Below are 460,124 nucleotides of genomic sequence, written 5' to 3'. Positions count from 1 at the left end.
GCTGTAACCGACGCGGCTGGCAATTTCGCCCATCGGCAAAACCGTGTCGCGGAGCATTTGCACGGCCAGATGCAGCCGCCGGCTGCGGATGTAATCCATCGGCGTCTGCCCGCATTCGGCCATGAAGCGTGCATGCAGGCGCGCGCTTGAGAGCCCGGCGACCCGCGCCAGATCGGCAACCTGTAGCGGATAAGCGGCGTTTTGCTCAATGTGTGCGTCCAACGCCGCATAGGGCAAACGACGGGCGGCGAGCTCGGCTGGTTGCGCATGATTAAGGCTGGCCAACAGCAGCACCGCGCCTTGCTGTGCGATCAACGGATCGCTGACTGGGCTGTTCGCCAGCCAACTGACCAACTGACTCTGCCCCGAATCCAGCGACAAGCGCGCAGGCGAATCAAGCAAACGGCGGCTGGCGTCGGCATGATCGCCCAGCGAGTCAACCAGCCATTGTCCGTCGGGAATATCCATCACCAGACAGCGGCTGCCATCGGGACTGCCGCACGCATGATGCGCGCCCGAAGGAATAACCACAAAACTCTGCTGACGCACCTGACTGCCACAGCCCTCGACCTCGAAATCCAGCGCGCCGGACAGCCCGAACACCAATTGGGCGTGCTCGTGGCTGTGGACGATCAGGTCGTGAGTGTACTGACGCAAAGTGAGGATCGGGCGCATGAGCAGGTCTCCGGGCAGGTCGACAGTCTACACCGGCGTGCCGCGAGTGCGCTGTCACAGGACTGACTCGCGCCTGTCATGGTCGATTAACCGAGCGGGCGCACGCTGGCGAAAACATCCCAGAGGGTTGCCCATGACCAGCGCCGAGCTCGCCAAACCCAGCCGTAAACAACGGGTGCGAACCCTGTGGATCTCCGACGTGCACCTTGGCACGCGCGATTGCCAGGCTGAACATTTGTCGACGTTTCTCAAGGGCTATCACGCCGACAAGATCTACCTGGTCGGCGACATCATCGATGGCTGGAAGCTGCGCGGCGGCATGTACTGGCCGCAGGCGCACACCAACGTGATCCGCCGCTTGCTGACCATGAGCAAGCGCGGCACCGAAGTGATTTACGTCACCGGCAATCACGATGAATTCCTGCGCCGTTACTCGAAGCTGATTCTGGGCAACATTCAGTTGGTCGATGAAGCGGTGCATGTCACGGCGGACGGCCGCCACCTGCTGGTGATTCACGGCGATCAGTTTGATGTGATCACCCGTTATCACCGCTGGCTGGCGTTTCTAGGCGACTCGGCCTACGAATTCACCCTGACACTCAATCGCTGGCTCAACCATTGGCGCGCCCGTTATGGCTACGGTTACTGGTCGTTGTCGGCGTACCTGAAGCACAAGGTGAAGACGGCGGTGAGTTTCATCAGCGATTTTGAAGAAGCCATCGCCCATGAATGCGTGAAGCGCGAGCTGCACGGCGTGGTGTGCGGGCACATTCACCATGCGGAGATCCGCAAGGTCGGCGAGGTGGACTACCTCAATTGCGGCGATTGGGTGGAGTCGTGCACGGCGCTGATCGAACACTGGGATGGCACGATCGAGCTGTATCGGCTAGCGGATGCACAGGCGCGCGAGGCCGAGCTAAAGGCCGCCAAAGTCGCCGAACTCGCCTGAACGACACAAATCCCCTGTGGGAGCGAGCCTGCTCGCGAAAGCGTTACATCAGGCGAAGCAGTGTCGCCTGACACTACGCATTCGCGAGCAGGCTCGCTCCCACATTTGGTTTGTGGTGTTCTCAGGCTGTGGAGTGTTCTTCCATCGCAGCCTTGTAGATCGAGTTCTTCGGATGGGCAAAGTCGCCGAACTCGCCTGAACGACACAAATCCCCTGTGGGAGCGAGCCTGCTCGCGAAAGCGTTACATCAGGCAAAGCAGTGTCGCCTGACACTACGCATTCGCGAGCAGGCTCGCTCCCACATTTGGTTTGTGGTGTTCTCAGGCTGTGGTGTGTTCTTCCATTGCAGCCTTGTAGATCGAGTTCTTCGGATAGGCAAACAGCCTTTCCATCATCGGCTCAAAAAAACTCAACGGGAGGGTCTCATACGCCGGATCAAACGCCGCCGCATCGTACTTGGCGCAAAACTCGGCGGTTGCCTGAAACTGTGGATGTTCCTTGAACTGCTCGCGCAGGTGCCGATCCATGCCGAGGTGATGGAAAAAGTAGTAACCCTGAAACACCCCGTGTTTCTCGACCATCCACAGATTTTCGGCGCTGACGAACGGCTTGAGAATCGCCGCGGCAATGTCCGGGTGGTTATAGGAGCCCAAGGTGTCGCCAATGTCATGCAAGAGCGCGCAGACCACGTATTCCTCGTCGCGTCCGTCGCGCCATGCGCGGGTCGCGGTTTGCAGGGAGTGGGTGAGGCGGTCCACCGGAAATCCGCCGAAATCGCCTTCGAGCAATTTCAGGTGGGCCATGATCCGCGAGGGCAACTGTTTGGCGTAGGCGCTGAAGTCGGCGGCGATGATCGCCCAGTCCTCTTGCGTACCGTCCTGCATATGGGTGAAGCGGGCATTGGCGTTCATCGGCCATCCTCATCAATTCTTGTTGTTCAGAACGCCACGCGCCCGAGAATCATGTCGCGGTACATGACGAAATCGCCGAGCAGGCTGTACAGCGGATGCTGAAACGTTGCCGGGCGGTTCTTTTCAAAGAAGAAATGCCCGATCCAGGCAAAGCTGTAACCGGCCAGCGGCAAGGCCCATAACAGCAGCCAGGCGCCCTTGGCGATGGTCATGGCAAGAATGAAGATAACCAGCGTCGTGCCGATGAAATGCAGGCGACGGCAGGTGCTGTTGTTGTGTTCGCTGAGGTAATACGGATAGAACTCGGCGAAACTGTTGAATTGCTTGATGTTTTCCACGACCGCGATCTCTGTGGTTATTGTTCTGGCGACGAGTTGTTCTGCGGGTAGCTTATTTGAGTCTAGAGTGATCATTGGCGTGGGCCAGTGACAATCGGCGCCACTTTAGTATCCTTCGCAAATCAGGCCGTAACATGCGGCCCCTCATGTAAAAGAAAAATGCCATGAGTGAACGAACGACTTCTGCTAGCTGGGCGATGGGGATTGTCAAAGCATTGGAGATGGACGGCCTGGATTGCCGGGTTCTGTTCAAACAACTGGGGCTCGATTACTCCGCCCTGGATGATCCGGATGCGCGCTTCCCGCAAGATTCCATGACGCGTCTGTGGCAACGGGCAGTTGAACTGTCCGGTAATCCGGCGATTGGCCTGAACATGGGCAAAGTCGTGCGCCCGGCCTCGTTTCATGTCGCCGGCTATGCCTTGATGTCGAGTAATACCCTCGCCGAAGGCTTTCAGCGATTGGTGCGTTATCAGCGGATCATCGCCGAAAGTGCCGACCTGAGTTTTCGTCTGCTCGAAGAAGGTTACGCACTGATTCTGACGGTGCACGGCGATCACCTGCCGCCGACCCGGCAAAGTGCCGAGGCTTCGCTGGCCTGCGCGCTGGGCCTGTGCGGATGGCTGACCGGGCGCACGTTGCACCCGGTGAAAGTGCTGGTGCAGGGCGCTGAACCGGATGACCTGGAACCCTATAAACAAGCCTTTCACGCGCCGCTGATGTTCAACGCGCCGTACGACGCGTTGATCTTCGAACGTGCCGACATGGAGGCGCCACTGCCCACCGCCAACGAGGCGATGGCGCTGCTGCACGACCGCTTTGCCGGGGAATATCTGGCACGCTTTTCAGAAAGCCGCGTGACCCACAAGGCGCGGCAAGTGCTCTGCCGCTTACTGCCGCAGGGCGAACCGAAGCGCGATACCGTGGCGCAGACGCTGCACCTGTCGCAGCGCACCTTGCAGCGGCGGTTGCAGGAGGAGGGCACGAGTTTTCAGCAGTTGCTCGATGACACCCGCCGCGAACTGGCCGAGCAATATCTGGCGCAGCCGAGCATGACGCTGCTGGAGATCGCTTATCTGTTGGGTTTTGCCGATCCGAGCAACTTCTTCCGCGCCTTCCGCCGCTGGTTCGACACCACGCCCGGCGATTACCGGACGCGGTTGTTGCAGGCGCCGAACGCGATCAATGACGCCAAAAGGCCGGAATACACAGCACAAACACCGTAATGATCTCCAGTCGGCCAAGCAGCATGCCGAATGACAGGATCCACTTCGCCGCATCCGGCAGGGTCGCAAAGTTGCCCGCCGGGCCAATCGTTTCACCCAGACCGGGGCCGACGCCCGACACGGTACTGGCGGCGCCGGTCAGTGCGGTCATCCAGTCGACACCAAGCAAAGACAGGAGCAGCGCGATCACGCAGATGGTGATGGCGAAGAAGAACGAAAAGGTCAGAATCGAACGGACGATTTCTTCGTCGAGACGGTGACCGTTGTACTTCTGCTTGATCACTGCACGCGGATGAATCAGCTGGTTAAGGTTGGCCTTGAGCAGGATGTAGGCAACCTGGAAACGGAAAATCTTGATCCCGCCCGCCGTCGAGCCGGAACAGCCGCCGACAAACCCCAGATAGAAAAACAGCATCAGCGAGAAGTTGCCCCACAGGCTGTAGTCACCGAGGGCAAAACCGGTGGTGGTGACCACCGACGTCACGTTCAGTGCGACATGACGCAGTGCGTCGAGCCAGTGCAGGTTGGTCGTCCACCAGTACCAGGTGCCGAGCACCAGCCAGGTCACCAGCAACATGCCGAGCAAACCCTGCACCTGCTGGTCCCTGAGCAACGCTTTGCGGTTGCCGCGCATCGTCGCCACGTACAAGGTGAACGGCAGGCTGCCGAGAATCATGATCACCACCGCAACCCAGTGCACCGCCGGTTGCGTCCACTTGGCCAGCGACTGGTCGGAGGTCGAGAACCCGCCGGTGGAAATCGCCGACATCGCGTGGTTGATTGCATCGAACGGGCTCATCCCGGCCCACCAGAACGCCAGGCTGCCGACAATGGTGATGCCGACGTACGCCGCCACGATCAGGCGCGCCACCATGTGCGAGCGCGGCATGACCTTTTCCGATCGGTCGGAAGATTCAGTCTGGAACAGGCGCATGCCACCGATGCGCAGTAGCGGCAGAATCGCTACTGCCATGCCGATAAAACCGATGCCGCCTAGCCAGTGCAACAGCGAACGCCACATCAGGATGCCGGGGGACATGGTGTCGAGGCCGCTGAGTACGGTCGAGCCGGTGGCAGTGATGCCGGACATGCTTTCAAAAAACGAGTCGGTGTAGCTGATGTGCTGGGTCAGCAAAAACGGTAACGCCGCAAAAATGCACACCACCAGCCAACTGCTGACGGTCAGCAAGTACATGTCGCGCGGGCGCAGATGAATGTGTTCCGGCCGGCCCGGAATCACCAGCGCGAGGCCGGCGACGAAGGTGATCATGCTTGCCCAGAGGAACGACGGCAGGTCGCTGGTGCGCTCGAAAATCACCAGCGTAGCCATGGGCACGACCATGGCGACAGCCAAGGTGATCAGGAAGATGCCGATGATGAAACCAATGATCCGTAAGGTCGGCAACGCCATGAAGTCCGCTCGGGCTGATGTAGGAAGGGCGCCATTCTACCCGTGGGGCAGGGCATGTAAACCGGCATCCTGTGGGCAGATACCGCTAGAATAGCCGCACATTTTTCTCTGGAGGTGGCCGATGCAGGCTCTCGACGCGTTGCTCAACCGTGTTTCCGTTCCACGACTGGTCGAACCGGCCCCCACTGCCGAGCAGCGCGAAGCGTTGTTTGGTGCTGCATTGCGTGCGCCGGATCACGGGCATTTGCAGCCGTATCGTTTCCTGACCATTGAAGGCGCGGCGCGCGAGCAGATGGGCGAGTTGCTCGCTGAAGCTGCGCAGCAACAGGAAGGCGAAGTCACTGAAGCGATGATCGACAAGGCGCGCAATGGCCCGCTGCGTGCGCCGCTGGTGGTTGTGGTGGTCGCCAGGCTGCAGGATCACGTGAAGTATCCGAAGGCCGAGCAATTGCTCGCGGCCGGGTGCGCGGCGCACGGGATTTTGCTGGCGGCGTATGCGCAGGGGATTGGTGCGGTGTGGCGTACCGGTGATCTGGCTTACTCGAAGCATGTGGCCAAAGGCTTGGGTCTGGCAGAGGGCGAAGAGGTGATTGCATTCCTCTACCTCGGCACGCCACAGAAAGAACCGCGTGTGGCGGAAAAGGTTGATCTGACCGAGTTCGTCAGCGCCTGGCCCGCCAAGCCCTGACACCGCCTACCTACATTATTGTCGGTGGATGAGGTTTCAGGGTTGAACGATAGCTCCCGGTATGAGCGGCAATTCGAGGCTGGCGATAAATCCGCCCTGCGGATGATTGGCCAGCGTCAGACTCCCGCCATGCCGTTCCGCCGCTCGGCGGGCAATCGCCAGACCCAAACCATGCCCCGCCGCCGTCTGCCCCGGCGCACGATAAAACGGCTCGCCCAACTGGCTCAAATGCTCTGCCTGCACGCCCGGTCCATGGTCGCGCACGCTCACAGTGATTTTTTCACCCTGACGGGAAGCCCGCATTTCAATCGCCTGACCGTCAGGGTTGAAGCGCTGGGCATTGCGTAGCAGGTTGTCGACGGCTCGTTCAATCATCGTCGGCCAGCCCTTGAGGTTCAGCTGGGGTTCGGCGTCCAGGCGGACGGTCTGCTCCGGTGAGCCCAGTTGCGCATCCTTCTGCAGCGTGCCGAGCAGCGCATTCAGGTCTACGTCTTCAGCGCTGGCGTTATCGGCATCGACCCGCGCCAGCACCAGAATTTCGCTGATCAACGCTTCCAGCCGATCGCACTCGCGAGTCAGCCGTGGCCAGAGTTTCTCACGCTCCTCAGGGTTGGCCCGCTCGGCCAGCGCCAAAGCAATACGCAGCCGCGCCAACGGTGAGCGCAGCTCATGGGAAACATCGCGCAGCAGTTGCCGTTGGCTGCCGATCAAACTTTGCAGGCGTGCGCCCATACGATTGAAATCGGTGGCGAGCACGCCGAACTCATCACGACGATTGGCCAGTTTCGCCAGGCTGTTCTGTTGATACGTGGCTTGTCCCAAATCATGCACCGCGCCGCGTAATCGGCTGAGCGGACGGGTGATGGAGAAGGTCACCAACAAGCTGAACAACGTCAGCACCACCAGCGCAATGCCCAGCGCACTCAGCGGCCAAAGCAGGCTTTCGCGGTGCCAGGCGTCGAGTTCCGGGTGTGGGATGCGGTAGATGAACAGGTAGGTGTCGCCGGTTTTGTCGCTGGTAAATTCGTCGGTCAGGCGCCGCCATGGCAGGCGACGGTCATCGTTGTTCTGCCGCGCTTCAAACGCCGCGGCGCGGCGCGGGAAGGTGCCGCGCACCACCGGATCGCCGGATTCGTTGAGCACCTGGACGTCGATGTGATATTGGCGTTTGCGTTGTTCGAGGATGTCCTGGGCAGCTTCTTCGCCCTGGGCTTCGTAGGACTGCGTCCATTCAGCGGCCAGGGTGTTGAGGCCCGGGTGACGGCTGAGAATCCACGCGTCCTGATTGAGCATGTGCCCGAGCAAAATGGACAACCCGGCCACCAATGCGATGGCCAGCCAGAAGCTCGCGAGAATACGCCAGAACAGTGAACGCACAGAAAATCCTCAATCAAACATAAAAGCCCATGTTGGATGCGGCTCCTGTGGCGAGGGGATTTATCCCCGTTGGGTCGCGCAGCGACCCCAAAACCTGCGATTGAGAAACATCAGAAATATCGCATGCAATGATTTGGCGACTGCTCCGCAGCCGAACGGGGATAAATCCCCTCGCCACAAAGGCAAACCCGACGGCGTTGGCCGTCGGGTTCGGGGTTACTGCATTATTGCGCTTTTTGCGGCTGTTGCGCTTTCCACGCCTTGAACTCGGCCCATTCGGCGCGACGCTCAGCCTGTTTCTTCTGGATCTCGTCGAATTTCTTCTGTTGATCCGGTTTCAGCACGGCGCGGACATCGGATTCGGCTTTCTTGTGGTTGGCCGCCATCTCGTCCTTCAGGGCTTTCTGGTCGGCTGGCGAGAGTTTTTCCAGGTACTTGTCGACCACTTGCTTACGCTCGTGCATCTGCTCGCCCATGATCTTGCGGATCTGCTCGCGCTGTTCGTGGGACAGGTCGAGTTGGCTGTACGGGCCTTTGCCGTGCATGCCGTGCATCTGACCGCCGTGGCGAGCGCCGTCCATCGGGCCACCCATCGGGCCGCCATCTTGCGGCATGGCCATGGCGACGGTTGGCAGAGCGGCAGCGAACATCAGAGCGATAAGAGTCTTGCGCATGGTGTATCTCCTTGTCTCGTTCCCGGTACGTTCCGGATGAGTTCAGATTACGGAGATCAAGGTCAGCGGCGGTCAGCGCTACGTAAAGCTTGGGTAAAGACGCTTCGCGCCCAACCTTACACACATGCCATGTAGGAGCTGCCGAAGGCTGCGATCTGTTGATTTTGCTTTTAACGAACAAGATCAAAAGATCGCATGGCGTCGTTTTGATTGACGTCACCGTTGGCCGGGGGGATGCGTGCAACTCAGAGGCTGTAGTAGTAACCGCGGCTGCGCAGGGCGACGATGCGTGGGCGACCGTCCGGGTGCGGGCCGATCTTTTTGCGCAGGTTACTGACGTGCATGTCGAGGCTGCGGTCGTACAGGGTCAGCTTGCGGCCCAAGGCGATCTGCGCCAGTTCCTGTTTGTCCAGCGGCTCGCCCGGCTGTTTGAGCAGGGCCTCGAGCAGACGGCTTTCGGAAACGGTGAGGGTCAGTTCTTTCTCGTCGATGCTGACCACGCCACGCACCGGGCTGAAACTCAAGTCGCCCAGTTCCAGCTGCGTCGAGACGGCAGCCGGGTGACTGCGGCGCAACACGGCGCGCAGGCGGGCGGTCAGTTCACGCGGGTCGCACGGTTTGGCCAGGTAATCGTCGGCGCCGAGTTCCAGGCCGAGGATACGATCCAGCGGCTCGCCACGGGCCGAGAGCATCAGCACTGGCAGGTCGGCGTGATCGGCACGCAATTGCTTGAGCAGTTCCAGACCGCTGCCGTCGGGCAGCATCACGTCCAGCACCACCGCCGCCGGGGCGGTTTCGGCCAGCGCCTTGCGGGCGCTCTGACCGTCGTGGCAGGCGCGCACCTGGAAGCCTTCCTGGCTCAACCAGCTACTCAGGAGTTCACACAACTCCTGGTCATCATCAATCAATAACAGCTCGCTCATGACTCACTCAATTTAGCCATTGCCGACGTTTTCGGCTTGCTCCACTGGCAAAGATACCGCAGAGCAGCGCCAATAGCGCTACTCCGGCTCCCGTGACGAACCACTGCTGTTGATCGGTCAACAGACGCGGCAGGGGACTCGCCTGGGCTTCCTTGAGTTGCAGCTTGAGGCGCTGGTTCTCTTGGCGCAACCGGGCAAGCTGTGCGCTTTCGCGCGCAGTGTCGGCACTTTGCAGTTGTTTGCTCAACTCTTCCCGCTGCTGCTCGCTCGCTTTCAGGCGCTGCTGCAACTCGGTGATCTGGCTGCCGGCGCTTAACGACAATGGCGTGGAGCTGCCGCCTTCGGTGGTTTCCTCACCATGGGCGGGGGCCATGATCGACAACGTGACCAACATCAGACACAACGGACCCTTGCGCATCGCGACACCTGCTTCCAAATGGATATTGGGCAGGTTGTCGGCAGGCAAACGAGAATAATGAGCGATTGAGATGGGTGAGAAGCGAGAAGGTTCAGTGCGCGGGAGGGGATGTTGGTGGCTGGCAGATATTTTGTGGCTGATGAATATTCTGTGGCGAGGGGATTTAGCGAACCGTCGCACCGCCCCGTTGGGCTGCGTAGCAGTCCTGAAATGGGAGCATGTGGTGTGTCAGGCATACCGGATGGGATGGCTTTGGGGCCGCTGCGCGACCCAACGGGGATAAATCCCCTCGCCACATAAATCCCATCACTACATAAATCCCATCACCACAAAAATCCGCTTGTCACATGAATCCCTTGGCACACTGCAAATTTGGTTAAGGGAGGACTTGTTTGAACGGTTTGACGACCACGTTGGCATACACACCCGCGGCGATGTACGGATCGGCATCAGCCCAGGCCTGAGCGGCGCTCAGGGAATCGAACTCTGCAACGATCAGGCTGCCAGTGAAACCCGCTGCGCCCGGATCATTGCTGTCGACGGCCGGGTGTGGGCCGGCCAATACGATGCGGCCTTCGCCCTTGAGCGCTTGCAGGCGTTCCAGATGCGCAGGGCGCGCGGCCAGGCGTGCTTGCAGTGAGTTGGCGACGTCGGTGGCAATGATTGCGTAGAGCATGTCAGTCCTCGGTTTTTGGTGTTGTTGTGTTATCGGCATCATGCAGATGGCGTGACAGGTAAATACCCTGTGCGACCAGGAACACGACGGTCATGCCCAGGCTGCCGAACACCTTGAAGTCGACCCAGATGCTCTGGAAGGTGAAGGCGACGAACAGGTTGGCAGCGCCGCAGAACAGGAAAAAAACGATCCAGGCGATGTTCAGGCGGGTCCAGACCGGATCTGGCAGGGTCAGCGCGTGGCCCATGATGCGTTTGATCAGCAGGCGGTCACCGATGAAGTGGCTGCCGATAAAGGCCAGCGCGAACAGCCAGTTGACCACCGGGGCTTTCCATTTCAGGACAGTCTCGCTGTGGAAGGCCAGAGTCAGGCTGCCGAACACGAGGCAGGCGATCAGGGTCAGCCATTGGCTTTTTTCCAGCTTGCGCTGTTTGATGAAGAGCACGCCGTACACCACCAGGGAGCTGATGATCAGCATCGCGGTGGCGCTGTAAATACCGCCTACAGTGAGTTCATGGCCAGCGATGTCAACGACCCGTGGATCAAGTTTGTAAACGATGAAGAACAGCAGAAGCGGGATGAAATCGATGAATTGTTTCACAGTGAGAGCCAGAAGCTGGATGTGGCGGCATAATAACAAACATATGGGCGCGCGATAGCGCCAGCTGATTTGAGGTTACAACTCCCCGTGAATGTTGATTTGCACTGCCATAGCACGGCCTCCGATGGCGCCCTGGCGCCTGCGGTTCTGGTTGCGCGTGCGTTCGAAAACGGCGTGCGAGTCCTGTCGTTGACCGACCACGACACCCTCGAAGGCCTCGCCGAAGCACGCACGGCCGCCAATGAACTGGGCATGCAACTGGTCAACGGCGTCGAGTTGTCCTGCACCTGGGGCGGCGCGACCATTCATGTGCTGGGTTACGGCTTCGACGTCAACGCCGCGCCGTTGGTCGAGGCCATCGCCAAATTGCACGATGGCCGCTGGCTGCGGTCGGAAGAAATAAGCCGCAAGCTCGCCCTCAAAGGCATGCCCGGCGCCCTCGACGGCTCCCGCAAAATCCAGCAGGAACTGGGCGATAGCGGCAACGCGCCGGCCCGTCCGCATTTCGCCGACTGGATGGTGCGTGAAGGTTTCGTCAAGGATCGCGCCGAGGCGTTCCGCAAGTGGCTGGGCGCCGGCAAGCTGGGCGACGTCAAGTTGCACTGGCCGACACTTGAAGACACCGTCGGCACGCTGCGTGCCGCCAACGCCTGGGTCAGCCTGGCGCATCCATGGCACTACGATTTCACCCGCAGCAAGCGCCGAAAGCTGATTGCCGACTATATTCAAGCGGGCGGGCATGCAATCGAGGTGGTCAATGGCCATCAGCCTGCGGAACAGGTCGGCAGCCTGGCGATCCTTGCCCGTGAGTTCGGTCTGCTGGTCACTGCCGGCAGTGACTTCCATGGCCCTGGCGGCTGGTCCGAGATCGGCCAGTACCGGCCGGTTCCCGAGGACCTTCCACCCCTGTGGTGTCGGTTCAAACATGACACAGATATTACCGCCGTCTGAACAGGTAGAAAATGTGAGTCAATTTTTCCAGATACATCCGGAGAACCCACAAGCGCGCCTGATAAAGCAGGCGGTCGAGATCATCCGCAAGGGCGGGGTGGTGGTTTATCCCACGGACTCTTCCTACGCCATCGGTTGCCAGATCGGCGACAAGACCGCGATCGAGCGCGTGCGACGCCTGCGCCAGCTCGATGAAAAGCACAACTTCGCGCTGATCTGCAGTGACCTCTCCCAACTGGGCAACTACGCCAAGATCGACACCGGCACCTTCCGCATTCTCAAGGCGCATCTGCCGGGGCCGTACACCTTCATTCTCAACGCCACCCGCGAAGTGCCGCGCCTGCTGCTGCATCCGAAGAAGCGCACCATCGGCCTGCGTGTGCCCAGCCATCCGATTGCGCTGGCGTTGTTGGCAGAGCTGGGCGAGCCGCTGATGAGCGTCACGCTGATCATGCCGGGTGATGAAGATCCGTTGAGCGATCCATACGAAATGCGCCAGTTGCTTGAACACCAGGTGGACTTGATCATCGACGGCGGTTTCGGTGGCATCAAAGCCTCCACGGTAGTCGACCTGACCGGCGACGATCCGGAAGTGGTTCGCGTCGGTTGTGGCGATCCGACGCCGTTCATGGTCGAGGCCTGAATGTCCGCAGTGGAAACCGTTGTCGATCCCCAGGCCGGCGCCCAGCAGGAGCTGCCGTTTGCCATGGTCTACGGCCAGGCGGTCATGGAAATGCCGCTCGATCTGTACATCCCGCCGGATGCGCTGGAAGTTTTCCTTGAGGCCTTTGAAGGCCCGCTCGACCTGCTGCTGTACCTGATCCGCAAACAGAACATCAACATCCTCGACATCCCGGTGGCGGAAATCACCCGCCAGTACATGGGGTATGTCGAGTTGATGCAGTCGGTGCGCCTGGAACTCGCCGCCGAGTACCTGGTGATGGCCGCGATGCTCGCCGAGATCAAGTCGCGCATGCTCCTGCCACGGGCCGAAACCGTCGAAGACGAAGAGGATGACCCGCGCGCCGAACTGATCCGCCGCTTGCAGGAATACGAGCGTTTCAAGGCGGCCGCCGAAGGTATCGATGGCCTGAGCCGGGTTGGTCGCGACGTGGTCGTGCCCAAACTCGACGCGCCTGAAGCCCGTGCGCGCAAGCTGTTGCCGGATGTCGCGCTGGAAGAGATTTTGATGTGCATGGCCGAAGTGCTGCGCCGTGGTGACATGTTTGAAAGCCACCAGGTCAGCCGTGAGGCGCTGTCTACCCGCGAACGCATGAGCGATGTGCTGGAGCGGCTCAAGGGCGGCGGTTTTGTACCGTTCGTCGAGCTGTTTACCGCCGAAGAGGGTCGCTTGGGTGTGGTGGTGACCTTTATGGCGATCCTTGAACTGGTCAAGGAATCCTTGGTCGAGCTGGTGCAGAATGAGCCGTTCGCCGCGATCCACGTGCGAGCCCGAGCCGAATAACGAGTCGAAACATGAACCTGACTGAACCCCGCGAGCTGGCGCCCCTGCTAGAAGCCTTTCTGTTGGCCTCGGGAAAGCCGCAATCCCTGGAACGCCTCTTTGAACTGTTCGAAGAAGGCGAACGGCCCGAGCCTGCGGTCTTCAAAAAAGCCCTGGCCCTCTTGGGCAAATCCTGCGAGGGCCGCGCGTTCGAGCTCAAGGAAGTCTCGTCGGGCTACCGTTTGCAGATCCGCGAGAAATTTTCGCCGTGGGTCGGCCGACTCTGGGAGGAGCGTCCGCAGCGTTATTCCCGTGCGATGCTGGAAACCATCGCGTTGATCGCTTATCGCCAACCGATCACCCGCGGCGAGATCGAAGACGTGCGCGGTGTGGCGGTCAACAGCAACATCGTCAAAACCTTGCTGGAACGCGAGTGGATTCGCGTCGTCGGCTATCGCGACGTGCCGGGCAAACCGGCGATGTTCGCTACCACCAAAGCATTTCTCGATCACTTCAACCTGAAGAACCTTGAAGACCTGCCGCCGCTGGCCGAACTGCGCGAAATGGAAACCGATCCGGTGCTCGATTTCGACGACGCCCCGGTGCCGCAGAGCTTGCAGGAACGGGTCGACGCCAGCGCCGAGCCGGAAGAGGAGAAGGAAGAGACCAGTTTCCATACGTTGCTGCTCGAATTGGACAGCATGGAAGAGGGGATCAAGACCGACTTCGACGATTTGCTGCGTGATGCCGCCGATGGCGAGGCACCGACGGTTGAAGCAGAAATCGAGACTGAGTCTGAACCACAGATCGCCGAGCCAACCATCGAAGTTGAACTTGAAGCCGAGCCAGAAGCCGAACCGGAAGAGGACATTCTTGGCGTCGCCGAAGCCCGCGAAAAGCTGTTGGCTGCTGTCGCCGCCCTCGAACAATCCGCGCCAGAACCCGAACTGAGCGAAGAAGAAGCCGAAGCCCGCGCCCTGGCCGAAGCCATCGAAGCCGAACGCCGCGAATTCGAAGACTGACCGCTGCTCATTCTTTTGTAGGAGCTGAGCTTGCTCGCGAAAGCGGAGTGTCAGACACCATGAATGTGACTGACACAGCGCTTTCGCGAGCAAGCTCAGCTCCTACAGGAATTGTGTTGAAGGATAGGTATGAGCTCAACAAAAGACCCGTGCATCAGCGTCTGCAAATTCACCGACGACATCTGCGTCGGTTGCGGCCGCAGTAAACGCGAAATCAAAGCCTGGAAGAAACTCGACAAGGACGACAAGCGCACCGTGCTGGCCGAAGCTGCACTGCGCCTGATCAAACTCGGCGGCGCCGGTCGGCGGAAAAAGAAATAACCGTGTTGTGATCGACTAGTCTCTGATGCGCGACGGCTCACATCCGCGTATGATTCGCGACCCTTTGCTGATCCCTTCGGCGAAGAACCCAGATTTTTATGCTTCAGGCGCCCAACTCCGGGCGGTTGAACAGACCACACCGGGAGGTGCCCAGATGAGTGACATCAATCAGAAAGACGACCAGGAAATCGGCCCAGCAGGCGAAAAACTGCAGAAAGTCCTCGCCCGTATCGGCGTTGGCTCGCGCCGTGACGTGGAGTCCTGGATCAGCCAGGGCCGGATCAAGGTCAATGGCAAAGACGCCACCCTCGGTCTGCGCGTTGACATGCACGACGCCATCACCATTGATGGCAAGGTGATCAAGCGCGAAGAGGCTGCCGAATCGGTCCGCCGCGTGATCATGTACAACAAACCCGATGGCGAGATCTGCACCCGTGACGACCCGGAAGGCCGTCCGACCGTGTTCGACAAGCTGCCGCGTCCGAAAGAAGGCCGCTGGATCAACATCGGTCGTCTCGACATCAACACCACTGGCTTGCTGATGTTCACCACCGACGGTGAGCTGGCCAACCGACTGATGCACCCGTCCTACGAGATGGACCGTGAATACGCCGTGCGCGTACGCGGTGAAGTCGACGACGAAATGATCGAGCGCCTGAAGGCCGGCGTCGTGCTGGAAGACGGCCCGGCGAAGTTCACCGACATCAAACAGGCACCGGGTGGCGAAGGCTTCAACCACTGGTATCACTGCGTGGTGATGGAAGGTCGTAACCGTGAGGTTCGTCGTCTGTGGGAATCGCAAGGTCTGGTGGTCAGCCGTCTGAAGCGCGTGCGTTTCGGTCCGGTGTTCCTCAATTCTGACCTGCCGATGGGCCGCTGGCGCGAAATGAGCCAGTACGAAGTCGACATTCTGAGTGCTGAAGTCGGCCTGACGCCGGTGGCAATGCCGCAACTGAACGCCAAGAGCAAAGACAAACTTGAGCGTATGCAGCGTAAATCGTCGCGTCCGATGGGCAAGACCGAGCGCGTACGCACGCTGCGTCCAGCCGCTGGCGCGCCGACTGGCCCTCGTCCGAGCCGTGAGCCGCAGATCGAAGGCGAGCGCCCAGGTCGCAAGCCAGTCGCCCGTGACGGCGAGCGCGCTCCGCGTCCGGCCAACGGTCGCACTGAGCGTGGCGAACGTGGGGCTCCTGCCGGTCGTGGTACGCCAGTGGCGGATCGTCCAGCGGACACTACCAACAAGCGTCCGGCCAAGCCTGCGCCGAAGCGTCCGGGCATCAAACTGGTCGACGGTGACAAGCCGTCGGGCAAGCGCCGCGGTGCACCGGCAGGTTCCGGTCAGCGTCCAGGTTTCGGTCGCAAAAAGCCGGAATAAGGCAGCTGTGAGCTTCTAGCGACAAGCTTCAAGACAAAGCAGAAACGCCAACCGCAGGGTTGGCGTTTTTTTTCGTCTGCCAGAAGATTTGTGTTGCCCGATCCGGCCTCTTCGCGAGCGGGCTCGCTCCCACATTGAATCTGTGTCGTACACAATCCCCCTGTGGGAGCGAGCTTGCTCGCGAAGGCGCCAGTCGCTCAGAACACAAACCGTCCGTCAAACAACGGCTTGTCATCCAGCGCCAACACTCCGCCCGAGAAGATCAGGTCCAGGTGATGACTGCCCTTGGCCCCGCCCCCAAGCCCCAGATGCAACCCACAATGGCGCTCCTCAAACCCGGCATTGCGCGCATAAAGATCCTTCACGCCTTCATTGGTGCCAATCCCCAGTTCCTCAATCCGCCGGTTCGACGGATTGGCGTCCAGGTACCTGTTGAAATCATGCTCCAGCCCCGGCACATCCGTGGCGATGCGGCTGATGGTCGAGTTCTCGATCCACAACTCCAGCGGTGATTCGAGTACGCCATATTTGCGTGCAAACGGAATGGTGCTGAGGAAGGTGCCCTTGAACCTCACATGGCCATTGATTTCTTCACTGTGGGTGGCGATTTCACCGGGCGCCAGGTCGAAGTTGCCGACGCCATTGATATCCGTCCACTTTTTGATGCTGCTCAACGGCGTTTCGAACCATGAGCCCTCATCATCTTTGAAACTCAGCGTCGTCGCCTGAGACATGCGCTGAATCAAATGGCTGTTCAAGCCCGCGATGCGTTGCGGGGTGACACTGAACGTATCGTAGAAATAATCGCCGTAATCCTTGAACAGCAGCGACTTCTTCCAGTTTTCCGCCATCACCGCTTGCAGCGCACGGACGAACTCCGGGCCGTCGGGACGTGGGTGGGGCAGGGTGGAAGAGTCGTAGAAGAAAATGTACAGATCGCTGTCGGTAATTGCCGCCGTCAGCGCTGCGGTGCTTTCCAGATCCAGGCGCCGTGCGCTGAATTGGAAGCGGGGATGGTCGCCAGCCTGTTCGGCGATAGCGCCCGTCAATGCCTCGTAATCGGCAGTGTGGCCGAGCAATACCTGCGCCGATTCGAGACCGGCGAGGGCAGGGTGATGTTCGAGGTAGTAAAGGAAATGCGAGATCGCGCGGGGCTTATCCATGAGTCCTCCCTGACTGACCGAGAAAAAAGCGGCAGGCACGACCGGCCGGATCGTGCCTGTCCGGGATGTCTTACAGAGGCCACATCGCCGTGCCGAACGGAACGACCGCATCAGCTTGCATCATTTCCACGGCGGCTTCGTGGGTCGGTGCTTCAAACCATTCGTCCAGTTGCAGCTCGGTATCCAAGTCTTTTTCCAGTGCTTGCATGGTCGATCTCCTAGATGACTTTCACGGTTATCAAAGCGTCGCGCGCTCATATTCGAGTAGCGCTGTGACTGGCCGGTCAGATGGCCGACGAGACGTGGAGAACCTAGTTGAGGGTTTTTTGTTATGCAAAAAATTATTTATTTAATTTTTAAATAGACTTTTTATTCTGTTTTCAACGCGTGTTTTTCTTATTTAAAAACATAAAACTAAATGGGTTATTTCATTAGCCAGCTAGCGACCGTCAATTTGCAGACGTCCTACAGAAATTTCTCGAACGGCAATTTAACGTTACGCCGCGTAAAGAAATATTTACGAAAATCACGTCAAAGGCCAGTGAATGGCCGAGTCCACCGAGGGTGTAAGGAAAAGCTGCCGAAGCCCGTCGGGTCAGGCGCTGCGCAGGGCTCTAGCGCGCTTGTTTCAGAGTCGTTTGAAGGGTGAGATGCGCCTCATGCCTGTCGTGCAGGCGCATAACAAGAAGGAGGCGCAATGAACGCCGTGACTGATCTCCACTTCTCTCCGTGGGACGGTTTTTTCCTCGTCCCCGTCGATGGCCTGCAAAGGCCTGACTCAAATTTTGCAGCCGCTCGAACCTCTCGAGGCGGACACACGCAATCCCGGCAACCGACACGCTGATCCAGCGGGGTCTGGCAGCAGGGGGTTAGCGGTGTACAATGCGCCGCGTTTTAACTGTGACCCTCTGCGTAATCGCGCAAATCTCAAGGCTATCTGCCTTGTTCACTCCGCCGCGTCACAAGCGTGTCGGGTTCGATTTCGTCACAGATAAAAACAAACAGGTGACGCATGACCGTTGTAAATAAGCTGAACTCCTGGTGCCTGCGCTGGGGTTTGATCGGGGCTGCTTGAAATCGCAACCTTGCAGCAACGTCTACTGAACATCATCAAACCTTGCGTGAGACCTTTTTCATGAGTGGACAACCCTCGCAATCAGGCGAGCTGAAACGCGGCCTGAAAAATCGCCACATTCAACTGATCGCCCTCGGTGGCGCGATCGGTACCGGATTGTTCCTCGGCTCGGCCGGGGTGCTGAAATCCGCCGGCCCGTCGATGATCCTCGGCTACGCCATCTGCGGCTTCATCGCCTTCATGATCATGCGCCAGCTCGGCGAAATGATCGTCGAAGAGCCGGTGGCCGGTTCCTTCAGCCATTTCGCGCACAAGTATTGGGGCGGCTTCGCTGGCTTCCTGTCGGGCTGGAACTGCTGGATTCTGTACATTCTGGTGGGCATGTCCGAGCTGACCGCAGTCGGCAAGTACATTCACTACTGGGCGCCGGACATCCCGACCTGGGTATCCGCGGCGGCTTTCTTTGTGCTGATCAACGCGATCAACCTGGCTAACGTCAAAGTCTTCGGTGAAGCCGAATTCTGGTTCGCGATCATCAAGGTCGTGGCGATTGTCGGCATGATTGCGCTGGGCAGCTACCTGCTGGTCAGCGGCAACGGTGGCCCGCAAGCCTCGGTGAGCAACCTGTGGTCGCACGGTGGATTCTTCCCCAACGGCGTCAGCGGGCTGGTGATGGCCATGGCGATCATCATGTTCTCCTTCGGCGGCCTGGAAATGCTCGGTTTCACCGCAGCGGAAGCCGACAAGCCGAAAACCGTGATCCCGAAAGCGATCAATCAGGTCATCTACCGGATCCTGATTTTCTACATCGGCGCTCTGGTAATTCTGCTGTCGCTGACCCCATGGGACAGCCTGCTGGAAACCCTCAACGCTTCCGGCGATTCCTACAGCGGCAGCCCGTTCGTGCAAGTGTTCTCGATGCTCGGCAGCAACACCGCCGCGCACATCCTCAACTTCGTGGTGCTGACCGCGGCGTTGTCGGTGTACAACAGTGGCACCTACTGCAACAGCCGCATGTTGCTGGGCATGGCCGAGCAGGGCGATGCGCCGAAAGGTCTGGCGAAGATCGACAAGCGCGGCGTGCCGGTGCGTTCGATTCTGGCCTCCGCAGCGGTAACGCTGGTTGCCGTGTTGCTCAACTACCTGATGCCGCAGCACGCGCTTGAGTTGCTGATGTCGCTGGTGGTCGCGACCCTGGTGATCAACTGGGCGATGATCAGCTTCTCGCACTTCAAGTTCCGTCAGCACATGAACAAGACGCAGCAGACGCCGCTGTTCAAGGCCCTGTGGTATCCGTATGGCAACTACGTCTGCCTGGCGTTCGTGGCGTTCATCCTGGGTGTGATGCTGCTGATCCCGGGCATCCAGATCTCGGTGTATGCGATTCCGCTGTGGGTCGTGTTCATGTGGGTCTGCTACGTGATCAAGAACAAGCGCGGTGCGCAGCAAGCCGTGCACGCGGCAGGTGTTGCCAAGTAAGCGTTAACGCACAAACAAGAAACCCGGCCTGAGCGCCGGGTTTTTTGTGTTCGCCAGTTTTACCGCGCGGTTACACGTAATCGGCGATGGGGTAGGTCGTGCACAATCCCTCGACCTGCAATCGGAACTGTTCCGCTAGGGCAGATTCCAGCGTGTAATCCTGCTCGCCAAGTGGCATCACGTTGTCGAGGATCCGGCAAATCAAGTCGACGACCGCGCGACATCCTTCGCCATCAAGGTAGCGTTGCGCCAAGGCTGCGGTGCCGATACGCAGCCCACTGGTGATCAGTGAAGATCGCGTCTCACCCGGTACGGGGTATTTGTTGACGATGATCCCGCATTGCTCCAGCGCCGACTGCGCGATGACGCCAGTGATGCCGCCACGCAAGCGAATCAGCACAGTGTGGTTTTCACTGCGGCCACCGACAACTTCATAATCCTGTGCCTGAAATGCGCTGGCCATTGCATCTGCCGTGCGTCGAATCCGCTCCATGCAGGCATCGAACTGCGCAGACTGTGCGTAGCGCAGCGCAGCCGCTTTGGCCGCGATCATATTGGCGGCGGGCGCGTCCTGCATGCGGGGATAAACGGCTTGATCGAGGAGGCGGCTGAAGGTCGTCCTCAAGCCGGGAATCTTGGTATTGGCATCGCGACCGGAAAGGATCAGGCCACCGCGAGGCCCGGCGAGTTGCGTGTGCGTGCACGTCGTGGTGACGTGTGCGAAGTCGATCGGGCTCGGGTGCCGCCCGGTGGCGACCAGTCCGGCAATCTGCGAAATGTCCGCCAGCAGGATCGCCCCGGCTTCATCGGCAATCTCGCGAAACCGCTCGAAATCCACGACTCGCGAGTAGGCGGTCGCACCGCAGAGGATGACGCGCGGGCGATGAGCGAGCGCCAGTCTGCGTACCTTGTCGTAATCGATCAGGCCTTCTGACGTCGTGCCGTACTGAATCGCCTTGTAGTAAGCGCCGGAGAATGCCGCGGCGCTGCCCTGCGTGTGATCGCCGCCGTGTTCGACGGCCATGCCCAAAAGGGTATCTCCAGGCTCCAGCAAGGCCGTGAGCACCTGGTAAGTGGCGTTCGAGGACGAGTGTGATTGCACATTGGCGTATTGGGCGCCGAACAGCTCTCGCGCTCTGCGAATGGCCAGCGTTTCGACCAGGTCGACGTTCTCGCAGCCTGCGCCCTGGCGCCTGCCGGGCATGCCTTCGGCGGTCACGTTGACCAGCGCTGAGGCGGATGCCACCAAGGTTCGAGGCTGGGCTGCGCAGGAGGAGACCAGTGACAGCGTTCGCTGTTGACGCGTGATTTCGGCATCGAGAATTGCCGCCAGCTCAGCGTCTTCGGCACGAAGATCCGTCAGGCCACGTTGCACTAAGTCAGCCTGGTTCTTGAGCGGTTCAGTATTGACTGCCATTGCTTGTATTCCTTCCATGTATGTTGCGCGCTGCGGTCAACAGCGCGGCTTCCTTGGTCTTGCGGCGAGTGCGTGCGTCCAGGCGTGTCCTTGTTCTGGCGGCTGTGCGCGCAAAACTGACGCCTGTGCAATCAGCCGTTTTCTCTGCCGGTTTTCACTGGAATGAGAAGGCGGTTGCCCGACGCATCATAGGTTTTTCAGGGAGGAACGCCACAAAATTAATCAAAAAAGTGAACATTATTCAAAGAAAATGATTCTTTTTGTAAGGCTTCAGGGTGTAAAACGACAGGTTGAAAGGCGTGGCGAGCACTGGGGCGAAAGGCAATCAGAACTAACGATTCAGTACAGGCGATGAAGTGATCCCGCCAATGTCGACCGCAGATTGTTTACAGCCGGACTTTTGTACCGAACCCAAGGAGGGAGGATGCTATGATCTCGCGCGATACTGATAAGGATATGACTGCAATTACCCACCTCACTTGTGTACGCCCGGAATGATCATTCAGGGCGTGACATTGATTGCAGTTAAAAAAGGATGGCAGGCCACGTATGCACAGAAAAGAAAGATCGGAGAATCTGAAAAACAATATCAAGTACTTGATAAAGAGTCGTGGCGAAACTCAGTTGTCATTGTGCAGTTCCAGTGGTTTGACCCGAACGACCATCTATAACATTCTCGAAGGCAAGGTGGTCAACGTACAGCATTCCACGGTTCGCAAGATTTCTGATTTCTTCGGGGTGTCCTACGAGGAAATAGAAACGATTGATTTTGAAGAAAAGGAAATCATCGAAAGCAGCATCTCTCCGCAGGGCAATATGAACCCGGCCGCCGTGCCGGTGATCAAGGAAAGTCTGGTTATCCAGAGTCTCGATAAAAGAATTGGTGAGTTGGCGACCCTCTATCCATTGACCTATTACTTCGGTACTTCTTTTAATCTGATTGGCGTGCTGCTGGAAAATGAAATAAGTGGTTTGCACGAGGTGGGCGATCTATTGATCGTGCAGAAAGGAACTTCTAACAGTGACAGGGAAAAGCTGGTGTATGACAAAATCACAGGGAGGTTTTCGATCAATCATGAGGGCGGCGTTGATACAGATCGGGTGTGTGTGATCGGGGATATAATCGAGGAACGATTTAATGGATTGCAGTGTTGAAATGGAAAACAGCAAGTACAAATTGCTGGGATTCGAAAACGGAAAAAGCCTGGCCGTCATCATGGTGATTGCGACAGGCAAGATAATTAAAATAAAGCTCAGTGAAGTGTTGAATAGTGAGATTATGGATAATCTGAATAAAATAGAAGTGAAAAACCTCTACAAGAAATTCTACTCCCAGGGCGGGGCACTTACCGCCTACGAAATCAATGACCGCCATGAGGGTTCCTGGATGATCTACATCATCCTGAACCTGATGTTGTTCACGCTCTATATCTTCACCAGTATTGCCGCGACGAAGCCTATTTATCTGGAATACTTTGATATCGTCGTAACGCCGGGTACCTTCCTTTATCCGCTGACGTTTCTGATCGTGGATTTGCTGAATGAGACGTTCGGCCTAAGGCTTGCTCGCAAGGCGATACTGTTCGCATTCATCAGCAACGCCGTCATTATCATTCTATTGGCCATTACGACCCATCTTCCAGGGCTGCCGGGTTGGAAGCTCGATGGCGCCTACAATGATGTGATCAGTCAGTTGTCCGCAGTTCTGGTAGCGTCTTCTGTATCGTTTCTGGTTTCAGAGAATATAAATTCTTATTTGTTGTGCAAAATCAAAGAGCTGACAAATTCCAGATTCCTGTTTTTGCGGGTGTTTTTAAGTACGTTGTTTGCGGTGATCATCGACAGTTTTCTTTTCTGCTACATCGCTTTTTACGGAACGATGGAGAATAGCGCGATTCTGGGCATGATCTACGTTCAGATCGCAATCAAAGTAGGCTTCGCATTCTTCAATATCTTGCCTGCTTACGGCGCAAGGTCTTTGTTCAAGAAATATCTGACGGGTGCTCAGACGCAATAACGAAGGGATAGCGCTCACTCGGCAGGCTGTTGCTGTCATGCCGAGGGAACGCTTCTTGCTGTGGTTTATTTCAGCTTTAGTTTCGCTTTCAGGTTATGACTAACCTGCTCTTTATTGTTGAGGAACTCATTCAGACCTTTTGCGCGAAGATTGCAGGCATCGCAATCCGAGCAGCCGACACCTTTGATGCCGTTATAACAAGTCAGTGTTTCTTCGCGAACCAGATCCAATTGATGGTGGTAATCAGCCAAAGCCCAAGTCTCAGCCTTGTTCAGCCACATCAATGGCGTATCCAGTTGCAGCTTATAATCCATGCCCAGTTCAAGGGCTTTATTCAGTGCCTTGACGAACTCGTCCCGGCAATCAGGGTAGCCCGAGAAATCCGTTTCACAAACACCGGTAATGACTGTTTTGGCTTGAACTTGATAAGCATAGATAGAGGCGAGGGTGAGAAACAGAATATTCCTCCCCGGTACAAAGGTGCTTGGCAGCGTTTCGCCGGAGCTGTTCACGGTCGGGACCGGAATGTTATCGCGTGTCAGGCTGCTGATGGCCAGTTCATTGAGCAGTGACACGTCCAGCGTTTTATGTACGGTCACGCCGAGCTTTTTGGAGAGTTGCTGCGCAACTTCAATTTCCGCGTGATGACGCTGACCATAGTCGAACGTGATGCAGTGAATTTCATCGTAATGAGTCAGGGCGTGGATCAAACAGGTGGTCGAGTCCTGTCCGCCGCTGAAAACGATAACTGCTTTGTTGGTCATGCTTATGCTTCCTGCATTGATGTAGTGAGTGCAAAAGCCTGAATGGTAACCCAAACACGGTGAGGGTCCGATTCAAATGGCGAGCAGGCTCCCTTGCACAGTGGATCTTCGGCAGGTTCGGGAGCGGTTTCGCGGTATCCTGCGCGCTCTGAATACGGACGCTTTTCCATGCTGGTGATTTCCAACAATGTGCATCTGCCGGATGCCGAGATCGAATTGACGGCCATCCGCGCTCAGGGCGCCGGTGGGCAGAACGTCAACAAGGTTTCCAGCGCCATGCACTTGCGCTTCGACATTCCGGCCTCGTCCTTGCCCGAGTTCTACAAGGAACGCCTGCTGGCGCTGCGCGACAGTCGCATCACCAGCGACGGCGTGTTGATCATCAAGGCGCAGCAATATCGTACGCAGGAAGCCAACCGTGCCGATGCGCTGGAACGACTGGTCGAGCTGATTCTCAGCGCCACCAAGGTCGAAAAGAAACGCCGCCCGACCAAGCCGACACTTGGTTCAAAGAAGCGTCGACTTGAATCGAAAACCAAGCGCGGCAGCATCAAGGCCGGGCGTGGCAAGGTGGATTTCTAGTCTTCGCGATACTTGGCAGTGTGCTTGTAAAGATACACGCTCAACGCCAGGCCGCTCAGCGAGGCGAGGGCGGCGAACAGGAAGATCGAAGCAAAGCCGAATCCCGCCGCAATCGCTCCGGCCAACGGTCCGGTGATGCCCAGCGACAAATCGATGAACAGCGAATACGCGCCGACCGCCGCACCACGGCTGGAAGCGGGCACCAGGTTCACTGCTTCCACGCCCAGCGCCGGGAATACCAGCGAGAAGCCAAAACCGCTCAACGCCGCGCCGGCCAACGCCCAGTGAGCGTCTGGTGCCAGCCACAGCAGTAACAGGCCGAGTGTTTCTACCGAGAGACAGGCTATCGCCACGCGAAAGCCGCCGAGACGGTTGATCAGGTTGCCGAACAACAGCCGCGCACCGATGAAACTGGCGCCGAACAGGCTCAGGCACAGCACCGCATTGTCCCAATGCTGCGTGGCGTAATACAGGGTGATGAAGGTGGCGATGGTGCCGAAGCCAATCGAGCCCAGTGCCAGGCCGCAGCCGTGAGGGAAGACGCGGCCGAGCACATGCATGAATGGCAGGCGTTCGCCGACAACAATCGGTGCCGCCGTTTTCGGCCACGCCAGCAGCAAGCCGATGATCGCCAGCAGGATGATGCTGACGCCCATGCTCCACAGGCCCAGACGGCTGACCAGCCACACGCCGAACGGTGCGCCGATTGCCAGCGCGCCGTAACTGGCGATGCCGTTCCAGGAAATCACCTTGGCGGTGTTCGCCGCGCCGACGCGGCCGATGCCCCAGCCAATGGAGCCGGAACCGACGAGGCTTTCCGCGCTGCCCAGTACCAGTCGACCGATCAACAAGCTGATCAGGCTGAGCATCGGCATGTTCGGCGTCCACGCCGAGATCAGCATGAACACACCGCTCAAACCGCAACCGGCCAGGCCGTACATCACCGCCAGTTTGCTGCCCTTGTTGTCGATGATCTTGCCGGCGTATGGGCGGCTGAGCAGGGTGGCGAGGTATTGCACGCTGATCACCAGCCCGGCGATCACCGCGCCGAAACCGAGGTCGCTGTGGACGTAACCCGGCAACACCGCCAGCGGAATGCCGATGTTCAGGTAGCCGATAAAGGTGAAGAGGACGATGGAGACGACTTGCAGCGTAACCGCCAGGGGGCGCTGGGGCTCTGACATAGAAAACGACATGGGTAACGATCCACGGGAGCAGCAGATTAGATAGGCTGCTCATGATACCGGCGCGGAAGAATCTGGGGCGGGAAAAGTAAAACTATTTGCCGGGTGGCGACTTCACGGTTTGGCCGGAGCGACCAGTTGCGTGGTGACCAATGCAGCGAGAGCGTTTTCTTCACTGCCGAAACGGGCGAGCAGGGCGGCTTGTTTCTCGGGGGAGAGCCGGTTCCAGATCTCGATCATTTTCTCGGTGGCGCCGATCAGAATGGCAGCTTGGTTTTCAGAGAATTCGTCGGTCATGGCAGGCTCGGGGTTCAGGCAGTGTGGAAAGCGCATGTTAGCGCTTTCCACACGGTCTGTACGACGGGGTCTTACTCTTCGTTGTCGGCCGGACGGCTCTCAACGGCTTCTTTCGGCTCGGGCTGTTGGGCGCCGGCTTGTTGCGTGGTCGTCTGCTCAGGTACGTGCAGGCTTGGGAAGGGGAGATTAGGAATCTCGTGCATGGTTGCGCTCCTCGCTAAGTCTGTTGATAGATCTGGTAGATCCGCGCTTTTAGAAAGCCTGCGCAGGATACAGCAGGAAAAATGACAATCAGACTTTTAATTGAAATTAATGCGACAGATGGCCGCAGGGGAGGGCTAAAACAGCAGAAAAAAATGTAGGAGCTGCCGCAGGCTGCGATCTTTTGCTTTTGTTTTTAAAGACAAGATCAAAAGATCGCAGCCTGCGGCAGCTCCTACATTGGTATTGCGGTGTTACTTGCTGACGCTGGCGATGGCTTCGGCCAGCAGGGCGAGGCGCGTGGCGTCGATACCGGCGACGTTCGCCCGGCCCGAGCTGACCATGTACACGCTGTGATGCTCGCGCAGTTGCTTCACTTGCTCCGGCGACAAACCGGTGTAAGAGAACATGCCACGCTGCACGCCAATGTGCGCAAAGCGCTCACGCAAACCGTGCGGCTCCAGCGCTTCGACCAGACCGCTGCGCAGCTGCGCGATACGCAAACGCATGGCTTCCACTTCATCCGCCCAACGCGCTTTCAGCTCCGGGTCGGCAAGGATCGTCGCGACAACAGCCGCACCATGATCCGGCGGTGTCGACCAGAGGTTGCGGGCGATGTTGGCCAGTTGGCTACGGATGTCGATGAGCTTGTCAGCGGTTTTCGCGCAGACGATCAGTGCACCGGTGCGGTCGCGATAGAGGCCGAAGTTCTTCGAGCAGGAACTGGTGATCAGCAGCTCTGGCAACTCCGCCGCGAACAACCGAGTCGACCACGCATCCTGTTCCAGGCCGTCGCCAAAACCCTGGTAGGCAAAGTCGATCAGCGGCAGCAGGTTGCGGCTACGCACTACGTCGAGCACGCGCTGCCAGTCGTCATGGCTCAGGTCGAAACCGGTCGGGTTGTGGCAGCACGCGTGCAGCAACACCACATCGCCCTTCGGCACTTCGTTGAGCACGGCGAGCATGGCGTCGACGTCGAGGCGATTGTCGCTGCCCACGTAGGGGTAGTGACTGACCTTGACCCCGGCTGTGGCGAAAATCGTTTCGTGGATCGGCCAGGTCGGGTTGCTCAGCCATACGCCTTTGCCCGGCAGGCACTGGGCGATGAAGTCCGCAGCCAGACGCAAGGCGCCGGTGCCACCCGGTGTTTGGGTGGCGCCGGCACGTTGTTCGGCGATCAGCTTCGAGTCGGCACCGAGCACCAGTTCATTGATGACTTTGCCGAACAACGGATTGCCGTGGCCACCGATGTAGGTCTTGGTGTCCTGGCTTTCGACCAGCCGCGCTTCAGCGATTTTCACCGCTTCAGGGATCGGCGTCAGGCCTTGGGCATCCTTGTAGACGCCAACGCCGAGGTCGAATTTGCGCGGGTTAGTGTCCTGCGCATACGCCTCCATCAAACCGAGGATCGGGTCGCCGGGGACCCGGCCGATGGCGTCGAAGTGCATTACTTGCGTCCTTCTGCGGTCTTGGCCACTTCGTCAGTGCGCGCGGCCATGATGAAGTCGTTGCGGTGCAGGCCTTTGATCGAGTGGCTCCACCAGGTCACGGTGACTTTGCCCCACTCGGTCAGCAGGCCCGGGTGGTGACCTTCGGCCTCGGAGATCTCGCCGACAGCGTTGGTGAACGCCAGCGCGTGCTTGAAATTCTTGAACAGGAAAACTTTCTCCAGCTGCATGATGCTGTCGCGAACTTCGATGTTCCAGTCAGGGATCTGCTTGATCAGGATCGGCAGTTCTTCGTCGCTGACTTGTGGCGCATCGGCGCGGCAGGCTTCGCAGTGGGCTTGGTTCAATGTGGACATGGTCTGTTCCTGAGTTCGATTCTTGTTGGAAATTACTATCTTTGCACGCAAGTCGCGAGCGGGTTCTGCTCAGGCCGCTTTCGGCTTTGGCGGAAATTTCGGCGCATGCAGACCCAACTGCATGCCTTGTTTGACCATGGCCATGATGTCTTCATGGGCCACATCGAACAGGCGCTTGAGGTTCGGCAGGACAAAGTACAGCGGTTGCAGGATGTCGATGCGGTATGGCGTGCGCATTGCTTCGAGCGGATCGAAGGCTTGATGCTCAGGCTCATCCGACAGTGAGTAAACGGTTTCTTTGGGTGAGGACAGAATGCCGCCGCCGTAGATGCGTTTACCTTGCGGGGTGTCGACCAGGCCGAACTCGATGGTCATCCAGTACAGGCGCGCCAGGTACACGCGTTCTTCCTTGGTAGCTTGCAGGCCGAGTTTGCCGTAGGTGTGGGTGAATTCTGCGAACCACGGGTTGGTCAGCAGCGGGCAGTGACCAAAGATCTCGTGGAAAATATCCGGTTCTTGCAGGTAGTCCAGTTCTTCGCGGGTGCGGATAAACGTGGCAACCGGGAATTGCTTGCTGGCGAGCAATTCAAAGAAGGTCTGGAAGGGAATCAGCGCCGGGACACGGGCGACCTGCCAACCGGTGGTCTCGCCGAGCACCTTGTTGATCTCGCCGAGTTGCGGAATGCGGTCGTGGGGCAGACCGAGTTTTTCGATACCGTCCAGGTACTCCTGGCAGGCACGCCCTTCGATCACTTTCAGTTGGCGAGTGATCAGCGTGTTCCACACCGCGTGTTCTTCGGCGGGGTAGTCGATAAAACCTTGCGCATCGGGCTCGCGGGCCACGTATTGCGTCTGCTTCATACTGCTCTCCTGCTAGGGGAATTCGTTCTTGTTATGTCCAGCGATGGATTCAGAATTACCTGAGAGTGGGGTGGTGTGCAGTAGGTTGAATCATGCTCGCGTAGGAAATTTCCCGGCATTTCGTAAAGTATTCGTTACGCTTTGGCCGATATCACGCGTTTGCGGCGATTGGCGGGTTTGAAAAGGTTGGCGACTGTCACATAATCTTGACAACTGTTTGCGCGCCACCGAAGAAAACTGGCGGCGCTGTCCCTTGTGGGAGCGAGCTTGTTCGCGAATGCGATCTGCCTGACGCCTCTATTGGTGGATGTGCTAGCGCCTTCGCGAGCAGGCTCGCTCCCACAGGAGGTTGTGTTTAATTCCCCAAATTGTCGGGTCATTTATATGCGCATCAAAGTCCACTGCCAGAACCGCATCGGCATCCTGCGCGACATTCTCAACCTGCTGGTGGCCTACGGGATCAACGTCGCGCGCGGCGAAGTTGGCGGTGAGCATGGCAACGCGATTTATCTGCATTGTCCGAACCTGATCAACATCCAGTTCCAGGCGCTGCGGCCCAAGTTTGAGTCGATTGCCGGTGTGTTCGGCGTCAAGCGGGTAGGGCTGATGCCCAGCGAGCGGCGGCACATGGAGTTGAATGCGCTGCTCGGCGCGCTGGAGTTTCCGGTGCTGTCGATCGACATGGGCGGCTCGATTGTCGCCGCCAACCGCGCGGCGGCGCAGTTGCTTGGCGTGCGCGTGGATGAGGTGCCGGGGATTCCGCTGTCGCGTTACGCCGAAGATTTCGATTTGCCGGAACTGGTGCGCGCCAACAAATCGCGCATCAATGGCATGCGGGTCAAGGTCAAGGGCGACGTCTTTCTGGCTGACATCGCGCCGTTGCAATCGGAGCATGACGACAGTGAGGCCATGGCCGGTGCCGTACTGACGTTGCACCGTGCGGATCGTGTTGGCGAACGCATCTATAACGTGCGCAAACAAGAGTTGCGTGGCTTCGACAGCATCTTCCAGAGTTCGAAGGTCATGGCCGCCGTGGTGCGTGAAGCGCGGCGCATGGCGCCTCTCGATGCGCCTTTATTGATTGAGGGTGAAACCGGCACCGGAAAGGAATTGCTGGCACGCGCCTGCCACCTCGCCAGTCCGCGCGGGCAGTCGCCGCTGATGGCGCTCAATTGTGCGGGTTTGCCGGAATCGATGGCCGAGACCGAGCTGTTTGGGTACGGCCCTGGCGCGTTCGAAGGCGCCCGTGCGGAGGGTAAGCTCGGCCTGCTGGAACTGACGGCGGGCGGCACGCTGTTTCTCGATGGCGTCGGCGAAATGAGCCCGCGCTTGCAGGTGAAACTGCTGCGCTTCCTGCAGGATGGTTGCTTTCGCCGGGTCGGCAGCGACGAAGAGGTGTATCTGGACGTGCGGGTGATTTGCGCGACGCAGGTGGATTTGTCCGAACTGTGCGCGCGCGGCGAGTTTCGCCAGGATTTGTATCACCGCTTGAACGTGCTGTCGCTGCACATTCCGCCACTGCGCGAATGCCTCGACGGGTTGACGCCGCTGGTCGAGCATTTCCTTGATCAGGCCAGCCGGCAGATCGGTTGTTCGCTGCCGAAACTGGCGCCGGCAGCGATGGATCGGCTCAGTCACTATCACTGGCCGGGCAACGTGCGGCAGTTGGAGAACGTGCTGTTTCAGGCGGTTTCGTTGTGCGATGGCGGCACGGTGAAGGCTGAGCACATTCGATTGCCGGATTACGGCGTGCGTCAGCCGCTTGGCGATTTTTCGCTGGAGGGCGGGCTCGACGAAATTGTCGGCCGGTTCGAGAAGGCAGTGCTGGAGCGGCTGTATTCCGAGCATCCGAGCAGTCGTCAGTTGGGCAAGCGGCTGGGGGTTTCGCACACCACCATTGCCAACAAGCTGCGCGAATACGAAGTCGGCAAAGACCCCGAAAGCTAAGTAAAACTCCTGTGGCGAGGTTTTGCATTGACTGCAGAGATCGGTATTGCCGCCTAGCGGCATAACACCGCCGGTTTTTCGACTTCGATACATTTCAAATTTCCCCTCTCAATCCTCCAAGTCCTTTGTTTACCGGGCCTCGCGCCGCCAGAAAAAAGTTGGTCTGCAAATTGCTTAAGGCTCAGCAGTACAGCGGTGGGCGGCAAACGTCCGGCATGCAGAGGAAAGAGTGTGGACAAGTACCTTTATGTGGCAATGACCGGCGCCAGCCAGAACGCACTGGCGCAAAAGGCTCATGCCAACAACCTGGCGAACATCTCCACCAATGGTTTTCAGCGCGACCTGGAGCAGGCGCGTTCGATGCCGGTGTTTGGTGACAGCTTTCCGGCGCGCGCGTTTGCCATGAGCGAACGGCCCGCCACCGACTTCACGCCGGGCTCGCTGGTGCAGACCGGTCGTGACCTCGACGTCGCCGTGACCGGCAACGGTTTCATCGCCGTGCAAAACCCTAACGGCGGCGAAAGCTACGTGCGCACCGGCAGCCTCAATATCGACGCCCTTGGCGTACTGCGCGCCGGCAACGGCATGCCAGTCATGGGTAATGGCGGTCCGATCGCCGTGCCGCCTGAGCAGCAGGTCGAAGTTGGCGAAGACGGCACCATCAGCATTCGGGCGATGGGCGAAGGCCCGCGCGTCATGGCTGAAGTCGACCGGATCAAACTGGTCAACCCGGACATCAAGAACATGAACAAGGGCCTCGACGGCTCGATCTACACCAAGGACGGCCAACCGGCGCCGGCCGATGCCAACGTCAAACTGGTGTCGGGTTTCCTCGAGTCGAGCAACGTCAATGCCGTTGAAGAGATGACCTCGGTGCTGGCGCTGGCCAAGCAGTTCGAGTTGCACGTCAAGATGATGAACACCGCCAAAGACGACGACCAGGCCATGGCTCGGGTCTTGCAGATCAGCTAATTATCAGAACGTCGCGCCGTAAAACAGGCGCACGAGGAGAATCGAATGCTTCCGGCTCTATGGGTTGCCAAAACCGGTCTGTCCGCCCAGGACACCAACCTGACCACCATTTCCAACAACCTGGCAAACGTCTCGACCACGGGCTTCAAACGTGACCGCGCCGAGTTCCAGGACCTGCTGTATCAGATCAAGCGTCAGCCAGGCGCCCAGTCGACCCAGGACAGCGAACTGCCGTCGGGTCTGCAAGTGGGTACCGGTGTGCGCATCGTCGGCACGCAGAAAAACTTCACCGCCGGCAGCCTGCAAACCACCGAGCAGCCGCTCGACCTGGCTGTTGACGGTCGCGGGTTCTTCCAGATCCTGCAGCCGGACGGCACCACGTCCTACACCCGCGACGGTACCTTCCACCTCGACTCCAACGGTCAGGTCGTGAACGCCAGCGGCTTCGCCCTGGAACCCGCGATTGTCATCCCGAACAACGCGCAGACCTTCACGGTCGGTCGCGACGGCACCGTGTCGATCACCATCGCCGGCAACCCGGCTTCGCAAGTGATCGGTAACCTGCAAACCGCCGACTTCATCAACCCGGCCGGTCTGCAAGCCGTGGGTAACAACCTGTTCCTGGAAACCGCAGCTTCCGGCGCACCGCAAGTCGGTACTCCGGGCCTGAACGGTTTCGGTACCACGCTGCAGAACACCCTGGAAACGTCCAACGTCAGCACCGTTGAAGAGATGGTCAACATGATCACCACTCAGCGCGCTTACGAGATGAACTCCAAGGTGATCTCCACCGCCGACCAGATGCTCTCGTTCGTAACGCAGAATCTGTAATCAAGTCTATGAGGCGACCATGAGGTCGCCTGCAACACCGTGAGGTAGGGTCATGAATCGCTTCGTATCTGTTCTGGCATTGAGTGGAGTCGTCTCGCTCGCGGGCTGCGTCGCTCCGACGCCCAAGCCCAATGACCCTTACTACGCTCCGGTGTTGCCGCGCACGCCGTTGCCGGCTGCGGCCAATAACGGCTCGATCTATCAGGCCGGCTTCGAGCAGAACCTGTACGGCGACCGTAAGGCATTCCGGGTCGGTGACATCATCACCATCACCCTGAACGAGCGGACGCAGGCAAGCAAAAACGCCAACTCGCAAGTGGCCAAGAACAGCAAGACCGGCATTGGTCTGACCTCGTTGTTCGGCGGCAGCGCCACGACCAACAATCCGTTGGGTGGCAATGACCTGAGCCTGAGCGCCAGTTACGAAGGCGATCGTGCGACCAAGGGTGACAGCAAGGCTGCGCAGGGCAACACCCTGACCGGCTCGATCACCGTGACCGTTGCCGACGTCTTGCCCAACGGCATCATCGCAGTGCGCGGCGAGAAGTGGATGACCCTCAACACGGGCGATGAACTGGTGCGGATTGCCGGTCTGGTGCGCGCCGATGACATCGCCACCGACAACACGGTTTCTTCGACGCGGGTCGCCGATGCGCGCATCACCTACTCGGGCACCGGCTCGTTCGCCGATGCGAGTCAGCCAGGCTGGTTCGACCGTTTCTTCCTCAGCCCGCTGTTCCCTTTCTAGGTGGCCACGTTGAATTTCAAACACCTGATGCTGGCTGCGGCACTGATGTCCGCAGCCTTTGGTGCCCACGCCGAGCGGCTGAAAGATATCGCCAGCATTTCCGGCGTGCGTTCCAACCAGTTGATCGGTTACGGCCTGGTGGTCGGGCTCAATGGCACCGGTGACCAGACGACGCAAACCCCGTTCACCCTGCAGACCTTCAACAACATGCTCTCGCAGTTCGGCATCAAGGTGCCGGCGGGATCGGGCAACGTGCAGTTGAAAAACGTCGCGGCAGTGTCTGTCAGCGCGGATCTGCCGGCGTTCGCCAAGCCGGGTCAGCAGGTCGACATCACCGTTTCCTCGATCGGTAACTCCAAGAGCCTGCGTGGCGGCACCCTGTTGCTGACCCCGCTCAAGGGTATCGACGGCAACGTCTACGCCATCGCTCAGGGCAACCTGGTGGTGGGTGGTTTCGACGCTGAAGGCCGTGACGGTTCGAAGATCACCGTCAACGTTCCGTCGGCCGGTCGCATCCCTGGTGGTGCGTCGGTGGAGCGCTCGGTGCCGAGCGGTTTCAACCAGGGCAACAGCCTGACGCTGAACCTCAACCGTTCCGACTTCACCACCGCCAAACGTATCGTCGACAAGATCAACGACATGCTCGGCCCTGGCGTGGCGCAAGCCATCGACGGTGGTTCGGTGCGTGTGACTGCACCGCTCGATCCGAGCCAGCGCGTCGACTACCTGTCGATCCTGGAAAACCTCGAGGTCGATCCGGGCCAGGCAGTGGCGAAAGTCATCATCAACTCGCGTACCGGCACCATCGTCATCGGCCAGAACGTCAAAGTCTCGCCAGCCGCCGTGACCCATGGCAGCCTGACCGTGACCATCACCGAAGATCCGATCGTCAGCCAGCCAGGCCCGTTGTCCAACGGCCAGACTGCTGTCGTGCCGCGCTCGCGCGTAAATGCCGAGCAAGAAGCCAAACCGATGTTCAAGTTCGGCCCCGGCACCACCCTCGACGAGATCGTGCGTGCGGTGAACCAGGTCGGCGCAGCGCCGGGTGACTTGATGGCGATTCTTGAAGCACTGAAGCAGGCCGGCGCATTGCAAGCCGACCTGATTGTGATCTGAGGCCGACCATCATGGATATGCGCAAAAGTGGTCTGGTCAGCAGTAGCGATTCGGGTTCTTACTCTGACCTTAATCGCCTGAATCAGCTCAAGGTCGGCGACAAGAACAGCGATGCGAACATGCGCAAGGTGGCGCAGGAATTCGAATCGCTGTTCCTCGGCGAAATGCTCAAGTCGATGCGCTCGGCCACTGAAACGTTGGGGCAGGACAACCCGCTCAACACGCCGGCCGCCAAGCAGTATCAGGAAATGTACGACCAGCAACTGGCCATTTCCATGTCCCGGGAGGGCGGAGGTATCGGCCTGGCTGACGTGCTGATGCGCCAGATGTCGAAGAACAAACCAATGGCGCCGGGTGAGGCTGCAGCCGCGTCCGCCGCCAAGCAGGAAGCGGCCCTGGCCAAGGCCACTGCCGTGCAGACGCCGATTGCCGCTGGCACCGTCGCCACCAATGGCCCGTTGTCGCGCCTCAATGGCGAGCGTCCGTTGTGGGCATCGCGTTCGGTGAAAGCGCCGAACACGCAGCTGGCGCACAGCAACGACATGGCAATGATCAACCAGCGTCGTCTGGCCTTGCCGCCGAAACTGGCCGATCGTTTGCTCGCCGGGCTGGTGCCATCCGCCACGACAACGGCGACCAACACGCAGCTGCCGCAACGTGCCACCACCACAGCTACCACAGCTACCACCGCTGCGACCGGTTCTGGCGCGCTGTACAACGGCGATTGGCTGGCTCGCGCCGAAAGCGACAAAGCTTCCGGCGGCCAGATGCAGATTTACGGTCGCGCCATGGCGCAGATTCCATTGGCGCCGGCGAAAAAAGCCTTCAGTTCTGCCGACGAATTCGTCAACACCATGCTGCCGATGGCCAAAGAAGCCGCCGACCGCATCGGCGTCGATCCGCGTTACCTGGTGGCGCAAGCGGCACTGGAAACCGGCTGGGGCAAGTCAGTCATGCGCGCCCAGGATGGCAGCAGCAGCCACAACCTGTTCGGCATCAAGGCGAGCAGTAACTGGAAGGGCGATTCGGCCCGCGCAATCACCAGCGAGTTCCGCAATGGCGCGATGGTCAAGGAGACGGCCGAGTTCCGTTCCTACGCCTCGTACAAGGACAGCTTCCACGATCTGGTGACTTTGCTGCAGAGCAATAATCGCTATCAAGATGTGCTGAAGTCGGCCGATAACCCAGAACAGTTTGTACGTGAGTTGCAAAAGGCCGGTTACGCCACCGACCCGAACTACGCGACAAAGATTTCGCAGATTGCCAAGCAGATGAACAGTTTTGAAAACTACGCTGCGGCGGGTGTATCCACCACGCCTTTATAAGGCACAAGGTATAAGGTCTGAACCATGAGTTTGCTCAATATCGGGATGTCGGGGCTGTCGGCTAGCCAAGCTTCTTTGGCTACGACAGGCAACAACATTGCCAACGTCGACACCGCCGGTTATTCACGTCAGCAAACCGTGCAGGGCACCAAGTCCTCGCAGCAGTTCGGCAGCGTTTTCATCGGCACGGGTACCACCCTGGCCGACGTGCGCCGCGTTTATAACTCGTACCTGGAAAGCCAGTTGCACACGGCGACTTCGCTCGACAGCGAATCGGCCTCGTTTCTGGCCCAGGCCACGCCGCTGGACTCGATGCTGTCGGACACCAACACCGGCCTGACCGGTGTGCTGCAAAAATTCTTTACCACGATGCAGGGCGTTTCGACCTCGGCGACCGATGACACCTCCCGTCAATCGGTGCTGACCGGCGCGCAGGCGCTGACCAGCCGCTTCAATACCATCGCCAAGCAGCTCAACGACCAGAACACCACCATCAACGGCAGCCTCGGCGACATGGCGACCCAGGTGAACAAGCTGGCCACCTCGATCGCGAATCTCAACCAGAAGATCGGCGAGATTTCCACCAGTGGCGGTGCCCCGAACGATCTGCTCGACAGTCGTAACGAGGCCGTGCGTCAGTTGTCCGAACTGACCGGCGCGCAGGTTGTCGAGCGCGGCACCAGCTTCGACGTGTACATCGGCAGCGGTCAACCGCTGGTGATCGGCAATACCACCAACACCCTGAGCACCGTGCCGAGCAAAAACGACCCGTCGCGCATGGCTATCCAGATGGATCGTGGTTCGAGCACCATCGACATCACCTCGGCGATGACCGGCGGTGAAATCGGCGGCCTGCTGACTTATCGCAAGGAAGTCCTCGACCCTTCGCTCAACGAACTGGGTCGTGTCGCCCTGGTGGTCGCTGACCAGATCAACAGCCAGCAAGCTCAGGGCATCGACAAGAACGGTGACTTCGGCGCGGCGATTTTCAACAACATCAACAGTGCTGCGCTGATCAGTCAGCGCAGTATTGCGCAGTCGGGCAACAGCACTGGTTCGGGCAACCTCGATGTCACCATCAAGGACACCGGCAAGCTGACCACCAGCGATTATCAAGTGACGTTCACCAGCGCTACCGACTACACCGTCAAGCGTTCGGACGGCACCGACATGGGCGCCTTCAGCACGACGACCAATCCGCCACCGGTAATCGACGGCTTCACCCTGGCACTCAATGGCGGTGCGTTGAGCGCGGGCGACACCTTCAAGGTGACCCCGACCCGTAACGCTGCAGCGAGCATTCAGACTGTCCTCACCGATCCAAAGAAAATCGCTGCGGCAGGTCCATTGACCGGTGTGGCCAGCGCCAGCAACTCTGGCACTTACACCCAGCCAGTGCTCAGCGACACGATCAATATTTATGATCCGGCGGCCCAGGCCGATTTGCAGGCGGCGCTGAAGAACTCGACACCCGTCAAGCTGGTGTTCGGTGATGCGAGCGGCGGCAGCCAGACCTACACCATGGTCGACGCCAAGGGTCAGTCCATCGGTACCGGTACCATTGTTCCTGGGCAGGCCAACACCCTGAACCTGAAAGTGGGCGTCCTTGATGCCAACGGCAACAAGGTCATGGACAACAGTGTTGTGCCGCCGGTGCAGAAAACCTTCAACGTGCAGACCACCGTGGGCGGCACGCCGAAGTCCGGCGAAACCTTCACCATGAACCTGACCGGTGCGGCTTCGTCCGACAACCGTAATGCCCAGGCACTGGTCGGTCTGCAAACCAAGCAAACCGTGGACACCGGTTCGGCAAGCAAGGGCATCAGCCTGACTGATGCTTACAACAAACTGGTGACCAACGTCGGTACCAAGACTGCCCAAGGCAAGTCCGACAGTGCCGCCACCACGGCGATTCTGGATAACGCCAAAGGCGCCCGCGATTCGCTGTCCGGGGTCAACCTGGATGAAGAAACCGGCAACCTGGTCAAATACCAGCAGTACTACACAGCGTCTTCGCAGATCATCAAAGCTGCGCAGGAAACTTTCGCCACGCTGATCAACAGCCTTTAAGGAGTCGTAATTCATGCGCATTTCCACCGCCCAGTATTACGGCACGCAAGCGTCGGACTATCAGCGTAACTTCAACAAGGCTGTCGCCACCGCCAGTGAGGCGAGCAGCCTGCAACGCATCAATACTGCTGCCGACGATCCGATCGGTGCCGGGCGTTTGCTGCAACTGGGGCAGCAGGCTTCGTTGCTGGATCAGTACAGCGGCAACATCAGCTCGACGAAAAGTGCCTTGACCGTGCAGGAAACCACTCTGGATTCCATCACCACGGCGTTGCAGAGTGCCAAGGAAATCTCCCTGGCCGCCAACAACGGCAACCTGACCGACAAGGATCGCCAGGCTTACGCTGCGCAACTGTCGCAGATCCAGCAGCAGGTGTTGGGCCTGATGAACTCCAAGGACGCCAACGGCAACTATCTGTTCTCCGGTTCGAAAACCGATACCGCGCCATACTCCCAGAATCCCGACGGCACCTACTCCTATAACGGCGACCAGACCACCATCAATCTGGGCATTGGTGACGGCATGTCGGTCGGCACCAACACCACCGGTTGGGATGCCTTCCAGCAGACCATCAATACCGGTCGCACCAACACCACCATGACTTCGCCGGCAGTGGATGACGGTCGTGTAGTGTTGTCCAACGGTACGGTCGGCTCTGCGGCCAGCTACAACTCCAAGTTTACCGGTGGCGAGCCTTACACCGTCAGTTTCCTCAGCAGCACCCAGCTGAAAATCACGGATGCCCTGGGCAACGACGTTACCGCCGAGGCGAGCCAGAATGGTGCTATCACCAACAGCAGCGGCGCCAATCAGACGGTCAGCTTTCGTGGTGTCGACATGAAGCTGAACATCAACCTGAAGTCTGGTGACACCAACCCGGATGCAGTGATTGCCGGGCACAGTTTCCAGTTGGTGGCTACGCCTGACTCGTTCACCACGGCGCGCAGCCCGGGTAACCCGTCGACTGCCGTGATCACCGGTTCCAGCATCACTGACCAGACGGCGTACAACAATGCCTTCCCGCAGGGCGGGGCAGTGCTCAAGTTCACCAGCGCCACGGCCTTCGATCTGTACGCCGCGCCAGTCACTGCCGACAGCAAACCGGTGTCGTCGGGTACAGTTGCCGGTGGCAATGCGACCGCCGCAGGCGTGACCTTCGCACTGGGTAACGTTCCGGCAGCCGGTGACCAGTTTTCGATTCAGTCAAACAACCACCAGACCCAGAACATCCTCGATACGCTGGGCCAGATGGTTGCGGGATTGAATACGCCAATTGACGGTAATCCGGTCGCCCAGCAGAAACTGCAGGGCATCATGGAAGCCGGCCTCGGTAACATCGACAGCGCTGCCAACCAGGTCGGCGCCGCCGTCACCGCGATCGGTGCCCGTGGCCAGTCTCTGGATGCGCAGACCGTCACCAACCAGAGTCTCAGCACGGCGAACGCCACGACTCAAGGCTCGATCCGCGATTCGGATCCGGCAGAGGTGATGACCCGTCTGACTCTGCAGCAAACCATGCTGCAGGCCGCGCAGCTGGCTTTCAGCAAGATCAGCCAGTTGGGCCTGTTCAACAAGATCTGATGGTCAACGGGCGCGTGAGCGCCCGTTTGCTTTGGTTCTTGAGTATTTAATTGTCTTTTTTTGCGGTTTCAGAGGGCTCGCTGTTCCGGGCGGGTTCCCGCCGCTTGCGAGTCCGCCGTGAATTCACTTCCCCTTGTCAGTCTGGTCATTCCCGCCTTCAATCCGCGCTTTTTCGAGCGGGCATTGCGCAGTGCCGTCGGTCAGGGTTACGGCAATCTTGAAATCATTGTTTGTGATGACAGTCGTGGTCAGCAGATCGAAGAGATCGTTGGCGCGGTCATCGAGCAGACAGGCGGCGCCGTTCGCTATGTGCGTAACCCGCGTACGCTGGGGTTTGTCGGCAATCTGAAAGCCTGCCTTGAACAGGCGCAGGGCGAGTTCATCAAGTTTTTGTGTGACGACGATCTTCTATATTCGAACTGCATCGAGCAGCAGGCGCATGAAATGTTGCGCGACGAAGTCAGTCTGGTCACCGCTCAGCGACTGCTCTGGGATGCAAACGACATCATCCTGCCGACGCGTCTGGAAAATACCTCGTTGTCGCCGTCCAGCGGATTGCTCAATGGGGATGACGTATTGGGGATATTTGAGAAATTCCCGGTCAACGTCCTCGGCGGATTCAGTAATGCATTGTTCCGGCGCGCCGATGTTGTCGAGCTGTTGCCGGCATTGACTCAAGAAGACTGCTGCTTCGTCGCGACTCTGGATTTTGCCCTGTACGTCTGCCTGCTGCGCCGCGGCAATCTGGCGGTATCCAATAACGTACTCAGTGCCGAGCGACTTTATCCGGAGCGTTTGAGCGCGACACAATCGATGAAGGATGCGGTTGAAGTAGAGCGTGAATGGCTCACGCAAATGCTCAAGGTGCGTAGCGGCGAGTCGGCACCTGCGCAGGGCTGGGTTCGCTACATTCCCTTGACCAAAGCCGATGAGAATCCTCGGGTCTGGGAGGAGCTGCCCCTGAGTCGCACACTCGGCACCAAGCAGAGCCGTCAGGAGTGGAGCGTCGGTGTCGACAGCAATAGTTTTGGCGAACTCTACGCGCAGTGGTTGCAATGCCGGGCGCTCACCGAGGGGCAGCGCAAGTTGTTGCCGGAAACGCTCGCCGGCTGGCCGCAGCAACCCCGCATAGTACCGATCATCGTCGATGCCAAGGGCAGTCGCGATGGCCTTGAGCGCACGCTGGAGGCACTCGCCGCACAGGACTACCTGCCGGAACTGATTCTGGTGCTGTCTGCTTCCTGTACCGAGGCAGAGCTGGACGGGCGAGTGTTTCGCATGCCGTTGCAGGGCGAGGGCCTTGAGCAGATCAACACATTGTTGGCGCAACTGGATGGCGCCGACTGGTTCTACCTGCTGCAGGCGGGGGATCGCCCGGTAATGCCAGCGTTGTTGGTCATGGCCGACCGGATCGCTCACACCCCGACGCTGACCTGTCTGTACAGCGACGAAGGCAGTCTGCGCAGTGGCGAGCCGGCGGAGCCTGCTTTCAAACCTGACTTCAACCTGGACCTGATGCGCAGTTATCCGTACGTTGGGCGTGCCCTGGCGTTCCAGCGTGAACGGTTTCTGGCGCTTGGCGGGTTTGAACCGACGTTCGTCGAGTTGGCCCCCCATGATGTGTTGTGGCGGATGGTTGAGAGCGACGGCATACAAGTCGTCGGTCATATCGCCGAAGTGTTGCTGGAGTCGAAGTTCGATTTCTCCAAATGGCTTGCCGAACCCGGTGTAATGAAGCAAAACCCGCGGCTGCTCGAAGCGCATCTGCAACGTCTGGGAATTGCTCATGAAATTCGCCGCGGCAACTGCGAGTTGCTCAATCGGGTTGACTATCATCACGCTCGACGCCCGCTGGTGTCGGTGATCATTGTCACTCAGGATCAGACCGCCGCTTTGCAGCGCTGTGTCGAGACGCTACTGGAGAAGACCGCTTACACCGAGTACGAATTGCTCTTGGTCGACAACGCCAGCGAAAGCGCCGAAGCGCAGGCCTGGCTGGAAGGCATGGCGCAGTTGGGCAGTGACCGGATTCGCGTGGTGAGCTACCCGCAAAAGGGCAACGCTGCGGCTTTGCACAACTTTGCGGTAGGGCAGGCGCGCGGCGAGTACGTGTTGATGCTCAACTCCTTCGCGGTGATCACCCAGGCCGATTGGCTGGACGAACTGCTTAATCACGCGCAGCGTCCGGAAGTCGGTGTGGTCGGTGCCAAGTTGTTCAATCCGGACGGTTGTTTGCTGCACGCTGGCCTGATTCTCGGTTTGCAGGGACCGGTCGGTTTGCCGTTCTATGGTCAGCCGATGCAGGCGGACGGGTACATGTTTCGTCTGCAGGCAGTGCATGACCTCAGCGCAGTAGGCGGCGATTGCCTGATGATTCGCAAGTCGGTCTTCGAGGCCGTTGGCAGACTCGACGAGCAGGACCTCAAACAAGCGCTCAATATTGCGGATCTATGCCTGCGCGTCGGTCAGGAAGGCTACCTGGTGGTGTGGAATCCCTATGCCGCGTTGGCAGTCGGTGAGCGACCAAGCATTGAGGGCACAGCAGAAGACCTGGCGCAGAACATCCAGGAGCAAGACACGTTTTACCAGCGCTGGCTGCCACTCATTGCGCATGACCCGGCTTACAACGTTAACCTGGCGTTGCACGGTATCGGGGCAACCTGTTTCAGTCTTGAGCCGGGCTTGCGTACCGGTTGGAGGGCATTTTCCAAGGCGCAGTTGCCGAATGTCCTGGCTGTACCGATCAATGCCTCTGCCATTGGCCATTACCGCATGAGCCAGCCGCTGATCGAGCTGGAGGCGGCCAACAGAATCGAAGGGCGTATTTGCTACGGTTTGCCGTCGATCATTGATATCGAGCGCCAGTCCCCCGATGTGATCGTTCTGCAGGGGCGCTATTCGGAACCCGCGATTGATGAAATTCCCCCGCTGAAGAAGTATTTCAATGCCCGGCGGATCTACGAGCTTGATGACTATGTCATCGACGTTCCTCATCGCAATGCGCACATCCGCAACATGCCGAGCAAACAGGAAATGGAGCGCATGGTCCGCCGTGCCATCGGTCTGTGTGATCGCGTGGTCGTATCGACACAGCCTCTGGCCAACGTGCTCTCGGACATGCACCACGATATTCGTGTCGTACCGAACATGCTCGCCAAAGACTTGTGGAGCAACCTGCACAGTAAACGCCGTACCTCGAAAAAGCCCCGCGTCGGTTGGGGTGGTGGTACCAGTCACCACGGTGACCTGGCGGTGATTGCCGATGTGGTTCGAGAGTTGGCCAGTGAGGTCGACTGGGTGTTCTTCGGTATGTGCCCGGATGATCTGCGTCCGTACATGCATGAGTTTCACGGGGTGATCGCGCTGGATGAGTATCCGGCGAAACTGGCCAGCCTCAATCTCGATCTGGCCTTGGCCCCGCTGGAGTTCCACATCTTCAACGACTGCAAGAGCAATTTGCGTCTGCTGGAGTACGGTGCCTGCGGTTACCCAGTGATCTGTACCGACACCGAGGCCTATCGTGGCTACTTGCCGTGTACCCGGGTCAAGACCAACACCACGGACGAGTGGCTGCAAGCGATCCGCATGCACCTGGCCGACCCGGACGCCAGTTACCGCATGGGTGACGAATTACGTGAGGTGGTGTTGCGCGATTACGTGCTGCGCGGCGATAACCTGCGGTATTGGGAGTATGGCTGGTTGGCAGATTGACCGAACCTCGCGTGCTCCTCTGAAAAACCGGCGACTCTTGCAGTCGCCTGTTTTTTTGCTTTGAAAATCGTATTTGCATCGGTCTCGATACATTTTTTGCCGAGGCTCAAGCTTCGCGCATATCAACACATTCGTGGGTTTAGAGCGCTGGCCGCGAGGATGTCTGATCGCCACCGATCGAGTTTCAAACCGGGGGAAGCGCCGCAGGAAGGTGTGCAGCTTAAAGACTGGTTTGCCGGTTCCGATACCCTCGAGCAAATCCAGACGGCGAATGGAGAAATCATCAACCTGCCGGCCAACAGTGACGCGCTGCCATGTTTGGCTGATCGCTGAATCAAACACCCTCGTTCCTGCAACGGGATCGAGGGGGCAGGAAATGCTGCCGAGGGCGAACCCGATCTCCGGGTTCGCCCTTTCTTGTATCTGGAGAAAATTTCTTACACACCCGTCGCAACATTTTCCTGTGCAGGCTCAAGGTTTGGATTTTTGCAGTCGATAGCATTTCATTCGTTTATTTATCAGGCAGGGATTGCACGATTGAACGGTCGCTCTCTGCCGACAGATCCGCTTTCAACAACAACGCAAGGAAGACGTAAATGGCAGTAGTGAATGGAACAAGTGAAGCGGACGTGCTGTTGGGCACCGATGGCAATGACCAACTCTATGGACTGGAGTCGGATGATGTCCTGCTGGCAAGTGCGGGATCGGACCTGCTCGATGGCGGGGAAGGCTTCGACACCGTGAACTATTACGCAATAGCTGCGGGGATCAATGTCGAACTGGCCAATGGCGCGACTACCGTCGCCGGACCTGACGGCAAGGTCGATACGCTGGTGGGCGTAGAGAAGATCGTCGGGACCTTTGCCAACGACACATTCGCCAGTTCGGTGGGTGGCGTGACCCTGGAGGGCAGTAGCGGTGATGATGTCTACATCGTCAGTGCCGAGGACGTGACCGTCATCGAAGAAAACCTGGGTGGCTACGACGAGCTGCGCACCAACCTCAACAGCATCAAAATGAGCGCGTACGTCGAGAAGCTGACGTTCACCGGCATCGGTGACTTCAAGGCTTACGGCAGCGCCACCGACAACGAGATCATCGGTGGCGCCGGTAACGACTGGCTGTGGGGCGGTGATGGAGCCGATCACTTCGTTGGCGGTGATGGCTACGACACGGTCAGCTACAGCGACAGTCTTGAAGGGGTGAGGGTCAACGATTACTCCAACTACGACTGGCTGACCATTGCCTACGGCGACACCTTCACCGGTATTGAAGCCATTGAGGGTTCTAGCTTTGATGATCTGATCTATCTCAATCAACCCGCCGAACAGGCGATGATCATTGATGGTGCCGGTGGCTACGACACGGTGAGCTATCAGAACTCGTTCGACGCGGTCACTGTTGAGGTCGGCGCGGGCTCCAGCCTGCTGAATGTGGAGAAGGTGATCGGCTCGTCAGGCGCCGACCATTTCACCGCCAATTCAGGTGGCCTGTCCTTGGCCGGTGGCATGGGTGACGACGTCTACACGATTAACAGTGTGGGCGTGACCGTCGAGGAAATCGAGGGTTACATGGGCGGTACCGATCAGGTCTACACCAACCTGTCGGAATTGCATCTGGGCGCGTTCGTTGAAAACCTCACCTACACCGGCACTGGCGACTTCACTGGCTACGGCAATGATGAGAGCAACATCATCATTTCGGGTGCCGGCAATGACGTGTTGTCCGGTGGTAAGGGGTGGGATGTCTTGAATGGCGGTGCCGGCATCGACATCGTCAGTTACGCAGACAGCAAGGAAGGACTGACAGCTTCTCTCGGCTGGGCCCCTCGCAGCGGTGACGCGGTTTACCACACCTACATTGATATCGAAGGCCTGCGCGGCAGTCAGTTCGACGACCAATTGTATGGCGATTCGGGCGACAACATTCTCGAGGGTGGGGCTGGCTTCGACATGCTTTACGGCGGTGACGGCAACGACCACATTTATGGCGGGCTGGCGTCCGGACTCGATACTCAAGGCTATGCCAGCGACCGGCTGTCGGGAGGCGCGGGTGACGACGTCATCGTCAGCGATGCCTTTGATGTGACCAGTTCCGCCAGCGGTGACGAAGGCAACGACACCATCACCATGGTCGGCGGTCAGGCCAGGGGCGGTGAAGGCAACGATATCCTCACCGGCACGGGGCGCAACTACATGCTGTTCGGTGACGAGGGCAATGATCTGTTGATCCTCAATCTAGCCGGTCAGTCGACCTCTGGCGGCAGAGCTTATGGCGGTCAGGGCGATGACACCTACGTGGTGAACACGACCGGGCTGGTGACGATTCAGGATGTGGGCCTGGACCAGAATGACACGCTGATCCTCAACACGATTGCCAACGCCAGCCAGCTGAGCGTGACTCGCATCGGCAACGATGCCTATTTGCACAGCGCCAACGACGGCAACAACGGTGTGCCGGATAACGGCGTGAAACTGGCAGGTTGGTACGCGGGGTCCAACACCATCGAGCACATCCAGACCGCCGATGGTCAGGCCTTTGAGTTGCCGGCCAGCAGTGATGCGTTCGCCATGTTCGGCTAATCGTTCAACCCGTTGACCTGGCGCAAGGAAAGGGATGAATCCACTGATGGATTCATCCCTTTTTTCATGGCTCATCGCGCAGCTGACGCGGGGCTTGTGGAGCTGGCGCGTTTCCTGCAAGTCCCCTGTAAATCGCCATAAAACGAGCGCTCGCGGTCATCGCAGTGGCGCCGCAAGCGGCAAAAGGTTTAGCCAGAAGGCCCGCAAAGCTCAAGAAAGCCATGCGCGGCCCGGTGACGAACGAGAGGGGAGACGATGAAGGCAGTTATTTTGGCGGGTGGCCTCGGCACGCGCATCAGTGAAGAGTCGCACCTTAAGCCCAAGCCGATGATCGAGATCGGCGGTAAGCCAATTCTCTGGCACATCATGAAGCAGTATTCCGCGCACGGAATTCACGATTTCGTGATTTGCCTTGGCTACAAGGGCTACGCGATCAAGGACTTCTTCGCCAACTACTTCCTGCACACCTCCGACGTCACCTTCAACATGCGTGAAAACCGCATGGACGTGCATCAGAATTACAGCGAACCCTGGAGCGTCACGCTCATCGACACCGGCGAGGAAACCATGACCGGTGGCCGTCTGCTGCGTGCCGGCCGTTACCTCAAGGATGAAGAGGCGTTCTGCTTCACCTACGGCGACGGCGTGTCCGATCTGAACATTCGTCAGTTGGTCGATTACCACAAGGCGCACGGCCGTCTCGCGACCGTGACGGCCGTGCAACCGCCGGGACGCTACGGTGCCCTCGAGCGCCAGGGCGATCAGGTCCTCGGTTTCACCGAAAAACCCCGCGGTGATGGTGGCTGGATCAATGGCGGCTTCTTCGTGCTGTCGCCGAAAGTGCTGCCGTACATTGCTGGCGACGAAACCACTTGGGAGGCCGAGCCATTGGCCCGCCTGGCCCAGGACGAACAATTGAAGGCTTTCGAGCACGAAGGCTTCTGGCATCCAATGGACACCCTGCGCGACAAGAATCACCTCGAAGCGCTGTGGCTGAGCGGGGAGGCCCCATGGAAGCAATGGGCCTGAGTCCGGAGTTCTGGCGCGGCAAGCGTGTTCTGGTCACCGGACATACCGGTTTCAAGGGCAGTTGGCTGACCTTGTGGCTGCAAAGCCTCGGCGCTGATGTCAGCGGTTTTTCGCTTGATCCATCGACCGAGCCGAGCCTGTTCGAATTGGCGCGCGTGTCCGACGGCATCAACGATCAACGCGGCGACCTGCGTGATCTCGGCGCGCTGCTGGAAATTATTGCCGACACCGAGCCTGAGATCGTCCTGCACCTGGCGGCCCAGCCGCTGGTGCGTGAAGGCTACCGTGATCCGCTCGGTACCTATTCCAGCAACGTGATGGGCACGCTTAACCTGCTCGAAGCGATTCGCCAGGTCGGTTGCGTACGTGCCTGCGTGCTGGTGACCACCGACAAGGTCTACGCCAACAAGGAATGGCTGTGGCCGTACCGCGAAGACGAAGCCCTCGGTGGTCACGACCCTTACAGCAGCAGCAAGGCTTGCTGCGAACTGTTGGCGCAGTCTTATGCCGCTTCTTTCTTCCCGGCGGACAAATACGCCGAGCACGGTCTGGCCCTGGCCACTGCGCGTGCCGGCAACGTGCTGGGCGGCGGTGATTTTGCCCCGGAGCGACTGATCCCCGACGTGCTCAAAGCCTGGACGGCCGACGAGCCGGTGACCTTGCGTTACCCGCAAGCCGTGCGCCCATGGCAGCACGCGCTGGAGCCGCTGGCCGGTTATCTGCAACTGGCCGCCGGTCTCTACGAACAAGGCCCGGAGTATGCCGGGGCGTGGAACTTCGGCCCGGGCGAGGCGGACATGTGCAGCGTCGGCGAAGTGGTCGAGTTGCTCGCCAGTCGTTGGCCGCAGGCGCGCGGTTTGCGTATCGAACCGAGCGAACTGCACGAGGCCGGCCTGCTGCGTCTGGACAGCAGTCGCGCACGCCAGGTACTCGGCTGGCAACCACGCTGGACCTTGCAGCAATGCCTGACCCAGACCCTCGACTGGCATCTGGCGTGGCAAAACGGCGATGACATGCGCGCCGTTACCCTCGGTCAACTGAACCTGTACCGAGGCGCGCTGTGAGCGAGTTTTCCTTGCACGCGCTGCCGCTGGCCGGCCTGTTCAGCGTCCAGCACAAACGCTTCGAAGATCAGCGCGGGCACTTCGCCCGACTGTTCTGCGAGGGCAGTCTGAGCGCATTCGGCAGCGAATTTCATATCCGCCAGATCAACCATTCCTGCACTCGCGAGAAGGGCAGTGTGCGCGGTCTGCATTACCAGAATGCCAACGCGCCGGAAGCCAAGCTGATCACCTGCCTGCGCGGTGAGGTGTGGGATGTGGCGGTCGATTTGCGTCCCGATTCCGAGACGTTTCTGCATTGGCACGCTGAGCATCTGAAGGCCGGTGATGGCCGCAGCCTGTTGATCCCGGCCGGGTTCGCCCACGGTTTCCAGACGCTGACCGAAGACGCCGAATTGCTTTACCTGCACAGCGCCGATTACACGCCGGAGCACGAGGGCGGTCTGTCGGTGAACGATCCACGGCTGGCGATTGCCTGGCCGTTGCCTGTCAATAATTTGTCAGCGCGTGATTCCAGCCATCCCGCGCTCGATCAACACTTTGCTGGAGTGCGTCTATGAACTGCCGTGGGTGCGCCGCACCGCTGAGCCTGCCGCTGATTGATCTTGGCACCTCACCACCGTCCAACGCCTACGTGCATGCCGATCGCCTGGAACAGGCCGAGCAATGGGTTCCGCTGAAGGTCGCCGTGTGCCAACAATGCTGGCTGGTGCAGACCGAGGATTACACCAGCGCCGACAGCCTGTTCGACGCCGAATACGCGTACTTCAGTTCGTTCTCCAGTACCTGGCTGGCGCATGCCGAGCGCTATGTCGCCGAGATGGTCGAGCGCTTTGGCCTGACTGCCGACAGCCGCGTGGTTGAAGTCGCCGCCAACGATGGTTACCTGCTGCAATACGTCGCCGCGCGGGGCATTCCGTGCCTCGGTGTTGAGCCGACCCGCAGCACCGCGCAAGCGGCACGAGAAAAAGGTCTGGAGATTCGCGAACTGTTCTTTGGTCGTGACACCGCCGCGCAGTTGAAAGGCGAGGGCTGGGGCGCCGATTTGATGGCGGCCAACAATGTGCTCGCGCATGTGCCGGACATCAACGACTTTCTCTGTGGTTTCGCCACGCTGCTCAAGCCGACCGGCGTCGCTACCTTCGAATTCCCACAACTGCTGACGCTGATGGCCGGCGCGCAGTTCGACACGCTGTATCACGAGCACTATTCCTATCTGTCACTGACTGCCGTGCAGACGCTGTGTGAACGCAACGGTCTGGAAGTGTTCGATGTCAGCCAGTTGAGCACTCACGGCGGATCGTTGCGGGTGTTCGTCCAGCGCAAGGACGGCGAACGCCGTGCCGTGCAGCCAGCGGTGCAACAGCAGTTGCAGGCCGAGCTCGACGCTGGCGTGAAAACCGCTGAGTACTACGCAACCCTCGCGCCCGCCGCTGAGCGCATCAAGCATGAACTCCTGCGCTTTCTGTTGCAGGCCAAGGCCGACGGCAAGCGAGTGGTCGGCTACGGCGCTGCCGCCAAGGGCAACACCTTGCTCAACTACGCCGGGGTCAAACCGGACCTGCTCGCGTGGGTGGCCGATGCCAACCCGCACAAGCAAGGCAAGTTTATGCCGGGCAGTCGCATTCCAATTGTGGCGCCCGCGCAGATCGACATCGAGAAACCGGATTACGTGCTGGTGCTGCCGTGGAACCTGCTGCACGAAGTCAGCCAGCAATTGGCGCAAGTGCGTCAATGGGACGGGCGCTTCGTGATCGCCGTGCCTGAGTTGAACGTGCTGTGAAGGTTCTGGTGACTGGAGCCACGGGCTTCGTCGGTCGGCATCTGGTTGCGGCGTTGCTGGCGCGTGGTTGCACCGTGCGCGCAGTGGCGCGCAACGCAGAAACGGCGCAGGGCATGCCGTGGATCAACGACGTCGAGTTCGTCTCGGCGGATATTCACGCGCCTGAGTTGGACACAGCAGCGCTCACCGATGGCATCGACGTTCTTGCGCATCTGGCCTGGCCGGGGTTGCCGAACTATCGGGCGCTGTTCCACTTCGAGCACAACCTGATGGCCGATTACCGCTTTATCAAAAGCGCGGTCGAGGCCGGCGTGAAGCAAGTGCTGGTGACCGGCACGTGCTTCGAATACGGCATGCAAAGCGGCCCGCTCAGCGAGCAGACCGAGCCGCAACCGAGCAATCCCTACGGTCTGGCCAAGCACACCTTGCACCTGTTTTTGCAGAACCTGGCGCAAGAGCAGCCGTTCACCCTGCAATGGGCGCGACTGTTCTATCTGCATGGCGAAGGGCAGAACCCCAACAGTCTGTTGGCGGCACTGGACCGGGCGATCGATGCCGGGGATCAGGCGTTCAACATGTCGGCCGGCGAACAGTTGCGCGATTTTCTGCCGATTGAAACCGCCGCCGGTCATCTTGCCAGCGTCCTCCAGCGACGTGATTTCGATGGCGTAATCAACTGCGCCAGCGGCCAACCGGTATCGGTGCGGGCGCTGGTCGAACAGCGTCTGCGCGAACGCGGCGCGAACTTGAATCTGAACCTCGGCCACTACCCTTATCCGACCCACGAACCGTTGGCGTTCTGGGCGGTGACCGAGCGTTTGCAACAGTTGTTGGGAGAGTCGCAATGAGGCACGAGCTGTATCGGGTCACCGACCTGCCGGTGTTGCAGAACCGCACCTTTGCCGATCCCGAGTCGGCACAGGCCTCGGCCAGCGCCGACATGCTGCTGGTGCAGGACGAGCGCAGCGGCCTGATCTTCAATGCTGCGTTCGACGCCAACAAGTTGAGCTATGACGCCGACTACCAGAACGAGCAGGCGCATTCGGGCCAGTTCCAGCAACACCTGCGCGACGTTGAAGGCATCATCGCCAAGCATTTCAAGGGTCAGGAGCTGATCGAGGTCGGCTGCGGCAAGGGCTACTTCCTTGAGTTGCTCAAAGGTCTCGGTTACTCGATCACCGGCATCGACCCGGCGTACGAAGGCGAGAACACCGACGTGATCAAGGCACCGTTCACTCGCGGCCTGGGTCTGGCGGCGGATGCCATCGTGCTGCGCCATGTGCTTGAGCACATTGAGGACCCGGTGAGTTTCCTCTCGGTGATCGCCGAAGCCAATCAGGGCGGGCAGATCTACATCGAAGTGCCGTGCTTTGACTGGATCCTTGAACACAAAGCCTGGTTCGACCTGTTCTACGAGCACGTCAATTATTTCCGCCTCGATGACCTGCGCCGAATGTTCGGCACCGTGCACGAGGCCGGTCACCTGTTCGGTGGCCAATACCTGTACATCGTCGCCGACCTTTCGACGTTGCGCCTGACCCCGGAACAACCGGTGCCACGCCTGACGCTGCCAGAAGGCTTCACCGCCAGCCTCGACCGCGCCGTGCAGATCATCCAGTCCGCACCCGAGCAGGGTTCGGCGATCTGGGGTGCCTCGTCCAAAGGCGTGATCTATTCGCTGTTCCTGCAACGCGCGGGCGTGGCGGTGGATCGTGTGGTGGACATCAACCCGGCCAAGCAGGGCCGTTATCTGCCGCTGAGCGGAGCCCGCGTGTCCTCGCCGCAAGAGGCCATGGACGCGCTGCCGGAAGGCGCCAACCTGTTTGTGATGAACTCCAATTACCTCGAAGAAATCAAGCGGATGACTGGTGGACGCTACGTCTATCACGCCGTCGATAGCGCTTCGTTCCAGTGACCATTGAGACTTTGAACATGACCGACAACAGCATCAACCAAGCCTTCGAAGCCGAATGCCGCGAGCAGATTGCCCAGCAAGGTGACGACCAGAAACTCACTGGCCTGGCCCGTGATTTCTTCAACGAATCGGCCAAACACAAATACAGCTACCACTTCTCGTGGATGGGCCGCCCGATCATCCAGTTGCCACAAGACATGATGGCGATGCAGGAGATCATCTGGCAGGTCAAACCGGATCTGGTCATCGAGTGCGGCATCGCCCACGGCGGTTCGATCATCTACTACGCGTCCCTGCTGGAACTGCAAGGTCATGGCGAAGTGCTGGGCATCGACCTCGATATCCGTCCGCACAACCGCGAAGCGATCGAAAGCCACCCGATGGCCAAGCGCATCAAGATGATCGAAGGCTCGAGCATCGACGCCGGCATTGCCGCCCAGGTGCAGGCTGCGGCCAAGGGCAAGAAAGTCATCCTGGTGCTCGATTCCAACCACACCCACGATCACGTACTGGAAGAGCTGCGTCTGTACGCACCGCTGGTGTCGGTCGACAGTTACTGCGTGGTGATGGATACCGTGGTTGAAGACATGCCGGCCGATTTCTTTCCGGACCGTCCATGGGGCCCGGGCGACAACCCGAAAACCGCCGTGTGGAAATACCTTGAAGAGAACCAGGATTTCGAGATCGACCAGCAGTTGCAGAACAAGCTGTTGATCACCGTGGCGCCGGACGGCTATCTGCGTCGCGTCCGTTAATTCGCAACATTATCCAAGCGTCATTTTGGCGAATCGCCGGTTGTGGGGAGAGGTTATGCAAGGCAAGTACAGTTCTGAACAAGCGCTGCCACTCAATGAGTTGTTGACGGTGGTGCTGTTTACTCACAATCGACCGGCGTTTATACGTCGGGCAGTGAAGTATTACAGCAGCTTGCCCTGCAAAATCATGGTGCTGGACTCCACTCCAGAACGGCCTGAAGGCGATTTTTCTGCGGTTGATTACCATCACGTGCCGCAGTTCGCTTATTGGGGAATGCAGGCGAAACTGAACTACGGTGTCGAGCAATTGACCACGCCGTATATGGTGCTGGCGGCCGACGATGACTTCATCCTGCACGATTCGTTGGCCGAGTCCGTCGGTTTTCTGGAAGCGAACCACGATTACGGTATGTGCCACGGCTATTGCCTGATGTACGTGACGCTTGCCGGCGGTGTGAGTTACTACCGTCGCGACAAGAAAGTACAGGAAGACTATTCGTCCGAGTGTGCTCAGGAACGGGTCCTGGATTACATGCATCAGTACGTGCCGCCGTTTTACGCTGTGCACCGCACTGACTTGATGAAACAGTGGTATGCGGCATTACCCTCCGGCACCAGTTTTCAGTGGCAGGAAATCGGTCACGTCTATTTCATGCTGGCCAATGCCAAGGCGCGAATCCTGCCCATTCCCTATGTGGTGCGCGAGATCAACTATGGCAGCTCCGAGCACAACACAGAGGTGTATCACTCGCTGACGTACATCGATGCAAAATCGGTGGCCGAGCGTGAAGCCTTTGCCGAGTTCCTGGCAACGCTGCCTACCGGTATTCAGGGGCTTGATGCCCAAGAGGGCAAGGCGTTCGCCTTTCAAAGTTTTGCAGCGATGACCGACAGCCTGGAGTCCGGTCGAGCCTTGACGGCGGAGCTGATTTTTCAGTCCACCTGGAATCAGTCACTCAAGGTTCCGGATCGCCGTTTCGGACCGTTGCAATACGTCGAAATGCCGTTTTACAACCAGGCATTCTTCGACCGTCTGACGCAGTTCGAATTCATGCTGCACGCGATGCCGGCCGGCCGCATTCAACTGGAAGGGCTAGAGGGCATCTGGACTCGCCAGGCTCATCTGTTGCAGGCTCGCAACAACGACACGGCGGAAAGTGTGCTGGATCGTTTGTGGCAGGCGCATGACCTCAATGCGTTCAACCGTCTGGTCGTCAAGCGTCTGGCAGCTCAACTCGAATTGATGGGGCAGGACGAAGAAGCGCAGATCATGCAGGCGTGGATTACCCGCCTCGAGGCACTGACGGGCGATGATCATCATGCCGTCTTCAACACCATGCAGTCCGGCCGTCTGCTCAACTGGCTGGCGTCGCGTCAGCCTGCGGTTGAGCAGATCGACTCGATAGCCCGGCATCTGGCAGCCAATGATGGCGGCCCGCAATTCGCGATTTTCCTGTTGGATCTGGACAACGATATCGACAAGTTGCAGGTCACTCTCGACAGCTTGCTTGAGGGTCACTGCAAAGCTTTCAAAATTGTCGTATTCACCACCGGCGAAGCACCGGCGGCGACCACCGCACAAAACACCCTGCACTTCGTCCGGGTTACCCCGAGCAACGTTGTCGAGAAACTCAATCAGAGTGCTGGCCAAACACCGTGCGAGTGGGTGCTGTTGGCCCAGGCAGGTGACGAATTCACGGCTGGAGGCCTGCTACGCGCCAGCCTGGAGTTGCTGTCCGCCACTGATCTGCGAGCCGTTGCCACCGATGAGATCGTGCGCACCGATAAGGGCGCGCTGGTTGACGTGTTCCGTCCGGGTTTCAATCTTGACCTGCTGCAAAGCATTCCATCGCTGATGGCGCGCCACTGGTTGATCCGCCGCGATGTGCTGCTCGACGTCGGCGGTTATCAGGCTGATTTTCGCGATGCGCTGGAATTCGATTTGCTCCTGCGCATCATTGAGCAGGGCGGTCTCGGCGGTATGGCGCATCTCGACGAACCGTTGCTGATTTCCCAGGCGCCGGTGCTGGAAGAGAATGCCCACGAGCGCCAGGCGTTAATGCGCCATCTGGGCAATCGCGGCTATAAGGCAAGAATTACTTCGGCGTTGCCAGGCACCTGGCAGATCGATTACCGGCATGCCCAACAGCCGCAGGTCTCGGTCATTTTGCCTGCCGGTAACAATCTTGCCGAGCTGCAACGCTGCCTCGACGGCATATTGCTCCGGACCCGATACACGCGCTATGAAGTGTTGATCGCGTTAAACCCCAATCAGTCGGCAGATATCAACGACTGGCTAGGCTCGCTGCAAAACGCCAAAGTGCGTGTGCTGAGGGCCGATCAGCCGTTGAATGATGCGGCGCTGTGTAACGCTGCCAGCCAGGAGGCTCAGGGCGAATATCTGGTGCTGATGACGCCTGACAGCGAAGTGGTCAACCCGAACTGGATTGAATCGCTGCTCAACCATGCCTTGCGCCCTGAAGTCGGGATTGTCGGGGCCAAATTGGTCGACCGTGACGGCAAAATCTCCCAGGCCGGTCTGATCCTCGGGTTCAACGGTGACATCGGTTCGGCCTTCGTTGGCGAAAAACATGCAGCCGAAGGCTATATGCATCGTTTGGTGGTGGAGCAGAACTATTCGGCGGTTTCGAAAGTGTGTCTGATGGTGGGCAAAGAGTTGTTCGAAGCGCTTGGTGGCCTCGACGAAGTGACCTTTGCCGACGGCTTCAGCGACGTCGATCTGTGCCTCAAGGCCGGTCAGGCCGGTTATCTCACCGTGTGGACGCCGTCGGTACAGGTGCTGCACACCGGCGAGCTGCCGCAAGTGCCGCAGACATTGGCTGCACTGCGTGAAAAATGGAGCAGCGCCTTCGCGCAGGATCCGGCATACAACGCCAACCTGGCCCTGCGCGGCAAAGGTTTTGTCCTCGGTGAAAGTGCCTCGGTCAATTGGGCACAGTTGCTCGGCTAAGCCAGGCAGGCAGGACACAGGAATTCAGACATGTTCAACGGTAAATCGATCTTCATCTCCGGCGGCACCGGCTCCTTCGGGCGCAATTTCATCCGCCGCCTGCTGGAGCAATATCAGCCCAAGCGGGTGGTGGTGTTCTCGCGCGATGAACTCAAGCAATACGAAATGCAGCAGACGTTCAACGCGCCGTGCATGCGGTATTTCATTGGTGACGTGCGTGACGCTGACCGTCTGCGTCAGGCCATGCGCGGCATCGACTACGTGGTGCATGCCGCTGCGCTGAAGCAAGTGCCGGCGGCGGAATACAACCCGACCGAATGCATCCGCACCAACGTCAACGGCGCGGAAAACATCATCGCCGCAGCGATCGATAACGGTGTGAAGAAGGTCGTGGCGCTGTCCACTGACAAGGCGGCCAGCCCGATCAACCTGTACGGTGCGACCAAGTTGCTCTCGGACAAACTGTTCGTCGCCGCCAATAACATTGCCGGTGAGCAGGAAACCCGTTTTGCCGTGGTGCGCTACGGCAACGTGGCCGGCTCGCGTGGTTCGGTGGTGCCGTTCTTCAGCAAACTGATTGCCGACGGCGCCCAAGAGTTGCCGATCACCGATGAACGCATGACGCGCTTCTGGATCACTCTGGATCACGGCGTGCAGTTCGTGCTCGACAGCTTTGCGCGCATGCACGGCGGCGAAGTGTTCGTGCCGAAGATTCCGTCGATTCGCATCGTCGATCTGGCACGTGGCATGGCCGATCATCTGCCGCACAAGAACGTCGGCATTCGTCCGGGAGAAAAGCTCCATGAGCTGATGGTGCCGCTGGACGATGCGCGAATGACGTTGGAGTTCGAAGACCACTACACGATCCAGCCGTCGATTCGCTTCACCAGCGTCGACGTCGATTTTGCCGTCGATAGACTGGGTGAGCAGGGGCGTGCAGTGGGCGAGGACTTTGAATATCGTTCCGACACCAATCCGCATTTCCTCTCGGTTGGTCAAATCGCCGATCTGCACGCGAAGCTGTCGGCATGATTCCTTACGGTCGGCAAAGTCTCGATCAGTCGGACATCGATGCAGTCGTCGACGTGCTGCAGTCGGACTGGCTGACTCAGGGACCGACCATCGAGCGTTTCGAACAGGCCATGGCCGAACGCTGCCAGGCTGATTTCGCCGTGGCGGTGTGTAACGCCACGGCGGCGCTGCACATTGCTTGCCTGGCGGCGGGGCTTGGGCCGGGTGATCGCTTGTGGACCACGCCAAATACCTTTTTGGCTTCGGCCAACTGCGGGCGCTATTGCGGCGCGGACGTGGATTTCGTCGACATCGATCCGCTGACCTGGAACCTCGATGCTTTCGCGCTGGCGGCGAAGCTGGATCAGGCCGAGCAGGACGGCACCTTGCCAAAAGTGCTGGTGGCCGTGGCGTTTTCCGGACAGAGCTGCGACATGCGGCGGATTGCCGAACTGGCTGAACGCTACAACTTCACCGTGATCGAAGATGCTTCGCACGCGGTCGGTGCGTCCTATGCAGGGCGCCCGGTCGGCTGTGGTCAATTCGCGGCGATGACAGTGTTCAGTTTCCACCCGGTGAAAATCATCACCAGCGCCGAGGGCGGCATGGTCCTGACCAATCGCCCGGAACTGGCCGAGCGTCTGCAACGCTTGCGCAGCCACGGCATGACCCGCGATCCGCAACAGATGACTGAGGCCAGTCACGGCCCCTGGTATTACCAGCAGATCGAGCTGGGCTTCAATTACCGCATCACTGATCTGCAAGCTGCGCTGGGTTTGTCGCAACTGGCAAAACTGCAGGGTTTCATCGCTCGACGCCGTGAGCTGGCGGCGCGTTACGAGCGTCTGCTGGCGTACTTGCCGGTGACGTTGCCGAGCGCTCAACCTGACGCAGAGTCGGCCTGGCATTTGTATGTGATTCGCTTGCAGACGGATCGAATCAGCCTCAGTCATCGCCAGGTCTTTGAAGGCTTGCGCGCGGCCGGCGTCGGCGTGAATCTGCACTATATTCCCGTGCATTTGCAGCCCTACTATCAAGACCTGGGTTTTGCCGAGGGCGATTTTCCTGAGGCTGAACGCTATTACGCTGAAGCGATCAGCCTGCCATTGTTCCCATTGCTGAGCGATGAGCAGCAGGATTATGTGGTCGAGCAATTGCGCCGGCTGACCGAATAATTGCCGCTGCGGCGGTGGATGGGTATCCGCAATGCGTGATCTGAGTGAGCAGGAAAAGTTCTGGCAGGGCGAGTTCGGCAATCAGTGGGTCGACCGTAACGTCAGTCAACCCTTGGTGGCGGCCAATCTGGCGTTGTTCGCCAAGGCGCTGAACCGCACCGGCAAGATCGAGAGCCTGATGGAGTTGGGCACCAATGCCGGCAACAGTTTGCAGGCGCTGCATCAACTGTTGCCGCGCTGCGAATTGTTCGGCGTCGAGATCAATGAAAGCGCTTATGCTCAGGCCCGAGCACTGCAGATCGCACAGATCTGGCACGGTTCGCTGTTCGACTTCCCGCGTGAGCGCAGCTATGACCTGACACTGAGCAAAGGCGTGCTGATCCATCTGGCGCCGGAGCTGTTGCCGACCGCGTATGCGCAGTTGTACGAATTGAGTCGGCGCTACATCCTGATCGCCGAGTACTACAACCCTGCACCAGTGGAAGTGGTCTATCACGGCAACAGCGGCAAACTGTTCAAGCGCGATTTTGCTGGCGAAATGCTGGATCGCTACCCGGATCTGCAATTGCTCGATTACGGCTTCGTCTATCATCGCGACCGACAATTCCCGGCGGACGATATCACTTGGTTCCTGCTGGAAAAACGCTCTTGAGCAACGTCGCAATCATCCCGGCCCGAGGGGGCAGCAAACGCATCCCGCGCAAGAATCTTGCGCCGTTCGACGGCGTGCCGATGATTGTCCGCTCGATCCGTACTGCACTGGATTCAGGCTTGTTCGATCAAGTTGTGGTCAGCACCGACGACGCAGAGATTGCCGACGTGGCGCGGGCACATGGCGCCGAGGTGCCGTTCCTGCGCCCGGCGCAACTGGCCGATGATTTCACCGGCACCGCAGCGGTGATCGTGCATGCCTTGCAGCAACTGCCGCCCTTCGATTACGCCTGTTGCGTGTACGCCACGGCGCCGTTGTTGCAGGCGCGTTATCTGCGTGAAGGGTTTGAACGGCTGGAGCAGCATCCGGACAAGTCTTTCGCCTTCTCGGTGTGCAGCTTCGGTTTCCCGGTGCAGCGTGCGCTGACACTCGACGGGCAGGGCGCGCTTACGGCGTTGTACCCGGAGTTTCGCAATACCCGTTCGCAGGATCTGCCCGAAGCGTTTCAGGATGCCGGCCAGTTTTACTGGGGGCGCAGCGACGCGTGGTTGCACGGCGAAGTGGTTTATTCGCCGGCGAGTCTGCCAGTGATTCTGCCCCGGCATCTGGTGCAGGACATCGACACCCCCGAAGACTGGAAGCGTGCCGAATACCTTTACGCTGCGCTCAAGGCCGGCGGAGAGCTGCAATGAGAATCCTGATTCGCGCCGACGCCTCGCCGACCATCGGCAGTGGCCATATTGCCCGGTGCCTGACCCTGGCTCGCGTGCTGCGCAAGCACGGCAGTCATGTTGCGTTTGCCTGCCGACGCTTGCCAGGGCATCGGCTCGATGTGTTGCGCGACGAGGGTTTCGAAACCTTCGCGCTACCGGACTTCTACCCCGGTGAAGACCCGCAACAAGCCATCGAATCGATGTTGCCGTGGCAAGCCGACATAGATGCGTTGGGCACGTTGCTGGCAGGTCACGCCGAATTCGACTGGATCATCGTCGATCACTACGGCCTCGATCATCACTGGCAAACCGCCGCGCGCCGTTGGGCGCCGCGCATCGCTGCGGTCGACGATCTCGCCACCCGACGCTACAGCGTTGATCTGCTGCTCAATCAGAATCTCTCCGGCCTCAGCGAGAACTACGCGCCGCTGCTGCCCGATGGCTGCCGTACACTGCTCGGCCCGCGCTTTGCCATGTTGCGTGAGGAGTTCAACTGTCCGGCTATCGAGATCAAAGCCAAGGCGCGGCAAGTATTGGTGAACTTCGGCGGTTTCGACGCGGCGATGCAAACACATCACGCGATGCTGGCGCTGGTGGATTTTCCTGAACTGGAGGTGGACTTCGTCGCGGGTGCCGATAATCCGGCATGGGCGCAAATGCAGGCCTTGGCCGAGACGCGGCCACACTGGCGCCTGCACAGTTTTGTCAGTGACTTCCATCGGCGCATGGCCGAGGCCGATCTGTTTATCGGCGCTGGTGGTGGTACCAGTTGGGAGCGCGCGGCGCTGGGGTTGCCGACGATCTGCATTGCCGTCTCGAACAACCAACAGGTCAACGGCGAAGTGATGGCGGCCGCTGGCGCGCATGTGTTCATGGGTGCCAGCGAGCAGGTCAGTGTCGAGCAGTTGCGTGATGCCATTGGCTTCGTCGCGGGCAATCATTATCTGCGTCAGAGCCTGGCCGAACGTTCGCGGCAACTGGTCGACGGGTGTGGCGCATTGCGGGTCGCCGCGGCGATGGCCGGTGCAGTGCTCAAATTGCGTCCGGCGACGCTGGACGATGCGCCACTGTTGCTCGACGGGATGAGCGCCAGTCTGCGCAATCCGCAGCACTTGTTGTTGATCGCCGAGGCCGATGACGGCCCGGTCGGCGTGTTGCGCTATGACTTGCGCGGCCTCGAGGCCGAAGTCTCGCTGTCCCTGCTTGATCAGCGAATCGGTCTCGGCTGGGGCAGGGCGCTACTGGCGCGTGGCGAGTTGTTTGTCCGTGCGCACTGGCCGCAACTGACCGCCATTAGGGCGCGGGTGTTGCCGGACAATCGTGCCTCATTGAAGGTATTTCGCGACGCCGGCTTCAGCCAGAATGCCTGCGCGCTCACCAAGGTTTTGAAGGAACACCGCACATGAGCAGTTTCAAGATTGGCGACCGTCTGATTGGTGCCGATGCGCCGCCGTTCATCATCGCCGAGATGAGCGGCAACCATAACCAGTCGCTGGATGTGGCGCTGCAAATCGTCGAAGCCGCGGCCAAGGCCGGCGCGCACGCTTTGAAGCTGCAAACCTACACCGCCGAAACCATGACCCTGGATCTGGCTGAAGGCGAGTTCTTCATCAAGGATCCTGGCAGTTTGTGGGCGGGGACTTCGCTTTACGATCTGTATGAGAAAGCCCATACGCCCTGGGAATGGCATGCGCCGATTTTCGCTCGGGCCAAGGAGTTGGGGATGCTCGCGTTCTCGACGCCGTTTGATGACACGGCCGTAGATTTTCTCGAAAGTCTCGACGTGCCGGCGTACAAGATCGCCAGTTTTGAAAACACCGATCTGCCGCTGATCCGCCGTGTCGCCGCCACCGGCAAACCGTTGATTATTTCTACCGGCATGGCCAGCATCGCTGAACTCGATGAAACCGTGCGCGCCGCCCGCGAGGCCGGCTGCAAGGATCTGGTGCTGCTCAAATGCACCAGCACTTACCCGGCAACGCCGCTGAACAGCAACGTGCGCACAATCGCGCATTTGCGTGAGTTGTTCGGCTGCGAGGTGGGGTTGTCCGACCACTCGATGGGTGTCGGCGTGTCGGTGGCGGCCGTGGCACTTGGCGCGACCGTGGTGGAGAAACACTTCACGCTTGACCGTTCGGCAGGCGGGGTCGACGCGAGTTTCTCGCTGGAACCGGCGGAGATGGCCAGTCTGGTGCTGGAAACCGAACGTGCCTGGCAAGCCCTCGGGCAGGTGCAATACGGTGCCACCGAGGCCGAGTTGAAGTCGGTGGTGTATCGCCGTTCGCTGTACGTTACCGCCGACATGGCTGCCGGTGAGCCCTTCACCGCCGCCAATCTGCGCGCCATTCGTCCCGGCCTCGGTCTGCCGCCCAAGCACACCAACGCAGTCCTTGGCCGCCGCGCTCGCGCGCCAATCAAGCGCGGCACGCCGCTGGATTGGTCGTTGGTCGAATAACCCGATCTGCCACCGATTCGGCAAAATAGCGTGACCTGCGAGTCATAACGCGCATCTTCACTGTATTGTATTGATCGGGGAGATGGCGCCTGGACCGTTTCTGGTTGCAGTGATAGCCCTTCGCGCTCCCCCTGGCCGCCCTTCGTGGCGGCCAATTTCTGTTTGTCGGCGCCCCTCGAATCCTTGCGAGCGGTGGTCTTGGGCTGTTTTTTATTGGGAAGCCGTAATGATTGGCATAAAAAGCATTGGGAGCTACGTTCCTGTAGCCGGCGTGGACAATTACGCACAAGGTGCAAAATTCGAGAAGGATGAAGAATTCATCCTTGGCAAAATCGGCTCGGCCTTTCTGCCGCGCAAAGATGCTGATCAAGAGACTTCCGATCTGTGCGTGGAAGCGGCCAATGCGCTGTTTGCCAGCAACCCTGATCTGAAACGTGAATCGATCGACGCACTGATTGTCGTCACCCAGAACGGTGACGAAGAAGGCCTGCCGCACACCGCAGCCATCGTGCAGGACAAACTCGGCCTGCCGACCCATGTTGCCGCGTTCGACATTTCCCTGGGCTGTTCCGGTTATGTCTACGGTATCTACGCGATCAAGGGCTTCATGGAAGCCGCTGGCCTGAAGAACGGCCTGCTGATCACCGCTGACCCGTACTCGAAAATCGTCGACCCGGAAGACCGCAACACCACCATGCTGTTCGGCGATGCCGCCACTGCTACCTGGATGGGTGAAGATCCGACCTGGGCGCTGGGCAAGGCCAAGTTCGGCACCGACGGTTCCGGCGCACCGCACCTGAAAGTCACCGACGGTGTGTTCTTCATGAACGGTCGTCAGGTGTTCAACTTTGCGCTGCTGAAAGTCCCGGCGCACTTGCACGAGCTGCTCGACGATTCTGGCCTCAAGGCTGACGACATCGACGCGTTCTGCATTCACCAGGGCAGCGCGGCGATCGTTGATGCCGTGGCGCGACGTTTCGAGGACAAGCCGGAAAAATTCCTCAAGGACATGGTCGAGACTGGCAACACCGTGTCGTCGAGCATTCCGCTGCTGCTGGAAAAACACGTGATCGATTCCGACTGGCAGCGCATTGCGCTCAGCGGTTTCGGTGTGGGTCTGTCGTGGGGTTCGGCGATTATTTATCGTCCTTGAGCCACACAACGGCCGATACAAAAATAGCGCTCAAGGGTTAACCTTGAGCGCTATTTTTTTGCCTGAAAGGGAGTGCGAGTCGTCATGAGCGAGTTTTTCCAGGCCAACGCCGAAGTCCTGCAACGACGCTGGCCGGCGCTGTTCGAGCGCTTGATGGCAGAAGATAGTTCGGCCATCGAGGCTGAGCTGACGCAGGGGCTGGGCTCGACGCTGAGCGTCAACGGCATCCAGCTCACCAGCCGTCATGAGCGCACGCATGAGGCGCGGACTCAGGCCGCCAGCCTCCCGGACAAAGCGCAACTGCACGTCTACGGCACCGGCCTCGGCGATCTGCCGGGCGTGTTGCTGGAGCGCACAAACCTTGATCGTTTGTACGTGCACATCCTCAATGGCGCGTTGTTTGCGCTGGTGCTGCAACTGATTGATCAACGGCAGTGGCTGGAAGATCCGCGCGTGGAGCTGTTTTATGCGGGCGATCTTTCCGACATCTGCACGCCGTTTTTTGCCTTGCCGGCCGAGATGCTGCTGGCTGATGACTTCAACGCGAAGATCCGTGATCGGCTGGTCAACGAGGTTCATCTGACGTTCAACAACCGCGAATTCGACGTGCAGTCGCCGATTATTCAACAGCGATTGACGGACTGCTTGCCGGTTCTGTTGGGCGATGAGGATGTGGCGCAATTGTTCGATACCTGCGCCGGCCGCGAGGTGTTCGTGATCGGCACTGGCCCGACGTTGGAGAGTCATTTCGAGCGGCTGGCGGCGATTCGTCAGCAGGCTGATCGTCCATTGTTCATCGCCGTGGATACCGCTTATCGGCCGTTGCGCGAACACGCGATTGTCCCGGACATGGTGGTGAGCATCGATCAGCGCATCGGTTTTCGGCATCTGCCGTTCGAAGAGTCAGACGGGATCACCTTGGTGTATCTGCCGATGAGCGATCCCCAAGTGCTGACGGCCTGGAAGGGCAAGCGCTACGGCGGCTATTCGGCCAGTCCGGTGTATGCCGGTTTGCGCGAGCAACATCCGCGCGCGCTGCTGCATGTCGGCGGTAGTGTCATTCACCCGGCAGTGGATCTGGCGGTGAAGATGGGGGCCTCGCGCATTACCTTGTTCGGTGCGGATTTCGCATTCCCGATGAACAAGACCCATGCCGGCTGGAATGACGGTGATCTGGGGCCGGGAGTGGATCAGGCGCGTCACTGGGTGCGGGATGGCAATGGCCAGCGGGTCAGTACGCAACTCAACTTCCGTGGTTACTTGTGCGTTCTGGAGCGATACATCGCTGCGCATCCGCATGTGCAATTCTTTAATAGCAGTCGCGCGGGTGCGTTGATTGCCGGGACGCAATTCAATAAGGAGTTTGTGCAATGACGGCGATTGAGCAGTGCGCTGACCAATGCCGTCAATGCGCCGGGTTGTTTCGTCTGGGGCGCGATGTCGAGGCTGCGCTGAACATGGTTGATGTGTTTGAAGAGGCGCAGAAGTTGTTGATTTCAGCGCCTGAACATATTCAGCAAGGCTGGGAATATGTGCTCACGCAGATGTATGAGTGCCAAGAGCGTCAGGACTGGTTGGGGCTCGCCGATTACATGGAGTACGAACTGATCGAGCTACTGCAAAATGCACGAGTGCCTGAGTGAGCGATAGCGCTGGCCTGCGGCTTTGCGCTACGGACGTTTTTATGACGTCATTTTTTCGTGGGTGAGGGGCGGCTAAGCCCTTGTTTTCTCGGGGGTGGCAGGGTGATGGCAAATTTTTTTAAAAAAGCCCTCAAGCAACCTGATAACCCGACGATAACTATTACGAAGGTTCTCTAGGCCATACCCGGCGGTTGCCAGGGCCGGAAGCCGCAGTACCCAACCAACGAGGAATTCGTCATGGCTTTAACAGTAAACACCAACACCACGTCGTTGAACGTTCAGAAAAACCTGAACCGCGCTTCCGACGCTCTGTCGACTTCGATGCAGCGCCTGTCTTCCGGCCTGAAAATCAACAGCGCTAAAGACGACGCCGCTGGCCTGCAGATCTCCAACCGTATGGCTTCGCAGATCCGTGGTGGCAACCAGGCTATCCAGAACGCCAACGACGGTATCTCCGTTGCTCAGGCTGCTGAAGGCGGTCTGCAAGCGACTACCGACATTCTGCAGCGTATGCGTGAACTGGCTGTTAAAGCACGTAACGGTACCAACGGCACTGCTGACCAGACCGCTACCAACTCCGAATTCGCTCAGATGTCCGACGAGATCACCCGTATCTCGGCTTCGACCAACCTGAACGGCAAAAACCTGCTGGACGGTACCGCTGGTACTGTAACTCTGCAAGTTGGCGCAAACACCGGCGCAGCTAACCACATCGACCTGGTACTGAGCTCCAAGTTCGACGCCGTCAGCCTGTCCGTAGGTAGCGGTACCGTAGTTCTGACCGGTGCTACCGGTACTGGTGCTGGTTCTGCTTCGCAGAACATCGACAACGCGATCACTGCAATCGACGCCGCTATCGCTGCCATCGGTGCACAGCGCGCCAGCCTGGGTGCTTCGCAAAACCGTCTGACCAGCACCATCTCCAACCTGCAGAACATCGTGGAAAACACCACTGCTGCACAGGGTCGTGTACAAGACACCGACTTCGCCGCAGAAACTGCTAACCTGACCAAGCAGCAAACTCTGCAGCAGGCTTCGACCTCCGTTCTGGCTCAAGCCAACCAACTGCCTTCCGCTGTACTGAAGCTGCTTCAGTAATTTCGGATCGAGTTTAAGCGGGGGAGTGCGCTTGTCGCGCTCTCTCGCTTTTTTACTTTAGGAGGTGATGGGCATGGACATGAGCGTAAAGCTTAACGTGTCTTATCCGGCTCCCAAGCCAGCAACACCGGTTGCTGAAAAACCGGCAGACACGCCAGTGGTTGCCAAGGTCGACGCTCCGGTCGCTGATAAAAAGAGTCAGGTTACGGACGATGCCAAGTTGAAGCAGGCAGTTCAGGACATCGAGAAGTTTGTCCAGTCGATCAAGCGTAATCTGGAGTTCTCTATCGATGAACACTCCGGCAAGGTCGTCGTCAAAGTAATTGCAAGCGAGACGGGTGAGGTCGTTCGACAGATCCCTTCCGCCGAAGCCCTCAAGCTGGCAGACAGCCTCGCCAACGCGAGTCACGTGTTGTTCGACGCCAAAGTCTGATAGCTGGCATGAATAGTGTTTGTACGTTCTCAGGACGCTGTTAACGGTCAAAAGAATGGCAACAATCTGAAGGGAGATGCACATGGCAAGTCCAATTCTACCGGGTTCCGGGCTAGGTTCCGGTCTGGACATCGGCTCGATCGTGACTGCGCTGGTCAATGCCGACAAATCGGCCAAACAGACGCAGATCGATACTCAGACCAAAACCAACTCGCTGAAAATTTCCGGTGTAGGTTCGCTGAAAAGCGCGCTGGCGGCATTCCAGAAGTCGATGACTGATCTGGACAAGGCAACCAACCCTGCGTTTGCCGGTTATTCCGCGACTTCGGATACTCCGACGGTTCTCGGTGCAACTTCTGACAGTACGGCTGTGCCTGGCAGTTACAACGTTGTCGTGAAGACTTTGGCAACCGGGTCGAAGATAGCCAGTGCTGCTTTTGCTGGTGGCGCCACCAGTGCTATTCCGAGTGGTACTCTGAAAATCAGTCAGAATGGCATTGATTACAATGTCGCGATTCCGGCCAATGCCACCTTGCAGAGCACTCGTGACGCGATCAACAGTGCGCAGGCGAGCAATGGTATTTCCGCCAACATCGTGACCGACGCCAGCGGCGCGTCGCGATTGGTGATCAACTCGAGCAAGACCGGTACAGGCATGGACCTGAAGGTCAGCGGTATTGCCGGGCTGGAAATCGACGGTACCCAGAAAATGGGGGATAACCCGGCGGCTGGCACTTCCGGCGCTGTTGGTGATTTGGCCGGCGATGCCACGATCAGCATCGACGGTCTGAACGTTACCAGCAAAAGCAACACGGTAACCGGCGCAATCAGCGGCATGACGTTGAACCTCGTTGCCGTGAGCCCTAAAGACGCCGTTGGGAAGCAGATAGGCGCGAATGTCACCGTCGCCACGAACACCGCAGGCATCCAGACTTCTCTACAGACGTTCATGGATTCCTACAACACGCTGAAGCGAACCATCGACACCCTGTCCAATGCGACAGCGGATGAGGATGGCAATCTGACGGTTTCGGCCGCGTTTACCGGTGACTCGCTGCCGCGCTCGCTGATGGCCGATATCCGTTCGCAGTTGACCCAGTCCTCGGCGGGGACAGGGCAACTGGCTGTGTTGTCGCAGATGGGCGTGCTGACCGACAAGGAAACCGGTGAGCTGACGCTGGACACCAAGGTGTTCAACGATCGTATGGCCACACCGGGCATGGCTGGCCAGGTTCAGCAGATGTTCTCTGGCACCACTTCGACCAATGGTCTGCTGTCGCGCATGAAGGCGGCCGTCGATCCTTACGTCAAGTCGGGTACCGGTCTGCTCGATCAACGCAGCACCAATCTGACCAATGCCGCTGCAAGTCTGAAAAAACAGCAGGCCGCGCTCGATATACACGTGGCGAGCCTGACGGCGACTTTGACTGCCAAGTACAACGCCATGGATCTGTTGGTTGGGCAAATGAAAGCGACGGCGAGCAACATCACCTCGTTCTTCGCCTCGCTTGACGCGCAGAAGTCCGCCAGCTAGTTCATGAGCTGACGACAAAAACCCGGCTACGCTTTATCGGCGTGCGCCGGGTTTTTGTCTTTTCATCTAAAGTTTTGTGGCTCGTTGGCGATACACTGGTTATACGAGTCATTGTGGCAATGAGGTAGAACATGAACCCAATGTTAGCCCTTCGGCAATATCAGAAAGTCGGCGCACATGCCCAGACATCCGAAGCGAGCCCGCACCGCCTGGTGCAAATGTTGATGGAAGGCGGTCTGGAGCGTATCGCTCAGGCCAAAGGCGCCATCGAGCGCAAGGACATTCCTGCCAAGGGCACTGCCATCAGCAAGGCTATTGGCATTATCGGTGGCTTGTGTGAAGGCCTGGATCTGGAAAACAGTGCCGATACGGTCGGTGAGCTCAACCAGCTTTACATCTACATGATGAAGCGGCTGGCACAGGCCAATATCGACAGCGATCCACGGATTCTCGATGAAGTCGCTGGTCTGCTGCGTACCGTGAAGGAAGGCTGGGATGGCATTGCTCCGCCAGGACCCCAGTTTTAAAGGAGAACACCATGAGTCTTGTATTGCAGCGAATCGCCGATACCCGTGAAGCGTTGGCCAGTGCCTTGGCCGAACGTAATTGGGAAGCCATTGGCGAGCTGGATCTGGCTTGCCGTGCCTGCATGGAAGACGTCATGGCTGAAGCTCCGGTGGACGAGGTCGCGTTGCGCGAAAATCTTGAGGAGTTGCTCCACGTCTACAAGGAGCTTCTTGAGGCTGCCATGGGTGAGCGGCAGGCAATTGCCAATGAGATGTCGCAGATCACCCAAGCGCAAAAGGCAGCAAAGGTTTACCATCTGTTTGGTTAATTAATCCCCAGTTAATCCAGACATGTGCGCCATAAATTTGACTGTGCACGGTTTTTTGACTTAACTAGTGGCTGATTTCAGATTTCAGGCGTCTACAGGCACAAGGTGTCCTGCAAGCGTCTCGCTTGCCCCATTTTTCGGGCATTGAGTTGACTAGGGAAGTTGCTATTGCATGTGGCGTGAAACCAAAATTCTGCTGATCGATGACGATAGCGTCCGCCGCCGCGACCTGGCGGTGATTCTAAATTTTCTCGGCGAAGAAAATTTACCCTGCGGTAGCCATGACTGGCAGCAGGCAGTCGGCTCTTTGTCGTCTAGTCGTGAGGTCATTTGCGTACTGATCGGGACGGTCAATGCTCCTGGTGCGCTTTTGGGCTTGCTAAAGACACTCTCAACCTGGGATGAGTTCCTTCCGGTTTTGTTGATGGGCGATAATTCTTCCGTCGACCTGCCTGATGACCAGCGTCGTCGCGTGCTCTCGACCCTCGAAATGCCGCCGAGCTACAGCAAATTGCTCGACTCGCTGCACCGCGCTCAGGTCTACCGCGAAATGTACGACCAGGCCCGCGAGCGCGGCCGTCATCGCGAACCCAATCTGTTCCGCAGCCTCGTCGGCACCAGCCGTGCGATCCAGCACGTGCGTCAGATGATGCAGCAAGTGGCCGACACCGACGCCAGCGTGCTGATCCTCGGCGAGTCCGGCACCGGCAAGGAAGTGGTTGCGCGCAACCTGCACTACCACTCCAAGCGTCGCGACGCGCCGTTCGTGCCGGTCAACTGCGGGGCGATCCCGGCAGAGTTGCTGGAAAGCGAGCTGTTCGGTCACGAAAAGGGCGCTTTCACTGGCGCCATCACCAGCCGTGCTGGCCGTTTCGAACTGGCCAACGGCGGTACGCTGTTTCTCGACGAAATCGGCGACATGCCTCTGCCGATGCAGGTCAAACTGCTGCGCGTCCTGCAGGAGCGCACCTTCGAGCGCGTGGGCAGCAACAAGACCCAGAGCGTCGATGTGCGCATCATTGCCGCGACTCACAAGAATCTCGAAAGCATGATCGAGATCGGCACCTTCCGCGAAGATCTCTACTATCGCCTGAACGTGTTCCCGATCGAGATGGCGCCGCTGCGTGAACGCGTCGAAGACATCCCGCTGCTGATGAACGAACTGATCTCGCGCATGGAGCACGAGAAACGCGGTTCGATCCGTTTCAACTCCGCCGCGATCATGTCGCTGTGCCGTCACGGCTGGCCGGGTAACGTTCGTGAGCTGGCCAACCTCGTGGAGCGCATGGCGATCATGCACCCGTACGGGGTGATCGGCGTCGTCGAGTTGCCGAAGAAATTCCGCTACGTCGATGACGAAGACGAGCAAATGGTCGACAGCCTGCGCAGCGATCTCGAAGAGCGCGTGGCCATCAATGGTCATACCCCGGACTTCACCGCCAACGCCATGTTGCCGCCGGAAGGCCTGGACCTGAAAGACTACCTCGGGGGTCTGGAACAAGGCCTGATCCAGCAGGCGCTGGACGATGCCAATGGCATTGTTGCGCGTGCTGCCGAACGTCTGCGCATTCGACGTACCACGCTGGTCGAGAAGATGCGCAAGTACGGCATGAGCCGGCGCGATGGAGACGAACAGGCGGAGGATTGACGCCTGTTTTTCAACTGCTTCATTTATAAGCAGTTTTTTTTAGGCACGGGTATTGCTACATCCCTCGCAACGTTCCGTTTAACTGACGGTCAGCCAAGCGAGAGAGCACAATGCCCCAAGCCTCCCAGATGTCTTCTGCCTCCAGTCCCGAGGGGCAACCGTCCTCCGTAGAGCAGGCAAGCCGACAGGGTCTTGAGCAGGCTTTCGAGCTGTTCAATCAAATGTCCAGCCAGTTGACTGACTCCTACAGCATGCTCGAGGCGCGGGTGACCGAGCTCAAGGGTGAGCTGGCCGTGGTCAGCGCCCAGCGCATGCAGGAACTGGCGGAAAAAGAACGTCTGGCCAACCGTCTGCAAAACCTTCTTGATCTGTTGCCCGGTGGCGTCATCGTGATTGATGGCCACGGCATCGTGCGCGAAGCCAACCCGGCCGCCATCGACTTGCTCGGGCTGCCGCTGGAGGGTGAGCTGTGGCGTAATGTCATTGCGCGTTGTTTTGCGCCGCGTGAAGACGACGGCCACGAAATCTCCCTGAAAAACGGTCGACGCCTGTCGATTGCCACGCGCTCGCTGGATGCCGAGCCGGGGCAATTGGTGCTGCTCAACGACCTGACAGAAACCCGTCATCTGCAAGATCAACTGGCGCGCCACGAACGTCTGTCCTCGCTGGGGCGTATGGTCGCCTCGCTGGCGCATCAGATCCGCACGCCGTTGTCCGCCGCGTTGCTCTACGCCAGTCACTTGACCGAGCAGGAACTGCCGGTCGCCACCCAGCAGCGTTTCGCCGGACGCCTCAAGGAGCGCCTGCATGAGCTGGAGCATCAGGTGCGCGACATGCTGGTATTCGCTCGCGGTGAATTGCCGCTGACCGATCGCCTCACCCCGAATGCGCTGATGCAATCGCTGCAGGCTGCCGCATTGACCCACGTGCAGGATCTGCCAATTCGCTGGCAGTGCGACAGTCATGTCGGCGAGTTGCTGTGCAACCGCGACACACTGGTCGGGGCGCTGTTGAATCTGATCGAAAACGCGATTCAGGCCAGCACTGCTGATGTGCGCCTGAAAGTGCATTGCTACACCCGCGATAACACCCTGCGTCTGTGCGTCAGTGACAGTGGCAGCGGCATTGACCCGGTTGTTCTGGCGCGGCTCGGCGAACCATTTTTCACCACTAAAGTCACCGGTACCGGCCTCGGCCTGACCGTGGTCAAGGCTGTGGCCCGGGCACATCAGGGAGAATTGCAGCTGCGTTCGCGAGTCGGGCGCGGCACGTGCGCGCAGGTGATTCTGCCGCTGTTTTCCGCTGTACAGGGAGCTGAGTGAACGTCATGGGCATCAAGGTTTTGCTGGTCGAGGATGACCGTTCGTTGCGCGAGGCGCTGGCCGATACGTTGCTGTTGGCTGGCCATGATTATCAAGCCGTCGGCAGTGCTGAGGAGGCGTTGACGGCGGTGGCGCGCGAAGCATTCAGCCTGGTGGTCAGCGACGTCAACATGCCCGGCATGGATGGCCATCAATTGCTTGCGTTGCTGCGTACTCGTCAGCCGCAATTGCCGGTGTTGCTCATGACTGCTCACGGGGCGGTCGAGCGTGCCGTCGATGCGATGCGCCAGGGCGCGGCGGACTATCTGGTCAAGCCGTTTGAACCCAAGGCTCTGCTGGATCTGGTGTCGCGACACGCGCTGGGCAGCCTCGGTGCAGGCGACGTCGAAGGCCCGATCGCGGTCGAGCCGGCCAGTGCCCAGCTTCTGGAACTGGCGGCGCGCGTTGCACGCAGCGACTCCACCGTGCTGATTTCCGGCGAGTCAGGTACCGGCAAGGAAGTGCTGGCACGCTACATTCACCAGCAGTCCCATCGTGCCAGCCAACCGTTCATCGCGATCAATTGCGCGGCCATCCCCGACAACATGCTCGAAGCGACGTTATTCGGTCACGAGAAAGGCTCGTTCACTGGCGCCATCGCGGCGCAGGCGGGCAAGTTCGAACAGGCCGACGGCGGCACCATCCTGCTCGATGAAATTTCCGAAATGCCCCTCGGCCTGCAAGCCAAGCTGCTGCGCGTGTTGCAAGAGCGCGAAGTCGAGCGGGTGGGGGCGCGCAAGCCAATCACGTTGGACATTCGCGTGGTCGCCACCACCAACCGCGATCTGGCCGGGGAAGTGGCGGCGGGGCGTTTCCGTGAAGATCTTTTTTACCGTCTGTCGGTTTTCCCCCTCGCCTGGCGTCCACTTCGCGAGCGCACTGCCGATATCTTGCCGCTGGCTGAGCGCTTGCTGGCCAAGCACGTCAATAAAATGAAGCATGCGGCGGCGAAACTTTCGCCGGAAGCGCAGGCGTGCCTGACTGGATATCCATGGCCGGGCAATGTGCGAGAGCTGGATAACGCGATTCAGCGGGCGTTGATTCTGCAGCAGGGAGGTTTGATCCAACCGCAGGATTTCTGTCTCGCCGGTCCCGTGATGTTCGCCACGTTGCCAGTGGCAGCGCCGGTGCCCGCCGTGATTCGTGAGGTGGAAATCGAAGCGGATTCGGCCGGAGCCCTGGGCGATGACCTGCGCCGCCGGGAGTTTCAGATGATCATCGACACCTTGCGCACCGAGCGTGGCCGGCGCAAGGAAGCGGCAGAAAAGCTCGGTATCAGCCCGCGCACCTTGCGTTACAAGCTGGCGCAAATGCGCGACGCCGGCATGGATGTCGAAGGCTACCTGTTCGCTACGTGAGTCGTGGCGCAAAGACTTGAAAATGCTTTTCTGAAAGGGCTGCCCATGAGCTGGCACCCTTGTTGCTAATACCTGTGTACCCGCCGAGTGAGTGTCAAAAAATTGCGGGCCGCCCAAGAGAGTAGACCATGAGCCAAGGTATTGAATTTAATCGGTTGATGACAGACATGAAGGCCATGAAGCTGGATGCCATGTCTGCGCCGAAATCGACGACCGCTGTCCCTGAACTGGCGGGCAGCAGCTTTTCCGACATGCTCGGTCAGGCGATCAACAAAGTCAGCGATACCCAGACCGCGTCGACTCAATTGGCCAATGCCTTTGAAGTTGGCAAGAGCGGCGTCGATCTGACGGACGTGATGATCGCTTCGCAAAAAGCCAGCGTGTCGTTCCAGGCTCTGACCCAGGTGCGCAACAAGCTGGTTCAGGCATATCAAGACATCATGCAGATGCCGGTTTAAGGACGAGATTGAGTCATGGCAGAAGCAGTCGCCGATAACGTTCCGGCCAAGGCCACCCCGATAGACGGCAAACCGCCGCTGTTCGGCCTGTCCTTCCTGGAAAACCTCTCCGAGATGACCGTGCTGCGTCAGGTGGGCCTGTTGGTCGGCCTGGCCGCGAGCGTGGCGATTGGCTTTGCCGTGGTGCTGTGGTCGCAGCAGCCGGATTATCGTCCGTTGTACGGCAGCCTTGCCGGCATGGACGCCAAGCAGGTCATGGACACCCTGGCCTCAGCCGACATTCCTTACACCGTCGAACCGAATTCCGGCGCCTTGCTGGTCAAAGCCGATGACCTGTCCCGTGCGCGGATGAAACTCGCTGCTGCTGGTGTCACTCCCAGCGACGGCAACATCGGTTTCGAAATCCTCGACAAGGAGCAGGGGCTGGGCACCAGCCAGTTCATGGAAGCGACCAATTACCGTCGCGGCCTCGAAGGTGAATTGGCGCGGACCATTTCCAGCCTGAACAACGTCAAAGGCGCGCGCGTGCACCTGGCGATTCCGAAGAGCTCGGTGTTCGTGCGTGATGAACGCAAGCCAAGCGCTTCGGTGCTGGTCGAGCTGTACTCCGGTCGTTCGCTGGAGCCGGGCCAGGTCATTGCGATCATCAATCTGGTGGCGACTTCCGTTCCCGAGCTGAGCAAATCGCAGATCACCGTCGTCGACCAGAAGGGCAACCTGCTCTCTGATCAGGCGGAAAACTCCGAAATGACCATGGCCGGCAAGCAGTTCGATTACAGCCGCCGCATGGAAAGCATGCTCACTCAGCGCGTGCACAACATCCTGCAACCGGTGTTGGGTAATGACCGCTACAAGGCTGAAGTCTCGGCCGACATCGATTTCAACGCTGTCGAGTCCACTGCCGAGCAGTTCAACCCGGATCAACCGGCGTTGCGCAGCGAACAGTCAGTCAACGAACAACGCACTGCCAGCAATGGCCCGCAAGGTGTGCCGGGTGCTCTGAGCAACCAGCCACCGTCGCCAGCCTCGGCGCCGCAAACCACCGGTGGCGCTGCTGCGCCGGCCAGCATGGTGCAGCCAGGTCAGCCATTGGTTGATGCCAACGGTCAGCAGATCATGGACCCGGCCACAGGCCAGCCGATGCTCGCACCGTACCCGGCAGACAAACGTCAACAATCCACCAAGAACTTCGAGCTCGACCGTTCGATCAGCCACACCAAACAGCAGCAGGGTCGCCTGAATCGCCTGTCGGTGTCGGTGGTTGTCGACGATCAGGTCAAGGTCAATGCGGCCAACGGGGAAATCACCCGCGCGCCATGGAGCGCCGACGAATTGTCGCGCTTCACCCGTCTGGTGCAGGACGCCGTCGGCTTCGATGCCAGCCGTGGCGACAGTGTCAGCGTGATCAACATGCCGTTCTCCGCCGAGCGCGGCGAAGTGATTGCCGATATTCCGTTCTACTCCCAGCCATGGTTCTGGGACATCGTCAAACAAGTGCTGGGTGTGTTGTTCATCCTGGTGCTGGTGTTTGGTGTGCTGCGTCCGGTGTTGAACAACATCACCGGCGGTGGCAAAGGCAAGGAGCTGGCCGGTCTTGGCAGCGACGTGGAACTCGGTGGGATGGGCGGCCTGGACGGCGAGCTTTCCAACGACCGCGTGAGCCTCGGTGGTCCGCAGAGCATTCTGTTGCCGAGCCCAAGCGAGGGTTATGACGCGCAACTGAATGCAATCAAGAGTCTGGTGGCAGAAGACCCGGGTCGCGTGGCCCAGGTCGTGAAAGAGTGGATTAACGCAGATGAGTGATAACCGAGCCGCCGTCGCCAAACTGTCCCGGGTCGATAAAGCCGCGATTTTGCTGCTGTCCCTGGGCTCGACCGATGCTGCGCAAGTGCTGCGCCACATGGGCCCGAAAGAGGTTCAGCGCGTCGGCGTTGCCATGGCGCAAATGGGCAACGTCCATCGCGAGCAGGTCGAGCAGGTCATGAGCGAGTTCGTCGACATCGTCGGCGACCAGACCAGCCTGGGCGTCGGTTCCGACGACTACGTACGCAAAATGCTCACCCAGGCCCTGGGTGAAGACAAGGCCAACGGCCTGATCGACCGCATCCTGCTCGGTGGCAACACCAGTGGCCTCGACAGCCTGAAATGGATGGAGCCGCGTGCCGTTGCTGACGTGATCCGTTACGAACACCCGCAGATTCAGGCGATCGTGGTTGCCTACCTCGACCCGGATCAGGCCGGCGAAGTACTCGGTAACTTCGATCATAAAGTGCGCCTGGACATCATCCTGCGCGTGTCGTCGTTGAACACCGTGCAGCCAGCGGCACTGAAAGAATTGAACCAGATTCTCGAGAAGCAGTTCTCCGGCAACTCGAATGCCTCGCGCACTACCCTGGGTGGTATCAAGCGTGCGGCAGACATCATGAACTTCCTCGACAGCTCGATCGAAGGCCAGCTCATGGACTCGATCCGCGAAGTCGACGAAGACCTGTCCGGTCAGATCGAAGACCTCATGTTCGTGTTCAACAACCTTGCCGATGTCGACGATCGCGGTATTCAGGCGCTGTTGCGCGAAGTGTCTTCCGACGTGCTGGTGCTGGCCCTCAAGGGTTCGGACGAAGGCGTCAAAGAGAAGATCTTCAAGAACATGTCCAAACGTGCCGCCGAACTGTTGCGCGACGACCTCGAGGCCAAAGGCCCGGTGCGCGTCAGCGACGTCGAAACCGCGCAGAAGGAAATCCTCACCATTGCCCGTCGTATGGCCGAAGCCGGCGAGATCGTACTCGGTGGCAAAGGTGGCGAGGAAATGATCTAAGCCCATGGACAAGCACGACGACGATGTGACGGATCTGATCCGTGCCCGCGATGTTCGCGGTTTCGAATCCTGGGCGTTGCCCAGCTTCGATCCGCCGAAACCGGAGCCCGAGCCTGAACCCGAGCCCGAACCGCCGGAAATGGAAGAAGTGCCACTGGACGAAGTCCAGCCACTGACCCTCGAAGAGCTCGAAAGCATCCGTCAGGAGGCTTACAACGAGGGCTTCGCCATCGGCGAAAAAGAAGGTTTTCACAGCGCCACGCTGAAGGTCCGTCAGGAAGCCGAAGTGGCCTTGGCAGCGAAAGTCGCCAGCCTTGAGCAGCTGATGGGTCACCTGTTCGAACCGATCGCCGAGCAAGACACGCAGATTGAAAAGTCGCTGGTCGATCTCGTGCAGCACATCACCAAACAAGTGATCAAACGTGAGCTCGCGATCGATTCGACGCAGATCGAGCAGGTCATGCGTGACGCGCTCAAGCTGTTGCCATTGGGTGTGGAAAACGTGCGCCTGTACGTCAATCCGCAGGATTTCGCTCAGGTCAAAGCCCTGCGTGAACGCCATGAAGAAACCTGGCGCATCGTCGAAGACGACTCGCTGTTGCCCGGTGGTTGCCGTGTAGAAACCGAGCACAGTCGCATCGACGCCAGCATCGAATCGCGTGTCAGTCAGGTCATGGCCAAGCTGTTCGATCAGTTGCATGAACAGGCTTTGCACCCGACGGCGCCGGACCTGAGTCTGGACATTCCTGAGGACGCCAAACCGGCTGTCGACGCTGACGAGCCGCTGGCGGACGCCCCCGATGCGCCTTGAACGCACCAGTTTCGCCAAGCGCCTGAGCACCTATGCCGAGGCCACCGAGATTGCCGGTGCGCCGATTCTTGAAGGTCGCCTGCTGCGCATGGTCGGCCTGACCCTGGAAGCCGAAGGCCTGCGCGCCGCCATGGGCACACGCTGCATGGTGATCAATGACGATAGCTACCACCCGTCTCAGGTGGAAGCGGAAGTCATGGGCTTTTCCGGCAATAAAGTCTTTCTGATGCCGGTCGGCAGCGTCGCCGGTATCGCTCCGGGCGCCCGTGTCGTACCACTGGCCGACACCGGGCGTTTGCCGATGGGTATGAGCATGCTCGGTCGCGTGCTCGATGGTGCCGGTCGTGCGCTGGACGGCAAAGGCGGCATGAAAGCCGAAGACTGGGTACCGATGGATGGCCCGACGATCAACCCGCTCAACCGTGACCCGATCAGCGTACCGCTGGACGTTGGCATTCGTTGCATCAACGGTTTGTTGACGGTCGGTCGCGGCCAGCGTCTGGGTCTGTTCGCCGGTACCGGTGTCGGTAAATCGGTATTGCTGGGCATGATGACCCGCTTCACTGAGGCCGACATTATCGTCGTCGGCCTGATCGGTGAGCGGGGTCGTGAAGTTAAGGAATTCATCGAGCACATCCTCGGTGAAGAAGGCCTCAAGCGTTCGGTGGTGGTTGCCTCGCCGGCGGACGATGCGCCGCTGATGCGTTTGCGCGCGGCGATGTATTGCACGCGCATTGCCGAGTATTTCCGCGACAAGGGCAAGAACGTCCTGTTGCTGATGGATTCGCTGACCCGTTTCGCCCAGGCGCAGCGGGAAATCGCTTTGGCCATCGGCGAGCCGCCCGCGACCAAGGGATATCCGCCGTCGGTGTTCGCCAAACTGCCGAAACTGGTGGAGCGCGCCGGTAATGCCGAGAAGGGCGGGGGTTCGATCACCGCGTTCTATACCGTGCTGTCCGAGGGCGATGACCAGCAGGACCCGATTGCCGACTCGGCGCGGGGCGTGCTCGACGGCCACATCGTGCTGTCGCGGCGTCTGGCCGAGGAAGGGCACTACCCGGCCATCGACATCGAAGCCTCGATCAGTCGGGTGATGCCGGCGGTGGTCTCGGCGGAACACATGCAGCGCGCGCAGTATTTCAAACAGCTGTGGTCGCGCTATCAGCAGAGTCGCGACCTTATCAGCGTCGGCGCGTATGTTGCCGGTGGCGACCGCGAGACCGACCTGGCGATTTCCCTGCAACCGCAATTGGTCAGGTACCAGCGTCAGGGTCTGAACGACAAAATCAACATGGGCGAAAGTCAGTCCTATCTCGCGACCTTGTTCGCCCCGGCGACAGGCGGATAACCGGCCATGGCCGTCAGCCGAGCCGCGCGTCTCGCTCCGGTGGTGGACATGGCCGAACAGGCCGAGAAAACCGCCGTGCAGCGCCTGGGCTATTTTCAAGGACAGGTGAAGGTTGCCGAAAGCAAACTCGCCGACCTGCACGCCTTCCGCCTGGATTACTCGGAGCAATGGATCGTGCGCGGCAGCACTGGCGTCAGTGGGCAGTGGCTGCTCGGTTTCCAGGGCTTTCTGGCGCAACTCGACACGGCTGTTGATCAACAGCGGCAAAGTCTGGTCTGGCACCAGAACAATCTTGATAAGGCGCGAGAGGCCTGGCAACAGGCGTTCGCCAAGGTCGAGGGTTTGCGCAAACTGGTGCAGCGCTATCGCGAAGAGGCGCAACGCCTTGAAGACAAGCGCGAGCAGAAACTACTGGACGAGTTGTCCCAGCGCTTGCCGCGCCACCAGCCTTTTTAAAACAGGTCAAAAGATCGCAGCGTGCCGCAGCTCCTGCAGGGAACCTGGCACGCTGCGATCTGTTGATCTTGTCCTGCGCCTTGCTGCAACCCTGTCCAAGTGCTAAACCTTGTACACGTTCGTCAATGACAAGGAAGCCAGTCAATGTCAGTCGTTACAGAAGTCTCCCCGGATGGGCAAAAGCTGACTATTTCGGTCAGGGGGCGGTTCGATTTCGGTCGCCATCAGGAGTTTCGTGAAGCGTATGAGAAGGTCGATCAAAAGCCGGAATCCATTGTGGTTGACCTGAAAGAGGCCACTTATCTCGACAGCTCCGCGTTGGGCATGCTGCTTCTGCTGCGCGACCACGCCGGCGGCGACAGTTCGGATGTGCGGGTGGTCAACAGCAACTCCGACGTGCGCAAAATCCTCGCCATCTCCAACTTCGACAAACTCTTCGACATCAGTTGATCGCCATGCAGGCGCAGGAGCCGCTGACCATTCTGATCGCCGAAGACAGCGCCGCCGACCGGTTGCTGTTGTCGACCATCGTCCGCCGTCAGGGCCATGAAGTGCTGACGGCGGCTAACGGTGCCGATGCCGTCGAGATCTTCCGCCGGCAACAACCCCAGCTTGTCCTGATGGACGCGATGATGCCGGTGATGGACGGTTTCGAGGCGGCCCGGCAGATCAAGGTGCTGGCCGGCGAAACCCTGGTGCCGATTATCTTCCTGACGTCGCTGACCGAAAGCGAAGCGCTGGCGCGGTGTCTGGAAGCCGGGGGTGACGACTTTCTGGCGAAACCGTACAACCAGGTGATCCTCGCCGCCAAAATCAAGGCGATGGATCGTTTACGACGTCTGCAAGCCACGGTGCTGCAACAGCGCGACCTGATCGCCAAGCATCACGACTACTTGCTTAACGAACAGCGCGTCGCCAAAGCGGTGTTCGACAAGGTGGCGCATTCCGGTTGCCTGAGTGCGCCGAACATCCGTTACCTGCAATCGCCTTACGCGCTGTTCAACGGCGACCTGCTGCTGGCGGCCTACACGCCGGCGGGCGACATGCATGTCATGCTCGGCGACTTCACCGGGCATGGCCTGCCAGCGGCGGTGGGCGCGATGCCGTTGGCCGAAGTCTTTTATGGCATGACCGCCAAGGGTTATGGCCTGGCCGAGACCCTGCGCGAGATGAACGCCAAGCTCAAACGCATCCTGCCGGTCGATATGTTCTGTTGCGCGACCGTGTTGTGCCTGAGCTTTCAGCGGCGTTCGGTGGAAGTGTGGAATGGCGGCATGCCCGACGGTTACCTGCATCGGGTCGCCACGGGTGAGCGCGAGCCTTTGGTGGCGCGCCATTTGCCGCTGGGCGTACTCAGTCCGCAGGCCTTCGACGACCGCACCGAAGTGCATTCGATGGCGGTGGGCGACCGGGTCTTTGTGTTGTCCGATGGGGTCATCGACACCAGCGATGCCAACGATCAACTGTTCGGTGTCGAGCGTTTGCAGCAGGTGTTTGCCGCCAACCGTGAGCCTGATCGGTTGTTCGCGGATATCAACCAGGCTTTGCGGGATTTTCGCGGTGAGGCGCGCGACGATGTGAGCATGGTCGAAGTCGCTATGCTGGACCTCGCACAGGTCAGCCCGACGGCGCCGGTGTATTCCGACAGCGGCCAGTCGTGTCCGCTGGACTGGTCGGTGAGCTTCGAATTTCGCGGCGCCACGCTCAGGCGTTTCAACCCTTTGCCGTACTTGTTGCAGTTGCTGCTGGAGGTGCATGGGTTGCGGGCGCAGAGTGGCGCGTTGCACAGCGTGCTCGCCGAGTTGTACTCCAACGCACTGGAGCATGGCGTGCTCGGACTGGATTCCAGCCTCAAGCGCGATGCCACCGGTTTTGCCCGTTATTACGAGCAGCGCAACGCACGGCTCGATGGTTTACAGGACGGTTATGTGCGTATCCACCTCCAGGTGAAACCCGTGAGCAATGGCGGATGCCTGGTGATCCGCGTCGAAGACAGTGGCAAGGGTTTTGACGTGGAACGGATGATGGAGCGGCCATTGGATGATGTCCGTCTGTCGGGGCGTGGTGTCAGTCTGATCCGGCAATTGGGGCGTAATGCCAGTTGGTCGGACCAAGGTCGTAGTGCTTGCGTGGAGTTTCTCTGGGAGGTTCAGGCATAATTCGCGCAATTCTTGATCAAGGAGTGAGCAAGTGACTGACAAACATGTGGATCGCGAAACGCTAAGCGTACTGCGCGAAGTTATGGAGGAGGGGTATCCGGAGTTGCTGGATACCTTTCTGGCCGATTCCGAAAGTCGCTTGGTTGAGCTGCGCAAGACAGCAGACGCCAAGGTCTTGTCGGAAGTTGCCCATAGCTTCAAGGGCAGCGCCAGCAACATGGGTGCTCTCCGCTTGGCAGAGCTCTGCCAGGAGCTGGAGTCGGACGCCAAAGACAAAAGCCCTGCGCAAATCGCCAAACTGGTCGCCGAGATCAGTAGCGAATTCGCTCAAGTGCGGCCTGATTATGAACATGAGCGCCAGCACGCGCTAACCCAATAAAACTAGCCGTCCGGCGCTTTTCCACGGCGCCGGACAAAACTGGCCCGGCACTTGCAGCTATCTCCCGCAACTGTACCTACGATCCCAGTGCAGCGGAGACCGTTTCATGCCTGCGACCCCCAACATTCTTCTTCAGAACGCCGCTCAGGCCAAGGCTCAAGCCGCCTCTGCCAAAACGCCGGCAATGGCCGCAGACGCCGGGGACAAGGCCTCAAGCTTCGCTCAGGTATTCGCCGATCAGGGCTCGAACAAGCCTGCCGTGACGACTGACGCCCCGATGAAGTCGGCGCGCGACAAGGTCGCCGACACCAGCGGCAAGAAGGACGTCAGCAAGGATCAATCTGCCCCTGCGAAGCCAGCGGTTGCCGATAGCGGCAATGCCTTGCCTGCCGACAAGCCGGTGGCGGCCGACGACAAGACCGCCAGCAGCGACGATGCCACTGATACCACGCAGACTCCGGTGACGGATGCCGCTCCAGTCGACCCGACGCTGGATCCTGCATTGGTTGCCGTCGTCCAACCGGTAGTGACGCCACCCGTCGTGGCGGCTCCGGTGGCCGAAGCGACCACTCCGGCGAAAACCGAAACCCCGGCCGTGGCCGTGTTGCCAGGTGTGGTCAAAGATCCGGCGGCGAGCACCGACAGCGATTTCGACCCTTCGGCCGATCCTCTCGATGCTTTGCCGGCCGTGCGCATGGCGATGGAGCAGGGTGGACACATTTCCGCCGCCAGCCAGGCACAACCGAAAGCGGCGCCTGCGCAAACACAGGCTGACAGCGAATTGACCTCGGCGCAGAACTTTGCCGCCGGCATGGCCAGCATGCTCGACGTGCAGGCCGACAAGGACAGCACTGGTCAGGACGGCGAGAAGGCTTTCAGCGGGTTGATCGATGACGGCCTGAAAGACCTGAAAACCGCCACCAGCGACACCCGTGTCGATGACTTTGCCAACCGCTTGGCGGCACTGACTCAGGCTGCCACGCCGAAGACCGCGAACGCTGTTCCGGTGAATCAGCCGATCGCCATGCATCAAAGCGGCTGGACCGAAGAAGTGGTCAACCGCGTCATGTATCTGTCGAGCGCCAATCTGAAGGCGGCAGACATTCAATTGCAGCCGGCGGAGCTGGGGCGTCTGGATATCCGCGTGAACATGGTCCCGGATCAGCAGACGCAGGTGACGTTCATGAGCGCGCACCCAAGTGTGCGTGAAGCCCTCGATGGGCAGATGCATCGCCTGCGCGATATGTTCACCCAGCAGGGCATGGGTCAGGTCGACGTCAATGTGTCCGACCAGAGCCGTGGCTGGCAAGGACAGGGTCAGGAGCAGCAAGCGCAGCAGGGCCAAAGTGGTCGCACCAGCGCTGCCGGTGGTCGTCTGGATTCGGCGGATGAAGAATTGGCACCCGCTGCTGTTGCTGAAGCTGCCGCCCAGACCACCAGCGTGATCGGCACCAGCGCCGTCGACTATTACGCCTGATCAAATCAAGAGCCCCTCACCCTAGCCCTCTCCCAATGGGAGAGGGGACTGATCGGGGGATGCTCTCGAAGTACGCCGACCTGATACTTCGGCTGTGAATCCATCATCGACTCGGTCTTTCAGGTCGATGTTTGACGTCTGACACCACGGTCGGCTCCCTCTCCCAGGGGGAGAGGGGACTGATCGGGGGATGCTCTCGAAGTACGCCGACCTGATACTTCGGCTGTGAATCCATCATCGACTCGGTCTTTCAGGTCGATGTTTGACGTCTGACACTTCGGTCGGCTCCCTCTCCCAGGGGGAGAGGGGACTGATTGGGGGATGCTCTCGAAGTGCGCCGACCTGATACTTCGGATGTGAATCCATCATCGACTCGGTCTTTCAGGTCGATGTTTGACGTCTGACACCACGGTCGGCTCCCTCTCCCAGGGGGAGAGGGGACTGATCGGGTATGCTCTCGAAGTACGCCGACCTGATACTTCGGCTGTGAATTCATCATCCACTCGGTCTTTCAGGTCGATGTTTGACGTCTGACACCACGGTCGGCTCCCTCTCCCTCCGGGAGAGGGCTGGGGTGAGGGTGGCCTTTGACTTTAGCGTTGTCTCCACCACCTCCGACACTTCTGGCATAACACTTGCTCTTGCCTTGCCGTGCGACTGTGAAAACCCGAATAGTGACGGATTATTGGCATGGCGAAGAGCGAAACAGCAGCAGTGAAAGACCCCGCAACCAAAGGCAAACTCAAGCTGATCATCGTGATCGTGCTGGCGTTGCTGTTGGCCATTGGTGCATCCGTGGGGGCGACCTGGTTCTTCATGCACAGCGCCCAGAGCAAGCCTGCCGAGGCCGCCGATGCTGCGCCGGTCGGCAAGCAGCCAGCGATCTTCGAGCCCATGGCGCCGGCGTTCGTGGCCAACTACAACCAGAACGGCCGTCAGCGCTACATGCAGGTGAGCATCACCATGCTGGGCCGCAATCAAGCCGATCTGGAAGCGCTCAAAGTGCACATGCCGGTGATTCGCAACAACCTGGTAATGCTCTTCTCCGGTCAGGATTTCGCCACGTTGGCGACGCCGGTCGGGCAAGAGATGTTGCGCCAGAAGGCCACAGCGAGCGTCCAGGAAGTGGCGCAGAAAGAGCTGGGCAAAGTGGTGATCGAACAGTTGCTTTTCACTAATTTCGTACTGCAGTAGGAACACGACATGGCCGTGCAGGATCTGCTGTCCCAGGATGAAATCGATGCGCTGTTGCATGGCGTCGACGATGGTCTGGTACAGACCGATAACGCTGCCGAACCCGGCAGTGTCAAAAGCTACGACCTGACCAGCCAGGATCGCATCGTCCGTGGACGCATGCCGACTTTGGAAATGATCAACGAGCGTTTTGCCCGTTACACCCGCATCAGCATGTTCAACATGCTGCGTCGCTCGGCGGACGTTGCCGTCGGTGGCGTACAGGTGATGAAATTCGGCGAATACGTGCACTCGCTGTACGTACCGACCAGCCTCAACCTGGTCAAGATCAAACCGTTGCGCGGCACCGCGCTGTTCATCCTGGACGCCAAACTGGTGTTCAAGCTGGTGGACAACTTCTTCGGCGGCGATGGCCGTCACGCCAAGATCGAAGGGCGTGAATTCACCCCGACCGAACTGCGCGTGGTGCGCATGGTGCTGGAACAGGCCTTCGTCGACTTGAAAGAAGCCTGGCAGGCGATCATGGAAGTCAATTTCGAGTACATCAACTCGGAAGTGAACCCGGCCATGGCCAACATCGTCGGCCCGAGCGAAGCGATCGTGGTCTCCACGTTCCACATCGAACTCGATGGCGGTGGCGGCGATCTGCACGTGACCATGCCGTACTCGATGATCGAGCCGGTGCGCGAAATGCTCGACGCCGGTTTCCAGTCGGACCTCGACGATCAGGACGAGCGCTGGGTCAACGCCCTGCGCCAGGACGTGCTCGATGTCGACGTACCGATTGGTGCCACCGTTGCCCGCCGCCAGTTGAAACTGCGCGACATCCTGCACATGCAGCCGGGCGATGTGATCCCGGTCGAGATGCCGGAAGAGATGATCATGCGCGCCAACGGCGTGCCGGCCTTCAAGGTCAAGATGGGCTCGCACAAAGGCAACCTCGCGTTGCAAGTGATCGAGCCGATCGAGCGTCGCTGAAGCGGCGCCACCCTCCCTTTTTGCATTAACTGAATTGTTGCCCGCCGAGGACACATGATGAACGACGATATGAACGCCCAGGACGACCAGGCACTGGCTGATGAATGGGCTGCTGCCCTGGAAGAAACCGGTGATGGTCAAGCTGACATCGACGCACTGCTGGCGGCCGACGCATCCAGCGGCTCGCGTCTGCCGATGGAAGAGTTCGGCAGCGTGCCGAAGAACAACGATCCGGTGACACTGGACGGTCCGAACCTGGACGTGATCCTCGACATCCCGGTGTCGATCTCGATGGAAGTGGGCAGCACCGACATCAACATCCGCAACCTGCTGCAACTCAATCAGGGTTCGGTGATCGAGCTGGATCGCCTGGCGGGTGAGCCGCTGGACGTGCTGGTCAACGGCACGCTGATCGCGCACGGCGAAGTGGTCGTGGTCAACGAAAAGTTCGGCATCCGCCTGACTGACGTGATCAGCCCAAGCGAACGCATCAAGAAGCTGCGCTGAGTGAAAAGGTTTCTCTGGGCGCTGCTGGCGCTGCCATTGACCGTGCTGGCTGCCGAGCCTGCAGCCACCGTCGCTGCAAGCGTGCCTGCGGCCACCACGCCGATGGTCAACAGCGGCGTGGCCGGTCAGCTGACGCAACTGGTGTTCGGTCTGCTGCTGGTGCTGGGCCTGATCTTCTTCCTCGCCTGGCTGTTGCGCCGCGTGCAGCAGGCAGGCCCGGCGGGCAAGGGCCAGGTGATCGAGTTGATCGGCTCGCGCGCGCTCGGCCCAAGGGATCGCTTGATGCTGGTCCAGGTCGGCAACGAGCAGATTCTGCTCGGCTTGAGCCCCGGTACCATCACCGCGCTGCACGTGCTCAAAGAGCCGGTGCCAGTGCCGAGCACCAGTGAAAAAGCCACGCCGGATTTTGCCCAGCAGTTGCTGAAGATTCTCGGCAAGGATCAGAAGGATACGAAGTAATGGGTGCGCTACGCATCGTCTTGACGCTGGCCCTGTTGCTGGCCGCGCCGCTGGCGTTCGCCGCCGATCCGTTGTCGATCCCGGCAATCACGCTGGGCACCAACGCCGACGGCGCGCAGGAGTATTCGGTCAGTCTGCAGATCCTGCTGATCATGACCGCGCTGAGTTTTATCCCGGCGGCGGTCATCCTGATGACCAGCTTCACGCGGATCATCATCGTCTTCTCGATCCTGCGGCAGGCCCTCGGTCTGCAACAGACGCCGTCGAACCAGATCCTCACCGGCATGGCGCTGTTCCTGACCATGTTCATCATGGCGCCGGTGTTCGATCGCGTGAACAACGATGCGTTGCAGCCGTATCTGGCCGAGAAACTCACGGCTCAGCAAGCGGTGGAAAAAGCTCAGGTGCCGATCAAGGACTTCATGCTCGCGCAGACCCGCACCAGTGATCTGGAGCTGTTCATGCGCCTGTCCAAGCGCACCGACATTGCCACCCCGGATCAGGCGCCGCTGACCATTCTGGTACCCGCGTTCGTCACGTCCGAGCTGAAAACCGCGTTCCAGATCGGCTTCATGATCTTCATTCCGTTCCTGATCATCGACCTCGTCGTGGCCAGTGTGCTGATGGCGATGGGTATGATGATGCTCTCCCCGCTGATCATTTCCCTGCCGTTCAAAATCATGCTGTTTGTGCTGGTCGATGGCTGGGCACTGATCATCGGCACGCTCGCCAGCAGTTTCGGAGGTGTCTCGCCATGACGCCGGAAGTCGCGGTCGACATATTTCGTGAAGCGCTGTGGCTGACTACGTTGATGGTCGCGATTCTGGTGGTGCCGAGCCTGTTGGTCGGTTTGCTGGTGGCGATGTTCCAGGCGGCCACGCAGATCAACGAACAGACTCTGAGCTTCCTGCCGCGTCTGCTGGTGATGCTGGTCACGCTGATCGTCGCCGGTCCGTGGATCGTGCAGACCTTCATGGAGTACATCATTCAGTTGTACAAAAACATTCCGATGGTCATCGGCTAGGCCATGCAATCGCTGCTGCAGTTGACCGACACCCAGATCAGTTCCTGGGTGGCGACGTTCATGTTGCCGCTGTTTCGCGTCGCATCGATGCTGATGGTCATGCCCGTGTTCGGCACAACTCTCATCCCCCGGCGTGTGCGCCTGTATTTCGCCGTGGCGATTACCGTGGTGATTGTTCCGGGGCTGCCGCCGATGCCGGCAGTCAGCCCGCTTGATCTCAGTGGTCTGCTGTTGATCGCCGAGCAGATTCTGGTCGGCGCTGTGCTCGGATTTTCCTTGCAGCTGTTTTTCCAGGCCTTCGCGGTGGCCGGGCAGATTGTCGCTATCCAGATGGGTATGGGCTTCGCCTCAATGGTCGACCCGGCCAACGGTGTGTCGGTGGCGGTGATCGGGCAGTTCTTCACCATGCTGGTTACGTTGTTGTTTCTGGCGATGAATGGCCATCTGGTGGTCTTCGAAGTTCTCACCGAGAGCTTCACCACGTTGCCGGTGGGCAGTGGGTTGATGACCGCGCATTACTGGGAGTTGGCCGGCAAGCTCGGCTGGGTGCTGGGGGCGGCGTTGTTGCTGGTGTTGCCGGCAGTGACGGCGTTGCTGGTGGTCAACATTGCCTTTGGCGTAATGACCCGTGCCGCGCCGCAACTGAATATTTTTTCTATCGGTTTTCCGCTGACCCTGGTGCTCGGCTTGTTCATCGTCTGGGTCGGTCTGGCGGACATTCTCAATCAGTATCAACCGCTGGCCACCGAGGCCCTGCAGTTGCTACGTGAACTGGCACGGGCGCGCTGACTCATGGCTGAGAGCGAAAGCGGTCAGGACAAAACAGAAGACCCCACGGAGAAACGTAAAAAGGATTCCCGTGAGAAGGGCGAGATCGCCCGCTCGAAAGAACTCAACACCCTTGCCGTGATGATGGCCGGCGCCAGCGCACTGTTGATATTCGGCGGGATGCTGGCGGAAGACCTGATGGACCTGATGCGTATGAACTTCACGCTGTCGCGCGAAGTGATCATGAATCAGGGTTCCATGGGCGCGTTTCTGATGCAGTCCGGCAAGCTCGCGCTGGTGGCGATTCAGCCGATCATGATCACCTTGTTGATTGCCGCGCTGGTCGGGCCGATTTCCCTTGGTGGCTGGCTGTTCGCGGCCGGTTCCATGGCGCCCAAGTTCAGCCGGATGAACCCGGCTGCGGGCATCAAGCGGATGTTCTCGTTCAAGTCCGTGGTCGAGTTGCTCAAAGCGCTGGCGAAGTTTTTGATCACCTTGGGTGTGGCATTGGTGGTGCTGTCCGCCGACGTTGACGACTTTTTGCGAATCGCGCATGAGCCGCTGGATCGGGCGATCATTCACAGCGTGACGCTGGTGGGGTGGAGTACCTTGTGGCTGGCTTGCGGGTTGATCATCATCGCGGCGGTCGACGTGCCGGTGCAGCTCTGGGAAGCCCACAAGAAACTGCTGATGACCAAGCAGGAAGTGCGCGACGAGCACAAGGATCAAGAAGGCCGGCCAGAGGTCAAGCAGCGGATTCGCCAGACTCAGCGCGAGATGTCCCAACGGCGGATGATGGCGGCGATTCCGACTGCCGACGTGGTCATTACCAACCCGACTCACTACGCCGTGGCGCTCAAATACGATTCGGAGAAGGGCGGGGCGCCAGTCCTGCTGGCCAAGGGTAGCGACTTCCTGGCTCTGAAAATTCGTGAAATCGCCGTGGCCAACAACGTCATGCTCCTTGAGTCGCCGGGGCTGGCGCGGTCGATCTACTACTCCACCGAACTCGACCAGGAAATCCCTGGCGGCTTGTACCTGGCCGTCGCGCAGGTACTGGCCTACGTCTACCAGATCCGCCAATTCCGCGCGGGCAAGGGCAAGCGCCCGGATCCGCTCAAGGACGACTTGCCGATTCCGCCGGATTTGCGTCGCGACTCCTGATGGGCATCAACATCAAAAGATCGCAGCCTTCGGCAGCTCCTACCTGGTTTGCATTCCACCTGTAGAAGCTGCCGAAGGCTGCGATCTTTTTTTCTGTCCGAATGATAATCCAGCCCCTGCGAGATCCTTGTGGCGAGGGGATTCATCCCCGCTGGGCTGCGCAGCAGCCCCAAAACCTGTGACTTCTATCGTTCGGGAATACCGAGTGTCAGGTTTCACGACTGCTGCGCAGCCGAACGGGATAAATCCCCTCGCCACGGATTTTTGTCTGACTTCTCAGGCGGGCAGCTCGAGATTATCCAGCGCCCGATTCACCGCCAGTTCCCCGAGCATGATCAGTTGCGCAATGCCCAGCAGCGTCCTGCGTTGTGATGCGGGTATGAGGTTGGCGAAGTCATTGGCGATGGTTCTGGCTGAGGCGAGGGTTTCGCAGGCGTTGGCCAACAATTCTTCGTTTTTGAAGTCTGCGGTGACGGCGAACATAGAGCGGGTTTTGCGTTGAATGGGAGCAGACCCGGGCGGGCAGAGGTAGTGATCGAGGGCGCGGTCGGCGGCTTCGTGGAGTTTTTTTGAATCGAGGGATTCGTAGGGGGAGGTGAGGTCGGTTTCGGTTTCGGGTGGGTTGGGTGTTGGTTTGATCATGGTGAAGCTCCTTTGAAGTGGAGCCGCTACAACCTGTCGCTAAACAGGAGGGGTGGCGGCTGTACGCAGGTTAGCGAACCGGACAAAGGCACCCGGCAGACCCGAGGGTCTCCCGCATACAGCCACCATGACGAAATCGCGAAAATACAGATCCGCAACGAAGCCTGGAACGCCGATGCACCTTTGACTTGAGTTCGAGTCGCTAAACCCGATCGCTGATTCGTCAGCGACCGGACCACAATAGAACCCGCCCCCAAAGCGCACAAGCCGGCCGATTCTGGCGTAGCTGTAGGCAATGGCGCAAGGATGTGTAGCCTGCGAGACGTGTCTGGAGGTGTCTTTTAAACAGCAGCGTTTAAAAAGCAAAATCTCGGTTGGAGGTCCTCGTGAAAACGACGGTGTTCTTCTCCGGCTAGGGCGGTGCCGGGATTTTCTGAGGTTTTCGCCGAATTCGCTGGCCTCTTCGCGAGCAAGCTCTGCTCCTACGAGTTCTATGACGTATCCAGGATCTGTAGGAGCAAAGCTTGCTCGCGAAGGCGGCGCTCCGATCAGCAGAAATTCCCCGATCAACCCTCTCTGTTTCATCCGTTGGCAAAAGTTGGAAGGCTTCTTGCAATAGCCGCCGTGCGCCTGTGTCGGGCGTCAAAAGTTTGCTTTAAAGGAACGGGGAAAACCGGTGGATCGCTCTCAGTTAATCAACAACGCTCGCTCGAACATTGCCGACCTCAGTCGAGGCAATCTGGGCGTGCCGTTGTTGCTGCTGGTCATGCTGGCGATGATGATGTTGCCGGTGCCGCCGTTCTTGCTGGACGTGTTCTTCACCTTCAACATCGCCCTGTCGATCGTCGTTTTGCTGGTCTGCGTGTACGCGCTGCGGCCGCTGGATTTCGCGGTGTTCCCGACCATTCTGCTGGTCGCGACGTTGCTGCGGCTGGCCTTGAACGTGGCGTCGACGCGGGTAGTAATGCTCCACGGTCAGGACGGCCACGCCGCCGCCGGTAAGGTGATCCAGGCCTTCGGTGAGGTGGTGATCGGCGGTAACTACGTGGTCGGTATCGTGGTCTTCGCGATCCTGATGATCATCAACTTCGTCGTGGTGACCAAGGGTGCCGGGCGGATTTCCGAGGTGAGCGCACGTTTCACCCTCGATGCGATGCCCGGCAAACAAATGGCGATCGACGCCGACCTCAATGCCGGCCTGATCGACCAGAACCAGGCCAAGGCGCGTCGCTCCGAAGTTGCCCAAGAGGCCGAGTTCTACGGTTCGATGGACGGTGCCAGCAAATTCGTCCGTGGTGATGCGATTGCCGGCCTGCTGATTCTGTTCATCAATCTTATCGGCGGTATGGCCGTCGGTATCTTCCAGCACAACATGAGCTTCGGCGACGCCGGTCGGGTTTACGCCTTGCTGACCATCGGTGACGGTTTAGTGGCGCAATTGCCATCACTGTTGTTATCGACAGCGGCGGCGATCATGGTGACCCGTGCTTCCGGCTCGGAAGACATGGGCAAGCAGATCAATCGCCAGATGTTCGCCTCGCCGAAAGCGCTGGCGGTGGCCGCAGGTCTGATGGCGGTCATGGGCCTAGTGCCGGGCATGCCGCACTTCTCGTTCCTGAGCATGGCTGCGCTGGCCGCCGGTGGCGCTTACCTGTTCTGGAAGAAGCAAAACGCCGTCAAGGTGCAGGCCCTGCAAGAGGTTCAGCGCCAGCAGGAACTGCTGCCATCGCCGGCCCGCGCCATGGAAACCAAAGAGCTTGGCTGGGATGACGTGACGCCGATCGACATGATCGGCCTCGAAGTCGGCTATCGCCTGATCCCGCTGGTGGACCGCAATCAGGGTGGGCAATTGCTCGCGCGGATCAAGGGCGTGCGCAAGAAGCTCTCGCAGGATCTGGGCTTCCTGATGCCAACCGTGCACATCCGCGACAACCTCGATCTGGCGCCGAGCGCTTATCGTCTGACCCTGATGGGCGTGATCCTCGCCGAAGCCGAGATCTACCCGGATCGAGAGCTGGCGATCAACCCGGGCCAGGTCTACGGCACGCTCAACGGTATCAACGCCAAAGATCCGGCTTTCGGCCTCGAAGCGGTGTGGATCGAAATCAGCCAGCGCGCGCAGGCACAGTCGCTGGGTTACACGGTGGTGGATGCCAGCACCGTGGTTGCGACGCACTTAAACCAGATTCTGTACAAGCACTCCAGCGAACTGATCGGCCACGAAGAAGTGCAGCAACTCATGCAATTGCTGGCCAAAAGCTCGCCGAAACTGGCGGAAGAGCTGGTGCCGGGCGTGGTTTCGCTGTCGCAGTTGCTCAAAGTGCTGCAAGCGCTGTTGGCCGAACACGTACCGGTTCGCGACATTCGCAGCATTGCCGAAGCCATCGCCAACAACGCCGCCAAGAGTCAAGATACCGCCGCGTTGGTGGCCGCTGTGCGGGTCGGCGTATCGCGCGCCATCGTCCAAAGCATTGTAGGCACTGAGTCCGAGCTGCCTGTGATCACCTTGGAGCCAAGGTTGGAACAAATATTGCTCAATAGTCTGCAGAAGGCAGGACAAGGCTCGGAAGAGGGTGTTCTGCTGGAGCCAAGCATGGCCGAGAAGCTGCAACGTTCGCTCATCGAAGCGGCGCAGCGTCAGGAAATGCAAGGTCAGCCGGTGATCCTGTTGGTAGCAGGCCCGGTGCGCGCGATGCTCTCGCGCTTTGGCCGCCTCGCAGTCCCTGGACTGCACGTGCTGGCCTACCAGGAAATACCGGACAACAAGCAAGTGACCATCGTTGCGACAGTAGGGCCCAACGGCTGAGGTAGTGGTTTATGCAAGTTAAGCGTTTCTTTGCCGCCGATATGCGTCAGGCCATGAAGCTGGTTCGTGATGAGCTGGGCGCTGATGCCGCCATCATTGGCAATCGCCGCATTGCCGGCGGTGTCGAGTTGACGGCGGCACTGGATTACAAATTGTCGGCGCTGGCGCCACGGGTTCCGAACATGGAACTCGAAGACGAACTGCGCAAGACGCAGTCGCGCATCGTTACCGCCCAGGCCGAGTTGAGCCTGCGCGGCGAAGCCGACGGCAATAGCAATCGCCAGATCTTTGCCGGGTTGCCGTTGACCGCTGGCCTGCCGCTGACCGCTGCCGAACCGTTGAGCGAACCGACCTACGCCGCCCCGGCGCGTCCAGCTCCGGCGCCTGCGCAGTCCTCCGGCGGCGTGGATCCACGTGCACTGGATTCGATGCGTTTTGAATTGAACAGCCTGCGCGAGCTGATGGAAGTTCAGCTCGGCACCCTGGCCTGGAATCAGCTGCAAGGCAGCCGTCCGGCGCAAGCCAATCTGTATCGCCGTCTGCAACGCATCGGTCTGTCCGGGCCGTTGTCGCGCGACTTGCTGTCGATGATTACCGATATCGAAGAACCCCGTCAGGCCTGGCGCATGCTGCTCGCGCACCTGGCGCGGATGATTGCCGTACCGGAAGTCGAGCCGCTGGAAGAGGGCGGTGTGATTGCCATGGTCGGCCCTGCCGGCATGGGCAAGACCACCACGCTGGCCAAGCTCGCGGCACGTTACGTGCTCAAGTACGGCGCGCAGAATGTCGCGCTGGTGAGCATGGACAGCTTCCGCATCGGCGCGCAGGAACAACTCAAGACTCTGGGCCGCATCCTCAATGTGCCGGTAACCCATGTCGATCCGGGCCAGTCGCTGGTGCAAGCGCTGGATCCACTGCTGCGCAAGCGCGTGGTGCTGATCGATACCGCCGGCCTGCAAGCCAGCGATCCGGCCCTGCGCATGCAGCTCGAAAGTCTGGCCGGACGTGGCATCCGTGCAAAAAATTATCTCGTGCTGGCAACCACCAGCCAGAAACAGGTTCTAACCGCCGCTTATCACAGTTACAAGCGTTGCGGGCTCGCCGGGTGCATCCTGACTAAACTGGATGAAACGGCCAGCCTTGGCGAAGTGTTGAGCCTGGCGATCAGTCATGAATTGCCGGTCGCGTACCTGACCGATGGCCCACGGATTCCGGATGATCTGCATCTGCCGCGCCGTCATCAATTGGTCAGCCGCGCCGTCAGCGTGCAAATGCAGGAAGAACCCAGCGAAGAAGCCATGGCTGACATGTTCGCTGATATCTATCACAGCCCGACCAAGCAGGTAGGCTGAGGTATTCATGAACAGTTTTTGTACCTACATCGATGGTCTGCCATGCATTGTTCAGGTTGTGAACGCGCAGCCAGTAATGTGGCCTCCGTCTATGCAAGACAAGGTAAAGAAATAACATGGGCAGCATGCATCCCGTACAGGTGATCGCGGTGACCGGCGGCAAAGGTGGCGTCGGCAAGACTAACGTGTCAGTGAACTTGTCCCTGGCGCTGGCAGAGCTTGGCCGTCGGGTCATGTTGCTGGACGCCGACCTGGGACTGGCGAACGTCGACGTTCTGCTGGGGTTAACCCCTAAACGCACGCTGGCCGACGTCATTGAAGGCCGCTGCGAACTGCGCGACGTCCTGTTGCAGGGGCCTGGCGGGATTCGCATCGTGCCGGCTGCCTCCGGCACCCAGAGCATGGTGCACCTGAGCCCTGCGCAACACGCTGGCCTGATTCAGGCGTTCAGCGACATCGGCGACAATCTCGACGTGCTGGTGATCGACACCGCTGCGGGTATTGGTGACTCGGTAGTCAGTTTCGTCCGCGCCGCCCAGGAAGTGTTGCTGGTGGTGTGCGATGAGCCGACTTCGATCACCGACGCCTACGCGCTGATCAAATTGCTCAACCGCGATTACGGCATGAACCGCTTCCGCGTTCTCGCCAACATGGCGCAGAGCCCGCAAGAAGGTCGCAACCTGTTCGCCAAGTTGACCAAGGTCACGGATCGCTTCCTCGACGTCGCTCTACAATACGTCGGCGCCGTGCCTTACGACGAAAGCGTGCGCAAGGCAGTGCAGAAGCAGCGCGCGGTGTATGAAGCCTTCCCGCGTTCCAAGTGCGCGCTGGCGTTCAAGGCGATTGCGCAAAAGGTCGACACCTGGCCGCTGCCCGCCAACCCGCGCGGCCATCTCGAGTTTTTCGTCGAGCGTCTCGTGCAGCAAACGGCAGGGCCCGTGCTATGACCGCTAGCGGTATGAATTACTACAAAAAGTCGGCACGTGACGCTCAGTACGAGCTGATCGAGCGTTACGCGCCGCTGGTCAAACGCATTGCCTATCACTTGCTGGCACGGTTGCCGGCGAGTGTGCAGGTCGAAGACCTGATCCAGGCCGGGATGATCGGCCTGCTCGAAGTCTCGACCAAATATGACGCCAGCAAAGGCGCCAGTTTCGAAACGTACGCGGGCATTCGAATCCGCGGCGCGATGCTCGACGAAGTGCGCAAAGGGGACTGGGCGCCACGCTCGGTTCACCGCAATACCCGTATGGTCAGTGACGCGATTCGTGCAATTGAAGCTAAAACCGGCCGTGATGCTAAAGATCACGAGGTTGCGGCCGAACTCCAATTGAGTCTCGACGATTACTACGGGATTTTGAATGACACCTTGGGCAGCCGCCTCTTCAGTTTCGACGACCTGTTGCAGGACGGCGAACACGAAGGGCTGCACGAGGATGGCGCGAGTGCTCATCTTGAGCCGTCACGCGATCTGGAAGATGAACGCTTCCAGGCGGCGCTGGCGGACGCGATTGCCAATTTGCCGGAGCGTGAGCGACTGGTGTTGGCGCTGTACTACGACGAAGAGCTGAACCTCAAGGAGATCGGTGAAGTCCTTGGCGTCAGTGAATCGCGGGTCAGCCAGTTACACAGCCAGTGCGCGGCCCGCTTGCGGGGGCGTTTGGGGGAGTGGCGAGCGCGCTGAAGGCAGTGTGGGGACACTGCGAACGAGGCTGGTGCGGTGATGAACGGCACCGGTCTTGCTCTGTTGTGCTCCAGACAGTCTTCGAGTGCTGCGCCGATTGATTGAAGTGGCGCGTCCAGGTGCTGGGCGCGTTTAAGACTGCTTGGAGGTCGAATTGAACAAAGACATGAAAATCCTCATCGTTGATGACTTCTCAACGATGCGGCGGATCATCAAGAACCTGCTGCGGGATCTTGGGTTCACCAATACCGTCGAGGCCGACGATGGCACTACCGCCATTCCGGTGCTCAACAGCGGAAGCATCGACTTTCTGGTAACAGACTGGAACATGCCGGGCATGACCGGTATCGACCTGCTGCGCCACGTGCGTGCCGATGAAAAACTCAAGCATCTGCCCGTACTGATGGTGACCGCTGAAGCCAAGCGCGAGCAGATCATTGAAGCCGCTCAGGCCGGTGTAAACGGCTACGTCGTCAAACCTTTCACGGCTCAGGCGTTGAAAGACAAAATCGAGAAGATTTTCGAACGCATCGGCTGATGAACGCGCGGGGGAGCTATGGAGCATAACGAATCTTCACAGGGCGATTTCGAGTCGACCCTGAAAAAACACGCGGTCGAACTGGTCGAGAGCCTTGAAAAAGGCAGGTTCGGCGACGCTGTGCAACTGATCCATGAGCTCAATCAGACCCGTGACCGCGGCCTGTATCAGGAAGTCGGCAAGCTCACACGTGAACTGCACAGTGCGATCGTCAACTTCCAGATCGATCCGAACATGCCGCAGGCCGAGGAAGTGTCGCAAATCACCGACGCCACCGAACGCCTGGGCTATGTGGTCAAGCTGACAGAGGCCGCGGCCAACCGCACCATGGATCTGGTGGAAAGCGCCACGCCGGTGGTCAACAGTCTGGCTGATGAAGCCCAGACCTTGAGCGCCGATTGGGGTCGCTTCATGCGTCGCGAGGTCGGGGCTGAAGAGTTCCGCGAACTGGCGCGCCGGGTCGACGGTTTTCTGTCGCGCAGCAGCACGGACAACCGTGCGGTGTCGAGCAATCTCAACGACATCCTGCTGGCCCAGGATTACCAGGATCTGACCGGTCAGGTGATCAAGCGTGTGACCCAACTGGTCACCGAAGTCGAAAGCAATTTGCTCAAGCTTGTGCTCATGGCCAGTCAGGTGGACCGCTTTGCGGGCATCGAACATGACCGTGCGGCGATGCTTGCAGAAAAAGATCCACAAAAACATCTCTCGCAGGGTGAAGGTCCGCAGATTCATGCCGATAAACGAGAAGACGTTGTGTCCGGTCAGGACGATGTGGACGATTTGTTATCCAGCCTTGGATTCTAGAGTTTTGGAATTGTAGGTTTTTTGGGTTTTTAGACCTGTAGGAGCACCCCATTAATGAGCTTCGGCGCCGATGAAGAGATCCTTCAGGATTTCCTGGTTGAGGCCGGCGAGATTCTTGAGCAACTGTCAGAGCAACTGGTCGAGCTGGAAAGCCGCCCGGATGACGCAGATCTGCTCAACGCAATTTTTCGCGGTTTCCACACTGTAAAAGGGGGCGCCGGCTTCCTTCAGCTCAATGAGCTGGTGGAGTGCTGTCACATCGCCGAAAACGTGTTCGACATCCTCCGTAAGGGTGAGCGTCGCGTTGATGCAGAACTGATGGACGTTGTCCTCGAAGCACTGGACGCGGTGAACAGCATGTTCAGCGAAGTCCGTGAACGTGCGCCTATCACCGCCGCTACCCCGGAACTGCTGGCCGCCCTGGCGCGTCTGGCCGAACCGCAATCGGCGGACGAAGCCCCGGCATCGCCGGTGGCCGAGATGATCGAAGAGCTGGTCGTCGAAGGCGATTCGGGCGACATCACCGATAACGAATTTGAACAACTGCTGGACTCGCTGAATGCCGTCAAGGCGCAAGCTGAAGCCCCGGCAGCCGCTGCACCTGCGCAGGCTGCCGATGGCGCGGCCAGCGATGAAATCACCGATGCCGAGTTCGAGTCGTTGCTCGATCAGTTGCACGGCAAAGGCCAGTTCGCGGTAGACGCTGTTGCGCCAGCCGCGCCAGCACCTGCGGCACCGGCCAAGGGTGACAGCTCCGACATCACCGACGACGAATTCGAAGCACTGCTCGATCAGCTGCATGGCAAGGGCAACTTTGCCGTTGATGCGCTGGAGTCGGCCATTGCCTCGGCGCCTGCGCCAGCCGCACCGGTTGCAGCGGCGGCCGGCAGCGATCTGATCAGCGATCACGAATTCGAATCGCTGCTCGACGAATTGCACGGCAAAGGCAAGTTCACTGAAGTGGGCACCGCCGCCGTGGGCAGTACCTCTGCCGTGGCGACGCCAGCCGCCAAAGCGCCGGCTGCTGCTGCGCCAAAACCTGCAGCCAAGCCCGAGCCAAAAGCCGAGGCGCCAAAACCGGCTGCCGCGGCGGCACCGGCACCGGCTCCGGCCCGTGCTCCCGCGACTCCGCCACCGGAAAAACCCGCGAGCGAAGCGGAAACCACCGTGCGCGTCGACACTGCACGTCTCGACGAAATCATGAACATGGTCGGCGAGTTGGTGCTGGTGCGTAACCGTCTGGTGCGCCTGGGCCTCAACAGCGGCGATGAAGCCATGCAAAAGGCCGTGTCGAACCTCGACGTGGTCACGGCTGACCTGCAAACCGCAGTGATGAAGACGCGGATGCAGCCGATCAAGAAGGTCTTCGGGCGCTTCCCGCGTCTGGTTCGCGACCTCGCGCGTCAGCTCAAGAAAGAGATCAACCTGGAACTGGTGGGCGAAGAAACCGACCTCGACAAAAACCTTGTCGAGGCCCTGGCCGACCCGCTGGTCCACTTGGTGCGCAACGCCGTCGACCACGGTATCGAGTCGCCGGAAGAACGCGAAGCGTCGGGCAAGGCCCGTGGCGGTCGCGTGGTACTGGCGGCCGAACAGGAAGGCGACCACATCCTGCTGTCGATTTCCGATGACGGCAAAGGCATGGACCCGAACGTCCTGCGCGCTATCGCGGTAAAACGCGGCGTGATGGACAAGGACGCAGCCGATCGCTTGAGCGACACCGAGTGCTACAACCTGATTTTTGCCCCGGGTTTCTCGACCAAGACCGAGATCTCCGACGTGTCCGGCCGTGGTGTCGGCATGGACGTGGTGAAGACCAAGATTTCCCAGCTCAACGGTTCGATCAACATCTACTCGACCAAGGGCCAGGGCTCGAAAATCGTCATCAAGGTGCCGCTGACCCTCGCGATCATGCCAACCCTGATGGTCATGCTCGGCAATCAGGCGTTTGCGTTCCCGTTGGTCAACGTCAACGAAATCTTCCACCTCGACCTGTCGACCACCAACGTCGTCGACGGCCAGGAAGTGGTGATCGTGCGGGACAAGGCGCTGCCATTGTTCTACCTCAAGCGCTGGCTGGTCAGCTCCGCCGCTCACGAAGAGCAGCGTGAAGGCCACGTGGTGATCCTTTCGGTAGGTACTCAGCGGATCGGCTTCGTCGTCGATCAACTGGTCGGCCAGGAAGAAGTGGTCATCAAGCCATTGGGCAAAATGCTCCAGGGGACTCCGGGCATGTCCGGCGCCACCATCACCGGTGACGGCCGCATTGCACTGATTCTCGATGTTCCGAGCATGCTCAAGCGTTACGCCGCACGGCGTATTTGAATCCGGGGCAGCGGGGCGACAACGTTCCGCTGCACCTAATGGAGTGTTTATGGCAGTCAAAGTCCTGGTGGTGGACGATTCGGGTTTTTTCCGCCGCCGCGTCTCGGAAATTCTTTCAGCGGATCCGAGCATCCAGGTGGTCGGCACGGCCACCAACGGTAAAGAGGCGATCGATCAGGCCCTGGCGCTCAAGCCGGACGTGATCACCATGGACTACGAGATGCCGATGATGGATGGCATCACGGCAGTGCGGCACATCATGCAGCGCTGCCCGACCCCGGTGTTGATGTTCTCCTCGCTGACCCACGAAGGCGCTCGGGTAACCCTCGATGCGCTGGACGCGGGCGCGGTGGATTTCCTGCCGAAGAATTTCGAAGACATCTCGCGTAACCCGGAGAAGGTCAAGCAACTGCTGTGCGAAAAGGTCCATAGCATCTCGCGCAGTAACCGTCGTTTCAGTGCCTACAGCGCGCCTGCGCCCGTTGCTGCACCGACGCCGACACCTGCTCCGGCAGCGTCGAGCTTCAGCAGCCACAGCAGCAGCGCTCCGGCACGTCCGGCGCCTGCACCGGCACCGACTCGTGCGCCGGCCGCCAGCGCCTCGTCGCCGGCACCGAAACGCAAGGCCTACAAACTGGTTGCCATCGGTACGTCGACGGGCGGCCCTGTCGCGCTGCAACGCGTGCTGACGCAACTACCGGGTAATTTCCCGGCGCCGATCGTGCTGATCCAGCACATGCCGGCGGCGTTCACCAAGGCGTTCGCTGAGCGTCTCGACAAGCTCTGCCGCATCAGCGTCAAGGAAGCCGAGGATGGCGACATCCTGCGTCCGGGCCTGGCGTTGCTGGCGCCGGGTGGCAAGCAAATGATGATCGATGGCCGTGGCGCGGTGAAGATTCTGCCGGGCGACGAACGTCTGAACTACAAGCCGTGCGTGGACATCACTTTTGGTTCTGCCGCGAAGTCCTACGGCGACAAAGTTCTGGCGGTGGTACTGACCGGCATGGGCGCCGACGGCCGTGAAGGCGCGCGTCTGCTCAAGCAGGGTGGCAGCGCCGTGTGGGCGCAGGATGAAGCCAGCTGTGTGATCTACGGCATGCCGATGGCCATCGTCAAAGCTGACCTCGCGGATGCGGTGTACAGCCTGGACGATATCGGCAAGCACATCGTCGAGGCGTGTATCTGATGGATGTTTTAAGCCTTATCGGGATCATCATGGCGTTCGTCGCCATCATCGGCGGCAACTACCTTGAAGGTGGTCACCTCGGTGCGCTGGCCAACGGCCCGGCGGCGCTGATCGTACTGGGCGGCACCATTGGTGCCGCACTGCTGCAATCGCCGATGAGCGCGTTCAAACGCGCGATGCAGATTCTTGCCTGGATCTTCTTTCCGCCGCGTGTGGATCTGGCTGGCGGCATCGACCGCGTGGTCAACTGGAGTCTCACCGCGCGCAAGGAAGGCCTGCTGGGTCTGGAAGGAGTGGCTGACGCCGAACCCGACAGTTACTCGCGCAAAGGCCTGCAATTGCTGGTCGATGGCGCCGAGCCGGAAGCGATCCGCAGCATCCTCGAGGTGGATTTCTACACTCAGGAAGCGCGCGACATCGAAGCCGCCAAAGTCTTTGAAAGCATGGGTGGCTACGCGCCAACCATCGGCATCATCGGCGCGGTAATGGGCCTGATCCACGTGATGGGCAACCTCGCCGACCCGACCCAACTGGGTAGCGGCATTGCCGTGGCGTTTGTTGCAACCATCTACGGTGTTGCCAGTGCCAACCTGATTCTGTTGCCGGTTGCCGCCAAGCTGAAGTCAATCGCGTTGCGACAGTCGCGTTATCGCGAAATGTTGTTGGAAGGTATTTTGTCGATCGCCGAAGGTGAAAACCCACGCTCCATCGAGTTGAAGCTGCAAGGCTTCATGGATTAAGGGACTGACCTCATGGCTCGTCGTCGCCACCAGGAAGAACACGTCAATCACGAGCGCTGGCTCGTGTCTTACGCAGACTTCATCACATTGCTGTTCGCGTTCTTCGTGGTGATGTACTCGATTTCGTCGATCAACGAAGGCAAGTACAAGGAAATTTCCGAAGCGCTGGTCGGCGTTTTCAAAGACTCCGACCGCGCGCTCAAACCGATCCCGATCGGCGACGAGCGACCGAAGACCGTGACCCCGGCCAAGCCGCTGGTCAAGGATGCCGAGCAGATCGACGCCGGTATCGCCGGCGCCAGCGATCCGCTGAAAAGCATCGCCGATGACATCAGCGCTGCGTTCGGTGACCTGATCAGCTCCAACCAGATGACCGTGCGCGGCAACGAGTTGTGGGTCGAGATCGAACTCAATTCCAGCCTGTTGTTCGGCAGCGGCGATGCGATGCCGAGCGACATCGCCTTCAACATCATCGACAAGGTCGCGGCGATTCTCAAACCGTTCGACAACCCGATCCACGTCGAAGGTTTCACCGACGATCAACCGATCCGCACCGCGCAGTACCCGACCAACTGGGAACTGTCCTCGGCGCGTTCGGCGAGCATCGTGCGCATGCTGGCGATGCAGGGCGTTAACCCTGGACGCCTGGCCTCGGTGGGCTATGGCGAATTCCAGCCAGTGGCCAACAACGCCACCGCTGAAGGCCGGGCGAAAAACCGTCGCGTAGTCTTGGTGGTGTCACGAAATCTCGATGTACGCCGCAGTCTTACGGGCACCGGAACCGCCAATGCGCAACCGGACGCAGCGTTGAAGCGTGCTGGCACACAAACTGCACCGACCCCGGTCAAGACGCCGGGACGCGAGAGTGCCGTCAATTCTCCGTCACCCGCATTAACACGCTGAGCTATGTCTCGGTCGAGGATATCGGCCGGGAGGAACGAACCGAATGAGAGTCTGGGCAGTCGCCAATCAAAAGGGTGGTGTCGGTAAAACCACATCTTCCATCGCTTTAGCCGGATTGCTGGCCGAGGCGGGCAAGCGCGTGGTCGTGGTCGATCTCGACCCGCACGGCTCGATGACCAGTTATTTCGGCTACGACCCCGACAGTCTGGAACACAGCAACTACGACCTGTTTCTGCACAAGGGCAGCGTGCCACAAGGCCTGCCTGGGCAATTGCTGTTGTCGACCAGTGATGAACGTATTTCGCTGCTGCCATCGAGCACTGCGCTGGCGACCCTTGAGCGTCAGTCGCCGGGGCAGAGTGGTTTGGGCTTGGTGATCGCCAAGAGTCTGGCGCAGTTGTGGCAGGACTTCGATTACGCGGTGATCGACAGCCCGCCGTTGCTCGGCGTGCTGATGGTCAACGCCCTCGCGGCGAGCCAGCAACTGGTGATCCCGGTGCAGACCGAGCATCTGGCCGTCAAAGGTCTGGAACGCATGGTCAACACCCTGGCGATGATCAATCGCTCGCGCAAGCAGGCGTTGCCGTTCAGCATTGTGCCGACCCTGTTCGATCGCCGTACGCAGGCATCGATGCATACCTTGCGTGTGCTGCGTGACAAATTCCCCGACGAGATCTGGCAGGGTTATATCCCGGTCGATACCCGTCTGCGCGACGCCAGCCGTGCCGGCGTCACGCCTTCGCAATTCGACGGCAAGAGCCGTGGCGTACTGGCTTACCGCGCGCTGCTCAAGCATCTGTTGGCGCAGCAACTTGTTCCGCAGGTGGCTTGAGCATGATCTCTATTCGTGTAGGAGCTGCCGCAGGCTGCGATCTTTTGATCTTGCTTTGTGGTGCTTCTGAAAAGATCAAAAGATCGCAGCGTTCCGCAGCTCCTGCAGGGGGTTGCGTATGAATCGGCCGTTGAAGTTGACGTCGAAGCCGCAGTTGGCCTTGCAGTCGTATCTGGACAGTTTGCTGCAGGAAATTCCTGACGAGCTGCCGACGCCAGTCGAGGTCGTTGAAGAAAGCAGCGAGGCGCTGGATGAATTCCAGGCAGCGGTGCTGGAAGAACAGGCGCGTGACGCACAGCAATCAGCCAAGCCTGTTGCCCCGGTCGCCGCTACTGCTATGGCGCCAGTGACCAAAGCGCCTGTTGCTTTGATTGAGGAAGCCGCGCCAGTCCGTGCATCGGTCTCCACGCTGGCACCGCTGCTGCAAACCCAGTTGCTGAAAACCGCACCGGAACCGACTGTGGTCGAACCGGCTCCGGCTCCAGTTGTGCCCGCAGCCGTCGAACAGACGCTGGTGCCGCCGCTGGTGGAAGTGCATCTGCCACCGAGCAACACACCGCCACCGGTGGAAACCGATGGACGTCCCGCGTGGGCCTCCGAAGCGTTCGAGTGCCTGCTGTTCGATGTCGCGGGGCTGACGTTGGCCGTGCCGCTGGTGTGCCTCGGTTCGATCTATTCGCTGGCCGGCCATGAGCTGACGCCGCTGTTCGGGCAGCCGGAGTGGTTCCTCGGGATCCTGCCGAGCCAGGCCGGCAACCTGAAGGTTCTGGACACTGCGCGCTGGGTCATGCCGGATCGCTATCGCGATGACTTCCGTCAAGGCTTGCAGTACGTGATTTCGGTACAAGGTTACGAGTGGGGACTGGCGGTGCATCAGGTCAGTCGTTCGTTGCGTCTTGATCCGAATGAAATCAAATGGAGAAGTCATCGAGGTCAGCGGCCATGGCTCGCCGGCACGGTGATTGAGCACATGTGTGCATTGCTTGACGTTTCCGCACTGGCCGAGTTGATCGCCAGCGGTGGGGCAAAGCACCTGGGCGGCAACAAGCCGCTACATAAACCGACATAGCAGCCGACATAACAATCAGGCGACGGCATTGTTGAATGCCATCCACACAGAACACACACCGCTCAGTGCGGTTTTTTCGAGGGGTCAGGGTATGAGTAGTCAGGCGACGAATGCAAAAGGTTCTGAAGATCCGATCCTGCAATGGGTGACCTTCAAGCTGGACAACGAAACCTACGGCATCAACGTGATGCGCGTTCAGGAAGTGCTGCGCTACACCGAGATCGCTCCGGTGCCGGGCGCGCCAAGCTACGTGCTGGGCATCATCAACCTGCGCGGTAACGTGGTCACCGTGATCGACACCCGTCAGCGCTTCGGCCTGAGCACTGGTGAGATCAGCGACAATACCCGTATCGTCATCATCGAAGCCGACAAGCAAGTCGTCGGGATCATGGTCGACAGCGTCGCTGAAGTGGTTTACCTGCGTCAGTCGGAAATCGAAACGGCGCCGAACGTCGGTAACGAAGAGTCGGCGAAGTTCATCCAGGGCGTGTGCAACAAGAACAACGAATTGCTGATCCTGGTCGAGCTGGACAAGATGATGAGCGAAGAAGAATGGTCGGACCTGGAGAATATCTGATTGATTCTCGAGGTTGCGGTCATTGTCCTGTTCCTCTTCTGGGCAGGCACGCTGGCAATGTTTCTGGCGTACATCAAAGCGCAGCGAGTGATCGCCGCGCAGCAGGCTCAGGGCGATGCGCTGCGTGATCAGCGCATCAAAGAGCTGGCCAAACGTGTCGACGACTACCAGAACGGCAACGTGCGCATGGGCGAAGCCCTGCACGAGTTGCGCGCGGTAGTCGGTCCGTTGCCGGACAAAATTGTTCAACTGGAACAGCGCGATCCATCGAGCCTGTCGTTCGCCCAAGCAGCGAAACTGGTGGGGATGGGCGCAAGCGTTGATGAACTGACTCAGTCGTGTGGGTTGACCCAGGCTGAGGCGGAGTTGATGCGTAAACTTCACAAGAACTGAAATCGCTATCGCGAGCAGGCTCACTCCTACATTTGAAATGCGTTCCAATGTAGGAGTGAGCCTGCTCGCGATGGGGCCCTCAAATCCTCAGTAATCATCCCCGCGTTCGGTGATGTCCTTCTCGACCATCGGCGCGTTCGGGTCTTGCCCCTCGGGAAATTTCCCCTTCAGGTTCCACGCAAACGCGATGATCTCGGCAATCGTGCGATACAACTCCTCGGGAATGCTGTCGCCCAATTCCATTCGCGCCAACAGCCGCACCAGTTCGGCGTTTTCGTAGATCGGTACTTCATAATCGCGGGCGATCCGCAGGATTTCTTCGGCCAGTTCCTCGTCACCCTTGGCGGTGAGGGTCGGGGCGTGGTTGCCGTCGTATTTGAGGGCGATGGCCTGGCGTGGGGCGGTGGTGTCATTCATGCGGTTTCGTCAACCCAGCGGTGGTCGAGGCGGGTTTGGTTGCCTTGCGGTGGCGTGCCGCGGTGGCAGTCGATGTCGCCGACGTTCAGCCCGCGATCAAGCAGGCGCTGGCGTAGGGCGAACAGGTTGTTTTCGATCAGGTCGGCGGTGTATGGCCGTTCAGCCCAGAGCTGACTGGACAGGCTGCCGGCGATCAACTGTGCCTGAATCTGCATTGGCCCGAGCGGTTCCATGTCGAACGCCAGATCGACGCGCCACAATTGTTGCTTGGGCTCGCGTTCGTCGCGACGCTCGTTCGGTTGCGGCTCTTTCTCCGGCGCTTCTTCGCGCTGGAACTTGACCTGCAACGGCACGATGTCCTGCAAGTTACGCATGGGAATTTCCAGTTGCCAGGTGCTGAGCAGGCGCCCGTCATCGGTGACGCCGGTCTGTTCAAGGCTCGACAACTGATGGCTTTGCAGGCGAGAAACAGCGGCGGCGGCGAGGCGCAGCAAATGTTCCAGATCACCTTCGCCGTCCTGGCTTTGCAGCAATCGGTCGGGCAGCGGGAAGCTGTTTGGCAGCGGTTTGGCACTGACTTGACCGAGCATGCCGAGGGCGTTGCGGACGAAACTCGGCATGGCCTGCGCCAGGGTGTTGGCGGCGATGATCGCATTCAGATTGGTGTTGCCGGGCAAGCCTGGGGTGAGTTGCGCGATCAACTTGAGCAGATCGGCTTTCATGTCCGGGGCCAGCGTCGGATTCTGGCCTGTCAGCAATTTGGCCTCGAGAAACATGCCGCTGTTGGCCAGCGCCATTGCCAGACCTTTCGGCGTGCTCAGTTGCTGCACGTCAGGCAGGCCGGCAAGCAGTTTGTCGACCGCTGCGCGCAAATCCGCCGACGTTTGATCGGTATCGGTCGGCAGGTTTTGCAGTGCGTTCAATAAACTGCCGAGCGATGCCTGGCGACTCTGCTGGCCGACCAGTTGCTGGCTTACCGCCAACTGCTCCTGACGGCTGCTCAGCGGCAGGAATTTCAAGGTTTGCGAATCCTCCACCAGCGCCGACAACAGTGTGCCGATGCGCAACGGCTGTGGACTGTCGACGGTCAACGTGCTGCCGCTCAATGCGGTATTGAGCAGGCTGACCATCGAGCGGAACACCGTGGCTTGCCCCGGCGTCTGCGGCAGGGCCTGCGACGTCAGCACCTTGCCTTGCAGCAACGTGCCGGCCGGCAGCTGCGCGGTATCGATGCGGGTGAGGGCGGCGACGCTGCTGGCAATCGCTTGTTGCACGGTAATCGCCAGATTACCGGCCGACGGCTGGGTGATCGCCAGGCTGGTGCCTTGTGGCAATGGCAGATTGCTGGTGGCTTGCACGGTGGTCTGGCGGCCGCTGTCCAGTGTCACCTTGAGCAGCAACTGAAAGGTTTGATCCGCCTGCTTGAGCGACAACACCTCGGCCTTGGCGCTTTGCCCGGCGCCGATCAAGCCTTCCACCGGTGTCAGCAGCTTGAGCAGCTCACCCACCTGCGGGCGAACGGTCGCCGGGGTGGTGGGCGGGAGCGGGAGGATGTTCATTTCGCCTGTCATACGCGGACACAACCTGAGGAAATTGCACTCTTGAGAGTAAGGCACGGCATGTATAATGCCGCCCGTCTTGCGCTTCGTTCAAAAAACATAACAATTGTTTGACGCAGCTCTCTAGATCGAGCCGTCAATGCATCTATGCTGCATCTCTTTAACGGCCGTACCAGAGCCGACTTGAACCGTATAAGGCCCGTGATCCCTTGACCAGTCCTGTCCTGCAAACCGTTGCCCTCGCGTGTGAACGTGATCTCAGGCTGCTCTTCGAAAATCTCGAATTGAGACTGGCCAGTGGCGATATGGTGCAGATCAGTGGGCCCAACGGCAGCGGTAAAACCAGTTTGTTACGCCTGTTGGCCGGTTTGATGCAACCGACCGACGGCCAAGTCCTGCTCAACGGTCTGCCATTGACCGAGCAACGCAGCGAACTGGCGCGCAACCTGCTGTGGATCGGCCATGCCGCCGGAATCAAGGATCTGCTGACCCCGGAAGAGAATCTCGCGTGGCTCTGCGCCCTGCATCATCCCGCCGAACGCGAGGCGATCTGGCAAGCGCTGGCAGCAGTAGGATTGCGCGGTTTCGAAGATGTTCCCTGTCACAGTCTGTCGGCGGGTCAGCAGCGCCGCGTGGCGCTGGCGCGTCTATATCTCGACAGCCCGCCGTTGTGGATTCTCGACGAGCCGTTCACCGCCCTCGACAAACAGGGCGTAGCGCAGCTCGAAGAGCATCTGGCCGGACACTGCGAGCGCGGCGGTCTGGTGGTATTGACCACGCACCATACGCTGAGCCGGATGCCGGCCGGTTATCGCGACATTGATCTGGGGAACTGGGCAGTATGAGTGTGTTTGGCCTGCTGGTTGCCCGTGAGTCCCGACTGCTGTTTCGCCGCCCGGCGGAGCTGGCCAATCCGCTGATTTTCTTCGCCATCGTCATCGCTTTGTTCCCGCTGGCCGTCGGCCCGGAAACTCAAGTGTTGCAAAACCTGTCCCCGGGGTTAGTCTGGGTGGCGGCGCTTTTGTCGGTCCTGCTCTCGCTGGACGGGCTTTTCCGCAGTGATTTCGAAGACGGGTCCCTGGAACAGTGGGTCCTTTCGTCGCACCCGTTGCCACTTCTGGTCTTGGCCAAGGTGCTGGCACACTGGCTTTTCTCCGGTCTGGCACTGGTTTTGCTCTCACCACTGCTGGCGTTGATGCTCGGTTTGCCTGCCGCCTGCCTGCCGGTTTTGCTGTTTTCGTTGCTGTTGGGTACACCGGTGCTGAGCTTGCTCGGCGCGGTGGGCGCGGCACTGACGGTCGGTTTGAAACGCGGCGGCCTGTTGCTGGCGCTGCTGATTCTGCCGTTGTACATCCCGGTGTTGATCCTCGGCAGTGGCGCCTTGCAGGCCGCATTGCAAGGCATGCCGGCGACCGGGTATCTGCTGTGGCTTGGTAGCCTGACCGCCCTGGCGATCACCCTGACACCTTTTGCAATAGCTGCTGGCCTGAAGATCAGCGTCGGCGAATAATGAGGTCTGGTTAAAATTTAACCAGCAAAGACCCTGAGACCGCTCACACTGATGAGCGGCACCCGTGATGGAAACAGTATGAACTGGACCTGGTTTCACAAGCTCGGCTCGCCCAAGTGGTTCTACGGCATCAGCAGCAAGTTCCTGCCGTGGTTGAGCATTGCAGCGTTGTTGCTGATTGGCGTCGGCGTCGTTTGGGGCCTGGCCTTCGCGCCGCCGGATTATCAGCAAGGCAACAGCTTTCGCATCATCTATATCCACGTTCCCGCCGCGATGCTCGCTCAGTCGATCTACGTGATGCTGGCGGTGTGCGGCGTGGTCGGTCTGGTGTGGAAGATGAAACTGGCCGACGTCGCCCTGCAATGCGCCGCACCGATCGGCGCGTGGATGACTGCCGTGGCGCTGGTCACCGGGGCGATCTGGGGCAAACCGACCTGGGGTTCGTGGTGGGTCTGGGACGCGCGCCTGACCTCGATGCTGATTCTGCTGTTCCTGTATTTCGGCGTGATCGCGCTGGGCAACGCCATCAGCAACCGCGACAGCGCCGCCAAGGCCTGCGCGGTGCTGGCCATCGTCGGCGTGATCAACATTCCGATCATCAAATACTCGGTCGAGTGGTGGAACACCCTGCACCAGGGCGCGACCTTCACCCTCACCGAAAAACCGGCGATGCCCGCCGAAATGTGGCTGCCGCTGCTACTGACCGTGCTGGGCTTCTATTGCTTCTTCGGCACCGTGCTGCTGTTGCGCATGCGTCTTGAAGTGCTCAAGCGCGAAGCCCGCGCCAGTTGGGTGAAAGAAGAAGTGCAGAACAGTCTGGAGGCCGCTCGATGAGTTTTGCTTCATTCAGCGACTTCCTCGCCATGGGCCATCATGGCCTGTACGTCTGGACGGCCTACGGCATCTGCCTGGCCGTGCTGGCCTTCAACGTGGCGGCGCCGATCCTGGCCCGCAAGCGGTATCTGCAACAAGAAGCGCGTCGTTTGCGCCGGGAGAACGGCAAGTGAATCCGCTGCGCAAAAAGCGTCTGATCATCATTCTGGCGATTCTGGTCGGGGTCGGCGCTGCCGTCGGCCTGGCCCTGAGTGCCCTGCAGGAAAACATCAACCTGTTTTACACGCCGACTCAGATCGCCAACGGCGAAGCGCCGCACGATACGCGCATCCGCGCTGGTGGCATGGTCGAAAAGGGCTCGCTGCAGCGTTCGCCGGACTCGCTCGACGTCAAATTCGTCGTCACTGATTTCAGCAAATCCGTGACCATCACCTATCGCGGCATCCTCCCGGATCTGTTCCGCGAAGGGCAGGGCATCGTCGCTCTCGGCAAGATCAACGCCGAGGGTGTGGTAGTGGCCGATGAGGTGCTGGCCAAGCACGACGAGAAGTACATGCCGCCGGAAGTGACCAAGGCCTTGAAAGACAGTGGTCAATCCGCACCAACACCTGCGAAGGAGGGTTGATCGATGACTTCGGCGATTTTTATGCCTGAGTTGGGCCATTTGGCGATGATTCTGGCGCTGTGTTTTGCGCTGGTGCAGGCCGTGGTGCCATTGGTGGGTGCCTGGCGCGGCGACCGTTTCTGGATGAGTCTGGCCCAACCGGCCGCGTGGGGGCAGTTTGCGTTTTTGCTGTTCGCTTTCGGCGCGTTGACCTATGCGTTCATGACCGATGATTTCTCCGTCGCCTACGTGGCCAACAACTCCAATACCGCGTTGCCGTGGTATTACAAATTCAGCGCCGTGTGGGGCGCCCACGAAGGTTCGTTGCTGCTGTGGGCGCTGATTCTCGGAGGCTGGACATTCGCCGTGTCGGTGTTCTCGCGCCAGTTGCCGCAAGTCATGCTCGCCCGCGTTCTAGCGGTGATGGGCATGATCAGCACCGGTTTCCTGCTGTTCCTGATCCTTACGTCCAACCCGTTCAAACGCATCCTGCCGCAAATGCCCAGCAACGGCGCTGACCTCAATCCATTGTTGCAAGACATCGGCCTGATCGTTCACCCGCCAATGCTGTACATGGGTTACGTTGGCTTTTCGGTGGCGTTCGCCTTCGCCATTGCCGCTTTGATGGGGGGGCGTCTTGATGCTGCGTGGGCGCGCTGGTCGCGTCCCTGGACAATCGTCGCCTGGGCCTTTCTCGGCATCGGCATCACGCTCGGTTCGTGGTGGGCTTACTACGAACTCGGCTGGGGCGGTTGGTGGTTCTGGGACCCGGTAGAAAACGCATCCTTCATGCCCTGGCTGGTCGGTACTGCGCTGATTCACTCGCTGGCGGTCACGGAAAAACGTGGCGTGTTCAAGAGCTGGACGGTGTTGCTGGCGATTGCCGCATTCTCCCTGAGCCTGCTCGGCACCTTCCTCGTGCGTTCCGGCGTGCTGACCTCGGTGCATGCGTTTGCCTCGGACCCTGAGCGTGGGGTGTTCATCCTGATCTTCCTGTTGTTCGTGGTCGGTGGTTCGCTGACGTTGTTTGCGTTGCGTGCGCCGGTTGTGAAGAGTCAGGTAGGTTTCAATCTGTGGTCGCGGGAAACCCTGCTGCTGGGCAACAACCTGGTGTTGGTCGTGGCAGCATCGATGATTCTGCTCGGGACCTTGTACCCGTTGATTCTCGATGCGATCAGTGGGGCCAAACTGTCGGTTGGCCCGCCGTACTTCAACGCGCTGTTCATTCCATTGATGGCGTTGCTGATGCTGGTGATGGCAGTCGGCGTGGTGGTGCGCTGGAAAGACACCCCGGTGAAATGGCTGGTGGGCATGCTGACCCCGGTGTTACTCGGCAGTGTCGCGCTTGCAGTGGTGGCCGGCGTCGCTTATGGCGATTTCAACTGGGCGGTGATCGCGACCTTCCTGCTCGCCGCGTGGGTTTTGCTCGCCGGTGTCCGCGACATCTTCGACAAGACGCGCCACAAAGGTCTGATCAACGGTTTGCCAACCCTGACCCGCAGTTACTGGGGCATGCAGATCGCTCACCTCGGCATCGCCGTGTGTGCATTGGGCGTGGTGTTGTCCAGCCAGAACAGTGCCGAACGCGACCTGCGTCTGGCGCCGGGCGAGTCGATGGACCTGGCCGGGTACCACTTCATCTTCGAAGGCGCCAAGCATTTCGAAGGGCCGAACTTCACCTCGGACAAAGGCACCATTCGTGTCGTGCGTAACGGCAAGGAAGTCAGCGTGCTGCACCCGGAAAAACGTCTGTACACCGTGCAGAACTCGGTAATGACTGAAGCCGGGATTGACGCCGGTTTCACCCGTGACCTTTATGTCGCACTGGGCGAGCCGCTGGAAAACGGCGCGTGGGCCGTGCGCGTGCACGTCAAACCATTCGTGCGCTGGATCTGGTTCGGCGGTTTACTCACCGGCATTGGTGGTTTGCTGGCAGCGCTGGATCGACGTTATCGAGTCAAGGTGAAATCCAAAGTGCGTGAAGCGCTGGGCATGACGGGAGCGGCTGCATGAGACGTTGGTTGATGCTGGTGCCACTGGCGATTTTCCTGCTGGTGGCCGTGTTTCTGTATCGCGGTCTGTACCTCGATCCGGCGGAACTGCCGTCGGCGATGATCAACAAGCCGTTCCCGGAGTTCACCCTGCCAAACGTGCAGGGCGACAAGACGCTGACCAAGGCTGACATTCTCGGCAAACCGGCGCTGGTCAATGTCTGGGGCACCTGGTGCATTTCCTGCCGGGTCGAGCACCCGGTGCTGAACAAACTCGCCGAGCGCGGCGTGCTGATCTACGGCATCAACTACAAGGACACCAACGCCGATGCCTTGAAGTGGCTGGCCGAATTCCACAATCCGTACGTGCTCGACATCCGTGACGACGAAGGCTCGCTGGGCCTGAACCTCGGCGTGTACGGCGCGCCGGAAACCTTCTTCATCGACGCCAAGGGCATCATCCGCGACAAGTACGTCGGCGTGATCGATGAGCAGGTCTGGCGCGAAAAACTCGCGGCCAAGTATCAGGCGCTGGTCGATGAGGCCAAGCCATGAAGCGTTTTATCGCCGCCGTGGTGTTGGGCCTGAGTCTGGCCGGCGTCGCGCATGCCGCCATCGACACTTACGAGTTCGCCAAGGAAGGTGATCGCGAGCGTTTTCGCGAACTGACCAAGGAACTGCGTTGCCCCAAGTGCCAGAACCAGGACATCGCCGATTCCAATGCACCGATTGCCGCTGACCTGCGCAAAGAGATTTTCCGCATGCTCGGCGAGGGCAAGGACAATCAGCAGATCATTGATTTCATGGTCGACCGCTACGGTGATTTTGTCCGTTACAAACCGGCACTCAACGCCAAGACTGCGCTGCTGTGGTTCGGCCCGGCCGCGCTTTTGCTCGGTGGTTTTGTGGTGATCGCGGTGATCGTCCGCCGTCGTCGCGGGCAACGCGCCGAGACCTCGCAATCGCTGTCCCCCGAAGAGCGTCAGCGCCTCGACCAACTGTTGGATAAAAACCAAGAATGATTGATTTCTGGCTTGCCGCAGGGCTGTTGCTTCTGGTCGCCCTGAGTTTTCTGCTGATCCCGGTTCTGCGTGAACGCCGCGCCCAGCGCGAAGAGGATCGTACTGCCCTGAACGTTGCGTTGTATCAGGAACGTGTCGCCGAGTTGCAGTCGCAACAGGCCGAAGGCGTACTCGATGCCGCACAAATGGACAGCGGCCGTGCTGAAGCGGCGCGTGAATTGCTCGCCGATACCGAAGGCGTTGCTGCAACGCGTGTCTCTCGATTAGGCAAGCCGTTGCCGTTGCTGGCCGCGGTGCTGGTGCCGGTGTTGGGATTGGGGCTGTATATGCACTTCGGCGCTGCCGACAAGGTCGAACTGACTCGCGAATTTGCTCAGGCACCGCAGTCGATGGAAGAGATGACCCAGCGTCTGGAGCGCGCCGTCGCGGCGCAACCGGATTCTGCGGAAGGCCTGTATTTTCTCGGCCGTACCTATATGGCGCAAGAGCGTCCGGCGGACGCGGCGAAGATGTTCGAACGCGCTGCCAACCTTGCCGGTCGCCAGCCGGAACTGCTCGGCCAATGGGCGCAGGCGCAGTATTTTGCGGATGGCAAAAAGTGGTCGGACAAGATTCAGGCGCTGACTGACGAAGCACTGAAGGCCGATCCGAAAGAAGTCACCAGCCTCGGCCTGCTCGGCATCGCTGCGTTCGAAGGCGAGCGTTATCAGGAAGCCATCGATTACTGGAACCGTTTGCTGGCGCAACTGCCGCCGGACGACAACTCGCGTGCCGCGCTACAAGGCGGGATCAAACGCGCTGCCGAGCGTCTTGAAGCCAGCGGGGGCAAGGTCGCTCAGGCGCCTGTAGCCGCGAAAACCGCGCTGTTGAAAGTCAGCGTCGACCTCGCCAGCGAACTCAAAGGCAAAGTGCAACCGGGCGACAGCGTGTTCATCTTCGCCCGCGCCACTTCCGGCCCACCGGCACCGCTGGCGGCCAAACGCCTGACCGTGGCCGATCTGCCGGTGACCGTCGAACTGGGCGATGCCGACGCAATGATGCCGCAGTTGAAACTGTCGAACTTCCCTGAAGTCCAACTGGTTGCGCGCGTCTCACGGGCAGGTCAACCGACCGCCGGTGAGTGGGTCGGTCGCAGCGGGCCTGTGCCCAGCAGCACCACCGCGCCACAAAAATTGACCATCGACAGCCCGGACAAGTAACCGGACACAACAGGAAAGCACCGCCATGCACGTCATCGCCCGAATCACAGTCCTCACACTGGCCCTGGGCATGAGCGCATGTGCGGTGCAACGCCCGGAACCGACCACCAACCTGCCACCGATTCCGCCGTCGCAACCCGGCCCGACACCGTCGACCTCGCCGACACCGGGCAAAAGCATCCCCGCCAAACCGGCAAAACCCGTCCCGCGTACCTCGGCAAGCTTCGCGCCGCCACCGGGTGGCAACAGCCATTGGGATCAAAAACTCGGCGTCTATGTCCTCGACGGCCAACCCAACACCTTCTACCGCCAACGCACCTACTTCCGCTGGAACAACGGCTGGAGCCGCTCGATCAGCCCCAACGGCCCGTGGGAAGACACCGATATCCACGGCGTGCCGCCGGGGTTGGGCAAGCAATTCGGGCAATGAATGAAAAACGGCGATCCTGAATCGCCGTTTTACTATCTGAGGTTCAACCTTCAGAGCATTGCACGATAGCCGTAGAGCGCCCCAACTGACTTAGACAGTCCCTGACGCTGCAGTAGGTTCAGAAATGGCTCGACTTCCATTGGTGGCATTTTCAGTTGCTGGCGCTGGCGTTGGGCGGCTGCGATAACCACTGCCGCATCCAGATGGAACAGGTTTTCAACAAACTCATCAGGGTGTTGCGCCTCGATACCGAACGGGGCGAGGTAGGCATCGGGAAAGTCCTTGAGGTTGAAGGTCACGATTACACCTGCTCCGCACCGTATGGCTGCAGCCAGAACATGGCGGTCGTTCTCGTCGGGTAGCGTCAGTCCGCTGATCAAATCCGAATAGTCGCAGATACAGGCATCGGGGATTGCACGGTCCATCAGTTGCGACGTGCGATCCAGTTGTTCAATTGTCAGGTCAGCCCGGTTCTTCAATAAGTTTCGCTTCCATTCGCAGTGAATCTCCTTTGTCCATCGTGCCCGAAACCGTCCGGAGAGCGCGAGCCACATCAGAAAGTCTCTCAATGGGGCCGGGTACAAAACACATGCATCGTATACAGCGGTGAAAGAGGAATGCCTCACTCGTATCCAGTCCTTAGCGCCTGTGCCTGCTCCGCGAGAAGCATCATTGCCTGCTCGCTGGCGGTGTCTCGCCGGGTTTTATAGTCCATCAAATCGGCGAAACGCACACGTCGGTGCTTGCCGGTTTTGTGGTAGGACAACTCGCCGCTTTCCAGCAGTTTTATCAGGTGCGGGCGTGAGACATTGAGCAGGTCGGCGGCTTCCTGCGTGGTCAATTCGGCATGAACCGGTACGACCTTCACGGCGTTGCCTTCTGCCAGTTCCGCAAGAATGTCGACCAGCAGGCGCAAGGCCGACGTTGGCAGTTCAATACGGTGAGCTTCATTCTGCTCGTCAAAAATCTGGATGTGCTGGGTTTCAAACTGAGTCGCGAGGTAAGCGGTCAAGGCGCGTTGGCCTTCAATGGCGGCTTTGACTTCACGCTCTACGGGAAGGTTGATCAGTGGATGGGTAATGATCGACATGAGGGATTCCGGCATTCTCAATAGGGATGTCGGGACGTTATTCGAAATAAACGAAAATCGCAATAAACGAAACATGAGGCGTCAATGTTCTTTGATAAGTAACCCCTGCACATACTCAACAAACGCCCGCGCCTTGGCGCTCGCCATTCTTCCCGTTGGGAATACCGCCCATAAATCCAGATCGGGCAGTGTCCAGTCATGCATGACCGTTTTCACCGCGCCGCTGGCCAGTTCCGGGGCGAACATCCATTCCGAGGCGAGTGTCAGGCCCTGATCGGCCAGGACGGCTTCGCGTACGCCCTCGGCCGCGCTGACGCGCAAACGTCCGCTGAGGATCACCGATTGTTGTACCGCGCCTTTGGCGAATTGCCAGGTGGTGCCGCCGCCGAGGTTGTAGACGACCGCCTGGTGTTTGCTCAATTCGGCGGGGCAGCTCGGTTCGCCGTGCTTGGCAAAGTAGGCCGGCGTGCCGAGTACCACGCGGCGGCAGTCGGCGATTTTGCGTGCGGTGAGCCCCGAATCGTTGAGCGCGCCCATGCGCAAGGCCACGTCGATGCCTTCTTCAACCAGATTGATGTTGCGATCGTCGAGCATCAGGTCGATGTTCAGCTGTGGGTGCTGACCGAGGAACGGCCCCAGTTGCGGCACGATGTGCAGGCGGCCGAAGGTCACGGCGGCGCTGATACGCAGGTTGCCGCTCAGGCCACTGGCGATGCCGCGGGCTGCGTTGTCGGCCTCGTCGGCTTCTTCGAGTGCACGTTTGGCACGCTCGAAAAAAGCCAGTCCGGCTTCAGTCGGGGTCAGGCCGCGAGTCGAGCGCAGGAGCAGGCTGACGGCCAGGCGTTTTTCCAGCGCAGCGATGGTTTTTGATACGGCGGGCTGACCGATATTCAGGCGTCGGGCGGCGGCGGAAAACGAGCCGGTTTCGACGACGCAGACGAAGGTTTCCATGGCGGCGAGGCGGTCCATCAATGCTCCTGTACAAGTCTGGAAACTATCGTAGATCCCTGTGGGAGCGAGCCTGCTCGCGAAAGCGGTGTATCCCAACATCAATGTGTCTGACAAACCGTATTCGCGAGCAGGCTCGCTCCCACAGGGGATTCAGGGCGTTGATTAGAAGGCAGCTTTGCCCACAGAGGCGCCGCCATCGACAAACAAGGTTTGCCCGGTGATGAAGCCGCTTTGCTCCGAGAGCAGAAACGCAATCGCCGAGGCAATCTCTTCAGGCTGCCCCAGCCGTCCCATCGGCACCCCGGCCAGATACCGCGCCTCACCCTCGCTGCCCGGCGGATTGTTGGCGCGAAACAGTTCGGTCTCGGTGGGCCCCGGTGCAACTGCGTTCACGGTGATCCCGGTCTGCGCCAGCTCCAGCGCCCACGAGCGGGTGAAACTGACCAACGCCGCTTTCGCCGCTGCATACGCCGTGCGCTGGGTGATGCCCAGCACCGTCAGGCTGGAAATGTTCACCACCCGACCCCAACCCCGCGCCCGCATTCCCGGCAACAACGCTTGAGTCGCCTGCAACGCCGAATGCAGGTTGACCCGCATCACATCGTCGAACGCTTCCAGGTCGATATCGCCCAACGCCTGCGGTCGCACCAGCCCGACGTTATTCACCAGCCCATCGAACTCATACGTGCGCGCCAGTTCCGCGAGGACCTCACCGGTCAGCTTGCGATCGCTCAGGTCCAGCGGAAACAAAATGCCCGGAAAGCTCAAATCCGGCTGGCGAGCAATCCCCACCACGCGATGGCCGGCGCGGTCGAGATGTTCGGCCAGCGCCCGGCCAATGCCTTTGCTGGCACCGGTGATGAGGAAAGTACGTCGGGTCATGGCAACTCCAGGGCAGGTCATCGGTTCAGCCGCGCAATGCATCCAGCATCGCGTCCGGCTCGGGACGTTGAGTGTAATCCGGGTTGACCTCGGCGTAACGAATCACGCCATCCTGACCGATCACATAGCGCGCCGGCATCGGCAAGGTCCAGGCGGGATCATCGTTGAAGGTCGGCAGGTCATTGCGCAGATTCTTGTACAGCTCGATCAGGTAGGGCGGCAATTCGAAACGCAGCCCGAAGGCTGCCGCCACGTCATTGCGTGGGTCGCTGAGGATCGGGAATTGCAGTTCGTTGATGCGTTGCGACTTGCGACTGTTGGCAGCGATCTGCGGCGAAATCGCCAGCAGGCTCGCCCCGGCGCTCTGAATTGCCGGCAGAAAAGCCTGCAGTGCCTGCAACTCCATGTTGCAGTACGGGCACCACACGCCACGGTAAAAAGTCAGCACCAACGGCCCTTGCGCCAGCCGATCGGCGGACGAAACCGGGTGACCCTCGGGGTCTTTCAGGGTGAACAGCGGCGCTGTGTCACCGACTTTCAACGCCCGGTTGGCTGCGCCGGAGGCGATCAATTCGGCGGTGGCGCGTTCCATTACCGGGTGGATGTCGGCCGGGGCGTTGTAGGGCGGTTTGCCCGCCTTGAAGTCGGCTTTGAAGGCATCGAGTTTTGCTTGCAGGGTCATGGTCGAAAGTCCTGAGGAAGCGCCGGTAGTGGCTCGGTTCAAGAGTGACCTTCAGGTACGCGCAGGGGAACGCAGGTGCGCGGCATAGCATTCATGCTCAGGGGGAATGGGCTGGCTCATCACATGCTGTAAAACAACCGGGCATCGTTCTTTTTATTTTCTGTGCTGTTATGCACGAAGTTAATCCCCTGTAGGAGTGAGCCTGCTCGCGATTGCGTCCTTCCAGCCGACATTGATTTGACTGACACGCCGCTATCGCGAGCAGGCTCACTCCTACAGGGATCTCGTTGTTCAGGAAGCTCTTCAGCGGGTGGCTTTGATCATTGCTCATCCAGCCAGCCAGTTACGAAGGAGATCCGTAATGCAATATCCAATCTGCATCGAGTGGGGAGACGAGAACACAGCCATCGGTATCCAGATCCCCGATATTCCCGGTGCTGTCACGGCGGGGGATAGCTTTGAAGACGCCTATAACGCAGCGGTTGAAATCGCACACATCATGCTGCAAGAACTTGCGGCGGACGGGGAATCGATTCCTATGCCGACCTCGGCATCTGTTCATCGCAGTAATCCGGAATTTGCCGACATGGGCTGGGGCATGCTGGAACTGGATATCTCGCCCTATCTCGGCAAGACCGAGAAGGTCAACGTGACGCTCCCCGGTTACGTGATCCAGCGAATTGATCGTTATGTGCGCGAACACAACGTCAAAAGCCGCTCCTCCTTTCTGGCAGACGCGGCGATGGAAAAACTGGTTCGGTATTAAGCATCATCGCTCCCCCAGGCTCGGCGAAGAACCTGTGGGAGCGAGCTTGCTCGCAAAGCTTCTGACGCCTTACGCCGTCGCCAGCGAACGTCTCTGCGATGCACTCAAAAAACGTAGCAACGCCAACAGTGGAAACGCACTACCCACCATCACGATCCACAACCAGCCGCCATGTTCGTACACCGCACTGGCCACCGATGAGCCGAAGGCGCCGCCGATGAAGATGCTGGTCATGTACAACGCGTTGAGGCGACCACGGCTTTTCGCGTCCAGCGAGTACACCGCGCGTTGGCCAAGCACCATGTTCATCTGCACGCAGAAGTCGAGCACCACACCGGTCACGGCCAGGCCGATGACGCTGTAGGCAGGGTGGATGAAGGCGGGCAGAAAGCTCAGGCTGGCAAATATCATGGCCAGCAGCGAGGCGATGCGAGTGTGCCCGGCGTCGGCGAGGCGGCCGCTGATCGGCGCGGCGATGGCACCGATGGCACCGACCAGGGCGAAGATCGCGATTTCACTCTGCGACAGACCATGGTTACGCGCCAGTTCCAGCGGCACAGCGGTCCAGAAAAGGCTGAACGCGGCAAACATGCAACCCTGATAAAACGCCCGCTGACGCAGCACCGGTTGCTGGCGCAACAGCGTCCACAGCGAACCGAGCAATTGTCCGTAAGAGGCGCTGTGATCCGGTTGGCGCTTGGGCACGGTCAGTGCCAGCACGACGCTGATCGCTGCCATCAATGCTGCGGCAATCATGAACATCGCCCGCCAGCCGAAATGGTCAGCCACCACGCTCGACACCGGTCGTGCCAACAGGATGCCCAGCAACAAGCCGCCCATGATGCCGCCAACCACTCGGCCACGGGATTCTTCAGGCGCCAGATGCGCGGCCAGTGGAATGAGGATCTGCACCGACACCGAACTGAACCCCACCAGTAACGAAATCAGCAGGAACACATTAGGCTGATCGGTGAACGCCGCGCCGAGCAGACTGGCAATCGCGACGACGGTGGTGATGATCATCAACCGACGGTTTTCCAACAGGTCGCCCAACGGCACGAGGAAGAACAGGCCCAGCGCATAACCGATCTGCGTCAGTGAGACGATGAAGCTGGCCATGGTGTCGGTCAGGCCGATGTCCGGGGCGATCAGGCCGATGATTGGCTGCGCGTAGTAGATGTTGGCAACGATGGCGCCGCAGCAGAAGGCGAACAGCAGCACCATGCCTCGGGTCATTGCGTGAGTGGTGGTGGTCATAAGGTTTCTCGATCCAGCGAAAGGGAATGCGGTGAGGCTATGGGACAAAGCCGAAGGGCAGAAGACGCCGTCGGTTGATATCAGTTATTCCGTTGCGGAATGACCGGGTGCTGTCGGCCTGTCATCCATCGGTGAACCTTGCGTTCGACCGTTGAGGGTCGATGATACATTCACTTACATCTTCTTCGATAGCGTGCTTATGTTTACATCGTCTTGTTCACTTTGATGACCGGAGGATTGCAATGTTTCGTCAGAAGCTTCGCCACACTGCAACGATTGCCCTGATCAGCCTGCTGGGCGCGACGAGCGTGCTGGCCGCCGATGCACCGGGCATGCGCCTCGGCGTGCGCGGCGAAATCACCGGCGTCAGCGCCGATTCCCTGAAAGTCCACGTCAACAGTGGCGAGAACGTGGTGATCCAGTTGACCGGCGACACCAAAGTCCGCGCCGTCACGTTGGCCAACATCGAAGACATAAAACCCGGCAGTTACATTGGTTCGGCGGCGATGCCACAGGAGGACGGCACGCTCAAGGCGCTGGAAGTGCATGTGTTTCCACCAGAGTTGGCGGGCAGTGGCGACGGTCATCGACCCTTTGATCTGGCCAAGGGCAGCAGCATGACCAATGGCAGCGTTGGCGATCTGGTGGTGAGCAATGGCCGGGTGCTGACGGTGAACTACAAGGGCGGACAGCAGAAGATCCTGGTGCCGGAGGATGTGCCGATCGTCAATCTGATGCCGGGGGATCGCAGCTTGCTCAAGGTCGGGGTGAAGATCGTTACGTTCGTGACGCAGAGTGCGGACGGCACTTTGACCGCTCAATCGATTTCGGCGGGGAAGGACGGGGTGACGCCACCGATGTAAAAGCCCCTCACCCTAGCCCTCTCCCAGAGGGAGAGGGGACTGATTGGGGAATGCGTGAGAGGTACGCCGACCTGAAAGTGCTGTGGCGAATCCATAATCGATAAGGTCTTTCAGGTCGATGTAACTCGCCAGACACCTCGGTAGGCCCCCTCTCCATCCGGGCGGTCCGACGTTTCGGGAGGGCTGGGGTGAGGGTAAAGCGGCCACAAAAAAGGCGACCACTGAGGGTCGCCTTTTTCACGCTAGCCTAAACCTTACTGCCCGCTATAAATCTGGTCGAAAACCCCACCATCATTGAAGTGGGTCTTCTGCACGGTACGCCAGTCACCAAACGTCTTCTCAACCGACAGAAAATCAACTTTCGGGAAACGATCGGTGTACTTGGCCAGCACCGCCGGATCACGCGGACGCAGGTAGTTCGCCGCTGCAATCTCCTGACCTTCAGGCGACCACAAGTACTTCAGGTACTCATCAGCCGCTGCACGCGAGCCTTTCTTGTCGACGACTTTATCGACCACGGACACCGGCGGCTCAGCTTCAGCCGAAACACTTGGGTAGATCACTTCAAATTGATCACGACCAAACTCGCGGGCAATCATTTCCGCTTCGTTTTCGAAGGTCACCAGCACATCACCGATCTGGTTGGTCATGAACGTTGTGGTCGCGGCGCGGCCACCGGTGTCCAGCACTGGCGCTTGCTTGAACAGTTTGCCGACGAAGTCCTTGGCCTTGTTCTCGTCGCCGCCATTCTTCAGCACATAACCCCAGGCCGACAGATAGGTGTAGCGACCGTTACCCGAGGTTTTCGGGTTAGGCACGATCACCTGCACGCCGTCCTTGAGCAGGTCCGGCCAGTCTTTCAGGGCTTTCGGGTTGCCCTTGCGGACGATGAACACGGTGGCAGAAGTGAATGGCGCGCTGTTGTTCGGCAGACGGGTGACCCAGTTCTCCGGGACCAGTTTGCCGTTATCTGCGAGGGCATTGATGTCGGTGGCCATGTTCATGGTGATGACGTCAGCCGGCAGGCCATCGATCACCGACCGCGCTTGCTTGCTCGAACCGCCGAAAGACATCTGCACGGTGATGTTTTCGTTGTGCTCGGCTTGCCAGTGCTTCTGGAACGCAGTGTTGTAGTCCTTGTAGAAATCGCGCATCACGTCGTAGGAAACGTTGAGCAGCGTCGGGGCTGCCTGAGCGATGTTGGCCAAAGCCAGGCCGGCGGCGAGAAGTGAGGCGCCAAAGAGTTTTTTCACTGCGCATTCCTTGTTTTGTCTATGCGGGGGGTGATGTTCAATTGCCACTGACTATAACGGCCTGCGCATAGTCGTTTAAAGATTAAAAAGCTCTGTGCTTATTCCAATTTCTTGAACAGGGCATTACCACACCGCGAGCAGAACGCCGCGCCATGCTCATGGCTGTTTTTCTTGCACACGGGGCAGTCGTGTTGCAGCTGTTCGCCGCGCATGGCGTTGGCCAGTTCGGCGGTGAAAATACCCGTTGGTACGGCGATGATCGAATAACCGGTGATCATCACCAGCGACGAAATCACCTGGCCCAGCGGCGTTTTCGGCACGATGTCGCCGAAGCCCACAGTGGTCAATGTGACGATAGCCCAATAGATGCCTTTCGGGATGCTGGTGAAGCCATGTTCGGGGCCTTCGATCACGTACATCAAGGTGCCGAAAACTGTCACCAGCGTGCAGACGCTGACCAGAAACACCACGATCTTCTGCTTGCTGCCGCGCAGTGCCGACATCAGGTAGTTGGCTTGTTTGAGGTACGGGCTGAGCTTGAGCACGCGGAAAATCCGCAGCATCCGAATGATCCGGATGATCAGCAGGTACTGCGCATCGCTGTAATACAGCGCAAGGATGCCCGGCACGATCGCCAGTAAATCCACCAGCCCATAAAAGCTGAAGGCATAGCGCAGCGGTTTGGGCGAGCAGTACAGACGCAGGATGTACTCACCGAGGAAGATGATCGTGAAGCCCCACTCGATGTAGGCCAGTACATCGGCGTAGTTACGGTGAACGCTGTCGATACTGTCGAGCATCACAATCACCAGACTGGCGAGGATGATCAACAGCAGGATGCCGTCGAAGCGACGCCCGGCGAGGGTGTCGCTCTGAAAAATCATGACGTAAAGCCGTTCACGCCAACTGTTGTTGCTGTCCATGGAAAACGCCTGAATCAAAGATCAGCGCAGCCTAGGTTGATTCTCCCCATGAGCGCAAGACGTGCTGTCGACGCTGGCTTTACCGAGCATCTGAATGCCGCTGCGGATCAGCCAGCCGGCGAGGATGAATGGCGCGGTCAGCGTGGCCAGACCGATGGCGGCGAACAGTGGCGTGACCAGCAGCGCCAGGACGATGCCGAGCAGCGGCAGCCACGGTTGATGGCGTTGACTGCTGAAGGCGAGGGCGGCGAGCACCGCGTTGTAACTGCCGAGGCCGAGCAACGCAGTGCTGCTTTCGTGGTGCAGCAGACTGGAGCCCAGGCCGATCGCCGAAGCCAGCAGCGCCCAGCAGAACGCGCGGCGATCAGCGATCAGCAAACCGACGGCGATCAATGCGCCGGCCAGCGGATGACCGAGGAACATCACTTGGCCCAAGCCACGCAGTTCTGCGGCGAGCAGGTTCAGCGTGTTCATCTCGATGTGCGCCATCGGCGCCGACGGCTCGGCGAACAGCAGCAGGACCCAGCTCATGGCCACGAAAGGCGAGGTGTAGGCCGGTATGGAGCGGCTGCGGTACACATATTTGAGCCATTGCTGAGTGACCATCGCGCTCAAGCCGCCAGCGGCGAGAATCAGTGGCGGCAGCATTGGCGACCAGGGGAAATACAGGCTCAGCAGCAGGCCGAGCAAGATGCCGTTGTAGCTGAACAGTCCAGCCTGGCGATCAGCCTTGGCGTAGTTGCGCCGTTGCGCGGTGAGCAATCCGGCGACCGCACCGAGCAGCGCACCGGCAAACAGTACCGGCGCGGTGAGCAGGATCGCCAGCAAGCACAGCAAGCCGCACAGCGGGTGGCGCTGAAGGAATATTTGACTGAAACCGTTGAGCAAAGCCTCGGCCCAGTCGGGGCAGTGGGTGTTGAAATGGTTGGCAGGCATGGCAGTTCTAAAAAGTCAGTGAAACCGAGTCGCCTGCTTCGCCAGCAGGCTGGCTCCCACATTGAATCTTTGTTCAGTCATTGAGTTTGTGGTGCACACAAATCAACTGTGGGAGCGAGCCTGCTCGCGAAGAGGCCGGGACAGGCGCTAAATCAGTGTTTCGATCCGCAGCGAGTTAGTCGATCCAGGCTGGCCGAACGGCACACCCGCCGTGATCAGCAGCGTGTCGCCACGCTCGGCCATGCCTTGCGCCTGGGCGATTTCCAGTGCGGTTGAACACACCTCATCAACCTGACGCAGACGATCGTTGACCACCGAATGAATGCCCCACGCCACACTCAAGCGGCGTGCGGTCTGCAGGTTCGGTGTCAGATTGAGGATCGGCGCTTTTGGCCGTTCCCGCGATGCACGCAAACTCGAAGCCCCCGACTCGCTGTAATTGACCAGCACCGCCACCGGCAGCACATTGCTGATGCGACGGATCGCGCAGCTGATTGCATCGGAAACAGTCGCTTCGGCTTTCGGTCGGCTCACGTCGAGCTGAGTCTGATAGTCCGGGCCGTTCTCAACCTGGCGAATGATCTTGCTCATCATCTGCACGGCTTCCAGCGGGTATTCACCAGAGGCGGTTTCCGCCGACAGCATCACCGCGTCAGCACCCTCGGCCACGGCGTTGGCAACGTCGGTCACCTCCGCGCGGGTCGGGGCAGGGGAGAAGCGCATCGACTCGAGCATCTGCGTCGCTACCACCACCGGTTTACCCAGTTCGCGGCAAGTGGTGATGATGTTTTTCTGGATCTGCGGCACGCTCTCGGCCGGTACTTCCACGCCAAGGTCGCCACGGGCCACCATGATCGCGTCGCTCAGCTCGGCGATTTCACGCAGTTGCTCAACGGCTGAAGGCTTCTCGATTTTCGCCATCAAAAAGGCTTTGTCGCCGATCAATTCGCGGGCTTCGATGATGTCCTGCGGACGCTGCACAAACGACAGCGCAACCCAATCCACGCCCAGCTCCAGACCGAAGCTCAGGTCGCGGCGATCCTTGGCGGTCAGCGGGCTGAGGTCGAGCACTGCTTGCGGCACGTTCACCCCTTTGCGGTCCGACAGTTCGCCGCCGTTGAGCACGGTGGTGTCGATCGCATCGTTGTATTTGGTCACTACGCGCAGACGCAGTTTGCCGTCGTCGAGCAGCAGATCCATGCCCGCTTCCAGCGCCGCAATGATCTCCGGGTGCGGCAGGTTTACCCGGCGTTCATCGCCCGGTGTGGCGTCGAGATCAAGACGAAACGCCTGACCGCGATGCAATTGAACCTTGCCGTCAGCAAACTTGCCAACGCGCAGTTTCGGCCCTTGCAGGTCCATCAGGATGCCCAGCGGATAGTTGAGCTGACGCTCGACTTCGCGGATCCATTGATAGCGCTTGGCGTGGTCGGCGTGATCGCCGTGGCTGAAGTTCAGGCGGAAGATATTGACCCCGGCCTCGACCAGTTCACGGATGTCGTCGATGCCATCGACAGCAGGCCCGAGGGTGGCGAGGATTTTGACCTTTTTATCAGGCGTCATGATTTAGAACTCTCGAGAATCAGAATGGCGCGGAAGTCGTTGACGTTGGTGCGGGTCGGCTCGGTGACGATCAGCGCATCGAGCGCCTCGAAATAGCCGTAGCCGTTGTTGTTATCCAGCTCGTCGCTGGCGCTCAAACCGAGGGCGGCGGCGCGGGCGTAGGTGTCCGGGGTCATGATCGCGCCGGCGTTGTCTTCCGAGCCGTCGATGCCGTCGGTGTCACCGGCCAGGGCGTAGACGCCGGGCTGGCCCTTGAGGCTGTCGGTGAGGCTCAGGAGGAATTCGGCGTTACGTCCGCCACGGCCATTGCCGCGTACGGTCACGGTGGTTTCGCCGCCAGAGAGGATCACGCACGGCGCCGCCAATGGCTGACCGTGGTTGATGATCTGGCGGGCGATGCCGGCGTGGACTTTCGCCACTTCACGCGATTCACCTTCGAGGTCGCCCAGGATCAGCGTGCTGAAACCGGCCTGGCGGCATTTCACCGCGGCGGCATCCAGCGACTGCTGAGGGCGGGCGATCAACTGGAAATGACTGCGTGCGAGGCTGGGATCACCCGGTTTGACGGTTTCCGATGCCGGACTTTGCAGCCAGTTGCGCACCGACACTGGGACGTCGATGTTGTAGCGTTTGAGGATCGCCAGCGCTTCGGCCGAAGTGCTCGGGTCGGCCACGGTCGGGCCGGAAGCGATGACCGTGGCGAGGTCGCCCGGTACATCGGAAATCGCGTAGGTGTAGACAGTGGCAGGCCAGCAGGCCTTGCCGAGACGGCCGCCCTTGATCGCCGAGAGGTGCTTGCGCACGCAGTTCATCTCGCCGATGGTCGCGCCGGATTTGAGCAGGGCTTTGTTGATCGCTTGCTTGTCGGCGAGGGTGATGCCTTCGGCCGGCAACGCCAGCAGGGCAGAGCCGCCACCGGAGAGCAGGAAGATCACGCGGTCGTCTTCAGTCAGATTGCTGACCAGTCCGAGCACGCGTTTGGCCACGGCCAGACCGGCAGCGTCAGGCACCGGATGCGCGGCTTCGACCACTTCGATTTTTTCGCACGGGGCGCCGTGGCCGTAACGGGTCACAACCAGGCCAGAGACTTCACCTTCCCAGCAATTCTCGACCACTTGCGCCATGGCAGCGGCGGCTTTGCCGGCACCGATGACGATGACTCGACCGCTACGGTCGGCGGGCAGATGGGCTTCGAGGACTTGCTGCGGATGGGCCGCGTCGATGGCTGTGGCAAACAGCTCGCGCAGCAGTTGTTGCGGATCGACCGACATGGCGGGCTCCCGGAATTCTTGTTATTGGAGATGTCGAGACTTGCACATTCCTTGTAGGAGCAAGGCTTGCCCGCGAAACAGGCACTGCGGTGTTTCTGCTGCACCGAGGTGCTGCAATCGCGGGCAAGCCTTGCTCCTACAAGGGGTGATGCGGTTTGGGGCAAGGCTTATTTTTTGTCGCGGATCGAGAAGTTGGCCATGTGTTCCAGGCCTTTGATCAGCGCCGAGTGGTCCCAGTTGCTGCCACCGATGGCTGCGCAGGTGCTGAACACTTGCTGGGCATTGGCGGTGTTTGGCAGGTTGATGTTCAGCTCCTTGGCGCCTTGCAGGGCCAGGTTCAGGTCCTTCTGGTGCAGGCTGATGCGGAAGCCTGGATCGAAGGTGCCTTTGATCATGCGCTCGCCGTGTACTTCGAGGATCTTCGACGAGGCGAAACCACCCATCAGCGCCTCACGCACCTTGGCTGGATCGGCACCGTTTTTCGAGGCGAACAGCAGCGCTTCAGCGACGGCCTGAATGTTCAGCGCGACGATGATCTGGTTGGCGACTTTGGCGGTTTGACCGTCGCCATTGCCACCGACCAGAGTGATGTTCTTGCCCATGGCCTGGAACAGCGGCAGTGCGCGCTCGAAGGCATCGGCGTCGCCACCGATCATGATGCTCAGGGTCGCGGCTTTGGCGCCGACTTCACCGCCGGATACCGGTGCGTCGAGGTACTGCGCGCCTTTCTCGTTGATCTTCGCGGCGAAGGCTTTGGTGGCGGTCGGCGAGATCGAGCTCATGTCGATGACGATTTTGCCTTTGCTCAGGCCCGCTGCAACGCCGTCGGCGCGGAACAGCACGTCGTCGACCTGTGGGGTATCCGGCACCATGACGATGATGAATTCAGCTTCCTGCGCGACTTCGCGCGGGTTGGCCAGGGCGACGGCACCAGCGGCCACCAGATCGGCAGGCGCGGCGTCGTGGTGTTGCGACAGGAACAGGCTGTGACCGGCTTTCTGCAGGTTCGCCGCCATTGGGTGGCCCATGATGCCGGTGCCGATAAATCCGATTTTAGCCATGAGAAAATCCTCTTGTTTTTGTCTTGCTCAAGCAAATAGGGGAGCTGCTTTTATGTGGGAGCGAGCCTGCTCGCGAATGCGGTGGAACATTCAATATCCGTGTTGACTGAACCACCGCATTCGCGAGCAGGCTCGCTCCCACAAGGGTTTTGCAGTGTTCTTAAATTGCGTTGTGGGTTTTCAACCAGCCGAGGCCTGCTTCGGTGGTGGTCAGCGGCTTGTATTCGCAACCGACCCAACCCTGATAACCGATGCGGTCGAGGTGTTCGAACAGGAAGCGATAGTTGATTTCACCGGTACCTGGTTCGTTGCGCCCCGGGTTATCCGCGAGCTGCACGTGGTTGATCTCGCCCAGGTGCGATTGCAGGGTGCGGGCCAGATCGCCTTCCATGATTTGCATGTGATAGATGTCGTATTGCAGGAACAGATTGGCGCTGCCGACCTGCTCGCGAATCGACAGGGCTTGCGCCGTGTTGTTCAGGTAGAAGCCCGGGATGTCGCGGGTGTTGATCGCTTCCATCACCAGTTTGATACCGACGGCTTGCAACTTCTCGGCGGCGTATTTCAGGTTGGCGACGAAGGTTTTTTCAACGGTGGCATCGTCAACGCCTTGTGGACGGATACCGGCCAGGCAGTTGATCTGGGTGTTGCCCAGCACTTGCGCGTAAGCGATGGCCAGGTCAACACCGGCACGGAACTCTTCAACGCGATCCGGCAGGCACGCGATACCGCGCTCGCCCTTGGCCCAGTCACCGGCCGGCAGGTTGAACAGCACTTGGGTCAGACCGTTGGCGTCGAGCTTGGCCTTGATTTCAGCGGAGCTGAAGTCGTACGGGAACAGGTACTCGACACCGCTGAAACCGGCCTTGGCGGCGGCGTCGAAACGGGCAAGGAAATCCTGTTCGGTGAACAGCATGGACAGGTTGGCTGCGAAACGCGGCATGGTGGTCTCCCGTAAATCTTGTGAGGTTCCCCTTGTGGGAGCGAGCCTGTGTGGCGAGGGGATTTATCCCCGTTCGGCTGCGAAGCAGTCGTGAACCAATTTGCGCGGTGTTCCTGATATTCCGCGGTTTTCGGTTTTGAGGCCGCTTCGCGACCTAACGGGGATAAATCCCCTCGCCACATCAGCTCACTCCTACAGAGGGAGCGGTCAGCAGTTAATCAAGCAGCGAAATCGCCGTTGGCGCATCGTTGCCGACCAGCGCCAGGTCTTCGAACTCGTTGACGGCGTTGATCTCGGTGCCCATGGATATGTTGGTCACACGCTCCAGAATGATCTCGACGATCACCGGTACCTTGAACTCTTCGATCATCTGTTCGGCCTTGCGCAGGGCAGGGGCGATTTCCGATGGTTCGAACACACGCAGTGCCTTACAGCCCAGGCCTTCAGCCACTGCGACGTGGTCAACACCGTAACCGTTGAGTTCCGGCGCGTTGAGGTTATCGAAGGACAGCTGCACGCAGTAGTCCATTTCGAACCCGCGCTGTGCCTGACGGATCAGACCCAGGTACGAGTTGTTCACCACGACGTGGATGTACGGCAGTTTGAACTGAGCGCCGACCGCCAGTTCTTCGATCATGAACTGGAAGTCATAGTCCCCCGACAGGGCCACGACTTTCCGGCTCGGATCGGCCTTGACCACGCCCAGCGCTGCCGGAATGGTCCAGCCCAATGGGCCCGCCTGACCACAGTTGATCCAGTGACGCGGCTTGTAGACGTGCAGGAACTGCGCGCCGGCAATCTGCGACAGACCAATGGTGCTGACGTAGCAGGTGTCCTTGCCGAACACCTGGTTCATTTCTTCGTAAACGCGCTGCGGTTTCACCGGCACGTTGTCGAAGTGGGTCTTGCGATGCAGGCTGGCTTTGCGCTGCTGGCAGTCTTGCAGCCAGGCACTGCGGTTTTTCAGCTTGCCGGCGGCTTGCCATTCACGGGCCACTTCGATGAACACGGTCAGCGCAGCGGCGGCGTCGGAAACGATGCCCAGATCCGGGGTGAACACACGACCGATCTGCGTGCCTTCTATGTCGACGTGAATGAACTTGCGGCCTTCGGTGTAAACGTCAACCGAACCGGTGTGGCGGTTAGCCCAACGGTTACCGATACCCAACACCACGTCGGATTTCAGCATCGTGGCGTTGCCGTAACGGTGCGAAGTCTGCAGACCGACCATGCCGACCATCAACGGGTGATCGTCCGGGATGGTGCCCCAGCCCATCAGGGTCGGGATAACCGGGATGCCGGTCAGCTCAGCGAATTCGACCAGCAGGTCGCTGGCGTCGGCGTTGATGATGCCGCCACCGGCGACCAGCAATGGACGCTCGGCCTGATCAAGCAGAGCCAAAGCCTTTTCGACTTGCACGCGGGTAGCGGTTGGCTTGGCCAGCGGCAGCGGCTGGTAGGCGTCGATGTCGAATTCGATTTCGGCCATCTGCACGTCGAACGGCAGGTCGATCAGCACTGGGCCTGGACGGCCGGAGCGCATTTCGAAGAACGCTTTCTGGAACGCGTAAGGCACTTGGCCCGGCTCCAGAACAGTGGTCGCCCACTTGGTGACTGGCTTGACGATGCTGGTGATGTCAACCGCCTGGAAGTCTTCCTTGTGCATACGGGCGCGGGGTGCCTGGCCGGTAATGCAGAGGATTGGAATCGAGTCGGCCGAGGCGCTGTAGAGCCCGGTGACCATGTCGGTACCGGCTGGGCCGGAAGTGCCGATGCACACGCCGATGTTGCCGGCCTTGGTGCGGGTGTAGCCCTCGGCCATGTGCGAGGCGCCTTCAACGTGGCGAGCAAGGACGTGATCGATGCCACCGACTTTTTGCAAGGCGGAGTACAGCGGGTTGATGGCAGCGCCCGGGATGCCAAAAGCGGTATCAACCCCTTCACGGCGCATCACCAGAACGGCGGCTTCGATTGCTCTCATTTTGCTCATGGTTTTGTGCCTCTTTACGTTTTGTAATTGTATACAAGTGGCTTTGCGCAGAGTGTATTCACGGCGGACGGCGCAGGTCAATCCATTTTCTCAAGCGCCTGTTTCATTCGTCGGAAGCCTGTCTGACTGTGGCTTTTCGTCGCATGTGGCGCTTTTCGAGAATTATTGTATACAAAAAAATAACTCATTGTGTTCTATTTGTTGCATCGGACTGCGGCAGAAAACCGCAGGCCCACGACTTTCCCAATAACAAAATGAGGACGGCACCATGAGCGCTTTAACCTTGAAAGTCGCAGTCAAGCTGGTCAACGAAGCCATCAGCGCCGGGCGGGCAATCTCCGCTGCGCCGCTGACCATTGCGGTACTCGATACCGGCGGCCACCTGATCACCCTGCAACGCGAAGACGGCGCGAGCCTGCTGCGCCCGGATATCGCCATCGGCAAAGCCTGGGGCGCGATTGCCCTGGGTAAAGGCTCGCGCCTGCTGGCGCTGGACGCCCAGCAACGTCCGGCTTTTATTGCTGCGCTGAACAGCATGGGCCAGGGCAGCGTCGTGCCGGCACCGGGCGGTGTGTTGATTCGTGATCAGGCCGGGAATGTGCTGGGAGCGATCGGTATCAGCGGCGATCTGTCGGACATCGATGAACAAGTGGCGATCAAAGCGGTAGAGGCGCTGGAACTGCGCGCGGATGCGGGGGTGGCGGCCTGAGTGGAAATAAATCAGCACGTCTGAAAGCGTGATGATGACGAAGAGGGGTGGGGTCTATAGACTGCCGCCCCTCTCGTTTATGTATCAAGGAAGATCTGCGTGAAGACGCTATTCGCCATGACTCTGGCCACGGCCATGACCCTCTGTACTCCCATCCTGCACGCGACGGAAACACCCGACGCCGAAGAGATCGCGTTCCACGCGCTGAGCCCGGTGGTCTCTGCATTGATCAATGCTGATGATGTAGACGAACTGATGGAGCGGGCCGAGAAGCTCGAAGACACCGATACCCTGCAGGCGATCGCTGTTTACCTGGCAGCCAGCCGTGAAGATCCCAAGCAACTGAAGGCGCCTTATCAGGTCGCTGCGCTGTTTGCCCGCCGTGGCGATGACAAGTTGGCTCTGCGCTTTCTTCAAGAGGCCGATGATCGCGGCTTGTGGTTCGGCCCTTTGCTGGCGGGTGACGAGGATTTCTCCGAGCTGCGCGACACGGCGACCTATAAAACCGTTCTGGCCAATGCTCAGGAGCGCTACAAGAAAATCTCCGTCGGCAAGGTCGGTGCGATTTCGGTCCTCAACCCGTCTGCCAGCATTCCCGCGCCCAAAGCCTGCCGTCCGGTCGTGGTGTGGCTGCACGGTTACGGCATCAACGGTGAGCTTGATGAAAGTGATCAGCCGCTGGCAGACACCGGCGCAATCATTCTCGGCATCAATGGCACGGAAATGATCAATGCCACCAACAGTTTTCGCTGGATCGGCCCGGGTTTCGAAGGCACGCACAAGGTTGTACAGAAAGGCTTGAAAGAGCTGGAAGCGCAGCAATGCATCGACCGCAAACGCGTCTACCTGATGGGCTTCTCTCAAGGTTCGCAACACGCGGGCGCCTTGCTGGCTCAGCATCCGGAGGATTACGCGGGTGCGCTGCTGGTATCCCCCGGCGGCATGCAGCCGACACCGACGGTGAGCAAGGCCCACGGCAAAAGGGTGTTTGTGATCAACGGCAAAAAAGAAGGGCCGGGCAATCAGCAGATGACGGTCGATTTCCGCCAACTGTTCAGTGAAGGCAACGAGGTGAAATCCCGTACCCATGAAGGTGGGCATTTCTACCCGGATGACTGGAAAACTTCTTTTCCGCAAGCGCTGCGCTGGGTGATGGGGGAAGAGGGTTGAGGTTTTATTTGTGAGATCTTGCGGCGCTTGAAGAAAAGTCATCGCGAGCAGGCTCACTCCTACAAGGATTGTGTTCTGACACAAATTGTCTGAGCACCTCAAAGTCACTGTAGGAGTGAGCCTGCTCGCGATAGCGACCTCCCAGACACATCCTGCCAACAGTCCGCCCACACAAGTGAATCCACAGCACTAGCCTTTCATGACCTGATCATGGAGGGCAAAGGAATGCCGGACTCACCCGCTGCACACCGATTGAGGTTCGGACGCTACGCCGAAGCCGGTCGCATTTATCTGCTGACTAGCAACACGTATCAGAGACGCCCAGTCTTCAGGAATTTCAGCTTGGGCAGACTGGTTGTCGATCAATTTCGCAATTCACAGAAGTCCGGCGTGGCGAATTCGCTGGCCTGGGTGGTCATGCCGGATCATTTTCACTGGCTGATCGAGTTGCAACAGGGAACATTGAGTGAGCTGATGCAGAAGACCAAGTCACTGAGTGCCAAAGCCGTAAGGCAGTCTACTGGTGATAGCCACCCTCTCTGGCAGAGAGGTTTTCATGACCGGGCGCTGCGGCGTGAGGAGGATTTAGTTAAGGTGGCTCGGTATGTCGTGGCGAATCCGTTGCGGGCGGGTTTGGTGCAGAAGCTTGGCGACTATCCGTTGTGGGATGCCATTTGGGTTTGAGCTGAAACCGTGGCGCCTCGATCGCGAGCAGGCTCACTCCTACAGGGGGAAACGCATTCCAAATGTAGGAGTGAGCCTGCTCGCGATAGCGTCAGCGCGGTCTTACTGATCCGGCTCGCAGCCTTTGAGTACCAACCGAATAATCGTCTGCGCTGCCGCCTCGTAATCCGCCTCATCCAGCTTCTCCTTCCCTGTCACAGCAGAAATCTGCCAGTCGAAGTCGGCGTAGGTCTGGGTCGCGGCCCAGATGCTGAACATCAGGTGGTTAGGATCGATCGGGGCGATTTGCCCGCGGTCGATCCAGCTCTGGATGCAGTCGATGTTGTGCTTGGCCTGGCCGTTGAGCTGTTCGACCAGGTCGGCGCTCAGGTGCGGGGCGCCGTGCATGATTTCACTGGCGAACACCTTGGAGGCGAAGGGCAGGTCGCGGGAGATGCGTATCTTCGAGCGGATGTAGCCGCTGAGCACTTCGCTCGGCACGCCGTCCGGGTTGAACGGTGTCGAGGCCTGCAGAATCGGCACGATGATACTTTCCAGCACCTCGCGGTAGAGGTTTTCCTTGGACTTGAAGTAGTAGTAAACGTTGGGCTTGGGCAATCCCGCTTTGGCGGCGATGTCGCTGGTTTTGGTCGCAGCGAAGCCCTTGTCGGCAAACTCCTCACTGGCGGCACGCAGGATCAGTTCTTTGTTGCGCTCGCGGATTGTGCTCATAAACCCGGTGGTTCCTTGCCTGTTCTGGCGGTCGTGCATGGTAGCACCGGCCTCGCGCGGCGCTCAAGAATGCACGGCCGGGGCGTTCGTCGCGTCAGTCTGTCGCCCGCCTGAACAAATGCTCCATCCGCCAGGCCCACTGCGGCGGCGCTGCTAGAGTCTAGGCAGCGATCAAGTGCGCGAGGCGGCGACCATGGAAAAACGCAGGCGAGGCAAATTCGTGCTGATGTTTGGCATCGGGCTGTTGCTGGCGCTTGCCCTGTGGTTTTACCTGAGCCAGGGACAACACCGCAGCAAACCCCCGCCGCCTGCCGAACCGGTGGCGGCGGTGGCCGTCACCCTGCAAGACGTGCCGGTGTACATCGATGCCCTCGGCACCGTCACGCCAACCCGAAGCGTGACGGTGATTTCCCAAGTCGACGGGATTCTCGGTTCGGTCGAATTCAAAGAGGGCCAACAGGTGCACAAAGGCCAAGTCATCGCCCGCATTGATGACCGGGCGCTCAAGGCGCAAGTGGCAGTCGCCAAAGGCACGCTGATGCACGATCAGGCGCTGCTGAGTAACGCCGTGCGCGATCTGGCGCGTTATCGCGAGCTGATCAAAGTCGGCTCCACCACCCAGCAAACTGTCGATACCCAAGCCTCGCTGGTTCAACAGTTGCAAGGCACGGTCGCCGCCGATGAGGGCAGCCTGCAGAACCTTGAAGTGCAGCTGAGTTATTGCACCATCACGTCGCCGGTGGACGGTGTGGTCGGCCTGCGTCAGGTCGATCCTGGCAACTACGTGACCACTACCAGTACCACCGGCATTGCCGTGATCACTCAGATAACCCCGGCCACTGTGGTGTTCGCGGTGCCTGAAGATGACTTGGCGGCGATCAATCAAGCTATGGCCAAAGGCACCGTGACGGTGTTGGCCTATGACCGTAACAAACACAACCTGCTGGCGGCCGGCAGCTTGTTGGCGCTGGACAATCAGGTCGACACCAGCACGGGCACGATCAAGGTCAAGGCGCAGTTCGATGACGCGGGCAACGCACTGTTCCCCAATCAATTCGTCAACGCCCGGCTCAAGGCTGACACGCTGAAGCAGATCAGCGTGGTGCCGACCCGGGCGATCCAGCATGGCAGCAAAGGCGATTTCGTCTTTGTTGTGGTCGACCCCGGCAGCAAAGTCAGCCTACGCAACATCAAGACCGGCCCGGCCACCGGCGATGTCACGGCGGTGCTCGACAACGGCGTCAAGCAGGGTGAAAAAGTGGTCACCGAGGGGGCCGACAAACTCGACGATGGTTCTGCGGTGAAAGTCGTCACGCAGTGAGGAGGCGACCAGCATGAACGTTTCGCGCCCCTTCATCGAACGCCCGGTGGCCACCACGTTGCTGATGGTGGCGGTGTTGTTGCTCGGGCTGCTCGGTTATCACTTGCTGTCGGTGTCGGCGCTACCGGAAGTCGATTACCCGACCATTCAGGTGTTCACCCAATATCCGGGCGCAAGTCCCGAGGTCATCAGTTCGTCGATCACCGCACCGCTTGAGCGTCAGCTCGGCGAGATGCCGGGCCTCAAATCGATGAATTCGACCAGTTCCGACGGTGCTTCGGTGGTCACCCTGCAATTCGATTTGTCGCTTTCGCTGGATGTCGCCGAGCAGGAAGTGCAAGCCGCGATCAACGCCGCTGGCACGTTCCTGCCGGCCAACCTGCCGTATCCGCCGGTGTACAGCAAGGTCAACCCGGCCGACGCGCCGGTGCTGACCCTGTCGCTGACCTCCGATGTGTTGCCGCTGACCAAGGTCGAAGACCTCGCCGACACGCGGCTGGCGCAGAAAATCTCGCAGATCACCGGCGTCGGTCTGGTCACCCTCAGCGGCGGCCAGCGTCCGGCAGTCCGGGTCGAGGCCAACACCTCGGCGCTGAACAGTCTCGGTTTATCCCTTGATGACTTGCGCACCTCATTGGGCACGGCCAACGTCAATCAGGCCAAGGGCAATATCGACGGTAAATATCAGGCCTATTCGATTGGCACCAACGACCAGTTGCAGTCGGCCGAGGAATACCGCGACCTGGTGATCGCCTACAAAAATGGCGCGCCGATTCGCTTGTCGCAGATTGCTACCTCCACTCAAGGGCCGGAGAACCCGCGCCAGGCCGCATGGACAAACAGCACGCCATCGATTGTTCTCAATATCCAGCGCCAGCCCGGCGCCAATGTTATTGACGTGGTCGACCGGGTGCAGCAACTGTTGCCCAAACTGCGCGCCAGTCTGCCGGCGACACTGAAGGTCAGCGTGCTCACCGACCGCACCCAGACCATCCGCGCCTCGGTCACCGACGTGCAATACGAATTGGGTGTGGCGGTGTTGCTGGTGGTGATGGTGATTTTCCTGTTCCTGCGCAACATTCCCGCGACGATCATTCCGGCGGTGACCGTGCCGCTGACGCTGGTCGGCACCTTGGCGGTGGCCTACGCACTGGGGTTTTCGCTGAATAACCTGACGCTGATGGCGCTGACCATCGCGATCGGCTTCGTGGTCGACGACGCCATCGTCATGATCGAAAACATCACTCGTTACCTCGAAGCCGGAGACTCGCCGCTGCAAGCCGCGCTCAAAGGGTCGGAACAAATCGGCTTCACCATCATCTCGCTGTCGGTGGCTCTGATCGCGGTGATGATACCGCTGCTGTTCATGGGCGATGTGGTCGGCCGGTTGTTCCGTGAGTTCGCCATGACCGTGGCGGTGACCATCGTCATCTCGGCGCTGATCACCCTGACGCTGACGCCGATGATGTGTTCGCGACTGCTCAAGGACAAACACGAGGAGCGCCGGGTCGATTTTTTTGACCGGATCAATGGTTATTACGTCAAAGGCCTCGATTGGGTGCTGCTGCACCGTGGGCTGACGCTGATCTCTGTGGTGTGTACCGGGTTGCTGACGTTGCTGATTATCGTGGTGATGCCCAAGGGCTTTTTCCCCGAACAGGACACTGGGCTGATTCAAGGGATTTCCCAGGCGTCGCCGACTATTTCCTTCCAGCAGATGCAGATTGAGCAACAGAGGCTGGCAGCGCGGATCTTGAAGGATCCGGCGGTGGCGAGCCTGTCGTCCTTCGTCGGCATCGACCAGACCAACCCGACGATCAATCAGGGCAACCTGCTGATCAACCTCAAGCCGCACGGCGATCGCGACAGCAGCGCGGCGGTGATTCGGCGGCTTGCGGATGCCAACGCCGACGACGCCGGGATTCGCCTGTACCTGCACAGCGTGCAGGATCTGACTCTCGACGCCACGGTGTCGACCACCAGTTATCGTCTGGGGCTACAGGCCACCGATCCGGATGTGCTGGAGCAGTGGACGGCTAAACTGCTGGCAGCGATCAAGCACGATCCGATGTTTACCGACGTGCAAAGTCAGGCGATGCAGTTCGGTAACCAGATCCAGCTCAATGTCGACCGCGCCACCGCTTCGCGCCTGGGCATTACTCCGCAAGCCATCGACGATGTGTTGTACGACGCGTTTGGTCAGCGGCAGGTGTCGACGATATATACCCAGCTCAACCAGTATCACGTGGTGATCGCCACCGACCATCCGCCACGTAATCTCACCGATCTGTTGACCGGGTTGTACGTCGACATTCCCGGCGGCGGAGTGGCTCCGCTGTCGAGCATGGCCACCCTTCAGGTGATTCGCGCGCCAGCGACGATCAACCGTCTCGGTCAGTTTCCGTACGCCGATGTCTCGTTCAACCTCGCCCCCGGGCAGACGCTCGGCGCGGCGGTGACGAGACTCAAGCAGATCGAAACCCAGGCCGGCCTGCCACAGTCGGTGCAGGCAAATCTGGAAGGCGCAGCGGCGACGTTCGAGGCGTCACTGTCCAACCAGGTGTTTCTGGTACTGGCGGCGATCATCGTGGTGTACCTGATGCTGGGCATTCTCTACGAAAGTTTTGTGCACCCGGTGACGATTCTGTCGACGTTGCTATCAGCCGCGCTTGGAGCGTTGCTGGCGCTGCTGATCACCGGTACGCAGTTCGACATCATCGGCTTGATCGGCATCGTGCTGTTGATCGGCATCGTCATGAAGAACGGCATCATGATGGTCGACTTCGCGCTGGAACTGGAGCGGGAGGGTGGGCTGGATCCCGTCGCGGCGATTCGTCAGGCCGCCGAGCTACGTTTCCGACCGATCCTGATGACCAGCATGGCCTCGCTGTTTGGCGCGGTGCCGCTGGCGCTGGGCACCGGGATCGGCTCGGAACTGCGCCATCCGCTGGGGATTGCGATCATTGGCGGGCTGTTGTTGAGCCAGTTGCTGACGCTGTTTTCGACGCCAGTGATTTTCCTCGCCATGCACGGTCTGGAGCAGCGTTTCAGTCGGCGCCGGCCGATGGCCGAGGCGTATCGCGATGAACCTTAGCGCGCCGTTTATCCAGCGACCGATCGCCACCACTTTATTGGCGGTAGGGTTGGCGCTGTTCGGTGTGTTGGCGTTCAATCTGCTGCCAGTGGCGCCGCTGCCCGAGGTCGATTTTCCGACCATCAGTGTGCGTGCCTCGTTGCCGGGTGCTGATCCGAGCACGGTTGCCTCATCGGTGGCGACGCCACTCGAACGCCAGTTCGGGCAGATCGCCGGGGTCACCGAAATGACCTCGGCGAGTTCGCTGGGGGCGACGCGCATCACTCTGCAATTTGACCTCAACCGTGACATCGATGGTGCCGCTCGGGATGTACAGGCAGCAATCAACGCGGCACGCAGCAACCTGCCCAGCGACTTGTCCGGCAACCCGACCTACCGCAAGGTCAACCCGGCCGATTCGCCGATCCTCATCCTCAGCCTGACTTCTGACAGCGCCACTCGCGGCCAAATGTATGACGTTGCCTCGACGCTGCTGGAGCAACGCTTGTTGCAGACCACCGGCGTCGGCGACGTCACCGTGGGCGGCGCCTCTTTGCCGGCGGTGCGCATTGAGCTCAATCCGGATCGACTCAACCGCTATGGCGTCAGCCTGGAGCAAGTGCGCCAGGTGATTCAGGCCGCCAACGTCAACCTGCCCAAGGGCACACTGGCGCTGGGTGACCAATCCTACGGCCTGAAGGCCAACGACATGCTCTATCAGGGCGCTGACTACGCGCCGTTGGTGGTCAAACAGCGCAATGGCGATCTGGTGCGTATCGCCGATTTGGGCGATGTCAGCGAAGACGTCGAAGACCTGCGCAACTTCGGCTTGTCGAATGGCAAACCGGCGGTGTTGCTGGTGGTGTTCAAACAGCCCGGGGCCAATGTCATCGACACCGTGGATGCGGTGAAGGCTGACCTGCCGTTTCTGCAAAGCTCGATTCCGTCGGCGATCAAGATCAATGTCCTGATGGATCGCACCAGCACCATTCGCGCGTCATTGCGAGACGTCGAACTGACGTTGCTGATTTCGATTGTGCTGGTGACGCTGGTGACCTTCGCGTTTTTCCGCGACTGGCGCAGTACGCTGATCCCGGCCATTGTCGTACCGCTGTCGCTGCTCGGCACTTTTGGCGCGATGTACTTTCTCGGCTACAGCCTGAACAACTTGTCGCTGATGGCACTGACCATCTCCACCGGGTTTGTGGTGGACGACGCCATCGTCGTGGTCGAGAACATCATGCGTCATCTGGAGAAGGGCGAGAGCCGCGTGCAAGCCGCGTTGGCCGGGTCGCGCGAAGTGGGTTTCACTGTGATGACCATCAGTGTTTCGCTGGTGGCGGTGTTCATTCCGTTGTTGCTGATGGGCGGGATTGTCGGACGACTGTTCCGCGAATTCTCGATTTCGCTGTCGGTGGCCATCGTGATTTCCATGGTGGTGTCGCTGACGGTGACACCGATGCTCGCCAGTGTGTTGCTGCGCACGAAGGAACAGAGCAGCAGCAATCAGCCCGACTCGCGTTTTCACCGCTTCTACGACCGCACATTGGGCTGGGTCATCGAGCATTCGTTGTTGATGGGGTTGCTGACCCTGCTGGTGATTGTGCTGGCTTGTGGGCTGTATGTGCTGGTACCCAAGGGCTTCTTTCCGCAGGAAGACACCGGGCGCATGTCCGGTAGCATCATCGCTGCGCAAAGCATTTCCTTCGGGGCGATTCAGGCGAACTTCAGCGAGATCAACCAGAAGGTCTTGGGTAACCCGAATGTCGCCACGGTCGGTGGTTTTGTCGGCGGTGGCGGTGGCATCGGCGGTGCAGTGAACAGTGCGCAGTTGTTCATCACCCTCAAGGCGCTGGCCGATCGCAAAGACAGCGCCGATCAGGTCATCGCGCAGATCCGCCATACGCTGGGCGACATGCCGGGCACGCGGCTGTATCTGCAATCGGCTCAGGACATCACCGTCGGCGGGCGGCAGAGCGGGGCGCAATATCAGTACACGATGACGGCCGATGATCAGAGCACCCTCGATGAGTGGGTGCCCAAAGTGGTGGCGGCGCTGCATGCCTTGCCGCAACTGACAGACATCAACACCGATCAGCAGGACAACAGTCTGATGGCCAGCGTGTCCGTTAATCGCGATGCTGCCGCGCGTCTGGGCGTGAGCATGTCGGCGATTGATCAGACGCTGTATGACGCCTTCGGCCAGCGTCAGGTGTCGACGATTTATCGATCCGCCAACCAGTATCACGTGGTGATGGAAGTGGCGCCGCCGTATTGGTCTGACCCGGCGACATTGAAAAACGTCTACGTGCCGGTGGGCAATACGGCTGTCAGCGTCAAGGGCGCAGCGACGGCGCCCAATCTCAGTGCCACGGCTGCGCAAAACCTGGTGCCGCTGTCGGCGGTGGCGGAGTATTCGGTCGCACGCACAGCGATTTCCATCAGCCATCAAGGCACTTTTCCCGCCGTGACGGCCTCGTTCAATCTCTCGCCTGGCGTGTCCATCGGACAGGCCACCGCGCTGGTGGACAACGCCGTAAAACAACTGCGCATGCCGGCCAGTGTGGTGGGGCAGTTTGCCGGGACGGCGCAGGTGTTCCAGACCTCGGTCGCCAGTGAGCCGTTGTTGATCGTCGCCGCGCTGCTCTCGGTATATGTCGTGCTCGGCATGCTTTACGAAAGCCTGGTACATCCATTGACGATTCTTTCGACCTTGCCGTCGGCTGGTGTCGGCGCGTTGATCGCCTTGCTGCTGACGGGCACCGAACTGTCGATCATCGCGCTGGTGGGGGTGATTCTGCTGATCGGGATCGTCAAGAAGAACGCGATCATGATGATCGACTTCGCCATCACCGAACGCCGCGAGTCAGGCTTGAGCGCCAAGGACGCAATTCGCCGCGCCTGTATGATTCGTTTTCGGCCGATCATGATGACCACGCTGGCGGCGATCCTCGGTGCGCTGCCCTTGGTGCTCGGCAGTGGCTACGGCTCGGAACTGCGCCGACCGCTGGGGATTTCGATTATTGGCGGGTTGTTGTTCAGCCAGTTATTGACGCTGTACACCACGCCGGTGATCTACCTTTGGCTCGATCGGGCGTCGCAGCGCCTGCGCAGGAGATCCTCATGAAATATCGCAAATCCCCTGCAGGAGCGAGCCTGCTCGCGAAGGCGTTGGATCATTCAACATTCATGTCGGCTGTAAAACCGCTTTCGCGAGCAGGCTCGCTCCCACTTTTAATGGGGGTATTCCTGTTATTGAGCGGTTGCATGGTCGGGCCGGATTATCAAAAACCGGCGACTGAACTGCCGACTTCGTTCAAGGAGGGCGCGCAGTGGCAGCGTGCTGTGTCCAATCCGCAAGGTGCGCTGGACAGCCAGTGGTGGCGGGCTTATCAGGACCCAGTGCTGAATGATCTGGTTGAGCGCTCGGCCAAGGCCAATCAATCGATCATCGCCGCCGAGGCTGCGTATCGCTTGGCGCAGGCGCAAGTGGCATCCAGTCGCGCCGGGTTGTGGCCAACCGTGGGCGTGGGGTTGTCCGGTGCGCGCGGGGTTGGCGGCGGGGCCAGCGGCAGCACCACCAGCGGCCTGACCGGCAGCGGAGGCGGCAGCGTTGAGCAAACCGTCAGCGCCACCCTCAGCGCCAGTTGGGAGCCGGATTTGTGGGGGCAGGTACGACGCGGCATCGAGTCGAGCCAAGCCTCGCTGCAATCGTCTGATGCTTTGCTCGCCGGCGTGCGCCTGTCCATCGGTGCCAGCGTGGCGACCAACTATCTGGGATTGCGGCAGCTGGATATCGACATCGACCTGTTGCAGCGCCAACAGACGATCAATCAACAATTGCTGACGATGATTCAAGCGCAAACGGTGCAGGGCACCGCGACCAACGATCAGTTGCTGGTGGCGCAGGATCAATTGAGCACGGTGATTAGTGCCCTGCAAACGGCCCAACGCTCACGCGAGCAGGCTGAACATGCGCTGGCGGTGTTGGTGGGGCTGGCGCCTGCGCAGTTCAATCTGCCCAAGGCCGGTGACTATCGTTTTGTCATGCCGCTGCCGCCACCGGTTGTGCCGTCGAGTCTGTTGCTACGCCGCCCGGACGTAGTGTCCGCCGAGCGTTTGGCGGCCGCCGCGAACGCGAGAATCGGGGTTGCCGAGGCGGCGTTCTTCCCGACCTTGAGCCTGACCGCCGAAGGCGGTTTTCGCGGTACGGCGCTGGGCGGTCTGTTTTCAGTACCCAATCGTATCTGGACGCTCGGTCCGGCGTTGGCCGAAACAATCTTCGACGGTGGCGCTCGCGCGGCGGCCAAGCAGGAGGTCGAAGCCACTTACGATCAGGATGTCGCCAATTATCGTGGCACAGTGTTGGGCGCGTTGCAGAACGTCGAGGACAATTTGTCGGCGATCAATCACCTGCACATTCAAGAGCAGGCATACGCGCAGATGTTCCAGCGCAACCAGCGATTGTTTGGCAGCCAGGAAGCTCAATTGCGGGCGGGAACGGTCAGCCAACAAGCCGTACTCACTCAACAGTTAGTGTTGCTGCAAGCTGAGCAAAACCTGCGTGACACGCAAGGATTGCTCAGTCAGGGCAGTGTGGCGTTGTTTCAAAGCCTGGGCGGTGGCTGGCAGGCGCCTTGACTGTCTCGCCTGTGAGCGGCCCGCACGGTATGCTGCGCGCACTTTTTTACGTAGGAAGCCTGACCCATGGCAGGAAGCAGTTTGCTGGTGCTGATCGATGACATCGCCACCGTTCTGGATGACGTTGCATTGATGACCAAAATGGCCGCCAAGAAGACCGCCGGGGTGCTGGGCGATGATCTGGCGCTCAACGCCCAGCAAGTCTCCGGCGTACGTGCCGAGCGGGAAATTCCCGTGGTCTGGGCGGTGGCCAAGGGCTCGTTCGTCAACAAACTGATCCTGGTGCCGTCGGCGTTGGCGATCAGTGCGTTCGTACCGTGGCTGGTGACGCCGTTGCTGATGGTTGGCGGTGCCTACCTGTGTTTCGAAGGTTTCGAGAAGCTCGCGCACAAGTTTTTGCACAGCGAAGCTGAAGACGAGGCCGGGCATGCGCAATTGACAGAAGCCGTGGCCGACCCGGCGACCGATCTGGTGGCGTATGAAAAGGACAAGATCAAAGGCGCTATCCGCACCGACTTTATTCTGTCGGCGGAAATCATCGCCATCACATTGGGCACCGTGGCAGACGCTTCGCTGACTCAGCAAGTGATCGTGATGTCGGGTATCGCCATCGTCATGACCGTGGGTGTTTACGGTCTGGTGGCGGGCATCGTCAAACTCGACGACCTCGGCCTGTGGCTGACCCAGAAGCCTGGGCAGTTTGCGAAAAAAATCGGCAGCGGCATTTTGAGCGCGGCGCCGTACATGATGAAAACCCTGTCGGTGGTGGGTACGGCGGCGATGTTCCTGGTCGGTGGCGGCATCCTGACTCACGGCGTGCCGGTGGTGCATCACTGGATCGAAGGTGTTGGCGCGGCGGCCGGTTCTGCTGGGTTTGCGGTGCCGCTGTTGCTCAACGGTGTCGCGGGGATCATCGCTGGTGCGGTGGTGCTGGCGGTGGTTTCCGTCGTTGGCAAAATCTGGCGCGCCATCAAAGGCTAAACACATCAGCCTTCTTGTAGGAGCAAAGCTTGCTCGCGAAAGCATTGTGTCAGTTCATATTGACTTCACTGACACACCGCTTTCGCGAGCAAGCTTTGCTCCTACAATTTGATCTTTGTCGTGTCATGAAAAAGGGCCATTCGACTCGCATCGAATGGCCCTTTTTTGTGTCTGCCGAAAACTATTCGGCGATCTGCAACTTGCGGGCTTCGGTGTACACGTAACGCACTTTCTCGTATTCGAACGGCGAGTTCATCTGGCCGTAGCGGAAGCTGGTCTGGTAGCGCTTGTCGACGGCGCGCAGGGCCCAGATTTCCGGATGGTCAGAGCTGACCTCCGAGACATTGAGGAAGTTGATTGCCGATTCGGCTGTGTAATCCACGGCCAGGCCAGCGGTGTCACGAATGTTCGACGGGCCGAGGATCGGCAGCACGAAGTAGGCACCGCCCGGTACGCCATAGAAACCCAGTGTCTGGCCGAAGTCTTCGCTCTGACGCGGCAGGCCCATGGCCGTCGCCGGATCCCACAGGCCGCCGATGCCGATGGTGGTGTTGAACAACAGACGTGCAGTGGTTTCCATCGAACGCTGGCCCTTGAACTGCAGCAAGCTGTTGATCAGGTTCGGCACGTCACCGAGGTTGTTGAAGAAGTTGCTCACGCCCGTACGCACGAAGCTCGGCGTGACGTAGCGATAACCATCGACCACCGGCAGGAACACCCATTGGTCGAAGCGGTAGTTGAAGTGGTAGACGCGACGGTTCCACTCCTCCAGCGGGTCGTAGACGTTCAGTGCGTTGAGCGTCGAACGTTCGAATTCACGCTGGTCGAGCCCCGGGTTGAACTTGAGTTTGGACAGCGGTTCCTTGAAACCGTCATTGTCGACCACCACCGGAGCGTTGGCTTTACTGTTGTCGGCCTGGGCCACGCCTGCGCAGAGGAGCGCTGCAATCAGCAGGAGATATTTAGCCACGGAAGAACTCCAGCATGGCGTCGCTGTTGACGCGATAGTTAATGTTGCCGCAATGGCCGCCGTAAGGATAAACGGTCAGGCGATCACCAAACGTCTTGCGCAGGAAACCGAGGTCACCCGGGCCGAGGATCACGTCGTCGGCGTTGTGCATTACCGCGATTTTCGGGCTGTCGTGCAGGTAGTCCTTGAGTGCGTACAGGCTGGCCTGATCGATCAGTTGCAGCAGGCTGCCGCCATCAGTGCGCGCGCGCCACATCGGAATCACCTGATCGGTCAGGTAGCAATCGAAGTCGCATTGCAGCGCACGTTTGAGGAACGGCGTGAGGCTGGTGCCTTCGGTGATCGGAAATTTCGGTGGAGTAATCAGGCCGCGACGGTTGATCAAGTCCGAGGTAAAGGCGATGTCCGCTGCCGAGAAGCGGAACGAGGTGCCGATCAGCATCGCCATCTGCTCGTTGGTCAAATGCTGCTTGGACTGCTGGAAGTCATACAGCAGGGCATCGTTGAGGTCGATGTAACCTTTCTGCTGGAAGTAGCGGGTCAACTTGTTGAGCACCAATTCGTAGAACGTGGTGCTGTTGTTGATGCCTTTGACTTCAGTCTGCACCAGTTTGTCGAGGTTGCTGATCGACGTGTAGAGATTGACTGGCGGGTTGAGCAGCAGGACTTTCTTGAAGTTGAAGCTGCGACGGGTTTCATCCAGATGCGCGACGAACGCGGCATCCAGGGCGCCGAGGCTGTAACCGGTCAGGTAGTACTCGGTGACCGGCAGTTTCGGGTTCTGTGCCCGCACCGCCTGCATCACCCGGTACATGTCTTCGGCGTCTTCCTTGGTCACGCCTGGGGTGGCGAAGCGTGAGGCGGCGCTGATGAAGTCGAAACTGGTCGGCGACGACAGTTGCACGACGTGGTAACCGGCTTTGTAGTAAAGCTTTTTCAAGTATTCGTTGAGCGTGCTGTCATAGCGCGCGCCGGTGCCGGCGATCAGGAAGATCAGCGGTGCGGGCTTGTCCTGTTCGGCGATGCGGTAGGTGAGTTTTTTCACTGCCCAGAAGTTGTCCGGCAGGATGAACGCACGCTCCGGGCGCAGTGTGAGGCTGCGATCCGACTGATTGATGTCGTCGTCCAGCGGCAACTCGGGACGCAAGTCCGGCGGCGTCGTGGCGATGGTCGCCTCGAACGGGTTGGTGAGGGGGTAGCCATAACTGGCGGCGTCGATATCCACCGCCAGTGCGGACGCACTCGAAATAAGGCCGCAGAACAGCGCGGCGAAGCGCAAGGAACGGAGCATGACTAGATCCCTTAGAGGAAGGTGCCGAATGAAGTTCGCAGGCTATGACCACCGGGGTTGCGCCAAAGTGCCATGCCTCGGCACCAAACAGGCTGAATTCGGAGTAATAGTAGCTGGACGATACACTTTGCACCCACAGAATGAACAGTTAACTGTTGTTAGCGCTTGCACACGGCTGGGGGCAGATTAAGCTGGCCGCCGATTTCCGAAGATTGGAGTGTTTCATGTCCCGCCGCTTGCCCGTGATACTGCTGCTCATTTTATTGCCGCTGTGGCTGGCTGCCAGTTATGGCGCGCGTTATGGCTTTATGGAAGACGGCAAGTGGGTCGGCATCTGCGTGGATGAGGCCAGCCGCTGGGAATGCCAGTTGCGCGCCAACCTTGGGCTGATGATTCACTTCAAGGTGCTGGGCTGGACGGCGCTGGGTGCCGCACTGATCGGCTTTGTCTTGCCCGGGCGGGCGGGGTGGTGGATGGCGGTGTTGGCGCTGGTGTTCGGGGTACCGGCATTGGCGTTGTACAACACGACGTTGGCGGTGTTTGCGTTGGTGATTGCCGGGTTGCGTTTGGTCAGAGCTACCCGTAACGCCTGATAATCTGTCTTCGCGAGCAGGCTCGCTCCCACCTTTGGAATGCAATCCCTGTGGGAGCGAGCCTGCTCGCGAAGAGGCCTGATGTCTCGCTGAAGATCAGACTTTTCGAACACCAAGACAGCGCCACAGGGCGGCGACCATCAACGCACTCACCAACGCCCAACCCCACGCCTGCTGATTCTGCAAACCTTCCTGATACAACTGCGGCGCAATCCCCGCACCGACAATAAAGGTCAGCAGAGCAATCTCCCGACGCGGCACGCTCACCGGCCGGCACAGGTAAACCAGCGCCGGCAGCACAAACGCCATGCTCGCAAAGCTGCGATACCGCGGATCAAAAACCATCTCGAGCATCATCACCGCCGCGGCAAAACCAGCCGCTGCGACCAGCCAGCCCGCGCGCCGTTCCAGCAGATTGAAAGCCCGTTCACGCCAGCCCGTTCGTGCGCTCAGTGTCAGTGCAGCGTGCGCCAGCACCAACAGATTCAACGTGGTCAGCAAGCCAACCCACAGCCATTCGCTGGCAAACCTTGTAGTCACACGCGCCAGATCACCCCAGGCGCCAATCGAGCAGGCGGCGAGGGCGCCCAGCAACGGCAGCAGCAGTGCTGCGCGCGTGCTGCGAACACGGCCGCCCAACAGCAGCGTGCCAAGGAAAATCAAACCACCGACTGCCAGCCATTCTTTCCAGTACGGTACGTTCGTTACTGGCCCGGCGAGTATGCCCTTGTCCTGACGATCGGCATCGAACAGCCCCCAATAACCGCCGACCGCGCCCTCACTCGCGCGCTTCCATGGTTGGTCGAAGGCTTCGATCAGGTTGTAGTTCCAGCCCTTTTGTTCAGCCAGACTGACAAAGCCACGAATGAATTTGGCCTCATTCGCGCGACTTGGCAGGGCGGTCCGGCGTTGGCGTCCTTCGCTTGGCCAGCCCGTTTCCCCGATCATCACGTCTTTGGGCGCAAACATTTTTCCAAACATCTCTCGCACGTCAGTCAGCTGCGATAAGGCCACGTCGATGTTTGATGGATGGTCTTCCCAGTACGGCAGCAAATGGATCGTTATGAAATCCACGGCAGGGGCGATTTCGGGGTGTTTTTGCCAAAACTCCCAGACATCGGCGTAGGTCACGGGTTGTTTGATCTGGCCTTTGACCTTGTTGATCAGCTTCACCAGTTGCCCACCGGTAACTTCTTTACGCAACAACGCTTCGTTGCCGACGATTACCGCACTGACCACATCCGGGTTGGCGTTGGCCGATTTGATCAGCAGGTCGACTTCCTTTTCGGTGTCCACCGGGTTGCTGTTGACCCAGGCGCCGATCATCAATTTCAGGCCATGCTTGCGCGCCAGATCCGGCAGCGCTTCGAGGCCGGTCATCGAGTAGGTGCGAATGCATTCAAAGCGTGTTGCCAGCAGGGTGAGGTCGGCGTCCATGCGCTCCGGGCGCAACTTGAACGGCACGTCGAAGGGCGACTGGTCTTTGTCGAACGGCGTGTAGGAGGCGCATTGCAGCTTGTGGGTTGGCGTTGCGGCATCCGGCAGGATCACCGGTTTGCCGAGGCCGTACCAGAAACCGCAGAGTGCAAACAGCCCGAGCAGGCAGGCGAAGAGATAAGGCAGAAAGGGCAAGCGGGAAGTCGCGGACATGGTCAGGCCGAGTGGCTGCAAAGCGACGCATGTTACCTGCATTTAACAGGGGGCAGGTGGCTCGCATGATTTTGACATGCAAAGTTCGGGCGGATTATTTGGCGTCATTTATATAGACGCAGTTAATGGCCTTCTGATGTCGTTTCTCGTTGTCTTGAGGTCGCTGACAGAGCAGGTCGCGTTGGTCGTCAGGTTGATTATCAAAGCCGTCAGTACCCTTATTGATAAATCGCGCTGATGTTCCAACGAGTTTGCGGTCAGGCGTGATGGGGGCGCTGTGCACCATAACAATACGTTGACGTCGCCCGTCATCCGTCGGGCGCAGCATTTCGGGGAAGTAACGATGAAGATGCGACGACTTTTAGGCGCAGGTGCCGCACTGGTGCTTGCGATGAGCTCCACTTTCGCCAGCGCTGAAAAACAGACCCTGAACATCGGTTACGTTGACGGCTGGTCCGACAGCGTTGCGACTACCCACGTAGCCGCCGAAGTGATCAAACAGAAACTCGGCTATGACGTGAAACTGCAAGCCGTTGCTACCGGGATCATGTGGCAGGGTGTTGCCACCGGCAAACTCGACGCCATGCTATCGGCCTGGCTGCCAGTGACCCACGGCGAATATTGGGCGAAGAACAAGGATCTGGTCGTCGATTACGGCCCGAACTTCAAGGATGCAAAAATCGGTCTGATCGTGCCGGAGTACGTCAAAGCCAAGTCCATCGAAGACCTGAAAACCGACGACACCTTCAAAAATCGCATCGTCGGCATCGACGCCGGTTCAGGCGTGATGCTCAAGACCGATCAGGCGATCAAGGACTACGGCCTCGACAAATACAGCCTCAAGGCCAGTTCCGGCGCCGGCATGATTGCCGAACTGACCCGTGCCGAGAAGAAAAACGAATCCATCGCCGTCACTGGTTGGGTGCCGCACTGGATGTTCGCCAAGTGGAAACTGCGCTTCCTCGACGACCCGAAAGGCGTGTATGGCGCGGCTGAAACCGTCAACAGCATCGGCAGCAAAGAACTCGACGCCAAAGCGCCGGAAGTGGCCAAGTTCCTGAAAAACTTCCAGTGGGCGTCGAAAGACGAAATCGGCGAAGTGATGCTGGCGATTCAGGACGGTGCCAAGCCTGAGGCCGCAGCCAAGGCCTGGGTTGCCAAGCACCCGGATCGCGTAGCTGACTGGACCAAATAAAAGCTTCACCACCATAACCTGTAGGAGCGAGCCTGCTCGCGAAAGCGATCTGTCAGTTGATACAAATATCGACTGATCCGACGCCTTCGCGAGCAGGCTCGCTCCCACAGTTTTTTGTGTGTGCTGGAAATTGGCAAAAGTGTCATGGCCTTCTACTACTAAGGTCGTCTGGAACCGCTCCCGCAGCCGCATACATTAGCTATGTTCCAACAATAATCTGTGCTGCGAGGATAAAAACAATGAACGACAGCATTTACCTCTCGATTCAAAACAGTCCCCGATTCAAGGAGCTGGTGCGAAAAAGGGAAAAGTTCGCCTGGATACTCTCGGCGATCATGCTCGGGCTCTACTCCGGATTCATCCTTCTTATCGCCTACGGGCCGCAAGTGCTCGGGGCAAAACTCAGTCCTGAGTCTTCGATTACCTGGGGCATCCCGATTGGTGTCGGCCTGATTGTCTCGGCCTTCATCCTGACCGCTATCTACGTGCGCCGCGCCAATGGCGAGTTTGACGACCTGAACAATGCGATTCTCAAGGAGGCTCAGCAATGATCCGGCGTCTACTGGCTCTTCTGAGCATCTCGGCGTTCGCGCCGGCTGTGTGGGCGGCTGATGCCCTGACCGGCGAAGTCCACAAACAACCGCTGAACGTCGCCGCGATCGCCATGTTCGTGGTGTTCGTGGGTGCGACCCTGTGCATCACTTACTGGGCGTCCAAGCGTAACAAGTCGGCCGCCGACTACTATGCGGCGGGCGGCAAGATCACCGGTTTCCAGAACGGTCTGGCGATTGCTGGCGACTACATGTCGGCGGCGTCCTTCCTGGGGATTTCCGCGCTGGTGTTCACCTCCGGCTACGATGGCCTGATCTACTCGATCGGCTTCCTGGTGGGCTGGCCGATCATTCTGTTCCTGATCGCCGAGCGCCTGCGTAACCTGGGTAAATACACTTTTGCCGACGTGGCGTCCTACCGCCTCGGGCAAACCCAGATCCGCACCCTGTCTGCCTGCGGTTCGCTGGTGGTGGTGGCGTTTTACCTGATCGCGCAAATGGTTGGCGCCGGCAAGCTGATCCAGCTGCTGTTCGGTCTCGACTATTACGTCGCGGTGATTCTGGTCGGCATCCTGATGTGCATGTACGTGCTGTTCGGCGGCATGCTGGCGACCACCTGGGTGCAGATCATCAAGGCTGTGCTATTGCTGTCCGGTGCCTCGTTCATGGCGCTGATGGTGATGAAGCACGTCAACTTCGACTTCAACATGCTGTTCTCCGAGGCGATCAAGGTTCACCCCAAAGGTGAGGCGATCATGAGCCCGGGCGGTCTGGTGAAAGATCCGATTTCGGCGTTCTCGTTGGGTCTGGCGCTGATGTTCGGTACCGCTGGCCTGCCGCATATCCTGATGCGCTTCTTCACTGTGAGTGACGCTAAGGAAGCCCGTAAGAGCGTGCTGTACGCGACTGGCTTTATTGGTTACTTCTATATCCTGACCTTCATCATCGGCTTCGGCGCGATCCTGCTGGTCAGCACCAACCCGGCCTTTAAAGATGCAGCGGGTGCTCTGCTCGGCGGTAACAACATGGCGGCGGTGCACCTGGCTGACGCGGTGGGCGGCAGTATTTTCCTTGGGTTTATCTCGGCGGTAGCGTTCGCGACCATTCTGGCGGTTGTGGCGGGTCTGACCCTGGCCGGTGCCTCGGCGGTGTCTCACGACCTGTATGCCAGTGTGATCAAAAAGGGCAAAGCCAACGACAAGGATGAGATTCGCGTTTCGAAGATCACCACGATCGCACTGGGGATCCTGGCGATTGGCTTGGGCATCCTGTTCGAAAGCCAGAACATCGCGTTCATGGTTGGCCTGGCGTTCTCGATTGCGGCGAGCTGCAACTTCCCGGTGTTGTTGCTTTCGATGTACTGGAAGAAGCTGACCACGCGTGGCGCGATGATCGGCGGTTGGCTGGGTCTGGTGAGTGCGGTGGGGCTGATGATTCTTGGTCCGACCATTTGGGTGCAGATTCTGCATCATGAGAAGGCGATCTTCCCTTACGAGTATCCGGCGCTGTTTTCGATGATCATTGCCTTTGTGGGTATCTGGTTCTTCTCGATTACTGACAAGTCGGCGGCAGCGGATAAAGAGCGGGCGCTGTTCTTCCCGCAATTTGTGCGTTCGCAGACGGGGTTGGGGGCGAGTGGGGCGGTTTCGCATTGATCGTTTGATGCTTATAGGTAAGTTGTAGCGTTTTACTGAATGCCCTGGTCGAGAGATCGGGGCATTTTTTATTGGGCGGTTATCGGACGGCGGGGCTGTGTGGTTGGTGGTTTGTGTGTGTATATCCGTTGCTGCGGTGATGGCTGCTTAGGGTTTCGCCCTTACGGCGAGTCACCTTTTCCAAACGCCGAAAAGGTAACCCAAAAGGCTTTACCCTGACGTACGGCCCTCGCTTAGGCTCGGGTTCCTTCGCTTCGGGATCGATCCGGGCGCATCGCCTACGGTTTGCTTCGCTGCACCTCCTCTCGATGCATTTGGCTTCGCCAAACGGTCGCTGCGCTCCCACCCCCGGATCAATCCCTCCACTCAGCCTGCCGACGGGCCTTCTAGATCAAGAGCTTTACTCGAGCTAACGCTCATCGTGTTGAGTGGTGAGGAGCACAGCGTGCTTGGCTTTGGTTCTTGTGGTGTTCTCGCCCCTCACCCCAGCCCTCTCCCGAGGGAGAGGGGGCCGATTGGTGGGCTTTTCAAAATACGCGTTCGACTCGGTATTCCATGTTGGCGTTCCTCTCCCAAGCACCTCGAACAGTTCCCTCTCCCTTTGGGCGGTCCGACGTTTCGGGAGGGCTAGGGTGAGGGGGGGCTGGCTTTTGATCTGGTTTGTGATCTTGCTTTGGCTTTTGATTTTTTGCCCCTTCGGCAGGCCGAGCGGAGGTGTTCATCCGGGGTTTAGGCGCGCAGCGCCGTTTGGCGAAGCCAAACACATCGAGAGGAGGTGCAGCGCAGCAAACCGTAGACGATGCCCCCGGATGGACACCGTAGCGAGGGAACACTGAGCCTAGGCGAAGTGCCGTACGCCGGGGCCAAGCCTTTTGGGTTACCTTTTCGGCGTTTGGAAAAGTGACTCGCTGTAAGAGCGAAACCGCCAGCGGCAGCAACCGCAGCAACGGATATACACCCAAATCCCGAAATCCCAGACAAACAAAAACGGCCCCTATATAAATAGAGGCCGTTCCCGGTACAACTTCAAGACATTATCGCAAGACAGGTCTTATTTGCGGTCTTCCAGCTTGGTCAGATCACGCGACTCATAACCGGTATACAACTGGCGCGGACGGCCAATCTTGTACGGGCTCGAAAGCATCTCTTTCCAGTGCGAAATCCAGCCAACAGTACGTGCCAGGGCGAAAATCACAGTGAACATGCTGGTAGGAATGCCGATCGCCTTGAGGATAATCCCCGAGTAGAAGTCGACGTTCGGGTACAGCGAGCGTTCGATGAAGTACGGGTCGGTCAGGGCGATCTCTTCCAGGCGCATGGCCAGTTCGAGTTGCTTGTCGTCCTTGATGCCCAGCTCTTTCAACACTTCGTCGCAGGTCTGCTTCATTACAGTGGCACGCGGATCGCGGTTTTTGTAAACGCGGTGACCGAAGCCCATCAGTTTGAACGGATCGTTCTTGTCCTTGGCCTTGGCGATGAACTTGTCGATGTTCGAAACATCGCCAATTTCATCAAGCATGGTCAGCACAGCTTCGTTCGCACCGCCGTGGGCAGGGCCCCACAGTGCGGCGATACCGGCGGCGATACAGGCGAACGGGTTGGCACCCGAAGAGCCCGCGAGGCGTACGGTGGAAGTCGATGCGTTCTGCTCGTGGTCGGCGTGGAGGATGAAGATCCGGTCCATGGCCTTGGCGAGCACCGGGCTGATCGGTTTGATCTCGCACGGGGTGTTGAACATCATGTGCAGGAAGTTTTCCGCGTACGTCAGATCGTTGCGCGGGTACATCATGGGTTGGCCCATGGAGTACTTGTAAACCATCGCTGCCAGGGTCGGCATCTTGGCAACCAGGCGGATCGCGGAGATTTCGCGATGCTGCGGGTTATTGATGTCCAGGGAGTCGTGGTAGAAGGCCGAGAGGGCGCCGACTACACCGCACATGACGGCCATCGGGTGGGCGTCGCGACGGAAACCGTTGAAGAAGGTTTTCAACTGCTCGTGAACCATCGTGTGGTTTTTCACGGTGCTGACGAACTGGGCCTTCTGTTCTGCAGTCGGCAATTCGCCGTTGAGCAGCAGATAGCAGGTTTCCAGGTAGTCCGACTTTTCAGCCAGTTGTTCGATCGGGTAGCCGCGGTGCAACAGAATGCCGTTGTCGCCGTCGATATAGGTGATCTTCGACTCGCACGAGGCGGTCGACATGAAACCAGGGTCGAAAGTGAAGCGGCCCGTGGCCGTCAGGCCCCGAACATCGATTACATCGGGACCAACGGTGCCGGTTAAAATGGGCAGCTCGACGGGGGCTGCGCCCTCGATGATCAACTGCGCTTTTTTGTCAGCCATGTGGCCTCCTATTTATGCTTGAACCATCAGACAGACCCCCCACGCAGGGCCCGCACCACTATAGTGAGATAAATTCGAATGTCAATTTGCCTAAAGTCTTGCTCCAGAAGGCTTTAAGCGCACTTTTTCCTCGAAATTGACTGCCATTTACGCCTTTTATACGACTTGTGCAATCAGCTATTTGGGGTAGGTGATTGCGTTGTCATTAGTAGCCTAACTGTCTATACTCGGCCACCGACCGCCAAGGGCTTTTGGGCCTGCTTTATTGGGGGTCGCATCCCTGGGTGGTGGTTACCTGACCAGTGCACTCCCCAACAACTTTGCCCTGATTGTTAGGGGCTCTTCAGTGTGAAAAAAAAGCCGTGAAAAGCCAACGACCTGTAAACCTAGACCTAAGGACCATCAAACTCCCCATCACCGGCGTTACGTCGTTTCTTCACCGTGTTTCCGGCATCATCCTCTTCCTGGGCCTCGGCTTCATGCTTTATGCATTGGGCAAATCCCTGGGTTCCGAGGAAGGTTTTGCCGAAGTGAAGGCATGCTTGACCAGCCCGCTGGCCAAGTTCGTAGCATGGGGCCTCCTGTCCGCTCTGCTGTATCACCTGGTAGCCGGTGTGCGCCACTTGATCATGGACATGGGCATCGGTGAGACGCTGGAAGGCGGCCGCCTGGGCTCGAAAATCATCATCGCCATTTCCGTGGTGCTGATCGTTCTGGCAGGAGTTTGGATATGGTAACCAGCGTTACGAACCTTTCGCGTTCGGGCCTCTATGACTGGATGGCGCAACGTGTGTCTGCGGTTGTTCTCGCGGCTTATTTCATCTTCCTGATCGGATACCTTGCAGCGAATCCAGGCATTGGCTACGACCAGTGGCACGGCCTGTTCGCTCACAACGGGATGCGTATCTTCAGTCTGCTGGCCCTCGTTGCCCTTGGCGCTCACGCCTGGGTCGGCATGTGGACCATCGCGACCGACTACCTGACGCCGATGGCGCTGGGCAAGTCCGCGACTGCAGTACGTTTCCTTTTCCAGGCAGTATGCGGCGTCGCGATGTTCGCTTACTTCGTCTGGGGTGTGCAGATTCTCTGGGGTATCTGATTCATGGCTAACATTCCAACGATTTCTTTCGACGCCATCATTATTGGTGGTGGCGGTGCCGGCATGCGCGCTGCGCTGCAACTGGCGCAGGGCGGTCACAAGACTGCCGTGATCACCAAGGTCTTCCCGACCCGTTCGCACACGGTGTCCGCCCAGGGCGGTATCACTTGCGCCATCGCGTCCGCTGACCCGAACGATGACTGGCGCTGGCACATGTACGATACCGTCAAGGGTTCCGACTACATCGGTGACCAGGACGCTATCGAATACATGTGTCAGGAAGGCCCGGCTGCCGTTTACGAGCTGGACCACATGGGTATGCCGTTCTCGCGTACCGAGCAAGGCCGTATCTACCAGCGTCCGTTCGGTGGTCAGTCCAAGGACTACGGTAAAGGCGGGCAGGCTGCCCGTACTTGCGCCGCTTCCGACCGTACCGGTCACGCGCTGCTGCACACCCTTTATCAGGGCAACCTGAAAGCCGGTACCACGTTCCTGAACGAGTACTACGCTGTCGATCTGGTGAAAAACCAGGAAGGCGACTTCGTCGGTGTGATCGCAATCTGCATCGAAACCGGCGAAACCACCTACATCCGCGCTAAAGCCACCGTATTGGCTACCGGCGGTGCAGGTCGTATCTATGCATCCACCACCAACGCCCTGATCAACACAGGTGATGGCGTCGGCATGGCTCTGCGTGCTGGCGTGCCGGTACAAGACATTGAAATGTGGCAGTTCCACCCGACCGGCATCGCCGGCGCCGGTGTACTGGTTACAGAAGGTTGCCGTGGTGAAGGTGGTTACCTGATCAACAAGCACGGCGAGCGTTTCATGGAGCGTTATGCTCCGAACGCCAAAGACCTTGCCGGTCGTGACGTGGTTGCTCGCTCGATGGTTAAGGAAATCATCGCCGGCAACGGTTGCGGTCCGAATGGCGATCACGTAATGCTCAAACTCGACCACTTGGGCGAGGAAGTGCTGCACAGCCGTCTGCCAGGCATCTGCGAACTGTCGAAGACGTTCGCTCACGTTGACCCGGTTGTTGCGCCGGTTCCGGTTGTTCCGACTTGCCACTATATGATGGGCGGCGTTGCCACCAACATTCATGGCCAGGCGATCACCCAGAACGCCGAAGGCGTGGATCAGATCATTCCTGGTCTGTTCGCGGTAGGTGAAGTGGCTTGCGTATCGGTTCACGGTGCCAACCGTCTGGGCGGCAACTCGCTGCTCGACCTGGTGGTATTCGGCCGCGCTGCCGGCCTGCACCTGGAAAAAGCGCTGACCGACGGCATCGAATACGACGACGCTACCGAAGCCGATATCGAAGCTGCACTGTCGCGTCTGAACGCGCTGAACAGCCGTACCGATGGCGAAGACGTTGCAACCCTGCGTCGCGAGCTGCAAAGCTGCATGCAGAACTACTTCGGCGTATTCCGCACTGGCGAATACATGCAGAAAGGTATCGCTCAGCTCGCTGACCTGCGTACCCGCATCGCCAACGTGAAGATCAACGATAAGTCGCAGGCGTTCAACACTGCCCGTATCGAAGCGCTGGAACTGCAAAACCTGCTGGAAGTGGCTGAAGCTACCGCCATCGCTGCCGAAGTCCGTAAAGAGTCGCGCGGTGCTCACGCCCGTGAAGACTTCGAAGATCGTGACGACGAAAACTGGCTGTGCCACACCCTGTACTTCCCGGGTGACAAGCGCGTCACCAAGCGTGCCGTGAACTTCTCGCCGAAGACTGTTCCGACTTTCGAACCTAAAGTCCGGACTTATTAAGGGTGACCGCCATGTTGAAAGTCAGTGTTTATCGCTACAACCCTGATCAGGACGCTGCGCCGTTCATGCAGGAATTCCAGGTCGATACCGGTGGTAAAGACCTGATGGTGCTGGACGTGCTGGCCCTGATCAAAGAGCAGGACGAGGGTTTCTCCTATCGTCGCTCTTGCCGTGAAGGCGTCTGCGGCTCCGACGGCATGAACATCAACGGCAAGAACGGTCTGGCGTGCATCACGCCGCTGTCTGCCGTTGTAAAAGGTAACAAGTTGGTTGTTCGTCCGCTGCCAGGTTTGCCGGTTATCCGTGACCTGGTCGTCGATATGAGCATCTTCTACAAGCAATACGAGAAGGTGAAGCCTTACCTGCAGAACGACACGCCGGCTCCGGCCATCGAGCGTCTGCAGTCGCCTGAAGAGCGTGAAAAGCTCGACGGTCTGTACGAGTGCATCCTGTGCGCTTGCTGCTCGACCTCTTGCCCGTCCTTCTGGTGGAACCCGGACAAGTTCCTGGGTCCAGCTGCACTGCTGCAAGCTTATCGCTTCCTGGCAGACAGCCGTGACACCAAGACCAGCGAGCGTCTGGCTTCGCTCGATGACCCGTTCAGCGTATTCCGCTGCCGGGGCATCATGAACTGCGTCAACGTATGTCCGAAAGGCCTGAACCCGACTAAGGCCATCGGTCACATCCGTAACATGCTGCTTTCGAGCGGCGTGTGATTCAGCTGCTGTAACCGCTGTACCGTAGAGGCTGTGGCGCGGGCTTCAACCCGCGTCATGGCTATAACCAGAGCAGTAGCCACAAGCTGCCGCTCTTATTTTGAAGAAATGAGACAAGCAGGGGCATCCGGGCTGGTACCCGGACTATCAGTGTGATCCTAAGTGGCTTGTTTTAGTCGCTGCATTCGGACTTCTGCAAGTTTGCTCGGTGTCGACATCGATGGTGTTCCCCTAACCGAGGGTGACCAAGCATGCAAGAAAGCGTGATGCAGCGCATGTGGAACAGCGCCTACCTTTCAGGTGGAAACGCTGCCTATGTGGAAGAGCTTTATGAGCTCTACCTGCACGACCCTAACGCTGTGCCAGAAGAGTGGCGCACCTACTTTCAGAAGTTGCCTGCCGACGGCAACTCTGCCACTGATGTTTCGCACTCCACAATTCGCGATCATTTCGTGCTGCTGGCAAAGAACCAGCGCCGCGCTCAACCGGTTTCCGCCGGCAGCGTGAGCAGTGAGCACGAGAAGAAGCAAGTTGAAGTGCTGCGATTGATCCAGGCCTACCGTATGCGTGGCCACCAGGCAGCCCAGCTTGACCCGCTGGGGCTGTGGCAGCGTCCTGCACCTGCAGACCTGTCGATCAATCATTACGGCTTGACCAATGCCGATCTTGATACGACCTTCCGTGCCGGCGACCTGTTCATCGGCAAAGAGGAAGCGAGCCTACGCGAAATTCACGAAGCGTTGCAGCAGACATATTGCCGCACCATCGGCGCTGAATTCACGCACATCACCGATTCCGAGCAGCGCCAGTGGTTCCAGCAGCGTCTGGAAAGCGTGCGTGGTCGTCCGACGTACTCCGCCGACATCAAGAGCCACCTGCTTGAGCGCGTGACTGCCGGTGAAGGCCTGGAGAAATACCTGGGCACCAAATACCCGGGTACCAAGCGTTTCGGTCTGGAAGGCGGCGAAAGCCTGATTCCGATGCTCGACGAACTGATCCAGCGTTCCGGTTCCTACGGCACCAAGGAAGTCGTCATCGGCATGGCCCACCGTGGCCGTCTGAACGTGCTGGTCAACACCTTCGGCAAGAACCCGCGTGAGCTGTTCGACGAGTTCGAAGGCAAGAAAAAGGTCGAGCTGGGTTCCGGTGACGTTAAATACCACCAGGGCTTCTCTTCCAACGTGATGACCGCCGGCGGTGAAGTTCACCTGGCCATGGCGTTCAACCCGTCCCACCTGGAAATCGTTTCCCCGGTGGTAGAAGGTTCGGTTCGCGCCCGTCAGGATCGTCGTAACGACCCGACTGGTGAGAAGGTTCTGCCGATCTCCATCCACGGTGATGCTGCATTTGCAGGTCAGGGCGTGGTCATGGAAACCTTCCAGATGTCGCAGACCCGCGGTTTCAAAACCGGCGGCACCGTGCACATCGTGATCAACAACCAGGTTGGTTTCACCATCAGCAACCCGCTGGACTCGCGTTCCACCGAGTACGCCACCGACGTTGCGAAGATGATCCAGGCGCCGATCCTCCATGTGAATGGCGATGATCCGGAAGCCGTGTTGTTCGTGACTCAGCTGGCGATTGATTACCGCATGCAGTTCAAGCGTGACGTGGTGATCGACCTGGTCTGCTACCGTCGTCGCGGCCACAACGAGGCCGACGAGCCAAGCGGCACCCAGCCTCTGATGTATCAGCAGATCACCAAACAGCGCACCACGCGTGAGCTGTACGCTGATCGTCTGACCCAGTCCGGTGTACTGGACGTTGAACGTGTTCAGGCCAAGGTCGACGAATACCGCAACGCGCTGGACAACGGTCTGCACGTAGTGAAATCGCTGGTCAAAGAGCCGAACAAAGAGCTGTTCGTGGACTGGCGTCCGTATCTGGGCCACGCCTGGACTGCGCGTCACGACACTCGCTTTGATCTGAAGACCCTGCAGGAACTGTCCGCCAAGCTGCTGGAAATTCCGGAAGGCTTCGTGGTTCAGCGTCAGGTTGCGAAGATCTACGAAGACCGTCAGAAGATGCAAGCCGGCGGCCTGCCGATCAACTGGGGTTATGCCGAAACCATGGCGTACGCAACCCTGGCGTTCGAAGGTCACCCGATCCGCATGACGGGTCAGGACATCGGCCGCGGTACGTTCTCGCACCGTCACGCTGTCCTGCACAACCAAAAGGACGCGGGTACCTACATTCCTCTGGCGCACTTGTACGACGGTCAGCCACGCTTTGACCTGTACGACTCGTTCCTGTCGGAAGAAGCGGTATTGGCTTTCGAATACGGCTACTCGACCACCACGCCGGACGCGCTGGTGATCTGGGAAGCCCAGTTCGGCGACTTCGCCAACGGTGCACAGGTTGTAATCGACCAGTTCATCACCAGTGGCGAGCACAAGTGGGGCCGTCTCTGCGGTCTGACCATGCTGTTGCCACACGGTTACGAAGGTCAGGGCCCTGAGCACAGCTCGGCACGTCTTGAGCGTTACCTGCAATTGTGTGCCGAGCACAATATTCAGGTCGCCGTTCCGACCACGCCAGCTCAGATCTACCACTTGCTGCGTCGTCAGGTGATTCGCCCACTGCGCAAGCCGTTGATCGTACTGACGCCGAAGTCGCTGCTGCGCCACAAGCTGGCCATCTCGACACTGGAAGATCTGGCCGAAGGTTCGTTCCAGACCGTGATCCCGGAAATCGATACTCTGGACCCGAAAAAGGTCGAGCGCGTTGTTCTGTGTAGCGGCAAGGTTTACTACGACCTGCTGGAAAAACGCCGTGCCGAAGGCCGTGACGATATCGCCATCGTGCGTATCGAGCAGCTGTACCCATTCCCTGAGGACGACTTGAAAGAAGTCCTGGCTCCTTATACCAACGTCAAGCATGCCGTTTGGTGTCAGGAAGAGCCGATGAACCAGGGTGCCTGGTACTGCAGCCAGCATCACTTGCGTCGTAGCATCAGCAACCTCGACAAGTCTCTCGTACTTGAGTACGCGGGCCGTGAGGCTTCTGCTGCACCTGCTTGTGGTTACGCATCGATGCACGCCGAGCAGCAGGAAAGTCTCCTGCAAGCCGCGTTTACCGTTTAATGCCTTCGCGCACCTGAAACCGAATTTAAGGAACTACAGATAATGGCTATCGAGATCAAAGCCCCCACTTTCCCGGAATCGGTTGCCGATGGCACCGTTGCCACCTGGCACAAAAAACCGGGCGACGCTGTCAAGCGCGACGATCTGATCGTTGACATCGAAACTGACAAGGTCGTACTGGAAGTTCTGGCTACTGCTGACGGCGTGCTGGGCGCAATCGTCAAGAACGAAGGCGACACCGTTCTGTCCGACGAAGTCCTGGGCTCCATCGAAGCGGGCGGCGCTGCTGCCGCTGCTCCAGCCGCCGCTGCTGCTCCAACCGCTGCAGCCGCTGCACCGGCTGCTGGTGAAGGCGAAGACGATCCTGTTGCTGCTCCAGCCGCGCGCAAGCTGGCTGAAGAAAACGGCATCAACATCGCTTCCGTTGCCGGCACCGGCAAGGGCGGTCGTGTGACCAAGGAAGACGTGGTTGCTGCTGTTGCTGCCAAGAAAGCCGCACCGGCTGCCGCACCTGCCAAGGCTGCTGCTCCTTCGGCTGCCGCTCCTGTGTTCGCCGCTGGCGACCGCATCGAGAAGCGCGTACCGATGACCCGCGTTCGTGCCACTGTGGCCAAGCGTCTGGTTGAAGCTCAGTCGAACATGGCGATGCTGACCACTTTCAACGAAGTCGACATGACCGAAGTCATGGCCCTGCGTTCGAAGTACAAGGATCTGTTCGAGAAGTCCCACAACGGCGTACGCCTGGGCTTCATGTCGTTCTTCGTGAAAGCGGCCACCGAAGCGCTGAAACGCTTCCCGGCTGTCAACGCGTCGATCGACGGCGGCGACATCGTTTACCACGGCTACGCGGACATCGGCGTTGCCGTTTCCAGCGACCGTGGCCTGGTTGTTCCGGTTCTGCGTAACGCCGAACTGATGAGCCTGGCTGAAATCGAAGGCGGCATCGCAACATTCGGCAAAAAAGCCCGTGACGGCAAACTGTCGATGGACGAGATGACCGGTGGTACCTTCACCATCACCAACGGTGGTACCTTCGGTTCGATGATGTCGACCCCGATCGTCAACCCGCCGCAGGCAGCGATTCTGGGCATGCACAACATCATCCAGCGTCCTATGGCCATCAATGGTCAGGTCGTTATCCGTCCGATGATGTACCTGGCACTGTCCTACGATCACCGTCTGATCGATGGCAAAGAAGCTGTGACCTTCCTGGTGACCATCAAGAACCTGCTGGAAGATCCGGCTCGTCTGTTGCTGGATATTTGATAGAAGCAGCTGCAAGTCTCAAGCTGCAAGCTGCGAGTAACCGCAGTTTGGCTTGAGGCTTGCGGCTTCACGCTTGCTGCAAAAAAGAGGATTTTTGAATGTCGCAGAAATTTGACGTAGTAGTGATCGGTGCTGGCCCTGGTGGCTACGTGGCTGCCATCAAGGCGGCGCAGCTGGGTCTGACCACTGCCTGCATCGAGAAGTACACCGACGCCGAAGGCAAGCAAGCCCTGGGCGGCACTTGCCTGAACGTGGGCTGCATTCCTTCCAAGGCGCTGCTGGACAGCTCCTGGAAATACAAGGAAGCGAAAGAAAGCTTCAACGTTCACGGTATCTCGACCGGCGAAGTCAAAATGGACGTCGCTGCGATGGTTGGCCGCAAGGCTGGCATCGTCAAGAACCTGACCGGCGGCGTTGCCACCCTGTTCAAGGCCAACGGCGTTACTTCGATCCAGGGCCACGGCAAACTGCTGGCTGGCAAGAAAGTCGAAGTCACCAAGCCAGACGGCTCGGTTGAAGTCATCGAAGCTGAAAACGTGATCCTGGCTCCAGGCTCGCGTCCTATCGACATTCCACCGGCTCCGGTTGATCAGAACGTCATCGTCGATTCGACCGGTGCACTGGAATTCCAAACCGTACCGAAGCGTCTGGGCGTGATCGGCGCTGGCGTGATCGGTCTGGAACTGGGTTCGGTCTGGTCGCGTCTGGGCTCTGAAGTGGTTGTCCTGGAAGCTCTGGACACTTTCCTGATGGCAGCGGACACCGCTGTTTCCAAGGAAGCGCTGAAAACCCTGACCAAACAAGGTCTGGACATCAAACTGGGCGCCCGCGTGACCGGCTCGAAAGTCAACGGCGACGAAGTCGTTGTGAACTACACCGATGCCAACGGCGAACAGACCATCACTTTCGACAAGCTGATCGTAGCCGTTGGTCGCCGTCCGGTGACCACTGATCTGCTGGCTTCCGACAGCGGCGTGACCCTCGACGAGCGCGGTTTCGTGCACGTTGACGATCACTGCGCGACCACCGTACCGGGCGTTTTCGCCATCGGTGACGTGGTTCGCGGCATGATGCTGGCTCACAAGGCATCCGAAGAAGGCATCATGGTTGTCGAGCGCATCAAGGGCCACAAAGCCCAGATGAACTATGACCTGATCCCTTCGGTTATTTATACTCACCCGGAAATCGCGTGGGTTGGCAAAACCGAGCAGGCCTTGAAAGCTGAAGGCGTTGAAGTTAACGTCGGCACCTTCCCGTTCGCCGCTTCCGGCCGTGCCATGGCCGCCAACGATACCGGTGGTTTCGTCAAGGTCATCGCTGATGCCAAGACTGACCGCGTATTGGGCGTGCACGTGATTGGTCCGAGCGCTGCAGAGCTGGTTCAGCAGGGCGCGATCGGTATGGAATTCGGCACCAGCGCTGAAGACCTGGGCATGATGGTTTTCTCCCATCCGACCCTGTCTGAAGCCTTGCACGAAGCTGCTTTGGCTGTGAATGGCGGCGCCATCCACATTGCCAACCGCAAGAAGCGTTAACAGACAATAAGAAACCACGGCGGTAACGGCCCGTCGTGAGCCTTGCGAGCAAGACTCACCGCGGAATGTCCGCTGGACGCAGTCTTGCGTAGCTCCGCTACGCAAGCAGCAGTCACAGGTGGCGCGGCACTCAAACGAGCGCAGCGCCGAATGCGCAGTACCTAACGAAGACGGTAAAAAGCATGAATCTTCACGAGTATCAGGGTAAGCAGCTGTTCGCTGAATACGGCCTGCCAGTTTCCACTGGTTACGCAGTAGACACCCCGGAAGCAGCAGCAGAAGCTTGCGACAAAATTGGCGGCAGTGAGTGGGTTGTCAAAGCCCAGGTCCACGCCGGTGGTCGCGGTAAAGCGGGCGGCGTCAAGCTGGTTCGCAGCAAAGAAGACGCCAAAGCCTTCGCACAGCAGTGGCTGGGCAAGCGTCTGGTGACTTACCAGACTGATGCCAATGGCCAGCCAGTCACCAAGATCCTGGTTGAATCGTGCACTGATATCGCTAAAGAGCTGTACCTGGGCGCTGTCGTTGACCGTTCGAGCCGTCGCATCGTGTTCATGGCTTCCACCGAAGGTGGCGTGGACATCGAGAAAATCGCTCACGACACTCCAGAAAAAATTCTCAAAGCCACTATCGATCCACTGGTTGGCGCTCAGCCATTCCAGGGTCGCGAGTTGGCATTCCAGCTGGGTCTGGAAGGCAAGCAGGTTGCTCAGTTCGCCAAGATCTTCGTAGGTCTGGCCAAACTGTTCAAGGATCACGACCTGGCTCTGCTGGAAGTGAATCCGCTGGTGATCAAGGCTGACGGCGATCTGCACTGCCTCGACGCCAAGATCAACATCGACGCCAACGCAATGTACCGTCAGCCTAAGCTGAAGACTTTCCACGATCCGTCGCAAGACGATCCGCGCGAAGCGCACGCTGCCAAGTTCGAACTGAACTACGTAGCACTGGAAGGCAACATCGGCTGCATGGTCAACGGTGCTGGCCTGGCCATGGGTACCATGGACATCGTCAACCTGCATGGCGGCAAACCAGCCAACTTCCTCGACGTAGGTGGTGGCGCTACCAAAGAACGCGTTACCGAAGCGTTCAAAATCATTCTGTCCGACACCAACGTCGCTGCAGTACTGGTTAACATCTTCGGCGGCATCGTTCGTTGCGACATGATTGCCGAAGGCATCATCGGTGCAGTGAAAGAAGTCGGCGTGAAAATCCCGGTTGTTGTTCGCCTTGAAGGTAACAACGCTGAGCTGGGCGCTAAAGTACTGGCAGAAAGCGGTTTGAACATCATCGCTGCTACCAGCCTGACCGACGCTGCTCAACAAGTTGTCAAAGCTGCGGAGGGCAAATAATGAGCGTCCTGATCAATAAAGACACCAAAGTTATCTGCCAGGGTATTACCGGTTCGCAAGGTAGTTTCCACACCCAGCAAGCCATCGAATACGGCACCAAGATGGTTGGCGGCGTAACTCCAGGCAAAGGCGGCACCGAGCACCTGGGTCTGCCAGTGTTCAACACCGTTAAAGACGCAGTAGCGGCCACTGGCGCTACCGCCAGCGTGATCTACGTTCCGGCTCCTTTCTGCAAAGATTCGATCCTGGAAGCTGCTTTCGGCGGCATCAAGCTGATCGTCTGCATCACCGAAGGCATTCCTACCCTGGACATGCTGGATGCCAAAGTAGTTTGCGACGATCTGGGCATTGTCCTGATCGGCCCTAACTGCCCAGGTGTGATCACTCCGGGCGAGTGCAAGATCGGCATCATGCCAGGTCACATTCACTTGCCAGGCAAGGTCGGTATCGTTTCGCGTTCCGGCACCCTGACCTACGAAGCTGTTAAGCAGACCACTGACGCCGGTTTCGGTCAGTCGACTTGCGTCGGCATCGGTGGTGACCCGATCCCGGGTTCGAACTTCATCGACATCCTGAAGCTGTTCCAGGAAGACCCGAAGACCGAAGCGATCGTAATGATCGGTGAGATCGGCGGTTCGGCTGAAGAAGAAGCGGCTGCCTACATCAAGGCACACGTGACCAAGCCGGTTGTTTCCTACATCGCTGGTGTGACTGCTCCTCCGGGCAAGCGCATGGGCCATGCTGGCGCAATCATCTCTGGCGGCAAAGGCACTGCAGACGAGAAATTCGCTGCACTGCAAGACGCAGGCGTTAAAACCGTGCGTTCGCTGGCAGACATCGGCAAGGCCCTGGCCGAGCTGACTGGTTGGGCTGTCAAGTAAGCCTCGCGCTTAGCTGACGCTTCACCAAACAAAGGCCACCTTCGGGTGGCCTTTGTCGTTTCTGCAATATGGAGTTTTGCAAAGGATTTTTGTGGCGAGGGGATTTATCCCCGTTGGGCTGCGAAGCGGCCCCATTGAAAACGACAGCGTCGAGTCAGGTATTCCCCATTCGAGTTCTTGGGGGCTGCTGCGCAGCCCAACGGGGATAAATCCCCTCGCCACAGGTTTTCTGTTGTGAATACAGGTTCCGGTTATGAAAAATAGATACGTAAACGCGACACAGAAACGTCGCGTATCGGATAGTTCGCCCTCTAACAGTGCGTTTGTAAGCCAAATTCGTTAGGCTAGCAGCCATTTTTGCGTCTGCCGCCCACAAGGCATGCAACGCGCTTTAAGGGTCAGTCCCATACGGATCGACAGCATTTCCCTAATTACACAGGGCAATCCCCCTCTAAATTCCGATTCAGTAGTGTGGTATTACCTTAATGAAAGTTTTGAAAGGTCAGGACATCCTGGCACTTGGCTTTATGACATTTGCCCTGTTCGTCGGGGCTGGCAACATTATCTTCCCGCCTATCGTTGGCTTGCAGGCCGGACCTCACGTCTGGATGGCCGCGCTGGGCTTCCTGATCACCGCAGTGGGTCTGCCGGTGATCACCGTCGTTGCACTGGCCAAGGTCGGTGGGGCGATGGACGCGCTGAGCAGTCCGATCGGTAAAGTCGCCGGCGGCATTCTTGCGGCTGCGTGCTACCTGGCGGTCGGTCCGTTGTTCGCCACCCCGCGTACCGCGACCGTATCGTTTGAAGTAGGCCTGGCGCCGCTGACCGGCGAAAGCCCGCTGGCGCTGTTCCTCTACAGCTCGGTTTACTTCCTGCTGGTGTTCTTCATCTCGCTCTACCCTGGGCGTTTGCTGGACACCGTCGGCCGCTTCCTCGCGCCGCTGAAGATCATCGCGCTGGCAGTGCTCGGTATCGCTGCATTCGCCTTGCCGGCGGGTGACATCGGCCAGGGCACGCCGGAATACGTCGCGGCGCCGTTCTCGCAGGGTTTCATCAATGGTTACCTGACCATGGATACCCTTGGCGCGCTGGTGTTCGGTATCGTCATCGTTAACGCGATCCGCTCCCGTGGCGTCGAGTCGCCGAAGTTGATCACCCGCTACGCGATCATTGCGGGCTTGATCGCTGGTGTCGGTCTGGCGCTGGTGTACATCAGCCTGTTCCGCCTCGGTTCGGGCAGCCATGAAGTGGCCGTCGGTGCAACCAACGGCGCGGCGGTATTGCACGCTTACGTGCAACACACCTTCGGTTCGCTGGGCAGCGGTTTCCTTGCCGTGCTGATCTCGCTGGCGTGCCTGGTAACGGCTGTCGGTCTGACCTGTGCCTGTGCCGAGTACTTCAGCCGTGTGCTGCCACTGTCCTACAAGACTCTGGTGATCATTCTGGCGGCGTTCTCGCTGCTGGTGTCCAACCTGGGCCTGACCAAGCTGATCGCCTTCTCCATCCCGGTGCTGACGGCGATCTACCCGCCATGCATCGTTCTGGTCGCGCTGAGCTTCTGCAAAGACTTCTGGCACGAACACGGTCGTATTCTCGGCCCAGTGATGCTGGTGTCGTTCCTGTTCGGCGGCATCGATGCGCTGAAAGGCGCCGGTCTGGCCGACTGGCTGCCAACGCAACTGTCGCACCTGCCGCTGAGCGAGCAGGGCCTGGCGTGGCTGGTGCCATGCGTGATGACCCTGGTGGTTGCAGTGGTTTGCGATCGCCTGCTGGGCAAGCGCAGCGAAGCCGTTGCCTGAGGTTGGCTGACCCGCCACAAGCGGGTCTTCAGCGCTTAAACAGAAATGCCCCGTATCAAACGATACGGGGCATTTTTTATGCGCGTCAGGCAGTGTCTTTTTCCCTGAGCTAACGTCGAAGGGTTGCATCGCTTTTTGTAGGAGCAGAGCTTGCTCGCGAAAGCGATCTGACATTCAACATTGATGTCGACAGAAACGCCGCTTTCGCGAGCAAGCTTTGCTCCTACAGGTCACGTATTCAAAGGAATTGCATGTCGTTCATCCAAGCCAATCTGGTCCACCTGCTCGCCGCCTGCTGGTTTGTCATCTGCTGGGGCGGTTACACCCGCTATGCCACCTGGAAGGGCCGTGATACCGCGTGCCTGGCCAGCGTGCTGCACCTGTACCGCGAAGACTGGATGCGCCGCATGCTGCTGCGTGATAACCGCATTGCCGACGCCAGCGTGATCGGCAATCTTGAGCGCAATGCCTCGTTTTTCGCTTCCAGCACGTTGATCATCCTCGCCGGTATTCTCACCGTCCTTGGTGCTTCCGAGCGCGCGGTGTCATTGCTCGCGGATATCCCGATGGTGCAGCAGGCATCGCAGGGCATGTCGGAGATCAAACTGCTGTGCCTGGCGATGGTGTTTGTCTACGCCTTCTTCACGTTCAGTTGGTGCATGCGCCAGTACAATTTTGCGGCGGTACTGGTCGGTTCGGCGCCGATGATCGGTGAGCGCCATGTCTCCGAGCAGGAGCGCAAGGCGTTTGCTGCACGCGCGGCGCGGGTGATTTCGATGGCGGCCAACCAGTTCAACTTCGGCCTGCGCTCTTACTACTTCGGCATGACCATGCTGGCGTGGTTCGTCAGCCCGTGGTTGTTCATGTTACTGAGCGCGGGTGTGGTGCTGGTCCTTTACCGTCGCGAGTTTCATTCCGACGTTCTCGATGTAATGGTCTATACCCCTACAGAGGCGCCTATCCCCGAGGCGAACAAAGAGGTCGTTTGATGAGTATTCCGTTCTGGTGTGTGTTTATCAGTGCGCTGCTGATTTATATCGCGCGCATGCCCGTGGCCAAGGCCATGAAAGAGCAGGGTGGTTACAACAATCACCTGCCACGTCAGCAGCAGGCGCAACTGACCGGTTACGGCGCACGGGCGCTGGCGGCTCACCAGAACAGCATCGAGGCATTTATCCTGTTTGCGGTGGGTGTGCTGATGGCGCACACCACGCAAACCCAAGGATGGTTGATCGATGCCTTGGCGATCATTTTCGTCATCGCGCGGATTGTCTACTTGTGGTTCTACCTGGCGGATATACCAAAGCTGCGCAGTTTGGTCTGGCTGGTCGGCTTAGTGTGTTCGTTGTTGCTAATGATTAGTCCGACTTTTAGAACAGTTTTGCTCTAAGGCGGGATGACCGAAAAATCACAGGCAAAAGAAAACCCGCACTTGGCGGGTTTTCTTTTCTCTGCATCAAGAGGCAAATTATTGCTTCTTGGCAGCTTCGTCTTGTGCAGCCTGGTTCGATTCAGCCTGAGCTTTGGCAGCTTCGGCGTTTTCTTTTGCGGCGTCGTTCACTTTATCCTGAGCTTTGTTCATGTCTTGCTGAGCTTGTTCAGCATGTTGGTTTGCATCTTGAGCTTTGTCCTCGGATTTTTTATCGCAGGCAGCGAGACCGAGGGAAGCGGTCAACATCAAGGCAATAGCTAAAGTCTTACGCATGGGGTGTTTCTCCTTATGGAAAATAACTACTGGCCTTAAGAACGTTGCCCTCAAGGTTAAGTTCCTCATTTCTTTCAGATATATAAGTTTGTTTTTCAACGGAACTTTTGCTGTGTTTGTCACTACTGGCCAAAGGCTCTAACGCGAGTAATTATCAAATGACCGAGAACCCCGTTTTTGAGCGTGCGACGCGATTTCTTTCGGCGTTGCGTCACTGTCAGGTACTCGGTTTGCGGGTGCATAGCGCCTCCAGCGAAGGGCTGACAGTGATCTTGCCGTACAGCGAAAAAATCGTTGGCAACCCACAAACCGGCGTCATTCACGGCGGGGCCATCACCTCGTTGATGGACACCGCCTGCGGGATGTCGACGTTGTGCGTGCTGGCGGAATTCGAGGTCTGCCCAACCCTCGATCTGCGCATCGACTACATGCACGCTGCCGAACCGAATAAAGACGTTTACGGCTTCGCCCAGTGCTACCGGGTCACGACGGATGTGATCTTCGCCCGGGGTTTTGCCTACCAGGACGATCCCGAGCAGCCAATCGCCCATGTCGTTGGCACGTTCATGCGTATGGGCAAAGGCCTCAAAGGCACCAAAGGTTTCGGCGGCGTGGTCAAGGGAGAAGGCTCGTGAGTGATGATCTCAAGGAACAACTGCAACAGGCTCACGCTCAGGGCGACTATGCACCGCTGCTGAAACTGATTCCGTACGCCGGCTTAATCGGTATTGAGTGCTCGCGGGTCGGTGATGAACTGTTGTTCAAGCTGCCGGCGAACAAAGACAACATTGGTAACCCCTTATTGCCGGCGATTCACGGCGGGGTGATTGCCGGGTTCATGGAACTGGCAGCGGCCCTGCATCTGTTGATCTTCACGGGTGCGCCAGGGGTGCCGAAGATCATCGACTTCTCTCTCGATTACCTGCGTGCCGGCCAGTTTCGCGACACTTGGGCCAAATGTCAGGTCTGCCGCCAGGGACGGCGCGTCGCCAACGTCGCCATTACGGCTTGGCAAAGCACCGAGGGCGAACCGATTGCGACAGCCCGTGCGCACTTCAAAATCGATGAGCCCTTGAAATCCTGAACAGCGCCCCCAACTCTGATGACAACCCGCCGCCGACCATTTCGGGTCGCGGCCACTGCCATCTGATTGGAGTTTGATGACCATGAGTGTGGAAACTCAAAAGGAAACCCTGGGCTTCCAGACCGAGGTAAAGCAGCTGCTGCACCTCATGATCCATTCGCTGTATTCCAACAAGGAAATTTTCCTTCGCGAATTGATCTCGAACGCCTCTGACGCTGTCGACAAGCTGCGCTTCGAAGCCCTGGCCAAGCCTGAGTTGCTCGAAGGTGGTGCAGATCTGAAAATCCGCGTGAGCTTCGACAAGGACGCCAAGACCGTCACCCTCGAAGACAACGGTATCGGCATGAACCGTGACGATGTGATCACCCACCTGGGGACCATCGCCAAGTCGGGCACCGCCGATTTCATGAAGAATCTCTCGGGCGATCAGAAGAAGGATTCGCACCTGATCGGTCAGTTCGGTGTGGGCTTCTACTCGGCGTTCATCGTTGCCGACCAGGTTGACGTGTACAGCCGTCGTGCCGGCACTCCAGCCAGCGAAGGCGTGCACTGGTCGTCGAAAGGCGAGGGCGAGTTCGAAGTTGCCAACATCGACAAGCCAGAGCGCGGCACCCGTATCGTTCTGCACCTGAAAGCGGCTGAAGACGAATTCGCCGATGGCTGGCGTCTGCGCAACATCATCAAGAAGTACTCCGACCACATCGCGCTACCGATCGAGCTGCCGAAAGAAGCGGCCGCAGCTGAAGGTGAAGAAGCTCCAGCCGTTGAATGGGAAACCGTCAACCGCGCCAGCGCGCTGTGGACCCGTCCTCGCACTGAAGTGAAGGATGAGGAATATCAGGAGTTCTACAAGCACATCGCCCACGACTTTGAAAACCCGCTGGCCTGGAGCCACAACAAAGTCGAAGGCAAGCTCGAATACAGCTCGCTGCTGTACGTGCCGGCCCGCGCACCGTTCGACCTGTACCAGCGCGAAGCGCCGAAAGGCCTGAAGCTGTACGTGCAACGTGTGTTCGTGATGGATCAGGCCGAGTCTTTCCTGCCGTTGTACCTGCGCTTCATCAAAGGCGTGGTCGATTCCAACGACCTGTCGCTGAACGTGTCGCGGGAAATCCTGCAGAAAGACCCGATCATCGATTCGATGAAGACCGCGCTGACCAAGCGCGTGCTCGACATGCTGGAAAAACTGGCGAAGAACGAGCCTGAGCAATACAAGGGCTTCTGGAAAAACTTCGGTCAGGTCATGAAAGAAGGCCCGGCAGAAGATTTCGCCAACAAAGAGAAAATTGCCGGTTTGCTGCGTTTCGCATCGACCAATGGCGACGACGGCGAGCAGATCGTTGGTCTGGCCGACTACCTGGCGCGTGCCAAGGAAGGTCAGGACAAGATCTACTACCTGACCGGCGAAACCTACGCGCAGGTCAAGAACAGCCCGCACCTGGAAGTCTTCCGCAAGAAAGGCATCGAAGTGCTGCTGCTGACCGACCGCATCGACGAGTGGCTGATGAGCTACCTCAGCGAGTTCGACGGCAAGAGCTTTGTCGACGTGGCGCGCGGTGACCTCGATCTGGGCAACCTGGACTCGGAAGAGGACAAGAAAGCCGCAGAGGAAGTCGCCAAGTCCAAAGAAGGTCTGGTTGAGCGTCTGAAAACCGCACTGGGCGATTCCGTGGCGGAAGTCCGCGTATCGCATCGTCTGACCGATTCGCCGGCCATTCTGGCCATCGGCGAGCAGGACCTGGGTCTGCAAATGCGTCAGATCCTCGAAGCCAGCGGTCAGAAAGTGCCGGATTCGAAGCCAATCTTCGAGTTCAACCCAAGCCACCCGCTGATCGAGAAACTCGACGGCGAGCAGAGCGAAGAGCGTTTTGGCGACCTGTCGCACATCCTCTTCGATCAGGCCGCACTCGCGGCCGGCGACAGCTTGAAAGACCCGGCGGCTTACGTGCGCCGACTGAACAAGCTGCTGGTTGAACTGTCGGTTTAATCAAGTTGCATAAAAACCCGCTTCGGCGGGTTTTTTCATTCTGGTGTTTAACCAATCAGGAGTCAGAAATGAGCCAAATCACTGTACGTTCCGTGGTCTATCAGATTGATGGCCAGCCTTATGAAGGTCGTCTGGCGTTCGATGCCGAGCACAAAGGCGCGCGTCCGGGTTTGTTGATGGCGCCGAACTGGATGGGCGTTAGCGCCGGTGCCGAAGATATCGCCAAGTCGGTGGCGGCCAAGGGTTACGTGGTGCTGATTGCTGACGTTTACGGTCAGGCCGTGCGCCCGCAGAACGGCGATGAGGCTGGCGCGGCGATGATGCCGCTGAAGAACGATCGCGCACTGCTGCGCACGCGTATGCAAGCGGCGTTCGAGCAGTTGCAGAAGCAGGGCGAGGCGGCGGTTGATACTTCGAAGCTGGCGGTGTTTGGTTTCTGCTTCGGCGGTTGCTGTGCGCTGGATCTGGCCCGTACGGGCGCGCCGGTTAAAGCGGCTGTGTCGTTCCACGGCACATTGGACTCACCGAATCCGGCCGATGCAAAGAACATCAAAGGCTCGGTGCTGGTGCTGCACGGTGCTTCCGATCCATTGGTGCCGAAAGAGCAACTGCCGGCATTTGAAGACGAAATGAATGCGGCGAACGTCGATTGGCAATTGCTGAGCTACGGCGGTGCGGTGCATTCGTTTACTGATCCGCATGCGAATGTGCCGGGCAAGATGATGTATGACGAGAAGACCGCCAAGCGCGCATTCAAGTCGATGCATGATTTGCTGGATGAAGTGTTCAAGGGCTGATTCTGGTGACCGGCGCCTATTCTGTGGTGCCTGACCTGGCCTCATCGCGAGCAGGCTCACTCCTACAGTTGGAATGCGTTCCCCTGTAGGAGTGAGCCTGCTCGCGATGGCGATTTTTCAGGCGATACAAATCTCAGGGCAATTCAATCCGCTCAATTTCCCCCAGCACCGTCGGCCAATCCCCGGCCGCCCACTTGCGCCGCGCCTCATCGATCGCCGCCGGATCGCTCGCAACAAAATTCCAGTTGATCCGCCGAGGCCCGTCCAGCGGCGCACCGCCAAACACCACGGCGTGCACATCGCTCTCGGCAAACAGGCTCATTTCTTCCCCGGCCGGCAACACCACCAGCGCGTGCGGCTCAATCGTTTCGCCATTCAGCTGTGCATCACCACTCAACACATACACCGCACGTTCCTGATGCTCGGTCGGAATCAGTAGCGTGGTCGCCGTCTGCATCTGCACTTCGGCATACAGCGTAGGAGAAAGCACCGGCACCGGCGATTCCAGGCAAAAGCCTGACCCGGCAATCATGCGGATCTGTACGCCAAGGTTATCGCTGACCGGCAATGTTGCAGCGGGGTGGTGGCTGTAATGTCCCGGGCCTTGCTCATGATCCTTGGGCGAAGCCAGCCAGATCTGCAAGCCGTGCATTGTGAAGCTCTGGTCCCACAATGGTTTCGGCGTGCGCTCGACGTGCGCGATGGCGCTGCCGGCGGTCATCCAGCTGACATCGCCGGCATTGACCACCTGATCGGAGCCGAGGCTGTCCTTGTGCTGAATCTGCCCATCAAACAGATAGGTGAGGGTCGACAGGCCGATGTGCGGATGCTGTCGGATGTTCATGCCTTTGCCTGTCGGATAAACCGTCTCGAGCATGTGATCAAAAAACACGAAAGGCCCGACACTGCGGCATTTGGCTGACGGCAGCGGGCGCAGAATCGGTTGGCCCTCAACGTCTTCGGCGCGCGGGCGGATGATCAGAGGTTGCGTGTGCATGGTGCATTCCAGGCTGAGCGGGTGATGCCAGAAGCATAACCCGCCGCTGGCGCTGTAGTGATTACTGGCTGTCAAAGCCCTGTGGGGCGTGGGTTTCGATGCTGACTTCGCTGGTGGTCATCAGCTTGTGGATCGGGCAACGGTCGGCAACGCGCAGCAGTTCTTCGCGCTGAGCGTCAGTCAGCACGCCTTTAAGGGTCAGGGTGACGTGCAGGACGTATTTGCCTTTCTGCTCTTCGCTGTTGTCGCGTTTGACCTCGACACCCACGCCCGTCAGCGGGATGTCTTTCTTCTTCGCGTACATCTTCAGGGTCAGGGCCTTGCAGGCGCCGAGGGCGGCGTCGAAGTAATCGTGCGGCTCGGGTGCCGAGCCTTCGCCGCCGGCAGAGGCCGGTACGTCGGCAAATAATTCGAGGTCATCGATTTTTACAGAGTGACGAAAACCTTCAGCGGAGACGGTATTGACGGTGACAGTCATGTGAACCTCACGGGCAGTAGGAAAAGTCGTTCGATCTAAAAAGACCTTGCAGTTATAGAGCATTCCCGCCGGCACGCGTTCCACTTTCCTGCGGGATGAACCCTTGTTGTCACGCTGAGGTCTAGGCTATGCCTACTTCCCGGAGATTAATTGTGTGCCTGTATCGTTTGAGTCTCGCCTGCCTCCTGGCATTCGCCAGCACTGCCAGCGCCCGCGAATACACCTACAGTGACGCGCACCTGCATTACGTGGATTTTTTCCAGGAAACCGCCGGTATGGCGAAATTGCTCACAGCCATGCAGGAAAGCTCCGTCGAGCATGTGATGATTTCCGGCATTCCCGTCGCGAAGAAATGGCACGAAGACGAACCCAAGCGTCCGCGTTATTACGCCGGTGACGACGCCGATGCCTATTGGTACAGCGCCACCGACGTGATCGTTGCCGATGCGGTGCAAAAGCTGACGCCTGAACAACGCGTGTACTTTCATCCGTTCCTGTCAGGCTTCAACCCCAACGACAAGAACTCCGCCGCGCATATCCAGCGCATGCTCGAGCTGTATCCGGGGCTTTGGCAGGGTATCGGCGAGGTGTTCACCCGGCATGACGACCTGACGGCGCTGACCTCCGGTGACACGCCGCGCGCCAATAACGAGGCGATGACCAAGATCTATCACTTGGCAGCGGAAAATGATCTGCCGGTGATGCTGCATTCCAACATCACCTCCAAGCGTGAGAGAAATCCGCTTTACCTGAGGGAAATCGAAGAGCCGCTGCGCAATCATCCACACACGCGATTCATTTGGGCTCACGCCGGGACCAGCGCCGAGATTCATCGGCATCAAACACAGCTGAAGTTTTTGCTGCCCACGCTGACACGCCTGCTTGAGGCGTATCCCAACCTGTTTGTCGACCTTTCCTGGAGCATGCTCACCCCATACCTGCTGGACGAGCAGGGCAAGCCCCGTTCGGAGTGGTTAGCGCTGGTGGAGAAATACCCGCAGCGCTTCATGCTCGGCTCGGACGTGGTAGGGCGTTTCAATAAGCTGGGGGAGGAGATGCGCAGCTTCAAGCCATTCCTTGATGCATTGCCCGAAGACGTCGCTCGTAAAGTCGCGCGGGACAACTTCCTGGCGATCTTGCCGCGAACAGAGCTAAAGTCCGGCAAAACCCGCTGAATCGTTAATGCCGACGGTTCGAAGTATCAAGGCCTTTTGATATCAGCTTTTGGTCTTACACAAATTTTCGTCGGGCCGATACCTTCTAGAGCAACCAGCTGCAGGGTTGATGCAGCGCTTTTGGAAGGAACCAGAGCCATGAGTATCCGTAGTCTCAATATTGCCCCGCGCGCCGGCCTCGGTTTTGGCCTGTTGGCGCTCATGGTGTTTGCTCTCGGGGCGTTTGCCCTGCTGCAAATGTCGAACATGCGCGCCCAGTCTGACGAGGTCGATAAAAATTGGCTGCCCAGTGTGATGGCGGTCGGCGAGATGAGTCAGGACATGCTGCGCTTGCGCGCCCTGACCATGCGCCTGTTGCTCAATCGCGATCCGCAGGCGCTTGAGCAGAATGTCACCAAGCTCAACGAACTGCGCGGTGTGCTCAGCGAAGCCCAGCAGCGTTACGACGTGCTGATCGTGTTGCCCGAGGAACGCAAGCTGTTTGATCGCTTCAAGGTCGCCGAGCACCAATATCTGGAGCTTCAGGCGCAGGTCATGCAGTTGTCTGCGCAGAATCGCGTCGAGGACGCGGCGGCGATTCTCAATGGCCAGATGAGCCCGTTGGCCGATGAAATCGCGGTGGTCCTGCGCGAACTGGTCGAGATGAATAAGCACAACGCCAACCTCGCCACTGAAGCGGCACGGCTGGTGTTCATCAATTCGCGAGTGTGGGTCGGGGTAATGATCGGCGTTACCGCGCTGATCACCATTGGTCTGGCGCTACTCCTGACTCGAAGCATTGTGTTGCCGTTGGCGCAGTCACTGGGTGTGGCGGAAGTGGTCGCAGGTGGCGATCTGACCGGCGATATCGACATCAGTGGCAAGGATGAGCCGGCGCGACTGCTGTACGCACTCAAGAGCATGCAGCACAACCTGCGTGACACGATTCGGCAAATCTCGGAGTCCTCCAGTCAATTGGCCTCGGCCTCGGAAGAGCTGAGTTGCGTCACCGAAGATGCCACTCGCGGCTTGCATCAGCAGAGCCTGGAGATCGAGCAGGCCGCCACAGCGGTCAATCAGATGACGGCGGCGGTGGAAGAGGTGGCCAGCAACGCGGTGGCGACTTCCGAAGCTTCGCGTGAATCTGATCGCATTGCCCAGCATGGTCGTGAGCAGGTGCAGCAGACCGTGTCGTCGATCGAGTTTCTTGCCGAAGACGTGACCAATAACGCGTCCCTGGTTGAAGATCTGGCGGACAAGGTTCATGGCATCAGCAAAGTGCTCGACGTGATCCGCTCGATTGCCGAGCAAACCAATTTGCTGGCGTTGAACGCGGCGATTGAAGCGGCCCGCGCTGGCGATGCCGGGCGCGGATTTGCGGTGGTTGCGGACGAAGTACGGGCATTGGCCCATCGTACGCAACAGTCGACTCAGGAAATCGAGCAGATGATCGGTGGCATTCAGCAAGGCACCGATTCGGCGGTCAGTTCGATGCAGCAGAGCAATGTGCGGGCACGTTCGACGCTGGAGCTGGCCAAGGCTGCCGGTACGGCGCTGGAGGAGATTGCTTCGGCGTTTACCCTGATCAACGAGCGCAACCTGGTGATCGCCAGCGCGTCGGAAGAGCAGGCGGCGGTGGCGCGGGAGGTGGATCGTAATCTGATGAACATTCGTGATCTGGCCATGCAGACGTCGGCGGGTGCCAATCAGACCAGTGCGGCGAGCCAGGAGTTGTCACGGCTGGCGGTGGATTTGAACAGCATGGTTGCCAAATTCTCGGTCTGAGTTGGCTTTCTGAGCTGTAATTGCTCTTTGTGGGAGCGAGCCTGCTCGCGAAGGCGTCCGTTCGGTCAAATTTTTCATTTGGCTGGCACTCCGCTTTCGCGAGCAGGCTCGCTCCCACAGGGGGATTGGTGTCGTTGCAGAAAACGCAGGCAATAAAAAGCCCCGCATCTGCGGGGCTTTTCACATCTGTCGGATCAGCTGCCTTTGACAGCCTTGCCGTTGACCGTGCCGTCCTGGAGCATGATGTTGTACTCCTTGCCGTCGGTTTCAACCTGTTGCAGGCGGACCAGCAAGTAATCCCAATCCTTGGCGAACCAGAGGACGGTGATGCGTTTGCTTTGTGTCGGGTCGCGCACGCGCTCGACTTTGATCGCATCGATCTTGCCAGCCTTGGTATCGACTTTTTCCGAACCCAGCACGCGGAAGTCATAGGTATCGACTTCGCCATCATCGACCACTTGGTAGCTCATGGTCTTCTTGCCGGCAGCGACGTCATGCTGCAGCGCCAGTTGATAGGTGGATTTGTCGACCATGCCACGGTTCAGCGGGATTTTCACCGCGTCCCCACGGTCGGTGCCGGTGACCATTTTGCTGTTCCAGTCGAAATCCAGATCAGCCTTCTTGGCCTTGCCCAGACCACCACGTTCGAAGTGATAGGACTGTGGCAGCAAAGTGTCCTTGTCCAGGGTCAGGGTGCTTTCTTCAGTCAGGCTGGCGATCATCATCGAGGCCTTGAAGCTGAGTTTCCAGACGCCGTTGGCTTCCTTGGTCAGGCTGCGTTCAGCGGTGCCGCTCATGGGCAACTGCTTCCAGTCGGCGGTGTAGCTGGCGGAGAACGGTTGAAGGTCCGCTGCCTGCGCGAAAGGCAGGGCGAGCAGAGCGCAAGCGAAGAGCAGGGCGCGACGCATAATATCTCCTAGTTTCGAATCAAGTGGCCGCTGGCCGCGAGTAACTGGCCATCCAGTAAAGCACCTTGCTCACCGAGTGCCAGCCTGCCTTCGGCAAACCAGCGTACTGCCATCGGGTAGATCAGGTGTTCCTGAACATGCACTCGCTGCGCCAGACTCTGCGGCGTGTCGTGCAACTCTACCGGTAATACTGCCTGTACGACCAGTGGTCCGCCATCGAGTTCCTCGGTGACGAAGTGTACGGAGCAGCCGTGTTCCGTGTCGCCGGCCTCCAGCGCGCGCTGATGAGTGTGTAACCCTTTGTATTTGGGCAGCAGCGACGGATGGATGTTGAGCAGGCGCCCTTGGTAGTGGCGAACGAAATCAGCGCTGAGGATGCGCATGAAGCCGGCCAGTACCACGAGTTTCGGATTGAATTCGTCGATCAGTTCGATCAGAGCAGCATCGAAGGCCTCGCGACCTTCGAATGCCTTGTGATCCAGCGAGCGGGTGGCGATACCCGCATCACTGGCGCGTTGCAGGCCGTAGGCGTCGGCGCGGTTGGAAATCACCGCAGCGATGCGGACCGGGCTGTCGCCGGTCCGCGTGCTGTCGATCAAGGCCTGCAAGTTACTGCCGGTGCCGGACAACAGCACCACGACATCACAGGTTGCGGACATTAATGAGCCTTAAGGTTCTGCAGATCAACCTGAGCAGCGCCTTCGGCAGCGGCAGCGATCTGGCCGATGACCCAAGGCTGTTCGCCAGCGTCACGCAGAGTGTTCAGTGCTACTTCAACGTGCTCCTGAGCCACGCAGATGACCATGCCGACGCCGCAGTTCAGCACGCGGTGCATCTCGGTTTCGTCAACGTTGCCTTGCTCTTGCAGCCAGTCGAACACGGCCGGGCGAGTCCAGCTGGCCACGTCAACAACAGCCTGAGCGCCTTTTGGCAGTACGCGCGGGATGTTGTCGAGCAGGCCGCCACCAGTGATGTGGGCCATGGCTTTGACGGCGCCGGTGTCTTTGATCAGCTTGAGCAGCGGCTTCACGTAGATGCGGGTCGGTGCCATCAGCAGGTCGGTCAGCGGTTTGCCGTCGAGCTGGATGTTTTCGATGTCGGCACCGGATACTTCGATGATCTTGCGGATCAGCGAGTAGCCGTTGGAGTGCGGGCCGGACGATGGCAGGGCGATCAGGGCGTCACCGGTGGCGACTTTCGAGCCGTCGATGATTTCCGATTTTTCCACGACGCCGACGCAGAAGCCGGCCAGGTCGTAGTCTTCGCCTTCGTACATGCCAGGCATTTCAGCAGTTTCGCCGCCGACCAGCGAGCAGCCGGACAGTTCGCAGCCAGCGCCGATGCCGGTTACAACCTGAGTCGCGGTTTCAACGTTGAGTTTGCCGGTGGCGTAGTAGTCAAGGAAGAACAGTGGCTCGGCGCCGCACACCACCAGATCGTTGACGCACATGGCGACCAGGTCGATGCCGATGCTGTCGTGCTTGTTCAGGTTCAGCGCCAGACGCAGCTTGGTGCCAACGCCGTCGGTGCCGGAAACCAGCACTGGCTGCTTGTAGCCGGCCGGGATTTCGCAGAGGGCGCCGAAACCGCCCAGGCCGCCCATGACTTCCGGGCGCGCAGTGCGCTTGGCGACGCTCTTGATGCGTTCGACCAATGCTTCACCGGCGTCGATGTCTACACCGGCGTCCTTGTAGCTCAGGGAGGGTTGCTTGCTCATGATCCAGGCCTTTAGGGGAGGGGATTCAGGGGTAACGACCGAGTTCAGCGGGAACATCGAAATCGAGAGGGCGATGGCCTAACGCGCGTTTCGAGGTGCCCGGCTGTTGCCGGTCTGCGAAGGCGCGCGATTTTATCAGGCTTGAGGGGCAGCGGCCATCCTCGCACCGACGGGCAGGGCCATATCAGCGGAAATTTTTTGCAATTGAGCGACGTGGGTGCCTGTATAAGGTGTGGCAATTAACCGTCTATCGTTATCACTGTGCAAAAACTTATCGCCGCCGTGTGAATGTTTTGCAACGGCCGAGGGTCACAGCCTTGCTCAACCGGTTCACGCGGCCTGTTCCAGCCGCTCCTGTCGACGGGAATTTTCCATGCGTTTTTGTAAATTGTTGTTTATGGGCTGTTTGTCTGTGGTCAGCCTGGCGAGTCATGCCGAAAACCTCAAAGGCCTTTATCAAGTGCGTGAGCCGGTCCACGGTCAGGCACCGGAAGAACGTGATCGCGCCACTCAGGCGGCGCTCGATACGCTGGTGCTACGCCTGACCGGCGATCCGAAAGCCCCGCAGAACCCGGGGTTGGCGGCGATTCGCAAGGATCCGCAGCAGATCATCAGTCAGTTCGGCTTTGATGCCGGACCGCCGGAAGTGCTCAAGGTCGATTTCGATCCGACGACCACCGAGCAGGCATTGCGCCGCGCCGGGTTGTCGCTGTGGGGTGCCAGTCGTCCGTCGATCCTGAGCTGGTGGCTCAACGATTCGACTGAAGGTTCGAGTCTGGTCGGTGATGGCCAGGCCGCTGCGGCACCTCTGCGTGCAGCGGCGCAACATCGCGGCTTGCCGTTGCGTTTGCCGCTGGCGGATTTGAGCGAGCAACTGGTGGCCACGGCGCCCGCGCTCGAGGGCACGGACCCTGCGCCATTGCGCGGCGCTTCGGAGCGCTACAACGCGGATGCCTTGCTTGCCGTGCATGCTCGCGAAGAAGGCGGGCAGTGGCAGGCCAAATGGCATCTGTGGCTGGGCGATCAAAAAGAGGCAGGCAGCGTGCAGGGCGCCGATCAGGCTGCCGTAGCCGACGCGGTGATGCTCGCGGTGGCCGAGCGCTTGGCGCCACGTTTTGTCGCCAAGCCTGGCGTTTCGGGTCAGCAGACTCTGGAAGTGCAGGGCATGAATCTTGAGCATTACGCAACGCTGTTGCGGTTACTCGAACCGTTCGGCGTGCGTCTGCAAAGTGTCGATGGCGATCGCATCGTGTATCGGGTCAATGGCAGTGCCGATCAGATGCGCGCGCAGTTGTCGCTGGCGAAGTTGCAGGAGCTGCCGCCCGAGGCACCGACCCCGATCGATGCGCCGCAGCCTGCGGTTGCCGGTGCAGCACCTGTTGCGGCGCCAGCCCCGACACCTGCGGCGCCGTCGTTGCGGTTTCGCTGGTAAGTCTTTCCTTATATAGAAGCAGCAGGAGTGGTACATGGCAGATACGCGGCGTTGGTTCTGGCTCGGTGGGGTAGTCCTGCTTTGCGCGTTTGTATGGTTGCTGCACCCGATCCTCACGCCGTTTCTGGTGGCGCTGCTGCTGGCCTATCTGTTCGATCCACTGGTGGATCGCCTGGAGCGGCTCGGTCTGTCGCGCACTTGGGGCGTGATTGCAGTGTTTGCCTTGTTCACCCTCATCGTTACCGCTCTGTTGCTGGTGCTGGTACCGATGCTCGCCAAGCAATTGGTGCGCCTGTATGAGCTGGCCCCGCAAATGCTCGACTGGTTGCAGCATACGGCGCTGCCGTGGGCTCAGGCCAAGCTGGGGTTGTCGGATGGCTTCTGGAAGTTCGACAAGGTCAAAGCCGCTATCAGCGAGCACATGGGCCAGACCACTGACATTGTCAGTGTGGTGCTGAGCCAGGCGACGGCGTCGAGTCTGGCGCTGATTGGCTGGCTGGCGAATCTGGTGCTGATCCCGGTGGTGAGCTTCTACCTGCTGCGCGACTGGGACCTGATGATGGCGAAGATCCGCAGCCTGCTGCCGCGTGATCGCGAAGAAACCATCGTGTCGCTGGCTGGCGAGTGCCATGAAGTGCTCGGCGCGTTCGTTCGTGGACAGTTGTTGGTGATGCTGGCACTGGGCGTGATTTACGCCGCGGGCCTGATGATTGTCGGGCTGGAACTGGGCCTGTTGATTGGCCTGATCGCCGGTTTGGCGGCAATCGTGCCGTACATGGGCTTCGTGATCGGCATCGGTGCGGCATTGATTGCCGGTTTGTTCCAGTTCGGAGGCGATCTGTATCCGATGGTCGGCATCGTCGCGGTGTTCATGGTTGGCCAGGCCCTTGAAGGCATGGTGCTGACGCCATTGCTGGTGGGCGACCGGATCGGTCTGCACCCGGTGGCGGTGATCTTCGCCATTCTGGCTGGCGGCGAGCTGTTCGGCTTCACCGGTGTACTGCTGGCATTGCCGGTGGCGGCGGTCATCATGGTGCTGGTGCGCCATGTGCACGACTTGTACAAGGACTCCGACATTTATAGTGGTACGGACGAGCCCGAGTTGTAAGGGTGGCGGGCGACCCGGCGGACAGCCGGGTTGGCCCGTGTCTTGCGGGCGATGCTGGCAAAATACCGTCAGCGAAACGCTCATAAAACCAGTGCGTTAACGCAAACCTTTGATTTTGCTTGGACTCTGTCGCATTGTGCGCTCAGCTTCACGGGTATAAACTTCGCAAACTTTACACAGAGGCCACTAACGGTTCCTTGGGAACTGTTCAGTCAGCATGAAACCGATTCAGCTGCCCCTAGGTGTGCGTCTGCGTGACGACGCCACCTTCATCAACTACTACCCAGGCGCCAATGCCGCTGCACTCGGCTATGTCGAGCGTCTATGCGAAGCCGACGCCGGGTGGACGGAAAGCCTGATCTACCTGTGGGGTAAACACGGCGTAGGGCGTACGCATCTGTTGCAGGCGGCTTGCTTGCGTTTCGAGCAGATGGGTGAGCCGGCGGTATATCTGCCATTGGCCGAGTTGATGGATCGCGGTGTCGAAATTCTCGACAACCTTGAGCAGTACGAGCTGGTTTGCCTGGATGATCTGCAGGTGATTGCCGGCAAGGCTGACTGGGAAGAGGCGATGTTTCATCTGTTCAACCGTCTGCGTGACAGCGGTCGACGTCTGCTCATTGCGGCCTCCACTTCGCCGCGTGAACTGCCGGTCAAACTGGCCGACTTGAAGTCGCGTCTGACCATGGCGCTGATTTTCCAGATGCGCCCACTCTCCGATGAAGACAAATTGCGTGCGCTGCAATTGCGCGCCTCGCGTCGCGGTCTGCACCTGACCGACGAAGTCGGACATTTTATTTTGACTCGCGGCACCCGCAGCATGAGTGCGTTGTTCGACCTGCTCGAACAGCTCGACCAGGCCTCTTTGCAGGCGCAACGCAAGCTGACTATTCCCTTCCTCAAAGAAACCCTCGGCTGGTAGCCATCCCTTTGGTTCTGGGGCTTTCAGCGCTTTATGGCATATTTCAGGCGCCAGAAAATCCGCTTTCCTGCACGGTGTGCAGGCCGCGTATCGACTCAAATGGGCTTAAGCGCTTAGATGTAAACGAGAAACCGAGAAGTCACAAAAAGATCGATTGAATTTGCAAATGAGGCTGATAGCGGGCATAGTCTCGGCTTCTTTACAACTATCAGCCACGGTCGTGCCCATGCTAAAGCGCTTCGCACCCCTCGTGCCTCTCGCACTCGTCACCCTGTTGTACGGTTGCGCTGCTCATTCTCCAGTCCAAGAGCAGCCTCAACAGGTTAAAAATTCTGCCACTGCCCAGTCTTCCGTTATTTATCAGGAAGAGCTGGCAACCGAAAAAGAACTGGCCGATTTCAACGGCAGCAAGCCTTACCAGCTTCCAGTTCTGGCCGACAGCATCCTCGAACGCGGCATGTCCCTGATCGGTACCCGTTACCGTTTCGGCGGTACCTCTGAAGCCGGTTTCGATTGCAGCGGTTTCATCGGTTACCTGTTCCGCGAAGAAGCCGGCATGAACCTGCCACGCTCCACGCGTGAAATGATCAACGTGGATGCGCCGCTGGTCTCGCGCAGCAACCTTGAGCCGGGCGATCTGCTGTTCTTCGCCACCAACGGTCGTCGTGGTCGTGTCAGTCACGCCGGGATCTACCTGGGTGACAACCAGTTCATCCATTCCAGCAGTCGTCGCAGCGGCGGTGTTCGCATCGACAGCCTGGGTGACAGCTATTGGAACAAGACCTTCATCGAAGCCAAACGCGCTCTGGCGATGGCACCGACCGTGGTCACTGCTCGCAAGTAAATTCCCCGTTGTCGCTGCATTCGCGGCGACAAACAGGCTCCCGGCAACGGAGTAGACGTAGACTTTACAAGGTGAAGTTAAAGTCTTACTTGAAGTTTGCCGCGTAGCCGCTAGAATCCTGAATCTATATTGATGGCAAACCGCCTGCGTGCTCCGCAGGCGGTTTTGTTTTCTGTCCATCGGCAGAGAAAGCCGCAGCCAGATCAGGATGTTCTGCTTATGACGATGTCGGCCCGCCTCACATTGATGCTCTGCGCAGCGCTGCTCAGTGCCTGTGCCAGTCGCACACCGCCTCCTGCGCCGGTGGTTCGCGCACCGGTGGTGTTCGGCCCCTCTCAATCATTCTCGCCCGCTGCTGAAGACGTGCTGTTTCGCGCACTCGGTCTGGTCGGTACGCCTTATCGCTGGGGTGGTAACACCCCGGATTCAGGCTTTGATTGCAGCGGCCTGATCGGCTTTGTCTACCGCGATGCGGCTGGCATCACGCTGCCACGATCCACGCGCGAGCTGATCGTGATGCAGGCGCCGAATGTCGGCAAGGAAGGCTTGCAGACGGGCGATCTGATCTTCTTTGCCACCAATGGCGGCTCGCAAGTCAGTCACGCGGGGATTTACGTTGGGGAAGGGCGGTTCGTGCATGCACCGGCTACCGGCGGTACGGTGAAGCTTGATAGCTTGTCGAAGGCGTATTGGCAGAAGGCTTATCTGAGCGCCAAGCGAGTGTTGCAGCCAGAGCATCTGGCGCATAACCCGTAAGAAAAATCGCAGCAATCTTAATGTGGGAGCGAGCCTGCTCGCGAAAGCGGTGTGTCAGTCAACTCGATGGAGGCTGACACACCGCATTCGCGAGCAGGCTCGCTCCCACAGTTGTTTCAGGTCAAATTCAATATCACTTCGTGGCAGACACTCGCCACACCTTGTTCCCCACATCATCCGCCACCAGCAAGCCACCTTGCTGATCGATCACCACGCCCACTGGTCGGCCCAGCGCATTCTCGTCCTTGTCGAGGAAACCGGTCAGCACATCCACTGGTTGGCCCGTAGGTTTGCCGGCGGCGAACGGTACGAAAATCACTTTGTAGCCACTGTGCGGTTTGCGGTTCCACGAACCGTGCTGGCCAATGAACGCGCCTTCCTTGAACTGCGCCGGCAGGGTGTTGCCCTCGGCGAAGGTCAGGCCAAGCGAAGCGGTGTGCGGGCCAACGGCATAATCCGGGGCGATGGCCTTGGCTACCAGATCAAGATTCTGCGGGTTCACCCGCACATCAACATGCTGCCCGTAATAGCTGAACGGCCACCCGTAAAACGCGCCGTCCTTGACCGAGGTGATGTAGTCCGGCACCAGATCACTGCCAATCTCGTCGCGCTCGTTGACCGCCGTCCACAGCGCGCCACTGGTCGGCTCCCAGGCCAGGCCGTTGGGGTTGCGAATGCCCGAGGCGAAGATCCGGTGATTGCCGGTCGCACGATCCACTTCCCAGATCGCTGCGCGGCCCTCTTCTTTATCCAGTCCGTTTTCGCCGACATTACTGTTCGAGCCTACGGTGACGTAGAGCTTGCTGCCGTCCTTGCTGGCAATGACGTTTTTGGTCCAGTGATGGTTGATCGTGCCGCCCGGCAGGTCGGTCACTTTGATCGGCTGGGTTTTGATCTCGGTCGCACCGGCTTCGTAGTGGAATCGCAGCAGGCGATCGGTGTCGGCGACATACAGATCATTGCCGACCAAGGTCATGCCAAATGGTGAGTTGAGATTCTGTAGAAACACGGTGCGCGTCTCGGCGACGCCATCGTGGTCGGCATCGCGCAGCAATGTGATGCGATTCGGACTCGGCACGCCGGCCCCGGCCTTGCCCATGACTTTCTTCATGACCCAGCCACGAATGCCGCTGCTGTCGTCAGGTTTCGGTGGGGCATTGGTTTCCGCTACCAGTACATCGCCGTTAGGCAGCACATAGAGCCAGCGCGGGTGGTCAAGGCCTTCGGCAAATGCCGCGACTTGCGTGCCCGCCGCTGCGGTGGGTTTGCCACCCTGGGGCCAGCCGATCGCCGGGGCGATGTTCACCGTCGGGATCAGGGTCTTGTTCGGTTCGGGCAGTTTCGGTGACGGGCCGGTGCCGTCGGAGACTTGCAGGCTGGAGGATTCACCACAGGCGACGAGCCCTCCGGCGAGCGCGATAACGAGAGCGAGCTGGGTCTTGCGCATTGCTGATCTTCCCTATGAATGCATTCTTAATCATAGAGGCGCGCGCAAGACCGATGGTTCAACTGCTCAACCGCGGGCCTCCTTGAACAGCACGGCAATGCCGGGGTGATAGTTGCCGGCTTCGCTGCGCAACTTGCGGTAGGCGTACGGGAAATACCAGGCGACCGCGCAGGTGTGTTCTTTTTGCAGGTCGTCGACCATGTCCTGCAGCTCTTCCGGGCTGGCGCTGTGCTGGGCTTTTTGCGGGGCGACAAACAGGCAGCCGAGTTTGAGGTCGCTGGCAAAGCTGATGCGTTTGGCATCGTTGGTGATGTCGAGAAGGGCCTGGGTCAGGTTGAGGTTGTTGACCCGTGGCCAGCGCTGTGTGGCCTGTATGTAAGCGCGATCTTCGGCGCCGGCAACGAACAGATCAGCGCGGACATTGCGCTCGCCTTCTTCATTTTGTTTGCGCGTAGGCGTGTCGTTCAGGGTGACCAGTTCGGCCATCCAGGCCGCTGCCGAGAGCAAACCGAGATTGGCCTTCTCGTCATGCCAGTACGGTGTGTCGCTGTCGCCCCGTACGGCGTTAAAGCGGTCGATACAGTCAAACCAGCGTTCAAGCACCGGGCGCAGAAATTCCAGGCGCGGGTTGCTGATGATCATGCCTTGCATCGTAATCATCCTTATTGTTGTGATGTGCGTTTTCGGAGAAAAGCATGGCTCTTTGATATCATTTGTATCAGTGTGGCACAAGATTGGCGCCAGATAATTGATCGGCGGCAGTTATTCGCCCGCTGACCCCCTCTTTAATTGACGCTCCACCCCCAACCCTCTAACCTTCGCGGCTTGTTTCAGGTGCTCTGTGACCCCGTCGACAGAGTGAAACAGGGAAGCCGGTGAGGGTTGTCTTCAAGCGAAGTCACCACGATCCCGGCGCTGCCCCCGCAACGGTAAATGAGTAAAAGCTGCGCCTTGAGCCACTGCCTCGAAAGAAGCGGGAAGGCGCGCAGTCTGGCGAATGCCGCTCATGAGCCCGGAGACCGGCCTGATCCATTCAGCGGCATCACGGTGGGCGATGCCAGGCTTTTTGCCGTCTATTCTTGTGCCTGCCCGCCGTTATCCAGCCTCAACGGAGAGCTCCCCCATGACTGATTCCCCCGAGCGCGACGAGCGCCATCTGGCGCGTATGCAGCGCAAAAAAGCCGTGATCGACGAACGCATCGCCAACTCGCCCGACGAGTGCGGCCTGGTGCTGGTGCTGACCGGTAATGGCAAAGGCAAGAGCAGCTCGGCGTTCGGCATGCTCGCCCGCGCCATGGGCCACGGCATGCAGTGTGGCGTGGTGCAGTTCATCAAGGGCCGCAACAGCACCGGCGAAGAGCTGTTCTTCCGCCGCTTCCCGGAGCAGGTACGGTTCCACGTCATGGGCGAAGGCTTCACCTGGGAGACCCAGGATCGTCAACGCGACATCGCCGCCGCCGAGGCCGCTTGGGCCGTCTCCCGTGAACTGCTGCGCGATCCATCGATCGGCCTGGTGGTGCTCGATGAATTGAACATCGCCCTCAAACACGGTTATCTCGATCTCGATCAGGTGCTCAGCGATTTGCAGGCGCGTCCGCCGATGCAGCACGTGATCGTCACCGGTCGCGCGGCCAAGCCGGAAATGATCGAAATGGGCGACACGGTCACCGAAATGGGCATGCTCAAACACGCCTTCCAGGCTGGCATCAAAGCGCAGAAAGGCGTCGAACTTTGAATCAACCACGTCACTGCCCGGCGGTACTCATTGCCGCGCCGGCCTCCGGTCAGGGCAAGACCACCGTCACCGCCGCGCTCGCCCGTTTGCATCGCAATCAGGGGCGCAAGGTGCGCGTTTTCAAATGCGGCCCGGACTTTCTCGATCCGATGATTCTCGAGCGCGCCAGCGGTGCGCCGGTGTATCAACTGGACATGTGGATGGTCGGCGAGCAGGAAAGTCGTCGTCTGTTGTGGGAAGCCGCCGCTGAGGCCGATCTGATCCTGATCGAAGGCGTGATGGGGTTGTTCGATGGCACGCCATCGAGCGCCGATCTGGCGCGACATTTTGGTGTGCCGGTGCTTGGAGTGATCGACGGCACGGCCATGGCGCAGACCTTTGGTGCGTTGGCGCTGGGCCTGGCGAAGTATCAGCCGGATCTGCCGTTTGCCGGAGTGTTGGCCAACCGTGTCGGCACTTTGCGCCACGCACAATTGCTCGAAGGCAGCCTCACTGAAGGTTTGCGCTGGTACGGCGCGTTGTCTCGCGAGACCGGCATCGAACTGCCGAGTCGACATCTTGGTCTGGTCCAGGCCAGCGAACTGAATGACCTTGATATGCGCCTCGACGCGGCCGCCGACGCGCTGGCCAGCAGTTGCGAGGTAGCGCTGCCACCGGCTGTGGAATTTGCCGCACCTGACGTAGTTGTCGCAGAACCGCTGCTTGAAGGCGTGCGTATCGCGGTCGCACGTGATGAGGCGTTTGCCTTCACCTATGGCGCGAGTCTCGATCTGCTGAGGGCGATGGGCGCCGAACTGAGTTTCTTCTCGCCGATCCGCGACACGCAATTACCTGTGGCGGACAGTCTGTATCTGCCCGGTGGTTACCCGGAGTTGCATCACGTTGCGCTGTCGCAAAACACCGCGATGCTCGACGCGATCCGTGCGCATCATGCGGCCGGCAAACCGTTACTCGCCGAGTGTGGCGGCATGTTGTATCTGCTCGATTCCTTGACCGACGTCGAAGGCACTCGCGCCGAGCTGGTCGGTTTGCTGGTGGGCGATGCGGTGATGCAAAAGCGTCTGGCGGCGTTGGCGCTGCAAGCGGTGGATCTGCCGGAAGGCTCTCTGCGTGGCCACACCTATCACCATTCGCTGACCACCACTGAGCTGACGCCGATTGCCCGTGGCTTGAGCCCGAATGGCGGGCGCGGGGCTGAGGCGGTTTATCGGGAAGGGCGGATGACGGCTTCTTATGTGCACTTCTATTTCCCGTCGAATCCTGTGGCTGTCGCGGCACTCTTTGCGCCTGATGCCGAGGCCGCCTTCGCGAGCAGGCTCGCTCCCACAGTAAGTGATGCAGTGTCTGAAGAAACTCGGTCTCCTGTGGGAGCGAGCCTGCTCGCGAAGGGGCCATGAAAGATAACGCATATACAGAGGCCGAACGCCAAGCCGTCTATAGAGCCATCGCCGAACGCCGCGACATGCGCCACTTCACTGGCGGCACAGTCGAGCCCGAATTGCTGCGCCGTTTGCTCGAAGCCGCCCATCAGGCGCCGAGCGTCGGTCTGATGCAGCCCTGGCGTTTTATCCGCATCAGCGACCGTACCCTGCGCGGCCAGATCCAGAACCTCGTCGAAGAAGAACGCGTCCGTACCGCCGAAGCCCTGGGCGAGCGCAGCGATGAGTTCATGAAGCTCAAGGTCGAGGGCATCAACGACTGCGCCGAAGTGCTGGTGGCGGCGCTGATGGACGATCGCGAAAAACACATCTTCGGTCGCCGCACGCTACCGGAAATGGACATGGCGTCGTTGTCCTGTGCGATTCAGAACCTCTGGCTGGCCTCCCGTGCCGAAGGACTGGGCATGGGCTGGGTCTCGCTGTTCGAGCCGCAGGCGCTGGCCGACCTGTTGAAATTGCCGGCCGGGGCCAAGCCGCTGGCGGTGTTGTGTCTGGGCCCGGTCAAGGAATTTTATCCGGCGCCGATGCTGGTACTCGAAGGGTGGGCGCAGGCGCGTCCGCTCAATGAGTTGCTGTACGACAATTATTGGGGAGTGAGTCAATGAGTGTGGCGTTGTTGAGTGTCGCCGCAGTTGCGCTGGATGCGTTGCTGGGTGAACCGAAACGCTGGCATCCGCTGGTGGCATTCGGCAATTTTGCCGGGCGCATCGAGCAACGTTTCAATGCCGCCGGCCGAGGCTGGCGCAGTCATGGCGTCACGGCCTGGGTGATCGCGGTGCTGCCGTTGACGCTGCTCGCGACGGCATTTTCCTGGGCACCTTATGTCGGTTGGCTCGTCGAGATTCTCGCGCTGTATTGCGCCCTCGGCATGCGCAGCCTCGGTGAGCATGTCGCACCCGTGGCCGCTGCGTTGCGCGCGGATGATCTGGACGAAGCACGCAAGCGCGTCGGTTATCTGGTCAGCCGTCAAACCGATGAGCTCGACAGCACCGCTGTCGCCCGCGCCGCCACCGAATCGGTGCTGGAGAACGGCAGCGACGCGGTATTCGCCGCGCTGTTCTGGTTTGTCGTCGCCGGTGCGCCGGGCGTGGTGCTCTATCGCTTGAGCAATACGCTCGACGCGATGTGGGGTTATCGCAACGAACGTTTCGAACGTTTTGGCTGGGCAGCGGCAAAAATCGACGACGTGCTCAACTACATTCCTGCGCGTCTGGTTGCGTTGACCTACGCGCTGCTGGGTAAAACCCGACTGGCGTTGAAGTGCTGGCGCACCCAGGCGCCGCAGTGGGACAGCCCCAACGCAGGTCCGGTGATGGCGGCGGGTGCCGGTGCGCTCGGTGTTGAGCTGGGCGGCCCAGCGATCTATCACGGCGAATTGCATGAGCGTCCGCAACTCGGCGAGGGCGCGCCAGCCGATGCCGATTCCATTGATCGCGGCTGGCAATTGGTGCAGCGCGGGGTATGGTTGTGGCTGCTGATTCTTTGCGTGGGGGCTGAATTCTATGCTTGAGCACGGTGGCCGCTTGCGCAAAGCGGCGCAGCAATACGGCATCGCCGAAAGCGATTGGCTTGACCTGTCCAGCGGTCTGGCACCGTGGCCATTTCCGGTTCCGGATATCCCGCTGCGCGCCTGGGCACGCTTGCCGGAAACCGACGATGGTCTGGAACAAGCTGCCTGCGACTACTACGGTGCATCGCAGGTATTACCGGTCGCCGGTTCACAGATGGCCATCCAGTTGCTGCCGCGCTTGCGCCGGGCCGGCAAGGTTGGCGTGTTGTCGCCGTGCTACGCCGAGCATGCCGAGGCATGGCGCCGCAGTGGTTACATCGTGCGTGAGGTCATGGAGCAGGAAGTCGAGTTTTTTCTCGACAGCCTCGACGTGCTGGTGGTGGTCAATCCGAACAATCCGACCGGCCTGAGCCTGACCCCGGCGCGCCTGCTCGACTGGCATGCGCGACTGGCGCAGCGCGGTGGCTGGCTGGTGGTCGATGAAGCGTTCATGGACAACTCACCACAATTCAGCCTGGCAGCCCATGCGCATCAGGTCGGCTTGATCGTATTGCGTTCGTTCGGCAAATTTTTCGGTCTGGCCGGGGTGCGTCTGGGGTTTGTGCTGGCCGAGCGCAAGTTGCTCAGGCTGCTTGCCGAACAGGTCGGGCCGTGGGCGGTCAGCGGGCCGACGCGGGTACTCGGGCAGGCGTGCCTGGAAGACACCGAGGGCCATACCCGACAACGGATTCGCAGCGATGAAGCGAGCTCAAGACTGGCCTCGTTGCTGGAGCGCTACGGCTTCAAGCCCCAGGGCGGCTGCGCGCTGTTCCAGTGGCTGATCACCGAGCACGCCCAGACACTGCACGACTTCATGGCGCGGCGCGGCATTCTCCTGCGCATCTTCACGCATAACAGCAGCCTGCGTTTTGGCCTGCCTGCCGATGCCGGCGAAGAGGCGCGTCTTGAACAGGCGCTGCAAGCATTCACCAAGGATTGCTCCAAGGAACAGTCAGCATGACAACCCTGATGGTGCAGGGCACCACTTCCGATGCCGGTAAAAGTACGCTGGTCACGGCGCTGTGCCGCTGGGCAACCCGTCAGGGTGTAGCGGTGGTGCCGTTCAAGCCGCAGAACATGGCGCTCAACAGCGCAGTGACCGCCGACGGCGGCGAGATCGGCCGTGCGCAAGCGGTGCAAGCGCAAGCGGCGTTTCTCGCGCCGCACACTGACATGAATCCGGTGCTGCTCAAACCCAACAGCGATACCGGCGCGCAGGTGATCATCCATGGTCGCGCGGTCACCAGCATGAACGCCGTCGCCTATCACGACTACAAAGCCATCGCGATGAAAGCGGTGCTCGCCTCGCACGAGCGCCTCTGTGCGGCGTATCCGTTGGTGATGGTCGAAGGCGCAGGCTCGCCAGCGGAAGTCAATCTGCGTGCCGGCGACATCGCCAACATGGGCTTTGCCGAAGCAGTCGATTGCCCGGTGTTGCTGATTGCCGACATCAATCGCGGTGGGGTTTTCGCGCACTTGGTCGGCACCCTGGAACTGCTCTCGCCAAGTGAGCAGGCACGGGTCAAAGGCTTCATCATCAACCGTTTTCGCGGCGACATCGCCCTGCTGCAACCGGGCCTGGACTGGCTTGAGCAGCGCACCGGCAAGCCGGTCGTGGGTGTGTTGCCGTACGTGATGGATCTGCATCTGGAAGCCGAAGACGGCATCGATCAACGCCAGACCGACAAGGCTGAGCAGCTGTTGAAAGTGCTGGTGCCGGTGCTGCCGCGCATCAGTAACCACACCGATTTCGACCCGTTGCGATTACATCCGCAGGTCGATCTGCAATTCGTTGGTCCGGGGCAGGCAATTCCTGCGGCGGATTTGATCATCCTGCCCGGCTCAAAAAGCGTGCGCAGTGACCTGGCGTATCTGCGCGCCAATGGCTGGGACGTGGCGATCAGTCGGCACTTGCGTTACGGCGGCAAAGTGCTGGGGATCTGTGGCGGTCTGCAAATGCTCGGTGAGCAGGTACATGACCCGCTGGGGCTGGAGGGCGCGGCGGGTTCCAGTGCCGGTTTGGGTTTGTTGGCGTTTGATACGACGCTGGAGGCCGAGAAACAGCTGCGCAATGTGCGGGGAAGATTGGCGCTGGAAGAGGCCGAGGTCAGCGGCTATGAAATTCATGCTGGCGTGACCACCGGGCCGGCCTTGGAAAACGCCGCGGTGCATCTGGATGACGGCCGCTGCGATGGTGCGCAGAGTGCTGACGGGCAAGTGTTCGGCACGTATCTGCATGGCTTGTTCGAGTCGCCGGCGGCCAGTGCGGCGTTGTTGCGCTGGGCCGGCTTGAGTGATGTGCAGGAAGTGGATTACCACGGCTTGCGCGAGCGTGATATCGAGCGCTTGGCGGATCTGGTGGAAAAGCATCTCGATACCGGTTTGTTGCGTCAGCTCTGTGGGATCTGAATTGCCTATGCAGGCCTCATCGCTGGCAAGCCAGCTCCCACAAGTCTTGATGTAGGTTGCAAATTTTGTGAACACCTTTGAACCCTGTGGGAGCTGGCTTGCCAGCGATGAGGCCGCTTGCCTCACGACACATTTTCCTGGATGAACCGATGCTCCAACTGATCCTCGGCGGCGCCCGCTCCGGCAAAAGTCGCCTGGCGGAAAAACTCGCCAGCGAAAGCAATTTGGCGGTGACCTACATCGCCACCAGCCAGCCGCTGGACGGTGAAATGAGCGACCGCGTAGCCCATCACCGCGCCCGCCGTCCCGCTGAATGGGCGCTCATCGAAGAGCCGCTGACGCTGGCTCGCGTGCTGCGCGAAAACGCCAGCACCGAGCGCTGCCTGCTGGTCGATTGCCTGACGTTGTGGCTGACCAATCTGCTGATGCTTGACGATGCCGAGCGCCTCGTCGCCGAGCGCGAAGCCCTGCTCGAATGCCTGGCGTCACTGCCGGGGGAAATCATTTTTGTCAGCAACGAGACCGGAATGGGTGTCGTGCCGCTGGGCGAATTGACTCGCCGCTACGTCGATGAAGCCGGTTGGCTGCATCAAGCTCTGGCTGAGCGCTGTCAGCGTGTCGTCCTGACCGTCGCCGGCCTGCCCCTGACTCTGAAAGGACCTGCGTTATGACTCAATCGTGGTGGCTCAATCCGTGCAAACCGGTGGATGCGAATGTCGTTGCACAAGCGGCGGCGCGGCAGCAGCAACTGACCAAACCGGCCGGTTCGCTCGGTCGGCTTGAATCGGTTGCGGTGCAACTGGCTGGCCTGCAAGGGCAGGTCAAACCGACGCTCGAACAGGTCTGGATTGCGATTTTCGCCGGTGACCATGGCGTGGTCGCTGAAGGGGTTTCTGCGTTCCCGCAGGAAGTTACCGGGCAGATGCTGCTCAATTTTGTCAGCGGCGGCGCGGCGATCAGTGTGCTGGCGCGACAACTCGGTGCGCAGCTTGAAGTGGTGGATCTGGGCACGGTGACGCCGTCGCTGAATCTACCCGGTGTGCGTCATCTGAACATTGGGCTGGGCACGGCGAATTTCGTGCAGGGCGCGGCGATGACACAGGCGCAGGGCGAGCTCGCTTTGCTGGCCGGTCGTGACAGCGTGCTGCGCGCGAAAGAGGCGGGTGCGCAGTTGTTCATCGGCGGCGAAATGGGCATCGGCAACACCACCGCGGCGAGCGCCGTGGCTTGCGCGTTGCTGGATTGCCCGGTGGCGCTGCTGACCGGTCCGGGCACTGGCTTGAACGCCGAAGGTGTCAGCCGCAAAGCGCAAGTGATCGAGCGCGCGTTGTCACTGCATGCGGCGCAGCGGGGCGATGCCTTGCAGACGCTGTTCAACCTCGGTGGTTTCGAGATTGCAGCGCTGGCCGGTGGTTATCTGGCCTGCGCTCAGGCAGGCGTTGCGGTATTGGTCGACGGCTTTATCTGCACGGTCGCCGCGCTGGTCGCTGTGCGCCTGAATCCGGCGTGCCGCGAGTGGTTGTTGTTCGGCCATCGTGGTGCCGAGCCGGGTCATCGGCATGTCCTGGAAGCTCTGCAAGCCGAGCCGCTGCTGGAACTCGGTCTGCGTCTGGGCGAGGGCAGCGGTGCTGCGTTGGCGGTACCGTTGTTGCGTCTGGCCTGTGACCTGCACGGGCAGATGGCGACGTTCGCAGAAGCGGCAGTGGCGGATCGCCCGGCATGACGTTGCGTCTGGATCTGCTGCGTCACGGCGAGACTGAACTGGGCGGAGGGTTGCGCGGCAGTCTGGACGATGCGCTAACCGACACCGGTTGGGCACAGATGCGCACGGCGGTGGTTGCGGCGGGGCCATGGGATCGTCTGGTCAGCTCGCCATTGCAGCGTTGTGCGCGTTTCGCTGATGAACTTGGCGAGCAACTGAATCTGCCGGTGCAACGGGACAAGGATCTGCAGGAACTGCATTTCGGCGCGTGGGAAGGGCAGAGCGCGGCGGCGTTGATGGAGACGGATGCGCAAGCACTCGGGCTGTTCTGGGCTGATCCTTATTCGTTTACACCGCCACAGGGCGAGCCGGTCAGTGATTTTTCTGTGCGGGTATTGGCGGCGGTCAAGCGTCTGCACGAGGCCTATGCCGGTGAACGGGTGTTACTGATCAGTCATGGCGGTGTGATGCGTTTGCTGCTGGCGCAGGCGCGGGGTTTGCCGCGTGAACAATTGCTCAGCGTTGAAGTGGCGCATGGTGCGCTGTTTTCCCTGACGGTCGAGGCCGACGGTTCGCTCAAGGAAGGTCACTGATATGTTGCCGCTGTGGATCGCCCTGCAATTTCTCAGCAGCCTGCCGATTCGTTTACCGGGGATGCCCGAGCCCGAACAGCTTGGGCGTTCACTGCTGTTTTATCCGCTGGTGGGTCTGCTGTTCGGTGCGATTCTCTGGGGGTTGAATCTGTTCTTGGCTGGCGCGCCGCTGTTGCTGCACGCAGCGCTGCTGTTGACGGTGTGGGTGCTGCTCAGTGGCGCGTTGCACTTGGATGGTCTGGCCGATAGCGCCGATGCCTGGCTCGGTGGTTTTGGTGATCGCGAGCGCACGCTGACAATCATGAAGGATCCGCGCAGCGGGCCGATTGCGGTGGTGACGCTGGTGTTGGTGTTGCTGCTGAAGTTTGCCGCGCTGCTGGCGTTGATCGAGCAACAGCAGGGGGCGGCATTGATCATCGTGCCGTTGCTGGGGCGGGCGGCGTTGCTGGGGTTGTTTCTGACCACGCCGTATGTGCGTGCGGGTGGCTTGGGCCAGGCGTTGGCGGATCATTTGCCACGTCGTGTTGGCTGGTGGGTGCTCGGGGTAAGTGCGCTGGCATGCTTAGTGATCGCCGGGTCTGGCGCGATTGTCGCGTTGGTGCTTTCCGTTGGAGTGTTTGTCTGGCTGCGGCGAGTGATGATGCGGCGGTTGGGCGGGACGACGGGGGATACGGCGGGGGCGTTGCTGGAATTGCTGGAGATGGCGGTGCTGGTTGGATGGGTTTTGGTCTGACAGGTTTGGATTGACTTTACTGGCCTCTTCGCGAGCAGGCTCGCTCCCACAGGGGGGCATATATTAAATGTGGCAGGCGCCACGAATGTTATGGGTAAACTCATCTGTAACTTGATTTAACACATTCGCGGGTATATACACGCATCATGCTTTCTTCTCAGTGTTTGTGCACCAACCTGCGTCGCGCCGCGCGTGGCGTCAGCAGGCATTACGACGGCGCTCTCGATGGCTTCGGGATCAACGTTGCCCAGTATTCTCTGCTGTGCAATCTGCAACGTCTGGATCAACCGAGCATCTCCGAACTCGCCGAGGCCATGGGCCTGGATCGCAGCACCCTGGGACGCAATGTGCGCGTGCTGGAGGGTGAAGGGTTGGTGGCGCTGGCGGAGGGTGCTGACATGCGCAACCGCATCGTCCGGCTCACCGAAACCGGTGCGCAACGCCTCGCAGCAGCGCTGCCGGCCTGGGAAGCGGCGCAGCAACGGCTGATCGACCGTCTGGGCGCCGAGAAGCGTGAAACCTTGCTCAAATTGCTGGATGAACTGGCCTGACGCCAGTTTTTTCAGGTTCAAGCGGGTATATACCCGCGACCGGAGAATAACAATGACATCGATGTGGCGTACGTGCGGTTGGGTGTTGGTCGGAAGTGCGCTGATTCTGGCGTTGTCACTGGGCGTGCGTCACGGCTTCGGTTTGTTTCTGTCGCCGATGAGTGCGCAGTTCGGCTGGGGGCGCGAAGTGTTTGCCTTCGCCATCGCTTTGCAGAACCTGATCTGGGGCTTGGCGCAGCCGTTCACCGGGGCGCTGGCCGACCGTTTCGGTGCGGCAAAAGTGGTGCTGGTCGGCGGTGTGCTGTACGCCGCGGGGTTGGTGTGCATGGGCCTGTCGGATTCGGCGGTAACCTTGTCGCTGAGTGCCGGCCTGCTGATCGGTATCGGCCTCTCAGGCACGTCGTTTTCAGTAATCCTCGGCGTGGTCGGACGCGCCGTGCCGCCGGAGAAACGCAGCATGGGCATGGGCATTGCCAGCGCTGCCGGCTCCTTCGGCCAATTCGCCATGTTACCGGGCACCCTGGGGTTGATTGGTTGGCTCGGCTGGTCAGCAGCGTTGTTGGTGCTGGGCCTGCTGGTGGCGATGATCGTGCCGCTGGTGAGCATGCTCAAAGACAAGCCGCTGCCGCTGGCCGGCCATGAACAGACGCTGTCCGAAGCCCTGCGTGAGGCATGTTCGCATTCGGGGTTCTGGCTGTTGGCGTTCGGTTTTTTCGTCTGTGGTTTTCAGGTGGTGTTCATCGGCGTGCATTTGCCGGCCTATCTGGTCGATCAGCATCTGCCGGCAACTGTCGGCACCACCGTTCTGGCGCTGATCGGGCTGTTCAATATCTTCGGCACTTACACCGCCGGCTGGCTCGGTGGGCGCATGTCGAAACCACGCTTGCTCACCGCGCTGTACCTGTTGCGTGCGGTGGTGATCGCGCTGTTTCTGTGGCTGCCGGTGACCACCACATCGGCGTATCTGTTCGGCATGGCCATGGGCTTTTTATGGTTGTCGACTGTGCCGTTGACCAACGGTACGGTGGCGACCTTGTTCGGCGTGCGCAACCTGTCCATGCTCGGTGGCATCGTGTTCCTGTTCCATCAGCTTGGCTCTTTTCTGGGCGGCTGGCTGGGCGGGGTGGTGTATGACCGTACCGGGAGTTATGACTTGATCTGGCAAGTGGCGATTCTTCTCAGCCTGCTGGCGGCGGCGTTGAACTGGCCAGTGCGCGAGCGCCCGGTTGCTCGCCTGCAAGCCAGTGCGAGCCCCGCATGAGCCGAGTCTGGCCACGTATTGCCATCACCGCACTCGGCGTCGCTCTGCTGGCGCTGGTGTGGTGGGGTTGGCATCAGGGCGGTCTGGCGTTGATGCAACTGGGCATGAGCATTTGCTAGAACGTGGCACGGCGAGTAACGTCGAGTTCTGACGAACGCTCAAGGATGCTCGAGATGCTGATGCGCTGGTGTGCGGTTCCCGCTTTGTTGATGGCGTTGACCGGATTGGCTCAGGCCGCCGATTGCCCGGAAGTATTGCAAGGCTCGTTGCCCAAGTTGCGGGCTAAAGAGTCCATTGATCTGTGCAAGCAGTACGCCGACAAACCGCTGGTGGTGGTCAACACCGCCAGTTTCTGCGGGTTCGCGCCACAGTTCGAAGGGCTTGAGGCGCTGCATAAGCGCTACGAAGGGCAAGGGCTGGAAATGCTCGGCGTTCCTTCCAATGACTTCAAGCAGGAGTCCAAGGACAGCGCCGAGACTGCCAAGGTCTGCTACGCCAACTATGGCGTGACTTTCGCCATGACCGAACCGCAAAAAGTCCGTGGTGATGACGCTACGCATATGTTCCAGGTGCTGGCTGCACAAAGCAGCGCGCCGAAGTGGAATTTCTACAAATACGTGATTGATCGCCAGGGCAAGGTCATCGCCAATTTCTCCAGCCTGACCAAACCGGATGATCCGGAGTTTATTGCCGCGATCGAAAAGGCCATCGCCTCGAAACCCCTCAACCCCTGACGCGCACAGCCTTTGTAGGAGCAGAGCTTGCTCGCGAAAGCGGTGTGTCAGTTGATGGATAAGCTGCCTGACCTACCGCTTTCGCAAGCAAGCTCTGCTCCTGCTGGGGTTGTGGTGTTTTGAACAGGCATGAAAAAGCCCCGCTTTCTGCAAAGAGAGCGGGGCTTTTCAGTGGGCGAGGGGTTAGCCTCGCCGCGCAGCATCAGAAGCGGTAAGTAGCGCCGACACCGAAACCGTTCGCCGAGTTTTCATACTTGGCGTCGTAGGTCTGGCCACGATCGTTTTCGTTGTGGATCTTCACCGACTCTTCTTTCAGGTACGAGTAAGCAACGTCGATGGTCAGGTCCTCGGTCGGGCTCCAGCCGGCACCGATGCTGAAGATTGTCCGGTCGCCAGTAGGAATACGTGGCGAGCGGTCGACGTTGTTGGTCGGCGATTGGTCAAAGGTCAGACCGGTACGCAGTACCCATTCCTTGTTCAACTGGTACGACGTACCCACGGCGTAAGCCCAGGAGTCGTGCCAGTTCTGGTCTTCGGTGATCTCGCCAAACTGACCGGCCAGCAGCGGCTGAACGCCCGAGTTTTCTACGGTGATCTTTTTCAGCTGGCTCCAACGGGTGAAGGTGGAACCGGCATAGACGTTCCACTGGTCGTTGATGGCCTGGGTGACCGAGAAGTCCACGGATTCAGGCGTGGTGATCTTCAGCGAAGCGTCGTACTTCTGGTTGGCGCCCAGGCCGATTGCGCCCAGCACACCGTAGTTGACCTTGGTGTTGCCTTCGAGCTTGTAGTCGACTTTCGAGTGGTAAGTCAGACCCAGGCGAGTGGTGTCAGTGGCTTGCACCAGCACACCAATGTTGTAGCCCAGTGCGGTGTCGTCACCCTTGATCTTGACCTTGCCGTCCGGAGCGGCCTGAGTGATCGACAGGTTCGATTCCAGGGTGCCGTCGATGCGGTTGATGGTCGGACCGAAACCGATCGACACCACGTCGTTGAACTTGTAGCTCACGGTTGGCTGGAAGGTGATGACTTGTACTTCGGACTTGCTGCCGAAGTAGCGGCCGGCGAAGTTGTTTTCGTAGTCGGTAATCAGGCCGAACGGCACGTAGACACCGAGACCGAATGCCCAATGCTCATCGATCGGTTTGACGTAGAAGCCCATAGGTACGGAGGTGAAGGGCACCATGTCGCCTTTGTTGCTGCCGCCGTTAGGGCTGGAGCTGGCATCGCTGATATCGGTTTTTGCGTCGAGGAAAGCAACACCACCAGTGACTTCTTCACGCTCGATGCGCGACATGCCGGCAGGGTTGCCATAAATAGTGCTTGCGTCGTCGGCAGAAGAGGATCGCCCAGCGTAACCAGTGCCCATCCCGCTGATACTGTGTTCGTTGATGGCAAAGCCAGCTGCGAAGATCTGGGTGGATGCCATGGTAACGGCGAGGCTAAGGGTGGTTTTGAGCATTACTTTTTTCATTATTAGAACTCCTGGTGATCACCGGGGCGAAAATTACCAAGATTTTCGTCCCAGCGCTATAGTCCGTATGCCTTGAGTTAGAGCGGTTTTGTAGGACAATCCGACCAGAATCGCGACCTGTTGGCAGATCTTCTGAAACCAGTCGGTCAGCAAGCGACCTGATTCAATGTTGAAACACAGGTTTGCCAGGCGTAAGTGAAGTCGCGCAGACGACCTTGGGGTTGAAAGGTCTGGCGCCAGATACGCGCCATTCCCAGCAAATCGTTTGAGTCGGGGAGGGTGGGGTTTTGCTCTTCGACCAGCAGCCAGGCAATGGCCGTGGCGTAACGCAGATTGACCGTCAGTTCCAGGTGCGGGCCGGTCAGGAAAGCATGCTGGCTGGCGAGGCCGCGAACCAGGCTGGCGCGTTCCGGGTCGAGCGCCAGATAATCATCCCAAAGGGCTTGGTGACGGTGCTCGGCGATGCGGTACAGGCCGTGGCCCCGGCGGTCATGCAGGGCGGAGCCGAGAGCGGATTGGCTGGCGGCGATGCCCAGCAGCAGAGATTCGGCAGTCGCGCTGTGGCGTCCCAGATAGATCAGCGTGGGACGGATCACGTAGCGGCACAGTTCGCTGGCAGCGATACCCATAAAACCCTCGGTTCTTGTTATTAATGGCGAGACCTGAAGGGGGCTTGGCAGCAGTGGATCGGTTCAGGCTCGCCGCAAGCGGATCACGCCGCTTGAGTTGAAGTGTAGTGTCATATTCGCGACGTAAAGGCCTGTTTTTAAAATATTTCCGGCTTCGAGTTATAACCGTTATATCCGTTGGTGCTTAAGCGCCAGCGGCAAAAAGTGAAACATCGGGCAATAAAAAGCCCCGCATTTTGTGCGGGGCTTTTGCTTTTGCAGCCTTTTCGGCTTTCAGGCAACCAGTGCCTGACGTGTACGGTCGATCACGGCCTGCAGCGGTTCAGCGCTGGAGTATTGATCTGGGTACAGACGCTCGCTGTGGCGGGCGATACCGTGTTCGTTGACCAATGTGAAGCTGAAGCAGCCTTTGCGAGCGGCCATGATCAGGCAGTTCATCGGAGCAAAAGCGTTGGTTAGGGTGCGAATGGCATCCTGAGTATGGATTTGAGTAGACATAGTTATTAGGTGTTCCTACAAATGACACGGATAAGAACCGTGCAACGTTAAAACGTTCCAGTAACGTCGACCACCATTGGTCGAACGAAGAACCCGACTGGAACAAAGCAGCCAGTTTGAAGCGCTTATAAGTTGGCGCGCTTGGGCTGGCAGGTAGGTACTTAGGAGGGCAGGCAACACATCAAGGGCAAAGGTTCTGGGCCCGGGGTGAAGATCCTGATCAATTTGCAGGTTGGTTCGGTCAGAGTAAGTGGCCTTCGCAACACCCTTTGCATTTATCAAAGGCAGTGCTGTCGCAAGATTTACCTGGAAACCATCGAGGGGTCGTTCCCGCTGTTTTCGGTAGGGGCTTCTTGGAAGAAGGCTGACCGTGGGGATGTGTTCGACCGGAATTGACTTTCAGCTTGGTACTAACGCCGCGGATAGTAACGGATCGAAATGGCTAAAGCAAATCCTTGTTGAAAAAACATTGCAAGTGCCGCGAAGGTCTGCTCGCGCCGTTGCGAGTGCGCCCCGTATTGGCTCATTTATCGACCATCGGTCGGTGAAGAATTTGTCATGAAGTGGCGTGCCAGACCGGTTTATCCCCAGATGAGGCCCCAAACGACCCGAAAAAGCGCATCGATATAACCGGGTAACAGGTACTTGTGCACATTAGTTGCGCGAGCTGTAACAACGCTGTCACACCAAACCTGACCCCGGTGGCTGCCTGCATCGAAAGTTTAAGTCAATGAAAAACATCGCTTTTTTTTGTTGGTGAAAAAATCGTCAGTTTGACTGCGGGCCCCATTCTACAAGGCTTTGCGAGGGTTGAAGGACGGTTGTCCACTGAGTTATCCACAGCTTCTGTGGATTGTCCCGAGCGCTTGCTCTAGCACGGGCGTGCCGGGTTATTTTTCGACTTTACCTGTAAGAAAAAGAGAGTAGAGTGGCGCGCCTTCCGATCTGTCCCACAGTGCTTTATGAAGTTTCGCTCAGTATCAGACTCTGTTACCTCACAACTCCCTCCTGTTACCCCGCCCAAGCGATTTTCCGTGCGTGTGGCCGAATGGCTACTCGACAGCCCGCGCCTGAGTGACAGCCATAATGCCAAGCACCTCGCCGGCCGCCTGCTCAAGCAACCGGCGCGCGAAGGCGTTGTGGCTGCACAAAGCCGCCTCGGCCAGCTGATGTGCCGCGAGTGTGGCAATGCCCGTGACCGACGTATCGGCCACGACCTGTTGCGCCAGGCTGCCCGCGCCGGCGACCTGCGTGCGCAACAGGAACTGGGCCTCATCGAAGACTGAGCTGTCCAAGCTCTGACACCTTGGTTAACCTTCAGGCTTTATCGGATCGGCAGGAGTCGCTATGGCTATGGACTTGACCAGCGTGTTGCTCGGTCTCGCAGGCGCAGGGTTGCCGCTGTTGGCGCTGGCCTGGCAACTACAGCGCCGGGCAAGCACCGGGCAGGCCGAGGTTGGCGTGCTCGAAGAGCGCCTGGCCATGGCGCAACTGGCGCAGGATGGCCTTAACGCTCAGCTTGAAGCCAGTCGTGACGAAGTAGCCGACCTTGGTCAGGCCAATGCCGCCAAGCAGGCCGAACTGGCGGCCCTGCGTCGCGAAGTCGAGTTGCTGCAGATCGAGCGCGACGACGCCCGTGACGCGTCCCATGCCTGGAACCTCGAGCGTGCCAGCAAAGAAGCCGAACTGCGCCGCCTCGACGCTCAGGCCGCTTCGCTGAACGCCGAACTGCGTGAGCAGCAGGACAGCCATCAACAACGTCTCAACGACCTGCAAGGCTCGCGCGATGAGCTGCGTGCGCAGTTCGCCGAGCTGGCCGGGAAGATCTTCGACGAACGTGAACAGCGCTTCGCCGAGACCAGCCAGCAGCGTCTCGGGCAGTTGCTCGATCCGTTGAAAGAACGCATTCAATCCTTCGAAAAACGTGTGGAAGAAAGCTATCAGGCCGAAGCCCGCGAGCGCTTCTCGCTGGCCAAGGAACTGGAGCGGTTGCAGGCCCTCAACCTGCGTCTGAGCGACGAGGCAACCAACCTGACCCGAGCCCTCAAAGGTCAGAAGACCCAAGGTAACTGGGGCGAATTGATCCTCGAACGCGTGCTCGAACACGCCGGCCTGGAAAAGGGCCGCGAGTACCAGACGCAGGTCAATCTAAAGGGCCCGGACGGCGAGCGCTTCCAGCCCGACGTGATCATTTACCTGCCGGGTGACAAGCAAGTGGTGGTCGACTCCAAAGTCAGTCTCACGGCGTATCAACAATATGTTGCGGCTGATGACGACAGCCTCGGGCAAATCGCGATCAAGCAGCACGTGCTGTCGCTGCGTAATCACGTCAAAGGCCTGGCCGGCAAGGATTACAAGCGCCTGGAAGGCCTGCACAGCCTCGATTTCGTTTTATTGTTCGTGCCGATCGAAGCGGCGTTTTCGGCCGCCTTGCAGGCTGAGCCGAGCCTGTTTCAAGAGGCGTTCGACCGCAACATCGTCATCGTCAGCCCGACCACGCTGCTGGCAACGCTGCGGGTGATCGACAGCCTTTGGAAGCAGGAGCGCCAAAGCCAGAACGCCCGGGAAATCGCCGAGCGCGCCGGCTGGCTGTACGACAAATTCGTCTTGTTCATTCAGGACCTGGACGAAGTCGGCAATCGCTTGCAACAACTGGACAAGGCCTACAGCTCCGCGCGCAACAAACTCACAGAAGGGCGCGGCAACCTGGTCAGCCGCAGTGAACAGCTGAAATTGCTGGGCGCGCGGGCGAGCAAGAGCCTGCCGGCGGATCTGCTGGAACGGGCGATGACCGATGTCGACGGCTTGGTCGAGTTGCCAGAATAAAGACCAGAGATCGCAGGTAGGAGCTGCCGAAGGCTGCGATCTTGTGCTTTTAAAGCGGCACATACCGACTCAACAACGCCCGCAACGCCGCTGGCTTAACCGGTTTGGCCAGATAATCCAGCCCCGCCGCATGCACCTGCGCCACCATCTCCGGGCGTCCGTCAGCACTGATCACCACCCCCGGCACCGGCTCGCCCAGCGTGGTGCGCAACCACGCCATCAACTCAGTCCCGGTATCGCCGTGATCAAGGTGATAGTCGACCAACGCCAATTGTGGGCGCACTCCGTCGTTTAGCAGCGCCGCACATTCTTCACGATTGCGCGCGGTCCAGACCTGACAACCCCAACGGCTCAACAAGCTGTTCATGCCGATCAGAATGCTGTCTTCGTTATCGATGCACAGCACCTGTGCGCCGCTCATTAATTTGCCATTCAACTCGGCGACGGGGCTGGCTGGCACGGTTTGCGTGCGCGCCAACGGCACGCTGACACTGAACACGCTGCCGCGTCCCGGCCATGAACGTACGCGCAGCGTGTGGCCGAGCACGCGACACAAACCGTCGGCAATTGCCAAGCCCAGCCCAAGGCCTTTTTCGGCGCGGGTCTGATGGCTGTCGAGGCGTTTGAACTCCTCGAAAATCACCTGCTGTTTGTCTTCAGGAATGCCGGGGCCGCGATCCCATACTTCCAGACACAACTCGCCACCGCGTCGCCGTACGCCCAATAGCACCGGGCCCTTGGCATAACGGAAAGCGTTGGTGAGGAAGTTTTGCAGGATTCGTCGCAGCAGCTTGATGTCGCTGTCGATACGCATATGGCTGCCGCGCACACGGAACGTCAAGCCTTGTTCCTGCGCCAGAGCCTTGAACTCCGCGCCGAGAGTGTCGAACAACTCATTGACTGCAAACGGCTTGCGATCCGGGTTGATCTTGCCGTTTTCCAGCCGGGAAATGTCCAGCAGGTCGCTGATCAGATCCTCAGCCGAACGCAGTGAGCTGTCGAGATGCTGCACCAGTTTCTGCGCCTCGCTGCTCAAGCCGTCGTCCTGGTGGGAGAGGGCGGCGGAGAACAGGCGCGCGGCGTTCAACGGCTGCATCAAGTCGTGACTGACGGCGGCGAGGAAACGGGTTTTCGACTGGTTCGCCGCCTCGGCGGTGCCTTTGGCTTCGGTGAGTGCGACGTTGAGTTGCGACAGTTCCTGTGTCCGCTCGCTGACCCGCTGCTCCAGCCCTTCGTTGGCCTCGGTCAGTGCCTGTTCGGCTTCGCGGAACGCGGTGATGTCGGTGAAGCTCATGACGAAACCGCCGCCCGGCATCGGGTTGCCGATCAGTTCGATCACCCGGCCGTTGGGGAACAGCCGTTCTGACGTATGTGCGCGGCCCTGACGCATCCAGTGCAAGCGGCGGGCAACGTGGACTTCCGCTTCGCCGGGCCCGCACAAACCGCGTTCGGCGTTGTAGCGAATGATGTCGGCAATCGGCCGGCCGACGCTGATCAAGCCGTCCGGGTAATTGAACAGCTCCAGATAACGACGGTTCCAGGCCACCAGCTTCAGTGACTGGTCGACCACGCTGATGCCTTGGGTGATGTTCTCGATCGCGCCTTGCAACAGGGCTCGGTTGAATTGCAGGACTTCCGACGCTTCGTCGGCGATTCGGACGACGTCCTCCAACTGCATTTCCCGTCCTTCGATGGCGGCTTTTACTACAGCGCGTGTCGAAGAAGCGCCGAGGACACCGGCCAGCAGACGTTCGGTGTGGGCGATCCATTCGCCGTCGGCATTCTGATTCGGATTGAAGCCTTTGCCTTGGCGGTAAGCGAAACGAATGAAGCTTTGGCGTGCGCGTTCTTCACCGACAAAACGCGCCGCCAGTTGCAGCAAATCGTCAATTTGTACCGCGAGCATTGAACGCGCACTCGGCCGGGCACTGATTTCCTGACCGATAAAACGCCCGGCCTGCCAGTGCTCGGAGACGCGTGTGCGGGACAGCACCGAGACCCACGCGAAGAGGGTGAAGTTACCGGCCAGCGACAGCACCACGCCTTGAGTCAGCGGCGTGATTGGCAGGTTCAGCGGGTTGCTGTGCAGCCACGCCAGGCCGGGAAAACTGCTCAGCGACCAGCCAAGACTGTGCGCGGCAATCGGCAGGATCAGCGTGTAAAACCACAGGAACGTACCGGCAGCGAGACCGGCGAACACTCCGCGACGGTTGGCCTGTTTCCAGTACAGCGCGCCGAGCATCGCCGGTGCCAGTTGCGTGACCGCCGCGAAGGCGATCTGGCCGATGGTCGCCAGGCTGGCCGTCGAACCGAGCAAGCGATAGCTGACGTAGGCGAGCAGCAGGATCAAAACGATGCTCACCCGACGCACCGAGAGCATCCATTGGCGGAACACCTCGAACGGGCGCTCGGCGTTGTTGCGCCGCAGCAACCATGGCAGCAGCATGTCGTTGGAAACCATGGTCGACAGCGCCACGCTGGCAACGATGACCATGCCGGTCGCTGCCGATGCGCCACCGATAAACGCCAGCATCGCCAACGCCGGGTGGGCCTGAGCCAGCGGCAAACTGATCACGAATGAGTCTGGCAGCACGTCACTGGGCAGCAGCATCTGACCGGCCAACGCGATAGGGACTACAAACAGCGCGGCCAAGGCGAGATAAGCCGGGAATACCCATTTGGCCAAGCGCAGATCTTGCGGATCGATGTTCTCCACCACCGTGACATGAAACTGCCGGGGCAGACAGATGATTGCCATCATCGCCACGCCGGTCTGCACGACCATCGACGGCCAATTAATCGTCTCTTTCCAGTATTCCTCAAGGCGCGGGGCGAGCATGGCCTGATTGAACAAGTCGTCGAAACCGTCATACAGGCCATAAGTCACGAAGGCGCCGACGGCAAGAAACGCGAACAGTTTGACCAGCGATTCAAAGGCAATCGCCAGCACCATGCCGCGGTGGTGCTCGGTGGCGTCGAGGTTGCGCGTACCGAAGACGATGGTGAACAGCGCCAGTACCAGCGACACAATCAATGCAGTGTCCTGGGCGCGGGTGCCCATGGCGTCGGCACCGGCACCGATCAGCAGGTTGACGCCGAGAACGATGCCTTTGAGTTGCAAGGCTATATAAGGCAGAACGCCGACCAGGCAGATCAGCGCGACCACCACCGCCAGGGTTTGCGATTTACCGTAGCGCGCGGCAATGAAGTCGGCGATGGAAGTGATGTTTTCCTGTTTGCTGATCATCACCATTTTTTGCAGAACCCACGGCGCGCCCACCAACAGCAGGATCGGCCCGAGGTAAATCGGCAGGAATGACCATAGTTGCTCGGCGGCCTGGCCGACCGCGCCGAAGAATGTCCAACTGGTGCAATAAACCGCCAGCGACAGGCTGTACACCCAGGCACGCATACGCGGCGGCAAAGGTGCGCTGCGACGGTCGCCGTAGAAGGCGATGGCGAACATGATGGCCATATAGGCCAGGGCGACGGCGGCGATCAGCCCGCTGGACAACGACATGCAACACTCCTGACAGAAGACCTCCCGGCACTCCTGCCCGGGCGGACAGTCTCGCATGCGCGGGGCGGTTAGTCAGTGTCGACCAAGGTCGTGGAGCGGCGGGGTGTCGCAGGTGTGGAACCGGGTGGTTTTATGGTGACTGGGCGGGCCTCATCGCTGGCAAGCCAGCTCCCACAATTTTCCGGGCGTATACAAAATTCCCATTCGCTGGAGATCTCTGTGGGAGCTGGCTTGCCAGCGATGGCGTCAGCCCTGTTGCAACGCGATATCGATCAACCGATGCAACTCTTCAACCTCCAGCGCCGCTGCCGAAAACAGAATGCGAAACACCACCGGCGCCACCACCAGATTAATCAAATGATCAACGCTCGGCGCCTGCTCATCGGGATGCCGCTCAATGATCGTCTGCAATTGCGCGCCAATAATCGTCACGCAATACCCCGGCGTCGCGCTCGCCTGCACGTCGCGCATCACGTTGCGGCCGGGCTCGGAACTCATCTCGTCGAGATACTGTTCGGCCCAGGCGCGAATATCGCTGCGCAAGCTGCCGGTTTCTGCCGGCTCGATGTCCGGGCGCATGCGGGCGAGGGCGACGTCAGCCAATAACGCCGCCAGATCGCCCCAGCGCCGATAGATCGTCGACGGCGTAACCCCCGCGCGCGCCGCGATTTGCGGGACGGTCACGGTTGAGCGCTCCTGCTCTTGCAGAAGCGCGTGGACTGCCGAATGAATCGACTCTTGCACCCGGGCACTGCGGCCGCCGGGGCGTAAACCTTCTTTAATAGCCATGGGGCAGACCTTAACACAAAGAATTTGCTTTAAGAGCAAGCCGAGAGCACACTCCGCAAAAGCAAAAAATTAGCTTTTGCGGAGTGTGCACATGACCAGCCTTGCGTCCCATCGATCCAGCCTGTGGTTTCTGGCGATTACCTTACTGAGTTTTCTCGCGGCTTCCACGGCGCCGACGCCGCTGTATCACCTGTATCAGGATCAACTGCAGTTCTCCTCAGCGGTGCTGACGCTGATCTTCGGCGTCTACGCACTCAGTCTGTTGGCGGCACTATTAACAGTCGGCTCGCTGTCTGACCATTTGGGACGCAAACCGGTGATCTTCGTCGCCGTGCTGCTCAATGCACTGGCGATGCTGTTGTTCATCTATGCCGACAGCGTGACATGGCTGATCAGCGCGCGCGTCTTGCAAGGTTTTGCCACCGGCATGGCCACCGCGGTGTTGAGCGCGACGCTGCTCGACACTGATCGCCAGCAAGGGCCGTTGATCAACAGCGTGGCGCCCTTGCTGGGCATGGCAATGGGCGGCATGGGTTGTGGGCTGCTGGCCGAATTCGCCCCGGCGCCATTGCAACTGACGTACTGGCTGTTGCTGGCGTTGTTTGTGTTGCAGGCGCTGTATGTCTGGCGTTTGCCGGAAAGCGTCAGCCGACAAACCGGTGCCTGGGCGTCGTTGCGGCCGACCTTGCATGTGCCGGTTCAAGCGCGCGCGACGTTGTGGAAAGTCCTGCCGTTAAACACTGCTACATGGGCATTGGGTGGTTTTTACGCCTCGCTGGCACCGTCATTGGTGCGCACGGCGACCGGTTCGACGTCCAACCTGATTGGCGGGGCAACCGTGGCGGCATTGACCGTGACCGGCGCGCTGATGATCTTCAGCCTGCGCAATCGCAGCGCCAGACGCTCGCTGCAATTGGGCGCGAGTTTGCTGCCGATCGGTCTGATGCTGATTCTGCTCGGTGTACACAGCGCCAGTTTGACGGTGTTTTTCCTCGGTACTCTGGTCGCCGGTTGCGGCTTCGGCTCGGGTTTTCTCGGTGCCGTGCGCAGCCTGGTGCCGCTGGCCTTGCCTCATGAGCGCGCCGGTTTGATGTCAGCGTATTACGTGCTCAGTTATCTGGCGTTTTGCTTGCCAGCCTTGCTCGCCGGGCACTTGGCGCGCAGCTTTGGCTTGCTGGCGACCACTGATGGCTACGGTGCAGTATTGATCGTGCTGGCGGTTGGCGCGCTGTTACTCAGCTTGCGTCCAGCCGCGGCCAAGGTTTGCAGCGCTCCATAACGGCTGTGGTTTCGGTTAGCCTTGAGTGAGTTTCCTCTCACGGATCGACGCATGAAGATAATTCGCAGCAAGTCTTTTACCGCCGAGCGCGCCTGGGGCGCGCTGGACATCGCCAACATGAACGGCATCACCACGCGCCTGCACTGGACCGATCAGCCGTACAAGTGGCACGTCAACGATGGCGAAGAAGTGTTCGTGGTGCTCGATGGCCAAGTGCTCATGCATTACCGCGAACTGGGCGAGGAAAAACAGGTGCAGCTTGAAGTTGGTGACATCTTCCATGCGTCGGTCGGCACCGAGCATGTCGCGCATCCGCAGGGCGCGGCGCGGATTCTGGTGATCGAAGCGGAGGGCAGTGTCTGACCGCTTATTGATAAAACAGATAACAGTTAGAGATATTACCCGTTATATAGATATTCGATTCGGTTCTACCATGGACTCAACCTCACCAGAGGACAGGAGTTCACGATGACTTGCCCCAACAGCAGCAAACCCGGCATCAAGCCGTTCAGCCAGCTTCAGCATCCGCGTGAAGTGATCCGTCAATTCACCCCGAACTGGTTCGCCGCGACCATGGGTACCGGCGTGCTGGCGTTGGCGCTGGCGCAATTGCCACTGGCCATTCCCGGCCTGCACGCGGTTGCCGAAGGTTTGTGGCTGTTCAACATTCTGTTGTTCACGCTGTTTACCGTTGCCTACGCTGCCCGCTGGATGCTGTTCTTCGACGAGGCGCGGCGGATTTTCGGGCACTCCACCGTGTCGATGTTCTTCGGCACTATTCCCATGGGCCTGGCGACGATCATCAACGGTTTTCTGGTGTTTGGTCTGCCGCGTTGGGGCGATGGCGTGATTCACCTTGCCGAAGTGCTGTGGTGGATTGATGTGGCGATGTCGCTGGCCTGCGGCGTGTTGATTCCGTACATGATGTTTACCCGGCAAGAACACAGCATCGATCAGATGACCGCCGTTTGGCTGTTGCCGGTAGTGGCCGCGGAAGTCGCGGCGGCCAGTGGTGGTTTGCTCGCGCCGCATCTGACCGATGCCCACTCGCAACTGGTGGTGTTGACCACAAGCTACGTGCTCTGGGCATTTTCCCTACCCGTGGCGTTCAGCATTCTGACGATCCTGCTGCTGCGCATGGCGCTGCACAAATTGCCTCACGAAAACATGGCTGCGTCGAGCTGGCTGGCCCTCGGCCCGATCGGTACGGGCGCCTTGGGCATGTTGTTGCTCGGCGGCGATGCCCCGGCGATCTTTGCGGCTAACGGCTTGCCGGGTATTGGCGAAATTGCTGCGGGGCTGGGACTGGTCGGCGGGATCACCTTGTGGGGCTTCGGGTTGTGGTGGATGTTGATGGCGCTGCTGATCACCGTGCGCTATCTGCGCGACGGCATTCCTTTCAATCTTGGCTGGTGGGGCTTCACATTTCCGCTGGGGGTTTATTCGCTGGCGACGCTGAAACTGGCGAGTGTTCTCAACCTGACGTTTTTCAGCGTATTCGGCACGGCACTGGTGACGTTGCTCGCGGTGATGTGGCTGATCGTCGGCAAACGTACCGTGCAGGGCGCTTGGCGCGGTGAGCTGTTTGTCTCGCCGTGCATCGCAGGTTTAAAGAAATAACCTGAAAAGTTTAGGTAAGGTGTGGCCTGGAACGCGGTTCGAGATTCCAATAAGAAGTATCCAGGCCCCTCTCTAAGAAAAATCAGGGAAACACGGAAGATGAGTCACCCCTCACAGTTCAACCTGCTGCGTACCCGGCGTTTCCTGCCGTTCTTCATCACGCAGTCGCTCGGTGCGTTTAACGACAACGTGTTTAAACAGTCGCTGATCCTCGCGATTCTTTATCGGTTGGCCATCGAGGGAGACCGCTCGATCTGGGTCAACCTGTGTGCGCTGCTGTTTATCCTGCCGTTCTTCCTGTTCTCGGCGCTGGCCGGTCAATTCGGTGAGAAGTTCGCCAAGGACGCGTTGATCCGTGTAATCAAACTCGCCGAAATCGCCATCATGGCGATAGGATCGGTCGGTTTTCTGTTTGACCATCTGTCGCTGATGCTGGTGGCGCTGTTCGCCATGGGCACGCACTCGGCGTTGTTCGGGCCGGTGAAGTATTCGATTCTGCCGCAGGCATTGCGCGAGGACGAATTGGTCGGCGGCAACGGTCTGGTGGAGATGGGCACGTTTCTGGCGATTCTCGCCGGCACCATCGGCGCGGGCGTCATCATGTCGTCCACGCACTACGCACCGCTGGTCTCCGGCGCCATCGTCGGGATTGCGGTGCTCGGTTATCTGGCCAGTCGCAGCATTCCGCGAGCGGCGGCGGCAACGCCGCAAATGCGCCTGAACTGGAACATCTTCAGCCAATCCTGGGCGACCCTGAAACTCGGTCTGGGCCAGACCCCGGCGGTGTCACGCTCGATTGTCGGCAACTCGTGGTTCTGGTTTGTCGGGGCGATTTACCTGACGCAGATCCCGGCTTACGCCAAGGAGTGGATGCACGGCGACGAAACCGTGGTCACGCTGATCCTGACCGTGTTTTCGGTCGGTATTGCTTTGGGGTCGATGCTTTGCGAGAAGCTCTCCGGGCGCAAAGTCGAGATCGGTCTGGTGCCGTTCGGCTCGTTCGGTCTGACCGTGTTCGGGCTGCTGCTGTGGTGGCATTCCGGTGGAATCCCCGACAGCGTCACCGGCCACAGCTGGATTGAGGTACTGGGTTTCGTCCACACCTGGGCGGTATTGATCGACATTCTCGGTCTCGGCGTTTTCGGCGGTTTCTACATCGTGCCGCTGTACGCCCTGATCCAGTCGCGTACCGTCGAGAGTGAGCGGGCGCGGGTGATCGCGGCCAACAACATTCTCAACGCACTGTTTATGGTGGTGTCGGCCATTGTCTCGATCGTGTTGTTGAGCGTGGCGAAACTGTCGATCCCGCAGCTGTTCCTTGTGGTCTCGTTGCTGAACATCGGTGTCAACGCCTACATCTTCAGGATTGTTCCCGAGTTCAGCATGCGTTTCATGATCTGGTTGCTCAGCCATTCCATGTACCGTGTCGAGCATCGCAACCTCGAAGCAATCCCGGATGAAGGGGCAGCGTTGCTGGTGTGCAACCACGTATCGTTCGTCGACGCCTTGCTGATTGGCGGCGCGGTGCGTCGGCCGATTCGCTTTGTCATGTACTACAAGATCTACAACCTGCCGGTGCTGAACTTTATCTTTCGCACGGCGGGGACAATTCCTATCGCTGGGCGCCAGGAAGACATTCAGATCTACGAAAAAGCCTTCACCCGCATCGCCCAGTATCTGAAGGACGGTGAGCTGGTGTGCATCTTCCCGGAAGGCAAATTGACGGCTGATGGTGAGATGAACGAGTTCAAGGGTGGGCTGACGCGCATTCTCGAAGAGACGCCGGTGCCGGTGATTCCGCTGGCATTGCAGGGGTTGTGGGGGAGTTTCTTCAGTCGCGATCCGAACAAGGGTGTGTTCCGTCGCTTGTGGTCGCGGGTGACGTTGGTGGCGGGTTCGCCTGTTGCTGTTGAAGGGGCGGAGCCGGCGAAGTTGCAGGGTTTGGTGGGCGAATTGCGTGGGGCCGTCAGATAGTTGTTGTCTGATCTGGCCTCATCGCGGGCAAGCCCGGCTCCCACAGGTTTCTCGGGTGTGCACAGGATCGTGTGTTCACTGGAGATCTCTGTGGGAGCTGGCTTGCCAGCGATGGGGTCAGAGGCCTAAGCGCTGACCTTGAGGCCGATTAAACCCGTGATGATCAACGCCACGCTGGCCAGCCGAATCAACGCCATCGACTCACCAAACAGAATGATCCCGGCAATCACCGTGCCCACGGCGCCTACGCCCGTCCAGATCGCATAAGCCGTGCCCAGCGGCAATTCCTTCACCGCAAGGCCGAGCAGGCCAAGGCTGACGGCCATGGCTGCGATAGTCAGTACGGTGGGGAGCGGGCGGCTGAAGCCGTCGGTGTATTTCAGGCCGACGGCCCAGCCAACTTCGAACAGGCCGGCGAAAAACAGAATGATCCAGGACATGAGAGACCTCCATCGATTGACGGGGTCGTCCCCAGATTAAAAAACTCGATCGAGCCGCAGGGTCGTCCCCGCGTTGCGCAACATAGTGACGAGCATTAATCCAGGGATCAAGTTTTCAGGTCAGTCGGCCGCCCGTTGCGCCAGCGCTTCACGATCTTCCTTTTCACTCATGCGGCGGAAGTACGTCGAAAGCAGTGCGCCGGAAATGTTGTGCCAGACACTGAACAACGCGCTCGGCACCGCCGCCAGTGGCGAGAAGTGGGCACTGGCCAACGCAGCGCCCAGCCCGGAGTTTTGCATTCCCACTTCCAGTGCCAGCGACTTGCGCTGGGCCAACGGCAGCTTGAACAGTCGCCCGGTGAAATACCCCAGCAGATAACCGAAGCTGTTGTGCAGCATCACCACGGCCATGATCAGCAGGCCGGACTCGGCGATTTTCGCCTGACTGGCCGCCACTACGGCGGTCACGATGATCACAATGCTGACCACCGACACCAGCGGCAACACATCCACGGCGTGGCGAACCTTGTCACCGAGCAAACGTTGCGCGACCACACCGAGGACGATCGGCAGCAGCACCACTTGCAGAATCGACCAGAACAGCTCCATGAACGACACCGGCAACCACGCCGAGGCCAGCAGCCAGATCAGCGCCGGGGTCAGCAGCGGAGCGAGGAGGGTGGTGACGGCGGCGATGGCCACCGACAGCGCCAGGTCGCCGCGTGCCAGCCAGGTCATCACATTCGACGACGTGCCGCTTGGGCAGCAACCGACCAGAATCACCCCGACGGCGATTTCCGGCGGCAGGTGGAACACCTGGCAGAGCAACCACGCCACACCGGGCATGATCACGAAGTGCGCGACCACGCCCAGCGCCACACGCCACGGATGGCGGGCGACAGCGGCGAAGTCATCGAGTTTGAGGGTCAGGCCCATGCCGAACATCACCAGCCCGAGCAGCGGCACGATCGCGCCTTTGAGGCCGAGGAACCACGCCGGTTGCAGGAACGCCACGACGGCAAAGATCAGAACCCAGTAAGCGAAGGTATTGCCGACAAAGCGGCTGAGTGCAGCCAGTGCGCGCATGGCTTGTTCCTTATTATTGAATGAACACCACAAAACATTGTGGGAGCTGGCTTGCCAGCGATGGCGGTATGTCAGACGCCGTATGAGCTATCTGTAACACCGCTATCGCTGGCAAGCCAGCTCCCACAGTAGACCCCGGTTTCTTCAGTTGAAACCCGTTATGTTCAGATCCCCTGCGGAGTCTCTTCCCCACCCAACGCTTCAACCAGCGCCGGCAGGAAATCGCCAAACGTCAGCATCATCAGGGTGAAGCTGGCATCCAGTTGACCCAGTGCCTCGTCGCCACCGTCCTGTTCCGCCTGATCCTGCAACAGATCTTCGAACTTCAGACGTTTGACGGTCATCTTGTCGTCGAGCATGAACGACAGTTTGTCCTGCCAGGCCAGCGACAGTTGAGTGACCACTTTACCGGTGCTCAGGTGCAACTGGATTTCTTCGCTGGTCAGATCCTGACGCTTGCAACGGACGATACCGCCGTCTTCGTGGGTGTCGCGCAGCTCGCACTCGTCCAGTACATAGAAGTCGTCGGCGGCTTTTTGCGTGGTAACCCATTCGGTCATGGTCGCGGTTGGCGACATTTTAACCGTCAGTGGGCGGACGGGCAGGGTGCCGATTACTTCACGCAGGGTCGACAGCAAGTCTTCAGCGCGTTTCGGGCTGGCCGAGTTGACCAGGATCAGGCCTTGTTTCGGCGCGATGGCGGCGAAGGTCGACGAGCGACGGATAAAGGCGCGCGGCAGGAACGCCTGGATGATTTCATCCTTGATCTGGTCGCGTTCCTTCTTATAGACCTTGCGCATTTGCTCGGCTTCGATCTCTTCGACCTTTTCCTTGACCGCGTCGCGCACGACGCTGCCCGGCAGAATACGTTCTTCTTTTCGTGCGGAAATCAGCAGGAAGTCACCGCTGACGTGCACCAGTGGAGCATCTTCGCCTTTGCCGAACGGCGCGACGAAACCGTAGGTGGTCAACTCCTGGCTTGCACATGGACGCGCCAGTTTGGTGGCCAGTGCAGTTTCCAGCGCCTCGGCATCGACAGGCAGGTCTTGGGTCAGGCGATAGATGAGCAGGTTTTTGAACCACATGGGGTGAGTCTCTCCTTTATACAAAGGGGGGCATTATTGTCTTCGCCGTCTAATAGGCCAACCCTTCTCTAAGCCTTTGGAAGGCCTGAGAAAATTATTTAAAAAAGTGCTTGCCAGAGGTGGGGTCGCTCCGTAGAATGCGCGCCACACCGAAGCGAAGGGTGATTAGCTCAGCTGGGAGAGCGTCTGCCTTACAAGCAGAATGTCGGCGGTTCGATCCCGTCATCACCCACCATTCGTTTCATGTGTTTAGCGCAGCGGTAGTTCAGTCGGTTAGAATACCGGCCTGTCACGCCGGGGGTCGCGGGTTCGAGTCCCGTCCGCTGCGCCATATTCGGTAACCTGGAACGCTGAACGCCAGGTCACCACGGAAAGACCCGCTGATGCGGGTTTTTTTCTGTCTCAAGTTTGTACGTTGTACCCGCGGGATGTGTCGTTTTACCGGTTTTCGGATTTATTTGAAAAAAACTTCAATTAAATCAACACTTTACGAAAACTTGTGGCATAATGCGTCTCGTAACGAAGCGAAGGGTGATTAGCTCAGCTGGGAGAGCGTCTGCCTTACAAGCAGAATGTCGGCGGTTCGATCCCGTCATCACCCACCATTCGTTTCAAGCGTTTCGCGCAGCGGTAGTTCAGTCGGTTAGAATACCGGCCTGTCACGCCGGGGGTCGCGGGTTCGAGTCCCGTCCGCTGCGCCATATTCGGAATCTGGAACACTGAACGCCAGATTCCACAGAAAGCCCGCCTAGTGCGGGCTTTTTGCTGTCCGGGATTTATGAATGTCGACGCGGGCTCTGTGGTGGTGGGATTTATCGCCGCTGGGTTGCGCAGCAGGCCCACGTTTTTAAAGCTGGGGCTGCTGCGCAACCCAACGGGAATAAATCCCCTCGCCACGGGTCATGTGTCTGTCTTTTTACTGGGCGGCATTCTGGCTATGCCGATAGTCACTCACTGCCTCATACACCGCTTTGCGCAAGCGGTTGATCCCGCCAATCGGCCGATGCGCTTCAACGCCAAACCACGGATTGAACGACAGGTTATCGCAGGCCAGATTCAGCGCCGGTGTATCGAAGTCCTGTGGCGGCAAAGTGATCCGCGCCACGGTTTCGAAGGGTGCGTCCTCCTCGCGCCACTCAATGCTGGTGTCTTCGATCGGCATGTACTTGTTTGCGTCCTGACGCTGGATCTGCAAGACGAAACAGGCAGGCACGCGATCCGTAGATAGCTGCTGGCTCAGCGCGCTACGAAGAAAGTTCGGCAAGTCGTGGTTCTGTTTGGGCAGTGTGTAAGCCGGGCAGTTGTCCGGGTCCGGCATCACCCGAAACTTGGCATTGGCTTCCCCGAACTTGTAGGGCGATACCGAAAAATAGGCAGTCCCCGTCGGACTGTCCGGCGGCGGCGCCAACGTTGCCAGCGCGATGAACAAATGGCGCACTTGCCAGGTGCGTGGATCCCAAGCCGGAAAAAACGCCATGACTTTTTTGCCGTCAGCCTGCGCTGCCACATTCTGACGATACTCGGCGACATCGCTGACAAAGAAGTTCGGGTGGCTGAACATCACGAAATCCTGTTCGCGCTGCTGCTGGCGGTCACTTAATAACGCTTTGCCCGGCACATCGAGCAGTTTGATTGCCATGCCCCGAGCATCGCGAATACTGTCGAACTGCGGGTAAGCATTGCCATTGGAAAGGCGGATCATCGCGTGCCAGGTTTTTCCCGGTTCACTGAAAACGCCTTGGCGCAGCGACTGCGCCAGTGCCGGCAGCACTTGAACCTCAGCCTTTACACAACCATGCGCCTTGGCATGCGCGTCGCGCAGGTAGCGTGTGCCTTCACGGTGTTGATCAACGATGCGCACGGCCGTCTGGATCACATCCTGAGTCATCGCAGCCTCACCGGGCGGAATCTGTTCCAGCGCCGAAACCGGGCCGCGATGCTGCCAGGCAAACCAGGCCGCGGCGACAGCCCAGCCGAGCAGGCCAATGGCGATCAGGATCAGCAACGTTTTGCCCAGAAAACGCCCCAGCCACAACCAGATTCGCGCCAGCAACGGCAGTTCCTTTTTGAATGTCGGCAGGATCATGGCAATTGCGCCTCCAGTGGGCCGCCCAGAACTTTCAGGTATTCGAGCAAGGCCCAGCGTTCCTCTGGCTGCAGCAGTCGGCCGATGACGCCATTGCCGCGTTCGCCTGCGCGAAATTCGTGGCCGCTGTTATGGTTGCCGGTGATCCGCGTGTCGAACAAAAAGCCATTGGTAAACGCCTCGGTGCGATAGCCCAGATGCCGAGGGTCATATTCGAAGGTGCCTTTATAGAAGGTGCTGGCGCGCTCATCCTGCGGTGACAGCAACTGATAAAGGCTCGGCACTGAGCCGTTGTGCAGAAAAGGTGCCGTGGCCCACACGCCGGCCAGCGGTCGGGCCTTGTAGGCGACTTCCTCGCGAACACCGATGGGCAGGCCGAAACCGTCGAGCTTTGGCTTTTCCTCGGGCGTCACTTTGGCCTCGCGATAGGCACGGTTTTCGACAAATGCGGTGACGTAAGCCAGGCCTTTGGCGACTGACAGCTGGCTCAGATCCAGCGGTTCCTTGGGCGTCGGATGCAGTTTTACATCCATTTTTTCCAGTTCTTTCAAGTCCCATTGCAGCGCAGTGAGGTCGAAACGGTGGTTGGCAATGTTGTTGGCTGCGTTGGGATCGGTGCCGATGACCTGCACCGGTAGCATGTGCAAACGCTGCACCCAGCGTTCACCCTCTTGTGTGACGCGCGGAACGTGACAGCCGGCGCAGTTCTCGGTGAACAAAGCACGTCCCTTGGCCGCCAGCGGTTTATCGACGGCACCCAACAGCTCTTCCGGCCAGGCCGGCGGCTGCAGTTTCTGCAGGGTCTCCTCGATCTTGTGCAGATCGCGCACGCGCACGCTGGAGGCGTAACGCGCATCGCCTTGCTGCGGCTGGCCGTTGTCGTCGAAGAAGTTCAACGTCGCGCCTACACCCAGCGCTTCGCCGATATTGCGCGCCATGGGTTGCTGCGCCGAACCGTTCCACTGCACCCAATCGAATGTCCACATGTCCCACAGTTGCGGGTAATCCACTGGCGCGTTGGCCACGCGATAATTGCTCGCAGAGATGGCATCGCCGAACGTCGCGTTGGCAATCCGCCCGAAGGCGTCGGCGCGGCCCGGGCCTTCTTCGGTGGGGTAGAGACCACGGTGGGTGTCGTTCCAGGCAACTTTGAGGAAGGTGTCCAGGGAGGTTTTGAAGTCCTTGCGCAGTTGTTCGTGGCGCACTTCGTATTCGTCACCCAGCACATTGCGGGCGAAGCGTTCGAATTTCCAAGGGTTGACGTAAGTCGAGGTCAGGCTGGCGACCAATGCTTGTCCGAAACTGCCACCGCGTAACGTCGGAACGCTGGAAGGCAGGACGTGCTGTGCGGTACCGCCGTCAATCCGTACGGCCTGGCCTTTGAAGTGCAGTTCGCCGGTGTGGCAAGCGGCGCAAGTTATGTCCAGATATTGCTCCGGACTGCCGGGATTCTGGTGGCGCGCGAAGCCCGCCGGCAGATTGCCGGGGTTGTTCGGCGTGGCTTGTTGTTGCGGATCGATCAGAAAACCGAAGCGGGCGAGGTAGTCGGGGGCGGCGAAACGCTGTTCGGAGAAGGGTAGCTCCAGCGCCTGGAACCATTCATAACGCAGGCCTTTGACCTGCGTGCCTTGGGGCGTGAAATAGTAGGTCTGCCGGTCTTCCTCCGACCATTGCTGCAGGTAATGCACCTGTTCTACGGGGGTAAAGAGGGGCAGTTTCGGGTTGGCGATGTAATACAGCACCACTGCCAGAACCAGTCCCAGCAGCACCACGATCAGGGTCAAAACACGGAATAAGAGGCGCAAGTTAAAACATCCTTGTCGAATTGTTGCGCTGTTATGCCTGAGCCGAGCCTCGTGGGGCAAGTGGCCATTACGCCCGATGATGGACGAGGAGGTGCACGCCTGTGTCAGAGCGAGATGACAGAAGCTTCATCGTCGCTTTGCCCAAATGCGTTTTAATCCCTGAACTTATCGCCGCTTTACTGCTCTCATGCCGGTAGCCATTGGTCGTGGCGGCCTGATAAGCTCGCGGCTTTACTCGATTGCCCTTTCGGCGCATGAACAAGGAAATAGCATGAAACAGCATCGGTTGGCGGCGGCGGTAGCCCTGGTTAGCCTGGTCCTCGCGGGTTGTGATTCGCAGACCAGCGTAGAGCTGAAAACCCCGGCGCAGAAAGCTTCCTACGGTATCGGCCTGAACATGGGCAAAAGCCTGGCTCAGGAAGGCATGGATGATCTGGACTCCAAAGCGGTAGCCCAGGGCATCGAAGATGCCGTCGGCAAGAAAGAACAGAAGCTGAAAGATGAAGATCTGGTTGAAGCCTTCGCCGCGCTGCAAAAGCGTGCTGAAGAGCGTATGGCCAAGATGAGCGAAGAGTCGGCAGCCGCCGGCAAGAAATTCCTCGAAGAAAACGGCAAGAAAGCGGGTGTAACAACCACCGCTTCCGGCCTGCAATACGAAGTGGTCAAAAAAGCTGACGGCCCACAGCCTAAGCCGACCGACGTGGTGACTGTTCACTACACCGGCAAGCTGACCAACGGCACCGTATTCGACAGCTCCGTCGAGCGCGGCAGCCCGATCGATCTGCCGGTGAGCGGCGTGATTCCAGGTTGGGTTGAAGGTCTGCAACTGATGCACGTTGGCGAGAAGTACAAACTGTACATCCCTAGCGATCTGGCTTACGGCGCGCAATCGCCAAGCCCGGCTATCCCGGCCAACTCGGTTCTGGTTTTCGACCTGGAACTGCTGGCCATCAAGGATCCAGCCAAAGAAGACGCCGCTGCCAAGTAATCAGCGTCGGTTTCACCAACAACGCCTCGCTTATGCGGGGCGTTGTTGCATCTGGATGTTGGCAAGGGTAAACAGAGCGAACCGATGGCGGTCAGGGCAGTCATAGCTTTGAGGCTACTCGCGCTAGACGCCCTTGGCCGCCAAGTCAATGAATTATTGGGGTTTTTTATGTGAGTAAAAAACGCCCGATCTGAGCGCAGCCCTTATAAAACGGGGCTCTCAGCGCTGAAATGCAGCTCTGTTCACAAGGTTATCCACAATTTGTGTGGATAACATTTCAACGGGAGGAATAGATGAAAGCTCCGTGGAATTTCGCTCGATTCCTGCCTCTGGCTGGTCGACTGCTGGCCCGTGGCCGGCTGCCGACCTTGCTGTTTGCCGTGGCCAGCAAAGGCGCAGCGCAAGGCAATCGCCTGGGTAAGCTCAAAGATGACCTGCGCTTGCTCCAGGCGTTGTGCCTGGCCTACTGGCGTGGCGAGTACCGCGCGATCAGCCCAAAGGCGTTGATTTCGGTGGTGGCAGGCTTGATGTACTTCCTCAGCCCGGTGGATGCCATTCCCGATTTCATCCCCGTATTCGGCATGCTCGACGATATCGCCGTCCTCGCCTGGGTGATGAAAAGTCTCGACGATGAACTCAATGCCTTCCGTCTGTGGCGTAATCGCCAGCAACCGGAAAAGCTCGCCGTGGTCGAACGTTTGCCTGATACCCCGGAACAACTTCAACTTCAGGGCCCGAAAAAGCCCTGATTGTTGTAGTCCCTTTCACAGATAGATACCCCCCGCGACCTTAGCCGCTGTTAGGATTACACTTCTAGGGAAAAGTGCCGACTCGCTAAGTGTTGTTGTCCTACGGGGTAGTCATGGATATTCAGATAATTGCACGCGATGGCGAACCCGAGTACGCGGTTCTGCCTTGGGCTCAATATCAGGCTCTACTGAAAGCAGCAGGTATCAACGCAACACCGTCGCAGCCGGCCCCAGCGCCGCTCGCGGCATCACCAGACTCGATTCTTCCGGGTCTGGATCAACTACGCAGTTTGCGCGAAGGGAAGGGCATCGCCATCGAGGCGTTGGCCCGCACGGTAGGCATCAGCCCGTCTTATCTGGCCATGATCGAAAGTGGTGAGCGTCTGCCCGACGCCGCGATTCGCCGCAGCCTGGCCTGGGAACTGACGGTGCCAGGTTGGAGGGATGAATCGTGAGCGTACGCATCAGTCGTCAACATTGGGATGGATTGTTAGGGGAGCTGGATCAGGCGCGCCGCCAGCGCCATCTTCTGACCTATCGGGCATTGCTCGAACGTTTGCAGTTACCAACGCCGGCGATGCAGACCCTGACCGCCGCGCTCGAACACCTGGCGGCGCTGGACGCCAAGGCCGAACAACCGTTGCGCAGCTCGCTGGTCATCAGCCAGGGCGCAAGCCGTTTACCACGCACCGGTTTTTTTGAATGCGTTGAACGTCTTGGGCGTTTTTCCGGGCCGTCCGACGGCGTTGCCGCGGCGTCCTGGCATGCCTCGGAAGTGGTCAGAGTGTTCGAATACGAGTACCCGGAATCGGCGGAGGCCTGAGTGTTTTTACGACTCAAGGCGCGGGCCGCTTACTGGCTGGCTCGCCGATTGTTTCACTGGTCGTGGTTTGTCCGGCAACCGCGCGGTTGGCGTTGGCTCGAAGGGCAATTTGCGCGCATGGCCAACCTCGGTGATGTCGACGCGCAAAGCTTCTATGGGCACATTCTGACGTTTCGCGGCGTGGGCTTGGGAGCGCGCGAAGAGGGTGTGCGGTTGCTGCGTCTGGCGGCGCTGGCAGGGGATGGCAAAGCGGCTTATCAGGTCGGCGTGATCAGCCTTGCCGGCAGCCCAAGCAAGGCACCGGATCCTGATGAAGCCGCTCGCTGGTGGGGTATGGCCGCCAAGGCCGGGCATCCGTTGGCCGAACACAAACTCAGAGAGTTGAGTTCGCGCGACACCGCACCATAAACCTGTTGTTGTCTGTTTGATAAACGCGGCGTGAGGGAAACCTCACGCCGCGTTTGCGTTTTTGTTTGGCGTTTATTTTCTGGCAGTTTTTTACAGATTAGTCCTACAGCTATCGCCTACTTGCCTGACTTCTTTCCTGATTGATCCCCCGCACAGTTCCCGCGCCTAAATTTTTTTGCGCGAGGGAACGCTCATGTTCGACCCGGTCAACCAGTTCTACCTGCATCCAGACGTGCGCTGATGGAAGCCATCGCTCGTATCGAGCAGGAACTCGACAGCTTCCCTGACACCCTCAGCCTCTACCGCGAACAGCTCAAACACTGGGCCAGTCGAACAGCGGACAAAGTCAGCCACGCCACGGATCTGCCATCGCTGATGGGCATGGAGCGGGTCATCCGCTTCGGTGATCGCAGTTCCGCCGTCAGCAGCAGCGACGACAATTTTTTCTCCAGCGTCATCCAGTGCCCTGAGGGTGGGGTGATGGAGATCGAGAGCAAATTCGAGTCGGTATACGACATTGCGCTCGGCGACATCGTCGTCGATGTGGTGGCCGTGGATGGCGGCGAAACCACGCCCGTGACCCTTGATGCGCAAGGCAGGGGCTCGTTCGCAGGGATCGCGGGCAAGTTCTATCGAGTGCATGTACACAGCGAGGTCTCGCCGGCGCAGGTCGAGGATTTGTTCACTGCTTACGATGGCTTGAACGCTGAGCTGGATGGCTGGTTGCGTAACGAGTGGCAGACATTCAAGCCGCAGTGGCCGCTGTCGGTAGCGACGGCGGCGGGTAACGGGATGCTCGCCGGGAGCTGGGCGGCGATCGAGGGTGTGTGGGACAGCATTGGCATGCTGTCCGACATCCTCAAGGATCCGGGAGCGTTTGCCGAACGGTTGGGGGAGGGCGCCACGCAACTGCAAGTGCTGGCGGAGACAGCTCCCCAGGTCATGGAAAAACTGCAGTTGCTGGTCAGTGACGAAGCGGCGCTGTGTCTGTTGCTGCGAACCGCGAGCCTTTGGCTGGAAATGTTGCCCCCCGGCGAAATGAGCGGCAAGACCGCTGAAGCGGTATCGATGGTCGTGGTGCAAGTGCTGATCGATGTGCTGATCGGTGTTGTCTTGACGTTCGTCGGCGCTGCAGCAGGAATCGCCTATCTGACGCTACGTCTGGCGCAACGTGCAGGGCAATTGTTGTCGGCCGTGGTGCGATTGGTGAAGGCGATGTTCGCCATCGTCGAGGGGTTCATCAAATACGTCGACAAATACAAAAAAGTGGCCGCCCGAGGTATCGCTACGGGTGTGAAAAAAGGCCGGATGCAGTTGCGCTGGGACGCCAGGCGCAATGCTTTGTTAAAGAAAAACGAACATCACGATGACGCGCCGGATCAGGCGAAAAATCCTAACGGCGACAGCGCTGACTGTGGGCCGGAGACCTGCACCAACGGCTGCCCGGTATCGATGGTCACCGGCGAGGAACTGCTGACCCTGACAGATGGTGTCCTTGATGGGTTGTTTCCGTTCGAGTTCACGCGGTTGTATCGCAGCAGTGCTTGTGAAGTCGATATTGGGTTGGGGTCTGGCTGGAGTCATTCGCTGGCGCATCGGCTGGAGTTTGCTGACGACGGCGTTGTCTGGGTTGACCATGAAAACCGCCGTACACAGTTTCCGTTACCGAGTGTTTCGCGTCCGGCGATTCACAACAGCCTGTCGCGGGCGGCGATCTTTCTCGGGGATGAGCCACAGGAGTTGATTCTCGCGCTGGCCGGGGAAAAATCGCAGTTTTATCACTTTCGAGCCGGACGGCTGACAGCGATCAGCGATGCGTACGACAACCGGTTGCGCCTTGTCCGGGATCGTCAGGATCGTGTTCAACGTCTGGAAAACGGCGCGGGTCGGGCGCTGTTGTTGCGTTACGACCGGGCACATTTGGTTGGCGTCGATTATCAGCGCTTCGATTCGACTCAAAACCTTTCCGAGGCTTGGCGCACCGAGCAGACGCTGGTCAGTTACCGCTACGACGCGCTTCATCGCTTGATCGAAGCCACCAACGCCGTCGGTGAAAGCGAGCGCTACGACTACGACGACCAGCATGTGATCCTGCAGCGCCAACTGACCGGGGGCGCGAGCTTCTTCTGGGAATGGGAACGCGTCGGCAAGGCTGCACGTTGCGTGCGGCATTGGGCGTCGTTTTCGCAGATGGACACCCTGTACGTCTGGAACGATGACGGCAGCGTCGCGGTGCATTACGTCGACGGCACCGAAGAGGTTTACCACCACGACGACCGTGCACGACTGGTGCGCAAGGTCGAAGCCAATGGCGGCGAACACCTCAAGGCCTACGACGCTTGCGGGCGCCTGGTCGCCGAGCAGGATCCGCTCGGGGCCGTCACTCAATACCGCTATGACGACGTCGGACGGCTGATCGCACTGCTTCCGCCGGGCGATGAGGCAACGTCCTACGAGTATCGCAACGGTTTTCTGCACAAGCGTTCTCGGGGCGATGCGACCTGGACCTACCGGCGCAATGCTCAGGGCGATGTCACCGAAGCGGTCGACCCTGAAGGCCATGTCACTCATTACCACTACGACACGCACGGGCAACTGTTGTCGATCCGTTACCCGGACACCAGTCGGCAGGTGCTGGTGTGGAACGACCTCGGTCAACTGATCGAAGAAACCCGGCCTGACGGCGGTGTACGACGCTTTTCCTATGATGCGCTGGGGCGGCGGACGACCACGGTTGACGAACACGGTGCCGTTACCCGTCAGCACTGGGACGCCGTTGGCCGACTGGTTCAGACGACTTTTCCTACCGGCGCCACCCGCGCCTACAGCTACGGCGCTTACGGCCAGGTCACGGCTGAACGCGATGAACTGGGCCGCTTCACCCGCTATGAATACGACGATGACCTGCACCTGGTCTCGCGCAAGATCAACCCCGACGGCACGCGGGTGCAGTATCGCTACGATCATGCGCAGCTGCTGCTCACCGAGATCGAAAACGAGTCTGGCGAAAAATACCTGCTGGACTACACGCCGACCGGATTGATCCGACAGGAAACCGGCTTCGACGGCCGGCGCACGGCGTATGCCTATGACCTCAACGGGCATCTGCTGGAGAAGATCGAGTTCGGCGATGACGGCTCGCAGTTAGTCACCGCTTATGCGCGCGATGCCGCCGGGCGCCTGTTGGTCAAGACCCTGCCGGACGGGGTCAAGATCACCTACCAATACGACCACCTCGGTCTTCTGATGGCGGTCAATGATGGCCAGAAATATCCGCTGGCGTTTGAGTACGACCTGCAGGATCGGTTGGTCGCCGAGCATCAGGGCTGGGGCACCCTGCGTTACACCTACGACGCCTGCGGCCAGCTCAAACGCATGCGCCTGCCGGACAACAGCAAGCTCGATTACCACTACGCCAAGGGCGGCGTGCTGACGGCCATCGACCTCAACGGTTCACAACTGACAGGCCACGTCTATCAATCGGGTCGCGAGCAACAACGCCAGCAAGGCCTGCTGCTCAGCGAATATTCCTACGACGATCAAGGTCGGTTGCTGGCTCACGCTGTAGGCCACCGGCGTGACTCTCTCTATCGCCGCGACTACGCCTACAGTGCCAACGGCAATCTGAACTACATCGCCGACACCCGTCACGGCCAACGCACCTACGGCTACGACGCCCTCGACCGGCTGATCCGCGTTCGCCACTCGCGCGACGAACTACCGGAAACCTTCGGCCACGACCCGGCTGGCAACCTGCTGATGCAGGATAGCCCCGGCCCGACTCGCATCAATGGCAACCGCCTGCTGATGCAGGGCGACCGCCATTACGACTACGACGCCTTCGGCAACCTCATTCGCGAACGCCGTGGCAGCGTGCACAAGCTCGTCACCGAATACCGCTACGACTGTCAGCATCGGCTGATCGGTCTGACTCGCCCCGACGGCAAAACCGCTAGCTACCGCTACGATGCCTTCGGCCGGCGCATCAGCAAAACCGTCGACGGCGTCACCACCGAATTCTTCTGGCAGGGCGACCACCTTCTCGCCGAACGCAGCGCGAGCGAATACCGCAGCTACGTTTACGACCCCGGCACTTTCCGCCCACTCGCCCTGCTCGACGGCAAAGGTTCGATAAACACCTGCCCGTTCTACTACCAACTCGACCACCTCGGCACCCCGCTGGAACTGACCGACTACAGCGGCGAAATCGTCTGGTCGGCGCAGTACGACGCCTATGGCAAAACCGCCGCCATCACCCTGGCCGGCAAGGAGTACCTGGACCAGCCACTGCGTTTTCAGGGGCAGTACTTCGATGCGGAGAGTGGGCTGCATTACAACCGGCATCGGTATTACGACCCGCGGTTGGGACGGTATCTGACGCCGGACCCGATCAAGCTGGCCGGTGGGTTGAATCAGTACCAGTACGTGCCGAATCCGACGGGATGGGTGGATCCGTTGGGGTTGAGCTCGAATTGCCCGCCGCCCAATAGGCCGGGTTGTGCGGTGCCGGGTGCAGCCAATGGCGCTAAGGTTGATAAAGGTGAACCTGAGCTGCCGGAGCCAAAACTGAGCGCGAAGGAGCTAGCGAAGATAGAGATTCATAGGTTGAACGATAGTCAGGGTATGCACATGGTTGGCAAGCATGGGCCAGAGGTCCCACCTGTCAAATGGAAACAGAGAGCTATTGATGGCACGAATCCAATGACGGGAAGAACGCCGCGAGACCAAAGAGGCAATCCCAGCTCTATATTTAATAGTTATGAAATAATGCTTGAGGCCTACACTTTAGCGACGACGCGAGTTGCAAATGGCTTGCCGCAGTTCACAGGAAAGGATGCTCAATTGGCAGATATTGTAAGGATGGATCTGCCTGGCGCAGGAAAGGGTTATATGCCAAATTCACAAGACCCCCAAAATCCAAGGTTACTCTTGTTGAATAGATTTGAGATGAAATTTGATGGCGTGACTGGAGTTCCATTCACCTTGTTTCCAATCAAGTAGGGCTAATAATGTTTATAGATGTTGGTGATGGTCAGCCATTCGCTCCAACCCCATCGTGTTTCTTAGCTGGGGTAGATATTTATGATCGTGAGGAGACTTTGGGGGTGGAGTTAGAAAAGCTTGACCCTAATGATCCGGGCGATAGAGAGTTGATAATATTGAAATATTGTTTGCCTAGTAAAAGAACCTATAGGCATAAATTCATGATTTTTAAGTGCTTGAAAGAGGCCCTTGATAATGTGGAGTATGACTTTCAGGTTCTGTTTGAGTATGATCCTGAGGCATGTTCCTCTTTTCCATATCGGTGGGACGAAATGCAAAGCGCAAGGGTTTTTTTTGAGGATGTATATCGTCTAGCAAGCGTTGAGTGGAAGGATGATATTGAAAAAGCTAGTTTGGAGGATCAATTAGATTGGTAGGTTTTTCGAAGTTTTTAGTCTGATCTAGAAATAATTAAAATTAAACACAAGGAGTTCGGGCGAAAATGAATAAAAATGAATCAGAGGATTCTGAGTTAATCAATCACGTTATAGAAGAGTGGAGGGCTGTCCCGAGTTCGCAATTCACCAGCCATAGAGCGCAGTTGAATGCATATACACAAGCAACGACAAGAGAACTTAGAAAGCTTCCCCGCTTTACAGGTGAAGATAGTATGGGGCATCTAGTCGTCAGGATGGCGGCTGAAAATGTAGGTCGTGGATATGAACCTGACCCGTTAGATCCTTCCAATCCGCGCTTCATTGCTAAAATGAACGCGTTTGAAATGAGATTTGACTTTGAAACATTGCGACCAATAGCTCTTTATCCTGTGGAGTCAGTTTGATGTTGATGCATCCTTATCTTGATATTCCGTACAATCCGCGCCTGAAGAATTTTCTAGGTGGTTTTGATACGTATGATAGAGAGGAGAGCCTTGGAGTAGAGCTGTCAGGGTACGATCCTGAGTGTCCCTCAGACAGAGATTATCTAATATTTCGCTTTATCGTTAATCGATTTTCGGGATTGAGTTATCGGCACAAATTTGTTTTGTTTAATATGTTGGGAGATACTCTGGAGAGTGATGTTAGTATTTTTATTGAAGCTTTTGAACATGATCCGTTGATTCCCTCCTTGCTTCCTCTTGGGTGGAGTAATATGAAAAATCCAAGGGCTTTTTTTGAAGATATATACATAAAGCTATCTGAGGTCTGGCTTAATGATTTGTGTAAGGCAGGGCGGGAGGACCGTTCAACATGGTGAAAATTAGGAAGTTCTATTTTCGACTCGCCGAAATGGTAAGGTTCAAAAAAATATAATAACTTAGCCTTAGGTAGTACCTACAACAGGATGAGATCAAGAGGGAAATTGTGTTGTTGGGAGATTATCGTTGGCCGATTAGCTGTGGTGTATGCAGGTCAGGGGCATTGAGGCTGTCTAGTAGGTGCACGCTATACCCCGGAACATTCTTCGCATGATGCTTCGCCTGCGAAGCCATCTCCGCCAGCTGACTGGCATCAAGTTGTGCGCAGGCTTCAGGGTGAAGGTGGACTACGCCAATGGATAGCGACAGCAGCGGGAATTCCTGTCGAATCCCTTGGCGGTTCGGCGCGATGAAGCAGCCGGCCTCAAGGTGTTCCGTGCGGTAGAAACGGCGGCATTGGCTCTGGAAATCGTCGAGCAATTGGTTGAGGCGTTTGCGCCAGTCTTCCGGGCCAAGGACGAGCAGAAAGTCATCCCCGCCAATGTGGCCAACGAAGTCGCGCGACGGATCGACGCGTTCGTTGAGGCATTGCGCCAGGCACAACAGAACTTCGTCACCACGTCCGTACCCGTAGATGTCGTTGAAGGGTTTGAAACTGTCGATGTCGACGTAGCAGATAACCGATTCGCGCCCCTGTTGCAGCAGGCGAGTCAGGCATTGCTGAATCGGCACGTTGCCGGGTAGCAGCGTGAGCGGATTGGCGTAACGCGCCTGTTGGATTTTCAGTTCGGTAATCAACTTGAGCACATCGATCACCCGGCCAAGACCCAGGTAGCCGCCGTTGAGGGTGATGATGAAGTCTTCTTCGATGCGCTGGCGGGCGCGGCTGGTGATCAGGCGGCTGACTTGTTGCAGTGATTGACTCATTTCCACGGCGAGGAAGTCGTCGTTCATCAGGCGGCTGATCGGTTTGCGCGCGAACAGGTCGGTGGCGAAGGGTTTGAGCAGGGCATCAGACAAGGAATGACGGTGGACGATTCCGCACGGCTGGCCTTGTTCGTCGAGGACTGCCAGTGAGTTGAGGTTGGCTTGGCGGCGGAAGGCTTCCAGCACAGTGGCGGTCGGTGTGTCGCGTGGGACGGCCGGCTGGTCGTTGAGCAGGGCGCTGAGGTCGCTGCCTTCGTCATTCAGTGCGACGGCGCTGCTGTCGTGTTTGGGCATCAAGGCGCGGGCATCGCGCGGTGGATGCTCTTGTGGACGTCCGAGCAGGTAACCCTGCACCAGGTCCACGCCCATTTCGGTCAATACCGCGAGTTCTTCTGGCAGTTCGATGCCTTCGGCAATCACCTGCGCGCGGGAAGCTTTGGCGATTTGCAGGATCGAACCGACGAACTCGCGCTTCAAGGCATCCTGGTGAATGCCGTCGATGAAATGTCGGTCGATCTTCACATAGTCGGGGCGCAACTCTGACCACAAACGCAGGCTCGAGTAACCGGCACCCAGATCATCCAGCGCAATCGAAAAGCCCATCGCCCGATAGTGATGCAGCGCTGTTTGCAGCAGCTGAAAGTCGTCGATCGGCGTTTGTTCGGTGAGTTCGATGACGACCTGACTGGGCGGAATACCGAAGTCTTGCAGCAACTGCAACGTGCGACCCGGTTGGTGCGCGGCTTCCAGCAAGGATTCAGGAGAGACGTTGAGAAACAGCTTGCCCGGTAGTTGCTGCTCGTTGAAACGGCGGCAAGCGCTTTGCCGGCAGGCGATTTCCAGTTCGCTCAAGCGCCCGGCCTGGCGCGCCACGGCAAACAGTGCGATGGGCGAGTGCAATGGACTGTTGGACGGGCCACGGGTGAGGGCTTCGTAGCCGAGTATCCGTCGCTCGGAGAGGCAAATGATCGGCTGGAACAGGCTGTGCAAACCGCTTTGAGTCAGGATCGAGCTCAAGGCACTCAGCTGTTCGGTCGTGGTCATGGCAATCTCTGGCGATAAAAAAAGGACTGGGAGCGCTCTCGATGAAGAGAGTGGCTCCCAGTCCTTTATTGCACGACAGAATGATGACTGTTTGATGACGATCCGCAGATCGTCAGCATTAAATTGCCATCATCTTACTTCTTGGCCACCTGATTGCTCAGCTTCAGGTAATCCAGCAGCACGCGCCCGGTTTCGCTCAGGTAGGCATCGTCTTCCGGTTTGACCTTGTCCGGCTCGGCTGCCGCGAGAGCATCTTCGTCTTCTTTCTTCAGCTCTTTGAGCGGCTCTTCGCCCTTGGCTTTGCGACGGATGTTTTCCATCACCAGTTGCTTGGCATCGATGTCGGCATGCTGGGCGCGGCGGTCGGCTTCGTTGAGGCTGACGGTTTTTTCTTCCATCAGTTTCTGCGCCAGCGCCAGCTTGTCGCGGATGAACACGAACTCGGCATCCTTGGCGGTACGCGTGTCATGCTCGGACTTGAGCTGTGCCAGGTACGGCTTGAACGGATCTGCCGCCGGTTTGATCGCAGCCTTGATGGTGTCCCATGGCATGGCTTCCGGCAGCGCGCTCTCGCCGATTTCCTTGGTGTCGATCAGCGACGGGTAGTCGATGTCCGGCAGCACGCCCTGATGCTGGGTGCTCTGACCGGAAACCCGGTAGAACTTGGCCAGAGTCAGTTTCAGTTCGCCATGGTTCAGCGGCTGAATGGTCTGCACAGTGCCTTTGCCGAAGGTCTGGCCGCCGATGATCAGCGCGCGGTGATAGTCCTGCATGGCGCCGGCGAAAATCTCCGATGCCGAGGCGGACAGGCGGTTGACCAGCAGCGCCATCGGGCCCTTGTAGAACGCGCCCGGGTTTTCATCTTCAAGTACGTCGACGCGGCCATCGGCGTTACGCACGAGGACGGTCGGGCCTTTGTCGATGAACAGACTGGTCAGCTCGGTGGCTTCCTGCAGGGAACCGCCGCCGTTGTTGCGCAGGTCGATGACCACGCCGTCGACTTTGTCCTTTTGCAGTTCAGTCAGCAGTTTCTTGACGTCGCGGGTGGTGCTCTTGTAGTCCGGATCACCGGCACGGAACGCCTTGAAGTCGAGATAGAAGGCCGGGATCTCGATCACGCCGAGCTTGTAGTCCTTGCCGTCCTGTTTCAGGTTGAGGATGGACTTCTTTACGGCCTGGTCTTCGAGCTTCACCGCTTCACGGGTGATCGGCACGATCTTGGTAGTCTGGTCGTTCGGCGCATTGCTCGCCGGAATCACTTCCAGGCGCACCACGGTGCCCTTCGGACCGCGGATCAGCTTGACCACTTCGTCCAGACGCCAGCCAACCACGTCGACCATCTCTTTGTTGCCTTGGGCAACGCCGATGATCTTGTCGGCCGGAGCCACCTGTTTGGTCTTGTCGGCAGGGCCTGCCGGCACCAGACGCACGACTTTCACCTGGTCGTTGTCGCTCTGCAACACGGCACCGATGCCCTCGAGGGACAGGCTCATGTTGATGTCGAAGTTTTCCGCGTTATCCGGCGACAGATAGTTGGTGTGCGGATCGTAAGACATGGCGAAGGTGTTGATGTACGCCTGGAAGATGTCTTCCGGACGGGTCTGGTCCAGGCGCGCCAACTGGTTCTTGTAGCGCTTGGTCAGGGTTTCCTGGATCTGCTTCGGCTCTTTGCCGGCGATCTTCATCCGCAGCACTTCGTCCTTGACGCGTTTGCGCCACAGGTCGTCGAGTTCAGCGGTGGATTTGAGCCAAGGAGCGTCCTTGCGATCGATCAGCAAGGTTTCCTTGGTGGTGAAGTCCATCTTGTCGACGCCTTTGTTCAGCTCGGCGATGGCGAAGTCCAGACGCGCCTTGACGCGATCCAGATAGCGCTTGTAGATGGTGAAGCCGGCGTTGAGGTCGCCGCTTTTGAGGAAGTCGTCGAACTGGGTCTTCCACTTGTCGAATTCGGCGATGTCGCTGGCCATGAAGTAGCTACGCGACGGATCCAGCAGCTTGATGTAGCTGTCGTAGATGATCACCGAGCGCGCATCGTCGAGCGGCGGCTTGCTGTAGTGGTGACGCTTGAGCAACTCGACGACGTTCAGACTGGCGATGACTTCATCGCGATCAGGCTGCAACTTGTCCCAGCTGTTGGCTGCGAATGTACTGCCCGACACCGGCAACAAGCCGATACCGATGAAAAGAGCGAGGGCGGTGCTGGGGAGCAAATGCTTCATGCTGATTCGACGCGGGGACAATTGATAACGCATATTAGGCCGTCTTTGAAGTCGCCGGTTCTACGAGAGCCGGTCGCATAATGCAAAAAGCCCGGCGCTACAGCTTCGGGCTCAGTCCAGACTCACTATGGAGGCACTGTGAAGGCATTGCAAGGCGTTGAAGGTCAAGTGGCATGGGTTGAGGAGCCGAGTCCTACGTGTGATGTAGGACAAGTACGCATTCGAGTGGCGGCTGCTGGCCTCAATCGCGCCGATTTATTACAGAAAGCGGGGCTGTATCCACCACCGCCAGGCGCCAGCCAAGTGCTCGGTCTCGAGTGCTCTGGTGTGATCAGCGAAGTGGGTGCGGGCAGTTCGTGGCAGGTTGGCGATCGGGTTTGCGCCTTGCTGGCCGGGGGTGGGATGGCCGAAGAGGTGGTGGTCGACGGACGGCACGTGCTGCCGGTGCCCGAAGGCGTTTCGCTGATCGAGGCCGCGGCATTGCCCGAGGTTTATGCAACAGTCTGGTTGAATGTGTTTCAACTTGCGGCGCTCAAACCGGGTGAGAAAGTTCTCTTGCACGCCGGGGCAAGTGGAATCGGTTCAGCGGCCATTCAGTTGTGCAAGGCGTTTGGCAATCCTTGTTGGGTCAGCGTCGGTTCGGCAGAGCGTTTGGCCTACTGTGAGGCGCTGGGGGCCCAGGGCGGGGTAGTGCGCACGGATGATCTGGACAGCTTGCGCGATTTCGGGCCGTTCGATGTGATCCTCGATCCGGTCGGCGGCAATTATTCGGCGCTCAATCTCAAGCTCATGGCGCTGGACGGACGTTGGGTGTTGATCGGATTGATGGGCGGCCGCGAGGCGAAACTCGATTTGGCGCAGGTGTTGGCCAAGCGTGTGCAACTGCTGGGCTCGACGCTGCGCAGCCGCGGTGATCAGTTCAAGGCAGATCTGTTGAGTGACCTGAGCCAGCATGTGTGGCCGCTGTTTGCCGAAGGACGCCTGAAGCCGCAGTTGGCCAAGGCTTTTGCGGTGAAGGATGCCGAGGCGGCGTTTGCCGAGTTGGCGAGCAATACGGTGGCGGGGAAACTGGTGTTGGTGATTGACGAAAGCCTCACCTGACACGACAGAACCCCGTAGGAGCAAGGCTTGCCCGCGAAAGCGTCGTGTCATTCAACGGTGATGTTGACTGACACGACGCTTTTCGCGGGCAAGCCTTGCTCCTACGGGATCGGGTTATTTCCAGAGGTGGATCGGCCAGTTAGCCTTTTGAGCGTGCTCAAGCAGCACTGGATCCGGGTTGACCACATGCGGGAAATCCACTTTCAGCAGCAGAGGCAAATCATTGCGTGAGTCGGAGTAGAAACTCGCGCCCTCCAGATTTTCTTCCTCGGCATCCAGCCACTCCAGCAACCGAGTGATCTTGCCTTCGCGGTAGGTCAGGGTGCCGACCGTATGGCCGCTGTACACGCCATGCGCGACTTCCAGCTCGATGCCGAGAATTTCATCGATACCCAGTCGGTCAGCAATCGGCCTGACCAGGTGCGTACCCGACGCCGAGATTACCAGAATCCGGTCGCCCGCCTTGCGGTGGGCGGCGATGGTTTTGGTGGCGTCACTGAAGATGATCGGTTCGATGAAATCTTCAACCCACGGGCCGACCAGGTGCTCGACCTCTTCCGGCGTGCGCCCGATCAGCGGTTCGAGACTGAATTCCATATAGTCTTCCATGCGCAATTTGCCATGGCTGTAAGCGTCCATCAGTTCGTTGTTTTTGCGCATGAACGACTCGGGATCGACCCAGCCCAAGCGCCCCATCTGCTCGCTCCAGAGGGTGGCGCAGTCGCCGTGGATCAACGTTTCGTCCAGATCAAAAATTGCCAAAGCCATCGGTTCTCTCCGAGAACAGCTGCGAGCTACAAGCTTCGAGCTGCAAGAATTGAAATCAAGTACGCCGCAGTCTACAACTTGAAGCTTGTAGCTCGAAGCTTGCAGCTGCTTTTAAGCTACTTCGCACAGGGCCGTTGGATCGATGGAAAGCGCCAGGCGTTGACCATCGGGATGCAGATCGGCAGCCGAACGATTAAGCACGTCCACGACCAATTCCACGCCCCGCGCTTCGATTCGGTAGCGGATCACGTTGCCGAGCAGGCTGTGGCTGCGAATCTGCGCGTCGAGTTCGCCGTTGAGGCTCAGTTCGATGGCTTCCGGGCGAATGGCGATGCGGTGATTGATCGGGCGCTGCAACAGCTTCGAGGCATCCTCTGCGTCGAGCAGGTTGTAGTTCCCGATAAAGCCTGCCGCGAACACATCGACTGGCGCCGTATACAGCGTTTCAGCATCGCCGCTTTGTACGATTTTTCCCTGATTCATCAGGAAAATCCGGTCAGACATGGTCAGCGCTTCTTCCTGATCGTGTGTGACGAAGATTGTCGTGAGGCCGAGTTCGCGTTGGATCTGCCGGATCTGTTCACGCAGGTGTTTACGAATGCGTGCATCGAGTGCCGACAGCGGTTCATCCAGCAGCAGCAAGCGTGGACGCGTGACCAGCGAGCGGGCGAGGGCGACACGCTGGCACTGGCCGCCGGAAAGTTGATGCGGATAGCGGCTGGCGAAGTCGTTCAGTTCAACCAGTTTCAACACTTCGGCGACACGTTTATGGCTGTCGTCGGCATTGACTTTTTGCATGCGCAAACCGAATGCAACGTTCTGCTCGACGGTCATGTTGGGGAACAGCGCGTAGCTCTGGAACACCATGCCGATCCCGCGCTTTTGTGGGCTCAGCGGCACGATGTCGACGCCATCGAGCAGAATCTTGCCGCCATCCACCGACGTCAGGCCGGCGATGCAACGCAGCAGTGTGGACTTGCCGCAACCGGACGGGCCGAGCAGTGTGACGAACTCGCCCTTGTTGATTTCGCAATCGATGTCGCTGAACACGGTGGTGCCGGCGTAGCTTTTCTGCAGGTGTTGGACGCTGACGTAGCTCATTCGCTTTTGTCCTTGTTCAAGATGTTGGCGATCCAGGTCAGGACCAGCACGAAAAAGAAATACGAGATGACCAGTGCACTGGTGAAGTGGCCGCTGCTGTTGCGCATGTTGTTCAGGTAAACCTGCAGGGTTTCGTAGCGGGTGCCGACGAGGATGTTGGCAAACACGAACTCACCGAACAGGAACGAGAATGACAGCAGCAGCGCGACCATCAGGCCTTTGCGCAGGTTTGGCAGCACCACCAGGAACGCTGCCTGAAAAGTGCTGGCGCCGAGCAGTTGTGCGGCGTCCATCAGGTCGCGCAGGTTGATCGCTTGCAGGTTGTTGGTGATCGCCCGGTACATGAACGGCAGCGCCACGGTGAAGTAGCAACCGATCAGGATCCACGGCGTGCCGACCATCGCCATCGGCCCGGAACCGTAGAGCTGCAACAGCCCCACCGACGACACCACCGGCGGTACCGCGAAGGGCAGCAGGATCAGGATGTTCATCAGCGCATCGAGTTTCGGGAAGTGGTAATGCACCACGAACAGCAGCGGCAGAATCAGCACCACCGACAGCACCAGCGCGCCGACGCACACCAGCAACGACTGGCCGAACGCATGGAGGAAGCGCGGATCGCTCCACAGCTGGATGTACCACTTGAAGGTGAAACCGCTGGGCAGAATGGTCGCCGACCAACTGCTGGCGATCGAGTAGACCAGCGTGCCCGCCAATGGCAGCAACAGAATGGCGAACAACAGGTAAACCACGACGCGGTGGTAGAGGCCGGCGGGGCCGGATTCAGCGCGAGACATGGTAGCTCCTCTTCAACAGCAGTTGATGCACGACGGTGACGATGGTCATCAGTGCCACCAGCACCACGGCGAGGGCACTGGCCAGATTCGGATCGAGGGAAATATCCCCGGAAACCATCGCCGCAATGCGGATCGGCAACACGTTGAAATTGCCGGTAGTCAATGCATATACCGTGGCATAGGCGCCAAGGGCGTTGGCCAGCAGGATCACGAAAGTGCCAAGCAATGCCGGGGTCAGCACCGGCAAACCGATGTGCCGCCAGAACTGCCAGCCGCTGGCGCCGAGCAGTGCGGCGGACTCGCGCCAGTCTTCACGCAAGGCGTCGAAGGCCGGGTAGAGCAGCAGCACGCCAAGCGGGATCTGGAAGTAGGTGTAGAGGATGATCAGCCCGGTTTTCGAGTACAGATTGAAGTCCTGAATGATCCCGGCCTGTTTGAGCATGATGGTGAAGCTGCCGTTGAAACCGAGCAGGATGATGAACGCAAACGCCAAGGGAACACCGGCGAAGTTGCTGGTCATGTTGGCGAAGGCATTCACGAAGTTGCGCAGTTTCGAATCGACCCGGCGCAATGAGTAGGCGCCGAGCACGGCGATGATGATGCCGAACACACTCGACCAGAAACTGATCTCCAGGCTGTACTGGATTGCCTGCAAATAGAATTTCGAGCTGAAGATTTTCGTGAAGTTTTCGATGCCCCAACCGAACTCTTCCGATTGCAGGCTGTTGATCATCACCCAGACCAGCGGGGCGATTTCGAAGACGATAAAGAACAGCGCGAAGGGCACCAGCCACAGCGCCGCCAGCCATTTGCCGCGGGTCATGGATTTCACTTGAGCAGCTCCCGGCACACAGGTTTGTCGTGGGGCACACCGAGCAGTTCGCAGACTGTGCCGCAGATCTCGGTCTGTTTTGGTATGGCGCCAGCGTCGAGGCTGAAGGCGTCACCGAGGACGAACAGCGGTACCTGACGTTCTTCCGGCAGCAGGCCGTTGTGCGAGCGGTCGTTGTTCATGCCGTGGTCGGCGGTTACCAACACTTGATAACCGGCATCGAGCCAGGTCTGCAAATAGTCAGCAAGGATGATGTCTGCCGAGCGCGCGCTGTTGCGGTACTGCGAGCTGTCGAGGCCGTGCTTGTGCCCGGCGTCGTCGATGTTCATCGGGTGGATCAGCAGGAAGTTCGGCGCGTGGCGCAGGCGCAGGTTTTCCGCGTCGGCGAACAGGTGCGAATCCGGGTAGTGATCGTTCCAGTAGAAGTGCCCGTGCTGGATTGGCAGATCCGGGTCGTCGGTATGACGGTCGCGGGCGGCCACGAAAGGCGAGCGGTTATACAACTCGCTGACCCAGTGATAGGCCGCAGCGGCTGTTTTCAGGCCGGCGTCGCGAGCGTAGTGATAGATGCTGCGCTGATTGGACAGGCGCGAGACGTTGTTGTGGACGATGCCGCTGTCGATCGGCGGCACGCCGGTGAGGATGCATTCATAAAGCGGTCGGGACAGGGCCGGCAACTCGCACTCCAACTGGTAGAGCGCGGCGCGTCCTGCGCCAACATAAGCCTGCAGATGCCCCATGGCGTGGCGCGCGACCTCGTAATTGAGGCCGTCGAGCACGACAAGGATGACGTTGTGCTTCATAGGGGCAAAAACTCCGCGAAACAATAAAAGTCGTTAAAAACTGTAGGAGCAGAGCTTGCTCGCAAAGGGCGCGGCGCGGTTTTCGATAAACCGTGGTGCTGCGGTTCGCGAGCAAGCTTTGCTCCTACAGATGAAGGATTACTTCATCTCTACGATGACTTCTTCGTTCCATTTCTGCGGCAGGGCCTTGGAGGTTTTTTCCCATGCGTCGGCGTCTTTGATCGGGGTAACCTTTTTGTACTGCTCGTTCGGCAGCAGTTTGGCCTTCACGTCTTCCGGCAGTTGCAGGTGCTCGGCGCGGATCGGCCGGGCGTTGCCGCGGGCGAGGTTGGTCTGGCCGGCGTCGCTGAAGATGTATTCGCGGGTCAGCTTGGCGGCGTTAGGATTTTTTGCGTACTTGTTGATGATCGTTGTGTAGCCGGAAATCACCGAGCCGTCGGACGGGATCAGCACCACGTAGTCATCCGGGTTGGCCATCTTGGCTTTGTAGCTCAGGCCGTTGAAGTCCCAGACCACGCCGACTTCGATCTCGCCTTTTTCCATGGTGGCGATGGTCGGGTTGGCCATCGACAGTCGACCTTGCTTGGCGATGTCGGCGAACAGCAGCAGCGCAGGCTGGATGTTTTTCTCGTCGCCACCGTTGGCCAGGGCAGCAGCGAGAACGCCGTTGGCCGCTTGTGCGGCGGTGCTCACGTCACCGATGGAAACCTTGTATTTGCCGCCCTTGAGGTCAGCCCATTTGGTCGGTACTTCGGAACCGTGCAACAGCTTCTTGTTGACGATGAAAGCGATGGTGCCGGTGTAGGCCAGGGCCCAGTTGCCGTCCTTATCCTTGGCCCAGTCCGGGACTTGATCCCAGGTGCTTGGCTTGTACGGTTGCACCACGCCTTGCTTGACCGCAATCGGGCCGAAAGCGGCACCGACATCGCCGATATCAGCGCTGGCGTTGTCTTTTTCCGCGGCAAACTTGGCGATTTCCTGAGCCGAGCTCATGTCGGTGTCGATATGTTTTAGGCCGTAGGTCTTGGCCAGGTCTTCCCAGGTGCCTTTCCAGTTGGCCCAGTCATCGGGCATGCCGACGCTGTTGACAGCGCCTTCCGCTTTCGCAGCGGCTTCGAGGGTTTTCAGATCGGTGCCCGCCGCCATGGCGGAGGTGCACATAGCAATGGTCGAGCCTAACAGTGTTGCCAGGAAAAGCTGTTTCATTCCGAAGCTCCTTGGTCGTGTTCAACGCTGCGATTGCGGTTTGTGTTGGTCTAGGTCAGCAATACCTGAGCCAATTTAAGGGGGCTGGATGACACTTTGATGTCGGTGGCCCTGCGGCAAGCCTTTTGTTTGCCCGATATCAGCGGCTGCCAGATAAGCGTAGACCATGCTCAGGCCCCGGCTGACAAGGGACTTGGCCGATGTATTGCAAGTCATGAGAGCGACCGTTGGGTAGTTTTGTCATCTCTCGGTCATCTGTACTGCCTAGGCTTGCAACACACGGAAACGCTTCGTTGTCCGTGTAGTTTTGCCCTGAAACAGTGCTGGTCTAGTCCAGATAGGTAACGTTGATGCGCGATGAGGCAACAAAAGCGGTGACAGCCATTGGCCAGGTGTTGCAGGAACAGCTCGATCACGGGTTGTTGGCTGCAGGCAGCAAGTTGCCGGCCGAGCGCAAGCTCAGTGAGTTGTTTGGTACGACGCGGATTACCGTGCGCGAGGCGTTGTTACAGTTGGAGGCGCAGGGGCAGATTTATCGCGAGGAGCGGCGGGGCTGGTTTGTGTCGCCGCCGCGTCTGGCTTACAACCTGATGCAGCGCAGTCACTTTCACGCGATGGTCAGTGCGCAGGGGCGGGAGCCTTCGACCGAGGTGATTTCGGCGCGGTTGCAGCCGGCTTCGGCGGCGGTGTGTGCCTGGTTGCAGCTGCCGGCGTTGTCGAGCGTGATTCAGATTTGCCGGTCGCGGCGCATTGATGGGCGGTTGGTGTTGTATGTGGAGCACTATTTGAATCCGCAATTTTTTCCCGGGATTCTTGAGTTTGATTTGAATCAGTCGATTACTGAGTTGTATGCGCGGCATTACGATTTGCACTATGGGCGGGTGCGCTTCGAGATTGTTCCTACGTCGTTGTCGGTGGATGCGGCGGCGGCTTTGCGGGTGTCTGTGGGGAGCCCGGGATTAAGGATTGCTCGGGTTAATTATGATCAGCATGAGCGGTTGATTGATTGTGATCTGGAGTTTTGGCGGCATGATGCGATTCACGTCGGGGTTGATGTGGTTTGAGGCTTTTGCCTTGGCGGCCTGTGGGCCGACCAGGCTTTTGGGGGCTGTGTGAATATCCGTTTCTTTGGTTGCTGCGGCGGGCGGTTTCGCTCTTACAGCGAGTCACTTTTGCAGACGCCCAAAAGTAACCAAAACGCTGGGCCCCGGCGTTCGGCCCGCTCGCTGGGGCTCGGGGTTCCTTCGTTACGGGATCTATCCGGGGGCATCGCCTACGGTTTGCTTCGCTGCACCTCCTCTCGATGTGTTCGACTTCGTCGAACGTTCGCTGCGCTCCCACCCCCGGATAAATCCCTCCACTCAGCCTGCCGAAGGGGCCAGCACGGCAAGGTCAAAAGCGGTACTCGAGCTTGCGCTCATTGTGTTGAGTGGTGAGGAGCAGAGGCGTTGCGCGCTCTGCTTTTGCTCTTCGTAGGAGCAGAGCTTGCTCGCGAGGCGGCCTGACAGCCGACCAATTTCTGGCAGGCTGTACATGGTCCAAATGTGGGAGCGAGCCTGCTCGCGAAGGCAACCTGACAGCCGACCAATCTCTGGCAGGCTGCACGTGGTCCAAATGTAGGAGTGAGCCTGCTCGCGAAGGCGGCCTGACAGCCGACCAATCTCTGGCAGGCTGTACATGGTCCAAATGTGGGAGCGAGCCTGCTCGCGAAGGCGGCCTGACAGCCGACCAATCTCTGGCAGGCTGCACATGGTCCAAATGTAGGAGTGAGCCTGCTCGCGAAGGCGCCCGGACAGCCGACCAATTTCTGGCAGGCTGCACATGGTCCAAATGTGGGAGCGAGCCTGCTCGCGAAGGCGCCCGGACAGCCGACCAATTTCTGGCAGGCTGCACATGGTCCAAATGTGGGAGCGAGCCTGCTCGCGAAGGCAACCTGACAGCCGACCAATTTCTGGCAGGCTGCACATGGTCCAAATGTGGGAGCGAGCCTGCTCGCGAAGGCGCCCTGACAGCCGACCAATCTCTGGCAGGCTGTACATGGTCCAGATGTAGGAGCGAGCCTGCTCGCGAAGGTGGCCTGACAGCCGACCAATCTCTGGCAGGCTACACATGGTCCAAATGTGGGAGCGAGCCTGCTCGCGAAAGCGCCCCCACAATCGCCCTCATCCCTGTCCTTATTTGCCTACCCGCGCATTGGCATACAAATAATCGGTCGCCAACGACGCCAGTGTCCTCACGCCCACCACCAGTGCCGATTCATCCACGAAGAAACCTGGGTTGTGATTCGGCGCCGCTTTGCTCATGTCCTGATCCCGTGGCGTCACCCCGAGAAATACAAACAATCCCGGCACTTCCTTGGCATAGAACGAAAAGTCTTCTGCGCCGCCCACCAGCGGGGCATTCACCACGTCGTCCTTGGCCGCCCACTTCAAAGTCGGTAGCATTTTTTCGGTGAGTGCCAGGTTGTTAATCGTCGGGTCGTATTTTTCGATGATGGTGACGTCCGCTTTCGCACCACCGCTTTCTGCGATTTTTTCGATGGTCTGGCGTACGTCGGCGTGCAGTTTCTGGCGGATGCCGTAGTCGTAGGAGCGGATCGTTCCGCTCATGTCGACCGATTCGGGAATGATGTTGTAACGCGTCCCGCCATTGATCGTGCCGATGCTGACCACCGATGGATACGACGAGATGTCGGTGCGGCGGCTGACTACGGTTTGCAGGCCGACGATGGTTTGGGCGCCGACGGTGATCGGGTCGATGCCGTCCCAGGGGCGGCCGGCGTGGGTTTGTTTGCCGAGGATTTTGATGCGCAGGTCGTCGGAGCTGGCCAGGGTCGGGCCGGGGCGGTAGGCGATTTGGCCGGCGGGGATGCCGGCCCAGACGTGCAGGCCGAAGACGGCGTCGGGTCTGGGTGATTTCATCACGCCTTCCTCGACCATCATTTTCGCGCCCCAGGTGTTTTTGCCGTCGGGGATGAAGTCGCTCGGGCCCTCTTCGGCAGGCTGGAAGTAGAACACCACGGTGCCGGGCAGGGTGTCGCGCATGCCGGTGAGAATTTTTGCCGTGCTCAGCAGGATGGCGGTGTGGGCGTCGTGGCCGCAGGCGTGCATGACGTCGACTTCTTTGTCGAGGTAGGTGCCTTTGGCTTTCGAGGCGAAGGGCAGGTTGGAGACTTCTTTGACCGGCAGCGCGTCCATGTCGGCGCGCAGGGCTACGGTCGGGCCGGGCAGGGCGCCTTTGAGGATGGCAACGACGCCGGTGCGGGCGACGCCGGTTTTGACTTCCAGGCCCATGGCTTTCAGTTGTTTGGCGACTAACTCGGACGTGCGCTTTTCGTTGTTGCCGAGCTCGGGGTGGGCATGGATGTCGCGGCGGGTTTCCAGCAGTTCGGGTTCGAGCTTTTGCGCTTGTTCGGCGATTTGCGTACGGGTGCTGTCCATTGTCGCCGCGCCGGCGTGGCCGGCGAAAAGGGTGAGTAGTACGGCTTGGGCAATGCGCGTCAGTAGCATCGGGCTCTCCTTGATTATTGTTGTTAGGGCTTCTCTGCCTGTGACTGCAACCGCGCGCGCGTGCGTGCTATTCCTTCGGCTGGCCGCCACCGGCAGTGATCACTTGTACGCTCATGCGCGGTGTTGCCAGATCCAGTCCAGCCTCATCCAGATGGCGCTTGAGCGACAGGTTGAACGCTCGGGAAACTTCCCATTGTTTGATCGGCGCGGTCTTGAACCGAGCCCGCAGAATCGCGCTGCCGGACTCGAAACTTTCCACGCCCTGAATCTCCAGTGGCGACCAGATATTGCGCCGCTGCAGCGGATCGGTGCGCATCTTCTGGCCGACATCGCGCATCAGTTTGATCGCGTCGTCGATTTCCATGTTGTACGGCACCGCGACGCGGAAGATCGCGTAGCCGAATTCCCGCGAGTAGTTCTTGATGCTTTTGATTTCGCTGAACGGGATGGTGTGGACAATGCCGTCGATGTCGCGCAGACGCACGGTGCGGATGGTCAGGCCTTCGACGGTGCCGAGGTGGCCGCCGACGTCGACGTAATCGTCGATGGCCAGCGAGTCTTCAATGATGATGAACAGACCGGTGATCAGGTCGGCGACCAGCGACTGAGCGCCGAATCCGATGGCCAGACCGATCACACCGGCACCGGCCAGCAGTGGCGTGACGTTCATGCCCATGTTCGCCAGCGCAACGATCAGCGCGATGATGAAGATCGCCACGAAAAGTACGTTGCGGATCAGCGGCATCATCGTTTGCGCGCGTGCATTGGCCAGGCCTTTGCGCGAGCGGGTGAGGGCGTGGTGCACGGCGGTGTCGGCGAGGATCCAGATCAGCCAGGAGAAAATCAGCGTGCCGATCAGACTGAACAGTTTGACGCTGATGTCATGGCCCTCGCCCTCGGCGAAACCGATCAGCGACTGGCCCCACACGCGCAGGCCAAGTTCGATGAAGGCCAGCCACACCAGCAAGTGCGCGAGTGTGTAAAAGAAGCTTTTCAGCCGCTCGGAATACAGCGCGTGGCGCTTCGGCCCGCGTTGCGGTTTCAGTGAGTGGCGACGCACCAGACCGTTGATGACCATGCATAACACCAGCAGCACGGTGCAGATCAGTGACTGGCGTAGCGCGGTGCTGGTGTCGCCGGCGGAGACAAAGGTGGCGAACAGCGAGATGCCGACCAGCACCAGCGCCGGCACGTACCAGAAGGTGCCGAGGATATCGATGGTGTCGCTGAGGGCGCGGCGGGTCAGCCGTCGTGACAGCGGCTGATTGCGGATCAGGTGCGCCACCGGCCGACGGAAGCGCAGGATGAACAACCCGGTGGAGAACGCCGCGAGAACATTGGCCACGGTCGCGGCGGTGTGCGCCAGATGCACACCGAGGCTCTCGACCAGGCGTGGATCGCTCAACGCCTCACCGAACGCGGCGAAGCTGCCGATCAGCCACAGCGGCCGAAAGGCCTGATGACGCAGGATGTACAGCGCGCGATGGCGGTGCGGGCCATCGAGCAGAGAAAACGCGATCACGCAGATCGCCGAGAAACAGGTACCGACAACCAGTGCGTAAGCCAGCACCATCGCCAGGCTTTTGCCCAATGACGAGGGCAGCGCGTAGCTCATGTAGACCGTGATGACCAATGCGATCAGCCACGGCCCGAGCTTGCGCAGAGCGAAGCGCAGCATGTCGAGGGCTTTGGGGTGCTGCGGCAGTTCTTCGGTCAGGCCGAAACGCATGCGTACTCGATGACCGAGCCAGATCAGCGCGGCGGCGAGCAGGCTCCAGACCATCAGGATCATCGCGAAAGCGAAGATGATCGGCAGCCACTCGCTGGCCGGCAGCATCAACGCAGACAATTCATCCCGGGCGAGGCTGAACTCGGTGGACCAACGCTTGATTGGACTGTCGTCGCCGGTAAATTGCTTCTCGAACGTGGCGAGGGTGCCGCCGATCAGCCCGAGCACGCCTTCTTCCTGGGTCGCCTGGGCTTTTTTCGTGGCGTCGCGCAGTTTTTTCAGGTCGGTCAGCAACTGTGCGCGTTGCTTGTCGTTTTCCAACGACTTGATGACTTCGTCGAGGGACTGGCCGAGCGGTTCCTGGGCCTCGGGCTGCGTCTTGGTGGTGTTGAGCAGGCCCGGCAGGCCGACCGCTTGGGCGGGGGCCAGCGGCAGCAGCGTCATCAGGCAGACGAGAAACAGATTGGGCAAAGCAAAAAGACGAGCGAACACTAGGCGGTCAACCTCGCAAGGGGCGGATTCGCTGGAGTGTACGAGGCCCACCCAATCAATGCGAGCCGTCGCGGATTATTCGTTGAGTTTGGCGAGGATCTTGTAGACCACGGTGGCGAGAATCATCAGCATGCCGATCCACATGGCGAACACGCCGGCGTTCTTGTCGCGGAAGTTGAAGCCGATGGCCAGCAGGATCATCCCGGTCAGGATGGGAATGAGCATGGCGTGAAACGAAGACATCGAGATCATGGAGACTGCCTTGTCGAAATGAATGATGGAAGTCTAGGTCGGATTCGGCTGACCAAGGCTGATGTGTATCAGAAATGAGTCCGTTCGAAAGTGAAATTTGCGCTGAGAGCACCGGCGCCATCGCGGGCAAGCCTTGCTCCTACAGATGTCTGGCTTTTGTAGGAGCAAGGCTTGCCCGCGAAGGGTTTACGGCAATTCGTGGCAGGCGTAGAACGCGCTCAGCACTTTGACCAGGTGCGCGAGGTCGTGGCTGCCGCACAGTTCGCGGATCGAATGCATGGCGAAAGTCGGCAGGCCGATATCGACGGTGCGCACGCCCAGATGGCTGGCGGTGATCGGGCCGATGGTCGAGCCGCAGCCCATGTCGCTGCGCACCACGAAGCTTTGCACCGGCACTTCTTCAGCCATGCACAGATGGCGGAAGAACCCGGCGGTTTCGCTGTTGGTGGCGTAACGCTGGTTGCTGTTGACCTTGATCACCGGGCCGGCGTTGAGTTTCGGGCCGTGGTTGGCGTCGTGCTTCTCGGCGTAGTTGGGGTGTACGCCGTGGGCGTTGTCGGCCGAGACCAGCAGAGATTTCTGAATGGTGCGGACGAACTCGTCACCTTCCGGCAACAGGCGACGCAGGGTCTGTTCGAGCATCGGGCCGTCGGCGCCACAGGCCGAGCAGGAACCGACCTCTTCGTGGTCGTTGCACACCAGCACGCACGTTTCGTCGGTCTCGGCAGTGAGCAAGGCTTGCAGACCGGCGTAACACGACAGCAGGTTGTCGAGGCGTGCGCCGGCAATGAAATCGCCGTTCAGGCCAATCACTGCAGCACTTTGCGTGTCATAGAAACTCAGCTCGTAATCGAGCACGACGTCGGCGTTCAAACCATGTTCGCGCGCCAGTTGATCGGTGAGCACCGCGCGGAAATCGACGCGCTCGTCACCGGCGAACTGCGCGAGGATCGGCGGCAACTCGGTCTGCGCGTTGATCGCCCAGCCCTGATTGGCTTCACGGTTGAGGTGAATGGCCAGGTTGGGAATGATCGCGATCGGCGCCTTGAAGTCGATCAGTTGGCTCTCGACCTTGCCGTCGCGGCGGAAGGTCACGCGGCCGGCCAGCGACAGATCACGATCGAACCACGGCGCCAGCAGCGCACCGCCGTAGACCTCGACGCCCAGTTGCCAGAAACCCTGACGTTGCAGTTCCGGTTGCGGCTTGACCCGCAGGCACGGGCTGTCGGTGTGCGCGCCGACCAGGCGGATGCCGCCGTGCAACGGCGAGTGGCGGCCCATTTTGATCGCGACGATCGAGGAGTCGTTACGGGTGACGTAATAGCGGCCGTTGGCCTCGGTGGTCCACGGCTCGCGTTCGTCGAGGCGCACAAAACCGGCGGCCTCCAGACGTTGAACAAGGCTGGCAGTGGCGTGGAACGGGGTAGGGGAGGCCTTGAGGAAGTCGATCAGGCCTTGGTTCAACTCTTCGCGCATAAGAAGCTCCAGACAGCAATGGACGGGAGTTTAACGCATCGGCCCAAGCCTTGGGACATGACAACATCTCAATGTAGGCGCTGCGGCACGCTGCGATCTTATGATTCTGGTCTTTAGGATCAAAAGATCGCAGCGTGCCGCAGCGCCTACAGGAGGTTGTGTACGCAAATATCCCGTGAATAACGGGGGATCAGCGGGGGGTGAGGACGCGTTTCTTCAGGTAGTTCATGATGGCTTTTTCGTCTTCCGGTTTATCCGGACGCGGCAGCTGTTTTGGCCAGTGGCTCTGGTTCAACAGCTTTTTCTGACGGCTTTCGTCCCAGCGCAGAATCTCCCGTGAGGCGCATTCCCACCACTCGTGCCGGCAGACGCTGTAGTACGGATCTTCCGGTGCTGCGCTGCCGTAGAGCAGATCGCGCCCGACCTTGCGCATGACCCCGCTCTGGTTGCGCAGCTTCCATTTGATTTTCAGGCGCTGCCAGGCTGAAGGGAAAGGCTTGACCCGCGGCACATCGCTGCACAGCTCGACCAGACGCTGGCTGAAGGCTTCGTCATGCTGGGAGAAAAAGTACGCCTGCATCGCATGGAAAAAACGCTTTTCTGCGAAGTAGTGGTAGACGTGTTTGCGTGCTTCCACCACCTCACGTCCGCGCATGGCGTACGACAGGGCGATCTGTTCGATGGTGTGGATCTCGAAACCGCCAACTGTCCATTCATCGATCAGTCGGATCGACTCCGCGAACAACGCCGAGTCACTCTCGGTGATACCGCACAGGCCACTGTTGTAGAGCTTGAAGCCGTTTTCCGGCGTCACGCCATGGGCGCGCAGGTCGCGGCCGAGTTTCAGGTAATCGCTGCGCTCGTGGACATCTTTCCAGTCGTATTCGAAACGATCCATCACCGAGCGGTTCGGCTCGATGAATTCGAAGAGGCAACTCGGGTGGCTGGTGAACAAGGTGTCGGTGTCGACGAACAGGGTCTTTTCCGCCAGTTGCATGCCCGCGGCGATGGCACAGGCCTTGCGGCGATGGTGATAGCCATGCACGCCCTGCCAGCGAACCAGGGTCGCTTCGTCGAGCAGCACGGTGTCGACCGGCCAACCGGCATAATCTTCCGGGCGGTCGGTAAGAATGCGGATCGCCGGGACGTTGCCGTTTTTTGCCTGGGACAGCACCGTGAGGATGCTGAATTTGGCTTCGCGGCGGTACACGTCCTGGTTGCCGTAGATCAGATACAGCAACTGGTGACGGACTTTCTTGAGGGGTGTCGCCAGGGATTCGATACAACTCATCCGAAACAAAATCCTTTCCAACAACAGGACGGCCAGTCAGGCAATCCTCAGAACGGGGCCGGGCATTCGAAACGCAAACGCTCGCCGGACTGCGGGTGGGTGAAGCTCAACATGCTCGCGTGCAGGCACAGGCGTGGCCAGGCAGCGAGGGCTTGCTCGTGGGCGTAGAGTCCGTCGCCCAACAGCGGGTGGCCGATGGACAACATGTGTACGCGCAACTGGTGCGAACGGCCGGTGATCGGTGTCAGCTCGACGCGGCACCAGTCGCCGCAACGCTCCAGCACACGCCAGAAGGTCAGCGCGTGTTTGCCGAATTCATGATCGACCACATGACGCGGCTTGGTCGGCGGATCGTAGCGCAGTGGCAGATCGATGCTGCCGCTGTCCAGCTCCGGTTGTCCCCAAGCGAGGGCAGTGTAAGCCTTCTCTGTTTCACGGTCGTGAAACTGGCGTGACAGTTCGCGATGAGTGTCTGCATCACGCGCGAGCAGGATGATGCCGGAGGTTTCCCAATCGAGGCGGTGGACGATTCGCGCTTCCGGGTAGCCGTTTTCCTGCAAGCGGGTAATCAGGCAGTCCTTGTTGTCGTCGGCGCGACCGGGTACCGAGAGCAGCAGGGTCGGTTTGTCGACCACCAGTACGGCGGCGTCCTGATGGATGATGCGGATGTTGGACAACGGCATTAAAACAGCCTCGTAACAAATGCCAACGGCGGTTCAGGGCCATTCCCACATGGGAATGACCCTGAACCGCCGTCGTTCCTGCCGGATCGACTCAGCGATCGGGCAGGGTGATGTTGAGTTCCAGAATCGAGCAACTGCCCTGGCTTTCCAGTGCAACATGTACGTCGTCGTTGCCGATATTGACGTACTTGCGGATCACGTCGACCAGTTCCTTCTGCAAGGCTGGCAAGTAATCCGGCGTGCTGCGCTGGCCGCGCTCATGCGCCACGATGATCTGTAGACGCTCTTTCGCTACCGAGGCGGTACTTGGCTTTTTGTTGGCACGAAAGAAGTCAAAAAGGTTCATTACCTACCTCCAAACAGGCGCTCGAAGAATCCCTTCTTCTCGACATCGAGGAAACGGTGGGCTTTTTCTTTGCCCAGCAAGCGGTCGACGGTATCGCTATAAGCCTGACCGGCATCGCTCTGGTCGTCGAGAATCACCGGTACGCCCTGGTTGGATGCCTTGAGCACCGCCTGGGATTCCGGGATTACGCCGAGCAGGGTTACCGAGAGGATTTCCTTGACGTCTTCAACGCCCAGCATTTCGCCTTTTTCAACACGCTCCGGGTGGTAGCGAGTGATCAGCAGGTGTTCCTTGATTGGGTCTTCGCCACGTTCGGCGCGGCGCGATTTGCTCGCCAGCAGGCCGAGCATGCGGTCCGAATCTCGTACCGAGGACACTTCCGGGTTGGTCACGACGATCGCTTCATCAGCGAAGTACATGGCCAGGTGGGCACCTTTCTCGATGCCGGCCGGGGAGTCGCAGACGACGAACTCGAATTGTTCCTTGAGCTCCATCAGGACTTTTTCCACGCCTTCGACGGTCAGCGCGTCTTTGTCGCGGGTCTGACTGGCGGCCAGTACGTAGAGGTTCTCCAGGCGCTTGTCTTTGATCAGTGCCTGTTGCAGGTTGGCTTCGCCGTTGACCACGTTGACGAAGTCATACACCACGCGGCGCTCGCAACCCATGATCAGGTCAAGGTTACGCAAGCCCACGTCGAAGTCGACGATCACTGTTTTGTGGCCGCGCAGAGCGAGGCCGGTACCGATAGCGGCGCTGGTGGTGGTCTTACCCACACCACCCTTGCCGGATGTAACCACGAGAATCTTGGCCAAGGTGTTTCACCCCTAAGGAAGAAGGACTTTTTAGCCCCTGAAAAACATCTCTTGAAAACTACTGCAGTCGGACAGCCTTGGCTGGAATTCGGCTTTTGGCCTTTTTCCTACTTCGTTTGAGCCGTTTTCGCTACGTTTTAGAGATGCTTGGAAAATGCGGCAGTATCCGTTAAAGCCGAATGATGTTCAACACGTCGCCCGACAGGCTGACCTGTACGCCCGACCCCCACATTGGATCGCGACGCAAATCTTCGGACACCTTGTAATGACCGGCGATAGAGATCAGTTCAGCGCTCAATTGCTGACAGAAAATCCGTGCCTTGGTATCACCTTTGACGCCGGCCAGCGCCCGACCGCGCATCGGGCCGTATACATGGATGTTGCCATCGGCGAGAAGTTCCGCCCCCGGACTGACCGACGACACCACGACCAGATCGCCACCCTGGGCATATATCTGTTGGCCACCACGTACTGGCGTGGTGATGACGCGGGTCTGTTTGACGGTCGGCTCAGGCGGTTTTTCCGGCTTCTTTTTGACTTCGGCTTCGGGCATTTCCAGCGGCCGTTCACGGGCACCGGACGGTGGCAGCACCGGGATGTCGATGGCGATGGCGGCGGCAATGTCTTCAATGCGGCTGGCGCGAATCGCCAGCGTGCGCAGGCCGTGTTGGCGGCACACACGCATCAGGCCTGGCAGATCGACGGCGCCTTCGCCCGGCGGCAATTTGTCCAGCGCCAGAACCAGTGGCGCGTTGCTGAAGAAGTTCGGCGCCTGCGCGACTTTGGCGGCCAATTGCCGATCGAGGCTGTCGAGGTCGTTACGGGCCAGTTCCAGCACGGTAATGGCCAGCATGCTGCCCTTCAGCTGGAACACGGGATCTTGGTCTAACGGTTCGGTTTGGCTCATGTCGGCATACAACGGCTTGTCACTAAAAGTGCCGAGACTTATAACGAGAACGCCCGCGAGCCGCAAGCCGGGTCGAACGATGTAGAATGCGCGGCCACTGTATTTACGGAAGCTTTAATGGATCGCCCGCGTTTTCGAAAAGCATTTTTATCGCCTCGCTTCTGGCCGCTCTGGTGCGGTCTGGGGCTTTTATGGCTGATCGTGCAGTTGCCGTATCCGGCGTTGCTGACCATCGGTCGAGTTTTGGGCGCCATGATGTATCGCCTGGCCGGCGACCGGCGGCGCATTGCCAAACGCAACCTTGAGCTGTGCTTCCCGGAAAAATCCGCCGTCGAGCGCAAACGTCTGCTCAAGGAAAACTTCGCCTCCACCGGCATCGCTTTTTTTGAAATGGCGATGAGCTGGTGGTGGTCGCGTGAGCGCCTGGCGAAACTGGCCCACGTCGAAGGCCTGGAGCATTTGCAGAAGGCCCAGCGCGAAGGCAAGGGCGTGATCCTGATGGCGGTGCATTTCACCACCCTGGAAATCGGCGCGGCGTTGCTCGGTCAACAGCACACCATCGACGGCATGTACCGCGAGCACAAAAATCCGTTGTTCGACTTCATCCAGCGTCAGGGCCGTGAGCGGCACAACCTCGATTCGCTGGCGGTGGAGCGCGACGACGTGCGCGGCATGCTCAAGCTGCTGCGTTCGGGCCGGGCGATCTGGTACGCACCGGATCAGGACTACGGCGCCAAGCAAAGCATTTTCGTACCGCTGTTCGGCATTCAGGCCGCGACGGTGACGGCGACCACCAAGTTTGCTCGTTTGGGCAAGGCGTTGGTGGTGCCGTTCACGCAGGAGCGTCTGGCCGACGGCAGCGGTTATCGTCTGGTCGTGCATCCACCGCTGGAAGATTTTCCGGGCGAGACGGAGGAAGCCGACTGCATCCGCATCAATCAGTGGGTCGAAGGCGTCTTGCGTGATTGCCCTGAGCAATACCTGTGGGCGCATCGCCGCTTCAAGAGCCGTCCACCGGGCGAGCCGAAGTTGTACGCCAAACGCCGCTGAACCCATCCCTGACAAGCACCATGGAGTGTTGCGATGAGCCCTGCTGAACCGGTCACAGGTTTGATTCTTTCTGGCGGTGGGGCGCGGGCGGCGTATCAGGTGGGGGTGCTGGCGGCGATTGCCGAGTTGTTGCCGTTGGGCGCGGACAATCCGTTTCCGGTGATCGTCGGCACATCGGCCGGGGCGATCAATGCGGTCAGCCTCGCCAGTGGCGCCACCGATTTTCGCGCCGCCATCGAACGCCTCACATTATTCTGGCAGGGCTTTCGCAGCCATCGCGTGTTGCGCAGCGACTGGCCCGGTGTCATCCGACAGGCCAGCCGCTTTGTCAGCCACAGCTTGCTCGGCCTCGGTCGACATCTGCCGGTGGCGCTGCTCAACAGTTCGCCGCTGCGCGATCTGCTCAATGAAAAACTGCACATGCCCGGTATTGCCGAGTCTATCGCGCGCAAGCAATTGCATGCGGTGGCGGTGACCGCGTTCGGTTACGAGTCGGGGCAAGCGGTGACGTTCTATCAGGGCGGCGGCACGATTGATTCGTGGCTGCGGCATCGGCGCATTGGTGTGCCGACGCAGTTGTCGGTGGATCATCTGTTGGCCAGCTCGGCGATACCGTTGTTGTTCGCGCCGGTGAAGATCGGCGAGGAGTATTTCGGTGACGGTGCGGTGCGGCAATCGGCGCCGATCAGCCCGGCGTTGCACCTGGGCGCCAGTCGAGTGCTGGTGGTCGGGGTCAGCGGCAACCCGCGAGGGTTCGATCCGCAGGAGCCGCTGCAGCGCACCTACACGGGTCAACAGCCGACGCTGGCGCAGATCGGCGGGCACATGCTCAACAGTACGTTCATTGACAGCCTTGAGAGCGATATCGAGTTGCTTCAGCGTCTCAACCAGTTCAGCCATTTGATGCCCGAAGGCACGCCAACCCGCGCACTGGGCGTGGCGCCGGTGGAGGTCTTGGTGATTTCGCCGAGCCAGCCGATCGATGAGATTGCGGCGCGGCATCGCCAGGAATTGCCGGCGGCGTTGCGCTTGTTCTTGCGCGGGCCGGGGGCGACCAAGACGAGCGGGGCGGGGGTGTTGAGTTATCTGCTGTTCGAGGCGGGGTATTGCAGCGAGTTGATCGATCTGGGGCGGCGCGATGCGTTGGCCAAGCGTGAAGAGCTGTGCCGGTTTCTCGGGATATCCGCAGCGGTGGCTCCCGCCTGAGATTTGCGCTGAGGCTTTCGCGAGCAGGCTCGCTTCCACATTGGAACTCGGTCGAATGTGGGAGCGAGCCTGCTCGCGAGGCTTCTAAGATCAGAAGTGGAACTTCACCAGGAAGCTGGTCACGTTCTGATTGGTGGTGAACGCACGGGTGTCGTCGATCCCGTACTTGTCTTTCCAGTAGTCGTACTCGACACCGACATACAACTGCTTCTCGCCGAAATTCAGCGCTTTGCCCAAGTCGTATTTGACCTGTGGGTTGAAGTGCAGGTTGGCGTGGTATTCGCCACGGTTGTTGACGTCGTTGTCGACGACCCAGTCCATGTAGCCGTCGATCAGCACGTTCGAATCGCCGACCGGAATGGTGTAGGACCACACTGGAGTGATCTGCCAGACGTTGTCACCCGGGCGCGAGCCTTCGGTGTGGCGCTGGTAGAAGTTCAACTGGAAGTAGTCGAAACCCGGGATGGCCAGGTCGAAGCCCGGGCCGATCAGGTAGGACTCGGTGTCACCTTCGCCGAACTCGTAAGTCATCGCCAGCAGGACGTCTTTGATCGGGCCGAATTCGATCTTCTGGTCGAGCACCTTGCCCAGCGAGATGCGTGGCTGGAACTCGCCGTAGTAGGTGTTCGGGCCGTTGTTGAAGTCCTTGTCACCGTTGTAGAAGATCTTGTCGACGAACAGGAAGTTGTCCCCATACTTCCATGCATCGGCGTGCTCGAAGGTGACGGTCTGCTGGATCGCAGGGTTGACCTTGAAGTCTTTACCGTAGAGGTAGGTCAGGCTGTTGTTCTGCCACTGCAGCAGGCCATCGGCCATGGCCTGGCCGCCGGCCAACATCGATCCCGCGAGCATCAGGCTGGTGCACATACGTTTCATTCGGTTGCTCCCAAAGTAGGTGTTCCACGTTTATTTTTTTAAGATCGGCGCTCTGGTGTGGCGCCTTTTTTCGTTGCTGCAAAAGTCATCCGATCGGTCAGCTTCTGTGTGTTAGCAAAAGCTGAGCCAAGGCTTTCGAAAAGCAAAAAAACGCCCTCTCGGCTGCTGAAAAACAGTCGATTGAGCGTGTTTTCGGGATGCCTCGGTACTGGCCGGGGCCGGGATAAGTTGGCCCGTCGGTCAGGAATTAAATCCGGGCTTTTTTTTAGACCGAATTCATGAGGCCGCGGAGAATACTGACTCCTTGGCCAGCTCTCAAGTGCCCCGCAACAGAGCACCGACGACAGGTATGGGGCACGGTTGCGGGTCATCTTAGAAGTGCACCTTCACCAGCAGGCTGGCGGTGTTCTGATTGGTGTCGAGGTTGTGGCTGCTTTCGACGCCGTATTTATTTTTCCAATAGCTGTATTCGGTGCCGACATACAGCTGCTTCTGACTCCAGCCCAACGCTTTGCCGAGGTCGTATTTGATCTGCGGATTGATGTGCAGGTTGGCGTGGTAGGTGCCGCGCGAGTTCTCGTCGTTGTCGACGACCCAATCCAGATAACCGTCGATCAGCAGGTCGGAATTGCCCACGGGAATGCTGTAGGACCAGCCCGGGGTGATCTGCCAGACGCCATCGCCGGGGCGCGGGCCTTCGGTCTGGCGGCGGAAGATGTTCAGGGTGACGTAGTTGAAGCCTGGCACTTTCAGGTCGAAACCGGGGCCAATCAGGTAAGCCTCGCTGTCGCCTTCGCCGTACTCGTAGGTCATCGCCAGCAACACGTCTTTGATTGGGCCGAATTCGATCTTCTGGTCGAAGATCTTGCCGAACGAGAAACGCGGGGTGAATTCGCCGTAGAAGGTGTGCGGGCCTTTGTTGCGGTCTTCCTGGCCGTTGTAGAAGATCTTGTCGACGAACAGGAAGTTGTCGCCGTACTTCCATTTGTCGGCGTGCTCGAATGTCACTGTCTGCTGGATCGACGGGTTGATGGCGAAATTCTTGCCGTACAGATAGCTGAGGCTGTTGGTCTGCCACAGCAGTAAATCGCCGGCCATGGCTTGACTCGCGGCCAGCAGGCCACCACCTAACAGCATGTTTGTCTGTGTACGAATCATCTGTTGCTCCCTCTTGTTTTTATTGTTTGAGGCGCAGAGCTGTTGCATGCCTTTGTAGGAGCAGAGCTTGCTCGCGACAGCGGTAGGTCATTCAACATTGATGGTGGCTGACCTGGCCTCCTCGCGAGCAAGCTCTGCTCCTGCAGAGGTACATCGGTGTTGCTGTTTTTAGTGCTGGTGTGCGTGGCAGTCATTGATCGCCGCGCGCTCTTTGCCGCCGAGAATGTTGAACAGCAAATTCAGCGTCAGCGCGCTGAGCGTCGCCATCGCGATGCCGCTGTGGGTAATCGGGCTCATCCACATCGGCAGGTGCGCGAAGAACTCCGGACGCACTACCGGAATCAGGCCCATGCCGATGCTTACCGCTACCAGCAACTGGTTGCGACGGTCACCGATGTCGGCTTCCTGGAGGATCTTGATGCCGGTCGCGGCAACCATGCCGAACATCGCAATCGCTGCACCGCCCAAAACCGCTGGCGGAATCGATGCCACCAGGAACGCCGCTTTCGGCAGCAGGCTGAGGACGATCAGCAAGCCGCCGGCGACGATGGTCACCGAACGGCAGCGCACGCCGGTCATCTGCACCAGGCCGATGTTCTGCGCGAACGAGGAGTGGGTGAAGGTATTGAAGAAACCGGCGACGAACGAAGCGCCGGCATCACACAGCAAGCCGCGACGCAGCATGCGCGGGCAGACTTCCTGACCGGTGATCTTGCCCAGCGCGAGGAACATGCCGGTGGACTCGACGAAGATGATCACCACCACCAGGCACATCGACAGGATCGGTGCGAGTTCGAATTTCGGCATGCCGAAGTGCAGCGGAGTAACGAACTGCACCCATGGCGCGTTGGCCATGCCGCTCAGGTCGACCATGCCGATCGCGCCGCACAACACGTAGCCGAAGCACATGCCGATCAACACAGAAATGTTCACCCAGAAACCGCGCATGAAGCGGTGGATCAGCAGGATAGTGCCCAGCACCAGTGCGGCGATGGCCAGATAAATCGGTGAGCCGAATTGCGCAGCGCCAGCACCGCCACCAGCCCAATTCACGGCCACGGGGAACAGCGACAAACCGATCGAGGTGATGACCGTGCCGGTTACCAGAGGAGGGAAGAAGCGCACGACCTTGGACATGAACGGCGCGATGATCATGCCGAAAAATCCGGCAGCGATGGTCGCGCCGAAGATCCCTTGCAGGCCGATACCGGGCATGCCGGCCATGGCGACCATGCTGCCGACCGCAGCAAAACTGGCGCCCATCATCACCGGCATGCGAATGCCCATCGGGCCGATGCCCATGGACTGCACGATGGTGGCGACACCAGCGACCAGCAGGTCAGCATTGATCAGGAAGGCAATTTCTTCACGACTCAGGCCAGCGGCCTGTCCGATGATCAACGGCACCGCGATGGCACCGCCGTACATCAGCAGAACATGTTGCAAACCGACCAGAATCAGTTGCAAAAGGGGCAAACGCTGAATGGCGGGTGCGTCGGGGATGCGCGCTTTGGACAGCTCGGACATGCAACACCTCGGATCTTTTTTATTCTTGTGATTGAACAGCTGCCGGGTTGCTCACAGCTGTTTCTGTGCATCAGGTAAACCGCGTTGCGGCTATTCGCGGGCAAGCCTTGCTCCTACAGGATTCAGGTGATCCTGGTAGGAGCAAGGCTTGCCCGCGAAGCTTTACTGCTTAGTTGGTCTGGGCTCCCTGCGCGATCCATGCACCGATCAGGTCACGTTCCTGCTGGGTCATCTGTGTGATGTTGCCCAGTGGCATGATCTGCGAGGTGATGGCTTGCGCCTGGATGCGCGCCGCGTTCTGGCGGATCTGCTCAGGGGTGTCGAACATCACACCCGCTGGTGCAGCGCTGAACAACGGGCTGGTCGGTTTGGCCGAGTGGCAAACCGCGCAGCGTTCTTGAATCACGCTATGCACTTTGTCAAAGCCTGGCCCTGCATTGGAGGCTTGCGCCGGTGCTGCAGCAGGAGCTTCGGCGGGTGCAGCAGGTGCCGCCGCTTCAGCCGGTTTCGCGCCACCACCCAGTGCTGTTTCCGGCAGCGGTTGGTACTCGATTTTTGCAGGCGCCTTGGCCACTTCCGGAGCGGTCGACATTGGCGCTGGACCAGTGACGTACGCCAGAGTGATCATGCCCACCGCTGCCACCGGCAGAGTCCAGGCAAACTTGTGGCTGTCGTGACGGGTGTTGAAGTAATGACGCACCAACACGGCCAACACTGCGATCCCGGCCAGGATCAACCAGTTGTACTGGCTGCCATAGGTGCTCGGGAAGTGGTTGCTGATCATGATGAACAGCACCGGCAGGGTGAAGTAGTTGTTGTGACGCGAACGCAGCAAGCCCTTGGCTGGCAGCGCCGGGTCCGGTGTGCGGTTCTCGGCAATTGCCGCGACCAGTGCACGTTGCGCCGGCATGATGATGCGGAACACGTTGCCGACCATGATGGTGCCGATGATCGCGCCGACGTGCAGGTACGCACCACGACCGCTGAACACCTTGCTGAAGCCATACGCCGCGCCGATGATCAGCACGAACAGAATGAAACCGAGCAGGGCAGGGCGTTTGCCCAGAGCGGAGTCGCACAGGAAGGAGTAGATGAACCAGCCGAGGAACAGCGAGCCGATACCGATGGCCACGCCTTCAGGGCCGCTCAGAGTGCTGCCCGGAGCCAGCAGGTAGAGCGTTGGATTGGAGTAGAACACCACGCACAGCAGCGCAATACCCGACATCCAGGTGAAGTAGGCTTCCCATTTGAACCAGTGCAGGTTCTCCGGCATCGACGGAGGGGCCAGTTTGTATTTTTCCAGGTGATAGATACCGCCACCGTGGATCGCCCACAGATCACCGGCCAGACCGGTTTTCGGGTTGACGCGGTTGAGGTTGTTCTCCAGCCAGACGAAGTAGAACGACGCGCCGATCCAGGCCACGCCAGTAATCATGTGAACCCAGCGCACGCTCAGGTTCAGCCATTCCAACAGATGTGCTTCCACAGTCTTTACCTCTCGCCTGTCACTCTTGTTGTCGAGTGATCAGACCTTCTCTTATTGGTGGGGGGCGAGGATCAAACGCTCATCCTCTTTGAAAAAATGCTCATCGCAGTTATTGCCTGTGCCACTGCGATCAACCACCAGGAAGTCATCCCGCTTTTCGATCGTCAGCACCGGATGGTGCCAAACGCCGCGATGGTAATTAATGCCCTGCCTGCCGTTGGTGACGAAGGCGCGGACCAAGCCTGATACAGGTTCATCGCCAACTGGCGCGACCACGATCAGAAAGGGGTTGCCGAGCAGCGGAATGAAAGCCTGGCTGCCCAGCGGATGGCGTTCCAGCATGCAAACGGTCAGCGGCATGTCCTGCGCGTCGGCGCGGAAGATGCTGATGATCGCGTTGTCCTCAGGCTGAGCGGTTTCGACCGTCGCCAGTTTATGGAAGCGCATGGTCGAACCGTTGTTGATCATGAAGTGATCGCTGCCGTCGGTTTCGATCACGTCACCGAAAGGGGCGAAGGCTTCTTTGGTCAGCGGTTCAATCGTTAGTGTGCGCATGCTGTTCTTCTTATCCGAATTCTGTGTTGACTGTTCTGACGCCTTCGCGAGCAGGCTCGCTCCCACAGGGGATTGCATTCCAAATGTGGGAGCGAGCCTGCTCGCAAATGGTTTCACTGCTTATTTAGCGACCTTGCCGAGAACGCGCAGGCGGCTTACACCACCGTCCGGGAACACGTTCAGACGGATGTGGGTGATCGGGCCCAGCGCTTTGATCTGCTCGACGAAGGTGTGCTCGGCGTGCATTTCCAGCTTCTGGCTTGGCAGCAGATCGCGCCAGAACAGCGACTGGGTTTCGATCTGGCTGTCAGTACCACCTTTCACGAATGCGCCCTGGATCGAGCAAGTGTCCGGGTAGTTGCCTTTGAAGTGCAGGGTGTCGACGACGATCTTCTCGATCTCGCCCGGGTGGCCCAGCGCGACGATGACCCAGTCATTGCCCGGCGTACGACGACGTGCCGTTTCCCAGCCATCGCCCATGTTGATGCCACGGCCCGGGTTGAGGATGTTGCTCATGCGGCCGAAGTGTTCGTCGGAGCAGGCGAGGGCGCGGCCACCATTCAGGGCTGCTGCCAGATCGACTTGCTCGTTGTCGCCAACAGCCGACCAGTCACGGTGCGGCACACCGTACACGCGCAGACGGGCAACACCGCCGTCCGGGTAGATGTTGAAGCGCAGGTGGCTGAACGCTTGGTCGTTGCTGATTTCGTGGTAGTGGTGGCTGTTGCCCTGCAGCTCGACGGCCGACAGCACTTCAGTCCACTGGGTGTTTTCATCAGGCTCGCCCGAGGCCAGGAAGCAGGCTTCCAGGGAGGCCGATGGCGGGAAGTTGCCGGTGAAGAATGAAGTGTCGATGTCCACGCCTTTGATCGAGCCCGGTACGCCCAGACGGATCACCGCGCTGTCGAAGCCTTCGAAGCGCTTGCGGCGCGACTCCCAGCCGTCCATCCACTTGCCGTTGTCATCGAACACGCCCTCCTTCCAGACGGCCGGAGTCGGTTGAAACAGACGATTGGCGTCTGCGAACCAGTCATCGGTGACCGAGATGATTTTGGTGCCCAGACGGGCATCGGCCAGGTTGACGAATTTTTCGAAAGGTACGGCGTAAGCTTTCATTCTTCTTGTCTGCCTTTAAAAAAGTGGCTGGGGATGCTTGCAAGACCCTGGGTACTCTCCGCGTTTGATGTACTCGGGTCAGGCTCGCTATAGGGTCAGTAAACGGAACAGGGCGATCTTGTTGATCTCCGCCAGCGCGCACTTGAACTCGGTGTCTTGCGAGTTGTGAATGCGCGTTTCGAACGCCGCGAGGATCTGATGCCGGTTGCTGCCTTTTACCGCCATGATGAAGGGAAACTTGAACTTGGCTTTGTAGGCGTCGTTCAGCTCGGTGAAGCGCTGGAACTCTTCGGCCGTGCATTGGTGAATACCGGCGCCAGCCTGTTCATTGGTGCTGGCTTCGGTAAGCTGGCCCTGGACGGCAGCTTTGCCGGCCAGGTCCGGGTGAGCGTTGATCAGGGCAAGCTGGCTTGCATGATCGGCGCTCAACAGGATGTCGCTCATGCGCTGGTGCAGGGTTTCGATCTCGTCGATCGAAGCGTCCACGCCCAGGTCATAGGCCTTCTCGGCCACCCATGGCGAATGTTCGTAGATGTCGGCGAAAGCTTTGACGAAGGCGTCGCGGCTCAGGGTCGACGGTTGCAGGGTTTGAAAGCGGCTCATTTGGCGGCCCCTTGGTACGGCTGGGTTTCGTGCCAGTGACGCGCGATGTCGACGCGGCGGCTGAACCAAACCTGTTCATGACTTTTAGCGTATTCGATGAAGCGTTTGAGCGAAGCGATGCGACCCGGACGGCCGATCAAACGGCAGTGCAGACCGATCGAGAGCATTTTCGGCGCTTCGGCACCTTCGGCGTAGAGCACGTCGAACGCGTCTTTGAGGTATTCGAAGAAGTCGTCACCCTTGTTGAAACCCTGCACTTGCGTGAAGCGCATGTCGTTGGTGTCGAGGGTATACGGGATCACCAGATGCGGCTTGCCGGTCGGGTTGTTCGGCTCCCAGTAGGGCAGGTCGTCGTCGTAGGTGTCGCAGTCGTAGAGGAAACCACCTTCTTCCATCACCAGACGACGGGTGTTCGGGCCAGTGCGGCCGGTGTACCAGCCCAGTGGGCGCTCGCCGGTGATTTCGGTGAGGATGCGGATCGCTTCGAGCATGTGCTCGCGTTCCTGCGCTTCGTCCATGTACTGATAGTCGATCCAGCGGTAGCCGTGGCTGCAGATTTCGTGCCCGGCATCGACCATCGCGCGGATCACATCCGGGTGGCGCTGCGCGGCCATGGCCACGGCGAAGATGGTCAGCGGAATATCGAATTCCTTGAACAGCTTGAGGATCCGCCAGACGCCGGCACGGCTGCCATACTCGTAAAGCGATTCCATGCTCATGTTGCGCGCGCCTTGCAGAGGCTGGGCAGCAACCATTTCCGAGAGGAAGGCTTCCGATTCTTTGTCGCCGTGGAGAATGTTGCGCTCGCCGCCTTCTTCGTAATTGAGCACGAAAGACAGGGCGATGCGGGCATTACCCGGCCAGTGTGGGTGAGGAGGGTTACTGCCGTAACCGATCAGGTCGCGTGGGTAGTCAGCGCTCACTGCAGTCTTCCTTCTTATTCGTTGACAGATAAGTGTGGCGGCCTGGCGGTGAGTTAACAGGCTGGCGTCACAGCGATGGGCTGATTGTATACAACTTTAATCGCAATTTGTAAGCCTGATTTTTTGCATTTTTCACCGACTGTCATCTTTTACTGTTAATGGCGTGAGCCTGCAAGAAACCTGCCTGACCAGTCAGCTAATGGATACGAGGTTCAATGAAAAGGCATGCCGCTGGCAGATCGTGAGGAAACCCCCGAATGGCGGGGGTGGTGTGAAAAATGTCGTTTTTATTGTGTACAAGTTTTCTGAAAAGTGTCTTAATCAGTCGCTCGCCGCAGCTTTTCGTGCTCCGAATCGGTGCGGTCTCCTTTTTATCTGACTTCGGGAGGCGCGAGGTCTGACTGCTTCCACGCAGGCAGGCGCGCAGAATCAATGGGACGTTTGACAACACACGTTTTGGACGCTGCACACGGTTGTCCGGGCAGTTCGATCAAGGTCGAGCTGTACCGCGTTGAAGGTTCGCAACTGGAATTGGTCGCCAGTGCTGTAACCAACAGCGATGGCCGGGTCGATGCACCGCTGCTGCAAGGCGATGATTACCGTACCGGGGTTTATCAGGTTCAGTTCCACGCCGGCGATTACTACCGCGCCCGTGGCGTTCAGTTGCCGGAACCGGCATTCCTCGACGTGGTGGTGCTGCGTTTCGGCATCTCTGCCGAACAGGATCACTACCATGTGCCATTGCTGATTTCGCCATACAGCTATTCCACGTACCGGGGCAGCTGACCCCAAGCAGCTGCCCCCACCGGGAAGCGACTGCGCATATAGCTTCTTTGGTCTTTCGCCCGCCCACACTGCGGGCTTTTTTTTGCCTTGAGAAAAGTGGTGCCCGGTCTGACGCCATCGCGAGCAGGCTCGCTCCCACGTTTGAAATGCATTCCAAATGTGGGAGCGGGCCTGCTCGCGAAGCTTTTGCTGTTAGCGGCTCAGCAGGGACGCTGCGCCAGCACCACTGAACAACCCGGCACTGATGCGGTTGAACCAACTCTGACCTTTACCGCTACGCAGATACCGCGCCGCGCCATGCGCGCCCAGCCCGTAAGCCAGCTTGCAGCACAGATCGAGCACCACCCACGTCGCGATCATGATCAGCAACTGCGGCAGAAACGGCTGCTGCGCGCTGAGGAACTGCGGCAGAAACGCAGCAAAGAACAGAATGTCCTTGGGATTGCTCGCACCCAGCACAAACGCGCGTCCGAACAGCGTGCGGAAGCGCGGAGTCGGTGCAGCCTGAGGCACCTCCGCGCCCACTGACGGCTGACGCGATTGCTGCCAGCTCTGCCAGGCAAGGTAGAACAGGTACAGCGCGCCGACGATTTTCAGCGCACTGAACAGCTGTTCAGACGCCAGCAGCAACGCACCAAGACCGAGCGCCGAAGCACTGAGCAAACAGATCGACGCAATCACGCCACCCAAAAACGCCGGGTAAGAACGGCGCAGACCGTAATTCAAACTGTTGCTGATCATCAGCAATGACAATGGCCCCGGAATAAGGATCACCACCAACGCAGCGCCGCTGAACAGCAGCCAGGTTTCCAGACTCATCACTTTCCTCCTTTTTGTTGTATTGAAAAATGCACAAAAGCCCCACCCGCAAGGGTGAGGCTGTTTTGAAGCCTGAACCGCGTAGCGCTTACAGGAAGATGAACTTGGCGATGAAGATCGCGCAGAGCACCCACAGGCTCACGGAAATTTCCTTGTACTTGCCGGTACCGGCCTTCAGCGCCACGTAGGTGATGAAGCCCAGCGCGATACCGTCGGCGACCGAGAAGGTCAGCGGCATCATGATGGCGGTGACGATCGCCGGGATCGCGTCGGTGGCTTCATCCCACTCGATATGGGCCATGCCGCCCATCATCAGCATCGCAACGTAGATCAGTGCCCCGGCGGTGGCATAAGCGGGAATCATGCCGGCCAGCGGTGCGAAAAACATTGCCGCTATAAATAGCACACCTACGGTCACCGCGGTAAGACCAGTCCGACCACCAGCGGCCACGCCGGCAGCACTTTCCACATAACTTGTGACCGGCGGCACGCCAACGATCGCGCCGAATACGCTGGATGCACTGTCAGCTTTCATTGCGCGGGACAGATTTTCGATACGACCGTCGGCGTTGACCAGATTGGCGCGCTGAGCGACGCCCATCAACGTGCCGGCGGTGTCGAACATGTGCACAAAGAGGAAGGCCAGTACCACGCTGATCATGCTGACGTTGAACACGCCGGCGACATTCATTGCCATGAAAGTGGGCGCCAGACTTGGCGGGGTCGACATGATCCCTTCGTAATGCACGATGCCCAAGCCCCAACCGGCCAGGGTCACGGTGATGATACTGATGAGGATCGCGCCGAAAATTTTGTGGTAGCTGAGGATCGCGATCATCAGGAAGCAGATGGCAGCGAGCAGTGGGCCAGGTTCGCGCAGGGAGCCGAGCTTGATCAGCGTCGCCGGGCTGTCGACGACAATGCCGGCGGTTTTCAGGCCGATCAGACCCAGGAACAAACCGACGCCGGCGCCCATCGCAAAACGCAGACTGACCGGAATGCTGTTGAGCAGCCACTCGCGAATGCGCGAGAAGGTCAAAATCATGAACAGTACACCCGAGACAAACACCGCACCCAGCGCGGTCTCCCAGTTGTAGCCCATGGTGCCGACCACGGTGTAAGTGAAGAACGCGTTGAGGCCCATGCCCGGCGCCAGGCCAACCGGCCAGTTGGCGTAAAGACCCATCAACAGGCAGCCGAGAGCGGCGGCTATACAGGTGGCGACGAAAGCTGCACCGTGATCGATCCCGGCATCGGCCATGATGTTCGGGTTGACGAAGATGATGTAAGCCATGGTGATGAAGGTTGTCAGACCGGCGATCAGCTCGGTCTTCACCGTGGTGCCATGCAAGCTGAGTTTGAACAAGCGCTCTAGCAGGCCATTGCGTAACGGCGGCGAGAGATCCAGCGTCGATGCTTCGGATTTGCGGCTTTCCACAGCGAGTACTCCTCAAGAGTTTTATTGTTATTTCCAGGGCCGGACCCATGAGGGGTGGCAGCGGCCCTTTGAGGCATACGCGAATTTGTTGACCATGCGGTCAGGAACTCGCACGCTGTGGATTATGCTTTTGTGTACAAATAAAGCAAATATTGTTTTTGGTTTTGTTTACGAAAGTTCCGTTGATAGCGATATATCGCCTTCGAGGGCCTCATCGCTGGCAAGCCAGCTCCCACAGGATTTGAGTGGTTCTGTACATCTGAGTACACCGCCAACCATTGTGGGAGCTGGCTTGCCAGCGATGGGGCCAGATCAATCAGTCGAGAACTGTCTGACTGTTCCCCAACGCCAGATTTACCGCCAACCAGCCATTCACCGCTGCTTCCCCAGCCTCGGCAAACACGCGCTCCAGCAACTTCACCTGCTCACGCCGCAACGCCTGCTCAAACTTCGCGCCTTCCGCCGTCAACTCCAGCAGCCGCTTACGCTTGTCCGCCTCCGACGCCACGCTTTCCACCAGATGCATTTCCTGCAATTGGCGCAACGGCATGTTCAGCGCTTGCTTGCTCACACCGAGCAGCCCGAGCAACTCCTTCACACTCAGATTCGGATAGCGGGCGATGAAAAACACGATGCGCTGATGCACCCGCGACAATCCCCGCCGCTCAAGCATTTCGTCGGCCTTGGCGGTGAACGCCTGATAGCCGAAGAAAAAAGCTTCCATCGCCTGCTGCTGACTGGTTGGGTTTTTAAGGTCAAGCATGTTGACGTACTCGCTCAAGCTGTCGTAATTTCAGTCAACCAGTTTGACTCATTATTCCCATGCCTCGCTACCGGTGACCTCCATGGCTTTTTCCGAACGTGTCTCGCGCCTTAAAAGTTCTCTGATCCGTGAAATCCTCGCTGCGGCCCAGCGCCCGGAAGTGATGTCGTTCGCCGGTGGCCTGCCCGCCGAGGCCATGTTGCCGAAAGTCGACTGGGCTGACATGCCGCTGTCCCTCGGTCAGTACGGCATGAGCGAGGGCGAGCCGGCATTGCGGGAAGTGTTGGCGGCAGAGGCGAGGGCGCTTGGGTTGGCTTGTGACGCGAGTCAGGTGTTGGTGGTCAGCGGTTCCCAACAAACCCTCGATCTGGCTGCCAAGCTGTACATTGATCAAGGCACGGAAATTCTTCTCGAAGCGCCGACTTACCTGGCTGCGCTACAGATATTCCAACTGTTCGGCGCCGACTGCCTGACCGTGGCGCAAGAGTCCGACGGCCCGAACCTGGCGGCATTGCGCAGTCGTCTGGAGCAGCATCGTCCGGCATTCATCTACTTGATCCCGACCTTCCAGAACCCGTCCGCCGTGCGCTACAGCGAAGCCAAACGTGCAGCGGTCGCGGCACTGCTCGATGAGTTCGGCGTTACCCTGATCGAAGACGAACCCTACCGCGAACTGACTTTCGATGGCGGCAGCGCCAAACCGATTGCCGGGCGCCTGAAGAAATCCAGCTGGATCTACACCGGCACCGTGTCGAAAACCTTGCTGCCGGGTTTGCGCGTCGGCTATCTGATTGCCAGCCCGGATCTGTTCCCGCACCTGCTCAAGCTCAAGCAATCGGCGGATCTGCACACCAATCGCATTGGCCAATGGCAGGTGCTGCAATGGATCGGCACCGAGAAATATCAGCAGCACCTGAGTGAATTGCGCGGTTTCTACCGTGAGCGGCGCGATGCCTTCCAGTCAGCACTGGAAACGCATTTTCCCGATCTGGCCGATTGGGACATGCCACAGGGTGGGCTTTTTTTCTGGCTCACGTTGAAGCAACCGCTGGATACGCGGACGCTGCTGAACGAGGCGTTGGCTAATGACGTGGCGTTTATGCCGGGCGAGCCATTCTTTCCCGAGCCGGATAAACATCATGGGCATTTACGTCTGAATTTCAGCCACATCGATCCGGCGCGTCTGGATGAAGGGCTGAAGCGACTGGCGGCGGTGGTGCGGCGGGCGCAGCTAGATAAAGCGGCCTGAAAAACAAATAAACCGGCTCATGGGCCGGTTTATGTTTGTCTGAGATTTTTGGTGACTTAGCGGGCCTCATCGCTGGCAAGCCAGCTCCCACAATAATCTGTGTCGTTCACAAAACCTGTGGGAGCTGGCTTGCCAGCGATAGGGCCATCAGCCCCGATACAAAAACATCAGACTGCAGCGAAGCGCTTATCCAGGTAATCAATAATCACCTTAGACTCATACATCCAGGTCGTCTGCCCATTCTCTTCAATCCGCAGGCACGGCACTTTGATCCGGCCACCCTGTTCCAACAGCGTCTGGCGATCCTGCTCGTTGTTCTTCGCATCCTTCAGCGCCACCGGCACATTCAGGCGACGCAAGGTCCGGCGGGTTTTTACACAGAACGGGCAGGCATTGAACTGATACAACGTCAGATCTTTCGCTGCCGCATCCACTTGGGCCTGAGCAGCGGCGGGGCGTTTTTTCTTGCTCGGACGGGTGATGAAGTCGACGAAAATAACCAGTTGGCCGAGGCCGACACGAAGCGCTTTGACGAACACGTTGAAAGCCTCACGGTGCAAATAAAGAAAGGCGCGCAGCTTACCCGATTTTTCACGGGCGAAAAAAAACCGGCGATGAATGCCGGTTTTCTTCGTGCTGCGTATTACTTGATCAGGCTGAGAAACTCGCTGCGGGTGGCAGCGTTTTCACGGAACTCACCGAGCATCACCGAAGTGATCATCGACGAATTCTGCTTCTCGACACCGCGCATCATCATGCACATGTGCTTGGCCTCGATCACCACGGCCACGCCCAGCGCGCCGGTGACTTGCTGGACCGCGTCAGCGATCTGGCGGCTGAGGTTTTCCTGAATCTGCAAGCGGCGAGCGTACATATCAACGATGCGCGCGACCTTCGACAGGCCCAGCACTTTGCCGCTCGGGATATACGCGACGTGCGCCTTGCCGATGAACGGCAGCAGGTGGTGTTCGCACAGCGAGTACAGCTCGATGTCCTTCACCAGCACCATTTCGCTGTTGTCGGAGCTGAACAGGGCACCGTTGGTGACCTCTTCGAGCGTCTGTTCATAACCGCGGCAGAGGTACTGCATGGCTTTGGCGGCACGCTTTGGCGTGTCGAGCAGGCCCTCGCGGGAGACGTCTTCGCCCAATTGGCCGAGGATCGCGGTGTAGTTCTGTTCCAGTGTCACAGGGGCTGATTCCATAAGGGTTTCAGAGGGGTACTGTTTCTGTCTGTACCAATTTTGTACCAATCAAGCTGTTTTCGAGCTTACCGAGTTCACCCCAGTCGGTGCTGGAATTGATCCATCGGGCGTAAGTCGATAGCAACATCTGAACGCTATGACCGAGCTGAGTGGCAATAAACGCAGGGTTCATACCCGCCATGAGGCACATGGTAGCGTATGTGTGTCGGCAGTTGTATTGCCGGCGGGCGCGAATCCCTAATTCGGTCGGTGCGGCCTGGAAGAGTTTGTCCGCCAATTCAAATGGACGCTCATTTCGTGGCGGGTGTTTAAATGGCAGAAAATAACCTGCCCCGAAACTCTCACCGTCATCCAGCGCACCAGAGTAGATCTCTCACGTCAGCGATTTTATCGAGTAAAATCGTGAAAAACGTCATCCTTGCTATGGCGGCACTCGCCATACTCGGTGCCTCTAATAAACAGCAAAGGTGTCACTGATATGTATTGGCGCCGATGCTCATGGCATCACCCCATCTGATGAAAACTACGGCCCGAAAGGGCCTTTTGCATTACCGGGATGCGATTTTCGCACCTATTAGCCAAAGGAAAATCATGAAAAGTTCAATCAATGATATGGCGTTCACTGAGCGTCGCCGCGTGCCAGTGAGAGCTTTACTAGGTGGAATTGTATTCTTGGCGATGGCCATCCAGGGGTTCCGTATGGAGTCCAATGGAATCGCTGCACTGCTGCTAGTGTGTTCGTTATGGTACTTGGGCATGGCGTGGCTGAATCGTAATGCTGGTTCGCAAACTTTGATGATCCTCAAGGACAAGGGCATCTGGTTTTTCAATGCTGACGGGTTAGTCCCTTACACATCGATTGAAGCCACAGAGGTCGAGTCGTACAGCGGGATAGCTCAGATGCAACTCAATACGGTACTTCATATCATTGCCGAAAAAGCTGACACCTTGCCGAACTTTAATGACAGCCGATGGAAGATCTTTTTCAAGATGCCGAGTGCGCGTAAGGGTAAAGGCTTTCGCAAGCATCTTGTCGTGTTCAACTATGGCGGTCTGCGCGACGAGGATGGCAAAAACGTCGACTATGACAACCTTGAAGAAGAACTTGCGTACCGCATCGAAAAGGCTCACCAAGAGGAACATGAGCAGAGCAATACAGTTTATGTGCCCTCATCGTCAGCAAACGATGCGCTGTCGCCCGTCAATAATTGAATCCTGGTTGTCGCGTCAAGCGCCGGCAGTGGGTGCAAAGCCGACTGCCGTAAGTTGAGGGAAAAGATCACAGGTCGCCATAGCCCAGCCGTCAAACCGCTGGGCAGCGGTGAGTAGAAACGACGAGCCTGCACGTTCGGTGTAACGGGATTATTCGTCGCGACCTTCCATCATCGTGCGTTTGAGCATCACGTAAACCGCGCCGGCACCGCCGTGTTTGGCCTGGCAGGAGCAGAAACCGAGCACCTGCGCGTGCTGCCGCAGCCAGGTGTTGACGTGGCTTTTGATCATTGGCCGCTTGCCGTCGAGGCGCACAGCCTTGCCGTGGGTGACGCGCACGCAACGGATTTCGAATCTGGTCGCTTCGGCGAGAAACGCCCAAAGGGTTTCCCGGGCTTTTTCGACGCTCATGCCGTGCAGGTCGAGACTGCCTTCGAACGGAATCTGGCCGACCTTGAGCTTGCGCATCTGACTTTCCTGCACCCCGTCGCGCGACCACATCAGCTCGTCTTCCGGGCCGACATCAATCACGAACTGATCGGACAGACCGTCAACGGTGGTGGCATCAGTGCGCACGGTGGCGGACTGGCGCAGCTTGGCAATCTGTGCGCGGTCAGCCTTGGGTTTGCCGGTGTCGGCACGATCGTGCTTGATCGGCTTGACGCCGCGCAACTCGTTTTTGAACAGGGAAAAATCGTCGTCTTGCATGTCAGCCTCCGCGAAGGGCGGCCAGTTTACCCAAGTCGAAACAAAACGGCCCGGCAAAAAGCCAGGCCGTTGTTCAATCGTGTTTTTTCATCAGGTGCGGGGACATGTTCAGCTCCCGCGATTGCCGTGCGCGACGGCGGCAGCGGCGCCACAGGGCGATACCGAAATACACAAACAGCAAACCGACCGCCAGAATGATCGCCGAGCCCATGGGCGTAGCGTTCAAGTCGCCGAGCGCCGGTGGGTGCCCGATCAGACTGGCGGCGCCGGCCAGCGCCAGCAGCACGCCGAACGTCGCCAGAATGGCCGCGATCGCCGCGCCGAATCGAAAACGCCAGTTGCTTTGGCCTTTGGGCCGCAAGCGGCGTGCGTCAAATCCATCGGATAACTTCATTCCGACCTTCCTCAATGGGTATCGGCCCTTCGACCGGGAGTTGACCGGGTTGTTCCTGAGGCTATGGCATTTGCGGCAAATGAGAGGGTTTTGCGGATGAGCGGCGATCTGCACCGCCCATCAGGGGCTTGATCTGTGTGGATCAGATCAGGTCTTGAGTCAGCGCGAGGGTGGCGAAGTTGTCGGCCATGATCGCCATTTCCGCCTCTTGTACCAGCTCGGCACTGAGCACGCGGCCCTTGAACGGCAGGTCGCGGGTGGCGCAGGCGTCTTCCACCAGGGTGCAGCGGAAACCGAGGTTCTTCGCCGCACGCACGGTGGTGCTGACGCTGGAGTGGCTCATGAAACCGCAGACGATCAAGTCCAGCGAGCCAAGGTTTTGCAGGCGATCGAGCAGCTCGGTGCCATGGAACGCGCTCGGCAGCAATTTGCCGATAATGGTTTCATCGCCCTGCGGCTCGAGGCCAGGGATGAATTCGCCGCGTTCGCCCTGCGGGTCGAACAGGCCACCGACGGTGCCGAGGTGACGCACGTGCACGATCGGCCGACCGGCTGCACGGGCTGCGGCAACCAATTGTTTGATGTTCGCGACTGCCGCGTCCATGCCGCTCAGGGCCAGGGGGCCGCTGAGGTATTCTTTCTGGGCATCGATGATGACCACGGTGGCATGGCTCAATGTGGCCGCTGCGTAACCGCGACCGCTGAGTTGAAACATCGTTTTTGGAACGGACATTCTGGGGCTCCTTGGGGTGGGGCTTTTGCGACATTGTCCTCTGGCTGAGCGCTTCTGTGAATCGCTACCATCGTAGGCACCGTCGTTACTGGCCTGCAGCCTTGTCAAGTTACACGTTCTGTTCAATAGCTGATGCAAAAAATAGAAAAGTCCTACTGTTGTCAGCCATTTTTCCTGCGTCGTCGTCACGCGTTTTGGCTGGTAGAATCGTCAGTCGTTTTTTCTGGAGTTCTGCCCCGTGATCACTTCCCGACTTCGTACCCTGCGCGACCACATCCGTTGGGCCGTCAGCCGCTTCCATGGGGAGGATCTGTTTTTCGGCCATGGCACCGACAATGCCTGGGACGAAGCCCGGCAGTTGGTCCTCGGTGCCTTGCACCTGCCATGGGAAATTGCCGACAGCTATCTTGACTGCGCGCTGGAAGACGACGAGTTGGTCAATCTGCAACGCATGCTCAAGCGTCGCATCGAAGAACGTATTCCAACCGCTTACCTGTTGGGTGAAGCGTGGTTCTGCGGCATGTCGTTCATCGTCGACGAGCGCGTGTTGATCCCGCGTTCACCGATTGGTGAGCTGATCGAAAACCACTTTGCACCGTGGATCGGCACCGAGCCTGCGCGAATTCTCGACCTGTGCACCGGTTCCGGTTGTATCGGTATTGCCTGTGCTTACGAGTTCCAGGAGGCTGAAGTGGTGCTGGCGGATCTGTCGTTCGAAGCACTGGAAGTGGCCAATCAAAACATCGAGCGTCATGGCGTCGATGAGCGCGTCTACACCGTGCAGGGCGATGGTTTCGATGGTTTGCCGGGTCAGCGTTTCGACCTGATCGTGTCGAATCCGCCATACGTCGATGCAGAAGATTTCGCCGACATGCCGGATGAGTATCAGCACGAGCCCGAGCTGGGCCTGGCTTGCGGTGATGATGGTTTGAACCTGGTGCGGCGGATGCTCGCTGAAGCGGCAGATCACCTGACCGAGAAGGGCTTGCTGATTGTCGAAGTGGGCAACAGCCAGGTGCACGTTGAAGCGTTGTACCCGGAAGTCGATTTTGCCTGGCTTGAGTTTGCGCGCGGTGGGCACGGCGTGTTCATGCTGACGGCAGAGCAGTGCCGCGATCATCAGGCCCTGTTCGCTTCCCGCGTCTAATCGAGACCGATCGTTCCCACGCTCTGCGTGGGAGCGATCAAAAGCTTCGCGAGCAGGCTCGATTCCACCTTTCGGAATGCATTTCCCTGTGGGAGCGAGCCTGCTCGCGAATGGCCGCGACCCGGTCTCAAGCCGTTATCGGTGTGTAGCAATCCAGATCAACAACCCCGCCTGAAACACCGCGAACGCCACCAGACAAGTAATCGTGAAACGTAATCCAGCGTCTTCACGCTTGAACTTGCTGACTTTCTCTTCCTGCTTCTTCAGCTTCACTTCCTGCTCGGCCAGATTCTGCTCGGCCTGCTGCAACATCTGCGCAGCTTCGAGAATCTCGACGATCTGCAGCTTTTCGCTGTTCCAGTCGCCGAGCAAATCCCCGACCTGCACAGCCTTGATGCTGCCCTTCAAATGCTGAGCATCGGCGTACGCCACGTCAAACCCGTGTACGCGCAGGAAATGATCGCGACGCAGGCGCGTGTCTTCGTTCAGCGCGTCCTTGTTGTTCAAGTCCATGCCGTCGACGGTGTAGGCGGGCCAGCGTTTTTTCGCCCACGTGATGCCTTGCGCGGCCATGAAACGGCCGATGCCGCGATTCAGCGGTTCGATCTGCAAGCCGCTGTCCGGGCCGAAACTCACACGCTTGGTGGTGTGATCAACCCATACATCGAGGTGGTTCTGCTCTTTGCGAACGCGCTGGCTCGGCAGCTTGATCGCCATGCGCATCAGGCTGCGTTCTTTGCTATTGCGTTCGGCGTAACCGAATTCGACGAAGCGCAATGGCCGGCCACCGGTATTGCGATCAGTCTGCAGCGGGGCCAGGCGGAGCATCTTGTGGTGCTCGACGCTGACGTCCGCCCAAGGCAGCTCGGCCGCTGGCGACGCGTCTTTTTCAGCGGTGGTGTGGGGTGAAGTCTGGGTATCAGTCATAACGGCGAGATCCTGTCCAAGCCCTGCTTGCCGCCAGCCGTTGCGCTGGCGACAAAGGCTTATCGGCCGTTTTTTACAGGACTGGAGGGCTAACAGCGCTTAACGGGTGCGAAGTCCGTCAATAAATTCGATGATTTTCGCGCCGAGTTCCGCTGCCAATGGCAAATTCGGATCTTTGTAGGATGCCAATTGCCGCTTCATGTCGTTATTCACGATGCGCATGACGTGGTTCATGCCGTCGATAACCACCAGTTCGGCGTCCGGTTTGGCGGCTTTGAGCAATTTCGCATCATCGACCCCGACCTGAATGTCGTTGCTGCCCTGAACGATCAGTGCCGGCATCGCCAATTGCGCGAAGGCTTTTGCAGGATCCTGACGGAACAGCGAAATCAGATACGGCTGCACGCTCGGACGGAAAATCACCTGCAACGGCCCCGGCACGTCGTTATCGGTGTGACCGGCCTTGAGGCTGTCGAGCAATGCGTTGCTGCGCAACATCAAGGGCGGCGGCAGGCTGCGCGCCAGTTGCTCACGGATTACCTGATCGACGGGCCGGGCGCTGCCGGACAGGGATATCACCGCCGCCGCGTCCACTTTCGGCGCGGCGAGGCTGGCAATCAGTGCGCCTTCACTGTGACCGAGCAGGATCAGCTTGCCGAAGCGTGGATCGGCCTTGAGCTTCTGCCCCCACGCCACCGCGTCTGCCGCGTAGGCTTCCACCGACAGATTGCGCTCATCCGGCGTCGCCGCCAGGCTCGCGGCCACTCCGCGTTTGTCGTAGCGCACGCTGGCAATGTTGTGTTTGGCCAGCACCCAGGCCAGCCGTTTGAGGCTGTCGTTGCGCCCGCCGTCGGGGTTGTTTCCGTCACGGTCCGTAGGACCCGAGCCAGAAATGATCAGGACAACCGGCACAGGATTGTCAGATTTCGGCAGCAACAGCGAACCGAAAAGCTCACCGGTGCCGGTATCCAAATTTACCGGCCGCTGTAGGACCGTCGCTTGGGCAAAGCCCGTAAACAGGGTAAGACTCAAGATCAAAACTCGCAGCATCATCACGCCATCATTTGCCAAGGTGCCGGTTGGACTCACCAACACCACTAAGGTTCGAGGATGAACTAGTCGGTTAGCCTGCGTATACTGGCGCGCATCACGAATTTGGGTTTGATTTCACGGAGCGTCCTGCATGTCCGGCAATACCTACGGCAAGTTGTTCACTGTCACCACCGCTGGCGAAAGCCATGGTCCGGCGTTGGTCGCCATTGTCGACGGCTGCCCGCCGGGCCTGGAGATCTCCCTCGAAGACCTGCAGCGCGACCTAGATCGCCGCAAACCCGGCACCAGCCGCCACACCACCCAGCGTCAGGAAGCCGACGAAGTCGAAATCCTCTCCGGCGTGTTCGAGGGGCGCACCACCGGATGCTCGATCGGCCTGCTGATCCGCAACACTGACCAGAAGTCCAAGGACTACTCGGCGATCAAGGATCTGTTCCGCCCGGCGCATGCCGACTACACCTACCACCATAAATACGGTGAGCGCGACTACCGTGGCGGCGGTCGCAGCTCGGCACGCGAAACCGCGATGCGCGTGGCGGCCGGGGCAATTGCCAAAAAGTACCTGGCCACCCAAGGCATCGTCATCCGTGGCTACATGAGCCAGCTCGGCCCGATTGAAATCCCGTTCAAGACCTGGGATTCGGTCGAGGAAAACGCATTCTTCAGTCCTGACCCGGACAAAGTCCCGGAACTGGAAGCCTACATGGACCAGTTGCGTCGTGATCAGGACTCGGTCGGCGCGAAAATTACTGTGGTCGCCGAAGGCGTCATGCCGGGTCTGGGCGAGCCGATTTTCGACCGTCTCGACGCCGAACTGGCCCATGCGCTGATGAGCATCAACGCAGTTAAAGGCGTGGAAATCGGCGCCGGTTTCGCCTCCGTTGCACAGCGTGGCACCGAGCATCGCGATGAAATGACCCCGGAAGGTTTCCTCAGCAACAACGCTGGCGGCATTCTCGGTGGGATTTCGTCCGGTCAGCCAATCGTTGCCCATCTGGCCCTGAAACCGACTTCCAGCATCACCACCCCTGGCCGTTCGATCGACATCCACGGTAACCCGGTCGACGTGATCACCAAGGGCCGTCACGACCCGTGCGTCGGCATCCGCGCCACGCCGATTGCCGAAGCGATGATGGCCATTGTGCTGATGGATCATTTGCTGCGTCACCGTGGGCAGAACGCCGATGTGCGCGTGAGCATCCCGGTGCTGGGTCAGCTTTGATGGGTGATCTCAAAGCCGTCGCGGCATAACCGGCGTGGCGGCGCTCCCTTACTGGCGACTGTCCAGTTTCTACCTGTTCTATTTCGCCTTGCTCGGTTCAACAGCGCCGTTTCTGGCGCTGTACTTCGACCATCTCGGTTTCAGTGCCGCGCGCATTGGTGAACTGGTCGCCATCCCGATGTTGATGCGCTGCGTCGCGCCAAATATCTGGGGATGGCTCGGCGATTACACCGGTAAACGCCTGGCCATCGTGCGCTTCGGTGCGGTGTGTACGCTGCTGACCTTTTCGCTGATTTTCGTCAGCAAAACCTACGCCTGGCTGGCGATGGTCATGGCCTTGCACGCGTTCTTCTGGCACGCGGTGCTGCCGCAGTTTGAAGTCATCACGCTGGCGCATTTGCAGGGCCAGACCGCGCGCTACAGCCAGATTCGCCTGTGGGGCTCGATCGGTTTCATCATCACCGTAGTCGCGCTGGGCCGGCTGTTCGAATGGCTCAGCCTCGATATCTATCCGGCGGCGCTGGTGTTGATCATGGCCGGTATCGTCCTCAGCAGTTTATGGGTGCCGAATGCGCAACCGGCGCAGGGCAATCGACTGAACGGCGAGGGTTTCCTCAAGCAACTGCGCAACCCCGGCGTGCTGGCGTTTTACGGTTGCGTCGCGCTGATGCAAATGAGCCATGGCCCGTATTACACCTTTCTGACCCTGCACCTTGAACGACTCGGCTACACACGCGGCACCATCGGCATGCTCTGGGCTGTGGGTGTCGTCGCTGAAGTGCTGATGTTCATGGCGATGAGCCGGATTCTCGCGCGGTTTTCCCTGCGCCGGGTGCTGATGGCGAGTTTTCTGCTGGCGGCACTGCGCTGGTTGCTGCTAGGTTCGTTCGCCGAGTTTCTGTGGGTGCTGTTGTTCGCGCAGGTATTGCATGCGGCGACCTTCGGTAGCTTTCACGCCGCAGCCATCGCGTTCGTGCAACGTAGTTTCGGCGCGCGTCAACAAGGCCAGGGCCAGGCGCTGTATGCAGCACTGGCCGGCACCGGTGGTGCGATCGGGGCGCTGTATTCCGGCTACAGCTGGAATGCCCTCGGCGCGACATTGACCTTTAGTATTGCCAGTCTCGCGGCGCTCGCTGCTGCCGTTATCATTGCCACACGTATGCAAGAGGACAGGCCATGAGCCTTACGCGTGAACAACTCGCTCAGCAAATCGTCGACGCCGGGCGCTTTCTTTATGGTCGCGGCTGGTCGCCGGCCACCAGCAGCAATTACTCGACACGGCTGTCGCCGAGCGAAGCGCTGCTGACCGTTTCCGGCAAACACAAAGGGCAGTTGGGTCTGGACGATGTGCTGGCCACGGATCTTTCCGGCAACAGCCTGGAACCGGGCAAAAAACCGTCCGCCGAAACCCTGCTGCACACCCAGCTCTACACTTGGCGCGCGGAGATCGGCGCCGTGCTGCACACGCATTCGGTGAATGCCACGGTGCTCTCGCGCCTCACCCCGGAAGACTTTATCGAGTTCGAAGACTACGAACTGCAAAAGGCCTTCAGCGGTATTTCGACCCACGAATCCCGTGTGCGTGTGCCGATTTTCGACAACGATCAGGACATTGCGCGCCTCGCCGCCAAGGTGCAGCCTTGGCTCGACGCCCATCCCGATTGCGTCGGTTACTTGATTCGCGGCCACGGCCTCTACACCTGGGGCGCACAGATGAACGACGCGCTGCGCCAGATCGAGGCTTTTGAATTTCTGTTTGAATGCGAGTTGAAAACCCGCAGCGTCATGAACCGCCAAGGCTGACTTCACCAGAAGTAGCCCATTTGCCTGATGAAATGCTGTGCCCGACCGGTCTGCAAGAACCGGACGGCAAGGCCGATACCGAGGAATTGCCCCAATGAGCAGCCTGTCCGTCTATCACGTTTCCAGCCCTGACATTCCGAACAAGGTGCTGACCCACTTCGAAGACATCGCCTCGACCCTGGCCGAACAAGGCGTGCGTTTCGACCGCTGGCAAGCCGCCGCGAAGATCCAGCCCGGCGCCTCCCAGGAAGAAGTGATCAGCGCTTATAAAGAGCAGATCGACAAGTTGATGACCGAGCGCGGCTACATCACTGTCGACGTGATCAGCCTCAACAGCGATCACCCGCAAAAAGCCGAATTGCGCGCCAAGTTCCTTGAGGAACACCGCCATGGCGAAGACGAAGTACGCTTTTTCGTCGCCGGTCGTGGCCTGTTTACCCTGCACATCGACGATTACGTCTACGCGGTCTTGTGCGAGAAGAATGACCTGATCTCGGTGCCGGCCGGCACCAAACACTGGTTCGACATGGGCGAACATCCGCATTTTGTGGCAATTCGCTTGTTCAACAACCCCGAAGGTTGGGTTGCCAACTTCACCGGCGAAAACATTGCCGGCCGCTTCCCGCGTCTGGAGGATTGAGGCGATGTCGATCAAAGTCATCCTCACCGACATCGAAGGCACCACCAGCGCGGTGAGTTTCGTGTTCGACGTGCTGTTTCCATACGCAGCCAAACATCTGCCGGATTTCGTGCGCAACAACGCCGAGCGCACTGACGTTGCTGAGCAACTCGCCGCCGTGCGCCGCGACAGCAACGAGCCGGAGGCTGATGTTGAACGGGTTGTTGAGATTCTGTTGAACTGGATTGCCGAAGACCGCAAAGCCACGCCGCTTAAAGCGCTGCAAGGCATGGTCTGGGAGCAGGGTTATCAGGCCGGGCAGTTGAAAGGGCATGTTTACGCGGATGCGGTTGAAGCGTTGCGACGCTGGCATGCTGCCGGTTATCAATTGTTTGTGTACTCGTCGGGATCGATCCAGGCGCAGAAGCTGATTTTCGGCTGCTCGGAGGCGGGGGATTTGACGCCGCTGTTCAGCGGGTATTTCGATACCACGTCGGGGCCCAAGCGTGAGCCGCAGTCCTACACCAATATCCAGAAAGCCATTGGCGTTGAACCGCAGGAGATCCTGTTCCTCTCGGACATCGTTGAAGAGTTGGACGCTGCGCAATCTGCCGGCCTGCAAACCTGCGGCCTGGCGCGCGAAGGCGGGGAGCTGGGAAGCCACGTCACCGTCGAAACGTTCACCGCCATCGAACCCGAAGCCTTCTAAGGGCTGGTCAAAATCCTGTAGGAGCTGTCGAGTGGAACGAGGCTGCGATCTTTTGATCTTGATCGTTGAAATCTAAATCAAAAGATCGCAGCGTGCCGCAGCTCCTACAGGGAGTTCGCGCATAAAAAAACAGGCCGTGAAGCGAGAGCTTCACGGCCTGTTTTGTTTAAAGCGATTTAAAAATTACAGCGAGTGATACGTCGGCAGGGCAAAACGCTGCTGGCTTTGCAGCATGGCAATTTGCGGCAGCTCGCTGGCTTGTTCAGCCAGGTCACGACGAATGGCACTGATCGCCCACGACAGTTGATCACCAGCATGCAGTTGCTGATAAGTCAGCGCGCGTTTGAACACTTTGCCGTCACTGCTGCGCAAGGTCAGCAGAATCCCGCCATCAGGACGTGGCGCAGTGGTGACTTCGAAGTTGGAGAACAGGGAGGTAAATTTTTCTTGGATCAGGCTCATGTCTTTCAGCTCCGTATGCACTTGAATGGCAAGCATGCAGAGGAGGTTGCAGTGATTGTGCCAGCATTTAATTTTTTAAAACTCGTTATAAATCAATAACTTGTAGATTCTTCAATTTTTGATGGTCGTGCAATCTGCATGAATGGCCATCGTGCATCCTGCATTTTGCGGGATCATTATCGATTCAACGGAACCAATCGATGAGCCGATGATCTTCGTCGGCCCCGCCAGATCAGCGGATACAAAACATTGCAAAAACTGCGTGTACAGGCCGAGAAGTGCTGACGTATTTTCGGTCTCGACCCTCGCTCGATGCGCGTCGGTCATCCCAAGCCTTTGCCCGACAATAAAAACACTGGCCAATACAAAAGGTCGAACGGGGAGCTTCCATGAGTAACGCGCCAAGCGACACGATCACCTGGGGCATGATGCTCCGCAAACTGCCGATGATTGCCAAAGCCATCCCACGGGTGGTCAAAGGCATGAAGGTGGCCAACGTCACGGATCCGACGCAAAGTTGTGGCCTTGGCTGGACATTCGAACAAGCGACCCTGCGCAATCCCGAAGGCCCGGCGTTATTGCAGCACGATGTTGTGCTGACCTATTCGCAGGTCAACCAGTGGGCCAACCGTATTGCCCACTATCTGAACGGGCAGGGCATCGGCAAGGGTGATGTGGTCGCGGTGTTCATCGAGAACCGCGCTGAATTGCTGGTGACCATTCTGGCGCTGGCCAAGGTCGGCGCGGTCAGTGCATTGCTCAACACTTCGCAGACCCGCGATACGTTGATCCACAGCGTGAATCTGGTGGCACCGGTGGCCATTGTCGTCGGTGAGGAACTCGTGCCGGCATTTGCGGCGGTGCGCGAGCAAGTGTCGATTGAGCCGCAACGCACCTGGTTCGTGGCGGATCAGGACACCTACAGCCATCCGGGCATTGCGCCCGAAGGCTACGTCAACCTGATCAGCGCCAGTGCCGATGCCTGCAGCGATAACCCGCCGAGCAGTCAGCAGGTGTTTTTCGACGACCCCTGTTTTTACATCTACACCTCGGGCACCACGGGCCTGCCCAAAGCCGGAGTGTTCAAGCATGGACGCTGGATGCGCAGCTCTGCCAGTTTCGGCATGATCGCGCTGAACATGCGTCCCGACGACGTCGTCTATTGCACCTTGCCGCTGTACCACGCGACGGGTCTGTGTGTGTGCTGGGGTTCGGCGATCAACGGCGCGTCCGGTTTTGCGATCCGCCGCAAATTCAGCGCCAGTCAGTTCTGGAGCGACGTACGCCGCTATCGAGCGACCACCATTGGCTACGTCGGCGAACTGTGCCGTTATCTGGTCGATCAACCGGCCAGCGCCGACGACAGCCGACACGACGTGCGCAAGATGATCGGCAACGGCTTGCGCCCCGGTGCCTGGGCTGAGTTCAAGACGCGCTTCGCGGTTGATCACATCTGTGAACTGTATGCGGCGAGCGACGGCAATATCGGCTTCACCAATATTCTCAACTTCGACAACACCATCGGCTTTTCGCTGATGGCCTGGGAGTTGGTGGCTTACGACCATGACAGCGGTGAGCCGATCCGCGGTGACGACGGCTTTATGCGTAAAGTCGGCAAGGGCGAACAGGGCCTGTTGCTGGCGCGGATCGACGAGAAAGCGCCGCTGGACGGCTACACCGATCCACAGAAGACCGCCAAGGTTGTGTTACGCGATGTGTTCGCTCAAGGCGACCGCTTTTTCAACACCGGTGATCTGCTGCGCAACATCGGTTTTGGCCACGCACAGTTTGTTGATCGCCTCGGTGACACCTACCGCTGGAAGGGCGAGAACGTCTCGACCACGGAGGTGGAAAACCTGCTGCTGCAACATCCGCACATCTCCGAGGCGGTGGCGTATGGCGTGGAAATCCGCAACACCAACGGGCGTGCCGGCATGGCCGCAATTACTCCCTCCGAATCCTTGGCGACCCTGGATTTCGCCGAGTTGCTGAGTTTTGCGCGACAGCGCATGCCAGCCTACGCGGTACCTTTATTCCTGCGGGTAAAGGTCAAGATGGAAACCACCGGCACCTTCAAATATCAGAAAACCCGCCTTAAAAACGAAGGCTTCGACCCCGCTCAGACAGGTAATGACCCCATCTTCGCCTGGCTGCCGGGCAGCCAGACTTACGTGCAGGTCACCGATCAAGTGTTGGCTGAAATTCATCAGGGCAGGTATCGCTATTGAAATTGGCTATGAATCGACTTGAGAAAAAGTGGGTGACAGTTATCGTCTTGCTCGGGAAACTGTCGGCTTTCCGATTGACCGAAAGTGGAGTTGCCCCATGTCCGAACAAAGCCGCCAGATGACCCCTGAAGAAGCTGCCGAATTCACCGAGCAGGTTTTCAACAAGGCACGCGACGGTGATGCCGAGATGCTTGATCGTCTGGTCAGCGCCGGTCTGCCGGTCAACCTGAAGAACAGCAAGGGCGACACGTTGCTGATGTTGGCCAGCTATTACGGCCATGTGGACGCGGTGCAAGTGCTGCTTAAACACAAAGCCGACCCGGAAATGCGCAATGGCAACGGCCAGAGCCCGATTGCCGGTGCCGCGTTCAAAGGTGATCTGGCGGTGGTCAAGGCCCTGGTCGAGGCGGGCGCCGAGATCGAAGGTTCGTCGTTCGACGGCCGCACTGCATTGATGATGGCGGCGATGTTCAACCGCGTGGAAATCGTTGATTACCTGATCAGCAAAGGTGCCAATGCACAGGCCAAGGACGCCAATGGCGTCACGGCGCTGGACGCGGCCCGCACCATGGGTGCCGTCGACACCACTGCCCAACTGGAAAAACTCCTCGCCTGAAAACTGGCGCGATCCCTGTGGCGAGGGAGCTTGCTCGCGCTTCAGTGCGCAGCGCTGGCAAGCTTTTTCAGGGCCGCTACGCACCCCAGCGGGAGCAAGCTGCCTCGCCACAGGTGTCGGGTGTGCTGAAGAATGCGTTATTCTTCGCGCCCTCCAAATTCAGCTGCCACAGGATCCGCCCACATGAAAGCCGCACTCGTCGAACTCATCAGCAAAATCAGCTCCGGCTGCATGGGCGAGGACGAGATCCTGAGCGTGGCCGACGACGCCGCACAAGCCTACGCCGACGCGGATGCTTTTCTGACAGCCAATCCGGACATCAACTACGACGACACCTTCCCGATTCCTCTGGGTGAGTGGGTCGTGGTCGGCAGCCTGCCGGACACCGTGCTGTTCCAGGCGGACACCTATGTCGACCTGTTCGCACAGATCGTCGCTTCGTTTGGCCCAGGCGTGGATTTCAATCTCAAGCCCAAGCAACTGGCGAAAACCGAAGCACTGACCGCGCTTAATCGCATCCAGGTGCAGATGAGTAGCATGAACAAGGAAAACGGCGGTTACACGCTGATGAACTTCAGTCAGTTGCTCGACGACGAGTTGCAAGTGGTGCTGGTCTACGGCAACGACGTGCCACGGGTACTGGAACTGTGTGCGCAAGTCGGCATCGCCGCCGCGCCTTCGCTTGAAGCGCTGAAGATCGCTGTTCACGTCTGAACGCAATAAAAGGGAACCCTGCGCGCGACCGTCTATCCTAAAAGTGCATGCCACTAATCTGGAGTGACACCATGGGTTCCACGTTCAACGGTCTGATTGGCCTGATCATCCTTGCCCTCGACATCTGGGCCATCATCAACGTACTGAAAAGCGGCGCAACCACCGGGATGAAAATCGTCTGGGTGCTGCTGATCATCCTCCTGCCGGTGCTGGGCCTGATCATCTGGGCGATCGCCGGGCCACGCGGTAACGTCCGAATTTGACGCCGCTCTTTGTAGGAGCAGGGCTTGCCTGCGAAGGCGTTGTGTCAGTTGCCAATGATGTCGACTGCCACAACGCCTTCGCGGGCAAGCCTTGCTCCTACAGGGGAATGGGGTTTGCCGATGAAGTGAGGTTCGACCTGTCATCTTCGGCAACGTAGAATGCGCGCCTTTCCCGGGCAATCGTCCCCACGATTGGCGCCCGCGCATTCATCGGAGCACTTCACCATGACCGTCACCAAAACCAGCGAGTACCTGGAAACCCTCTACGAAGGCTACGGCCAGCGTTTTCGCATGGAAAAACTGCTGCACGAAGTGCGCACCGAACACCAGCACCTGGTGATCTTTCAAAACCCGCGCATGGGCCGGGTGATGGCGCTGGACGGCGTGATCCAGACCACCGAGGCCGACGAATTCATCTACCACGAAATGCTCACCCATGTGCCGATCCTCGCCCACGGGGCCGCCAAGCGCGTGCTGATCATCGGTGGTGGCGACGGCGGCATGCTGCGTGAAGTCGCCAAGCACGGCAGTGTCGAGCACATCACCATGGTCGAGATCGATGGCACCGTCGTCGATATGTGCAAAGAGTTTCTGCCGAACCACTCCAAGGGCGCCTACGACGATCCGCGCCTGAACCTGGTGATCGACGACGGCATGCGTTTCGTCGCCACTACCACCGAAAAATTCGACGTGATCATCTCCGACTCGACCGATCCGATCGGCCCGGGCGAAGTGCTGTTCTCGGAGAACTTCTACCAGGCGTGCCACCGTTGCCTGAACGAAGGCGGCATTCTCGTGACCCAGAACGGCACACCGTTCATGCAGATCGACGAAGTCAAAACCACCGCCGGTCGTCTGCGCAGCCTGTTCCCGGACTGGCACTTCTACCAGGCAGCCGTGCCGACCTACATCGGCGGCTCGATGACCTTCGCCTGGGGCTCGACCAGCCCGGCTTACCGCAAACTGAGCCGTGAAGTGCTGCAACAGCGCTTCATTGGCAGCGGCATTGTCACGCGCTACTACAACCCGGAAATCCACATCGGCGCATTTGCTTTGCCACAGTACGTGCTGCAAGCGATCAACAAGCCAAGCAACGACTGAACCCACCGCGAGCTCCCCATTGAGGGAGCTTTTGTGGTGAGGATCCCCGTTGGGGTGCGAAGCATCCCTAAAATCAGCACCCACGGTCTTCCTGATACACCGCGTCTGATGATTTCACGACTGCTGCGCAGCCGAACGGGGATAAATCCCCTCACCACAATGGGTTTCTGCCAAATTTTTCGTCCGCGCACGAGATGTCGTTTTTTTCATGTTCGTGCGCTGTAATCCTTTTGAACCAACTTTCGGCGTACCAGTCGATTTAGGTGTAAGCCCATTTGCGGGTTTGATCGAGGAGGCACCGATGCAAAAGTGGAAAGTCACTTTCGTGGACGATCATGGTGAAATTGTCGATGAGGTGTTCGAGCGCGCGGAATGCCCCAGTGACGATGAGGCCGCTCGATTGATCAAGGCACGGCTCCTGCCCGTTGCCGCCGAACTGGACCTGAACGATCTGGAAGGGCGCACTGCCGATGCTGGCGTGAAAAGCCTGAAAACCCAGAACAGCATTGAAATCCGCAGCATCACTCCCATCTGACATTCTTCCTGTCACCTTTAACACCAGGCCTTGGCAGCAGCTCTAACTTGGGGCTACTCTGCAAGCGAGATCAGCGAACGGATCGCTAAGGTCTGGTCTTGTCAGCTACATGCTTGTTCCCGCGTGCAACCACGTTGCCGTAGTACTTTGGCCAAAGGCCCGGGGCGGGATTCGGAAAGTCTATCCATCTATGCGAGGGGGACGATTCATGAGCACAGCCTATCAAGAAGACATCAGCAGCAATGTTCTGCGCCGCATGAAAGAAGGCGGTTTCGATTTTTCCCGATTCCATCCCATCGAGTTCTACGCCATTTTCCCGGACGAGGAGCGGGCGCGCAGGGCGGCAGGCAAGTTTCGCGGTGAATCCATCAATGCACAGGTCAGCGCGCGGGATGACGGCGCGTGGTCGCTGGAATTGAGCAAAGTGATGTACGCGACCTATGACGATATTGGCGATTTCGAGCAGGGCTTCTCCGCCGTGGTCGAACCGCTGGGTGGCATCATTGAGGGCTGGGGCGTCAAGCAGGAGGTGCGTAATCGCCACCGTTTGAACTGATTTCAGGTTATTTGATTACCAATGGCTGACCTCTGGGTTGGCCGTTGCCATTTTTAAAGATCAGAAGATCGCAGCCTTCGGCAGCTCCTACACAGATTCATGTAGGAGTTGCCGGAGGCTGCGATCTTTTGCTTTTACTTTCAAAATATTTCAAACGGGCAAAAAAAAGCCACCGGAGAGGGTGGCTAAAGGGAAGACCGATAAGGAGAGGAAACCGGTCAGGGTTACGGCGGGGCGGGCTGCGGGGGCAGTCCAGGTCAATTGAGCTGGCGACTTCGCGGCACTGTGCGCACGGAAGTTTTGCAGCGAATGCGCGGATTATCCGCAAGCAGCGCCGGGCAGTGAAATCAACTCTGACTATGCTGGTGATAGGCGATGCAGTGCGTCGCAATGAAGCGGGGGCATTCAGGTTGGGGCATTTGCCGCACAGGAATGGTGCGGTGCCTGTGGCGTGAATATCCAACCGATTGAAATCAAAGCGTTTATGCCGATGGCACGGGCCTTGCGAAGGCCTGTAGGTCCGGGTGACAAGGAGTACGGCATGATCCGCACCTATTTTGATGAGATGTACGATGCCGGCGGCCAGGTTCGCCCGCATTATCGGGAGTTCGCCCGATGGCTGGCCGACACGCCAGACGAGCTTTTGGCCCAACGGCGACGTGAAGCCGATCTGCTGTTCCATCGTGCCGGGATTACCTTCACGCTCTACGGGGACGAGCAGGGCACAGAGCGCCTGATTCCTTTCGACACCATTCCGCGCAGCATCCCTGCCAGCGAATGGCGGATCGTCGAGCGCGGCTGCATCCAGCGGGTCAAGGCGTTGAACATGTTCCTCGCCGACCTTTATCACGAACAGCGCATCATCAAGGCCGGGATCATTCCTGCCGAACAGGTGCTGGCCAACGAGCAATATCAGTTGGCGATGCAAGGGCTCGACCTGCACCGTGATATCTATTCGCACATCTCCGGCGTCGATCTGGTGCGTGATGGCGACGGCACTTATTACGTGCTCGAAGACAACCTGCGCACGCCGAGCGGCGTCAGCTACATGCTCGAAGACCGCAAGATGATGATGCGCCTGTTCCCGGAGCTGTTCGCCGCGCAACGCATCGCACCGATCGACCACTATCCGAACCTGTTGCTCGACACCCTGAAAAGCTCAAGCCCGATTGATGACCCGAGTGTGGTGGTGCTAACGCCTGGGCGCTTCAACAGTGCGTTCTTCGAGCATGCGTTTCTAGCTCGGGAAATGGGCGTGGAGCTGGTCGAGGGCGCCGATCTGTTTGTGCGCGACGACAAAGTCTTCATGCGCACCACTGACGGTCCGAAAGCGGTGGACGTGATCTACCGTCGGCTCGACGACGCGTTCCTCGATCCGCTGGCATTCAATCCGGATTCAATGCTCGGCGTACCGGGGCTGCTGTCTTCTTATCGTTCGGGCAATGTAGTGCTGGCCAATGCCATCGGCACCGGTGTAGCAGATGACAAATCGGTGTATCCATTTGTCACCGACATGATCCGTTTCTACCTCGACGAAGAGCCGATCCTGAAGAACGTGCCGACCTGGCAATGCCGAAACCCGTCTGAACTTTCCCATGTGCTGGCTAATCTTCCAGATCTGGTGGTCAAGGAAACCCAAGGCTCCGGGGGTTACGGGATGTTGGTAGGGCCGGCGTCGACGAAGGCGGAAATCGACGCCTTCCGCGAACGGATCAAGGCCAAACCCCATGCGTACATCGCGCAGCCGACATTGTCGCTGTCGACCTGTCCGACCTTTGTCGAAAACGGCATCGCGCCGCGTCATATCGACTTGCGCCCGTTTGTCTTGTCCGGTCGCGAAACCCGCGTGGTGCCCGGCGGTTTGACCCGCGTCGCGCTGCGCGAAGGCTCTCTGGTGGTGAATTCCTCCCAGGGCGGCGGAACCAAGGACACCTGGGTGGTCGAGGATTGAAGGAAGCTTGCCATGTTAAGTAGAACTGCCTCGGATCTGTATTGGATGTCGCGTTACCTGGAGCGGGCGGAAAACCTCGCCCGGATGCTCGACGTCAGTTATTCGCTGTCGCTGATGCCGCAGGACGGTCGCGGCGACGGTCTGCACGAATTGGCCATGCCGTTGCTGATCACCGGCACCCTCGATGATTACCTGGAGCGTCACGGCGCGCTGCATGCCGAGCGCCTGCTGCACTTTTTCGCCCTTGATGCGGCCAACCCGGCGAGCATCTACAGCTGCCTTGGCGCGGCGCGGGCCAGTGCTCATGCCGTACGCGGACGTATCACCGCAGACATGTGGGAGAACATCAACGCAACGTGGCTGGAGATTCGCGGGATCGCTGAGCAGGGCCTCAGTCGCTACGGCATGAGCCGTTTCTGCGAGTGGATCAAGGAGCGTTCGCACCTCTTTCGTGGCGCGTCTTACGGCACGATCATGCGTAACGATGCATTTCGTTTTATTCGTCTCGGCACCTTTATCGAGCGCGCGGACAACACGCTGCGGCTGCTTGATGCTCGTTACGAAATGGCCGGCGACCAGGCCGAAGCGGTCAGCGACGGCACGGCTCACGCCTACTATCAATGGAGTGCATTACTGCGCGCGCTGTCGTCGTTCGAGGCCTACACCGAAATCTACCGCGACGCCCCCGGCGCCCGGCATGTCGCCGAGCTGTTGCTGTTGCGTGCCGATGTCCCGCGTTCGTTAAGGGCGTGCACCGAAGAGATAGACCAGATACTTGCGCAATTGCCCGGCGCCAATGGCCGACCGGCGCAACGCCTGGCAGCCGAGATGGACGCGCGCCTGCGTTACACCGGCATCAACGAAATTCTCGAGGAAGGCCTGCATGCCTGGCTGACCGAGTTCATCCCGCTGGTGCGCCAGTTGGGTAACGCTATTCACAGTTCCTACCTGGAGGCTGCATGAGACTTTCCATAAGCCACGAGACCACTTATCACTACGAAGATAAGGTGCGGGCGAGCATCCAGTACCTGCGACTGACACCCCACGACAGCGAACGCCAGCACGTATTGAGCTGGCAACTCGACCTGCCACGCCCGGTGCGTGCGCAACTCGATCCGTTCGGCAACATCCTGCATGTGCTGACCATGGACGAGCCGCACGAAGCGATCATCATTGGCGCCCGTGGTCAGGTCGATATCGACGAACTGCGTGAAGCCGAGCATGAAAGCCAGTCAGCGCTGCCGTTTCTGCGTTTTACCCGGTTGACCGAGGCAGATGAAGCCTTGCGCGCGTTCGCGGCAAAATCCTGCAAACAACGGCGTGATCGCACGGCGCTGATCGATTTGATGCACGGTTTGAATCAGCACATGACGTATACGCCGGGCTCTACCGAGGTCGATACCAGCGCTGCCGAGGCGTTCGCCGGGCGCGCGGGTGTCTGCCAGGATCACACCCACGCGTTTCTGGCCTGCGCGCGCAGCCTCGGCATTCCGTCACGCTATGTGTCGGGCTATCTGTACAGCGAAGATTGTGAGCACCTGGCCAGCCATGCCTGGGCGGAAGCGTGGCTGGATGACGCCTGGTACAGTTTTGACGTGACCAATGAACTGGCACGGCCGGAGCGGCACCTGAAACTGGCGGTGGGTCTGGATTACCTGGATGCCTGCCCGGTACGCGGCATGCGCCGGGGCGGTGGCTGTGAACAGATGCACGCAAAAGTGTTCGTCTCGCCGACACCTGCGCCGATCATCTCCGTGCAGCAGCAATAAGATTCGGGATGCCGTAATCGCTGGCAAGCCAGCTCCCACAGGATCACCGCTGATTCGAAGTTGGCGCTACCCTGTGGGAGCTGGCTTGCCAGCGATGAGGTCAGTGATAACGACGCAAGGATCAGGGCTTAACCTTGCGCCCGGCCATGTGTTTCAAATATCCCACCAACATCTCTAGATCCCCCTCCGGTAACACATCCGCCGAAAACCCCGGCATCTTCGCCTGCGGCCACTGACGCAAACTCTGCGGATCACGAATGTAGCGCTTGAGGAAATCCGTGCCGAAATACTCGGTCGGGTTATACGGAATATTCAAATCGGGCCCAAACTGCGCATCCCCCGCACCGTTCAATCGATGGCACGCCAGGCAATTCTTCTGAAACAACGCGAAACCCAGATTCACCGGGTCATCGGCCTTTAACGCTGGATCAGGCAACAGGGCAGGGAAGCGCTCGGCCACCGGTGCCATGCGCTTGATGCTCGCCACTTCGAACGGCCATTGTTCAGGGCTGATGTTGCCAGCCTGCGGGTCAGTCCACACCAGATAGAACGGCCCGGCACTGTGTTTGCCGGCTGACAGCGGTGGCCACGGCTGGGCCGGGTCTTCAATCGCCAGCCATGCACGCGCGCCTTGGGTGCTGAGCAAGGGCGCCGCGGCCAGCTCAGCGGCAAACCCGTCCAGTGCCACCGCTTGCAGATGATCTTCAGGTTTGATTCCGGTCAACAATGCGGCCACAGGCACAACGCGATAGGTCATGTCCTTCTTGTAGGACACGTCGTTTTTGATCGTCAGGGTTTGCACTTGAGGATGCTTGAGCAATTCCTCGGTCTGCCAGGTGCGACTGTTGGCGCCAAGCTGAAGATCCAGCTGTGCGGCAGACAAGGGCATGCTCAACAGCAAAGCCCCGAACACAATGAGCACTTTCAAATGATCGTCGTTCATGTCGTGGAAGTGCGCAAAGGTTGGCACAGCCACGCTGGCCCGGGTAGCGGGCCAGTCACATTTTCAGTGGCGATGACAGCGCCTGCCGCTTGAGTCAGCCGATGACCTTAGTCAGATTCGGCAAAATCAACAACAGCGTCGTGGCGAAAAGAATGAGCCCTGCTTGACGGACTTTCGGTTGTTTGAACATGGCTGAACCGCCTTTATTGTTATTTCCTGATGTTTGCCTGCATATCCATGACGGCAAACGCTGCACTTCCTGTTAAAGAACGCCTGCCTCGGCAAAACCCGACGACTCTGACGTACATGTACTACCTTAGGGCCCGCGTCACGCTTGGCTTAGATCCATTTCATATGGAGTTGCTACCAGTAGCGATTAAAAAGGCATGAGGCGTATTGCCAGCTTCTTTGCCGCCCGCTTGCTAGACAACTCGCTGACCTGAACCGGTTCACCTGATGGGCGACGACCGTCCGTCTGAGCGCGTGCGTCAACCGCATTGAGCGCTGTGGTCATTGAATCCGTGACAGCTCAGGGCAAGAGTGAGAGCACAAGAAATCACTCACCGCACAGGTTCGAGGACGTCATGACCCAAGCTTTGATTTTCGACGCGTTACGCACGCCCCGTGGCAAGGGCAAGGCTGATGGCGCTTTGCACAGCGTCAAGCCAGTCAATCTGGTGGCCGGTCTGCTGACCGCGCTGCAACAACGCACCGCGCTGGACACCAGTCAGGTCGATGACGTGGTGCTCGGTTGCGTCACGCCGATTGGCGATCAGGGCTCGGATATCGCCAAAACCGCAGTGCAAGTGGCTGATTGGGACGTCAGCGTGGCGGGTGTGCAGATCAACCGCTTCTGCGCTTCGGGCCTTGAGGCAGTGAACCTTGGCGCGATGAAAGTGCGCTCGGGTTTCGAGGATCTGGTGGTGGTCGGCGGAGTTGAATCGATGTCACGGGTGCCAATGGGCAGCGATGGCGGCGCCTGGGCGCTGGACCCGCAGACCAACTTGCACAGCCATTTCACCCCGCAAGGCGTCGGCGCCGACCTGATCGCTACGCTTGAAGGCTTCAGCCGGCAGGACGTCGATGCCTACGCGCTGCACTCGCAACAGAAAGCCGCGCGGGCGCGAGCCGATGGCTCGTTCAACAAGTCGTTGGTGCCGGTGCAGGATCAGAACGGCATCATCCTGCTCGATCACGATGAATTCATTCGTGCCGAGTCGACGCTGGAAGGGCTGGGCAAACTCAAGCCAAGTTTCGAAATGATCGGCCAGATGGGTTTCGATGCCACGGCGTTGCGGGTCTACAGCCATGTCGAGCGGATCAATCACGTCCACACGCCGGGCAACAGCTCCGGGATCGTCGACGGCGCAGCGCTGATGTTGATCGGCTCCGAAGCCAAGGGGCGGGCGCTGGGTTTGCAACCACGGGCGCGCATCGTCGCTACCGCGGTCACCAGCACCGATCCGACCATCATGCTCACCGGCCCTGCGCCGGCCACGCGCAAGGCGCTGGCCAAGGCCGGGCTGCGCGTCGAAGACATTGACCTGTTCGAGGTCAACGAAGCGTTTGCCTCGGTGGTGTTGAAGTTCATCAAGGACATGGCCGTCGACCCGGACAAGGTCAACGTCAACGGCGGCTCCATCGCCATGGGTCACCCGCTGGGCGCCACCGGTTGCGCGATCCTCGGCACCCTGCTCGATGAACTGGAAGCCCGGCGCCTGCGCTATGGCCTGGCGACGCTGTGCGTCGGCGGCGGCATGGGCATTGCCACCATCATCGAACGCCTCTGAGCCCCGAATTCAAGGAACCTTGTTATGAGCGAAGCCATTCGTTACGAAAAAGGCCAGGACGGCATCGTCGTGCTGACTATCGACATGCCGGGCCAGAGCGCCAACACCATGAACGCCGTGTACCGCGAGGCGATGGCCGCCTGCGTTGCCCGGCTGGTAGCTGAAAAGGATCACATGGCTGGCGTGATCATCACCTCGGCGAAAAAAACCTTCTTTGCCGGCGGCGATCTCAATGAACTGATCAAGATCGGCAAGCCTGAAGCCAAAGCGTTCTACGACATGGTGCTGACCCTCAAAGGGCAATTGCGCACCCTCGAGACACTCGGCAAACCGGTGGTGGCGGCCATCAACGGTGCGGCGCTCGGCGGCGGTTGGGAAATCTGCCTCGCCTGTCATCATCGCGTGGCGCTGGACGATGCCTCGGTGCAGTTGGGTTTGCCGGAAGTGACCCTGGGTCTGCTGCCGGGCGGCGGCGGGGTGGTACGCATGGTGCGCATGCTCGGCATCGAAAAAGCGTTGCCGTACCTGCTCGAAGGCAAAAAGGTGCGCCCGCAGCAGGCGTTGCAGGCCGGTTTGATCGATGAACTGGCGGCGGATCGCGATGAACTGCTGGCCAAGGCGCGGGCGTGGATCATCGCCAACCCGACAGCAGTACAACGTTGGGATGTGAAGGGTTATCAGATTCCTGGCGGCACGCCGTCGAACCCGAAAGTGGCGCAGATGCTCGCCATTGCGCCGTCGATTCTGCGCAGCAAAACCCAGGGCACATTGCCTGCGCCGGAAAAGATTCTGTGTGCGGCGGTTGAAGGCGCGCAGGTGGATTTTGATACCGCGCATTTGATCGAAACCCGTTATTTCACCGAGCTGACCACCGGGCAGATCTCGAAAAACCTGATTGGCACATTCTGGTTTCAGCTTAATCAGATCAATGCCGGCGGTTCGCGACCGCAGGGCTTTGCGCCGTATAAAACGCAAAAGGTCGGCGTGCTCGGAGCCGGGATGATGGGCGCCGGGATCGCCTTCGCCAGCGCTTCAGCAGGCATCGACGTGGTGCTCAAGGACATTAATCTTGCTGCAGCCGAGAAGGGCAAAGCGCATTCCGCGGCGTTGCTGGACAAGAAAGTTGCCCGAGGCCAGATGAGCGTTGAACAGCGTGAAGCAGTGCTGGCGCGAATTGTCGCTACGGAAAACGACGCAGATCTGGCCGGCTGCGACTTGATCATCGAAGCGGTGTTTGAAGATCGTCAACTCAAGGCCAAGGTCTCGTCAGCGGCGCAGCAGGTGGTTGGCGCTGACGCGGTAATCGCCTCCAATACCTCGACGCTGCCCATCACCGGTCTGGCGGCTGCCGTACCCGATCAGAGCAAGTTTATCGGTCTGCACTTTTTCAGTCCGGTGGAGAAAATGCCGCTGGTGGAAATCATCAAAGGCGTGCAGACCAGCGACGAAACCCTCGCTCGTGGGTTCGATTTCGTCCTGCAAATCAAGAAAACGCCGATCGTCGTCAACGACCGTCGCGGTTTCTTTACTTCACGGGTGTTCGGCACCTTCACTAATGAAGGCATCGCCATGCTCGGTGAAGGCGTGAGCGCGCCTATGATCGAGACCGAAGCGCGCAAGGCCGGGATGCCGGTCGGGCCTCTGGCGATCTCTGACGAAGTTTCCCTCAGCCTGATGAGCCATATCCGTCAGCAAACGGCCAAGGACCTACAAGCAGAAGGGAAACCGCTGATTGAGCACCCGGCCTTCGCCGTGATTGACTTGCTGCTCAACGAATACAAGCGTCCGGGCAAAGCCGCCGGCGTTGGATTTTATGAATATCCGGCCGGAGCTCAGAAGCATCTATGGCCGGAACTGAAAGCGCGCTTCGAGAAGGCCGACGGGCAGATCTCACCGAAGGATGTGCGTGATCGGTTGCTGTTCGTGCAGGCCATCGAAACCGTCCGCTGTGTGGAGGAGAGTGTGCTGACCTCGACGGCGGACGCCAACGTCGGCTCGATCTTCGGCATTGGTTTTGCGGCGTGGACCGGCGGAGCGTTGCAGTTCATCAACCAATACGGCGTGAAGGACTTCGTTGCCCGCGCGCAGTATCTGGCTGAACAATATGGCGAGCGCTTCGCTCCGCCTGCGCTGCTGCTTGAAAAAGCCGCGAAAGGCGAGTTGTTTTAAGGGCGGTGAACACATGTCGGGGCTTGCCTTGCCAGGGTGTTTCGAGGCAGGCTCTGGGGTGTTCATTATTCCCATCACGTGTCAGGTATTTTTTATGTCGCTACGCATCTGCATTCTGGAAACCGACATCCTGCGTCCGGAACTGGTCGATCAATACCAGGGTTATGGGCAGATGTTCCAGCGCCTGTTCTCGCAGCAACCGATTGCCGCCGAGTTCACCGTCTACAACGTGATGCAGGGCGAATACCCAAGTGACGACCTGACCTTCGATGCGTACCTGGTCACCGGCAGCAAGGCCGACTCATTCGGTACCGACCCGTGGATTCAAACGCTGAAGGACTACCTGCTGAGCCGTTACGAGCGTGGCGACAAACTGCTTGGCGTATGTTTCGGCCATCAACTGTTGGCGCTGCTACTCGGTGGCAAAAGCGAACGCGCGACGCAGGGTTGGGGTGTCGGCACCCACAACTACAAACTCGCCGCCAAGGCGCCGTGGATGAGCCCGGTACGTGAAGAGCTGACGCTGCTGATCAGCCATCAGGATCAGGTGACTGCTCTGCCGGAAAACGCCACAGTGATTGCGTCCAGCGATTTCTGTCCGTTTGCGGCTTACCACATCAATGATCAGGTGCTGTGCTTCCAGGGCCACCCGGAATTCATTCACGATTATTCGCGGGCGCTGCTGGATCTGCGTCAGGAAGCGCTGGGTTCGCAGATCTACAGCAAGGGCGTGGCCAGCCTGGAGCAGGAACACCATGGCGCTACGGTTGCGGAGTGGATGATGCGGTTTGTGGCGCACAAGCCAGAGGCCGCTTAATAGCAGAGCAACAGATCGCAGCCTTCGGCAGCTCCTACATTGGAATGATGTACACCCTGTGTGAGCTGCCGACGGCTGCGATCTTTTGATTTACAACCACCCGGACTTCTTGAAACTCGCCCACAAACTCACACATCCCACCGCAATAAACCCCAGCACGGCGAAGTAGCCATAATGCCAACTCAGCTCCGGCATATTTTGAAAGTTCATCCCGTAAATCCCCGCCACTGCCGTCGGAAAAGCCAGAATCGCCGCCCAGGCAGCAAACTTGCGTTGCACCACGCTCTGTCGTGAGGCTTCCAGCAATACACCGATCTCGATGGTCTGACTGGCGATGTCGGCCAGTGTGGTCAGGTCTTCCATTTGTCGCGTGACGTGAATCTGCACATCGCGGAAATACGGGCGCATGTTCTTGTCGATAAACGGGAAGCTCAGTTTCTGCAATTCCTCGCCTATCTCCACCATCGGAGCCGCATAGCGACGCAGGCGTACGACATCGCGGCGCAAGCCATGCAGCTTTTGAATGTCGCGCTCATTCAATGCGCTGCACAACACATTGCGTTCCAGCTCATCAATCTCCGCATGAATCGCTTCGCCCACGGGCTGATAGTTCTCGATGACGAAATCGAGCAGCGCATAGAGGACGAAATCTTCCCCGTGCTCCAGCAACAGTGGGCGCGCCTCACAGCGTTGGCGGACATGTGCGTAGGACGCCGAGTGACCGTTTCGCGCGGTGATGATGTAGCCCTTGCCCGCAAAAATGTGCGTCTCGATGAACTGCAAGACGCCGTTCTCTCGGATGGGCGAGTAGGTGACGATAAACAAAGCGTCGCCAAAGGTTTCCAGCTTCGGCCGACTGTGTTTTTCCAGGGCGTCTTCGATCGCCAGTTCGTGCAGGTTGAACTGACGTTGCAGGTTAGACAGTTCCTGGGCGCTCGGCTCTTCCAGGCCGATCCAGACAAAGTGCCCGGTTTTCGCAGCCCAGGCAGCGCCTTCATCGAGGGAAATATTGGTGACTTTTTTACCCGCGCTGTACACCGCAGCAGCAACAACTCGACCCATGGTGGTGGTTCACTTCTTCTTGGCAGATGGCAGGAATTCAAAGGCTTCAGCTTAGCCGTGTCGCTGCTTGAGAGTCAGTGAAATCTGCACAGTTCACTGTGCAAAAGAAAACCCGCACAGGGCGGGTTTGTTTTTTAAGCAGCGTGTAACTGCCGATCCATCGATTCGATGCATTCGCGCATCTGCTCGCGGCACTGGTTGATGAGCATGGGCATGTCGTCCATGGTCAATCCGGCTGTAGGAATCGCCGGTAGCGAGCGTATGAGAATTTTCCCGCTGCGCCAGCGGTTCAGGCGCATGTGCTTGACGTAGCTGCTGACACATACCGGAACGATTGGCACGCCAGCAGCGATCGCCATCTGGAACGCGCCTTTCTTGAACGGCAACAAGTCTTCGCCGAGGTTGCGGGTACCTTCCGGGAACACCCAGATCGAAGTGTTTTCGTTCTGCAGGGTATTAGTGGTGGTGAGCATCGACTGGCGCGCCTTCTGCGCATTGCCACGGTCGATCAACACATTGCCGGCCAACCAGAACAGTTGCCCGAACAGCGGTACCCATTTCAGGCTTTTCTTGCCAATACACACGGTGCGGCGCGGCACGACATTGCCGAACACGAACAGGTCATAGTTGGACTGATGGTTGGCGATGATCACGCAGCTGTCGGGTTTGTTCATCAAACCGCTGACGTCTGATTTCACCCGCAGACGCAAAATGCACATCGCCGGCAGCGCGTAGAGGCGGGCGCACAGACGGCTATTGTCCGGATTGAACGGGCGGCATATCCCGAGGATCACCCCCAGCACACCGGCCAAAATAAAGTGCAGGCCCATCAATAACATACGAAACACAAACAGCATTTGCAGGCCCCACCGGCACAAAAGGTGGCGCAGTGTACGGATGTGCACTGTTTTCGGCAATTGCCGCTATAGAGTCCGGAGATAGCCGATGTTTAAGCGCATGTTTCCGAGTCGGTTGTCAGATGCGTCCTAGAGCCGCCACGGCATTTTCAACAGTGCACGCAAGAAAAAGCCCGACACGATGGTCGGGCTTTTTCTCATCGCTGCAACCGGGCTATCAACCCAGATGCTCCTGATCCTGAATGATCGCGTTATCCAGGGCATCCAGCAGCGCCTTACGCACTTTCAACTTGGTGTTCTTGTGCGCGGTCATGTTGATTTTCTTCAACTGACGCGCGGCTGCGAGAGCGGCGCCTTGCAGCTCCTCGGCAGAAACCACCTTGTCGAGGAAGCCAGCATCCACAGCGCTTTTCGGGTCGAACATTTCACCGTTGATCACCGAGCGATGGAAGGCCGATCGACGCAGGCGATCACGGGCCAGCTCAATACCGGCGTGGTGCATGGTCATGCCGATCTGCACTTCGTTCAGACCGATGCTGAACGGCCCATCGACGCCGATGCGGTAGTCGGCGGACAACAGAATGAAAGCACCTTTGGCCACGGCATGACCCGGGCAAGCAACAATTACCGGGAAAGGGTGAGAGAGCAGCCGCCGGGCCAGCGTCGAACCGGCGGTCACCAGCGCCACGGCCTCTTTAGGGCCGGCGGTCATTACTTTCAGATCATAGCCACCGGACAGAATCCCTGGCTGACCGGTAATGATCACGATGGCACGATCAGTCACCGCCTGATCCAGCGCCGCGTTAAACGCCGCAATCACGTCCGGGGAAATGGCATTGACCTTGCCATTGCTCAAGGTCAGGGTCGCGATACCGTCTTCGAGGTGGTAAGAAATCAACTCACTCATGACGCTATTCCTTGTAAGAAAGATGGGCAGACGTTACCCACCGCCGCAGGCCAGGTAAAGCGCCGTGACTGACCCGCCGGTCACCGATTCCCGGCTCAGCCTGCGTAGTGCGCCGTTCTGCTTCTATATAGAAGGGGCATGGCCACCGAAGATTGGCCGGTTTGCCATGGGCCGTCAGCAGCGCAAACGGCTTTTTCTCTTAAGCGCATGAAAATTCTGCAAAAAAAATTTGCCATCGGAAAAGCTTTCGACTACATTAGCGCGCCTCGACAGACAGAACATGTTTGAAGAGATACGGTGAAGTGTCCGAGTGGCTTAAGGAGCACGCCTGGAAAGTGTGTATACAGGAAACTGTATCGAGAGTTCGAATCTCTCCTTCACCGCCACATTCAGTAAACACAAACCCCTGATTTTCCTAGAGAAAGTCGGGGGTTTGTGGTTTTTGGCGTCTAAAAAACGCCTATATGGGACTGATAAGGGGCTGGATCGTCTTTTTTGCCTAAGAAGTGGGTGCCCGTATCTCGCTGATTGCCGGGGCTACAATCAGTATCCATTACCCAATCTATGGAACTCCGATGATTGCCGATCCCAATATGCTTCTAAAGGCCCAGGGATTGGCACGATTACGTGAGGATCTGGGCTACTTGGTAGACGATGATGATCCCCGCACCTGTTATTGGCGTCAGGGCATGATTGATGGCCGAATGCTGGAACTGAAAGAGTTAGGGATTTTCGACCAAGACGATTTCCACGCATTCCAAGATGAACACGTCGTTGCGCTGTGGGCTAAAAAATAACGAAAGACGCCTGACTGCTGCGTTAAAGATGACGCACCGAAATCAACCTGTGCCTGGCCGACTACACTGTCTTTTCAACCTCAAGGAGCAAGAGCGATGCAGATCACCGAGGCGGTAGAGGTTTCGGAAGAACTGAGCGCGACGCAGGCCAACCGGCGACTAGCCGAAGGATGGACGCTGCTGGCCGTGGTGCCTGGCTATGATCACCTTAACGCGCAGGCAGTAGCCTGTTACGTGCTAGGCAGGCCAGCGGAGAAGGGCAAGGGCTTTTTTGCAGCCGGCTAACGTAGCTCGCGTTACCCATGTCACCGTTATGGTAAGTCCGGCGAGGGTTATCCCTCGCCGGTATTGATTTCGCAGTGACGCGTGCAGGTATCTGTCTAAGGCTTGGCTCGATCCCATTGACACTCTTTCAACCTGTCTGCGTCAGTCCCGCTCTCTTTTCGCATGTCGATGTTGCCATCGGCGTCTAGGTATATATGAGTGTTGGGCCACTTTGGCTCGATGCTGATGCAGTGATTGCGGCCTTCTTTTTTCTCCCACCACGAAAATTCCATGAAAAATTCGTCGTCAGGGAAGAGCACCCCATTATCAATCGCACCACCGCCGGGGAGCATTCCACCTTTGTAAATGCGGTCTTGCACGTTCCAGATGTACCGAAGCTCATTTCTTCCGGCTTTAGAGTAGTGGACTTTCACAGTCGGCAACGCTATGTCCCAGTGTGTGACTACCAAATACAACACAGGTACCCACAGTATCCGCATGGACCATGTCCGACGCTTACTCGCATTTGTGGACACGGATTCCATCTCCCCAGCTCTCTGGTGGTACTGCTACCACTTCGTCCATGATCATCTTCGCGGTTACTCCTCCTGCGGGATACTGTTTGGCAAGCTTCATCCCAATTTGAATCGATACTCTATCGGCAACATCATCCCATGATCGCGGTGCATACCATGGACTTGCTGTCGCATGAGGGCCAGGATGGACTCTCTCCTTCTCAGGCTCTCTTAACTCTTGGACTTTGGTAGCACCGTCCGACAAAAACTGTGCAGCCCCGGCCCCATCCAGCAGTTCGCGTTCCGACATGCCACCTATGATTCCAACGTATCCGTAATGGATATTCGACCAAATGTCGTAGAAATAATCGTAGGCCCCCTGTTTGTGGTACAGGCCAACAAATAGCTTACGAAGCTTCGGCTTGTGATCCCAATCCATCTTTGGGCCAACTTTACTTGCCCAGATTACCCACGATGTAGCTATGTCTCTGTAGTTGTTCAATGAGCGGGCAGATGGCCCGCCCGTGCCTGTGAGTAGCGGAGGCTCACTGTCCGGTGAACCAGGATCGAAATGATTGAGCCTTTGCATCTTCAAAACCTCCGGGCTAAGGATGTTTCGGTTCATCTCACCTGCGATGTAGTTGGCCAGCGGTTCCATTTCGTCAGGGTGATTGCAAGCAGCAGGTTCGGTCTTTGGCTCAGTCTTAGTTTCCGATTGCTTAGCGGCCGCCTTGGGATCTACAAGAGCATTAGCAGCTGCTGCTTTTTCTTTCAGCTTTGGATCAGCCAGCAGTGTTGCCATTTTCTCATCGTCCACAGTGCCATCTGATCGAAATGCTCCGAGCGCCATGAAGTCGATGATTGTTGCGCCTCCAGCATCTCCCATGACAAATCCACCGCCAACATCGCTTGATCCAGTAATGATGGTGCCGCCATGGCTAGTGGGACTGCCCAAGTGAGCCATGGGGCGCCCATTCACTTGAATAGAGGGAAAACCAGTAGTGATAACGGCGCCACACCCACAGGTATCGCCTACACGTGCAGAACCCATGAAGTTGATATTCGTGTCAGGGGAGGCAGAGGCAATCGGGGTTGTACCGTGTCCTGGTAATGGGCACACATGTTTGTCACCCAATCGAGCAGAGGAAATCATTCGTCATCCTTGGCATGCATAAAAAAGCCCCCATCGATGGAGGCGAAAAGCGTTTTGTAGGCGCCGAGAGATTACCGCATGTGATGGTTAATGGTCTGTAGTAAAAATCTGAACGTGTGTCACGCGCTCGCCCAGGAATTAAGCCCGCCCACCTTAGTTTCGAATCTCTCCTTCACCGCCACATTCAGTAAACACAAACCCCTGATTTTCCTAGAGAAAGTCGGGGGTTTGTGGTTTTTGGCGTCTGAAAAAATATTCTGTGTGGCACGAGCAGGGCTGGAATACCGGTTGTGTTTGTTTGAGCCCCTGATGGCACCCATGCTATGAACCAATGTCAGGTCCGCGGATCAGGAGGTGGTCGTCTTCTCAGGATCAACGCCGTCGTTTAATGGAGTAAGTGATGTTGTTAAAGCGAACTGTTCATTTGGCTTTTTTGTGCATGAGTCTTTTCGTGCAAGCACAGGCTCAGCCGGAAGTTAAATCGAAAACTTACGATGCTTATGAGTTTGAAGGGCTCGTCGTGCCAGGTACAACGGCGGATGCGAAAAGAACGGGGTTCACAAATTGCGCATTCAAAGCCTATTCAGGGTACGTCTGTTCGCGTGAGGTTCCCGGTACGGTATACGGCATTGCTCTGGGTAGTGCATCAGTCACGCTCAATGGTGATACAAATTTTTCCATTGGAGGCGGCCACACTGACTGGGATAAGTTGGGTGAGGTGCCCGTTGAAAAACTTACATATGGTTCCATTGTTTTGCGGCCTGCCGGCAAGGATAGCAACGCATTTTTAGAAGCGCTGCAGCAGGCAGGGTGGATCGAGCTGTTTCGTAGTGGGACTGTTTACTATAAGCGAGGGGCGAATGCGAAACTTACTACAGATCGTAACGGCATTACGATACATCCGGTCACGACAAAAGAGGTGGATGACAATCTGGATCAGTTCGAGCAGAAAAATCGCGAGCGCGAACAAATAGAAGATAGTGAAAGAAAGATAAAGGATTTTATGAAGTCATAGCACCTATGGTGTCAGCAATCTCCGCAGCTTTTCAGTTGGCTTTACAATCGCATTTTTAATGACCCGTAAAAGGACGACTCCATGATCATCTCCACCACTCACGCCATTGAAGGCCGTCAGATCACCGCGTATCTGGACATTGTCAGCGCCGAGTCGGTGCAGGGCGTCAATGTGATCCGCGACATGTTCGCCGGTATGCGCGACTTTTTCGGTGGGCGTTCGCAGACGCTTGAGCGGGCGTTGAAGGAGGCACGTATTCAGGCAACCGACGAAATCAGGGCGCGGGCGCGGGCTTTGGAGGCGGATGCGGTGGTCGGAGTGGACTTCGAGATCAGCATGCCTGGCGGCAAGGGCGGGATGGTTGTGGTATTTGCGACCGGGACGGCGGTGAAGTTGCGCTGAGTTTCGGCTATCAGGCATGTGAGCCCATCCCGATAACGGACGGGCTCTGTATACACGCGATCAGCCTTGGGGCTTGTGTGACGTTTAGTTTTCGTAGGCCATTCGTCGGGCGTCAGACGATCTGAATAACAAGTCCAGGAATGACCGGCTAGTCTCAAAAGCCTTGGAGGTCGATATTTTTTCAGGCAAAAGGGCTTTGCCGGTGTCGATCCGATTTGAAGGGGCGAAGGTATGACTGATCCGTATATCGAAGACGATGGCGCTGAATTTTCCTTCAACAATTGCGTACGGTGCGGCCAGACCGAGTACCAGGCAGGTTTTGGCGAGGATCCGGTGCAGACCGGCAAGATCAAGTCCGCGGCACCGAAAGGGCCGAAGGCGAAATTTCTCCCCAAGCTCGCTCGAGCCAGAAAATAAGCTTTCAATGAACAACCCCGTCAATGAACGGGGTTTTTTATGCTCAATAGGGTTGCATGGAAATGTCCTACAGTCGGTTGCGCGGGCGCAGTTCTTTTCACAAACTTTTCACGTCAGCCAAAGTAGGGTGAAGCCATCCGTTAGAAAGCAAGTCTCCAGCCCGTCTCCCCAGCGGGCTTTTTTTTGCCCGCCATAAAACCTTTTGCAGAATCGCTGTCCAATCGGCGCTGAGTGCGCGCAGATCCCTGATTTCATCTGGACTTTTGCGCCCCGAGAGCATTAAATCCCGGCCCTTTTTGTCATCCCAATTTTTGAGGTTTTCTTCATGCGTTTAACTCTGCCTGCTCTGGTTCTGGGCCTTCTGGTTGCTCAAGGTGCAATGGCCGCCGGTGATGGCACCGCTGCGCTGGGCGGTGGTCTGGGTGGTGCGCTGGGTAATGTGCTCGGTCAGAAAATGGGCGGTAGCACCGGTGCCGCAGTGGGTGCCGGCGTCGCGGGCGCGGCGGGCAGTGCATTGACGGCTCGCAAGGGCAGCCGCACCAAAGCGGCCATCGGCGGTGGTGTCGGTGCAGCCGGTGGTTCGGTGATCGGCAACAGCCTCGGCGGTAGAACCGGCGCTACCATCGGTGCAGGCCTGGGCGGCGCAGCGGGTGGTGCAGTGGGCAGCAACCTGTCCAAAGGTCACAAGCGTCACTGAGACTGATCGTCTTCAAGGAAAGCCCGGCTCGATGCCGGGCTTTTTCGTTGCTGAACGTTTTCCCTGTCGGTGTCTCCAATCTCACATAGGCCCTTGCCTGGGCGGACTGTCCCGATTCGGGAATTGTGAGGTTCATATGCGATTGTCATTATCTGCACTGTTTTTCGGATTGCTGGTGGCGCAAGGCGCGATGGCGGCCGGTGATGGTTCGGCAGCTGTGGGCGGCGGACTCGGTGGCGTACTGGGCAACGTGGTCGGCGGGCAACTCGGCGGTAGCACCGGTGCGGCGGTCGGCGCCGGCGTGGGTGGCGCGGCCGGCGGTGCGGTCGGGGCGAATAAACGCAACCGTACAGAAGCCGCTATTGGCGGAGGCCTCGGCGCCGCGGGTGGCTCAGTGGTCGGTAATAGCCTCGGCGGATCAACCGGTTCGGCCGTCGGCGCAGGATTGGGTGGCGCGGCGGGTGGTGCGGTCGGCAACAACCTGGGCGGCGATGGCGGGTCTCACTCGGGTGGCGGTCACAAACATAAGAACAAACATAAGAACCGGCATCATTGATGGCAGACGCAACAAACCCGGTTTCGCGCCGGGTTTTTCGTATTTGCTGGTCAGACGCTGGAACGATTGGCAGCAGGGCTTTTCGAAAGTCATACACTTCCCTAAATAATGATGAGGTTCGCCATGACTCCCGAAACCGAAGGCAAGGAAGAGAAAGGCCCGAGTGGGCTGCCGTTTATCAATGATCCGGGGAACGAGGATCCGGGGTCGCTGATGGATGACGCGACGGTGCCGTTGAATGATTCTGATGAAGCGGATATGGAGTATGAGGAGGATGAGGGGGAGCAGTGAACGGTTGCCTCTATGGATAAACCTACTGATTAACTCTAAGGGCCTGTCTCTTCAGGCCCCTAGAAGTGCGCAGTTTAGGCAGTGAGGTTTTCACTCAGCTTACTTTCAATGTGTCGTAGCCATACATCGCCTGACGCCCATTCATTCCAGTAGCAGTAGTAACATTTGAGTTCCTTTAATAAAAGTACTCGTAGGTCCATTTCATTTAGCTCTCTGCTTATAAGAGTTTGCAGTTCGCTACTGACTAAAGTCAGTATCTCCTTATCTGAGCTTCTCAAAAAGTCCTCGATGACTTGATCTGCTGTGTCGTGTTCCACCAGCCAGTCTTGATGGAAATAGGCCCCAAAAAAAACTTGAGATTCTGGAAAGTCGTCATTCATAGCTCTGGAAATCCTGTTAGTAAAAAATATCCCAAAGGCAGCGAGGGGGCTTTTTTCAACACTAATAGTAGTTTTGACGCCGATTGAGAATTCGATACTCCATTGAGCATACTCACACCCACCGGTCGACTGAGATCATGCGTAAAACTCGTCTTTGCTTGGGTACTGGCTAAGAACGCCGTAATCCTCTGTGAGTTCGCGCTTAATGCTTCTGACACTGCCACTTCAGCTTCGGCGCGATTCAGGAAAGTAGACGCTGCAGGAATGTTAGGCTCTGCTTGTAGGCGTTGAGCCAACTGGGCGTCAGTTCTTCCAACGTGCCTTGTAATCATATGTCCACCTTGCGCTTCGTGAGCCGCCAATCCTCCTCCAGGAACAATTTCACTATATGGCCCATCTGCCGGTATTGCTCCCGGACATGGAATACAAGCCAGCCCCAACGGATCCACCCACCCCGTCGGATTCGGCACGTACTGGTACTGATTCAACCCTCCGGCCAACTTGATTGGGTCCGGCGTCAGATACCGTCCCAACCGCGGGTCGTAATACCGATGCCGGTTGTAATGCAGCCCACTCTCCGCATCGAAGTACTGCCCCTGAAAACGCAGCGGCTGGTCCAGGTATTCCTTGCCGGCCAGGGTGATGGCGGCGGTTTTGCCATAGGCGTCGTACTGCGCCGACCAGACGATTTCGCCGCTGTAGTCGGTCAGTTCCAGCGGGGTGCCGAGGTGGTCGAGTTGGTAGTAGAACGGGCAGGTATTTATCGAGCCTTTGCCGTCGAGCAGGGCGAGTGGGCGGAAGGTGCCGGGTTCGTAGACGTAGCTGCGGTATTCGCTCGCGCTGCGTTCGGCGAGGAGGTGGTCGCCCTGCCAGAAGAATTCGGTGGTGACGCCGTCGACGGTTTTGCTGATGCGCCGGCCGAAGGCATCGTAGCGGTAGCTAGCGGTTTTGCCGTCGGGGCGAGTCAGACCGATCAGCCGATGCTGACAGTCGTAACGGTATTCGGTGACGAGCTTGTGCACGGTGCCACGGCGTTCGCGAATGAGGTTGCCGAAGGCGTCGTAGTCGTAATGGCGGTCGCCCTGCATCAGCAGGCGGTTGCCGTTGATGCGAGTCGGGCCGGGGCTATCCTGCATCAGCAGGTTGCCAGCCGGATCGTGGCCGAAAGTTTCCGGTAGTTCATCGCGCGAGTGGCGAACGCGGATCAGCCGGTCGAGGGCGTCGTAGCCGTAGGTGCGTTGGCCGTGACGGGTGTCGGCGATGTAGTCCAGATTGCCGTTGGCGCTGTAGGCGTAGTCGCGGCGATAGAGGGAGTCACGCCTGTGGCCTACGGCGTGAGCCAGCAATCGACCTTGATCGTCGTAGGAATATTCGCTGAGCAGCAGGCCTTGCTGGCGTTGTTGCTCGCGACCCGATTGATAGACGTGGCCTGTCAGTTGTGAACCGTTGAGGTCGATGGCCGTCAGCACGCCGCCCTTGGCGTAGTGGTAATCGAGCTTGCTGTTGTCCGGCAGGCGCATGCGTTTGAGCTGGCCGCAGGCGTCGTAGGTGTAACGCAGGGTGCCCCAGCCCTGATGCTCGGCGACCAACCGATCCTGCAGGTCGTACTCAAATGCCAGCGGATATTTCTGGCCATCATTGACCGCCATCAGAAGACCGAGGTGGTCGTATTGGTAGGTGATCTTGACCCCGTCCGGCAGGGTCTTGACCAACAGCCGCCCGGCGGCATCGCGCGCATAAGCGGTGACTAACTGCGAGCCGTCATCGCCGAACTCGGTCTTCTCCAGCAGATGCCCGTTGAGGTCATAGGCATACGCCGTGCGCCGGCCGTCGAAGCCGGTTTCCTGTCGGATCAATCCGGTCGGCGTGTAGTCCAGCAGATATTTTTCGCCAGACTCGTTTTCGATCTCGGTGAGCAGCAGTTGCGCATGATCGTAGCGATACTGCACCCGCGTGCCGTCGGGGTTGATCTTGCGCGAGACCAGGTGCAGGTCATCGTCGTATTCATAGCGGGTGAAGCGGCCCAGTTCATCGCGTTCAGCCGTGACCTGGCCGTAAGCGCCGTAGCTGTAGGCGCGGGTGGCGCCGGTAGGAAAAGTCGTCTGAACCAGTCGGCCAACGGCATCCCAGTGCTGACGGGTAACGGCACCATGTTCGTCAACCGTGGTCGTCCGCCGCCCCAGCGCATCATAGGAAAAGCGTCGTACACCGCCGTCAGGCCGGGTTTCTTCGATCAGTTGACCGAGGTCGTTCCACACCAGCACCTGCCGACTGGTGTCCGGGTAACGGATCGACAACAGTTGCCCGTGCGTGTCGTAGTGGTAATGAGTGACATGGCCTTCAGGGTCGACCGCTTCGGTGACATCGCCCTGAGCATTGCGCCGGTAGGTCCAGGTTGCATCGCCCCGAGAACGCTTGTGCAGAAAACCGTTGCGATACTCGTAGGACGTTGCCTCATCGCCCGGCGGAAGCAGTGCGATCAGCCGTCCGACGTCGTCATAGCGGTATTGAGTGACGGCGCCGAGCGGATCCTGCTCGGCGACCAGACGCCCGCAAGCGTCGTAGGCCTTGAGGTGTTCGCCGCCATTGGCTTCGACCTTGCGCACCAGTCGTGCACGGTCGTCGTGGTGGTAAACCTCTTCGGTGCCGTCGACGTAATGCACCGCGACGCTGCCGTCATCGTTCCAGACGTACTGGGTGTCCATCTGCGAAAACGACGCCCAATGCCGCACGCAACGTGCAGCCTTGCCGACGCGTTCCCATTCCCAGAAGAAGCTCGCGCCCCCGGTCAGTTGGCGCTGCAGGATCACATGCTGGTCGTCGTAGTCGTAGCGCTCGCTTTCACCGACGGCATTGGTGGCTTCGATCAAACGGTGCAGAGCGTCGTAGCGATAGCAGACCAGCGTCTGTTCCGTCGTCCATTCAGCGTTGTGAAAGGATTGATAATCCACCGCCGACAGATGTTGGCCGTCGTAGCGCAACAGCAGTGAGCGGCCTGCGCCGTTATCAAGTCGCTGAACTCTGTCAGACCGATCCCGTTGTACGGTCAGACGATTGCCATGCACGTCGCTGATCGACGTCAGACGTCCGGCACGAAAGTGATAGAACTGCGATTTTTCCCCGGCCAGCGCGAGGATCAACTCCTGCGGCTCATCCCCGAGAAAAATCGCCGCCCGCGACAGGCTATTGTGAATCGCCGGACGCGAAACACTCGGTAACGGAAACTGTGTACGGCGGTTTTCATGGTCAACCCAGACAACGCCATCGCCAGCAAACTCCAGCCGATGCGCCAGCGAATGACTCCAGCCAAACCCCAACCCAATATCGATTTCACAAGCACTGCTGCGATACAACCGGGTGAACTCGAACGGCAACCGCCCATCGAGGGTGCCATCGTTGAGTGTCAGCAGCTCTTCACCGGTGACCATCGACACCGGGCAGCCGTTGGTGCAGGTCTCCGGGCCACAGTCAGCGCTATCGCCGTTAGGATTTTTCGCCTGATCCGGCGCGTCGTCGTGAGGTTCATGTCGCTGCAACTGCGTCATGTCGCGCGACTTGTCTCGCGCAATGGGCGCTGGGTTTGGCACCGTCAGCACCACTGAGTCGGCCTGACGGATATTCAGTGGAATCGCCGGCGTCGGATTCAGTTGCACATCCCGCGCATTGACCAGCAACGGTTTCAGCGCGCCAGCATGCCGGGTCAGCTCCGGTGCAGAGCTCAGCTCGGCCAGACGCAACGCCGAAGCCGCCAGCCACTCCCGTGCCCGCGGCGATTTGATTTTCGCCAGTACCTTGCTGCTCAGGCGCAGCTGCACACCGACGCCGCCAGACAGCCGCATCAACAGAAAACTGATCAGCAGCTCAGCACGAACCTCCGCGACCACTTCGGCCAGGTATTGCGGCGGCAGCATTTTCAGCCAACTGGTGAACGCCGCCAGATGAATGAATAACAGCGGTTCGTCGCTGAGAATCAGCAAACCATTGGCAATGGCTTCGCCGGAGGCTTGCAGCAGCGCCTCAAGTTCGGCAGTGCTCAAATACTCCAGCAGCTTTTCGCTGTTCGCCTGTAAATCGGCGAGGAGGGCGAACACTTGCTTGATGTCATCCCAGACGCTGTGCAGGGATTTCTCGAACCCGCGCCAATCCGCCTGTTGCAATTGGCCGTAGCGTTGCAGAAATCCGACGCTGGAAAACTCCTTCCAGAGCGGTTGAAATCCGGCCCACTCATCGCGCAACCAGCCCTCGAGGCCGTTGAGGATTTCCTCATAAGAGGCAAACAGCGCCTGCACATGCCTGGTGGAAACATCGGGAAAGAAGGTGAGGCGATAACGCTGGCCTCGATCGCAGTCAGCCACTTGCAGAATCCCGCTTGGCCCGATCGTATGGCGCAGCGGTTCGCCAAAGGTCAGCACTCCACCAACGTCGGCAATCACCGGTTCGAGGGTCACCGGCGTGTCGCCGATCGGCACGAAACGCGCGGCTTCGAACATGTGCACCAAGGTCAGCGGGCCACTGGCAGGGCACATGACCACGGATGAACTGATCGGCTTGCGCGATTTGACCGGAGCGCTGAGGTGAACGTCGTTGCCGACCTTGAATACCTGCTCGACCTGGAGCGCCGTCCCCGTCCAGTACTGTTCGGCCCAGTCCTCGTAATGGTTCAGGCTCAGGCGAAATTCCCGGATCAGGTTTTCAAAGTCCGGGTGCTCAGGGTTCAGTGCGGCAACCACCAGCAGGCCGATGCTGTTGTTAAGGGGCAAAAGCCGATCGGGTGGAAGCATTCGCAGTCACTCGCGCATGTGAAAAAAGGTGCGCGGACTTTGCGAGGAATCAAAAGGGAAAGAAGCCGGGAAAGTAGGTAATGTTTGTAGGGCGTTTCGCTAATTGCTTGCGAGTAGTTCATCGCCTCAACGGACATTGGCCGTTGCTCAATGTCCGTTGTGCTCGTTATGCTGCTGAACCCTTTAATCAGATCCGAGCAGCGGCCACCCGCCGCCTGGGATGTCTTTGATAACGGATCCGATGATGAATGCACCGCTGAAGGCGTTCGGCCCGATCAAGGCCGTGATTTTCGATATGGACGGTTTGCTGCTGGACACCGAGGGCATTTACACCGAGGTCACCTCGTTGATTGCCGAGCGTTACGGGCGGACTTTCGACTGGAGTATCAAGCAGAACATCATTGGCCGTGGCGCCAACGATCTGGCGAATTATGTTGTACAAGCGCTTGAGCTACCGATCACTGCCGAAGAGTTTCTGGTGATCCGCGAACCGCTTATGCGCGAGCGTTTTCCCACCGCCCAAGCGATGCCGGGCGCTGAAGAACTGATTCGCCATCTCAAGGCGCACAACATTCCGATTGCCGTGGGCACCAGCTCATCGCGGCAGTCGTTCGGGCAGAAAACCACGCTGCATCGCGATTGGTTTGCGTTGTTCGATTTCATCGTCACGGCGGACGATCCAGAAGTGGGTGCGGCCAAGCCGGCGCCGGATATTTTCCTCACGGCGGCTCGCCGCCTGGGCGTCGCACCGGAGGATTGTCTGGTGTTCGAAGACTCACCGTTTGGCGTGACCGCCGCGAAAGCTGCGGGCATGACTGCCATTGCCATCCCTGATGCTGCGATGGCCGATGAGAAGTACGCGCACGCTGACGGGATTCTGCGCACGTTGAAAGCGTTTATCCCGAGCGCCTGTGGCTTGCCAGCGCTGGAATGGGCCTGACTGCACAGTAAATTCGCATAAAAAAATGCCGCGCCTTTGTTAATAGAGGCGCGGCATTTTTTGTGTTCGGGATTTACCGCAATCAGGCGCCGAAACCGCCGTCGATGGTCAAACTGGCGCCGGTGATGTAACCGGCTTCCGGTCCTGCCAGGTAAGCGACGAAACTGGCGATCTCTTCAGCTTTACCGTAACGCCCCACCGCCATCAGTGGAATCAGGCTTTCAGCAAAATCACCGTGCGCCGGGTTCATATCGGTATCAACCGGGCCAGGTTGCACGTTGTTGACGGTGATGCCACGTGGGCCAAGGTCTCGCGCCAGGCCCTTGGTCAAACCGACCAGTGCTGATTTGCTCATCGCATACACACCGCCACCGGCGAAGGGCATGCGGTCGGCGTTGGTGCTGCCGATGTTGATGATGCGTGCGCCTTCGCCCATGTGTTTGGCGGCTTCCTGGGAGGCGATGAATACGCTGCGAATGTTGATTGCCACGGTCTGGTCGAAATCTTCCAGTTTGAAGTCTTCCAGTGGTGCTACGGCCAGTACACCGGCGTTGTTCACCAGAATGTCGAGGCGACCAAACGCTTCGACAGTGGCGCTGACGGCGTGGCGGATGGCTGCGGCGTCGGCGCTGTCAGCCTTGATCGCCAAGGCTTTGCCTCCGTTTACGGTGATGCTGTTTTGCAGTTCTTCAGCCTTGGCGGTAGAGCTGACGTAGGTGAATGCGACAGCAGCGCCTTCAGCGGCCAGACGTTTGACGATGGCGGCGCCGATGCCACGCGATCCGCCCTGAATCAGAGCTACTTTGCCGCTGAGTTGTTGAGTGGTCATATTCGATCTCCAGAAGTTCAAGGCGCAAGTGCCTTGTTGTTGGAGCCGAGTATCGACCTCGCATCGACAACCGTGTAGACCATGATTGCTATCGTCTGTGTAAACCAGAAGTTTATAGTCGCGTACACATGATCTATAAGTCGATGCTTTCCAACCGAATACTGCGACGGAAAACAAGGCCGCAATAACGCGGCCTTTGATCTTTCAATCAGTCTTCGATGGTGGCCTCGGCCGTTGCGACATGAGTCAATAGATCGCCTGGCTGACAGTTCAGATACCTGCAAATTGCATCCAGTGTCGCCAGCCTGAATCCCTTTACTTTGCCCTGTTTAAGCAATGACAAGTTTTGCTCGGTGATGCCGATGGCGGTGGCCAGATCCTTGGATTTGACCTTGCGTTGCGCCAGCATCACATCGAGCTTTATTTCGATGGTCATGTCGTCGCCCTAGATGAATTGTTTGTTTTCCTGAGCCAATGCACTTCCTTTTTGATGAATGCGGGCAACGACCATTAACGACGCCGCAAGGAACAGGCTAAGAAAATCCGATGCATTAAAGGCGATGGTGAGAAACCCCTGACCCGGTGGCTGCAGCAAGGTCATCCAGATGCTCATTGCCGGCGTCAGCACGAAGCTCAAGATTACCCACAGGATCACAGCGAACCCTACCTTGCCGAGCAGAGTGGCTGATTTGTCGACAAAATATTGTCCTTCACTGTACAGCTGAAACAAGCGGAGCAACGAGATCAAGCCATTTGCCAAAATCAGCAAGGGGATGCTGGAAAGAAATAGCCCGCCTGCAATTTGCCACCAAGGCATGCTTCCCAGATCGACATTAAGGTCTGCACTCAGACCGATCGCTGTCAGGTTGAAGCCCAGATCGTACTGTCTTGCAAACTCCGGTAAAAGCCAGAAGGCGGTGTTCAATACGAGCATGCCGATTATCAAAGCTTTAGTGAGCGTTGCCATCAAACGACTGCGGCGGGCCAAATCATCATGGGTCATCGAAAAGCATCCTGTTCGGTTCGGTTTTTGTTCTTCTTTTCCCGAGCTATCGTGCTCGTCTGGTGGTTAAACCGGAAGGTGGGGAAAGAGAGTTTTATGTCTGTTTTGTAGACATAAATTACTGTATTACGATAATTTTAGCCTGTCAACGTGTTCATTTTTTCCAGTTCAGGCTTGCGGAACGCTTCCTCTATTGACCTCTGTGCCCATCTTTCTTGCTTGCTTAAGACCCTTCTCATGGTGGCCGACCCTCACACCAAAGCTCATCGCGATCTCAGGCGGAAGCAGTGGCGTCCAGCGTGAGGTCTCCAACGGTCGAAGAACCGTAGAATTAACCACATGTTTGCTATAGTCCGTGTCAACCAGAAGTTTATAGTTGGCGACCATGGAAACCTTCAGCAGTATCGAATGCTTTGTGCGTAGCGCCGAAGTCGGCAGTTTTGCCGAGGCGGCGCGGCGCTTGAGCCTGACCCCGGCGGCGGTCGGCAAAAGTGTCGCGAAACTCGAGGGGCGGCTCGGTGTGCGGCTCTTCCAGCGCAGCACCCGCAGCCTGACGTTGACCGAGGCTGGGCAGCTGTTTCTAAATCAGGTCAGTGGCAGTCTGACGACCATTCAAAATGCCGTGGCCAATCTGGCCAGTGTCGAAGGGCTCCCGGCGGGAACGTTGAAAGTCAGCATGGGCGCGGCGTTTGGGTGCCTGCATATCGTGCCGATGCTCGGTGAGTTCCTGCGGCGTTACCCCGCGATCAATCCGGACTGGCATTTCGATAATCGCCAGGTCGATCTGATCGGGCAGGGCTTTGACGCGGCCATCGGTGGCGGTTTCGAACTGCCGCAAGGCGTGATCGCGCGCAAGTTGAGTCCGGCGCACCGGGTATTGGTGGCGTCCGCTGATTATTTGCAGAGAAATCCCGAAATCACCGAGCCGGACGACCTCAATCATCACGACGGTATTCTGATCCGCTCTCCGCAAACCGGGCGTGTGCGCTCCTGGCAATTGGTCGAGCGCAATCCGCAGAACTGTCGGCCGTTGATGCTCAAGGCGCGGATGACCATGAGCGATTCCGAGGCCGCTTGCAGGACGGCGGCGCAGGGGTTGGGCGTTGCGCTGGTGAGCATGCCGTTTGCGGTGGGATATCTGGACGCGGGGACGTTGCAGCGGGTGTTGCCGGAGTGGTTCGTCGATGATGGCAATATTTCGATTTACTATGCCGAGCATAAATTGTTGCCCGGCAAGACGCGGGCGTTTGTGGATTTCGTGATTGAGCAGTTTGTCGAAAGAGGGTTGGCGCGGCGATTCAGTGCGATTTGAGCAAGGTTTTAGGCCGAGGCGCGGCCATCGCGGGCAAGCCCGCTCCCACAGGTTTTTGTGTTGTGCACAAAATCTGTGGGCAACTCAGAACCTGTGGGAGCGTGGCTTGCCCGTGATGACCGATAACGCGGTCTACCGCGCAAACCGCCCCGGCCAACCAATGATGTTCTTCGGCCGTGGCGTTGCATAAGTCCGCACTTTGGACGTCGACAAGCGCAAGCGCACCAGCGATTCGGCAATCGTCACCGCCGCCGTCACGCCATCCACCACCGGCACACCCGTGCGCCGACGAATCTGCTCATCCAGCCCGGCCATGCCGCCGCAACCCAGGCAAATCACTTCTGCCTTGTCTTGTGTGACCGCCAACTCCGCCTGATGCACGATGGCTTCCAGCGCGCGTTGCGGTTCATGTTCCAGTTCGAGCACGGCCAGACCACTGGCGCGCACTGATGCACAGCGATCCCACAGACCGGACAATTTCAGTCGGTCCTCGATCAGCGGCACGGTGCGATCCAGTGTGGTCACCACCGAATAGGCGTGCCCGAGGAACATCGCGGTACTCGCCGCTGCATCGGTGATGTCCACCACCGGCACATTGAGCAATTCCTGCAAACCTTCACGGCCATGTTCGCCGTAACCGGCCTGTATCACCGCGTCGAACGGCTGATCGTAGGCCATCACCCGATCCATCACGGCGATCGCGGCGAGGTAGCTTTCAAAGTTGCCTTCAATCGAGTCCGCGCCGAAAAACGGCGTCAAGCCAACGATTTCGGTACCGGGTGAGGCAACAGCCTGCGCCGAGCGGGCGATGGCTTGGGTGATGGACTCGGTGGTGTTGACGTTGACCACGAGAATACGCATGGGAAGTCCTTATAGCGGGCAGTTCTGCGGCCCGAAGTCCGGGCCGCGAGGGGATTAATGGCAGACGTTGTCGACAGCGATGGATTCGCCGCTGATGTCGGCGTAGTGCGGCTGACGCTTGGCGATGATCAGGTAAAGCATTCCGGCGATACCGGCACCGATCAGCCAAGAGAAGGGTGAGACGCTGTGGAAACCCGGCACCAGTGCCAGAACAATGGCGATCAGTGCGGCAGGAATAAACGCCGCCACCGCGCGGAAATTGACGCCGCGACTGTAGTAATAAGCGCCGTTGGGGTCTTCGCTGTAGAGCTGCGGAACGTTGACCTGGCCTTTGCGGATCAGCCAGTAGTCGACCATGATCACGCCGTACAACGGGCCGAGCAGGGCACCGAGACCGGACAGGAAATACACGATGACCAGCGGGCTGTTGTAGAGATTCCACGGCAGGATCAGCACGGCAATGGTCGCGCTGATCAACCCGGCACGGCGGAAGGTCAGGTATTTCGGCGCCAGGTTGCTGAGGACGAACGCCGGAGCGACGAAGTTGGCCATGATGTTCACCGCCACGGTGACGATCAGGAACGCGAGGCAACCGAGCACCAGGAAGAAGGTGTTGGGAATCGAGGCGATGATCTCGGTCGGGCTTTCAATGATCCGCCCATTGATTTGAAATTGCGCGCCACAGAGCAGAACAGTAATCGCGGCGAACACCAGAATATTCACCGGCAAACCCCAGAAATTTCCTACCTTGATGGTCTTGCGGCACGGCGAAGAGCGAGCGAAGTCGCAGAAATTGAGTATCAGCGTGCCGTAGATCGCCAGCCACAACGCGCCGCCGGCAAAGATGTTGCGCCACATCTCGCCACCGCTCAGCGGTTCGCGGATCGACCAGGCGATGGTCGCGTTGGCTTGCGTGTACATCCAGGCGGCGAGGGCGGCGACAGTCAGCAGAATCACCGGTCCGGCAAACGCTTCGTAGCGACGAACCATTTCCATGCCATAGGCGAGAATGGCCAGTTGCACGAACCAGATCGCCACGAAGCACACCCAGCCCAGGGTCGACAGGCCAAGGATCGAGTTGTGATCGTATTCGGCGAAGCCCGGATGAACCGCGGTAAGCAGCACGCGGAAAACCACTGACGCCAGATATGTCTGAATGCCGAACCAGGCGATGGCGATAACTGCACGGATCAGCGCAGGAATTTGCGCACCATGGATGCCGAAACTGATCCGGCTGATAACGGGAAACGGCACGCCGGTTTTCTGCCCCATGTAACCGGACAGGTTCATGAAGAAATACACCAGTGCCGCGCCGATCCCCAGCGACAACAGAATCTGCCAGCCACCCAGGCCCAAGGCGTACAAGCCGATGGCGAAGGAATAGTTGGCAATGTTGTGCACGTCGTTCGTCCACAGGGCGAAGATGCTGTACTTGCCCCAGCGTCGGCCTTGCGCCTTGGTGGGTGCCAGGTCGCTGTTGTGCAGGCGGGGACTGAGTTGTAACGGCTCGGTCAGACCGTCGTGGGGCAACGGTTGATCAAGGGCAGAGGCGGGCAGATTCAGCGCGATGTTATTGGAGAGACTTGTACGCATTCCGGCAGGCTCCTGATGTTCAGGGCCGCGATGACTGTGCATAAGCCGTCGGGCTCGACAAATCTTCGTCGCGGCAGTGAAAGCATCACTGGTTACGGGGCATCTGCAGCCTGTACGGGATAGGGCGCTTCAGGCTTGCGGATCGAAAGTGTGTATGTTTTGCAGTTTTGTATACAAAACATGTATGCACTAAAGCCAGATTTGTGCCAGTTGCCGATCTATGCGCAGCCGTGCTCATTTCGAAAAGTTATCGAAGCGCGCTAAGTATTTGAAAATAAGTGGTTAAAATTTGACCGGTTGAACAGGTATTTATTTTTGGCGGGGGATTTTGACGGTGGGCAAGGACGGCGCTTTTTTTCGTGGGATGTAACTTTTCAGGGCGCGGAAACAAAAAAGTGCACACATAAATGGCACCGATGGTGACATTCCTGTGTACACATTTTCTGGCCCTTGGCGTAAAACACTGTGGGAGCGAGCCTGCTCGCGAATGCGCTGAATCAGGCAACGAAGATGTCGACTGAAACTACGCTTTCGCGAGCAGGCTCGCTCCCACAGGGGGATCACTCGATTGGGAAATTACGCCTTGCTGATGATATTCCCGGCGTGCAACCCGCATTCTTTCTGCGTCGCTTCTTCCCACCACCAGCGGCCCTCGCGCTCGTGCTGGTTGGGCAGTACCGGACGGGTGCACGGTTCGCAACCAATGCTGATGAAGCCACGTTCATGCAGGCTGTTGTACGGCAGCTCAAGCATGCGGATGTAACCCCAGATCTCTTCGCTGGTCATCTGCGCCAATGGGTTGAACTTGTACAGGGTGCGCTCCGGCGTAGAGAACGCGGTGTCGATTTCCATCGCTGCCACTGCGCTGCGCGTGCCGGGGCTCTGATCGCGGCGCTGGCCGGTTGCCCAGGCCTTGACGTCGGAGAGCTTGCGGCGCAGCGGCTCGATCTTGCGGATGCCGCAGCATTCGCCGTGGCCGTCCTTATAGAAGCTGAACAGGCCTTTTTCCTTCACGAACGGTTCCAGTTTCGTGTAGTCCGGTGAAACCAGTTCGATGTCGATCTTGTAGTGTTCACGCACCTGATCGATGAAGCGGTAGGTTTCCGGGTGCAGACGGCCGGTGTCCAGGCTGAACACCTTGACGTTCTTGTTGAGCTTCCAGGCCATGTCCACCAGCACCACATCCTCGGCGCCGCTGAAAGATATCCACAAGTCATCGCCGAACTCGGCAAACGCGAGTTTGAGGATGTCTTGCGCGGATTTATTGGCATAGGTCGTGGCGAGTTCCACGACGTCGAACGTTGCACTCATCAGGGCGGCTTCCTACAGGTCGGTGGCGCTGGGCGCTCTATATGGGGCTGATGGTAACAAAAAGCTGCGGCGCTCGGGGTGTCCTCTGCGTTGCGCGCTTGAGGTTGAGTCGCTAGAGTTCGGCGTCGCTCGACTCAAATAATCAATACAAACGGGAGTGTCTTGTGGAAATTGCTTGCCTGGATCTTGAAGGGGTGTTGGTGCCGGAAATCTGGATCGCCTTCGCCGAAAAAACCGGAATCGAATCCCTCAAGGCTACGACCCGGGACATTCCCGACTACGACGTGCTGATGAAGCAGCGTTTGCGCATCCTCGATGAGCATGGCTTGAAGCTGTCTGATATTCAGGAAGTGATCGCCACGCTCAAGCCGCTGGACGGCGCAGTGGAGTTCGTCAACTGGCTGCGTGAGCGCTTTCAGGTGGTGATTCTCTCGGACACGTTCTACGAGTTTTCCCAACCGTTGATGCGCCAACTGGGTTTCCCGACGTTGCTTTGCCATCGTCTGATTACCGACGACAGCGGTCGAGTGACCAGCTATCAACTGCGCCAGAAAGATCCGAAGCGCCAGTCGGTGCTGGCGTTCAAGAGTCTTTACTACCGGGTAATTGCGGCGGGCGATTCGTACAACGACACGACGATGCTGGGCGAAGCGGACGCGGGGATTCTGTTCCATGCGCCGGACAATGTGATTCGCGAGTTCCCACAGTTCCCCGCCGTACACACCTTTGCCGAGTTGAAGCAGGAATTCCTCAAAGCCTCCAACCGCGACCTCAGCCTGTAAACGCAACCCCTGTAGGAGCTGCCGAAGGCTGCGATCTTTTGATCTTGGCCTTAATAAAGCAGGATCAAAAGATCGCAGCCTTCGGCAGCTCCTACAGAGAGTGTTCAGAGATTCTGCAGGGTTTCCAGGAGGATCTTCACTTTAGTGATCGACTCCTGATACTCAGCCTGCCAGTCCGAATCTGCGACAATCCCGCCGCCGCCCCAGCAGCACACCTGCCCATCCTTGACCAATAAACTGCGAATCGCGATGGAACTGTCCATCTCGCCGCGCACATCCAGATACAGCAACGAGCCGCAATACAATCCGCGCCGGGTCGGCTCCAGCTCATCGATGATTTGCATCGCACGGATCTTCGGTGCGCCAGTGATTGAGCCGCCGGGGAAGCTGCCGGCGATCAGGTCGAGTGCGTCGCGATCATCGGCCAATTCACCGGTCACGCTGCTGACCAAGTGATGCACGTTCGGATAGCTTTCCAGGCTGAACAATTCCGGCACGCGTACCGAGCCGATGCGGCAGGTGCGGCCGAGGTCGTTGCGCAGCAGGTCGACGATCATCAGGTTTTCCGCGCGGTCCTTGGGGCTGGCCAGCAGCTCGGCGGCGTTGGCAGCGTCTTCCGCGGGCGTTCGGCCACGCGGGCGAGTGCCTTTGATCGGCCGGGTTTCCACTTGGCGCTGGCTGACTTTGACGAAACGCTCCGGCGACAGGCTCAGCACGGCGCCACCCTCGGGCAGACTCTGGAAGCCGGAAAACGGCGTCGGACAGGCTTCGCGCAACTTGCAGTAAGCCAGCCACGGATCGCCCTGGCATTGAGCTCGGAAGCGCTGAGCGAAATTGACCTGATAGCAGTCGCCGGCCTGAATGTACTGCTGAATGCGTTCGAACGCCTGACGGTAATCGTCGGCCGACAGGTCTGCAGTCATCGGGTTGTTCAGTTTGAACGCTGTCAGCGCGTCTGCCTGTGGCTGGCTGAACAGCGCGATCAGCCGTTGTTTCTCGCTGTCGATCACGGACGGGTGAAAGACCAATTGGCTGGTGGCCGCTTGGTGATCGCTGATCAACGCCCAGTCGTACAGGCCAAAACGCGCATCCGGCAATTGCAGATCATCGCGGGCCTGGTGTGGCAGATTTTCCAGATGCCGGCCGAAGTCGTAGCTCAGATAACCGATCAAACCGCCGGCAAACGGCAGCTCGAAACCCACTGGCAAATCAGCCTCGCCCAAATGGCGCAGATTGTCGCGCAAGCGTTGCAGGAAATGAGCGCCGCTTTCCTCCGGCAACACCGCCAGTTGCTCTAGCGGCCAGGCGCTGAGCAGGTCATAACGGCCACGGTCGGCGCTCGGCCGGCCGCTGTCGAGCAGCACGGCGCCGGGGGCGTTGCGGATGGCCGCGAAGTAGTCGGCGGGATTGGCGCGGTAGGGCAGCGGGTGTACGGAACAGGTCAACATGGGCGGGGCAGATCGGCCGTTGAGGCGGGGTGGGGATTGTAGTCCTCTCCGATGCCAGATCAAAGTCAAAAGCCTACCCCCCCAGCCCTCTCCCCAAGGGGCGAGGGGGAAAGGGAGCAGATCTTCACGCTTTTCAAGGCCTGAGTTCGACTCAAGACTTTCAGGTCGGCGTACCTCGAACATCCACCTCGGTCAGTCCCCTCTCCCTATGGGAGAGGGTTAGGGTGAGGGGCTTTTCAGCCCTCGACCGCTGGAATATGCCCAAACATCTCCTGAGTAAACGCCACGCGCTCTTCAGCCGTCTCCGTCACCCCGCGTGCCTTCAGCTCTTCCAGCCGCGCTTCTACTGCGTGGGTGCGCAAGGTCAGTCCGCAGTCGTTGGCAATCTGAATATTCAGCCCCGGCCGCGCATTGAGTTCAAGAATCAGCGGGCCTTTCTCCTGATCGAGCACCATGTCGACACCGATGTAACCCAAACCGCACAGCTCATAGCAGCCAGCAGCGAGTTTCATGAAACCGTCCCAGTAGGGCAGTTGCACGCCGTCCACCGCGTTGGTGGTGTCGGGGTGTTTGGTGATGATGTTGTTCAGCCAGGTGCCACGCAACGTCAGCCCTGTGGCCAGGTCGACACCGACGCCGATGGCGCCCTGGTGCAGGTTGGCCTTGCCGCCGGACTGGCGGGTCGGCAGGCGCAGCATCGCCATCACCGGGTAGCCCATCAGCACGATGATGCGGATATCCGGCACGCCTTCGTAGCTGATGCTTTTGAAGATATGGTCCGGGGTCACGCGGTATTCGATCAGCGCGCGGTCGCGATGACCGCCCAGCGAATACAGGCCGGTGAGGATGCTCGAGATGTGATGCTCAAGCTCTTCGTGGTCAATGATCTTGCCCGACACCGTGCGATAGCGGCCTTCGAAACGGTCGGCGACGACGATGATGCCGTCACCGCCGGCGCCCTGGGCCGGTTTGATCACGAAGTCGCTGCGCCCGCCGATGATCTCGCCGAGCTTGTCGATTTCCTTCTCGGTGGAGATCACGCCATACAGCTCCGGCACATGAATGCCGGCCTCGATGGCGCGCTCCTTGGTGATGATCTTGTCATCGACAATCGGGTACAGGCTGCGCTTGTTGTACTTGAGCACATAGTCGGCGTTACGCCGATTGATACCCATGATGCCCCGCGCCTCCAGAGCCTTCCAGGTCTTCCAGAAACCGAACATCAGGCGTCAGCCTTCTTCAGGAAAGCCTTGAAACGCACCAGTTCAGTCAGGCGATAACCGCGATAGCGACCCATTGCCAGCATGAAACCGACCAGGATCAGCAGGATCGCCGGGAAGGTGAACACGAAGTAGACCAGCTCAGGCACGGTCATGATCAAGTGCGCCAGCGAGGCGGCGAACAGCGTGCCGATCGCGACTTTCATCGCATGGCTGGCGCCGCGTTCTTCCCAGGTGATCGACAGGCGTTCGATGGTCATGGTCAGAATCACCATCGGGAACAGCGCGACCGACAAGCCACGTTCCAGGCCGAGTTTATGGCTGAACAGGCTGATCGCTGCGATCAGCACCACAACGAAGGTCAGCACCACCGACAGTCGCGGCAGCATTTGCAGCTTCAAGTGTTCCAGATAGGAGCGTAATGACAGACCCAGCGCCGTGATCACGGTAAACAGCAGAATACCGAAGCCAAGTTGTGTTTCGCGGAAGGCGAGGGCGATCAGTACTGGCGTGAATGTGCCCAGAGTCTGCAGGCCGATGAGGTTGCGCAGGATCAGGATCACCAGCACCCCGATCGGGATCATCACCATGATCATGAAGGTCTGCTGGGTTTGCAGCGGCAGGCCGTACAGCGAGTATTCGAGGAAGTTGGCGTCGGTGTTTTCGTCAGTCAGCTTGGCCAGACGAATCGCATTCATCTCGCTGTTGTTCAGGCTGAAGGTCACGTTGGCTTTCTTGCCGCCGTCGACGGTGATCAGGTTTTCATCGCCGGTCCACCACAGCAGGCGGTCGGTCGGCAGGCCTTGCTCACCGGTTTCCGGGTTGAAGTACAGCCAGTCGTTGCCGTTGAAGCTGCGCAGCCACAGTTCCGGTGTTTGCGGCTGATCGGCGACGAGGCGGATGGTGTGGACTTTCTCCACCGGCACGTGGGCGATGGACAACAGCAGCTCGACGATCTTGGCTTTGTGCGCGGTGGACGGATCGCCGGCCAGCAGCAGTTTCACGTTGTCGTCGTTTAGGTTGTTGACGCGTTTGATCGCTTCGCCGATGAAGGTTTCAACGTCGGCCGAGTGTTGGCGAATCGGCGCAAGCAGGGCTTCGGCGGCGATTTTTTCCGGGCCTTCGATGGCCATGCTGTCGCGGAAGGTCGGGCCTTTGATCTTGGTTTTTTCAGCGGTGTAACGCTTGGTCAGCACCAGACGGTAATACAGCGTCTGGTTGCCCTTGGCCCGGCGCGCCGACCAGGTGACTTTGCGGTTGCCGTCGACACGGTTCACCGCCACACCATAGTTGTTAGAGATGAAGCTTTCGTTGAGGCTGACGTAATCGCGGCTCAATGGCGGCACGAACATCTGGATCTTTACCGGATCCTTGGTGCTGGCGACGAACTCGACCTTGGCGTCGATGTTCCACAAGTCGTCGGTGGCGTCTTCGGTCACCGGGATGCCGAGCACGAAAATCTGATAGGCCGTAACCGAAACGCCCAGCAGCACCAGAATGGTGATCAGGATTTTCAGGTGGAAGGTTAGAGAACGCATGAAAATTACTCGGCGGTATGAGCGGCGATGGTGCAGGCGGGTTTGCCGGCAGCGTATTTAAGGCTTGGATCGACCAGCGCGTCGAAGCGTTTCAGCGCTTCGGAGCCAATCAAAAGCGGGTATTGGAACGCACTTCGGTCAGTCAGGTTCACTTCGATGCTGCGCAGCGCCGTGCCCATGCAGATATCCAGCTCGATCACAGGACGAGCGGTGTACTTCTTGCCTTCTTCCGGGTCGTAGTCGCCGGCGCGGCGCTTGATCTTGCTGACCCGCGCCAACGGCCGTTCGATCGGGTGCGAATGCGCAGCATCGATCGCCAGGTAGAAACGTACCCAGGACTCGCCGTTGCGTTTAAAGCGTTTGATGTCGCGGGCACTCAGCGAGGCGGTTTTCGCGCCGGTGTCGAGTTTGGCCGCAACTTCGAGATTGATGCCGTCAAGCGAGGCGTACTCGTTGAGGCCGTACACAGTTTTTTCCCCCGCGGCGGCAAGGCCGGGCAGGCAAAACAGAGCAAAGAATGTGGGAAAAGGCTTGAGTCTCATAAATCCTGGTGCGCAGCGTTCCGTTGTCGGTTCAGGTCCCTGGCAAAACTTGCGCAAGGCCCTTCGTGTGCCTATCAGCTTTTTATGACAAGCCGTACAAATGGCCAGCAAATGCGGGCGGCATTCTAGCACGGTGGGTTTATGGCGCCAGCGCCCGAGCGGGTCTATAACCCTTGGGGATTCCTGTGGGAGCGAGCCTGCTCCGGGCGGCGTTCCGACGAAGGCGGTGTTTCATCCGAAGTAGATGCTGACTGACACTACGCTTTCGCGAGCAGGCTCGCTCCCACAGGGGGGATTGCCTGTGGTTATTAGACGATTGTCGACAATACCCATTTATCCTTTGACTGACGCGGTCTAATTGGCTAGTTTTTGCCGCATTGGATTTAAAGGTGTCGACAATCATGCTGGATCAACTCGATCCCCCGGTCATCAACGGCGACGATTCCGAGACGCTCTCGGAAAACGTCTTCCGACGCATTCAGGCGGCCATTGTCAAAGGCGAGATCGCTCCGGGCAGCAAGATCTCCGAGCCGGAGTTGGCTCGCACCTATGGCATCAGCCGTGGGCCACTGCGTGAAGCGATTCATCGGCTGGAAGGTCAGCGCCTGCTGGTGCGCGTGCCGCACGTCGGTGCGCGGGTGGTCTCACTCAGCCACTCCGAACTGCTCGAACTCTACGAAATCCGTGAATCCCTCGAAGGCATGGCCTGCCGTCTGGCGGCTGAACGCATGAGCGTCGAAGAAATCGACGAACTGCGCCGAGTGCTGGAAACCCACGAACGCGACGCCGCGTTTCAGGCCGGCGTCGGCTATTACCAGCAGGAAGGCGATTTCGACTTCCACTACCGGATCATTCAGGGCAGCGGTAATCGCACCCTCACGCAAATGCTCTGCGGCGAGCTCTATCAATTGGTGCGCATGTACCGCATCCAGTTTTCCACCACGCCAAACCGCCCGCGCCAGGCCTTTGCCGAACACCACCGGATTCTCGATGCCATCGCTGACCGTGACGGCGAGCTCGCGGAATTGTTGATGCGCCGTCACATCGGCGCCTCGAAACGCAACATCGCCCGTCATTACCAGGACGGCGCCCACAATAAGACAGCCACTGAACGAGGTGAGTCATGAGTTCCAAGCACAGCACTCCAGGCCAGCGTTTCCGCGATGCGGTCGCCAGCGAGCATCCATTGCAGGTAGTTGGCGCGATCAACGCCAACCACGCGCTGCTGGCCAAGCGCGCCGGTTTCAAGGCGATCTACCTGTCCGGTGGCGGTGTGGCCGCTGGTTCGCTCGGCGTGCCGGATCTGGGCATCACCGGTCTGGATGACGTGCTGACCGACGTACGGCGCATCACCGACGTTTGCGATCTGCCACTGCTGGTCGACGTCGACACCGGTTTCGGCTCGTCGGCGTTCAATGTGGCGCGCACGGTCAAGTCGATGATCAAGTTCGGCGCGGCGGCGATTCACATTGAAGATCAGGTGGGCGCCAAGCGCTGCGGCCACCGCCCTAATAAAGAAATCGTCAGCCAGCAGGAAATGGTCGACCGCATCAAGGCTGCGGTCGATGCGCGTACCGATGACAGTTTCGTGATCATGGCGCGTACCGATGCGCTGGCGGTGGAAGGCCTGGAGTCGGCACTGGATCGCGCGGCGGCGTGCATCGAGGCTGGCGCCGACATGATCTTCCCGGAAGCCATTACCGAGCTGGAAATGTACAAGCTGTTCGCCAACCGCGTGAAAGCGCCGATCCTGGCCAACATCACCGAGTTCGGCTCGACGCCGCTGTACACCACCGAGCAACTGGCCGGCGCCGACGTGTCGCTGGTGCTCTACCCTCTGTCGGCGTTTCGCGCGATGAACAAGGCTGCCGAAAACGTTTACACCGCGATCCGCCGCGACGGCACGCAACAGAACGTCATCGACACCATGCAGACTCGCATGGAGCTTTACGATCGCATCGATTACCACACGTTCGAGCAGAAGCTCGATGCGTTGTTTGCACAGAAGAAAGGCTGATTCATTCCCTGTGGGAGCGAGCCTGCTCGCGAAGGACGCCAATGATAACGTGGTGTCCCTGATGCACCGAGGTGTTCCATCTACCTTCGCGAGCAGGCTCGCTCCCACAAGTTTCCCCTACAAATTCAAGAAGATTGGAGACAGCAATGGCCGAAGCAAAAGTACTCAGTGGCGCCGGGCTCCGTGGCCAGGTTGCCGGGCAAACCGCACTGTCCACCGTGGGCCAGGCCGGTGCCGGGCTGACCTATCGCGGCTACGACGTTCGCGAACTGGCAGCCGACGCACAATTTGAAGAAGTCGCGTACCTGCTGCTCTACGGCGAGCTGCCAACCCAGGGGCAACTCGACGAATACCAAGGCAAACTGAGCAAGTTGCGCGACCTGCCGCAAGCGCTGAAAGAAGTGCTGGAACGCATCCCTGCCGACGCCCACCCGATGGACGTGATGCGCACCGGTTGCTCGTTCCTTGGCAACCTCGAGCCGGAGAAAGACTTCTCCGAGCAGCGCGACAAGACTGACTGCTTGCTGGCCGCGTTCCCGGCGATCATGTGCTACTGGTATCGCTTCAGCCACGACGGCAAACGCATCAACTGCGTGAGCGATGAGCCGACCATCGGCGGCCACTTCCTGCACCTGCTGCACGACAAGAAGCCGAGCGAACTGCACGTCAAAGTGATGAACGTTTCGCTGATTCTGTACGCCGAGCACGAATTCAACGCCTCGACGTTCACCGCCCGCGTTTGCGCCTCGACCCTGTCCGATCTGTATTCCTGCGTCACCGCAGCCATTGGTTCACTGCGCGGCCCATTGCACGGCGGCGCCAACGAAGCGGCGATGGAAATGATCGAACGCTTCTCGTCGCCGCAAGAGGCGATCAAAGGCACCCTCGGCATGCTTGAGCGCAAGGACAAGATCATGGGCTTCGGCCACGCGATCTATAAGGACAGCGATCCGCGCAACGAGGTGATCAAGGGCTGGGCGAAGAAGCTTGCTGATGAAGTCGGCGACAAGGTGTTGTTCGCGGTTTCCGAAGCCATCGACAAGACCATGTGGGAGCAGAAGAAACTGTTCCCCAACGCCGACTTCTACCATGCCTCGGCGTACCACTTCATGGGCATCCCGACCAAGCTGTTCACGCCGATCTTCGTCTGCTCGCGCCTGACCGGCTGGGCCGCGCACGTGTTCGAACAACGTGCCAACAACCGCATCATCCGCCCGAGCGCCGAGTACATCGGCGTCGAACAGCGCAAGTTCGTGCCAATCGAACGTCGCTGAAATGGTGAGTTGACCGGAACCAGAGAACACCGCAAGACCCTGTGGGAGCGAGCCTGCTCGCGAAGACGGACTGACATTCACCCTGGATGTTGACTGATCTACCGCTTTCGCGAGCAGGCTCGCTCCCACAGAGGCAGTGTGTAACTCGGGACTGTGTTAGCCACCCTTTGAAACTACCGTGACCCGAGTCCTGACCCGATGAACACAGAATTCCGCAAAACCCTGCCCGGCAGTCCTCTGGATTATTTCGACGCCCATGCGGCTGTCGAGGCTATCCAGCCCGGCAGCTACGCCACCCTGCCGTACACCTCTCGCGTGCTGGCGGAAAACCTCGTGCGTCGCTGCGATCCGGCCACGCTCACCGCTTCCCTCAAGCAATTGATCGAGCGCAAACGCGACCTCGACTTCCCATGGTTCCCGGCGCGTGTGGTTTGTCACGACATCCTTGGCCAGACCGCGCTGGTCGACCTCGCTGGCCTGCGCGACGCCATTGCGTTGCAGGGCGGTGACCCGGCGCAAGTCAACCCGGTGGTGCCGACGCAGCTGATCGTCGACCACTCGCTGGCCGTCGAGGCGGGCGGTTTCGATGCGCAAGCGTTCGAGAAAAATCGCGCCATCGAAGACCGGCGCAACGAAGACCGTTTCCACTTCATCAACTGGACCAAAAAGGCCTTCAAGAACGTTGATGTGATCCCGCCGGGCAACGGCATCATGCACCAGATCAACCTGGAGAAAATGTCTCCGGTGATTCAGGTGCGCGACGGCGTGGCGTTTCCCGACACTTGCGTCGGCACCGACAGCCACACCCCGCACGTCGATGCGCTGGGCGTGATCGCCATCGGCGTCGGTGGTCTGGAAGCTGAAAGCGTGATGCTCGGCCGTGCGTCGTGGATGCGTCTGCCGGAAAGCGTCGGCGTCGAACTGACCGGCAAGCTGCAACCGGGCATCACCGCCACCGACATGGTGCTGGCGCTGACCGAATACCTGCGCAAACAGAAAGTCGTTGGCGCGTGGCTGGAGTTCTTCGGCGAAGGCGCGGCGGCGCTGACCCTCGGCGACCGCGCGACGATCTCCAACATGGCCCCGGAATACGGCGCCACCGCAGCGATGTTCTACATCGATCAACAGACTATCGATTACCTGAAACTGACCGGCCGTGAAGACCAGCAAGTGCAGCTCGTGGAGCAGTACGCCAAGCTGACCGGCCTGTGGGCGGACAGCCTCAAAGGTGCGCAATACGAGCGCGGTCTGACCTTCGACCTGTCCTCGGTGGTGCGCAACATGGCCGGCCCGAGTAACCCGCACGCTCGCGTCGCGACTTCGGATCTGGCGGCCAAAGGCATCTCCGGTCAGTGGGAAGAAGTCCCTGGGCAAATGCCGGACGGCGCAGTGATCATCGCCGCCATCACCAGTTGCACCAACACCAGCAACCCGCGCAACGTGATCGCCGCCGGCCTGATCGCGCGCAACGCCAACAAGCTCGGTCTGACACGCAAACCGTGGGTGAAATCGTCGCTGGCGCCGGGTTCGAAAACCGTCGCGCTGTACCTCGACGAAGCGGGGCTGACCACTGAGCTGGAGCAGCTCGGTTTCGGTGTTGTCGCCTTCGCCTGCACGACCTGCAACGGCATGTCCGGCGCGCTCGATCCGCTGATCCAGCAAGAGATCATCGACCGCGATCTGTACGCCACCGCGGTGCTCTCGGGCAACCGCAACTTCGACGGGCGCATTCACCCATACGCCAAGCAAGCGTTCCTTGCTTCGCCGCCGCTGGTAGTCGCTTACGCCATCGCCGGGACCATCCGCTTCGACATCGAGAAGGATGTCTTGGGCGTGGTCGACGGCAAGGAAATTCGCCTGAAAGACATCTGGCCGAGCGACGAAGAAATCGACGCCGTGGTGAAATCTTCGGTCAAGCCTGAGCAGTTCCGTCAGGTCTACATTCCGATGTTCGCCGTCCACGAAGACACCGGCCCGAAAGTCACGCCGCTGTACGACTGGCGCGAGATGAGCACCTACATTCGCCGTCCGCCGTACTGGGAAGGCGCACTGGCCGGCGCGCGTCCGCTGAAGGGCATGCGCCCGCTGGCAGTGCTGCCGGACAACATCACCACCGATCACCTGTCGCCTTCCAACGCGATCATGCTCGACAGCGCCGCCGGCGAATACCTGGCGAAAATGGGCCTGCCGGAAGAGGACTTCAACTCGTACGCCACCCACCGTGGCGACCACTTGACCGCGCAGCGCGCAACCTTCGCCAACCCGAAACTGTTCAACGAAATGGTCGTGGAAAACGGCAAGGTCAAGCAGGGTTCGCTGGCCCGTGTCGAGCCGGAAGGCCAGGTCATGCGCATGTGGGAAGCCATCGAAACCTACATGGAACGCAAGCAGCCGCTGATCATCATTGCCGGCGCCGATTACGGTCAGGGTTCGTCCCGTGACTGGGCGGCCAAAGGCGTGCGATTGGCGGGTGTCGAAGCGATCGCCGCCGAAGGTTTCGAGCGTATTCACCGCACCAACCTGGTGGGCATGGGCGTGTTGCCGCTGGAGTTCAAAGCGGGCACCGACCGTCACACGCTGGCCATCGACGGCAGTGAAACCTACGACGTGATCGGTGAGCGCAAGCCGCGCGCGGATCTGACGCTGGTGATCCATCGCAAGAATGGCGAGCGCGTTGACGTGCCGGTGACTTGCCGTCTCGATACCGCTGAAGAAGTATCGATCTACGAGGCCGGTGGCGTGTTGCAACGCTTCGCTCAGGACTTCCTTGAAGAGTCGGCGGTTGCCGTTTAAATCAACTGATGTGGGCATGGGACTTGAAGTCCCATGCCTTCGTTAAGGAGCACCATGGCTCACGCAACTCATTTCGCACCGCAGATCAAAATCCCCGCCACCTATATGCGTGGCGGCACCAGCAAAGGCGTGTTTTTCAGCCTCAAGGATCTGCCCGAAGCAGCTCAGGTTCCCGGCCCGATCCGCGACGCGTTGTTGCTGCGGGTAATCGGCAGTCCCGACCCGTACGACAAGCAGATCGACGGCATGGGCGGCGCCACTTCAAGCACCAGCAAAACGGTGATCCTGTCGAAAAGCCTCAAGGCTGATCACGACGTCGATTACCTGTTCGGTCAGGTCTCGATCGACAAGCCGTTCGTGGACTGGAGCGGCAACTGCGGCAACCTGTCGGCGGCGGTCGGTTCGTTTGCCATCAGCAACGGTCTGGTCGACGCCAGCCGCATTCCGCACAACGGTGTCGCGGTGGTGCGCGTATGGCAGGCCAACATCGGCAAGACCATCATCGCCCACGTGCCGATCACCAACGGCGAAGTGCAGGAAACCGGTGATTTCGAACTCGACGGCGTGACCTTTCCGGCCGCTGAAGTACAAGTCGAATTCATGGACCCGGCGGCGGAAGAAGAGGGCGGCGGTGGCTCGATGTTCCCTACCGGCAACCTGATCGATGAGCTGGAAGTGCCGGGTGTCGGCACCTTCAAGGCAACCATGATCAATGCCGGGATCCCGACGATTTTCATCAACGCTGAAGACATCGGCTACACCGGCACCGAGCTGCAAAGCGCGATCAACAGTGATGCAAAAGCCTTGCAGATGTTCGAGACCATTCGTGCTTACGGCGCGCTGCGCATGGGCCTGATTTCCAGTCTGGACGAGGCGGCCAAGCGTCAGCACACACCCAAGGTTGCGTTCGTGGCCAAGCCTGCGGATTACGTGGCGTCGAGCGGTAAAGCGATTGTGGCGGATGACGTTGATCTGCTGGTGCGTGCGCTCTCAATGGGCAAGTTGCACCACGCGATGATGGGCACCGCGGCGGTGGCGATTGGTACCGCTGCGGCCATTTCCGGCACGCTGGTAAACCTCGCGGCGGGCGGCATCGAACGTAATGCCGTGCGCTTCGGCCATCCGTCAGGGACCCTGCGCGTCGGCGCTGAAGCCAGTCTGGAAAATGGCGAGTGGGTGGTGAAAAAAGCCGTCATGAGCCGCAGCGCACGGGTGCTGATGGAAGGCTACGTGCGCGTCCCCGGCGATTCTTTCTGATCACCTTTCCCTTGCAGGAGCAGAGCTTGCTCGCGAAAGCGTTATTTCAGTTGTTACATCATTGGCTGACACACCGCTTTCGCGAGCAAGCTCTGCTCCTACAGGGATTGCATTTCAATTATAAAAATCTGCCCGCCTGAACCGAGGTCCCATCAACGAACCACTTCAAGAGTGAATCGAACATGAGCGCCAACGTCGACCTGAACAACCGCCCCGACTACGACCCTGTCCTGCAGGACATCGCCGATTACGTCCTGACCTTCAACGTTACTTCTGCCGAAGCGCTGAATACCGCCCGCAATTGCCTGATGGATACTCTGGGCTGCGGCCTGCTGGCGTTGCGTTTCCCTGAGTGCACCAAGCATTTGGGCCCGATTGTCGAAGGCACTGTTGTGCCGTTTGGCGCACGCGTTCCCGGCACCTCCTACCGGCTCGATCCGGTCAAAGCCGCGTGGGACATTGGCTGCATCGTCCGCTGGCTGGATTACAACGACACCTGGCTCGCCGCCGAATGGGGGCATCCGTCGGACAACCTCGGCGCGATTCTCGCGGTGGCTGATCATCTGTCGCAAAAACGCCTGGCCAACGGCGAAGCGCCGCTGACCGTTCGTGATGTGTTGGACGCGATGGTCGTGGCCCATGAAATTCAAGGCGTGATCGCCCTGGAAAACTCCTTCAACCGGGTAGGGCTCGACCACGTCATTCTGGTCAAAGTCGCCTCCACCGCGGTGACCGCCAAACTGATGGGCGCCAATCGCGAGCAACTGTTGTCGGCGCTGTCCCATGCGTTTGCCGATGGTCAGGCGCTGCGAACCTATCGCCATGCACCGAATGCCGGCTCGCGGAAATCCTGGGCGGCAGGTGATGCGTCGAGTCGTGGCGTGCGTCTGGCGGACATTGCCATGCGCGGCGAAATGGGCATTCCCGGGGTTCTCACCGCCAGGCAGTGGGGCTTCTATGATGTCCTGTTCAGCCACACCAACAACGACCTGGCGTTGAAACCGCAAGACAAACGCGCCTTCAGTTTCTCGCGACCCTTTGGCAGTTACGTGATGGAAAACGTCCTGTTCAAGATCAGTTTTCCTGCCGAATTCCATGCGCAAACCGCTTGCGAAGCGGCGGTAACTTTGCATCCGCAGGTGCGTAATCGCCTGCACGAAATCGACAAAATCGTCATCACCACCCACCAATCGGCCATCCGCATCATTTCCAAAGTCGGGCCGCTGGCCAACGCCGCCGACCGCGACCATTGCATTCAATACATGACGGCTGTGCCGTTGGCGTTCGGTAATCTGGTGGCCGAGCAGTACGAAGACGATTTCCACAAGGCCCATCCGATCATCGATGTGCTGCGCGAGAAAATGGTCATCGTTGAAGAGCCGCGTTTCACTCGCGAATACCTGGAGGCCGACAAACGTTCGATCGCCAACGCGGTGCAGGTGTTTTTCAAGGATGGCTCCAGCACCGACAACGTGGTGGTGGAATACCCGATCGGCCATCGTCGCCGCCGTGCCGAGGGCATTCCGTTGCTCGAAGACAAGTTCAAGGCAAATCTGACAACGCGATTCACCGGGCAACGCAGCGGCGAGATCTTCGCGCTGTGCAAGGATCAGGCGCAGCTTGAGGCGACCCCGGTGAACCGTTTTGTCGATCTGTTGGTGATCTGAGGTTTATTCAAAACGCAGGATCACCCGGCGGTTGGTCCTGCTCTTCTTCTCGATTTTGTCGCAAAACACCCGGCCGATTTCCCGGGTGTTTTGCACATGCGTGCCGCCACAGGGCTGGATGTCGATGCCGATGACTTCAACCATCCGCAGCTCACCCTGAATTGCCGGTGGTTTATCGGTTTTGCTGCCGGTGGTTTCCAGCAGCGCAGGGTACTCCGAGGCTGGCATCGACAAGGTCGTGACGGGAATGGCCTGCTCAATCAGCGCGTTGAGATCACGGGTCACGCTGTCCTTGTCGAGGGTCATTTCTGGCAGGTCGAAGTCCAGCCGGCCCTTGTCGGCGCTGATGCTGCAACCGGTCACCGGTGCATCAATGATCGCGCCCAACAAGTGCAGGCAGGTGTGCATCTTCATGTGTTGATAGCGCCGCTCCCAATCCAGTTGGGCATTGATCATGGCGCCGGTGCACAGGTGCGGCGGACAGTGCTGCACCTGGTGCCAGATGATCGACGGCAGCAATGGATCGCGAACCGTACCAATCACCTCGATCCGGGTGCCATCCGCGAGCGTGAAGTGCCCGGTATCCCCCGGTTGTCCGCCACCGGTGGGGTAGAACAAGGTGTGTTCGAGGACGACGGCGTTATCCACCACCGCGATCACCATGGCGCTGAAGGCACGCCGATAGGGTTCGTTGTTAAACAGGGTGAGGGTTTCCATGGTGTGGACAGACATTTGAACCTCCGATGTTCAAAAGCAGGTTTGCAATAAACAGTGAGCGCGCGTGCTCACGTTGAGAACTCAGCGCTTGTGCGGCAATTTGGTAATCGCGAAACCGGCGAGCAGCGTCGCCGAATAAAGCATCAGGTCTCGAGTGATTTGCGTGCCTTCGTACCAGGCACCGATGATCACCGCGAATACCGGGAAAATGATGAACACAAACGACAGCAGCACCGGGCTCAGGCGTTTGAGTAGCATGAAATACACGATGAACCCGCCTACCGAGGCGACCAGGCCTAGGTAGAGCAGGGCGCCCCATGAGCGTGCGGTGATGCCGGCGAAAGTCGGTGTCTCAACGCCTGTGCCGACAACGAACAACAGCAAACCGGCGATACCGATCGGCAGGGTGTTGTAGGTGATTACGCTGATTGCACTGCCGTGTTTTTTGGTCACCACGTAGCACAGCGCATGCATCACTGCCGCGCAAAGAATGGCCAGCACGCCAAACCATTCAGCCTGATCCAGATGCAGGCCCTGGCCACGAATAATCATGAACAGACTGCCGAAGCCGATGGCGATGCCCAGCATTTGCGACGGGTAGATTTTCTCCCGCAGAAACACTGCAGAAAAAATCAGGATGAACACCGGCATGCAGCTGAATAGCAGGGCGGTGAGGCCGGACGAAACGTGCATCTCGCCGTAGTTGAGCAGGTAGTACGGCAGGCTGAAGTACGACAGCGTGACGAACACGAAGAACCAACGGCTCTTGCGCGGGAACAGCAGCGGTTCCTTGCGCAGCAGCGCAAAACTCAGAAACAGCGGAAACGCGATGAGGAATCGCAAGCCTGCAGCGGTCAGCGGCGGCACGCTTTCGACCGCGATCTTGATCCCCAGCCAGGTCGTGCCCCAGCTCAGGCAAACGATCAGAAACAAGATGCTGGTGATCAGCCCGGCGAGCCAGGGTTTGGCATTGCTCAATGGCTCGCTGATGGCGGTCGACATGATTGCAGCTCCTTACGATGCAATTGACCTGTTCTGTGAAAAGGCTTATTGCTGATTGAACCTGTTTTCAACACGCTATTCGGGGCGAGAATGACTGTCAAAGTAAGTATTGCCATGGTGTCAATCCTGCGTGAAGGACTCAGCGCGGGTGTTGGCGTGAAATACAAACGCCTCGCCGATGCCGTCGAGAAGGCCATCGCCGCCGGTGTCATCGAGGCCGGATGCAAGCTGCCGCCGCACCGGTTGTTGGCGGATAGCCTGGGCGTGACCATCGGCACCATCAGTCGTGCCTATGGCGAGTTGGAGCGTGTGGGGTTGGTCGTTGCGCGTGTAGGCGACGGCACTTATGTGCGTCAGCGCGGGATGGAACGACCGCAAGACAGCGGCTTTCGCAACGTCAGCGATGAGCCGCAGGCGAGCTTTGACATGAGCCGCAATCAGCCGATTCCGGGGCAGGAAACAGCGTTCATGAGTCAGAGCCTGCTAGCGCTGGCGCAGGATTCGCGCACCTTGCAAGAATTGACCGGGTACACCGCCGAGGCGGGGCTGGCCCGGCATCGGGCGGCGGGTGCGCAGTGGTTGCGTCATCAGCAGTTTGTGCCGAGCGCCGAGCAGGTGCTGTGCGTCAACGGCGGGCAGCATGGTCTGTTGTGCGCGTTGACGGGTTTGCTCAAAGCTGGCGATACCGTAGTCACCGAGCATTTGTCCTACCCCGGATTGATCGGCGTCGCACGCCAACTCGGGATAAAACTGATCGGTGCCGCCATGGATGACGAAGGGCTGTTGCCGTCAGCGTTGGACGACATTTGCCGCCAGCACCGGGTGTCGGCGCTGTATTGCACACCGACCATCCAGAATCCTACGGCTGCGGTGATGTCGATCCCGCGGCGTGAGGCGATTGCCGAGGTCTGTCGTCAGCACAATCTGCTGATCATCGAAGACGAAGCTCATGCGGTGCTGGACCGCCAGCGTCCATTACCGCTGAGTTATTTCGCGCCGCAGCGTTCGGTATTGATCGGCAGCCTGAGCAAGGCCGTTTCGGCGGGACTGCGCGTGGGTTACCTGCATGCGCCGCAAGCGCTGATCGGGCGCTTGAGTGCAGCGATTCGCGCAACGTGCTGGATGGCCAATCCATTGGCAATGGAAGTGGCCAGCCAGTGGATCGAAAACGGTATGGCCCAGCGTTTGCTGGACGAGCAGATCAGTGAGATAGGACGACGCAAGGCTCTGGTTTCGCCTGCTCTGGACGGTTTGAATTACAGGACTCACAGCCACAGTCCGCATTTCTGGGTGGAAGTGCCGGCGTTGTGGCGGGCGTCGCAGATCGCGGCGGAGTTGAAGGAAGATAATTATCTGGTGGCGACCGCTGAATCGTTTGCGGTGGGGCATGCGGTGGTGCCGCAGTTCATTCGGGTGAGTGTGTGTAATTCGGTCGGGGATGACGGCTTGTTGCTGGCGGGGTTTGAGGCTTTAAACCGCGCACTGACAGAGACCGTGTGATCGTTCATCGCGAGCAGGCTCACTCCTACAATGGATCTCTGTCGTACACGTGATCTGTGTCCACTGGAGATCAACTGTAGGAGTGAGCCTGCTCGCGATGGCGCCAGATCAGGCGCCACAAATCTATTTGAAACGCCGCTCCACACCTTTCTCGACCAGAATCTTCGCCGAAATCTCTTCCACAGAAAAATGCGTGGAGTTGATGTGCGGGATGTTCTCGCGGCGGAACAGGTTTTCCACCTCGCGCACTTCGAATTCGCACTGGGCATAGCTCGAATAACGGCTGTTGGGCTTGCGCTCGTTGCGGATTGCGGTGAGGCGGTCGGGGTCGATGGTCAGGCCGAACAGCTTGTGCTGATGCGCGCGCAGGGCGGCAGGCAGCGTCAGGCGCTCCATGTCGTCTTCGGTCAGCGGATAGTTGGCCGCGCGGATGCCGAATTGCATGGCCATGTACAGACACGTCGGCGTTTTGCCGCATCGCGACACGCCCACTAGTATCAGGTCGGCTTTGTCGTAATAGTGCGTACGCGCGCCGTCGTCGTTGTCGAGGGCGAAGTTCACCGCCTCGATGCGCTCCATGTAATTGGAGTTGTGCCCGATGGAGTGCGATTTGCCGACGGTGTAGGAAGAATGCTCGGTCAGTTCCTGCTCCAGCGGGGCGAGGAAGGTCGAGAAAATGTCGATCATGAAACCATTGGACGTCGCGAGAATCTCACGGATGTCCTGATTGACGATGGTGTCGAAGATGATCGGGCGAAAGCCGTCGGTTTCGGCGGCTTTGTTGATTTGTTGTACCATGGCCCGCGCTTTTTCCACGCTGTCGATGTACGGGCGCGTGAATTTGCTGAAGGTAATGTTTTCGAACTGCGCCAAGAGGCTTTGACCCAGGGTTTCGGCAGTGATGCCGGTGCCATCGGAGATAAAGAAAGCAGATCGTTTCATTTGCACCTTGGGCCTTAAGCTAGTCATCAATCTTGGATATGATAGGCGCGATTTGCCGGCCGCCATTGGCCCGCATTCTCACTTATTTTCCAGGTCCAGGCCATACAACCGGCCAACGCTCCCCCGAGCTGCCGGTTTCTGAGCTTTTCCAACACAGTTAGTGGAGAGATCACCTTGGTAGAGTACGTAGTTTCCCTCGATAAGCTCGGCAAACACGATGTTGAGCATGTGGGGGGCAAGAACGCATCCCTGGGCGAGATGATCAGCAACCTGGCAGGCGCCGGTGTGTCGGTCCCTGGCGGCTTTGCCACCACCGCGCAGGCCTATCGCGACTTCCTCGAACTGAGCGGCCTCAACGACCAGATCCACCAGGCCCTCGACGCACTCGACGTCGATGACGTCAACGCCCTGGCCAAGACCGGCGCGCAGATCCGTCAATGGATCATGGATGCCGAATTCCCTGAAAAACTCAATGCCGAAATTCGCACCGCGTTCGCCGCGCTGTCGGCCGGCAACCCTGATGTGGCTGTGGCCGTGCGTTCTTCCGCCACCGCCGAAGACTTGCCGGACGCCTCGTTCGCCGGTCAGCAGGAAACCTTCCTGAACATCCGTGGCGTGGAAAACGTTATCCGCGCCGCCAAAGAGGTGTTCGCCTCGCTGTTCAACGACCGTGCGATTTCCTACCGCGTGCACCAGGGCTTCGACCACAAACTGGTCGCCCTGTCGGCAGGCGTGCAGCGCATGGTGCGTTCGGAAACCGGCACCGCCGGCGTAATGTTCACCCTCGATACCGAATCCGGCTTCCGTGACGTGGTGTTCATCACCGGCGCCTACGGCCTGGGCGAAACCGTTGTTCAAGGCGCGGTCAACCCGGATGAGTTCTACGTACACAAGGGCACGCTGGAGGCCGGTCGCCCGGCGATCCTTCGTCGCAACCTCGGCAGCAAAGCCATCAAGATGATCTACGGCGACGAAGCCAAGGCCGGTCGTTCGGTCAAGACTGTCGATGTCGACAAGGCTGAGCGTGCGCGTTTCTGCCTGAGCGACGCTGAAGTCAGCGAGTTGGCCAAGCAAGCGATGATCATCGAGAAGCACTACGGCTGCCCGATGGACATCGAGTGGGCCAAGGACGGTGACGACGGCAAGCTGTACATCGTGCAGGCCCGTCCGGAAACGGTGAAAAGCCGCACCCAGGCCAACGTCATGGAACGTTACCTGTTGAAAGAAACCGGCACCGTGCTGGTTGAAGGTCGCGCGATTGGCCAACGCATCGGCGCCGGCAAGGTTCGCATCATCAAAGATGTCTCCGAGATGGACAAAGTCCAGCCGGGCGACGTGTTGGTGTCCGACATGACCGACCCGGATTGGGAACCGGTGATGAAACGCGCCAGCGCCATCGTCACCAACCGTGGCGGGCGTACCTGCCACGCGGCGATCATCGCTCGTGAGCTGGGCATCCCTGCAGTCGTCGGTTGCGGCAACGCCACCCAGTTGCTGAAGGATGGCCAAGGCGTGACCGTTTCGTGCGCCGAAGGCGACACCGGTTACATCTTCGAAGGCGAGCTGGGCTTCGATATCAAAAAGAACTCCGTCGATGCCATGCCGGAATTGCCGTTCAAGATCATGATGAACGTCGGCAACCCGGACCGCGCTTTCGACTTCGCCCAGTTGCCGAACGCCGGTGTGGGCCTGGCCCGTCTGGAATTCATCATCAACCGCATGATCGGCGTTCACCCGAAAGCGCTGTTGAACTACGACGGTCTGCCGCAGGAAATCAAGGACAGCGTCGACAAGCGCATCGCCGGTTACGATGATCCGGTCGGTTTCTACGTCGAGAAACTGGTTGAAGGCATCAGCACCCTCGCCGCAGCCTTCGCACCGAAGAAGGTCATCGTGCGTCTGTCGGACTTCAAGTCCAACGAATACGCCAACCTGATCGGCGGCAAGCTCTACGAGCCGGAAGAAGAAAACCCGATGTTGGGCTTCCGTGGCGCTTCGCGTTACATCAGCGAATCGTTCCGCGACTGCTTCGAACTCGAATGCCGTGCGCTGAAGCGTGTGCGCAACGAGATGGGCCTGACCAACGTCGAAATCATGGTGCCGTTCGTGCGTACCCTGGGCGAAGCCAGCCAAGTGGTCGATCTGCTCGCCGAAAACGGCTTGAAGCGCGGCGACAACGGTCTGCGAGTGATCATGATGTGCGAACTGCCATCCAATGCGATCCTCGCTGAAGAGTTCCTCGAATTCTTCGACGGTTTCTCGATCGGCTCCAACGACCTGACTCAATTGACCCTGGGCCTGGATCGCGACTCCGGTATCATCGCGCACCTGTTCGACGAGCGTAATCCGGCGGTCAAAAAGCTGTTGGCCAACGCGATTGCCGCGTGCAACAAGGCTGGCAAGTACATCGGTATCTGCGGTCAGGGCCCTTCGGATCATCCGGATCTGGCCAAATGGCTGATGGAGCAGGGCATCGAAAGCGTGTCGCTGAACCCGGACTCCGTGCTGGAAACCTGGTTTTTCCTCGCCGAAGGCCAGGCACCGGCCTGACAAGTATGTGAACGCCCCACGCCCCCTGTAGGAGCTGAGCTTGCTCGCGAAGACGGACTGACATGCAACAACGATGTCGACGGATACACCGCTTTCGCGAGCAGGCTCACTCCTGCAAAGGGCCGGGGTTTGAGATTGAAGTAGGGCGGGCTCCTGTGGATGCCGCCCTTTTTTGTGCAAGAGCATTATGCAAAGCAGCAGCAACCTATTTCCTGTCGCCCTGATCAGCGCCGAGCGGCGCGGCGATCTGAGCGAAGATGTGTATCGATTGAAGCCCGGCAACAGCCCGGACTGGTCCGTGGAAATCGCCGTCACCCGTCTGGGCATGGCCGATGAACCGGCCGTACGCGGTGTGCCGGTGATTTTGTTGCACGGCAGTTTTTCCAACCGGCGCTTCTGGTTTTCTCCAAAAGGGTTGGGGCTCGGCGCGTACCTGACGCGGCTGGGCTTCGACGTGTGGATACCGGAGATGCGTGGCCATGGCTTGTCGCAGCGCAACGAGGAATACCGGCGCAACCGCGTTGCCGACTATGCCCGTTATGATTTGCCGGCAATTGCTGCATTCGTGCGTGAGCAGAGCGGGCAGGTGCCGCACTGGATTGGTCATTCGCTGGGCGGCATTACCTTGGCCGCAGCCTTGGGTGGCGAATACCTGGGTGAGCCTGCGGTAGCTTCGGCAGCGTTTTTCGGCACACAAGTCAGCCGCACCTATTGGCCGTTGAAAATCCCCCCGGTGGAGTGGAGCGGGCGCTTCATTCTCAAACGTTTCGCGCAATTGTCTGGCTCACGCCTCAAGCGCGGCCCGGAAGATGAGCCGATCGGTCTGGCCATCGAAAGCATGCGCTGGTACGGCTTGTTCGGTCGTTTTGGCGACAAGGACAAGGATTGGTGGGCAGGGCTGGCCGATGTTCAGGTGCCGGTGCTGGCTGTCAGCGCAGCGGGAGATCATCAGGATCCGGCCTGGGCCTGTCGCAAACTCTTCGAGCAAATCGGCTCCGAGCACAAGCAGTTCGTCAATCTGGGGCGCGAACACGGTTTCAACGACAATTTCGGTCATGTCGAAATGTTGGTGAGCAAAGCGGCGCAGACTGAAGTGTGGCCGCTGGTGGCGCGTTGGTTGAATGATCAGCAGACGCCGTTATTGGGCGAGAAGGCGGATCTGGCAGCGGCCGTTTGAGCCGCAGGCGCTGACGAGGGCATTTCGTTCGGAACGGCTTGCGGCTAAGATATGACGCATTGTGCGGTTCTGGTCATATTTAGTGGCTGTTTAGCTATTACGTTTCAGGGTTTGTTCAGGTTCGTTCAGCGACCATGGGATGGACTAAGGTAAACAGCGACCGCCGGATCTCGTCTCAAAAGAATGCGTCATCCTTGATCGTCTTCCTTGTTACAGGAGTTTTTCGATGAACCATTACCTTACACCTGACCTGTGCGACGCCTACCCGGAGCTGGTGCAGGTGCTGGAACCGATGTTCAGCAATTTCGGCGGCCGTGATTCTTTCGGCGGCGAAATCGTGACCATCAAATGCTTCGAAGATAACTCGCTGGTCAAGGAACAGGCCGAACTCAAGGGCTACGGCAAGGTCCTGGTCGTCGATGGCGGCGGTTCCCTGCGCCGGGCCCTGTTGGGCGACATGATCGCCGAGAAGGCCGCCAAAAACGGTTGGGAAGGGCTGGTGATTTACGGCTGCATCCGTGACGTCGACGTCATTGCTCAAACCGATCTGGGGGTGCAAGCGCTGGCCAGTCATCCGATGAAGACTGAAAAACGTGGCCTCGGCGATCTTAACGTCGCGGTGACATTCGCCGGTGTGACATTCCACCCGGGCCATTACATTTATGCGGACAACAACGGCGTGATCATCTCGCCGAGCCCGCTGAAGATGCCTGAATAAGAATTTCGACAAAGGGATGCGGATGTTCGAGGAAGAAAACGCGCAATGGGGGCTGGTGCATGCCCTGGTGCTGGACGGTAGAGGCGGTGCGCGTTCGATAGCCCGGACTGAGCTCGACGATTTGCAACTGCAGGCGCATGAGAGTCTGTGGCTGCATTGGGATCGCAGCCATCCGCAGACCCAGACCTGGCTGCGCAAATCCAGCGGACTCAACGAATTCACCTGCGATCTGCTGCTGGAAGAGAACACTCGTCCGCGCCTGTTGCCGTTGCCGGATTGCGAGTTGCTGCTGTTTTTGCGCGGGGTCAACCTTAATCCAGGTGCCGAGCCGGAAGACATGGTCTCGGTACGGATTTTCGCCTCTGCCCAGCGCGTGATCTCTCTGCGTTTGCGCCCATTGCGTGCCACCGATGAATTGCTGGTGCAATTGGCGGACGGCAACGGCCCTAAAACGGCGTCCGAACTCATCCTTTATCTGGCGCAGTTCCTCACCAACAAGGTGCAGGATCTGGTCACTTGCCTCTCGGAAATCGCCGATGAGGAAGAAGAAAAGATGGATGCCGACGAACGGTATACCCCCGAGCATGGCGCCATTTTGCACATCCGGCGAAGGGCTGCCGGACTGAAACGTTTCCTGGCTCCGCAACGGGATATTTTCGGACAACTGACAAGGATAAAACTGCCGTGGTTTGTCGACGATGACGCCGACTACTGGAACGAATTGAATAACAGCCTGACCCGTTACCTCGAAGAGCTCGAATTGACCCGAGAGCGCGTGGGGCTTGTGCTGGAGGCTGAAGACCGGCGTTTGAGCGAGCGCATGAATCGCACGATGTATCGCTTCGGGATCATCACCTGCATCTTTTTACCGATGAGTTTTATCACCGGCCTGCTGGGCATCAACGTTGGCGGTATTCCCTTTTCCAGCAGCCCTTACGGTTTCCTGATCGCCTGCTTGACGGTGCTCGCTCTGGCCTTCGGTCAGTGGTGGTTATTCCGTCGTTTGCGCTGGGTGTGAACATGGCGCATGTGACCCGACCAAATTTGCCCGCGTCTTTCACTGACATCACGAGAGGTGCGTATGCACGATCCGTTTGAACAGTCTTTGCGCGACATGCTCAACGCTTCGCCGTCCAGCCGCGACGACGATGCGTGTTTGGGCCGCGTGCTCAAAACCGCCAACCGCCAGGTTGGCGCCGGCGATCTGTTCAGCCTGCTGGGCCGCTGGCTGCCCGCGCTGATGATCGCCCTGAATAACGGCTCGGCCCACGTCTCGCCGGTTTCCCGTCTTCGTAAACCTACTGCTCGCACTGCTGATAAGGCTGATTGAATATGGAACTTGATCTCTGGACTCAGAGCCTCGTCACTGCAATGACTGCGTTGTGGACCAAAGTCGCTAATTTCATTCCGAACCTGTTCGGCGCACTGGTGGTGCTGCTGTTGGGTTTTGTCGTGGCCAAGCTGCTCGATACCTTGCTGTCCAAATTGCTCGCCAAACTGGGCCTCGATCGCCTGATGGGCGGCACCGGGCTGACCAAGTTGATGTCGCGTGCAGGGCTGCAAGTGCCGATCTCGACCCTGATCGGCAAGATCGTCTACTGGTTCGTTCTTCTGATTTTTCTGGTTTCTGCAGCAGAATCCCTTGGCCTTGAGCGAGTTTCAGCTACGCTCGATATGTTGGCGCTCTATTTGCCGAAAGTATTCGGCGCCGCGCTGGTGTTGCTGGTAGGGGTTTTGCTCGCACAGCTGGCCAATGGGCTGGTGCGCGGGGCGGCAGAAGGTGTAGGCCTGGACTACGCTTCGGGACTTGGGCGGATTGCCCAGGGGCTGGTGATCATCATCAGCATCTCGGTTGCGATCAGTCAGCTTGAGGTCAAGACCGACCTGCTTAACCATGTGATCGTCATTGTTTTGATTACCGTTGGTCTGGCCGTTGCGCTGGCCATGGGTTTGGGAAGCCGGGAAATTGCCGGTCAGATTCTTGCGGGAATCTATGTGCGTGAGTTGTATCAGGTTGGGCAACAAGTGCGTGTTGGCGAGGTCGAAGGCCAGATCGAAGAGATCGGCACGGTTAAAACCACATTGCTGACCGATGAGGGTGAGCTAGTCTCACTCTCCAATCGGATCCTGCTGGAACAGCATGTGAGTAGCCGCTAATCCGGCAAACCCTGCTAATGTATGCCGCCGCAAAATGCCAGCTGATGCTGGTTGCGGCGGACATTGACCTGACTGTCGGCACGACTTGTTTTGAATAAAGCCCATACGCTATCCACGCGCTACGACCCCCGCGAGCTCTCTGATGAGGAGTTGGTCGCGCGCTCGCATACCGAGCTTTTTCACGTAACGCGCGCCTATGAAGAACTGATGCGGCGTTACCAGCGAACATTATTTAACGTTTGTGCGAGATATCTTGGGAACGATCGCGACGCAGACGATGTCTGTCAGGAAGTCATGTTGAAGGTGCTGTATGGCCTGAAGAACTTTGAGGGGAAATCGAAGTTCAAAACGTGGCTGTACAGCATCACGTACAACGAATGTATTACGCAGTATCGGAAGGAACGGCGAAAGCGTCGCTTGATGGACGCATTGAGTCTTGACCCTCTTGAGGAAGCGTCCGAAGAAAAGACGCCAAAACCCGAAGAGAAGGGCGGACTTGATCGCTGGCTGGTGTATGTGAACCCGATCGACCGCGAAATTCTGGTGCTACGATTTGTCGCAGAGCTGGAATTTCAAGAGATCGCAGACATCATGCACATGGGTTTGAGTGCGACAAAAATGCGTTACAAACGTGCTCTAGATAAATTGCGTGAGAAATTTGCAGGCATTGCTGAAACTTAGTTCAGCGCAAATATCTCTTACGTGTAGGCAAGTTCTGATAGACTTGCCGCCGAGTTGTCCCCCGGTTTGCGGGACTGCTTCACAATCACCAGATGGGGATTTAACGGATGAAACTGAAAAACACCTTGGGCTTGGCCATTGGTTCTCTGATTGCCGCCACTTCGTTCGGCGCTCTGGCACAAGGCCAAGGCGCAGTTGAAATCGAAGGCTTCGCAAAGAAAGAACAATTCGACAGCGCTCGTAACTTCAAGAACAACGGCAACCTGTTCGGCGGTTCGATCGGTTACTTCCTGACCGACGACGTTGAACTGCGTCTGGGCTACGACGAAGTGCACAACGTGCGTGCCGACAACGGCCGTAACATCAAGGGCGCCAACACCGCTCTGGACGCTCTGTACCACTTCAACAACCCGGGCGACATGCTGCGTCCATACGTGTCGGCTGGTTTCTCCGATCAAAGCATCGGTCAGAACGAGTCCGGTCGTAACCGCTCCACCTTCGCCAACGTTGGCGCTGGTGCCAAGCTGTACTTCACCGACAACTTCTACGCCCGTGCTGGCGTTGAAGCTCAGTACAACATCGACCAGGGCGACACCGAGTGGGCTCCTAGCGTTGGTATCGGTGTGAACTTCGGTGGCGGCTCCAAGCCTGCTGCTGCTCCAGTTCCAGCACCAGCTGAAGTCTGCTCCGACAGCGACAACGACGGCGTATGCGACAACGTTGACAAGTGCCCAGACACCCCAGCCAACGTAACTGTTGACGCTGACGGCTGCCCGGCAGTTGCTGAAGTTGTTCGTGTTGAGCTGGACGTTAAGTTCGACTTCGACAAGTCGGTTGTGAAGCCAAACAGCTACGGCGACATCAAAAACCTGGCTGACTTCATGAAGCAGTACCCATCCACCACCACTACTGTTGAAGGTCACACTGACTCCGTCGGTCCTGACGCTTACAACCAGAAACTGTCTGAGCGTCGTGCAAACGCCGTTAAACAAGTTCTGACCAACCAGTACGGTGTTGAATCGTCCCGCGTTCAGTCTGTTGGCTACGGCGAATCCCGCCCAGTTGCTGACAACAAAACTGAAGCTGGCCGTGCTGTTAACCGTCGCGTAGAAGCGCAGGTTGAAGCTCAAGCTAAGTAATTAGCTGCCGCTCCGAGAAAAGCCCGGCTTAGGCCGGGCTTTTCTTTGTCTGCGATTTGGCTTTCCAGGCCTAAGCAGTCCCTGTACGGGAGCTGCCGCAGGCTGCGATCCTTTGCTCTTCAACAACCGTTGCCACCGCACCGATCACCAGAATCGCCGGACTTTTCAATCCGAAAATCTGCGCGTCATCGCTCATGCCCATCAGATCGCTCCGGCATTCCCGCTGCTGCGGCAATGACGCATTTTCGATCATCGCCACCGGTGTATTCGCCGCCATCCCGCCCGCCAACAACTGATCGCGAATCTCGCCCAGCTTGGCCACGCCCATATAAATCACCAGCGTCGTGCCGCTTTGCGCCAGCGCCTGCCAGTTCAGTTGACTGTCGTCCTGCGTGTGCGCAGTCACCAGCGTCACCCCGCGAGCGACGCCGCGCAGCGTCAGCGGAATATCACACTGCGTCGCCCCGGCCAGCCCGGCGGTAATGCCATTGACCAACTCCACCTCAACGCCACGTTCACGCAACCACTGTGCCTCTTCACCGCCTCGGCCGAAAATGCACGGGTCACCTCCCTTGAGGCGCACTACGCACTTGCCTTGGCGGGCGTAACGCAGCATCAGCCGATGGATAAACGCCTGCGGTGTCGAACGGCAACCACCGCGTTTACCCACGGCAATGATTCGTGCGGCAGGGCAATGCTCCAGCACCGCGTCGTTGACCAGATCATCGATCAACACCACAGCCGCCTCGCGCAATGCGCGCAATGCTTTGAGGGTCAACAGCTCCGGGTCGCCGGGGCCTGCGCCCACCAGCCAGACTTTTGCATTCATGCAGTGTTCCTCATCAGATGACGGCGACCGGCTGCAGCTCGGCAGCCAGCAAGCGCTTTATTTCCGGGACGCACGAGCCGCATTGCGTGCCGCAGCCCAAATTGTTTTTCAACCCCTGCAAATCCAGCCCTTGGCGAATGCCGGCGCAGACCGCGTTGAGGCTGACGTTCTTGCAATTGCACAGGGTTTTGTCCGCAGCGACCTGCCCGCCGGTGCTGCCCGGTGGCGCACTCATTGGCGCCAGTAGCCAACGTCGCAATTGCTCGTCGGCTCGGCCTTCCAGCCACAGGCTTTGCAACCAATGCTGTGCGAGGGTTTCGCCGGCCAGTCGAATCGCAGTGATCCGGCCGTTTTCTATACGTACGCGTTTACCAATGGCCCGGCGCGGGTCGTCGTACGCCAAAACCGGACCATCGATCAACGACAGACATCGATCGATTTCACCCAATAACTGTGGATCCGGTGCCTCGGCGTTCGCTGCGCGTATCAGCAATGCCGATCGTTCACGTCCGATAAGGCTGAGACTTGCGTAGGAAAATGCCTCGCAGAGTAGTCGTAACGTCTCGAAATGCCGTTGAACATCACCCTCGATCAGTGCGAACAATTGCCATGGCAAATTCACCGGTTCCAGACGCACGCCGCTGTGCTTGAGCTCTGGCTGTTTCGACAGCGGATCGAAGGCCGGTAGGGTCAGGCTGTTGACGCCACCCTTGAGGAAGCGATCGCCCCAGTGCATCGGCAAAAAAGCCTGACCCGGCCGCACGCCGTCATCGCTACCCACGGCGACGATCACCGCGCCACGACGACTTTTCAGATTGACCAGATCACCTGGCTGCAAGCGCTGCCGGCGCAACTCGTCCGGGTGCAGGCTCAACACCGCTTCACTGACATGACCGAACAACTGCGCAGCGGTGCCGGTGCGGCTCATACCGTGCCATTGGTCACGCAGGCGGCCGGTGATCAGCGTCAACGGGAAGCGTGCATCACGTTGTTCCTTGGCGGCGCGATACGGGTCGGCCACGAACTGCGCGCGACCGCTGGCCGTAGGAAAGATACCGTCCTCATACAGGCGTGCCGTACCTTGCCGGGCGCCGACAGGGAAGGGCCATTGCTGTGGGCCGATCTCGTCGATCAGGGCGTGACTGATCCCGGACAGATCCAGATCCCGTCCGCGCGTCAGCCCTTTGAATTCATCGAACAGCTGCGAAGGTTGATCGAACCTGAACAGGCTCGATTGGGTGGGGCGCAGACGTTTCTCCAGACGTTGTGCGAAATCCACCGTGATCGCCCAATCCGGCCGCGCTTCACCCGGTGGGAGAATGGCTTTGCGTACGTGGGAAATGCGCCGCTCGGAATTGGTGACAGAACCTTCCTTTTCGCCCCAACTGGCGGCGGGCAGTAGCAGATCGGCGAACGCAGCGGTTTCGGTCGTGCGAAAGGCTTCTTGCAGAACCACGAACGGGCAAGCCTGCAGCGCTGCTCGCACCGAGTGTTGATCCGGCATCGATTGCGCAGGGTTGGTGCAGGCAATCCACAACGCCTTGATTCTGCCGCTGCGCAGTTGCTCAAACAATTCGATGGCACTGAGCCCGGTATTTTCCGGCAACTGATCAACACCCCAATAAGCCGCCACTTGTGCGCGGTGCTCCGGGTTGGCCGCATCGCGATGGCCGGGCAGCAGATTCGACAAGCTGCCGGTTTCCCGCCCACCCATGGCATTTGGCTGACCGGTGAGGGAGAAAGGTCCTGCGCCCGGACGGCCGATTTGCCCAGTGGCCAGGTGAAGATTGATCAACGCACTGTTCTTCGCGCTGCCGGCGGTGGATTGGTTCAAACCCATGCACCACAGCGACAGGAAACTCGCCGAGGTGCCGACCCATTCGGCGCACTGTTGCAGTTGCTCGAGGCTGATCCCGCACAGTTGCGACACCATTTGCGGAGTGTAATCGCGCACCAGGTTCTTCAGTTCGGCGAGGCCTTCGGTGTGCGCCTTGATAAAGTCGCGGTCGATCCAGTCTTCCCACAACAGCAGATGCAAAATCCCATGGAACAAGGCGACATCGGTACCGGGCAAAATCGCCAGATGTAGATCGGCGAGGTCGCAGGTGTCGGTGCGCCGTGGATCAATGACGATGACTTTCATCTTTGGGCGGCGGGCCTTTGCCTCTTCCAGTCGACGGAAAAGTACCGGGTGGGCGTAGGCCATGTTGCTGCCGACGATCATCACGCAATCACTGAGCTCCAGATCTTCATAGCTGCACGGCGGCGCATCGGCGCCGAGGCTGCGTTTGTAGCCGACTACCGCCGAGGACATGCACAGCCGTGAGTTGCTGTCGATGTTGTTGGTGCCAACCAGCGCCCGCGCCAGTTTGTTGAAAGCGTAGTAATCCTCGGTCAACAGTTGCCCGGAAATGTAGAACGCCACGCTGTCCGGGCCGTGTTCAGCGATGGTCTCGGCGAACACGTTAGCGGCGTGCTCCAGCGCGGTGTCCCAATCGGTGCGACTGCGGGCCAGTCCTTTGCCCAGACGCAGCTCCGGGTAAAGTGCGCGGGCCGCGAGGTCGCCGGTCAGGTGCAGCGTCGAGCCTTTGCTGCACAGTTTGCCGAAGTTGGCCGGATGCGCGGGGTCGCCGCTGACACCGAGGATGCGCTCGCCGTCATGCTCGATCAGCACGCCGCAGCCAACCCCGCAATAACAGCAGGTCGAGGCGGTCGTCTGGCGGCTCATCAGATGGCGTCCCGCAGAGCCAGCTGCACGCGCCCGTTCTCGACCCGTGCCGGGTGATGGTGCGCGCAGCCGATGTCCGGCGCCTGCGCTTCGCCCGATTGCAGGTCGATCTGCCAATTGTGCAACGGACAGGCGACGCGTTTGCCATAGATCAAACCTTGTGACAACGGCCCGCCCTTGTGTGGGCAGCGGTCGTCGAGGGCGAAAACTTCGTCGTCGCTTGTACGAAAAATCGCGATGTCACCTTTCGGCCCGGCAATGATCCGCGAACCGAGGGCGTTGATTTCTTCAAGGGCACAGATATCGAGCCAGTTCATGCCGGCACCTCCAGATTCTTCACTGGGATCACGTCGAATTCTTTCTTCAGTTGTGGCTGAGCCAGACGTTCTTTCCACGGATCCTGCTCGAACGACAGGGAGAACTGCAGACGCTCATTCAGCGCTTTACGACGCTCGGGATCTTCCAGCACGGCCTTCTTGATGTGCTCCATGCCGACCCGTTGCAGGTAGTGCACGGTGCGCTCGAGGTAGAAGGCTTCTTCGCGATACAGCTGCAGGAAGGCACCGTTGTATTCGCGAACCTCCTCAGCGGTTTTCAGCTTGACGAAGAATTCGGCGACTTCGGTTTTGATCCCGCCATTGCCGCCGATGTACATCTCCCAACCGGAGTCGACGCCGATGATTCCTACGTCTTTTATCCCCGCTTCCGAGCAGTTGCGTGGGCATCCGGAGACAGCCAGTTTCACTTTGTGCGGCGACCACATGTTGAAAAGATCGTGCTCAAGCTCGATGCCCAGTTGCGTCGAGTTCTGCGTACCGAAGCGGCAGAACTCGCTGCCGACGCAGGTTTTTACCGTGCGAATGGATTTGCCGTAAGCGTGGCCGGACGGCATGTCGAGATCCTTCCATACGCCGGGCAAGTCCTGCTTCTTGATGCCGAGTAAATCGATGCGCTGCCCGCCGGTGACCTTGACCATCGGCACGTTGTATTTGTCGGCGACGTCGGCAATCCGCCGTAATTCCGAAGGATTGGTCACGCCGCCCCACATCCGTGGCACCACCGAGTACGTGCCGTCCTTCTGAATGTTGGCGTGGGCGCGTTCGTTGATCAGGCGCGATTGCGGATCGTCCTTGGCTTCGCCGGGCCAGGTGGAAATCAGGTAATAGTTGAGGGCCGGGCGGCAGGTCGCGCAGCCGTTCGGGGTGCGCCAGTTGAGGTAACTCATGGTGCCGGCGATGGTCAGCAGATGCTCCTCGCGAATGGCCTGGCGAATCTGCCCGTGGTTGAGGTCACTGCAACCGCAGATGGCTTTTTCGCTTTTCGGTTTGACGTCCGCCGCGCCGCCAACGGTGTTGATCAGGATCTGCTCGACCAGTCCGGCGCAGGAGCCACAGGAGCTGGCAGCCTTGGTGTGTTTCTTCACCTCATCGACGCTGAACAAGCCGTGTTCCTGAATGGCTTTGACGATGGTGCCTTTGCACACACCGTTGCAGCCGCAGACTTCCGCCGTGTCAGCCATGACCATGGCTTTGTCCTGGCCCTGATGTCCTACGTCGCCCAAAGCATTTTCGCCAAACATAAGGTGATCGCGGATCTCGCCGATGGCGTGATTCTCACGAATCTGTCGGAAATACCAACCGCCGTCTGCCGTATCGCCGTACAGACAGGCGCCGACCAGTACGTCATCCTTGATCACCAGTTTTTTGTACACGCCGCCGATCGGGTCGGAAAGGGTGATGGTCTCGGTGCCTTCGCCGCCCATGAAGTCGCCGGCGGAAAACAGGTCGATGCCGGTGACTTTCAATTTGGTCGAGGTCACCGAGCCCTGGTAACGGGCGAAACCCAATTGGGCGAGGTGGTTGGCGCAAACCTTGGCCTGTTCGAACAGTGGCGCGACCAGCCCGTAAGCGATGCCGCGATGACTGGCGCACTCGCCGATGGCATAAATGCGCGGATCGTAGGTTTGCAGCGTGTCGTTGACCAGGATCCCGCGATTGCATGGGATGCCGGCCTTTTCTGCCAGTTCGGTATTGGGACGAATGCCAGCAGCCATTACCACCAGATCGGCGGGGATGATGTCGCCGTTCTTGAATTGCACCGAGCCGACCCGGCCATTACCCGCGTCGTGCAGCGCTTGAGTCTGTTCGCACAGGCGAAAATGCAGGCCCCGGGATTCAAGGGCGGTTTGCAGCAATTGGCCGCTGGTTTTGTCCAGTTGCCGCTCCAGCAGCCATTCGCCGATGTGCACCACGGTGACGTGCATGCCGCGCAGCATCAGGCCGTTGGCAGCTTCGAGGCCGAGCAAACCGCCGCCGATCACTACGGCGTGCTTGTGGGTTTTCGCGGTGTCGATCATCGCCTGGGTGTCGGCGATGTCGCGGTAGCCGATCACGCCGTGCAGGGTGTTGCCGGGGATTGGCAGGATGAACGGCGTCGAACCGGTGGCGATCAGCAGGCGGTCGTATTCGGCTTCGGTGCCGTCTTCGGCGATCACCCGGCGTTTGACCCGGTCGATCTCCACCACTTTGCGATTGAGCAGCAACTTGATGTTGTTTTCCAGGTACCAGTCGAGGTCGTTGAGCACGATCTCTGCGAATGTCTGCTCGCCAGCCAGCACCGGCGAGAGCAGGATGCGGTTGTAGTTGGTGTGCGGTTCGGCGCCGAAGACGGTGATGTCGTACAGCTCGTTGCTCAGTTTGAGCAGTTCTTCGAGGGTACGGACCCCGGCCATGCCATTGCCGATCATCACCAGTTTGAGTTTTTTCATCAGGTTCTCCGGGGAGCTGCGGCTGGCCTCTTGTGGGCAGTCAGGCCTTGCTCGAGAAATTTCGCGCAAACAAAAAAAGGCGTCCCGCTAGTTGCCTAGCGAGGACGCCTTTGTCCTGGTCCCGTTCTCTCGGGAAGCGCAGCCTTCGTCGTTGAAGGCTGGGCTTTATGTGTGTGTTGATTGGGGTAATGCAGCGGTTGTGCCAAGTGGGGGCGGTGGCGGGTTTATTGGGGTGGGGCGGTTATTGAGGGTGGTTTTTTGCACTGTATCGAAGCGGGTTGCTCGTTCGTGGGGCGTTCAGGCAGGTGGATGTGTGGTGATTGGGGGGGCGCCTTCGCGAGCAGGCTCGCTCCCCCAGTGGATGGGTGCACGACACCGATCCCCTGTTAGAGCGAACCTGCTCGCGACTGGCGCGATGCGGTCTCAGCCGTGAAACAACAAAACCAGCAGCACCAGATTCCCGAGCAAGGCCACCAACGCCATCGTCCGCCAGACCTTCAGCGGCTCCCGTTCCAATAACGGTCGAGGACGCACGCTCAAACTGCGCCGCTCCCCCTGTTCCAACACCAGCAGCCATTCTTCAGCGGTCTCAAACCGTTGCCGTGGATCGGCGGTAACCCCGCGCTCCAGACTCTGCGCCAGCCATTCCGGCAAATCCGGGCGATAACGACCGGCACTCACCGCCAGCCCGAAGCGCGGACGCTGAAACGCTTCGATCTCGCCATAGGGAAAATGCCCTGTAAGCAGGAAATACAAGGTCACGCCCACCGCGTACAGATCTTGCTGCGCACTCGGCGGATCACCGCGAAAGCCTTCCGGCGCGATATAACTCGGCGTCCCCGGCAACGTCGACGGCGCGTCTTCGGACAGCCCGGGACAATACGCCAGGCCAAAATCCAGCAGCCGCAGTTCACCGTCATCACCCCAATGCAGGTTTTCCGGTTTGATGTCGCGATGCAGAATCTGCCGCCGATGCAGAAGCCCGACCGCGCGTAACAGACGCTCGGCGATGTCCTGCCACTGCGCCAGCGGTAACGGGCCGGACTGCTGAAACAGCTGCGCCAGCGTGATGCCGGAATATTCCCGCATCACGTAGTACAAATGCTGACGCTGCGGGCAAGCATGGACTGGCGGGAAATGCCGTCCGGCTACGCGCTTGAGAAACCATTCCTCGGACAACAGCGCTTGCCCGGCGTAGGAATCATCAGCGGAACGCGTGGGCAGGGTTTTCAGAAGCCACGTCTGACCTTGGCCATCCAGCACCCGATAGAGCAGCGATTGCTGGCTCTGAGCGACAATCCCTTGAACCTGCCAGCTTTCAAACGACTGGCCAGGTTTCAGCGGCGGCGGCAGTGGCCATTGCTGCAAATGCATCAGCGCATCGCCGATGTTCGCCTCACCCAGCGCATCGACGCGCACCAGCAAAACACTGGCGTTGTCCTGGCTACCGGCCAAATGTGCGGCGTTCACCAACGTTTGCGCGGCGCTGTGCAGGTCGGGTTGATCGCGCAGAATCGCCGCAATCGCGGTATCGCCCAACGTTGACCAGACGCCGTCGCTGAGCAGCACAAAGCTTTCGCCGTCACGCAATTCACCGTCGAGAAAATCCAGCACCAGATGCTGATCCAGTCCCAGCGCACGCTTGAGTACATGCTGCATGCCCGGTTGATCCCAGACGTGGTCTTCACTGATTCGCTGTAAACGGTCGGCGTGCCAGCGATAAACCCGGCAATCGCCAACGTGGGCGAGGGTGAAACGCCGGCCACGCATGACCACAGCGCTGACCGTGGTGAGCAACGGTTGCCCACCGCCATTGGCCTGCAACCAGCGATTTTGCCCGAGCAGCAGGCGATCCAGCGCTTGGGCCACGCTCCAGGTTTCCGGCGTGGCGTAGTAATCCAGCGCCAGGGCCTGCAACGTCGAGCGCGCGGCGAGCCCGCCATCAGCGCACTGGCTGACACCGTCGGCGATGGCGAACAGAAAGCCCTTGCTCGCCGCCAGTGCCGGCGCTGGGGTGACCGCGCGCAGGGCGTCCTGATTCTCCGCGCGCGGGCCGGTGGCACTGGCTTCGGCGAAACTCAGTTGCAGGGCCATCGACGTCTCAGACTCGCGCCGCCGTCACCGCCGCCGAGCCCCAAGTGGTTCTCCAGCGACGCTTGACACCGTGCAGGCCAAACCACGCCAGCACGCCAAGGCTGGCGAACAACCACAGGGCCAGTTGATAGCTGCCGGTGCTCTGTTTGATCGCGCCCATGCCGGCCGCCAAGGCGAAACCACCGATGCCGCCTGCCATGCCGATCAATCCGGTCATCACGCCTATTTCAAGGCGAAAACGCTGCGGTACCAGTTGGAAAACCGCGCCGTTGCCTGCCCCTAAACCGAGCATGGTGCAGACGAAAAGGGCGAGCGCCGCGTAGGAACTTGGCAGGTTGAAACCGACAGCGGCGATGCAGATGGCGGCGACGGTGTACATCGCCAGCAACGTGCGGATGCCGCCAAAGCGATCCGCCAGCGCGCCGCCCAACGGCCGCATCAAACTGCCGCCGAATACGCAGGCCGCGGTGTAGTAACCGGCGGTGACCGGGCTCAAGCCGTACTGGTCGTTGAAGTAGCCGGGCAGGGCGCTGGCCAGGCCAATGAAGCCGCCGAAGGTCACACTGTAGAAAAACATGAACCACCAACTGTCACGATCACCCAAGGCTTTGAAGTAATCGGCCATGGCTTTGGCTTTTGGTCGCTGCGGAGCGTTTTTCGCCAGCCAGGCAAACAGCACCAGCGTCAGGATCAATGGAATCAGCGCGAAACCGAAGACGTTGCTCCAGCCGAACGAAGCCGCGAGCACCGGAGCAATCAGCGCGGCCAATACCGTGCCGGAGTTGCCCGCGCCAGCAATGCCCATGGCTTTGCCCTGATGCTGCGGCGGATACCATTGCGACGCCAACGGAAGGGCTACCGCGAATGAGGCGCCGGCCATACCGAGGAACAGACCGAGTATCAGCGCTTGTTCATAACTGTGGATACCGAGTTTCCAGGCGCCAAACAGTGCGCAAATGACAATGACCTGACCGATCAGCCCTGCGGTTTTCGGCGACAGTCGATCGGCAAGCATGCCCATGATGAAGCGCAGTACGGCGCCGGCGAGGATCGGCGTGGCGACGACGAGGCCGCGTTGTTGGGTGGTCAGGTGCAGGTCGGCGGCGATCTGCACCGCGAGCGGGCCGAGCAGGTACCAGACCATGAAGCTCAGGTCGAAATACAGGAAGGCTGCGAACAGGGTCGGGGTGTGGCCGGATTTCCAGAAGCTTGAATTCATCGCGCACCTCAGCTGAAAAGAGTCTCGAAAGGAGTCATGCAACAGCAAGTGGGGCGCCGCCACGGCCGCACCACCGGCCCCGGGCTGTGGGGCCAAAACGCAAAAACGCCGCTACCTGAATCGCCGGAGAGGGCGACCGGGTGAGCGACGTCTTTGTCGTGGGTGGGGCAACCGCCGTTGGTTACCTGTGCGTTTATATAGCGAGATTTGTGCCAACAGCCGGAAAATCAAAAGCCCCTCACCCTGGCCCTCTCCCGGAGGGAGAGGGGACTGATTGGGGGATACTCGCGAAGTACGCCGACCTGTGATTTCTGCTGTGAATCCATAATCGACTCGGTCTTTCAGGTCGATGTTTGACGTCAGACACCTCACCCTAGCCCTCTCCCTCGGGGAGAAGGCTAGGGTGAGGGGCTCCTCAGCGGTGAGAACGCCTCAGCCCAGCAATTCGCTCATTGCAATAATCTGCTCCGCCACCTGAATCAGCTTCTGCTGCCGGCTCATCGCCTGGCGGCGCATCAGCGTGTAGGCCTCTTCCTCATTGCAGTCCTTCATTTTCATCAGCAATCCCTTGGCCAGCTCGATGCGCTTGCGCTCGGCCAGTTGCTGGTCACGGGCCTGAAGCTGCGCGCGCAAGGCCTGATCGCTCTCGAAGCGCGCCATCGCCACATCCAGAATCGGCTGCAAACGCTGTGCGTGAATTCCCTCGACGATGTAGGCACTGACCCCGGACTTGATCGCCTGGCGCATCACCCCCGGATCATGTTCATCGGTAAACATCACGATCGGCCGTGGCTGGTCGCGGCTGACCAGCACCACTTGTTCCATGACATCGCGGCTCGGTGACTCGGTATCGATCAGGATCACGTCAGGGCGCACCGTTTCGACGCGTGCGGGCAGGTCGATGGTCAGGCCGGACTCGTCGATGACCTCAAAACCGGCTTCGGTTAACGCGGCTTGCAGGCGACCGACTTTTTTCGCCGTGTCGTTGATCAGCAGAATGCGCAACATGTTCGCGGTCTCCTGTCAGCGGTGGGCGAGAAGGGCGACGTCGTCGCTCATCGCGTGCAGCTTGAAACTGCGCGCATAACCGGCGGGATCGCTGCCGTCCCAGACTTTGCCGTCGAGCAACTGGCTGCTGCGCATGTCCGTGGCCCAAGCCGCTACGCCGACTGCGGTGGCCGCTTGGCGATAGAGGTCGAGCTGCTGAACCTGACGGGCCACGGCGAGGTAGTCGGGGTCTTCGCGCAGCAAACCCCAGCGGCGGAATTGGGTCATGAACCACATGCCGTCGGAGAGATACGGCAAATTGACTTCGCCTTTGCCATGAAACCCCAGGGCGTGCGGGTCTTGCCAGCGATGGCCCAGACCATCGGCATAGTCGCCGAGAAAACGCGGCTCGATGCAGGCCACCGGCGCGTCCAGATACTCCGGCGCGCTGAGCAGCTGCGCGGTGCTGCGGCGATTTTCCGGGCTCTCTTCAATAAAACGACTGGCTTCAAGGATGGCCATCACCAGTGCCCGTGCGGTGTTGGGGTATTGCTCGACAAACTCGCGGGTGCAGCCGAGAACTTTCTCCGGGTGGTCAGGCCAGATGGTCTGGCTCGTGGCGAGGGTACAACCGAGACCCTGATGTACCGCGCTGGCTGCCCACGGTTCGCCGACACAAAAGCCGTCGATGCGCCCGGCTTGCAGGTGGGCGACCATTTGCGGCGGTGGCACGACCACGCTGTTGACATCCCGCAACGGATGAATGCCCTGACTCGCCAGCCAGTAATACAGCCACATCGCGTGGGTGCCTGTGGGAAACGTCTGGGCGAAGGTGAGTTTTGCGCGGCTTTGGTGCACGTGGCGATCCAGCGCTTCAGGACTGGTCACGCCGAGACTTTGCAGGCCTTGGGACAGGTTGAGGCTTTGGCCGTTCTGGTTCAGGCCCATCAGCACCGCCATATCTGTCGGGGCGACGCCGCCGATGCCCAGATGCACGGCGTAGATCAGGCCGTAAAGGCTGTGGGCGGCATCGAGTTCGCCACTGACCAGTTTGTCGCGCAATCCTGCCCAAGAGGTCTGGCGCTTGAGGTTAAGCGTCAATCCGTAAGGTTGGGCGAAGCCTTGCGTGGCAGCCACCACCACCGAGGCGCAATCGCTCAGGGCCATGAAACCGAGGTTGATTGCACTCTTTTCCGGAGCATCGCTGCCATTGACCCAGGCCAGTGGCCCGACGGACGGTTCGTTCATATGAAGCCACCTCAAAAAAAAACGCCGTCCCGGCCTTCGCAAAGGCAAAAACCGGGGACGACGCCATTGTCCTTGCCCACTTGCCGCCATTGGCCTGCGAGCTGATGGGAGGGAAAGTGCAAGGCATATGCCAGTCATGACGATTTGTGTGTGCGCCTCGCGCCGCAGGTCGATGCCCGGCTATAATCGCCGCCTCTTTTCGCCGCCCGAGTCATCGCCGCCCATGTACACCCTGGCCCGTCAGCTGTTGTTCAAACTCTCCCCGGAAACCTCCCACGATCTGTCGCTGGATCTGATCGGCGCGGGTGGGCGTTTGGGCCTCAACGGCTTGCTGTGCAAGAAACCGGCAAGTGTGCCGGTGACGGTCATGGGCCTGGAATTCCCTAACCCTGTGGGTCTGGCTGCGGGTCTGGACAAGAACGGCGCGGCCATCGACGGTTTCGCGCAACTGGGTTTCGGTTTTGTCGAAATCGGCACCGTGACCCCGCGTCCACAGCCGGGCAACCCGAAACCACGGATCTTCCGCTTGCCGGAAGCCGAGGCGATCATCAACCGCATGGGTTTCAACAACCTCGGTGTCGATAACCTGCTGGCGCGGGTCGCTGCGGCGAAATACCGAGGCGTGCTGGGTATCAATATCGGCAAGAACTTCGATACGCCGGTCGAGCGCGCCGTCGACGATTACCTGATCTGCCTGGACAAGGTCTACGCCCACGCCAGCTACATTACGGTCAACGTCAGCTCGCCGAACACCCCGGGCCTGCGCAGTTTGCAGTTCGGTGATTCGCTCAAGCAATTGCTGGCCGATCTGGCCACGCGCCGCGCTGAACTGGCCTTGCGTCATGGCAAACATGTGCCGCTGGCAATCAAGATTGCCCCGGACATGACCGACGAAGAAACCGCGCAAGTGGCTCAGGCGTTGATCGAAACGGGCATGGACGCGGTGATCGCGACCAATACCACCCTGAGCCGTGTCGGTGTTGAAGGCATGGAACATGGTGACGAGGCGGGCGGTCTGTCGGGCGCGCCTGTGCGTGAGAAGAGCACGAATACCGTGAAGGTGCTGGCGGGTGAACTGGCTGGTCGTCTGCCGATCATCGCGGCTGGCGGCATCACCGAAGGCAAACACGCCGCCGAGAATATCCTCGCCGGTGCCAGCCTGGTGCAGATTTACTCTGGTTTCATCTACAAAGGCCCGGCACTGATCCGCGAATCGGTAGACGCCATCGCCGCCCTGCGCTGAGGCTTGCCGAAGGCTTGTTGTGAGGGGCTTTGTGGAGAGGGGCTTTGTGGCGAGGGGATTTATCCCCGTTCGGCTGCGCAGCAGTCGTGAAGTCAGAATCCTCAATCTACCTGACACACTGAGGTGGAAGGTTTTGGGGCTGCTTCGCAGCCCAACGGGGATGAATCCCCTCGCCACAGGATCCAGTCATTTCTGAAAATCCAGTAATCACAATAATCTGCATGCTGCGGTATTTTCAGGCATAAAAAAGGGCTCCTCGAAGGAGCCCCTGGGCCGCAGCCCGCCGTCCGGGAAGGACGTGCATGGTAAGTCGTTACAAATTCAGATTGTCGTGTCGGAATAAATGCCCTGTGTCAGCCGACGGCGTGAAGTTCGTTGAGTCTGTGGATTCCCGCAGTGCCGGTCATACCGTCCCAGTTGTCGCCGCGTCCTTCTCGCCAGCCGTTAATCCAGGCTTGGCGTACCGACGGTAGAGTAAATGGGCAAAGCTCACGGGATTTGCCACCAACGCCATATTGATATCCGCGCAAAAATGCTCTTTCCAACGGATCACGCTTAAGTCTTCTCATAGGGTGTTTCCCTCACTTGTTGACTGTTTGTGTCGCGTCGACCTCAATCGAGGTCTGGCAGAAAAAACCTGCCGTGCTGCGGCTCGCTGCCGGCGTGGCGAGCCAAGGTGTTGACGCCGTTGCGACGTCAACCTGTGTTCAGTTCTAACCAATGAGTCACACCGAGGGAATGATCGTTTTGTCATAAGGACGTAACGAAAGTAGTGCTACAGCCATAAGTAACTGAGGGTTTCATGAGTGTTTTTTCAGCAAACCCCGGTATGATCGGCCCCGCGCTGGATGATGGGTTTAATTCTTTAGTGAGAATGACCCACGTTTACGCTGGGGTACTAAGCGACGAAGGGTCGCTTTAAGACTTTTTGTTTCATCAACTTTTTTATCTGTCCTTGCATCTAAGCTCTTTTAACCCGAGCAGCGGGGATGGAACGGCACACCTTCGTGCCACGCGGGCGCTCTTTAAGAAAAGTGCCTGATTGAAAACCGGATCGGCAATGCGTTGCCGATTCACTAGCCAAAGGCTCTGGAAATACCATGTCCGACCGTTTTGAACTCTTCCTCACTTGCCCTAAAGGCCTTGAAGGCCTGCTCATCGAGGAAGCCGTCGGGCTTGGCCTTGAAGAAGCGCGCGAGCACACTTCCGCCGTGCGTGGCATGGCGACCATGGAAACTGCTTATCGCCTGTGCCTCTGGTCGCGTCTGGCCAACCGAGTGCTGCTGGTGCTCAAGCGCTTCCCGATGAAAGACGCCGAAGACCTGTACCACGGCGTCCTCGACATCGAATGGCAAGATCACATGCTCAACGACGGCACCCTTGCCGTTGAATTCAGCGGCCATGGCTCGGGCATCGACAACACCCACTTCGGCGCCCTGAAAGTCAAAGATGCCATCGTCGACAAACTGCGTACCCCGCAAGGCGACCGTCCGTCGATCGACAAACTCAATCCGGACCTGCGCATTCACCTGCGCCTTGATCGCGGCGAAGCGATTCTCTCCCTCGATCTCTCTGGCCACAGCTTGCACCAGCGCGGCTATCGCTTGCAGCAGGGCGCAGCGCCGCTGAAGGAAAACCTCGCAGCCGCCATCCTGATCCGTTCCGGCTGGCCACGTATTGCCGCTGAAGGCGGCGCGCTGGCTGACCCGATGTGCGGTGTCGGTACGTTCCTCGTCGAAGCTGCGATGATCGCCGCCGACATGGCGCCGAACCTGCGTCGTGAGCAGTGGGGTTTTACCGCGTGGCTCGGTCACGTGCCGGCGCTGTGGAAAAAACTTCACGAAGAAGCCGTTGAACGTGCCGCTGCCGGTCTGGCCAAGCCACCGCTGTGGATTCGCGGTTACGAAGCCGATCCACGCCTGATTCAGCCGGGCCGCAACAACGTTGAGCGTGCGGGCCTGAGCGAGTGGATCAAGATCTATCAGGGCGAAGTCGCGACCTTCGAGCCGCGCCCGGATCAGAACCAGAAAGGCCTGGTCATCTGCAACCCGCCGTACGGCGAGCGTCTCGGCGATGAAGCCAGCTTGCTGTACCTCTATCAGAACCTTGGCGAGCGTCTGCGTCAGGCCTGTCTGAACTGGGAGGCGGCGGTATTCACTGGCGCGCCGGATCTGGGCAAGCGCATGGGCATTCGCAGCCACAAACAGTATTCGTTCTGGAACGGCGCGTTGCCGTGCAAGCTGCTGTTGATCAAAGTGCTGCCGGATCAGTTCGTCACCGGCGAACGTCGCACACCTGAGCAGCGTCAGGCCGAGCGCGAGCAAGCGGCTTACGATCAGACCCCGGACGAGCCGCAAGAGCGCAAGTTCAACAAGAACGGCAACCCGATCAAACCGACGCCAGCCCCGGCGCCAGTGATCGAGCAGCCACGCTTGAGCGAAGGCGGGCAGATGTTTGCCAACCGTCTGCAAAAGAACCTCAAGGCCATGGGCAAGTGGGTCAAGCGCGAAGGCATTGATTGCTACCGCGTCTACGATGCCGACATGCCTGAATACGCGATGGCGATCGATCTGTACCACGACTGGGTGCATGTTCAGGAATACGCCGCGCCGAAGTCCATCGACCCGGAAAAGGCCTCGGCGCGCATGTTCGATGCGCTGGCAGCCATTCCGCAGGCGCTGAACGTCGACAAGAGCCGCGTGGTGGTCAAGCGCCGCGAGCGTCAGAGCGGCACCAAGCAGTACGAGCGTCAGGCCGCGCAGGGCAAGTTCAACGAAGTCAGCGAGGGCGGCGTGAAGTTGCTGGTCAACCTCACCGACTACCTCGACACCGGCCTGTTCCTCGATCACCGTCCGATGCGCATGCGCATTCAGAAAGAGGCCGAGGGCAAGCGTTTCCTCAATCTGTATTGCTACACCGCGACCGCCAGCGTGCACGCGGCCAAGGGTGGCGCGCGCAGCACCACCAGCGTCGACCTGTCGAAAACCTACCTCGACTGGGCGCGCCGCAACCTGTCGCTGAACGGTTTTTCGGACAAGAACCGTCTGGAGCAGGGCGATGTGATGGTGTGGCTGGAAAGCTGCCGTGAAGAGTACGACCTGATCTTCATCGATCCGCCAACCTTCTCCAACTCCAAGCGCATGGAAGGCATCTTCGACGTGCAGCGTGATCAGGTGCAGTTGATCGACCTGGCCATGGCCCGCCTGGCACCGGGGGGCGTGTTGTACTTCTCCAACAACTTCCGCAAGTTCCAGTTGGAAGAAAACTTGGCCGAGCGGTACGCGGTCGAGGAAATCAGCGCACAGACCATTGATCCGGATTTTGCCCGCAATACCAAGATCCACCGCGCCTGGAAAATCACGGCTCGTTGACACTGCACAGCACTGGATCCACAGAGCCTTGATTTTTAACGGCTCTTGGATCCGTTCAGTGCTAGCCAAATTAATGGCTAATAGCTATAACTCACTCATGGCCAATGGGGCTTCCCCGGAACACTGGCGTAGTGAGTTGCCTTTATGTCGTTGCACCCCGTGCGCCCAAAGATCCTGGGTTTTATCAGCGAAGAAGTCTCGGCCTGGCTGGTCGCGCTGCTGGTATTGCTTGCCGGCGGGATTCTCACGGGGCTGCTCGCCTGGGCTACCCTCAATCAGTTTCAGCAACAGTTGCGTCAGCGCTTTCAACTGCTGGCCAACGAACGCTACAGCCGCATCGAAGAGCGCTTTCAGGATCAGGAGCAACGCCTCGACGGTCTGCGCCGCTTCTTCGCCAACTCAGAATCGGTGTCCCGCGCCGAATTCGACGGTTACACCCAACCTTTATTACTGCGTACCCAAGCCTATTCGTATGCCGTACGAGTCAGTGGTGCCGAGCGCGCCGCATTCGAGCAACGCGTGCGTGACGAGGGACTGAGCACCTTCACCATCCGTGAACTGAATGCGCAAGGCGAACTGCAACTGGCTGCGCCTCGCGATGAGTACGTGCCGGTGCTGTACAGCCAGACCCAAAGTCGTCTCGGCTCGCCACTGGGCTATGACCTGCTGGCGCAACCGTTGCGTCGCGACACCCTGCAGCGCGCCGATAAACTACGCGGGCTGGCCGTGTCGCAACCGATGCATCTGGTCAGCATCGAGCCATCCTATGCGCGTGGCGTGCTCTTGGTGGCGCCGGTGACCCGCGATGCTCAGTCGCGTCCGTTCGGTTACGTGATGGCGGTAATCAGCATGCGTCAGTTGCTGGCGGACGGCTTGCCGGATGCGTTTCATGACTATCTATCGGTGAGCATTCTCGATCTGTCGACCAATGATCAGCACGAGGTGTTGTTCGAATCGGCCAACGAGCCGGTGCCGAGTGATCTGTCAGCCACGCGTTTGTTGCGCATGGCCGATCACGATTATCAGGTCGATATTCTGCCCAGCGAGGCCTTTATGCAGGCCAATCATTCGTCGGTCGGCAGCGTGGTCATCCTCGGTGGGTTGCTCAGCCTGCTGCTCAGTGCGTTGCTCTATGTGTTGGTGAGTCAACGCCAGCGCGCCTTGCGTCTGGTCGAGTTACGTACTCAGGAGTTGCACGAGCGTGAAAAGGAATTGCGCGGCACCCACGGCCAATTGCGCGGGGTGCTGAACGCTGCGACCCAAGTCGCGATCATTGCCACGGACTTGCGTGGCGTGATCAACACCTTCAACCCCGGCGCCGAGCAGATGCTCGGCTACAGCAGCGCCGACGTGGTCGGCCGCATGACCCTGGAAAACCTGCACCTGCCCCGTGAGTTGACCGCGCGTTCGGCAGAACTGAGCGCGCGTTACGGCAAAAGTATCCCGACGTGCCATGCGATGTTGGTCGAGGGCGGCGAAGTCGGCGGTCACGAAGCGCGCGAATGGACGCTGGTGCGCAGCGATGGCAGCCATATTCCGGTGAACATGCTCGCCACCCCGGTGCTCGACGAACAGGGTTTGTGGGTTGGGCATCTGGCGATCTGTATCGACATCACTGAACGCAAGCGCGTGCACGAAGTGCTGGCCGCGCGCGATGTGCTGCTGAAGAAACTCAGCGCGCACGTGCCGGGCGGCATCTATCAATTCAAGATGGAATTCAACGGGCGCTTCAGTGTGATCTACGCCAGCGACGGCATTCGCGAGATCTACGAACTGGAGCCGGACGTGCTGCTGCTCGACGCCGAAGCCATTTTCACCCGCATCCATCCGCAAGACATCACGCGCGTGCGCACCTCGATTCGTGCCTCGGCGGACAATCTCAGCGCATGGCGCGAAGAATACCGGGTGCTACTGCCCCAGCGCGGTTTGCGCTGGGTGCGTGGCGCAGCGTCGCCGGAAGAGTTGCCGGGTGGCGGCGTGCTGTGGCACGGCTACATCTCGGATATTTCCGATCTGAAGCGTGTGGAGGAAGAATTGCGGGCGCTGTCGGTGACCGACTCACTGACGGGAATTCACAACCGACGCTATTTCCAGGAGCGTCTGACCACCGAAATGGCCCGGGTCGAGCGCGGCGGTGGCGAGTTGTCGGTGATCATGCTCGACATCGACCATTTCAAACGGATCAACGATCAGCACGGCCATGCAGTGGGCGACCGGGTGCTGCAAGCGGTGTGTGAGCGCATTGGCCATCGTCTGCGGCGCACTGATGTGTTCTGCCGCTTGGGCGGTGAGGAATTCATGGTGCTGTGCCCGGACATCGATGGCGAGCACGCATACATGCTGGCGGTCGAACTCTGGCAGGGTTTGCGCAGTTCACCGGTGGATGTGGTGGGCGTGGTCACGGCAAGTTTTGGCATCGCCAGTTGGCGGCCGGGGGAGGGCGCAGATGCGTTGCTGTTGCGCGCGGACTCAGGCGTCTACGCAGCGAAGCAGCACGGTCGTGATCGCGTCGAGCAGATGAGCTGATACTCGATACACCACAAACCTGTGGGAGCTGGAAAGCCAGCGATAGGGTCATTCCAGTCAGCATATTTGGTGACTGACACTCCGCTATCGCTGGCAAGCCAGCTCCCACAGGGTTTGGTGATGTTGCTTAGCTTGCGTTACAGCACCGAAGCGGTCTGCGGCAATCTCGGCTGTTTGTAGAGATCCAGCAGCACTTGATCCAGCACCGACGATGCACCAAACGGCGCCTTGTCGTTGAGGATCGCCACCACCGCCCAGGTATTGCCATTCACGTCGCGGCTGAAGCCGGCAATCGCGCGTACGGTATTCAAAGTGCCGGTCTTGACGTGAGCCTCACCGCGCATTGCTGTGGTCTTCAAGCGTTTGCGCATGGTGCCGTCGGTGCCGGCAATCGGCAGCGAGCTGATGTATTCAGCGGCATACGGGCTGTGCCAGGCGGCCTGCAGCATGCCGGCCATTTCACGCGCGCTGACGCGTTCGGCACGGGACAAACCGGAACCGTTCTCCATCACCAGGTGCGGCGCGGTGATGCCTTTCTTCGCCAGCCACTGACGCACCACGCGCTGCGCTGCCTTGGCGTCGTCACCATCGGCGTCGTTGCGGAATTTTTGTCCGAGGCTCAGGAACAGTTGCTGAGCCATGGTGTTGTTACTGTATTTGTTGATGTCGCGGATGATTTCCGCCAGATCCGGCGAATAAGCACGCGCCAGCAGTTTGGCGTTGCTTGGGGTTGCGGCCAGACGATCCTTGCCCTGGATGCTGCCGCCGAGTTCTTTCCAGATCGCCCGCACGGCGCCGGCGGTGTAGGTGGCGTGGTCGAGCAGCGAGAGATAAGTCTGCGAGCTGCAACCTTCGCCCAACTGGCCGGCCACGGTCACGGTCACGCTGCCATCAGCCTCTGGCACCGGGTTGTAGCGCACGCCGCCGGTGCATTGTTTGGAGGGCAGGGCTTTAACGGTGTTTTCAATGCGCACGCTGGCAATCGGTGGCTCCACCGAAATCAGCACCCGGCCATTATCGTTGCGGGCGACAAAGCGCAGGGCCTTGAGGTTGACCAGCAACGAGTCGGGTTTGACCAGAAACGGCTTGTTCTCGTCGTTGCCGTCATCGTTGAACTCCGGCAACTGCGGCTGCACGAAGAAGTTGCGGTCGAGGATCAGGTCGCCAGTGATCTGGGTGACGCCGTTGGCGCGCAGGTCGCGCATCAGCAGCCAGAGTTTTTCCATGTTCAGTTTCGGATCGCCACCACCCTTGAGGTAGAGGTTGCCGTTGAGGATGCCGCCATTCAGGTCGCCGTCGGTGTAGAACTCGGTTTTCCACTGGTGATTGGGGCCGAGCATTTCCAGCGCCGCGTAAGTGGTGACCAGCTTCATGGTCGAGGCCGGGTTGACCGAGACGTCGGCGTTGAACACGGTTGGCGTGCCCGGGCCGTCCAGCGGGATCATCACCAGCGACAGGGCATTAGGCTGCAATTTGCTCGCCTTGAGGGCCTTTTCGACGTTGGGGGTCAGGGAAGTATTGATGGTGGCAGCAGAAACAGGCAGCGCCAGAGGCAGAAGAAGGCCGGCGAGAAACAGTGGACGCAACGATTTGATCATATGAAATAAAACCCTACAGCCGAGGGGGAAAAAGACGAGGACATGGATGAAAAAGCCCTCAGTGGTCACGAAAGTGTCGGCATTATGCCCCAAGGTGTAACCGATTGTGCCTTCCCCGGGGTGGCGATTCGCTGATTTTTTACAGGCGGTCGGGCTGTATGTCCAGAGAGTCGGGCAATCGATTGCTTAAACTGGTAAAGTGCCGGCCGTATTTACTTAAGAGGATTGTTCCAATGGCGACTAACCGTTCCCAGCGTCTGCGCAAAAAACTGTGCGTTGATGAATTTCAAGAGCTGGGTTTCGAGCTGAACCTGGACTTCAAAGAAGACTTGTCCGAAGAAGCCATTGACGCTTTCCTCGAAGCCTTCATCAAAGAAGCCATGGAAGCCAATGGTCTGGGTTATGTTGGCGGCGATGACTTCGGTCTGGTTTGCCTGCAGAAGCGTGGCTCGGTCAACGAAGAGCAGCGTGCTGCCGTTGAAGCCTGGCTGAAAACCCGCTCCGAGCTGACCAAGTATGAAGTCAGCCCGCTGCTGGACGTTTGGTATCCGGAAAAGCCGATCAACGCGGCTAAGTGATACTGAAAAAACGGCGACCTTCGGGTCGCCGTTTTTTTTCGTCTGCGTGAGGGGCGTTCGGCTTTAGTTTGGCGGTGAATCTACCCCTCACCCCAGCCCTCTCCCCCTGGAGAGGGGGCCGATTGATGGGCTTTTCAAAATTTGAGTTCGACTCCGTATCCCACTTCGGCGTATGTCTTTCAAACACCTCGGTCAGTCCCCTCTCCCTCGGGGAGAGGGCTAGGGTGAGGGGCTTTTGACCTTACGCTTTGCGCCAATTCAAAATCACCAACGTCAACACCCCCGCAACAATCCCCCAAAACGCCGACCCAATGGAAAACAGCGTCAGCCCCGACGCCGTCACCATAAAGGTGATCAACGCCGCCTCACGCTCCTTCACTTCCGTCATGGCGATGCTCAAGCCATTGATGATCGAGCCAAACAACGCCAATGCCGCAATCGACAGCACCAGTTCCTTCGGCAGCGCTGCGAACAATGCGGCCAGCGTGGCGCCGAACACTCCGGCAATCCCGTAGAAAATCCCGCACCAGACCGCTGCCGTATAGCGCTTGTTGCGATCTTCATGGGCGTGCGGCCCGGTGCAGATTGCAGCGCTGATCGCCGCGAGGTTGATCCCGTGCGAGCCAAATGGCGCCAGCAGCAGCGAGGCGATACCGGTGGTGGTAATCAGCGGCGAGGCCGGGACGTTGTAGCCGTCAGCGCGTAATACGGCGATGCCAGGCATGTTCTGCGAAGTCATCGCCACCACGAACAACGGAATGCCGATGCTGATGGTCGCGGCCAGCGAGAAGTGCGGCGTCGTCCACACCGGCGTCGCCACTTCCAGGTGAAAGCCGCTGAAGTCCAACAGTCCCATGAAGCCCGACAGCGCAGTGCCGATCAGCAGGGCCGCGAGCACCGCATAGCGTGGCGACAGGCGCTTGACCACCAGATAAGTGAAGAACATGCCCAGCACCAGACCGGTACGGTGTTGCGCGGCGACGAAGATTTCGCTGCCGATCTTGAACAGAATTCCCGCCAGCAATGCCGCTGCCAAGGAGGCCGGGATCTTTTTCACCAGTCGTTCGAAGCTGCCGGTCAGGCCGCAAATGGTCACCAGTACCGCGCAAGTGACGTAGGCGCCGATGGCCTCACCGTAGCTGACACCGCCCAGGCTGGTGATCAGCAACGCCGCGCCGGGTGTCGACCAGGCGATGGTGATCGGCGTGCGATAGCGCAGCGACAGGCCAATCGAACACACTGCCATACCAATCGAAATCGCCCAGATCCACGAAGAAATCTGCCCACTGCTCAGGCCCGCCGCTTGCCCGGCCTGGAACATCAGCACCAGCGAACTGGTATAGCCGGTCATCATCGCAATGAACCCGGCGACGATGGCCGAAGGCGATGTGTCGGAAAAGGGACGCAGTTGAGTGTGCGTGGCGTCATTCATGACGGCGATGTTCCTTATACCAGTGAAGATGTCCCCTTTGACGCAAACCCTTGTAGGAGTGAGCCTGCTCGCGATGGCGGTGTGTCATTCAACAATAATTCGAATGACACACCGCCATCGCGAGCAGGCTCACTCCTACAGGGGTTGTGCGCTGAAGGCGGATTCTGCGATCAAGCCTAAACTCAATCGTAACGGATCGTTGCAATACAGCCGCGGTCACAAACAGCCATACAGTCGTGTTGCCACCATCCATTGTGTACAATCGCGGTGTTTTTTACGCGATACTTGCCAGCGACCTACTGTGCCGTATTACAGTCACGGTCTATTCGCCGCAGTTCTCCCGACTCGAGTGCCCATGAACGAACAGTTGCAACCCCTCAAGAAACAACCGCGAGCAGGCAAAGCCGGCCGCAGCGGAACCCAGGACGATATTGTCTACGCGCATATCTTCGAGGCCATCCTCGAACAGCGTCTGGCGCCAGGCACCAAGTTGAGCGAAGAAGCGCTGGGGGAGATTTTTGGGGTCAGCCGCACCATCATTCGCCGCGCGTTGTCGCGTCTGGCCCATGAAGGCGTCGTACTGTTGCGGCCGAACCGTGGCGCCGTAGTCGCCAGCCCGAGCGTCGAAGAAGCGCGTCAGGTGTTCCTCGCCCGCCGTCTGGTCGAGCGTGCGATTACCGAACTGGCTGTGCAGCACGCTACCGCCGAGCAAATCGCCGAGTTGCGCCAGATGGTCAACGACGAGCGCGACAGCTTCTCGCGCGGTGATCGCGGCGCCGGTATTCGTCTGTCGGGCGAGTTTCACCTGAAACTGGCCGAAGCGGCGATGAATGCACCGTTGATCAGCTTCCAGCGCAGCCTGGTGTCGCAAACTTCGCTGATCATTGCCCAATATGAAAGCGGCAACCGTTCGCACTGTTCCTATGACGAACACACCCAGTTGATCGACGCCATCGAAAAGCGCGACGGCGAGCTGGCAGTGAACCTGATGATGCATCACATGGATCACATCGACAGCAAGCTCAACCTCGATGAGGAAGGCGCGTCGGACGATCTGCATGCGGTGTTCTCGCATTTGTTGCAGACCAAGAAGCCGGGTCGCCCTGCGGCCAAGCTCTAAGCTGATACCGAGTCGACCCCTTCGCGAGCAGGCTCGCTCCCACATTCAACCGCATTCTGTCAGAGGAAATGAGGTTAACTGTGGGAGCGAACTTGCTCGCGAAGGCGATCTGACGGGCAACAAAAAATCCCCCGGGGTGAACACCACCGGGGGATTTTTTTATGCCTTGGGAAAAATCAGCGCTGATGCACCAACGCACCCGCCGCGTACGTCTGCTGCACCGTGCGGTCATCGCCCAGCGTCATCAACACAAACAGCGTCTCGGCAATGTTGTTGGCCTGCTTCAAGCGATAGCTCAACAGTGGCGTGGCGTTGTAGTCCAGCACCAGGAAGTCGGCGTCGGAACCCGGTTGCAAGTTGCCGATCCGGTCTTCCAGACGCAGCGCCCGCGCACCGCCCAAAGTCGCCAGATACAGCGACTTGAACGGACTCAACCGCGCACCTTGCAGTTGCATCACCTTGTAGGCTTCGTTCAGCGTTTGCAGCAACGAGAAACTGGTGCCGCCGCCCACATCAGTGCCCAGGCCTACATTGAGCTTGTGCTTCTCGGCCATCGGCAAGTTGAACAAGCCGCTGCCCAGGAACAGGTTCGACGTCGGGCAGAACGAAACGGCCGAGCCGGTTTGCGCCAGGCGCGCGCACTCGTCGTCGCACAGGTGAACGCCGTGGGCGAATACCGAGCGCTCGCCGAGCAGTTGGTAGTGATCGTAAACGTCCAGATAGCCTTTGCGCTCCGGGAACAGTTCCTTGACCCACTCGATTTCCTTGAGGTTCTCGCTGATGTGGGTCTGCATGTACAGATCCGGGTATTCAGTCAGCAATTGGCCGGCGAGGGTCAGCTGTTCCGGGGTGCTGGTCGGTGCGAAACGTGGCGTGACCGCATAGTGCAAGCGGCCCTTGCCGTGCCAGCGTTCGATCAGCGCTTTGCTCTCGACGTAGCTGGATTCGGCGGTGTCGGTCAGATAGTCCGGCGCGTTGCGATCCATCATCACCTTGCCGGCGATCATCCGCAGGTCGAGCTTCTCGGCCGCTTCGAAGAACGACTTCACCGATTGCGGGTGCACGCTGCCGAATACCAGCGCCGTGGTGGTGCCGTTACGCAGCAGTTCCTTGATGAAAATGTCCGCCACTTCATCGGCGTGAGCCTTGTCGCCGAACTGGCTTTCGCAAGGGAAGGTGTAGGTGTTCAGCCAGTCGAGCAGTTGCTCGCCGTAGGCACCGACCATGCCGGTTTGCGGCAGGTGGATGTGCGTGTCGATGAAGCCTGGGGTGATCAGGGCGTCTTTGTAGTGCTCGATTTCAATGTCAGCCGGCAGGGTTGGCAGCAGATCGCTGGCGTGGCCGAGGGCGCTGATCTTGCCGCCATCGACCACCAGCAGGCCATCCTCGAAATATTCGTAGGAGGCTTCGATCCCGACCTCGGCGGGGTCGGCGATGCTGTGCAGGATGGCGGCGCGGTAGGCTTTGCGAGTCAGAGGCATGAGGGTTCTCTAATCAGTTTGAGGCTTTGAGTTTGGCGGCCTGACTGCGCCGGGAAAGCGGCAACAGTTTGGCAATCGGTTCGGCGCTGGCAGTGTGCTGGCCGAAATTGGCGTTATAGGTGGCGATGATTTCGCCGGCGATGGAGATGGCGATTTCCACAGGCAATTTGCCTTTGACTTCGCTGATGCCCATCGGGCAGCGCATACGTTGCACGACGCTGGCGTCGAAACCGCGATCACGCAAACGGTGTTCGAATTTGGCACGTTTGGTCTTCGAGCCGATCAGGCCGAACCAGGTGAAATCGTTGCGCTTGAGGATCGCGGCGGTCAGCTCCAGATCAAGCTGATGGTTGTGGGTCATGACGATGCAGTAACTGCCGGCGGGCAGGTCATCGATTTCATCGACAGGCTCTTCGGCGACGATTTTACGCACGCCGTGAGGAATCTGTTCGGGGAATTCCTCTTCCCGCGAATCGATCCAGCGCACGCGGCAGGGCAGGCTGGCGAGCAACGGCACCAATGCGCGGCCAACGTGGCCGGCACCGAATACGGCAATCTGCGCCTGCACCTGGCCCATCGGTTCGAACAGCAACACGGTGGCGCCGCCGCAGCACTGGCCAAGGCTGGCGCCGAGGCTGAAGCGCTCCAGATGCGTGTCCTGCTTGCCGCTGGCGAGCATCTCGCGAGCGATCTGCATGGCTTTGTATTCCAGATGCCCGCCACCGATGGTGTCGAACGTCTGGCGGGCGCTGACGACCATTTTCGAGCCGGCGTTACGCGGGGTCGAGCCGAGTTCTTCGATGATCGTCACCAGAACACAGGGTTCGCCCTGATTCTGCAGGTCGGCGAGGGCGTCGATCCAGTTGTACATGTTCACCTCGACATCTTCGTTGTCTGTTCGGGCCTCATCGCTGGCAAGCCATGCTCCTACAAGGGCTACGCGATCCTTGTAGGAGCAAATCTTGCTCGCGAAAGCCGCGCCTCGGTTCTAGAGCGGAGCCAACTCGGTCTCAGCTTCGACGGCTTTTACCGCCTTCAACTGCCGCATCTGCTCGCAACCCCACAACACTCGCTCCGGCGTCGCCGGCGCATCAATCTGCGGCTGATGCATATAGTCACCCAGGCTCGCCACCGCGTCCTTGATCGCGCACCACGACGCAATCCCGAGCATGAACGGCGGTTCACCGACAGCCTTGGAATGGAACACCGTGTCTTCCGGGTTCTTGCGGTTTTCCACCAGCTTCACCCGCAGGTCGAGCGGCATGTCCGCCACGGCCGGGATCTTGTAGCTGGCCGGGCCATTGGTCATCAGCTTGCCTTTGTTGTTCCAGACCAGCTCTTCCATGGTCAGCCAGCCCATGCCCTGGATGAAGCCACCTTCGACCTGGCCGATGTCGATGGACGGGTTCAGCGAGGCGCCGACGTCATGAAGAATGTCGGTACGCAGCATCTTGTACTCGCCGGTGAGGGTGTCGACGATCACTTCGCAGCACGCCGCGCCGAAGGCGAAGTAGTAGAACGGACGACCGCGTGCCTGGCTGCGGTCGTAGAAGATTTTCGGGGTCTTGTAGAACCCGGTACTCGACAGCGAAACCTGATTGAAATACGCCTGCTGGATCAGCGCTTCAAAGGTCAGAATATGGTCGCGAACACGCACATGGCCGTTGTGGAATTCGACATCTTCTTCACTGACTTTGTAGTGACGTGCGGCGAATTCGACCAGGCGTTTTTTGATGATCTCGGCGGCATTCTGCGCGGCTTTACCGTTGAGGTCGGCGCCGCTCGACGCCGCGGTCGGCGAGGTGTTCGGCACTTTGTCGGTGTTGGTCGCGGTGATCTGCACGCGATCGATTTCCACCTGGAACACTTCGGCCACGACCTGCGCAACTTTGGTGTTGAGGCCCTGACCCATTTCCGTGCCGCCGTGGTTCAAGTGGATGCTGCCGTCGGTGTAGATGTGGATCAGCGCACCGGCCTGGTTCAAGAAACTCGCGGTGAAGGAAATGCCGAATTTTACCGGCGTCAGCGCCAGGCCTTTTTTCAGGATCGGGCTGTTGGCGTTGTAGCGACGGATCGCTTCGCGGCGTTCGTGATACTGGCTGCTTTCTTCCAGTTCGGCAGTCATTTCTTCGAGCATGTTGTGCTCGACGGTCTGGTAGTAATGGGTGACGTTGCGCTCGGTCTTGCCGTAGTAGTTAGCCTTGCGCACGGCGAGCGGATCGAGGTGCAGGTGACGTGCAATCGCGTCCATCACTTCTTCGATTGCGACCATGCCTTGCGGGCCACCGAAACCACGGTAAGCGGTGTTCGAGGCGGTGTTGGTCTTGCAGCGGTGACCGTGAATGGTCGCGTCGCCCAGGTAGTACGAGTTGTCCGAGTGGAACATCGCCCGGTCAACGATCGAAGCAGACAAATCCGGCGAGCAGCCGCAGTTGCCGGCCAGGTCCATGTTGATCCCGTGCAGGCGCCCGGTGCTGTCGAAGCCGACGTCGTATTCGACGTAGAACGGGTGACGCTTGCCGGTCATCAGCATGTCTTCGACACGTGGCAGGCGCATCTTGGTCGGCTGGCCGGTGAGGTGCGCAACCACCGCACACAGGCACGCCGGGCTCGCTGCCTGAGTTTCCTTGCCGCCGAAACCACCGCCCATGCGGCGCATGTCGACGACGATCTTGTTCATCGACACGTCGAGCACTTCGGCGACCAGTTTCTGCACTTCGGTCGGGTTCTGCGTGGAGCAGTAGACGATCATGCCGCCGTCTTCAGTCGGCATCACCGAGGAGATCTGCGTCTCCAGATAAAAGTGTTCCTGACCGCCAATGTGCAGCGTGCCCTGAATGCGGTGTTCAGCGGTCGCCAAAGCGGAAACCGAATCGCCGCGTTGATGAGTGTGGCTGTCGAGCACGAAGTGGCGTTTGCGCAGCGCTTCGACCACGTCGAGCACCGGCTCGAGATCTTCATATTCGATGATCGCGGCCATCGCCGCTTTACGCGCGGTTTCCAGATCTTTCGCGGCAACGGCGAGCACCGGTTGACCAACGAATTGCACGTCATCGATGGCCAGCAGCGGGTCGCCCGGCATCAGCGGGCCGATGTCTTTCAGGCCCGGGACGTCTTCGTGAGTGATGGCGATGCGCACGCCTTCGAAGGCGTAGCAGGGCCTGGTGTCGATGCTGATGATTTTCGCGTGGGCGCGGTCCGACATGCGTGCGTACAGGTGCAACTGGTTCGGAAATTCCAGACGATCATCGATGTACTGCGCTTCACCGGACACGTGCTTGGCGGCGCTGTCGTGCTTGACGCTGCGGCCGACGCCAGAAGTCAGATCCTTGGCGAACAATTCAGCCAGTTCAGCCTGGGTTTTTTCTACGCCGTGATGGTTAGACATAAGCGGTCACCCGAGTCTCGATGTGCGGTGTTTGCAGTTCGATGAAGTATTTGCGCAGCAGGTTCTGCGCGCTGAGCAGGCGATATTCCTTGCTGGCGCGGAAGTCCGAGAGCGGGGTGAAATCTTCGGCCAGGGCGGCGCAGGCGCGTTCGACCACGGCGTTGTTGAACGGCTGACCGATCAACACGGCTTCGCAGTGAGTGGCGCGTTTGGGGATTGCGGCCATGCCGCCGAAGGCCATGCGCGCATCAGTGATCACGCCGTTTTCGACGCGCAGGTTGAAGGCGGCGCAGACGGCGGAGATGTCGTCGTCCAGACGTTTGGAAACTTTGTAAGCGCGGAAACGCTGTTCGGCGCTGGCGCGCGGGACGATGATTTTCTCGATGAACTCACTTTCCTGGCGCGCAGTGACTTTGTAGTCGATGAAGTAATCATCGAGGTTCAGCGTGCGGCGGGTTTCGCCTTTGCACAGTACGACCTGCGCGCCGAGGGCGATCAGCAGCGGTGGCGAGTCACCGATTGGCGAGGCGTTGCCGATGTTGCCGCCGAGCGTGCCCTGATTGCGAATCTGCAGGGAGGCGAAGCGATGCAGCAATTCGCCGAAGTCCGGGTACTCGGCGTTCAGCGCTTCGTAGCAGTCGGAGAGGGCAGTGGCGGCGCCGATTTCGATGCGGTCATCGAAGGTTTCGATGCGCTTCATTTCAGCGACGTTGCCAACGTAGATCATCACCGGCAAGGTGCGGTGAAATTGGGTAACTTCCAGCGCCAGATCGGTACCGCCAGCGAGCAGGCGTGCTTGCGGGTAGGCGTCGTAGAGATCGGCCAGATCAGCGACGGTCAGCGGCACCAGGCAGCGTTTGTCGCCACTGTTCAGTTCGCCGATATCGGTCGGGGCAATGGCTTTGAGGCGGGCGATGGTGTCGGCTTCGCGGGCATCGAACTGATCCGGTTGTTTGCCGCAGCACGATTGCTCGGCTGCCGCCAGAATCGGACGGTAGCCGGTGCAGCGACAGAGGTTGCCGGCCAGCGCTTCGTGGGCCTTGGCGTGATCGGGCGCATCGCTGTTCTTTTGCAGGGCGAACAGCGACATGACGAAACCGGGGGTGCAGAAACCGCACTGCGAGCCGTGGCACTCGACCATGGCTTTCTGCACGCTGTGCAGTTCGCCCTTGTGCTTGAGGTCTTCGACGCTGATCAGTTGTTTGCCGTGCAGCGACGAAACAAAGGTCAGGCATGAGTTGAGGCTGCGATAACGAATGTATTCGCGGCCAGCGTCATCCGTTTGCAACTCGCCGACCACCACGGTGCAGGCGCCGCAGTCACCGCTGGCGCAACCTTCTTTGGTGCCCGATTTGCCTACGTGTTCGCGCAAGTAATTGAGCACAGTCAGATTCGGGTCCAGGGCGTGCTCGCTACGGAGTTCCTGGTTAAGTAAAAACTGGATCACGGAAGGCCTCGCAGACTCATTATTGTTGTTAACCGACTTGAGCCGAATTTAGCAGCTCTGACTTTTCGGTCAATGGTTTTCTGACTTAAAGGTCAAGAAAATGCATTTCGTCGATCAACAACGTGTCTATTCAGTATTGACCCTCATTGGATCCCCTGCTTTTTTGCGGGATTCGTGCCAAAAACCGCTGAGTGGGCACTCCGCCATGGGCCTGCATTTGCGCTACACTGCGCCGCTTGTGCAGATCGATAGAGTTTGAAGGACAACCATGACGTTCAAGGCGCCGGACAGCCTCGCCGAGCAAATTGCTCACCACCTCGCCGAACGCATCATTCGTGGCGAAATGAAGCCAGGAGAGCGCATCCAGGAACAGAAGGTCACGCTGGCACTCAATGTCAGTCGCGGATCGGTCCGCGAAGCCCTGCTGATCCTCGAACGCCGCCACCTGATCGCGATCCTGCCGCGCCGTGGTGCGCACGTCACCGAGCTGACGCCGCACAAGGTGCAGAGCCTGTGCACGCTGATGAGCGAGCTGTACATCCTGCTTGGCAACTCGGTGGCCAATGGCTGGCAAGTGCAGGCCGACATGGCGCCGTTCGTGCAAATCCAGCAGCGCCTGACCGCCAGCTTCGAGCGCCAGGACATCCGTGCGTTTGTCGACGACAGCTTCAGCGTGATGCGCGCCGCCTATCCATTCGCCAACAACCCGTACCTGCAGGAAACGGTCGAGAACCTGCAACCGGCCATGAGCCGCGCCTACTTCCTCGCCCTCGAACAGCGCAAGGCCTCCATGAGCGAGTTCCTCGAACTGTTCGAGCGCTTGCTGGCCGCCGTGCTTGCCCGTGATTTGCCGCAGATCCGCATCGTGCTGACGGCGTACGCCCAGCGCAGCTGCGATCTGGTGGTGTCTGCCCTGACGGTCGCCTAAGCGTGCGGCTCAAGTGCATCAAGCTGGCGGGATTCAAATCCTTCGTCGACCCGACCACGGTGAACTTCCCCAGTAACATGGCGGCAGTCGTCGGGCCGAACGGTTGCGGCAAGTCGAATATCATCGACGCCGTGCGCTGGGTGATGGGCGAAAGTTCGGCGAAGAACCTCCGCGGCGAGTCGATGACCGATGTCATCTTCAATGGCTCGACCAGTCGTAAACCGGTGAGTCAGGCGAGTATCGAGCTGGTTTTCGATAACTCCGATGGCACGCTGCTGGGCGAATACGCGGCCTACGCGGAGATTTCCATTCGCCGCAAAGTGACCCGCGACAGCCAGACTACTTATTACCTCAACGGCACAAAATGCCGTCGTCGCGACATCACCGATATCTTCCTCGGCACCGGCCTCGGCCCGCGCAGCTACTCGATCATCGAGCAGGGGATGATCTCCAAGCTGATCGAGTCCAAGCCCGAAGACCTGCGTAACTTCATCGAAGAAGCCGCCGGCATCTCCAAGTACAAGGAGCGTCGGCGCGAGACCGAAAACCGGATCCGCCGCACCCACGAAAACCTCGCTCGCCTGACCGACCTGCGTGAAGAGCTTGAGCGTCAACTCGAACGCCTGCACCGCCAGGCTGAAGCGGCGAAGAAGTATCAGGAATTCAAAGCCGAAGAGCGTCAGCTCAAGGCGCAACTGTCGGCCCTGCGCTGGCAGGATCTGAACGATCAGGTCGGCCAGCGCGAGTCGATCATCGGTACTCAGGAAGTCAGCTTCGAAGCGCTAGTCGCCGAGCAACGCAATGCCGACGCGGCCATCGAACGGCTGCGCGACGGGCACCATGATCTGTCAGAACGCTTCAATCTGGTGCAGGGGCGCTTCTATTCGGTCGGCGGCGACATCGCCCGGGTCGAGCAGAGCATCCAGCACGGCCAGCAACGTCTGCGTCAATTGCAGGACGATCTGAAAGAAGCCGAGCGCGCCCGACTGGAAACCGAGTCGCACCTCGGTCACGACCGCACGTTGCTGCTGACCCTCGGCGAAGAGCTGGACATGCTCACCCCCGAACAGGAAGTCACCAGCGCTGCCGCCGAAGAAGCCGCTGCTGCGCTGGAAGATTCCGAAAGCGTCATGCACGGCTGGCAGGAGCAGTGGGACACCTTCAACCTGACCGCCGCCGAACCGCGCCGTCAGGCCGAAGTGCAGCAGTCGCGCATCCAGCAACTGGAAACCAGCATGGAGCGCCTCGCCGATCGGCAGAAACGTCTCGGCGAAGAGCGCGCGCTGCTCTCGGCGGATCCGGAAGACGCGGCGATCATGGAGCTCAACGAGCAGCTCGCCGAGTCCGAAGCGACCCTTGAAGATTTGCAGACCAGCGAAGAAGCGCAGGTCGAAAAGCTTGAGCAATTGCGTCAGGAATTGCAGCAGGCACTGACCGCGCAGCAACAGGCGCAGGGTGATTTGCAGCGCCTCAATGGTCGCCTGGCGTCCCTTGAAGCTCTGCAGCAAGCTGCCCTCGATCCGGGCACTGGTACCGCCGAATGGCTAAAGGAGCACAATCTCGCCGAGCGCCCGCGCCTGGCCGAAGGCCTGAAGGTCGAGGCGGGTTGGGAGCTGGCGGTGGAAACCGTGCTCGGCGCTGACCTGCAAGCGGTGCTGGTAGACGATTTCAGCGGCTTCGATTTGTCCGGGTTCACCCAAGGTGATCTGCGCCTGCTCAGCCCGGCCAGCGATGGCGTGCGGGTGGCGGGCAGCTTGCTGGATAAAGTCGATGCACAGATCGATCTGTCGCCGTGGCTCGGTCAGGTCAAACCGGTCGATAGCCTCGAGCACGCGCTGGCCTTGCGCGGGCAGTTGAGCGCTGGCGAGAGCCTGATCAGTCGTGATGGTTACTGGATCGGTCGGCACTTCCTGCGTGTGCGTCGGGCCAGTGAAGCGGAAAGCGGCATGCTTGCCCGTGGCCAGGAAATCGAAGCGTTGCACCTCGAGCGCGAAGAGAAAGAAGCCACGGTCGAGGCCATGGAAACCCGTCTGCAAACCCTGCGTGCGCGACAGCGTCAGCAGGAAAACGGCCGCGAACATTTGCGTCGTTTGCTGCAAGACGAAGCGCGTCAGCAAGGTGAACTCAAAGCCCAACTGTCCGCCGGTAAAGCCAAGGCCGAACAATTGACCTTGCGCCGGACGCGCCTCGATGAGGAACTCGTCGAGCTCGGCGAGCAACGTGAGCTTGAGCACGAGCAGGTTGGCGAAGCGCGCATGCAGTTGCAGGAAGCCCTCGACGCGATGGCGCTGGACACCGAGCAGCGCGAATTGCTGCTGGCCCAGCGCGACAGTCTGCGCGAGCGCCTCGATCGAGTGCGTCAGGAAGCGCGTCAGCACAAGGATCACGCCCATCAACTGGCCGTGCGCCTCGGCTCGTTGCGCGCCCAGCACGACTCCACGCGTCAGGCGCTGGAGCGTCTGGAAATGCAGGCCGAGCGCCTCACCGAAAAACGCGAGCAGTTGAGTCTGAACCTGGAGGAGGGCGAGGCGCCGCTGGAAGAGCTGCGCCTGAAACTCGAAGAGCTGCTCGACAAGCGCATGACTGTCGACGAAGAACTCAAGACCGCGCAGATCGCTCTGGAAGACGCCGACCGCGAACTGCGCGACGCGGAAAAACGCCGGACCCAGGCCGAACAGCAATCGCAGTTGATTCGCGGCCAACTCGAACAACAGCGCATGGAATGGCAAGCCCTGACCGTGCGCCGCAAGGCGTTGCAGGATCAATTGCTCGAAGACGGCTACGATCTAAACGGCGTGCTCGCGACATTAACTGCGCAAGCCAGTGAACGTGAAGCCGAAGAAGAACTCGAACGCATCAGTGCGCGGATTCAACGCTTGGGCGCGATCAACCTCGCGGCCATCGACGAATACACGCAACAGTCCGAGCGTAAACGTTATCTGGATGCCCAAGACGCCGATCTGGTCGAAGCACTGGACACCCTGGAAAACGTTATCCGCAAGATCGACAAGGAAACCCGAAACCGCTTTAAAGATACCTTTGATCAGATCAATGGCGGTTTACAGGCACTTTTCCCAAAAGTTTTCGGTGGTGGGCGGGCGTATTTGGAACTGACGGGCGAAGATCTACTCGATACAGGGGTAACGATCATGGCGCAGCCGCCAGGGAAGAAGAACAGCACCATCCATTTGCTCTCCGGCGGGGAAAAAGCCCTGACGGCGCTGGCACTGGTTTTTGCGATCTTCAAGTTGAACCCGGCGCCGTTCTGCATGCTTGATGAAGTTGACGCACCGCTGGATGACGCTAACGTTGGACGCTACGCACGATTGGTCAAAGAGATGTCGCAGACCGTGCAGTTCATCTATATCACCCACAACAAGATCGCCATGGAAATGGCCGAGCAGTTGATGGGCGTAACGATGCATGAACCGGGTTGTTCGCGACTGGTAGCCGTGGATGTCGAGGAGGCGATGGCGATGGTGGACGCCTAGCGGCGCAGCTTCGAGCGATAAGCTGCGAGCTGCAAGAGAAGAGCTTGTGGCTTATAGCTCGAGACTTGCAGCTGAGCTGCGCAAAGATGACAACAGGCTGACTATTTGAATGAAAGTGGCAAATCGACACAATTTGCGCAGCGATTTCGACAGACGGTGTAAAGTTGTCTTTGGTCGTGCTAGTTTAATGTCAATTTTTCGTATACGTGGGCAAAACGCCTGTCAGAACATAGAGTTGGCGCCACGTTTTAAAGCGGTTTGCACAGTGTAAACCCCTTATTTTTCAGCATTTTTTATAGAGGCACGGGATTACATGGAAATCGGTCTGCGCGAGTGGCTGATCGTCATCGGCATCATTGTGATAGCCGGTATTCTTTTCGATGGCTGGCGCCGTATGCGCGGCGGCAAGGGAAAACTGAAATTCCGTCTTGACCGAAGTCTGTCCAACCTGCCGGACGAGGACACCAGCGCCGAGCTGTTGGGCCCGGCCCGCGTCCTGGACAACCATAAAGAACCGCAGCTGGACGAACACGATCTGCCGTCGGTGAGCATGCCGGCCCGCGAAGCACGCGAGCCTCGCGAATCCGGTTCGAAACGTGGCAAACGTGGCAGCAATGGTCCGGCTCAGGGTGACCTGAACCTTAACCTCGATCTGGATGACGGCCCGAGCTTCAGCAGCCGCGATGACGATTTCGTTGAAGACAGCAAGCCTTCGCCGGCGGTTGTCGACAAGGATCAGCCGCAAGCTGAAGAAGTTTTGGTGATCAGCGTGATCTGCCGCGACGCTGCCGGCTTCAAAGGCCCGGCACTGTTGCAGAACATTCTGGAAAGCGGTCTGCGTTTCGGCGAGATGGATATCTTCCACCGTCACGAAAGCATGGCCGGCAACGGTGAAGTGCTGTTCTCCATGGCCAATGCGGTCAAGCCGGGCATCTTTGATCTGGACGACATCGACCATTTCAGCACGCCTGCGGTGAGCTTCTTCCTCGGCCTGCCAGGCCCGCGTCACCCGAAGCAAGCCTTCGACGTGATGGTGGCTGCAGCCCGCAAGCTGTCGCAGGAACTGAACGGTGAGCTGAAAGATGACCAGCGCAGCGTGTTGACCGCGCAGACCATCGAACACTACCGTCAGCGCATCGTCGAGTTCGAACGTCGCGCCCTGACCCAGAAGCGCTGAAACTCGTAGGAGCAGAGCTTGCTCGCGAAGCGATCTCAAGAACGCCATCGCGAGCAAGCTTTGCTCCTACAATGATTTGAAAGATTGAGCAGCCTCGGCTGCTCTTTTGCTTTATGAGAGACCATCCATGACCGCCGCCAAAAACCGCATTATCGAGCTGCGCGCTGAACTCGATCAGCACAACTACCGCTACCACGTCCTCGACGAGCCGAGTATTCCGGACGCCGAGTACGACCGGTTGTTCCATGAGCTCAAGGCGCTGGAGGCGGCCAACCCGGAACTGGTCACCAGCGACTCGCCGACCCAGCGTGTCGGCAGCGTGGCGCTCACCGCGTTCACACAGGTACGTCACGAAGTGCCGATGCTCAGCCTCGGTAATGCCTTCGAAGAAACCGACATGCGCGAGTTTGATCGCCGCGTAACGGAAGGTCTGGATCTGCCGGTCGGCGATCTGTTCGGCGGCAGCGCGGCGGTGGAATACAGTTGCGAGCCAAAGCTCGATGGCCTGGCGGTCAGCCTGTTGTATCAGGACGGCGTGCTGGTACGCGGCGCCACACGCGGCGACGGCACCACCGGTGAAGACATCAGCGTCAACGTGCGCACCGTGCGCAACATTCCGCTGAAGCTGCACGGCGAAGGCTGGCCCGCGACTCTGGAAGTGCGCGGCGAAGTCTTCATGTCCAAGGCCGGTTTCGAGCGCCTCAACGCCTCGCAGCTGGAAATCGGTGGCAAGACCTTCGCCAACCCGCGCAATGCAGCTGCCGGCAGCTTGCGTCAGCTGGATTCGAAGATCACCGCCAATCGTCCGCTGGAATTCTGCTGCTACGGCATCGGTCAGGTTTCCCACGATATTGCCGACACCCACATCGGCAACCTCAAGCAGTTGCAGAAATGGGGCATGCCGATCAGCCACGAGCTGAAACTGGCCAAGGGCATCGACGAGTGCCTCGATTACTACCGCGACATCGGCGAGCGCCGTAGCTCGCTGACGTATGAAATCGACGGCGTGGTGTTCAAGGTCAACAGCATTGCCGATCAGCGCGAACTGGGCTTCCGCGCCCGCGAACCGCGCTGGGCGATTGCGCATAAATTCCCGGCGATGGAAGAACTCACCGAGTTGCTCGACGTCGAGTTCCAGGTCGGCCGTACTGGCGCTGTTACGCCGGTGGCACGACTGAAACCGGTCAAGGTTGCCGGCGTCACCGTGGCCAACGCCACGCTGCACAACATGGATGAAGTGGCGCGGCTGGGGCTGATGATCGGTGACACCGTAATCATTCGCCGTGCTGGTGATGTGATCCCGCAAGTGGTGCAAGTGGTGCTGGAGCGCCGCCCGGAAAACGCCCGGCCAGTGGCGATTCCCGAAAGCTGCCCGGTGTGCGGCTCGCACGTCGAGCGCACGCAACTGATCAAGCGCAGCAAAGGCAAGGAAACCGTCAGCGAAGGTGCGGTGTATCGCTGCGTCGGGCGTCTGGCCTGCGGTGCGCAACTGAAGCAGGCGATCATCCACTTCGTTTCGCGTCGAGCGATGGACATCGAAGGCCTGGGCGACAAGAGTGTCGAGCAGTTGGTCGATGAAGGTCTGGTCAGTTCGCCAGCCGATCTGTACGCGCTGAAATTTGACGACATCGTCGACCTGGAAGGCTTTGCCGAGGTCTCGAGCAACAAGCTTCTAGCGGCTATTGAAGACAGCAAAAAGCCGAGTCTGGCGCGGTTCATCTATGCGCTCGGTATTCCCGATGTCGGCGAAGAGACGGCCAAGGTGCTGGCGCGCTCGCTGGGCTCGCTGGAGCGTGTGCAGCAAGCCTTGCCGCAAGTGCTGACGTATCTGCCGGATGTCGGTCTGGAAGTCGCGCACGAGATTCACAGCTTCTTTGAAGATGCGCATAACCAGCAGGTGATTACTGAATTGCTCGGTCATGGTTTGCAGATTCAGGATCAGGGTGAACTGGGCGCCGAGTTCGCCGCCAGCACCACGCTCGGTGGTTTCCTCGACAAACTGCACATCCCTTCGGTGGGACCGGGCGGTGCGCAGAAACTGGCCGACAAGTTCGGTTCGCTGGAAGCGGTGATGAACGCCGATTGGCTGGACATGCGTCAGGCATTGCCGGAGAAGCAGGCGAATTCGGTTCGCGAGTTTTTTGCCTCGCCTGAGAACCGGCAACTGGCCGAGGCCTCCGAGAAGCAGTTGCGTGATTTCGGCATGCATTGGCAGAGCGAGAAGAAAGTCGTCGAAGGCCTGCCGTTGTCCGGCGAGACCTGGGTGTTGACCGGCAAGGTCGAGCTGATGAGTCGTGACGTCGCCAAGGAGCATCTGGAAAGTCTCGGCGCGAAAGTCGCCGGTTCGGTGTCGGCGAAAACCCATTGCGTGGTAGCGGGACCGGGCGCTGGTTCGAAGCTGACCAAGGCCAATGAACTGGGTGTGAAAGTGATGGACGAAGAAGCGTTCATCGCCTTCCTCAAAACCCATGGACTCCAGGTTTAACGCGAACCCCTGTGGCGACGGGATTTATCCGCGTTCGGCGACGCAGTCGTCGCAAAACCATACGGCTCGGTACACCTGATTTACCGCGTTGTATGGATTTGGGGTCGCTTCGCAACCCAACGGGGATAAATCCCCTCGCCACAATGGTGTTATCACCTGTTTGCGCTGTTATGGGTGGGAACGATGTTGTCATGGGAATGATCTAGTCTTGGCAAGCCCCAGGGAGAGATCGCCATGCACCGCTTTTTCGAGCAGCTCAGTTCCCGCATCATCGCGCCGTTCATGGGCGAATCCTCGCGTAACAGCAAAGTCTGGCCGTGCCGTTGCGGCCAGTCGTTGTTCTTTCGCAACAGCCAGTGCCTCGCTTGCAACGCCTTGCTCGGCTACCAACCGGAAGAAAGTCGCATCACCTCATTGTCGCCCGCTGCGGAGAACGGCACGTGGACGCTGGATGCCGATCCTGGCGCGGGTCTCTATCGCCGCTGCGCCAACCTCGACACACCCGCTGCGTGCAATTGGCTGTTGCCGGCCAACGTCGACGACGCTTTATGCGTCGCCTGCAGCCTCAACCGCACCATCCCCGACCTGTCCGACCCGGACAATCCCGAGCGCTGGCGCAAAGTCGAAATCGCCAAGCGGCGTCTCGTCGCGCAACTGATCACCCTCGGCTTGAAGGTCATCCCGAAAACCGTGGATGAAGACACCGGCCTGGCCTTCGATTTCATCGGCGTCGACCTCGAAGGCAACGCGCCGATGACCGGTCATGCCAACGGCCTGATCACCCTCGATATCAAGGAAGCCGACGACGCCCACCGCGAGCAGGTGAGGGCGCAGATGCACGAGCCGTATCGCACGCTGCTTGGGCATTTCCGCCATGAGGTCGGTCACTATTACTGGGATCGCCTGATTGCCAACGGTCCATGGCTCGACGCTTTCCGCAACCTGTTTGGCGACGAACGCGCGAGTTACGCCGAGGCGCTGGATCGTCATTACCAGCAAGGCGCACCACTCGACTGGCCGCAGCACTACGTCAGCGCCTACGCAACCATGCACCCGTGGGAAGACTGGGCGGAAACCTGGGCGCATTACCTGCACATGATGGACGCGGTAGACACGGCGCTGGGCTTCGGCATGAGCGCACGGGAAATGGATTTCGACTATCAGCCGTTTCCGCCCAGCACGCTGTACGACCCGGAGCATCCCGGCGGCGAGGCGTTCCTGGCGTTCGTCAACGCGTGGATCGAACTGGCGGGGATGCTCAACGAATTGTCGCGCAGCATGGGCCAACCGGATTTCTACCCGTTCGTGCTACCGGCGGCTGCGATTGCCAAGCTGCACTTCATTCATCTGGTGATCCAGCAAGCGGGTGGCAAAGCGGACGAGGTATTGGCCCTGTAACGGCAATAGATCGCAGCCTGCGGCGCTCCTGCAGGAGAGTGCGGATCCATGTAGGAGCTGCCGCAGGCTGCGATCTTTATGTCCTTGAAGCGCTTCATATTTTTAATCTGCAACCAACGGTTGTAACTTCGTCTCAGATAGGTACAATGGCGCGGCTCGCCGACAGGCAAGCGTCGTTATGGTGACCCCATCGGTCCCCCCGCAACGATTACCCGTGAACCTGGTCAGAGCCGGAAGGCAGCAGCCACAGCGGGAACATTGTGTGCCGGGGTGTGGCTGGTGGGGTTACCACCTTAACGAACAATCGAACGCTCCAACCAGAACTGCATGGGTTTCGCCCACTGCGGTTTTTTTGTGCCTGTGATTTACCAGATCAATACAAACGCTCCTCCTGACAAAAATTCCGTAGGAGCAAGGCTTGCCCGCGAAGGCAGTGTGTCAGCCACATGGATTGAACCTGACACACCGCCTTCGCGGGCAAGCCTTGCTCCTACAGGGGTTATGGGGTGTTGTCGGATTGGCCGGTGTAGAGCCGGATAATCTCATCAATCTCCCCCGACATTTTCATCCGCAGCAACGTGCGCAAGATCCGCTGCACTGGCACTTTCGGGTCATTCCTCACATAGCAACCGACCTTCTGTTCTTGCAGCACTGCCACCCCTTGCAGTTGTTGCGCGGGCATCAAGCGCTGGTTAAACCAGTCCAGCGTCCACTGATTGCTCACCGCATAGCGATAACGCCCGGCCAGCAGCTTCTCCAGCACCTGTTCCTGATTGCGCGCATCTTCACGTTGCAGGCGATCAGCATCGAACAGTGGTTGCAGCGTGGGGTAGGTGTAGCCGAGGACAGTGCCGATGGATTGGCGGGGCAGGTGCGCGGGATCGGCACTGACTGGCTGATCCTTGCGGCTGATCAACAAATCCCGCTGAAAAAACAGCGGCAGACTCCAGATGTAATCCCCCGACTGATTCGGCAGCCACGACTGTGCGGCATAGCAGCGCACATCAATTTCGCCGTGTTCCATCGCGCTCTGCACCCGGGCGCGCGGCAGGACGTGGAATTCGGCGGGCATTGCGACCTGAGTCGCCAGGCTGAGCATCATGTCGTAGAGAATGCCCTGCGTCGGTCGGCCGCGTTCGAATTGCACCATCGGCATCGCCCAGCTGTCGGGCATGGCGAAGCGCAACGGGGTTTCCGCTGCCGTTACGCTCAGGCTGATTCCCAGCAGTGCCCCCACGGCCCAACGCATAAACGCTCCGGTATTTCCCCGTCCCGAGCCGATAAAAGCCTCTGCTGATGCAGCTTAGTCATATTAGAGAAGGACACCGGATGCAATTTTGCCCTTGCTCCGCTAGCATTAGCCGCTTCAGCTTCCTTCGTTGCGACGGTTTTCGATGAGTTATCAGGTTCTTGCACGTAAATGGCGTCCGCGCTCGTTCCGCGAAATGGTCGGCCAGACCCATGTGCTCAAGGCTCTGATCAATGCCTTGGACAGCCAGCGGCTGCACCACGCGTACCTGTTCACCGGTACGCGCGGGGTGGGTAAAACCACGATTGCGCGGATCATTGCCAAATGCCTGAACTGTGAGACAGGTATCACTTCCAGCCCGTGCGGCGAGTGTTCGGTGTGCCGTGAAATCGATGAGGGCCGCTTTGTCGACCTGATCGAGATCGACGCCGCGAGCCGCACCAAGGTCGAAGACACCCGCGAGCTGCTCGACAACGTGCAGTACGCGCCAAGCCGTGGGCGCTTCAAGGTCTACCTGATCGACGAAGTGCACATGCTTTCCAGCCATTCCTTCAATGCGCTGCTGAAAACCCTCGAAGAGCCGCCGCCCTACGTCAAGTTCATTCTGGCGACCACTGACCCGCAGAAACTTCCGGCAACGATTTTGTCGCGTTGCCTGCAGTTCTCGCTGAAGAACATGACGCCGGAACGCGTGGTCGAGCATCTGACCCACGTTCTCACTGCCGAAAACGTGCCGTTCGAAGACGATGCACTGTGGCTGCTCGGTCGCGCTGCTGACGGTTCGATGCGGGACGCCATGAGCCTGACCGATCAGGCCATCGCTTTCGGCGAAGGCAAGGTGCTCGCTACCGATGTGCGAGCGATGCTCGGCACTCTCGATCACGGACAGGTCTATGACGTCCTGCATGCGTTGATCGAAGGCGACGCCAAGGCATTGCTCGAAGGCGTGCGTCACTTGGCCGAGCAAGGTCCGGACTGGAATGGCGTGCTCTCGGAAATTCTCAACGTGCTGCACCGTGTGGCCATCGCTCAGGCGCTGCCTGAAGGCGTCGACAATGGGCAGGGCGACCGCGATCGGGTGTTGGCGCTGGCGCAGGCCTTGCCGGCCGAAGACGTGCAGTTCTATTACCAGATGGGCCTGATCGGGCGTCGCGATTTACCGCTGGCACCGGATCCGCGTGGCGGTTTCGAGATGGTCCTGCTGCGGATGCTGGCCTTCCGGCCCGCAGACACGGCGGACGCCCCGAGGCAACCGCTAAAGCCAGTGGGGATCAGCCAGGCCACAGTTGATTCCGCAAACTCCGTGGCTGCCGTGCCGAAACCTGCGGCGGTAGTCGCTGCGGTAGTTGCGCCGGCTCCTGCGCCAATGGCTGCACCAGAGACTGCACCTGCACCGGCTCCCGAGCCTGCGCCGGTTGCTCCCGTTGCCGAGCCAGAACCTGAGCCAACGCCTGTCGTCGCTGAAGAAGTCGTCGACCTGCCCTGGAATGATCCGGTTGAGTCTGAGTCTGAGCCTGAGCCTGAGCCCGAAGCCGAGCCTGCCCAGCAGCCAGCCGTCGAGCCCATGCTGGAAACCGCCGCCGAGCAACCCGAGTTGCCGCCGATGCCGCTGCCGACCCCGGACAGCGTCGTCCCGGATGCACCGGAATGGACCGCCGCGCCAATTCCCGAGCCGTCGGTCGCCGACGTCGATGCCGCCACGTCGGGCATGGACATGGACGACGAGCCGCCGCTGGACGAGGATTACATCGAGCCGGACATCGACTCGGCGTACAGCTACCTTGATGAACTGGCCAGCGAACACGCCGCCGAACCGGCCCCGGAACCCGAGCCAGAGCCCGCTGCGGCGCCGGCCACAGGTCTGGCGTTGCAATGGCTGGAGCTGTTCCCGAAATTGCCGATTTCCGGCATGACCGGCAGCATCGCCGCCAATTGCACCTTGATCGCGGTTGATGGCGACCATTGGCTGATGCACCTCGATCCGGCGCACAGCGCGTTGTTCAACGCCACGCAGCAGCGTCGTTTGAATGATGCATTGAACCAGTTCCACGGGCGCACGCTGACCCTGACCATCGAGCTGATCAAGCCTGAGCAGGAAACCCCGGCCCAGGCCGCGTCCCGTCGCCGTGCCAACCGTCAGCAAGAGGCGGAGGAGTCGATTCACGGCGATCCGTTTATCCAGCAGATGGTTCAGCAGTTTGGCGCGGTGGTGCGACACGATACTATTGAACCTGTCGACGCCTTGGTCACCCAAGGCTAATAACTGAAGGCGCTCGGCTTCCATGGCCGGGCGCTGTTTTGATCCAAGTACTTTTGAGGTGATTCCCATGATGAAAGGTGGCATGGCCGGCCTGATGAAGCAGGCGCAGCAGATGCAGGAAAAAATGGCCAAGATGCAGGAAGAACTGGCCAACGCCGAAGTCACCGGTAAGGCCGGCGGCGATATGGTCACCGTGGTTATGACCGGTCGTCACGACCTCAAGCGCGTCAGCATCGACCCGACCCTGCTGCCGGGGCTGGACGAAGATGACCGTGAAGTGATCGAAGACCTGGTCGCCGCCGCCGTCAACGACGCCGTGCGCAAGATCGAAGCCAGCAGCCAGGAAAAAATGGGCGGCATGACTGCCGGCATGAACCTGCCAGCCGGTATGAAACTGCCATTCTGATTCGCCATTCGGCGGCAGATGGGCTACACAAAATGCCAGGCATTGAGCCTGGCATTTTTGTTTCTGGCTCTTGGAGGTGCGGTGTCTTTGCGGCCGCCTTCGCGAGCAGGCTCGCTCCCACATTTGCAATACATTCCCCTGTGGGAGCGAGCCTGCTCGCGAATGAATGCACCTCGGTATAACTGAATAAACATCGAACGCCCAAATGCCGCAACGGTCTGCTCCCTATACCCGCTGAATTCTTCATTCACAGGAGACGCTGACATGTCCGACCCTCTTACCCTTAACCAACGCATCGTCCTTGCCTCACGCCCGGTTGGCGCGCCGACCCCGGAAAACTTCCGCCTCGAACGCGAAGCCCTGCCGGACCTGCAAGACGGTCAGGTACTGCTGAAAACCCTCTACCTGTCGCTTGATCCCTACATGCGTGGGCGCATGAGCGACGCGCCGTCCTACGCTGCGCCGGTAGAAATTGGCGAAGTGATGACCGGCGGTGCCGTCAGCCGTGTCGAGGATTCACGTCATCCGAAGTTTCATAAAGGCGATCTGGTGGTCGGCGCCACCGGTTGGCAGAGCCACAGCATCAGCGACGGCCGTAACATCATTCCAATCCCGTCCGGGCTGCCGAGCCCGTCGATGGCCCTCGGTGTGCTGGGCATGCCCGGCATGACCGCCTACATGGGCCTGATGGACATCGGCCAGCCGAAAGAAGGCGAAACATTGGTGGTGGCTGCCGCTTCCGGCGCGGTCGGCTCGGTGGTCGGCCAAGTGGCGAAGATCAAAGGCCTGCGCGCCGTCGGCGTGGCGGGCGGTGCCGAGAAGTGCAGGTACGTGGTCGAGGAGTTGGGTTTTGACGCCTGCATCGATCACAAGGCCGCAGACTTCGCCGAACAACTGGCTAAGGCTTGCCCCAAAGGCATCGACATCTATTACGAAAACGTCGGTGGCCACGTATTCGACGCGGTCGTGCCGCTGCTCAACCCCAAGGCGCGCATTCCGCTGTGCGGTCTGATTGCTGGCTACAACGCCTCCGAGGCGCCGCAAGGTCCTGATCGCCTGCCGATGCTGCAGCGCACACTGCTGACCAAACGCGTGCGCATTCAGGGCTTTATCGTGTTTGATGACTACGGTGACCGTCAGCCTGAGTTCGTCAGCCACATGGTGCCGTGGGTGCGCGACGGCAAGGTCAAATTTCGCGAGGACGTGGTCGAAGGCCTTGAGCAGGCGCCCGAGGCGTTTATCGGTCTGCTGGAAGGGCGCAACTTCGGCAAACTGGTGGTGAAGGTCGCCCAGGACTGAGTATTTGACGCTGGCCAGAGGCGCGGGTATAAACCGCGTCTCGTTGTTTTGTCGGACTTTTTACCCATGAGCTTCAGCCCTTTGATTCGCCAACTGATCGACGCTCTGCGCACCTTGCCGGGCGTGGGTCAGAAAACCGCCCAGCGCATGGCGTTGCAGATGCTCGAACGTGACCGCAGCGGCGGTTTGCGTCTGGCCCAAGCCTTGAGCCAGGCCATGGAAGGGGTCGGCCATTGCCGGCAATGCCGCACGCTGACCGAAGACGATCTGTGCCCGCAATGCTCCGATACACGCCGCGACGACACGTTGCTGTGCGTGGTGGAGGGGCCGATGGACGTTTACGCGGTCGAGCAGACCGGTTTCCGTGGACGCTACTTTGTCCTCAAGGGGCATTTGTCGCCGCTTGATGGGTTGGGGCCAGAGGCGATCGGCATTCCGCAGTTGATCACGCGGATCGAAGAAGCGGGCACGTTTACCGAAGTCATTCTCGCGACCAACCCGACGGTTGAGGGTGAAGCCACGGCGCACTACATCGCGCAGTTGTTGCAGAACAAAGGCCTGATCGCTTCGCGGATTGCCCACGGCGTGCCGTTGGGTGGTGAGCTGGAGCTGGTCGATGGCGGCACGCTGGCGCATTCGTTTGCCGGCCGTAAACCGATCTCCCTCTGAATTAGGCGCTGTCCGCTTTGACGCCTTCGCGAGCAGGCTCGCTCCCACATTGGTTTTGTGTCGTTCACAAATCCCCTGTGGGAGCGAGCCTGCTCGCGAATGGCGCACCTCGGTTGACTTGATTCAAACAATTGAGTTGAAAACCAAGCAAGCGCTCGGTTAACGTCGGCGAACCCTTCAGTGGAGCTCGCCGATGCCTGCCTTTCAGGAATACTTCGACCCCAGCCACCAATTGGTCCGCGACAGCGTCAGACGTTTCGTCGAGCGTGAGATCCTGCCGGACATCGATCAGTGGGAAGAAGCCGAAAGCTTCCCTCGTGAGCTGTACCTGAAGGCGGGCGCCGCCGGAATACTCGGTATCGGTTATCCCGAGGCGCTCGGAGGCAGCCATGAAGGCAATCTGTTCGCCAAGGTCGCCGCCAGTGAGGAGCTGATGCGCTGCGGCTCTGGCGGCCTCGTTGCAGGGCTCGGCTCGCTGGATATCGGTCTGCCGCCCATCGTCAAATGGGCCCGCGCCGACGTGCGAGATCGCGTAGTCCCGCAAGTGCTCAGCGGCGAAAAGATCAGCGCGCTGGCCGTCACCGAACCCGGTGGCGGCTCCGACGTCGCCAACCTGCAAACCCGTGCGGTGCGTGACGGCGACTACTACCGGGTCAGCGGCAGCAAAACCTTTATCACCAGTGGCGTACGCGCCGATTTTTATACCGTCGCGGTGCGCACCGGAGCGCCCGGTTTCGGCGGCATCAGTCTGTTGCTGATCGAGAAGGGCGCCCCAGGTTTCACCGTCGGCCGGCAGTTGAAGAAAATGGGCTGGTGGGCGTCGGACACGGCTGAATTGTTCTTCGACGATTGCCGCGTACCTATAGGAAACCTGATCGGCGCCGAGAACATGGGCTTCGCTTGCATCATGGGCAATTTCCAGAGCGAGCGCCTGGCACTGGCGCTGATGGCCAACATGACGTCACAGCTGGCGCTGGAAGAAAGCCTCAAGTGGGCGCATGAGCGCGAGGCCTTTGGTAAACCGATCGGCAAATTTCAGGTGATCAAGCATCGATTGGCGGAGATGGCCACAGCGTTGGAGGTGTCGCGCGAGTTTACCTACCGGCAAGCGGCGAAGATGGCGGCGGGGCAGAGCGTGATCAAGGAGATTTCCATGGCCAAGAACTTTGCCACGGACACCTCGGATCGTATTACCACCGAGGCTGTGCAGATTTTGGGTGGCCTGGGTTATATGCGCGAGAGTCTGGTGGAGCGGCTGTATCGGGATAACCGCATCTTGTCGATTGGCGGCGGGACGCGGGAGGTGATGAACGAGATCATCAGCAAACAGATGGGCCTCTAGGATTTGCGTTGAGGCGGCCGACGCCTTCGCGAGCAGGCTCGCTCCCACAGGAGAATGCATTCCAAATGTGGGAGCGAGCCTGCTCGCGAAGGCGGTCTAACAGGCGCTGCTTACTTGTCGGTCAGCGCAAACTGCGTCAGGCAGAAGGTAGGGATACCCATGTCTTCCAGGCGCTGCGAACCTTGCAACTCCGGCAAATCAATAATCGCTGCCGCCTCATGCACCCGCGCGCCCATGCGGCTAATCAGGTTGGCCGCCGCAATCAGCGTGCCGCCGGTGGCGATCAAATCATCAAACATCACCACTGAATCGCCTTCACACAGGCTGTCGGCGTGCACTTCCAGAAACGCTTCGCCGTACTCGGTCGCGTAACCTTCAGCCAGCACGTCGGCCGGCAGTTTGCCTTGCTTGCGGAACAGCACCAGCGGCTTGTTCAACTGATAGGCCAATACCGAGCCGATCAGGAAACCGCGCGCATCCATCGCGCCGATGTGGGTGAAGTCGGCTTCTACATAACGGTGCGCGAAGCTGTCCATCACCAGGCGCAGGGCCGTTGGCGATTGAAACAGCGGGGTGATGTCGCGAAAGATCACGCCCGGTTTCGGGAAGTCGATCACAGGGCGGATAAGGGATTTGATATCGAAGGAGTCGAAGACCATCGTCGAGTTGTCCTGGCAGGGCTGCAAACGGCGCAGTATACCCGCGGCTGAAACGCTTCGCTCAACCGCGGATCGAGATCAGCCGTCGATCGAACCGCCGGCGAGCGCGCAGAGCTGGATCGGGTCGAGGATGTGGATCTCTTTGCCCTCGGCGGCGATCAACTCGTTCTGCTGGAAGCGCGTGAATACGCGGGACACGGTTTCCACCGCCAGACCCAGGTAGTTGCCGATTTCATTGCGCGACATGCTCAGGCGGAACTGGTTGGCCGAAAAGCCGCGAGCGCGGAAGCGCGCGGACAGGTTGACGAGGAAGGTTGCAATGCGCTCGTCGGCGGTTTTCTTCGACAACAGCAGCATCATTTGCTGGTCATCGCGGATTTCGCGGCTCATCACGCGCATCAACTGACGGCGCAACTGCGGCAATTGCAGGGCCAGTTCGTCGAGGCGTTCGAAGGGGATTTCGCAAACCGAGGTGGTTTCCAGCGCCTGGGCGGACACCGGGTGTTTCTCGGTGTCCATGCCGGACAGGCCGACCAGTTCGCTCGGCAGGTGGAAGCCGGTCAATTGCTCTTCGCCACTGTCGCTCAGGCTGAAGGTCTTGAGGGCGCCGGAGCGTACTGCATAAACGGAATCGAACGTGTCGCCCTGACGGAACAGGAACTCACCCTTTTTCAGCGGGCGGCCGCGTTTAACGATTTCGTCCAGCGCATCCATGTCTTCCAGATTCAGAGAAAGTGGCAGGCAGAGAGGGGCCAGGCTGCAATCCTTGCAATGGGCCTGGTTGTGAGCGCGCAGTTTAACTGGCTCGGACATTTCTTAAATCCTTGTGGGAAAACACACATAAGACGTAAGGGTAACCCACAGGAGGACATTCAGGCCAGTCTGAGGCGACTTTGTCCTACGGCCATAAAGCCGCAGGGCAAGCCGCCGATAAACAGGTATCAGCACGCATACAAGGAACGACTCGATGACCGCTATTGGTACGCTGGGCCCCGGTAGCAGCGACGTTGCGGCATTGCCGGAGACGTTTAAAGCTGCTTCAGGCAATACACGCGAAGACGGCTTGAACGAGGAGGCAACCCCGACCTTGGTCGAAGGCGTCAAAGTGTCGCTGTCCGGAGCCTCCATCGAGAAATCCGCGAGTGCGGGTGGCGATAATCGCGACATCGAAGAAAGCGGTTTGCCCGAGAACATCCAGCAATTGCTGAAGATGATCCGCAAACTGCAAAAAGAGATTGCCGAGAAAAAGGCGCAGATCGAAAAAATCATGGCCGACAAGCGCCTTTCCAACGAAGAAAAAATCATCAAGGTTGCCAGCCTGCGTGGCGCCATTGCTGCGTTGAACACCGGTTTGATCACCGCCAATCTGGCTTTGTCGAAAGTGGTGGGCCAGTCGGGTCTGACGTCCGAGCAAAACATGCAAGTCGGTTCATTGCTGATGAAAAACTAAATCACCCGCGAGAAACGCTGACGGTTCTGTTGCTCCAGATACGCGTCGAACACCATGCACACCGAGCGCACCAGCAGGCGTCCGGCGGGCAATACTTCGATCCGCTCGCGATCCAGTGTGATCAGGCCATCGCTGGCCATGCCTTGCAGTTGCGGCCACAGCGCGCCGAAATAACCTTGAAAGTCGATATTGAACATCTGCTCGATCTCGGCAAATTCCAGGCTGAAATTGCAGATCAGTTGTTGAATCACTGCCCGCCGCAGTCGGTCGTCGGTATTGCACACCAGGCCACGGCTGGTCGCCAATTGCGCGGCGGCGAGGGTGTTCTGGTATTCGTTGAGGTCGCTGCTGTTCTGGCAGTACAGATCACCGATCTGGCTGATCGCGGAGACCCCCAGACCAATCAAATCGCAATGACCGTGGGTGGTGTAGCCCTGGAAGTTGCGTTGCAGCGTTTCTTCTTCCTGGGCAATCGCCAGTTCATCGTCGGGCAGGGCGAAGTGGTCCATGCCGATATAGCGGTAACCGGCGGCGGTGAGTTGCTCGATGGTGCGCTGGAGCATTTCCAGCTTCTGCGTCGGGCTCGGCAGTTCGTTGCCGTTGATCCGCCGCTGGGGCATGAAGCGTTCAGGCAAGTGCGCGTAGTTGAACACCGAGAGGCGATCCGGTTGCAGGCTGATAACTTCCTCGACGGTGCGCGCGAAGTTGTCTGGCGTCTGCTTGGGCAAACCATAGATCAGGTCGATATTGATCGAGCGAAATTGCAGAGTGCGCGCCGCGTCGATCACCGCGCGGGTTTCTTCCAGGCTTTGCAGGCGATTGACCGCGCGTTGCACCGCCGGGTCGAGGTCTTGCAGACCGATACTGACGCGGTTGAAACCGAGTTCGCGCAGCAGGCCCATGGTCGACCAGTCGGCCTCGCGCGGGTCGATTTCGATGCCGTAATCGCCAGAGTCGTCATCCAGCAGATTGAAGTGTTTGCGCAGGTGCGCCATCAACTGACGCAGTTCGTCGTGGCTGAGAAAGGTCGGGGTGCCGCCGCCAAAGTGCAGTTGCTCGACTTTCTGCGCGGGGTCGAGGTGGCAGGCGATCAGCTGGATTTCCTGCTCCAGGCGTTGCAGATACGGCAGTGCGCGGCCGCGATCTTTGGTGATGACCTTGTTGCAGGCACAGTAGTAGCAAATGTTCGCGCAGAACGGCACGTGCACATACAGCGACAACGGGCGCAGGGCTTTGCGGCTGTCGCGCAGGGCATGGAACAGGTCGAAAGTGCCGACCTGACTGTTGAATTGCACGGCCGTCGGATACGAGGTGTAACGCGGCCCCGCCAGGTCGTAGCGGCGGATCAGATCAGAGTCCCAACGAATGGCGTCGAGCATGCGGGCATTCCCCCGGATAGGCTGGCAGTGTGGCGAGTCTATCGGGGTGCGGCGATGGGGCTGTTGATTTGCATCAACGGGGAGAGGTGTGTTGGTCATGCAGGCCTCTTCGCGAGCAGGCTCGCTCCCACATTTGATCGGTGCCGCAACACAAATCTCCTGTGGGAGCGAGCCTCCTCGCGAAGGCCGCACCGCCGATCTAATGGCCCATCAACCAATGCTGATGCGGGCCGGGCAGGGTCCAGATGCCGAAGAGGATCACCAGCAATCCACCGGTCATCCGCACGCTGCGTTTGCGCAGCAGCGCGGTGACTCGCTCGGCGGCCAGGCCGGTGGCGAGCAAAACCGGCCAGGTGCCGAAGCCAAACGCGAGCATCAGCAACGCACTGTCCAGCGCATTGCCCTGGCTCGCCGACCACAGCAGCGTGCTGTAAACCAATCCGCACGGCAGCCAGCCCCACAACGCGCCAAGCAATAGCGCGCGGGGCAGGCTCGACACCGGCAGCAAACGGTTGGCCACCGGTTGGATGTAGCGCCACAAACCGCGCCCTAGGCTTTCGATGCGCGTCAGGCCGCTCCACCAGCCGGCCAGATACAAGCCCATGGCAATCAACAGCAGCCCGGCCAGCACGCGCATGAACAGCGCGGCGGGGCTGTTGGCCACCGCCCAGCCAGCAAGGCCGATCAGCAATCCGGCGGTGGCATAACTGAGAATTCGCCCAAGGTTGTACGCCAGCAGCAAACGAAAGCGCCGACTGCGTTGTTCCTTGGGAATCGCCAATGTCAGCGCGCCCATCAAGCCGCCGCACATCCCCAGGCAATGCCCGCCGCCGAGCAGGCCGAGGATCAGCGCCGACACCAGCAGTGGCGCCAGTTCAAGCATGGGGTGGCGCCTTGTCGTCCGGTTTGTTCGCGTTGGCTTCGTCGACGGCTGCAGTGTGGTTCGGGTCCTGGTCGTCGAACAGGATGCTGTGGGCCGGGCCGTCGAGATCGTCGTACTGGCCGCTGTCCACCGCCCAGAAAAAAATGTACACGGCGATGGCCACGATCAGCAGGGCGGCCGGGATCATCACGTAGAGAGCTGGCATCTGTACTCCATGCCCGCGCGGCTCAGGCCGGCAGCGGGCGGGTTTCTGACGAAGTGCGGGCAGCCGGCGCGCTCGGCAGACGAGTCAGGCGCAGGGCGTTGAGCACCACGGTCAACGAACTGATCGACATGCCGACGGCGGCCCACACCGGAGTGATCCAGCCGAGGGCGGCGAACGGCAACATGAGGCCATTGTACAGCGCCGCCCACAGCAGGTTCTCGATGATTACCCGACGGGTACGCCGCGCCAAGGTGAAGGCTTGTACCAGTGCGTCGAGGCGATTGGACAGCAGCACGGCGTCGGCGCTGGTTTTTGCCAGATCAGTGGCCGATCCCATCGCCACGCTGATGTCGGCTGCAGCCAGCACGGGCACGTCGTTGACGCCGTCGCCAAGCATCAGCACCTTGCGACCTTCCTTGTGCAACTGTTGCAGCACTTGCAGCTTGTCATCCGGGCGCAGGCCGCCACGGGCCTCGTCAATGCCCAGTTCAGCTGCAACGCTGGCGACCATCGGCGAGCTGTCGCCGGACAGCAGCAAGGTGCGCCAGCCACGGGCCTTGCACGCAGCGAGCAGGGCGGGCGCATCGTCGCGCAAGCGGTCATCGAGAACAAACCACGCCAGCGGCCCCGAGCTGTCACCGAGCAGCAACCATTGGCCCGCCTCGTCCGGCAGTGTTGGCAAAGGCGAGCCGCTGAGGGCGCAGACGAATTCCGCCTGACCGATACGCAAGCGCTGTTCGCCGACCAAACCTTCCAGGCCCAGGGCAGGCGTGCTGTGGACTTCTTCAGCCGCCAGCGGTGCACGGCCGAAGGCTCGGGCAATCGGGTGCTCCGAGCGATTTTCCAGAGCGGCGGCGAGGCTCAAACACTGATCGCTGTCCAGCGCACCGAGCGGCCGGATCGAGCGCAGCACCAGTCGGCCCTCGGTGAGGGTGCCGGTCTTGTCGAAAATCACCGTGTCGATCTGGTTCAAACCCTCCAGCACATGACCACGGGTCAACAGCAAGCCGAGTTTGTGCAGGGTGCCGGTTGCGGCGGTAAGCGCCGTCGGCGTCGCCAGCGACAGTGCGCAAGGGCAGGTCGCAACCAGCATGGCGAGGACGATCCAGAACGCGCGCGACGAATCCAGCTCCCACCACAGCAGTCCGATGGCGGCCGCGGCGATCAGCGACAACAGCAGGAACCATTGCGCCGCGCGGTCGGCGATTTCCGCCAGGCGCGGTTTCTCCGCCTGGGCACGGTCGAGCAGGCGGACGATGGCCGACAAGCGTGTTTCCTGGCCTAGCGCCAGCACTTCCACGGTGAGGGCGCCTTCAACGTTCAGCGTGCCCGCCGTGACGGCATCGCCCAAGGTACGCGGCTGCGGCAGGTATTCGCCGGTCAGCAGCGACTCATCGATGCTCGACTGACCGTCGAGGATCTTGCCGTCCGCCGGCAGGATCGAGCCCGCTTGCACCAGAATTCGATCGCCCAGGCGCAATTCGCTGAGCAGGATGCGTTCGCTCTGACCTTCTGCATCAAGGCGCAGACACGAGGCCGGCAGCAAATTGACCAGTTGCGCCGTGGCGGCGGCGGTGCGTTCACGCGCGCGACGTTCCAGATAGCGCCCAGCGAGCAGGAATAGGGCAAACATGCCGACCGCGTCGAAATACAATTCGCCGACGCCGGTGATCGATGTCCAGATCCCTGCGATGTAGGCGCTGCCGATGGCCAGCGATACCGAGACATCCATGGTCAGATGCCGTGTGCGCAAATCGCGCATCGCTCCTTTGAAGAACGGCGCGCAACTGTAGAACACGATCGGTGTGGTCAGAAACAACGCGACCCAGCGCAGGATTGTGTGCAGCTCGGGACTGAGATCGATGTTGAATTCCGGCCATGTCGCCATGGTTGCCATCATCGCCTGGAACCACAGCAGCCCGGCCACGCCGAGTTGGCGCAGGGCGAGACGATTTTCACTGGCCAACTGTTCGCTGGCGCGGTCGGCCTGATAGGGGTGCGCGGCGTAACCGATGTGGCGCAGTTCGGCGAGGATCTGGCTCAGCGGCACTTGCGCGTCGGCCCAGCGTACGTGCAAACGATGGTTGGACAGGTTCAGCCGTGCTTCGGCGACGGCGGGCAGCGTGCGCAGGTGTTTTTCGATCAGCCAGCCACACGCGGCGCAGCTGATGCCTTCCATCAACAGCGTGGTTTCGGCGAGGTCGCCTTCATGGCGGACGAAAGGTTTTTGCACATCGGCGCGGTCGTACAGCGCCAGTTCATCAACCAGTTGCACGGGCAGCGCTTCGGGGTTGGCCGACGCTTCGCTGCGATGCTGGTAATAGCTTTGCAGCCCACCAGCGACGATGGCCTCGGCCACGGCCTGACAGCCGGGGCAGCAGAACTCGCGGGACTCCCCGAGGACGACAGCGGTAAAGCGGCTGCCGGACGGGACGGGCAGGGCGCAGTGGTAGCAGGGGAGTGGGGTGGTCATGGCATCGTCGAGGGGCTGAGCCCTTGTTTTGGGGTTGTCCGCTTGCCCTCACCCCAGCCCTCTCCCGGAGGGAGAGGGAGCCGATCGATGTGGGCCGGAAAAACAGCGGCAGTCACCGATATCGTCACTGCCATGCACAAGGCATGCAAGCGCCCGAAATCAGTCCCCTCTCCCTCCGGGAGAGGGTTAGGGTGAGGGGCTTTTGATGTTGACTCACTTTTTCAAGTCTTCGGCGCCTTGCAGCGGTTCGTCACCGAGCAGCAGATCCTTGTCATGGCTCACCAGCTCTTCTTCGAACATGCGCCAGACGTGGTCATCCTGACTGCCGAGCAATTCGACAAAACGACGACCTTCGACTTTATCGCCGAGTTGACCGATATAGCGACCGGCTTCGGTTTCGCTGCGGGTCAGGACGATCTTGCGATCCTTCTCCGGTTGGGTCGGCGAGATCAGATTCAGTTCCAGGGTCTTCGGCTGGCTGGCGCCGCTCAAGCGCAGATCGACTTCGCCGGTCACGTCATCCAGATGCACGTTGGCGCGCATCTTCAGGTTCTGCGCGAGCAACTCGCGATCCAGCGAACGGTTGATGCCTTTGCCGGCCTCGTAGTAGTTGTCATTGACCAGGTTGTCCGGGTTGTTCACCGCGATGGTTACCATCGACAAGGTCAGCGTCACCGAGCAGGCCAGAATCCCGATGATGATCCATGGCCAAAGGTGCTTGTACCAGGGGCTTGCGGCGTTTGCTGCGGGCATGTTCAGTTCTCTCAACGGATTTGTGGGCCGATGAATCGGCTCTTGGCTTCAACGTGGACGCTGTCGTCATCGGCATCCTTGAGGATGAATTTCACCTCGTTGGTGCTCGATGGCAGCTGTTCCGGTGCGCTCGACAGTTCGACCGGCATGCTGACTATGTCGCCGGCCGCGACCTTGATCTCGCGCTTGCCTTGCAGGCGCAGATCCGGCAAACCGCCAGCTTCCAGCAGGTAAGTGTGGTCGCGCTGGTCTTTGTTCATGATTTTCAGGCTGTAGACGTTCTCGATCCGGCCTTCGGCGTTTTCGCGGTACAGCACACGGTCCTTGCTGACGTCGAAACCAACCAGCGAGCGCATGAAGAACGCGGTCACCAGCAGGCTGATCATCGCTAGCAACACGATGGCGTAGCCGATCAGGCGTGGCCGCAGTTTATGGGTTTTCTGCCCGGACAGGTTGTGCTCGGTGGTGTAGCTGATCAGGCCGCGCGGGTAGTCCATCTTGTCCATGATGCTGTCGCAGGCATCAATACACGCGGCGCAGCCAATGCACTCGATCTGCAGGCCGTCGCGGATGTCGATGCCGGTCGGGCAGACCTGCACGCACATCGTGCAATCGATGCAGTCGCCCAGTCCCAGGGCCTTGTAGTCGACGCCTTTCTTGCGCGGGCCACGGCTTTCCCCGCGACGTGGATCGTAGGAAACGATCAGCGTGTCTTTGTCGAACATCACGCTCTGGAAGCGCGCATACGGGCACATGTAAATGCACACCTGCTCGCGTAACCAACCGGCGTTGCCGTAGGTGGCGAGGGTGAAGAAACCGACCCAGAAGTACGACCAGCCATCGGCCTGGCCGGTGAAGAATTCGATCACCAGTTCGCGGATCGGCGAGAAGTAGCCGACGAAGGTCATGCCGGTGACGAAACCGATCAGCAACCACAGCGCGTGTTTGGCGAATTTGCGTGCAAACTTGTTGGCGCTCATCGGCGCCTTGTCGAGCTTGATGCGGTGGTTGCGGTCGCCTTCGGTGACCTTCTCGCACCACATGAAAATCCATGTCCACACGCTTTGCGGGCAGGTGTAACCGCACCAGACTCGGCCGGCATACACCGTGATGAAGAACAGGCCGAAGGCGGCGATGATCAATAGACCCGAAAGCAGAATGAAATCCTGTGGCCAGAAGGTCGCGCCGAAGATGAAGAACTTGCGCTCGGGCAAATTCCACCACACCGCTTGATGGCCGCCCCAGTTCAGCCACACCGTACCGAAATACAACAGGAACAATGCCGCGCCGCCCATCATCCGCAGATTGCGGAACAGGCCGGTGAAAGCGCGGGTGTAGATTTTTTCTCGAGAGGCGTAAAGGTCAACGCTGTTGTTCGCGTTTTTGCTCGGTGGTGTGACGTCGTGTACCGGAATCTGGTTGCTCATCATTGCATCCCACGGCAGTGGAAAAATGCCTCGGTCGATACGTGCCAACCGCGGTCAAAAAGGAGTGTTGCAGTGGCGCAATGATACGCCTGTCGCTCTAACTCAAGGGTGCGACCTTTGGTCGCGTTGGGTAAAAAACCCGAATGGTGTAGCGAATGTAACAAAGCATGATGCAGGTCAATTGACTTGTAGAGTATGGACAGTTTTGCCGTGACGGCTAATTCATTGTTTCCATGGGTGAAGCGGTGTGACGCCGCTGGCTTGGATGGCAGAAATTAACCTTCGTGGGGCGATGACGCTTTTGGCCCCGGCGATATCATTTTTGTCAGCCTGGGGTCTACGCCGTTCGGCAATAGCCTCGGTAACGAGCCAATACGTTCAGGACGTTCGGTGAATCATCACGGCGCGCTCGGTCTCGAACTCGACGTCTGCCGCTTCAGGCATGACCAACAAGTCGACGATACTCGTATGGGTGTCGGTCAGTTTCCGGTACTCGCCTTTTAATCGACGGTTTGATTGCATTCGTTACAGACCTGGATCAGTTGAAACCTCTACAGTAATTACCGGTTGGTCAACTATCGCGGCAGAGTGTTTCTGTGGGGTTGGTAACTGATTAAATACAGGAAATATAAGTTATTAATATTTGCGCTGTGTGAAGTTTGTTTAGTTAGGCATTTGTTGTAGTTTGTTTTTGCCGGATAAGTGTTTTCTGGCGCTGCGATGTTTAATCTTGAGAAGGAACTCTTATGTTGTATCTGAAATGGCTGCAACGCTGTGCGCTAGTGTTTTGTTTTTTTGTGGCAACGGCTCATGCGCAAGACAGTGCATATTCCCCACGTCAATTAGTCTTTACCTCGGACCCACAATTTCCATGGACCGAGAACTCGGATAGCGGCGTGGAGGAATCAGCCTCGGAGCGTGACAAGCGCTCGCGCTGGCTGATTGAAACCCAGTACGCGGATGTGGCCGCTTACCGGAAAAACTTCAATCAGCATGTCGAGCGGATCCCGGTGATGATCAATGGCGATATGACGGCCTTCGGTCACGGCGGACAACGCTCCACCATCCAGTCGATTCTGGAAAAACAACTGGGTGGCGTTTACGACTACGGTCTGGGTAATCATGACTACGACAACAATATCGATGACTGCAGCTTTCCGGAAAATAACTGTGCTGCCGGCAGTATCTCGGATTTGAAAGAGCGGTATTGGGGCAAGGTCCGTACCTTTGACCTGGCATTGAGAGATGCGAACGGCAGAAAAACATTCTATGGCAGTCTTGCTTATTCAAAAACCTATGGTGATGTGCATCTGGTGCAATTGAATAACGAACCGACCTACGCAGTGAAATTCTCTTCCGGGTTTCCCTTGTTTAAAGTCGATTACGAAATAACGCATGCGCTGGATTGGCTCGAGCGTGATCTGAAAGTTGCTCGTGATAACGGCAGGATCATTATTCTGAATATGCACAAGCCCAATGGCTGGGTCGGTAGCAGAGAGCAGATCGACCGATTCAAGTCGATCATAAAGAAATACGCAGTGACCGCCGTATTCGCCGGGCACTTGCACACGCGTCCGGGGTTCTTCTATTCCGCTTATCAGAACTTCGGCGATGTTCCGGTCTACCTCAGTGGCGGGGCATCCAATCAGACCTATCTGATGGCTGAGATTGCCGATGATCGCAAGACGATGAAGGTGCATCAGGTTAACAAGAACAATTGGCTGAACCGCCAGCTGATTGATGCCGTCAACGTACAGTATTGATCGGGCCTGATAAAAAAAGGCCCCGCCAATTCTCATTGGCGGGGCCTTTTTTGCTGCAAGCGCCGGCGTTACTCGGCGTTCGCTTCCGGTGCTTTTTCACCGTGGGACAGGCTGTAAACATACGCCGCCAGCAGGTGCACCTTGTCGTTGCCTTGCAGTTGTTCCTGCGCTGGCATCTGGCCCTGACGGCCGTAACGGATGGTCTGTTGCAGTTGCGCAAAGCTTGAACCGTAGATGAACGCGCCCGGGTGGGTCAGGTTCGGCGCGCCCATGGCGGGGGTGCCTTTGCCTTCTGGACCGTGGCAGGCCACGCAGTTGGCGGCGAACAGTTTTCCGCCGTTTTCCGGGTCAGCCTTGGTGTCTTCCGGCAGTTTACGGCCATCGAGTTTGGTCACGACGAATGCAGCGACGTCGGCCACGCCTTGCTCACCGATCACTTCAGCCCAGGCCGGCATCACCGCGTGACGACCGCCCATGATGGTGGTCTTGATGGTTTCCGGTTCGCCGCCCCAGCGCCAGTCAGCGTCGGTCAGGTTAGGGAAGCCGTAAGCACCCTTGGCGTCGGAACCGTGGCACACCGAACAGTTGGAGGCGAACAGGCGGCCACCCATTTTCAGTGCTTGCGGATCCTTGGCGACTTCTTCGATTGGCATCGCGGCGAACTTGGCGAAGATCGGACCAAACTTGGCGTCCGAACGAGCCATTTCCTTTTCCCACTCGTGCACGCCGGTCCAGCCCGTCTGGCCGTTGGCGAACGCGGTCTGCTTGTCGTTATCGAGGTAGTTATAGCCCGGCAGCAGACCTTTCCAGTTGCCCAGGCCAGGGTACAAAACCAGATAACCCAGTGCGAACACGATGGTGCCCACGAACAGCATGAACCACCATTTCGGCAGTGGGTTGTCGTACTCCTCGATCCCGTCGAAGGAGTGCCCGACCGTCTCGTCCGTCTGTTCGCTGCGCTGGCCCTTGCGGGTCGACAACAGCAGCCAGGTCAGGGCGAAGATCGTACCGAGACTGAGGACTGTGACGTACAGACTCCAGAATGTAGTCATTCTTTGTTACTCCTAGAAGCTTGCTCGACGTGCTTGATGGCTTCGGGATCATCCGCAAAAGGCAACAAGGTCGCGTCTTCAAACTCCGACTTGCGCTTGGGGCTGAACACCCACAACGCCAGACCGATGAAAGCCACCATCACAACAACGGTGCCCAGGCCACGAATCATCCCGATATCCATCCAGATCACCGTTTGCTTTTGATGATGGTGCCCAGGCCTTGCAGATAGGCCACCAGCGCGTCCATTTCGGTTTTGCCCTTCACGGCGTCCTTGGCCCCGGCGATGTCTTCGTCGGTGTAAGGAACGCCGAGCGTGCGCAACACTTCCATTTTCTTGGCCGTGTCTTTGCCGTCGAGCTTGTTTTCCACGAGGAACGGGTAAGCCGGCATCTTCGACTCAGGCACCACGTTGCGCGGGTTGTACAAGTGCGCACGATGCCAGTCATCGGAGTAACGACCGCCCACTCGGGCCAGGTCCGGCCCGGTACGCTTGGAACCCCACAGGAACGGGTGATCCCAGACGCTTTCACCGGCAACCGAGTAGTGGCCATAGCGTTCGGTTTCAGCACGGAACGGACGGATCATCTGCGAGTGGCAGCCGACACAGCCGTTGGCGATGTAAACGTCGCGGCCTTCCAGTTCCAGCGCCGAACGCGGCTTCATGCCTTCGACCGGCTTGTTGGTGACATCTTGGAAAAACAGCGGAACGATTTGGGTCAGGCCGCCAACGCTGACGGCGATGACCATGAAGAAGGCCAGCAGGCCAATATTCTTCTCGACAGCTTCATGCTTCATCAGTGAGCTCCAACGACAGCGATCTGGGCGGCGGCTTCGGCTTCAGCCGAATTCGAGGCGAGCACGGTGCGACAGACGTTGTAAGCCATCAGGAACATGCCGCTGGCAAAGAATGCACCGCCCAAGGCACGAACGATGTAGCCCGGGTGGCTGGCTTGCAACGCTTCAACGAACGAGTAGGTGAGGGTGCCGTCGTCGTTGATTGCACGCCACATCAGGCCCTGAGTGATGCCGTTGACCCACATCGAGGCGATGTAGAGCACGGTGCCGATGGTCGCGAGCCAGAAGTGCGCGTTGATCAGGCCGACACTGTGCATCTGCGCACGGCCGAACAGTTTCGGGATCATGTGGTAGATCGCGCCGATCGAGATCATCGCTACCCAGCCGAGCGCGCCGGCGTGTACGTGGCCGATGGTCCAGTCGGTGTAGTGCGAGAGCGAGTTGACGGTCTTGATCGCCATCATCGGACCTTCAAAGGTCGACATGCCGTAGAACGCCAGCGAGACCACAAGGAAGCGCAGGATCGGGTCGGTGCGCAGCTTATGCCAGGCGCCCGACAGGGTCATCATGCCGTTGATCATGCCGCCCCAGCTTGGCGCCAGCAGGATGATCGACATGGCCATGCCCAGCGATTGCGCCCAGTCCGGCAGCGCGGTGTAGTGCAGGTGGTGCGGGCCGGCCCAGATGTACAGGGTGATCAGTGCCCAGAAGTGCACGATCGACAGGCGATAGGAGTAGATCGGACGTTCGGCCTGCTTCGGCACGAAGTAGTACATCATCCCCAGGAAGCCAGTGGTCAGGAAGAAGCCCACTGCGTTGTGGCCGTACCACCATTGAATCATCGCGTCGGTCGCGCCCGCGTAGGCGGAGTAGGACTTGAAGAAGCTCACCGGCAAGGAGGCATGGTTGACGATGTGCAACATCGCGGTCACGACGATGAACGCGCCGTAGAACCAGTTACCCACGTAGATGTGCTTGGTCTTGCGCTTGGTAATGGTGCCGAAGAACACCAGACCGTAGGTGACCCAGACAATGGCCAGCAGAATGGCGAGCGGCCATTCCAGTTCCGCGTATTCCTTGGTGGTGGTGTAACCCAGCGGCAAGGTAATGATCGCGCCGACGATTACCGCTTGCCAGCCCCAGAAGGTGAAGGCTGCGAGGCTGTCGGATATCAGTCGCGTCTGGCAGGTTCGCTGCACGACATAGTAGGAAGTGGCAAATAGTGCACAACCACCAAAGGCGAAAATCACCAGGTTTGTGTGCAACGGGCGCAGGCGTCCAAAGCTCGTCCACGGCAGACCGAAGTTCAATTCCGGCCAGACCAGTTGCGAGGCGATGAAGACACCGAGCCCCATGCCAAGGATCCCCCAGACCACCGTCATGATGGCGAACTGGCGGACTACCTTATAGTTATAAGCAGTCGGACTGATTGCTGTGCTCATTCTAAGGTTCCACGGTTTGGGTGTTTTATTAGGATTAAAATCGGCCGCAAGTATGCAGAGAGCAGGGGGTCATTGCAACGCGCCATGACCTGGGTCAATGCTTTCCAACGCTGATTCTGCGGCCTTTCCATGCGCCGCGTAAGGTCAAAATTGGCCTCGGACAAAATGTCGCAGCGGACGAAAAAAGCGAGGGGTTCAGGTCACTTGTAACTGGGTGTGTTCCAACAGCCGGTTCGGCTGATGAACGGCAATCGGCGCGACAGCCGGTATCTACCGGCCTTTGCGGCGAGTCTGTCAGCCGATTCGACGAACACATCGCTCAGGGGCAACCTGGAACCGGCACGAGCCAGTCCGCATCGAGCAAGCGTAGACCCGAATCAGAGGAACCGAAAGGAGAGGGTGTGACGGGGTGCGACAATGCGTCGCAAAGGGGCGGGATGCTGCCGCACCGAGAATGGTGCGGCAGCGTTGTACACAGTGATTACTGTTTGTTGTCTTCAGTAATAAGCTTTTCTGTATTCAATCCGTGCGACAGGCTGTACACATATGCGGCCAGCAATTGCACTTTATCGTTGCCCAGCAGCTCGTTCTGTGCCGGCATGTGGCCTTGACGGCCATGGCGAATGGTCTGCTCAAGCTGCGTCAGGCTGGTGCCATAGATAAATCCGGCCGGGTGCGTCAGATTCGGCGCACCCATGGCTTCAGTGCCGTGGCCGGTTGCCCCATGACAGGCTACGCAAGTGGTGCTGAACGCCTGCTGTCCCGCTTGCAGATCAGCCTTGCTGTCCGCTGGCAGCGGCAGGCCGGCCAGTTCGTGACGCACGTAAGCGGCGACGTTCTTCACCCCGGCCTCACCGAGCACTTCGCCCCAGGCCGGCATCGCCGCCATCCGTCCACCCATGATGGTGGTCTTGATGGTGTCGGCGTCGCCGCCCCAGCGCCAATCGCTGTCGGCGAGGTTAGGGAAACCGAACGCGCCTTTGGCATCCGAGCCGTGGCACACCGAGCAGTTGGAGGCGAACAGACGCCCACCCATTTTCAGCGCCTGCGGATCCTTCGCCACTTCTTCCAGCGGCATGGCGGCGAATTTGGCGAAGATCGGTCCGAACCTGGCGTCAGCCTTGCTCATTTCCTTTTCCCACTCGTGGACGCCGGTCCAGCCGTCCTCGTAGCCGGGCAGGATGCCTTTCCAGTTGCCCAGGCCCGGATAGAGGATCAGATAGCCCACGGAAAACACCAGCGTGCCGGCGAACAGCATGAACCACCACTGCGGCAGCGGGTTGTCGTACTCCTCGATGCCGTCGAAGCTGTGGCCCATGGTCTGGTCGACGCTGCCCTTGGTCTCGCCCCGACGCGTGCCGACCAGCAGCCAGGTCAGGCCGATCAGGCTGCCGATGGTCAGTACGCAGATCCACGTACTCCAGAAGGTGGTCATGGCCGGGTACTCCTTGGTTCAGATGCTGGGGTTGTGTCGGGTAGCGGTTCGTCGGCGAATGGCAGCAATCGCGCTTCGGCGAACTCCGGGGTGCGCTTGCGGTTGAACACCCACAATGTCAAACCGACGAAAGCGACGAACACCACGACCGTGCCGAGGCCGCGAATCAGGCCTGCACTCATTTCAATGACCATGGCTCACCTCTTGCTCTTGATCGCAGTGCCAAGCACTTGCAGGTAGGAGACCAGGGCGTCCATTTCGGTCTTGCCCTTGAGGCTGGCCACTGCGCCGGCGATGTCGTCGTCGGTGTAAGGCACGCCGAGGGTGCGCATGGTCTTGAGCTTGGTTTCGGTGTGGCTGCTGTCGACCGCTTGCGTGACCAGCCATGGGTAGGCCGGCATTTTCGACTCAGGCACGACGTTGCGCGGGTTGTACAAGTGCGCGCGGTGCCAGTCATCCGAGTAACGCGCGCCGACCCGGGCCAGGTCCGGACCGGTGCGCTTGGAGCCCCACAGGAACGGGTGATCCCAGACGCTTTCACCGGCCACCGAGTAGTGCCCGTAACGTTCGGTTTCGGCGCGAAACGGGCGGATCATCTGCGAGTGGCAGCCGACGCAGCCTTCGCGAATGTAGATGTCGCGGCCTTCCAATTGCAGCGCGGTGTAGGGCTTCATGCCTTCCACCGGTTTGTTGGTGACGTCCTGGAAGAACAGCGGGACGATCTGGGTCAGGCCGCCGATGCTCACGGCAAACACCATGAGCAACATCAACAGGCCGACGTTCTTTTCAATCGTTTCGTGTTTCATGGCGGACTCCTCAGGCCATCTGCGCGGCAGCGACGACGTCAGCAGGCTGCGAGGCCCGCACGGTGCGCCAGGTGTTGTAAGCCATCAGGAACATGCCGCTGAGGAAGATCGCCCCACCAATCAGCCGCACGACAAAACCAGGATGGCTGGCCACCAGGGTTTCGACGAAGGAGTAGGTCAGCGTGCCGTCCTCGTTCACGGCGCGCCACATCAGGCCCTGGGCGATGCCGTTGACCCACATCGAGGCGATGTAGAGCACGGTGCCGATGGTCGCGAGCCAGAAATGCGCGTTGATCAAGCCGACGCTGTGCATCTGCGCTTTGCCGAAGATTTTCGGGATCATGTGATACAGCGCGCCGATGGAAATCATCGCCACCCAGCCGAGCGCGCCGGCGTGAACGTGGCCGATGGTCCAGTCGGTGTAGTGGGAGAGGGCGTTGACCGTCTTGATCGCCATCATCGGACCTTCAAAGGTCGACATGCCGTAGAACGCCAGCGAGACCACGAGGAAGCGCAGGATCGGGTCGCTGCGCAACTTATGCCAGGCGCCCGAGAGGGTCATCATGCCGTTGATCATGCCGCCCCAGCTCGGTGCCAGCAGTACCAGCGACATCACCATACCCAACGACTGCGCCCAGTCCGGCAGCGCGGTGTAGTGCAAGTGGTGCGGGCCGGCCCAGATGTACAGCGTGATCAGTGCCCAGAAGTGCACGATCGACAGGCGATACGAATACACCGGACGCTCGGCCTGTTTCGGCACGAAGTAGTACATCATCCCGAGGAAACCGGCGGTGAGAAAAAAGCCTACGGCGTTGTGGCCGTACCACCACTGCACCATCGCGTCGGTTGCACCGGCGTACACCGAGTAGGACTTGGTGAAACTCACCGGCAACTCAAGGTTGTTGACGATGTGCAAAATCGCCACGGTGATGATGAACGCGCCGAAGAACCAGTTGCCCACATAAATGTGCTTGGTCTTGCGCTGCATGATCGTGCCGAAGAACACGATCGCGTAGGCGACCCAGACGATGGTGATCAGGATATCGATCGGCCATTCCAGCTCGGCGTATTCCTTGGAGCTGGTGTAACCCAGTGGCAGGCTGATTGCCGCCAGCAGGATCACCAGTTGCCAGCCCCAGAAGCAGAACGCGGCGATTTTCGGCGCAAACAATTGGGTCTGGCAGGTGCGCTGTACCGAGTAAAAGGAACTGGCGAACAGGGCGCAGCCGCCGAACGCGAAGATCACCGCGTTGGTGTGCAGCGGGCGCAGGCGGCCGAAGCTGGTCCACGGCAAATTGAAGTTGAGTTCGGGCCAGACCAATTGGGCCGCGAGAAAAACCCCGAGCCCCATGCCGACGATGCCCCACACCACCGTCATAATGGCGAATTGGCGGACCACCTTGTAGTTGTAGGCGGTACTGATAGAAGTGTTCATGGTTCCCCATCCACGGTTCAGCCGAAGTGAGCGCGCGCACAACACGCGGCGAATCCTTCGTCTGGAGTTATAGGCAGACTAAAAGCGAGGCAAGCATGGACAAACAGCACAAGGCCAGTATTGACGGGGATCAATGGGCGCAGTGCGTGCGTGATCATGGGTGGCTCTGGAACGCCGCCAGTGGTGAGGCTTCGGCGACGTTGATCCTCGCCCACGGTGCTGGTGCGCCGATGGATAGCGACTGGATGAACGATATGGCTGGGCGCCTTGCCGGGCTTGGGGTGAACGTGTTGCGGTTTGAGTTTCCTTACATGGCCCAACGTCGTGTTGATGGCGGTAAACGTCCGCCGAACCCGGCGCCGAAACTGCTTGAGTGCTGGCGTGAGGTGTATGGCTTGGTGCGACGTCATGTCACTGGGGTTTTGGCCATTGGTGGTAAGTCCATGGGTGGGCGGATGGCGAGTCTTTTGGCTGACGAATTGGGCGCCGATGCGCTTGTTTGTCTCGGGTATCCGTTTTATGCGGTTGGGAAACCCGAGAAGCCGCGGGTTGAGCATTTGGCGGGGTTGAATACACGGACTTTGATTGTGCAGGGGGAGCGGGATGCGCTTGGCAACCGTGATGCTGTCGAGGCGTATGCGTTATCGCCGAGTATCAAGGTGTATTGGCTGGTGGCCGGGGATCATGATTTGAAACCGCTCAAGGTTTCCGGGTTTACCCATGAACAGCATTTGGTTAGCGCCGCGCAGAAAGTAGCCGAGTTTCTCAAGGGTTAATCGAGATCCCGAACTGCATAAAGATCGGCTCCCTTTCCCCTCGCCCCCATTGGGGGAGAGGGCTGGGGTGAGGGGGTAGATCTTGAACGTTGCACACTTTTCGATCTGTGTGCATATCCATTGCTGCGGCACCGGCCACTTAGGGTTTCGCCCTGACGGCGACTCACTTTTTTTACAAACGCCTAAAAAAAGTAAGCAAAAAAACGCTTGCTCCTACGTGCGGCCCGCTCGCTGGGGCTCGGGGTTCCTTCGCTGCTGGATCGATCCGGGGGGCATCGCCTACGGTTTGCTGCGCTGCACCTCCTCTCGATGTGTTTGGCTGCGCCAAACGGTCGCTGCGCTCCCACCCCCGGATCAATCCCTCCACTCAGCCTTCCGACGTCGCCCGTGGATCAAGATCAAGAGCTGCAGCCGAGCTAACGCTCATCCTGCGAGTGGTGCGGCTGCGCCGCGAGTTTCATGTAGGAGTTGCCGCAGGCTGCGATCTTCTGATCTCGCTCTTCGTAGGAGCAGAGCTTGCTCGCGAAGGCGGCTTGCCAGCCGATCAATGTCTTACAGACCGCATGCAATCCCTGTGTGAGCTGACCTGCCAGCGATGGCGGCCTACCGGCCGACCAGTCTCTTACTGATGAACCCGGTCCAAATGTGGGAGCGAGCCTGCTCGCGAAGGCGGCCTGACAAACAACATCAAAAAAACAGAGCAACTTCCCGTCTTTTCTGCCCATAAACGCAATCCAGCGAACACGTTTAAGTTACACAACACGTTACGCCACAGGGCCTACAACACCTTGCGCCGTTACCTACGCGTACGCCAGAATCCGCCGGCTTACACGGCTATGAGGCGGGCGGTATGGTTTCCCTGTCACTGAAAATCAGTGATCGGGTTTGGTAGCCCGCTTTAAATTGTCGTTGTCGCGACACCTTCGATGCTGTCTCTTTTTTGAGGTATGGCTTTGTATGGTGGGCATGCGTGGGGCTCCTCTGTGAGCGCCGGGTTTCCCGATTTGACCGGTCTACCAACCTGCGCATGGCCGCCACCCGCCGTTTGGTAGCGAGGGTGATGGCTCCTATTGTTCAAATTGGAGCTTTATCTATGTTCAAAATTACGCCCAACCCACCCAGCACCGATCCAATTCCCCACGACCCCGCGCTCGACTCACAGAAGGTCAAAGAAGCGACCGATCGCGCCCTCGACTACTACCTCAGCCCCGAAGCCCTGGCGGCTCCACCAAGTTCGCCAAAATTTCGCCCCGTCTATCTCGTCGACCCCACGCTGGATGACGAAACCCTACTCGTCGAAGCCAGTGAGTCACTGTCGTTCGCCCATGCCATGGCCGGCAACATCGCCAATTCAATCGGTGGCCCGGAGCGCAAACCGCTGCTGGCGCTGCAACAGGTGATCATGCTCAACGAACTATTGGTCAATCGCCTGCTGGATAAGCGGAAGTTGCCTCAGTAGTTACGGCGCCAGCCCTTGCCCTAACCCTCTCCCAGAAGTAGAGGGGACTGACCGAGGTGCATGTGCGAGGTACGCCGACTTGAGATACCGAGTCGAACTCAAATTCTGAAATGCACAGAGATCGGCTCCCTTTTCCCTAGCCCCCTTGGGGGAGAGGGCTGGGGTGAGGGGGAAGTGTTCACTGACACAACAAAAAACCCGGAAAGCTCTCGCCCTCCGGGTTTTTTGTTATCGCCCAGTTTAATCAGCGGTTAAACCGCTCCACCAACGAGTACTGCGTATTCGCCGTCTTCGTCAGCTCTTCACTCAGCAACGCTGAGTTTTGCGCCTGTTCCGACGTCTGATCCGCCAACTCCGAAATGTTGCTGATGTTGCGGCTGATCTCTTCAGCCACCGCACTTTGCTCTTCGGTGGCTGCGGCGATCTGCGTGGTCATGTCGGTGATGTTGGCCACCGCTTCACTGATGCCGACCAATGCCTGATCCGCTTCCAAGACTCGCGCTACACCTTCTTCCGCCTGACGATGCCCGGCTTCCATGGTTTGCACGGCGCTCGAAGCGGTTTGCTGCAACTTGGCGATCAGGGCGTGAATCTGCCCGGTCGATTCGCTGGTGCGTTGCGCCAGTTGACGAACTTCATCAGCCACCACGGCAAAACCGCGACCCATCTCGCCGGCACGGGCCGCTTCGATGGCGGCGTTGAGCGCGAGCAGGTTGGTCTGGTCGGCGATGCCTTTGATCACGTCGACCACGCCGCCGATTTCGTCGCTGTCCTTGGCCAGTTGCGTCACGGTCAGACCGGTTTCACCGACGACTACGGACAGACGCTGAATGGCTTCGCGGGTTTCGCCTGCGATGTCACGACCGCGACCGGTCAGGCGATTGGCTTCCTGAGTCGCGTCAGCGGTGCGCTGTACGTGGCTCGCCACTTCCTGCGTCGTTGCGGCCATCTGGTTGACGGCGGTGGCGACTTGTTCGGTTTCCACGCGTTGACGTTCCAGGCCGATGGAGCTGTTGTGCGCCAGCGAGTCGGACTGCTTGGCCTGATCGGTCAGGTGTTCGGCGGTGTCCTGCAGACGCGTCAGGCAGGTTTTCAGGCGGGCTTCCTGGCTGAGGATCGACATCTCCAGACGCGCCTGGGCGCCACGGCTGTCGGTGTACATCTGCGCGATCAGCGGGTCGGAGGTGGTCTGTTCGGCCAGACGCAGCAGGCGCTTGAGCCCGCGTTGTTGCCACTGCAGACCCATCAGGCCCAGCGGCACCGAAAGACCTGCCGCCAGAGCAAAGCCCCAATGCGAGTTCAACGTCGCGCCGATCACGAAGCTCAGTTGGCTGACCAGAATGAACGGCAGCCAGTCCTGTAGCACCGGCAGCCATTTGTCGCTGGAAGGGATCGCTGACTTGCCCTGGTTGATGCGTTGGTAGAGCGCTTCGGCACGGCGGATCTGTTCGGCGGTGGGTTTGATCCGCACCGACTCGTAACCGACCACCTGATTGCCCTCGAACACCGGCGTTACATAGGCGTTAACCCAGTAATGGTCACCGGTCTTGCAGCGATTCTTGACAATGCCCATCCATGGCAAGCCTTGTTTCAATGTGCCCCACATGTGCGAAAACACCGCAGCCGGAACGTCTGGGTGACGGACCAGGTTGTGCGGCGCACGGATCAGTTCTTCTCGCGAAAACCCGCTGATCTCAACGAAAGCGTCGTTGCAGTAGGTGATCACGCCCTTGGCGTCGGTTGTGGAAATCAACCGTTGCTGAGCCGGGAAAGTCCGTTCGCGTTGTGTGATGGGCTGGTTATTACGCATGGTTTTTCAATCCGCAAGGCTTTGAAAGGTTGTCGGCGGTGTCAGCTTTTTATTGAAATTTTTTTTCAGATTTAAGAATGCCGTCGCAAAACGGTCATTGCTTCAGCCCGCGAGCATCGGATAAGTGAACAGGCCGAAGTGCAGCAGATTGAGCCCGAAATGCGTGGCGATCGCCGCACCCAGTCCGCCAAAACGGTAGGCCAGACCATAGCTGACCCCCGCCAGCCCCGCCAGCAACACCCAGGTCCAGCCTGCACCCGCGTGCACCAATGCGAACAGCGATGAGGCCAGCAACAGCGCCAGGTTGTCGCCGTAGGGCAGGTGCTTGAAGCGTCGCATCAGGCCGCCCTGTATATAGCCGCGAAACAGTGCTTCCTCGACCAGTGTCACCAGCAGCAGGTTGTTCAGCACCCACAGCCAGGCCTGATCCGGCCACTTCGGCGCCCACTCGATCACCCCCAGCAACATCGCGCCACCGAGGGCCAGAATCACGCTCAAGGTCAGGGCGAGGGCGGTGGCGTACACGGTCAGTCGCAACGAGCGCCGCATGACAATCCACGGACAGACCAGCAACAGCCAGAAGCCAATCAGCGGTTTGTCCAGGTTCAGGTACATCGCGAACGGCACGGCGTTGTCGGTGAAGCGCTGCGGGTCAATTGCCCGACCATTGAAAAAGCCCGGTAACCAATGCAGAGCCAACGCCACCGCGAGAACGATAAACAGGCCATGACCGAGAAACCGCGCGACCGGGACTTTTTGCAGATGCACGGCGAAACCGGCGAACGCCAGCAGCCCAATGGAGATCAGTGCCAGCCAGCCGAGTTGGCCGTAGCTCAGCGCCAAGCCGTAGCCGAGGCTGAGAAGTGCCAGATAGAGCCATGGCAACGCCTTCATTGAAAATCCCTGTGCAAAATTGTGGAAGGGCTTTCTACACGGGTGAAGGCGTGGGGACAAGTGAAGCTGCGGCGGGAAGTGGGGACGGCACACAAACCCGAAACCACACACGAAACCCATTGTGGGAGCGAGCCTGCTCGCGAAAGCGGTGGGTCAGACAACATTAATGTTGACTGATCCGCCGTCTTCGCGAGCAGGCTCGCTCCCACATGGGATTTATATTTGGCCGGGTGTTTAGCGCAGGTTGAGTTTCGCGGCAGCACGTTCGGTTATTTCCGTGCGCAGTTTCAGCGACGGCGCAGCACGCAAGCGCGCTTCATCGACAATCGCGCTCGGCGCAGTGTCCGGGCTGCCCGAGTCAAACGGTGGCGCCGGCGCATATTCCAATTGCAACTGGATCAATTGCGCCGCGTCGCCATCCACCAACTCAGCCGCCAACACCAAAGCAAAATCGATCCCCGCCGTAATCCCTCCACCGGTAAACAGATTGCCGTCACGCACCACACGATCCTTTACCGCAATCGCGCCCAGCGTCGGCAACAGATCGTGATACGCCCAATGTGTGGTCGCTCGCTTGCCTTGCAACAGGCCCGCCGCACCGAGCACCAGCGATCCGGTGCACACTGAGGTCACGTAACGCGCTTGCGCAGCCTGACGTTTGATGAAATCCAGCGTCTGTTCATCCTCCATCAACGGCCCGACGCCACCACCGCCAGGCACACAGATCACATCCAGATCGGGGCAGTCCTCGAACGTGGTGGTCGGTTTCAGCAGCAGGCCAGTGCTGGCGGTGACCGGCATCAGATCCTTCCAGATCAAATGCACCTGCACGTCCGGCAGTGAGGCGAGCACGTCGTAAGGGCCGGTCAGGTCAAGTTGCTGAACCTGTGGAAACAACAGAAAGCCGATCTGCAACGTCATGGTTTTTTTCTCCATTGAGAGGGGTGGACGGCATCACTGTAGGCGCGTAGCGTTTGGCGCATACGCCAATAACCCCACGAATTACGCCAAATGCCAAAAACCATCCACGTCCTCGCGTTCGCCAATCTGCAACTGCTGGATGTCACCGGCCCGTTGCAGGTGTTCTCCTCGGCCAACGACATTGCCCGTCAGCAAGGCTTGCCTGCGCCTTACGCGCCGACGGTGATCGCCAGCGGCGGCGGGGCGGTGACTTCTTCGGCAGGTTTGGCATTGCTCGCCGAGCCCTTGCCGCAGGAGGCCAGCGATACGCTGATCATCTCTGGCGGCTGGGGCGTTTACGCCGCCGCTGAAGACCCGGCGCTGGTGGACTGGGTGCGCGAGCATGCGACCAAATGTCGACGTGTGGCGTCAGTCTGCACCGGTGCTTTCTTGCTGGCGGCCAGCGGTTGGCTCGACGGTCGTCGGGTCGTCACCCACTGGACGCGCTGCGAGCAACTGGCGCAACAGCATCCGAAGCTGCGTGTCGAACCGAATCCGATCTTCATCAATGACGGCCCAGTGTGGACGTCGGCGGGTGTCACTGCGGGTATCGACCTGGCGCTGGCCATGGTTGAAGACGATCTGGGTCGCGACATGGCACTGGACGTCGCCCGGCAACTGGTGGTGTTCCTCAAGCGTCCGGGCGGGCAGTCGCAGTTCAGCGTGACCCTGTCATTGCAAAAACAAGGCAACCGCTTCGATGATCTGCACGCCTGGATCGCCGAGAACCTCACCCGCGACCTCGGCATTGCGACCCTGGCTGAACAGGCCGGCATGAGCGAACGCAGTTTCGTCCGCCACTACCGCGCCGACACCGGCCAGACCCCGGCGCGGGCGATCGAGTTGATCCGCGTCGAAACCGCCCGCCGTCTGTTGAGCGACACCGGCCTGCCGGTCAAACGGGTCGCGGCCAATTGTGGGTTTGGCAGCGAAGAAACCTTGCGCCGCAGTTTCCTGCGGGCCATTGGCGTGACGCCACAGGCTTACCGGGAGCGGTTTTCGGTCAGCGCCGCAACAGATCCAGCAATGCCTTGAGCGTTTCCTGCGGTGCTTCTTCGGGAATGTTGTGGCCGACACCGGCCAGCACTCGCCGTTCGTACGGGCCGGTGAAGTGCGCAATGTCTTCATCTTCTTCCGGCGCCGGGCCGACACCGTCGTCGGCACCGCACAATGAAATAGTTGGCACGCTAATCGGCGGTTGCCGGATCAACGCGTCTTCCATCCATTGCAGTGCCGGCTCGCCCGGGGCGTACATGAAGCGATGGCGATAGGAGTGAATCACCACGTCGACGAAGTCCGGGTTATCGAAGGTCGGGGCAGTCAGTGGATAACGCTCGGCGTTACGGCTCCAGGTCGGTGACCATAGCTTCCAGAGCAACTCACAGAAACTACGGCGATGCTGAGTCAGGCCTTCCACGCCACGCGGGGTATGAAAATAGTACTGATACCAGAGCCGATGCTCGGTCTCGGGATCCAGCGGCCGGTTGGAATTGGCAATGTCCTGCACGTTGTAGCCATCGCCAGTGACCAGACCTTGCACGCGCTCGGGAAACAGCGCCGCGACAATACATGCCGCACGACCGCCCCAGTCATAACCGCACAGCGTGGCTTGCGCGATGCCCAGCGCACCCATCAGATCCAGCAGGTCTTGAGCGAGGGCGGCTTGCTGGCCTGAGCGCAATGTTTCGGGAAGGTTGAAGCGGGTTGGCCCGTAACCGCGCAGATACGGGACGATCACCTGATAACCCTCGGCAGCAAGGGCTGGGGCGATTTCGTCGTAGCCACGGGGTGAATAGGGGAAGCCGTGGAGCAGGATGACCGGTGTGCCTGTGTCCGGGCCATGGTATTCGTAGGCAATGGTCAGACTTGGAGTTTTGCTGAAAAGAATCGCACCATCGGTCATCTCATGCTCCTGTTATCCGAACAGCACCTTCTGCCAGTGATCTTCGCTGATGATCGCAATCGGCACGCCGCTGTCTCTCAGTTCTACGGCTTTTTTGATCTTGGTGCCATAAGTGCTGTGAAGCCATTGATCATTGCCAATACTACCGACCACCAGATAGTGAATTTTTTTGCTGACTGATCCGCCAATAAGTCCACCACGTTCGATAATCTGCGATTCACATTCCTTTCGTGGACCATAGGCCATGACGCCTGTAAAGAGGAACACCCGATCAACCAGACATAACTCCGGGGCCGGGTGGTCGAGAGGAAGACTGGCAGACGCTGTATGGGCTTGTGCGATGCCGACCGGTAATCCGCTGAACTGATGGAGCATTTCCAGCAACTCCATAGATTCATCAGCGTCCAGAACGCCGTCGCTGAGCATGTCGGCGAGTCGTTTATAAAGGATGTTTACAACCGGATCTTCCAAGTGCACCAAATGGGTTTCGATCCATGTCTTTAGAAACTCGGCTTCCTGTTGGTGGATCTTGCCGTCGGCGGCAAGTCCTGCGGCAATACCCACCAGTGCGTCGGCTGAACGCCGGTCGATCCTGGCCTGATGAAAGAAAGCGCTGTTTTGAAATTCCTGATGCAGATCGACCATCGGTGCTACTCCTTAAGCCTCAGCTTCCGCCACCTGATTGAAATACTTGGTCCGATGGCGTATATGTCACCAGCATCCTCGTCCGCGAACAGGTCAGCGAGCGTTCCTCACTCAAATCAATATCCAGATTTTCCCCACGCAGGCCCTGCCATTGGGCGAGGTATTTCAGCGAGCCGTATTTTTCGTTTTTCTTCAGGCTGCGACTTACTCCACCTTTCCAGCCGAGGACGGGCAATTCGCCGGCGAGGCACTTTTGGGCAATGTCGGGGAAACGGATGGCGCGCTGACGACCGATTTCCCAGCATTTGATCAGGCCTTTGTCGGCGGCTTCCCAGAGCTGGGTGCGGCTCAGGCCTGTGCGAAGGGGCGAGTCGATGCTGCGCTGGACGTGCTGGGTCATTCTGCTTCCTTGAATTCGGGTTTTGTTGGACAGCTCCGCTGTGCCCGTTGCGGTGGATGGTAGGGGCGGATGTAACAGGTGGCAACAAGGTATTTCCGGGTGTAAGTGTGAGTTACGAGGGAGGGATTGGGTCGGGGGTGTTTAGAAAATGTAGTGGCTGGGCTGCGCAATTTTGGTGAGGGGATTTATCCCCGACCGGCTGCGCAGCAGTCGCAAAGTCAGCAAATACGGTATTTCTGCAGGAATGGGGGCATAGGGTTGGGGGCTGCTTCGCAGCCCATCGGGGATAAATCTCCTCGCCGCAGGGATCCTACAAAATCATCGTTTTGTGGGGTATTTCCTACAGCCTGCGGCGAAGATTACGGCTGCCACTCACTCTTTTCCCCACTCAACCGTCGATCGAGAAAACTCGCCGCACTGATCAACGCCAGATGGGTCAGTGCCTGCGGGGTATTGCCCAGATGCCGGCCATGGCTGTCGAACTCTTCGGCATACAGCCCCAGCGGATTGGCATAGCGCAGTAATTGCTCAAACTCCAGATGAGCCTTTTCCACCTGGCCGGCGCGGGCCAGGCATTCGACGTACCAGAAGGAACACGCGGCGAACGCGCCTTCGGTGCCGGTCAAACCGTCGATGTTGGCGTCATCGTTGCGATAGCGGTAAACCATGCCGTCGCGTACCAGATGTTTCTCGATGGCCTCAAGGGTCGAGAGCCAGCGCGGATCCTTGGCGCTGACGAAACGCACCAGCGGCATCAGCAGCATCGAACCGTCGAGGGCCGTACCGCCCTTGTACTGCACGAAATGCCCGCGCTCTTCGTCCCAGAAGTTGTCCCATATATCGGCGTAGATCGCCTGACGGGTCTGATCCCATTGCGCGAACGGTGCCGGCAACGAGCGTTTCGAAGCCAAACGAATCGCCCGGTCCAGCGCCACCCAGCACATCAGCCGCGAGTGCAGAAAGTGATGTTGCTCACCGCGCATTTCCCAAATGCCTACGTCAGTCGTCTGCCACGTCTCACAGACCTGGTTGACCACTTCACACACATGTTTCCAGCCTTCATGGGAAATCGCATCGCCGTACTTGTTGACCAGATACACCGCGTCCATCAGTTCGCCAAAGATGTCGAGCTGGATCTGGTCATACGCGCCATTGCCGATGCGCACCGGTTTCGCGCCACCGTGGCCGGACAAATGTTCAAGCTCGGTTTCCGGCAATTCCTGGCGACCGTCGATGGCATACAAAATGTTGAGTTTCATCGGCTGGCCATGGCAATCGCTGACCCGTCCGCGCAGCCAGTTCATGTAGGCGTTGGCTTCGCCGACGAAGCCCAGGCGCATGAAGGCGTAAACGGTGAAGGAGGCGTCGCGGATCCAGGTGTAGCGGTAATCCCAGTTGCGTTCACCGCCGGGAGTTTCCGGCAGGCCAAAGGTCGCGGCGGCGAGGATTGCACCGTGCTTGCGTGAGGTCAGCAGCTTGAGTGCGAGGGCCGAGCGGTTGACCATTTCCCGCCAGCGTCCGCGGTAAATCGACTGGCCGATCCAGTCGCGCCAGAACTTCAGCGTGCGCTCCATGCAGAACTCGCCGGCACCCTCGGCAAACCGTGGGTCGTCCGTGGCACCTAGCATGAAGGCTGCCGTCTGATCCTGCTTGAGCGTGAACCGCGCGACCGCCGCGGCAGCATCGATCTGCAAGGGCTGATCAGAGGCCAGGCGCAGCGTCGGTTGCTCGCTGGCGCTGAACAATACGTCGTTGTTATCCAGCGCTGCGCTAGTGTCGGCACGGGCATAGTCGTGGCGTACGGCGCAGCGCATATGGAAAGTCGCCTCGCCGCTGACCACGCGCACACGGCGCATCAGCAGTGGCAAGTCATCTTCGCTGTCACTCACCGGCAGCATGTCGGTGATTTCCACGACGGCGAATTCGCTCAGCCAGCGGGTTTGCAGGACATTGGTGTCCGGCAGGTAAATCTGCTCGCGCCGGGCATCGGGCAAGTCCGGCGCCAACTGGAAAATCCCTGCGTCGGGGGTGTCGAGCAGCGAACAGAAAATCGACGGGCTGTCGAACTCCGGCCAGCAGAAAAAATCCACACTGCCCTTGTCGTTGACCAGTGCGGCACTGCGCATGTCGCCGATGATGCCGTGGGCGTCAATCGGGCTCTGTCGTTCTTGATGATGCTCAGCCATTGCCGCGAAACTCCGGATAAAGACTCATGCCGCCGTCGATGAACAGGGTGGTGCCGACGATGTAATCGGCGGCATCCGAGGCGAGAAAGACCACAGCGTTGGCGACGTCTTCAGCATCGCCGATGCGCCCGTAAGGAATCAGATCAAGCAGTTTTTCACCCGCAGCGCCTTCGGTGGCGGCGGCATTGATCGGCGTGCGGATCGCCCCGGGCGCGATGCCATTGATGCGAATGCGCTGATGGCTGACTTCCTGGGCGAGCGTTTGCATCAACTGATCGACACCGCCCTTGGACGCTGCGTAATTGACGTGTCCGGCCCACGGGATGCGCTGGTGCACCGAGCTCATGTGGATGATTTTGCCGGCGGCGCGGGACACACCTTCGCGAATGCCTTGGCGGTTGAAAATTCGTAGGGCAGAGCGAGCGCAGAGGAACTGGCCGGTGAGGTTGACGCCGATCACCGTATTCCAGTCATCCAGCGACATATCCACAGCCGCCGCGTCTTTTTGCAGGCCGGAATTGGCGATCAGAATGTCCAGTGAGCCGAAGGCGTCGAGGGTCTCGGCGAACAGCCGCTCAACTTCGTCTTCCTTCGACACGTCGGCACCGATGGCCAGCGCTTGCCCACCGTCGGCAATGATCTGTCGGGCCAGTGCTTCGGCAGGTTCGGCTTGGCGGTTGTAGTTGATGACCACGGCGGCGCCAGCCGCAGCCAGCGCTTTGGCGACCGCGTGGCCGATGCCGGAACTGGCGCCGGTGACCAGTGCAACCTGGCGGGCGAGGGAAATGTGCATAGCTGAGGCGCCTGGGTTGAGGGCTTAACTAGCTGACCGATTGCCAGGCGTGAGAGTTCACTCGATGCCGGTGTTGCATTGATTTTGCCGGCCCCTTCGCGAGCAGGCTCGCTCCCACAAAGATCCCTGTATGTCGCAAATCCCGTGTGGGAGCGAGCCTGCTCGCGAATGAGCCTTCACATTCCACCAACAATTCCCGGCTTCCCGGTTCATCGGCCTTTATGGCAACTTGGCGGCCCTTGATGAGGCCGCAGTCCATGGCAAACCCCTATCGCGATTTGTTCACCGCCCCCGGCGCCCGCAATTTTGTACTGGCCGGGATGATCGCGCGCATGCCGATTTCGATGACCGGTATCGGCGTGATCACCATGCTCTCGCAGTTGAAGGGCGGGTATGCACTGGCCGGTGCGGTGGCGGCGACGTTTGCCCTGGCCACGGCGTTTTGCGCACCGCAGGTGTCACGGCTGGTCGATCGCTTTGGTCAGGGCAAAGTGCTGCCCATTTCAGCATTGATCGGCGGCGGGGCACTGCTGATGTTGCTGCTGTGCACGCGATTGCAGGCGCCGACCTGGACGCTGTTCATCTTCGCCGCACTGGCCGGTTGCATGCCAAGCATGTCGGCGATGGTGCGGGCGCGCTGGACCGAAATCTATCGTGGCCAACCGCAATTGCAAACGGCATATGCGCTGGAGTCGGTGCTTGATGAAGTTTGTTTCATCGTCGGCCCGCCGTTGTCGGTGGGGTTGTGCGTGGCGGTGTTCCCCGAAGCCGGGCCGCTGGCGGCACTGTTGATGCTGGCGATCGGTGTCAGTGCATTTGTCGTCCAGCGCAGCACCGAACCGCCGGTGCATCCGCACGAGTCGCATCATCAGGGTTCGATCATTCGCTCGACTGACATTCAGTGGCTGCTGGCGCTGATGCTCGCCATGGGCGTCATCGTTGGCGTGGTGGATGTGGTCAGCGTCGCTTTCGCACAGCAACAAGGGCAGCCTGCGGCGGCAAGCATTGTGTTGTCGGTGTACGCCATCGGGTCGTGTCTGGCCGGGATCGCGTTTGGGGCGATGCGCTCGAAACTGCCGTTGCCGCGACTGTTCATGTACGGCGGTATTGCAACCGCAGTGACGACGCTGCCGCTGTTGTGGGCGAGCAATATTTTCGGCCTCTCGGTGGCGGTATTTGTCGCGGGGCTGTTTTTCTCGCCGACGTTGATTGTGGCGATGGCGCTGGTCGAGCGTATCGTGCCGTCGGCCAAGCTCACCGAAGGCCTGACCTGGTTGATAACAGGTCTGAGCATTGGCGTGGCGATCGGTGCGGCGGGATCCGGCGCGTTGGTGGATGCATATGGCGCACGCAGCGGTTTCTGGCTGGCGATAGCGGCCGGGGCGGTGGTACTGGGCTCGGCAGTACAGAGTTTCCGTCACTTGAAATGACTGGATAGACGCGCGCGGGCTAATTTCTGCAGGGCCGCCTTCGTTCTTTTATACAGACAACTTTTCGAGGTAAGCCGGGTGACTCAGCTGACATTGCTGTGCCTTCCTTATTCGGGCGCCAGTGCCATGGTTTACAGCCGCTGGCGGCGCAAACTGCCGCAGTGGCTGACGCTGCAACCGGTAGAACTGCCGGGTCGCGGCGCACGGTTTGGCGAAGCGCTGCAAACCGATATGCGGGCGCTGGCCCGTCAGTTGGCCAGCGAACTGCAAACGACCCTGCGTGCGCCTTATGCCATTTTCGGCCACAGTCTTGGCGCGCTGCTGGCCTGCGAGCTGGCCCATGCCTTGCGCGCCCTGGGGTTACCGGAGCCGGTGGCACTGTTCGCCTCCGGCACGGCAGCGCCGACGCTGCGCAGTGAGTATGATCGCGGTTTCGCTGAACCGAAAAGCGATGCCGAACTGATCGATCAGTTGCGCACCTTGAATGGCACCAGCGAAGAAATTCTCGCCAACGCCGAATTGATGAGCCTGACCCTGCCGGTGCTGCGTGCCGACTTCCTGTTGTGCGGACGTTTTCAGCCCATCCAGCGACCATTGCTCAAATGCCCGGTGCATGTGCTTGGCGGTACCACCGACCGAGCGACCACCGAGCAATTGATCGGCTGGAGCAAGGAAACCCTCGGCAGTTTCTCCGTGGACATGCTCGCCGGCGGTCATTTCTTTATTCATGAACACGAAGCCAAAGTGCTGAAAGTCATCAAGGATCAGCTCGACGTTCATCACCGCCGGCACTCAATGCCCGCCACTGCCTGAACATCAGCACATTTAAAGTGGGAGCAAGCACGCTCCCGCAGCGTTTCCTGCCCGTCTGAAAATCCCCGCCTGCCTCGCTCCTGATACTTCCTCTCATTCGCTAATTTTTCCGGTGTGCATTCGTTTTATAGGGACGACGTGCCTTTGTGCTTCCTGCCTACTGATCCGGATGCTGAGAAATGAATGCTGAAGACTCCTTGAAACTTGCTCGCCGGTTTATCGGGTTGCCCCTGGAAAAGCGCCAGATGTTCCTCGCGGCCCTGCAAAAGGAGGGCGTGGATTTCGCCCGGTTTCCGATTCCGGCCGGGATCGAGGCCGAAGACCGCCAGGCGTTGTCTTACGCGCAGCAACGGATGTGGTTTCTCTGGCAACTGGACCCGCACAGCGGCGCCTACAACTTGCCGGGTGCGGTGCGCCTGAGCGGGCGGCTGAATCTGTCGGCACTGGAGCAGGCGTTTGCCGCACTGGTCGCCCGCCATGAAACCCTGCGCACGGTGTTCCAGCGGCAGGCGGATGACAGTCTGCTGCAAGTGCCGGCCACGGCGACCTTGAACATCCGTCACGAAGATTTCAGCGCGCTGCCGGCCACCGAACGCGAGGAGGCTGTCGTTCGTGCCGCCGAGCAGCAATCGGTGTTGCCGTTCGATCTGGCTGTCGGGCCGTTGTTGCGGGTCACCCTGCTCAAGCTCGCCGAGCAGGAGCACGTATTGCTGCTGACCCTGCACCACATCGTTTCCGATGGCTGGTCGATGAACGTGCTGATCGACGAATTCATCCGTTGCTATGACGCCTTTGACGCCGGCCAGCCTCCGGCGCTGGCAGCGCTGCCGGTCCAGTACAGTGATTACGCGCTGTGGCAACGCCGTTGGCTGGAAGCCGGCGAGCAGGCGCGGCAACTGGAATACTGGCAGGCGCAGTTGGGTGATGAGCACCCGGTGCTGGAATTGCCGCTGGACCATTCGCGTCCGGCCATGCCGAGCTATCGCGGCACGCGCTATGAGTTTGCCGTCGACGGTCAATTGACCGAGCAACTGCGCGCCACCGCGCAACAGCATCAAGTCACGTTGTTCATGTTGTTGCTCGGCGCGTTCAATGCGCTGCTGCACCGTTACACCGGGCAGACCGACATCCGTGTCGGCGTGCCGATTGCCAACCGCAATCGCGCCGAGATCGAAGGCCTGATCGGTTTCTTCGTCAACACTCAGGTGCTGCGTACCAGACTGGATGGCCAGACTCGCGTCGACGCGTTGCTGCAAGCGATCAAAGAGACGGCGCTCGGCGCTCAGGCACATCAGGATCTGCCGTTCGAGCAACTGGTCGAAGCGCTGAAACTGGAACGCAGCCTCAGTCACACGCCGCTGTTCCAGGTGATGTACAACCACCAGCCGCAGGTGGCCGATATCGCCGCCCTCAGTACGGCCTCGGGCCTGGTGCTCGACAGCCTCGAATGGCAAAGCCGCACCACTCAGTTTGACCTGACACTCGACACCTACGAGAAAGGCGGCAAGCTACACGCTGCACTGACTTACGCCAGCGATCTGTTCGACGCGCCGACCATCGAACGGATGGCGCGGCACTGGTTGCGCCTGCTCAAGGCAATGGTCGCCGATCCTGCGCAACGCATTGGCGAACTGCCGTTGCTGGACGCGGACGAGCAGCACACGCTGGTGCATGCCTGGAACGCTACAGCAGCGGTTTATCCGAGCGGGCAGCCGATTCATCAATTGATCGAAGCCCAAGTGGCGCGCACCCCGGATGCCCCGGCGCTGGTGTTCGCCGAGCAAACCCTGAGTTATGCACAACTGGATGCCCGGGCCAACCAACTGGCGCATCTGTTGCGTGAACAAGGCGTGCGGGCCGACAGTCTGGTGGGGATTTGCGTCGAGCGCTCGCTGGAAATGGTGATCGGCCTGCTGGCGATTCTCAAGGCCGGCGGCGCCTATGTGCCGCTGGATCCGGAATACCCGCAAGAGCGTCTCACCTACATGGTCGAGGACAGCGGCATCACTTTGCTGCTGACCCAGAGTGCGTTGCTGGCGTCGCTGCCGACGGCAGGGGTGAACGTCATCACCCTCGATCAGGAAGCTGACTGGCTGGATCGCTACAGCGAAGGCCGTGTCGATGGGGTCGTCGACCCGCTGAACCTCGCGTACGTGATTTACACCTCCGGCTCCACCGGTAAACCGAAAGGCGCTGGCAACAGTCATGCGGCGCTGGTCAACCGTTTGTGCTGGATGCAGGAGGCTTACGGGCTGGATGCCAGTGATTCGGTGTTGCAGAAAACCCCGTTCAGCTTTGACGTGTCGGTCTGGGAATTTTTCTGGCCGCTGCTGACCGGCGCGCGCCTGGTCGTGGCCGCACCGGGTGCGCACCGCGATCCATCGCTGTTGATCGAGACCATCAACCGCTACGGCATCAGCACGCTGCACTTTGTCCCGTCGATGTTGCAGGCGTTTATTCATGAGCCGGGCGTCGAGGCCTGTGTCGGCCTCAAGCGCATTGTCTGCAGCGGCGAAGCGCTGCCGCTGGATGCGCAACTGCAAGTGTTCGCCAAGCTGCCGAACGCCGGGCTCTACAATTTGTACGGCCCGACCGAAGCGGCCATCGACGTCACCCACTGGACCTGTGTCGACGAACGCGCCGACAGCGTGCCGATCGGTCGGCCGATCGCCAACCTGCGCACGCATGTGCTCGACGCCGAACTGTTGCCGGTGCCGAGCGGCGTCGCCGGTGAGTTGTATCTGGGCGGTGCAGGGCTGGCGCGCAGTTATCACCAGCGCCCGGCGCTGACTGCCGAGCGTTTTGTGCCGTGCCCGTTCCACGACGGCGCGCGCCTGTACCGCACCGGTGACCGGGTGCGCCAACGTGCCGACGGCGTCATCGAATACCTCGGGCGTCTCGATCATCAGGTGAAGTTGCGCGGCTTGCGTATCGAGTTGGGCGAAATCGAAACCCGCCTGATGCAGCATCCGCTGGTGCGTGAAGCCGTGGTGCTGGTGCAGGGCGGCAAACATCTGGTCGGCTATCTGGTGCTGGAAACCGCTCAGGCAGACGAACAATGGCAACAGGACGTCAAGGCCTGGCTGCTCGGCAGTTTGCCGGAATTCATGGTGCCGACCTACCTGCTGAAGCTGGACAGGTTGCCGGTCACCGCCAACGGCAAGCTGGATCGCAAAGCCTTGCCGGAACCGGATGCCGCGCCGCAACAAGCCTTCGTTGCGCCGCAGGATGCCATGCAAAAGGCCCTGGCCGCGATCTGGGAAGACGTGCTCGGTCTGCAGCGTGTGGGTCTGGAAGACAACTTTTTCGAGCTGGGCGGTGATTCGATCATTTCGATTCAAGTGGTCAGCCGCGCGCGGCAGGCCGGGATCCGTATCAGCCCGCGCGACCTGTTCCAGTATCAGACTGTGCGCAGTCTGGCATTGGTCGCAATCCTCGACAGCCTCAGCTCGGTGGATCAGGCATCGGCGACGGGCGAAGCGTTGCTGGGGCCGATCCAGCAGCAGTTCTTCAGCCGGGCGATGCCGCAGCGTGAGCACTGGAACCAGTCCCTTTTGCTGACCCCGCGCGAGGCGCTGAATGCTCAGTGGCTCGACACGGCATTGACCCATGTAATCAATCACCACGATGCCTTGCGTCTGCGTTTTGTCGAGGGCGTCGACGGCTGGCGGCAAGCGTACGCGGCACAGGTCGAACGCGCTGACGTGTGGCTGCGCACGGCCGAGACGACCGCGCAACTGAGCGCCCATTGCGACGAAGCCCAGCGCAGTCTTGATCTGGCCAACGGGCCGCTGTTGCGCGCGGTGTTGGTGACCATGGCCGATGGCAGTCAGCGCCTGTCGCTGATCCTCCATCACCTGGTAGTGGACGGTGTGTCGTGGCGCGTGTTGCTGGAAGATTTGCAGCAAGCCTACGAACAACTCGCGGCGGGCGGTGGTGTGCAATTGCCGGCCAGGACCAGTGCGTTCCAGAGCTGGACGGCGCGCCTGAGCACCGAGGCTTCGCGCTTCGACGATCAACTGGCTTACTGGAAAGCCCAGCACAACACCGCGCAGGATCTGCCGTGCGAACGCCCTGAAGGCAGTCTGCAAAACCGTTTCGGTAAAAAAATCGAATGGCGTCTGGACGCCGAGCGCACTCGCCAATTGCTGCAACAGGCACCGGCGGCCTATCGCACGCAGGTCAACGATCTGCTGCTGACGGCATTGGCGCGCACTATCAGTGGCTGGAGCGGTCAGCCGGGCACCCTGATCCAGCTGGAAGGCCATGGCCGGGAAGACCTGTTCGACGACATTGACCTGACGCGCAGCATCGGCTGGTTCACCAGCCTGTTCGCCGTCAATCTGGTGGCGACCGAGGACCTCGACGGTTCGATCAAGGCGATCAAAGAACAACTGCGCGCGGTTCCGGACAAAGGGCTGGGTTACGGCGTACTGCGTTACCTGGCCGCGCCGTCGGTGCGCGAAGAACTGGCTGCATTGCCTGCGCCGCGCATTACCTTCAACTATCTGGGGCAGTTCGATCGTCAGTTCGATGAGCAGGCGCTGCTGGTGCCGTCCACCGAGTTTGGCGGTGTCGCCCAGGATCAACAGGCGCCGCTGGATAACTGGTTGACGGTCGAAGGCCAGGTCTATGGCGGCGAATTGAGCCTGAGTTGGGGTTTCAGCTCGCAGATGTTCGATAGCGCCACCGTGCAGTATCTGGTCGATCGCTACGCCGCAGAACTGACTGCCCTGATCGAGCACTGCTGCGCCCTCGACACCGCGCAAGTGACGCCGTCGGACTTCCCGTTGGCGCGCATCAGCCAGGCGCAACTGGATGCGTTGCCGGTCGCCGCCGCCGTCATCGAAGATGTTTATCCGCTGTCGCCGATGCAGCAGGGCATGTTGTTCCATACCCTTTATGAACCGCAGGTCGAGGCGTACATCAGCCAGATGCGTCTGGACATCCAGGGCCTCGATCCACAGCGTTTTGCCGACGCCTGGCAAGCGGCGCTGGCGCGTCATGATGTGTTGCGCAGCAGCTTCCACTGGCAAGGCCTGGACAGCGCCCATCAAGTGATCAGCCGCCAAGTGCAACTGCCGCTGCAGGTGCTGGAAAACACGGACACCGATGCGCTGGCCGAGATGGAGCGGGCGCAAGGTTTCGAACTCGACTGCGCGCCGTCGTTGCGCTTGAAGCTGGTGCGCACCGGCGCCGATAGCTGGCATTTGATCTACACCAGCCATCACATCCTCATGGACGGCTGGAGTAACGCGCAGCTGCTCGGCGAGGTGATTTCGCACTACGCCGACGCGCGCTCATTGCCGGCGCCGGTGGGGCATTACCGCGATTACATGGGCTGGTTGCAGCAGCAATCGGCAGACGCTGGCAAAGCGTTCTGGAGCGCTGCGCTGGCGCCGTTGCAGGCGCCGACACTGCTCGCCGATGCCGTGCGTGCGCCCGTGGCTGGCCACGGCTCAGACGAGCATCGCGAGGTGATCGACGCAGCCGCAACGCGGCGTCTGGGCGAGTTCGCCCGTCAGCAGAAAGTCACCCTCAACACGTTGCTGCAAGCGGCCTGGAGCCTGTTGCTGCAACGCTACACCGGGCAGGACTGCGTAGCGTTCGGCGCGACAGTGGCCGGTCGTTCGGCGCCGCTGCCGGGCATCGAGCAGCAACTGGGGTTGTTCATCAACACCTTGCCGCTGGTGTGCAACCCGCGCCCGGATCAGCGCGTCGGGCAGTGGTTGAGCGATCTGCAGGCGCAGAACCTGGCCCTGCGTGAATTCGAGCATGTGCCGTTGTTCGACATTCAAGGCTGGGCAGGGCATCAGGGCTCGGCGCTGTTCGACAGTCTGCTGGTGTTCGAAAACTTCCCGGTCGCCGAGGCGCTGAAACAGGGCGCGCCGGCCGGGTTGACCTTCGGCAACCTGCATAACCATGAACGCACTCACTATCCGCTGACGCTGGGCATCGAACTGGGCGCCACGCTGAGCCTGGAGATGAGCTACGACGCCGCGCGATTCAGCGCCGCCCAAGTGCACATGCTCTGCGCCAACCTGCGCCACTTGCTTGAGCAATTGATCACCAACGTCACCGCTTGCCTCGGTAACCTGACGTTGCTCGATGCCGCTGCCACGTACACCATGCTCGCCCATTGCCAGTCGCCAGCGCTGCAATTGCAGCACATCGGCCTGGTGCACGAGCGCATTGCCGCGCAGGCCAAAGCCACACCGCAGGCACTGGCCGTACAGTGCGGTGAACAGCGTCTGAGCTATGACGAGCTCAACCGTCAGGCGAATCGCCTCGCTCACCGTCTGCTGGCCAGCGGTGCAGCACCGGGCAAACGCATCGGTCTGGCGCTGCGTCGTGGCCCGCAAATGATCGTCAGTTTGCTGGCCGTGCTGAAGACGGGCGCCGCTTACGTACCGCTTGATGCCAACTACCCGGCCCAGCGTCTGGCCTACATGATCGAAGACAGCCGTGTCGATCTGCTGCTCGATGAATCCGCTCTGCTGCAAGACGTGCCGCTGCCGGCAGGTCTTGAACATTTGCACCTGGGCGAAATCATCGAGACGCTGGGCGCTTATGCGGACAGCGATCCGCTGAATCACGCCACGGTCGATGACCTGGCGTACGTGATTTACACCTCGGGTTCCACCGGCCAGCCGAAAGGCGTGGCGATTGCTCATGCGGCGCTGCGCGAGTTCTGCCAGACCGGTGCCGAGTATTCGGCGCTCACCGCTGATGATCGCGTGCTGCAATTTGCGACGTTCAGCTTCGATGGTTTTGTCGAACAGTGCTACCCGCCGCTGTGTGTCGGTGCGGCGCTGATCATGCGCGGTGACGAACTCTGGGACGTCATCCAGTTGGCCGAGCAGATCGTCGGTAATGGCGTGACCCTGGCGGACTTGCCGGCGGCTTATTGGTTCTTGCTGGCGCGTGAATGTGCTGGCGGCAACATCGCCAGCCTGGGCCCGTTGCGTCAGGTTCACGTCGGTGGTGAAGCGATGTCGGTCGAAGGCCTGCGCCTGTGGCACGAGGCTGGGTTGAGCCATGTGCGCTTGCTCAACACCTACGGGCCGACCGAGGCGACGGTGGTGTCCAGCGTCCACGATTGCCGCCTGAGCGATGCCAACGATAGTTTCGGCATTCCGATTGGCCGAGCCATCCCCGGCCGCGCGTTGTATGTGCTCGACAGCGCCGGGCAATTGCTGCCGGCTGGCGGTGTCGGCGAGTTGTGCATTGGCGCGAGCGCCTGTCTGGCGCAGCAGTATTTCGACCGTCCGGCCCTCACCGCCGAGCGCTTCCTGCCAGACCCGTTTGCCGCCGAGGCAGGGGCGCGGCTGTACCGCAGCGGCGACCTGGCCCGTTATAACGAAAACGGCGATCTGGAATACGCCGGGCGGATCGACCACCAAGTGAAGATTCGTGGCTTGCGCATTGAGATGGGGGAAATCGAAGCCTGTCTGCAAGCGCAGGAAGGCGTGCACGCCGCCGCAGTCATCGCTCAGGATTTCCCGGGGGGCGCACAACTGGTGGCTTATGTGGTGCCCGAAGCAGGCACCGAACCTGCGACCGCGCAGGCGCAGTGGCTGGGCTCGCTCAAAGCTTCGCTGCAACAAGTGCTGCCCGATTACATGGTGCCGGCGCACCTGCTGTTGCTGGACGCGTTGCCCTTGAACAACAACGGCAAACTGGATCGCACCGCGCTGCCGAAAGCCGAACTGAACCAGGATTTGTGCGCTTATGCCGCGCCGCAGACCTTGCTGCAGGTGCAACTGGCGCAGATCTGGGAAGCCGTGCTGGAGTCCGGCGCGGTGGGGCTCAACGATCACTTTTTCGAACGCGGCGGTCACTCGTTGCTGGCCACCCAGGTGATTTCCCGGGTCCGCCAGACGCTCAAGCTCGATGTGCCGATGCGCACCCTGTTCGAGCAGCCGACGCTGCAAGCCTTTGCCGCCGCCTGCGCGACCCTGCAACACAGCGAAGCTGTGCCAATGCTGGCGTTGCCGCGCGGTGATGCACTGGCGTTGTCTTATGCCCAGGAACGTCAGTGGTTCCTCTGGCAACTGGAGCCGGACAGCGCCGCTTACCACGTGCCAAGTGCACTGCGCTTGCGCGGTGCGCTGGACATCGCTGCGTTGCAGCACAGCTTCAATCAACTGGTGGCCCGTCACGAACCGTTGCGCACCACGTTCCGTCAGGACGACGAACGCACCGTGCAGGTGGTTCATGCGCAGGGACAATTGACGATTGAACAACACCGCCTCAACACCGAAGAGGGGCCGGCGAACTGGGTGCAGGCGCAGATCCGCCAACCGTTCGATCTGTTGAACGGGCCACTGCTGCGCGTCGCTTTGCTACGGATGGCGGCGGATGATCATGTGCTGGTGATCACTCAGCACCACATCGTTTCTGACGGTTGGTCGATGCAAGTGATGGTGCGCGAACTGATGGCGATGTACGCCGCAGAATGCGCCGGACAACCGCTCGAACTGGCAGCGCTGACGCTGCAATACGCCGATTTTGCCCAGTGGCAACGACAGTGGATGGAGGCCGGCGAACGTCAGCGTCAACTCGATTATTGGAGGGCTCAACTCGGCGGCGAACAACCGGTGCTGGAGCTGCCGCTGGACCATTCGCGTCCGGCGGTGCAGAGCTATCGTGGCGCGCGGCTGGATGCGCCGCTGGAATCCGCGTTGAGTGCGCAATTGCAGGAGGTTGCCCGACGTGAGGGGGTGACGATGTTCATGCTCTTGCTGGCCTCGTTCCAGACCCTGTTGCACCGCTACAGTGGTCAGGACGATATCCGCGTCGGTGTGCCGATTGCCAACCGCAACCGCGCTGAAACCGAAGGCCTGATCGGCTTCTTCGTCAACACCCAGGTGATGCGTGCACAGTTTGCCGGGGAGCTGAGTTTCCGTGATCTGCTGGCGCAGACGCGTCAGGCCGCAATGGGCGCCCAGGCGCATCAGGATCTGCCGTTCGAGCAATTGGTCGAAGCGCTGGCGCCAGAGCGCAGCCTGAGCCACAGCCCGTTGTTCCAGGTGCTGTTCAACCACCAGCGCGATGCCGCGCCGGTCACCGCTGTGGCGGATTTGCGCATCGAAGGCCTGCCGTGGGACAGCGCCACCGCCCAGTTCGACCTGACCCTGGACACCACCGAAACCGCCGCCGGGCTGATGGTCAGTCTGACCTACGCCAGCGATCTGTTCGAGGCGACGACCATCGCGCGCCTGTTCGAACACTGGCAGGCATTGCTGCGGGCGATTGTCGCTGCACCGCAGCAGGCGATCGCCGCGTTACCGATGCTCGCCGCGCAGGAGCGTCAGCAGATTCTCGAAGACTGGAACGCCACTGCCACCGAATACCCGCTGCACCTGAGCGTGCAGCAGTTGATCGAAGCGCAAGTGCTGCGCACGCCGGACGCCATGGCGCTGAAATACGCCGATGAATGCCTGAGCTACGCGCAACTCAATGCCCGCGCCAACCAGTTGGCGCACAAGCTGATGGCGCTGGGTGTCGGACCTGAAAGCCTGGTCGGCATCGCCGCCGAACGTTCGATCGAAATGGTCGTCGCGCTGTTGGCCGTGCTCAAGGCCGGGGGCGCCTACGTGCCGCTGGACCCTGAATACCCGCAGGATCGCCTGGCCTACATGATCGAAGACAGCGGCGTCCAGCTGTTGCTGACTCAGGCGCATCTGCTCGATGCCTTGCCATTGAGCGGTCAGGTACAAACCCTGTTGATCGAGGCGTCGCTGGAGGGCTTCGCCAGCGACAATCCGGATGTAGCGGTCACAGGTGAAAACCTTGCCTACGTGATTTACACCTCCGGCTCCACCGGCAAACCGAAAGGCGCTGGCAACCGTCATGTCGCCCTGACCAACCGTCTGTGCTGGATGCAACAGGCCTATGAGATCGGCGCGGGCGACAGCGTGCTGCAAAAAACCCCGTTCAGCTTTGACGTGTCGGTGTGGGAGTTCTTCTGGCCACTGATGACCGGCGCACGTCTGGTCGTCGCAGCCCCGGGCGATCACCGCGATCCGGCAAAACTGGTGGCGCTGATCAATCGCGAACACATCACCACGCTGCACTTTGTGCCGTCGATGTTGCAAGCCTTCTTGCAAGACGCCGAGGTCGGTACGTGCACCAGCCTGCAACGCATCGTCTGCAGCGGTGAAGCGCTGCCGGCAGACGCGCAACAGCAAGTCTTCGCCAAGCTGCCAACTGCCGGGCTGTACAACCTTTACGGCCCGACCGAAGCGGCCATCGACGTGACGCACTGGACGTGTGTGGAGGAGGGCCGCGACAGCGTGCCGATCGGCCAGCCGATTGCCAACCTCGGCTGCTACATCCTTGACGATAACCTTGAGCCGGTGCCGACCGGCGTGCTCGGCGAGTTGTACCTGGCGGGCGTCGGTCTGGCGCGCGGCTACCACCAGCGTCCGGCGCTGACCGCCGAACGTTTTGCGGTCAGCCCTTTCGGCGCCGGCGAACGGATCTACCGCACCGGTGACCTGGCACGCTACCGCGCCGACGGCGTGATCGAATACGCCGGCCGAATCGACCATCAGGTCAAGCTGCGCGGCCTGCGTATCGAACTCGGTGAAATCGAAGCGCGTCTGCTCGAACACGCCATTGTCCGAGAAGCCGCGGTGTTGGTGATCGACGGCAAACTGTTGACCGGTTACGTGGTGCTGAACGAAGACAGCGCGGACTGGCGCGACACGCTGATGCGTCATCTGCACGCCGGGCTGCCGGAATACATGGTGCCCAACCAGTGGCTGACGCTGCCGCAGATGCCGTTGAGTCCCAACGGCAAGCTGGATCGCAAGGCGCTGCCGAAGCCTGAATTGGGCGCCGGCAAAGCCGAATACATCGCTCCGCGCAATGAGCTGGAGCAGCGTATCGCTGCGGTGTGGGCCGATGTGCTGAAACTGCCGCGAGTCGGCTTGGCCGATAACTTCTTTGAACTGGGTGGCGATTCGATCATTTCGATTCAAGTGGTAGCCCGTGCCCGTCAGGCCGGAATCCGCTTTACCCCCAAAGACTTGTTCCAGTACCAGACCGTCCAGGCGCTGGCGGGCGTCGCGACGCTGGGCGATGGCGCGGCGCAGATCGATCAGGGCGCGGTCAGTGGCGCCACGCCGTTGCTGCCGTTCCAGCAGTGGTTCTTTGCGGCCGAGATTGCCGAGCAGCATCACTGGAACCAGTCGGTGATGCTCAAACCGGCCGTCAGCATTGAGGCAACTGCGCTTGAGCAAGCCTTGCAAGCACTGGTCGCGCATCACGATGCCTTGCGCCTGTCGTTCACAGAAACGGCCAGCGGCTGGACCGCAAATCATCACGCAACAACGGTGCAACACACCCTGCTGATGCAGGCGAGTGTCAGCGATGAACAACAGTTGCAGGACGCTTGCCTTGAGGCACAACGCAGCTTCGACCTGGCACACGGCCCGCTGTTGCGTGGCTTGTTGATGACCCTGGCCGATGGTTCGCAACGCTTGCTGCTGGCGGTGCACCACTTGGTGGTGGACGGTGTGTCATGGCGGATTCTGCTGGAAGATTTGCAAAGCGCTTACCAGCAGCGCATCGACGGCAAGACCCCGCGCCTGCCAGCCAAGACCAGCGCCTTCAAGCACTGGGCCGAACGTTTGCAACAACACGCGCCGCAACGCGCTGGCGAACTCGAGCTGTGGCGCGCACAACTGGCTGATGCGCCCGTCGACCTGCCGTGCACCCATCCACAGGCCAGTCTGCAAAATCGTTACGCACACACCGTCCAGACGCGCCTCGATCAAGTGCTGACCCGACAACTGCTGCAACAGGCGCCGGCGGCGTATCGCACTCAGGTCAACGACCTGCTAATGACCGCACTGGCCCGAGTCATCTGCCGCTGGACGGGGCACGCCTCGACTTTGATTCAGCTGGAAGGGCATGGTCGCGAAGATCTGTTCGACGACCTCGACCTGAGCCGCAGCGTCGGCTGGTTCACCAGCCTGTTCCCGGTGCGCCTGACTCCCGCCGCGTCGCTTGACGGTTCGATCAAGCAGATCAAGGAACAGCTGCGGGCGATTCCCGACAAAGGCCTGGGCTTCGGCGTGTTGCGTTACTTCGGCGACGAAGCGACCCGCCGTGAGCTGGCGGCGCTGCCGACACCGCGCATCACCTTCAACTACCTCGGCCAGTTCGACAGCCAGTTCGATGACGGCGCACTGTTCGCCCCGGCCAGCGAAAAGGCCGGCGACGAACAGAGCCCGTTGGCGCCGCTGGGCAACTGGCTGGAACTCAACGGTCAGGTCTACGGTGGCGAGTTGAGCCTGGGCTGGACGTTCAGCCGCGAAATGTTCGATGAAGCGACCATTCAACGTCTGGCCGATGAATACGCGGTCGAACTGGCGGCGCTGGTCGAGCATTGCTGCGCCGCGCAGAACGCCGGCATTACGCCGTCGGACTTCCCGTTGGCGTCGCTCAACCAGCAACAGCTCGACGCCTTGCCGGGTGCCGGTGCCGATGTCGAAGACATCTACCCGCTGTCGCCGATGCAACAGGGCATGTTGTTCCACAGCCTGTACGAACAAGGTTCGGGCGATTACATCAACCAGATGCGCGTCAGCGTCGAAGGCCTGGATCCCGAGCGTTTGCGTCAGGCCTGGCAGGGCGCGGTCGACCGTCATGCGATTCTGCGTACGCGGTTCGTGTGGATCTCCGAGCAGGAACAGCCGCTGCAAATCGTCCAGCGCCAGGCCGAGTTGCCGTTCAGCCTGCAGGACTGGCGAGGCCGCGCTGACCTGCCGTCGGCGCTCGACGTGCTGGCGCAAGAGCAACTGCAACAGGGCTTCGACCTGTTGCAGGCACCGTTGCTGCGTCTGGTGCTGGTGCGCACCGATGATGACCGCCACGAAATGATCTACACCAGCCATCACATCCTCATGGACGGCTGGAGCAACTCGCAGTTGCTCGGCGAAGTGATGCAGCGCTACGCCGGTGTAACCCCGGCCGCGCCGCTGGGCCGTTATGCTGATTACATCGGCTGGCTGCAGCGTCAGGACGGTCAGGCCAGCGAACGCTTCTGGACTGAGCGTCTGGCCGACCTCGAGGAACCGACTTACTTGGCCCGCAGCTGCCTGGATACGCTGGCGACCGCTGGCCAGAGCGGTTACGACCAGCAAACCCGATGGCTGGGCCGTGAGCAGACGCAACGTCTGGGCGCGTTCGCCCGTCAGCACAAGGTCACCCTCAACACCGTGGTGCAGGCCGCCTGGTTGCTGCTGTTGCAGCGTTACACCGGGCAACCGACCGTGGCGTTCGGCGCTACGGTCGCCGGGCGTCCGGCCGAGCTGCCAGGCGTCGAGCAACAGGTCGGTTTGTTCATCAACACCTTACCGGTGATCGCCACCCCGCGTGTCGAGCAACCCCTCGGTGAGTGGCTGCAAACAGTGCAGGCGCTGAACCTGGCCATGCGCGAATTCGAATACACGCCGCTGGCAGACATCCAGCGCTGGTCGGGGCAACGTGGCGAAGGCTTGTTCGACAGCCTGCTGGTGTTCGAGAACTACCCGGTGTCGGAGGCGCTGAATAACGGTGCGCCGCAAGGCTTGCGTTTCGGCCAGGCGTGCAGCCAGGAACAGACCAACCTGCCGTTGACGGTGCTGGTGGATCTGGGCGACAGCCTGTCGTTGCAATTTGCCTATGCCCGGCAACATTTCAGCGCTGCGCAGATCGAGCAGATAAGCGGCCACTTGCAGCACCTGTTGCAGCAAATGGCCGACTCGCCGGCGCAACGTCTGTTGGCCGATCTGAGTGTGTTCGATGCCGCGCAGCACCAGGCGGTGTTGCAGGACTGGAACCGTGCGCCGGCCACCTTTGCGCAAACCCGCACCCTGCCACAGCTGATCGAAGCACAAGTGCGTCGGGCACCGCAGGCAATTGCCGTGAGCCTGGGCGAGGAACAATTGAGCTACGGCGAACTCAACGCCCGTGCCAACCGCCTGGCCCATGCCCTGATCGCACGGGGCGTCGGCGCCGATGTGCTGGTCGGTCTGGCTGCCGAGCGTTCGATCGACATGATCGTCGGCCTGGTCGCCATCCTCAAGGCCGGCGGCGCTTACCTGCCGCTGGACCCGCAGTACCCGGCCGAGCGCTTGCAATACATGATCGAAGACAGCGGCATTGCCTTGCTGCTGATGCAGCCGGGGGTGCTCGATCATCTGGCAGTGGCCGACAGCGTCGAAACCCTGCTGCTGGGTGATGACAGCCGCTGGCAGGATCAATTGGCAACCGATCCGCAGGTCTGGGCCGACAGCGCCAGCCTCGCTTACGTGATCTACACCTCGGGCTCCACCGGCAAGCCGAAAGGTACGCTGCTGGCTCACGACAACGTGCTGCGTCTGTTCGAGGCCACGGACCCTTGGTTCAGCTTCGGTGCCGAGGATCGCTGGACGCTGTTCCACTCGTACGCGTTCGACTTCTCGGTCTGGGAAATCTTTGGCGCGCTGTTGCATGGCGGGCGTCTGGTGATCGTGCCGCACAGCGTCAGCCGCTCGCCGCAGGAGTTCCATGCGCTGCTGTGTCGCGAGCGCATCACCGTGCTCAACCAGACGCCGTCGGCCTTCAAGCAACTGATGCAAGTCGCCTGCGACGCACCACAGGATGCACAACTGTCGCTGCGTTACGTCGTGTTCGGCGGTGAAGCGCTGGAAGTGCGCAGCCTGCGTCCATGGTTCGAACGCTTCGGCGACACCGCGCCACAACTGGTCAACATGTACGGCATTACCGAAACCACGGTTCACGTGACTTACCGTCCGTTGACCCTGGCCGATCTCGAACAGGATGCCGGCAGCCCGCTGGGCGAACCGATCCCGGACCTCGGCTGGTACGTGCTCGACGCCGACCTGCAACCGGTGGCGAAGGGCTGCATCGGTGAATTGCACGTCAGCGGCGCCGGGCTGGCACGCGGTTATCTCAAGCGTGCCGACCTCAGCGCATTGCGTTTCGTGCCCAACCCGTTCGGTGACGACGGCGCGCGGCTGTACCGCACCGGTGACCTGGCGCGCTATCGCGCCGATGGCCGGATCGAGTACGCCGGACGCATCGACCATCAAGTGAAGATCCGTGGTTTCCGTATCGAGTTGGGGGAAATCGAGGCGCAATTGTTGGCGCTGCCGCAAATCCGTCAGGCCGTGGTACTCGATCAACCAGGCGCCGGTGGCGTGCAACTGGTCGCGTATCTGGTGGCCGATCAGTCGGTCGAACTCGATCAACAGGGCCCGTGGCGTGAGCACCTGCGCCAGGCGCTCAAGCACAACCTGCCGGATTACATGGTGCCGGCGCACCTGTTGTTGCTCGACAGCCTGCCGCTGACCGCCAACGGCAAGCTCGACCGCAAGGCCCTGCCGCAACCGGATGCCAGCCTGCTGCAAAACATCTACGTGGCGCCTGAAAGCGAACTGCAACAGCAGATCGCCGAGGTCTGGGCCGACGTGTTGAAGCTGGAGCGAGTCGGCCTGACGGACAACTTCTTCGAGCTCGGCGGCCATTCGCTGCTGGCCACTCAGGTGGCCCTGCGTTTGCGCGAGTTGTTGGGCTTCGAAGTGCCGTTGGCCAGCCTGTTCGCCAGTGCCGATCTGGCGGCTTTCAGCGCGGCCGTACAAGCCCTGCAACCTGATTTGCAGCCCGTTCATGATGTTTTGGCTAAATCCTTGGAGGCTCTCAATCGTTTATCAGCAGATGAACTTGAAAAACTGATTTCCTGAGAGGACCACGGCATGCAGCAGTTGATTGAATCGGTAGGCGCGCTTTCTCCCGAGAAACGCAAGGCGCTGGCGATTCTACTGGGCAAACAGGGCATTAACCTTTATGGCATCGCGCCGATTTTCCGGCGCACCGAAGGTGAACCGTTGCTGTTGTCTTATGCCCAGGAGCGGCAGTGGTTTCTCTGGCAGATGGAGCCGGACAGCGCGGCGTACCACATCCCCACGGCGTTGCGCTTGCGCGGCGCCCTGGACATGGCGGTACTGCAGCGCAGTTTCGATACGCTGATCGAGCGTCACGAAAGTCTGCGCACCGGGTTTGCCCGAGGTGATCAGGACAAGGCCATTCAACTGATCAAGGCGCCGTATGCCTTGCAGATCGAGGTTCACCCACTGGCAGGCGAAGTCGATGAGCCGCGTTTGCGCGCGGCCATCGAAGCACAGATCGCCCGCCCGTTCGACCTTGAACAGGATGCGTTGCTGCGAGTCTGCCTGTTGCAACTGGCACCGGACGATCACGTTCTGGTGATGGTGCAACATCACATCATTTCCGATGGCTGGTCGATGCAAGTGATGGTCGGCGAGCTGATCGAACTCTATGCCGGGTTCAGTCGGGGCGCGCCGGCCACGCTGGCACCGTTGCCGATTCAGTACGCCGATTTCGCCCAGTGGCAACGCAGCTGGATGGACGCCGGTGAGCGCGAGCGGCAACTGAGCTATTGGGTCGAACACCTGGGTTCGGATCCGGGCGTGCTGGAACTGCCGGCCGACCATCCGCGCCCGCTGGTGCAAAGCTATCGCGGCGCACGTCTGGATCTGCAACTGGACGCGGCGTTGAGCAAAGGCTTGCAGGACCTCGCGCGCCGTGAAGGCGTGACGATGTTCATGTTGTTGCTGGCGGCGTTCCAGACTTTGCTGCATCGCTACAGCGGTCAGGATGACATTCGCATCGGCGTGCCGATTGCCAACCGCAACCGCGCGGAAACCGAAGGGTTGATCGGCTTTTTCGTCAACACCCAAGTCCTGCGCGCCAGCCTCGACAGCAGCATGCCGTTCAGCGCTCTGTTGGCCCAGGCCAAGCAAACGGCGCTGGGCGCGCAGGCGCATCAGGACCTGCCGTTCGAGCAATTGGTCGAAGCCCTGGCGCCGGAACGCAGCCTCAGCCGCAGCCCGTTGTTCCAGGTGATGTTCAACCATCAGAGCGGCGCGCGGCAGGCCAATCAGGCCATGCAATTGCCGGGGCTTGCGGTTGAAAGTGTGAACTGGGACAGCCTCACGGCGCAGTTCGACCTGACTCTGGAAACCCATGAGTCGCCGCAAGGCGTGTGGGCCTCGCTGATCTACGCCACGGACCTGTTTGAGGCGACGTCTATCGAGCGGATGGGCCGGCACTTGCGGGCGTTGCTCAAGGGCATCGTCAGCGATGCGCAACAGCGCGTCGGCGAGTTGCCGTTGCTCGATGCCAGTGAACGGCAGGTCTTGCTGCACGACTGGAACCCTGTAGACGCTCCGTTTGCCAGCGATCTGTGCATCCACCAGTTGATCGCTCGCCAGGCGGCGCAGACCCCGGATGCACGCGCGGTGACCTTTGCCGAGCGGCACCTGACGTATGCCCAGCTTGAAGCGCGGGCCAACCCGTTGGCGCATGCCTTGATCGAGCGTGGCGTCGGCCCGGAAGTGCGGGTCGGCGTGGCGATGCAGCGCTCGGAGAATCTGCTGGTCGCGCTGCTGGCCGTACTCAAGGCGGGGGGGGTGTACGTGCCGCTTGATCCGGATTATCCGGCCGACCGTGTCGCTTACATGCTCGAAGACAGCCGTGCGTTGTGCCTGCTGACCGAACGAGAGGTCGCTGCCAATCTGGCGATCGCGGCCGATACCGACGTGCTGCTGATGGACAACGCCGCCGAAGATTTCACCGCGTACCCTGCGCATGCGCCGGACACGCGGGTGTCGGCCGACAACCTGGCGTATGTGATTTACACCTCCGGTTCTACCGGCAAACCGAAAGGCGTGGCGATTGCGCATCGCAACGTGCTGGCGCTGATCGACTGGTCGCAATCGGTGTACAGCCGCGACGATATTCAAGGCGTGCTGGCCTCGACCTCGGTGTGTTTCGACCTGTCGGTGTGGGAACTGTTTGTCACCCTGGCCAACGGTGGTTCGCTGATCATCGCCCGTAATGCGCTGGAATTGCCGCAACTGCCGGCCCGCGATCAAGTGCGGCTGATCAACACCGTGCCGTCGGCGATTGCCGCCCTGCAACGCAGCGGCGAGATCCCGCCGAGCGTGCGCATCATCAATCTGGCCGGCGAGCCGCTCAAGCAAGCGCTGGTCGACACCCTATACGCGCAACCGACGGTCGAGCATGTTTTCGACCTGTACGGTCCGTCGGAAGACACCACCTATTCGACCTGGACCCGGCGCACGGCCGGTGGCCAGCCGAGCATCGGTCGGCCACTGAAGCACACCGCCAGCTATGTCCTTGATGGCGAGCTGCAACCGGTGCCGCAAGGCGTGGCCGCCGAACTGTATCTGGCCGGTGCCGGCATCACCCGCGGTTACCTGGCCCGACCGGCGTTGACCGCAGAAAAATATCTGCCGAACCCGTTCGGCGCTCCGGGCGAGCGCTTCTACCGCACGGGTGACCTGACGCGTTATCAAGCTGACGGCAACCTGCAATACGTCGGGCGTATCGACCATCAGGTCAAGGTGCGCGGTTTCCGCATCGAGTTGGGCGAGATCGAAGCACGCCTGCTGCAACAAGACGCGGTGCGCGAACTGGCGGTGCTGGCGCAGGAAGGCGCGAGCGGTCAGCAACTGGTCGCCTACATCGTGCCGAGCGCTGCCCTGGGCAATGCCGAAGAACAAGCGCGGCTGCGCGAAGTACTCAAGGCCGGCCTGCGTGAACACCTGCCGGAGTACATGGTGCCGGCGCACTTGCTGTTCCTCGAACAACTGCCGCTGACTCCCAACGGCAAGCTTGATCGCAAGGCCCTGCCCAAACCTGATGCCGCGCTGGAACAGCACACCTATTTGGCGCCGAGCAACGACAGCGAGCGGCAATTGTGTGAGATCTGGCAGGCCGTGCTCGGGTTGGAGCAGGTGGGCGTCACGGATAACTTCTTTGCCCTGGGCGGTGACTCGATCATCTCCATTCAGGTGGTCAGCCGCGCGCGTCAGGCCGGTCTGCGCATTACCCCCAAGGATTTGTTCCAGTACCAGACCGTGCAAGGTCTGGCCCGGGTCGCCCAGCGTGGCGAGGCAGCGTTCAGCATCGAGCAGGGCGCCGTCACTGGCAGCACGCCGTTGCTGCCGTTCCAGCAACGATTCTTCGAACTGCAGATTCCTGAGCGTCAGCGCTGGAACCAGTCGCTGCTGCTCAAACCATCGCAGGCGGTCGATGCCAATGTCCTCGAACGCGCCTTGCAGGCGCTGGTGGCGCATCACGATGCCTTGCGCCTGAGCTTCAGCGAAGGCGCTGAAGGCTGGACGGCCACGCACCGTGCGCCGGATAACCAGCCGTTGCTGCAACAGGCGAGCGTGCAGCACGTCGACGAAATCGAAGCGGTGTGCGACGCCGCGCAAGGCAGCCTCGATCTGCAAAACGGCCCGCTGTTGCGCGCCGTGCTGCTGAATGTGGCCGACGGCAGTCAGCGTTTGTTGCTGGCGATCCATCACCTGGTGGTCGACGGTGTGTCCTGGCGCGTGTTGCTGGAAGATTTGCAGAACGCTTGCGAGCAACTGCAAAACGGTCAGACGATCAAACTCGCGGCCAAGACCAGCCCGTTCAAGGACTGGGCGCAACACCTGCAAACGTTCGCCGCCGGCGAGCTGCACAACGAACTGGCGTGGTGGGCCGAGCAGTTGGGCGAGGCGCCTGCCGATCTGCCTTGCGACAACCCTGCGGCAACCTTGCAAAACCGTCACGCGGTGAGTGTGGAAACCCGCCTGAATGCCGATCAGACCCGCCAACTGTTGCAACAGGCGCCCGCCGCCTATCGCACGCAGATCAACGATGTGCTGCTGACGGCACTGGCGCGGGTGATTTGCCGCTGGACCGGTCAGGCTTCGACCCTGATTCAACTCGAAGGGCATGGCCGTGAGGAGCTGTTCGACGACATCGACCTGAGCCGCACCGTTGGCTGGTTCACCAGCCTGTTCCCGGTGCGCCTGACCCCGGCCATGGGCCTGGCCGACTCGCTCAAGGCGGTCAAGGAACAGCTGCGTGGCGTGCCGAACAAAGGCCTGGGTTTTGGAGCCTTGCGTTACCTGGGCGATGAACACGCGCAGCAGACCCTCGCAGCGCAGCCGGTACCGCGCATTACCTTCAACTACCTGGGGCAGTTCGACAGCCAGTTCGACGATGCCGCGCTGTTCGTGCCCGCCAGTGAAAGCACCGGCCGTGAACAGAGTTCGTTGGCACCGCTGGCCAACTGGCTGGACATCAACGGCAAGGTCTATGGCGGTGAGCTCAACCTCAGCTGGTCGTTCAGCCACGAAATGTTCAATCAGGCGACGATCCAGCGTCTGGCTGACGACTATGCGCAAGAACTCAATGCGCTGATCGCCCATTGCTGTGAGGCGAACAACCGCGGCGTGACGCCGTCGGACTTCCCGTTGGCTGACCTGAGCCAGGCGCAGCTCGATCAGCTGATCACGGATCCGCAAGCGGTGGACAACGTTTATCCACTGTCGCCGATGCAGCAGGGCATGCTTTTCCACACCCTGTACGAACAAGGCTCGGGCGATTACATCAACCAGATGCGCGTGTCGGTGGAAGGGCTCGATGTCGAGCGTTTCCGTCAGGCCTGGCAAGCGGCGCTGGAGGCTCATGACATTCTGCGTACGCGGTTTGTCTGGGGCGGCGCGCAAGCGCAGCCACTGCAAATCGTCGAACGCACGGCCACGCTGCCGTTCACCGTTCACGACTGGCGCGGCCAGCCGAGTGAGGCGCTGGATGCGCTGGCCGAGGCCGAGCGCAGCCGTCCGTTCGATCTGAACGAGGTGCCGCTGTTACGCCTGGTGGTCGTGCGCACTGCTGCAGACCGTCACGAACTGCTCTACACCAGTCATCACATTTTGATGGACGGCTGGAGCAATTCGCAGTTGCTCGGTGAGGTGTTGCAACGCTATGCCGGGCAAGTGCCTGCAGCGACCATCGGCCGCTACAGTGATTACATCGCCTGGCTGCAGCGTCAGGACAGTCAGCTCAGCGAGCAGTTCTGGCTTGAGCGTCTGGCTCAATTTGATGAGCCGACCCGCCTGGCCCAAGGGCTGGCGGATCGTTCGGCGAGCGCAAATGGCGGGATCGAACAATATCAGCAGTGGATCGACGCCACCGGCACGTTGCGCCTGAGTGAATTTGCCCGCCAGCAAAAAGTCACCCTTAACACCTTGGTGCAAGCGGCGTGGCTGCTGCTGTTGCAGCGTTACACCGGGCAATCGACCGTGGCATTCGGCGCCACCGTGTCGGGGCGTCCGGCGAACCTGCCCGGGGTCGAGCAGCAGGTCGGCCTGTTCATCAACACCTTGCCGGTGATTGCCCGTCCGGAACCGCAACTGACGGTCAGCCAGTGGCTGCAAACCGTGCAAGAACTCAACATCGCCCTGCGTGATTTCGAACACACGCCACTGGCCGATATCCAGCGCTGGTCGGGGCAGGGCAGCGATGGCCTGTTCGACAACCTGTTGGTGTTCGAGAACTACCCGATCTCCGAAGCGCTGGAGCAAGGCTCAGCGCTGGGCCTGAATTTCGGCGCGGTCGACACCCGTGAACAAACCAACTTCCCGTTGACGGTCGGGGTCAATCTGGGCGAAACCCTGTCGGTGCATTACAGCTTTGCCACGGCGAATTTCAGCCAGGAGGCGATTATGCGTTTGCACGCACAACTGGCCTCGCTGCTGGAGCAATTCGTGCAGTCGGCCAATGCGCGTCTTGGCGCGTTGACCCTGCTCAGCCGTGAAGAGCAGAACCGTTTGCAGGACAGCAATCGTGCGCAACCCTGCACCGACCCGTTGCTGGTGCATCAGCGCATTGCGGTGATTGCGGCGCAGCAGGCGCAACAAGAGGCCGTGCGTTGTGGCGATCAGGCGTTGACCTTCGCCGCGCTTGAAACCCAGGCCAATCGCCTCGCGCATGTGTTGATCAATGAAGGCGTCGGCCCGGAAGTGCGCGTCGGCGTAGCCCTGCCGCGCAGCCCATCGATGCTGGTGGCCTTGCTCGCCGTGCTCAAGGCCGGCGGCGCCTACGTGCCGCTGGATGCCAGTTATCCGCGCGAGCGCCTGGCTTATCTGATCGAAGACTCGGGCATCGCCCTGTTGCTCACTGATTCGCAACTGCGCACCCAGTTACCGCTGAGCGCCGGTCTGCGCGCACTGGACCTGGACACGCTGTCGAGCGCCGAATGGCCAGACGTTGCGCCGCAGGTCGACGTGCAGGCGGAAAACCTCGCCTACGTGATTTACACCTCAGGTTCCACCGGACAACCCAAGGGGGTGTGCGTAGCGCACGGCCCGCTGGCGATGCATTGCCAGGCCATCGGCCAGCGCTATGAAATGACCCCGGACGATTGCGAACTGCATTTCATGTCGTTCGCTTTCGACGGCGCACATGAGCGTTGGCTGACCCCGCTGACTCATGGCTCGCGGCTGTTGTTGCGTGACGACAGTCTGTGGAGCCCGGAGCAGACCTATACCGCCATGCAACAGCACGGCGTGACGGTGGCGGCGTTCCCGCCGGTGTACCTGCAGCAATTGGCCGAGCACGCCGAACAGGTTGGTCAGCCGCCCGCAGTGCGCATCTACTGCTTCGGCGGCGACGCCGTGCCCAACGACAGTTTCGAGCGGGCGCGTGCCGCGCTGGCGCCGCAGTACATCATCAACGGTTACGGGCCGACCGAAACCGTGGTCACTCCGCTGATCTGGAAGGCCGGACGCAATGATGAGTGCGGCGCGGCCTATGCACCCATCGGCACGCGTATCGGCGACCGCAGCACCTGTGTGCTCAGCGCTGATCTCAACGCGTTGCCACAGGGCGTGATGGGCGAGTTGTACCTGGGCGGCACCGGGCTGGCCCGGGGTTATCTGGATCGTCCGGCGATGACCGCTGAACGCTTCGTACCCGATCCGTTCGGGGCGCCGGGCAGTCGTCTGTATCGCAGCGGTGACCTGGTGCGGGAGCGCGCCGATGGCGTGTTTGACTATCAGGGCCGCGTCGACAATCAGGTGAAAATCCGTGGTTTCCGCATCGAACTGGGCGAAATCGAAGCGCGTCTGCTGGAACTGAGCAGCGTGCGCGAAGCCGTGGTGCTGGCGCATGCCGGGCCCAGCGGCAAGCAACTGGTGGCGTATCTGGTGCCGACGCAGTCGGTGGCAGAAGCCCATTTGGGCGAATGGCGCGACAGCGTGCGCAACGCCCTCAAGGAGAGTCTGCCAACGCACATGGTGCCGGCGCACTTGATGGTGCTGGCGCAACTGCCGGTGACCCCGAACGGCAAGCTGGATCGCAAGGCGCTGCCGGCACCGGATGCCAGCCTGATGCAGAACAGCTACGTGGCGCCGCGCAACGACATGGAGCAACGCATCGCCACGATCTGGGCCGATGTCCTGCGCCTTGAACGTGTCAGCGCCACGGACAACTTCTTCGAGCTGGGTGGTGATTCGATCATCTCGATTCAAGTGGTCGGCCGTGCGCGGCAGGCCGGTATCCAGTTCACGCCCAAGGATTTGTTCCAGCACCAGACCGTGCAGGCACTGGCGGCAGTCGCGCAACTGGGCGGCACGCTGCTGAGCATCGACCAGGGACCGGTCAGCGGCGCGACGCCGTTGCTGCCGTTCCAGCAATGGTTCTTCGCCAGCGAGATTCCCCAGCGGCATCACTGGAACCAGTCGTTGCTGCTCAAACCGGCGATGACCCTGCACGCCGACACCGTTTCGCAAGTGCTTCAGGCACTGGTTGTGCATCACGATGCCTTGCGCTTGTCGTTCAGTGAAACGACTGACGGCTGGACAGCCACTCACCGCCCGATCGATCCTGCGCAAGCACTGCTCTGGCAGCGCACGCTGACCGATCCGGGTGAAATCGAAGCCACCAGTCAGCAGGCCCAGGGCAGCCTCAATCTGCACGACGGTCCGCTGCTGCGAGGTGTGCTGCTCGATCTGCCGGACCACACTCAGCGTTTGCTGCTGGTGGTGCATCACCTGGTGGTCGACGGTGTCTCGTGGCGTGTTCTGCTGGAGGATCTGCACACCGCGTTCAGCCAGATTCAGGCCGGGCGCGAGGTCGCGTTGCCGGCCAAGACCAGCGCCTTCAAAGCCTGGGCCGAACGCCTGCAGGCGCACACCGCCAGCCTCGATGATGAACAGGCCTTCTGGCGTGAGCACTTGCAGGGGGCGAGCGCCACGTTGCCGTGCGAGCGCCCCGGCGGCAGCCTGGAAAACCGCTACGCGCAAAGTGTGCAGACGCGTCTTGCCCCTGAGCTGACCAAACAACTGTTGCAACAGGCCCCGGCGGCTTATCGCACCCAAGTCAACGACCTGCTGCTGACCGCACTGGCGCGTGTCATCAGCCGCTGGAGCGGGCATGCCTCGGCGCTGATTCAGCTGGAAGGTCATGGTCGTGAAGACCTGTTTGACGATATCGATCTGAGCCGCACCCTCGGCTGGTTCACCAGCGTGTTCCCGGTGCACCTGACGCCGGCCAGCGGGCTCGCTGATTCGATCAAGCAGATCAAGGAACAACTGCGCGCGATTCCCGACAAGGGCATCGGTTTTGGCGCCTTGCGTTATCTGGGCGATGTGTCGGCGCGTGAGGCTTTGGCTGACCTGCCAACGCCGAAAATCACCTTCAACTACCTTGGCCAGTTCGACAGCCAGTTCGACGAAGCTGCGCTGTTCCTGCCGGCCGGCGAAAGTGCCGGCAATGACCTCAGCGATCGCGCCCCTCTGGGCAACTGGTTGTCGGTCAACGGCCAGGTGTATGGCGGTGAGCTGAGCCTGTCGTGGAGCTTCAGCGAGCAGATGTTCGACACCGCGACCGTGCAGGCATTGGCCGATGATTACGGGCGTGAACTGACGGCGCTGATCGACCACTGCGTGGTTCCGGGCAACCACGGCCTGACGCCGTCGGACTTCCCGCTGGCCGCGCTGAGTCAGGCGCGTCTGGACAGTTTGCCCGTGGCGGTCGCGGACATCGAAGACATCTATCCGTTGTCGCCGATGCAGCAGGGCATGCTGTTCCACACCTTGTCCGATGATGGCGACGATCTCTACGTCAACCAGCTCAACCTGTCGGTGGAAGGCCTCGATATCGAGCGCTTCCGTGCCGCGTGGGAATGCGTGGTGCAGCGTCACGAAATTCTGCGCACGTCGTTCCACTGGCAAGACAGCCAGGCGTCACCCGTGCAGATCGTCCACCGACAGGGCGTGGTTGACCTGCAAGCGCTGGACACGCCGATGGATGATGCGCAACTCGCCGAGTTCGCCCGCCAGCAGCGCGTTCAGGGCTTTGCGCTGGATCGCATGCCGTTGCAGCGCACGCGCCTGATTCGTCTGGGTGCGGACAAGTACCAATTGATCTGGACCAGCCACCACATCCTGATGGACGGCTGGAGCAGTTCGCAGTTGTTCGGCGAGGTGCTGCAGCATTACGCAACCGGTCAGGTTGAAGGCGAGAGCGGTCGTTATCGCGACTTTATCGCGTGGTTGCAGCAGCAGGATTCGGCGCAACTGGAGCAGTTCTGGCGCGGCCATTTGCAGACGCTGGTCGAACCGACCGCGTTGAGCCAGGCGATGCACCCGCGTCACGAGTCCGCCGAGCACGGTCACCAGGCGTTGTACACCCGTTGGGATGCACAGCAGACCGCTTTGTTGCAGCAGCATTGCCGAGCGCAGGGCATCACCGCCAACACGCTGATTCAAGGCGCATGGTTGCTCTTGTTGCAGCGCTACACCGGGCAGCACAGCGTGGCGTTTGGTGCCACCGTGGCCGGACGCCCGGAAGGCTTGCCGAATGCCGGCAGCATGCTGGGCCTGTTCATCAATACCTTGCCGGTGATCCAGACCCTCGATCCGGCACAGCCGCTGAACGCCTGGCTGAGCAGTCTGCAGGCTTATAACCTCGACCTGCGTGAACATGCTCACGCACCGCTGGCGGACATTCAGCGCTGGTCGGGGCAGGGCGGGCAAGCCTTGTTCGACAGCATCATCGTGTTCGAGAACTACCCGATTGACCAGCGTCTGGAACAGGCTCCGGGCGGCTTGCGCTTCGGCACCTCGGCCAGCCATGACGTGACCAACTTCCCGATGGACCTGGCGGTGCATCTGGGCGAAGAGTTCTCCATTGAGTACCTGTTCCTGCGTGATCGCTTCAGTGTCGAAGCGGTCGAGCGGATCCGTCAGACCATGGAAGTGTTGCTGCAGAGCATGATGCAGCAGCCGACCGAGCGTCTGGGCAATCTGCAACGTCTGGCTGCGCCACAATGGCAGGCCTTGCAGCAGTGGGGCGCAGAACCGGCGGCGGTGCACCGGCGCGAGCTGTTACCGGCGATGATTGCCGCGCAACGCCCTGAGGCGATCGCCGCCGAATGTGCCGACGAGCAGTTGAGCTATGCGCAACTCGAGCGCCGTGCCAACCAGTTGGCGCATCATTTGATCGCGGCGGGTGCCGGTCCGGAAATGCTGATCGGTGTCGCACTCGAGCGCTCGCTCGACATGCTGGTGGCCTTGCTCGCGGTGTTCAAAAGTGGCGCTGCCTACGTGCCGCTGGACATCGATTATCCGATTGATCGCCTGGCCTTCATGATCGAAGACTCCGGCATGCGTCAGATGATCAGCCGTGGCGCCGCCAGCCAGCGCTTGCCGCTGCCGGCGAACCTGCCATTGCTCGATCTCGATCATTTCGATGGCAATCAATATCCGCACACCGCACCGCGGGTGCAGACCTGTGATGACAGCCTCGCGTACCTGATCTACACCTCGGGCTCTACCGGTTTACCCAAAGGTGTTGCGGTGACGCACGGACCGCTGAGCATGCATTGCCAGGCGATCCGCGAACTGTACGAAATGGACGCCAGCACCCGCGAATTGCACTTCATGTCGTTCGCCTTCGATGGCGCGCATGAGCGCTGGCTGACCACCCTGGCCTTCGGCGGCACCCTGGTGCTGCGCGATCATGAACTGTGGACGCCGGAGCAGACCAGCCACGCCTTGCTCAGCCGTTCGATCGACATCGCCTGCTTCCCGCCTGCCTACCTCAAGCAGGTGGCCGAGTACGTCGAGGCCAGCGGTATGGCCGTGCCGAAGGTGCGCATTTACTGCCTGGGCGGTGACGCTGTGCCGGAGCAGACCCTGGCGCAAGTGCGCCGCGTGTTGCAGCCGCAGTTCATCACCAACGGTTACGGCCCGACCGAAACCGTGGTCACGCCGATGCTCTGGAAAGCGCCGAACGATGAAGCCTGCGCTGCCGCCTATGCGCCGATCGGGCGAGTGGTCGGCCAACGCTCGCTGTGGGTGCTGGACGACGATCTCAATCCGCTGCCACAAGACTTGTCCGGGCAGTTGTATATCGGCGGCTACGGGGTTGCCCGTGGTTACCATGGCCGTGCGGCCATCACCGCCGAGCGCTTCGTGCCGGATCCGTTCGGCGCGCCGGGCGGTCGTCTGTACCGCAGCGGCGACCTGGTGCGCCTGCGTCACGACGGCATCCTCGATTACGTCGGCCGCGCCGACCATCAAGTGAAGATTCGCGGCTTCCGCATCGAACTGGGTGAAATCGAAGCCTGCCTGCGCGCTCAGGACGGCGTCACCGATGCCGTGGTCATCGCCCGTGACGGCGTCTCGGGCAAACAGTTGATCGGTTACGTGGTCAGCGCCGACGACAACGCCGGTGACCGTCTGAAGACCCTGTTGCGCGCACAGTTGCCGGAATACATGGTGCCGCTGCAGATCATTGGTCTGGCGCGCCTGCCGATCTCGCCGAACGGCAAACTGGACCGCAAAGCGCTGCCGGAGCCTGAGTTCTGCGCCGATCAATATCAGGCGCCACGCAACGAGCAGGAACGTTGGCTGGCAGAGATCTGGGCCGACGTGCTGCAAGTGGAGCAGGTGGGTATCAGCGACAACTTCTTCGAGTTGGGCGGTGATTCGATTCTCAGCCTGCAAGTGATTTCCCGGGCACGGAACCATGCGCAACTGAACCTGGAGATCAAGCTGCGCGACCTGATGCGCTTCCAGACCATTGGCAACCTGTTCGACCAGCAAGCGGTCGCGCACTCGAGTCAGACTGCCGACAGCAGTCATGTGGCGCAGGCTGGCGCGTTTGGTCTGTTGCCGATCCAGGAGTGGTTCTTCGCCGAGGACATGAGTGAACCGCAGCATTTCAACCAGGCGATGATGCTGCGTTCGCGCCAGGCACTGGATGCTCCGGCACTGGAGCAGACGCTGCGGTTGATGCTCGAGCAGCATGATTCGTTGCGCCTGCGCTTCTATCAGGACCAGGGCCGCTGGTTGCAGCACTATCAAACGTTGCCAGACAGCTTGCGCATCGCTGAGCGCAACCCGTTGCTGTGGCAACGGGAGATCAGCGACATCGAGCAACTCGACGCACTGGTCAACCAGGCCCAGCGCAGCCTCAACCTGCTCGATGGGCCACTGATGCGCGGCCTGCTGGTGAACCTGCCGGACGGCGAGGTGCGTCTGCTGTTGGTGGTGCATCACCTGGTGATCGATGCGGTGTCGTGGCGGGTATTCCTGCAAGACTTGCAACTGGCCTACGAGGCGTTCAGTCAGGGCCGCGAACCGCAACTGGCGCAGCGCACCAGCAGCTATCGCGCTTGGGCCGATGGCCTCGCGGCGCAGGTGCCGGCACTGGCCGAGCAAGAGCTGGATTACTGGCTGGCACAGCTGGATCAGCCGGGCAAGGATCTGCCGTGTGACAACCCGCGTGGCAAGAACCTGGTGCGTTTCCGCGAAGAAACCTTCATGGGCCTCGATGCCACCCGTACCGGGCAGTTGCTCAAACAGGCGCCAGCGGTGTACGGCACGCAGATCAACGATCTGCTGCTGACGGCGCTCGGTCGTGTGCTGTGTCGCTGGAGCGAGGCCGAGTCGGTGCTGGTGCAACTGGAAGGGCACGGCCGTGAAGACCTGGTCGAAGGGCTGGACCTGAGCCGCACGCTCGGTTGGTTCACCACCATGTTCCCGGTACGGCTGGCGCCGTTGACCGAGCAGGATTTCGGCGCGTCGATTCTGGCGGTACGCGAGCAGTTGGCGGCGGTGCCGCAGAAGGGCGTCGGCTACGGCGCGTTGCGCTACATGGCCGATGCGTCGGTGCAACAGCGTCTGGCGGCGTTGCCACAGGCGCGACTGACCTTTAACTACCTGGGGCAGTTCGACCAGACCTTTGATGAGCAGGCGATGCTGATGCCGGCGGACGAGCACATCGGCGACGTCTACAGCCTGGACGCCAACCTTGGCAACTGGCTGGAAATCGTCGGTCAGGTGTTCGACGGCAAGCTGTCGATGCGCTGCATGTACAGCACCCGTCGCTTCCGCCCAAGCACCATCGAGACCTTGATGCAGCAGTATCAGGCCGAGCTGGAAGCGCTGGTCGAGCATTGCCTGCAACAGTCGGCGCGCTGAGCCGGTCTTTAACTTTTTGAGAGGGGCGGTGTGCATTGCGCGCAGCGCCCCGGGATGTGATGCATGCCATTGAATTCGGAAGTAGCGGCGTTTCTTGATCTGGTCGAAGACAGTCAGAACGACGCGTTTCACCAAGGGACACCCGAGCAGGCGCGTGGGGCGTTCGAGCAGTCCTCGCAACAGATGCGTTGGGCCGTGCCGGATGTCGACGTGAGCGAGGTGCAACACCGTGCCCGCGACGGCGCTGAACTGACCTTGCGGCTGTACCGTCCGTTGCAAAAGGGCGGTGTCTTGCCGGTGCTGCTGTTTTTGCACGGCGGTGGTTTTGTCGTCGGCAGCCTCGATTCCCACGACGGTATCTGCCGCGAGTTCTGCGCGCGCACGCCGTGTGCAGTGTTGTCGGTCGGCTACCGCCGCGCGCCGGAACACAAGTTCCCGGTGGCATTGCACGATTGTGCCGATGCACTGGATTGGCTGCGCGAACAGGCTGGTGAATTTGCTCTCGACCTGTCGCGCCTGGTGTTTGGCGGCGACAGCGTCGGCGCCACGCTGGCGACCGTGCTGGCGCTTGAGGCGCGCGCCCCCGGTGCGCTGAAACCGTGCCTGCAATTGCTCTGCTACCCGGTGACCGACGCCTCGCAGCGCCGTGAATCGATGGACTTGCTCGGCGAAGGCTACCTGCTGGAAAGCGATACCCTGGAATGGTTCTACCAGCACTACGCCCGCAGCATCGAGGACCGCAGCGACTGGCGCTTCTCGCCACTGCTGAGCGACGACCTCGCCGGCGCCGCCCCGGCCTACATCGCCCTGGCAGGCTTCGACCCGCTGCTGGACGAAGGCCGCGCCTACGCCGAACGTTTGGCCAGCACCGGAGGATTGCTTGAATGCCGCGAATTCAGCGGCCACGTTCACGACTTCCTGCGCATGCGCATGGTCACTGAAGAGGTGGAGGCAATTTATCAGGAGCTGGTGGCTGTGCTGCGCACTGTGATGTATCCCGAAACGGTCTAATCCGCCCTGGCCTGATGTGTGCGCCCACACATCCGGCCATCAACATCCGTCCCTGTAGGAGCGAGCCTGCTCGCGAAGAGGCCGGTCCTGACAGCTTGTTTCAGGAACTGACTATTCCGGTTTGAAACCTGGTTTGCCGTTGGCGGCTCGCCATTCTTTGATGGCTTTTAGTACGCCGGCTGCGCTGTCCTCAACGCCTTCTTCGGGATAGTACAGAATGTCTATTTCATTCGGGTGTTCCGAAGTTTTTACGATGTTTTCTACAATGTCATCGTGTTCTTTCTCTGAACGGTAATTTCCTTGGAATAGCCGGTTTATAAGGCCGAGATATTCTGATTCTGTGTAGTGTTCAAACTTGGCCTTCAATACCATTTTCAAATTATCTCTACCAATACCGGACAATATTGAATCCGTGGCGAGGGAGCTTGCTCCCGCTGGTCTGCGCAGCAGACCTGAATCGCCATACGCGGAGCGTCAGGCAAACCTTGAACTCTGGTTTACGACTGCTGCGCAGCCGAGCGGGAGCAAGCTCCCTCGCCACAGGGTTATGCTGGAACTGACTATTCCGGTTTGAAACCTGGTTTGCCGTTGGCGGCTCGCCATTCCTTCACTTTGCTAACGATCGCTTCCGGGGTCGCCTCCTCGTCGGAGTCGGCGTAATAAATCATGTCCGAGCCGTGGGGGTGTTCAGTCAACTCTTCAAATAACAGCACTGCGCGGACCTGTTCTTTTTCCGAGTCAAATTGCGCATTGCAAATTCCGGATACGAACCGCAGAAAATCTGTTTCGGTGTAATCGGAAAGAATTGGTTTGTGCATTTCAATTTTTTTCCTTGTGGATTTCAGAGTGTGGTTTTGGTGGGGTGGCTCCGATGTTTTTAATGTCGTAGATCTCACCGCTTTTGGATATTTATTTCGTGTGGTGTAGTTTGAAATTAATTTGGCTAACAGTTTTTTCAAGGACTGACTATTCCGGTTTGAAACCTGGGTTTCCGTTGGCGGCTCGCCATTCTTTGATGGCTTTTAATACGCCTGCGGGACTGTCTTCAACGCCTTCTTCCGGGTAGTACAAAATCCCTGTTCCGTTTGGATGCTCTGAAGTCCGGACGATATTATTTACAATTGCATCGTGCTCCCGCTCTGAGGAATAGTCTCCCTCCACCAAACGATTTATTAAGGCTGCATATTCTGACTCTGTGTATTCCTCAAACTTGGCCTTCAATACCATTTTAAAATTATCTCTCCCAGTGCCGTACAACATTGAACCTGTGGCGAGGGAGCAAGCTTCCCCGCCACAGGGTTAAGCTGGAACTGACTATTCCGGTTTGAAACCTGATTTACCGTTGGCAGCTCGCCATTCCTTGACCGCACCAAGCACTCCATTCGGGCTATCCTCAACACCCTCTCTCGGGTCGTAGAGCACACCCGTGCCATCAGGATGTTCAGAGGTCCGAACGATGTTTTCTACGATTTCATCGTGTTCTTTTTCTGATGAATAGGTGCCTGAAAATAATTTTTCGATCAGTTTCAAGTATTCACTTTCCGTGTATTCAAATAAATGATCTTTAAGCTTCATGTCATTGGTCTTCTGTTTTTTTGTGAATTTTGATGTGCGCTCTAGGTGTCATTACTTTAAGGTTGTCCATGTTGTAGACTTCTCCGCCCTCACTGATAGGGTCGTGATGGTGGATCTCAAGTTTCGCTCGCTTTCCAACTTGCTCCTGAGGAACTGCTGTAGGGGCTAATTTTTTTCTCATATCCGTTTGCCTAAGCTTCGTAAATTGCGCACTTAGCATCTCGTCTTGTCCCATTGCCTTCCAAAACGCCCGCCTAAACGCTTTAAAACTGGAAAACTCCCGCCCCCTCAGCTTATCCGCAATCTGCGCGGGTACCGGCGCGCCGTCCGGGGTTGACGCCGTCCCCAGCCAATTACCCGATATCACTTGTCCATTCCCTGTAGCGATTCCCGGATCCTGTCGGCGATCCCTGAACATCGTGAAGGTCGGCGGGATGCCGGACTCGATCGGGAATACGGTGATGAAGCCACTGAAGCCGTACTGATCCAGTTCGGGAAACGGGTCGACCCGCCCGCCTTGCGGGGTGGCCGTTGCACCTTCGTAGATCGGCAGATCGGTGTCGGCGAACGGTAAGGCCGTCGAAGGATTCAGCGGCTGTACCAAAGGCGTCCAGGTCAGGGTGGGACCCTTGGCCTCGGCGTCGCCGGAGACGTATACATTTTTGCCGGCATCAAAGCGGGCCAGTCTTACTGGCACGTTGGCGGGTACCGTGACGCCGTCCGTACCGACGACGACAATCTCTACGCGGTTGCCGATCGTCCTGGAACCAAGCCTTGCCGGCAGGTCGACGTCTTTGCCGTTGGCCGCTCGTTCGTACAGGTCGACAGCGTTCAGATCGGGAGCGAGTTCCGCGAGCGGAACGCTGGCCGAATAAAGATCACCGCTGCCCAGCCTGGAGGGAATCAGCAGTGCTGCGAAGCCGACCAGCGCGGGCGCAGCTGCGGCACTCAAGATAGAAACGGCTGTGCGCAAAGCGGTTCTGAGCGCCAGTGAGGTGGCTTGGCTGGTGGCGATGTGGCCGAGGGTGCCGCTAAACGTTGAGTCAAACGCCGCCATTGAGCCAACGTTGGCGAACGTCGGACTTTGCCAGCGCGCATCGCTCTCGGCTTGCCATTGTTCATGCAGGCGTTTGTTTTGCGCGGCCAGTTTGGCCTCGGCTTGGGCCGCGCGGTGCGCCTGCTGCTGCCTTTTCCTTTTGGCTTTTTTCTGTGCCTGACTCTGTTCCCTCAGGCGCTGTGCTTCCTCGTCTCGCTGAATCCGCGCCTGTTCAGCCTCGGCTTCTGCCTCACGTTTTGCCTGCGCCTGACGCGCGAGAAGGGCCTGCTCGGCGGCGAGGCGATCCCGCTCGGCAGCCGCGCGTTGAGCCTCTGCCTGTTCATGTTGACGACGAGCCTCTTCGGCCAATGCTTGTTGACGCTGCTGCTCGGCGGCGACTCGGGCGCGTTCGGCTGCCGCGCGTTGAGCTTCTTCCTGTTCCCGTTGGCGACGTGCTGCATCTGCCAACGCCTGTTGCCGCTGTTGCTCCGCAGCAATCCTGGCGCGTTCAGCGGCCTGACGTGCCGCTTCGGCGGCAGCCGCTTGCGCCTGTTCGTTGGCCTGCACGGTCGTCAGCCAGTTGTGCACATTGGCTTGTTGTTGATGCAGAACCGTGAGGGTCTGGGCCAGCAACCTGGCTTCGAGCGCCGCGCGATAGGACTGTTTCCACAGGTTCATTCCCGGGCCGTTGGGGCTGAGAATCGGGTCGACGATCTGCGCGCGGGAAAGGAACTGGAAAACTGTTTTATCGGTTGGATCGCTGCCATAAAAGCCGTGGGACAACTGGGTCTCGTACAGCAGTTGCTGGCTCTTGCGCTGAATCACGGTGTTGCGTACACCCAGCTCGCGGATCAGCGATGCCGCCGGTGGTAGCGGGTGGGTCGAAACCTCCTGTCGGGCGGCTGCCAGATCCGCTTCGATGGTCAACGGGATGTGTGTGGTTTTGCCTTGATATTCCGCTTCCAGCGGGCTGGTGAAGTGTTGCAGCACTTGCTGATAGCGACTGGTGTTTCGCGGCGGGCCGAATCGGCCACTGTTGGGAATCGTGGTGCCGGTTGAGGGATTTATACGCATGCCAGGAGGCGCTGTCGCAGTCGTGTGGACTGCCTCGGTCAATACGAACGGCGGTGGTTTTTGCATATTCATATCCTTTTGAATGTGCATTGTTTTTCGATAAGTAACGGGTAAGCAGTCAGTTGCTTCCTGCCAATCAAAGTTACAACGAAGTGCTCAGGGAAATATCCGAGTCGTCTGTAGGTGCTGACAGGAGATAAGGCGGGAGTTTTCGGCGAAAAGAGGGTTTTAGCGGATGCATCTTTTATGTAATCGGACGTTTCCTATGCAACGAAAGGAAATGCCTTTCAAAGCGCACGCCTTGTAGTCCGTTAAACCTTTACCCATAAAAAAAGCGCCCCGGTTTGGCCGGGGCGCTTTTTGTGTTGCGGTGGTTAAATCAGAACGTGTACTTGAAGCCGGTCATGATGTTGCGCGGTGCGCCGTACATGCCGTGGTCGCCTGCGTAGCTGAGGTATTCGCGGTCGAATACGTTGTTCAGGTTGACCGAGGCGCTGAGGTTTTTGCTGATGTCGTAGCGTGCCAGCAGGTTGGTGACGGCGTAGCTGCCTTGCTGGAAGGTGTGCAGGTCGGCACCGGTCTTGCTCTGCCAGTTCACGCCACCGCCAACGGTGACTTTGTCCAGAATGCCCGGCAGGCGATAGCTGGTGAAGGTCTTGAGGCTGTGACGGGGCAGGGTGGTGACGATGCGCTGGTCATCGGCATCGGTGCTGACCGCGTAGGCGTAACCGGCAGACGCTTGCCAGCCTTCGGCGAGTTCACCATCGAGGGTGAATTCCGCACCTTTGGTGGTGGTGCCCTGTTCGGATTTGTAGGTGTTGCCGCCTGGGGTGTCGATCCAGATCGCCAGGTTGTCCTGCTCGATCTTGAACAGCGCGAAGCTGGAGTTCAGCTTGCCATCGAAGTGGCTACCCTTGACGCCGACTTCGTAGCCGGTGCCTTCCATCGGGTCCAGAGGCTTGTTGTTGATGTCGCGAACCCACGACGATTGCGGGTTGAAGATCTTGGTGTAGCTGGCATACAGCGACCAGGTGTCGTTGACGTCGTAGACCACGCCCGCGTAAGGGATGTAGACGCCGGTTTCCGATTCCTTGGTCTTGGTTTCTGCACCGCCGTACGGTTTGTCTTCGATCTCGCGATGCCAGTCGACGACGCGGCTGCCGAGCAGGATGCTCAGGTCATCGGTGGCGCGCAGGCGGGTGGCCAGGTAAGCGGCGTATTGCGTTTCATCGACGGTGGATTTGCCGGTGACGTTGAATTCGGGTTTGACCGAGTCGCCGTTCCAGTTCAGCAGGTTGTCGATGGCGCCGGCAGGGGAGTTGGAATAGTCGTATTTCCAGCCACCGTAGCTCGGCACGTTTTCGTAGTATTGGGACAGGGTCACACCGGCGATCAGCTCATGCTCGCGACCCAGCAGGCCGAACGGGCCGGTCAGGTAGGCGTCGATGTTGTTCTGGCGCGGGGTACCGGAGAAGCGCACCGGCAGTTGGGTCGTGCCGCTGCCATCAGGGTTCAGGCCGCCGTTGACGTAGTTGAAGACCTCGTCGAATTTGTTCTCGGAGTGAGTCAATTCAACCTTGCCGCTCCAGCCATTGCCGAATTGCTGTTCTATCGAGGTGAAGAAGCTGGTTTGTTCGTGGTCGTTGTAAGACCAGGTCTGCGCCGAGTTCAAGGAACGTTTGAGGTTGGTGCGCGAGCCGTCGGTGAAGCGGGTCGGCAGGCCCGAACGCATTGGCGAGTCGACGTCGGTGCGCTGGTAGCTGAAGCCCATCGTCAGCAAGGTGTCTTCGGTCAGGTCGAACTCAGTGATGCCATACATCAGTTGCGAATCTTGTTTGTAGCGATCGACCCAGGACTGTTCAGTCTTGAAGTCGCCGACCAGACGGCCACGGATGTTGCCGGTTTCGGTCAACGGCCCGGAGACGTCGAAGCCGGTGCCGTAGCGATCCCAGTTGCCGGCTTCAGCGGTGACGCTGGCCTGCGCTTCGGCGGTCGGACGCTTGCGGATCAGGTTGATGGTCGCCGAAGGGCTGCCCAGGCCGCTGATCAGACCGGTGGCACCACGCACCACTTCAACACGGTCGTACATCGCCATGCTCTGGGTGTAGTTGTCCATGCGCTTGACGGTCGGCACGCCGTCGATTTCGAAGTTCTGGATCTCGAAACCACGGGAGAAGTAACCGTCGGACTCTGCGCCCTGGCCGTCACGCAGCACGATGATGCCCGGTGTGGCGTCGAGGGTATCGCTGAGGTTGGTCAGGCGCTGGTCGTCGAGGCGCTGACGGGTCATGACGGTCAGCGACTGCGGGGTTTCCTTGGGTGTCAGGTTCAGACGCGTCGAACTACTGGATGAGTACGTGGTGTACAGCCCGGTGCCTTCAGTGGTCGACCCCGGCGCCTTGCCGGAAATCGATACCGCGCCGAGCTCCAGGGCGTTTCCCGCAGCTGCTCCGGTCGCCGGCACCAGCGAAACGGTGTTGCCGGTCAGTTGATAAGTCATGCCGCTCCCCAGCAGCAAGTTGTCCAGCGCCTGTTTCGGCTCCAGGTGACCGGAGACCGCACTCGATTTCAGGCCAGCCAGGGTTTCCGGGCTGTAGAGAATCTGCAGGTTGGCTTGTTGCCCAAGCTGTTGCAGTGCGCTGGACAGCGGTTGCGCAGGGACGTTGACGTCGACCGGCGTCGCTTGAGCCTGGGCGCTGCCCAACAGCATCAGCGTCAGCAGGGCACCTGACAGCACGGCGCCACGCGGATTGCGGCGGGAAATGGCTACAGCCAGAGGGGTGCGGGACAACTTTAAGGCTTGCATTTGCTCGGGATGCTCCTGAAGTGCGAGTGCAGTTTTATTAGTTAATGATAATTAGACGCAACACTGCGTAAAAACCGGAAAAAAATCCCGCCAACCGCGAAAAACTCTGCTATCGCGTGAAGGCGGGATCAGCCCATCCCTGAGCGGTTGGCGTGTCAGGCCGGGTTGAGCGCGGTTTTGACTTTGCCGGCATCCATGCGCACCAACTGGTCGGCGACGTCGAAGTAACGGTCATCGTGGGAGATCACGATGATGGTCTTGCCCAGGCGTTTGAGGTCGGGCAGCAACTCGGTGTAGAAGATCCGGCGGAAGGTCGGGTCCTGATCCGCGGCCCATTCGTCGAACACCAGCACCGGGCGTTCCTCCAACCAGGCATTGACCAGCGCCAGACGCTTGCGCTGGCCGGTGGACAGGTCGGTGGTGGTGAAGCTGCCGTCCTGCACGCTGACCTTGTGGGCGATTTCCAGGCGCTGCAGGTATTTGTTGGCGTCGTCGGGAATGTGCGTATCGCCTTGCACCACGTCATCGAACAGGTAGTAGTCGGCAAAAACCGTGGTGAACAACTGGCGGTAATCGTCGCGGGTGAGGGCGGTCACGCACTCGCCGTTGAGGCGGATTTCGCCTTGCTGTGGCGG

General features: G+C 59.4%; 398 protein-coding genes, 5 tRNA genes, 1 other RNA gene, 4 pseudogenes and 1 riboswitch (2 of these 409 only partly in view). Of the genes and pseudogenes, 242 read left to right on the top strand and 166 right to left on the bottom strand.

Annotation, left to right across the window (positions count from 1 at the left end; all coding sequences use genetic code 11):
* On the bottom strand, window positions 1–675 hold the 5' portion of the coding sequence (locus JFT81_RS12165) for an AraC family transcriptional regulator (protein ID WP_201227495.1). Its footprint begins 90 nt before the window's first position; 675 of the gene's 765 nt are visible here — the first part of the coding sequence; its start codon is at window positions 673–675; its stop codon lies beyond the left edge, outside the window.
* 133 nt (window positions 676–808) lie between these two features.
* Between JFT81_RS12165 and JFT81_RS12160 the strand changes: the two genes are divergently transcribed.
* Window positions 809–1,624: a UDP-2,3-diacylglucosamine diphosphatase gene (locus JFT81_RS12160; protein ID WP_201148332.1), complete on the top strand. Its 816-nt coding sequence runs from the start codon at window positions 809–811 to the stop codon at window positions 1,622–1,624.
* Window positions 1,625–1,944: 320 nt separating this feature from the next.
* On the opposite strand, the gene JFT81_RS12155 is transcribed toward JFT81_RS12160, so the two are convergent.
* Window positions 1,945–2,535, bottom strand: coding sequence for an HD domain-containing protein (locus JFT81_RS12155; protein ID WP_201227494.1), 591 nt, complete (start codon window positions 2,533–2,535; stop codon window positions 1,945–1,947).
* A 26-nt stretch (window positions 2,536–2,561) separates the two neighbouring features.
* Window positions 2,562–2,873: a DUF962 domain-containing protein gene (locus JFT81_RS12150; RefSeq protein WP_201148330.1), complete on the bottom strand. Its 312-nt coding sequence runs from the start codon at window positions 2,871–2,873 to the stop codon at window positions 2,562–2,564.
* A gap of 164 nt (window positions 2,874–3,037) precedes the next feature.
* Here JFT81_RS12150 and JFT81_RS12145 point away from each other — a divergent pair, with 164 nt between their 5' ends.
* Window positions 3,038–4,099: an AraC family transcriptional regulator gene (locus tag JFT81_RS12145; protein WP_201227493.1), complete on the top strand. Its 1,062-nt coding sequence runs from the start codon at window positions 3,038–3,040 to the stop codon at window positions 4,097–4,099.
* Here JFT81_RS12145 and JFT81_RS12140 read toward each other — a convergent pair.
* Window positions 4,056–5,510: a TrkH family potassium uptake protein gene (locus JFT81_RS12140; RefSeq protein WP_201227492.1), complete on the bottom strand. Its 1,455-nt coding sequence runs from the start codon at window positions 5,508–5,510 to the stop codon at window positions 4,056–4,058. The genes JFT81_RS12145 and JFT81_RS12140 overlap by 44 nt on opposite strands.
* Window positions 5,511–5,631: 121 nt before the next feature.
* Between JFT81_RS12140 and JFT81_RS12135 the strand changes: the two genes are divergently transcribed.
* Entirely contained in the window at window positions 5,632–6,198 is a 567-nt protein-coding gene (locus JFT81_RS12135; protein ID WP_201227491.1) for a nitroreductase family protein, read from the top strand.
* A 36-nt stretch (window positions 6,199–6,234) separates the two neighbouring features.
* On the opposite strand, the gene JFT81_RS12130 is transcribed toward JFT81_RS12135, so the two are convergent.
* From JFT81_RS12130 to JFT81_RS12105, 6 genes are all read right to left on the bottom strand, one after another.
* The gene (locus JFT81_RS12130) at window positions 6,235–7,575 is read right to left on the bottom strand and encodes a HAMP domain-containing sensor histidine kinase (RefSeq protein ID WP_201227490.1); all 1,341 of its coding nucleotides are present in this window, start codon (window positions 7,573–7,575) and stop codon (window positions 6,235–6,237) included.
* A gap of 224 nt (window positions 7,576–7,799) precedes the next feature.
* Window positions 7,800–8,249 carry a Spy/CpxP family protein refolding chaperone gene (locus JFT81_RS12125; RefSeq protein WP_201227489.1) on the bottom strand — a complete coding sequence of 150 codons (450 nt, stop codon included), beginning with the start codon at window positions 8,247–8,249 and terminating at the stop codon, window positions 7,800–7,802.
* A 245-nt stretch (window positions 8,250–8,494) separates the two neighbouring features.
* Window positions 8,495–9,172, bottom strand: a complete 678-nt coding sequence (locus JFT81_RS12120; RefSeq protein ID WP_201227488.1) for a response regulator transcription factor — start codon at window positions 9,170–9,172, stop codon at window positions 8,495–8,497.
* Between the two features lie 7 nt (window positions 9,173–9,179).
* On the bottom strand, window positions 9,180–9,590 hold the full coding sequence (locus JFT81_RS12115; RefSeq protein WP_008088823.1) for a hypothetical protein: 411 nt from the start codon (window positions 9,588–9,590) through the stop codon (window positions 9,180–9,182).
* A gap of 376 nt (window positions 9,591–9,966) precedes the next feature.
* Complete coding sequence (locus tag JFT81_RS12110; RefSeq protein WP_201227487.1) at window positions 9,967–10,266, bottom strand: YciI family protein; 300 nt, start codon at window positions 10,264–10,266, stop codon at window positions 9,967–9,969.
* Window position 10,267: 1 nt separating this feature from the next.
* Window positions 10,268–10,867 (bottom strand): septation protein A, encoded by a 600-nt coding sequence (locus JFT81_RS12105; RefSeq protein WP_201227486.1) that lies wholly within the window; start codon window positions 10,865–10,867, stop codon window positions 10,268–10,270.
* A gap of 87 nt (window positions 10,868–10,954) precedes the next feature.
* Here JFT81_RS12105 and JFT81_RS12100 point away from each other — a divergent pair, with 87 nt between their 5' ends.
* From JFT81_RS12100 to rluB, 6 genes are all read left to right on the top strand, one after another.
* Window positions 10,955–11,818, top strand: a complete 864-nt coding sequence (locus JFT81_RS12100; protein WP_201227485.1) for a PHP domain-containing protein — start codon at window positions 10,955–10,957, stop codon at window positions 11,816–11,818.
* Between the two features lie 13 nt (window positions 11,819–11,831).
* The gene (locus JFT81_RS12095; protein ID WP_126361175.1) at window positions 11,832–12,461 is read left to right on the top strand and encodes an L-threonylcarbamoyladenylate synthase; all 630 of its coding nucleotides are present in this window, start codon (window positions 11,832–11,834) and stop codon (window positions 12,459–12,461) included.
* A gap of 123 nt (window positions 12,462–12,584) precedes the next feature.
* Entirely contained in the window at window positions 12,585–13,283 is a 699-nt protein-coding gene (locus tag JFT81_RS12090) for a ScpA family protein (protein WP_177431432.1), read from the top strand.
* An 11-nt stretch (window positions 13,284–13,294) separates the two neighbouring features.
* Complete coding sequence (gene scpB / locus JFT81_RS12085) at window positions 13,295–14,284, top strand: SMC-Scp complex subunit ScpB (protein ID WP_201227484.1); 990 nt, start codon at window positions 13,295–13,297, stop codon at window positions 14,282–14,284.
* Window positions 14,285–14,413: 129 nt separating this feature from the next.
* Window positions 14,414–14,605, top strand: a complete 192-nt coding sequence (locus JFT81_RS12080) for a DUF1289 domain-containing protein (protein WP_201227483.1) — start codon at window positions 14,414–14,416, stop codon at window positions 14,603–14,605.
* Between the two features lie 154 nt (window positions 14,606–14,759).
* On the top strand, window positions 14,760–15,980 hold the full coding sequence (gene rluB, locus JFT81_RS12075; RefSeq protein ID WP_201227482.1) for a 23S rRNA pseudouridine(2605) synthase RluB: 1,221 nt from the start codon (window positions 14,760–14,762) through the stop codon (window positions 15,978–15,980).
* A 197-nt stretch (window positions 15,981–16,177) separates the two neighbouring features.
* Here rluB and JFT81_RS12070 read toward each other — a convergent pair whose 3' ends face one another.
* Both JFT81_RS12070 and JFT81_RS12065 read right to left on the bottom strand, forming a co-directional pair.
* Window positions 16,178–17,143 (bottom strand): leucyl aminopeptidase, encoded by a 966-nt coding sequence (locus JFT81_RS12070; RefSeq protein ID WP_201227481.1) that lies wholly within the window; start codon window positions 17,141–17,143, stop codon window positions 16,178–16,180.
* 70 nt (window positions 17,144–17,213) lie between these two features.
* Complete coding sequence (locus JFT81_RS12065) at window positions 17,214–17,351, bottom strand: hypothetical protein (RefSeq protein ID WP_003222780.1); 138 nt, start codon at window positions 17,349–17,351, stop codon at window positions 17,214–17,216.
* 927 nt (window positions 17,352–18,278) lie between these two features.
* On the opposite strand from JFT81_RS12065, the gene JFT81_RS12060 reads away from it, so the two are divergent.
* On the top strand, window positions 18,279–19,697 hold the full coding sequence (locus JFT81_RS12060; RefSeq protein WP_201227480.1) for an amino acid permease: 1,419 nt from the start codon (window positions 18,279–18,281) through the stop codon (window positions 19,695–19,697).
* A 70-nt stretch (window positions 19,698–19,767) separates the two neighbouring features.
* Here the strand turns inward: JFT81_RS12060 and JFT81_RS12055 are convergent, their stop codons facing one another.
* On the bottom strand, window positions 19,768–21,114 hold the full coding sequence (locus JFT81_RS12055; protein WP_201227479.1) for a serine hydroxymethyltransferase: 1,347 nt from the start codon (window positions 21,112–21,114) through the stop codon (window positions 19,768–19,770).
* A gap of 549 nt (window positions 21,115–21,663) precedes the next feature.
* Between JFT81_RS12055 and JFT81_RS12050 the strand changes: the two genes are divergently transcribed.
* Together JFT81_RS12050 and JFT81_RS12045 are read left to right on the top strand one after the other, a co-directional pair.
* A complete protein-coding gene (locus JFT81_RS12050) occupies window positions 21,664–22,269 on the top strand; it encodes a helix-turn-helix domain-containing protein (protein WP_201201688.1) in 606 nt (201 codons plus the stop codon).
* On the top strand, window positions 22,253–23,131 hold the full coding sequence (locus JFT81_RS12045; RefSeq protein WP_201227478.1) for a queuosine precursor transporter: 879 nt from the start codon (window positions 22,253–22,255) through the stop codon (window positions 23,129–23,131). The genes JFT81_RS12050 and JFT81_RS12045 overlap by 17 nt, the downstream gene beginning before the upstream one ends.
* A gap of 65 nt (window positions 23,132–23,196) precedes the next feature.
* On the opposite strand, the gene queC is transcribed toward JFT81_RS12045, so the two are convergent.
* Window positions 23,197–23,895: a 7-cyano-7-deazaguanine synthase QueC gene (queC, locus tag JFT81_RS12040; protein ID WP_201227477.1), complete on the bottom strand. Its 699-nt coding sequence runs from the start codon at window positions 23,893–23,895 to the stop codon at window positions 23,197–23,199.
* Window positions 23,896–24,063: 168 nt separating this feature from the next.
* On the opposite strand from queC, the gene arfB reads away from it, so the two are divergent.
* Complete coding sequence (gene arfB / locus JFT81_RS12035; protein ID WP_007920134.1) at window positions 24,064–24,477, top strand: alternative ribosome rescue aminoacyl-tRNA hydrolase ArfB; 414 nt, start codon at window positions 24,064–24,066, stop codon at window positions 24,475–24,477.
* Here arfB and JFT81_RS12030 read toward each other — a convergent pair.
* The 6 genes from JFT81_RS12030 to phhA all read right to left on the bottom strand — a co-directional run bounded on the left by JFT81_RS12030 (window position 24,474) and on the right by phhA (window position 28,824).
* Window positions 24,474–25,661 (bottom strand): MFS transporter, encoded by a 1,188-nt coding sequence (locus tag JFT81_RS12030; RefSeq protein ID WP_201228089.1) that lies wholly within the window; start codon window positions 25,659–25,661, stop codon window positions 24,474–24,476. The two genes, arfB and JFT81_RS12030, sit on opposite strands and share 4 nt — an antisense overlap.
* Window positions 25,662–25,775: 114 nt before the next feature.
* Complete coding sequence (locus JFT81_RS12025; RefSeq protein WP_242485604.1) at window positions 25,776–25,994, bottom strand: hypothetical protein; 219 nt, start codon at window positions 25,992–25,994, stop codon at window positions 25,776–25,778.
* Window positions 25,995–26,029: 35 nt separating this feature from the next.
* Entirely contained in the window at window positions 26,030–26,161 is a 132-nt protein-coding gene (locus JFT81_RS29530) for a hypothetical protein (protein ID WP_008088845.1), read from the bottom strand.
* 252 nt (window positions 26,162–26,413) lie between these two features.
* Window positions 26,414–27,607: an amino acid aminotransferase gene (locus JFT81_RS12020; RefSeq protein WP_201227476.1), complete on the bottom strand. Its 1,194-nt coding sequence runs from the start codon at window positions 27,605–27,607 to the stop codon at window positions 26,414–26,416.
* Window positions 27,607–27,963 carry a 4a-hydroxytetrahydrobiopterin dehydratase gene (locus JFT81_RS12015; RefSeq protein ID WP_003222798.1) on the bottom strand — a complete coding sequence of 119 codons (357 nt, stop codon included), beginning with the start codon at window positions 27,961–27,963 and terminating at the stop codon, window positions 27,607–27,609. Before JFT81_RS12015 ends, JFT81_RS12020 begins: the two co-directional genes overlap by 1 nt.
* Window positions 27,964–28,032: 69 nt before the next feature.
* Entirely contained in the window at window positions 28,033–28,824 is a 792-nt protein-coding gene (gene phhA, locus JFT81_RS12010; RefSeq protein WP_003222800.1) for a phenylalanine 4-monooxygenase, read from the bottom strand.
* A gap of 384 nt (window positions 28,825–29,208) precedes the next feature.
* Between phhA and JFT81_RS12005 the strand changes: the two genes are divergently transcribed.
* The 54 genes from JFT81_RS12005 to flhB all read left to right on the top strand — a co-directional run bounded on the left by JFT81_RS12005 (window position 29,209) and on the right by flhB (window position 88,288).
* Complete coding sequence (locus JFT81_RS12005; protein ID WP_201227475.1) at window positions 29,209–30,771, top strand: sigma-54-dependent transcriptional regulator; 1,563 nt, start codon at window positions 29,209–29,211, stop codon at window positions 30,769–30,771.
* Between the two features lie 231 nt (window positions 30,772–31,002).
* On the top strand, window positions 31,003–31,743 hold the full coding sequence (locus JFT81_RS12000; RefSeq protein ID WP_103305337.1) for a flagellar basal body rod protein FlgF: 741 nt from the start codon (window positions 31,003–31,005) through the stop codon (window positions 31,741–31,743).
* 45 nt (window positions 31,744–31,788) lie between these two features.
* Entirely contained in the window at window positions 31,789–32,574 is a 786-nt protein-coding gene (flgG, locus tag JFT81_RS11995; RefSeq protein WP_201149122.1) for a flagellar basal-body rod protein FlgG, read from the top strand.
* Between the two features lie 52 nt (window positions 32,575–32,626).
* The gene (gene flgH / locus JFT81_RS11990) at window positions 32,627–33,322 is read left to right on the top strand and encodes a flagellar basal body L-ring protein FlgH (RefSeq protein ID WP_201227474.1); all 696 of its coding nucleotides are present in this window, start codon (window positions 32,627–32,629) and stop codon (window positions 33,320–33,322) included.
* Between the two features lie 27 nt (window positions 33,323–33,349).
* Window positions 33,350–34,438 (top strand): flagellar basal body P-ring protein FlgI, encoded by a 1,089-nt coding sequence (locus JFT81_RS11985; RefSeq protein WP_201228087.1) that lies wholly within the window; start codon window positions 33,350–33,352, stop codon window positions 34,436–34,438.
* Window positions 34,439–34,449: 11 nt separating this feature from the next.
* On the top strand, window positions 34,450–35,763 hold the full coding sequence (flgJ, locus tag JFT81_RS11980; protein ID WP_201227473.1) for a flagellar assembly peptidoglycan hydrolase FlgJ: 1,314 nt from the start codon (window positions 34,450–34,452) through the stop codon (window positions 35,761–35,763).
* Window positions 35,764–35,787: 24 nt separating this feature from the next.
* Entirely contained in the window at window positions 35,788–37,833 is a 2,046-nt protein-coding gene (gene flgK, locus JFT81_RS11975; RefSeq protein WP_201227472.1) for a flagellar hook-associated protein FlgK, read from the top strand.
* Between the two features lie 13 nt (window positions 37,834–37,846).
* Window positions 37,847–39,415 (top strand): flagellar hook-associated protein 3, encoded by a 1,569-nt coding sequence (locus tag JFT81_RS11970; RefSeq protein WP_201227471.1) that lies wholly within the window; start codon window positions 37,847–37,849, stop codon window positions 39,413–39,415.
* Between the two features lie 117 nt (window positions 39,416–39,532).
* The gene (locus JFT81_RS11965) at window positions 39,533–43,126 is read left to right on the top strand and encodes a glycosyltransferase (protein ID WP_201227470.1); all 3,594 of its coding nucleotides are present in this window, start codon (window positions 39,533–39,535) and stop codon (window positions 43,124–43,126) included.
* A gap of 159 nt (window positions 43,127–43,285) precedes the next feature.
* On the top strand, window positions 43,286–43,459 hold the full coding sequence (locus JFT81_RS11960) for a hypothetical protein (protein ID WP_201227469.1): 174 nt from the start codon (window positions 43,286–43,288) through the stop codon (window positions 43,457–43,459).
* A gap of 263 nt (window positions 43,460–43,722) precedes the next feature.
* Entirely contained in the window at window positions 43,723–45,708 is a 1,986-nt protein-coding gene (locus tag JFT81_RS11955; RefSeq protein WP_201227468.1) for a calcium-binding protein, read from the top strand.
* Window positions 45,709–45,963: 255 nt separating this feature from the next.
* Window positions 45,964–46,737, top strand: a complete 774-nt coding sequence (gene rfbF / locus JFT81_RS11950; protein WP_201227467.1) for a glucose-1-phosphate cytidylyltransferase — start codon at window positions 45,964–45,966, stop codon at window positions 46,735–46,737.
* Window positions 46,719–47,801, top strand: coding sequence for a CDP-glucose 4,6-dehydratase (gene rfbG / locus JFT81_RS11945; RefSeq protein WP_201227466.1), 1,083 nt, complete (start codon window positions 46,719–46,721; stop codon window positions 47,799–47,801). The genes rfbF and rfbG overlap by 19 nt, the downstream gene beginning before the upstream one ends.
* On the top strand, window positions 47,798–48,358 hold the full coding sequence (gene rfbC / locus JFT81_RS11940) for a dTDP-4-dehydrorhamnose 3,5-epimerase (RefSeq protein WP_201227465.1): 561 nt from the start codon (window positions 47,798–47,800) through the stop codon (window positions 48,356–48,358). Before rfbG ends, rfbC begins: the two co-directional genes overlap by 4 nt.
* Window positions 48,355–49,581, top strand: coding sequence for a class I SAM-dependent methyltransferase (locus JFT81_RS11935; protein WP_201227464.1), 1,227 nt, complete (start codon window positions 48,355–48,357; stop codon window positions 49,579–49,581). Before rfbC ends, JFT81_RS11935 begins: the two co-directional genes overlap by 4 nt.
* The gene (locus JFT81_RS11930) at window positions 49,578–50,429 is read left to right on the top strand and encodes an NAD(P)-dependent oxidoreductase (protein ID WP_201227463.1); all 852 of its coding nucleotides are present in this window, start codon (window positions 49,578–49,580) and stop codon (window positions 50,427–50,429) included. Before JFT81_RS11935 ends, JFT81_RS11930 begins: the two co-directional genes overlap by 4 nt.
* Window positions 50,426–51,496, top strand: a complete 1,071-nt coding sequence (locus tag JFT81_RS11925; protein WP_201227462.1) for a class I SAM-dependent methyltransferase — start codon at window positions 50,426–50,428, stop codon at window positions 51,494–51,496. The genes JFT81_RS11930 and JFT81_RS11925 overlap by 4 nt, the downstream gene beginning before the upstream one ends.
* A gap of 17 nt (window positions 51,497–51,513) precedes the next feature.
* Window positions 51,514–52,251: a cephalosporin hydroxylase family protein gene (locus tag JFT81_RS11920; RefSeq protein WP_093439633.1), complete on the top strand. Its 738-nt coding sequence runs from the start codon at window positions 51,514–51,516 to the stop codon at window positions 52,249–52,251.
* 55 nt (window positions 52,252–52,306) lie between these two features.
* Window positions 52,307–55,222 (top strand): TIGR00180 family glycosyltransferase, encoded by a 2,916-nt coding sequence (locus tag JFT81_RS11915; protein WP_201227461.1) that lies wholly within the window; start codon window positions 52,307–52,309, stop codon window positions 55,220–55,222.
* A gap of 30 nt (window positions 55,223–55,252) precedes the next feature.
* Complete coding sequence (gene pseB, locus JFT81_RS11910; protein ID WP_201227460.1) at window positions 55,253–56,254, top strand: UDP-N-acetylglucosamine 4,6-dehydratase (inverting); 1,002 nt, start codon at window positions 55,253–55,255, stop codon at window positions 56,252–56,254.
* Window positions 56,251–57,408, top strand: a complete 1,158-nt coding sequence (pseC, locus tag JFT81_RS11905; protein WP_201227459.1) for a UDP-4-amino-4,6-dideoxy-N-acetyl-beta-L-altrosamine transaminase — start codon at window positions 56,251–56,253, stop codon at window positions 57,406–57,408. The genes pseB and pseC overlap by 4 nt, the downstream gene beginning before the upstream one ends.
* Before the next feature lie 31 nt (window positions 57,409–57,439).
* The gene (locus JFT81_RS11900) at window positions 57,440–58,060 is read left to right on the top strand and encodes a pseudaminic acid biosynthesis-associated methylase (RefSeq protein ID WP_201227458.1); all 621 of its coding nucleotides are present in this window, start codon (window positions 57,440–57,442) and stop codon (window positions 58,058–58,060) included.
* Complete coding sequence (gene pseF, locus JFT81_RS11895; RefSeq protein WP_201227457.1) at window positions 58,057–58,752, top strand: pseudaminic acid cytidylyltransferase; 696 nt, start codon at window positions 58,057–58,059, stop codon at window positions 58,750–58,752. The genes JFT81_RS11900 and pseF overlap by 4 nt, the downstream gene beginning before the upstream one ends.
* Entirely contained in the window at window positions 58,749–60,179 is a 1,431-nt protein-coding gene (gene pseG, locus JFT81_RS11890; protein WP_201227456.1) for a UDP-2,4-diacetamido-2,4,6-trideoxy-beta-L-altropyranose hydrolase, read from the top strand. Before pseF ends, pseG begins: the two co-directional genes overlap by 4 nt.
* A complete protein-coding gene (gene pseI / locus JFT81_RS11885; RefSeq protein WP_201227455.1) occupies window positions 60,176–61,228 on the top strand; it encodes a pseudaminic acid synthase in 1,053 nt (350 codons plus the stop codon). The genes pseG and pseI overlap by 4 nt, the downstream gene beginning before the upstream one ends.
* Before the next feature lie 226 nt (window positions 61,229–61,454).
* Window positions 61,455–62,381, top strand: coding sequence for a ketoacyl-ACP synthase III (locus JFT81_RS11880; RefSeq protein ID WP_201227454.1), 927 nt, complete (start codon window positions 61,455–61,457; stop codon window positions 62,379–62,381).
* An 84-nt stretch (window positions 62,382–62,465) separates the two neighbouring features.
* Window positions 62,466–63,755, top strand: coding sequence for a 6-hydroxymethylpterin diphosphokinase MptE-like protein (locus tag JFT81_RS11875; RefSeq protein ID WP_201227453.1), 1,290 nt, complete (start codon window positions 62,466–62,468; stop codon window positions 63,753–63,755).
* Window positions 63,752–64,024, top strand: coding sequence for a hypothetical protein (locus JFT81_RS11870; protein WP_201227452.1), 273 nt, complete (start codon window positions 63,752–63,754; stop codon window positions 64,022–64,024). The genes JFT81_RS11875 and JFT81_RS11870 overlap by 4 nt, the downstream gene beginning before the upstream one ends.
* 237 nt (window positions 64,025–64,261) lie before the next feature.
* Window positions 64,262–65,122 (top strand): flagellin domain-containing protein, encoded by an 861-nt coding sequence (locus JFT81_RS11865; RefSeq protein ID WP_201227451.1) that lies wholly within the window; start codon window positions 64,262–64,264, stop codon window positions 65,120–65,122.
* 73 nt (window positions 65,123–65,195) lie between these two features.
* Window positions 65,196–65,555 (top strand): flagellar protein FlaG, encoded by a 360-nt coding sequence (locus JFT81_RS11860; protein ID WP_201227450.1) that lies wholly within the window; start codon window positions 65,196–65,198, stop codon window positions 65,553–65,555.
* Between the two features lie 82 nt (window positions 65,556–65,637).
* Entirely contained in the window at window positions 65,638–67,089 is a 1,452-nt protein-coding gene (fliD, locus tag JFT81_RS11855) for a flagellar filament capping protein FliD (protein WP_201227449.1), read from the top strand.
* Window positions 67,090–67,220: 131 nt separating this feature from the next.
* Window positions 67,221–67,616, top strand: a complete 396-nt coding sequence (gene fliS, locus JFT81_RS11850; RefSeq protein WP_201227448.1) for a flagellar export chaperone FliS — start codon at window positions 67,221–67,223, stop codon at window positions 67,614–67,616.
* Window positions 67,617–67,627: 11 nt separating this feature from the next.
* Window positions 67,628–67,924, top strand: a complete 297-nt coding sequence (gene fliT / locus JFT81_RS11845) for a flagellar protein FliT (RefSeq protein WP_201227447.1) — start codon at window positions 67,628–67,630, stop codon at window positions 67,922–67,924.
* A gap of 172 nt (window positions 67,925–68,096) precedes the next feature.
* Window positions 68,097–69,572, top strand: a complete 1,476-nt coding sequence (locus JFT81_RS11840; protein ID WP_122661536.1) for a sigma-54 dependent transcriptional regulator — start codon at window positions 68,097–68,099, stop codon at window positions 69,570–69,572.
* A gap of 128 nt (window positions 69,573–69,700) precedes the next feature.
* On the top strand, window positions 69,701–70,894 hold the full coding sequence (locus JFT81_RS11835) for an ATP-binding protein (protein WP_201228086.1): 1,194 nt from the start codon (window positions 69,701–69,703) through the stop codon (window positions 70,892–70,894).
* Window positions 70,895–70,899: 5 nt separating this feature from the next.
* Window positions 70,900–72,291 carry a sigma-54 dependent transcriptional regulator gene (locus JFT81_RS11830; protein ID WP_201227446.1) on the top strand — a complete coding sequence of 464 codons (1,392 nt, stop codon included), beginning with the start codon at window positions 70,900–70,902 and terminating at the stop codon, window positions 72,289–72,291.
* Window positions 72,292–72,419: 128 nt separating this feature from the next.
* Window positions 72,420–72,749 (top strand): flagellar hook-basal body complex protein FliE, encoded by a 330-nt coding sequence (fliE, locus tag JFT81_RS11825; RefSeq protein WP_064119537.1) that lies wholly within the window; start codon window positions 72,420–72,422, stop codon window positions 72,747–72,749.
* A gap of 15 nt (window positions 72,750–72,764) precedes the next feature.
* Window positions 72,765–74,552 carry a flagellar basal-body MS-ring/collar protein FliF gene (fliF, locus tag JFT81_RS11820; RefSeq protein ID WP_201227445.1) on the top strand — a complete coding sequence of 596 codons (1,788 nt, stop codon included), beginning with the start codon at window positions 72,765–72,767 and terminating at the stop codon, window positions 74,550–74,552.
* On the top strand, window positions 74,545–75,564 hold the full coding sequence (fliG, locus tag JFT81_RS11815; RefSeq protein WP_007958288.1) for a flagellar motor switch protein FliG: 1,020 nt from the start codon (window positions 74,545–74,547) through the stop codon (window positions 75,562–75,564). Before fliF ends, fliG begins: the two co-directional genes overlap by 8 nt.
* 4 nt (window positions 75,565–75,568) lie before the next feature.
* Complete coding sequence (gene fliH / locus JFT81_RS11810; RefSeq protein ID WP_201227444.1) at window positions 75,569–76,375, top strand: flagellar assembly protein FliH; 807 nt, start codon at window positions 75,569–75,571, stop codon at window positions 76,373–76,375.
* Window positions 76,365–77,723, top strand: a complete 1,359-nt coding sequence (gene fliI / locus JFT81_RS11805; RefSeq protein ID WP_201227443.1) for a flagellar protein export ATPase FliI — start codon at window positions 76,365–76,367, stop codon at window positions 77,721–77,723. The genes fliH and fliI overlap by 11 nt, the downstream gene beginning before the upstream one ends.
* A gap of 6 nt (window positions 77,724–77,729) precedes the next feature.
* Window positions 77,730–78,179 (top strand): flagellar export protein FliJ, encoded by a 450-nt coding sequence (gene fliJ, locus JFT81_RS11800; protein ID WP_201227442.1) that lies wholly within the window; start codon window positions 77,730–77,732, stop codon window positions 78,177–78,179.
* 144 nt (window positions 78,180–78,323) lie between these two features.
* Window positions 78,324–78,629, top strand: coding sequence for an STAS domain-containing protein (locus JFT81_RS11795; protein WP_201227441.1), 306 nt, complete (start codon window positions 78,324–78,326; stop codon window positions 78,627–78,629).
* Window positions 78,630–78,634: 5 nt separating this feature from the next.
* A complete protein-coding gene (locus JFT81_RS11790; protein WP_201227440.1) occupies window positions 78,635–80,338 on the top strand; it encodes a fused response regulator/phosphatase in 1,704 nt (567 codons plus the stop codon).
* Window positions 80,339–80,369: 31 nt separating this feature from the next.
* Window positions 80,370–80,717 (top strand): Hpt domain-containing protein, encoded by a 348-nt coding sequence (locus JFT81_RS11785; RefSeq protein ID WP_201227439.1) that lies wholly within the window; start codon window positions 80,370–80,372, stop codon window positions 80,715–80,717.
* 106 nt (window positions 80,718–80,823) lie between these two features.
* Window positions 80,824–82,194 (top strand): flagellar hook-length control protein FliK, encoded by a 1,371-nt coding sequence (locus tag JFT81_RS11780; RefSeq protein ID WP_201227438.1) that lies wholly within the window; start codon window positions 80,824–80,826, stop codon window positions 82,192–82,194.
* Between the two features lie 690 nt (window positions 82,195–82,884).
* Window positions 82,885–83,388 (top strand): flagellar basal body-associated protein FliL, encoded by a 504-nt coding sequence (gene fliL / locus JFT81_RS11775; protein ID WP_201148811.1) that lies wholly within the window; start codon window positions 82,885–82,887, stop codon window positions 83,386–83,388.
* 9 nt (window positions 83,389–83,397) lie between these two features.
* Window positions 83,398–84,366, top strand: a complete 969-nt coding sequence (gene fliM / locus JFT81_RS11770; protein ID WP_038363850.1) for a flagellar motor switch protein FliM — start codon at window positions 83,398–83,400, stop codon at window positions 84,364–84,366.
* Window positions 84,367–84,420: 54 nt separating this feature from the next.
* The gene (fliN, locus tag JFT81_RS11765) at window positions 84,421–84,873 is read left to right on the top strand and encodes a flagellar motor switch protein FliN (protein WP_164979413.1); all 453 of its coding nucleotides are present in this window, start codon (window positions 84,421–84,423) and stop codon (window positions 84,871–84,873) included.
* Complete coding sequence (gene fliO, locus JFT81_RS11760) at window positions 84,874–85,332, top strand: flagellar biosynthetic protein FliO (protein WP_201227437.1); 459 nt, start codon at window positions 84,874–84,876, stop codon at window positions 85,330–85,332.
* Window positions 85,332–86,090, top strand: coding sequence for a flagellar type III secretion system pore protein FliP (fliP, locus tag JFT81_RS11755; protein WP_064121002.1), 759 nt, complete (start codon window positions 85,332–85,334; stop codon window positions 86,088–86,090). Before fliO ends, fliP begins: the two co-directional genes overlap by 1 nt.
* Window positions 86,087–86,356, top strand: a complete 270-nt coding sequence (fliQ, locus tag JFT81_RS11750) for a flagellar biosynthesis protein FliQ (protein WP_007920026.1) — start codon at window positions 86,087–86,089, stop codon at window positions 86,354–86,356. The genes fliP and fliQ overlap by 4 nt, the downstream gene beginning before the upstream one ends.
* A gap of 3 nt (window positions 86,357–86,359) precedes the next feature.
* Window positions 86,360–87,145, top strand: a complete 786-nt coding sequence (gene fliR / locus JFT81_RS11745; RefSeq protein WP_201227436.1) for a flagellar biosynthetic protein FliR — start codon at window positions 86,360–86,362, stop codon at window positions 87,143–87,145.
* Between the two features lie 3 nt (window positions 87,146–87,148).
* Window positions 87,149–88,288 carry a flagellar biosynthesis protein FlhB gene (flhB, locus tag JFT81_RS11740; protein ID WP_201227435.1) on the top strand — a complete coding sequence of 380 codons (1,140 nt, stop codon included), beginning with the start codon at window positions 87,149–87,151 and terminating at the stop codon, window positions 88,286–88,288.
* Between the two features lie 276 nt (window positions 88,289–88,564).
* Here flhB and JFT81_RS11735 read toward each other — a convergent pair whose 3' ends face one another.
* Window positions 88,565–88,930 (bottom strand): DUF6124 family protein, encoded by a 366-nt coding sequence (locus JFT81_RS11735; protein ID WP_201227434.1) that lies wholly within the window; start codon window positions 88,928–88,930, stop codon window positions 88,565–88,567.
* Between the two features lie 676 nt (window positions 88,931–89,606).
* Between JFT81_RS11735 and flhA the strand changes: the two genes are divergently transcribed.
* The 14 genes from flhA to JFT81_RS11665 all read left to right on the top strand — a co-directional run bounded on the left by flhA (window position 89,607) and on the right by JFT81_RS11665 (window position 104,142).
* Window positions 89,607–91,736 carry a flagellar biosynthesis protein FlhA gene (gene flhA, locus JFT81_RS11730; protein WP_201227433.1) on the top strand — a complete coding sequence of 710 codons (2,130 nt, stop codon included), beginning with the start codon at window positions 89,607–89,609 and terminating at the stop codon, window positions 91,734–91,736.
* 11 nt (window positions 91,737–91,747) lie between these two features.
* Window positions 91,748–93,088 carry a flagellar biosynthesis protein FlhF gene (gene flhF / locus JFT81_RS11725; RefSeq protein ID WP_201227432.1) on the top strand — a complete coding sequence of 447 codons (1,341 nt, stop codon included), beginning with the start codon at window positions 91,748–91,750 and terminating at the stop codon, window positions 93,086–93,088.
* Window positions 93,089–93,204: 116 nt separating this feature from the next.
* On the top strand, window positions 93,205–94,035 hold the full coding sequence (fleN, locus tag JFT81_RS11720; protein WP_003222917.1) for a flagellar synthesis regulator FleN: 831 nt from the start codon (window positions 93,205–93,207) through the stop codon (window positions 94,033–94,035).
* Window positions 94,032–94,772 (top strand): RNA polymerase sigma factor FliA, encoded by a 741-nt coding sequence (gene fliA, locus JFT81_RS11715; protein ID WP_003222919.1) that lies wholly within the window; start codon window positions 94,032–94,034, stop codon window positions 94,770–94,772. The genes fleN and fliA overlap by 4 nt, the downstream gene beginning before the upstream one ends.
* 166 nt (window positions 94,773–94,938) lie before the next feature.
* The gene (locus JFT81_RS11710) at window positions 94,939–95,310 is read left to right on the top strand and encodes a chemotaxis response regulator CheY (protein WP_024012118.1); all 372 of its coding nucleotides are present in this window, start codon (window positions 94,939–94,941) and stop codon (window positions 95,308–95,310) included.
* 18 nt (window positions 95,311–95,328) lie between these two features.
* A complete protein-coding gene (locus JFT81_RS11705; RefSeq protein WP_007920000.1) occupies window positions 95,329–96,117 on the top strand; it encodes a protein phosphatase CheZ in 789 nt (262 codons plus the stop codon).
* 54 nt (window positions 96,118–96,171) lie between these two features.
* On the top strand, window positions 96,172–98,442 hold the full coding sequence (locus JFT81_RS11700; RefSeq protein WP_201227431.1) for a chemotaxis protein CheA: 2,271 nt from the start codon (window positions 96,172–96,174) through the stop codon (window positions 98,440–98,442).
* Window positions 98,443–98,491: 49 nt separating this feature from the next.
* The gene (locus JFT81_RS11695) at window positions 98,492–99,628 is read left to right on the top strand and encodes a chemotaxis response regulator protein-glutamate methylesterase (protein WP_201227430.1); all 1,137 of its coding nucleotides are present in this window, start codon (window positions 98,492–98,494) and stop codon (window positions 99,626–99,628) included.
* Window positions 99,628–100,368 carry a flagellar motor protein gene (locus JFT81_RS11690; protein WP_095190692.1) on the top strand — a complete coding sequence of 247 codons (741 nt, stop codon included), beginning with the start codon at window positions 99,628–99,630 and terminating at the stop codon, window positions 100,366–100,368. Before JFT81_RS11695 ends, JFT81_RS11690 begins: the two co-directional genes overlap by 1 nt.
* Before the next feature lie 12 nt (window positions 100,369–100,380).
* Entirely contained in the window at window positions 100,381–101,271 is an 891-nt protein-coding gene (gene motD, locus JFT81_RS11685) for a flagellar motor protein MotD (protein ID WP_038363880.1), read from the top strand.
* Window positions 101,272–101,314: 43 nt separating this feature from the next.
* A complete protein-coding gene (locus JFT81_RS11680; RefSeq protein WP_008077691.1) occupies window positions 101,315–102,103 on the top strand; it encodes a ParA family protein in 789 nt (262 codons plus the stop codon).
* A gap of 118 nt (window positions 102,104–102,221) precedes the next feature.
* Window positions 102,222–103,172: a CheW domain-containing protein gene (locus JFT81_RS11675; protein WP_201227429.1), complete on the top strand. Its 951-nt coding sequence runs from the start codon at window positions 102,222–102,224 to the stop codon at window positions 103,170–103,172.
* A 91-nt stretch (window positions 103,173–103,263) separates the two neighbouring features.
* Window positions 103,264–103,749: a chemotaxis protein CheW gene (locus tag JFT81_RS11670; protein WP_038363882.1), complete on the top strand. Its 486-nt coding sequence runs from the start codon at window positions 103,264–103,266 to the stop codon at window positions 103,747–103,749.
* Window positions 103,750–104,142 carry a DUF2802 domain-containing protein gene (locus tag JFT81_RS11665; RefSeq protein ID WP_201227428.1) on the top strand — a complete coding sequence of 131 codons (393 nt, stop codon included), beginning with the start codon at window positions 103,750–103,752 and terminating at the stop codon, window positions 104,140–104,142.
* Window positions 104,143–104,229: 87 nt separating this feature from the next.
* Here JFT81_RS11665 and JFT81_RS11660 read toward each other — a convergent pair whose 3' ends face one another.
* Window positions 104,230–104,559 carry an EscU/YscU/HrcU family type III secretion system export apparatus switch protein gene (locus JFT81_RS11660; RefSeq protein ID WP_201227427.1) on the bottom strand — a complete coding sequence of 110 codons (330 nt, stop codon included), beginning with the start codon at window positions 104,557–104,559 and terminating at the stop codon, window positions 104,230–104,232.
* Entirely contained in the window at window positions 104,556–106,130 is a 1,575-nt protein-coding gene (locus JFT81_RS11655) for a flagellar hook-length control protein FliK (RefSeq protein ID WP_201227426.1), read from the bottom strand. Before JFT81_RS11655 ends, JFT81_RS11660 begins: the two co-directional genes overlap by 4 nt.
* Before the next feature lie 197 nt (window positions 106,131–106,327).
* Between JFT81_RS11655 and ccmA the strand changes: the two genes are divergently transcribed.
* The 10 genes from ccmA (at window position 106,328) to JFT81_RS11605 (ending at window position 113,708) form a co-directional block, all read left to right on the top strand.
* Window positions 106,328–106,963, top strand: a complete 636-nt coding sequence (gene ccmA, locus JFT81_RS11650; protein ID WP_201227425.1) for a cytochrome c biogenesis heme-transporting ATPase CcmA — start codon at window positions 106,328–106,330, stop codon at window positions 106,961–106,963.
* On the top strand, window positions 106,960–107,628 hold the full coding sequence (gene ccmB / locus JFT81_RS11645; RefSeq protein WP_008083427.1) for a heme exporter protein CcmB: 669 nt from the start codon (window positions 106,960–106,962) through the stop codon (window positions 107,626–107,628). Before ccmA ends, ccmB begins: the two co-directional genes overlap by 4 nt.
* 78 nt (window positions 107,629–107,706) lie before the next feature.
* Window positions 107,707–108,462, top strand: coding sequence for a heme ABC transporter permease (locus tag JFT81_RS11640; RefSeq protein ID WP_095190684.1), 756 nt, complete (start codon window positions 107,707–107,709; stop codon window positions 108,460–108,462).
* Complete coding sequence (gene ccmD, locus JFT81_RS11635; RefSeq protein ID WP_201227424.1) at window positions 108,459–108,635, top strand: heme exporter protein CcmD; 177 nt, start codon at window positions 108,459–108,461, stop codon at window positions 108,633–108,635. Before JFT81_RS11640 ends, ccmD begins: the two co-directional genes overlap by 4 nt.
* Window positions 108,632–109,087 (top strand): cytochrome c maturation protein CcmE, encoded by a 456-nt coding sequence (ccmE, locus tag JFT81_RS11630; RefSeq protein ID WP_201227423.1) that lies wholly within the window; start codon window positions 108,632–108,634, stop codon window positions 109,085–109,087. The genes ccmD and ccmE overlap by 4 nt, the downstream gene beginning before the upstream one ends.
* 3 nt (window positions 109,088–109,090) lie before the next feature.
* Window positions 109,091–111,079, top strand: coding sequence for a heme lyase CcmF/NrfE family subunit (locus JFT81_RS11625; RefSeq protein ID WP_201227422.1), 1,989 nt, complete (start codon window positions 109,091–109,093; stop codon window positions 111,077–111,079).
* A complete protein-coding gene (locus JFT81_RS11620; RefSeq protein WP_201149268.1) occupies window positions 111,076–111,612 on the top strand; it encodes a DsbE family thiol:disulfide interchange protein in 537 nt (178 codons plus the stop codon). Before JFT81_RS11625 ends, JFT81_RS11620 begins: the two co-directional genes overlap by 4 nt.
* The gene (locus JFT81_RS11615) at window positions 111,609–112,079 is read left to right on the top strand and encodes a cytochrome c-type biogenesis protein (RefSeq protein ID WP_201149270.1); all 471 of its coding nucleotides are present in this window, start codon (window positions 111,609–111,611) and stop codon (window positions 112,077–112,079) included. Before JFT81_RS11620 ends, JFT81_RS11615 begins: the two co-directional genes overlap by 4 nt.
* Window positions 112,076–113,278 carry a c-type cytochrome biogenesis protein CcmI gene (ccmI, locus tag JFT81_RS11610; protein ID WP_201227421.1) on the top strand — a complete coding sequence of 401 codons (1,203 nt, stop codon included), beginning with the start codon at window positions 112,076–112,078 and terminating at the stop codon, window positions 113,276–113,278. Before JFT81_RS11615 ends, ccmI begins: the two co-directional genes overlap by 4 nt.
* 25 nt (window positions 113,279–113,303) lie before the next feature.
* Window positions 113,304–113,708, top strand: a complete 405-nt coding sequence (locus tag JFT81_RS11605) for a hypothetical protein (RefSeq protein ID WP_201227420.1) — start codon at window positions 113,304–113,306, stop codon at window positions 113,706–113,708.
* A 50-nt stretch (window positions 113,709–113,758) separates the two neighbouring features.
* On the opposite strand, the gene JFT81_RS11600 is transcribed toward JFT81_RS11605, so the two are convergent.
* The 5 genes from JFT81_RS11600 to JFT81_RS11580 all read right to left on the bottom strand — a co-directional run bounded on the left by JFT81_RS11600 (window position 113,759) and on the right by JFT81_RS11580 (window position 117,313).
* A complete protein-coding gene (locus tag JFT81_RS11600) occupies window positions 113,759–114,334 on the bottom strand; it encodes a PIN domain-containing protein (RefSeq protein WP_201227419.1) in 576 nt (191 codons plus the stop codon).
* A complete protein-coding gene (locus JFT81_RS11595) occupies window positions 114,331–114,798 on the bottom strand; it encodes a helix-turn-helix domain-containing protein (RefSeq protein WP_201227418.1) in 468 nt (155 codons plus the stop codon). Before JFT81_RS11595 ends, JFT81_RS11600 begins: the two co-directional genes overlap by 4 nt.
* Before the next feature lie 81 nt (window positions 114,799–114,879).
* Window positions 114,880–115,767 (bottom strand): LysR family transcriptional regulator, encoded by an 888-nt coding sequence (locus JFT81_RS11590; RefSeq protein ID WP_201227417.1) that lies wholly within the window; start codon window positions 115,765–115,767, stop codon window positions 114,880–114,882.
* A 144-nt stretch (window positions 115,768–115,911) separates the two neighbouring features.
* A complete protein-coding gene (locus tag JFT81_RS11585) occupies window positions 115,912–116,631 on the bottom strand; it encodes an SDR family oxidoreductase (RefSeq protein ID WP_201227416.1) in 720 nt (239 codons plus the stop codon).
* A gap of 25 nt (window positions 116,632–116,656) precedes the next feature.
* Window positions 116,657–117,313, bottom strand: coding sequence for a peroxiredoxin-like family protein (locus JFT81_RS11580; RefSeq protein WP_201227415.1), 657 nt, complete (start codon window positions 117,311–117,313; stop codon window positions 116,657–116,659).
* 361 nt (window positions 117,314–117,674) lie between these two features.
* On the opposite strand from JFT81_RS11580, the gene JFT81_RS11575 reads away from it, so the two are divergent.
* Window positions 117,675–118,079, top strand: a complete 405-nt coding sequence (locus tag JFT81_RS11575) for a type II toxin-antitoxin system HicB family antitoxin (RefSeq protein ID WP_201227414.1) — start codon at window positions 117,675–117,677, stop codon at window positions 118,077–118,079.
* A gap of 69 nt (window positions 118,080–118,148) precedes the next feature.
* On the opposite strand, the gene JFT81_RS11570 is transcribed toward JFT81_RS11575, so the two are convergent.
* Window positions 118,149–119,336: an MFS transporter gene (locus JFT81_RS11570; RefSeq protein WP_201227413.1), complete on the bottom strand. Its 1,188-nt coding sequence runs from the start codon at window positions 119,334–119,336 to the stop codon at window positions 118,149–118,151.
* Window positions 119,337–119,578: 242 nt separating this feature from the next.
* Between JFT81_RS11570 and JFT81_RS11565 the strand changes: the two genes are divergently transcribed.
* Entirely contained in the window at window positions 119,579–120,199 is a 621-nt protein-coding gene (locus tag JFT81_RS11565; protein ID WP_201227412.1) for a DUF5666 domain-containing protein, read from the top strand.
* 254 nt (window positions 120,200–120,453) lie between these two features.
* Here the strand turns inward: JFT81_RS11565 and JFT81_RS11560 are convergent, their stop codons facing one another.
* From JFT81_RS11560 to gcl, 8 genes are all read right to left on the bottom strand, one after another.
* Window positions 120,454–121,452, bottom strand: coding sequence for a sulfate ABC transporter substrate-binding protein (locus tag JFT81_RS11560; protein WP_034151535.1), 999 nt, complete (start codon window positions 121,450–121,452; stop codon window positions 120,454–120,456).
* Between the two features lie 98 nt (window positions 121,453–121,550).
* On the bottom strand, window positions 121,551–122,375 hold the full coding sequence (locus tag JFT81_RS11555; RefSeq protein WP_201227411.1) for an ion transporter: 825 nt from the start codon (window positions 122,373–122,375) through the stop codon (window positions 121,551–121,553).
* Between the two features lie 21 nt (window positions 122,376–122,396).
* On the bottom strand, window positions 122,397–123,311 hold the full coding sequence (locus JFT81_RS11550; RefSeq protein ID WP_201227410.1) for an urea transporter: 915 nt from the start codon (window positions 123,309–123,311) through the stop codon (window positions 122,397–122,399).
* Between the two features lie 147 nt (window positions 123,312–123,458).
* Complete coding sequence (gene pyk / locus JFT81_RS11545; RefSeq protein ID WP_201227409.1) at window positions 123,459–124,874, bottom strand: pyruvate kinase; 1,416 nt, start codon at window positions 124,872–124,874, stop codon at window positions 123,459–123,461.
* The gene (locus JFT81_RS11540; RefSeq protein ID WP_201227408.1) at window positions 124,871–126,145 is read right to left on the bottom strand and encodes a glycerate kinase; all 1,275 of its coding nucleotides are present in this window, start codon (window positions 126,143–126,145) and stop codon (window positions 124,871–124,873) included. The genes pyk and JFT81_RS11540 overlap by 4 nt, the downstream gene beginning before the upstream one ends.
* Before the next feature lie 167 nt (window positions 126,146–126,312).
* On the bottom strand, window positions 126,313–127,206 hold the full coding sequence (locus JFT81_RS11535) for a 2-hydroxy-3-oxopropionate reductase (RefSeq protein ID WP_201227407.1): 894 nt from the start codon (window positions 127,204–127,206) through the stop codon (window positions 126,313–126,315).
* 160 nt (window positions 127,207–127,366) lie between these two features.
* Window positions 127,367–128,149, bottom strand: coding sequence for a hydroxypyruvate isomerase (gene hyi / locus JFT81_RS11530; protein WP_201227406.1), 783 nt, complete (start codon window positions 128,147–128,149; stop codon window positions 127,367–127,369).
* A 214-nt stretch (window positions 128,150–128,363) separates the two neighbouring features.
* Complete coding sequence (gene gcl / locus JFT81_RS11525; RefSeq protein ID WP_007919935.1) at window positions 128,364–130,139, bottom strand: glyoxylate carboligase; 1,776 nt, start codon at window positions 130,137–130,139, stop codon at window positions 128,364–128,366.
* Window positions 130,140–130,407: 268 nt separating this feature from the next.
* Here gcl and JFT81_RS11520 point away from each other — a divergent pair, with 268 nt between their 5' ends.
* The 3 genes from JFT81_RS11520 (at window position 130,408) to JFT81_RS11510 (ending at window position 132,702) form a co-directional block, all read left to right on the top strand.
* Entirely contained in the window at window positions 130,408–130,848 is a 441-nt protein-coding gene (locus JFT81_RS11520; protein WP_201227405.1) for a heme-binding protein, read from the top strand.
* 99 nt (window positions 130,849–130,947) lie between these two features.
* Window positions 130,948–132,018 carry a hypothetical protein gene (locus tag JFT81_RS11515; RefSeq protein ID WP_201227404.1) on the top strand — a complete coding sequence of 357 codons (1,071 nt, stop codon included), beginning with the start codon at window positions 130,948–130,950 and terminating at the stop codon, window positions 132,016–132,018.
* Between the two features lie 225 nt (window positions 132,019–132,243).
* Window positions 132,244–132,702, top strand: coding sequence for a transposase (locus JFT81_RS11510; RefSeq protein WP_201227403.1), 459 nt, complete (start codon window positions 132,244–132,246; stop codon window positions 132,700–132,702).
* Window positions 132,703–132,804: 102 nt separating this feature from the next.
* Here JFT81_RS11510 and JFT81_RS11505 read toward each other — a convergent pair whose 3' ends face one another.
* On the bottom strand, window positions 132,805–133,413 hold the full coding sequence (locus JFT81_RS11505) for a TetR/AcrR family transcriptional regulator (RefSeq protein WP_053118469.1): 609 nt from the start codon (window positions 133,411–133,413) through the stop codon (window positions 132,805–132,807).
* Window positions 133,414–133,606: 193 nt separating this feature from the next.
* On the opposite strand from JFT81_RS11505, the gene JFT81_RS11500 reads away from it, so the two are divergent.
* The 5 genes from JFT81_RS11500 to JFT81_RS11480 all read left to right on the top strand — a co-directional run bounded on the left by JFT81_RS11500 (window position 133,607) and on the right by JFT81_RS11480 (window position 143,429).
* Complete coding sequence (locus JFT81_RS11500) at window positions 133,607–134,734, top strand: efflux RND transporter periplasmic adaptor subunit (protein ID WP_201227402.1); 1,128 nt, start codon at window positions 133,607–133,609, stop codon at window positions 134,732–134,734.
* Between the two features lie 13 nt (window positions 134,735–134,747).
* Complete coding sequence (locus JFT81_RS11495; protein ID WP_201227401.1) at window positions 134,748–137,828, top strand: efflux RND transporter permease subunit; 3,081 nt, start codon at window positions 134,748–134,750, stop codon at window positions 137,826–137,828.
* Window positions 137,818–140,934 (top strand): efflux RND transporter permease subunit, encoded by a 3,117-nt coding sequence (locus JFT81_RS11490; RefSeq protein ID WP_201227400.1) that lies wholly within the window; start codon window positions 137,818–137,820, stop codon window positions 140,932–140,934. The genes JFT81_RS11495 and JFT81_RS11490 overlap by 11 nt, the downstream gene beginning before the upstream one ends.
* A gap of 62 nt (window positions 140,935–140,996) precedes the next feature.
* A complete protein-coding gene (locus JFT81_RS11485) occupies window positions 140,997–142,448 on the top strand; it encodes an efflux transporter outer membrane subunit (protein WP_277952783.1) in 1,452 nt (483 codons plus the stop codon).
* 66 nt (window positions 142,449–142,514) lie between these two features.
* The gene (locus JFT81_RS11480) at window positions 142,515–143,429 is read left to right on the top strand and encodes a DUF808 domain-containing protein (RefSeq protein ID WP_201227398.1); all 915 of its coding nucleotides are present in this window, start codon (window positions 142,515–142,517) and stop codon (window positions 143,427–143,429) included.
* A 181-nt stretch (window positions 143,430–143,610) separates the two neighbouring features.
* Here the strand turns inward: JFT81_RS11480 and JFT81_RS11475 are convergent, their stop codons facing one another.
* Both JFT81_RS11475 and JFT81_RS11470 read right to left on the bottom strand, forming a co-directional pair.
* Entirely contained in the window at window positions 143,611–144,399 is a 789-nt protein-coding gene (locus tag JFT81_RS11475) for a VacJ family lipoprotein (protein WP_201227397.1), read from the bottom strand.
* A complete protein-coding gene (locus JFT81_RS11470; protein ID WP_201227396.1) occupies window positions 144,392–145,690 on the bottom strand; it encodes a serine/threonine protein kinase in 1,299 nt (432 codons plus the stop codon). The genes JFT81_RS11475 and JFT81_RS11470 overlap by 8 nt, the downstream gene beginning before the upstream one ends.
* A gap of 224 nt (window positions 145,691–145,914) precedes the next feature.
* On the opposite strand from JFT81_RS11470, the gene JFT81_RS11465 reads away from it, so the two are divergent.
* The gene (locus JFT81_RS11465; RefSeq protein WP_201227395.1) at window positions 145,915–146,283 is read left to right on the top strand and encodes a hypothetical protein; all 369 of its coding nucleotides are present in this window, start codon (window positions 145,915–145,917) and stop codon (window positions 146,281–146,283) included.
* Window positions 146,284–146,379: 96 nt separating this feature from the next.
* Here JFT81_RS11465 and JFT81_RS11460 read toward each other — a convergent pair whose 3' ends face one another.
* A complete protein-coding gene (locus JFT81_RS11460) occupies window positions 146,380–147,975 on the bottom strand; it encodes a beta (1-6) glucans synthase (RefSeq protein WP_201227394.1) in 1,596 nt (531 codons plus the stop codon).
* Window positions 147,976–148,276: 301 nt separating this feature from the next.
* Here JFT81_RS11460 and JFT81_RS11455 point away from each other — a divergent pair, with 301 nt between their 5' ends.
* From JFT81_RS11455 to JFT81_RS11445, 3 genes are all read left to right on the top strand, one after another.
* Window positions 148,277–149,128: a glycine betaine ABC transporter substrate-binding protein gene (locus tag JFT81_RS11455; protein ID WP_201227393.1), complete on the top strand. Its 852-nt coding sequence runs from the start codon at window positions 148,277–148,279 to the stop codon at window positions 149,126–149,128.
* Between the two features lie 239 nt (window positions 149,129–149,367).
* Window positions 149,368–149,679 carry a DUF485 domain-containing protein gene (locus tag JFT81_RS11450; RefSeq protein ID WP_201148229.1) on the top strand — a complete coding sequence of 104 codons (312 nt, stop codon included), beginning with the start codon at window positions 149,368–149,370 and terminating at the stop codon, window positions 149,677–149,679.
* The gene (locus tag JFT81_RS11445) at window positions 149,676–151,334 is read left to right on the top strand and encodes a cation acetate symporter (RefSeq protein WP_158831984.1); all 1,659 of its coding nucleotides are present in this window, start codon (window positions 149,676–149,678) and stop codon (window positions 151,332–151,334) included. The genes JFT81_RS11450 and JFT81_RS11445 overlap by 4 nt, the downstream gene beginning before the upstream one ends.
* 1,051 nt (window positions 151,335–152,385) lie before the next feature.
* On the opposite strand, the gene gltA is transcribed toward JFT81_RS11445, so the two are convergent.
* Window positions 152,386–153,675, bottom strand: coding sequence for a citrate synthase (gene gltA / locus JFT81_RS11440; protein WP_008077946.1), 1,290 nt, complete (start codon window positions 153,673–153,675; stop codon window positions 152,386–152,388).
* Between the two features lie 362 nt (window positions 153,676–154,037).
* Here gltA and sdhC point away from each other — a divergent pair, with 362 nt between their 5' ends.
* From sdhC to JFT81_RS11380, 12 genes are all read left to right on the top strand, one after another.
* Window positions 154,038–154,412 (top strand): succinate dehydrogenase, cytochrome b556 subunit, encoded by a 375-nt coding sequence (gene sdhC / locus JFT81_RS11435; protein WP_045122948.1) that lies wholly within the window; start codon window positions 154,038–154,040, stop codon window positions 154,410–154,412.
* On the top strand, window positions 154,406–154,774 hold the full coding sequence (gene sdhD, locus JFT81_RS11430; protein WP_007977503.1) for a succinate dehydrogenase, hydrophobic membrane anchor protein: 369 nt from the start codon (window positions 154,406–154,408) through the stop codon (window positions 154,772–154,774). Before sdhC ends, sdhD begins: the two co-directional genes overlap by 7 nt.
* Before the next feature lie 3 nt (window positions 154,775–154,777).
* Window positions 154,778–156,550 (top strand): succinate dehydrogenase flavoprotein subunit, encoded by a 1,773-nt coding sequence (gene sdhA / locus JFT81_RS11425; protein WP_201148227.1) that lies wholly within the window; start codon window positions 154,778–154,780, stop codon window positions 156,548–156,550.
* Window positions 156,551–156,561: 11 nt separating this feature from the next.
* Window positions 156,562–157,266 carry a succinate dehydrogenase iron-sulfur subunit gene (locus JFT81_RS11420; protein ID WP_201148226.1) on the top strand — a complete coding sequence of 235 codons (705 nt, stop codon included), beginning with the start codon at window positions 156,562–156,564 and terminating at the stop codon, window positions 157,264–157,266.
* 251 nt (window positions 157,267–157,517) lie between these two features.
* Window positions 157,518–160,349 (top strand): 2-oxoglutarate dehydrogenase E1 component, encoded by a 2,832-nt coding sequence (locus JFT81_RS11415; RefSeq protein ID WP_201227392.1) that lies wholly within the window; start codon window positions 157,518–157,520, stop codon window positions 160,347–160,349.
* Between the two features lie 42 nt (window positions 160,350–160,391).
* Window positions 160,392–161,615 (top strand): 2-oxoglutarate dehydrogenase complex dihydrolipoyllysine-residue succinyltransferase, encoded by a 1,224-nt coding sequence (gene odhB / locus JFT81_RS11410; protein WP_201227391.1) that lies wholly within the window; start codon window positions 160,392–160,394, stop codon window positions 161,613–161,615.
* Window positions 161,616–161,713: 98 nt separating this feature from the next.
* Window positions 161,714–163,150: a dihydrolipoyl dehydrogenase gene (gene lpdA / locus JFT81_RS11405; protein WP_053118492.1), complete on the top strand. Its 1,437-nt coding sequence runs from the start codon at window positions 161,714–161,716 to the stop codon at window positions 163,148–163,150.
* Window positions 163,151–163,332: 182 nt separating this feature from the next.
* Window positions 163,333–164,499, top strand: a complete 1,167-nt coding sequence (gene sucC / locus JFT81_RS11400) for an ADP-forming succinate--CoA ligase subunit beta (RefSeq protein ID WP_007919879.1) — start codon at window positions 163,333–163,335, stop codon at window positions 164,497–164,499.
* On the top strand, window positions 164,499–165,380 hold the full coding sequence (gene sucD, locus JFT81_RS11395) for a succinate--CoA ligase subunit alpha (protein ID WP_158830677.1): 882 nt from the start codon (window positions 164,499–164,501) through the stop codon (window positions 165,378–165,380). Before sucC ends, sucD begins: the two co-directional genes overlap by 1 nt.
* A gap of 485 nt (window positions 165,381–165,865) precedes the next feature.
* Entirely contained in the window at window positions 165,866–167,179 is a 1,314-nt protein-coding gene (gene brnQ, locus JFT81_RS11390) for a branched-chain amino acid transport system II carrier protein (RefSeq protein WP_201227390.1), read from the top strand.
* A gap of 251 nt (window positions 167,180–167,430) precedes the next feature.
* A complete protein-coding gene (locus tag JFT81_RS11385) occupies window positions 167,431–168,168 on the top strand; it encodes a DUF599 family protein (protein ID WP_201227389.1) in 738 nt (245 codons plus the stop codon).
* On the top strand, window positions 168,168–168,569 hold the full coding sequence (locus JFT81_RS11380) for an MAPEG family protein (RefSeq protein ID WP_201227388.1): 402 nt from the start codon (window positions 168,168–168,170) through the stop codon (window positions 168,567–168,569). Before JFT81_RS11385 ends, JFT81_RS11380 begins: the two co-directional genes overlap by 1 nt.
* Window positions 168,570–168,647: 78 nt before the next feature.
* Here the strand turns inward: JFT81_RS11380 and JFT81_RS11375 are convergent, their stop codons facing one another.
* Window positions 168,648–168,884: a hypothetical protein gene (locus tag JFT81_RS11375; protein WP_123465870.1), complete on the bottom strand. Its 237-nt coding sequence runs from the start codon at window positions 168,882–168,884 to the stop codon at window positions 168,648–168,650.
* A gap of 158 nt (window positions 168,885–169,042) precedes the next feature.
* Between JFT81_RS11375 and JFT81_RS11370 the strand changes: the two genes are divergently transcribed.
* The 4 genes from JFT81_RS11370 to JFT81_RS11355 all read left to right on the top strand — a co-directional run bounded on the left by JFT81_RS11370 (window position 169,043) and on the right by JFT81_RS11355 (window position 172,752).
* A complete protein-coding gene (locus JFT81_RS11370; protein WP_201227387.1) occupies window positions 169,043–169,519 on the top strand; it encodes a PaaI family thioesterase in 477 nt (158 codons plus the stop codon).
* Window positions 169,516–169,968, top strand: a complete 453-nt coding sequence (locus JFT81_RS11365) for a PaaI family thioesterase (protein ID WP_201227386.1) — start codon at window positions 169,516–169,518, stop codon at window positions 169,966–169,968. The genes JFT81_RS11370 and JFT81_RS11365 overlap by 4 nt, the downstream gene beginning before the upstream one ends.
* An 82-nt stretch (window positions 169,969–170,050) precedes the next feature.
* Window positions 170,051–171,955 (top strand): molecular chaperone HtpG, encoded by a 1,905-nt coding sequence (htpG, locus tag JFT81_RS11360; RefSeq protein WP_201227385.1) that lies wholly within the window; start codon window positions 170,051–170,053, stop codon window positions 171,953–171,955.
* 68 nt (window positions 171,956–172,023) lie between these two features.
* A complete protein-coding gene (locus JFT81_RS11355) occupies window positions 172,024–172,752 on the top strand; it encodes a dienelactone hydrolase family protein (protein WP_201227384.1) in 729 nt (242 codons plus the stop codon).
* A 133-nt stretch (window positions 172,753–172,885) separates the two neighbouring features.
* Here the strand turns inward: JFT81_RS11355 and JFT81_RS11350 are convergent, their stop codons facing one another.
* Both JFT81_RS11350 and JFT81_RS11345 read right to left on the bottom strand, forming a co-directional pair.
* On the bottom strand, window positions 172,886–173,749 hold the full coding sequence (locus JFT81_RS11350) for a pirin family protein (protein ID WP_201227383.1): 864 nt from the start codon (window positions 173,747–173,749) through the stop codon (window positions 172,886–172,888).
* Window positions 173,750–173,810: 61 nt separating this feature from the next.
* Window positions 173,811–174,227, bottom strand: a complete 417-nt coding sequence (locus tag JFT81_RS11345; protein ID WP_201227382.1) for an OsmC family protein — start codon at window positions 174,225–174,227, stop codon at window positions 173,811–173,813.
* A 128-nt stretch (window positions 174,228–174,355) separates the two neighbouring features.
* Between JFT81_RS11345 and JFT81_RS11340 the strand changes: the two genes are divergently transcribed.
* Together JFT81_RS11340 and JFT81_RS11335 are read left to right on the top strand one after the other, a co-directional pair.
* On the top strand, window positions 174,356–175,402 hold the full coding sequence (locus JFT81_RS11340; RefSeq protein ID WP_201227381.1) for an amidohydrolase family protein: 1,047 nt from the start codon (window positions 174,356–174,358) through the stop codon (window positions 175,400–175,402).
* Between the two features lie 138 nt (window positions 175,403–175,540).
* Window positions 175,541–177,166, top strand: coding sequence for a methyl-accepting chemotaxis protein (locus JFT81_RS11335; RefSeq protein ID WP_201227380.1), 1,626 nt, complete (start codon window positions 175,541–175,543; stop codon window positions 177,164–177,166).
* A 194-nt stretch (window positions 177,167–177,360) separates the two neighbouring features.
* On the opposite strand, the gene JFT81_RS11330 is transcribed toward JFT81_RS11335, so the two are convergent.
* Genes JFT81_RS11330 through purM form a run of 3 tightly spaced genes read right to left on the bottom strand, consistent with a single transcriptional unit; the run spans window position 177,361 to window position 179,791 of the window.
* Window positions 177,361–178,074 (bottom strand): DUF3108 domain-containing protein, encoded by a 714-nt coding sequence (locus tag JFT81_RS11330; protein ID WP_201227379.1) that lies wholly within the window; start codon window positions 178,072–178,074, stop codon window positions 177,361–177,363.
* 8 nt (window positions 178,075–178,082) lie between these two features.
* On the bottom strand, window positions 178,083–178,733 hold the full coding sequence (purN, locus tag JFT81_RS11325; protein WP_201227378.1) for a phosphoribosylglycinamide formyltransferase: 651 nt from the start codon (window positions 178,731–178,733) through the stop codon (window positions 178,083–178,085).
* On the bottom strand, window positions 178,733–179,791 hold the full coding sequence (purM, locus tag JFT81_RS11320; RefSeq protein ID WP_201227377.1) for a phosphoribosylformylglycinamidine cyclo-ligase: 1,059 nt from the start codon (window positions 179,789–179,791) through the stop codon (window positions 178,733–178,735). Before purM ends, purN begins: the two co-directional genes overlap by 1 nt.
* Before the next feature lie 373 nt (window positions 179,792–180,164).
* Between purM and JFT81_RS11315 the strand changes: the two genes are divergently transcribed.
* From JFT81_RS11315 to JFT81_RS11295, 5 genes are all read left to right on the top strand, one after another.
* On the top strand, window positions 180,165–181,223 hold the full coding sequence (locus tag JFT81_RS11315) for a DUF2066 domain-containing protein (protein ID WP_201227376.1): 1,059 nt from the start codon (window positions 180,165–180,167) through the stop codon (window positions 181,221–181,223).
* Window positions 181,224–181,257: 34 nt separating this feature from the next.
* Window positions 181,258–182,331 carry an AI-2E family transporter gene (locus tag JFT81_RS11310; protein WP_201227375.1) on the top strand — a complete coding sequence of 358 codons (1,074 nt, stop codon included), beginning with the start codon at window positions 181,258–181,260 and terminating at the stop codon, window positions 182,329–182,331.
* A gap of 217 nt (window positions 182,332–182,548) precedes the next feature.
* Complete coding sequence (hda, locus tag JFT81_RS11305; protein WP_008082931.1) at window positions 182,549–183,253, top strand: DnaA regulatory inactivator Hda; 705 nt, start codon at window positions 182,549–182,551, stop codon at window positions 183,251–183,253.
* A gap of 226 nt (window positions 183,254–183,479) precedes the next feature.
* The gene (locus JFT81_RS11300; RefSeq protein WP_201227374.1) at window positions 183,480–184,097 is read left to right on the top strand and encodes an NlpC/P60 family protein; all 618 of its coding nucleotides are present in this window, start codon (window positions 183,480–183,482) and stop codon (window positions 184,095–184,097) included.
* Window positions 184,098–184,316: 219 nt separating this feature from the next.
* Window positions 184,317–184,853 (top strand): C40 family peptidase, encoded by a 537-nt coding sequence (locus JFT81_RS11295; RefSeq protein ID WP_201227373.1) that lies wholly within the window; start codon window positions 184,317–184,319, stop codon window positions 184,851–184,853.
* Window positions 184,854–184,986: 133 nt separating this feature from the next.
* On the opposite strand, the gene JFT81_RS11290 is transcribed toward JFT81_RS11295, so the two are convergent.
* Window positions 184,987–186,300, bottom strand: a complete 1,314-nt coding sequence (locus JFT81_RS11290) for a sorbosone dehydrogenase family protein (protein WP_201227372.1) — start codon at window positions 186,298–186,300, stop codon at window positions 184,987–184,989.
* A 66-nt stretch (window positions 186,301–186,366) separates the two neighbouring features.
* On the bottom strand, window positions 186,367–186,951 hold the full coding sequence (locus JFT81_RS11285) for a hypothetical protein (protein WP_201227371.1): 585 nt from the start codon (window positions 186,949–186,951) through the stop codon (window positions 186,367–186,369).
* 164 nt (window positions 186,952–187,115) lie between these two features.
* A riboswitch (cobalamin riboswitch) is annotated at window positions 187,116–187,343 on the top strand.
* An 80-nt stretch (window positions 187,344–187,423) separates the two neighbouring features.
* Here JFT81_RS11285 and cobO point away from each other — a divergent pair.
* The 14 genes from cobO to JFT81_RS11220 all read left to right on the top strand — a co-directional run bounded on the left by cobO (window position 187,424) and on the right by JFT81_RS11220 (window position 199,006).
* Entirely contained in the window at window positions 187,424–188,035 is a 612-nt protein-coding gene (cobO, locus tag JFT81_RS11280) for a cob(I)yrinic acid a,c-diamide adenosyltransferase (protein WP_003223053.1), read from the top strand.
* A complete protein-coding gene (locus JFT81_RS11275) occupies window positions 188,032–189,432 on the top strand; it encodes a cobyrinate a,c-diamide synthase (RefSeq protein WP_201227370.1) in 1,401 nt (466 codons plus the stop codon). The genes cobO and JFT81_RS11275 overlap by 4 nt, the downstream gene beginning before the upstream one ends.
* Entirely contained in the window at window positions 189,429–190,079 is a 651-nt protein-coding gene (gene bluB / locus JFT81_RS11270; protein ID WP_201227369.1) for a 5,6-dimethylbenzimidazole synthase, read from the top strand. The genes JFT81_RS11275 and bluB overlap by 4 nt, the downstream gene beginning before the upstream one ends.
* Window positions 190,076–190,984, top strand: coding sequence for an adenosylcobinamide-phosphate synthase CbiB (gene cbiB, locus JFT81_RS11265; protein ID WP_201227368.1), 909 nt, complete (start codon window positions 190,076–190,078; stop codon window positions 190,982–190,984). Before bluB ends, cbiB begins: the two co-directional genes overlap by 4 nt.
* A complete protein-coding gene (gene cobD, locus JFT81_RS11260; protein ID WP_201227367.1) occupies window positions 190,977–191,984 on the top strand; it encodes a threonine-phosphate decarboxylase CobD in 1,008 nt (335 codons plus the stop codon). Before cbiB ends, cobD begins: the two co-directional genes overlap by 8 nt.
* The gene (locus JFT81_RS11255) at window positions 191,981–193,432 is read left to right on the top strand and encodes a cobyric acid synthase (protein WP_201227366.1); all 1,452 of its coding nucleotides are present in this window, start codon (window positions 191,981–191,983) and stop codon (window positions 193,430–193,432) included. The genes cobD and JFT81_RS11255 overlap by 4 nt, the downstream gene beginning before the upstream one ends.
* A 149-nt stretch (window positions 193,433–193,581) precedes the next feature.
* Entirely contained in the window at window positions 193,582–194,103 is a 522-nt protein-coding gene (cobU, locus tag JFT81_RS11250; RefSeq protein WP_201227365.1) for a bifunctional adenosylcobinamide kinase/adenosylcobinamide-phosphate guanylyltransferase, read from the top strand.
* Window positions 194,100–195,155: a nicotinate-nucleotide--dimethylbenzimidazole phosphoribosyltransferase gene (cobT, locus tag JFT81_RS11245; RefSeq protein ID WP_201227364.1), complete on the top strand. Its 1,056-nt coding sequence runs from the start codon at window positions 194,100–194,102 to the stop codon at window positions 195,153–195,155. The genes cobU and cobT overlap by 4 nt, the downstream gene beginning before the upstream one ends.
* Window positions 195,152–195,727, top strand: a complete 576-nt coding sequence (cobC, locus tag JFT81_RS11240) for an alpha-ribazole phosphatase family protein (RefSeq protein WP_201227363.1) — start codon at window positions 195,152–195,154, stop codon at window positions 195,725–195,727. Before cobT ends, cobC begins: the two co-directional genes overlap by 4 nt.
* A 1-nt stretch (window position 195,728) precedes the next feature.
* Window positions 195,729–196,460: an adenosylcobinamide-GDP ribazoletransferase gene (locus JFT81_RS11235; protein WP_201227362.1), complete on the top strand. Its 732-nt coding sequence runs from the start codon at window positions 195,729–195,731 to the stop codon at window positions 196,458–196,460.
* A gap of 146 nt (window positions 196,461–196,606) precedes the next feature.
* The gene (locus tag JFT81_RS11230; RefSeq protein ID WP_201227361.1) at window positions 196,607–197,011 is read left to right on the top strand and encodes a MarR family transcriptional regulator; all 405 of its coding nucleotides are present in this window, start codon (window positions 196,607–196,609) and stop codon (window positions 197,009–197,011) included.
* Window positions 197,012–197,063: 52 nt separating this feature from the next.
* Complete coding sequence (locus JFT81_RS11225) at window positions 197,064–198,272, top strand: MFS transporter (protein ID WP_201227360.1); 1,209 nt, start codon at window positions 197,064–197,066, stop codon at window positions 198,270–198,272.
* Complete coding sequence (locus JFT81_RS29525) at window positions 198,269–198,391, top strand: hypothetical protein (RefSeq protein ID WP_277952777.1); 123 nt, start codon at window positions 198,269–198,271, stop codon at window positions 198,389–198,391. The genes JFT81_RS11225 and JFT81_RS29525 overlap by 4 nt, the downstream gene beginning before the upstream one ends.
* 54 nt (window positions 198,392–198,445) lie before the next feature.
* Window positions 198,446–199,006: a glutathione peroxidase gene (locus tag JFT81_RS11220; RefSeq protein ID WP_201227359.1), complete on the top strand. Its 561-nt coding sequence runs from the start codon at window positions 198,446–198,448 to the stop codon at window positions 199,004–199,006.
* A 202-nt stretch (window positions 199,007–199,208) separates the two neighbouring features.
* Here the strand turns inward: JFT81_RS11220 and JFT81_RS11215 are convergent, their stop codons facing one another.
* The 3 genes from JFT81_RS11215 to JFT81_RS11205 form a co-directional block, all read right to left on the bottom strand.
* Complete coding sequence (locus JFT81_RS11215; protein WP_201227358.1) at window positions 199,209–200,480, bottom strand: outer membrane protein transport protein; 1,272 nt, start codon at window positions 200,478–200,480, stop codon at window positions 199,209–199,211.
* Between the two features lie 146 nt (window positions 200,481–200,626).
* Entirely contained in the window at window positions 200,627–201,109 is a 483-nt protein-coding gene (locus JFT81_RS11210; protein WP_201227357.1) for a hypothetical protein, read from the bottom strand.
* A 273-nt stretch (window positions 201,110–201,382) separates the two neighbouring features.
* A complete protein-coding gene (locus JFT81_RS11205; protein WP_003214941.1) occupies window positions 201,383–201,607 on the bottom strand; it encodes a hypothetical protein in 225 nt (74 codons plus the stop codon).
* A gap of 962 nt (window positions 201,608–202,569) precedes the next feature.
* On the opposite strand from JFT81_RS11205, the gene JFT81_RS11200 reads away from it, so the two are divergent.
* The gene (locus JFT81_RS11200; protein ID WP_201146755.1) at window positions 202,570–202,893 is read left to right on the top strand and encodes a sel1 repeat family protein; all 324 of its coding nucleotides are present in this window, start codon (window positions 202,570–202,572) and stop codon (window positions 202,891–202,893) included.
* Between the two features lie 175 nt (window positions 202,894–203,068).
* The gene (rmuC, locus tag JFT81_RS11195; RefSeq protein WP_201228085.1) at window positions 203,069–204,433 is read left to right on the top strand and encodes a DNA recombination protein RmuC; all 1,365 of its coding nucleotides are present in this window, start codon (window positions 203,069–203,071) and stop codon (window positions 204,431–204,433) included.
* Window positions 204,434–204,482: 49 nt separating this feature from the next.
* Here rmuC and JFT81_RS11190 read toward each other — a convergent pair whose 3' ends face one another.
* Window positions 204,483–207,953 carry a PAS domain-containing hybrid sensor histidine kinase/response regulator gene (locus tag JFT81_RS11190; protein WP_201227356.1) on the bottom strand — a complete coding sequence of 1,157 codons (3,471 nt, stop codon included), beginning with the start codon at window positions 207,951–207,953 and terminating at the stop codon, window positions 204,483–204,485.
* 246 nt (window positions 207,954–208,199) lie between these two features.
* The gene (locus JFT81_RS11185; RefSeq protein WP_201227355.1) at window positions 208,200–208,742 is read right to left on the bottom strand and encodes a TetR/AcrR family transcriptional regulator; all 543 of its coding nucleotides are present in this window, start codon (window positions 208,740–208,742) and stop codon (window positions 208,200–208,202) included.
* A 91-nt stretch (window positions 208,743–208,833) separates the two neighbouring features.
* Here JFT81_RS11185 and JFT81_RS11180 point away from each other — a divergent pair, with 91 nt between their 5' ends.
* From JFT81_RS11180 to JFT81_RS11165, 4 genes are all read left to right on the top strand, one after another.
* Complete coding sequence (locus tag JFT81_RS11180) at window positions 208,834–210,021, top strand: MFS transporter (RefSeq protein ID WP_201227354.1); 1,188 nt, start codon at window positions 208,834–208,836, stop codon at window positions 210,019–210,021.
* A 51-nt stretch (window positions 210,022–210,072) separates the two neighbouring features.
* Window positions 210,073–210,384, top strand: a complete 312-nt coding sequence (locus JFT81_RS11175) for a cupin domain-containing protein (RefSeq protein WP_201227353.1) — start codon at window positions 210,073–210,075, stop codon at window positions 210,382–210,384.
* 105 nt (window positions 210,385–210,489) lie between these two features.
* On the top strand, window positions 210,490–211,641 hold the full coding sequence (locus JFT81_RS11170) for a TDT family transporter (RefSeq protein WP_201227352.1): 1,152 nt from the start codon (window positions 210,490–210,492) through the stop codon (window positions 211,639–211,641).
* Between the two features lie 99 nt (window positions 211,642–211,740).
* Entirely contained in the window at window positions 211,741–213,615 is a 1,875-nt protein-coding gene (locus tag JFT81_RS11165; protein ID WP_201227351.1) for an MFS transporter, read from the top strand.
* A 125-nt stretch (window positions 213,616–213,740) separates the two neighbouring features.
* Here the strand turns inward: JFT81_RS11165 and sugE are convergent, their stop codons facing one another.
* From sugE to rdgC, 3 genes are all read right to left on the bottom strand, one after another.
* A complete protein-coding gene (sugE, locus tag JFT81_RS11160; protein ID WP_201227350.1) occupies window positions 213,741–214,055 on the bottom strand; it encodes a quaternary ammonium compound efflux SMR transporter SugE in 315 nt (104 codons plus the stop codon).
* Window positions 214,056–214,175: 120 nt separating this feature from the next.
* A complete protein-coding gene (locus tag JFT81_RS11155) occupies window positions 214,176–215,141 on the bottom strand; it encodes a bile acid:sodium symporter family protein (RefSeq protein ID WP_201227349.1) in 966 nt (321 codons plus the stop codon).
* 164 nt (window positions 215,142–215,305) lie between these two features.
* Window positions 215,306–216,226 carry a recombination-associated protein RdgC gene (rdgC, locus tag JFT81_RS11150; protein ID WP_007919763.1) on the bottom strand — a complete coding sequence of 307 codons (921 nt, stop codon included), beginning with the start codon at window positions 216,224–216,226 and terminating at the stop codon, window positions 215,306–215,308.
* Between the two features lie 159 nt (window positions 216,227–216,385).
* Here rdgC and JFT81_RS11145 point away from each other — a divergent pair.
* The 4 genes from JFT81_RS11145 to JFT81_RS11130 all read left to right on the top strand — a co-directional run bounded on the left by JFT81_RS11145 (window position 216,386) and on the right by JFT81_RS11130 (window position 216,927).
* Window positions 216,386–216,461: transfer RNA gene (locus tag JFT81_RS11145), tRNA-Val, on the top strand.
* A gap of 19 nt (window positions 216,462–216,480) precedes the next feature.
* Window positions 216,481–216,557 (top strand) — tRNA-Asp (locus JFT81_RS11140).
* 198 nt (window positions 216,558–216,755) lie between these two features.
* Window positions 216,756–216,831 (top strand) — tRNA-Val (locus JFT81_RS11135).
* A gap of 19 nt (window positions 216,832–216,850) precedes the next feature.
* A tRNA-Asp gene (locus JFT81_RS11130) sits at window positions 216,851–216,927 on the top strand.
* A gap of 215 nt (window positions 216,928–217,142) precedes the next feature.
* On the opposite strand, the gene JFT81_RS11125 is transcribed toward JFT81_RS11130, so the two are convergent.
* Together JFT81_RS11125 and JFT81_RS11120 are read right to left on the bottom strand one after the other, a co-directional pair.
* Complete coding sequence (locus JFT81_RS11125; protein ID WP_201227348.1) at window positions 217,143–218,312, bottom strand: catalase family protein; 1,170 nt, start codon at window positions 218,310–218,312, stop codon at window positions 217,143–217,145.
* Entirely contained in the window at window positions 218,309–220,117 is a 1,809-nt protein-coding gene (locus tag JFT81_RS11120) for a di-heme-cytochrome C peroxidase (protein WP_201227347.1), read from the bottom strand. Before JFT81_RS11120 ends, JFT81_RS11125 begins: the two co-directional genes overlap by 4 nt.
* A gap of 271 nt (window positions 220,118–220,388) precedes the next feature.
* On the opposite strand from JFT81_RS11120, the gene JFT81_RS11115 reads away from it, so the two are divergent.
* From JFT81_RS11115 to JFT81_RS11075, 9 genes are all read left to right on the top strand, one after another.
* Window positions 220,389–221,105, top strand: coding sequence for an FKBP-type peptidyl-prolyl cis-trans isomerase (locus JFT81_RS11115; RefSeq protein WP_201227346.1), 717 nt, complete (start codon window positions 220,389–220,391; stop codon window positions 221,103–221,105).
* A gap of 293 nt (window positions 221,106–221,398) precedes the next feature.
* On the top strand, window positions 221,399–221,854 hold the full coding sequence (locus JFT81_RS11110; protein ID WP_201227345.1) for a YkvA family protein: 456 nt from the start codon (window positions 221,399–221,401) through the stop codon (window positions 221,852–221,854).
* Window positions 221,855–221,967: 113 nt separating this feature from the next.
* Complete coding sequence (locus JFT81_RS11105; protein WP_201227344.1) at window positions 221,968–222,309, top strand: helix-turn-helix transcriptional regulator; 342 nt, start codon at window positions 221,968–221,970, stop codon at window positions 222,307–222,309.
* Window positions 222,306–222,677, top strand: a complete 372-nt coding sequence (locus tag JFT81_RS11100; protein WP_003223109.1) for a hypothetical protein — start codon at window positions 222,306–222,308, stop codon at window positions 222,675–222,677. Before JFT81_RS11105 ends, JFT81_RS11100 begins: the two co-directional genes overlap by 4 nt.
* Window positions 222,678–223,085, top strand: coding sequence for a sel1 repeat family protein (locus JFT81_RS11095; protein WP_201227343.1), 408 nt, complete (start codon window positions 222,678–222,680; stop codon window positions 223,083–223,085). It begins immediately after the preceding gene.
* A 240-nt stretch (window positions 223,086–223,325) separates the two neighbouring features.
* Window positions 223,326–228,086, top strand: coding sequence for an RHS repeat-associated core domain-containing protein (locus JFT81_RS11090; RefSeq protein ID WP_201227342.1), 4,761 nt, complete (start codon window positions 223,326–223,328; stop codon window positions 228,084–228,086).
* 8 nt (window positions 228,087–228,094) lie between these two features.
* Window positions 228,095–228,505, top strand: coding sequence for a hypothetical protein (locus tag JFT81_RS11085; protein ID WP_201227341.1), 411 nt, complete (start codon window positions 228,095–228,097; stop codon window positions 228,503–228,505).
* A gap of 65 nt (window positions 228,506–228,570) precedes the next feature.
* Entirely contained in the window at window positions 228,571–228,909 is a 339-nt protein-coding gene (locus tag JFT81_RS11080; protein ID WP_201228111.1) for a hypothetical protein, read from the top strand.
* On the top strand, window positions 228,909–229,325 hold the full coding sequence (locus JFT81_RS11075; RefSeq protein ID WP_201227340.1) for a hypothetical protein: 417 nt from the start codon (window positions 228,909–228,911) through the stop codon (window positions 229,323–229,325). Before JFT81_RS11080 ends, JFT81_RS11075 begins: the two co-directional genes overlap by 1 nt.
* Before the next feature lie 121 nt (window positions 229,326–229,446).
* Here the strand turns inward: JFT81_RS11075 and JFT81_RS11070 are convergent, their stop codons facing one another.
* A complete protein-coding gene (locus JFT81_RS11070) occupies window positions 229,447–231,237 on the bottom strand; it encodes a bifunctional diguanylate cyclase/phosphodiesterase (RefSeq protein WP_201227339.1) in 1,791 nt (596 codons plus the stop codon).
* 134 nt (window positions 231,238–231,371) lie between these two features.
* Window positions 231,372–233,456, bottom strand: coding sequence for a carboxy terminal-processing peptidase (locus JFT81_RS11065; RefSeq protein WP_201227338.1), 2,085 nt, complete (start codon window positions 233,454–233,456; stop codon window positions 231,372–231,374).
* Between the two features lie 138 nt (window positions 233,457–233,594).
* On the opposite strand from JFT81_RS11065, the gene JFT81_RS11060 reads away from it, so the two are divergent.
* Window positions 233,595–234,557 carry a zinc-binding dehydrogenase gene (locus tag JFT81_RS11060; protein WP_201227337.1) on the top strand — a complete coding sequence of 321 codons (963 nt, stop codon included), beginning with the start codon at window positions 233,595–233,597 and terminating at the stop codon, window positions 234,555–234,557.
* A gap of 114 nt (window positions 234,558–234,671) precedes the next feature.
* Here the strand turns inward: JFT81_RS11060 and JFT81_RS11055 are convergent, their stop codons facing one another.
* The 6 genes from JFT81_RS11055 to JFT81_RS11030 form a co-directional block, all read right to left on the bottom strand.
* A complete protein-coding gene (locus tag JFT81_RS11055; protein ID WP_201227336.1) occupies window positions 234,672–235,325 on the bottom strand; it encodes an HAD family hydrolase in 654 nt (217 codons plus the stop codon).
* Between the two features lie 111 nt (window positions 235,326–235,436).
* Entirely contained in the window at window positions 235,437–236,426 is a 990-nt protein-coding gene (locus JFT81_RS11050; RefSeq protein WP_201148465.1) for an ABC transporter ATP-binding protein, read from the bottom strand.
* Window positions 236,423–237,223 carry an ABC transporter permease gene (locus JFT81_RS11045; RefSeq protein WP_034156555.1) on the bottom strand — a complete coding sequence of 267 codons (801 nt, stop codon included), beginning with the start codon at window positions 237,221–237,223 and terminating at the stop codon, window positions 236,423–236,425. Before JFT81_RS11045 ends, JFT81_RS11050 begins: the two co-directional genes overlap by 4 nt.
* Window positions 237,210–238,046: an ABC transporter permease subunit gene (locus JFT81_RS11040; RefSeq protein WP_201228084.1), complete on the bottom strand. Its 837-nt coding sequence runs from the start codon at window positions 238,044–238,046 to the stop codon at window positions 237,210–237,212. The genes JFT81_RS11045 and JFT81_RS11040 overlap by 14 nt, the downstream gene beginning before the upstream one ends.
* A gap of 5 nt (window positions 238,047–238,051) precedes the next feature.
* Complete coding sequence (locus JFT81_RS11035; protein WP_201227335.1) at window positions 238,052–238,858, bottom strand: alkaline phosphatase family protein; 807 nt, start codon at window positions 238,856–238,858, stop codon at window positions 238,052–238,054.
* A gap of 138 nt (window positions 238,859–238,996) precedes the next feature.
* Window positions 238,997–240,064, bottom strand: coding sequence for an ABC transporter substrate-binding protein (locus JFT81_RS11030; protein ID WP_103307244.1), 1,068 nt, complete (start codon window positions 240,062–240,064; stop codon window positions 238,997–238,999).
* Between the two features lie 350 nt (window positions 240,065–240,414).
* Between JFT81_RS11030 and JFT81_RS11025 the strand changes: the two genes are divergently transcribed.
* Window positions 240,415–241,128, top strand: a complete 714-nt coding sequence (locus tag JFT81_RS11025; protein WP_201227334.1) for a UTRA domain-containing protein — start codon at window positions 240,415–240,417, stop codon at window positions 241,126–241,128.
* A gap of 1,110 nt (window positions 241,129–242,238) precedes the next feature.
* On the opposite strand, the gene JFT81_RS11020 is transcribed toward JFT81_RS11025, so the two are convergent.
* The 9 genes from JFT81_RS11020 to minC form a co-directional block, all read right to left on the bottom strand.
* A complete protein-coding gene (locus tag JFT81_RS11020; RefSeq protein ID WP_201227333.1) occupies window positions 242,239–243,573 on the bottom strand; it encodes an amidohydrolase in 1,335 nt (444 codons plus the stop codon).
* 67 nt (window positions 243,574–243,640) lie between these two features.
* Window positions 243,641–245,794 (bottom strand): mechanosensitive ion channel family protein, encoded by a 2,154-nt coding sequence (locus tag JFT81_RS11015; protein WP_201227332.1) that lies wholly within the window; start codon window positions 245,792–245,794, stop codon window positions 243,641–243,643.
* A gap of 75 nt (window positions 245,795–245,869) precedes the next feature.
* Window positions 245,870–246,046: a hypothetical protein gene (locus JFT81_RS11010; protein ID WP_201148638.1), complete on the bottom strand. Its 177-nt coding sequence runs from the start codon at window positions 246,044–246,046 to the stop codon at window positions 245,870–245,872.
* 186 nt (window positions 246,047–246,232) lie between these two features.
* Window positions 246,233–247,522 carry a M18 family aminopeptidase gene (locus JFT81_RS11005; RefSeq protein WP_201227331.1) on the bottom strand — a complete coding sequence of 430 codons (1,290 nt, stop codon included), beginning with the start codon at window positions 247,520–247,522 and terminating at the stop codon, window positions 246,233–246,235.
* Between the two features lie 190 nt (window positions 247,523–247,712).
* A complete protein-coding gene (locus JFT81_RS11000; RefSeq protein WP_201227330.1) occupies window positions 247,713–248,813 on the bottom strand; it encodes a hypothetical protein in 1,101 nt (366 codons plus the stop codon).
* A 47-nt stretch (window positions 248,814–248,860) separates the two neighbouring features.
* Window positions 248,861–249,496 carry an RluA family pseudouridine synthase gene (locus JFT81_RS10995; protein ID WP_008080882.1) on the bottom strand — a complete coding sequence of 212 codons (636 nt, stop codon included), beginning with the start codon at window positions 249,494–249,496 and terminating at the stop codon, window positions 248,861–248,863.
* 91 nt (window positions 249,497–249,587) lie between these two features.
* Window positions 249,588–249,842, bottom strand: a complete 255-nt coding sequence (gene minE, locus JFT81_RS10990; RefSeq protein WP_003223146.1) for a cell division topological specificity factor MinE — start codon at window positions 249,840–249,842, stop codon at window positions 249,588–249,590.
* On the bottom strand, window positions 249,842–250,654 hold the full coding sequence (minD, locus tag JFT81_RS10985; protein WP_007913953.1) for a septum site-determining protein MinD: 813 nt from the start codon (window positions 250,652–250,654) through the stop codon (window positions 249,842–249,844). The genes minE and minD overlap by 1 nt, the downstream gene beginning before the upstream one ends.
* Window positions 250,655–250,823: 169 nt before the next feature.
* A complete protein-coding gene (minC, locus tag JFT81_RS10980) occupies window positions 250,824–251,561 on the bottom strand; it encodes a septum site-determining protein MinC (protein WP_201227329.1) in 738 nt (245 codons plus the stop codon).
* A 117-nt stretch (window positions 251,562–251,678) separates the two neighbouring features.
* Here minC and JFT81_RS10975 point away from each other — a divergent pair, with 117 nt between their 5' ends.
* Both JFT81_RS10975 and JFT81_RS10970 read left to right on the top strand, forming a co-directional pair.
* Window positions 251,679–252,611: a lipid A biosynthesis lauroyl acyltransferase gene (locus JFT81_RS10975; RefSeq protein ID WP_201227328.1), complete on the top strand. Its 933-nt coding sequence runs from the start codon at window positions 251,679–251,681 to the stop codon at window positions 252,609–252,611.
* 33 nt (window positions 252,612–252,644) lie between these two features.
* Complete coding sequence (locus JFT81_RS10970; protein WP_201227327.1) at window positions 252,645–253,817, top strand: patatin-like phospholipase family protein; 1,173 nt, start codon at window positions 252,645–252,647, stop codon at window positions 253,815–253,817.
* A gap of 90 nt (window positions 253,818–253,907) precedes the next feature.
* On the opposite strand, the gene JFT81_RS10965 is transcribed toward JFT81_RS10970, so the two are convergent.
* From JFT81_RS10965 to puuE, 8 genes are all read right to left on the bottom strand, one after another.
* The gene (locus tag JFT81_RS10965) at window positions 253,908–254,693 is read right to left on the bottom strand and encodes an outer membrane protein OmpK (RefSeq protein ID WP_129391263.1); all 786 of its coding nucleotides are present in this window, start codon (window positions 254,691–254,693) and stop codon (window positions 253,908–253,910) included.
* A gap of 372 nt (window positions 254,694–255,065) precedes the next feature.
* Window positions 255,066–255,851, bottom strand: a complete 786-nt coding sequence (locus JFT81_RS10960; protein WP_201227326.1) for an outer membrane protein OmpK — start codon at window positions 255,849–255,851, stop codon at window positions 255,066–255,068.
* A 168-nt stretch (window positions 255,852–256,019) separates the two neighbouring features.
* Window positions 256,020–257,378 (bottom strand): nucleobase:cation symporter-2 family protein, encoded by a 1,359-nt coding sequence (locus JFT81_RS10955; RefSeq protein ID WP_201227325.1) that lies wholly within the window; start codon window positions 257,376–257,378, stop codon window positions 256,020–256,022.
* 169 nt (window positions 257,379–257,547) lie between these two features.
* Window positions 257,548–258,864, bottom strand: coding sequence for a urate hydroxylase PuuD (locus JFT81_RS10950; RefSeq protein WP_201227324.1), 1,317 nt, complete (start codon window positions 258,862–258,864; stop codon window positions 257,548–257,550).
* Between the two features lie 51 nt (window positions 258,865–258,915).
* Entirely contained in the window at window positions 258,916–259,419 is a 504-nt protein-coding gene (locus JFT81_RS10945) for an ureidoglycolate lyase (RefSeq protein ID WP_024012211.1), read from the bottom strand.
* 120 nt (window positions 259,420–259,539) lie between these two features.
* Window positions 259,540–260,535 (bottom strand): allantoicase, encoded by a 996-nt coding sequence (gene alc / locus JFT81_RS10940; RefSeq protein WP_008080896.1) that lies wholly within the window; start codon window positions 260,533–260,535, stop codon window positions 259,540–259,542.
* Between the two features lie 87 nt (window positions 260,536–260,622).
* A complete protein-coding gene (gene uraD, locus JFT81_RS10935; protein WP_008080897.1) occupies window positions 260,623–261,138 on the bottom strand; it encodes a 2-oxo-4-hydroxy-4-carboxy-5-ureidoimidazoline decarboxylase in 516 nt (171 codons plus the stop codon).
* Entirely contained in the window at window positions 261,135–262,061 is a 927-nt protein-coding gene (gene puuE, locus JFT81_RS10930; RefSeq protein WP_034151757.1) for an allantoinase PuuE, read from the bottom strand. Before puuE ends, uraD begins: the two co-directional genes overlap by 4 nt.
* 432 nt (window positions 262,062–262,493) lie before the next feature.
* Here puuE and uraH point away from each other — a divergent pair, with 432 nt between their 5' ends.
* Window positions 262,494–262,847 carry a hydroxyisourate hydrolase gene (gene uraH, locus JFT81_RS10925; protein WP_008080901.1) on the top strand — a complete coding sequence of 118 codons (354 nt, stop codon included), beginning with the start codon at window positions 262,494–262,496 and terminating at the stop codon, window positions 262,845–262,847.
* Window positions 262,848–263,039: 192 nt separating this feature from the next.
* Here uraH and JFT81_RS10920 read toward each other — a convergent pair whose 3' ends face one another.
* The 3 genes from JFT81_RS10920 to JFT81_RS10910 all read right to left on the bottom strand — a co-directional run bounded on the left by JFT81_RS10920 (window position 263,040) and on the right by JFT81_RS10910 (window position 265,867).
* Entirely contained in the window at window positions 263,040–263,666 is a 627-nt protein-coding gene (locus tag JFT81_RS10920) for a LysE family translocator (RefSeq protein ID WP_008080903.1), read from the bottom strand.
* 88 nt (window positions 263,667–263,754) lie between these two features.
* Window positions 263,755–265,104, bottom strand: a complete 1,350-nt coding sequence (locus tag JFT81_RS10915) for an NCS2 family permease (protein WP_201147283.1) — start codon at window positions 265,102–265,104, stop codon at window positions 263,755–263,757.
* Window positions 265,105–265,420: 316 nt separating this feature from the next.
* Window positions 265,421–265,867 carry a MarR family transcriptional regulator gene (locus JFT81_RS10910; RefSeq protein ID WP_201227323.1) on the bottom strand — a complete coding sequence of 149 codons (447 nt, stop codon included), beginning with the start codon at window positions 265,865–265,867 and terminating at the stop codon, window positions 265,421–265,423.
* Between the two features lie 82 nt (window positions 265,868–265,949).
* Between JFT81_RS10910 and JFT81_RS10905 the strand changes: the two genes are divergently transcribed.
* Window positions 265,950–267,116 carry a PLP-dependent aminotransferase family protein gene (locus JFT81_RS10905; RefSeq protein WP_201227322.1) on the top strand — a complete coding sequence of 389 codons (1,167 nt, stop codon included), beginning with the start codon at window positions 265,950–265,952 and terminating at the stop codon, window positions 267,114–267,116.
* Between the two features lie 167 nt (window positions 267,117–267,283).
* Here JFT81_RS10905 and JFT81_RS10900 read toward each other — a convergent pair whose 3' ends face one another.
* From JFT81_RS10900 to JFT81_RS29445, 3 genes and pseudogenes are all read right to left on the bottom strand, one after another.
* Window positions 267,284–267,655: a glutathione S-transferase N-terminal domain-containing protein gene (locus tag JFT81_RS10900; protein ID WP_201227321.1), complete on the bottom strand. Its 372-nt coding sequence runs from the start codon at window positions 267,653–267,655 to the stop codon at window positions 267,284–267,286.
* Between the two features lie 104 nt (window positions 267,656–267,759).
* Window positions 267,760–268,305 (bottom strand): GTP cyclohydrolase I FolE, encoded by a 546-nt coding sequence (gene folE, locus JFT81_RS10895; RefSeq protein ID WP_010456659.1) that lies wholly within the window; start codon window positions 268,303–268,305, stop codon window positions 267,760–267,762.
* A gap of 22 nt (window positions 268,306–268,327) precedes the next feature.
* Window positions 268,328–268,561: pseudogene (locus JFT81_RS29445) on the bottom strand (site-specific integrase); the annotation flags it as partial.
* A 15-nt stretch (window positions 268,562–268,576) separates the two neighbouring features.
* Here JFT81_RS29445 and JFT81_RS10890 point away from each other — a divergent pair.
* Both JFT81_RS10890 and JFT81_RS10885 read left to right on the top strand, forming a co-directional pair.
* A pseudogene (locus JFT81_RS10890) lies at window positions 268,577–268,678 on the top strand (DNA adenine methylase); the annotation flags it as partial.
* A 233-nt stretch (window positions 268,679–268,911) separates the two neighbouring features.
* Window positions 268,912–269,532 (top strand): hypothetical protein, encoded by a 621-nt coding sequence (locus JFT81_RS10885; protein WP_242485601.1) that lies wholly within the window; start codon window positions 268,912–268,914, stop codon window positions 269,530–269,532.
* 150 nt (window positions 269,533–269,682) lie between these two features.
* Here the strand turns inward: JFT81_RS10885 and JFT81_RS10880 are convergent, their stop codons facing one another.
* The 3 genes from JFT81_RS10880 to JFT81_RS10870 all read right to left on the bottom strand — a co-directional run bounded on the left by JFT81_RS10880 (window position 269,683) and on the right by JFT81_RS10870 (window position 271,367).
* Window positions 269,683–270,240, bottom strand: a complete 558-nt coding sequence (locus JFT81_RS10880; RefSeq protein WP_201227320.1) for a Smr/MutS family protein — start codon at window positions 270,238–270,240, stop codon at window positions 269,683–269,685.
* Between the two features lie 73 nt (window positions 270,241–270,313).
* Window positions 270,314–270,634: a hypothetical protein gene (locus tag JFT81_RS10875; protein WP_201227319.1), complete on the bottom strand. Its 321-nt coding sequence runs from the start codon at window positions 270,632–270,634 to the stop codon at window positions 270,314–270,316.
* 142 nt (window positions 270,635–270,776) lie between these two features.
* Entirely contained in the window at window positions 270,777–271,367 is a 591-nt protein-coding gene (locus tag JFT81_RS10870; protein WP_201227318.1) for a cysteine hydrolase family protein, read from the bottom strand.
* A gap of 238 nt (window positions 271,368–271,605) precedes the next feature.
* Here JFT81_RS10870 and prmB point away from each other — a divergent pair, with 238 nt between their 5' ends.
* Entirely contained in the window at window positions 271,606–272,514 is a 909-nt protein-coding gene (gene prmB / locus JFT81_RS10865) for a 50S ribosomal protein L3 N(5)-glutamine methyltransferase (RefSeq protein WP_201227317.1), read from the top strand.
* A gap of 135 nt (window positions 272,515–272,649) precedes the next feature.
* On the opposite strand, the gene JFT81_RS10860 is transcribed toward prmB, so the two are convergent.
* Window positions 272,650–273,441: a hypothetical protein gene (locus tag JFT81_RS10860; protein WP_201227316.1), complete on the bottom strand. Its 792-nt coding sequence runs from the start codon at window positions 273,439–273,441 to the stop codon at window positions 272,650–272,652.
* Window positions 273,442–273,540: 99 nt separating this feature from the next.
* Complete coding sequence (locus tag JFT81_RS10855) at window positions 273,541–274,494, bottom strand: alpha/beta fold hydrolase (RefSeq protein WP_201227315.1); 954 nt, start codon at window positions 274,492–274,494, stop codon at window positions 273,541–273,543.
* A 130-nt stretch (window positions 274,495–274,624) separates the two neighbouring features.
* On the opposite strand from JFT81_RS10855, the gene aroC reads away from it, so the two are divergent.
* The 5 genes from aroC (at window position 274,625) to mtnC (ending at window position 278,847) form a co-directional block, all read left to right on the top strand.
* On the top strand, window positions 274,625–275,716 hold the full coding sequence (gene aroC, locus JFT81_RS10850) for a chorismate synthase (protein WP_201227314.1): 1,092 nt from the start codon (window positions 274,625–274,627) through the stop codon (window positions 275,714–275,716).
* A gap of 34 nt (window positions 275,717–275,750) precedes the next feature.
* Window positions 275,751–276,896 carry an MFS transporter gene (locus tag JFT81_RS10845; RefSeq protein WP_201227313.1) on the top strand — a complete coding sequence of 382 codons (1,146 nt, stop codon included), beginning with the start codon at window positions 275,751–275,753 and terminating at the stop codon, window positions 276,894–276,896.
* Window positions 276,893–277,519, top strand: coding sequence for a methylthioribulose 1-phosphate dehydratase (locus JFT81_RS10840; protein ID WP_201227312.1), 627 nt, complete (start codon window positions 276,893–276,895; stop codon window positions 277,517–277,519). The genes JFT81_RS10845 and JFT81_RS10840 overlap by 4 nt, the downstream gene beginning before the upstream one ends.
* 94 nt (window positions 277,520–277,613) lie before the next feature.
* On the top strand, window positions 277,614–278,159 hold the full coding sequence (locus JFT81_RS10835; protein WP_201227311.1) for an acireductone dioxygenase: 546 nt from the start codon (window positions 277,614–277,616) through the stop codon (window positions 278,157–278,159).
* A 4-nt stretch (window positions 278,160–278,163) separates the two neighbouring features.
* Window positions 278,164–278,847, top strand: a complete 684-nt coding sequence (mtnC, locus tag JFT81_RS10830; protein WP_201227310.1) for an acireductone synthase — start codon at window positions 278,164–278,166, stop codon at window positions 278,845–278,847.
* A gap of 183 nt (window positions 278,848–279,030) precedes the next feature.
* Here the strand turns inward: mtnC and JFT81_RS10825 are convergent, their stop codons facing one another.
* Together JFT81_RS10825 and JFT81_RS10820 are read right to left on the bottom strand one after the other, a co-directional pair.
* Entirely contained in the window at window positions 279,031–279,309 is a 279-nt protein-coding gene (locus JFT81_RS10825; protein ID WP_129391315.1) for a DUF3509 domain-containing protein, read from the bottom strand.
* Between the two features lie 111 nt (window positions 279,310–279,420).
* Complete coding sequence (locus JFT81_RS10820) at window positions 279,421–279,714, bottom strand: hypothetical protein (RefSeq protein ID WP_201227309.1); 294 nt, start codon at window positions 279,712–279,714, stop codon at window positions 279,421–279,423.
* Here JFT81_RS10820 and JFT81_RS10815 point away from each other — a divergent pair.
* From JFT81_RS10815 to JFT81_RS10770, 10 genes are all read left to right on the top strand, one after another.
* Window positions 279,699–281,537, top strand: a complete 1,839-nt coding sequence (locus tag JFT81_RS10815) for a long-chain-acyl-CoA synthetase (protein ID WP_201227308.1) — start codon at window positions 279,699–279,701, stop codon at window positions 281,535–281,537. The two genes, JFT81_RS10820 and JFT81_RS10815, sit on opposite strands and share 16 nt — an antisense overlap.
* Before the next feature lie 97 nt (window positions 281,538–281,634).
* Entirely contained in the window at window positions 281,635–282,153 is a 519-nt protein-coding gene (locus tag JFT81_RS10810) for an ankyrin repeat domain-containing protein (protein WP_201227307.1), read from the top strand.
* Window positions 282,154–282,336: 183 nt separating this feature from the next.
* The gene (locus tag JFT81_RS10805; RefSeq protein WP_201227306.1) at window positions 282,337–282,867 is read left to right on the top strand and encodes a hypothetical protein; all 531 of its coding nucleotides are present in this window, start codon (window positions 282,337–282,339) and stop codon (window positions 282,865–282,867) included.
* 71 nt (window positions 282,868–282,938) lie between these two features.
* Window positions 282,939–283,130, top strand: coding sequence for a PLDc N-terminal domain-containing protein (locus JFT81_RS10800; protein ID WP_007914053.1), 192 nt, complete (start codon window positions 282,939–282,941; stop codon window positions 283,128–283,130).
* A 225-nt stretch (window positions 283,131–283,355) separates the two neighbouring features.
* Complete coding sequence (speE, locus tag JFT81_RS10795) at window positions 283,356–284,231, top strand: polyamine aminopropyltransferase (RefSeq protein WP_201227305.1); 876 nt, start codon at window positions 283,356–283,358, stop codon at window positions 284,229–284,231.
* Between the two features lie 301 nt (window positions 284,232–284,532).
* Window positions 284,533–284,766 carry a hypothetical protein gene (locus tag JFT81_RS10790; protein ID WP_007914057.1) on the top strand — a complete coding sequence of 78 codons (234 nt, stop codon included), beginning with the start codon at window positions 284,533–284,535 and terminating at the stop codon, window positions 284,764–284,766.
* A 208-nt stretch (window positions 284,767–284,974) separates the two neighbouring features.
* A complete protein-coding gene (locus tag JFT81_RS10785; RefSeq protein WP_007960698.1) occupies window positions 284,975–285,322 on the top strand; it encodes a ribonuclease E inhibitor RraB in 348 nt (115 codons plus the stop codon).
* Between the two features lie 541 nt (window positions 285,323–285,863).
* A complete protein-coding gene (locus JFT81_RS10780) occupies window positions 285,864–287,273 on the top strand; it encodes a circularly permuted type 2 ATP-grasp protein (protein WP_007914061.1) in 1,410 nt (469 codons plus the stop codon).
* Between the two features lie 12 nt (window positions 287,274–287,285).
* Window positions 287,286–288,236, top strand: a complete 951-nt coding sequence (locus JFT81_RS10775; RefSeq protein ID WP_201227304.1) for an alpha-E domain-containing protein — start codon at window positions 287,286–287,288, stop codon at window positions 288,234–288,236.
* A complete protein-coding gene (locus tag JFT81_RS10770; protein ID WP_201227303.1) occupies window positions 288,233–289,042 on the top strand; it encodes a transglutaminase family protein in 810 nt (269 codons plus the stop codon). Before JFT81_RS10775 ends, JFT81_RS10770 begins: the two co-directional genes overlap by 4 nt.
* Window positions 289,043–289,163: 121 nt before the next feature.
* On the opposite strand, the gene JFT81_RS10765 is transcribed toward JFT81_RS10770, so the two are convergent.
* Entirely contained in the window at window positions 289,164–289,985 is an 822-nt protein-coding gene (locus JFT81_RS10765; RefSeq protein ID WP_201228082.1) for a cytochrome c, read from the bottom strand.
* A 584-nt stretch (window positions 289,986–290,569) separates the two neighbouring features.
* On the opposite strand from JFT81_RS10765, the gene JFT81_RS10760 reads away from it, so the two are divergent.
* From JFT81_RS10760 to JFT81_RS10750, 3 genes are all read left to right on the top strand, one after another.
* Window positions 290,570–291,775, top strand: a complete 1,206-nt coding sequence (locus tag JFT81_RS10760; protein ID WP_201227302.1) for an acetyl-CoA C-acetyltransferase — start codon at window positions 290,570–290,572, stop codon at window positions 291,773–291,775.
* A gap of 24 nt (window positions 291,776–291,799) precedes the next feature.
* Window positions 291,800–293,944 carry a 3-hydroxyacyl-CoA dehydrogenase NAD-binding domain-containing protein gene (locus JFT81_RS10755; RefSeq protein WP_201227301.1) on the top strand — a complete coding sequence of 715 codons (2,145 nt, stop codon included), beginning with the start codon at window positions 291,800–291,802 and terminating at the stop codon, window positions 293,942–293,944.
* Between the two features lie 94 nt (window positions 293,945–294,038).
* Window positions 294,039–294,761, top strand: coding sequence for an amidotransferase (locus tag JFT81_RS10750; protein WP_201227300.1), 723 nt, complete (start codon window positions 294,039–294,041; stop codon window positions 294,759–294,761).
* Window positions 294,762–294,851: 90 nt separating this feature from the next.
* Here JFT81_RS10750 and JFT81_RS10745 read toward each other — a convergent pair whose 3' ends face one another.
* The 3 genes from JFT81_RS10745 to JFT81_RS10735 form a co-directional block, all read right to left on the bottom strand.
* Complete coding sequence (locus JFT81_RS10745) at window positions 294,852–295,823, bottom strand: magnesium and cobalt transport protein CorA (RefSeq protein ID WP_201227299.1); 972 nt, start codon at window positions 295,821–295,823, stop codon at window positions 294,852–294,854.
* 134 nt (window positions 295,824–295,957) lie between these two features.
* Window positions 295,958–296,680, bottom strand: a complete 723-nt coding sequence (locus JFT81_RS10740; protein WP_201227298.1) for a 1-acylglycerol-3-phosphate O-acyltransferase — start codon at window positions 296,678–296,680, stop codon at window positions 295,958–295,960.
* Between the two features lie 217 nt (window positions 296,681–296,897).
* A complete protein-coding gene (locus tag JFT81_RS10735; protein ID WP_201227297.1) occupies window positions 296,898–297,587 on the bottom strand; it encodes a crotonase/enoyl-CoA hydratase family protein in 690 nt (229 codons plus the stop codon).
* Between the two features lie 138 nt (window positions 297,588–297,725).
* Here JFT81_RS10735 and JFT81_RS10730 point away from each other — a divergent pair, with 138 nt between their 5' ends.
* From JFT81_RS10730 to JFT81_RS10715, 4 genes are all read left to right on the top strand, one after another.
* Window positions 297,726–297,875 (top strand): hypothetical protein, encoded by a 150-nt coding sequence (locus JFT81_RS10730; RefSeq protein WP_201227296.1) that lies wholly within the window; start codon window positions 297,726–297,728, stop codon window positions 297,873–297,875.
* 8 nt (window positions 297,876–297,883) lie between these two features.
* Window positions 297,884–297,973, top strand: a tRNA-Ser gene (locus tag JFT81_RS10725).
* 189 nt (window positions 297,974–298,162) lie between these two features.
* Window positions 298,163–298,384 carry a hypothetical protein gene (locus tag JFT81_RS10720; protein ID WP_201227295.1) on the top strand — a complete coding sequence of 74 codons (222 nt, stop codon included), beginning with the start codon at window positions 298,163–298,165 and terminating at the stop codon, window positions 298,382–298,384.
* A gap of 96 nt (window positions 298,385–298,480) precedes the next feature.
* The gene (locus tag JFT81_RS10715; protein WP_201227294.1) at window positions 298,481–298,669 is read left to right on the top strand and encodes a hypothetical protein; all 189 of its coding nucleotides are present in this window, start codon (window positions 298,481–298,483) and stop codon (window positions 298,667–298,669) included.
* A 495-nt stretch (window positions 298,670–299,164) separates the two neighbouring features.
* On the opposite strand, the gene JFT81_RS10710 is transcribed toward JFT81_RS10715, so the two are convergent.
* Window positions 299,165–300,316: a polymorphic toxin type 44 domain-containing protein gene (locus JFT81_RS10710; protein WP_201227293.1), complete on the bottom strand. Its 1,152-nt coding sequence runs from the start codon at window positions 300,314–300,316 to the stop codon at window positions 299,165–299,167.
* Between the two features lie 400 nt (window positions 300,317–300,716).
* Here JFT81_RS10710 and JFT81_RS10705 point away from each other — a divergent pair, with 400 nt between their 5' ends.
* The 6 genes from JFT81_RS10705 (at window position 300,717) to JFT81_RS10680 (ending at window position 303,694) form a co-directional block, all read left to right on the top strand.
* A complete protein-coding gene (locus tag JFT81_RS10705; protein ID WP_201227292.1) occupies window positions 300,717–301,331 on the top strand; it encodes a hypothetical protein in 615 nt (204 codons plus the stop codon).
* A gap of 81 nt (window positions 301,332–301,412) precedes the next feature.
* Window positions 301,413–301,733, top strand: coding sequence for a YbjQ family protein (locus JFT81_RS10700; RefSeq protein ID WP_201227291.1), 321 nt, complete (start codon window positions 301,413–301,415; stop codon window positions 301,731–301,733).
* A gap of 231 nt (window positions 301,734–301,964) precedes the next feature.
* The gene (locus JFT81_RS10695; RefSeq protein ID WP_201227290.1) at window positions 301,965–302,150 is read left to right on the top strand and encodes a hypothetical protein; all 186 of its coding nucleotides are present in this window, start codon (window positions 301,965–301,967) and stop codon (window positions 302,148–302,150) included.
* 325 nt (window positions 302,151–302,475) lie between these two features.
* Complete coding sequence (locus JFT81_RS10690; protein ID WP_122594861.1) at window positions 302,476–302,847, top strand: glycine zipper domain-containing protein; 372 nt, start codon at window positions 302,476–302,478, stop codon at window positions 302,845–302,847.
* Window positions 302,848–302,983: 136 nt separating this feature from the next.
* On the top strand, window positions 302,984–303,403 hold the full coding sequence (locus JFT81_RS10685; RefSeq protein WP_201202043.1) for a YMGG-like glycine zipper-containing protein: 420 nt from the start codon (window positions 302,984–302,986) through the stop codon (window positions 303,401–303,403).
* Window positions 303,404–303,526: 123 nt separating this feature from the next.
* Window positions 303,527–303,694, top strand: coding sequence for a hypothetical protein (locus tag JFT81_RS10680; protein WP_201202045.1), 168 nt, complete (start codon window positions 303,527–303,529; stop codon window positions 303,692–303,694).
* Window positions 303,695–303,768: 74 nt separating this feature from the next.
* Here the strand turns inward: JFT81_RS10680 and JFT81_RS10675 are convergent, their stop codons facing one another.
* Together JFT81_RS10675 and JFT81_RS10670 are read right to left on the bottom strand one after the other, a co-directional pair.
* Window positions 303,769–304,074: a contact-dependent growth inhibition system immunity protein gene (locus JFT81_RS10675; protein ID WP_201227289.1), complete on the bottom strand. Its 306-nt coding sequence runs from the start codon at window positions 304,072–304,074 to the stop codon at window positions 303,769–303,771.
* Window positions 304,071–308,855: an RHS repeat-associated core domain-containing protein gene (locus JFT81_RS10670; RefSeq protein ID WP_201227288.1), complete on the bottom strand. Its 4,785-nt coding sequence runs from the start codon at window positions 308,853–308,855 to the stop codon at window positions 304,071–304,073. The genes JFT81_RS10675 and JFT81_RS10670 overlap by 4 nt, the downstream gene beginning before the upstream one ends.
* A 244-nt stretch (window positions 308,856–309,099) precedes the next feature.
* On the opposite strand from JFT81_RS10670, the gene JFT81_RS10665 reads away from it, so the two are divergent.
* The gene (locus JFT81_RS10665; protein WP_201227287.1) at window positions 309,100–309,795 is read left to right on the top strand and encodes an HAD-IA family hydrolase; all 696 of its coding nucleotides are present in this window, start codon (window positions 309,100–309,102) and stop codon (window positions 309,793–309,795) included.
* Window positions 309,796–309,877: 82 nt separating this feature from the next.
* On the opposite strand, the gene JFT81_RS10660 is transcribed toward JFT81_RS10665, so the two are convergent.
* From JFT81_RS10660 to JFT81_RS10650, 3 genes are all read right to left on the bottom strand, one after another.
* Window positions 309,878–310,624, bottom strand: coding sequence for a 3-oxoacyl-ACP reductase family protein (locus JFT81_RS10660; protein WP_201227286.1), 747 nt, complete (start codon window positions 310,622–310,624; stop codon window positions 309,878–309,880).
* Between the two features lie 208 nt (window positions 310,625–310,832).
* Entirely contained in the window at window positions 310,833–311,060 is a 228-nt protein-coding gene (locus JFT81_RS10655) for a helix-turn-helix transcriptional regulator (RefSeq protein ID WP_201227285.1), read from the bottom strand.
* A 9-nt stretch (window positions 311,061–311,069) separates the two neighbouring features.
* Complete coding sequence (locus tag JFT81_RS10650; protein ID WP_201227284.1) at window positions 311,070–311,627, bottom strand: DUF2975 domain-containing protein; 558 nt, start codon at window positions 311,625–311,627, stop codon at window positions 311,070–311,072.
* A gap of 385 nt (window positions 311,628–312,012) precedes the next feature.
* Here JFT81_RS10650 and JFT81_RS10645 point away from each other — a divergent pair, with 385 nt between their 5' ends.
* On the top strand, window positions 312,013–312,939 hold the full coding sequence (locus tag JFT81_RS10645; RefSeq protein WP_201227283.1) for a LysR family transcriptional regulator: 927 nt from the start codon (window positions 312,013–312,015) through the stop codon (window positions 312,937–312,939).
* 132 nt (window positions 312,940–313,071) lie between these two features.
* Here JFT81_RS10645 and JFT81_RS10640 read toward each other — a convergent pair whose 3' ends face one another.
* The 3 genes from JFT81_RS10640 to JFT81_RS10630 all read right to left on the bottom strand — a co-directional run bounded on the left by JFT81_RS10640 (window position 313,072) and on the right by JFT81_RS10630 (window position 316,704).
* Complete coding sequence (locus JFT81_RS10640) at window positions 313,072–313,800, bottom strand: aspartate/glutamate racemase family protein (protein WP_201227282.1); 729 nt, start codon at window positions 313,798–313,800, stop codon at window positions 313,072–313,074.
* A 54-nt stretch (window positions 313,801–313,854) separates the two neighbouring features.
* A complete protein-coding gene (locus JFT81_RS10635; RefSeq protein WP_201227281.1) occupies window positions 313,855–315,393 on the bottom strand; it encodes an NCS1 family nucleobase:cation symporter-1 in 1,539 nt (512 codons plus the stop codon).
* A gap of 576 nt (window positions 315,394–315,969) precedes the next feature.
* On the bottom strand, window positions 315,970–316,704 hold the full coding sequence (locus JFT81_RS10630; protein WP_201227280.1) for a phosphoadenylyl-sulfate reductase: 735 nt from the start codon (window positions 316,702–316,704) through the stop codon (window positions 315,970–315,972).
* Window positions 316,705–316,868: 164 nt separating this feature from the next.
* Here JFT81_RS10630 and thrH point away from each other — a divergent pair, with 164 nt between their 5' ends.
* Window positions 316,869–317,486 carry a bifunctional phosphoserine phosphatase/homoserine phosphotransferase ThrH gene (gene thrH / locus JFT81_RS10625; protein ID WP_201227279.1) on the top strand — a complete coding sequence of 206 codons (618 nt, stop codon included), beginning with the start codon at window positions 316,869–316,871 and terminating at the stop codon, window positions 317,484–317,486.
* A 104-nt stretch (window positions 317,487–317,590) separates the two neighbouring features.
* On the opposite strand, the gene pabB is transcribed toward thrH, so the two are convergent.
* The 4 genes from pabB to JFT81_RS10605 form a co-directional block, all read right to left on the bottom strand.
* Entirely contained in the window at window positions 317,591–318,934 is a 1,344-nt protein-coding gene (gene pabB, locus JFT81_RS10620; protein ID WP_201227278.1) for an aminodeoxychorismate synthase component I, read from the bottom strand.
* Between the two features lie 236 nt (window positions 318,935–319,170).
* The gene (locus JFT81_RS10615) at window positions 319,171–320,157 is read right to left on the bottom strand and encodes an alpha-L-glutamate ligase-like protein (RefSeq protein WP_201227277.1); all 987 of its coding nucleotides are present in this window, start codon (window positions 320,155–320,157) and stop codon (window positions 319,171–319,173) included.
* Window positions 320,157–321,692: an inactive transglutaminase family protein gene (locus JFT81_RS10610; protein WP_201227276.1), complete on the bottom strand. Its 1,536-nt coding sequence runs from the start codon at window positions 321,690–321,692 to the stop codon at window positions 320,157–320,159. The genes JFT81_RS10615 and JFT81_RS10610 overlap by 1 nt, the downstream gene beginning before the upstream one ends.
* Window positions 321,693–321,697: 5 nt before the next feature.
* On the bottom strand, window positions 321,698–322,234 hold the full coding sequence (locus tag JFT81_RS10605; protein WP_008081000.1) for an ATP-dependent zinc protease: 537 nt from the start codon (window positions 322,232–322,234) through the stop codon (window positions 321,698–321,700).
* 404 nt (window positions 322,235–322,638) lie between these two features.
* On the opposite strand from JFT81_RS10605, the gene JFT81_RS10600 reads away from it, so the two are divergent.
* From JFT81_RS10600 to prpD, 6 genes are all read left to right on the top strand, one after another.
* Window positions 322,639–323,361 carry a GntR family transcriptional regulator gene (locus JFT81_RS10600; protein WP_201228081.1) on the top strand — a complete coding sequence of 241 codons (723 nt, stop codon included), beginning with the start codon at window positions 322,639–322,641 and terminating at the stop codon, window positions 323,359–323,361.
* Window positions 323,358–324,251, top strand: a complete 894-nt coding sequence (gene prpB, locus JFT81_RS10595) for a methylisocitrate lyase (RefSeq protein ID WP_103303868.1) — start codon at window positions 323,358–323,360, stop codon at window positions 324,249–324,251. The genes JFT81_RS10600 and prpB overlap by 4 nt, the downstream gene beginning before the upstream one ends.
* A 146-nt stretch (window positions 324,252–324,397) precedes the next feature.
* Entirely contained in the window at window positions 324,398–325,525 is a 1,128-nt protein-coding gene (gene prpC, locus JFT81_RS10590; RefSeq protein ID WP_201227275.1) for a 2-methylcitrate synthase, read from the top strand.
* Between the two features lie 198 nt (window positions 325,526–325,723).
* Window positions 325,724–328,318 carry a Fe/S-dependent 2-methylisocitrate dehydratase AcnD gene (gene acnD / locus JFT81_RS10585; RefSeq protein ID WP_201227274.1) on the top strand — a complete coding sequence of 865 codons (2,595 nt, stop codon included), beginning with the start codon at window positions 325,724–325,726 and terminating at the stop codon, window positions 328,316–328,318.
* A gap of 54 nt (window positions 328,319–328,372) precedes the next feature.
* Window positions 328,373–329,575 (top strand): 2-methylaconitate cis-trans isomerase PrpF, encoded by a 1,203-nt coding sequence (gene prpF / locus JFT81_RS10580; RefSeq protein WP_201227273.1) that lies wholly within the window; start codon window positions 328,373–328,375, stop codon window positions 329,573–329,575.
* Between the two features lie 182 nt (window positions 329,576–329,757).
* Window positions 329,758–331,242 (top strand): 2-methylcitrate dehydratase, encoded by a 1,485-nt coding sequence (prpD, locus tag JFT81_RS10575; RefSeq protein WP_201227272.1) that lies wholly within the window; start codon window positions 329,758–329,760, stop codon window positions 331,240–331,242.
* Window positions 331,243–331,245: 3 nt separating this feature from the next.
* Here the strand turns inward: prpD and JFT81_RS10570 are convergent, their stop codons facing one another.
* Together JFT81_RS10570 and JFT81_RS10565 are read right to left on the bottom strand one after the other, a co-directional pair.
* Complete coding sequence (locus JFT81_RS10570; RefSeq protein ID WP_201227271.1) at window positions 331,246–331,974, bottom strand: alanyl-tRNA editing protein; 729 nt, start codon at window positions 331,972–331,974, stop codon at window positions 331,246–331,248.
* A 66-nt stretch (window positions 331,975–332,040) separates the two neighbouring features.
* Window positions 332,041–332,961: an EamA family transporter gene (locus tag JFT81_RS10565; RefSeq protein ID WP_201227270.1), complete on the bottom strand. Its 921-nt coding sequence runs from the start codon at window positions 332,959–332,961 to the stop codon at window positions 332,041–332,043.
* Between the two features lie 90 nt (window positions 332,962–333,051).
* Between JFT81_RS10565 and JFT81_RS10560 the strand changes: the two genes are divergently transcribed.
* Window positions 333,052–334,461: a PLP-dependent aminotransferase family protein gene (locus tag JFT81_RS10560; RefSeq protein WP_201227269.1), complete on the top strand. Its 1,410-nt coding sequence runs from the start codon at window positions 333,052–333,054 to the stop codon at window positions 334,459–334,461.
* A gap of 123 nt (window positions 334,462–334,584) precedes the next feature.
* Here the strand turns inward: JFT81_RS10560 and JFT81_RS10555 are convergent, their stop codons facing one another.
* Window positions 334,585–335,403: a pyruvate, water dikinase regulatory protein gene (locus JFT81_RS10555; protein ID WP_129391417.1), complete on the bottom strand. Its 819-nt coding sequence runs from the start codon at window positions 335,401–335,403 to the stop codon at window positions 334,585–334,587.
* 174 nt (window positions 335,404–335,577) lie between these two features.
* On the opposite strand from JFT81_RS10555, the gene ppsA reads away from it, so the two are divergent.
* The 8 genes from ppsA to JFT81_RS10515 all read left to right on the top strand — a co-directional run bounded on the left by ppsA (window position 335,578) and on the right by JFT81_RS10515 (window position 343,825).
* Complete coding sequence (ppsA, locus tag JFT81_RS10550) at window positions 335,578–337,953, top strand: phosphoenolpyruvate synthase (protein WP_201227268.1); 2,376 nt, start codon at window positions 335,578–335,580, stop codon at window positions 337,951–337,953.
* Window positions 337,954–338,140: 187 nt separating this feature from the next.
* The gene (locus tag JFT81_RS10545) at window positions 338,141–339,130 is read left to right on the top strand and encodes an alpha/beta fold hydrolase (protein ID WP_201227267.1); all 990 of its coding nucleotides are present in this window, start codon (window positions 338,141–338,143) and stop codon (window positions 339,128–339,130) included.
* 226 nt (window positions 339,131–339,356) lie between these two features.
* Entirely contained in the window at window positions 339,357–339,848 is a 492-nt protein-coding gene (gene rraA, locus JFT81_RS10540; RefSeq protein ID WP_201227266.1) for a ribonuclease E activity regulator RraA, read from the top strand.
* Window positions 339,849–339,870: 22 nt separating this feature from the next.
* Window positions 339,871–340,866: a zinc transporter ZntB gene (locus tag JFT81_RS10535; protein ID WP_201227265.1), complete on the top strand. Its 996-nt coding sequence runs from the start codon at window positions 339,871–339,873 to the stop codon at window positions 340,864–340,866.
* 63 nt (window positions 340,867–340,929) lie between these two features.
* The gene (locus JFT81_RS10530; RefSeq protein ID WP_008076827.1) at window positions 340,930–341,178 is read left to right on the top strand and encodes a hypothetical protein; all 249 of its coding nucleotides are present in this window, start codon (window positions 340,930–340,932) and stop codon (window positions 341,176–341,178) included.
* Window positions 341,179–341,180: 2 nt separating this feature from the next.
* A complete protein-coding gene (locus tag JFT81_RS10525) occupies window positions 341,181–342,005 on the top strand; it encodes a mechanosensitive ion channel domain-containing protein (RefSeq protein WP_007916401.1) in 825 nt (274 codons plus the stop codon).
* Between the two features lie 90 nt (window positions 342,006–342,095).
* Window positions 342,096–342,686, top strand: coding sequence for an RNA polymerase sigma factor SigX (gene sigX / locus JFT81_RS10520; protein ID WP_201149100.1), 591 nt, complete (start codon window positions 342,096–342,098; stop codon window positions 342,684–342,686).
* 107 nt (window positions 342,687–342,793) lie between these two features.
* Complete coding sequence (locus tag JFT81_RS10515) at window positions 342,794–343,825, top strand: OmpA family protein (protein WP_201227264.1); 1,032 nt, start codon at window positions 342,794–342,796, stop codon at window positions 343,823–343,825.
* 70 nt (window positions 343,826–343,895) lie between these two features.
* Here JFT81_RS10515 and cobA read toward each other — a convergent pair whose 3' ends face one another.
* From cobA to JFT81_RS10475, 8 genes are all read right to left on the bottom strand, one after another.
* Entirely contained in the window at window positions 343,896–344,654 is a 759-nt protein-coding gene (cobA, locus tag JFT81_RS10510; RefSeq protein ID WP_201227263.1) for a uroporphyrinogen-III C-methyltransferase, read from the bottom strand.
* Between the two features lie 13 nt (window positions 344,655–344,667).
* The gene (locus JFT81_RS10505; RefSeq protein WP_201227262.1) at window positions 344,668–347,382 is read right to left on the bottom strand and encodes a nitrate reductase; all 2,715 of its coding nucleotides are present in this window, start codon (window positions 347,380–347,382) and stop codon (window positions 344,668–344,670) included.
* Window positions 347,382–347,699 carry a nitrite reductase small subunit NirD gene (gene nirD, locus JFT81_RS10500; protein ID WP_008076837.1) on the bottom strand — a complete coding sequence of 106 codons (318 nt, stop codon included), beginning with the start codon at window positions 347,697–347,699 and terminating at the stop codon, window positions 347,382–347,384. Before nirD ends, JFT81_RS10505 begins: the two co-directional genes overlap by 1 nt.
* Window positions 347,696–350,149, bottom strand: a complete 2,454-nt coding sequence (nirB, locus tag JFT81_RS10495; RefSeq protein ID WP_201227261.1) for a nitrite reductase large subunit NirB — start codon at window positions 350,147–350,149, stop codon at window positions 347,696–347,698. Before nirB ends, nirD begins: the two co-directional genes overlap by 4 nt.
* A 423-nt stretch (window positions 350,150–350,572) precedes the next feature.
* On the bottom strand, window positions 350,573–352,243 hold the full coding sequence (locus JFT81_RS10490) for a bifunctional protein-serine/threonine kinase/phosphatase (protein ID WP_201227260.1): 1,671 nt from the start codon (window positions 352,241–352,243) through the stop codon (window positions 350,573–350,575).
* A gap of 7 nt (window positions 352,244–352,250) precedes the next feature.
* On the bottom strand, window positions 352,251–353,462 hold the full coding sequence (locus tag JFT81_RS10485) for a nitrate/nitrite transporter (RefSeq protein ID WP_201227259.1): 1,212 nt from the start codon (window positions 353,460–353,462) through the stop codon (window positions 352,251–352,253).
* A 432-nt stretch (window positions 353,463–353,894) separates the two neighbouring features.
* The gene (locus JFT81_RS10480) at window positions 353,895–354,470 is read right to left on the bottom strand and encodes an ANTAR domain-containing protein (RefSeq protein ID WP_201227258.1); all 576 of its coding nucleotides are present in this window, start codon (window positions 354,468–354,470) and stop codon (window positions 353,895–353,897) included.
* Window positions 354,471–354,485: 15 nt separating this feature from the next.
* Window positions 354,486–355,697 carry a CmpA/NrtA family ABC transporter substrate-binding protein gene (locus JFT81_RS10475; protein WP_201227257.1) on the bottom strand — a complete coding sequence of 404 codons (1,212 nt, stop codon included), beginning with the start codon at window positions 355,695–355,697 and terminating at the stop codon, window positions 354,486–354,488.
* A 223-nt stretch (window positions 355,698–355,920) separates the two neighbouring features.
* Between JFT81_RS10475 and JFT81_RS10470 the strand changes: the two genes are divergently transcribed.
* Window positions 355,921–356,940 carry a quinone-dependent dihydroorotate dehydrogenase gene (locus JFT81_RS10470; protein WP_201227256.1) on the top strand — a complete coding sequence of 340 codons (1,020 nt, stop codon included), beginning with the start codon at window positions 355,921–355,923 and terminating at the stop codon, window positions 356,938–356,940.
* Between the two features lie 353 nt (window positions 356,941–357,293).
* Here the strand turns inward: JFT81_RS10470 and JFT81_RS10465 are convergent, their stop codons facing one another.
* A complete protein-coding gene (locus tag JFT81_RS10465; RefSeq protein WP_003223300.1) occupies window positions 357,294–357,509 on the bottom strand; it encodes a ribosome modulation factor in 216 nt (71 codons plus the stop codon).
* Between the two features lie 531 nt (window positions 357,510–358,040).
* Between JFT81_RS10465 and rlmKL the strand changes: the two genes are divergently transcribed.
* Together rlmKL and JFT81_RS10455 are read left to right on the top strand one after the other, a co-directional pair.
* Window positions 358,041–360,311 (top strand): bifunctional 23S rRNA (guanine(2069)-N(7))-methyltransferase RlmK/23S rRNA (guanine(2445)-N(2))-methyltransferase RlmL, encoded by a 2,271-nt coding sequence (gene rlmKL, locus JFT81_RS10460; RefSeq protein WP_201227255.1) that lies wholly within the window; start codon window positions 358,041–358,043, stop codon window positions 360,309–360,311.
* Between the two features lie 144 nt (window positions 360,312–360,455).
* Entirely contained in the window at window positions 360,456–362,837 is a 2,382-nt protein-coding gene (locus JFT81_RS10455; RefSeq protein WP_201227254.1) for a GGDEF domain-containing protein, read from the top strand.
* 137 nt (window positions 362,838–362,974) lie between these two features.
* Here JFT81_RS10455 and dacB read toward each other — a convergent pair whose 3' ends face one another.
* Window positions 362,975–364,435: a D-alanyl-D-alanine carboxypeptidase/D-alanyl-D-alanine-endopeptidase gene (gene dacB, locus JFT81_RS10450; RefSeq protein WP_201227253.1), complete on the bottom strand. Its 1,461-nt coding sequence runs from the start codon at window positions 364,433–364,435 to the stop codon at window positions 362,975–362,977.
* Between the two features lie 233 nt (window positions 364,436–364,668).
* Between dacB and JFT81_RS10445 the strand changes: the two genes are divergently transcribed.
* A complete protein-coding gene (locus JFT81_RS10445; RefSeq protein ID WP_007916365.1) occupies window positions 364,669–365,013 on the top strand; it encodes a YggL family protein in 345 nt (114 codons plus the stop codon).
* 241 nt (window positions 365,014–365,254) lie between these two features.
* On the opposite strand, the gene JFT81_RS10440 is transcribed toward JFT81_RS10445, so the two are convergent.
* The gene (locus tag JFT81_RS10440; RefSeq protein ID WP_201227252.1) at window positions 365,255–366,445 is read right to left on the bottom strand and encodes a benzoate/H(+) symporter BenE family transporter; all 1,191 of its coding nucleotides are present in this window, start codon (window positions 366,443–366,445) and stop codon (window positions 365,255–365,257) included.
* A 355-nt stretch (window positions 366,446–366,800) separates the two neighbouring features.
* On the opposite strand from JFT81_RS10440, the gene JFT81_RS10435 reads away from it, so the two are divergent.
* Complete coding sequence (locus JFT81_RS10435; RefSeq protein WP_007918375.1) at window positions 366,801–367,565, top strand: GntR family transcriptional regulator; 765 nt, start codon at window positions 366,801–366,803, stop codon at window positions 367,563–367,565.
* A gap of 176 nt (window positions 367,566–367,741) precedes the next feature.
* On the opposite strand, the gene guaD is transcribed toward JFT81_RS10435, so the two are convergent.
* From guaD to xdhA, 4 genes are all read right to left on the bottom strand, one after another.
* Window positions 367,742–369,046: a guanine deaminase gene (guaD, locus tag JFT81_RS10430; RefSeq protein ID WP_201227251.1), complete on the bottom strand. Its 1,305-nt coding sequence runs from the start codon at window positions 369,044–369,046 to the stop codon at window positions 367,742–367,744.
* 13 nt (window positions 369,047–369,059) lie between these two features.
* A complete protein-coding gene (gene xdhC / locus JFT81_RS10425) occupies window positions 369,060–369,917 on the bottom strand; it encodes a xanthine dehydrogenase accessory protein XdhC (RefSeq protein ID WP_201227250.1) in 858 nt (285 codons plus the stop codon).
* A gap of 117 nt (window positions 369,918–370,034) precedes the next feature.
* Entirely contained in the window at window positions 370,035–372,434 is a 2,400-nt protein-coding gene (xdhB, locus tag JFT81_RS10420; RefSeq protein ID WP_201227249.1) for a xanthine dehydrogenase molybdopterin binding subunit, read from the bottom strand.
* Complete coding sequence (gene xdhA, locus JFT81_RS10415; RefSeq protein ID WP_201227248.1) at window positions 372,427–373,881, bottom strand: xanthine dehydrogenase small subunit; 1,455 nt, start codon at window positions 373,879–373,881, stop codon at window positions 372,427–372,429. The genes xdhB and xdhA overlap by 8 nt, the downstream gene beginning before the upstream one ends.
* Window positions 373,882–374,149: 268 nt before the next feature.
* Between xdhA and JFT81_RS10410 the strand changes: the two genes are divergently transcribed.
* The 6 genes from JFT81_RS10410 to ffs all read left to right on the top strand — a co-directional run bounded on the left by JFT81_RS10410 (window position 374,150) and on the right by ffs (window position 383,645).
* Window positions 374,150–374,809: a GntR family transcriptional regulator gene (locus tag JFT81_RS10410; RefSeq protein ID WP_201227247.1), complete on the top strand. Its 660-nt coding sequence runs from the start codon at window positions 374,150–374,152 to the stop codon at window positions 374,807–374,809.
* Between the two features lie 2 nt (window positions 374,810–374,811).
* The gene (gene smc, locus JFT81_RS10405) at window positions 374,812–378,300 is read left to right on the top strand and encodes a chromosome segregation protein SMC (protein WP_201227246.1); all 3,489 of its coding nucleotides are present in this window, start codon (window positions 374,812–374,814) and stop codon (window positions 378,298–378,300) included.
* Window positions 378,301–378,613: 313 nt separating this feature from the next.
* Window positions 378,614–379,477 (top strand): cell division protein ZipA, encoded by an 864-nt coding sequence (zipA, locus tag JFT81_RS10400; RefSeq protein ID WP_201227245.1) that lies wholly within the window; start codon window positions 378,614–378,616, stop codon window positions 379,475–379,477.
* A gap of 127 nt (window positions 379,478–379,604) precedes the next feature.
* Window positions 379,605–381,962: an NAD-dependent DNA ligase LigA gene (gene ligA, locus JFT81_RS10395; RefSeq protein WP_201227244.1), complete on the top strand. Its 2,358-nt coding sequence runs from the start codon at window positions 379,605–379,607 to the stop codon at window positions 381,960–381,962.
* A 234-nt stretch (window positions 381,963–382,196) separates the two neighbouring features.
* Window positions 382,197–383,360 carry a putative zinc-binding peptidase gene (locus tag JFT81_RS10390; protein ID WP_201227243.1) on the top strand — a complete coding sequence of 388 codons (1,164 nt, stop codon included), beginning with the start codon at window positions 382,197–382,199 and terminating at the stop codon, window positions 383,358–383,360.
* A gap of 188 nt (window positions 383,361–383,548) precedes the next feature.
* Window positions 383,549–383,645: signal recognition particle sRNA small type (ffs, locus tag JFT81_RS10385), an RNA gene on the top strand.
* A 214-nt stretch (window positions 383,646–383,859) separates the two neighbouring features.
* Here the strand turns inward: ffs and JFT81_RS10380 are convergent.
* Window positions 383,860–384,609, bottom strand: coding sequence for a transporter substrate-binding domain-containing protein (locus JFT81_RS10380; RefSeq protein ID WP_201227242.1), 750 nt, complete (start codon window positions 384,607–384,609; stop codon window positions 383,860–383,862).
* Between the two features lie 145 nt (window positions 384,610–384,754).
* Here JFT81_RS10380 and dnaX point away from each other — a divergent pair, with 145 nt between their 5' ends.
* The 5 genes from dnaX to JFT81_RS10355 all read left to right on the top strand — a co-directional run bounded on the left by dnaX (window position 384,755) and on the right by JFT81_RS10355 (window position 390,585).
* On the top strand, window positions 384,755–386,869 hold the full coding sequence (dnaX, locus tag JFT81_RS10375) for a DNA polymerase III subunit gamma/tau (protein ID WP_201227241.1): 2,115 nt from the start codon (window positions 384,755–384,757) through the stop codon (window positions 386,867–386,869).
* A 67-nt stretch (window positions 386,870–386,936) separates the two neighbouring features.
* Window positions 386,937–387,275, top strand: coding sequence for a YbaB/EbfC family nucleoid-associated protein (locus JFT81_RS10370; protein WP_053118768.1), 339 nt, complete (start codon window positions 386,937–386,939; stop codon window positions 387,273–387,275).
* Window positions 387,276–387,539: 264 nt separating this feature from the next.
* Window positions 387,540–388,574: an NADP-dependent oxidoreductase gene (locus JFT81_RS10365; RefSeq protein ID WP_201227240.1), complete on the top strand. Its 1,035-nt coding sequence runs from the start codon at window positions 387,540–387,542 to the stop codon at window positions 388,572–388,574.
* Window positions 388,575–388,640: 66 nt separating this feature from the next.
* Window positions 388,641–389,243 (top strand): recombination mediator RecR, encoded by a 603-nt coding sequence (gene recR, locus JFT81_RS10360; protein ID WP_201227239.1) that lies wholly within the window; start codon window positions 388,641–388,643, stop codon window positions 389,241–389,243.
* A 193-nt stretch (window positions 389,244–389,436) separates the two neighbouring features.
* Window positions 389,437–390,585 carry an acyl-CoA dehydrogenase family protein gene (locus tag JFT81_RS10355; RefSeq protein WP_201227238.1) on the top strand — a complete coding sequence of 383 codons (1,149 nt, stop codon included), beginning with the start codon at window positions 389,437–389,439 and terminating at the stop codon, window positions 390,583–390,585.
* A 110-nt stretch (window positions 390,586–390,695) separates the two neighbouring features.
* On the opposite strand, the gene JFT81_RS10350 is transcribed toward JFT81_RS10355, so the two are convergent.
* Together JFT81_RS10350 and fnr are read right to left on the bottom strand one after the other, a co-directional pair.
* On the bottom strand, window positions 390,696–391,244 hold the full coding sequence (locus tag JFT81_RS10350) for an adenine phosphoribosyltransferase (protein ID WP_201227237.1): 549 nt from the start codon (window positions 391,242–391,244) through the stop codon (window positions 390,696–390,698).
* A gap of 78 nt (window positions 391,245–391,322) precedes the next feature.
* Entirely contained in the window at window positions 391,323–392,057 is a 735-nt protein-coding gene (gene fnr / locus JFT81_RS10345) for a fumarate/nitrate reduction transcriptional regulator Fnr (protein WP_016984742.1), read from the bottom strand.
* A 154-nt stretch (window positions 392,058–392,211) separates the two neighbouring features.
* On the opposite strand from fnr, the gene JFT81_RS10340 reads away from it, so the two are divergent.
* Window positions 392,212–392,694 carry a hypothetical protein gene (locus JFT81_RS10340; protein ID WP_201227236.1) on the top strand — a complete coding sequence of 161 codons (483 nt, stop codon included), beginning with the start codon at window positions 392,212–392,214 and terminating at the stop codon, window positions 392,692–392,694.
* Here the strand turns inward: JFT81_RS10340 and hemN are convergent.
* The 7 genes and pseudogenes from hemN to JFT81_RS10305 form a co-directional block, all read right to left on the bottom strand.
* Complete coding sequence (gene hemN, locus JFT81_RS10335; RefSeq protein ID WP_201227235.1) at window positions 392,691–394,073, bottom strand: oxygen-independent coproporphyrinogen III oxidase; 1,383 nt, start codon at window positions 394,071–394,073, stop codon at window positions 392,691–392,693. The two genes, JFT81_RS10340 and hemN, sit on opposite strands and share 4 nt — an antisense overlap.
* Window positions 394,074–394,272: 199 nt before the next feature.
* Complete coding sequence (locus tag JFT81_RS10330) at window positions 394,273–394,956, bottom strand: sulfite exporter TauE/SafE family protein (protein ID WP_201227234.1); 684 nt, start codon at window positions 394,954–394,956, stop codon at window positions 394,273–394,275.
* A complete protein-coding gene (ccoS, locus tag JFT81_RS10325; RefSeq protein ID WP_122592544.1) occupies window positions 394,949–395,161 on the bottom strand; it encodes a cbb3-type cytochrome oxidase assembly protein CcoS in 213 nt (70 codons plus the stop codon). Before ccoS ends, JFT81_RS10330 begins: the two co-directional genes overlap by 8 nt.
* Window positions 395,162–395,183: 22 nt before the next feature.
* Window positions 395,184–397,634, bottom strand: coding sequence for a heavy metal translocating P-type ATPase (locus JFT81_RS10320; protein WP_201227233.1), 2,451 nt, complete (start codon window positions 397,632–397,634; stop codon window positions 395,184–395,186).
* Between the two features lie 213 nt (window positions 397,635–397,847).
* Window positions 397,848–398,387, bottom strand: a complete 540-nt coding sequence (locus JFT81_RS10315; protein ID WP_201227232.1) for a FixH family protein — start codon at window positions 398,385–398,387, stop codon at window positions 397,848–397,850.
* Window positions 398,388–398,398: 11 nt separating this feature from the next.
* The gene (ccoG, locus tag JFT81_RS10310) at window positions 398,399–399,814 is read right to left on the bottom strand and encodes a cytochrome c oxidase accessory protein CcoG (RefSeq protein ID WP_201227231.1); all 1,416 of its coding nucleotides are present in this window, start codon (window positions 399,812–399,814) and stop codon (window positions 398,399–398,401) included.
* Window positions 399,815–400,192: 378 nt separating this feature from the next.
* Window positions 400,193–400,309 (bottom strand): annotated as a pseudogene (locus tag JFT81_RS10305) (type II toxin-antitoxin system Phd/YefM family antitoxin); the annotation flags it as partial.
* 251 nt (window positions 400,310–400,560) lie between these two features.
* Between JFT81_RS10305 and JFT81_RS10300 the strand changes: the two are divergent.
* Window positions 400,561–401,577 carry a metallophosphoesterase gene (locus tag JFT81_RS10300; RefSeq protein ID WP_201227230.1) on the top strand — a complete coding sequence of 339 codons (1,017 nt, stop codon included), beginning with the start codon at window positions 400,561–400,563 and terminating at the stop codon, window positions 401,575–401,577.
* Window positions 401,578–401,645: 68 nt separating this feature from the next.
* Here JFT81_RS10300 and ccoP (JFT81_RS10295) read toward each other — a convergent pair whose 3' ends face one another.
* The 8 genes from ccoP (JFT81_RS10295) to ccoN (JFT81_RS10260) form a co-directional block, all read right to left on the bottom strand.
* Window positions 401,646–402,629: a cytochrome-c oxidase, cbb3-type subunit III gene (gene ccoP, locus JFT81_RS10295; RefSeq protein WP_108226615.1), complete on the bottom strand. Its 984-nt coding sequence runs from the start codon at window positions 402,627–402,629 to the stop codon at window positions 401,646–401,648.
* On the bottom strand, window positions 402,626–402,811 hold the full coding sequence (locus JFT81_RS10290) for a CcoQ/FixQ family Cbb3-type cytochrome c oxidase assembly chaperone (RefSeq protein ID WP_003175465.1): 186 nt from the start codon (window positions 402,809–402,811) through the stop codon (window positions 402,626–402,628). The genes ccoP (JFT81_RS10295) and JFT81_RS10290 overlap by 4 nt, the downstream gene beginning before the upstream one ends.
* Before the next feature lie 5 nt (window positions 402,812–402,816).
* A complete protein-coding gene (ccoO, locus tag JFT81_RS10285) occupies window positions 402,817–403,425 on the bottom strand; it encodes a cytochrome-c oxidase, cbb3-type subunit II (protein ID WP_064116879.1) in 609 nt (202 codons plus the stop codon).
* Window positions 403,425–404,867 (bottom strand): cytochrome-c oxidase, cbb3-type subunit I, encoded by a 1,443-nt coding sequence (ccoN, locus tag JFT81_RS10280; protein WP_201227229.1) that lies wholly within the window; start codon window positions 404,865–404,867, stop codon window positions 403,425–403,427. Before ccoN (JFT81_RS10280) ends, ccoO (JFT81_RS10285) begins: the two co-directional genes overlap by 1 nt.
* A 481-nt stretch (window positions 404,868–405,348) precedes the next feature.
* Window positions 405,349–406,302 (bottom strand): cytochrome-c oxidase, cbb3-type subunit III, encoded by a 954-nt coding sequence (gene ccoP, locus JFT81_RS10275; RefSeq protein WP_201227228.1) that lies wholly within the window; start codon window positions 406,300–406,302, stop codon window positions 405,349–405,351.
* The gene (locus tag JFT81_RS10270) at window positions 406,299–406,496 is read right to left on the bottom strand and encodes a cbb3-type cytochrome c oxidase subunit 3 (protein WP_103303919.1); all 198 of its coding nucleotides are present in this window, start codon (window positions 406,494–406,496) and stop codon (window positions 406,299–406,301) included. The genes ccoP (JFT81_RS10275) and JFT81_RS10270 overlap by 4 nt, the downstream gene beginning before the upstream one ends.
* A gap of 3 nt (window positions 406,497–406,499) precedes the next feature.
* Window positions 406,500–407,108: a cytochrome-c oxidase, cbb3-type subunit II gene (gene ccoO / locus JFT81_RS10265; RefSeq protein ID WP_126361827.1), complete on the bottom strand. Its 609-nt coding sequence runs from the start codon at window positions 407,106–407,108 to the stop codon at window positions 406,500–406,502.
* A 10-nt stretch (window positions 407,109–407,118) separates the two neighbouring features.
* Window positions 407,119–408,543, bottom strand: a complete 1,425-nt coding sequence (gene ccoN, locus JFT81_RS10260; RefSeq protein WP_201227227.1) for a cytochrome-c oxidase, cbb3-type subunit I — start codon at window positions 408,541–408,543, stop codon at window positions 407,119–407,121.
* Window positions 408,544–408,638: 95 nt separating this feature from the next.
* Here ccoN (JFT81_RS10260) and JFT81_RS10255 point away from each other — a divergent pair, with 95 nt between their 5' ends.
* On the top strand, window positions 408,639–409,319 hold the full coding sequence (locus JFT81_RS10255; RefSeq protein ID WP_201227226.1) for an alpha/beta family hydrolase: 681 nt from the start codon (window positions 408,639–408,641) through the stop codon (window positions 409,317–409,319).
* 1,093 nt (window positions 409,320–410,412) lie between these two features.
* The gene (locus JFT81_RS10250; RefSeq protein ID WP_201227225.1) at window positions 410,413–410,778 is read left to right on the top strand and encodes a hypothetical protein; all 366 of its coding nucleotides are present in this window, start codon (window positions 410,413–410,415) and stop codon (window positions 410,776–410,778) included.
* Window positions 410,779–411,022: 244 nt separating this feature from the next.
* Here the strand turns inward: JFT81_RS10250 and JFT81_RS10245 are convergent, their stop codons facing one another.
* The 3 genes from JFT81_RS10245 to inhA form a co-directional block, all read right to left on the bottom strand.
* Entirely contained in the window at window positions 411,023–412,588 is a 1,566-nt protein-coding gene (locus JFT81_RS10245) for a PAS domain-containing methyl-accepting chemotaxis protein (protein ID WP_201227224.1), read from the bottom strand.
* A 102-nt stretch (window positions 412,589–412,690) separates the two neighbouring features.
* The gene (locus tag JFT81_RS10240) at window positions 412,691–413,482 is read right to left on the bottom strand and encodes a CPBP family glutamic-type intramembrane protease (protein ID WP_201227223.1); all 792 of its coding nucleotides are present in this window, start codon (window positions 413,480–413,482) and stop codon (window positions 412,691–412,693) included.
* Between the two features lie 234 nt (window positions 413,483–413,716).
* Window positions 413,717–414,403, bottom strand: a complete 687-nt coding sequence (inhA, locus tag JFT81_RS10235; protein ID WP_201227222.1) for an isonitrile hydratase — start codon at window positions 414,401–414,403, stop codon at window positions 413,717–413,719.
* Window positions 414,404–414,493: 90 nt separating this feature from the next.
* On the opposite strand from inhA, the gene JFT81_RS10230 reads away from it, so the two are divergent.
* The gene (locus tag JFT81_RS10230; protein ID WP_201227221.1) at window positions 414,494–415,477 is read left to right on the top strand and encodes a GlxA family transcriptional regulator; all 984 of its coding nucleotides are present in this window, start codon (window positions 414,494–414,496) and stop codon (window positions 415,475–415,477) included.
* Here JFT81_RS10230 and JFT81_RS10225 read toward each other — a convergent pair.
* From JFT81_RS10225 to JFT81_RS10205, 5 genes and pseudogenes are all read right to left on the bottom strand, one after another.
* Window positions 415,446–416,345, bottom strand: coding sequence for an alpha/beta hydrolase (locus tag JFT81_RS10225; RefSeq protein ID WP_201227220.1), 900 nt, complete (start codon window positions 416,343–416,345; stop codon window positions 415,446–415,448). The genes JFT81_RS10230 and JFT81_RS10225 overlap by 32 nt on opposite strands.
* A 12-nt stretch (window positions 416,346–416,357) precedes the next feature.
* On the bottom strand, window positions 416,358–416,990 hold the full coding sequence (locus JFT81_RS10220) for a BRCT domain-containing protein (RefSeq protein ID WP_201227219.1): 633 nt from the start codon (window positions 416,988–416,990) through the stop codon (window positions 416,358–416,360).
* 12 nt (window positions 416,991–417,002) lie between these two features.
* Window positions 417,003–417,390 (bottom strand): annotated as a pseudogene (locus JFT81_RS10215) (hypothetical protein).
* A 359-nt stretch (window positions 417,391–417,749) separates the two neighbouring features.
* The gene (locus JFT81_RS10210; RefSeq protein ID WP_201227218.1) at window positions 417,750–419,576 is read right to left on the bottom strand and encodes a glycoside hydrolase family 15 protein; all 1,827 of its coding nucleotides are present in this window, start codon (window positions 419,574–419,576) and stop codon (window positions 417,750–417,752) included.
* Window positions 419,569–420,369 carry a glucose 1-dehydrogenase gene (locus tag JFT81_RS10205; protein WP_201227217.1) on the bottom strand — a complete coding sequence of 267 codons (801 nt, stop codon included), beginning with the start codon at window positions 420,367–420,369 and terminating at the stop codon, window positions 419,569–419,571. Before JFT81_RS10205 ends, JFT81_RS10210 begins: the two co-directional genes overlap by 8 nt.
* Before the next feature lie 257 nt (window positions 420,370–420,626).
* On the opposite strand from JFT81_RS10205, the gene JFT81_RS10200 reads away from it, so the two are divergent.
* The 5 genes from JFT81_RS10200 to JFT81_RS10180 all read left to right on the top strand — a co-directional run bounded on the left by JFT81_RS10200 (window position 420,627) and on the right by JFT81_RS10180 (window position 452,998).
* A complete protein-coding gene (locus JFT81_RS10200) occupies window positions 420,627–421,799 on the top strand; it encodes an MFS transporter (RefSeq protein ID WP_201227216.1) in 1,173 nt (390 codons plus the stop codon).
* 78 nt (window positions 421,800–421,877) lie between these two features.
* Complete coding sequence (locus tag JFT81_RS10195; RefSeq protein ID WP_201227215.1) at window positions 421,878–422,612, top strand: alpha/beta fold hydrolase; 735 nt, start codon at window positions 421,878–421,880, stop codon at window positions 422,610–422,612.
* Between the two features lie 179 nt (window positions 422,613–422,791).
* Window positions 422,792–438,352: a non-ribosomal peptide synthetase gene (locus JFT81_RS10190; RefSeq protein WP_201227214.1), complete on the top strand. Its 15,561-nt coding sequence runs from the start codon at window positions 422,792–422,794 to the stop codon at window positions 438,350–438,352.
* A 12-nt stretch (window positions 438,353–438,364) separates the two neighbouring features.
* Window positions 438,365–451,987: a non-ribosomal peptide synthase/polyketide synthase gene (locus JFT81_RS10185; protein ID WP_201227213.1), complete on the top strand. Its 13,623-nt coding sequence runs from the start codon at window positions 438,365–438,367 to the stop codon at window positions 451,985–451,987.
* Window positions 451,988–452,050: 63 nt separating this feature from the next.
* Window positions 452,051–452,998: an alpha/beta hydrolase gene (locus JFT81_RS10180; protein WP_201227212.1), complete on the top strand. Its 948-nt coding sequence runs from the start codon at window positions 452,051–452,053 to the stop codon at window positions 452,996–452,998.
* A gap of 111 nt (window positions 452,999–453,109) precedes the next feature.
* Here JFT81_RS10180 and JFT81_RS10175 read toward each other — a convergent pair whose 3' ends face one another.
* The 7 genes from JFT81_RS10175 to JFT81_RS10145 all read right to left on the bottom strand — a co-directional run.
* A complete protein-coding gene (locus JFT81_RS10175; RefSeq protein WP_201228080.1) occupies window positions 453,110–453,370 on the bottom strand; it encodes a bacteriocin immunity protein in 261 nt (86 codons plus the stop codon).
* Window positions 453,371–453,558: 188 nt separating this feature from the next.
* Window positions 453,559–453,816, bottom strand: a complete 258-nt coding sequence (locus JFT81_RS10170) for a bacteriocin immunity protein (RefSeq protein ID WP_201227211.1) — start codon at window positions 453,814–453,816, stop codon at window positions 453,559–453,561.
* 148 nt (window positions 453,817–453,964) lie between these two features.
* Complete coding sequence (locus JFT81_RS10165) at window positions 453,965–454,225, bottom strand: bacteriocin immunity protein (RefSeq protein ID WP_201227210.1); 261 nt, start codon at window positions 454,223–454,225, stop codon at window positions 453,965–453,967.
* Window positions 454,226–454,312: 87 nt separating this feature from the next.
* On the bottom strand, window positions 454,313–454,573 hold the full coding sequence (locus JFT81_RS10160; protein ID WP_201227209.1) for a bacteriocin immunity protein: 261 nt from the start codon (window positions 454,571–454,573) through the stop codon (window positions 454,313–454,315).
* Between the two features lies 1 nt (window position 454,574).
* Window positions 454,575–456,749 (bottom strand): S-type pyocin domain-containing protein, encoded by a 2,175-nt coding sequence (locus tag JFT81_RS10155; protein WP_201227208.1) that lies wholly within the window; start codon window positions 456,747–456,749, stop codon window positions 454,575–454,577.
* Window positions 456,750–457,062: 313 nt separating this feature from the next.
* The gene (locus tag JFT81_RS10150; RefSeq protein WP_242485612.1) at window positions 457,063–459,393 is read right to left on the bottom strand and encodes a TonB-dependent receptor; all 2,331 of its coding nucleotides are present in this window, start codon (window positions 459,391–459,393) and stop codon (window positions 457,063–457,065) included.
* 251 nt (window positions 459,394–459,644) lie between these two features.
* Window positions 459,645–460,124, bottom strand: partial view of a cyclic peptide export ABC transporter gene (locus tag JFT81_RS10145; RefSeq protein WP_201227206.1) — the 3' end only. It continues 1,170 nt past the right edge of the window; 480 of the gene's 1,650 nt are visible here — the last part of the coding sequence; its start codon lies off the right edge, out of view; the stop codon is at window positions 459,645–459,647.

This window comes from Pseudomonas sp. TH43, from assembly GCF_016650635.1.
In the GTDB taxonomy this organism is placed as follows: Bacteria; Pseudomonadota; Gammaproteobacteria; order Pseudomonadales; family Pseudomonadaceae; genus Aquipseudomonas.
The sequence above is the reverse complement of the archived record's forward strand: the minus strand, read 5'-3'. Positions and strand labels throughout refer to the sequence as shown.

What these genes read in the sequence shown, in the direction of transcription:
- JFT81_RS12160 (WP_201148332.1), top strand. Translation starts at nt 809, where the DNA reads ATGACCAGCGCCGAGCTCGCCAAACCCAGCCGTAAACAACGGGTGCGA.
- JFT81_RS12155 (WP_201227494.1), bottom strand. Translation starts at nt 2,535, where the DNA reads ATGAACGCCAATGCCCGCTTCACCCATATGCAGGACGGTACGCAAGAG.
- JFT81_RS12145 (WP_201227493.1), top strand. Translation starts at nt 3,038, where the DNA reads ATGAGTGAACGAACGACTTCTGCTAGCTGGGCGATGGGGATTGTCAAA.
- JFT81_RS12140 (WP_201227492.1), bottom strand. Translation starts at nt 5,510, where the DNA reads ATGGCGTTGCCGACCTTACGGATCATTGGTTTCATCATCGGCATCTTC.
- JFT81_RS12135 (WP_201227491.1), top strand. Translation starts at nt 5,632, where the DNA reads ATGCAGGCTCTCGACGCGTTGCTCAACCGTGTTTCCGTTCCACGACTG.
- JFT81_RS12125 (WP_201227489.1), bottom strand. Translation starts at nt 8,249, where the DNA reads ATGCGCAAGACTCTTATCGCTCTGATGTTCGCTGCCGCTCTGCCAACC.
- JFT81_RS12120 (WP_201227488.1), bottom strand. Translation starts at nt 9,172, where the DNA reads ATGAGCGAGCTGTTATTGATTGATGATGACCAGGAGTTGTGTGAACTC.
- JFT81_RS12115 (WP_008088823.1), bottom strand. Translation starts at nt 9,590, where the DNA reads ATGCGCAAGGGTCCGTTGTGTCTGATGTTGGTCACGTTGTCGATCATG.
- JFT81_RS12110 (WP_201227487.1), bottom strand. Translation starts at nt 10,266, where the DNA reads ATGCTCTACGCAATCATTGCCACCGACGTCGCCAACTCACTGCAAGCA.
- scpB (WP_201227484.1), top strand. Translation starts at nt 13,295, where the DNA reads ATGAACCTGACTGAACCCCGCGAGCTGGCGCCCCTGCTAGAAGCCTTT.
- JFT81_RS12080 (WP_201227483.1), top strand. Translation starts at nt 14,414, where the DNA reads ATGAGCTCAACAAAAGACCCGTGCATCAGCGTCTGCAAATTCACCGAC.
- rluB (WP_201227482.1), top strand. Translation starts at nt 14,760, where the DNA reads ATGAGTGACATCAATCAGAAAGACGACCAGGAAATCGGCCCAGCAGGC.
- JFT81_RS12070 (WP_201227481.1), bottom strand. Translation starts at nt 17,143, where the DNA reads ATGGATAAGCCCCGCGCGATCTCGCATTTCCTTTACTACCTCGAACAT.
- JFT81_RS12065 (WP_003222780.1), bottom strand. Translation starts at nt 17,351, where the DNA reads ATGCAAGCACTGGAAAAAGACTTGGATACCGAGCTGCAACTGGACGAA.
- JFT81_RS12060 (WP_201227480.1), top strand. Translation starts at nt 18,279, where the DNA reads ATGAGTGGACAACCCTCGCAATCAGGCGAGCTGAAACGCGGCCTGAAA.
- JFT81_RS12055 (WP_201227479.1), bottom strand. Translation starts at nt 21,114, where the DNA reads ATGGCAGTCAATACTGAACCGCTCAAGAACCAGGCTGACTTAGTGCAA.
- JFT81_RS12050 (WP_201201688.1), top strand. Translation starts at nt 21,664, where the DNA reads ATGCACAGAAAAGAAAGATCGGAGAATCTGAAAAACAATATCAAGTAC.
- JFT81_RS12045 (WP_201227478.1), top strand. Translation starts at nt 22,253, where the DNA reads ATGGATTGCAGTGTTGAAATGGAAAACAGCAAGTACAAATTGCTGGGA.
- queC (WP_201227477.1), bottom strand. Translation starts at nt 23,895, where the DNA reads ATGACCAACAAAGCAGTTATCGTTTTCAGCGGCGGACAGGACTCGACC.
- arfB (WP_007920134.1), top strand. Translation starts at nt 24,064, where the DNA reads ATGCTGGTGATTTCCAACAATGTGCATCTGCCGGATGCCGAGATCGAA.
- JFT81_RS12030 (WP_201228089.1), bottom strand. Translation starts at nt 25,661, where the DNA reads ATGTCAGAGCCCCAGCGCCCCCTGGCGGTTACGCTGCAAGTCGTCTCC.
- JFT81_RS12025 (WP_242485604.1), bottom strand. Translation starts at nt 25,994, where the DNA reads ATGCGCTTTCCACACTGCCTGAACCCCGAGCCTGCCATGACCGACGAA.
- JFT81_RS29530 (WP_008088845.1), bottom strand. Translation starts at nt 26,161, where the DNA reads ATGCACGAGATTCCTAATCTCCCCTTCCCAAGCCTGCACGTACCTGAG.
- JFT81_RS12020 (WP_201227476.1), bottom strand. Translation starts at nt 27,607, where the DNA reads ATGCACTTCGACGCCATCGGCCGGGTCCCCGGCGACCCGATCCTCGGT.
- JFT81_RS12015 (WP_003222798.1), bottom strand. Translation starts at nt 27,963, where the DNA reads ATGTCCACATTGAACCAAGCCCACTGCGAAGCCTGCCGCGCCGATGCG.
- phhA (WP_003222800.1), bottom strand. Translation starts at nt 28,824, where the DNA reads ATGAAGCAGACGCAATACGTGGCCCGCGAGCCCGATGCGCAAGGTTTT.
- JFT81_RS12005 (WP_201227475.1), top strand. Translation starts at nt 29,209, where the DNA reads ATGCGCATCAAAGTCCACTGCCAGAACCGCATCGGCATCCTGCGCGAC.
- flgG (WP_201149122.1), top strand. Translation starts at nt 31,789, where the DNA reads ATGCTTCCGGCTCTATGGGTTGCCAAAACCGGTCTGTCCGCCCAGGAC.
- flgH (WP_201227474.1), top strand. Translation starts at nt 32,627, where the DNA reads ATGAATCGCTTCGTATCTGTTCTGGCATTGAGTGGAGTCGTCTCGCTC.
- JFT81_RS11985 (WP_201228087.1), top strand. Translation starts at nt 33,350, where the DNA reads ATGCTGGCTGCGGCACTGATGTCCGCAGCCTTTGGTGCCCACGCCGAG.
- flgJ (WP_201227473.1), top strand. Translation starts at nt 34,450, where the DNA reads ATGGATATGCGCAAAAGTGGTCTGGTCAGCAGTAGCGATTCGGGTTCT.
- flgK (WP_201227472.1), top strand. Translation starts at nt 35,788, where the DNA reads ATGAGTTTGCTCAATATCGGGATGTCGGGGCTGTCGGCTAGCCAAGCT.
- JFT81_RS11970 (WP_201227471.1), top strand. Translation starts at nt 37,847, where the DNA reads ATGCGCATTTCCACCGCCCAGTATTACGGCACGCAAGCGTCGGACTAT.
- JFT81_RS11960 (WP_201227469.1), top strand. Translation starts at nt 43,286, where the DNA reads ATGTCTGATCGCCACCGATCGAGTTTCAAACCGGGGGAAGCGCCGCAG.
- JFT81_RS11955 (WP_201227468.1), top strand. Translation starts at nt 43,723, where the DNA reads ATGGCAGTAGTGAATGGAACAAGTGAAGCGGACGTGCTGTTGGGCACC.
- rfbF (WP_201227467.1), top strand. Translation starts at nt 45,964, where the DNA reads ATGAAGGCAGTTATTTTGGCGGGTGGCCTCGGCACGCGCATCAGTGAA.
- rfbG (WP_201227466.1), top strand. Translation starts at nt 46,719, where the DNA reads ATGGAAGCAATGGGCCTGAGTCCGGAGTTCTGGCGCGGCAAGCGTGTT.
- JFT81_RS11935 (WP_201227464.1), top strand. Translation starts at nt 48,355, where the DNA reads ATGAACTGCCGTGGGTGCGCCGCACCGCTGAGCCTGCCGCTGATTGAT.
- JFT81_RS11925 (WP_201227462.1), top strand. Translation starts at nt 50,426, where the DNA reads ATGAGGCACGAGCTGTATCGGGTCACCGACCTGCCGGTGTTGCAGAAC.
- JFT81_RS11920 (WP_093439633.1), top strand. Translation starts at nt 51,514, where the DNA reads ATGACCGACAACAGCATCAACCAAGCCTTCGAAGCCGAATGCCGCGAG.
- JFT81_RS11915 (WP_201227461.1), top strand. Translation starts at nt 52,307, where the DNA reads ATGCAAGGCAAGTACAGTTCTGAACAAGCGCTGCCACTCAATGAGTTG.
- pseB (WP_201227460.1), top strand. Translation starts at nt 55,253, where the DNA reads ATGTTCAACGGTAAATCGATCTTCATCTCCGGCGGCACCGGCTCCTTC.
- pseC (WP_201227459.1), top strand. Translation starts at nt 56,251, where the DNA reads ATGATTCCTTACGGTCGGCAAAGTCTCGATCAGTCGGACATCGATGCA.
- JFT81_RS11900 (WP_201227458.1), top strand. Translation starts at nt 57,440, where the DNA reads ATGCGTGATCTGAGTGAGCAGGAAAAGTTCTGGCAGGGCGAGTTCGGC.
- pseG (WP_201227456.1), top strand. Translation starts at nt 58,749, where the DNA reads ATGAGAATCCTGATTCGCGCCGACGCCTCGCCGACCATCGGCAGTGGC.
- pseI (WP_201227455.1), top strand. Translation starts at nt 60,176, where the DNA reads ATGAGCAGTTTCAAGATTGGCGACCGTCTGATTGGTGCCGATGCGCCG.
- JFT81_RS11880 (WP_201227454.1), top strand. Translation starts at nt 61,455, where the DNA reads ATGATTGGCATAAAAAGCATTGGGAGCTACGTTCCTGTAGCCGGCGTG.
- JFT81_RS11875 (WP_201227453.1), top strand. Translation starts at nt 62,466, where the DNA reads ATGAGCGAGTTTTTCCAGGCCAACGCCGAAGTCCTGCAACGACGCTGG.
- JFT81_RS11870 (WP_201227452.1), top strand. Translation starts at nt 63,752, where the DNA reads ATGACGGCGATTGAGCAGTGCGCTGACCAATGCCGTCAATGCGCCGGG.
- JFT81_RS11865 (WP_201227451.1), top strand. Translation starts at nt 64,262, where the DNA reads ATGGCTTTAACAGTAAACACCAACACCACGTCGTTGAACGTTCAGAAA.
- JFT81_RS11860 (WP_201227450.1), top strand. Translation starts at nt 65,196, where the DNA reads ATGGACATGAGCGTAAAGCTTAACGTGTCTTATCCGGCTCCCAAGCCA.
- fliD (WP_201227449.1), top strand. Translation starts at nt 65,638, where the DNA reads ATGGCAAGTCCAATTCTACCGGGTTCCGGGCTAGGTTCCGGTCTGGAC.
- fliS (WP_201227448.1), top strand. Translation starts at nt 67,221, where the DNA reads ATGAACCCAATGTTAGCCCTTCGGCAATATCAGAAAGTCGGCGCACAT.
- fliT (WP_201227447.1), top strand. Translation starts at nt 67,628, where the DNA reads ATGAGTCTTGTATTGCAGCGAATCGCCGATACCCGTGAAGCGTTGGCC.
- JFT81_RS11840 (WP_122661536.1), top strand. Translation starts at nt 68,097, where the DNA reads ATGTGGCGTGAAACCAAAATTCTGCTGATCGATGACGATAGCGTCCGC.
- JFT81_RS11835 (WP_201228086.1), top strand. Translation starts at nt 69,701, where the DNA reads ATGTCTTCTGCCTCCAGTCCCGAGGGGCAACCGTCCTCCGTAGAGCAG.
- JFT81_RS11830 (WP_201227446.1), top strand. Translation starts at nt 70,900, where the DNA reads ATGGGCATCAAGGTTTTGCTGGTCGAGGATGACCGTTCGTTGCGCGAG.
- fliE (WP_064119537.1), top strand. Translation starts at nt 72,420, where the DNA reads ATGAGCCAAGGTATTGAATTTAATCGGTTGATGACAGACATGAAGGCC.
- fliF (WP_201227445.1), top strand. Translation starts at nt 72,765, where the DNA reads ATGGCAGAAGCAGTCGCCGATAACGTTCCGGCCAAGGCCACCCCGATA.
- fliG (WP_007958288.1), top strand. Translation starts at nt 74,545, where the DNA reads ATGAGTGATAACCGAGCCGCCGTCGCCAAACTGTCCCGGGTCGATAAA.
- fliH (WP_201227444.1), top strand. Translation starts at nt 75,569, where the DNA reads ATGGACAAGCACGACGACGATGTGACGGATCTGATCCGTGCCCGCGAT.
- fliI (WP_201227443.1), top strand. Translation starts at nt 76,365, where the DNA reads ATGCGCCTTGAACGCACCAGTTTCGCCAAGCGCCTGAGCACCTATGCC.
- fliJ (WP_201227442.1), top strand. Translation starts at nt 77,730, where the DNA reads ATGGCCGTCAGCCGAGCCGCGCGTCTCGCTCCGGTGGTGGACATGGCC.
- JFT81_RS11795 (WP_201227441.1), top strand. Translation starts at nt 78,324, where the DNA reads ATGTCAGTCGTTACAGAAGTCTCCCCGGATGGGCAAAAGCTGACTATT.
- JFT81_RS11790 (WP_201227440.1), top strand. Translation starts at nt 78,635, where the DNA reads ATGCAGGCGCAGGAGCCGCTGACCATTCTGATCGCCGAAGACAGCGCC.
- JFT81_RS11780 (WP_201227438.1), top strand. Translation starts at nt 80,824, where the DNA reads ATGCCTGCGACCCCCAACATTCTTCTTCAGAACGCCGCTCAGGCCAAG.
- fliL (WP_201148811.1), top strand. Translation starts at nt 82,885, where the DNA reads ATGGCGAAGAGCGAAACAGCAGCAGTGAAAGACCCCGCAACCAAAGGC.
- fliM (WP_038363850.1), top strand. Translation starts at nt 83,398, where the DNA reads ATGGCCGTGCAGGATCTGCTGTCCCAGGATGAAATCGATGCGCTGTTG.
- fliN (WP_164979413.1), top strand. Translation starts at nt 84,421, where the DNA reads ATGATGAACGACGATATGAACGCCCAGGACGACCAGGCACTGGCTGAT.
- fliP (WP_064121002.1), top strand. Translation starts at nt 85,332, where the DNA reads ATGGGTGCGCTACGCATCGTCTTGACGCTGGCCCTGTTGCTGGCCGCG.
- fliQ (WP_007920026.1), top strand. Translation starts at nt 86,087, where the DNA reads ATGACGCCGGAAGTCGCGGTCGACATATTTCGTGAAGCGCTGTGGCTG.
- fliR (WP_201227436.1), top strand. Translation starts at nt 86,360, where the DNA reads ATGCAATCGCTGCTGCAGTTGACCGACACCCAGATCAGTTCCTGGGTG.
- flhB (WP_201227435.1), top strand. Translation starts at nt 87,149, where the DNA reads ATGGCTGAGAGCGAAAGCGGTCAGGACAAAACAGAAGACCCCACGGAG.
- JFT81_RS11735 (WP_201227434.1), bottom strand. Translation starts at nt 88,930, where the DNA reads ATGATCAAACCAACACCCAACCCACCCGAAACCGAAACCGACCTCACC.
- flhF (WP_201227432.1), top strand. Translation starts at nt 91,748, where the DNA reads ATGCAAGTTAAGCGTTTCTTTGCCGCCGATATGCGTCAGGCCATGAAG.
- fleN (WP_003222917.1), top strand. Translation starts at nt 93,205, where the DNA reads ATGGGCAGCATGCATCCCGTACAGGTGATCGCGGTGACCGGCGGCAAA.
- fliA (WP_003222919.1), top strand. Translation starts at nt 94,032, where the DNA reads ATGACCGCTAGCGGTATGAATTACTACAAAAAGTCGGCACGTGACGCT.
- JFT81_RS11710 (WP_024012118.1), top strand. Translation starts at nt 94,939, where the DNA reads ATGAAAATCCTCATCGTTGATGACTTCTCAACGATGCGGCGGATCATC.
- JFT81_RS11705 (WP_007920000.1), top strand. Translation starts at nt 95,329, where the DNA reads ATGGAGCATAACGAATCTTCACAGGGCGATTTCGAGTCGACCCTGAAA.
- JFT81_RS11700 (WP_201227431.1), top strand. Translation starts at nt 96,172, where the DNA reads ATGAGCTTCGGCGCCGATGAAGAGATCCTTCAGGATTTCCTGGTTGAG.
- JFT81_RS11695 (WP_201227430.1), top strand. Translation starts at nt 98,492, where the DNA reads ATGGCAGTCAAAGTCCTGGTGGTGGACGATTCGGGTTTTTTCCGCCGC.
- JFT81_RS11690 (WP_095190692.1), top strand. Translation starts at nt 99,628, where the DNA reads ATGGATGTTTTAAGCCTTATCGGGATCATCATGGCGTTCGTCGCCATC.
- motD (WP_038363880.1), top strand. Translation starts at nt 100,381, where the DNA reads ATGGCTCGTCGTCGCCACCAGGAAGAACACGTCAATCACGAGCGCTGG.
- JFT81_RS11680 (WP_008077691.1), top strand. Translation starts at nt 101,315, where the DNA reads ATGAGAGTCTGGGCAGTCGCCAATCAAAAGGGTGGTGTCGGTAAAACC.
- JFT81_RS11675 (WP_201227429.1), top strand. Translation starts at nt 102,222, where the DNA reads ATGAATCGGCCGTTGAAGTTGACGTCGAAGCCGCAGTTGGCCTTGCAG.
- JFT81_RS11670 (WP_038363882.1), top strand. Translation starts at nt 103,264, where the DNA reads ATGAGTAGTCAGGCGACGAATGCAAAAGGTTCTGAAGATCCGATCCTG.
- JFT81_RS11660 (WP_201227427.1), bottom strand. Translation starts at nt 104,559, where the DNA reads ATGAATGACACCACCGCCCCACGCCAGGCCATCGCCCTCAAATACGAC.
- JFT81_RS11655 (WP_201227426.1), bottom strand. Translation starts at nt 106,130, where the DNA reads ATGACAGGCGAAATGAACATCCTCCCGCTCCCGCCCACCACCCCGGCG.
- ccmB (WP_008083427.1), top strand. Translation starts at nt 106,960, where the DNA reads ATGAGTGTGTTTGGCCTGCTGGTTGCCCGTGAGTCCCGACTGCTGTTT.
- JFT81_RS11640 (WP_095190684.1), top strand. Translation starts at nt 107,707, where the DNA reads ATGAACTGGACCTGGTTTCACAAGCTCGGCTCGCCCAAGTGGTTCTAC.
- ccmD (WP_201227424.1), top strand. Translation starts at nt 108,459, where the DNA reads ATGAGTTTTGCTTCATTCAGCGACTTCCTCGCCATGGGCCATCATGGC.
- JFT81_RS11625 (WP_201227422.1), top strand. Translation starts at nt 109,091, where the DNA reads ATGACTTCGGCGATTTTTATGCCTGAGTTGGGCCATTTGGCGATGATT.
- JFT81_RS11620 (WP_201149268.1), top strand. Translation starts at nt 111,076, where the DNA reads ATGAGACGTTGGTTGATGCTGGTGCCACTGGCGATTTTCCTGCTGGTG.
- JFT81_RS11615 (WP_201149270.1), top strand. Translation starts at nt 111,609, where the DNA reads ATGAAGCGTTTTATCGCCGCCGTGGTGTTGGGCCTGAGTCTGGCCGGC.
- ccmI (WP_201227421.1), top strand. Translation starts at nt 112,076, where the DNA reads ATGATTGATTTCTGGCTTGCCGCAGGGCTGTTGCTTCTGGTCGCCCTG.
- JFT81_RS11605 (WP_201227420.1), top strand. Translation starts at nt 113,304, where the DNA reads ATGCACGTCATCGCCCGAATCACAGTCCTCACACTGGCCCTGGGCATG.
- JFT81_RS11595 (WP_201227418.1), bottom strand. Translation starts at nt 114,798, where the DNA reads ATGTCGATCATTACCCATCCACTGATCAACCTTCCCGTAGAGCGTGAA.
- JFT81_RS11590 (WP_201227417.1), bottom strand. Translation starts at nt 115,767, where the DNA reads ATGGACCGCCTCGCCGCCATGGAAACCTTCGTCTGCGTCGTCGAAACC.
- JFT81_RS11585 (WP_201227416.1), bottom strand. Translation starts at nt 116,631, where the DNA reads ATGACCCGACGTACTTTCCTCATCACCGGTGCCAGCAAAGGCATTGGC.
- JFT81_RS11580 (WP_201227415.1), bottom strand. Translation starts at nt 117,313, where the DNA reads ATGACCCTGCAAGCAAAACTCGATGCCTTCAAAGCCGACTTCAAGGCG.
- JFT81_RS11575 (WP_201227414.1), top strand. Translation starts at nt 117,675, where the DNA reads ATGCAATATCCAATCTGCATCGAGTGGGGAGACGAGAACACAGCCATC.
- JFT81_RS11570 (WP_201227413.1), bottom strand. Translation starts at nt 119,336, where the DNA reads ATGACCACCACCACTCACGCAATGACCCGAGGCATGGTGCTGCTGTTC.
- JFT81_RS11565 (WP_201227412.1), top strand. Translation starts at nt 119,579, where the DNA reads ATGTTTCGTCAGAAGCTTCGCCACACTGCAACGATTGCCCTGATCAGC.
- JFT81_RS11555 (WP_201227411.1), bottom strand. Translation starts at nt 122,375, where the DNA reads ATGGACAGCAACAACAGTTGGCGTGAACGGCTTTACGTCATGATTTTT.
- JFT81_RS11550 (WP_201227410.1), bottom strand. Translation starts at nt 123,311, where the DNA reads ATGCCTGCCAACCATTTCAACACCCACTGCCCCGACTGGGCCGAGGCT.
- pyk (WP_201227409.1), bottom strand. Translation starts at nt 124,874, where the DNA reads ATGACGCCTGATAAAAAGGTCAAAATCCTCGCCACCCTCGGGCCTGCT.
- JFT81_RS11540 (WP_201227408.1), bottom strand. Translation starts at nt 126,145, where the DNA reads ATGTCGGTCGATCCGCAACAACTGCTGCGCGAGCTGTTTGCCACAGCC.
- JFT81_RS11535 (WP_201227407.1), bottom strand. Translation starts at nt 127,206, where the DNA reads ATGGCTAAAATCGGATTTATCGGCACCGGCATCATGGGCCACCCAATG.
- hyi (WP_201227406.1), bottom strand. Translation starts at nt 128,149, where the DNA reads ATGCCGCGTTTCGCAGCCAACCTGTCCATGCTGTTCACCGAACAGGAT.
- gcl (WP_007919935.1), bottom strand. Translation starts at nt 130,139, where the DNA reads ATGAGCAAAATGAGAGCAATCGAAGCCGCCGTTCTGGTGATGCGCCGT.
- JFT81_RS11520 (WP_201227405.1), top strand. Translation starts at nt 130,408, where the DNA reads ATGAGCGCTTTAACCTTGAAAGTCGCAGTCAAGCTGGTCAACGAAGCC.
- JFT81_RS11510 (WP_201227403.1), top strand. Translation starts at nt 132,244, where the DNA reads ATGCCGGACTCACCCGCTGCACACCGATTGAGGTTCGGACGCTACGCC.
- JFT81_RS11505 (WP_053118469.1), bottom strand. Translation starts at nt 133,413, where the DNA reads ATGAGCACAATCCGCGAGCGCAACAAAGAACTGATCCTGCGTGCCGCC.
- JFT81_RS11500 (WP_201227402.1), top strand. Translation starts at nt 133,607, where the DNA reads ATGGAAAAACGCAGGCGAGGCAAATTCGTGCTGATGTTTGGCATCGGG.
- JFT81_RS11495 (WP_201227401.1), top strand. Translation starts at nt 134,748, where the DNA reads ATGAACGTTTCGCGCCCCTTCATCGAACGCCCGGTGGCCACCACGTTG.
- JFT81_RS11490 (WP_201227400.1), top strand. Translation starts at nt 137,818, where the DNA reads ATGAACCTTAGCGCGCCGTTTATCCAGCGACCGATCGCCACCACTTTA.
- JFT81_RS11485 (WP_277952783.1), top strand. Translation starts at nt 140,997, where the DNA reads ATGTCGGCTGTAAAACCGCTTTCGCGAGCAGGCTCGCTCCCACTTTTA.
- JFT81_RS11480 (WP_201227398.1), top strand. Translation starts at nt 142,515, where the DNA reads ATGGCAGGAAGCAGTTTGCTGGTGCTGATCGATGACATCGCCACCGTT.
- JFT81_RS11470 (WP_201227396.1), bottom strand. Translation starts at nt 145,690, where the DNA reads ATGCTCCGTTCCTTGCGCTTCGCCGCGCTGTTCTGCGGCCTTATTTCG.
- JFT81_RS11465 (WP_201227395.1), top strand. Translation starts at nt 145,915, where the DNA reads ATGTCCCGCCGCTTGCCCGTGATACTGCTGCTCATTTTATTGCCGCTG.
- JFT81_RS11460 (WP_201227394.1), bottom strand. Translation starts at nt 147,975, where the DNA reads ATGCAGGTAACATGCGTCGCTTTGCAGCCACTCGGCCTGACCATGTCC.
- JFT81_RS11455 (WP_201227393.1), top strand. Translation starts at nt 148,277, where the DNA reads ATGAAGATGCGACGACTTTTAGGCGCAGGTGCCGCACTGGTGCTTGCG.
- JFT81_RS11450 (WP_201148229.1), top strand. Translation starts at nt 149,368, where the DNA reads ATGAACGACAGCATTTACCTCTCGATTCAAAACAGTCCCCGATTCAAG.
- JFT81_RS11445 (WP_158831984.1), top strand. Translation starts at nt 149,676, where the DNA reads ATGATCCGGCGTCTACTGGCTCTTCTGAGCATCTCGGCGTTCGCGCCG.
- gltA (WP_008077946.1), bottom strand. Translation starts at nt 153,675, where the DNA reads ATGGCTGACAAAAAAGCGCAGTTGATCATCGAGGGCGCAGCCCCCGTC.
- sdhD (WP_007977503.1), top strand. Translation starts at nt 154,406, where the DNA reads ATGGTAACCAGCGTTACGAACCTTTCGCGTTCGGGCCTCTATGACTGG.
- sdhA (WP_201148227.1), top strand. Translation starts at nt 154,778, where the DNA reads ATGGCTAACATTCCAACGATTTCTTTCGACGCCATCATTATTGGTGGT.
- JFT81_RS11420 (WP_201148226.1), top strand. Translation starts at nt 156,562, where the DNA reads ATGTTGAAAGTCAGTGTTTATCGCTACAACCCTGATCAGGACGCTGCG.
- JFT81_RS11415 (WP_201227392.1), top strand. Translation starts at nt 157,518, where the DNA reads ATGCAAGAAAGCGTGATGCAGCGCATGTGGAACAGCGCCTACCTTTCA.
- odhB (WP_201227391.1), top strand. Translation starts at nt 160,392, where the DNA reads ATGGCTATCGAGATCAAAGCCCCCACTTTCCCGGAATCGGTTGCCGAT.
- lpdA (WP_053118492.1), top strand. Translation starts at nt 161,714, where the DNA reads ATGTCGCAGAAATTTGACGTAGTAGTGATCGGTGCTGGCCCTGGTGGC.
- sucC (WP_007919879.1), top strand. Translation starts at nt 163,333, where the DNA reads ATGAATCTTCACGAGTATCAGGGTAAGCAGCTGTTCGCTGAATACGGC.
- sucD (WP_158830677.1), top strand. Translation starts at nt 164,499, where the DNA reads ATGAGCGTCCTGATCAATAAAGACACCAAAGTTATCTGCCAGGGTATT.
- brnQ (WP_201227390.1), top strand. Translation starts at nt 165,866, where the DNA reads ATGAAAGTTTTGAAAGGTCAGGACATCCTGGCACTTGGCTTTATGACA.
- JFT81_RS11385 (WP_201227389.1), top strand. Translation starts at nt 167,431, where the DNA reads ATGTCGTTCATCCAAGCCAATCTGGTCCACCTGCTCGCCGCCTGCTGG.
- JFT81_RS11380 (WP_201227388.1), top strand. Translation starts at nt 168,168, where the DNA reads ATGAGTATTCCGTTCTGGTGTGTGTTTATCAGTGCGCTGCTGATTTAT.
- JFT81_RS11375 (WP_123465870.1), bottom strand. Translation starts at nt 168,884, where the DNA reads ATGCGTAAGACTTTAGCTATTGCCTTGATGTTGACCGCTTCCCTCGGT.
- JFT81_RS11370 (WP_201227387.1), top strand. Translation starts at nt 169,043, where the DNA reads ATGACCGAGAACCCCGTTTTTGAGCGTGCGACGCGATTTCTTTCGGCG.
- htpG (WP_201227385.1), top strand. Translation starts at nt 170,051, where the DNA reads ATGAGTGTGGAAACTCAAAAGGAAACCCTGGGCTTCCAGACCGAGGTA.
- JFT81_RS11355 (WP_201227384.1), top strand. Translation starts at nt 172,024, where the DNA reads ATGAGCCAAATCACTGTACGTTCCGTGGTCTATCAGATTGATGGCCAG.
- JFT81_RS11350 (WP_201227383.1), bottom strand. Translation starts at nt 173,749, where the DNA reads ATGCACACGCAACCTCTGATCATCCGCCCGCGCGCCGAAGACGTTGAG.
- JFT81_RS11345 (WP_201227382.1), bottom strand. Translation starts at nt 174,227, where the DNA reads ATGACTGTCACCGTCAATACCGTCTCCGCTGAAGGTTTTCGTCACTCT.
- JFT81_RS11340 (WP_201227381.1), top strand. Translation starts at nt 174,356, where the DNA reads ATGCCTACTTCCCGGAGATTAATTGTGTGCCTGTATCGTTTGAGTCTC.
- JFT81_RS11335 (WP_201227380.1), top strand. Translation starts at nt 175,541, where the DNA reads ATGAGTATCCGTAGTCTCAATATTGCCCCGCGCGCCGGCCTCGGTTTT.
- JFT81_RS11330 (WP_201227379.1), bottom strand. Translation starts at nt 178,074, where the DNA reads ATGCGTCGCGCCCTGCTCTTCGCTTGCGCTCTGCTCGCCCTGCCTTTC.
- purN (WP_201227378.1), bottom strand. Translation starts at nt 178,733, where the DNA reads ATGTCCGCAACCTGTGATGTCGTGGTGCTGTTGTCCGGCACCGGCAGT.
- purM (WP_201227377.1), bottom strand. Translation starts at nt 179,791, where the DNA reads ATGAGCAAGCAACCCTCCCTGAGCTACAAGGACGCCGGTGTAGACATC.
- JFT81_RS11315 (WP_201227376.1), top strand. Translation starts at nt 180,165, where the DNA reads ATGCGTTTTTGTAAATTGTTGTTTATGGGCTGTTTGTCTGTGGTCAGC.
- JFT81_RS11310 (WP_201227375.1), top strand. Translation starts at nt 181,258, where the DNA reads ATGGCAGATACGCGGCGTTGGTTCTGGCTCGGTGGGGTAGTCCTGCTT.
- hda (WP_008082931.1), top strand. Translation starts at nt 182,549, where the DNA reads ATGAAACCGATTCAGCTGCCCCTAGGTGTGCGTCTGCGTGACGACGCC.
- JFT81_RS11300 (WP_201227374.1), top strand. Translation starts at nt 183,480, where the DNA reads ATGCTAAAGCGCTTCGCACCCCTCGTGCCTCTCGCACTCGTCACCCTG.
- JFT81_RS11295 (WP_201227373.1), top strand. Translation starts at nt 184,317, where the DNA reads ATGACGATGTCGGCCCGCCTCACATTGATGCTCTGCGCAGCGCTGCTC.
- JFT81_RS11290 (WP_201227372.1), bottom strand. Translation starts at nt 186,300, where the DNA reads ATGCGCAAGACCCAGCTCGCTCTCGTTATCGCGCTCGCCGGAGGGCTC.
- JFT81_RS11285 (WP_201227371.1), bottom strand. Translation starts at nt 186,951, where the DNA reads ATGCAAGGCATGATCATCAGCAACCCGCGCCTGGAATTTCTGCGCCCG.
- cobO (WP_003223053.1), top strand. Translation starts at nt 187,424, where the DNA reads ATGACTGATTCCCCCGAGCGCGACGAGCGCCATCTGGCGCGTATGCAG.
- bluB (WP_201227369.1), top strand. Translation starts at nt 189,429, where the DNA reads ATGAAAGATAACGCATATACAGAGGCCGAACGCCAAGCCGTCTATAGA.
- cbiB (WP_201227368.1), top strand. Translation starts at nt 190,076, where the DNA reads ATGAGTGTGGCGTTGTTGAGTGTCGCCGCAGTTGCGCTGGATGCGTTG.
- cobD (WP_201227367.1), top strand. Translation starts at nt 190,977, where the DNA reads ATGCTTGAGCACGGTGGCCGCTTGCGCAAAGCGGCGCAGCAATACGGC.
- JFT81_RS11255 (WP_201227366.1), top strand. Translation starts at nt 191,981, where the DNA reads ATGACAACCCTGATGGTGCAGGGCACCACTTCCGATGCCGGTAAAAGT.
- cobU (WP_201227365.1), top strand. Translation starts at nt 193,582, where the DNA reads ATGCTCCAACTGATCCTCGGCGGCGCCCGCTCCGGCAAAAGTCGCCTG.
- cobT (WP_201227364.1), top strand. Translation starts at nt 194,100, where the DNA reads ATGACTCAATCGTGGTGGCTCAATCCGTGCAAACCGGTGGATGCGAAT.
- cobC (WP_201227363.1), top strand. Translation starts at nt 195,152, where the DNA reads ATGACGTTGCGTCTGGATCTGCTGCGTCACGGCGAGACTGAACTGGGC.
- JFT81_RS11235 (WP_201227362.1), top strand. Translation starts at nt 195,729, where the DNA reads ATGTTGCCGCTGTGGATCGCCCTGCAATTTCTCAGCAGCCTGCCGATT.
- JFT81_RS11230 (WP_201227361.1), top strand. Translation starts at nt 196,607, where the DNA reads ATGCTTTCTTCTCAGTGTTTGTGCACCAACCTGCGTCGCGCCGCGCGT.
- JFT81_RS11225 (WP_201227360.1), top strand. Translation starts at nt 197,064, where the DNA reads ATGACATCGATGTGGCGTACGTGCGGTTGGGTGTTGGTCGGAAGTGCG.
- JFT81_RS29525 (WP_277952777.1), top strand. Translation starts at nt 198,269, where the DNA reads ATGAGCCGAGTCTGGCCACGTATTGCCATCACCGCACTCGGCGTCGCT.
- JFT81_RS11220 (WP_201227359.1), top strand. Translation starts at nt 198,446, where the DNA reads ATGCTGATGCGCTGGTGTGCGGTTCCCGCTTTGTTGATGGCGTTGACC.
- JFT81_RS11215 (WP_201227358.1), bottom strand. Translation starts at nt 200,480, where the DNA reads ATGAAAAAAGTAATGCTCAAAACCACCCTTAGCCTCGCCGTTACCATG.
- JFT81_RS11210 (WP_201227357.1), bottom strand. Translation starts at nt 201,109, where the DNA reads ATGGGTATCGCTGCCAGCGAACTGTGCCGCTACGTGATCCGTCCCACG.
- JFT81_RS11205 (WP_003214941.1), bottom strand. Translation starts at nt 201,607, where the DNA reads ATGTCTACTCAAATCCATACTCAGGATGCCATTCGCACCCTAACCAAC.
- JFT81_RS11200 (WP_201146755.1), top strand. Translation starts at nt 202,570, where the DNA reads ATGAAGTTTCGCTCAGTATCAGACTCTGTTACCTCACAACTCCCTCCT.
- JFT81_RS11190 (WP_201227356.1), bottom strand. Translation starts at nt 207,953, where the DNA reads ATGTCGTTGTCCAGCGGGCTGATCGCCGCCGTCGCCCTGGCCTATATG.
- JFT81_RS11185 (WP_201227355.1), bottom strand. Translation starts at nt 208,742, where the DNA reads ATGGCTATTAAAGAAGGTTTACGCCCCGGCGGCCGCAGTGCCCGGGTG.
- JFT81_RS11180 (WP_201227354.1), top strand. Translation starts at nt 208,834, where the DNA reads ATGACCAGCCTTGCGTCCCATCGATCCAGCCTGTGGTTTCTGGCGATT.
- JFT81_RS11175 (WP_201227353.1), top strand. Translation starts at nt 210,073, where the DNA reads ATGAAGATAATTCGCAGCAAGTCTTTTACCGCCGAGCGCGCCTGGGGC.
- JFT81_RS11170 (WP_201227352.1), top strand. Translation starts at nt 210,490, where the DNA reads ATGACTTGCCCCAACAGCAGCAAACCCGGCATCAAGCCGTTCAGCCAG.
- JFT81_RS11165 (WP_201227351.1), top strand. Translation starts at nt 211,741, where the DNA reads ATGAGTCACCCCTCACAGTTCAACCTGCTGCGTACCCGGCGTTTCCTG.
- sugE (WP_201227350.1), bottom strand. Translation starts at nt 214,055, where the DNA reads ATGTCCTGGATCATTCTGTTTTTCGCCGGCCTGTTCGAAGTTGGCTGG.
- JFT81_RS11155 (WP_201227349.1), bottom strand. Translation starts at nt 215,141, where the DNA reads ATGCGCGCACTGGCTGCACTCAGCCGCTTTGTCGGCAATACCTTCGCT.
- rdgC (WP_007919763.1), bottom strand. Translation starts at nt 216,226, where the DNA reads ATGTGGTTCAAAAACCTGCTCATCTATCGCCTGACCCAAGACCTGCCT.
- JFT81_RS11125 (WP_201227348.1), bottom strand. Translation starts at nt 218,312, where the DNA reads ATGATCCTGCCGACATTCAAAAAGGAACTGCCGTTGCTGGCGCGAATC.
- JFT81_RS11115 (WP_201227346.1), top strand. Translation starts at nt 220,389, where the DNA reads ATGAAACAGCATCGGTTGGCGGCGGCGGTAGCCCTGGTTAGCCTGGTC.
- JFT81_RS11110 (WP_201227345.1), top strand. Translation starts at nt 221,399, where the DNA reads ATGAAAGCTCCGTGGAATTTCGCTCGATTCCTGCCTCTGGCTGGTCGA.
- JFT81_RS11105 (WP_201227344.1), top strand. Translation starts at nt 221,968, where the DNA reads ATGGATATTCAGATAATTGCACGCGATGGCGAACCCGAGTACGCGGTT.
- JFT81_RS11090 (WP_201227342.1), top strand. Translation starts at nt 223,326, where the DNA reads ATGGAAGCCATCGCTCGTATCGAGCAGGAACTCGACAGCTTCCCTGAC.
- JFT81_RS11085 (WP_201227341.1), top strand. Translation starts at nt 228,095, where the DNA reads ATGTTTATAGATGTTGGTGATGGTCAGCCATTCGCTCCAACCCCATCG.
- JFT81_RS11080 (WP_201228111.1), top strand. Translation starts at nt 228,571, where the DNA reads ATGAATAAAAATGAATCAGAGGATTCTGAGTTAATCAATCACGTTATA.
- JFT81_RS11075 (WP_201227340.1), top strand. Translation starts at nt 228,909, where the DNA reads ATGTTGATGCATCCTTATCTTGATATTCCGTACAATCCGCGCCTGAAG.
- JFT81_RS11070 (WP_201227339.1), bottom strand. Translation starts at nt 231,237, where the DNA reads ATGACCACGACCGAACAGCTGAGTGCCTTGAGCTCGATCCTGACTCAA.
- JFT81_RS11065 (WP_201227338.1), bottom strand. Translation starts at nt 233,456, where the DNA reads ATGAAGCATTTGCTCCCCAGCACCGCCCTCGCTCTTTTCATCGGTATC.
- JFT81_RS11055 (WP_201227336.1), bottom strand. Translation starts at nt 235,325, where the DNA reads ATGGCTTTGGCAATTTTTGATCTGGACGAAACGTTGATCCACGGCGAC.
- JFT81_RS11050 (WP_201148465.1), bottom strand. Translation starts at nt 236,426, where the DNA reads ATGAGCTACGTCAGCGTCCAACACCTGCAGAAAAGCTACGCCGGCACC.
- JFT81_RS11045 (WP_034156555.1), bottom strand. Translation starts at nt 237,223, where the DNA reads ATGTCTCGCGCTGAATCCGGCCCCGCCGGCCTCTACCACCGCGTCGTG.
- JFT81_RS11040 (WP_201228084.1), bottom strand. Translation starts at nt 238,046, where the DNA reads ATGACCCGCGGCAAATGGCTGGCGGCGCTGTGGCTGGTGCCCTTCGCG.
- JFT81_RS11035 (WP_201227335.1), bottom strand. Translation starts at nt 238,858, where the DNA reads ATGAAGCACAACGTCATCCTTGTCGTGCTCGACGGCCTCAATTACGAG.
- JFT81_RS11030 (WP_103307244.1), bottom strand. Translation starts at nt 240,064, where the DNA reads ATGAAACAGCTTTTCCTGGCAACACTGTTAGGCTCGACCATTGCTATG.
- JFT81_RS11025 (WP_201227334.1), top strand. Translation starts at nt 240,415, where the DNA reads ATGCGCGATGAGGCAACAAAAGCGGTGACAGCCATTGGCCAGGTGTTG.
- JFT81_RS11020 (WP_201227333.1), bottom strand. Translation starts at nt 243,573, where the DNA reads ATGCTACTGACGCGCATTGCCCAAGCCGTACTACTCACCCTTTTCGCC.
- JFT81_RS11010 (WP_201148638.1), bottom strand. Translation starts at nt 246,046, where the DNA reads ATGATCTCGATGTCTTCGTTTCACGCCATGCTCATTCCCATCCTGACC.
- JFT81_RS11005 (WP_201227331.1), bottom strand. Translation starts at nt 247,522, where the DNA reads ATGCGCGAAGAGTTGAACCAAGGCCTGATCGACTTCCTCAAGGCCTCC.
- JFT81_RS11000 (WP_201227330.1), bottom strand. Translation starts at nt 248,813, where the DNA reads ATGAGTTGTATCGAATCCCTGGCGACACCCCTCAAGAAAGTCCGTCAC.
- JFT81_RS10995 (WP_008080882.1), bottom strand. Translation starts at nt 249,496, where the DNA reads ATGCCGTTGTCCAACATCCGCATCATCCATCAGGACGCCGCCGTACTG.
- minE (WP_003223146.1), bottom strand. Translation starts at nt 249,842, where the DNA reads ATGAACCTTTTTGACTTCTTTCGTGCCAACAAAAAGCCAAGTACCGCC.
- minC (WP_201227329.1), bottom strand. Translation starts at nt 251,561, where the DNA reads ATGAGCCAAACCGAACCGTTAGACCAAGATCCCGTGTTCCAGCTGAAG.
- JFT81_RS10975 (WP_201227328.1), top strand. Translation starts at nt 251,679, where the DNA reads ATGGATCGCCCGCGTTTTCGAAAAGCATTTTTATCGCCTCGCTTCTGG.
- JFT81_RS10970 (WP_201227327.1), top strand. Translation starts at nt 252,645, where the DNA reads ATGAGCCCTGCTGAACCGGTCACAGGTTTGATTCTTTCTGGCGGTGGG.
- JFT81_RS10965 (WP_129391263.1), bottom strand. Translation starts at nt 254,693, where the DNA reads ATGAAACGTATGTGCACCAGCCTGATGCTCGCGGGATCGATGTTGGCC.
- JFT81_RS10960 (WP_201227326.1), bottom strand. Translation starts at nt 255,851, where the DNA reads ATGATTCGTACACAGACAAACATGCTGTTAGGTGGTGGCCTGCTGGCC.
- JFT81_RS10955 (WP_201227325.1), bottom strand. Translation starts at nt 257,378, where the DNA reads ATGTCCGAGCTGTCCAAAGCGCGCATCCCCGACGCACCCGCCATTCAG.
- JFT81_RS10945 (WP_024012211.1), bottom strand. Translation starts at nt 259,419, where the DNA reads ATGCGCACACTAACGATTGAACCGCTGACCAAAGAAGCCTTCGCCCCT.
- alc (WP_008080896.1), bottom strand. Translation starts at nt 260,535, where the DNA reads ATGAAAGCTTACGCCGTACCTTTCGAAAAATTCGTCAACCTGGCCGAT.
- uraD (WP_008080897.1), bottom strand. Translation starts at nt 261,138, where the DNA reads ATGAGCCGCTTTCAAACCCTGCAACCGTCGACCCTGAGCCGCGACGCC.
- uraH (WP_008080901.1), top strand. Translation starts at nt 262,494, where the DNA reads ATGGGACGTTTGACAACACACGTTTTGGACGCTGCACACGGTTGTCCG.
- JFT81_RS10920 (WP_008080903.1), bottom strand. Translation starts at nt 263,666, where the DNA reads ATGAGTCTGGAAACCTGGCTGCTGTTCAGCGGCGCTGCGTTGGTGGTG.
- JFT81_RS10910 (WP_201227323.1), bottom strand. Translation starts at nt 265,867, where the DNA reads ATGCTTGACCTTAAAAACCCAACCAGTCAGCAGCAGGCGATGGAAGCT.
- JFT81_RS10905 (WP_201227322.1), top strand. Translation starts at nt 265,950, where the DNA reads ATGGCTTTTTCCGAACGTGTCTCGCGCCTTAAAAGTTCTCTGATCCGT.
- JFT81_RS10885 (WP_242485601.1), top strand. Translation starts at nt 268,912, where the DNA reads ATGAAAAGTTCAATCAATGATATGGCGTTCACTGAGCGTCGCCGCGTG.
- JFT81_RS10880 (WP_201227320.1), bottom strand. Translation starts at nt 270,240, where the DNA reads ATGCAAGACGACGATTTTTCCCTGTTCAAAAACGAGTTGCGCGGCGTC.
- JFT81_RS10875 (WP_201227319.1), bottom strand. Translation starts at nt 270,634, where the DNA reads ATGAAGTTATCCGATGGATTTGACGCACGCCGCTTGCGGCCCAAAGGC.
- JFT81_RS10870 (WP_201227318.1), bottom strand. Translation starts at nt 271,367, where the DNA reads ATGTCCGTTCCAAAAACGATGTTTCAACTCAGCGGTCGCGGTTACGCA.
- JFT81_RS10860 (WP_201227316.1), bottom strand. Translation starts at nt 273,441, where the DNA reads ATGACTGATACCCAGACTTCACCCCACACCACCGCTGAAAAAGACGCG.
- JFT81_RS10855 (WP_201227315.1), bottom strand. Translation starts at nt 274,494, where the DNA reads ATGATGCTGCGAGTTTTGATCTTGAGTCTTACCCTGTTTACGGGCTTT.
- aroC (WP_201227314.1), top strand. Translation starts at nt 274,625, where the DNA reads ATGTCCGGCAATACCTACGGCAAGTTGTTCACTGTCACCACCGCTGGC.
- JFT81_RS10840 (WP_201227312.1), top strand. Translation starts at nt 276,893, where the DNA reads ATGAGCCTTACGCGTGAACAACTCGCTCAGCAAATCGTCGACGCCGGG.
- JFT81_RS10835 (WP_201227311.1), top strand. Translation starts at nt 277,614, where the DNA reads ATGAGCAGCCTGTCCGTCTATCACGTTTCCAGCCCTGACATTCCGAAC.
- mtnC (WP_201227310.1), top strand. Translation starts at nt 278,164, where the DNA reads ATGTCGATCAAAGTCATCCTCACCGACATCGAAGGCACCACCAGCGCG.
- JFT81_RS10825 (WP_129391315.1), bottom strand. Translation starts at nt 279,309, where the DNA reads ATGAGCCTGATCCAAGAAAAATTTACCTCCCTGTTCTCCAACTTCGAA.
- JFT81_RS10815 (WP_201227308.1), top strand. Translation starts at nt 279,699, where the DNA reads ATGAGTAACGCGCCAAGCGACACGATCACCTGGGGCATGATGCTCCGC.
- JFT81_RS10810 (WP_201227307.1), top strand. Translation starts at nt 281,635, where the DNA reads ATGTCCGAACAAAGCCGCCAGATGACCCCTGAAGAAGCTGCCGAATTC.
- JFT81_RS10805 (WP_201227306.1), top strand. Translation starts at nt 282,337, where the DNA reads ATGAAAGCCGCACTCGTCGAACTCATCAGCAAAATCAGCTCCGGCTGC.
- JFT81_RS10800 (WP_007914053.1), top strand. Translation starts at nt 282,939, where the DNA reads ATGGGTTCCACGTTCAACGGTCTGATTGGCCTGATCATCCTTGCCCTC.
- speE (WP_201227305.1), top strand. Translation starts at nt 283,356, where the DNA reads ATGACCGTCACCAAAACCAGCGAGTACCTGGAAACCCTCTACGAAGGC.
- JFT81_RS10790 (WP_007914057.1), top strand. Translation starts at nt 284,533, where the DNA reads ATGCAAAAGTGGAAAGTCACTTTCGTGGACGATCATGGTGAAATTGTC.
- JFT81_RS10785 (WP_007960698.1), top strand. Translation starts at nt 284,975, where the DNA reads ATGAGCACAGCCTATCAAGAAGACATCAGCAGCAATGTTCTGCGCCGC.
- JFT81_RS10780 (WP_007914061.1), top strand. Translation starts at nt 285,864, where the DNA reads ATGATCCGCACCTATTTTGATGAGATGTACGATGCCGGCGGCCAGGTT.
- JFT81_RS10775 (WP_201227304.1), top strand. Translation starts at nt 287,286, where the DNA reads ATGTTAAGTAGAACTGCCTCGGATCTGTATTGGATGTCGCGTTACCTG.
- JFT81_RS10770 (WP_201227303.1), top strand. Translation starts at nt 288,233, where the DNA reads ATGAGACTTTCCATAAGCCACGAGACCACTTATCACTACGAAGATAAG.
- JFT81_RS10765 (WP_201228082.1), bottom strand. Translation starts at nt 289,985, where the DNA reads ATGAACGACGATCATTTGAAAGTGCTCATTGTGTTCGGGGCTTTGCTG.
- JFT81_RS10760 (WP_201227302.1), top strand. Translation starts at nt 290,570, where the DNA reads ATGACCCAAGCTTTGATTTTCGACGCGTTACGCACGCCCCGTGGCAAG.
- JFT81_RS10755 (WP_201227301.1), top strand. Translation starts at nt 291,800, where the DNA reads ATGAGCGAAGCCATTCGTTACGAAAAAGGCCAGGACGGCATCGTCGTG.
- JFT81_RS10750 (WP_201227300.1), top strand. Translation starts at nt 294,039, where the DNA reads ATGTCGCTACGCATCTGCATTCTGGAAACCGACATCCTGCGTCCGGAA.
- JFT81_RS10745 (WP_201227299.1), bottom strand. Translation starts at nt 295,823, where the DNA reads ATGGGTCGAGTTGTTGCTGCTGCGGTGTACAGCGCGGGTAAAAAAGTC.
- JFT81_RS10740 (WP_201227298.1), bottom strand. Translation starts at nt 296,680, where the DNA reads ATGCTGTTTGTGTTTCGTATGTTATTGATGGGCCTGCACTTTATTTTG.
- JFT81_RS10735 (WP_201227297.1), bottom strand. Translation starts at nt 297,587, where the DNA reads ATGAGTGAGTTGATTTCTTACCACCTCGAAGACGGTATCGCGACCCTG.
- JFT81_RS10730 (WP_201227296.1), top strand. Translation starts at nt 297,726, where the DNA reads ATGGCCACCGAAGATTGGCCGGTTTGCCATGGGCCGTCAGCAGCGCAA.
- JFT81_RS10720 (WP_201227295.1), top strand. Translation starts at nt 298,163, where the DNA reads ATGATTGCCGATCCCAATATGCTTCTAAAGGCCCAGGGATTGGCACGA.
- JFT81_RS10715 (WP_201227294.1), top strand. Translation starts at nt 298,481, where the DNA reads ATGCAGATCACCGAGGCGGTAGAGGTTTCGGAAGAACTGAGCGCGACG.
- JFT81_RS10710 (WP_201227293.1), bottom strand. Translation starts at nt 300,316, where the DNA reads ATGATTTCCTCTGCTCGATTGGGTGACAAACATGTGTGCCCATTACCA.
- JFT81_RS10705 (WP_201227292.1), top strand. Translation starts at nt 300,717, where the DNA reads ATGTTGTTAAAGCGAACTGTTCATTTGGCTTTTTTGTGCATGAGTCTT.
- JFT81_RS10700 (WP_201227291.1), top strand. Translation starts at nt 301,413, where the DNA reads ATGATCATCTCCACCACTCACGCCATTGAAGGCCGTCAGATCACCGCG.
- JFT81_RS10695 (WP_201227290.1), top strand. Translation starts at nt 301,965, where the DNA reads ATGACTGATCCGTATATCGAAGACGATGGCGCTGAATTTTCCTTCAAC.
- JFT81_RS10690 (WP_122594861.1), top strand. Translation starts at nt 302,476, where the DNA reads ATGCGTTTAACTCTGCCTGCTCTGGTTCTGGGCCTTCTGGTTGCTCAA.
- JFT81_RS10685 (WP_201202043.1), top strand. Translation starts at nt 302,984, where the DNA reads ATGCGATTGTCATTATCTGCACTGTTTTTCGGATTGCTGGTGGCGCAA.
- JFT81_RS10680 (WP_201202045.1), top strand. Translation starts at nt 303,527, where the DNA reads ATGACTCCCGAAACCGAAGGCAAGGAAGAGAAAGGCCCGAGTGGGCTG.
- JFT81_RS10675 (WP_201227289.1), bottom strand. Translation starts at nt 304,074, where the DNA reads ATGAATGACGACTTTCCAGAATCTCAAGTTTTTTTTGGGGCCTATTTC.
- JFT81_RS10670 (WP_201227288.1), bottom strand. Translation starts at nt 308,855, where the DNA reads ATGCTTCCACCCGATCGGCTTTTGCCCCTTAACAACAGCATCGGCCTG.
- JFT81_RS10665 (WP_201227287.1), top strand. Translation starts at nt 309,100, where the DNA reads ATGAATGCACCGCTGAAGGCGTTCGGCCCGATCAAGGCCGTGATTTTC.
- JFT81_RS10660 (WP_201227286.1), bottom strand. Translation starts at nt 310,624, where the DNA reads ATGACCACTCAACAACTCAGCGGCAAAGTAGCTCTGATTCAGGGCGGA.
- JFT81_RS10655 (WP_201227285.1), bottom strand. Translation starts at nt 311,060, where the DNA reads ATGACCATCGAAATAAAGCTCGATGTGATGCTGGCGCAACGCAAGGTC.
- JFT81_RS10650 (WP_201227284.1), bottom strand. Translation starts at nt 311,627, where the DNA reads ATGACCCATGATGATTTGGCCCGCCGCAGTCGTTTGATGGCAACGCTC.
- JFT81_RS10645 (WP_201227283.1), top strand. Translation starts at nt 312,013, where the DNA reads ATGGAAACCTTCAGCAGTATCGAATGCTTTGTGCGTAGCGCCGAAGTC.
- JFT81_RS10640 (WP_201227282.1), bottom strand. Translation starts at nt 313,800, where the DNA reads ATGCGTATTCTCGTGGTCAACGTCAACACCACCGAGTCCATCACCCAA.
- JFT81_RS10635 (WP_201227281.1), bottom strand. Translation starts at nt 315,393, where the DNA reads ATGCGTACAAGTCTCTCCAATAACATCGCGCTGAATCTGCCCGCCTCT.
- JFT81_RS10630 (WP_201227280.1), bottom strand. Translation starts at nt 316,704, where the DNA reads ATGAGTGCAACGTTCGACGTCGTGGAACTCGCCACGACCTATGCCAAT.
- pabB (WP_201227278.1), bottom strand. Translation starts at nt 318,934, where the DNA reads ATGTTGACCTGTTCCGTACACCCGCTGCCCTACCGCGCCAATCCCGCC.
- JFT81_RS10615 (WP_201227277.1), bottom strand. Translation starts at nt 320,157, where the DNA reads ATGTTCGGTTTCTGGAAGACCTGGAAGGCTCTGGAGGCGCGGGGCATC.
- JFT81_RS10610 (WP_201227276.1), bottom strand. Translation starts at nt 321,692, where the DNA reads ATGCGTTCTCTAACCTTCCACCTGAAAATCCTGATCACCATTCTGGTG.
- JFT81_RS10605 (WP_008081000.1), bottom strand. Translation starts at nt 322,234, where the DNA reads ATGAGACTCAAGCCTTTTCCCACATTCTTTGCTCTGTTTTGCCTGCCC.
- prpB (WP_103303868.1), top strand. Translation starts at nt 323,358, where the DNA reads ATGAGTTCCAAGCACAGCACTCCAGGCCAGCGTTTCCGCGATGCGGTC.
- prpC (WP_201227275.1), top strand. Translation starts at nt 324,398, where the DNA reads ATGGCCGAAGCAAAAGTACTCAGTGGCGCCGGGCTCCGTGGCCAGGTT.
- acnD (WP_201227274.1), top strand. Translation starts at nt 325,724, where the DNA reads ATGAACACAGAATTCCGCAAAACCCTGCCCGGCAGTCCTCTGGATTAT.
- prpF (WP_201227273.1), top strand. Translation starts at nt 328,373, where the DNA reads ATGGCTCACGCAACTCATTTCGCACCGCAGATCAAAATCCCCGCCACC.
- prpD (WP_201227272.1), top strand. Translation starts at nt 329,758, where the DNA reads ATGAGCGCCAACGTCGACCTGAACAACCGCCCCGACTACGACCCTGTC.
- JFT81_RS10570 (WP_201227271.1), bottom strand. Translation starts at nt 331,974, where the DNA reads ATGTCTGTCCACACCATGGAAACCCTCACCCTGTTTAACAACGAACCC.
- JFT81_RS10565 (WP_201227270.1), bottom strand. Translation starts at nt 332,961, where the DNA reads ATGTCGACCGCCATCAGCGAGCCATTGAGCAATGCCAAACCCTGGCTC.
- JFT81_RS10560 (WP_201227269.1), top strand. Translation starts at nt 333,052, where the DNA reads ATGACTGTCAAAGTAAGTATTGCCATGGTGTCAATCCTGCGTGAAGGA.
- JFT81_RS10555 (WP_129391417.1), bottom strand. Translation starts at nt 335,403, where the DNA reads ATGAAACGATCTGCTTTCTTTATCTCCGATGGCACCGGCATCACTGCC.
- JFT81_RS10545 (WP_201227267.1), top strand. Translation starts at nt 338,141, where the DNA reads ATGCAAAGCAGCAGCAACCTATTTCCTGTCGCCCTGATCAGCGCCGAG.
- rraA (WP_201227266.1), top strand. Translation starts at nt 339,357, where the DNA reads ATGAACCATTACCTTACACCTGACCTGTGCGACGCCTACCCGGAGCTG.
- JFT81_RS10535 (WP_201227265.1), top strand. Translation starts at nt 339,871, where the DNA reads ATGTTCGAGGAAGAAAACGCGCAATGGGGGCTGGTGCATGCCCTGGTG.
- JFT81_RS10530 (WP_008076827.1), top strand. Translation starts at nt 340,930, where the DNA reads ATGCACGATCCGTTTGAACAGTCTTTGCGCGACATGCTCAACGCTTCG.
- JFT81_RS10525 (WP_007916401.1), top strand. Translation starts at nt 341,181, where the DNA reads ATGGAACTTGATCTCTGGACTCAGAGCCTCGTCACTGCAATGACTGCG.
- JFT81_RS10515 (WP_201227264.1), top strand. Translation starts at nt 342,794, where the DNA reads ATGAAACTGAAAAACACCTTGGGCTTGGCCATTGGTTCTCTGATTGCC.
- cobA (WP_201227263.1), bottom strand. Translation starts at nt 344,654, where the DNA reads ATGAATGCAAAAGTCTGGCTGGTGGGCGCAGGCCCCGGCGACCCGGAG.
- JFT81_RS10505 (WP_201227262.1), bottom strand. Translation starts at nt 347,382, where the DNA reads ATGAGCCGCCAGACGACCGCCTCGACCTGCTGTTATTGCGGGGTTGGC.
- nirD (WP_008076837.1), bottom strand. Translation starts at nt 347,699, where the DNA reads ATGAACTGGCTCGATATCTGTGCCCTTGAAGAAATCAACGCCCTCGGT.
- nirB (WP_201227261.1), bottom strand. Translation starts at nt 350,149, where the DNA reads ATGAAAAAACTCAAACTGGTGATGATCGGCAATGGCATGGCCGGGGTC.
- JFT81_RS10490 (WP_201227260.1), bottom strand. Translation starts at nt 352,243, where the DNA reads ATGGCCCTGCAACTGAGTTTCGCCGAAGCCAGTGCCACCGGCCCGCGC.
- JFT81_RS10485 (WP_201227259.1), bottom strand. Translation starts at nt 353,462, where the DNA reads ATGAATTCAAGCTTCTGGAAATCCGGCCACACCCCGACCCTGTTCGCA.
- JFT81_RS10480 (WP_201227258.1), bottom strand. Translation starts at nt 354,470, where the DNA reads ATGTTGCGCATTCTGCTGATCAACGACACGGCGAAAAAAGTCGGTCGC.
- JFT81_RS10475 (WP_201227257.1), bottom strand. Translation starts at nt 355,697, where the DNA reads ATGAACGAACCGTCCGTCGGGCCACTGGCCTGGGTCAATGGCAGCGAT.
- JFT81_RS10470 (WP_201227256.1), top strand. Translation starts at nt 355,921, where the DNA reads ATGTACACCCTGGCCCGTCAGCTGTTGTTCAAACTCTCCCCGGAAACC.
- JFT81_RS10465 (WP_003223300.1), bottom strand. Translation starts at nt 357,509, where the DNA reads ATGAGAAGACTTAAGCGTGATCCGTTGGAAAGAGCATTTTTGCGCGGA.
- rlmKL (WP_201227255.1), top strand. Translation starts at nt 358,041, where the DNA reads ATGTCCGACCGTTTTGAACTCTTCCTCACTTGCCCTAAAGGCCTTGAA.
- JFT81_RS10455 (WP_201227254.1), top strand. Translation starts at nt 360,456, where the DNA reads ATGTCGTTGCACCCCGTGCGCCCAAAGATCCTGGGTTTTATCAGCGAA.
- dacB (WP_201227253.1), bottom strand. Translation starts at nt 364,435, where the DNA reads ATGATCAAATCGTTGCGTCCACTGTTTCTCGCCGGCCTTCTTCTGCCT.
- JFT81_RS10445 (WP_007916365.1), top strand. Translation starts at nt 364,669, where the DNA reads ATGGCGACTAACCGTTCCCAGCGTCTGCGCAAAAAACTGTGCGTTGAT.
- JFT81_RS10440 (WP_201227252.1), bottom strand. Translation starts at nt 366,445, where the DNA reads ATGAATGACGCCACGCACACTCAACTGCGTCCCTTTTCCGACACATCG.
- JFT81_RS10435 (WP_007918375.1), top strand. Translation starts at nt 366,801, where the DNA reads ATGAACGAACAGTTGCAACCCCTCAAGAAACAACCGCGAGCAGGCAAA.
- guaD (WP_201227251.1), bottom strand. Translation starts at nt 369,046, where the DNA reads ATGCCTCTGACTCGCAAAGCCTACCGCGCCGCCATCCTGCACAGCATC.
- xdhC (WP_201227250.1), bottom strand. Translation starts at nt 369,917, where the DNA reads ATGTACAACTGGATCGACGCCCTCGCCGACCTGCAGAATCAGGGCGAA.
- xdhB (WP_201227249.1), bottom strand. Translation starts at nt 372,434, where the DNA reads ATGTCTAACCATCACGGCGTAGAAAAAACCCAGGCTGAACTGGCTGAA.
- JFT81_RS10410 (WP_201227247.1), top strand. Translation starts at nt 374,150, where the DNA reads ATGACGTTCAAGGCGCCGGACAGCCTCGCCGAGCAAATTGCTCACCAC.
- zipA (WP_201227245.1), top strand. Translation starts at nt 378,614, where the DNA reads ATGGAAATCGGTCTGCGCGAGTGGCTGATCGTCATCGGCATCATTGTG.
- ligA (WP_201227244.1), top strand. Translation starts at nt 379,605, where the DNA reads ATGACCGCCGCCAAAAACCGCATTATCGAGCTGCGCGCTGAACTCGAT.
- JFT81_RS10390 (WP_201227243.1), top strand. Translation starts at nt 382,197, where the DNA reads ATGCACCGCTTTTTCGAGCAGCTCAGTTCCCGCATCATCGCGCCGTTC.
- JFT81_RS10380 (WP_201227242.1), bottom strand. Translation starts at nt 384,609, where the DNA reads ATGCGTTGGGCCGTGGGGGCACTGCTGGGAATCAGCCTGAGCGTAACG.
- dnaX (WP_201227241.1), top strand. Translation starts at nt 384,755, where the DNA reads ATGAGTTATCAGGTTCTTGCACGTAAATGGCGTCCGCGCTCGTTCCGC.
- JFT81_RS10370 (WP_053118768.1), top strand. Translation starts at nt 386,937, where the DNA reads ATGATGAAAGGTGGCATGGCCGGCCTGATGAAGCAGGCGCAGCAGATG.
- JFT81_RS10365 (WP_201227240.1), top strand. Translation starts at nt 387,540, where the DNA reads ATGTCCGACCCTCTTACCCTTAACCAACGCATCGTCCTTGCCTCACGC.
- recR (WP_201227239.1), top strand. Translation starts at nt 388,641, where the DNA reads ATGAGCTTCAGCCCTTTGATTCGCCAACTGATCGACGCTCTGCGCACC.
- JFT81_RS10355 (WP_201227238.1), top strand. Translation starts at nt 389,437, where the DNA reads ATGCCTGCCTTTCAGGAATACTTCGACCCCAGCCACCAATTGGTCCGC.
- JFT81_RS10350 (WP_201227237.1), bottom strand. Translation starts at nt 391,244, where the DNA reads ATGGTCTTCGACTCCTTCGATATCAAATCCCTTATCCGCCCTGTGATC.
- fnr (WP_016984742.1), bottom strand. Translation starts at nt 392,057, where the DNA reads ATGTCCGAGCCAGTTAAACTGCGCGCTCACAACCAGGCCCATTGCAAG.
- JFT81_RS10340 (WP_201227236.1), top strand. Translation starts at nt 392,212, where the DNA reads ATGACCGCTATTGGTACGCTGGGCCCCGGTAGCAGCGACGTTGCGGCA.
- hemN (WP_201227235.1), bottom strand. Translation starts at nt 394,073, where the DNA reads ATGCTCGACGCCATTCGTTGGGACTCTGATCTGATCCGCCGCTACGAC.
- JFT81_RS10330 (WP_201227234.1), bottom strand. Translation starts at nt 394,956, where the DNA reads ATGCTTGAACTGGCGCCACTGCTGGTGTCGGCGCTGATCCTCGGCCTG.
- ccoS (WP_122592544.1), bottom strand. Translation starts at nt 395,161, where the DNA reads ATGCCAGCTCTCTACGTGATGATCCCGGCCGCCCTGCTGATCGTGGCC.
- JFT81_RS10320 (WP_201227233.1), bottom strand. Translation starts at nt 397,634, where the DNA reads ATGACCACCCCACTCCCCTGCTACCACTGCGCCCTGCCCGTCCCGTCC.
- JFT81_RS10315 (WP_201227232.1), bottom strand. Translation starts at nt 398,387, where the DNA reads ATGCCCGCAGCAAACGCCGCAAGCCCCTGGTACAAGCACCTTTGGCCA.
- ccoG (WP_201227231.1), bottom strand. Translation starts at nt 399,814, where the DNA reads ATGAGCAACCAGATTCCGGTACACGACGTCACACCACCGAGCAAAAAC.
- JFT81_RS10300 (WP_201227230.1), top strand. Translation starts at nt 400,561, where the DNA reads ATGTTGTATCTGAAATGGCTGCAACGCTGTGCGCTAGTGTTTTGTTTT.
- ccoP (WP_108226615.1), bottom strand. Translation starts at nt 402,629, where the DNA reads ATGACTACATTCTGGAGTCTGTACGTCACAGTCCTCAGTCTCGGTACG.
- JFT81_RS10290 (WP_003175465.1), bottom strand. Translation starts at nt 402,811, where the DNA reads ATGGATATCGGGATGATTCGTGGCCTGGGCACCGTTGTTGTGATGGTG.
- ccoO (WP_064116879.1), bottom strand. Translation starts at nt 403,425, where the DNA reads ATGAAGCATGAAGCTGTCGAGAAGAATATTGGCCTGCTGGCCTTCTTC.
- ccoN (WP_201227229.1), bottom strand. Translation starts at nt 404,867, where the DNA reads ATGAGCACAGCAATCAGTCCGACTGCTTATAACTATAAGGTAGTCCGC.
- ccoP (WP_201227228.1), bottom strand. Translation starts at nt 406,302, where the DNA reads ATGACCACCTTCTGGAGTACGTGGATCTGCGTACTGACCATCGGCAGC.
- JFT81_RS10270 (WP_103303919.1), bottom strand. Translation starts at nt 406,496, where the DNA reads ATGGTCATTGAAATGAGTGCAGGCCTGATTCGCGGCCTCGGCACGGTC.
- ccoO (WP_126361827.1), bottom strand. Translation starts at nt 407,108, where the DNA reads ATGAAACACGAAACGATTGAAAAGAACGTCGGCCTGTTGATGTTGCTC.
- ccoN (WP_201227227.1), bottom strand. Translation starts at nt 408,543, where the DNA reads ATGAACACTTCTATCAGTACCGCCTACAACTACAAGGTGGTCCGCCAA.
- JFT81_RS10255 (WP_201227226.1), top strand. Translation starts at nt 408,639, where the DNA reads ATGGACAAACAGCACAAGGCCAGTATTGACGGGGATCAATGGGCGCAG.
- JFT81_RS10250 (WP_201227225.1), top strand. Translation starts at nt 410,413, where the DNA reads ATGTTCAAAATTACGCCCAACCCACCCAGCACCGATCCAATTCCCCAC.
- JFT81_RS10245 (WP_201227224.1), bottom strand. Translation starts at nt 412,588, where the DNA reads ATGCGTAATAACCAGCCCATCACACAACGCGAACGGACTTTCCCGGCT.
- JFT81_RS10240 (WP_201227223.1), bottom strand. Translation starts at nt 413,482, where the DNA reads ATGAAGGCGTTGCCATGGCTCTATCTGGCACTTCTCAGCCTCGGCTAC.
- inhA (WP_201227222.1), bottom strand. Translation starts at nt 414,403, where the DNA reads ATGACGTTGCAGATCGGCTTTCTGTTGTTTCCACAGGTTCAGCAACTT.
- JFT81_RS10230 (WP_201227221.1), top strand. Translation starts at nt 414,494, where the DNA reads ATGCCAAAAACCATCCACGTCCTCGCGTTCGCCAATCTGCAACTGCTG.
- JFT81_RS10225 (WP_201227220.1), bottom strand. Translation starts at nt 416,345, where the DNA reads ATGACCGATGGTGCGATTCTTTTCAGCAAAACTCCAAGTCTGACCATT.
- JFT81_RS10220 (WP_201227219.1), bottom strand. Translation starts at nt 416,990, where the DNA reads ATGGTCGATCTGCATCAGGAATTTCAAAACAGCGCTTTCTTTCATCAG.
- JFT81_RS10210 (WP_201227218.1), bottom strand. Translation starts at nt 419,576, where the DNA reads ATGGCTGAGCATCATCAAGAACGACAGAGCCCGATTGACGCCCACGGC.
- JFT81_RS10205 (WP_201227217.1), bottom strand. Translation starts at nt 420,369, where the DNA reads ATGCACATTTCCCTCGCCCGCCAGGTTGCACTGGTCACCGGCGCCAGT.
- JFT81_RS10200 (WP_201227216.1), top strand. Translation starts at nt 420,627, where the DNA reads ATGGCAAACCCCTATCGCGATTTGTTCACCGCCCCCGGCGCCCGCAAT.
- JFT81_RS10190 (WP_201227214.1), top strand. Translation starts at nt 422,792, where the DNA reads ATGAATGCTGAAGACTCCTTGAAACTTGCTCGCCGGTTTATCGGGTTG.
- JFT81_RS10185 (WP_201227213.1), top strand. Translation starts at nt 438,365, where the DNA reads ATGCAGCAGTTGATTGAATCGGTAGGCGCGCTTTCTCCCGAGAAACGC.
- JFT81_RS10180 (WP_201227212.1), top strand. Translation starts at nt 452,051, where the DNA reads ATGCCATTGAATTCGGAAGTAGCGGCGTTTCTTGATCTGGTCGAAGAC.
- JFT81_RS10175 (WP_201228080.1), bottom strand. Translation starts at nt 453,370, where the DNA reads ATGGTATTGAAGGCCAAGTTTGAACACTACACAGAATCAGAATATCTC.
- JFT81_RS10170 (WP_201227211.1), bottom strand. Translation starts at nt 453,816, where the DNA reads ATGCACAAACCAATTCTTTCCGATTACACCGAAACAGATTTTCTGCGG.
- JFT81_RS10165 (WP_201227210.1), bottom strand. Translation starts at nt 454,225, where the DNA reads ATGGTATTGAAGGCCAAGTTTGAGGAATACACAGAGTCAGAATATGCA.
- JFT81_RS10160 (WP_201227209.1), bottom strand. Translation starts at nt 454,573, where the DNA reads ATGAAGCTTAAAGATCATTTATTTGAATACACGGAAAGTGAATACTTG.
- JFT81_RS10155 (WP_201227208.1), bottom strand. Translation starts at nt 456,749, where the DNA reads ATGCAAAAACCACCGCCGTTCGTATTGACCGAGGCAGTCCACACGACT.
- JFT81_RS10150 (WP_242485612.1), bottom strand. Translation starts at nt 459,393, where the DNA reads ATGCTGTTGGGCAGCGCCCAGGCTCAAGCGACGCCGGTCGACGTCAAC.